At 65.0% G+C, this 338,251-nt stretch carries 303 protein-coding genes, 2 tRNA genes, 1 other RNA gene and 1 pseudogene; 148 read left to right on the top strand and 159 right to left on the bottom strand.

Annotated features, from left to right (window positions below):
* The 5 genes from E1N52_RS44575 to E1N52_RS09375 form a co-directional block, all read left to right on the top strand.
* On the top strand, positions 1-297 hold a 297-nt coding region (locus tag E1N52_RS44575), incomplete at its 5' end, for a hypothetical protein (protein ID WP_205965593.1).
* Positions 298-503: 206 nt separating this feature from the next.
* The gene (locus tag E1N52_RS09390; RefSeq protein WP_133182136.1) at positions 504-1,718 is read left to right on the top strand and encodes a DUF2863 family protein; all 1,215 of its coding nucleotides are present in this window, start codon (positions 504-506) and stop codon (positions 1,716-1,718) included.
* Positions 1,687-2,850, top strand: a complete 1,164-nt coding sequence (locus E1N52_RS09385; RefSeq protein ID WP_342777834.1) for a helix-turn-helix transcriptional regulator — start codon at positions 1,687-1,689, stop codon at positions 2,848-2,850. Before E1N52_RS09390 ends, E1N52_RS09385 begins: the two co-directional genes overlap by 32 nt.
* A 10-nt stretch (positions 2,851-2,860) precedes the next feature.
* Positions 2,861-3,535, top strand: coding sequence for an energy-coupling factor ABC transporter permease (locus tag E1N52_RS09380; protein ID WP_110386827.1), 675 nt, complete (start codon positions 2,861-2,863; stop codon positions 3,533-3,535).
* Between the two features lie 207 nt (positions 3,536-3,742).
* Entirely contained in the window at positions 3,743-4,414 is a 672-nt protein-coding gene (locus E1N52_RS09375; RefSeq protein ID WP_133182134.1) for a BspC domain-containing protein, read from the top strand.
* An 88-nt stretch (positions 4,415-4,502) separates the two neighbouring features.
* Here E1N52_RS09375 and E1N52_RS09370 read toward each other — a convergent pair whose 3' ends face one another.
* Both E1N52_RS09370 and yaaA read right to left on the bottom strand, forming a co-directional pair.
* Entirely contained in the window at positions 4,503-5,666 is a 1,164-nt protein-coding gene (locus E1N52_RS09370) for a M14 family metallopeptidase (RefSeq protein WP_133182132.1), read from the bottom strand.
* Between the two features lie 29 nt (positions 5,667-5,695).
* Complete coding sequence (gene yaaA / locus E1N52_RS09365) at positions 5,696-6,490, bottom strand: peroxide stress protein YaaA (RefSeq protein WP_133182130.1); 795 nt, start codon at positions 6,488-6,490, stop codon at positions 5,696-5,698.
* Positions 6,491-6,554: 64 nt separating this feature from the next.
* Between yaaA and E1N52_RS09360 the strand changes: the two genes are divergently transcribed.
* Together E1N52_RS09360 and E1N52_RS09355 are read left to right on the top strand one after the other, a co-directional pair.
* The gene (locus E1N52_RS09360) at positions 6,555-7,070 is read left to right on the top strand and encodes a putative toxin-antitoxin system toxin component, PIN family (RefSeq protein WP_133182128.1); all 516 of its coding nucleotides are present in this window, start codon (positions 6,555-6,557) and stop codon (positions 7,068-7,070) included.
* 113 nt (positions 7,071-7,183) lie between these two features.
* Positions 7,184-8,374 (top strand): pyridoxal phosphate-dependent aminotransferase, encoded by a 1,191-nt coding sequence (locus E1N52_RS09355; RefSeq protein ID WP_133182126.1) that lies wholly within the window; start codon positions 7,184-7,186, stop codon positions 8,372-8,374.
* 81 nt (positions 8,375-8,455) lie between these two features.
* Here E1N52_RS09355 and E1N52_RS09350 read toward each other — a convergent pair whose 3' ends face one another.
* The gene (locus tag E1N52_RS09350; RefSeq protein WP_133182124.1) at positions 8,456-9,097 is read right to left on the bottom strand and encodes a glutathione S-transferase family protein; all 642 of its coding nucleotides are present in this window, start codon (positions 9,095-9,097) and stop codon (positions 8,456-8,458) included.
* 108 nt (positions 9,098-9,205) lie between these two features.
* Here E1N52_RS09350 and E1N52_RS09345 point away from each other — a divergent pair, with 108 nt between their 5' ends.
* The 6 genes from E1N52_RS09345 to E1N52_RS09320 all read left to right on the top strand — a co-directional run bounded on the left by E1N52_RS09345 (position 9,206) and on the right by E1N52_RS09320 (position 15,631).
* Complete coding sequence (locus E1N52_RS09345) at positions 9,206-10,768, top strand: 3-hydroxyacyl-CoA dehydrogenase (RefSeq protein ID WP_133182122.1); 1,563 nt, start codon at positions 9,206-9,208, stop codon at positions 10,766-10,768.
* Positions 10,765-11,553, top strand: a complete 789-nt coding sequence (locus tag E1N52_RS09340) for an oxepin-CoA hydrolase, alternative type (protein WP_133182121.1) — start codon at positions 10,765-10,767, stop codon at positions 11,551-11,553. The genes E1N52_RS09345 and E1N52_RS09340 overlap by 4 nt, the downstream gene beginning before the upstream one ends.
* 31 nt (positions 11,554-11,584) lie before the next feature.
* Positions 11,585-12,304: a histidine phosphatase family protein gene (locus tag E1N52_RS09335; protein ID WP_133182192.1), complete on the top strand. Its 720-nt coding sequence runs from the start codon at positions 11,585-11,587 to the stop codon at positions 12,302-12,304.
* Positions 12,305-12,346: 42 nt separating this feature from the next.
* Positions 12,347-13,465, top strand: coding sequence for a phosphotransferase (locus E1N52_RS09330; protein ID WP_133182119.1), 1,119 nt, complete (start codon positions 12,347-12,349; stop codon positions 13,463-13,465).
* A 58-nt stretch (positions 13,466-13,523) separates the two neighbouring features.
* Positions 13,524-14,783: an acyl-CoA dehydrogenase family protein gene (locus E1N52_RS09325; protein ID WP_133182117.1), complete on the top strand. Its 1,260-nt coding sequence runs from the start codon at positions 13,524-13,526 to the stop codon at positions 14,781-14,783.
* 146 nt (positions 14,784-14,929) lie between these two features.
* Positions 14,930-15,631, top strand: coding sequence for a glutathione binding-like protein (locus E1N52_RS09320; protein WP_133182115.1), 702 nt, complete (start codon positions 14,930-14,932; stop codon positions 15,629-15,631).
* A gap of 83 nt (positions 15,632-15,714) precedes the next feature.
* Here E1N52_RS09320 and E1N52_RS09315 read toward each other — a convergent pair whose 3' ends face one another.
* The 28 genes from E1N52_RS09315 to E1N52_RS09180 all read right to left on the bottom strand — a co-directional run bounded on the left by E1N52_RS09315 (position 15,715) and on the right by E1N52_RS09180 (position 43,036).
* Entirely contained in the window at positions 15,715-16,167 is a 453-nt protein-coding gene (locus tag E1N52_RS09315) for a MaoC family dehydratase (protein WP_133182190.1), read from the bottom strand.
* Between the two features lie 14 nt (positions 16,168-16,181).
* On the bottom strand, positions 16,182-16,640 hold the full coding sequence (locus E1N52_RS09310) for a MaoC family dehydratase (RefSeq protein WP_133182113.1): 459 nt from the start codon (positions 16,638-16,640) through the stop codon (positions 16,182-16,184).
* A gap of 49 nt (positions 16,641-16,689) precedes the next feature.
* Positions 16,690-17,820, bottom strand: coding sequence for an acyl-CoA dehydrogenase family protein (locus tag E1N52_RS09305; RefSeq protein ID WP_133182111.1), 1,131 nt, complete (start codon positions 17,818-17,820; stop codon positions 16,690-16,692).
* Positions 17,821-17,831: 11 nt separating this feature from the next.
* Entirely contained in the window at positions 17,832-19,040 is a 1,209-nt protein-coding gene (locus E1N52_RS09300; protein WP_133182109.1) for an acyl-CoA dehydrogenase family protein, read from the bottom strand.
* A gap of 66 nt (positions 19,041-19,106) precedes the next feature.
* Positions 19,107-19,541, bottom strand: coding sequence for a DUF1178 family protein (locus E1N52_RS09295; RefSeq protein WP_133182107.1), 435 nt, complete (start codon positions 19,539-19,541; stop codon positions 19,107-19,109).
* 235 nt (positions 19,542-19,776) lie between these two features.
* On the bottom strand, positions 19,777-20,367 hold the full coding sequence (locus E1N52_RS09290) for an NUDIX domain-containing protein (RefSeq protein ID WP_028205665.1): 591 nt from the start codon (positions 20,365-20,367) through the stop codon (positions 19,777-19,779).
* 126 nt (positions 20,368-20,493) lie between these two features.
* Entirely contained in the window at positions 20,494-20,796 is a 303-nt protein-coding gene (locus tag E1N52_RS09285) for a DUF2818 family protein (protein ID WP_028205666.1), read from the bottom strand.
* Complete coding sequence (gene nuoN, locus E1N52_RS09280; RefSeq protein WP_133182105.1) at positions 20,796-22,268, bottom strand: NADH-quinone oxidoreductase subunit NuoN; 1,473 nt, start codon at positions 22,266-22,268, stop codon at positions 20,796-20,798. Before nuoN ends, E1N52_RS09285 begins: the two co-directional genes overlap by 1 nt.
* A gap of 25 nt (positions 22,269-22,293) precedes the next feature.
* The gene (locus E1N52_RS09275) at positions 22,294-23,793 is read right to left on the bottom strand and encodes an NADH-quinone oxidoreductase subunit M (RefSeq protein WP_133182103.1); all 1,500 of its coding nucleotides are present in this window, start codon (positions 23,791-23,793) and stop codon (positions 22,294-22,296) included.
* Between the two features lie 23 nt (positions 23,794-23,816).
* On the bottom strand, positions 23,817-25,862 hold the full coding sequence (gene nuoL / locus E1N52_RS09270) for an NADH-quinone oxidoreductase subunit L (RefSeq protein ID WP_133182101.1): 2,046 nt from the start codon (positions 25,860-25,862) through the stop codon (positions 23,817-23,819).
* A 14-nt stretch (positions 25,863-25,876) separates the two neighbouring features.
* Positions 25,877-26,182: an NADH-quinone oxidoreductase subunit NuoK gene (nuoK, locus tag E1N52_RS09265; protein ID WP_006052894.1), complete on the bottom strand. Its 306-nt coding sequence runs from the start codon at positions 26,180-26,182 to the stop codon at positions 25,877-25,879.
* A gap of 17 nt (positions 26,183-26,199) precedes the next feature.
* A complete protein-coding gene (locus tag E1N52_RS09260; protein ID WP_133182099.1) occupies positions 26,200-26,895 on the bottom strand; it encodes an NADH-quinone oxidoreductase subunit J in 696 nt (231 codons plus the stop codon).
* A gap of 175 nt (positions 26,896-27,070) precedes the next feature.
* Positions 27,071-27,559 carry an NADH-quinone oxidoreductase subunit NuoI gene (nuoI, locus tag E1N52_RS09255; RefSeq protein ID WP_028210402.1) on the bottom strand — a complete coding sequence of 163 codons (489 nt, stop codon included), beginning with the start codon at positions 27,557-27,559 and terminating at the stop codon, positions 27,071-27,073.
* Between the two features lie 15 nt (positions 27,560-27,574).
* Positions 27,575-28,639: an NADH-quinone oxidoreductase subunit NuoH gene (gene nuoH / locus E1N52_RS09250; RefSeq protein WP_042271744.1), complete on the bottom strand. Its 1,065-nt coding sequence runs from the start codon at positions 28,637-28,639 to the stop codon at positions 27,575-27,577.
* Positions 28,640-30,973 (bottom strand): NADH-quinone oxidoreductase subunit NuoG, encoded by a 2,334-nt coding sequence (gene nuoG, locus E1N52_RS09245; protein ID WP_133182097.1) that lies wholly within the window; start codon positions 30,971-30,973, stop codon positions 28,640-28,642.
* A gap of 114 nt (positions 30,974-31,087) precedes the next feature.
* Positions 31,088-32,416, bottom strand: coding sequence for an NADH-quinone oxidoreductase subunit NuoF (gene nuoF / locus E1N52_RS09240; RefSeq protein WP_133182095.1), 1,329 nt, complete (start codon positions 32,414-32,416; stop codon positions 31,088-31,090).
* Complete coding sequence (gene nuoE, locus E1N52_RS09235; RefSeq protein ID WP_133182093.1) at positions 32,413-32,898, bottom strand: NADH-quinone oxidoreductase subunit NuoE; 486 nt, start codon at positions 32,896-32,898, stop codon at positions 32,413-32,415. Before nuoE ends, nuoF begins: the two co-directional genes overlap by 4 nt.
* A 129-nt stretch (positions 32,899-33,027) precedes the next feature.
* A complete protein-coding gene (locus tag E1N52_RS09230; protein ID WP_133182092.1) occupies positions 33,028-34,281 on the bottom strand; it encodes an NADH-quinone oxidoreductase subunit D in 1,254 nt (417 codons plus the stop codon).
* A 9-nt stretch (positions 34,282-34,290) separates the two neighbouring features.
* On the bottom strand, positions 34,291-34,896 hold the full coding sequence (locus E1N52_RS09225) for an NADH-quinone oxidoreductase subunit C (RefSeq protein ID WP_133182090.1): 606 nt from the start codon (positions 34,894-34,896) through the stop codon (positions 34,291-34,293).
* Positions 34,897-34,918: 22 nt separating this feature from the next.
* Positions 34,919-35,398, bottom strand: a complete 480-nt coding sequence (locus tag E1N52_RS09220; protein WP_027819582.1) for a NuoB/complex I 20 kDa subunit family protein — start codon at positions 35,396-35,398, stop codon at positions 34,919-34,921.
* A 72-nt stretch (positions 35,399-35,470) separates the two neighbouring features.
* Positions 35,471-35,830: an NADH-quinone oxidoreductase subunit A gene (ndhC, locus tag E1N52_RS09215; RefSeq protein ID WP_133182088.1), complete on the bottom strand. Its 360-nt coding sequence runs from the start codon at positions 35,828-35,830 to the stop codon at positions 35,471-35,473.
* A gap of 164 nt (positions 35,831-35,994) precedes the next feature.
* Positions 35,995-36,079 (bottom strand) — tRNA-Leu (locus tag E1N52_RS09210).
* A 110-nt stretch (positions 36,080-36,189) separates the two neighbouring features.
* The gene (gene secG / locus E1N52_RS09205) at positions 36,190-36,594 is read right to left on the bottom strand and encodes a preprotein translocase subunit SecG (protein ID WP_133182086.1); all 405 of its coding nucleotides are present in this window, start codon (positions 36,592-36,594) and stop codon (positions 36,190-36,192) included.
* A gap of 101 nt (positions 36,595-36,695) precedes the next feature.
* Entirely contained in the window at positions 36,696-37,478 is a 783-nt protein-coding gene (gene tpiA / locus E1N52_RS09200) for a triose-phosphate isomerase (RefSeq protein WP_133182085.1), read from the bottom strand.
* 153 nt (positions 37,479-37,631) lie between these two features.
* Positions 37,632-38,648 (bottom strand): NAD(P)H-quinone oxidoreductase, encoded by a 1,017-nt coding sequence (locus E1N52_RS09195; protein ID WP_133182083.1) that lies wholly within the window; start codon positions 38,646-38,648, stop codon positions 37,632-37,634.
* A gap of 144 nt (positions 38,649-38,792) precedes the next feature.
* Positions 38,793-40,940 carry a polyribonucleotide nucleotidyltransferase gene (pnp, locus tag E1N52_RS09190; RefSeq protein ID WP_133182081.1) on the bottom strand — a complete coding sequence of 716 codons (2,148 nt, stop codon included), beginning with the start codon at positions 40,938-40,940 and terminating at the stop codon, positions 38,793-38,795.
* A gap of 364 nt (positions 40,941-41,304) precedes the next feature.
* Positions 41,305-41,574 carry a 30S ribosomal protein S15 gene (gene rpsO, locus E1N52_RS09185; RefSeq protein WP_133182080.1) on the bottom strand — a complete coding sequence of 90 codons (270 nt, stop codon included), beginning with the start codon at positions 41,572-41,574 and terminating at the stop codon, positions 41,305-41,307.
* 154 nt (positions 41,575-41,728) lie between these two features.
* A complete protein-coding gene (locus tag E1N52_RS09180) occupies positions 41,729-43,036 on the bottom strand; it encodes a branched-chain amino acid ABC transporter substrate-binding protein (RefSeq protein ID WP_246089004.1) in 1,308 nt (435 codons plus the stop codon).
* A 179-nt stretch (positions 43,037-43,215) separates the two neighbouring features.
* Between E1N52_RS09180 and E1N52_RS09175 the strand changes: the two genes are divergently transcribed.
* Positions 43,216-43,767, top strand: a complete 552-nt coding sequence (locus E1N52_RS09175; protein WP_133182078.1) for a hypothetical protein — start codon at positions 43,216-43,218, stop codon at positions 43,765-43,767.
* A gap of 108 nt (positions 43,768-43,875) precedes the next feature.
* Here the strand turns inward: E1N52_RS09175 and E1N52_RS09170 are convergent, their stop codons facing one another.
* From E1N52_RS09170 to E1N52_RS09145, 6 genes are all read right to left on the bottom strand, one after another.
* Positions 43,876-45,429, bottom strand: coding sequence for a 2-isopropylmalate synthase (locus tag E1N52_RS09170; RefSeq protein ID WP_133182076.1), 1,554 nt, complete (start codon positions 45,427-45,429; stop codon positions 43,876-43,878).
* 313 nt (positions 45,430-45,742) lie between these two features.
* Complete coding sequence (pssA, locus tag E1N52_RS09165) at positions 45,743-46,618, bottom strand: CDP-diacylglycerol--serine O-phosphatidyltransferase (RefSeq protein WP_042271776.1); 876 nt, start codon at positions 46,616-46,618, stop codon at positions 45,743-45,745.
* A gap of 12 nt (positions 46,619-46,630) precedes the next feature.
* A complete protein-coding gene (locus tag E1N52_RS09160) occupies positions 46,631-47,284 on the bottom strand; it encodes a phosphatidylserine decarboxylase (protein WP_028205688.1) in 654 nt (217 codons plus the stop codon).
* Between the two features lie 147 nt (positions 47,285-47,431).
* Entirely contained in the window at positions 47,432-48,448 is a 1,017-nt protein-coding gene (gene ilvC / locus E1N52_RS09155) for a ketol-acid reductoisomerase (RefSeq protein ID WP_028205689.1), read from the bottom strand.
* A 115-nt stretch (positions 48,449-48,563) separates the two neighbouring features.
* Positions 48,564-49,055, bottom strand: coding sequence for an acetolactate synthase small subunit (ilvN, locus tag E1N52_RS09150; RefSeq protein ID WP_027795483.1), 492 nt, complete (start codon positions 49,053-49,055; stop codon positions 48,564-48,566).
* Between the two features lie 115 nt (positions 49,056-49,170).
* The gene (locus E1N52_RS09145) at positions 49,171-50,946 is read right to left on the bottom strand and encodes an acetolactate synthase 3 catalytic subunit (protein ID WP_133182187.1); all 1,776 of its coding nucleotides are present in this window, start codon (positions 50,944-50,946) and stop codon (positions 49,171-49,173) included.
* Positions 50,947-51,344: 398 nt separating this feature from the next.
* Between E1N52_RS09145 and E1N52_RS09140 the strand changes: the two genes are divergently transcribed.
* The 10 genes from E1N52_RS09140 to E1N52_RS09095 all read left to right on the top strand — a co-directional run bounded on the left by E1N52_RS09140 (position 51,345) and on the right by E1N52_RS09095 (position 59,241).
* Positions 51,345-51,908 (top strand): RNA polymerase sigma factor, encoded by a 564-nt coding sequence (locus tag E1N52_RS09140; RefSeq protein ID WP_133182074.1) that lies wholly within the window; start codon positions 51,345-51,347, stop codon positions 51,906-51,908.
* Positions 51,905-52,333 (top strand): DUF3619 family protein, encoded by a 429-nt coding sequence (locus tag E1N52_RS09135; protein ID WP_133182072.1) that lies wholly within the window; start codon positions 51,905-51,907, stop codon positions 52,331-52,333. The genes E1N52_RS09140 and E1N52_RS09135 overlap by 4 nt, the downstream gene beginning before the upstream one ends.
* A gap of 27 nt (positions 52,334-52,360) precedes the next feature.
* Positions 52,361-53,188, top strand: a complete 828-nt coding sequence (locus E1N52_RS09130) for a DUF3106 domain-containing protein (RefSeq protein ID WP_133182070.1) — start codon at positions 52,361-52,363, stop codon at positions 53,186-53,188.
* Positions 53,189-53,304: 116 nt separating this feature from the next.
* Entirely contained in the window at positions 53,305-53,853 is a 549-nt protein-coding gene (locus E1N52_RS09125) for an RDD family protein (RefSeq protein WP_133182069.1), read from the top strand.
* 142 nt (positions 53,854-53,995) lie between these two features.
* Positions 53,996-54,955: a UDP-2,3-diacylglucosamine diphosphatase gene (locus E1N52_RS09120; RefSeq protein ID WP_133182067.1), complete on the top strand. Its 960-nt coding sequence runs from the start codon at positions 53,996-53,998 to the stop codon at positions 54,953-54,955.
* A gap of 70 nt (positions 54,956-55,025) precedes the next feature.
* Entirely contained in the window at positions 55,026-56,057 is a 1,032-nt protein-coding gene (locus E1N52_RS09115) for a glycosyltransferase family 4 protein (RefSeq protein ID WP_133182065.1), read from the top strand.
* A gap of 116 nt (positions 56,058-56,173) precedes the next feature.
* Entirely contained in the window at positions 56,174-56,905 is a 732-nt protein-coding gene (locus tag E1N52_RS09110) for a diacylglycerol kinase (RefSeq protein WP_133182063.1), read from the top strand.
* A gap of 193 nt (positions 56,906-57,098) precedes the next feature.
* A complete protein-coding gene (locus E1N52_RS09105) occupies positions 57,099-57,821 on the top strand; it encodes a TetR/AcrR family transcriptional regulator (RefSeq protein ID WP_028205698.1) in 723 nt (240 codons plus the stop codon).
* A 13-nt stretch (positions 57,822-57,834) separates the two neighbouring features.
* Positions 57,835-58,419 carry an LOG family protein gene (locus tag E1N52_RS09100; protein WP_133182061.1) on the top strand — a complete coding sequence of 195 codons (585 nt, stop codon included), beginning with the start codon at positions 57,835-57,837 and terminating at the stop codon, positions 58,417-58,419.
* A 75-nt stretch (positions 58,420-58,494) separates the two neighbouring features.
* Complete coding sequence (locus E1N52_RS09095; protein ID WP_069265296.1) at positions 58,495-59,241, top strand: SDR family oxidoreductase; 747 nt, start codon at positions 58,495-58,497, stop codon at positions 59,239-59,241.
* A gap of 19 nt (positions 59,242-59,260) precedes the next feature.
* Here E1N52_RS09095 and E1N52_RS09090 read toward each other — a convergent pair whose 3' ends face one another.
* The 16 genes from E1N52_RS09090 to E1N52_RS09015 form a co-directional block, all read right to left on the bottom strand.
* Positions 59,261-59,848, bottom strand: coding sequence for a DUF924 family protein (locus E1N52_RS09090; protein ID WP_133182059.1), 588 nt, complete (start codon positions 59,846-59,848; stop codon positions 59,261-59,263).
* Positions 59,845-60,582: an alanyl-tRNA editing protein gene (locus E1N52_RS09085; protein WP_133182057.1), complete on the bottom strand. Its 738-nt coding sequence runs from the start codon at positions 60,580-60,582 to the stop codon at positions 59,845-59,847. The genes E1N52_RS09090 and E1N52_RS09085 overlap by 4 nt, the downstream gene beginning before the upstream one ends.
* 173 nt (positions 60,583-60,755) lie before the next feature.
* Complete coding sequence (locus E1N52_RS09080) at positions 60,756-61,166, bottom strand: group II truncated hemoglobin (protein ID WP_133182055.1); 411 nt, start codon at positions 61,164-61,166, stop codon at positions 60,756-60,758.
* A 95-nt stretch (positions 61,167-61,261) separates the two neighbouring features.
* Complete coding sequence (locus E1N52_RS09075) at positions 61,262-63,811, bottom strand: ABC transporter permease (protein WP_133182185.1); 2,550 nt, start codon at positions 63,809-63,811, stop codon at positions 61,262-61,264.
* A 188-nt stretch (positions 63,812-63,999) separates the two neighbouring features.
* Positions 64,000-64,614, bottom strand: coding sequence for a DUF4126 domain-containing protein (locus tag E1N52_RS09070; RefSeq protein WP_028205704.1), 615 nt, complete (start codon positions 64,612-64,614; stop codon positions 64,000-64,002).
* A 210-nt stretch (positions 64,615-64,824) separates the two neighbouring features.
* A complete protein-coding gene (gene sugE, locus E1N52_RS09065; RefSeq protein WP_028205705.1) occupies positions 64,825-65,145 on the bottom strand; it encodes a quaternary ammonium compound efflux SMR transporter SugE in 321 nt (106 codons plus the stop codon).
* A gap of 130 nt (positions 65,146-65,275) precedes the next feature.
* The gene (kdpE, locus tag E1N52_RS09060) at positions 65,276-65,974 is read right to left on the bottom strand and encodes a two-component system response regulator KdpE (protein ID WP_028205706.1); all 699 of its coding nucleotides are present in this window, start codon (positions 65,972-65,974) and stop codon (positions 65,276-65,278) included.
* A complete protein-coding gene (locus E1N52_RS09055; RefSeq protein ID WP_133182054.1) occupies positions 65,967-68,900 on the bottom strand; it encodes a sensor histidine kinase in 2,934 nt (977 codons plus the stop codon). The genes kdpE and E1N52_RS09055 overlap by 8 nt, the downstream gene beginning before the upstream one ends.
* 133 nt (positions 68,901-69,033) lie before the next feature.
* Positions 69,034-69,612 carry a potassium-transporting ATPase subunit KdpC gene (gene kdpC / locus E1N52_RS09050; RefSeq protein WP_133182052.1) on the bottom strand — a complete coding sequence of 193 codons (579 nt, stop codon included), beginning with the start codon at positions 69,610-69,612 and terminating at the stop codon, positions 69,034-69,036.
* 40 nt (positions 69,613-69,652) lie between these two features.
* Positions 69,653-71,737 carry a potassium-transporting ATPase subunit KdpB gene (gene kdpB / locus E1N52_RS09045; protein WP_133182050.1) on the bottom strand — a complete coding sequence of 695 codons (2,085 nt, stop codon included), beginning with the start codon at positions 71,735-71,737 and terminating at the stop codon, positions 69,653-69,655.
* A 32-nt stretch (positions 71,738-71,769) separates the two neighbouring features.
* A complete protein-coding gene (gene kdpA / locus E1N52_RS09040; RefSeq protein ID WP_133182048.1) occupies positions 71,770-73,575 on the bottom strand; it encodes a potassium-transporting ATPase subunit KdpA in 1,806 nt (601 codons plus the stop codon).
* Positions 73,572-73,664, bottom strand: coding sequence for a K(+)-transporting ATPase subunit F (kdpF, locus tag E1N52_RS09035; RefSeq protein ID WP_027819619.1), 93 nt, complete (start codon positions 73,662-73,664; stop codon positions 73,572-73,574). Before kdpF ends, kdpA begins: the two co-directional genes overlap by 4 nt.
* A complete protein-coding gene (locus E1N52_RS09030) occupies positions 73,661-73,783 on the bottom strand; it encodes a potassium ABC transporter ATPase (RefSeq protein ID WP_069265305.1) in 123 nt (40 codons plus the stop codon). The genes kdpF and E1N52_RS09030 overlap by 4 nt, the downstream gene beginning before the upstream one ends.
* A 264-nt stretch (positions 73,784-74,047) precedes the next feature.
* A complete protein-coding gene (locus E1N52_RS09025) occupies positions 74,048-75,022 on the bottom strand; it encodes a quinone oxidoreductase family protein (protein WP_133182047.1) in 975 nt (324 codons plus the stop codon).
* 92 nt (positions 75,023-75,114) lie between these two features.
* Positions 75,115-75,504: a methylglyoxal synthase gene (locus E1N52_RS09020; RefSeq protein WP_133182045.1), complete on the bottom strand. Its 390-nt coding sequence runs from the start codon at positions 75,502-75,504 to the stop codon at positions 75,115-75,117.
* A gap of 113 nt (positions 75,505-75,617) precedes the next feature.
* Positions 75,618-76,397: an SDR family oxidoreductase gene (locus E1N52_RS09015; RefSeq protein ID WP_133182043.1), complete on the bottom strand. Its 780-nt coding sequence runs from the start codon at positions 76,395-76,397 to the stop codon at positions 75,618-75,620.
* 372 nt (positions 76,398-76,769) lie between these two features.
* Between E1N52_RS09015 and upp the strand changes: the two genes are divergently transcribed.
* From upp to mnmH, 10 genes are all read left to right on the top strand, one after another.
* A complete protein-coding gene (upp, locus tag E1N52_RS09010) occupies positions 76,770-77,420 on the top strand; it encodes a uracil phosphoribosyltransferase (RefSeq protein WP_133182041.1) in 651 nt (216 codons plus the stop codon).
* Between the two features lie 364 nt (positions 77,421-77,784).
* Positions 77,785-78,513 carry a YebC/PmpR family DNA-binding transcriptional regulator gene (locus E1N52_RS09005; RefSeq protein ID WP_112174299.1) on the top strand — a complete coding sequence of 243 codons (729 nt, stop codon included), beginning with the start codon at positions 77,785-77,787 and terminating at the stop codon, positions 78,511-78,513.
* A 123-nt stretch (positions 78,514-78,636) separates the two neighbouring features.
* Positions 78,637-79,911: a phosphoribosylamine--glycine ligase gene (purD, locus tag E1N52_RS09000; RefSeq protein WP_133182039.1), complete on the top strand. Its 1,275-nt coding sequence runs from the start codon at positions 78,637-78,639 to the stop codon at positions 79,909-79,911.
* A 349-nt stretch (positions 79,912-80,260) separates the two neighbouring features.
* Positions 80,261-81,196, top strand: coding sequence for an oxygen-dependent coproporphyrinogen oxidase (gene hemF, locus E1N52_RS08995; protein ID WP_133182037.1), 936 nt, complete (start codon positions 80,261-80,263; stop codon positions 81,194-81,196).
* Between the two features lie 4 nt (positions 81,197-81,200).
* Entirely contained in the window at positions 81,201-81,944 is a 744-nt protein-coding gene (locus E1N52_RS08990; protein ID WP_133182035.1) for a nicotinate-nucleotide adenylyltransferase, read from the top strand.
* Between the two features lie 2 nt (positions 81,945-81,946).
* The gene (gene rsfS, locus E1N52_RS08985; RefSeq protein ID WP_133182033.1) at positions 81,947-82,414 is read left to right on the top strand and encodes a ribosome silencing factor; all 468 of its coding nucleotides are present in this window, start codon (positions 81,947-81,949) and stop codon (positions 82,412-82,414) included.
* 36 nt (positions 82,415-82,450) lie between these two features.
* Positions 82,451-82,921: a 23S rRNA (pseudouridine(1915)-N(3))-methyltransferase RlmH gene (gene rlmH, locus E1N52_RS08980; protein ID WP_110856386.1), complete on the top strand. Its 471-nt coding sequence runs from the start codon at positions 82,451-82,453 to the stop codon at positions 82,919-82,921.
* 135 nt (positions 82,922-83,056) lie between these two features.
* The gene (locus E1N52_RS08975) at positions 83,057-83,680 is read left to right on the top strand and encodes a Maf family protein (RefSeq protein ID WP_133182031.1); all 624 of its coding nucleotides are present in this window, start codon (positions 83,057-83,059) and stop codon (positions 83,678-83,680) included.
* Between the two features lie 8 nt (positions 83,681-83,688).
* Positions 83,689-85,158, top strand: a complete 1,470-nt coding sequence (gene rng, locus E1N52_RS08970; protein ID WP_133182029.1) for a ribonuclease G — start codon at positions 83,689-83,691, stop codon at positions 85,156-85,158.
* 36 nt (positions 85,159-85,194) lie between these two features.
* The gene (mnmH, locus tag E1N52_RS08965) at positions 85,195-86,295 is read left to right on the top strand and encodes a tRNA 2-selenouridine(34) synthase MnmH (RefSeq protein WP_133182027.1); all 1,101 of its coding nucleotides are present in this window, start codon (positions 85,195-85,197) and stop codon (positions 86,293-86,295) included.
* Positions 86,296-86,346: 51 nt separating this feature from the next.
* Here the strand turns inward: mnmH and E1N52_RS08960 are convergent, their stop codons facing one another.
* A complete protein-coding gene (locus E1N52_RS08960) occupies positions 86,347-86,664 on the bottom strand; it encodes a DUF4148 domain-containing protein (protein WP_028205724.1) in 318 nt (105 codons plus the stop codon).
* A 178-nt stretch (positions 86,665-86,842) separates the two neighbouring features.
* Positions 86,843-87,769, bottom strand: coding sequence for a glycosyltransferase family 2 protein (locus E1N52_RS08955; protein ID WP_133182025.1), 927 nt, complete (start codon positions 87,767-87,769; stop codon positions 86,843-86,845).
* Positions 87,770-88,147: 378 nt separating this feature from the next.
* On the opposite strand from E1N52_RS08955, the gene E1N52_RS08950 reads away from it, so the two are divergent.
* Entirely contained in the window at positions 88,148-89,230 is a 1,083-nt protein-coding gene (locus tag E1N52_RS08950; protein ID WP_133182023.1) for a glycosyltransferase family 9 protein, read from the top strand.
* Between the two features lie 99 nt (positions 89,231-89,329).
* Here the strand turns inward: E1N52_RS08950 and msbA are convergent, their stop codons facing one another.
* Positions 89,330-91,114 (bottom strand): lipid A export permease/ATP-binding protein MsbA, encoded by a 1,785-nt coding sequence (msbA, locus tag E1N52_RS08945; protein WP_133182021.1) that lies wholly within the window; start codon positions 91,112-91,114, stop codon positions 89,330-89,332.
* On the opposite strand from msbA, the gene E1N52_RS08940 reads away from it, so the two are divergent.
* Positions 91,071-92,210: a glycosyltransferase family 2 protein gene (locus tag E1N52_RS08940; RefSeq protein WP_342777833.1), complete on the top strand. Its 1,140-nt coding sequence runs from the start codon at positions 91,071-91,073 to the stop codon at positions 92,208-92,210. The two genes, msbA and E1N52_RS08940, sit on opposite strands and share 44 nt — an antisense overlap.
* Positions 92,207-93,040 (top strand): glycosyltransferase family 2 protein, encoded by an 834-nt coding sequence (locus E1N52_RS08935; RefSeq protein ID WP_133182019.1) that lies wholly within the window; start codon positions 92,207-92,209, stop codon positions 93,038-93,040. Before E1N52_RS08940 ends, E1N52_RS08935 begins: the two co-directional genes overlap by 4 nt.
* Before the next feature lie 69 nt (positions 93,041-93,109).
* Here E1N52_RS08935 and dnaE read toward each other — a convergent pair whose 3' ends face one another.
* Positions 93,110-96,667 carry a DNA polymerase III subunit alpha gene (gene dnaE, locus E1N52_RS08930; RefSeq protein ID WP_133182017.1) on the bottom strand — a complete coding sequence of 1,186 codons (3,558 nt, stop codon included), beginning with the start codon at positions 96,665-96,667 and terminating at the stop codon, positions 93,110-93,112.
* 283 nt (positions 96,668-96,950) lie between these two features.
* On the opposite strand from dnaE, the gene E1N52_RS08925 reads away from it, so the two are divergent.
* Together E1N52_RS08925 and gluQRS are read left to right on the top strand one after the other, a co-directional pair.
* Positions 96,951-97,832 carry a sulfurtransferase gene (locus tag E1N52_RS08925; protein WP_133182015.1) on the top strand — a complete coding sequence of 294 codons (882 nt, stop codon included), beginning with the start codon at positions 96,951-96,953 and terminating at the stop codon, positions 97,830-97,832.
* Positions 97,807-98,781 (top strand): tRNA glutamyl-Q(34) synthetase GluQRS, encoded by a 975-nt coding sequence (gluQRS, locus tag E1N52_RS08920; RefSeq protein WP_133182013.1) that lies wholly within the window; start codon positions 97,807-97,809, stop codon positions 98,779-98,781. The genes E1N52_RS08925 and gluQRS overlap by 26 nt, the downstream gene beginning before the upstream one ends.
* 69 nt (positions 98,782-98,850) lie before the next feature.
* Here the strand turns inward: gluQRS and E1N52_RS08915 are convergent, their stop codons facing one another.
* The 5 genes from E1N52_RS08915 to purT all read right to left on the bottom strand — a co-directional run bounded on the left by E1N52_RS08915 (position 98,851) and on the right by purT (position 105,773).
* A complete protein-coding gene (locus E1N52_RS08915) occupies positions 98,851-100,335 on the bottom strand; it encodes a DEAD/DEAH box helicase (RefSeq protein WP_133182011.1) in 1,485 nt (494 codons plus the stop codon).
* 565 nt (positions 100,336-100,900) lie between these two features.
* Positions 100,901-102,337, bottom strand: coding sequence for an aldehyde dehydrogenase family protein (locus E1N52_RS08910; RefSeq protein WP_133182010.1), 1,437 nt, complete (start codon positions 102,335-102,337; stop codon positions 100,901-100,903).
* A gap of 24 nt (positions 102,338-102,361) precedes the next feature.
* The gene (locus E1N52_RS08905) at positions 102,362-104,008 is read right to left on the bottom strand and encodes an acetolactate synthase large subunit (protein WP_133182008.1); all 1,647 of its coding nucleotides are present in this window, start codon (positions 104,006-104,008) and stop codon (positions 102,362-102,364) included.
* Positions 104,009-104,123: 115 nt separating this feature from the next.
* Complete coding sequence (locus tag E1N52_RS08900; RefSeq protein ID WP_246089003.1) at positions 104,124-104,513, bottom strand: MliC family protein; 390 nt, start codon at positions 104,511-104,513, stop codon at positions 104,124-104,126.
* A 36-nt stretch (positions 104,514-104,549) separates the two neighbouring features.
* Positions 104,550-105,773 (bottom strand): formate-dependent phosphoribosylglycinamide formyltransferase, encoded by a 1,224-nt coding sequence (purT, locus tag E1N52_RS08895; RefSeq protein WP_028205735.1) that lies wholly within the window; start codon positions 105,771-105,773, stop codon positions 104,550-104,552.
* A gap of 190 nt (positions 105,774-105,963) precedes the next feature.
* Here purT and E1N52_RS08890 point away from each other — a divergent pair, with 190 nt between their 5' ends.
* Positions 105,964-106,647, top strand: coding sequence for an META domain-containing protein (locus E1N52_RS08890; protein WP_133182004.1), 684 nt, complete (start codon positions 105,964-105,966; stop codon positions 106,645-106,647).
* Between the two features lie 211 nt (positions 106,648-106,858).
* Positions 106,859-111,265, top strand: coding sequence for a DNA translocase FtsK (locus tag E1N52_RS08885; RefSeq protein WP_133182002.1), 4,407 nt, complete (start codon positions 106,859-106,861; stop codon positions 111,263-111,265).
* A gap of 43 nt (positions 111,266-111,308) precedes the next feature.
* Here the strand turns inward: E1N52_RS08885 and E1N52_RS08880 are convergent, their stop codons facing one another.
* A complete protein-coding gene (locus E1N52_RS08880; protein ID WP_205965592.1) occupies positions 111,309-112,619 on the bottom strand; it encodes a lactonase family protein in 1,311 nt (436 codons plus the stop codon).
* Between the two features lie 233 nt (positions 112,620-112,852).
* On the opposite strand from E1N52_RS08880, the gene E1N52_RS08875 reads away from it, so the two are divergent.
* The 3 genes from E1N52_RS08875 to E1N52_RS08865 all read left to right on the top strand — a co-directional run bounded on the left by E1N52_RS08875 (position 112,853) and on the right by E1N52_RS08865 (position 116,654).
* A complete protein-coding gene (locus E1N52_RS08875; RefSeq protein ID WP_091998393.1) occupies positions 112,853-113,002 on the top strand; it encodes a DUF3096 domain-containing protein in 150 nt (49 codons plus the stop codon).
* A gap of 176 nt (positions 113,003-113,178) precedes the next feature.
* Positions 113,179-115,041, top strand: a complete 1,863-nt coding sequence (locus E1N52_RS08870; protein WP_133181998.1) for a glycoside hydrolase family 15 protein — start codon at positions 113,179-113,181, stop codon at positions 115,039-115,041.
* A gap of 305 nt (positions 115,042-115,346) precedes the next feature.
* Positions 115,347-116,654: a polyhydroxyalkanoate depolymerase gene (locus E1N52_RS08865; protein WP_133181996.1), complete on the top strand. Its 1,308-nt coding sequence runs from the start codon at positions 115,347-115,349 to the stop codon at positions 116,652-116,654.
* A gap of 131 nt (positions 116,655-116,785) precedes the next feature.
* Here the strand turns inward: E1N52_RS08865 and E1N52_RS08860 are convergent, their stop codons facing one another.
* Entirely contained in the window at positions 116,786-117,418 is a 633-nt protein-coding gene (locus E1N52_RS08860; RefSeq protein ID WP_069265354.1) for a TetR/AcrR family transcriptional regulator, read from the bottom strand.
* Positions 117,419-117,862: 444 nt separating this feature from the next.
* Between E1N52_RS08860 and rsxB the strand changes: the two genes are divergently transcribed.
* The 3 genes from rsxB to E1N52_RS08845 all read left to right on the top strand — a co-directional run bounded on the left by rsxB (position 117,863) and on the right by E1N52_RS08845 (position 119,922).
* A complete protein-coding gene (rsxB, locus tag E1N52_RS08855; protein WP_133181994.1) occupies positions 117,863-118,714 on the top strand; it encodes an electron transport complex subunit RsxB in 852 nt (283 codons plus the stop codon).
* Positions 118,715-118,749: 35 nt separating this feature from the next.
* A complete protein-coding gene (gene nth / locus E1N52_RS08850) occupies positions 118,750-119,394 on the top strand; it encodes an endonuclease III (protein WP_133181992.1) in 645 nt (214 codons plus the stop codon).
* Between the two features lie 93 nt (positions 119,395-119,487).
* A complete protein-coding gene (locus E1N52_RS08845) occupies positions 119,488-119,922 on the top strand; it encodes a DUF1841 family protein (RefSeq protein WP_133181990.1) in 435 nt (144 codons plus the stop codon).
* A 139-nt stretch (positions 119,923-120,061) separates the two neighbouring features.
* On the opposite strand, the gene E1N52_RS08840 is transcribed toward E1N52_RS08845, so the two are convergent.
* Positions 120,062-120,457 carry a c-type cytochrome gene (locus E1N52_RS08840; protein ID WP_408602490.1) on the bottom strand — a complete coding sequence of 132 codons (396 nt, stop codon included), beginning with the start codon at positions 120,455-120,457 and terminating at the stop codon, positions 120,062-120,064.
* Between the two features lie 18 nt (positions 120,458-120,475).
* Positions 120,476-120,841: a c-type cytochrome gene (locus tag E1N52_RS08835; protein ID WP_069265359.1), complete on the bottom strand. Its 366-nt coding sequence runs from the start codon at positions 120,839-120,841 to the stop codon at positions 120,476-120,478.
* 418 nt (positions 120,842-121,259) lie between these two features.
* On the opposite strand from E1N52_RS08835, the gene E1N52_RS08830 reads away from it, so the two are divergent.
* The 5 genes from E1N52_RS08830 to E1N52_RS08810 all read left to right on the top strand — a co-directional run bounded on the left by E1N52_RS08830 (position 121,260) and on the right by E1N52_RS08810 (position 126,615).
* A complete protein-coding gene (locus tag E1N52_RS08830; protein WP_133181988.1) occupies positions 121,260-122,111 on the top strand; it encodes an AAA family ATPase in 852 nt (283 codons plus the stop codon).
* A gap of 34 nt (positions 122,112-122,145) precedes the next feature.
* A complete protein-coding gene (locus E1N52_RS08825) occupies positions 122,146-123,318 on the top strand; it encodes a vWA domain-containing protein (protein ID WP_133181986.1) in 1,173 nt (390 codons plus the stop codon).
* Positions 123,319-123,431: 113 nt separating this feature from the next.
* Positions 123,432-124,658 (top strand): benzoate/H(+) symporter BenE family transporter, encoded by a 1,227-nt coding sequence (locus tag E1N52_RS08820; RefSeq protein WP_133181984.1) that lies wholly within the window; start codon positions 123,432-123,434, stop codon positions 124,656-124,658.
* A gap of 307 nt (positions 124,659-124,965) precedes the next feature.
* Positions 124,966-125,925, top strand: a complete 960-nt coding sequence (gene tal / locus E1N52_RS08815; RefSeq protein ID WP_133181983.1) for a transaldolase — start codon at positions 124,966-124,968, stop codon at positions 125,923-125,925.
* A gap of 264 nt (positions 125,926-126,189) precedes the next feature.
* On the top strand, positions 126,190-126,615 hold the full coding sequence (locus tag E1N52_RS08810) for a VOC family protein (RefSeq protein ID WP_133181981.1): 426 nt from the start codon (positions 126,190-126,192) through the stop codon (positions 126,613-126,615).
* A 33-nt stretch (positions 126,616-126,648) separates the two neighbouring features.
* Here the strand turns inward: E1N52_RS08810 and E1N52_RS08805 are convergent, their stop codons facing one another.
* From E1N52_RS08805 to E1N52_RS08785, 5 genes are all read right to left on the bottom strand, one after another.
* A complete protein-coding gene (locus E1N52_RS08805) occupies positions 126,649-127,764 on the bottom strand; it encodes an FUSC family protein (protein ID WP_133182179.1) in 1,116 nt (371 codons plus the stop codon).
* A gap of 216 nt (positions 127,765-127,980) precedes the next feature.
* On the bottom strand, positions 127,981-129,531 hold the full coding sequence (mctP, locus tag E1N52_RS08800) for a monocarboxylate uptake permease MctP (RefSeq protein ID WP_133181979.1): 1,551 nt from the start codon (positions 129,529-129,531) through the stop codon (positions 127,981-127,983).
* A complete protein-coding gene (locus E1N52_RS08795; RefSeq protein ID WP_133181977.1) occupies positions 129,528-129,764 on the bottom strand; it encodes a DUF3311 domain-containing protein in 237 nt (78 codons plus the stop codon). Before E1N52_RS08795 ends, mctP begins: the two co-directional genes overlap by 4 nt.
* A 303-nt stretch (positions 129,765-130,067) precedes the next feature.
* A complete protein-coding gene (locus E1N52_RS08790; RefSeq protein ID WP_133181975.1) occupies positions 130,068-131,006 on the bottom strand; it encodes a class I SAM-dependent methyltransferase in 939 nt (312 codons plus the stop codon).
* Between the two features lie 130 nt (positions 131,007-131,136).
* The gene (locus E1N52_RS08785; RefSeq protein WP_165979352.1) at positions 131,137-131,670 is read right to left on the bottom strand and encodes an energy transducer TonB; all 534 of its coding nucleotides are present in this window, start codon (positions 131,668-131,670) and stop codon (positions 131,137-131,139) included.
* A 349-nt stretch (positions 131,671-132,019) separates the two neighbouring features.
* Here E1N52_RS08785 and E1N52_RS08780 point away from each other — a divergent pair, with 349 nt between their 5' ends.
* Positions 132,020-132,580, top strand: coding sequence for a hypothetical protein (locus E1N52_RS08780; protein ID WP_133181971.1), 561 nt, complete (start codon positions 132,020-132,022; stop codon positions 132,578-132,580).
* Positions 132,581-132,612: 32 nt separating this feature from the next.
* Positions 132,613-133,200 (top strand): hypothetical protein, encoded by a 588-nt coding sequence (locus E1N52_RS08775; protein WP_133181969.1) that lies wholly within the window; start codon positions 132,613-132,615, stop codon positions 133,198-133,200.
* A 69-nt stretch (positions 133,201-133,269) separates the two neighbouring features.
* On the opposite strand, the gene E1N52_RS08770 is transcribed toward E1N52_RS08775, so the two are convergent.
* The 4 genes from E1N52_RS08770 to E1N52_RS08755 form a co-directional block, all read right to left on the bottom strand.
* Positions 133,270-133,770 carry a DNA-deoxyinosine glycosylase gene (locus E1N52_RS08770; protein ID WP_133181967.1) on the bottom strand — a complete coding sequence of 167 codons (501 nt, stop codon included), beginning with the start codon at positions 133,768-133,770 and terminating at the stop codon, positions 133,270-133,272.
* Positions 133,771-133,786: 16 nt separating this feature from the next.
* Complete coding sequence (locus E1N52_RS08765) at positions 133,787-134,443, bottom strand: chorismate--pyruvate lyase family protein (protein ID WP_133181965.1); 657 nt, start codon at positions 134,441-134,443, stop codon at positions 133,787-133,789.
* A gap of 113 nt (positions 134,444-134,556) precedes the next feature.
* Positions 134,557-136,467: a molecular chaperone HtpG gene (gene htpG, locus E1N52_RS08760; protein WP_133181963.1), complete on the bottom strand. Its 1,911-nt coding sequence runs from the start codon at positions 136,465-136,467 to the stop codon at positions 134,557-134,559.
* A 114-nt stretch (positions 136,468-136,581) separates the two neighbouring features.
* A complete protein-coding gene (locus E1N52_RS08755; RefSeq protein ID WP_133181961.1) occupies positions 136,582-138,069 on the bottom strand; it encodes an aminotransferase-like domain-containing protein in 1,488 nt (495 codons plus the stop codon).
* Between the two features lie 194 nt (positions 138,070-138,263).
* Between E1N52_RS08755 and E1N52_RS08750 the strand changes: the two genes are divergently transcribed.
* The 7 genes from E1N52_RS08750 (at position 138,264) to E1N52_RS08720 (ending at position 146,754) form a co-directional block, all read left to right on the top strand.
* Positions 138,264-138,953 (top strand): VOC family protein, encoded by a 690-nt coding sequence (locus E1N52_RS08750; protein ID WP_133181959.1) that lies wholly within the window; start codon positions 138,264-138,266, stop codon positions 138,951-138,953.
* 22 nt (positions 138,954-138,975) lie between these two features.
* Positions 138,976-139,881, top strand: coding sequence for a DMT family transporter (locus E1N52_RS08745; RefSeq protein WP_133181957.1), 906 nt, complete (start codon positions 138,976-138,978; stop codon positions 139,879-139,881).
* Between the two features lie 109 nt (positions 139,882-139,990).
* Positions 139,991-141,190 (top strand): aminotransferase-like domain-containing protein, encoded by a 1,200-nt coding sequence (locus E1N52_RS08740; protein ID WP_133181955.1) that lies wholly within the window; start codon positions 139,991-139,993, stop codon positions 141,188-141,190.
* A 62-nt stretch (positions 141,191-141,252) separates the two neighbouring features.
* Complete coding sequence (locus E1N52_RS08735; protein ID WP_133181953.1) at positions 141,253-141,717, top strand: RidA family protein; 465 nt, start codon at positions 141,253-141,255, stop codon at positions 141,715-141,717.
* Positions 141,718-141,866: 149 nt separating this feature from the next.
* Positions 141,867-142,745 carry a PhzF family phenazine biosynthesis protein gene (locus E1N52_RS08730; RefSeq protein WP_133181951.1) on the top strand — a complete coding sequence of 293 codons (879 nt, stop codon included), beginning with the start codon at positions 141,867-141,869 and terminating at the stop codon, positions 142,743-142,745.
* Between the two features lie 316 nt (positions 142,746-143,061).
* Positions 143,062-145,437 carry a bifunctional diguanylate cyclase/phosphodiesterase gene (locus tag E1N52_RS08725; RefSeq protein ID WP_133181950.1) on the top strand — a complete coding sequence of 792 codons (2,376 nt, stop codon included), beginning with the start codon at positions 143,062-143,064 and terminating at the stop codon, positions 145,435-145,437.
* 111 nt (positions 145,438-145,548) lie between these two features.
* On the top strand, positions 145,549-146,754 hold the full coding sequence (locus E1N52_RS08720) for a chromate transporter (protein ID WP_133181949.1): 1,206 nt from the start codon (positions 145,549-145,551) through the stop codon (positions 146,752-146,754).
* 20 nt (positions 146,755-146,774) lie between these two features.
* Here the strand turns inward: E1N52_RS08720 and E1N52_RS08715 are convergent, their stop codons facing one another.
* From E1N52_RS08715 to E1N52_RS08705, 3 genes are read right to left on the bottom strand one after another with little or no spacing between them, the layout of a single operon-like run.
* The gene (locus tag E1N52_RS08715) at positions 146,775-147,797 is read right to left on the bottom strand and encodes a histone deacetylase family protein (protein WP_133181947.1); all 1,023 of its coding nucleotides are present in this window, start codon (positions 147,795-147,797) and stop codon (positions 146,775-146,777) included.
* Positions 147,798-147,820: 23 nt separating this feature from the next.
* Positions 147,821-149,092 (bottom strand): Zn-dependent hydrolase, encoded by a 1,272-nt coding sequence (locus tag E1N52_RS08710; RefSeq protein WP_133181946.1) that lies wholly within the window; start codon positions 149,090-149,092, stop codon positions 147,821-147,823.
* 44 nt (positions 149,093-149,136) lie between these two features.
* Positions 149,137-150,456, bottom strand: a complete 1,320-nt coding sequence (locus E1N52_RS08705; RefSeq protein ID WP_133181945.1) for an MFS transporter — start codon at positions 150,454-150,456, stop codon at positions 149,137-149,139.
* 150 nt (positions 150,457-150,606) lie between these two features.
* On the opposite strand from E1N52_RS08705, the gene E1N52_RS08700 reads away from it, so the two are divergent.
* On the top strand, positions 150,607-151,557 hold the full coding sequence (locus E1N52_RS08700; protein ID WP_133181943.1) for a LysR family transcriptional regulator: 951 nt from the start codon (positions 150,607-150,609) through the stop codon (positions 151,555-151,557).
* Between the two features lie 39 nt (positions 151,558-151,596).
* On the opposite strand, the gene E1N52_RS08695 is transcribed toward E1N52_RS08700, so the two are convergent.
* The 4 genes from E1N52_RS08695 to E1N52_RS08680 all read right to left on the bottom strand — a co-directional run bounded on the left by E1N52_RS08695 (position 151,597) and on the right by E1N52_RS08680 (position 158,765).
* Entirely contained in the window at positions 151,597-152,055 is a 459-nt protein-coding gene (locus E1N52_RS08695; protein ID WP_028205772.1) for a CopD family protein, read from the bottom strand.
* A 133-nt stretch (positions 152,056-152,188) separates the two neighbouring features.
* Entirely contained in the window at positions 152,189-154,504 is a 2,316-nt protein-coding gene (parC, locus tag E1N52_RS08690) for a DNA topoisomerase IV subunit A (protein WP_133181941.1), read from the bottom strand.
* A gap of 39 nt (positions 154,505-154,543) precedes the next feature.
* Complete coding sequence (locus E1N52_RS08685; protein WP_133181939.1) at positions 154,544-156,535, bottom strand: DNA topoisomerase IV subunit B; 1,992 nt, start codon at positions 156,533-156,535, stop codon at positions 154,544-154,546.
* Positions 156,536-156,836: 301 nt separating this feature from the next.
* Positions 156,837-158,765, bottom strand: a complete 1,929-nt coding sequence (locus tag E1N52_RS08680) for an ATP-binding cassette domain-containing protein (RefSeq protein ID WP_133181938.1) — start codon at positions 158,763-158,765, stop codon at positions 156,837-156,839.
* 163 nt (positions 158,766-158,928) lie between these two features.
* On the opposite strand from E1N52_RS08680, the gene E1N52_RS08675 reads away from it, so the two are divergent.
* From E1N52_RS08675 to E1N52_RS08635, 9 genes are all read left to right on the top strand, one after another.
* Positions 158,929-159,153: a rubredoxin gene (locus E1N52_RS08675; RefSeq protein ID WP_133181936.1), complete on the top strand. Its 225-nt coding sequence runs from the start codon at positions 158,929-158,931 to the stop codon at positions 159,151-159,153.
* 207 nt (positions 159,154-159,360) lie between these two features.
* Positions 159,361-159,435, top strand: a tRNA-Arg gene (locus tag E1N52_RS08670).
* A gap of 114 nt (positions 159,436-159,549) precedes the next feature.
* Positions 159,550-159,822, top strand: coding sequence for a hypothetical protein (locus E1N52_RS08665; RefSeq protein WP_133181934.1), 273 nt, complete (start codon positions 159,550-159,552; stop codon positions 159,820-159,822).
* A gap of 73 nt (positions 159,823-159,895) precedes the next feature.
* The gene (locus E1N52_RS44570) at positions 159,896-160,204 is read left to right on the top strand and encodes a hypothetical protein (RefSeq protein ID WP_205965591.1); all 309 of its coding nucleotides are present in this window, start codon (positions 159,896-159,898) and stop codon (positions 160,202-160,204) included.
* A 140-nt stretch (positions 160,205-160,344) separates the two neighbouring features.
* Positions 160,345-161,673 carry a DNA (cytosine-5-)-methyltransferase gene (gene dcm, locus E1N52_RS08655; protein ID WP_133181932.1) on the top strand — a complete coding sequence of 443 codons (1,329 nt, stop codon included), beginning with the start codon at positions 160,345-160,347 and terminating at the stop codon, positions 161,671-161,673.
* Between the two features lie 40 nt (positions 161,674-161,713).
* The gene (locus tag E1N52_RS08650) at positions 161,714-162,163 is read left to right on the top strand and encodes a very short patch repair endonuclease (RefSeq protein ID WP_133181930.1); all 450 of its coding nucleotides are present in this window, start codon (positions 161,714-161,716) and stop codon (positions 162,161-162,163) included.
* A 187-nt stretch (positions 162,164-162,350) separates the two neighbouring features.
* Entirely contained in the window at positions 162,351-162,854 is a 504-nt protein-coding gene (locus E1N52_RS08645) for a YbhB/YbcL family Raf kinase inhibitor-like protein (RefSeq protein WP_133181928.1), read from the top strand.
* A 71-nt stretch (positions 162,855-162,925) separates the two neighbouring features.
* Positions 162,926-164,332 (top strand): MFS transporter, encoded by a 1,407-nt coding sequence (locus E1N52_RS08640; protein ID WP_133181926.1) that lies wholly within the window; start codon positions 162,926-162,928, stop codon positions 164,330-164,332.
* A 110-nt stretch (positions 164,333-164,442) separates the two neighbouring features.
* Positions 164,443-165,033 carry a hypothetical protein gene (locus E1N52_RS08635; protein ID WP_133181925.1) on the top strand — a complete coding sequence of 197 codons (591 nt, stop codon included), beginning with the start codon at positions 164,443-164,445 and terminating at the stop codon, positions 165,031-165,033.
* A gap of 137 nt (positions 165,034-165,170) precedes the next feature.
* Here E1N52_RS08635 and otsA read toward each other — a convergent pair whose 3' ends face one another.
* From otsA to E1N52_RS08610, 4 genes are all read right to left on the bottom strand, one after another.
* Positions 165,171-166,643: an alpha,alpha-trehalose-phosphate synthase (UDP-forming) gene (gene otsA, locus E1N52_RS08630; protein ID WP_133181923.1), complete on the bottom strand. Its 1,473-nt coding sequence runs from the start codon at positions 166,641-166,643 to the stop codon at positions 165,171-165,173.
* Positions 166,644-166,866: 223 nt separating this feature from the next.
* Positions 166,867-167,088 carry a hypothetical protein gene (locus tag E1N52_RS08625; RefSeq protein WP_133181921.1) on the bottom strand — a complete coding sequence of 74 codons (222 nt, stop codon included), beginning with the start codon at positions 167,086-167,088 and terminating at the stop codon, positions 166,867-166,869.
* A gap of 476 nt (positions 167,089-167,564) precedes the next feature.
* Positions 167,565-168,950, bottom strand: coding sequence for a sigma-54-dependent transcriptional regulator (locus E1N52_RS08615; protein ID WP_133181918.1), 1,386 nt, complete (start codon positions 168,948-168,950; stop codon positions 167,565-167,567).
* 306 nt (positions 168,951-169,256) lie between these two features.
* On the bottom strand, positions 169,257-169,574 hold the full coding sequence (locus E1N52_RS08610) for a hypothetical protein (RefSeq protein ID WP_133181916.1): 318 nt from the start codon (positions 169,572-169,574) through the stop codon (positions 169,257-169,259).
* A gap of 398 nt (positions 169,575-169,972) precedes the next feature.
* Between E1N52_RS08610 and E1N52_RS08605 the strand changes: the two genes are divergently transcribed.
* From E1N52_RS08605 to E1N52_RS08595, 3 genes are all read left to right on the top strand, one after another.
* Positions 169,973-171,055, top strand: coding sequence for a sigma-54 interaction domain-containing protein (locus tag E1N52_RS08605; protein ID WP_133181914.1), 1,083 nt, complete (start codon positions 169,973-169,975; stop codon positions 171,053-171,055).
* Between the two features lie 343 nt (positions 171,056-171,398).
* The gene (locus E1N52_RS08600; RefSeq protein WP_246089002.1) at positions 171,399-171,911 is read left to right on the top strand and encodes a hypothetical protein; all 513 of its coding nucleotides are present in this window, start codon (positions 171,399-171,401) and stop codon (positions 171,909-171,911) included.
* 5 nt (positions 171,912-171,916) lie between these two features.
* Positions 171,917-172,474, top strand: a complete 558-nt coding sequence (locus tag E1N52_RS08595) for a hypothetical protein (protein ID WP_133182177.1) — start codon at positions 171,917-171,919, stop codon at positions 172,472-172,474.
* A gap of 79 nt (positions 172,475-172,553) precedes the next feature.
* Here E1N52_RS08595 and E1N52_RS08590 read toward each other — a convergent pair whose 3' ends face one another.
* Both E1N52_RS08590 and E1N52_RS08585 read right to left on the bottom strand, forming a co-directional pair.
* Positions 172,554-173,903 (bottom strand): ABC transporter ATP-binding protein, encoded by a 1,350-nt coding sequence (locus E1N52_RS08590; RefSeq protein WP_133181910.1) that lies wholly within the window; start codon positions 173,901-173,903, stop codon positions 172,554-172,556.
* A gap of 40 nt (positions 173,904-173,943) precedes the next feature.
* Entirely contained in the window at positions 173,944-175,707 is a 1,764-nt protein-coding gene (locus E1N52_RS08585; protein WP_133181908.1) for an ABC transporter permease, read from the bottom strand.
* Between the two features lie 761 nt (positions 175,708-176,468).
* Here E1N52_RS08585 and E1N52_RS08580 point away from each other — a divergent pair.
* Complete coding sequence (locus tag E1N52_RS08580) at positions 176,469-178,148, top strand: GGDEF domain-containing protein (protein WP_133181906.1); 1,680 nt, start codon at positions 176,469-176,471, stop codon at positions 178,146-178,148.
* 177 nt (positions 178,149-178,325) lie between these two features.
* Positions 178,326-178,592: a double-stranded DNA-specific endonuclease gene (locus E1N52_RS08575; RefSeq protein ID WP_028207711.1), complete on the top strand. Its 267-nt coding sequence runs from the start codon at positions 178,326-178,328 to the stop codon at positions 178,590-178,592.
* Between the two features lie 178 nt (positions 178,593-178,770).
* On the opposite strand, the gene E1N52_RS08570 is transcribed toward E1N52_RS08575, so the two are convergent.
* Both E1N52_RS08570 and E1N52_RS08565 read right to left on the bottom strand, forming a co-directional pair.
* On the bottom strand, positions 178,771-180,087 hold the full coding sequence (locus E1N52_RS08570) for an ATP-binding protein (protein ID WP_133181905.1): 1,317 nt from the start codon (positions 180,085-180,087) through the stop codon (positions 178,771-178,773).
* Positions 180,071-180,802, bottom strand: a complete 732-nt coding sequence (locus tag E1N52_RS08565) for a response regulator (RefSeq protein WP_028207713.1) — start codon at positions 180,800-180,802, stop codon at positions 180,071-180,073. Before E1N52_RS08565 ends, E1N52_RS08570 begins: the two co-directional genes overlap by 17 nt.
* Positions 180,803-181,036: 234 nt before the next feature.
* On the opposite strand from E1N52_RS08565, the gene E1N52_RS08560 reads away from it, so the two are divergent.
* Positions 181,037-181,609 (top strand): Spy/CpxP family protein refolding chaperone, encoded by a 573-nt coding sequence (locus tag E1N52_RS08560; protein ID WP_133181903.1) that lies wholly within the window; start codon positions 181,037-181,039, stop codon positions 181,607-181,609.
* Between the two features lie 106 nt (positions 181,610-181,715).
* Here E1N52_RS08560 and E1N52_RS08555 read toward each other — a convergent pair whose 3' ends face one another.
* Positions 181,716-182,414 carry a pirin family protein gene (locus tag E1N52_RS08555; protein ID WP_133181901.1) on the bottom strand — a complete coding sequence of 233 codons (699 nt, stop codon included), beginning with the start codon at positions 182,412-182,414 and terminating at the stop codon, positions 181,716-181,718.
* Positions 182,415-182,849: 435 nt separating this feature from the next.
* On the opposite strand from E1N52_RS08555, the gene E1N52_RS08550 reads away from it, so the two are divergent.
* The 5 genes from E1N52_RS08550 (at position 182,850) to E1N52_RS08530 (ending at position 187,864) form a co-directional block, all read left to right on the top strand.
* Complete coding sequence (locus tag E1N52_RS08550) at positions 182,850-183,626, top strand: ABC transporter substrate-binding protein (RefSeq protein ID WP_133181899.1); 777 nt, start codon at positions 182,850-182,852, stop codon at positions 183,624-183,626.
* 252 nt (positions 183,627-183,878) lie between these two features.
* On the top strand, positions 183,879-184,568 hold the full coding sequence (locus E1N52_RS08545) for an ABC transporter permease (RefSeq protein WP_028207717.1): 690 nt from the start codon (positions 183,879-183,881) through the stop codon (positions 184,566-184,568).
* A gap of 19 nt (positions 184,569-184,587) precedes the next feature.
* Positions 184,588-185,310 carry an ABC transporter permease gene (locus tag E1N52_RS08540; protein ID WP_133181897.1) on the top strand — a complete coding sequence of 241 codons (723 nt, stop codon included), beginning with the start codon at positions 184,588-184,590 and terminating at the stop codon, positions 185,308-185,310.
* 19 nt (positions 185,311-185,329) lie between these two features.
* Positions 185,330-186,112 (top strand): ABC transporter ATP-binding protein, encoded by a 783-nt coding sequence (locus E1N52_RS08535; RefSeq protein WP_133181895.1) that lies wholly within the window; start codon positions 185,330-185,332, stop codon positions 186,110-186,112.
* Between the two features lie 579 nt (positions 186,113-186,691).
* Positions 186,692-187,864, top strand: coding sequence for a porin (locus tag E1N52_RS08530; RefSeq protein ID WP_133181893.1), 1,173 nt, complete (start codon positions 186,692-186,694; stop codon positions 187,862-187,864).
* 199 nt (positions 187,865-188,063) lie between these two features.
* Here the strand turns inward: E1N52_RS08530 and E1N52_RS08525 are convergent, their stop codons facing one another.
* Together E1N52_RS08525 and E1N52_RS08520 are read right to left on the bottom strand one after the other, a co-directional pair.
* A complete protein-coding gene (locus tag E1N52_RS08525) occupies positions 188,064-188,402 on the bottom strand; it encodes a P-II family nitrogen regulator (protein WP_027795598.1) in 339 nt (112 codons plus the stop codon).
* A 75-nt stretch (positions 188,403-188,477) separates the two neighbouring features.
* Complete coding sequence (locus tag E1N52_RS08520; protein WP_133181891.1) at positions 188,478-190,589, bottom strand: NAD(+) synthase; 2,112 nt, start codon at positions 190,587-190,589, stop codon at positions 188,478-188,480.
* A gap of 247 nt (positions 190,590-190,836) precedes the next feature.
* Between E1N52_RS08520 and E1N52_RS08515 the strand changes: the two genes are divergently transcribed.
* The 3 genes from E1N52_RS08515 (at position 190,837) to E1N52_RS08505 (ending at position 195,433) form a co-directional block, all read left to right on the top strand.
* Positions 190,837-192,009, top strand: a complete 1,173-nt coding sequence (locus tag E1N52_RS08515; protein ID WP_133181889.1) for a GNAT family N-acetyltransferase — start codon at positions 190,837-190,839, stop codon at positions 192,007-192,009.
* A 91-nt stretch (positions 192,010-192,100) separates the two neighbouring features.
* Positions 192,101-192,421 carry a GIY-YIG nuclease family protein gene (locus tag E1N52_RS08510; protein ID WP_133181887.1) on the top strand — a complete coding sequence of 107 codons (321 nt, stop codon included), beginning with the start codon at positions 192,101-192,103 and terminating at the stop codon, positions 192,419-192,421.
* A gap of 159 nt (positions 192,422-192,580) precedes the next feature.
* Positions 192,581-195,433 carry an EAL domain-containing protein gene (locus E1N52_RS08505; protein ID WP_133181885.1) on the top strand — a complete coding sequence of 951 codons (2,853 nt, stop codon included), beginning with the start codon at positions 192,581-192,583 and terminating at the stop codon, positions 195,431-195,433.
* 71 nt (positions 195,434-195,504) lie between these two features.
* Here E1N52_RS08505 and ppa read toward each other — a convergent pair whose 3' ends face one another.
* Positions 195,505-196,032: an inorganic diphosphatase gene (ppa, locus tag E1N52_RS08500; RefSeq protein WP_028207725.1), complete on the bottom strand. Its 528-nt coding sequence runs from the start codon at positions 196,030-196,032 to the stop codon at positions 195,505-195,507.
* Positions 196,033-196,329: 297 nt separating this feature from the next.
* On the opposite strand from ppa, the gene E1N52_RS08495 reads away from it, so the two are divergent.
* The 3 genes from E1N52_RS08495 (at position 196,330) to E1N52_RS08485 (ending at position 200,027) form a co-directional block, all read left to right on the top strand.
* Positions 196,330-197,769, top strand: coding sequence for an aldehyde dehydrogenase family protein (locus E1N52_RS08495; RefSeq protein ID WP_133181884.1), 1,440 nt, complete (start codon positions 196,330-196,332; stop codon positions 197,767-197,769).
* Positions 197,770-197,799: 30 nt separating this feature from the next.
* Positions 197,800-198,558, top strand: coding sequence for an SDR family oxidoreductase (locus tag E1N52_RS08490; protein WP_133181882.1), 759 nt, complete (start codon positions 197,800-197,802; stop codon positions 198,556-198,558).
* A gap of 149 nt (positions 198,559-198,707) precedes the next feature.
* A complete protein-coding gene (locus E1N52_RS08485; protein ID WP_133181880.1) occupies positions 198,708-200,027 on the top strand; it encodes an MFS transporter in 1,320 nt (439 codons plus the stop codon).
* 87 nt (positions 200,028-200,114) lie between these two features.
* Here the strand turns inward: E1N52_RS08485 and E1N52_RS08480 are convergent, their stop codons facing one another.
* Genes E1N52_RS08480 through hemC form a run of 3 tightly spaced genes read right to left on the bottom strand, consistent with a single transcriptional unit; the run spans position 200,115 to position 204,562 of the window.
* The gene (locus tag E1N52_RS08480) at positions 200,115-201,314 is read right to left on the bottom strand and encodes a heme biosynthesis protein HemY (protein WP_133181878.1); all 1,200 of its coding nucleotides are present in this window, start codon (positions 201,312-201,314) and stop codon (positions 200,115-200,117) included.
* Between the two features lie 3 nt (positions 201,315-201,317).
* Positions 201,318-203,504 carry a fused uroporphyrinogen-III synthase HemD/membrane protein HemX gene (gene hemDX / locus E1N52_RS08475; protein WP_246089001.1) on the bottom strand — a complete coding sequence of 729 codons (2,187 nt, stop codon included), beginning with the start codon at positions 203,502-203,504 and terminating at the stop codon, positions 201,318-201,320.
* Positions 203,501-204,562 carry a hydroxymethylbilane synthase gene (gene hemC, locus E1N52_RS08470; protein ID WP_133181876.1) on the bottom strand — a complete coding sequence of 354 codons (1,062 nt, stop codon included), beginning with the start codon at positions 204,560-204,562 and terminating at the stop codon, positions 203,501-203,503. Before hemC ends, hemDX begins: the two co-directional genes overlap by 4 nt.
* A 464-nt stretch (positions 204,563-205,026) precedes the next feature.
* Here hemC and ppc point away from each other — a divergent pair, with 464 nt between their 5' ends.
* Positions 205,027-208,119, top strand: coding sequence for a phosphoenolpyruvate carboxylase (gene ppc, locus E1N52_RS08465; RefSeq protein WP_133181874.1), 3,093 nt, complete (start codon positions 205,027-205,029; stop codon positions 208,117-208,119).
* Between the two features lie 77 nt (positions 208,120-208,196).
* On the opposite strand, the gene E1N52_RS08460 is transcribed toward ppc, so the two are convergent.
* Positions 208,197-208,961 carry a class I SAM-dependent methyltransferase gene (locus E1N52_RS08460; RefSeq protein ID WP_133181873.1) on the bottom strand — a complete coding sequence of 255 codons (765 nt, stop codon included), beginning with the start codon at positions 208,959-208,961 and terminating at the stop codon, positions 208,197-208,199.
* 199 nt (positions 208,962-209,160) lie between these two features.
* Here E1N52_RS08460 and E1N52_RS08455 point away from each other — a divergent pair, with 199 nt between their 5' ends.
* From E1N52_RS08455 to E1N52_RS08445, 3 genes are all read left to right on the top strand, one after another.
* Complete coding sequence (locus E1N52_RS08455) at positions 209,161-209,991, top strand: helix-turn-helix transcriptional regulator (RefSeq protein ID WP_133181871.1); 831 nt, start codon at positions 209,161-209,163, stop codon at positions 209,989-209,991.
* 139 nt (positions 209,992-210,130) lie between these two features.
* On the top strand, positions 210,131-211,537 hold the full coding sequence (gene argH / locus E1N52_RS08450; protein ID WP_133181869.1) for an argininosuccinate lyase: 1,407 nt from the start codon (positions 210,131-210,133) through the stop codon (positions 211,535-211,537).
* 254 nt (positions 211,538-211,791) lie between these two features.
* Positions 211,792-212,721 (top strand): bestrophin family protein, encoded by a 930-nt coding sequence (locus E1N52_RS08445; RefSeq protein WP_133181867.1) that lies wholly within the window; start codon positions 211,792-211,794, stop codon positions 212,719-212,721.
* Positions 212,722-212,731: 10 nt separating this feature from the next.
* Here E1N52_RS08445 and E1N52_RS08440 read toward each other — a convergent pair whose 3' ends face one another.
* From E1N52_RS08440 to apbC, 5 genes are all read right to left on the bottom strand, one after another.
* Positions 212,732-213,448 (bottom strand): lysozyme inhibitor LprI family protein, encoded by a 717-nt coding sequence (locus tag E1N52_RS08440; RefSeq protein WP_246088998.1) that lies wholly within the window; start codon positions 213,446-213,448, stop codon positions 212,732-212,734.
* An 18-nt stretch (positions 213,449-213,466) separates the two neighbouring features.
* On the bottom strand, positions 213,467-215,746 hold the full coding sequence (locus E1N52_RS08435) for an arginine/lysine/ornithine decarboxylase (protein WP_133181865.1): 2,280 nt from the start codon (positions 215,744-215,746) through the stop codon (positions 213,467-213,469).
* A gap of 81 nt (positions 215,747-215,827) precedes the next feature.
* Positions 215,828-216,397, bottom strand: coding sequence for a dCTP deaminase (gene dcd / locus E1N52_RS08430; protein ID WP_028207739.1), 570 nt, complete (start codon positions 216,395-216,397; stop codon positions 215,828-215,830).
* 143 nt (positions 216,398-216,540) lie between these two features.
* Positions 216,541-217,095 carry a superoxide dismutase family protein gene (locus E1N52_RS08425; protein ID WP_133181863.1) on the bottom strand — a complete coding sequence of 185 codons (555 nt, stop codon included), beginning with the start codon at positions 217,093-217,095 and terminating at the stop codon, positions 216,541-216,543.
* 149 nt (positions 217,096-217,244) lie between these two features.
* A complete protein-coding gene (gene apbC, locus E1N52_RS08420) occupies positions 217,245-218,333 on the bottom strand; it encodes an iron-sulfur cluster carrier protein ApbC (RefSeq protein WP_133181861.1) in 1,089 nt (362 codons plus the stop codon).
* Between the two features lie 318 nt (positions 218,334-218,651).
* Here apbC and E1N52_RS08415 point away from each other — a divergent pair, with 318 nt between their 5' ends.
* Positions 218,652-219,305 carry a YiaD family glycine zipper/OmpA-like lipoprotein gene (locus tag E1N52_RS08415; RefSeq protein WP_133181859.1) on the top strand — a complete coding sequence of 218 codons (654 nt, stop codon included), beginning with the start codon at positions 218,652-218,654 and terminating at the stop codon, positions 219,303-219,305.
* A gap of 463 nt (positions 219,306-219,768) precedes the next feature.
* The gene (gene metG, locus E1N52_RS08410; protein ID WP_133181857.1) at positions 219,769-221,922 is read left to right on the top strand and encodes a methionine--tRNA ligase; all 2,154 of its coding nucleotides are present in this window, start codon (positions 219,769-219,771) and stop codon (positions 221,920-221,922) included.
* Positions 221,923-221,993: 71 nt separating this feature from the next.
* Here the strand turns inward: metG and E1N52_RS08405 are convergent, their stop codons facing one another.
* Positions 221,994-226,472 carry a translocation/assembly module TamB domain-containing protein gene (locus E1N52_RS08405; RefSeq protein ID WP_133181855.1) on the bottom strand — a complete coding sequence of 1,493 codons (4,479 nt, stop codon included), beginning with the start codon at positions 226,470-226,472 and terminating at the stop codon, positions 221,994-221,996.
* 61 nt (positions 226,473-226,533) lie between these two features.
* The gene (locus E1N52_RS08400; RefSeq protein ID WP_133182171.1) at positions 226,534-228,219 is read right to left on the bottom strand and encodes an autotransporter assembly complex protein TamA; all 1,686 of its coding nucleotides are present in this window, start codon (positions 228,217-228,219) and stop codon (positions 226,534-226,536) included.
* A gap of 469 nt (positions 228,220-228,688) precedes the next feature.
* On the opposite strand from E1N52_RS08400, the gene E1N52_RS08395 reads away from it, so the two are divergent.
* The 4 genes from E1N52_RS08395 to panD all read left to right on the top strand — a co-directional run bounded on the left by E1N52_RS08395 (position 228,689) and on the right by panD (position 231,411).
* Positions 228,689-228,874, top strand: a complete 186-nt coding sequence (locus tag E1N52_RS08395) for a DUF3460 family protein (RefSeq protein ID WP_069265440.1) — start codon at positions 228,689-228,691, stop codon at positions 228,872-228,874.
* Complete coding sequence (locus E1N52_RS08390; protein WP_165979351.1) at positions 228,874-229,788, top strand: segregation and condensation protein A; 915 nt, start codon at positions 228,874-228,876, stop codon at positions 229,786-229,788. The genes E1N52_RS08395 and E1N52_RS08390 overlap by 1 nt, the downstream gene beginning before the upstream one ends.
* A gap of 296 nt (positions 229,789-230,084) precedes the next feature.
* Positions 230,085-230,927 (top strand): pantoate--beta-alanine ligase, encoded by an 843-nt coding sequence (gene panC / locus E1N52_RS08385; RefSeq protein ID WP_069265441.1) that lies wholly within the window; start codon positions 230,085-230,087, stop codon positions 230,925-230,927.
* Positions 230,928-231,024: 97 nt separating this feature from the next.
* Complete coding sequence (gene panD, locus E1N52_RS08380; RefSeq protein WP_065057337.1) at positions 231,025-231,411, top strand: aspartate 1-decarboxylase; 387 nt, start codon at positions 231,025-231,027, stop codon at positions 231,409-231,411.
* A gap of 54 nt (positions 231,412-231,465) precedes the next feature.
* Here panD and E1N52_RS08375 read toward each other — a convergent pair whose 3' ends face one another.
* Entirely contained in the window at positions 231,466-232,092 is a 627-nt protein-coding gene (locus E1N52_RS08375) for a ParA family protein (RefSeq protein ID WP_133181853.1), read from the bottom strand.
* A gap of 209 nt (positions 232,093-232,301) precedes the next feature.
* Here E1N52_RS08375 and E1N52_RS08370 point away from each other — a divergent pair, with 209 nt between their 5' ends.
* Positions 232,302-232,721, top strand: a complete 420-nt coding sequence (locus tag E1N52_RS08370; protein WP_133181851.1) for a PaaI family thioesterase — start codon at positions 232,302-232,304, stop codon at positions 232,719-232,721.
* 29 nt (positions 232,722-232,750) lie between these two features.
* On the opposite strand, the gene E1N52_RS08365 is transcribed toward E1N52_RS08370, so the two are convergent.
* The gene (locus tag E1N52_RS08365) at positions 232,751-234,280 is read right to left on the bottom strand and encodes a cobyric acid synthase (protein ID WP_246088997.1); all 1,530 of its coding nucleotides are present in this window, start codon (positions 234,278-234,280) and stop codon (positions 232,751-232,753) included.
* A gap of 127 nt (positions 234,281-234,407) precedes the next feature.
* On the opposite strand from E1N52_RS08365, the gene cobU reads away from it, so the two are divergent.
* Genes cobU through E1N52_RS08345 form a run of 4 tightly spaced genes read left to right on the top strand, consistent with a single transcriptional unit; the run spans position 234,408 to position 237,823 of the window.
* Positions 234,408-234,962: a bifunctional adenosylcobinamide kinase/adenosylcobinamide-phosphate guanylyltransferase gene (gene cobU, locus E1N52_RS08360; RefSeq protein WP_133181850.1), complete on the top strand. Its 555-nt coding sequence runs from the start codon at positions 234,408-234,410 to the stop codon at positions 234,960-234,962.
* Positions 234,962-235,897 carry an adenosylcobinamide-phosphate synthase CbiB gene (gene cbiB, locus E1N52_RS08355; RefSeq protein WP_133182165.1) on the top strand — a complete coding sequence of 312 codons (936 nt, stop codon included), beginning with the start codon at positions 234,962-234,964 and terminating at the stop codon, positions 235,895-235,897. The genes cobU and cbiB overlap by 1 nt, the downstream gene beginning before the upstream one ends.
* Positions 235,890-236,915, top strand: a complete 1,026-nt coding sequence (cobD, locus tag E1N52_RS08350; RefSeq protein WP_133181848.1) for a threonine-phosphate decarboxylase CobD — start codon at positions 235,890-235,892, stop codon at positions 236,913-236,915. Before cbiB ends, cobD begins: the two co-directional genes overlap by 8 nt.
* A complete protein-coding gene (locus tag E1N52_RS08345; RefSeq protein ID WP_133181846.1) occupies positions 236,915-237,823 on the top strand; it encodes a cobalamin-binding protein in 909 nt (302 codons plus the stop codon). Before cobD ends, E1N52_RS08345 begins: the two co-directional genes overlap by 1 nt.
* A gap of 21 nt (positions 237,824-237,844) precedes the next feature.
* Here E1N52_RS08345 and cobC read toward each other — a convergent pair whose 3' ends face one another.
* The 5 genes from cobC to E1N52_RS08320 are packed head-to-tail and all read right to left on the bottom strand — an operon-like array spanning position 237,845 to position 242,207.
* Positions 237,845-238,432 (bottom strand): alpha-ribazole phosphatase, encoded by a 588-nt coding sequence (gene cobC / locus E1N52_RS08340; RefSeq protein WP_133181844.1) that lies wholly within the window; start codon positions 238,430-238,432, stop codon positions 237,845-237,847.
* Positions 238,417-239,193, bottom strand: coding sequence for an adenosylcobinamide-GDP ribazoletransferase (locus E1N52_RS08335; protein WP_133182163.1), 777 nt, complete (start codon positions 239,191-239,193; stop codon positions 238,417-238,419). The genes cobC and E1N52_RS08335 overlap by 16 nt, the downstream gene beginning before the upstream one ends.
* 10 nt (positions 239,194-239,203) lie before the next feature.
* Positions 239,204-240,268 carry a nicotinate-nucleotide--dimethylbenzimidazole phosphoribosyltransferase gene (cobT, locus tag E1N52_RS08330; protein ID WP_133181842.1) on the bottom strand — a complete coding sequence of 355 codons (1,065 nt, stop codon included), beginning with the start codon at positions 240,266-240,268 and terminating at the stop codon, positions 239,204-239,206.
* Between the two features lie 41 nt (positions 240,269-240,309).
* Positions 240,310-241,143 (bottom strand): ABC transporter ATP-binding protein, encoded by an 834-nt coding sequence (locus E1N52_RS08325; RefSeq protein ID WP_133181840.1) that lies wholly within the window; start codon positions 241,141-241,143, stop codon positions 240,310-240,312.
* The gene (locus E1N52_RS08320) at positions 241,140-242,207 is read right to left on the bottom strand and encodes a FecCD family ABC transporter permease (protein WP_246088996.1); all 1,068 of its coding nucleotides are present in this window, start codon (positions 242,205-242,207) and stop codon (positions 241,140-241,142) included. Before E1N52_RS08320 ends, E1N52_RS08325 begins: the two co-directional genes overlap by 4 nt.
* 389 nt (positions 242,208-242,596) lie before the next feature.
* Between E1N52_RS08320 and E1N52_RS08315 the strand changes: the two genes are divergently transcribed.
* From E1N52_RS08315 to E1N52_RS08295, 5 genes are all read left to right on the top strand, one after another.
* Positions 242,597-242,950: an ATPase gene (locus E1N52_RS08315; protein ID WP_133181838.1), complete on the top strand. Its 354-nt coding sequence runs from the start codon at positions 242,597-242,599 to the stop codon at positions 242,948-242,950.
* Positions 242,947-243,261, top strand: coding sequence for a cell division protein ZapA (locus E1N52_RS08310; RefSeq protein WP_042268772.1), 315 nt, complete (start codon positions 242,947-242,949; stop codon positions 243,259-243,261). Before E1N52_RS08315 ends, E1N52_RS08310 begins: the two co-directional genes overlap by 4 nt.
* Before the next feature lie 128 nt (positions 243,262-243,389).
* A non-coding RNA gene (gene ssrS, locus E1N52_RS08305) (6S RNA) lies at positions 243,390-243,571 on the top strand.
* Positions 243,572-243,688: 117 nt separating this feature from the next.
* Entirely contained in the window at positions 243,689-244,147 is a 459-nt protein-coding gene (locus E1N52_RS08300; RefSeq protein ID WP_133181836.1) for an EVE domain-containing protein, read from the top strand.
* A gap of 124 nt (positions 244,148-244,271) precedes the next feature.
* Positions 244,272-245,006 (top strand): SIMPL domain-containing protein, encoded by a 735-nt coding sequence (locus E1N52_RS08295; RefSeq protein WP_133181834.1) that lies wholly within the window; start codon positions 244,272-244,274, stop codon positions 245,004-245,006.
* A 98-nt stretch (positions 245,007-245,104) separates the two neighbouring features.
* Here E1N52_RS08295 and lgt read toward each other — a convergent pair whose 3' ends face one another.
* Both lgt and E1N52_RS08285 read right to left on the bottom strand, forming a co-directional pair.
* Positions 245,105-246,028 (bottom strand): prolipoprotein diacylglyceryl transferase, encoded by a 924-nt coding sequence (gene lgt, locus E1N52_RS08290; protein ID WP_133182159.1) that lies wholly within the window; start codon positions 246,026-246,028, stop codon positions 245,105-245,107.
* Between the two features lie 232 nt (positions 246,029-246,260).
* Positions 246,261-247,220, bottom strand: a complete 960-nt coding sequence (locus E1N52_RS08285) for a LysR family transcriptional regulator (protein ID WP_133181832.1) — start codon at positions 247,218-247,220, stop codon at positions 246,261-246,263.
* 170 nt (positions 247,221-247,390) lie between these two features.
* On the opposite strand from E1N52_RS08285, the gene ilvD reads away from it, so the two are divergent.
* Both ilvD and E1N52_RS08275 read left to right on the top strand, forming a co-directional pair.
* Positions 247,391-249,064: a dihydroxy-acid dehydratase gene (gene ilvD / locus E1N52_RS08280; protein WP_133181830.1), complete on the top strand. Its 1,674-nt coding sequence runs from the start codon at positions 247,391-247,393 to the stop codon at positions 249,062-249,064.
* 122 nt (positions 249,065-249,186) lie between these two features.
* Complete coding sequence (locus E1N52_RS08275) at positions 249,187-249,546, top strand: c-type cytochrome (RefSeq protein ID WP_133181828.1); 360 nt, start codon at positions 249,187-249,189, stop codon at positions 249,544-249,546.
* Between the two features lie 45 nt (positions 249,547-249,591).
* Here the strand turns inward: E1N52_RS08275 and E1N52_RS08270 are convergent, their stop codons facing one another.
* Genes E1N52_RS08270 through E1N52_RS08260 form a run of 3 tightly spaced genes read right to left on the bottom strand, consistent with a single transcriptional unit; the run spans position 249,592 to position 252,033 of the window.
* Positions 249,592-249,993: a DUF2486 family protein gene (locus tag E1N52_RS08270; protein ID WP_246088995.1), complete on the bottom strand. Its 402-nt coding sequence runs from the start codon at positions 249,991-249,993 to the stop codon at positions 249,592-249,594.
* A gap of 59 nt (positions 249,994-250,052) precedes the next feature.
* The gene (locus E1N52_RS08265; RefSeq protein WP_028207768.1) at positions 250,053-250,469 is read right to left on the bottom strand and encodes a DNA polymerase III subunit chi; all 417 of its coding nucleotides are present in this window, start codon (positions 250,467-250,469) and stop codon (positions 250,053-250,055) included.
* A gap of 52 nt (positions 250,470-250,521) precedes the next feature.
* Positions 250,522-252,033 carry a leucyl aminopeptidase gene (locus tag E1N52_RS08260; RefSeq protein WP_133181824.1) on the bottom strand — a complete coding sequence of 504 codons (1,512 nt, stop codon included), beginning with the start codon at positions 252,031-252,033 and terminating at the stop codon, positions 250,522-250,524.
* A 134-nt stretch (positions 252,034-252,167) separates the two neighbouring features.
* Between E1N52_RS08260 and lptF the strand changes: the two genes are divergently transcribed.
* Genes lptF through E1N52_RS08245 form a run of 3 tightly spaced genes read left to right on the top strand, consistent with a single transcriptional unit; the run spans position 252,168 to position 254,852 of the window.
* Entirely contained in the window at positions 252,168-253,268 is a 1,101-nt protein-coding gene (lptF, locus tag E1N52_RS08255; protein WP_133181822.1) for an LPS export ABC transporter permease LptF, read from the top strand.
* A 15-nt stretch (positions 253,269-253,283) separates the two neighbouring features.
* On the top strand, positions 253,284-254,432 hold the full coding sequence (gene lptG / locus E1N52_RS08250) for an LPS export ABC transporter permease LptG (protein WP_133181820.1): 1,149 nt from the start codon (positions 253,284-253,286) through the stop codon (positions 254,430-254,432).
* A 42-nt stretch (positions 254,433-254,474) separates the two neighbouring features.
* The gene (locus tag E1N52_RS08245) at positions 254,475-254,852 is read left to right on the top strand and encodes a sirohydrochlorin chelatase (RefSeq protein WP_133181818.1); all 378 of its coding nucleotides are present in this window, start codon (positions 254,475-254,477) and stop codon (positions 254,850-254,852) included.
* Between the two features lie 78 nt (positions 254,853-254,930).
* Here the strand turns inward: E1N52_RS08245 and cobA are convergent, their stop codons facing one another.
* The 6 genes from cobA to E1N52_RS08215 form a co-directional block, all read right to left on the bottom strand.
* Complete coding sequence (gene cobA, locus E1N52_RS08240) at positions 254,931-255,704, bottom strand: uroporphyrinogen-III C-methyltransferase (RefSeq protein ID WP_133181816.1); 774 nt, start codon at positions 255,702-255,704, stop codon at positions 254,931-254,933.
* A gap of 53 nt (positions 255,705-255,757) precedes the next feature.
* Positions 255,758-257,074: a sulfate adenylyltransferase subunit 1 gene (locus E1N52_RS08235; protein ID WP_133181814.1), complete on the bottom strand. Its 1,317-nt coding sequence runs from the start codon at positions 257,072-257,074 to the stop codon at positions 255,758-255,760.
* 25 nt (positions 257,075-257,099) lie between these two features.
* Positions 257,100-258,062 carry a sulfate adenylyltransferase subunit CysD gene (cysD, locus tag E1N52_RS08230; RefSeq protein WP_133181812.1) on the bottom strand — a complete coding sequence of 321 codons (963 nt, stop codon included), beginning with the start codon at positions 258,060-258,062 and terminating at the stop codon, positions 257,100-257,102.
* 99 nt (positions 258,063-258,161) lie between these two features.
* Complete coding sequence (locus tag E1N52_RS08225; RefSeq protein ID WP_133181810.1) at positions 258,162-258,929, bottom strand: phosphoadenylyl-sulfate reductase; 768 nt, start codon at positions 258,927-258,929, stop codon at positions 258,162-258,164.
* Positions 258,926-259,471, bottom strand: a complete 546-nt coding sequence (locus tag E1N52_RS08220; RefSeq protein WP_133181808.1) for a DUF934 domain-containing protein — start codon at positions 259,469-259,471, stop codon at positions 258,926-258,928. Before E1N52_RS08220 ends, E1N52_RS08225 begins: the two co-directional genes overlap by 4 nt.
* A 43-nt stretch (positions 259,472-259,514) precedes the next feature.
* Positions 259,515-261,194: a nitrite/sulfite reductase gene (locus tag E1N52_RS08215; protein ID WP_133181806.1), complete on the bottom strand. Its 1,680-nt coding sequence runs from the start codon at positions 261,192-261,194 to the stop codon at positions 259,515-259,517.
* Positions 261,195-261,442: 248 nt separating this feature from the next.
* Between E1N52_RS08215 and E1N52_RS08210 the strand changes: the two genes are divergently transcribed.
* Together E1N52_RS08210 and E1N52_RS08205 are read left to right on the top strand one after the other, a co-directional pair.
* Positions 261,443-262,384, top strand: a complete 942-nt coding sequence (locus E1N52_RS08210; protein ID WP_028210583.1) for a CysB family HTH-type transcriptional regulator — start codon at positions 261,443-261,445, stop codon at positions 262,382-262,384.
* Positions 262,385-262,476: 92 nt separating this feature from the next.
* The gene (locus E1N52_RS08205) at positions 262,477-263,643 is read left to right on the top strand and encodes an ABC transporter substrate-binding protein (RefSeq protein ID WP_133181804.1); all 1,167 of its coding nucleotides are present in this window, start codon (positions 262,477-262,479) and stop codon (positions 263,641-263,643) included.
* Positions 263,644-263,673: 30 nt separating this feature from the next.
* Here the strand turns inward: E1N52_RS08205 and E1N52_RS08200 are convergent, their stop codons facing one another.
* From E1N52_RS08200 to E1N52_RS08165, 8 genes are all read right to left on the bottom strand, one after another.
* Positions 263,674-263,961: a type II toxin-antitoxin system RelE/ParE family toxin gene (locus E1N52_RS08200; protein ID WP_133181802.1), complete on the bottom strand. Its 288-nt coding sequence runs from the start codon at positions 263,959-263,961 to the stop codon at positions 263,674-263,676.
* A complete protein-coding gene (locus E1N52_RS08195) occupies positions 263,958-264,281 on the bottom strand; it encodes a type II toxin-antitoxin system RelB/DinJ family antitoxin (RefSeq protein WP_133181800.1) in 324 nt (107 codons plus the stop codon). The genes E1N52_RS08200 and E1N52_RS08195 overlap by 4 nt, the downstream gene beginning before the upstream one ends.
* Positions 264,282-264,456: 175 nt before the next feature.
* Complete coding sequence (locus E1N52_RS08190; protein ID WP_246088994.1) at positions 264,457-265,605, bottom strand: Gfo/Idh/MocA family protein; 1,149 nt, start codon at positions 265,603-265,605, stop codon at positions 264,457-264,459.
* A gap of 25 nt (positions 265,606-265,630) precedes the next feature.
* Entirely contained in the window at positions 265,631-266,680 is a 1,050-nt protein-coding gene (locus E1N52_RS08185; protein ID WP_133181798.1) for a sugar phosphate isomerase/epimerase family protein, read from the bottom strand.
* 14 nt (positions 266,681-266,694) lie between these two features.
* Positions 266,695-267,663, bottom strand: a complete 969-nt coding sequence (locus E1N52_RS08180; RefSeq protein WP_133181797.1) for a substrate-binding domain-containing protein — start codon at positions 267,661-267,663, stop codon at positions 266,695-266,697.
* Positions 267,664-267,764: 101 nt separating this feature from the next.
* A complete protein-coding gene (locus E1N52_RS08175) occupies positions 267,765-268,787 on the bottom strand; it encodes an ABC transporter permease (protein ID WP_133181795.1) in 1,023 nt (340 codons plus the stop codon).
* Complete coding sequence (locus E1N52_RS08170) at positions 268,768-270,255, bottom strand: sugar ABC transporter ATP-binding protein (protein ID WP_133181793.1); 1,488 nt, start codon at positions 270,253-270,255, stop codon at positions 268,768-268,770. Before E1N52_RS08170 ends, E1N52_RS08175 begins: the two co-directional genes overlap by 20 nt.
* Before the next feature lie 162 nt (positions 270,256-270,417).
* Complete coding sequence (locus E1N52_RS08165; protein ID WP_133181791.1) at positions 270,418-271,494, bottom strand: LacI family DNA-binding transcriptional regulator; 1,077 nt, start codon at positions 271,492-271,494, stop codon at positions 270,418-270,420.
* A gap of 285 nt (positions 271,495-271,779) precedes the next feature.
* On the opposite strand from E1N52_RS08165, the gene E1N52_RS08160 reads away from it, so the two are divergent.
* From E1N52_RS08160 to ureG, 14 genes are all read left to right on the top strand, one after another.
* Positions 271,780-272,433 (top strand): protein-L-isoaspartate O-methyltransferase family protein, encoded by a 654-nt coding sequence (locus tag E1N52_RS08160; protein WP_133181789.1) that lies wholly within the window; start codon positions 271,780-271,782, stop codon positions 272,431-272,433.
* A gap of 69 nt (positions 272,434-272,502) precedes the next feature.
* Positions 272,503-272,826, top strand: a complete 324-nt coding sequence (locus E1N52_RS08155; RefSeq protein ID WP_133181787.1) for a rhodanese-like domain-containing protein — start codon at positions 272,503-272,505, stop codon at positions 272,824-272,826.
* A gap of 428 nt (positions 272,827-273,254) precedes the next feature.
* Complete coding sequence (gene urtA / locus E1N52_RS08150) at positions 273,255-274,559, top strand: urea ABC transporter substrate-binding protein (protein WP_069265483.1); 1,305 nt, start codon at positions 273,255-273,257, stop codon at positions 274,557-274,559.
* A 115-nt stretch (positions 274,560-274,674) separates the two neighbouring features.
* Complete coding sequence (urtB, locus tag E1N52_RS08145) at positions 274,675-276,315, top strand: urea ABC transporter permease subunit UrtB (protein WP_133181785.1); 1,641 nt, start codon at positions 274,675-274,677, stop codon at positions 276,313-276,315.
* Position 276,316: 1 nt separating this feature from the next.
* Positions 276,317-277,510: an urea ABC transporter permease subunit UrtC gene (urtC, locus tag E1N52_RS08140; protein ID WP_133181783.1), complete on the top strand. Its 1,194-nt coding sequence runs from the start codon at positions 276,317-276,319 to the stop codon at positions 277,508-277,510.
* Positions 277,507-278,388: an urea ABC transporter ATP-binding protein UrtD gene (urtD, locus tag E1N52_RS08135; protein ID WP_133181782.1), complete on the top strand. Its 882-nt coding sequence runs from the start codon at positions 277,507-277,509 to the stop codon at positions 278,386-278,388. Before urtC ends, urtD begins: the two co-directional genes overlap by 4 nt.
* 22 nt (positions 278,389-278,410) lie before the next feature.
* A complete protein-coding gene (urtE, locus tag E1N52_RS08130) occupies positions 278,411-279,106 on the top strand; it encodes an urea ABC transporter ATP-binding subunit UrtE (protein ID WP_133181780.1) in 696 nt (231 codons plus the stop codon).
* Between the two features lie 68 nt (positions 279,107-279,174).
* Positions 279,175-280,080, top strand: coding sequence for an urease accessory protein UreD (locus tag E1N52_RS08125; protein WP_133182155.1), 906 nt, complete (start codon positions 279,175-279,177; stop codon positions 280,078-280,080).
* 251 nt (positions 280,081-280,331) lie between these two features.
* Positions 280,332-280,634: an urease subunit gamma gene (gene ureA, locus E1N52_RS08120; protein ID WP_028208480.1), complete on the top strand. Its 303-nt coding sequence runs from the start codon at positions 280,332-280,334 to the stop codon at positions 280,632-280,634.
* 17 nt (positions 280,635-280,651) lie between these two features.
* Entirely contained in the window at positions 280,652-280,957 is a 306-nt protein-coding gene (locus tag E1N52_RS08115) for an urease subunit beta (protein ID WP_069269270.1), read from the top strand.
* A gap of 41 nt (positions 280,958-280,998) precedes the next feature.
* Positions 280,999-282,705, top strand: a complete 1,707-nt coding sequence (gene ureC, locus E1N52_RS08110) for an urease subunit alpha (RefSeq protein WP_133181778.1) — start codon at positions 280,999-281,001, stop codon at positions 282,703-282,705.
* A gap of 9 nt (positions 282,706-282,714) precedes the next feature.
* Positions 282,715-283,365 (top strand): urease accessory protein UreE, encoded by a 651-nt coding sequence (ureE, locus tag E1N52_RS08105; protein ID WP_133181776.1) that lies wholly within the window; start codon positions 282,715-282,717, stop codon positions 283,363-283,365.
* A complete protein-coding gene (locus tag E1N52_RS08100; protein ID WP_133182153.1) occupies positions 283,352-284,032 on the top strand; it encodes an urease accessory protein UreF in 681 nt (226 codons plus the stop codon). Before ureE ends, E1N52_RS08100 begins: the two co-directional genes overlap by 14 nt.
* A 14-nt stretch (positions 284,033-284,046) precedes the next feature.
* On the top strand, positions 284,047-284,697 hold the full coding sequence (gene ureG, locus E1N52_RS08095; RefSeq protein ID WP_133181774.1) for an urease accessory protein UreG: 651 nt from the start codon (positions 284,047-284,049) through the stop codon (positions 284,695-284,697).
* Positions 284,698-284,724: 27 nt separating this feature from the next.
* Here the strand turns inward: ureG and E1N52_RS08090 are convergent, their stop codons facing one another.
* Positions 284,725-286,728: an acyltransferase family protein gene (locus E1N52_RS08090; protein ID WP_133181772.1), complete on the bottom strand. Its 2,004-nt coding sequence runs from the start codon at positions 286,726-286,728 to the stop codon at positions 284,725-284,727.
* 1,082 nt (positions 286,729-287,810) lie between these two features.
* On the opposite strand from E1N52_RS08090, the gene E1N52_RS08085 reads away from it, so the two are divergent.
* Entirely contained in the window at positions 287,811-288,923 is a 1,113-nt protein-coding gene (locus tag E1N52_RS08085; protein WP_133181771.1) for a glycosyltransferase family 9 protein, read from the top strand.
* A gap of 389 nt (positions 288,924-289,312) precedes the next feature.
* On the opposite strand, the gene waaA is transcribed toward E1N52_RS08085, so the two are convergent.
* The 16 genes from waaA to E1N52_RS08005 form a co-directional block, all read right to left on the bottom strand.
* Entirely contained in the window at positions 289,313-290,626 is a 1,314-nt protein-coding gene (gene waaA / locus E1N52_RS08080; RefSeq protein ID WP_133181769.1) for a lipid IV(A) 3-deoxy-D-manno-octulosonic acid transferase, read from the bottom strand.
* 85 nt (positions 290,627-290,711) lie between these two features.
* Complete coding sequence (gene kdoO, locus E1N52_RS08075; protein WP_133181767.1) at positions 290,712-291,596, bottom strand: Kdo hydroxylase KdoO; 885 nt, start codon at positions 291,594-291,596, stop codon at positions 290,712-290,714.
* A gap of 234 nt (positions 291,597-291,830) precedes the next feature.
* A complete protein-coding gene (waaC, locus tag E1N52_RS08070) occupies positions 291,831-292,826 on the bottom strand; it encodes a lipopolysaccharide heptosyltransferase I (protein WP_133181765.1) in 996 nt (331 codons plus the stop codon).
* Between the two features lie 185 nt (positions 292,827-293,011).
* Entirely contained in the window at positions 293,012-294,094 is a 1,083-nt protein-coding gene (locus E1N52_RS08065; RefSeq protein ID WP_246088993.1) for a pilus assembly protein TadG-related protein, read from the bottom strand.
* A 47-nt stretch (positions 294,095-294,141) separates the two neighbouring features.
* Positions 294,142-294,636, bottom strand: a complete 495-nt coding sequence (locus E1N52_RS08060; protein ID WP_133181761.1) for a TadE family protein — start codon at positions 294,634-294,636, stop codon at positions 294,142-294,144.
* Positions 294,637-294,701: 65 nt separating this feature from the next.
* Positions 294,702-295,670, bottom strand: coding sequence for a type II secretion system F family protein (locus E1N52_RS08055; RefSeq protein ID WP_133181760.1), 969 nt, complete (start codon positions 295,668-295,670; stop codon positions 294,702-294,704).
* Positions 295,671-295,714: 44 nt separating this feature from the next.
* Positions 295,715-296,692 carry a type II secretion system F family protein gene (locus E1N52_RS08050; protein WP_133181758.1) on the bottom strand — a complete coding sequence of 326 codons (978 nt, stop codon included), beginning with the start codon at positions 296,690-296,692 and terminating at the stop codon, positions 295,715-295,717.
* 31 nt (positions 296,693-296,723) lie between these two features.
* Positions 296,724-298,118 carry a TadA family conjugal transfer-associated ATPase gene (locus tag E1N52_RS08045; RefSeq protein WP_133181756.1) on the bottom strand — a complete coding sequence of 465 codons (1,395 nt, stop codon included), beginning with the start codon at positions 298,116-298,118 and terminating at the stop codon, positions 296,724-296,726.
* 12 nt (positions 298,119-298,130) lie between these two features.
* Positions 298,131-299,339, bottom strand: coding sequence for a CpaE/TadZ family protein (locus tag E1N52_RS08040; RefSeq protein ID WP_133181754.1), 1,209 nt, complete (start codon positions 299,337-299,339; stop codon positions 298,131-298,133).
* Positions 299,340-299,403: 64 nt separating this feature from the next.
* Positions 299,404-299,703: a hypothetical protein gene (locus E1N52_RS08035; RefSeq protein WP_133181753.1), complete on the bottom strand. Its 300-nt coding sequence runs from the start codon at positions 299,701-299,703 to the stop codon at positions 299,404-299,406.
* 21 nt (positions 299,704-299,724) lie between these two features.
* Positions 299,725-301,596 (bottom strand): type II and III secretion system protein family protein, encoded by a 1,872-nt coding sequence (locus E1N52_RS08030; RefSeq protein WP_133181751.1) that lies wholly within the window; start codon positions 301,594-301,596, stop codon positions 299,725-299,727.
* Positions 301,597-301,701: 105 nt separating this feature from the next.
* Positions 301,702-302,538 carry a Flp pilus assembly protein CpaB gene (gene cpaB, locus E1N52_RS08025; protein WP_133181749.1) on the bottom strand — a complete coding sequence of 279 codons (837 nt, stop codon included), beginning with the start codon at positions 302,536-302,538 and terminating at the stop codon, positions 301,702-301,704.
* An 83-nt stretch (positions 302,539-302,621) separates the two neighbouring features.
* Positions 302,622-303,164, bottom strand: coding sequence for an A24 family peptidase (locus E1N52_RS08020; RefSeq protein WP_133182151.1), 543 nt, complete (start codon positions 303,162-303,164; stop codon positions 302,622-302,624).
* Positions 303,165-303,224: 60 nt separating this feature from the next.
* A complete protein-coding gene (locus E1N52_RS08015; RefSeq protein ID WP_133181747.1) occupies positions 303,225-303,395 on the bottom strand; it encodes a Flp family type IVb pilin in 171 nt (56 codons plus the stop codon).
* Positions 303,396-303,470: 75 nt separating this feature from the next.
* Positions 303,471-303,641 carry a Flp family type IVb pilin gene (locus E1N52_RS08010; protein ID WP_133181746.1) on the bottom strand — a complete coding sequence of 57 codons (171 nt, stop codon included), beginning with the start codon at positions 303,639-303,641 and terminating at the stop codon, positions 303,471-303,473.
* Between the two features lie 98 nt (positions 303,642-303,739).
* Positions 303,740-303,910, bottom strand: coding sequence for a Flp family type IVb pilin (locus E1N52_RS08005; RefSeq protein WP_133181744.1), 171 nt, complete (start codon positions 303,908-303,910; stop codon positions 303,740-303,742).
* Between the two features lie 763 nt (positions 303,911-304,673).
* Between E1N52_RS08005 and E1N52_RS08000 the strand changes: the two genes are divergently transcribed.
* Genes E1N52_RS08000 through E1N52_RS07985 form a run of 4 tightly spaced genes read left to right on the top strand, consistent with a single transcriptional unit; the run spans position 304,674 to position 309,593 of the window.
* Positions 304,674-305,909, top strand: a complete 1,236-nt coding sequence (locus E1N52_RS08000) for a glycosyltransferase family 87 protein (RefSeq protein WP_133181742.1) — start codon at positions 304,674-304,676, stop codon at positions 305,907-305,909.
* A 16-nt stretch (positions 305,910-305,925) separates the two neighbouring features.
* Positions 305,926-307,197 (top strand): glycosyltransferase family 87 protein, encoded by a 1,272-nt coding sequence (locus E1N52_RS07995; RefSeq protein WP_133181740.1) that lies wholly within the window; start codon positions 305,926-305,928, stop codon positions 307,195-307,197.
* Positions 307,198-307,218: 21 nt separating this feature from the next.
* On the top strand, positions 307,219-308,304 hold the full coding sequence (locus E1N52_RS07990; protein ID WP_133182149.1) for a glycosyltransferase family 2 protein: 1,086 nt from the start codon (positions 307,219-307,221) through the stop codon (positions 308,302-308,304).
* A gap of 23 nt (positions 308,305-308,327) precedes the next feature.
* Positions 308,328-309,593, top strand: coding sequence for a glycosyltransferase family 87 protein (locus E1N52_RS07985; protein WP_246088992.1), 1,266 nt, complete (start codon positions 308,328-308,330; stop codon positions 309,591-309,593).
* Between the two features lie 88 nt (positions 309,594-309,681).
* Here the strand turns inward: E1N52_RS07985 and E1N52_RS07980 are convergent, their stop codons facing one another.
* The 3 genes from E1N52_RS07980 to E1N52_RS07970 form a co-directional block, all read right to left on the bottom strand.
* On the bottom strand, positions 309,682-309,975 hold the full coding sequence (locus E1N52_RS07980; protein ID WP_165979350.1) for a superinfection immunity protein: 294 nt from the start codon (positions 309,973-309,975) through the stop codon (positions 309,682-309,684).
* A gap of 84 nt (positions 309,976-310,059) precedes the next feature.
* On the bottom strand, positions 310,060-311,349 hold the full coding sequence (locus E1N52_RS07975) for a glycosyltransferase family 87 protein (protein WP_133181738.1): 1,290 nt from the start codon (positions 311,347-311,349) through the stop codon (positions 310,060-310,062).
* A gap of 312 nt (positions 311,350-311,661) precedes the next feature.
* Positions 311,662-313,056, bottom strand: a complete 1,395-nt coding sequence (locus tag E1N52_RS07970) for a phosphomannomutase/phosphoglucomutase (RefSeq protein WP_133181736.1) — start codon at positions 313,054-313,056, stop codon at positions 311,662-311,664.
* A 248-nt stretch (positions 313,057-313,304) separates the two neighbouring features.
* Here E1N52_RS07970 and E1N52_RS07965 point away from each other — a divergent pair, with 248 nt between their 5' ends.
* Complete coding sequence (locus E1N52_RS07965) at positions 313,305-314,567, top strand: oligosaccharide flippase family protein (RefSeq protein WP_133181734.1); 1,263 nt, start codon at positions 313,305-313,307, stop codon at positions 314,565-314,567.
* Positions 314,567-315,403 (top strand): glycosyltransferase, encoded by an 837-nt coding sequence (locus E1N52_RS07960; protein WP_425468033.1) that lies wholly within the window; start codon positions 314,567-314,569, stop codon positions 315,401-315,403. The genes E1N52_RS07965 and E1N52_RS07960 overlap by 1 nt, the downstream gene beginning before the upstream one ends.
* Before the next feature lie 1,060 nt (positions 315,404-316,463).
* Here E1N52_RS07960 and E1N52_RS07955 read toward each other — a convergent pair.
* The 3 genes from E1N52_RS07955 to E1N52_RS07945 all read right to left on the bottom strand — a co-directional run bounded on the left by E1N52_RS07955 (position 316,464) and on the right by E1N52_RS07945 (position 319,306).
* Positions 316,464-317,243 carry a class I SAM-dependent methyltransferase gene (locus tag E1N52_RS07955; RefSeq protein WP_133181732.1) on the bottom strand — a complete coding sequence of 260 codons (780 nt, stop codon included), beginning with the start codon at positions 317,241-317,243 and terminating at the stop codon, positions 316,464-316,466.
* 951 nt (positions 317,244-318,194) lie between these two features.
* Entirely contained in the window at positions 318,195-318,938 is a 744-nt protein-coding gene (locus E1N52_RS07950; protein WP_246088991.1) for an LrgB family protein, read from the bottom strand.
* The gene (locus E1N52_RS07945; protein WP_069267653.1) at positions 318,935-319,306 is read right to left on the bottom strand and encodes a CidA/LrgA family protein; all 372 of its coding nucleotides are present in this window, start codon (positions 319,304-319,306) and stop codon (positions 318,935-318,937) included. Before E1N52_RS07945 ends, E1N52_RS07950 begins: the two co-directional genes overlap by 4 nt.
* 340 nt (positions 319,307-319,646) lie before the next feature.
* On the opposite strand from E1N52_RS07945, the gene E1N52_RS07940 reads away from it, so the two are divergent.
* From E1N52_RS07940 to cysC, 5 genes are all read left to right on the top strand, one after another.
* The gene (locus E1N52_RS07940) at positions 319,647-320,933 is read left to right on the top strand and encodes an O-antigen ligase family protein (RefSeq protein ID WP_133181730.1); all 1,287 of its coding nucleotides are present in this window, start codon (positions 319,647-319,649) and stop codon (positions 320,931-320,933) included.
* A gap of 210 nt (positions 320,934-321,143) precedes the next feature.
* Positions 321,144-321,344, top strand: coding sequence for a hypothetical protein (locus E1N52_RS07935; protein ID WP_133181728.1), 201 nt, complete (start codon positions 321,144-321,146; stop codon positions 321,342-321,344).
* A gap of 380 nt (positions 321,345-321,724) precedes the next feature.
* On the top strand, positions 321,725-322,909 hold the full coding sequence (locus tag E1N52_RS07930; RefSeq protein ID WP_246088990.1) for a glycosyltransferase family 4 protein: 1,185 nt from the start codon (positions 321,725-321,727) through the stop codon (positions 322,907-322,909).
* A gap of 32 nt (positions 322,910-322,941) precedes the next feature.
* The gene (galE, locus tag E1N52_RS07925) at positions 322,942-323,973 is read left to right on the top strand and encodes a UDP-glucose 4-epimerase GalE (RefSeq protein ID WP_133181724.1); all 1,032 of its coding nucleotides are present in this window, start codon (positions 322,942-322,944) and stop codon (positions 323,971-323,973) included.
* 125 nt (positions 323,974-324,098) lie between these two features.
* Positions 324,099-324,701, top strand: coding sequence for an adenylyl-sulfate kinase (gene cysC / locus E1N52_RS07920; RefSeq protein WP_246088989.1), 603 nt, complete (start codon positions 324,099-324,101; stop codon positions 324,699-324,701).
* 45 nt (positions 324,702-324,746) lie between these two features.
* Here cysC and E1N52_RS07915 read toward each other — a convergent pair whose 3' ends face one another.
* From E1N52_RS07915 to E1N52_RS07900, 4 genes are read right to left on the bottom strand one after another with little or no spacing between them, the layout of a single operon-like run.
* Complete coding sequence (locus E1N52_RS07915; protein WP_133181722.1) at positions 324,747-326,630, bottom strand: polysaccharide biosynthesis protein; 1,884 nt, start codon at positions 326,628-326,630, stop codon at positions 324,747-324,749.
* Positions 326,617-327,654 (bottom strand): MraY family glycosyltransferase, encoded by a 1,038-nt coding sequence (locus E1N52_RS07910; RefSeq protein ID WP_133182138.1) that lies wholly within the window; start codon positions 327,652-327,654, stop codon positions 326,617-326,619. The genes E1N52_RS07915 and E1N52_RS07910 overlap by 14 nt, the downstream gene beginning before the upstream one ends.
* A 26-nt stretch (positions 327,655-327,680) precedes the next feature.
* On the bottom strand, positions 327,681-328,637 hold the full coding sequence (locus E1N52_RS07905; RefSeq protein WP_133181720.1) for a UDP-glucose 4-epimerase family protein: 957 nt from the start codon (positions 328,635-328,637) through the stop codon (positions 327,681-327,683).
* A complete protein-coding gene (locus E1N52_RS07900; protein WP_133181718.1) occupies positions 328,634-329,482 on the bottom strand; it encodes a glycosyltransferase family 2 protein in 849 nt (282 codons plus the stop codon). Before E1N52_RS07900 ends, E1N52_RS07905 begins: the two co-directional genes overlap by 4 nt.
* Before the next feature lie 218 nt (positions 329,483-329,700).
* Here E1N52_RS07900 and E1N52_RS07895 point away from each other — a divergent pair, with 218 nt between their 5' ends.
* The 7 genes from E1N52_RS07895 to E1N52_RS07865 all read left to right on the top strand — a co-directional run bounded on the left by E1N52_RS07895 (position 329,701) and on the right by E1N52_RS07865 (position 337,919).
* Positions 329,701-331,512, top strand: coding sequence for a hypothetical protein (locus tag E1N52_RS07895; RefSeq protein WP_133181716.1), 1,812 nt, complete (start codon positions 329,701-329,703; stop codon positions 331,510-331,512).
* Between the two features lie 222 nt (positions 331,513-331,734).
* The gene (locus E1N52_RS07890) at positions 331,735-333,159 is read left to right on the top strand and encodes a UbiA family prenyltransferase (RefSeq protein ID WP_133181714.1); all 1,425 of its coding nucleotides are present in this window, start codon (positions 331,735-331,737) and stop codon (positions 333,157-333,159) included.
* 3 nt (positions 333,160-333,162) lie between these two features.
* A complete protein-coding gene (locus tag E1N52_RS07885; protein ID WP_133181712.1) occupies positions 333,163-334,479 on the top strand; it encodes an FAD-binding oxidoreductase in 1,317 nt (438 codons plus the stop codon).
* Positions 334,476-335,216: an SDR family oxidoreductase gene (locus tag E1N52_RS07880; RefSeq protein WP_133181710.1), complete on the top strand. Its 741-nt coding sequence runs from the start codon at positions 334,476-334,478 to the stop codon at positions 335,214-335,216. Before E1N52_RS07885 ends, E1N52_RS07880 begins: the two co-directional genes overlap by 4 nt.
* 52 nt (positions 335,217-335,268) lie before the next feature.
* Positions 335,269-336,207, top strand: a complete 939-nt coding sequence (locus tag E1N52_RS07875) for an NAD-dependent epimerase/dehydratase family protein (RefSeq protein WP_133181709.1) — start codon at positions 335,269-335,271, stop codon at positions 336,205-336,207.
* 6 nt (positions 336,208-336,213) lie between these two features.
* On the top strand, positions 336,214-337,497 hold the full coding sequence (locus E1N52_RS07870) for an NAD(P)/FAD-dependent oxidoreductase (RefSeq protein WP_133181707.1): 1,284 nt from the start codon (positions 336,214-336,216) through the stop codon (positions 337,495-337,497).
* Complete coding sequence (locus tag E1N52_RS07865; RefSeq protein ID WP_133181705.1) at positions 337,494-337,919, top strand: GtrA family protein; 426 nt, start codon at positions 337,494-337,496, stop codon at positions 337,917-337,919. The genes E1N52_RS07870 and E1N52_RS07865 overlap by 4 nt, the downstream gene beginning before the upstream one ends.
* A 77-nt stretch (positions 337,920-337,996) precedes the next feature.
* Here the strand turns inward: E1N52_RS07865 and E1N52_RS07855 are convergent.
* Positions 337,997-338,251 (bottom strand): annotated as a pseudogene (locus tag E1N52_RS07855) (IS256 family transposase); the annotation flags it as partial.

Here is a 338,251-nt window from a genome sequence, read left to right as displayed (position 1 = left end):
CTTATCGGCTGTAAATTTTTAAAGATCGTTCGCGAAAGCGCCGTTAAAACTGCTCAACTACCGGCTTCTTTCTGCGTTGCTGCGTCAGCAGCAGAGAAACGAGATTATGAAGACTGTCTGGCGATCTGTCAACAGGTTTTTTTACTTCGTTCAACCTGCCGCCTAACTTCCAATCACCCGCAGACCCAGTCGCCACAAGGCTTTCGCCTGGGCTTCCCGTCTCCCCGCGCCTTCATCGAAAGCGCGAAAGACCGGAATTCTAGTCACGCAGGTGACATCTTGCAAGCGGTTTTTTGACGGGCTAGCAAAGTCGGGCTGAACACGACTCGCCTGCTCCATATAGCACTCGCCATAGTGCTTACAGCCGAGGTCTTTGCGGCCGCGCAGCAACGACGATCCCGCCTCGCGCCCGCGCCCGTCTGACGCGCTCCTGCTGCCCAATCCGATGCCGCGCACGGAACCGACTAGAATATGGGGTTCTCTGCACCCCAACTCACAGATTTATGCGCTCGCGAATCGCCAAACGCCTTCCTCCTGACGCCGACAAGCTCGTCGGCCTCTCGCTCGCCCTGTTCGCCTCGGGTAGCCGCACTGAAGACCGCTTCTGGGAGGCAAAGCTCGACACGCTGCTAGCGAAGGTCGTGCGCAACGGCAATCAGACTACGCTCGACGCCGCGCTCGATCATCTGCAGCAGAATCATCCGGACGCCTACGGCGCGCTCGCCGATATGGCCGAGACGCACAGCGAATCGTTCATCGTCGAACACGACGGCGCGCAATACGAGGCGTTGCTCGTCGCCGCGCCGGTGCTGGCCTGGACGCGCTATGTCATCCCTTCGGGCCCGCTGAAGGCCGACGGGGCAGACGCCCTGCGCACCCATCTTCAAGCCCATGTGCTCGCGAACGGCACGCGCGTGGCGATGGCCCCCTATCTCTACAGCATCGACCAGTTGCCGCGCCACCATGTCGAAACCTGGCGCCTCGCACAACAGCTTACGCAGGCGGCGCTGAGCGGCGCGCCGGCGAAAATCAGCTCGGGCGAACTGCCGGAAACGTCGCCGATCCTCGCCGATCCGCGTTTCCTGCTCGCCGTCGTCGCAGCACCTGTTGGCGCCCCGCTCTTCCGCTGGCAGGAAGAGGAGCACGGCTCGCGCATCGAGCGCGGTCAATGCCTCGAACAATGGGCCACCCAGGGCGGCGCCAACCTTGCCGTCGTCATGCCCGGCTGCGAGTTCGAGTGTCTGCTGCCGGACGCCTACTACTCCGCCTGCCGCGATGCGGACGAGCGCGTGCGTCCGCACACGATCCGCACCGCAGTGCGCTATCTGCTCGACACGATCGGCGCGGGCGCGCAGGACTTGCGCGCCGTCGTCGCCGGCTTCGGCGAGCGCCGTATCGACGAATACCGCATCGGCTTCACGAAGCGCGGCAGCAATGATGTGCTGTATGGCGTGGTCTGGCCGCTCTATGGCCGCGAGAACGGCGACGCCGATATCGACGAAGAACCGACCGAAGAGAGTGTCAGCAGCGGCCCGCTCGAAGAGATCGTTGCGCTGCTGAAGGAATCGGGTATCACCGACATCCGTCGTCACGCTGGCCGTTTCGAGCCGGAATATTGCGATGACTGCGGCGTACCGCTCTATGCGGATCCACTCGGCGAGATCGTCCACGCCGAGATGCCAGAAGATGCTGAGCCCGTACAGCCACACTTCCACTAGGAAAACGCCTAAATTCCTACCCGGTCCCGCCTGTGTGCGGGACTTTTTTTTGCCCTATGTCTTATGCCTTTTGGACAGGCCGCCAGCGCGCAAGCTTTTTGTCATCATGGTGCTGTTGGTCTGGTTCACCGCCGCTCAAAAGCGGTGCGCGTTGCACAACATTCTGAGAGACCGTCAACGAGAGGAGGGCATATCCATGCGGTTCGTTGTACTCAATCCGGACGCCGAAAGGCGCGAAGGGCTGAAGGCGCTATTAAGACAAATCGACCGTCGCGCACGCTTCAATGACGCGCCGGATTGGCGCAGCGCCGAGCGCGCCATGCAACGCTTCAGCCCCAACCTGTTCGTGATCGACTGGCATGACGGCATCCGCGCCGGCGAACTGCGCCACTTTGTCATGCGGCACCGCAGCCTGCCCGTGGCCGTACTGGTCGATAGCGCCGAGACGCCCGCGACCGTGCGCGCGCTCATCGACGAAGGCGCTCGCGGCATCATCAGGCGCACAACAGATTCCATTCTGATCGTGAAGTTTCTGGAGCTCATCATGCTCGGCGGCGACCATCTGCCGGCCGACGTGCTCGGCCCGTGCACGCCGTGGCCCCTGCCGCCCCGGCGCAACGCCAAGGCCGCCGCGCAGGCCCGCAAGGTGCGTCCGAAGGTCGACCTGTCACCACGACAGGAGCAGATACTGCGCTGCGTCCATATGGGCAATACGAACAAGATGATCGCGAGAGCGCTCGGCATCAGCGAGGGCACGGTGAAAGTCCATCTGACAAGCATCTTTCAGCAGCTCGGCGCGCCCAATCGCGCGGCGGCGGTCGCGATCTATAACGGATTGCTCGCAAACCAGCTGCAGGTGCTGCGCGCGCAATGCGATCGGCCGGCGAAGCCCAGGCACGGCGAGCACGGCCCGGTGCCATTGCGCGCACGCGAAGGTCTCGCGTTTCGCTATCCGTTGCTGTCAGGCGACAGTGTGGAGCCGCTGCCTATCGCCGCGGAGCCGGTGACGCCTTATGGCGCCTCCGCCGCGGCGCAGCAGGTGCGCCCCGTCGAGGCCGACGAGGCCAGCGAGAGCGCAGACGAGGAAGCCCTGGTGCTCGCCCGCGCACACGGCTCGCCTTCCAACGAGTAATATGAAGCACATGGGGTTCCTATTTACGCCGCTTCCGCTCTGGGTTGCTATCGGTGCCTGGGTTGTCACCGTGGGGCTGCTCGCGCTCGCGCTATGGAAGAACCCCTTCAAGCGTCTGCAGGATGCGACGCTCCAGCACGTATGGCTCGCGATCGTCGTCGCGATCTCCGTGCTGTGGGCAAGCAACGCGTGGCTTGAAGACGGCACCGTGCTGCACCTGCTTGGCGCCACCCTCGTGGTCACGCTATTCGACTGGGGACTCGCGCTCGTCGCCATGGGCGTCGTCGTCGGGCTCGCCGCGCTCGTCTTCGACGCCCCCTGGGAAGGCGTCGCCCTCACCTTCCTGATATTCGGTGCCTTCCCTGTCGCGATTTCGGCGCTGCTGCAGCGCGCCTGCACCGCGTGGCTGCCGCGCAACCTCTTCATGTTCATCGTCGGCCAGGGTTTCGTGTCGCCGGCCATCGCCGTCTCGGCGGCGGCCTATCTCGCGCTCGGGACCCATGTCGCACTCAACGGCGGATCGGCGATCACCGTGCCCGCAGGTTATGCATTCAGCGTATTTCTGCTCGCTTCGGGCGAAGCCTGGTTCACTGGCATGGCAACGGCGCTGATCGCCGTCTACCGGCCGGCCTGGGTCACCACCTACGACGTGCGTCGCTATCGCCTGGGCGGCCCGAGAACCTGAGCGCTGCCTCAGCTTGACGCCCCACCGCCGGCAGCATGACGAAGGGCGCGACGGCACGTCGCGCTCGGCCGCAAGCGCATGTGCAGCAGCGCTTGCGCCGATCCCACTGCTCTGACAGAAGAAAATAATTGTTTCCGGATTGAACTCAACCCAGTTGTGCAGCATCTTACGGTGCCTGACGTCTCACCCCTATTCCTTAGCAAGCAGATGGACTGCAACCATGCATCCCGCCGGCTGTTGTTCGTAGCCGGTCAACTGGCGGCGTGCGCCGCGAGCCTCATGCTCATCGCCGCGCCAGCCGCGCAAGCCGATCAACTCGATCAACACAACGATCTCGTCAATCAATTCGTCACCCAGATGCATGCGGACCCGCTCGTCGCGGACTGCGCGGCGCATGGCGATTTCGTAGCAAGCACATCGACGGCGCTCGATCACGTCGAGTTTCCGCCCAGCTCGTTCGACAAAGCGCATGCGAGCGTGACGCCGTGGAACGACTCGTTCGACGAAGGCAAGCAGCGCGTGAAGGTCGATACGATCGTGACAGTCGACGGCATCGGCATTCCAAAAGAAAGCGGCAACTCGCCCTACGATCTGAAGTTCCGCTGCGGCTATGTCGGGCAGCAGATGCTCGCGTTCAGCTGGAACGATCCAGTCCCGCCGGCGCACGCACGCAGCGAGCGCGGCACGGCGTCGAGCGGCGCACATGGCAAGGGCAAGCACTCAACCAAGAAGGCCACTGGCAAGGGCTCGAAGAAAGCGCCTGCGAGCAAGTCGAGCCACAAGTCGTCGACGAGCAGCACGAAGTCGTCCAGCAAATCGACAACGACGAAATCCACTGCGAAGAAAACGACTTCAAAGAAGAAGACGACGGCTAACTAAGCGCGTTGGTGTTCTCGATGCGAAAAAAAGGGGGAAACGGCCTGGCCGTTTCCCCCTTTTCTTGATATCTGCGCGGAGAAGGCGCGTGTTACGCAAACGTCTCCACGTGATGCAGGATGGCCTGTAGCATCGCTGCGCCAAGCGCGGCGCTACGCTCGCCGTTCCAGCCTACGCGTTCGTCGGGCAGATTGGCGTTGTCCTTGAACGGCATCTCGAGCGTGAGTGACAGGCAGCCATAGCGATGGCCGATGTACTTCGACGCGAGCTTGAGCGCATCTTCGCGGTAGCGGCTCGCTTCGTAGCCGTGCTGATCCTGGAAGTCGGGGCTCGCCACCTTGAAGGCCTCGATGAACGCCTTCTGCTCCGTGCGTTGCTGATCGGTAAAGCCCGGCAGCATTTCAGAGCCCGCCACGAACACGTAGGGCAGCGTCTCGTCGCCGTGAATATCGAAGAAGAGATCGACGCCCGTGGCTTCGATCGCATCGCGCACGACCAGCACTTCGGGACTGCGCTGCGCGTCCGGCCCCATCCACTCGCGGTTCAGGTTCGCGCCCACGGCATTGGTGCGCAAGTTCCCATGCACGCTGCCGTCCGGATTCATGTTCGGCACGATATGGAACACGGCGCGGTCGTACAGCTTGCGCGCGACCGGATCGCCCGCCCAGTCGCCCCAACCCGCGAGCCGCTTGACCAGCCCTTCCACGAACCACTCGGCCATGCTCTCGCCCGGGTGCTGGCGCGCGATGATCCAGACCGTCTTCTTGGGCTTGCCGTCAGGCGCGGTGTCGCCCGGCATGCCGAGCGAGAGCAGCGACATCGGCCGGCCTTCCACACTGCGGCCGAGTTCCGTGAGCGTGGCGTGCGGCAACTGCTGAAGCGCGCCAAGGAATTCCGAGTGACGCTCTTCGCTATACGGCTCGAAGTACGCGTAGTAGATGCTGTCGAAATCGGGCGTGTGGTCGATGACGAGTTCCTTCCCGTCATAGGAGGTCGGCACGCGGAACCAGTTCACACGGTCATAGCTCGCCGCGGCCTGGTAGTCGCGCCAGCCCTCGGGAAATGCACAGGCCGACGCGTTCTCGAACGTCATCACGCAACGCTCGCCGCGCGCGCCCGAGAGGCGGAAGTAGAACCACTGCGCGAACTCGGACTGGTTATCCGCTCGCACGCGCAGACGGATGTCGTCGGCGCGCTCGCACGATAGAACTTCGATCGCGCCCGCATCGAACTGGCTGGAGATGGCAATCGTCATGGTGTTTTCCTTCTCGCTTGCTTGTTCACTTACTCGGCGATGCGCCGACGAAATACATAGGTCGAATCGTTCGATGCGTCCGCATCGAACGCGTAGCCTTCCACATCGAACGCCTTTAGCGCTTCAGGCTCGGCAACGCGGTTCTCGACGGCATAACGCGCCATCAACCCGCGCGCGCGCTTCGCGTGGAAGCTGATGATCTTGTAGCGCCCGCCCTTCCAGTCTTCGAACACCGGCGTGATAACAGGCGCGGCGAGCTTCTTCGGCTTAACGGCCTTGAAGTACTCGTTCGACGCGCAGTTCACCAGCACGCGCGCACTCTGCGCCGCTTTCGCATGGTTGTGCTCGATTTGCGCATTGATCGCGTGCGTGATGCGCTCGCCCCAAAACGCGTAGAGATCCTTGCCGCGCGCATTTTCGAAACGCGTGCCCATTTCCAGGCGATAAGGCTGCAGCAGGTCGAGCGGGCGCAGCAGGCCATAGAGCCCGGAGAGCACACGCACATGCTGCTGCGCATAGTCGAGATCCGCCGACGAGAGCGACTTCGCATCGAAGCCTTCGTAGACGTCGCCGTTGAACGCGAGCACGGCCTGCTTCGCGTTGGCCTGGCTGAACTGCTTCGACCAGTCGGCATAGCGCTGGAAATTCAGGCGCGCGAGCGGATCGGAAATGCTCATGAGCGAACCGATCTGCTGCGGCGAGAGGCGGCGCAGGCCCGCGATCAGCTCGGCTGCGTCGTCGACGAAATCGGGGATGGTGTGGGCTTCGATGTGCGCCGGCGTGTCATAGTCGAGTGATTTGGCCGGCGACAGAACGATTATCATAGAGGCTTGCAGGCACGATGTGCCGATGTTCAAAGGCGAAAGCCCGATTGTAGCGAATTCACGAATGACCGGCCTCACGCCCCCAACCGCAGCATCCCTCTCGCCCGCCGCCGCTCGCGCGCTCCCCATAGTTCTCGACTCGAATGTCTGGCTCGATATCCTCGTGTTCGACGACCCGCACACGCGCCCCATTCGCGTGGCGCTCGAGCGAGGCGCGATCCGGGCGCTGATCGACGCACGCTGCCAGGCCGAGCTCGCCCACGTGCTCGACTATCCGCAGTTCGCTGGCCGCGGCGTCGCGAAAGCGGACGCGCTCGCGGCGCTGGCCGGCCTCGTCGAACTGATCGAACTGCCCGAGCTTCCCGCGGACGCGCGGCCCCTGCCCCAATGCCGCGACCGCGACGACCAGAAGTTTCTGGAGTTGGCGCGCGCAAGCGGCGCACAGTGGCTCGTCTCGAAGGACCGCGCGGTGCTCAAGCTCGCGAAACGCGTGGCGCGAGACTTTGGCTTTCGCATCGCCACGCCCGACGCCTTCGTCGCCGAATGCCTGCAAAACGCTGCTCAAGCAACGCAGGCCTGATATCCCCGCATCACGGCGCGCGCCCGGCCTGAACACCGCAGCCGCGCCGATTTGCCTACAATCGGACTTTTGAGCCAGTCTTCCCGTCCCAACGTCTGACTTCCGCCCGCGACATGAACGCACCGCATCCCACGCAGAATTCGCAGGACACCCTGCTCACGCCCTCTTTTCCGTCGCGTCTGCCGAACGTCGGCACGACGATCTTCACTGTGATGAGCGCGCTCGCCGCCGAAAAGGGCGCGGTCAACCTGGGCCAGGGCTTTCCCGACTTCGATTGCGACGCGCGCATCGTCGACGCCGTCTCGCAAGCCATGCGCGAGGGCCACAACCAGTACCCGCCGATGGCAGGCATCGCCGCGCTGCGCGAGGCGATCGCGGACAAGATCGAGCACGTGTACGGCCGCCGCTACGACGCAAATAGCGAGATCACGGTGACGGCCGGCGCCACGCAGGCGCTCCTCACGGCGATTCTCGCAACCGTGCACGCGGGCGACGAAGTGATCGTGGTCGAGCCGACCTACGACAGCTATTTGCCGTCGATCGAACTGGCGGGCGGCAAGCCCGTGTTCGTGACGCTCGAAGCACCCGACTACGCGATTCCGTTCGATCGCCTCGCCGCGGCCATCACGCCGAAAACGCGCCTCATCCTCATCAACACGCCGCACAACCCCACGGGCACGGTGTGGCGCGCCGAGGACATGCAAAAGCTCGAGGAGATCGTGCGCGGCACCAACGTGCTGATCCTCTCCGACGAGGTCTACGAGCACATGGTCTACGACGGCCAGCCGCACGAAAGCGTGGCGCGCTACCCGGAGCTGGCCGCGCGAAGCTTCATCGTGTCGAGCTTCGGCAAGACCTATCACGTGACGGGCTGGAAGGTCGGCTATGTCGCCGCGCCCGCGCCGCTCACGGCCGAGTTCCGCAAGGTGCATCAGTTCAACGTGTTCACCGTGAACACGCCGATGCAGTTCGGCCTCGCGCAGTATCTGCGCGATCCGAAGCCGTATCTGGAACTGCCCGCGTTCTACCAGAAGAAGCGCGACTTCTTCCGCGCCGGGCTCGCCAACACGCGCTTCAAGCTGCTGCCGTGCGAAGGCACCTACTTCCAGTGCGTGGACTATTCGGCGATCAGCGATCTGCCCGAAGCGGAATTCTCGAAGTGGCTCACAGCGGAGATCGGCGTGGCCGCCATTCCGGTGTCGGCGTTCTATCACGAGGCACATGAATCGGGCGTCGTGCGCTTTTGCTTCGCCAAGCAGGAAAGCACGCTAGCGACCGCGCTCGAGCGGCTCGCGCGGCTCTGAAGTCTTGCGCGCGCGATGAATCTGCGAACGGCAGTGCGTTCCCGATCATCGCGCGCAACAACGTGCAAAACGCCGCAACGCTTACGAGTTCGCCTCGATATACGCCTTGCGGTCGGCGTTGACGCGCTGCGCCATCGGGCGTTCACCGATCAGCTTGATATACGACTTCCAGTCGATGCCCACGTCGGTGAGGAAATCGCTGCCGTAGACCGCCTGCGTCGCGCGGCCCACGAGCGGCAGGCTCACGAACGCCGCCGCATCGGCCACGCCGAACTGCTCGCCCGCCACGTAAGGCGCGAACTTCGCGATCCGCCTGAAGGCCGCCACGTAGCGGCGCAGCCGCTTTTCCATGGTCGCCTTGACCTCGTCCGTCGCCTTGCTGCCGAAGAACGCCTCGCCATACAGCTCACGCGCGTTCAACTCCAGATGCGTTTCGATGAAGACGATGAGTTCGCGCTCCTTCGCTGCCTGCCACGGATCCGCCGCGAAAATGTGCTTCTCTGGAAAGCGGGCCGCCAGATATTCGACGATCACTTCCGACTCGCACAAAAAGCCCTGCTCCGTTTCGATATAAGGCACCTTGCCGGCCGGCGACTGCGCGAGCTGCGCCTCTTCGAGCGGCAGCTTGTTCGGCGCCTCCTCGAACGCGATGCCGTGCTCGAGCAGCAGAAGCTTGACCTTGTTGTAGTAATTCGAAAGCGCGAAACCGTGCAGCTTGATCATCCTCGTTGCCTCCTTGAGAGAGGCAGCTCCCTTTTCGGAACTGCCGAACCGTTTTCATAAAATTGTACGACCGTGCTATTCTAGGCTAATCATGGAGCCAGGCTTCCAATGACTTCACATCATTTCAACATTGAGACAATCGGCATCGTCGGCACCGGCGCGATGGGCCGCGGTATCGCCCAGATCGCCGCGCAGGCAGGCCTCGCGGTGCGCCTCTACGACACGAACCCGCAGGCGGTCGCCGCCGCGCGCGATTATCTCGCCGACACCTTCGCGAAACTCGCGGCAAAAGGCAAGCTCGATGATGCTGCCGCCAACGCCGCGCTCGAACGCGTGAGCGGCGCGCACACGCTCGATGAACTCGCGGTCTGCGATCTCGTGATCGAAGCGATCGTCGAGAATCTCGAAGCGAAGCGTACCCTCTTTCGCGAGCTCGAAAGCGTGGTGAGCGAGCGTTGCGTGCTCGTATCGAACACCTCGTCGCTTTCCATTACCGCCATCGCCGCCGCGTGCAGCGATCCATCGCGCGTCGCGGGCTATCACTTCTTCAACCCCGTGCCGCTCATGAAGGTGGTCGAAGTGATCGACGGCTTGCGCAGCGATCCCGCCGCGGGCGACGCGCTCATGGCGCTCGCGCGCCGCATGGGCCACACGCCGGTGCGCGCGAAGGACATGCCCGGCTTCATCGTCAATCACGCGGGCCGCGGCATGAATACCGAAGGCCTGCGCGTGGCGGGCGAAGGCGTAGCGAGCTTCGTCGACATCGATCGCGTCATGCGCGAACAGGCGGGCTTTCGCCTCGGACCGTTCGAGCTGCTCGACCTCACCGCCCTCGATGTCTCGCATCCGGTAATGGAGTCGATCTATCACCAGTTCTATGAAGAGCCGCGCTTCACGCCGTCGCCCATCACGGGCGTGCGGCTCGCGGGCGGGCTCGTTGGCCGCAAAGCCGGTGAAGGCTTCTATCGCTATGTCGATGGCAAGCAGCAGGTGCCCGACGAACCGGCCGCGCCCACTGCCCTGCCCGCGCGCGTCTGGGTGAGCCGCCGCAACGCCGCCGCGCGTGACGCCGTGCTCGCGCTCGCAGCAAAGGCCGGTGTGTCCGTCGACGAAGGCGATACGCCGGCAGCCGACTCGCTGATCGTCGTCGCGCCGCTCGGCCTCGATGCCACGACCGCCGCACTCGACGAGCAGCTCGACGCGAGCCGCGTCGTCGCCATCGACACGCTGTTCCCGCTCGACACCGCGAAGCGCCGCACGTTGATGACGACGCCCGCCACCACGCGCGCAGCACGCGACGCAGGCCATGCGCTCTTCGCCGCCGACGGCGTGCCCGTCACCGTGATCCGCGATTCGACGGGCTTCATCGCGCAGCGTATCGTCGCGACGATCGTCAACATCGGTTGCGACATCGCGCAAAAGCAGATCGCCACACCCGGCGACATCGACCTCGCGGTTACGCTGGGTCTGGGCTACCCGCGCGGCCCGCTCGCGCTCGGCGACGCACTGGGCGCTAGCACGATCCTCACGATCCTGCGCAACATCCACACCGTGCTCGGCGATCCGCGCTATCGCCCGTCGCCGTGGCTCGCGCGCCGCGCGCCGCTCGGCCTTTCGCTGACGCAAGCAGAAGCAGCAGACATCAACGCATCGAACGAGGCTCCGCAATGAGCGCCGAACTCCTCAGCACCCGCCCACAAGGCCACGAATCGACACTCGTCCTCACGCTGTCGAACCCCGGCGCACGCAACGCGCTGCATCCCGACATGTACGCCGCTGCCGTCGAAGCCTTCGACGCCGCCGAGCGCGACCCGTCGCTGCGCGCGATCGTCCTCACGGGCGCCGACAACTTCTTCTGCGCCGGCGGCAACCTCAACCGCCTGCTCGAAAACCGCGCGAAGGACCCTTCGGTGCAGGCCGCCAGCATCGACATGCTCGCTGCGTGGGTCACCGCGATGCGCCAGTCGAGCAAGCCGATCATCGCGGCCGTGGAAGGCGCGGCCGCCGGCGCGGGCTTCTCGCTCGCGCTTGCCGCCGACCTGCTCGTCGCCGCCGACGATGCCAAGTTCGTCATGGCCTATTCGCGCGTGGGTCTGACACCCGACGGCGGCGGCTCGTGGTTCCTCGCGCGCTCGCTCCCGCGCTCGCTCGCGTTCGAGCTGATGGTGGAAGGCAAGCCGATCGGCGCGGCGCGTCTCGCGGAACTGGGCGTCGTGAACCGGCTCGCGAAGCCGCAAACGGCGCTCGATACGGCGCTTGCCTGGGCCGACGAACTCGCGAAGATCTCGCCGAATTCGGTGGCGCGCATCAAGGGTTTGACGAACGTCGCGGACACGCAACCGCTCGAAACACAGCTTGCTGCGGAGCGCGAAAGTTTCGTCGCGTCGCTGCATCACCGCGACGGTCTCGAAGGCATTACCGCGTTCCTCGAAAAACGCGCCCCTGTCTACAAGTAAATCCGCGTCAATCCGCATGAGCGGCACACCCATGACCGAGTACCAGTTGCCCGCGCGCCGGCGCCTCTACGTGATGCGTCACGGCGACGTCACCTACTTCGACGAGACGGGTCGCGCAATCGACCCGGACACCGTGCCGCTCAACGAGAACGGTCGCGCCCAGGCGACCGCTGCCGGTGAAGCGTTCGCCTTGCAGGGGGTGCGTTTCGATCGCGTGATCGTGAGCGGACTGCGCCGCACGGTCGAGACCGCACAGCGCGTAATCGCGGCAACCGGTCAGTCGATCGAACTCGAAGTGCAGAGCGCGTGGGAGGAGATTCGCGGCGGGCGTCTCGCCGCCATTCCACCTGCCGAAGTCGAAGACGCGTTTCTGCGCGTGTTCGACGGCATCGTGCCGGAAGACACGCGCTTTCTCGGCGGCGAGACGATCGGCGAGCTGCTCGACCGCGTGCTGCCGCCGCTCGATGCGATGCGCGCCGACCCGTCGTGGGACTCGGCGCTGCTCGTGCTGCACGGCGGCGTGAACCGCGCGATTCTCTCGCATGCGATCACGGCGGGCGGACGCGCATTCTTCGGCCATCTCGCGCAGGCCACGGGCTGCATCAACGCGCTCGATGTCGGCGCCGCGCCGCGGGACTGGGTCGTGCGCATGCTCAACTACGCGCCGCCCACGCCGCTGCACCGCGACACACGCAACACGACGATGGAGATGCTGTACGCGCAATACCTGCGCTATAGACCGCACGGCTGAGGTGCGGCGACCCACAGGAGAATCAGGAGAAGGGAGACGAAAATGGCGCAAGCCACCCCGGATGGAGACACGCAAAACAACGCGCAAACGCGCCCCGACTACTCGGCGTTCGAAGGCACGCGCCCGGTTGCCGAGCGTCAGCGCTTCGACGTGGAGGCGCTGAGCGCCTGGCTCACCGCTCACGTGGAAGGCTTCAAAGGCCCTCTCACGATCGAGCAGTTCGCCGGCGGCCAGTCGAACCCGACGTTCAAGCTCGTCACGCCCGGCCGCACCTACGTGATGCGCGCGAAGCCGGGACCCAAGGCGAAGCTGCTGCCGTCTGCGCATGCGATCGAACGCGAATATCGCGTGATGGACGCGCTCGCCGCAACCGATGTACCGGTCGCAAAAATGCTCGCGCTCTGCGACGACGAAGCGGTGATTGGCCGCGCGTTCTACGTGATGGAGTTCGTCGAGGGGCGCGTGCTCTGGGACCAGTCGCTGCCCGGCATGACGCGCGAGCAACGCGGTGCGATCTACGACGAGATGAACCGTGTGATCGCAGCGCTCCACAACGTGAAGCCCGACGCCGTGGGTCTCGCCGACTACGGCAAGCCAGGCAATTATTTCGCACGCCAGATCGATCGCTGGAGCCGCCAGTATCAGGCCTCGGAAACGGAGCGCATCGACGCCATGCATCACCTGATCGAATGGCTGCCGCAGCACATGCCCGACGATGCGGGCTCGCGCGTATCGGTCGTGCATGGCGACTACCGCCTCGACAACCTGATCTTTCATCCGAACGAGCCGCGCGTGCTGGCCGTGCTCGACTGGGAACTCTCCACACTCGGCGACCCGCTCGCCGACTTCTCCTATCACTGCATGGCCTGGCACGTCGATCCCGCGCAGTTCCGCGGCATTGCCGGGCTCGACTGGCAAGCGCTCGGCATTCCCGACGAGGCGCAGTACGTCGCACGCTATTGCGAGCGCACCGGCCTCGAGATTCGCGGCGACTGGAACTTCTATCTTGCGTACAACATGTTCCGGATCGCGGCGATCCTGCAGGGCATCATGAAACGCGTGGTCGATGGCACAGCCGCGAGCGCGCAGGCCATCGACGCAGGCCGCCGCGCGAGGCCGATGGCGGAACTCGCCTGGCGCTACGCGCAGAAAGTTCGCTGAAACCCGATCGAGAACGACTCACTTTTCACTGTCACTGCATCGCATTGCGAGGTCACCGATGAATTTCGATTACTCCCCGAAAGTGCAGGCGCTGCGCGAGAAACTGCTCGCATTTTTCGACGAACACATCTATCCGAACGAAGCCGTCTTCCACGAGGAAGTCGAGCGCAATCGCGCGAACGGCAACGCGTGGGTGCCCACGGAGATCGTCGAGCAGTTGAAGGAACAAGCGCGCGCGGCCGGACTGTGGAACCTCTTCCTGCCCGCCTCCGAACGCGGCGCGGGCCTCACGAACCTCGAATACGCGCCGCTGTGCGAAATCATGGGCCGCGTGCACTGGGCGCCTGAAGTGTTCAACTGCAGCGCCCCCGACACCGGCAACATGGAAACGATAGAGCGCTACGGCAGCGAGGCGCACAAGCAGCAATGGCTCGCGCCGCTGCTGGCAGGCCAGATCCGCTCCGCCTTCCTGATGACCGAGCCCGACGTGGCCTCATCGGACGCGACGAACATCCAGACGCGCATCGAGCGCGACGGCGACGACTACGTGATCAACGGCACGAAGTGGTGGTCGTCGGGCGCGGGCGACCCGCGCTGCGCGATCTACATCCTGATGGGCAAGACCGACCCCGATGCGCCGCGCCATGCTCAACAGTCGATGATCCTCGTGCCGTCCGATACCGCCGGCATCACCGTGCGCCGCCCGCTCACCGTGTTCGGGTACGACGACGCGCCGCACGGCCATATGGAGATCACGCTCGAAAACGTGCGCGTACCGGCTTCGAACATCCTGCTCGGTGAAGGCCGCGGATTCGAGATCGCGCAAGGGCGGCTCGGGCCGGGCCGTATCCACCACTGCATGCGCCTGATCGGCCTCGCGGAACGCGCGCTCGAATTTATGGCGAAGCGCGCCCTCTCGCGCGTGGCGTTCGGCAAGGCGGTTGCCCAGCAGACGGTCACGCAGGAGCGCATTGCCGAAGCGCGCTGCATGATCGAACAGGCCCGACTGCTCACGCTCAAGACCGCTTACATGATGGACACCGTCGGTAACAAGGGCGCGCGCGGCGAGATCGCCATGATCAAGGTAGTGGCGCCGAACATGGCCTGCCAGGTGATCGACTGGGCCATGCAGGTGCACGGCGCGGCGGGCGTGAGCGGCGACTTCCCGCTGGCGTACTCGTACGCTTCGGCGCGCACGCTGCGCTTCGCGGACGGCCCCGACGAAGTACACCGCAACGCCATCGCCAAGCTCGAACTCGCGCGCCATATGGACGCTGGCGCGGCATCGCGCGTGGAGATGCCGGTTACGCGGTCGTAATCCCGCGTAAGTCCACAAGCGCAGCAGGGGCGCTCATGCGCCTTCTGCGAGCGACGCCGATCTATGCTAATTTGCGCCAGATCGGGCGTCGCGGAAGACTATCCGGACTTTCGCGGCGCCTTCTTTCATGGTGCCAAGGAGCCACGATGATCGACGTCTACAGCTGGGCCACGCCGAACGGTCACAAAGTCCATATCATGCTCGAGGAAACCGGCCTCGAATACCGGGTGCATCCGGTCGATATCGGTGCGGGCGACCAGTTCAAGCCCGAATTCCTCGCCATCAGCCCGAACAACAAGATTCCCGCCATTACCGACTCAGAAGGCCCGCGCCGCGCCGACGGCCAGCCGTTCTCGCTGTTCGAGTCGGGCGCGATCCTGATCTATCTCGCTGCGAAAACCGGCCGCTTCATGCCCGAGGATCTCGCAGCGCGCTACGACGTGCTGCAATGGGTGATGTTCCAGATGGGCGGACTCGGCCCCATGCTCGGCCAGGCGCACCACTTCCGCATCTACGCGCCCGAGAAGATCGAGTATGCGGTCAATCGCTACACGAACGAAGCGAAGCGGCTCTACAACGTGATGGAAACGCAACTGGAAAAGACCGAATATCTGGCCGGCGACGAGTACACCATCGCGGATATCGCCGCTTTCCCGTGGACGCGCTCCTGGCAAAACCAGGGCATCGATCTCGATTCGCTGCCCAACGTGAAGCGCTGGCACGAGACGATCGCGGCGCGGCCGGCCGTCAAGCGCGGCGTGGAAGTGCTCGCCAATGTGCGCAAGCCGCTCATGGATGAGAAGGCGAAGGAGATGCTGTTCGGCGCGACGCAGTACGCCAGGCACTAACGCATTGCGCTGAAGCCCACGCAAAACCAAAGGGGCGCCCGCCTTGCAGCGGAGCGCCCCTTTTCGTTGACTTCGCAACAACCTTAGAAGTAGTGCCGCGTAATGAATTCGGCCACGCATGCGGGCCGTTCGCTGCCTTCGCGCTCGATGCTCACGTCCCACACGACCTGCACCCCGCCGCCTTCCACGTCGCTCACTTCTTTCACCGCGATACGTGCTCGCACCTTCGCGCCCACGGGCACCGGCTGCGTGAAGCGCACGCGGTTGAGCCCGTAGTTCACACCCATGCTCTGACGCATGTGCAGCGTTGCTCCGAGCAGCACGGGAATCAGGGAAAGCGTGAGAAAGCCGTGCGCAATCGGGCCGCCAAAAGGCGACTCGCGGCGCGCGCGCTCGGCGTCGATGTGGATCCACTGGTGGTCGCCCGTGGCGTCGGCAAAACCGTGCACGTCCGCCTCACTCACCTCGCGCCAGCCGCTCACGAGCGGCCCTGCGCCGATCAGCGCGCGCAACGCCGCCGCGTCGGCAATCTGCATGACATCGCTTTCGCTCACGATGCGCTCCCTGGATGGCGAAGGCCGAACAGCGCCTTCGAACGCACGGTCACGATCAGCTCGCCGTGCTGGTTGTGTCCTTCCCACTGCGTTTCGACGATACCGCGGTCCGGCTTGCTCGCCGAGACGCGCTTGCTCAGGATTGCGTTCGTCATCGTGAGTGTGTCGCCCACGCGCGTGGGCTTGAGCCAGCGGATCTCGTCGACGCCGGGCGAGCCCATCGAGGTCGAGTCCTTGAGAAAGTTGCGCACGAGCATGCCCATCATGACCGAACAGGTATGCCAGCCGCTCGCAACGAGCCCGCCGAACATCGACGCCTCGCCGCCCGCCTCGCTCATGTGGAACGGTTGCGGATCGAACTGCTCCGCGAATTGCACCACCTCGTCACGCCCAAAGGTGTGGGAACCGACCACATAGCGCTTGCCCACTTCGAGATCTTCGTAACTCACGCCCATCCGTATTCTCCGCCGATGTTGCCCTGTTGTTGCCTGCTGCCACCACGCGCTACGCTGCTGCCTGCGCGAAACCGGGCAGCGAAGCGAAGCGTTCGAGATGATGATCGACGTCACCGAGCGTCGTTTCGATGATCGCGAGACGCTTGAACAGATGCGCGGCCGCCACTTCGTTGGTGACGCCCATGCCGCCGTGCAGTTGCACGGCCTGCTGGCCGATAAAACGCGCCGCCTGCCCCACGCGCACCTTCGCTGCCGAGATCGCGCGGCGCCGCTCGTCGGCCGATTCGCTACTGTATCGCGCGGCGGCGAGGTAAGTCAGCGAGCGGGCCTGCTCGGCGTGGATCAGCATCTCTGCCATGCGGTGCTGCAGCGCCTGGAAGCGCGCGATCGGCACGCCGAACTGTTGACGCGTCTTCGTGTATTCGACCGTTGCGTGGTTGAGCGCGTCCATGGCACCCACGGCTTCCGCACATAGCAGGAACGTGGCGTAGTCGGCAATCTTCTCCCACGTCGCCGCGCCGGTGTGCACGTCGCCAAGGCGTCGCGCGTGCGCTTCCTTGAAGGTCAGCGTCGCGGCGCGCTGGCCGTCGATCGTGCGGTAATCGCTCACGTCGACACCCTTCGCATCGCGCGCGACGACAAAAAGCGCAACCTCGCCCGCGAAGCGCGCCGGCACGATCCAGTAGTCGGCCTGGGCACCGTGCTGCACGACCGATTTCGTGCCGGTAAGCGCAAAGCCGTCGCCCGTTTCCTTCGCCTGCGTTTCCAGAGAGAACAGGTCGTAGCGCGACTGCGGCTCATGGAACGCCGCAGCAAGCTTGACCTCGCCCGAGGCGACGCGTTCGAGCAGCGCCGCGTTTTCCGCATCTGCCGCACCGCCCGCGAGCTTGAGCGCCTCGACGGCCACCGCGGTTGCCCAGTACGGCTCGACCACGAGCGCGCGGCCCAGCTGCTGCATGACGACGAGCATGTCGAATGGCGCGCCGTCGAAACCGCCCTGCTCCGCCGGCACCGGCAGCGCGGTCAGTCCCAACTCGACGAACGCGTTCCAGTGCTGGTCCGAAACGCCAGCGGGTGTCTTCACGATCGCCTGGCGCGCTTCGAAGGCGTAGTTCTTGTCGAGATAGCGACGCAGCGCGTCGGCGAGTTGCTGTTGTTCTTCGGTGAAATTGAAGTTCATTGCGCCGCTCCTCAAATCCCCAGAATCATCTGCGAGATGATGTTCTTCTGAATTTCGTTCGACCCGCCGTAGATCGACGTCTTCCGATAGTTGAAGTAGTACGCCGCGAGCGGGGCCGCGTCGTCGTCGCCGCCGGCCGCTTGTTCGTGCTCGCCCTCGAGGAACGCCGGATCGAACGGCGCCGCAAGCGGGCCGATCGCATCGACCATCAGCTCGGTCAGCGCCTGCTGGATCTCCGTGCCCTTGATCTTGAGCATCGACGCTTCGGGACCGGGGCCGCGTCCGTTCGACGCGCTCGCGATCACGCGCTCGGCGGTCACTTCGAGCGCCATCAGCTCGATTTCGACGGCAGCCACGCGCGCCGCGAATACGGGGTCTTCGAGCAGCGGCTTCCCACGCTTCTTCTGCTTGAGCGCGACGCTCTTGAGGAATGCGAGTTCGCGGTTCGACGCGCCCACGCGCGCGATACCCGTACGCTCGTGGCCGAGCAGATACTTCGCGTAGGTCCAGCCGCGGTTCTCGTCGCCAACGAGATTTTCGACGGGCACCTTCACGTCTTCGAAAAATACTTCGTTGACCTCATGGTCTTCATCGAGCGTGATGATCGGACGCACGGTGATGCCGGGCGTTTTCATGTCGATGAGGAGAAAGGAGATGCCTTCCTGTTTCTTCGCCGCAGGGTCGGTGCGCACGAGGCAGAACATCATGTCGGCGTGCTGGCCGAGCGTGGTCCAGGTCTTCTGGCCGTTCACGACGTAGTGATCGCCTTCACCGCTTTTCACAAGTACGGCACGCGTGCGCAACGATGCGAGGTCGGAACCCGAGCCCGGCTCGGAGTAGCCCTGGCACCACCAGTCTTCACCGGAAAGGATGCGCGGGAGATAGCGGCGCTTTTGGGCTTCGTTACCGTACTTCATGAGCACGGGCGCGACCATCGACACGCCGAACGGCAGTACCGGCGGCGCGCCGATGCGGCCGCACTCGGCGTCCCAGATGTGGCGTTGCGCTTCTGTCCAGCCAGGGCCGCCCCATTCCGCGGGCCATGCGGGCGCGGACCAGCCCTTCTTGCCTAGCAGCTTGTGCCAGTTGGCAATGTCGTCGCGCGAGAGGCGTTTGTGGTTGAGAACCTTGTCGCGCATCGCTTGAGGCAGATTGGCCTCGAGCCAGGCGCGGATTTCGGCGCGAAATGCGTCGTCAGCGGGGGTGTAGTCCAGATCCATACGCAATGTCTCCTGGCCGCGGCCGGTGCGAGCGAACCTCGCGCCGCGGCGAAGACCCGCATGGCGTTATTGCAGCGGACCCTTCAACGCGGCCGGAACCGGTAGCGGCATCACATCGATGCCTTCTTCGACGAGAGCTTGCGCATCGTCCGCGGAAGCGACTCCACGGATGTTGCGCGACGGCGCTTCGTTGTAGTGAATGCGCCGCGCCTCCTCGGCGAAACGGTCGCCTACGTTCTCCGTCTTCTCGAGGACCTCTCGGATCACACCCATCGCATGCGCCTGCCATTGCGCCGCCTGCTCTTGCGGCGACGCTTTCGGCGTTTCGCTCGCGCCGGACAGGTTCAGCCGGGGCGCGGACGGCAAGCGGGTCACATGGGTGGCGCCGCACATCGGACATTCGACCAGCTTGCGGGACAGTTGCGACTCGAAGTCGTCAACCGATGCGAACCAGCCTTCAAACCGATGGCCGTCTGGACACTGTAAATCGAGGACCTTCATGGGGAATCGAGGCTTGCGATGAGTTTAGCGCAAATCGTAAATTTGTGAACGACCGTTCGAAAAAATTCCTGCGGCCAGCCACCGGGGATTTCCCGGGGGTTCGATTGTAGCGCTGCTCGGGCGGGCGCGCTGAAGGTGCTTCGAGGCCTGTTTTGCTTCGGACGCGCGTAGAAGCGACAACGGCGGCCACAAGGGCCGCCGTCGATCGGGAATTCGCTGCGCCGTGTAGCGCGTGTCAGCCCTGCTCTGCCTTCGCGAGCGGCCACGCACCCGAGAGCGCCTTTTCGAGCCAGAACGTGCCGACAATCGTCTTCACGTCGGTGATCTTGCCCGTACGCACCCATTCGAGCAGTTCGGGAACCGTCGCCGTGAACGTTTCGAGGAACTCGCCGTCGTCGAGCTGCGCCGCGCCGGCGGTCAGCCCGCGTGCGAGGTAAATGTCGATGAACTCGGTCGAGTACGAGATCACGGGATGGATCTGCGCGAGATAGACATACTCGCGCGCCGTATAGCCCGTCTCCTCCTTCAGTTCGCGGATCGCGCAGGCGAGCGCGCCTTCCTGCGGATCGAGCTTGCCTGCCGGGAATTCGGTCATCACGCGCGAGAGCGGATAGCGGTACTGGCGCTCCATCAGCACGCGGCCGTCGTCGAACAGCGGGATGACCATCACCGCGCCAGGATGCTGAACGAACTCGCGCGTGGCGTGCTTGCCGTCCGGCAGCGCAACGGTGTCGCGCTTCAGGGTAAGAAAATTGCCTGCGTAGAGCGTCGTGCTTTCCACGCACGTCTCGGCGAGTGCCGGGTCGTGTTGATGATGTTCAGCCATAGTCAGCCTCGTGGGTGCTCAAAAAATCGGGAAACCGCGGGCGCGCCGCTTGAAGTGGAATCGGTCGAACTGCGGGCCAGACTGCGGGTCGCACAGCGCGTGCCGGCCACAGGCCGGCGACGCGCGTCACGCCGGGCGGCGTTTGACGAGATATTGCCAGGTGAAGCCGGGGAACGCGAACACGACAAAAAGACTGAAGGTGATCGCGTAAAACTGCCAGCCCTGGTCAAAACGATTGCCGGCGCGCGCCTCCAGCAGGAAGCCGAACGTACCGACCACAAAATACAGCACGATCATTTCAGCGATGCGAATCCACGCACTCTTCTTCGGTGCGCGAAGCGGCACGACGCCGAACAATCGCTGGTTGAGGAACGGCAGGTTGGCGCCCGCGAGCGCCAACAGCACGATGAACCAGCCCGCTGCCGACATCAGAGCGGCAGCGTATGCGTGACAGCCTGCAGGCAGATCGACATCAGCGGGCCAGGAATGATGCCCAGCACGAGCACCGCCACGCCGTTGAGCGTGAGCAGCGCGCGGTTGCATGCGTGGCTCTCGATCGGTGCTTCGTCCTGCGGTGCGTCGAAGTACATCAGCTTGACGATACGCAGGTAGTAGAACGCGCCGAACAGCGACGTGATAACGGCGAGCACCGCAAGCCACGTGAGGCCCGCATTCATGGTCGCTTCGAGCACAGCGAGCTTCGCGTAGAAGCCGACGGTCGGCGGAATGCCGGCGAGCGAGAACATCATGAGCATCATCACGAACGCGAACACCGGGTTGCGCTGGTTCAGGCCCTTGAAGTCGTCGATCGTTTCCGCTTCGAAATCGCGGCGCGAAAGCAGCATGACGATGCCGAAGGCGCCGAGCGTCGTGATCAGATAGACGATGCTGTAGAACATGGCCGAGCTGTATGCGCTGGCCGCGCCCGTCGCCTTGTTGTCGACGATGCCGGCGAGCAGGCCGAGCAGCACGAAGCCCATGTTCGAAATGGCCGAGTACGCGAGCATGCGCTTGATGTTGCGCTGGACGATACCCGTGATGTTGCCGACGATCATCGAAAGTGCCGCGAGGATGATCAGCATCTCCTGCCAGTCCACTGCCAGCGGCAGCAGGCCCATCACGAGGAAGCGCACGGCCCAGGCGAATGCCGCGACCTTCGGGCCGCCGCCGGTGAGCAGCGTCATGGCCGTAGGCGCGCCTTGATAGACGTCCGGCACCCACATGTGGAACGGCACCGCACCCATCTTGAACGCCACGCCGGCGACGATGAACACCACGCCGAACAGCAGGACGATATCGTTGATGTGGCCCGAAGCCACCGCCTTGAACACTTCGTTCAGCTCGAGCGAGCCGGTCGCGCCGTACAGCATCGAGATGCCGTAGAGCAGGAAGCCCGAAGCGAGCGCACCCAGCACGTAGTACTTCATGGCCGCTTCGTTCGACTGCGCCGCGTTACGACGCAGTGCGATGACCGCGTAGAGCGAGAGCGACATCAACTCGAGGCCGAGGTACAGCGTGAGGAAGTTGTTGCCCGAGATCATCGTGAGCTGGCCGAGAAGCGAGAACAGGCCAAGCAGGAAGAACTCGCCCCGGAACATGTCGCGGTCTTCGAGGTACTTGCGCGAGTACACGATCGACACGGCGTAGCCGAGCGTGACCACTGCCTTCATGGCGCTCGCGAACGGATCGACCACGTACATGCGCGTGAAGTAGTAGTACACGTGCGGATCGAACGCGTCCACCGCGAACCAGATACCGGCTATGACCGTGGTCAGCAGCGCGATGAAGTAGGTCGTGCGCCGGCCTTCAGGACCGGTGAACGTGTCGTTGAGCCACGCGACGACGAGGCCGGTCATCACCAGGCCGTCGGGCAGCAGAGCGTACATAGGGGCGTTTGGCATGATCTTTTGTTCCTCCGCTCGGGTATTACTGTGACAGCGGCAGTTTCGACACTGCGACGTGGGAGAGGAGGTTTTCCACGGAAACGTGCATCACATCGGTAAAGGGCTTCGGGTAGACGCCCATGAAAAGCGTAAACAGTGCAAGCACTCCAAGAATGAAGTATTCGCGACAGTTGATGTCCTTCAGCTCGCGAACGTGATCGTTCGCGATGGCGCCGAAGTACACCCGCTTGTACATCCACAACGTATAGGCCGCGCCCAGGATCAGCGTGAACGCCGCCCCGAATGCGATCCAGAAGTTGTACTTCACGGCCGCCAGAATCACCATGAATTCGCCGACGAATCCCGAGGTGCCCGGCAGACCGCAGTTGGCCATCGCGAACAGCATGACCAGCGCCGCGAACTTCGGCATGGTGTTGACCACACCACCGTAGTCCGCGATATCGCGTGTGTGCATGCGGTCGTACAGCACACCGATGCACAGGAACATGGCGCCCGAGACGAAACCGTGCGAGATCATCTGGATGATCCCGCCTTCCATCGCGAGCTGGCTCGATTCGCCGAACATAAAGAAGCCGAGCGTGACGAAGCCCATGTGGGCAATCGACGAGTACGCGACCAGCTTCTTCATGTCCGCCTGCACCATCGCCACGAGGCCGATGTAGATCACGGCGATCAGGGACAACGTGATGATGACCGGCGCCAGGTAGTGGCTCGCGTCCGGCGTGACCGGCAGCGAGAAACGCAGGAAACCGTACGCGCCGAGCTTGAGCATGATCGCAGCCAGCACGACCGAGCCGCCCGTGGGCGCTTCGACGTGCGCGTCCGGCAACCACGTGTGGACCGGCCACATCGGCACCTTGACGGCGAACGCGAAGAAGAACGCGATGAACAGCAAGATTTGCGGCGTCATGGCGATCTTCGCGGCCTGCCACGTGGCGAGGTCGAAGGTCCCGGTAATGCGGTACAGGTACAGCAACGCGACCAGCATGAGCAGCGAGCCGGCCAGCGTGTAGAGAAAGAACTTGAACGCTGCGTACACGCGGTTCGGGCCGCCCCACACACCGATGATGATGTACATCGGAATGAGCGTGGCTTCGAAGAACACGTAGAACAGCAGACCGTCGGCGGCGCAGAAAACGCCGATCATGATGCCCGACAGGATGAGGAACGACGCGTAATACTGCGCGACGTTCTTCGTGATGACCTGCCAGCCCGCGATCACGACGATCACGGTGATGAGCGCCGTCAGCACGACGAACCACATCGCGATGCCGTCGACGCCCAGGTGATACGCAATATTGAACCGCTCGATCCAGACCGCCTTCTCCTCGAACTGCAGGGAAGCCGTGCTCGTATCGAAGCCCGCAACGAGCGGAAGGGTGACGAGGAAACTAAGCACCGAACCGATGAGTGCGAGCCAGCGGTCCGCACTCGGGTTCCGACGGGAACCCACTACAAGAACGATGACGCCGAATACGATCGGCATCCATATCGCAATACTGAGAATCGGAGTTGCGTGCATGCGTTTCCTCGCCTTATTTTGCCTTATTTGCCGCCGAGCGTTACAAACAGGGTAAGGAGGCCAAGCATGCCAATGATCATGGCAAATGCGTAGTGATAGATATAGCCGGATTGCAGGAAACGAATGACAGTTGCAAACCAGCCGATAAACTTGGCGCTCCCGTTTACGACGCCGTCGATCACGACGACATCGCCCTCCTTCCACAGACCGCGACCGATCGCAACTGCTCCGCGAGCGAAGACAATTTCGTTGATCTTGTCGAGGTAATACGCGTTTGCCAGCAGCTTGTAGACCGGCGAGAAAGTGCGCGACACGACGGCCGGCAGTTCCGGGCGCTTCATGTAGAAGAACCACGCCACCACCACACCCGCGAGTGCGAGCCACACCGGCAGACCCGAGAACGCATGCGCGCCCATCGCGGCCCAGCCCTGGAATTCCTTGCCCATCTCCGCGAGCGCTTCGTGGTTCTCGCCAACGAAGATGACGTTCTGGAACGCCACGCCATGCGAGAAGAAGTCACCGAAGAGCAGCGGCTGGATTGCGAACGCACCGGCGATCACCGAAGGAATCGCGAGCAGAACGAGCGGCACCCAGATGACCCACGGCGACTCGTGCGGCACGTGCACGTGGTGTTCGTCGTGGCCATGATCGCCATGACCGTGGGCTGCTTCGATCGCCATCGGCGATTCCGGATGCTTCGGACCGCGGAAGCGCTCTTCACCGTGGAACACGAGGAAGTACATACGGAACGAGTACAGCGCCGTGACGAACACGCTTGCCACGACGGCGAAGTACGCGAAGCCCGAACCCGGCAGGTGCGAGAGCTTCACGGCGTCGATGATCGAATCCTTCGAGTAGAAGCCCGAGAAGAACGGCGTGCCGATCAGCGCGAGCGAACCGATGAGCGAGGTGATCCACGTGATCGGCATGTACTTGCGCAGGCCGCCCATGTTGCGCATGTCCTGGTCGTGGTGCATGCCGATGATGACCGAGCCCGCGCCGAGGAACAGCAGCGCCTTGAAGAACGCGTGCGTCATCAGGTGGAAGATCGCGACCGGGTAAGCCGAAACGCCGAGCGCAACCGTCATGTAGCCGAGCTGCGAGAGCGTGGAGTAAGCCACGACACGCTTGATGTCGTTCTGGACCACGCCGAGGAAGCCCATGAAGAGCGCGGTAATGGCGCCGATCACGACGATGAACGACAGCGCGGCTTCCGAGAGTTCGAACAGCGGCGACATGCGCGCGACCATGAAGATACCGGCCGTCACCATGGTTGCCGCGTGAATCAGTGCGGAGATCGGCGTCGGGCCTTCCATCGAGTCCGGGAGCCAGACGTGCAGCGGGAACTGAGCCGACTTGCCCATCGCGCCGATGAAGAGGCAGATACACGCAACGGTGAGCAGGTTCCACGAGGTGCCCGGGAACGTCAGCGCGGCGATTTCATGACCCTTCGCGAAGATGTCGTTGTAGTTCAGCGAGCCGCCGAACGCGAGCAACAGGCCGATACCGAGCAGGAAGCCGAAGTCGCCCACGCGGTTCACGAGGAACGCCTTCATGTTCGCGTAGATCGCGCTTTCACGCTTGAAGTAGAAGCCGATCAGCAGGTACGAGACGAGGCCCACCGCTTCCCAGCCGAAGAACAGCTGCAGGAAGTTGTTGCTCATCACGAGCATCAGCATCGAGAACGTAAAGAGCGCGATGTACGAGAAGAAGCGCTGGTAGCCCTCTTCTTCCGCCATGTAGCCGATCGTGTAGATGTGCACCATCAGCGACACGAAGGTCACGACGACCATCATGAGCGCCGTCAACGAGTCGATGAGGAAGCCTACTTCGAACTTGAGGCTGCCAACCGACATCCATTCGTAGACGGTCGCGTTGAAGCTCGCGCCGCCCATCACGTCGAAGAGCGTAATGCACGAAAGCACGAACGCAATCGCGACGCCGAGAATGGTCACCGTATGCGCGCCCGCGCGCCCGATCGTGTTGCCAAAGAGACCGGCAATCAGAGAACCGGCGAGAGGAGCCAGCGGGATCGCCAGCAGAAGAGTTTCGTTAAGAGTCGTTGCCATAAAGTCAGCCTGCCTTAGCCTTTGAGCTGATCGAGATCCTCGACATTGATCGTGTCGAGGCTGCGGAACAGGGTCACAAGAATAGCCAGACCAATTGCAGCTTCCGCCGCCGCAACTGTAAGCACGAAGAACACGAAAATCTGTCCGTGAACGTCACCGAGGTAATGCGAGAACGCGACGAAGTTCGTGTTCACCGCTAACAGCATCAGCTCAATCGCCATCAGGATGATGATGACGTTGCGCCGATTCAAAAAGATTCCGACGATCGAGATCGCAAAAAGGATCGCGCCGAGGACGAGGTAATGGGCCAGTGTCAGCATGGTTCGCTCCTTCGCGCTTAGCTCTTCGTTGCCGGTGCGGCCGGCGCGGCACCCGCCGCGGGCGCAGCCCCGGCTTCGGCTTGCGCCGGTTCCGCCGGCTCCGGCACTTCCACGACGGCCTGCATCTTCACGAGGCGCACGCGGTCCTGGCGACGCACGTTGACCTGCTTCGACACGTTCTGGCGCTTCGAGTCCTTCGGCTCGCGCACCGTGAGCGCGATGGCCGCGACGATCGCCACCAGCAGCACGAGGCCGGCGACTTCGAAGGCGAAGATGTAGTCGGTGTAGATGATCTTGCCGATCAGGTGTGCGTTCGAAATCGCGGCAGCAGCGGCCGGCGTGGTGTCGGGCACCGGCGTGCTCGTCGCACCATAGCCGTGCCACAGGATCAGCGCGGTTTCGACCACGATGATCGCGCCCACGATGGTCGCCACCGGGATGAAGCGCTTGAAGTCGCGGCTCAGCACGTCGATGTTGATGTCCAGCATCATCACCACGAACAGGAACAGCACCATCACCGCGCCCACGTAGACGAGCACCAGCAGGATCGCGAGGAATTCAGCCTCGAGCAGCATCCAGATCGCGGCCGCGTTGAAGAACGCGAGCACGAGGAAGAGCGCAGACGCGACAGGATTGCGCGAAGTGATCACCTTCAGCCCTGACAGCGTGAGCAGCAGCGCGAAGATGTAGAACAGGACGGTCGTGAATTCCATGATTACTGGTTCATCGTTGAGGCCTTCGTGAGGCGGATTGCGCAGCGCAGACTGGCGGCCAGACCAGAGAGCGTCGCGCCGCGGCGGTCAGGCTGCGGTAAAGCGCGGGCGTTCGGCACACGCGTTCCCCACAGCCGGCCCGGACCGCGGGCCGATGCAGCGTCAAACTGAAAGATCAACGGTACGGTGCATCCGCTGCCTTGTTCGCCGCGATCTGCGCTTCATAGCGATCGCCAACGGCCAGCAGCATATCCTTCGTGAAATACAGATCGCCGCGCTTCTCGCCGTGATACTCGAGAATGTGCGTTTCGACGATCGAGTCGACCGGGCAGCTCTCTTCGCAGAAACCGCAGAAGATGCACTTGGTCAGGTCGATGTCGTAACGCGTCGTGCGGCGCGTGTTGTCCTCGCGCACTTCCGATTCGATCGTGATCGCGAGCGCGGGGCACACGGCCTCGCACAGCTTGCACGCGATGCAGCGCTCTTCGCCATTTTCATAGCGGCGCAGCGCGTGCAAACCCCGAAAACGCGGGGACATAGGCGTCTTTTCTTCCGGGAACTGCACGGTGAACTTGCGCTTGAAGGTGTAACGACCCGTCAGCGCGAGCCCCTTGAGCAGCTCGGTCAGGAAAAACGTCTTGAAGAAGTTTTGGATAGCGTTCATGGTTGTGTTCGCCCCTTATTTCCAGATGCTCAACGGCGACATGTACCAGAACCCGACCACGATCAGCCACACGATGCACACCGGAATGAACACCTTCCAGCCGAGACGCATGATCTGGTCATAGCGATAGCGCGGGAACGTCGCGCGGGCCCAGATGAAGACCGACAACAGGCAGAAAACCTTCAGCACCAGCCAGAACACGCCCGGGATGAAGTCGAGGAACGCGAACGGGGCGCTCCAGCCGCCAAGGAACAGCACCGACGCGAGCGCCGAGATCACGATCATGTTGATGTACTCGGCGAGGAAGAACAGCGCGAACGCCATCCCCGAGTAATCGATCATGTGACCCGCGACGATTTCCGACTCCCCTTCCACCACGTCGAACGGGTGGCGGTTCGTTTCGGCGATGCCCGAGATGAAGTAGACGACGAACATCGGCAGCAGCGGCAGCCAGTTCCACGAGAGGAACGTAATGCCCCAGTTCGCAAACATGCCGCGCATCTGGCCTTCGACGATCACCGAGAGGTTCAGGCTGCCCGACACCATCAGCACGACGACGAGCGCGAAGCCCATCGAAATTTCGTACGAAACCATCTGCGCCGCGGCGCGCATGGCGCCGAGGAACGCGTACTTCGAGTTCGACGCCCAGCCCGCCAGAATCACGCCGTACACGCCGATCGACGAGATCGCCATCGCGTAGAGCAGACCCGCGTTGATGTCGCCGAGCACCGCGCCCGCCTGGAACGGAATCACCGCCCAGACCGCGAAGGCCGGGACCACCACCATGATCGGCGCGACCATGTAGATCCAGCGGCTTGCCTGCGCGGGCTGAATCACTTCCTTGAGCAGCAGCTTCAGCACGTCGGCGATCGGCTGCAACAGACCTGCGGGACCCACGCGGTTCGGGCCGAGACGCACGTGCATCCAGCCGATCAGCTTGCGCTCCCAGAGGATCAGGTACGCCACGCACAGCAGGATCACCACCGCGACGACGAGAATGCGCACCAGCGCCCAGACGGTGGGCCATGCCACGCCGAGCAGCTGGCTGCCGCCTGCATTGATCGTATCGAACAAGCTCATTTACGCCTTCTCCACCAGCAGTTCACCGAACAGGCTGCCGAGTTGCGCACCGGCCGGCGTCGCCGCCGACACGCGCACGACTGTCGGCGCAAGATTCGCATCGCGCGTCGCGGGCGCCGTTACCGACAGATCGCCCTGACGCACGCGCACGGCGTCGCCTTCCTTCAGGCCGAGCTGGTCGAAGTATGCCGCCGGCAGGCCGATCGCGTTCGCCACGCGGGCAGCCATGGTGAGCTGCAGCGCTTCGCCGCGGCGCACGATTTGATCGGCGTGGTAAATCGGCACGTCGGCGATGCGCTCGAAGCGGCCTTCAGCGGCCTTCGCGAGGCTGCCGCGCGCAACCGTGGCGCCGGCCTTGTTCGACAGACGGCCTTCGAAGCTGCCGTCGCCCATCGCCTTGCGGCGCACTTCCTCGGCGGTGTCGTATTCGAAACCCTTGGCGCCCAGCAGCGTGCCGAGCACGCGCAGGACCTTCCATGCCGGACGCGTGTCGCCGAGCGGGCGCACGACACCGTTGAAGGTCTGAGCCGTACCTTCGGCGTTGATGAAGGTGCCCGACGTTTCCGTGTACGGCGCGATGGGCAGTAGCACGTCGGCGTAGTCGAGGCCCGTCTTGTAGGGCGAGAACACGGCGACCATTTCGGCCTGCGCGAGCGCGGCGCGCGCGGCGGCCGGGTTGGCCGTATCGAATTCCGGCTCGACGTTGAAGAGCAGATAGCCCTTGCGCGGCTGCTCGAACGCTTCGCGTGCGTTCAGGCCGTCGCGGCCCGGCAGTGCGCCGGCGATATGCGCGCCGACCGTGTTGGCCGCTTCCGTGAGGAAGCCAAGCGTTGCGCCCGTCGTTTCGGCGATGAACTGAGCGGCTGCGTGCAGGCGCGAGAATTCCGGATGCTGGACCGCGGCGTTGCCGAGCAGCACATAGCGGCGCTCACCGTTTGCAAGCGATGCGGCAACCTGTTTCGCGGCTTCCGTAGCCTGTGCGCCCGCGAAGCCTTCCGGCACCGCAACGCCCTTCGCTTCGGCAACGGCCGCTGCGATCGACGCGAGTTCGTCGAACCATGCCGAGGGTGCGGCGACGATGCGCTGCGCGTTCGGGATCAGCGAGCCGTCAGCGGTGGCTTGCAGGAAGCTGACCTGCGCACCGCCCTTCGCAGCCTGGCGCAGACGCGCGGCGAACAGCGCGTGGTCGCGGCGCAGGAACGAGCCGATCACGAATGCCGAGTCGGCATACGAGAGTTCGGCGATCTTCGTGCCGAGCCACGGCGCGCCTTCGAGCGGCGCCGAGAAGTCGCTCTGGCGCAGGCGGAAGTCGACGTTCGGCGTGCCGATCGCGTCCGCGAACTGCTTGGCGAGATAGAGTTCTTCGAGCGTGCTGTGCGGGCTCGCGAGCAGCGCGAGCTGGTTCTCGCCGTGCTCGTCGCAAATGCCCTTGATGCCCTTTACGACGTATTCGAGCGCGGTCTGCCAGTCGGTTTCGATCCACTCGCCGCCCTGCTTGATCATCGGGCGCGTGAGACGGTCTTCGCTGTTCAGGCCTTCGTACGAGAAGCGGTCCTTGTCCGAGATCCAGCATTCGTTGATGGATTCGTTCTCGAACGGCAGCACGCGCATCACGCGGTTGTTCTTCACCTGCACGACGAGGTTCGCACCCGTTGCGTCGTGCGGGCTCACCGACTTGCGGCGCGACAGTTCCCACGTACGCGCCGAGAAGCGGAACGGCTTGCTCGTGAGCGCGCCGACCGGGCACAGGTCGATCATGTTGCCCGAGAGTTCCGAGTCGACCGTCTTGCCGACGAACGAGGTAATTTCCGAGTGCTCGCCGCGGCCGAGCATCCCGAGCTCCATCACGCCGGCGATTTCGTCGCCGAAGCGCACGCAGCGCGTGCAGTGGATGCAGCGCGACATCTCTTCCATCGAGATGAGCGGACCGACGTTCTTGTGGAACACCACGCGCTTTTCTTCGCTGTAGCGCGAGGCGGACTTGCCGTAACCAACGGCCAGATCCTGAAGCTGGCATTCGCCGCCCTGATCGCAGATCGGGCAGTCGAGCGGGTGGTTGATCAGCAGGAATTCCATCACGGCTTGCTGACCCTGCACGGCCTTGTCCGACATGGTGCGCACGACCATGCCTTGCGACACCGGCGTCGCGCACGCGGGCACGGCCTTCGGCATCTTCTCGACATCGACGAGACACATCCGGCAGTTGGCCGCGATGGAGAGCTTCTTGTGATAGCAGAAGTGCGGGATGTACGTGTCCACGCGCTGAGCAGCCTGGATCACCATGCTGCCCTCGGGCACCTGCACCTTCTTGCCGTCTATTTCAAGTTCAACCATGATGGTTAATCGTCCCTAACCTGTTACCGCTCAATTTCACAGCGGCATTCCCCGTTGCGTCGTGCTACGTGGCGATGTGCGCAACCCGGCACAACGCGCTGTCTTGACTCGCCGTCAGGCGGCCACCGTTTCTGAGGCCGCGTGCGAGCCGGCATGACCGCCGACGAGACAACGCTTGTTGTGCACGTGATATTCGAATTCGTCCCAGTAATGCTTGAGCATGCCGCGCACCGGCATGGCCGCCGCGTCGCCGAGCGCGCAGATCGTGCGGCCCATGATGTTGCCCGCCACCGAGTTCAGCAGGTCCAGGTCTTCCTGGCGGCCTTCGCCGTGCTCGATACGGTTCACCACGCGGTACAGCCAGCCCGTGCCTTCGCGGCACGGCGTGCACTGGCCGCACGACTCTTCGTAATAGAAGTACGAAAGGCGCAGCAGCGAGCGCACCATGCAGCGCGTTTCGTCCATGACGATGACGGCGCCCGAGCCGAGCATCGAGCCCTGCTTGGCGATGGAGTCATAGTCCATGTCCGTCTGCATCATCAGGTCGCCCGGAATGACCGGCGCCGACGAGCCGCCCGGAATCACGGCCTTCAACTTCTTGCCGCCGCGCACGCCGCCGGCCAACTCCATGAGCTTCGCGAACGGGGTGCCGAGCGGAATCTCGTAGTTGCCCGGACGCTCCACGTCGCCCGAGATCGAGAAGATCTTCGTGCCGCCGTTGTTCGGCTTGCCGAGTTCCATATACGTCTGCGGACCGACGGTCAGCAGGAACGGGACGGCTGCGAACGTCTCGGTGTTGTTGATCGTCGTCGGCTTGCCGTACACGCCGAAGCTCGCCGGGAACGGCGGCTTGAAGCGCGGCTGGCCCTTCTTGCCTTCGAGCGACTCGAGCAGCGCGGTTTCCTCGCCGCAGATGTACGCGCCATAGCCATGGTGCGCGTGCAGCTGGAACGAGAAGTCCGTGCCGAGAATGTTGTCGCCGAGATAGCCCGCCTGGCGCGCTTCTTCCAGCGCAGCCTCGAAGCGGCGGTACACCTCGAAAATCTCACCGTGGATGTAGTTGTAGCCCACGGTGATGCCCATCGCGTACGCGCCGATGGCCATGCCTTCGATCACGCTATGCGGATTCCAGCGCAGGATGTCGCGGTCCTTGAACGTGCCAGGCTCGCCCTCGTCCGAGTTGCAGACGAGATACTTCTGCCCCGGGAACTGACGCGGCATGAAGCTCCACTTCAGGCCGGTCGGGAAGCCCGCGCCGCCGCGGCCGCGCAGACCGCTCGCCTTCACGTCGGCGATCACCTGCTCGGGCGGAATCTTTTCTTCGAGAATACGGCGCAGCTGCTTGTAGCCGCCGCGCGCGACGTAGTCTTCGAGATGCCAGTTCTCGCCATTGAGGCCCGCGAGAATCAGCGGTTTGATGTGACGGTCGTGCAACGAAGTCATTTCGAAAGCTCCTCGAGCAGCTGGTCGATCTTCTCGCGGCTCATGAAGCTGCACATGCGGTGATTGTTCACGAGCATCACCGGTGCATCGCCGCACGCGCCCATGCACTCACCTTCTTTCAAGGTGAACTTGCCGTCGGGCGTGGTTTCGCCGAAGTCGATTCCGAGCTTCTGCTTCAGGTATTCGGCGGCGCTCTCCGAGCCGCCTTCCGGGCCGAGCTGGCACGGCAGATTCGTGCAAAGCGTGATCTTGTGCTTGCCGACCGGCTTCGTCTCGAACATCGTGTAGAACGTGGCGACTTCCTGCACCGCGACAGGCGGCATGCCGATGTAGTCGGCCACGTACTGCATGATTTCGGGAGACAGCCAGCCATGCTCTTCCTGAGCAACGGCCAAAGCCGCCATCACGGCGGACTGTCGCTGATCGGCGGGGTACTTCGTCAACGCGCGATCGATTTCTTTCAGGCCTTCAGCTGAGATCATTTTCAGACACGACTCTTTCAATTCCTACCGAACGAAAACCTGCCGCGCGTTTTCAACCATTCGCTGCGACAGACGTGGCGTTCCATGCTGCGTGCGCCCGGGACCGGGCGCACCTTACTGCGCGCCGCCTTAGCGGTCGATTTCACCGAACACGATGTCCTGCGTGCCGATGATCGTGACCGCGTCGGCAATCATGTGGCCGCGCGCCATTTCATCGAGCGCGGACAGGTGGGCATAACCCGGCGCACGGATCTTCAGACGATACGGCTTGTTCGCGCCATCTGACACCAGGTAGATGCCGAATTCACCCTTCGGATGTTCGACGGCAGCGTAAGCCTCGCCTTCGGGCACATGGAAGCCTTCCGTGAAGAGCTTGAAGTGGTGAATCAGCTCTTCCATGTTCGACTTCATGTTCACGCGCGACGGCGGCGCAACCTTGTGATTGTCGATCATCACGGGGCCGGGATTCTTGCGCAGCCACTCAATGCACTGTTTCGCAATGCGAGTGGACTGGCGCATTTCTTCGACGCGCACGAGATAGCGGTCGTAGCAGTCGCCGTTCACGCCCACCGGAATGTCGAAGTCCATCTGGTCGTAGACTTCGTACGGCTGCTTCTTGCGCAGGTCCCACTCGATGCCCGAACCGCGCAGCATCGCGCCCGTGAGGCCGAGCTGCATGGCGCGCTCGGGGCTCACCACACCGATACCGACCAGACGCTGCTTCCAGATACGGTTGTCGGTGAGGAGCGTTTCGTACTCGTCGACGCAACCGGGGAAGCGCGTGAAGAAGTCGTCGATGAAGTCCAGCACCGAGCCTTGGCGCGCCTCGTTCATGCGGGCGAGCGCCTTCTCGTTGTGGATCTTCGACGCCTTGTATTGCGGCATTGCGTCAGGCAGATCGCGGTACACGCCGCCCGGACGGTAGTAAGCCGCGTGCATGCGCGCACCCGAGACCGCCTCGTAGACGTCCATCAGGTCTTCGCGCTCGCGGAACGCGTAGAGGAACACCGCCATCGCGCCAACGTCGAGCGCGTGCGAGCCGATCCACATGAGGTGGTTCAGCACGCGCGTGACTTCGTCGAACAGCACGCGGATGTACTTCGCGCGGATCGGCACTTCAATGCCGAGCAGCTTTTCGATGGCGAGCACATAGCCGTGCTCGTTGACCATCATCGACACGTAGTCGAGACGGTCCATGTACGGCACCGACTGAATGAACGTCTTGCTCTCGGCGAGCTTTTCGGTCGCGCGATGCAGCAGGCCGATGTGCGGATCGGCGCGCTGGATCACTTCGCCGTCGAGCTCGAGCACGAGGCGCAGCACACCGTGCGCTGCCGGGTGCTGCGGGCCGAAGTTGAGCGTGTAGTTCTTGATCTCTGACATGCGACCCTCTTAGTGTTTCTTCAGACCGCCGTAGCGATCTTCGCGGATCACACGCGGCGTGATCTCGCGCGGCTCGATCGTGACGGGCTGGTAGACCACGCGCTTCTGCTCCGGGTCGTAACGCATTTCGACATAGCCCGAAACCGGGAAGTCCTTGCGGAACGGATGGCCGATGAAACCGTAGTCGGTCAGGATGCGGCGCAGGTCGGGGTGGCCTTCGAAGACGATGCCGAACAGGTCGAACGCCTCGCGCTCGTACCAGTTGGCCGAATTCCAGATCTCGACGAGCGAGGGCACGATAGGCACTTCGTCGTCCGGCGCGAACACGCGCAGACGCACGCGCCAGTTGTTCGCGAGCGAGAGAAGATGCGACACCGCGGCGAAGCGCGGGCCTTCCCAGGCGCCGTCACCGAAGGTCTGGTAGTCGACGCCGCACAGGTCGAGCAGTTGCTCGAAGCGCAGCGAGGGGTTGTCGCGCAGCTCCTTGGCCACCGCGAGGGACTCGCCCGCCTTGACGACCAGCGTCAGCTCGCCGAGCGCCTCGGTGAGGCTGACGATGCGCGCGCCGAGGGCCGCTTCGAGGTTCGCTTTCAGGGTCTCGAGTTTGCTTGCCATATTGTGGGGAGGCTCGCGGCCTTTATTGACGGGCGATGGTGCTGGTGCGGCGAATCTTCGCCTGCAACTGGATCACCCCGTAGACCAGGGCTTCCGCTGTCGGCGGGCATCCCGGCACATAGACGTCGACCGGCACGATGCGATCACAACCGCGCACGACCGAATACGAATAGTGGTAGTAGCCGCCACCGTTGGCGCACGACCCCATCGAAATGACCCAGCGCGGCTCGGCCATCTGGTCGTAGACCTTGCGCAGCGCAGGCGCCATCTTGTTGCAGAGCGTGCCGGCGACGATCATGACGTCCGACTGACGCGGGCTCGGACGGAACACCACGCCGAAACGGTCCAGGTCATAACGGGCCGCGCCCGCGTGCATCATCTCGACCGCGCAACACGCCAGACCGAACGTCATCGGCCACAGCGAGCCAGTGCGCGTCCAGTTGATCAGCTTGTCAGCCGTGGTGGTGACAAACCCTTCCTTCAAGACCCCTTCGATACTCATGTGCTTTCCACTCCAGACGGACAGCCCACAGTTTCCCCGCAGTGCCGCCCATACAATCCGGCGATTAACCCATTATTCCCAGTCGAGACCACCCTTCTTCCAGATGTAGGCAAAGCCCAGCAGGAATTCGAGCAGAAACAGCATCATCGACAGAAAGCCCGACCAGCCGATGTCGCGCAGGGCCACGCCCCACGGAAACAGGAACGCCGTTTCGAGGTCGAAGATGATGAAAAGGATGGCGACCAGGTAGTAGCGTACGTCGAACTTCATTCGAGCGTCTTCGAAGGCTTCGAAGCCGCACTCGTACGGCGAATTTTTTTCGCTGTCTGGCCGGTTGGGACCGAGGACCTTGCCGATTGTCACTAGCGCTATGCCCAGACCAACACCCACGAGGAGGAACAGAAGGACGGGGAAATAGGCAGCGAGGTTCAAGGCTATCCTCTATATCGGTTGGTTCTGAGGTTCCGCTGGAACTTGCATCGCTCCGCGGGAATCACTTCACGTACTTCGCGCTGCGAACAGAAGACGAACACGACGTAAGAAGCAAAAATGCCAGCCGAAGCTGAAGCAAGCGGCTGGCATTTTTTAGATAACATTGGTGCCGACGGCGAGACTCGAACTCGCACAGCTTTCGCCACTACCCCCTCAAGATAGCGTGTCTACCAATTTCACCACGTCGGCACTACATGCAATCCGGGACAACAAAATCTTGCAACCCGCGAATCGCTTCAAGACCTAGATTCTAACTTGTTTCCGTTCGTTGTTCAACGCACAAAACAAGTTTTTCAATCTTATTTCGGAACGTCGTTGCCAGGTTGCGAGGCTGCTGCAGCCGGCGAAGCCGCCGCCGGAGCGGATGCGCCAGGAGCAGATGCAACCGGCGCCGAAGCTGCCGGCGCCGAGGCTACGACCGGGGCTGGAACCGAAGCGCCAAGCACGCCCGCCGAAGGCTTCGCATGATACGACCCCAGGTAAGTTAACGCAAGGGTGGAGCAGAAAAACACCGTTGCAAGAACTGCGGTAGTACGCGAAAGGAAGTTCGCGGAACCGCTCGCGCCGAACAGGCTGCCCGACGCGCCGCTGCCGAAAGCAGCGCCCATGTCTGCGCCTTTGCCGTGCTGCAGCAAGACGAGGCCAATCACCCCGAGTGCCGACAGAAGCTGGACGACGATAATCAACGTTTTCAAATACAGCATCACACTCACCTGAGTCCTGGTTGAACGTCCGCCCCTCCCGGAGCAGACGCATAAGCAGCCCGCACGACGCGTTTTATTTCGAATGCTTCGTGCGCAAGCCTTTAGCTCGCGACGCTGGCGCCCGCCGTAGCGGCCACGCAGATCGCGAGGAAATCACCCTCTTTCAGCGACGCACCGCCGATCAGGCCGCCGTCGATGTCGGCCTGACGGAAGAGCTCCGCCGCATTTTCCGGCTTCACGCTGCCGCCGTAGAGCAGCGGCACGTCCGCCACCTGCGCGGCCTTGGCGGCGAGGCGTGCGCGCAGGAATGCATGCACCTGCTGAGCCTGCTCCGAGCTCGCGCTCTTGCCCGTGCCGATCGCCCAGACAGGCTCGTAAGCGACGACGATACGCGCCGCCTCTTCGGCCGACAGGACGGCCAGCACGGCGTCGATCTGTGCGCCGACCACGCGCTCGGTCGCGCCCGACTCGCGCTCTTCGAGCGTCTCACCCACGCAGACGATAGGCGTGAGACCCGCTGCAAGCGCGCGCTGCGTCTTCACAGCGACGAATTCGGAGCTTTCGCCGTGGTATGCGCGGCGCTCCGAGTGACCAACGATCGCAAACGTGGCTTCGAAGTCGGCGACCATGCCTGCCGCGACTTCGCCCGTGTAGGCACCCTGCTCGTGCGCCGAAATGTCTTGCGCGCCCCACTGAACCCGGCTGCCGCCGAGCAGCGCCTGCGCCTGCGCGAGATACGGGAACGGCACGCACACGCCGACGTGCACGTCCGAAGGGAGCGCCTGCGCGCCGCGCGCGACGCCTTCTAGCAGTGCCGCATTGGCCGCGAGGCGGCCATGCATCTTCCAGTTACCGACTACGAGCTTCGATCGTTGTTTCGTCATTGTTCCGGTTGCTGTTAAAAGCGGACGCAAAACACATAATTTTACTGCGTGAAATCCAGGCGGGTCAAACCGCTCCGCCCGCGATGCACAAAAAATACGCGAAAAAAATCCCGAAAAATCAAGCACGAGCGGGTCGCTCGTGCCGATGCGCCGTCAGGCCGCGCTGTTCCAGTCGAGCATGATCTTGCCGACATGCTCGCTGCTTTCCATCAACGCATGGGCCTCGGCGGCCTGCGCGGCGGGAAATACGCGGAACACGACGGGCTTGATGCGACCCTCTTCGATCAGGGGCCAGACCTTCGCCTTGAGTTCCTGAGCGATCTGGGCCTTGAATTCCACGGACCGCGCACGCAGCGTCGAACCGGTCACCGTAAGCCGGCGGCGCAGGATTTCGCCCATGTTGAGTTCGGCCTTGGAGCCGCCGAGCGTGGCGATGATGACGATGCGGCCACCGGTCGCCAGCGCGGAAAGCTCGCGCGCCACATAGCCGCCGGCCACCATGTCGAGAATCACGTCGACGCCGCGGTCGTTCGTGAGCGCCTTCACGACCTCCACGAAATCGCTGGTGCGGTAGTTGATGGCGCGGTCGGCGCCGAGCGCCTCACAGGCGTGGCACTTGTCGTCCGAGCCGGCCGTGGCGAACACGCGAAAGCCAAGGGCATGCGCGATCTGGATCGCCGTCACGCCGATGCCGCTCGAGCCGCCCTGCACGAGCAGCGTCTCGTTCTCGCCGCCCTCGCCCTGGCCGAGGTAGGCGCGCTGGAATACGTTGCTCCAGACCGTGAAGAACGTTTCGGGCAGCGAGGCCGCCTCGACATCGGTGAGGCCCTTCGGCACCGGCAGACATTGCCCGAGCGGCGCGACCGCGTATTCGGCGTAACCGCCGCCCGCGATCAGCGCGCACACGCGATCGCCAATCTTGAGGCCAAACGGATTGTTCTTCTCGTCGATCGAGCCGCCGACGATCTCGCCCGCCACCTCGAGCCCCGGCAGATCGGAAATGCCCGGCGGCGGCGCATACGAGCCCTTGCGCTGGAACACATCGGGACGGTTCACGCCCGAGGCGCTCACCTTGATCAGCACTTCGCCAGCCTTCGGCTCGGGGGTTGGCCGTTCGGCCAGCTTGAGCACGTCCGGCGCACCGAATTCCGTAATCTCGACTGCCTTCATCTCGCGTCTCCTCAGCGCTTCGCGCCCCGTCTGGATGGCGCTGCGCACGCGACCTGATTGACGCATGCGCACTGCCATTCACCCTCATTGTCATAAAAAACGGCCGGCGCGTTTTGCACGTGCCGGCCGTTGGAGCTTACCGCTTTACTGCTGCGGCTCGCCTTGCGGTGCGCCGCCATTCGCCTGCTCGTTGAGCAGCGCCTTGGCGGACAGGCGCACGCGGCCCTTCTCGTCCGTCTGGATGACCTTGACCTTCACGACCTGGCCTTCCTTCAGATAGTCGTTGATGTCCTTGATGCGCTCATTGGCGATCTCGGAGATGTGCAGCAGACCATCCTTGCCCGGCAGCAGGTTCACGATCGCGCCGAAGTCCAGCAGCTTGAGGACCGCGCCTTCGTACACCTGGCCCACTTCGATTTCGGCCGTGATGTTTTCGATGCGCTTCTTCGCTTCGGCCATGCCTTCGCTCGACGTCGAAGCGATGGTCACGACGCCGTCGTCGGAGATGTCGATGGTCGTGCCGGTTTCTTCCGTCAGCGCGCGGATCACCGAACCGCCCTTGCCGATCACGTCGCGGATCTTTTCCGGGTTGATCTTGATGGTGATCATGCGCGGAGCGTACGCCGACAGTTCGGTGTTCACGCCCGACACAGCCGAGGTCATCTTGCCGAGGATATGCATGCGGCCTTCCTTCGCCTGTGCGAGCGCGACCTGCATGATTTCCTTCGTGATGCCCTGGATCTTGATGTCCATCTGCAGCGCGGTCACGCCAGCTTCCGTACCCGCAACCTTGAAGTCCATGTCGCCGAGGTGATCTTCGTCGCCGAGGATGTCGGTCAGCACGGCGAACTTGTTGCCTTCGAGGATCAGGCCCATCGCGATACCGGCGACGTGCGCCTTCATCGGCACGCCGGCGTCCATCAGCGCGAGGCAGCCGCCGCACACCGAAGCCATCGACGACGAACCGTTCGACTCGGTGATTTCCGAAACGACGCGGATCGAGTAGCCGAACTCTTCGGCGCTCGGCAGGCACGCGACGAGCGCGCGCTTGGCGAGACGGCCGTGGCCGATTTCACGGCGCTTGGGCGAGCCAACACGGCCCGTTTCGCCGGTCGCGAACGGGGGCATGTTGTAGTGGAGCATGAAGCGGTCGCGGTACTCGCCTTCGAGCGCGTCGATGATCTGCTCGTCGCCCTTGGTGCCGAGCGTCGCGACAACCAGCGCCTGCGTTTCGCCGCGCGTGAAGAGCGCCGAACCGTGGGTGCGCGGCAGCACGCCCGTGCGGATCTCGATCGGGCGAACCGTGCGCGTGTCGCGGCCGTCGATACGCGGCTCGCCGTTCAGGATCTGCGAACGGACGATCTTCGCTTCGAGGTCGAACACGATGTTGCCGACCGTGGCCTTGTCGGCCGCCGTCGTGCCGGCCGCAGCCGCTTCTTCTTCGAGCTTGGCCGACGTCGCTGCGTAGACTTCCTTCAGCTTGGTCGAACGCTGTTGCTTGTCACGCAGTTGGTACGCGGCGAGCAGGTTTTCGTTGGCGATGGCCGTGACGCGCGCGATGAGCGCTTCGTCCTTCGGCGCCGGCGTCCAGTCCCACTCGGGCTTGCCGCCGTCACGAACCAGTTCGTGGATCGCGTCGATGGCCGTTTGCATCTGCTCGTGGCCGAACACGACCGCGCCGAGCATCACGTCTTCCGGCAGCTGGTCGGCTTCCGATTCCACCATCAGCACGGCGCGCTCGGTACCGGCCACGACGAGGTCGAGGCGCGATTCCTTGATCTGCGCGCGCGTCGGATTGAGCACGTACTCGTTGTTGATGTAGGCCACGCGTGCGGCGCCCACCGGGCCGTTGAACGGCAGACCCGAGATCGCCAGCGCAGCCGACGCGCCGATCAGCGCGGGGATGTCAGCCGGGACTTCCGGGTTGATCGACAGGACGTGGATCACGACCTGGACTTCGTTGTAATAGCCTTCCGGGAAGAGCGGACGCAGCGGGCGGTCGATCAGGCGCGAGATGAGCGTCTCGCCTTCCGACGGACGGCCTTCGCGGCGGAAGAAGCCGCCCGGGATCTTGCCGGCCGAATAGGTCTTTTCGATGTAGTCGACGGTGAGCGGGAAGAAGTCCTGACCCGGCTTGGCGGTCTTCGCGCCAACGACGGTCGCGAGCACGACGGTGTCTTCGACGTCGACGATGACAGCACCGCTGGCCTGACGGGCGATCTCACCCGTTTCGAGGCGCACGTTGTGCTGGCCCCATTTGAATTCCTTCACGACTTTATTGAACATGGTCATGGTCACTCACTCCTTACTCATTTGTTATGCGCCGCCCGCACACGCGGACGATGCGGCAAGACAGGTTCCGGCACCGCGCAGGAAGAGGAGTGTTATGCCATTCCAGCGAATCGCGAGATTGCGAAACTGTTGCCGTGCGGCTGTGACGCATCGCCGCGCACGATCTGCTGGAATGACACAAAGCTCTGCCCCGAGGCCCGGCCCTGCTGCTTGTACTGCTGGTGCTACGTGGTGTTGCCTTGTGTTCCGAACCGGTGTTTATCGCATCAAAACAGCTTGAAAAGCAGCATGAAGCGCACCGTTCAAAAACAAAATGCCTGCATCAGTGGAACTGACACAGGCATCTTTGCGGAAGACCTTCCGATTACTTACGCAGACCCAGCTTCTCGATCAGCGCGCGGTAACGATCAGCGTCCTTGCCCTTCAGGTAGTCGAGCAGCTTACGGCGGCGGCTCACCATGCGCAGCAGACCGCGGCGGCTGTGGTGGTCCTTCGCGTGCGACTTGAAGTGGCCAGTCAGTTCGTTGATACGCGACGTCAGGAGTGCAACCTGAACTTCGGGCGAACCCGTGTCGTTGGTGCCGCGCGCGAATTGCGCGACGACGTCGGACTTCTTGATATCTGCTACGGACATTTTGCTTTTCCTTTAAAACAAACGAGCGGTCACGGAAGAAAGGCCGTGCCGTGGCTTGGTTCTTACTGCTTGATTGTCTTGCCGCAGGTTCGCGACAAGGGGCGTATTGTAGCACAGCCCCGATTTGCCGCGAAACCGCTTGTAAGGAGCACCCTCACGGCCGCTTCATCTGGCAGACCGTGGCGGGAGCGGTGCGCTCCGCGGGGAGCGTCAGCACCGTGCGAAAGCCATAGCCGGAACCCTCGTTGTCGTAGCGCACGCCGGGCGTGCCCTGCTTGTCCATCTCCATGACGTAAAGGGGCTGGATCACCTGGTGGTCGTCGGCACGCATCCACATGGGGTGGAACCCATTGTCGAAGCGCATGCCCTCCAATGCCTTCGCGACGGCCTCGGGGTCGGCCGTGCCCGCCTTCGTCATGGCCTGGGCGAGCATTTCCACCATCATCGACATGCGCAGCACCGGGTAGTCGTCCTTGGCCGCCGGATAGCGCGCCCTGAACGCCTTGTACCACGCGTCGGAAGCTGCGCCGCCCGCGTTCGGATGCCAGTCGGCTACCGCGATCACGCGCTTCACGCCCGCGTCGCCCAGCGCCGCCGGCGCGCCCAGGCTGTTGCCGTAGAAGGTGTAGAACTTCGTGTCGAGGCCCTGCTCGCGCGCGGCCTTCACGAGCAGCGTCAGGTCGTTGCCCCAGTTTCCGGTGATGACGGCGTCGGCGCCCGCGGCGCGAATCTTGGCGATGTAAGGCGCGAAGTCCTTCACGCGGCCGATGGGGTGGAATTCGTCGCCGACGATGGCGATGTCCGGGCGGTCCTTCGCCAGCGCAGCGCGCGCGAGCGTGCTCACGTCATGGCCGAAGCTGTAGTCCTGGTTGAGGAGATACACCTTCTTCACCGATTTGTCCGCGGCGATCACGTCCGCAAGCGCGTCCATGCGCATGCCCGCGTGCGCGTCGAAGCGGAAATGCCAGAAGCTGCAATTCGCGTTGGTGAGCGCGGGGTCGTCGGCGGAATAGTTGAGGAAGAGCTCGCGGTTCTGCGGATCGCGCGCGGCCTGGCGATCGACCGCCGACTCGAGCGCCGCCGCCACCGCCGAGCTGTTGCCCTGCATGACATAGCCGATGTGGCGGTCCTGCGCCATACGCAGCTGCAAGAGCGCCGCCTCGGGGCTGCCCTTGCTGTCGAGCGTCACCAGTTCGAGCGGATGCGCCCCGTCACGCAGCACGACGCCGCCGCGCGCATTGACCCGCTCGACGCCGAAGCGCAGGTTGCGCTCGACGGCCGCGCCCGCGTCCGCGAACGGGCCGGACATGCCTTCGATCAGCGCGAGCTGGATCGGCTTGCCGGTCGGCGCCTCATCCGCCCGTGCTCCGGTTGCGGCCGCGAGGCCTGCCGCCAGCGCCGTCATGGCGACCATGATCGCCGCCGCACACGCCATGCGTGCCGTTATGCGCTTTTCTCTCATTGTTCGATGCCAGCCGGATTTCCATTCGAAGCGCGGATCATAGGCCGCGACGCGGTGCGACGGCAAGGCCGAGATCCGTCGCTGCGCAGACAGGCCCGGCCCGCGCGCGCCTCGCGCCGTGTCAAAATAAGGGTTCCACATTTACGGCGGTCATTGGAACCTTGCCATCGGGGGACATCATGTTCACGCGCCTATCTACCTCGCTCGCAACGCCTGTACGCTTCGCCTCGCGCCGCCTGCGTCTCGCCCTCCTCGCGGGCGTTGGCGCACTCGCGCTCGCCGGCTGCGCACAGCCGTGGCAGCAATTCCATGCGGGCGACGACGCGCAGTCCGTGATCGCCCGATTCGGGCCGCCGGCTGAAACCTACGACCTGCCCGACGGCGGCAAGCGCCTGATGTGGCCAACCCAGCCGATGGGCGAAACCACCACCGCCGCCGACATCGACGCGAGCGGCAAAGTCGTGAACCTGCGCCAGGTGCTGCAGCCCAACGAGTTCTATCGCGCGGAAATCGGCAAATGGACGCGCACCGACGTGCTCGTCAACTTCGGCCGCCCGGTCGAAACCTCCTACTTCCCGCTGATGAAGAAGGAAGCGTGGACCTACCGCTACCTCGAAGACAACGTCTGGTACATGCTCTACAGCTTCTACTTCGACGACCAGGGCATTCTGCGGCTCACGCAGAAGACGCCCGATCCGCTGCACGATCCGGATCGCCGCAGCCTGTTCTGATTGTTTTGATCGTGGCCCCGGCGCAGCAAAAAACAAAACCCCCGCGCTCTTGCGAGCCGGGGGTTTTTCATTGGCTGGGCGATGCGAGGCCAGAAGCCTCGCCACCGCTTACACCGCTTCGGAGCGCTGCGGATTGACCTTGTCGCCCGAGTAGAGCTTGTTGAGCGCCGAGATATACGCCTTCGCCGATGCGGCAACGATATCCGGATCCGTGCCCACGCCATTGACGATGCGGCCGGCTTTCGAGAGACGCACCGTCACTTCGCCCTGCGCCTGGGTGCCCGTCGTGATCGCGTTCACCGAGTACAGCAAAAGCTCCGAGCCGCTGCCCACTTCGGTTTCGATCGCATTGAGCGTGGCGTCCACCGGGCCGTTGCCCGCGGCTTCGCCGGTCACTTCCTTGCCGTCAGCCGAGAACACGACGCGTGCGTGCGGACGCTCACCCGTTTCCGAGTGCTGCGCGAGCGAGATGAACTTGAAGTGCTCCTGATCCTGCGCCTGCGCCGACTCTTCCGTGACGATCGCGATGATGTCTTCGTCGAAGATTTCGGACTTGCGGTCGGCCAGTTCCTTGAAGCGCGCGAACGCGTTGTTCAGTTCGCCTTCGCTGTCGAGCTGGATGCCCAGTTCCTGCAGACGCTGCTTGAACGCGTTGCGGCCCGAGAGCTTGCCGAGCACGATCTTGTTCGCGCTCCAGCCCACGTCTTCGGCGCGCATGATCTCGTAGGTGTCGCGCGCCTTGAGCACGCCGTCCTGGTGGATGCCTGAAGCGTGCGCGAAGGCGTTCGCGCCGACCACGGCCTTGTTCGGCTGCACGACAAAACCGGTGATCTGCGAAACGAGCTTCGATGCCGGCACGATCTGCGTGGTGTCGATGCCGAGATCGAGGCCGAAGTAGTCCTTGCGGGTCTTCACGGCCATCACGATTTCTTCGAGCGACGTGTTGCCCGCGCGCTCGCCGAGACCGTTGATCGTGCACTCCACCTGACGCGCACCGCCGATCTGCACACCGGCCAGCGAGTTCGCCACGGCCATGCCGAGGTCGTTGTGGCAGTGCACCGAGAACACGGCCTTGTCCGAATTCGGAATGCGCTCGCGCAGCGTCTTCACGAGGTTGCCGTACAGCTCGGGAATACCGTAGCCGACCGTATCGGCGATATTGATCGTGGTCGCGCCTTCATTGATCACGGCTTCGAGCACGCGGCACAGGAAGTCCATGTCCGAACGGCTGCCGTCTTCGGGCGAGAATTCCACGTCGTTCGTGAACTTGCGTGCGAAGCGCACCGCGAGCTTCGCCTGCTCGAGCACCTGCTCGGGCGACATGCGAAGCTTCTTCTCCATGTGCAGCGCCGAAGTGGCGATGAACGTGTGGATGCGGAAGTGATCGGCGGGCTTGAGCGCGTCGGCGGCGCGCTGGATGTCCTTGTCGTTCGCGCGGGCGAGCGAGCAGATCGTGCTGTCCTTCACCATGCCGGCGATCGTGTGGATCGCGTCGAAGTCGCCGTTCGAGCTGGCTGCGAAGCCGGCTTCGATAATGTCGACCTTCATGCGCTCGAGCTGCTTCGCGATGCGGATTTTCTCTTCCTTCGTCATCGACGCACCGGGCGACTGCTCGCCGTCACGCAACGTCGTATCGAAGATGATGAGCTTGTCTGCTGCCATTTCGGGTCTCCAGGGGGACTTGTTCAGTGTCTAAAACGGATTTTGGGTGTTCGCGCCACCGATGGCGACGCTGACAATGAACGAGGCTTACGGAGGGCGAGCGAGATCAGCGCGGCAGGCGCGCTAGCGCTAGCGTGCCTAGTAGCGCGCCGGCTTGAAGGGAGAAGAGGGGGAACTGGATGGTGTCCATGCCGCCGACTATAGCCGGAATCCGCCGATAGCGCAATTGGAAGAGACCAGCCCAGGCGGGCGCAAAAAGAAAAAGGGCCGCGCTCGCGCGCAGCCCTCTTTTCAGTATTCCCCCACCCGCGCCTTACCGCTCGCGCGGCGACGAACGCGCCGGGTTCGAGCGTCCGCGCACGGCCTGGTACGCCCAGAACACATAGCCCGAGAGACCGTAGAGCACGAAGAGGCCGAACAGCATCAACGGCGGATCGGACGACACCAGCACGAACGCCACCACCACGAGCAGCGTGGCGGCGAACGGCACGCGATGGCGCACGTCGAGCGCCTTGCCGCTGTAGAACGGCGCATTGGACACCATCGTCACGCCCGCGTAGATCGTCAGCACGAAGGCCACCCACGGCAGCCACGAAAGCTTCACGGGCACGCGGTTGTCGGTGGCGAGCCAGACGAAGCCGGCGATGAGCGCGGCCGCAGCCGGGCTCGGGAGGCCCTGGAAGAAGCGCTTGTCCACGACGCCGATGTTCGTGTTGAAGCGCGCAAGACGCAGCGCCGCGCCCGAACAGTAGACGAATGCCGCAAGCCAGCCCCAGCGCCCGAGATCCTTGAGCACCCACTCGTACATCACGAGCGCGGGTGCCACACCGAACGACACCATGTCCGAGAGGCTGTCGAACTGCTCGCCGAACGCGCTTTGCGAGTGCGTCATGCGCGCCACGCGCCCGTCCATGCCGTCGAGCACCATCGCCACGAAAATGGCGATGGCCGCCACCTCGAAGCGCACGTTCATGGCCTGCACGACCGCGAAGAAGCCGCAGAAGAGCGCCGCCGTGGTGAACGCGTTGGGCAGCAGGTAGATGCCGCGCTTCTTCAGGAACTCCTGGCGCGCCGCGCGCCGGTTCGCGGCGACGCCCATGGGCTCCTGCACGGCCTTGTTGCGCCGAAACGGCCGCGGCAGCGGCGCGCCGGCGGGGTTACGGGGTCGACGCTGTTTGAATCCGGCCATCGCAGCCCTCCTTTATGCCGATTGGGTCGGCAGTTCGGCGAGGATCGTCGACGAGGCAGATACCTTCTCGCCAATCGACACACGCGGGCGGCTGCCCACGGGCAGGTAGACGTCGACGCGCGAGCCGAAGCGGATGAAGCCATAGCGCTGGCCGCGCGACAGCGGCTCACCGGCACGCACGTAGCAGAGAATGCGGCGCGCAATAAGGCCCGCGATCTGCACCGAGGTGACGGTCGTGCCGTCGGCCATCGTCAGGACCACGGCGTTGCGCTCGTTCTCGGTCGAAGCCTTGTCGATGGCGGCGTTCAGGTACGCGCCCGGGAAGTACTCGACCTTGGCGACGGCACCGTCCACGGGCGAACGCTGCGAGTGCACGTTGAAAACGTTCATGAACACGCTGATCTTGAGCGCTTCACGGTTTGCATACGGGTCGTGCGCGGTTTCCACGGCGACGATGCGGCCGTCCGCCGGGCACAGCACGGCGTTGGCCTGGCTCGGAATCGGGCGCGGCGGATCGCGGAAGAACTGAACGACGAAGATCAGGATCAGCCAGAAGGGCCACGCGAGTCCGAAGCCTGCGACCGCATGGATCAAGAGCGCCACGACGGCCGCAATGGCGATGAACGGCCAGCCTTCGCGCGCGATGATCGGATGAGGGTAATTCATGGTGGCTTCGCTGTTATTTTAAAAACCGTAGGATAGCAAAAGCCGCCCAGGGTTCATCCCACCTGGGCGGCTTTTTCGGGTCTGACTCAAGTCAAACTGATGAGTGCCGGCATAAAACCGCACACGCGATCAGATTGAGCCGTCAGATTAGTTCTTCGACTGGTCGACGAGCTTGTTCGCGGCGATCCACGGCATCATCGCGCGCAGCTTCGCACCGACCACTTCGATCTGGTGCTCGGCGCCGAGACGGCGGCGCGATTGCAGCGTCGGTGCGCCGGCCTTGTTTTCCAGGATGAAGCTCTTGGCGTATTCGCCGGTCTGGATGTCCTTCAGGACTTCCTTCATGACCTTCTTCGTCTCGGCCGTGATGACGCGCGGGCCCGTCACGTACTCGCCGTACTCGGCGTTGTTCGAGATCGAGTAGTTCATGTTGGCGATGCCGCCTTCATAGATCAGGTCGACGATCAGCTTCAGTTCGTGCAGGCACTCGAAGTAAGCCATTTCCGGTGCGTAGCCTGCTTCGACCAGCGTTTCGAAGCCAGCCTTGATCAGGTCGACCGTACCGCCGCACAGCACGGCTTGTTCGCCGAACAGGTCGGTTTCGGTTTCTTCGCGGAAGTTCGTTTCGATGATGCCGGCACGGCCGCCGCCGTTCGCTGCTGCGTACGACAGAGCGATGTCACGTGCTGCGCCCGACTTGTCCTGGTGGACAGCGATCAGGTGGGGAACGCCGCCGCCTTGCGAGTACGTGCCGCGAACCGTGTGGCCCGGCGCCTTCGGGGCGATCATGATGACGTCCAGATCCGCGCGCGGGATCACCTGGCCGTAGTGCACGTTGAAGCCGTGGGCGAACGCGAGCGCTGCGCCGTTCTTGATGTTCGCGTGGACTTCCTTCGCGTAGACATCGGCGATCTGCTCGTCGGGCAGGAGCATCATGACGACGTCGGCGTTCTTCACCGCTTCGGCCACTTCCTTGACCTGCAGGCCGGCGTTCTCAGCCTTGCTCCACGATGCGCCGTTCTTGCGCAGACCGACCGTGACGTTCACGCCGCTGTCCTTCAGGTTCAGCGCGTGTGCGTGGCCTTGCGAGCCGTAACCGATGATCGTGACCTGCTTGCCCTTGATGAGGGAGAGATCGGCGTCCTTGTCGTAGAAAACTTTCATGTTGGTTCCTTGGCGAGAGTCTGGTGAATTTCGGTACTGCTATTAGCTTTTGCTGCACCGGATGCGATTAAGGACGCATCCGGTCAAGTCCGGTGCAAGATCGACTGTGGTCGGGTCACACCTTCAGAATGCGCTCTCCGCGCCCAATGCCCGAGCCGCCCGTACGGACGGTTTCGAGAATCGCGGTCGCATCGATCGCTTCGATGAACGCGTCGAGCTTGTCGCTCGCGCCCGTCAGTTCGATCGTGTAGGTCTTTTCGGTGACATCGATGATACGGCCGCGGAAAATATCCGCCATCCGCTTCATCTCCTCACGTTCCTTGCCGACCGCCCTTACCTTGATCAGCATCAGCTCGCGCTCGATGTGGGCGCCCTCGGTAAGGTCGACCACTTTCACCACCTCGATCAGGCGGTTCAGATGCTTCGTGATCTGTTCGATCACGTCGTCCGAGCCAATGGAAACGATGGTCATGCGCGACAGCGAACGGTCTTCGGTCGGCGCCACCGTCAAGGTTTCAATGTTGTAGCCGCGTGCGGAGAAGAGGCCGACCACGCGCGAGAGCGCGCCCGGCTCGTTTTCCAGCAGAACGGAAATAATGTGTCTCATGATGTGATCCGCGATTTATCCAGTTTTGGGTGGCTGCCGCCCTTCCCCGCGAACCCGCGCGCCCCTTGTGTGGACGCGCGCCGCGCGAGGTCGAAACGGCGCCGTGCAAATACCGTTACAGGTCTTCCGAGCCGAGCAGCATCTCGGTGATGCCCTTGCCGGCCTGTACCATCGGCCAGACGTTTTCGGAAGGGTCGGTCTGGAAATCGAGGAACACCGTGCGGTCCTTCAAACGCAGCGCTTCCTTGAGCGCCGGCTCGACGTCCGCCGTCTTTTCGATCCGCATGCCGACGTGGCCGTACGCTTCGGCGAGCTTCACGAAGTCAGGCAGCGCATCCATATACGAATGCGAATAGCGCTTGCTGTATTCGATCTGCTGCCACTGGCGGACCATGCCGAGGTAGCGGTTATTGAGCGAAATGATCTTCACGGGCGTGTCGTACTGCTTGCAGGTCGACAGCTCCTGAATGCACATCTGGATCGAGCCTTCGCCCGTGATGCACAGCACGTCGTCGTCCGGGTGCGCCATCTTCACGCCCATCGCCGCCGGCAGGCCAAAGCCCATCGTGCCGAGGCCACCGGAGTTGATCCAGCGGCGCGGCTGGTTGAAGCGGTAGAACTGCGCGGCCCACATCTGGTGCTGGCCCACGTCCGAGCACACGAACGCGTTGCCGCCCGTGAGTTCCCACGCCTTCTCCACCACGTACTGCGGCTTGATGATCTCGCTCGAACGGTCGAACTTCAGGCAGTTCTTCTCGCGCCAGCTTTCGATGTCCTTCCACCAGTCGGCGAGCGCGGCCGTATCCGGGCCGTGATCGGCGTGCTGAAGCTGCTCGATGAGTTCCTTGAGCACTTCCTTCACGTCGCCGACGATGGGGATATCGACCTTCACGCGCTTCGAGATGGACGACGGGTCGATGTCGATGTGAATGATCTTGCGCGGACGCGAGGCGAAGTGCGCCGGATCGCCGATCACACGGTCGTCGAAGCGCGCACCGATCGCGATCAGCACGTCGCAGTGCTGCATCGCCATGTTGGCTTCGTAGGTGCCGTGCATGCCGAGCATGCCGAGGAACTTGCGGTCGCTCGCGCGGTAGCCGCCCAGACCCATCAGCGTGTTCGTGACCGGGTAGCCGAGCAGGTCCGCGAACTGGTTCAGTTCGCGCGACGCATCCGCGAGGATGATGCCGCCGCCGGTGTAGATATACGGACGCTTGGCCGAGAGGAGCAGCGACACCGCCTTGCGGATCTGCCCCGAGTGGCCCTTGGTGACCGGATTGTACGAACGCAGCGTGACGTTTTTGATCGGTTCATACGTGCACGGCGTCTTCGACACATCCTTCGGAATGTCGATCAGCACAGGGCCGGGACGGCCGGTGCGCGCAATGTAGAAAGCTTTCTTGACGGTGGCGGCGAGGTCGCGCACGTCCTTCACGAGGAAGTTGTGCTTCACGCAGGGACGCGTGATGCCGACCGTGTCGCACTCCTGGAAGGCGTCTTGACCAATCGCGGCGGTAGGCACCTGGCCGCTGATGATCACCATCGGGATCGAGTCCATGTAGGCCGTCGCGATGCCCGTCACCGCATTGGTGACGCCAGGCCCCGAGGTCACGAGACACACGCCGACATTACCGGTCGAACGCGCATAGGCGTCGGCCGCGTGTACGGCTGCCTGTTCGTGGCGCACGAGAACGTGCTGAATCTTGTCCTGCTTGTACAGCTCGTCGTAAATGTAGAGCACCGAGCCGCCGGGATAGCCCCAGATGAATTCGACCTGCTCGTCCGCGAGCGCCTTCATCAGCACGGTTCCGCCGATGGAGGTATTAGCTTGAGGGTCAGATTCTTGCGAAGGGGGGACCGACGTGGAGAATTCCGCGCTGGGCATGTTCATCATTGACCTTTCGAATTTTCGGCAAAAAATTGATCGGGTGCTCTCTGCCGGGCTTGTGGCTCGGGTTCAAGCGGCGCGTCCAGTTGACAGATGAGCTTCTTGGGCCACATCCGAATTGAGACAAGTCACTTATGTTGCGAACCGTCGAAGATAGCGGCTCGATGCCTTTCGGTCAAGCAATTAATGAGAAAGCGGGCACGAACGTTGCGACAGCGCGCACGCCTCGCGGCGTCGGCCAGGAGCCGGCAGGCAAGCCACCAGGGTAGGCGCATCCATGATGCGAAGCATTCTCATAGCCTTCCCGCTACCCTGTCGGCGCGAAAATTTGCTAGGATCCGCGAGTTTTACGACATTTTTCGAACGATTACGCGTACGCTGGCGGCGGCGCCCTGCAACGGATGGCATCAGACAAGGAACTCGCCGACTTTCTGGCGGGCGTCGAAAGACGCGCGTTCAAGCAGACGGTCTACGCCGTAAGGGACGACGACGCCTCGCTCGACATCGTGCAGGACGCGATGATCAAGCTCGCGGAAAAATACGGAGACCGCCCGGCCGCAGAACTCCCCCTGCTCTTTCAGCGTATTTTGCAAAATACGATGCACGACTATTTTCGTCGGCAGAAAGTACGCAATACGTGGGTGAGCCTGTTTTCGTCGCTCGGCAATTCCGAAGACGAGGAGTTCGACCCCCTCGAGACCTTCGAGGCGGAACAGGGCACGGCTGGCGCCGAGAGCAGCGAACAGCAGATCGAGCGCGCCCAGGTGCTTCAGATGATCGACGACGAAATCCAGAAATTACCGGCACGTCAACGGGAGGCGTTTCTGATGCGTTACTGGGAGGATATGGATGTCGCCGAGACCGCCGCCGCAATGGGCTGCTCCGAAGGCAGCGTGAAAACGCACTGCTCGCGGGCCACCCACACGCTGGCTCAAGCGCTCAAGGCCAAAGGAATCACCCTATGAGCTCCGCCCTCGAAAATAAAGAACTAGAGTTCGTGCGGGAAATGCGTCGTGCGCTCGACGAGAGCGCCGCCAACCTGCCCGCTGGTACCACCGCCCGACTCGCCGCCGCGCGCAAGACCGCACTCGCCCACAAAAAGGCCGAGGTCGTGCTCGTGCGCGCACCGGCCCTTGCCGCGGCCGGCGTCGGCAGCATGTCCGGCGCGCCGAGGCACCTGCCCGCGCGGCGCCGTTCGGCGCTCGCCCGCTTCGCGCTCGCCTGGCCGCTCGCGGCGCTCGTGGCGGGCCTCTTTGCCATCGCGTACTTCGAAGATCAGCAACGCACCGCTGAACTCGCCGATATCGACGCGGCCATGCTGAGCGACGACCTGCCGCTCACGGCCTACCTCGATCACGGGTTCAACGCGTATCTGACGCGCGCGCACTAAGGAATTTCTGAGCAGGAGACTGACGGGGTGAGTTACAAGCGCGGCCTGGCCGTTGTCATTGGATGTGTGGTCGCGGCAGTCGTGTCGTATGTGGCGACCTACCCGCGCTTTCACCCCGAGCCCACCGGCGAAAACACCGCTGGCGCGCCCGTGCAGGCGAAAGCGCCCTCGGTCGACAATCCCATCACGAACGCGTTCGCGCCGTTGCCCGGCCAGACCGATCCGCTCGCGTGGACGCATCTGACCGACGCCCAGCACGTCGCGCTCGCGCCGTTTGCCGTCGAATGGGACCGCTTCAGCGACGAGCGCAAGCGAAAATGGCTGAAAATCGCCGCGCGTTACCCGAAGATGTCGCCCGAAGCACAGAAGCGCCTGCATGAGCGCATGTCGGAATGGGTCGGCATGACGCCGGAGCAGCGGCGCGTCGCGCGCGAAAACTACCAGGTTTCCAAGGAATTGCCGGCGCAGGCGCGCCAGCGCGCCTGGAAGGCCTACCAGCAACTCCCCGAAGAGCAGAAAGAGCGCCTTGCCGCGAGCGAGCACAAGCGCCGGCCCACCGTCGTGAGCGCCCCGCCCAGCGGCAACAAGAGCGAGATTCGCGATATCCAGCGCCTCGTCAACGAGCGCGATCACCGCGGCCTGCCGCATGCGCCCCCAGGCGTGACCGGGGCATCGGGCGCGGCCGGCGCGAGCAGCACGGGCTCGGGTCTCGCGCCCGCAGAGCCCGGCGCGCCGAGCGAGCCGGCGGTGGCTTCGTCGTTTGCGTCGGGCATTCCCGCCGCCGGCAGCTTCGTACCCGCCACGCCCATCCCTGTCTCGCCCGCCGAAGCACCCGCGGCGTTCAAGGGCTCCTGAAACCTCACCCAGGCGCTCGCGCGCACGCCGTTCACCCCGCCGCGGCGTTCCGGCATTTCGCCGCGCGCGTTTTCGAGGTTATGCTTCGGACGTCCCGTCCCTGAACCGACGCCATCGTGTCCGAAAGCGCCCAAGCCGCCGCCCTGCCGTCCGCCGCCGTCTCCCCGGTTGAACCCGCGCCCGTTTCGATTCGCCGCCGCCTCGCCGCGTTCGTCTACGAAAGCGTGCTGCTCTTCGGCGTCGTCTTCGCCGCGGGGCTCGCGTTCAGCCTCGTCCTGCAGCAGCGCAATGGCTACACGCATCACAACGCGATGGCGGTCTGGATCATCTTCGTGGTTGGCGCGTACTTCGTCGGCTTCTGGCACAAGGGCGGGCAGACGCTGCCGATGAAGACCTGGCGCCTGCGTGTAGTCGGCCCGGACGGCGAGCCGCCCACGATCGCGCGCGCGACGCTGCGCTACCTCGCGGCGTGGCTCTGGTTCCTGCCGCCGCTCGTACTGCATCCGCTGCTCAATCTTTCGATTCCACACACGCTTGTGCTCGTTGCCCTCTGGTTCGTGATCTGGGCCGCGAGTGCCCGCTTCTCGCACGACCGCCAGTTCCTTCACGACCGCATTGCGGGCACGCGCATTGTCGCAATCGCGCCACAGCGCGCGAAGGCGTAGCAGCCGCACAACAGACCCCATCGCGCCGGAAAAGCGGCCGCACGGTACCCCTGGGACTGCGTAACGAGACCTTCTCGTGACTGTCATGTTGCCGTCACGGCGGCATGGCGCAATGCGCGTATTACAACCTGCCGCGCGCGCCATGGCCCAAAAGACGTCTGCGACCACCCTGTTCCGGCAGACCACCGGACGAGGCACCGACTCCGCCACGTTCCACCCGTCCCCCGGCGGAGCCACCTTTCCCGTCCCGCCCCTGCCACCCTCGTCGATCGACGACGCCCCCTCCACCGGCCCCCACGACGACGATCATCCCGACCCCACCCGCTACCGCACGATCTGGCTCTCCGATATCCATCTCGGCACGGGCGGCTGTCAGGCGTCGTATCTGCTCGATTTTCTGCGCCACAACGAGTCGGAGTATCTGTACCTCGTGGGCGACATCATCGACGGCTGGCAGTTGAAAAAGGGCTGGTACTGGCCGCAGGCGCACAACGACGTCGTGCAAAAGGTATTGCGCAAGGCACGTAAGGGCACCCAGGTCATCTACATCCCGGGCAACCACGACGAGAGCGCGCGCCAGTTCTGCAATCTCGCCTTCGGCGACATCCACGTGCGCGAGGAAGCGTTTCACACGACGCTCACCGGCAAGCGCCTGTGGGTCGTGCACGGCGATCTCTTCGACGGCGTGATCCAGCATGCCAAGTGGCTCGCCTATCTCGGCGACTCGGCCTACACGCTGATCCTGCTGCTCAACCGCTGGTTCAACCGCGTACGCGCGAAGCTCGGCTTCCAGTACTGGTCGCTCTCGCAGTACCTCAAGCATCAGGTCAAGAACGCGGTGAACTTCATCTCCTCGTTCGAGCGCGTGATGACCGACGAAGCGCGCCGCCGCGGCTGCGACGGCGTGGTCTGCGGCCACATCCACAAGGCCGAGATCCGCGACATCGACGGCATCCTGTACTGCAACGACGGCGACTGGGTGGAGAGCCTTTCCGCGCTCGTCGAAACGTTCGAGGGCGAGTTGCGCATCGTCTACTGGACCGTGAAACGCGCGCCGGAAGCGCAGGTCTCGACGCGCAAGGCGCGCGTGAGCGCCGCGTGAGTGTTACCTCATATCGCTACACAGCAGCAGCCATAACCGCACCACCGAACGACGAGAGGGCCGACGACCGATGAAAGTAATGATCGTGACCGATGCATGGGAGCCGCAGGTCAACGGCGTGGTTCGAACCCTGAAGAACACGACGCGCGAGCTCATCGCGCTCGGGCATCAGGTCGAACTGCTCACGCCGCTGGAGTTCCGCACGATACCGTGCCCGACGTACCCGGAAATCAAGCTCTCGCTGTTTCCGAAGCGGCATCTGCATGAACGCATCAGCGCATTCGGGCCCGATGCGATCCATATCGCGACCGAAGGTCCGCTCGGACTCGCCGCGCGCCGCTACGCAATCGACCACGACCTGCCGTTCACGACGGCTTATCACACGCGCTTTCCCGAGTACGTGCAGGCGCGCTTCGGCATTCCGCTCTCGGCGACGTACCGCTTCCTGCGCTGGTTCCACAAGCCTTCGCTTGCGGTGATGGCGCCCACGCCCGTCGTGAAGACCGACCTCGAGAAGTTCGGCTTCACGAACGTCGTGCTGTGGACGCGCGGTGTGGACCTGGACATCTTCCGGCCGATGGAATCGAAGGTGCTCAACACGGCGCGCCCGATCTTCCTGTATGTGGGTCGCGTGGCCGTGGAAAAGAACGTCGAGGCGTTTCTCAAGCTCGATCTGCCCGGCTCGAAATGGGTGTGCGGCGAAGGCCCTGCGCTCGCTGAGTTGAAGTCGCGCTATCCCCAGGCGAATTACCTGGGTGTCCTGAGCCAGCCCGAACTCGCGAAGGTCTACGCTGCCGCCGACGTATTCGTGTTCCCGAGCCGCACCGACACCTTCGGTCTCGTGCTGCTCGAAGCGCTCGCATGCGGCACGCCGGTGGCCGCCTACCCGGTGACGGGCCCGATCGACGTGCTGGGCACGGGCGGCGCAGGCTCGATGAACGACGACCTGCGCGAAGCGTGCCTCGAAGCGTTGAAGATCGACCGCGCCGAGGCGCGTGCCTGGGCCGAGCGCTTCTCGTGGCGCGCCGCCTCCGAGCAATTCGCGGCGCATCTCAAGCCGCGCTCGCGCGCGACGATGGAGCCTTCCAGCGCCGCTGCCTGAGCACGAGGCCGGCTATGGAGCGCGCTTCGATTGTTCGCGAGCGCGCCGGGGACACGGACGGCCCCGGCGCAACCGCCTCCCACGCGTGCGATACTGGGGTTCCACCTGGCACCACCATGACGCCACGTCCTCCGTCACCGCCGCATAGCGCCCAGGGCGCACGCAGTCCCAATCCGCCAGCCAGCCAGCGTGCCGGCGGCTCTACGCGCGCCGCACGCGCCACCGAAGCGCTCGATCCGCGCGCGCCCGCCGCCGTTGCTGCACCCGGCGTTGCTCCGCAAGCCGCACCCGCGTCTGCGGGCGAGCACGGCAATGCGACTGCGTCCAATGTGCCCACGGCGCCCGTTGTGCCCGTTGCGCCGCGCGCTACCGCACAGGAACCGCCCGAGCCGCCGCATCTGCACGAACCGCTCGGCCCCGACGATCCGCTCGCCCCGCTGCCCTTCAACCCCTACAAGGGCAACCGCGGCATCACGCGTGCCTGGAAGGCGCTCAAGTACTCGATCAAGGGTTTTCGCGCCGCCATCCGCGAGGAAAGCGCGTTTCGCCAGGAGCTGACGCTCTCGGCCATCCTCGTGCCGATCGGCGTGATTATTCCGGTCGAGCCCGTCGAGCGCGTGCTGCTGCTCGGCTCGGTGATCCTCGTGCTGATCGTCGAGCTGCTCAATTCGAGCATTGAGAACGCGGTGGACCGCATCGGTCTCGAGCGCAACGAACTCTCGGGCCGCGCCAAGGACCTCGGCAGCGCGGCGGTGACGCTCGCCTTGCTGCTCTGCGTCTTGACCTGGGGGCTGATCCTCGTACCCCGTTTCGGCCCGCTGCTGCTGCACGGCATCGGCGTACTCTAGCGCCCTGCCCCCCCGAACCGCGGGGGCCTCGCCTCTGATCCCGCCTCCTGACAGCGCAAGCTGTCGGTGCGCGCGGGCCGTCGGTTTATAATCAAACGACAGTCTTATAACGACCAACCGCGTCCGGGCCACGCGCACCGCAACATACTCGCGGGCGCCTGAGCCCGGCACTGCATTTTCAGGGCCGGACGACATGGATGCCAAACCTCCCCGCCGTACACGCGAACGGATTCTTGAGTTGTCGCTGAAACTGTTCAACGAGATCGGCGAGCCGAACGTCACCACGACGACTATCGCCGAGGAAATGGAGATCAGTCCAGGCAACCTGTACTACCACTTCCGCAACAAAGACGACATCATCAACAGCATCTTCAGCCAGTTCGAGCAGGAGATCGAAAAGCGTCTGCGCTTTCCCGAGGACCATCGCGCCACCATCGACGAGATGTGGGCGTACCTGCAGTACATGGTCGATTTCACGTGGCGCTACCGCTTTCTCTATCGCGACCTGAACGACCTGCTCGCGCGCAACCGCACGCTGGAGATGCACTTCAAGCAGATCATCAGCCACAAGGTGCACTTCGCGAAGCAGTTCTGCGAGCAGCTCATGGAAGACGGCGACATGGTCGCCACGCCCGCCGAGATCGACGTGATCTCGACCAACATCGGCGTGATCGCCACCTACTGGCTCTCGTACCAGTTCGTGATGAATCCGCGCAAGTACAACGACCAGGAAGCGATTCGCGACGAGCTGCACCAGGTGAGCGTGCAGATCGTCTCGCTGATGGCGCCGTATCTGCGCGGCCGCGCGCGCGAGCTGTTCGACGATCTCGTCTCGGGCAAGCTCGCCAAGCGCGAGTTCTACGACTACCTGCCGCCGCGCGAAGGTGCCGGCGCCGCCAAGGACAACCGGGAATAAAGGCCAAAGCAGAATGAAAGCAGTCTGCGTGTATTGCGGCTCCTCGCCCGGAGCCAACCCGATTTACACCGAAGCCGCACAGGCATTCGGCCGCGCGCTCGTCGCCTCGAACCTCGCGCTCGTCTATGGCGGCGGCAAGGTCGGCCTGATGGGCGTGATCGCCGACACCGTGATGGCAGGCGGCGGCCGCGCCATCGGCGTGATCCCCGAATTGCTGGTGGACAAGGAAGTGGGCCATGTGGGCCTGACCGAGCTACACGTCGTGCCCGACATGCACCACCGCAAGAAGATGATGGCCGACCTCTCCGACGCCTTCGTCGCGATGCCGGGCGGTGCAGGCACGCTCGAAGAGCTGTTCGAGGTTTATACGTGGGCGCAGCTCGGCTATCACCACAAGCCGGTGGGCGTGCTGAACATCGGCGGCTTCTACGATCCGCTCATGGCGCTGCTCGACCACACGGTGCGCGAAGGCTTCATGCGCCAGACCTACCTCGACATGCTGCAAACCGACGGCGATCCCGTGGCGCTGATCGCCAAGCTCAAGCGTTATCACGCGCCCGCGAAGGACAAGTGGGCGGACTTGCGCGAGAACGTTTGATCCAGCCGCATCGCGCCGTTCGCCCGACAATCCGCAATCACCACGCGCAGTTACATCCATGACGAGTACATCGCGATGAGCAAGGTTGTCCTGATCACCGGCGCAAGCCGCGGCATCGGCCGCGCGACGGCGCGTCTGCTTGGCGCACACGGCTGGACCGTGGGCGTCAACTATCTGCACAACGAACCGGCCGCCGACGAAACCGCCGCCGAAGTGGGTCGCGCAGGCGGCCACGCGCGCGTGCTGCGCGGGGACGTTGCGAGCGAGGCGGACGTCGTCGCGATGTTCGACGCGCTCGAATCGGCCTACGGCCGCATCGACGCGCTCGTGAACAACGCGGGCATCGTGGCGCCCGGCAGCCAGGTCGCCGACATGAGCGCCGAGCGTCTGAAGCGCATGTTCGACGTGAACGTGTATGGCGCGTTTCTGTGCGCACGCGAAGCGGCGCGGCGCATGTCGAAGGATCGCGGCGGCGACGGCGGCTCGATCGTCAATGTCTCTTCGGCTGCCGCGCGGCTCGGCTCGCCCAACGAATATGTGGACTATGCGTCGTCGAAAGGCGCGGTCGACACGATGACGATCGGGCTCGCCAAGGAACTCGGCCCGCAGGGCGTGCGCGTGAACGCGGTGCGCCCCGGCCTCATCGACACTGAAATCCACGCGAGCGGCGGCCGCCCCGACCGCGCGGCCGTGCTCGGCGCGCAAACGCCGCTCGGCCGGCCCGGCAGCGCCGACGAAGTCGCGCAAACGATCGTGTGGTTGCTGAGCGACGCCGCCTCGTATGTCACAGGCGCCCTGCTCGACGTGAGCGGCGGACGCTGAACTCGCGCGCTGGCTTCTGCTAGAACGACGAACCGCGCTCGCGCAAGAACGCGGCTTCTTCGTCGGTGGAATCGCGGCCCAGTTGCGCGTTGCGATGCGGGTAGCGCCCAAAGCGCTCGATGATCTGCGCGTGGCGCACCGCGTAATCGTAGTAGCCCTTCCCCTCGGGATCTTTCGCCAGTTCGCCGAACAGACGCAGCGATTCGCGCTGCGCTTCGGCGCTTTCGGCGTGTTCGAACGGCAGATACGCGAATGAGCGGTGCTGAAGCGTGGGCAAGCGCTGATCCGCGCCGCTCGCCACCATCATGCGCGCGATGCCGAGCGCCTTGTCGTCCGCGGAGAATGCACGCGGCGTGCCGCGATGGCAGTTGCGCGAGAACTGGTCGAGCACGATCACGAGCGCGAGCGCGCCTTCGGGCGTCTCGCACCATGTGTCGAGTTCGCCCGCACACGCGGCGTCGAGCAGCGCGCCGAAGCGTTCGCGCAGTTTGGCGTCGAACGCGGCGTTCTTGCGGAACCACATCTTGCGCTCGCGGCCGAACTCCTCCGAACCCGGCGCGCCGAACCAGAAGTCGAGCACCTCGCGCGCACGCGGGTCGAGAGTCATGACGCCAGTTCCAGCACGAGACGCCGCGTGCGAGCGCTCTTCTTCTCGAGCTTCGCCACCCGCAACGCGCCGATCTCCTGCGTGTTGCGCACGTGCGTGCCGCCGCAGGGCTGCAAATCGACGTTATCGATACGCAGGAGCCGCACACGGCCCAGGCCCATCGGCGGCTTCACGCTCATCGTGCGCACGAGTTCGGGGCGTTGCGCCATTTCCTCGTCGGTGATCCATTCGGTCGCCACCGCGTGCGCGCCCGAAACGAGTTCGGCAAGGCGCGCCTCCACCATCTCCCGCTCGATTGGCTCGACGGTCGCGAAATCGAGGCGCGCATAGTCGGTCGTGATGCTGCAGCCGTCCACGGGATACGGCAGCACCGCGCACATCAGATGGCTCGCCGTATGCAGACGCATGTGCCGGTGACGACGCGCCCAGTCGATCTCGGCGCGCACGCGCTCGCCCGCGGCGAGACGCGCGAGCAGCGCCTCCTGGCCGGGCGCGGGAACGTGGAGCGCGTCGTCGGGCGTCGCGCCTTCGAACTTCGCCTTGCGCGTGTCGGCAATCTCGATGCGCGTGCCGTCGGCGAGCACCAGTGCACCGGCGTCGCCAGCCTGGCCGCCGCCGAGCGGATAGAACACGGTCTGGTCGAGCCGCACGCCGTCCTCGCCAACGGCAAGCACGGTCGCTTCGCACTGCGTGAGATAGGCGTCTTCGCGAAAGAGCGCGCGGGTGGTCGTCATCGTGGGTGTCTCCTTGTTTTGCGTACGGCGCGGGCCGCGCAAAGCCGGCCTCCCGCCAAAGGGCCATTATGGCCGCGAGGCGAAGCCGCCCGCTGGACGGGCGCGATGCGTGAGCGCCTGACTGTACTGGCCCACGAACCGGAACAATCGAACGAAGTGAATCAGCCAGTCAATCAGCCCGGATGATTGCGCATCCAGTCGGCGGTATCGAAGAACGAGTGCAGCAGGCGTTCGCGCAGCGGCTCCGCCAGGCCCACGTCTTCCATCGCCCAGGCCATGCAGCGCAGCCACTGGTCGCGCTCCGACGAGGCGATCGCGAACGGCAAATGGCGCGCGCGCAGACGCGGATGGCCGAAGCGCTCGATGTAGTGGTCCGGGCCGCCAAGCCAACCGCAGAGGAACCAGAACAGTTTGTCGCGCGAACCGTCGAGCGTTTGCGGGTGCATCGCGCGGATGCCCGCGAAATCGGCCTCGAGGTCCATCAGGTCATAGAAACGGTCGACGAGGTCGCGCACACGCGCCTCGCCGCCGACGAGTTCGAAGGCCGTGGGTTTCTGCGGCGCTTCGTCGGCTGGATCGGTCATACGGTCAAATCAGGAAAAAGGGGGACGGCAGCGCACTGCCGCAAACGAACGATTTTCGCATAGTGGCGCGTGGCGGGCTGCCGCGGGTTGCTGCACTACGCGTCGCGCAGCGACTGCAGCGCCGGCCGCGCGAGCACGTGCCGCAAGCTGATCCACCCGCCCACGCCCGCGCACACGACACCTGCGGCGATGCCGGCCGGCAGGAGCCACGGATCGAACGGAAGATAGAAGAGAAATACGTGCGTGGCGAGCACCGAGCCCACCGCCTGCGCGCCGATTGCCGCCATGAGCCCCGCGAGCGCACCGACGGAAATGAATTCGGCGACCTGCACCGCGCGCACCTGCTGGTGCGATGCCCCCAGCGCGCGCAGCAGGGCCGACTCGCGCATGCGCTCGTCGCGCGTGCCCGCGAGCGCCGCATAAAGCACCAGCACGCCAGCTGCGAGCGTGAAGAGAAAGAGGAACTGCACCGCGCCAATCACCTGATCCAGCACCCGCTCGATCTGCGCGAGGATCGGCGCGATGTCGATCGCGGTGACGTTCGGATAGCGGGCCACGAGACCGTCCACGACTTCACGCTGCCCGGGCGGCAGATGAAAGCTCGTGATGTACGTCGCCGGGAAATCGCGCAGCAATTCGGGCGGCATCAGCACGAAGAAGTTGACCTTGAACGAGCCCCAATCGAGCTTGCGCACGCTCGTCACGGGCGCCGTGACTTCCAGGCCCGTCACATCGAACTTGAGCACGTCGCCGGGCTTCACGTTGATGAGCTTCGCGAGCCCCTGCTCGATCGAAAGCTGCGGCGTGGCCGAATCGCCATACCAGGTGCCCGCCTCGATGCGATTGTCGTCGGGCAGCTTCGTCGTGTACGAGAGATTGAACTCGCGATCGACGAGCCGGCGCGCGTCCTCGCTCTTGTACGAGTCGGGATTCACGGGCTTGCCGTTGATCGAGATGAGGCGCCCGCGCACCATCGGCTGCAGATCGCTGTCGGCAGCCCCGGCAATGCCATGCGAGCGCAGCCAGGCGGCCACGGCGTCGCGCTGATCAGGCTGGATATCGATGAGGAACTCGTTGGGCGCGTCGGGCGGCGTGGACTTGCGCCAGCCCTCGACGAGGTCGTTGCGCGTCATCGCGATCAGCAACAGGCACATGAGGCCGATGGCGAGCGCCGTGATCTGCAGCGCGCTTGCGCCCGGCCGCCGTTCGAGCGACGCCAGGGCATAGCGCCAACCCACGCCCGCGCGCGCCTGGCCGGAGAGGCGAGCGCTGCGCGCCACGCGCGCCGCACCCCAGAGCGCCGCGCGCGCCACGCAGGCGAACACCAGTAGCCCGATCGCGAAACCGCCTGCAACGATGCCGCCCAGCTTCAACTCCCCCGCCGCGATCACGAGCAGCCCCGCGAAGAGCGCAATGCCGACGCCATATGCCGCCCACGCGACGCGCCCTTCGTCGCCCCACTCGCGTCGCAGCACGCGCACCGGCGGCACGCGCGTGAGCGGCAGGAGCGGCGGCAGCGCGAAGCCCAGCAGCAGTATGAGGCCCGCGGCGATGCCTTCGAGCACGGGCAACGGCCCGGGCTGCGGCAGCACGACGTCGATGAGATTGCCGAGCCACGCCAGCAGCGCGAGATGCCCGGCGTAGCCGAGCGCCACGCCCACAGCGCCGCCCACGAGCCCGAGCCCCGCGAACTCGAGCACGAAAAGCGTGCGCAACGTGCGTTGGCTCGCGCCGAGGCAGCGCATCGCGGCGCAGGCATCGAGATGGCGGCGCGTGTAGCGATGCGCGGCCATGGCGATCGCCACCGCCGCGAGCAGTGCCGTCAGGAGCGAAACGAGCGTGAGGAAGTGGCGCGCGCGGTCGAGCGTCTGGCGCACCTGAGGCTGGCCGTCCTGGAGCGATTCGAGCGCGACGCCGCGCATCTTGCCGCCGTCCACGCGCGCACGCGCCCAGGACGCGAACTGCGCGACGGCCGGATCGGCGCCTGCCACGAGCAGGCGGTAAGTCACGCGGCTGCCATAGCCGAGCAGGCCCGTCGACGCGACCTCGTCGGCGCGCATCATGAGGCGCGGCGAGAAGTTCACGAACGAAAAGCCGCGATCGAGTTCTTTCGTGATGAGCGCGCTCACGGTGAAGGTGCGCGTGCCGACCTTCACCGTGTCGCCGATATGGAGCTTGAGCGCATCGAGCAACTCGTCGTCCACCCAGACGGTGCCGGGCGGCGGAATGCCTTGCGCCGCGTGATCGGGCGCGCCGGGTCCAGCGGCGATGCGCAGCGCGCCGCGCAGCGGATAGTCCGCCGAGACGGCCTTGACTGCGGCAAGGCGGGTAGCTGTTGCGCTCGGGGCGGCGGAAGCGCCAGCCGCTGCCGCCGCTTGTGGCGCCCCCGAACTCACCATGCTCGGGAAGATTGCCGTCGTCGCCGTGCGCAGCGCGAGCGACTGCGCCTCGCGCGCGAACATGGGATCGACGGGGTGATCGGCGCGCACGATGAAATCGGCGGCGATCATGCGCCGGGCGTCGCGCTCGAGGCCGCGCTCCAGCCGGTCGGCGAGAAAGCCGACGCTTGCGAGCGCCGCCACGGCCAGCACGAGCGCGAGCAGCAGCATCGTGAGTTCGCCCGCGCGCCAGTCGCGCGCGGTCATGCGCGCGGCAAGATGCACCAGATCGGACCAGCCTGGCGTGGTACGCACGGCCACCGGTCCACGCTGGCCGCCCGGACCGGCGGAACCGGAGGAACCACCGGCCGCACCCGGCGGCTCAGCCTGCACGAGCCCCGGCCCGCCTTCGCTGCGCGGAGGCTTTGCGTTGGAGGAAGAAGGCGCGCCGCCGCTCAATCGTGACGACCTCGCAACGAAAGTCGCGAAACCATGTGCGTCGCCATGCCGCGAAAACCGCCCTGCACGCCGCGCCACAGGCGCGGCAGCGCCCAGGCCGCGAGCACGAGGAACGCCACGAGCATGACGAGGAAGAGCAAAGGCACGAAGAGCGCGAGCAGTACGCCGACGAAGGTCATGCCGTCCTCGGCGCTCGACGTGACGACGTTCGACACCGGTTCAGGCGACAGATTGATGAGCGCGCGCGTGCCCGCCTTGGCGAGATGCGCCGTACCCGCGAGCGTGCCGCCCGCCAGCGCGGCGACGGTCAACAGCGCCGGATCGGCATGGCCTAGCGCGCCGGCCGCGAGCACGGCCCCGGCCGGAATACGGATGAAGGTATGTACCGCGTCCCAGAGCGAATCGAACGCGGGGATCTTGTCGGCAAGGAATTCGAGCACCGTGAGCGCGGCGGCGATGCCGATCACCCACGGCGAAGCGAGCACGGCAAGCGTGTCGGGCAGGTGGATCAGGCCAAGGCGTTGCAGTACGCCGGCCATCAACACCGTGAGATAGAGGCGCAGGCCACTGCCCCAGGACAGGCCCGCTGCTAGCGAAAGTGGTTCCAGCATGGCTGCCTCCTCGCGTGGCGCGGCCGGGGCGCCCGCGCTCCACGCGTGAAGCGGGAGAGCAGGCGCTGTGCGCACACGCTCGCCGCTCATGCGGCGCGGAGTGTTATCGGGTTATGACCGTTCCATTATAGCCACGCTCGCTGCGGTGCCGCAGCGGTGTTGCGCGGCCGCGGCATAGGGTCCGGACCGATGTATGCGCAGCGAATTTAATCAGGCGGCCGAAGAAAGCTTGAGTCCGATGAGGCCGAGCACGATCAGCGCGGCGCTCGCCACACGCGCGGCGCTTACCGCCTCGCCCATCATGACGATGCCGAACACGAACGCGCCGACCGCGCCAATGCCCGTCCACACCGCATAGGCGGTGCCGAGCGGCAATTGACGCATGGCCATGGCGAGCAGGACGAAGCTGCCCAGCGCCGTGACCACGGTGAACACCGAGGGCCAGAGCCGGGTGAATCCTTCGGAAGATTTGAGACCGGCGGCCCACGCCACTTCGAGCAGGCCAGCGACAAGAAGAAGAAACCAGGACATGGGGAACGCTCCATTTGAAAAAATGGGGCCGTCCCCGATGACGTAAATCCGTAAGGCCGTCCTTACAGAAATGTAATTATAGCACCGACGCGGTGTAGGTGCGCACCGACTGGCTCGAAGCGCAGACTTCTTACTGCACGCCAACCAGCCGATACCCCACGCCCGTCTCGGTGATGATGTGCTCCGGCTGCGCGGGATCGCGCTCCAATTTCTGCCGCAGATGCGCCATGTAGATGCGCAGGTAATGGCTGCTTTCCACATGCGACGGCCCCCAGACCTCGCGCAGCAGTTGCCGATGCGTGAGCACGCGCCCCGCGTCGCGCACGAGGGTGGCGAGCAGGCGGTACTCGATCGGCGTGAGATGCACGGGCGCGCCTTCGCGCGTAACCTGGCGCAGGCCCAGATCGACGTTCACGGCGCCGAAGCTCACCTGCGGCGCCTCGTTCGCCCCACCGCGGTTGCGCCGCCGCAGCTGCGCGCGAATGCGTGCGAGCAGCTCGGAAACGCCGAACGGTTTCGTGAGGTAGTCGTCGGCGCCGGCGTCGAGCGCGGCCACCTTCTCGCTTTCCTGGGTGCGCGCCGACAGCACGATCACCGGCAGATCGCTCCAGCCGCGCAGTTCGCGGATCACGTCGAGGCCGTCGGTATCGGGCAGGCCCAGATCGACGATCACGAGGTCGGGCTTGCGCGTGGCGGCCTCGACGAGGCCCTGCTTGCCGGTTTCGGCGTCGTGCACGACGATGCCCTCGCCCTCCAGCGTTGCGCGCACGAATCGGCGAATCTGTTTTTCGTCTTCGATGAGAACGACGGCGATGCTCGGGTCACTCATTTGCAGGTTTGGAATCGACGTTTTCTTGAGGGGCGGACATCCGTGGGACGGATTCGCCTCTGACAGGTTCGGCGGCGCTCACATGTTCCGCGTCGCCGGCGGGCTCGAGCGGCTCGAGCGCTTCGTGAGCGCCTGGCGTATCGGTCACATCGGCGGGCAGCGGCGGCGGCGACTCCACGGGCAGCGCGAACCAGAAGGTCGCGCCGTCCACATGGCCGTCGGCGGCAACGCGATTGGCTGCGCCGATTGTACCCCCGTGCGCCTCCACGATCGCGCGGCAGATCGCGAGTCCGAGCCCGATGCCGGGCTTGGCCGACTCCTTCTCGCCACGCGTGAACTTCTCGAACACGCGCTCGCCCATGCCGGGCGGCAGACCCGGTCCGTTGTCCTCGATCGAGACGCGCACGAACGGCTGGCCGCCCTCCTCCACGCGCCGCGCCGCGATGGTGAGCGGCGTGTCGGCGGGCGTGTACTTGGCCGCATTCTCCAGCAGGTTCGAGAAGAGCCGCTCCATCAGCACGGCATCGAGCTGGAGCAGCGGCAAGCCTTCCTCCAGCTTCACCTGCACGGGGTGGCGCGCGAGCACGCGGCGGCAAGCGGCGAGCGCGGCGCCCACGGTTTCCTCGAGCAGCGTCCACTGACGATTGAGATTGAGGCTGCCCGCCTGCAGCCGCGCCATGTCGAGCAGGTTCGTGACGATGCCCGTCATGCGCAGCGCCTCGTCGTGAATCGCCTCGATCAGCTCGCCCGAGCGCGCATCCTGCGCATCCCCGGGCTCGTGCGTTTGCGCGAGCATCGACGAAAAGCCGACGATCGTCGTGAGCGGCGTGCGCAGGTCGTGCGAGATGGCCGAGAGCAGCGAGTTGCGCAGCCGCTCCGACTCCATGTTGACGAGCGCGTCGCGCGCGATGTCCACGTAGTGCACGCGCTCGAGCGCGAGTGCGATTTGCGCGGCGAACGCATCGAGCATGCGCTGCTGCTCGGGCACCTGGAGCTCGCGCGCGTCGCGCGTCACGACGGCGAGCACGCCGCGCGTGCGCATCGGCGCCTTGAGCGGCAAGTAGCGCGCCACGGCCGCCGGCAGCGTGTCGGTGCCGTTGCCCGCGGGCTTTTGCTGGTCGTACACCCACTGCCCCACGTCGACGTCGAGATTTTCGGCGTCGAGCATGATCTTCGGATCGGGCTCCTCGATTTTCTGCTGCAGCTTGTCTGCGCTATCCGGCAGGAGCAGCGCCACGCGCGCACCGAACACTTCGCTCACGTGGCGGCTGCCGATCGCCACGATCTGCTCCGTGGTGAGCGCCGCGGCCAGTTCGCGCGCCATCGCGTACATCGCGCCGGTGCGCTGTTCGCGCCGCTGCGCGACGCTCGCTTCGCGGCGCAGGCTCGACGTGAGATGGCTGATGACGAGCGACGTGAGCAGCATGCCGACGAAGGTCAGCAGATATTGCGTGTCCGTCACGGAAAACGACATGCGCGGCGGCACAAAGAAAAAGTCGTACGCCGCGACGCTTGCAAACGAGAGCATCACGCCCGGTCCGCGTCCGAGCTTCGTCGCCGCGAAGATCACACCGAGCAGATACAGCATCACGAGGTTCGCGAGATCGATGCGGTCGATCAACGTGCTCGCGATAAGCGTCACGCACGCGCAGATCACGAGCGCGGCCGCGTAGGCGCGCGGCGGCGAGCGCTCTGCGCCCCCCGCAGCAAGCGCATCGCGCCAGGCGTTGGCGGCGCGCGTCGCGGCACTGGCCGCTCCCCCAGGCTCGCTGCCACCACGCACGGCTTCGCCCGCACTCGCGCGCACGAGCGTGAGATCGACGTCGCCGGCTTTCTCGGCAAGGCGCTCGCCGAACGGGCGCTTCACCCAGCGCGAAAAGCCCGTGCGCAGCGAGCCGCCCGCCACGAGCTTCGATACATTGCGCAGCCGCGCGTAGCCAACCAGCGTGGTCGCGGCGTCCTCGCCCGCGAGCGTCGCCGTTTCGGCGCCCAACTCCGAGGCGAGCTTGAGCGCGCCGAGCGTGCGCTCGCGCGTCGCATCGGGCAGACGCTGGAGCTTCGGCGTCTCCACATACACGGCGATCCAGTCGGCCTTCAGGCTCGCGGCGAGACGCGCGGCGGCGCGCACCAGCGCGTTCGCCTCGGGCCCCGGCCCCACGCAGACGACGAGGCGCTCGCGCGCCTGCCACACATGCTGGATCGACCGGTCGGCACGATACTCGCGCATCTGTGCGTCCACGCGGTCGGCAGTGCGGCGCAGCGCAAGCTCGCGCAGCGCGATCAGGTTGCCCTTGCGAAAGAAGTTGCGCACCGCGCGCTCGGCCTGCGCCGGCATATAGACCTTGCCGTCGCGCATGCGGTCGAGCAGTTCTTCGGCGGGCAGGTCGACGAGCGTGACTTCGTCGGCGCGGTCGAACACGCGGTCGGGCACGGTCTCCCATACACGAATGCCCGTGATCTGCCCCACCACGTCGTTGAGACTTTCGAGGTGCTGGACATTGACGGTCGTGTAGACGTCGATGCCCGCGTCGAGCAGTTCGTACACGTCCTGCCAACGCTTCATGTGACGCGCGCCGGCCACGTTCGAATGCGCCAGCTCATCGACGAGCACGAGTTGCGGCTTGCGTTCGAGCGCGGCGTCGAGATCGAACTCTTCGAGCTGCCGCCCGCGGTAGGCAATGCGCTGGCGCGGCATCACTTCGAGGCCGGCGGTGAGCGCGGCGGTCTCGCTGCGCCCATGCGTCTCGACGATGCCGACCGCCACGTCCACGCCTTCCTCGGCGCGGCGGCGCGCGGCCTGCAGCATTGCATAGGTCTTGCCGACGCCGGCTGACGCGCCGAAAAAAACCTTCAGCTTGCCGCGGCGGCGTTTTTCTTCGTCGCGCTGCAGCCGGTCGAGCAGCTCGTCGGGATCGGGGCGGTTCATGCGGAAGTCGGGATGAATGTCACGTGGGTTGCACCTGGCGCACGAAAGATCGTCTCACCGTGGCGCGGAAATGGCAAACCGCACGCTCGACGCGCAAGGCGTCGAGCGTGCGGCGCGGCTCAACGATCTCGCTTTAGCTAACCTCTTTGCCGTCGAGCGCGAGGTTCAGCTCGAGCACGTTCACACGCGGCTCGCCAAAGAGGCCGAACTGGCGGCCTTTCGTATGACGCTCCACGAGCGTCTGCACGTCGCTCGGGCTCATATGGCGCGCTTGCGCCACGCGCGCCACCTGGTAGGCGGCCGCGGCCGGCGAGATCTCGGGATCGAGCCCGCTGCCCGAAGACGTCACGAGGTCGGCCGGAATCGGCTGCGAGACATCGGTGCCCGCGGCCTTGAGGGCGGCGATGCGGCCTTTGATCTCGTCGGCGAGCGCCGGGTTGGTCGGCCCGAGGTTCGAGGCACCCGAGCTCGTCGCGTTGTACGGCATCGGCGAGGTGGCCGACAGACGGCCCCAGAAGTACTGGGGCGCGTCGAACTGCTGGCCGATGAGCGAGCTGCCCACCACCTTGCCGTCGACTTCGACGAGACTGCCGTTGGCCTGGTGATGGAACGCGGCCTGGCCGAACGCGGTCATCACGGCCGGATACACGAGGCCGGTGATGACCGTCAGTACGGCGAAGATCACGATCAGAGGACGAAACTGCGATTTCATTTTGGCTTCCTATGTATCTATCCGTGTGGGTCGGCGAGGATCAAACCCAGCCGAACGCGGCGAGCACCATGTCGATCAGCTTGATGCACGGGAACGGCAGAAGAATGCCGCCGAGGCCGTAGATCAGCAGATTGCGGCGCAGCAGCGTCGCGGCGCCGAGCGGACGGTACTTCACGCCCTTGAGCGCGAGCGGAATCAGCATCACGATGATGAGCGCGTTGAAGATCACCGCCGAGAGGATTGCCGACGACGGCGACGTCAGATGCATCACGTCGAGCACGCGCAGTTGCGGATACGTCGAAGCGAACGCCGCCGGAATGATCGCGAAGTACTTCGCGACGTCGTTGGCGATCGAGAACGTCGTGAGCGAGCCGCGCGTCATGAGCATCTGCTTGCCGATCTCGACGATCTCGATGAGCTTGGTCGGGTTCGAGTCGAGGTCGACCATGTTGCCCGCTTCCTTCGCGGCCTGGGTACCCGTGTTCATCGCCACGGCCACGTCGGCCTGCGCGAGCGCCGGGGCGTCATTGGTGCCGTCGCCCGTCATCGCCACGAGCTTGCCTTGCGCCTGGTGTTCGCGAATGGTCGCGAGCTTGGTTTCAGGCGTGGCTTGCGCGAGGAAGTCGTCCACGCCCGCTTCGGCGGCGATCGCGGCGGCGGTCAGGCGGTTGTCGCCCGTCACCATCACGGTCTTGATGCCCATCTTGCGCAGCTCGGCAAAACGCTCCTTGATACCGCCCTTCACGACGTCCTTCAGCTCGATCACGCCGAGCACGCGCGCGATACCGTCATGCAATTCGGCGACCACGAGCGGCGTGCTGCCGCGGCGGGCCACATCGTCCACGGCGTTTTCGACTTCGCCGGGGAAACGGCCGCCGTGCGCTTGAACGTAGTTCTTCACGGCATCGGCGGCGCCCTTGCGGATCTCGCGGCCGGGCATGTCCACACCGCTCATGCGCGTCTGGGCGCTGAAAGCGAGGAACTCAGCGTGCAGCGAGTGCATGTCGCGCTGGCGAATGTTGAAGCGCTGCTTCGCGAGCACGACGATGCTGCGGCCTTCCGGCGTTTCGTCGGCGAGCGACGAGAGCTGAGCGGCGTCGGCGAGCACTTCTTCGGTCACGCCGGGCGCCGGCAGGAACATCGACGCCTGACGATTGCCGAGCGTGATCGTGCCGGTCTTGTCGAGCAGCAGCACGTCCACGTCGCCGGCGGCTTCCACCGCGCGACCCGAAGTCGCGATCACGTTGGCCTGCATCATGCGGCTCATGCCGGCCACGCCGATCGCCGAAAGCAGACCGCCGATGGTCGTCGGAATCAGACAGACGAGCAGCGCCACGAGCGCCGTGATCGTGACCACGTGGCCCATCTTCGCGGCATCGACCGAGAACATCGAGAACGGCAGCAGCGTCGCGGTGGCGAGCAGCAGCACGATGCTCAGCGCAACGAGCAGGATCGTGAGCGCGATTTCGTTCGGCGTTTTCTGGCGCTTCGCGCCTTCGACCATCGCGATCATGCGGTCGAGGAACGCTTCGCCCGGGTTCGCCGTGACGCGCACGACGATCCAGTCGGACAGCACGCGCGTGCCGCCCGTCACCGAAGAAAAGTCACCGCCCGACTCGCGGATCACCGGCGCCGATTCGCCCGTGATGGCCGATTCGTCCACCGATGCCACGCCTTCGATCACTTCGCCGTCAGCCGGAATGGTGTCGCCGGTCTCGACGAGCACCACGTCGCCGCGACGCAGGTCGGACGCCGTCATGATGCGGATCGGCGCCTTCGGGTGCGGCTCGTTGAGCTTCTTGGCCATGACGTCTTTCTTGGCCTGGCGAAGCGACGCCGCCTGCGCCTTCGAGCGACCTTCGGCGAGCGCTTCCGCGAAGTTCGCGAACAGCACCGTGAACCACAGCCAGAGCGCGACCGCGAGGATGAAACCCGCGGGCGCTTCGGCCTGGCCCACCAGCGCCGCGACCCAGAGGATCGTCGTGAGCACGCTGCCCACGTAGACGCAGAACATCACCGGGTTGCGCAACTGCGTGCGCGGATTGAGTTTTCTGAACGAGTCCACGATGGCCGGACGCACCAGCGCCGGATCGAACATGGACCGAGTTGCACTATGCTGATTCATTTTCGTTTCGCTCATGTTGCGAAGGCCCCCGTTCAATGCACGCCCATCATGATCAGATGCTCAACGCCGGGACCGAGCGCGAGCGCGGGCACATAGGTGAGCGCACCGACCAGCAGCACCGTGCCGAGCAGCAGCACGACGAAGAGCGGACCATGCGTGGGCAGCGTGCCGCCCGTTACCGCAATACGCTTCTTGCTTGCGAGCGAACCCGCGATGGCGAGCACCGGAATGATGGTGCCGAAGCGGCCGAACCACATGGCAATGGCGAGCAGCCAGTTATAGAACGGCGTGTTCACGGTCAGGCCTGCGAACGCGCTGCCGTTGTTGTTGGCGGCCGAGCTGAACGCATACAGGATCTCGGAGAAGCCATGCGCACCCGGATTGGCGATACCGGCCTTGCCCGCGTCGGCGAGCACCGCGATCGAGGTGCCGACCAGCACGAGCAGCGGCGTGAGCAGCACGACGATCGAAACCATCTTCATCTCGAACGACTCGATCTTCTTGCCGACATATTCCGGCGTGCGGCCGATCATGAGCCCCGCCACGAACACCGCGAGCAGTGCGAACACGAGCATGCCGTAGAGACCCGAACCGACACCGCCGAAGATCACCTCGCCGAGCTGGATGAAGAGCATCGGAACGAGACCGCCAAGCGGCGTGAGCGAGTCGTGCGCCGCGTTCACGGCGCCGCACGAAGCCGCCGTGGTCGCGACCACGAAGATGCCCGTCTGCGCGATGCCAAAGCGCGTTTCCTTGCCTTCCATGTTGCCGCCGGCCTGCAGCGCGCTGGCGTGCTGGTCGACGTTGAGCGTCGTGAACATCGGATTGCCCGTCTGCTCGGCGGACAGCACGCCGCCCACGGCCACGGCGAACGCCACCGTCATCACCGCGAGCACCGCGACGCCCTGCCTGCGGTCGCCCACCACATTGCCGAAGACGAGGCACAGTGCGGCCGGGATGATCAGGATCGCCAACATTTCGATGACGTTCGAGGCCGGCGTGGGGTTCTCGTACGGATGCGCCGAGTTCGCGTTAAAGAAGCCGCCGCCGTTGGTGCCGAGCATCTTGATCGCGACCTGCGAGGCGACCGGGCCCATGGCGAGCGTCTGCGACGTGACCTTCGTGTCCACCGTTTCAGGATTGCCCTTCGCGTCCTTCACCGGGTTGCCCTGGGCGTCGAGCTTCGGCGCGGCGTAGGTCGTGGTTTGCAGCACCGGCACGTCCTGATACGCCTTGAAGTTCTGGATCATGCCCTGGCTCATCAGGAGCGCAGCGATGATCGCCGACATCGGCACGAGGATGTAGAGCGTCGTGCGCGTGAGGTCGACCCAGAAGTTGCCGATGGTCTGCACCGAGTGGCGTGCAAAGCCGCGGATCAGCGCGATCACGACCACGATGCCCGTCGCCGCCGACAGGAAGTTCTGCACGGTGAGGCCGAGCATCTGCGTGAGATAGCTCACGGTTTGCTCGGGCGTGTAGTCCTGCCAGTTGGTGTTGGTGACGAAGCTCACGGCCGTGTTGAACGCGCCGTCCACCGTCATCGCGCCAAACTGCTGCGGGTTGCCAGGCAGCCAGCCCTGAATACGCAGCAGCACATAAAGAAAGCCCACGCCGAGCACGTTGAACGAGATGGTGGCGAGCGCATAGCGCTTCCAGTTCATCTCGGCCTGCGGATCGACGCCGGCGATGCGATAGAGGAAGTTTTCGAGCGGCGCAAAGAGACGCACGACGCGCGAGCGTCCGTCGAGCACGCGCGTCATGTAGCCCGAGACGGGCACCGCGAGCGCGAGCAGGACGACGAGGAAAATCCCCGCCTGGAGCAGATTGTTGGCGTTCATTCGATATCCTCCGCGCGCAGGAGCGCATGGACGAGATAAACGAACAGCAACAGCGTTGCCGCCCCCGATAGCCAGAAGATCCAGGTCATGGGCGCACCCCCTTCGCACCTTGATCGCGGCGGTACTGCATGAGCTTCTCGCAGCCCGCGATCAACGCGTATGTGAGCGCGGCGAAAACCACCAGCCCCCCGATATACAGCACATCCATTGTCGTGTTCTCCATTCGCGGATGACGGATGGCAGAAAGTTACCCGCTAAGGCATTAAATCCGGATCAAAGGTTTTGGCGCTTGCGTAAAAAACGCGTAAACGCGGGCGTGAGCACGGGACGGGGCGGAAAGAAAAAAGGCGCGCAACATTGGCGTTGCGCGCCTTTTGGGGCTCCATGACGGAGTCAGGAAACGTAAAGGTCGAATCAATGCGCCGGCGCCGTGGCATGCCCCATGCGGCGCGGCAGTGCATCAATTTTTATGTCACGGGATCAGCACCGTCGAACCCGTGGTCTTGCGCGCTTCGAGATCGGCATGAGCCTGCCCGACGTCCTCGAGCGCGTAGCGCTGGTTGATCGACGTCTTGACCTTGCCCGAGGACACCACGTCGAAGAGTTCGGCGGCCATCGCTTCGTAGTCGGCGCGTTTCGCGATATACGTGAAGAGCGTCGGGCGCGTGAAGAAGAGCGAGCCGCGCCCGGCGAACTCCGACGAATCGATCGGCGGCAGCGGCCCCGAAGCATTGCCAAAGCTCACGAACATGCCGAGCGGCGCAAGACAGTCGAGCGATTTCGTGTAGGTATCCTTGCCAATCGAGTCGTACACCACGGGCACACCCGCACCGCTCGTGATCTCACGCACGCGTGCCGTGAAGTCCTCGCGCGTGTAGACGATCGGATGATCGCAGCCGTGCGCCTCCGCGATCGCGGCCTTCTCGTCCGAACCCACGGTGCCGATCACGGTCGCGCCCAGCGCCTTCGCCCACTGGCACACGAGCAGGCCCACGCCGCCCGCCGCCGCCTGGATGAGGATGGTGTCGCCGGCCTTCACGCGATACGTGCGGCGCAGCAGGTATTGCGCCGTGAGGCCCTGCAGCATGATCGATGCGGCCGCTTCGTCGCTGATCGAATCGGGCAGCTTGATCACCTGGTCGGCGCGCAGCACGCGCTCCTGCGCGTAGGCACCCGGCGGGCGCGCGACATACGCCACGCGGTCGCCCACCTTCAGCGCGCTCACGCCGCGGCCCACCGCCGTCACCTCGCCGGCCGCCTCCATGCCGAGCCCGGCGGGCAGCGGCTGCGGATAGAGCCCGGTGCGGAAATACACGTCGATGTAATTGAGGCCGCACGCGCCCTGGCGCAAACGCACCTCGCCGTCGCCCGGCTCGCCCACGTCGACATCCACCCACTTCATCACTTCGGGGCCGCCGGTCTTGTCGTATCGAATTGCCTTGGTCATCACGTCTCCTTGGTGTTGTCCTGGCTGGTTTCCTGAAATCGGGCTACGAGGCGCGCACTACCCGCGCACTTCACGCACGCATCACGCACGCTTCAGGCCGCGTTTTTCTGGCGCAGCGTGAGCACGTCGAGCAGCATGCGCGCCGTCGAGATGTTCGTCGCGCACGGCACGTCGTGCACGTCGCAGGCGCGCACGAGTGCGTTGATATCGGGTTCGTGCGGCTGCGGAGTCATCGGGTCGCGCAGGAAGATCACGATGTCGACGTTGCCTTCCGCGAGCCGCGCGCCGATCTGCAGGTCGCCGCCGTGCGGGCCCGAGAGCATGCGCTCGACGTTCACGCCCGTCGCGGCCTCGATGCGCGAGCCGGTCGTGCCGGTCGCGATGATCTCGCAGTGGCGCAGCGTATCGACGTATTCGGTCGCCAGCTTGACGATGTCATCCTTCTTGTGGTCGTGCGCGATCAGTGCGACGCGGGTTGGCATGGCGTAAGTCTCCTTGACGTGTGGTTTGCGTGCTTAATTGGCGTGATGCGTGTCGTGATGCGTATTGTGATGCGGCGCCAAAGGCGCCGCGGCTGCCCAACGCTGACTCGATATCAGTAGGTGCCGGGATAAGCCCCGCCGTCGATCAGCCAGTTCTGCCCGGTGATATAGCCCGCGTGCACGCTGCACAGGAACGCGCAGGCGCGGCCGAATTCGTCGGGCGTGCCGAAACGTCCGGCCGGAATCGCCTTCATGCGGCGCGTGCGCGCTTCTTCTTCCGAAATCTGGCTCGACTTCGCCTGCGCGACGATGGTGGCCTGGATGCGGTCGGTGTCGAACGCGCCCGGCAGCAGGTTGTTGATCGTGACGCCGGTGGCCGCGACCTGGCGGGCCACGCCCGCGACGAAGCCCGTGAGGCCCGAGCGCGCGCCGTTCGAGAGGCCGAGCACGTCGATCGGCGCCTTCACCGAGGAGCTCGTGATGTTGACGATGCGCCCGAAGCCGCGCGCGATCATGGCGTCGATGGTCGACTGGATCAGCGCGATCGGCGTGAGCATGTTCGCTTCGAGCGCCGCGATCCACGCCTCATGGGTGTACTTGCGGAAGTCGCCCGGCGGCGGCCCGCCCGCGTTGTTCACCAGGATATCCGGCGACGGACACGCCGCGAGCGCGGCGGCGCGGCCCGCTTCGGTCGTGATGTCGCAGGCCACCGCCTTGACGTCCACGCCCGTGCTCTTGCGGATATGCGCGGCGGTTTCCTCCAGCGTCTGCGCGGTGCGCGCGACGATCGTCACGTTGACGCCTTCGGCGGCGAGCGCCTCGGCGCAGCCGCGCCCAAGTCCCTTGCTGGCCGCGCACACCAGCGCGTTGCGTCCTGCGATGCCCATGTCCATCGTTTCGTGTCCTTTTTGCGTGGATGACCGTCCTGTGACAGGGCGGACACGGCCAGGCCTTGCGCCGCCCCGCCCTGCGACCTTTTTGGGATTCTAGAAGAATCGGGCGCGGCGCGTGGAAGGCCGACGGCGCGAGGCCCCGCAAGTGGTTCGCGAAGCAGCGTCGCATCGCGCCATACGCGCGCCGATGCGTGCGTGCTTACCGTATACTTGCGGCTGTAGCGCGGCCCGGCGCCCCCGCAAGCCTCGAGCGCTTGCCGCGCGCGGCGGGCCGTGCTCGCCGCAACCGCACAACCCGGGCGTGAGCTCCGGGCTCGCGCGGCAGCGGCACGACCGATTCTCCGATTCCCTTGCAGCCTCGTGCGCCCCGCCATGAAACAGGACAGCCGTTTTCCGAATCTCTTCATCCTCGATCACCCGCTGATCCAGCACAAGCTCACGCATATGCGCGACAAGGACACGTCCACGCGCACGTTCCGCGAGCTGCTGCGCGAGATCACGCTGCTGATGGGCTATGAAATCACGCGCGAGCTGCCGGTCGCGTCGCGCCGCGTGCAGACACCGCTCGTCGAAATCGATGCGCCGGTGATCGCGGGCAAGAAGCTCGCCATCGTGCCGGTGCTGCGCGCAGGCGTAGGCATGTCCGACGGACTGCTCGAGCTGGTGCCCTCCGCGCGCGTCGGCCATATCGGCGTGTATCGCGCCGACGACCATCGCCCGGTCGAATATCTCGTGCGCCTGCCCGACCTCGAGGACCGCACCTTCATCCTCTGCGACCCGATGGTCGCGACGGGCTACTCGGCGGCGCACGCCATCGACGTACTCAAGCGCCGCGGCGTGCCCGGCGAGCGCATCCTGTTCCTCGCGCTGGTGGCCGCGCCCGAAGGCGTGGACGTGTTCCAGAAGGCGCACCCGGACGTGAAGCTCTACGTCGCGTCGCTCGATTCGCATCTGAACGAGCACGCCTACATCATTCCGGGCCTCGGTGACGCCGGCGACCGGCTCTTCGGCACGAAGAACTAAACGCTGCGCCACAGTTGCCGTGGGGGCGGCTGGGGGAAACCGGCCGCCTCGTCCCCTTCCCACCTTGCGCGAGCGCACCCGATCCCGCCCCCTTAGCCCCCTCTGCGGCTGGCGTAACTCGCAATCGTCTGGCGTTTCGTCACGTAGGCAGGCGAAGCCGGGCGGTCCCGGCGTGATAAAATTCAGGTCCACCTGAAAGGGCGCTGCGTCCTGCCCTGCCGGCACATCATGCTGCGCGGGCGTTACGGGCGAGCCGCGCGCAGAATCATGCGCGCCGTGCGAGCGAAGCACGAAGGCCGCGCCCGGGAACATCGCAACGAGAACAGCACACTGCACGCGCATGGCGCGTGAGACGGAGAAAGGTATGGCGGGTCATTCGAAATGGGCCAACATCAAGCACAAGAAGGCTGCTGCTGACGCGAAGCGCGGCAAGGTCTGGACGCGGCTCATCAAGGAAATCCAGGTCGCGGCGCGCATGGGCGGCGGCGATGCCGATACGAACCCGCGCCTGCGTCTGGCCGTCGACAAGGCGTACGACGCCAACATGCCCAAGGACAACATCAACCGCGCCATCCAGCGCGGTGTGGGCGGCGTCGATGGCGCGAACTACGAGGAAATCCGCTACGAAGGCTACGGCATCGGCGGCGCGGCCGTCATCGTGGACACGATGACCGACAACCGCACCCGCACGGTCGCGGAAGTGCGCCACGCATTCTCGAAGTTCGGCGGCAACATGGGCACGGACGGCTCGGTTGCATTCATGTTCGATCACGTCGGCCAGTTCGTGTTCGCGCCGGGCACGCCCGAAGACGAGCTCATGAACGCCGCGCTCGAAGCGGGCGCCGACGACGTCGTGACGAACGAGGACGGCTCGATCGAAGTGGTCTGCCCGCCGTTCGACTTCACGAAGGTGAAGACCGCGCTCGAAGCCGCAGGCTTCAAGGCGGAAATGGCCGAAGTCACCATGAAGCCGCAGAACGAGGTCGAGTTCACGGGCGACGACGCCGTGAAGATGCAAAAGCTGCTCGACGCTCTCGAAAACCTGGACGACGTCCAGGATGTGTACACCAACGCGTCGATCGCCGAGGAATAAGGCGTCGGCCCGGGAGGCCGCGTCGAGGTCTGCCTTGGCCCCGCCTCCTGCTCGCGATTTTCACGGCCGGCGCACTGTGCGCCGGCCGCAACTGTTTCTGGTCTAGGTCTTTCGGGGATTCTCATGAAGTTACTCGTCGTCGGTTCTGGCGGCCGCGAACATGCGCTGGCGTGGAAGCTCGCGCAGTCGCCGCGCGTGCAGCTCGTCTACGTCGCACCCGGTAACGGCGGCACCGCGCAGGACGAGCGGCTCGCTAACGTCGACATCACGGATATCCACGAGCTCGCCGATTTCGCCGAGCGCGAAGGCGTCGCCCTCACGGTGGTCGGCCCGGAAGCGCCGCTCGCGGCCGGCATCGTCAACGTGTTCCGCCAGCGTGGCCTGAAGGTGTTCGGCCCGTCGAAGGAAGCCGCGCAGCTCGAAAGCTCGAAGGACTTCGCCAAGGCGTTCATGAAGCGCCACAACATCCCGACCGCGGCCTACGAGACCTTCTCGGACGCCGCGGCGGCGCACGCCTACGTCGATAAGAACGGCGCGCCCATCGTCATCAAGGCCGACGGCCTGGCTGCCGGCAAGGGCGTGGTCGTGGCGATGTCGCTGGAAGAAGCGCACCAGGCCATCGACATGATGCTCGCCGACAACAAGCTCGGCGACGCCGGCGCGCGCGTGGTGATCGAGGAATTCCTCGCGGGCGAGGAAGCGAGCTTCATCGTCATGGTGGACGGCAAGCACGTGCTCGCGCTCGCCTCGAGCCAGGACCACAAGCGGCTGCAGGACGGCGACCAGGGCCCGAACACGGGCGGCATGGGCGCCTACTCGCCCGCGCCCATCGTCACGCCGCAGCTGCACGCACGCGTGATGCGCGAAATCATCCTGCCGACCGTGGCGGGCATGGAAAAGGAAGGCATCCGCTACACGGGCTTCCTCTACGCCGGCCTGATGATCGACGCGCAGGGCAACCCGAAGACGCTCGAATTCAACTGCCGCATGGGCGACCCGGAAACGCAGCCGATCATGGCGCGCCTGAAGGGCGACTTCTCGAAGGTCGTGGAACACGCCATTGCCGGCACGCTCAACCAGGTCGAACTCGACTGGGACCGCCGCACGGCGCTTGGCGTCGTGCTCGCCGCGCACAACTATCCGGAAACGCCGCGCAAGGGCGACCGCATCAGCGACATCCCCGCCGAAGCCGACGATTCGGTGACGTTCCATGCGGGCACGCAGATGGTGGACGGCAAGCTCGTGACCTCGGGCGGCCGCGTGCTGTGCGTGGTGGGTCTCGCCGATTCGGTGCGCAGCGCGCAGAACGTGGCGTACGAGACCGTCAACCGCATCTCGTTCGACGGCATGCAGTATCGCAACGACATCGGCTATCGCGCCGCTGGGCGCAAGCAGTAAGCGCAGCGCTTTCCTGGGGCCGCCCGCTTCGATGCGGCCCCAAAGGAAGCGAGCGGCCATGCGAGAGCCGCGCGGCCGCTCGCCGTGGCCCCCACGCAACGGCGCTCTCACGGCTTTTTCGCCTGACCGCTCACGCGCGCAGCAAAGACGTCCGCCGCGAGCCGAACCACGCAGCGCCCTGAGCGCGCGACACGCAGCCCGCGCGGCCACCGTTGGCGCCGGACGTCGCGCCAATCGGCGCTACACTGCCGCTGTCAGGCCGCCCCGGGCGGTCTATCCGAGTAACCCAACGCATAACCCGACGAATAACCGGTTCCAGCGCCCGAGCGCTGCCGTCCCCATTTCATCGATGACCGACACCCCTAACAGCGCCTACCCCGACAGCGCCGCCGTCCGCGCCTGGCTGGCCGGCCTGCAGACGCAGATCGCCGACACGCTCGGCGCCTTCGACGGCAAGCCGTTCGCCACCGACAACTGGCAACGCGGGCCCGGCGAGAAGCTGCGCGGCGGCGGTTGCACGCGCATCATCGAAGGCGGCGAGTTCTTCGAGCGCGGGGGCATCGGCTTTTCCGACGTTTCGGGCGACGCCTTGCCGCCCTCGGCAACGGCGGCGCGCCCCGAACTGAACGGCCGCGGCTTCGAGGCGATGGGGGTTTCGCTCGTGCTGCATCCGCGCAATCCGTATTGCCCGACCGTGCACATGAACGTGCGCATGCTGCTCGCCACCAAGGCGGGCGAGGCGCCGGTGTTCTGGTTCGGCGGCGGCATGGACCTCACGCCCTTTTACGGCTTCGAGGAAGACGCGCAGCACTTCCACGGCGTGTGCCGCGATGCGCTCGCCCCCTATGGCGAGGACCTGTACCCGCGCTTCAAGCGCTGGTGCGACGACTACTTTTTCCTGAAGCACCGCAACGAAGCGCGCGGCGTGGGCGGCATTTTCTTCGACGATTACGCCACTGGCGGCTTCGACGAAGCGTTCGCCATGCTCAGGAGCGTGGGCGACGGTTTCCTGAAGGCGTATCTGCCGATCATCGAAAAGCGTCGTGCGACGCCCTACGGCGAAGCCGAGCGCGAGTTCCAGGCGTACCGGCGCGGTCGCTACGTCGAATTCAATCTGGTCTGGGACCGCGGCACGCATTTCGGCCTGCAAAGCGGCGGCCGCACGGAATCGATCCTCATGTCGATGCCGCCGGGCGCGACCTGGCGCTACAACTGGCACCCGCAGCCGGGCACGCCGGAAGCGCGCCTCTACAGCGACTTCCTGCCCGTGCGCGACTGGGTCTGACGCCGTGACGCACGCTTTCACCGTCCCGCCCAACGCGCTCGAACGGCGCGTCGGGCTGCTAGGCGGCACGTTCGATCCGATCCACGAGGGCCACCTTGCGCTCGCGCGCCATTTTGCGCGCGTGCTGGGCCTGAACGAGCTGATCCTGCTGCCCGCCGGACAACCGTGGCAAAAGCCGGGCGTGACCGCGGCGCAGCATCGGCTCGCCATGACGCGTGCCGCCGCTGCCTCGCTCGCGCTGCCGGGTGTGACGGTGACGGTGGATGCCGACGAAATCGAGCACAACGGCCCGACCTACACGGTCGAAACGCTGCGCCGCTGGCGCGCGCGGCGCGACGTCGACGGCCGCGAGACTAACGCGCAAGCGGCGCTCACGCTGTTAATGGGCGCCGATCAACTGCTGCACCTCGATTCGTGGCACGAATGGCGCGAGCTTTTTTCGCTCGCGCATCTGGCCGTGGCGAGCCGCCCCGGCTTCGGCTTTGACGACGACTTCGCGGCGCTGCCGCCCGAAGTCGCGCGCGAAGCCGCTGCCCGCCGCGCAAGCGCCGCCGCGCTTGCGACCACGCCGTACGGCCACTTGCTGGTCGACGAAACGCTCGCGCTCGACGTTTCGGCGACCGAAATCCGGCGCGACCTGCCGGCCTGCGTGGCAAGCGGGCAACGTCGCGGCACCGCCGCCGACAAGCTTCCCGCGGCCGTGTGGGACTATATCCTTCAACATCATCTCTATCTGCATCACGGGTAACTATGGACATCCGCAAACTTCAACGCGCCATCGTCGACGGTCTCGAAGACGTCAAGGCACAAGACATCCGCGTCTTCAACACGAGCCATCTGACCGAGCTGTTCGACCGCGTGGTCGTTGCGAGCGGCACCTCGAACCGCCAGACCAAGGCACTCGCCAACAGCGTGCGCGAAAAGGTCAAGGAAGCCGGCGGCGACATCGTGAGCACGGAAGGCGAGGACATCGGCGAATGGGTGCTCGTGGATTGCGGCGACGCAGTCGTCCACATCCTCCAGCCCGCGCTGCGCCAGTACTACAACCTCGAGGAAATCTGGGGCGACAAGCCGGTGCGCGTGAAACTCGCGGCCAATACGGGCTTCGTGGGCGCGCGCCCGAGCGAACCGATCGACGACGAGGACGAAGACGAAGAAGCCGCGCCGGCCGTGAAGAAGCCCGCGCGCAAAAGCGCCGCGCGTAAAACCGCGAAGTAAGCGCAGCGCGCTCGCGAACGACAATCGTCCCGCACGATGAAACTGCATATCGTCGCCGTCGGCCACAAGATGCCGGACTGGATCGCAGAGGGCTTCGAGGAATATACGAAGCGCATGCCGCCGGAGCTGCGCATCGAACTGCGCGAGGTGAAGCCCGAGCAGCGCTCGTCAGGCCGCTCCGCCGAGAGCGTCATGGCGGCCGAGCGCACGCGTATCGAGGCCGCGCTGCCGAAGAATGCGCGCATCGTCGCGCTCGACGAACGCGGCAAGGACTGGACCACGATGCAGCTCGCCCGTGCGCTGCCGCTCTGGCAGCAGGACGGCCGCGACGTGGCGTTCCTGATCGGCGGCGCGGACGGCCTCGACCCCGAACTCAAGTCGCGCGCCGACACGCTCTTGCGCCTGTCCTCCCTCACGCTGCCGCACGCGATGGTGCGCGTGCTGCTTGCCGAGCAGCTTTACCGCGCGTGGACCATCACGCAGAATCACCCCTATCATCGCGTGTGATGCAGGGATAGAGCGCGCTCGCGCCGCTTTTCGTCGTGCGCCTGCGCGCAGCTTGCGCCCCACTCGAGCCCCGCTTGCGCCCGAAATGGCAGGCGCGCACGTCAACCCGAAGTCCGTAACGACAAAGACGCTCCGATGCCCACCAACGCGCCCTATCCGTTCGTCTATCTCGCCTCGCAAAGCCCGCGGCGCCAGGAGCTGCTGCAACAGCTCGGCGTGCGCTTCGAGCTGCTGCTGCCGCGCCCTGACGAAGACGCCGAAGCGCTCGAAACCGTGCTGCCCGGCGAGCAAGCCGCTGTCTATGTCGAGCGCGTGTGCGCCGCGAAGGCCGACGCCGCCCGCGCGCGTCTTGTCGCAGGCTCGCACAAGCACGCGCCGATTCTCACCGCCGACACCACGGTCTCCATCGACGGCCATATTCTCGGCAAGCCGCACGATGCAGCCGAAGCCTATGCGATGCTCGAGCGCCTCGCCGGACGCGAGCACGAAGTGCTCACGGCGGTGGCCGTAGTCAACGCCGAAGGGGTGTGCCTGCCCGTCGCGGTCTCGCGTTCGCACGTGCGTTTTGCCCCAGCGATGCCCGCTGCGATCGCGCGCTACGTGGCGAGCGGCGAGCCGTTCGGCAAGGCCGGCGCATACGGCATACAGGGCCGCGCGGCGGAATTCGTCGAGCGAATCGACGGGTCCTATTCGGGTATCATGGGTTTGCCACTATTCGAAACGGCCGCCCTCCTGCGCGCCGCGGGCATCGACTTCTAGAACAAATCATGAACGAAGAAATCCTGATCAACGTCACGCCCCAGGAGACGCGCGTCGCATTGGTCCAGCAAGGCGCAGTACAGGAGCTTCACGTCGAGCGCACGCTGTCGCGCGGGCGCGTCGGCAACGTCTATCTCGGCAAGGTCGTGCGCGTGCTGCCGGGCATGCAGTCCGCGTTCATCGACATCGGACTCGAGCGCGCCGCGTTCCTTCATGTGGCCGATATCTGGCATCCGCGCATCGCCGGCGAAGCGCATGCGCCCGTGCATCATCAGCCCATCGAAAAGACCGTGTTCGAAGGGCAAACGCTCATGGTGCAGGTCGTGAAGGATCCGATCGGCACGAAGGGCGCGCGCCTTTCCACGCAGGTGAGCATTGCGGGGCGCACGCTGGTCTATTTGCCGCAGGAACCGCACATCGGCATCTCGCAGAAGATCGAGAGCGAGGCCGAGCGCGAAGCGGTGCGCGCGCGCCTCACGGCCGTGCTGCCCGCCGACGAAAAAGGCGGCTATATCGTGCGCACGATCGCCGAAGACGCCACGAGCGAAGAGCTTGCGGCGGACGTCGCGTATCTGCGCAAAACGTGGGCGACGATACTCGCTCAGGCGCAGCGCGTGCCCGCCACGAGCCTGCTTTATCAAGACCTGAATCTCTCGCAGCGCGTGCTGCGCGACTTCGTGAACGACGAGACCTCGCGTATTCAGGTCGATTCGCGCGAAACGTTCCAGAAGCTTACCGAGTTCGCGACCGAATTCACGCCCGCCGTGCTGCCGAAGCTGCATCACTATTCGGGCGAGCGGCCGCTCTTCGATCTCTACAACATCGAGGCCGAGATCCAGCGCGCGCTCTCGCGCCGGGTGGACCTCAAGTCGGGCGGCTACCTCGTGATCGACCAGACCGAGGCGATGACGACCATCGACGTGAACACGGGCGGCTACGTCGGCGCGCGCAACTTCGACGACACGATCTTCAAGACGAATCTCGAAGCGGCGCATACGATCGCGCGGCAATTGCGTCTGCGCAATCTGGGCGGCGTGATCATCATCGACTTCATCGACATGGAGAACGTCGAGCATCGCGACCAGGTGCTCGGCGAGCTGAAGAAGGCGCTTTCGCGCGACCGCACGCGTGTGACCGTGAACGGCTTCTCGCAGTTGGGCCTTGTGGAGATGACGCGCAAGCGCACGCGCGAATCGCTTGCGCACGTGCTGTGCGAGCCTTGCCCGACTTGTCTCGGCAAAGGCCAGGTGAAGACCGCACGCACCGTTTGCTACGACGTGCTGCGTGAAATTCTGCGCGAGTCGCGGCAGTTCAATCCGCGCGAGTTTCGCGTGGTCGCTTCACAGCAGGTCATCGACCTCTTTCTCGAGGAAGAGTCGCAGCATCTCGCCATGTTGATCGACTTCATCGGCAAGCCGGTTTCGTTGCAGGTGGAATCGAATTTGAGTCAGGAACAGTACGACATCGTGCTCATGTAGCGCGACGCGTGTGCAGGCATCACCGGAGCATCGCAGTTGAATCACCAGCGCGTCACCATTGAACAGATCGGCGAATTCGACGAGATCGTCGACGTACGAACGCCGCTCGAATATGCCGAGGACCACGTACCCGGCGCGATCAACGCGCCCGTGCTCAGCAACGAAGAGCGCGTGATCGTCGGGACCATGTACAAGGAGTCGCCCTTCGAGGCGACGCGCGTGGGCGCGGCCATGGTGGCGCGCAATATCGCCATGCATCTCGACACGCTGTTCGCCGACCGTCCACGCAACTGGCGCCCGCTTATCTACTGCTGGCGCGGCGGCAAGCGTTCCGGCTCGATGACGGCGTGGTTCAACATGATCGGCTGGCGCGCGCGTCAACTTGACGGCGGATACAAGGCGTACCGGCATACGGTCGTGGAAGCGCTTGGCACGCTGCCTGAAGGATTTCGCTATATCGTGGTGGCCGGGCCGACCGGCAGCGGCAAGACACGCCTGTTGAAGGCGCTGGGACAAGCGAACGCGCAGATGCTCGATCTCGAAGGGCTCGCTGCGCATCGCGGTTCGTTGCTGGGCGCGCTGCCCGAGCGGGCGCAACCGTCGCAGAAGTCGTTCGATACGGCGCTCGTGCAGACGCTGCGCGGTTTCGACGCCGCGCGCCCCGTGTTTGTCGAGGCCGAGAGCCGGCGCATCGGCGTCATCACGCTGCCACCCGCGCTCGTCGAACGTCTGCATGCCGCGCCTTGTGTCGTACTCGATGTCGCGCGTAAAGAACGCATCGACTTGCTGCTCGAGGAGTACGGGCATTTGTTTGATGAACGTACCTATTTCCGCGAGCAGCTGAACAAGCTCACGCCGCTGCACGGGCGCGAGCGTATCGAATCGTGGTGCAAGCTGCTCGACGAAGATCGGAGAGCGGCGCTTTACGAGGCGCTCGTCGCGCAGCACTACGATCCCGCCTACACGCGCAGCACGCGGCGCAACTTCGCGAAGCTCGAAAAATCGCTGCACTTCGCGTTTCAGCCGATGAAGGGCGACACGCTCGTGCAAGCCCGCGCGCTGCTCGCGCAGTTGGAGGAAACGTCGTACGCCGCAGAACCTGCGGGCAGCGAAGCCGAAGCGCCTCGCGCCGTCTGACGTCTCCCCTTCCACTTCGCGCACTTCACAAACAGTGCGCGCCGCGACGGCTTAGCGCGAGTACATCGCGTTCCAGTCTTCAGGCGAAACCGTAGCGCGGCCGCCCGATTGCGACGCGTTCGCCACGCCGCCGTAGCTGCTGTTTGCGCCATTCAACGCGGCGACCTTCGCCTGGGCGGCCTGAATGGCTTCGGGATAGTGGGCGTTGTCGCCATCGCCGACGCGGTAGCCCACCTGCTGAAGTTGCACGAGTTCGGCGCGCACCTGGGCGCGGGTGATGGTCGAGTGCGACTGCGCAAACGAAGCGGTGGGAAGTGCGGCAGCGGCAAGAACGGCGGCGACGGCAACGGCTTGAATCAGGGACTTCATGGAAACGACCTCCAGTTGGATTGGCGGTCGACGTGCGACTGTGTGTGCATGCGACCGATGTACGCATCGTATGCTCACGAATCCCTAGGGTTAACCCCTAGAATCCTAAGGCACTGTTCCAATTCGAGGCAAAGTGCGCGCGATCCGGCGCCGCAGGGCGCCGTCGGCGTTGGCGCGATTACTGGCGCGGCGTGGCGTTTTCAGTCAACGAAGCGGTGTGCTGGAGTTGCGCGGGCAGATCGGGCTCCCACGCTTCGAGATCCTGAGTCGGGTAAAGGCCGAACGCGTAGATCACCCGCTTGAGGCGGCTCACGAAGTTGGGCCGCGGCACGTTGGGAAGCGTGCCCGGCGCGGCATCGGCCGTGCGGGCCATGTAGTTGTACTTGAAGTCGCGCTGCGTCACGCCCCACTTCAGGAGGAATTCGCGGCCGCCGCGATTGCGGCGAATGCGTCCCGTCGTACGGCAGCCGAAATGGTAGATACGGCTCGCGCCTACCGAGCGGAACGTGCGGCAGCCGATCAGCCAGAGCTTCATCAGGAAGTCGTCGTCGCTGCTCATGCCTGGCCCGAACTCGATGCTATAGCCACCCACGCGCAGCCAAAGTTCGCGGCTCACGAGCGTCGGCTGCAGCGCGATGCCGTTCCGGTCCGCAGTGTTCATCTTCGCGGCGAATTCGAGCAGCCCGGCCTCATTGAAGTCGGCAGGACCCGTGCCGAAGTGGGCGACCGTCACGAGGTTGTTGCCAGTGTCGGTCGGCTCGATGATCTGCGAGGCGAGATAGGCAGGCGCCGGGCCGATTTCGCGCAATGCATCGACGAAGGCCGAATCCCAACCGGGCGTGCAGAACATGTCGTCGTTCATGAACAGGATCCACTCGGTCGTGGCAAGGCGCGCCACGTCGTTCACGGCGAGGCAGACGCCCACGTTCCCCTTGCTCCACGTATGGCGGATGCCCTGTTCGCGGACCCAGTCGAGCGTGCCGTCGCTGCCGTCGTTCACATGGACGAGAATCTCGTGCTCGAACGAAGAATGGCGCCGGATGCTGTCGACGCACAGCTTGAGGTACGGCAGGTTATTCCAGGTCGGGATCAGAATGCTGAACATGAAGGTTTGCCCTAGAAAGGGTCAGATTTGGCATCCCCGCGTTCCGTGATCGCTTCGAAGGCGGTCAGCACGGACGCGTAGAAAAACGGGTTCTTTCATAACGTCCTGACTACGCGGCTTTTTGGGTGCGAAGCATGACGAGAAACGCGATATTGTACGCATACATTCTTCTTACCCGAACTCGCCGCGGAAGTTCGTACCCTGCAGTGCCCGCCAATGCAGCCGTCCCTGATTCTTCGTGAAGCGCGCGAGCCATTATCGTGTGATAATAAGAGGTTATCTTGAAGAGCAAGTAGACTCGTGTTTCAGCAGACCAACTCGAACACTTCGTGGGTTTCGCCAGCAAGCTGGCTCGATCGCGCCGTTTCGCGGTCCTGCATGATCCCCTACCAGGGCGTGCCTTACGAGCCGGAGCCGTTTCTTCGCAGCACCAGCCGCATCAAGATCGCGAAGAAATACCTGCACAAGCAGTTTCTTCTGAGGGCGCACCGCCAGATGCGCCTCGAACAGGCGCATCTGGACACATCGCAGCGCATCCTCTGGGTCTACGCCAAACGCAACTTCGGCGACGCGACGATGGACATGGCCGGCCGCGCGCTGCTCAAGGGCCTCGGCATGCGCGTCGATCTGCTCGCGCTGCCGTCGCTGGTGCCGCTTTTCAACGAAGACGACGTGTTCGGCAAGGTCTACGGCGCCCCGGAAGAGGTCGATGCGAGCCGCTACGACGCAATCCTGCTCTCCGAGTACAACCTGCCCTCGATTCGCATCAAGACCCGCTACTTCGCGAACCTGCCGTACGCGGGCCTCTTCCGCTACTTCAACGGTCCCGACCGCAACCAGACCTGCTTCAGCTTCGCGAGCGTCAACGACGTGTTCTCGCTCGGCCACGACGCCGACACGCTCGCCGCGATCAGCAAGCCCTATCTTGCCAGCAAGCCGGCGACACGCGAGTCGGTGCGCGGCCTCTTGCCTGCGCGCCCGTTCATCGCGATCGCGGCGGGCGGCGTGGACCCCGATCGTACCTACAACCGCTGGTCCGAAGTCATCGAATTGTTGAGCAAGTACGACAACGCGGGCGCCGCGAAGGAAATCGTCGTACTCGGCTCGGACAACGGCACGCAAATCGCGGAGCAGTTGTGCGCGAGCGCACCCGCCAACGTGCGCATTCGCTCCCTGACCGGCAAGCTCGCGTTCCTTCAGGCGCGCGAGATCGTTGCGCACGCCGAACTGTTCGTGGGCGCGGACGGCGGACTGATGCACGTCGCCCACACCACGCAAACGCCCAGCGTCTCGCTGTTCCGGCATCAGGAGCCGCCGTTTCTGCGCTTGACCGAAGCCTGCCGATCCATCGGCCTGCAGGGCACCGGCAACGTGGACACCATCCCGCCTGCGCAACTCGTGGGCGCGGTGCTGCGCCAACTCGCGGCTCGCGCACCCGAGGCAGCGCCCGCCGCCGCCTGATATCGCCAAATGTAGCGGCTTAGGCCCACGCGGCGCGTCGGCGCGCCTGCATGCGCGCGGCGCGCTCGAACTCACGCGCCGCGTCATCGCGCAGAAGGGTCAGGCCGCGCTCTGCTGATACTGGATCTTGTGCAGGTGCGCGTACATGCCGCCCCGCTCGAGCAGTTCCTGGTGCGTGCCCGATTCGACGATATGGCCGCCATCCATGACGAGGATGCGGTTCGCGCGCTCGATCGTCGACAAGCGGTGCGCGATCACGAGCGTCGTGCGTCCGCGCATCAGCGTTTCCAGCGCCGCCTGCACGTGGCGCTCCGACTCCGAATCGAGTGCCGACGTCGCTTCGTCGAGAATCAGGATCGGCGCATCCTTGTAGATCGCACGGGCGATCGCCAGGCGCTGGCGCTGGCCACCCGAGAACTTCATGCCGTTGTCGCCGATCAGCGTCTCCATGCCTTCAGGCAGCGCCGAGATCGTCTCCCACAGGTTCGCGGCGCGCAGCGCGCGCTCCACGCGCTCGCGGTCGGCGGTCTGGCCATAGGCGACGTTGTTCGCGACCGTGTCGTTGAACAGCACCACGTCCTGGCTCACCATCGCGATCTGGTTGCGCAGCGCATGCACGTCGTAATCGGCGATCGATACGCCGTCGACCATCACCTGGCCGCCGCTCGGATCGAAAAAGCGCGGCAACAGATTCACGAGCGTGGTCTTGCCGCTGCCGGACGGACCGGCGAGCGCCACCATTTCGCCCGGGTTGATGCGGAACGACACATGGTCGAGCGTCACACGGTGGCTCGCGCCATAGGCGAACGACACATCGCGGAACTCCACTTCGCCGCGCGCGCGTTCGAGCGGCAAGCCGCCGCCCGCCGGCTCGGGCGGTTCATCGATCAGCCCGAAGATCAGCTCGGCTGCGGTCATGCCGCGCTGCAGCGGCTGATTCACGTCGATCAGGTGCTTGAGCGGCGAAATCACGAGCAGCATCGAGGTGACGAACGCCACGAAGCCGCCGACCGTCGTCTGGTCGTTCGAGGCCTGCACAACGGCGATGGTGATGACGATCGCCAGCGCGATCGAAGCGAGGAACTGCGTGAGCGGCTGCGCGAGCCCGCCCGACACCGTCATGCGCATCTGGTAGCCGCGCAGGCGGCGGCTCATTTCGCCGAAGCGGTCCTTTTCGTAGCTCTCGCCGTTGTGAACCTTGACGACCTTGTAGCCGCCCACCGTCTCCTCGACGATATAGGACAGGTCGTTCGTGAGCATCTGATGCTCGCGGTTCAGCCGGCGCAGACGCCGGTTGATCTTGCTGACGAGCCAGCCGATAGCCGGCAGCAGCACCGCGACGATCAACGTGAGCCGCCAGTTCAGATAGAACAGGTAGCCGAGCAGGAAGATCACCGTGAGCGAGTCGCGCACGAGCGTGACCAGCACGCCGAGCAGCACGCCGAGAATCTGGTTGACCTCGAACACGATCGCGTTGATGACCGTACTTGCGGTTTCGCGCTGAAAGAAACCGACGCTCGCGTGAATCATGCGCTCGAACATCTTCAGGCGCAGCGCGAGCAGCACGCGGTTCGACACGTACTGCAGCAAGTAGCCGGACGCGTATTGCGCGAGGCCGCGTACGAGTGACAGCCCGATGACCGCGGCGGGCACCAGCCACTTCGCTTTCGGATCGCCGCGCGTGCCGAAGCCGTGATCGAGCAGCGGCTTGAGCAGCGCAGGAATGCCGGCTTCCGTGGCGGCCACCACCGCCATCGCGATCACGCCTGCGAGCAGCACCCACATAAGCGGCTTTACATACGGCCACAGCCGCCGGCCAATCACGACCGGCGACGACTTGGTGTCGGAGCCGATCGGCTTGCTCAAGGTTGATCTCTCGCCCAAAATTTCCTCGAAAAAAATGCGGGTAATCTGCCCGCCCCCCGGCAAACAGGTACGCCATTGTAAACGTTCGGCCCAGGAGGCGATGTATCTGCCCGGCCGGGGCCGGCGCCGGGGCGGTTTCGTAGCCGCCGGCGTTTTTGTATATACTCAGCGATTCGGCTTCGGGGCACGAACGCACGCGCAGCAAGCGTCTGCGCGAAGCGCTCTCCGAACGCGAGGCCGGCTCCAGCCGGCGTTCCTGCCCTCTCCACCTTCTTCCAGCCATCGCGAGCCAGCGCCGATGAACGACAGCGCCAAACCCGATGCGATCAGCGTCATCGTCATCGTCAAAAACGAAGCACACGATATTCGGGACTGCCTTGCTTCCGTGCACGGCTGGGTCGACGAAATCGTCGTGCTCGATTCCGGCAGCACGGACGGCACCCAGGCCATCTGCCGCGAGTTCGGCGCGACGGTCGTCGATACCGACTGGCCCGGTTTCGGCCCGCAGAAGCAGCGCGCGCTCGACGCGGCCCGCGGCCCGTGGATCCTCTCGCTCGACGCCGACGAACGCGTCTCCCCTGCGCTGCGCGACGAGATTCTCGCAAGCGTGAAGACGAACGGCGCCGACCTGTTCCGCGTGCCTCGCCAATCGAATTACTGCGGCAAGTGGATCCGCCATTCCGGCTGGTCACCCGACTATGTGACGCGGCTCTTTCGCCGCGACGCGGCACGCTTTTCGAACGATCTCGTACACGAACGCGTGATCGCCGCGCCCGAGGCGCGGGTCGGCACCCTCACTCAGGCGCTGATTCACTACAGCTTCCGCGACTTCTCCGAAGTGCTCGGGAAAATCGACAGCTATTCGACCTACGGCGCGACCCAGGGTGCGGCTCGCGGCAAGCGCGGCGGCCTGCGCAAGGCGTTGCTGCACGGCTTCTGGTCGTTTGTGCGCAGCTGGATCATTCAGCGCGGCTTTCTCGACGGCAAGATGGGCTTCGTGCTGGCGATCTCCAACGCCGAAGGCACCTATTACCGCTACCTGAAGCTCATGCTCCTCGAAACACAGCAGTCCGCCGCGTCAAAAGCCCGCGACGCCGCGCCGGAGAGCCGATGAACGCGCGTCGCGACATGCTGATTTCGGTGATCGTCAGCACCTATAACCGGCCCGATGCGCTCGAACGGGTACTGGCCAGCTTGAGCGCGCAGTCCGACACGCGCTACGAAATCATCGTCGCCGACGACGGCTCGGCCGATGCGACCCGCGAAACCGTGGAGCGCTGCGCGGCGTCGAGTCCGGTGCGCATGGAGCACGTGTGGCACCCGGACGACGGCTTTCGCCTCGCCGAGATCCGCAACAAGGGCATCGTGCAGGCCCGCGGCGATTACCTGATCTTTCTCGACGGCGACTGCGTCACGCAGCACGATTTCGTTGCGCGCCATCGGCAGCTCGCGAGCGAGCGCACCGTCATCACCGGCAGCCGCATCCTGCTCGACGAAACGCTCACGCAACAGGTGATCGCACAGACGATCCCGCTTGCAGACAAAGGCTTCGGCTTCTGGGTGCAGCAACGCCTCGCTGGCCACGTCAACAAGATCGCGCCCCTCTTCGTCAAGCTGCCGGATCGCAAGTGGCGCGTGATCGAGCAGTTCAAGTGGCGCGGTATCAAGGGCTGCAACATGAGCGCCTGGCGCAGCGACATCGAGCGCGTGAACGGGTTCGATACCAGCTTCACCGGCTGGGGGCACGAGGACGCCGATTTCGTGGCCCGGCTCGCCAATTGCGGCGTGCACCGCAAGCTCGGCGCCTATGCCACGGAAATCTTCCACCTGTGGCACCGCGAGCAAGCGCGCGCGCAGGCAAGCTCCAACGAGGCAAGGGTCAAGGTGCGAATCGCGGACGGCACCGTGCGCGCCGAACGCGGTCTGGCCGAACTCGCGAGTTAAACGACGAGTGTTTCGCAGAACCACGGTGCGGCATGGCAGCAGTGAAGACTGCCATACCGCCCAATCCCGTCAGTACACGATCTCGATTTCGCTGCCCGCGAACTCGCCACGCAGCGCGGCGAGCAGATCGTCGGTAGGCTTGACGCGCCAGGCGTCGCCCAGACGCACTTCGCCTTCCGCTCGATCGTTACGATAAGCGATCTGCACCGCGAGCCCGTTCGGAATGACCGCTTGCGCGCGCTCGCCGCGATCGCGCCCGAAGCCGCCGCGGCCCCGCGTTTCCGTGGCAGGCGCCGGAAGCGAGTCGTCGGGCTTCGCGCGATACGCTTCGAGCACCGTGCGCAGCGCGCCGGCATTGGCATTGCCGTTCATCTGCAGCTTCACGGCTTGCGCATAGCGGCTGCGCGCTCGCTCCAGATCCATCACGGTATCCACCGTGAAGCGAATGCCGCCCGTGAACGCGTCATTGCGCGCCCCGCCCTGCACGACGAGCAGCTCGTCTTCCTTGAAGAGCGCCTTGTGCGCTTCGAACTGCTCGTTGAACACCGTCACTTCGCACTGGCCGGTGCCGTCGTCGAGCAGCGCGATCAGCATCTTGCCGCGCTGGGTCATTTGCGTGCGCAACGAAGCGATCACACCCGCGATCAGCTTGTCGCGCCCTTCCTTCAGCTCGCCGATCTTCTGGCGCACGAAGCGGCGCACTTCGTCCTTGTAGGCGTCGAACAGGTGGCCCGAGAGGTAGAAGCCCAGCGCCGCTTTCTCTTCCTGGAGCTTGCGCTTCTCGCCCCATGCCGGCTCGTCCACCAGTTCGTGCGCGGCGAGCGGCGCGTCGCCCATATCGAAGAGGCCGGCCTGCATGGCGTTGGCGCTCGCCTGGTCGGCGGCTTCCATCGCCATCGGCACGGATGCGAGCAACTGCGCGCGGTTCGCGTGAATCGTGTCGAACGCGCCGGCGCGGATCATCGCTTCGATCGTGCGGCGATTGACGAGACGACGGTCGATGCGCTCGCAGAAGTCGAACAGGTCCTTGAACGGACCGCCCTCTTCACGCGCGCGCAAGATTTCTTCGATGGCGTTCTGGCCGCTGCCCTTGATCGCGCCGAGACCGTAGCGGATCGTGCGCGAGCGCTTGCCTTCGGCCACGCTGGCGTCGGCCACCGGCTCGAAGCGGTACGCCGAGGCATTGACGTCCGGCGGCAGCACGACCATCTTGTTGGTCAGACAATCCTCGAAGAGGATCTTCACCTTGTCGGTGTCGTCCATGGCGAGCGACATATTCGCCGCCATGAATTCGGCCGGATGGTGCGCCTTGAGCCATGCCGTGTGATAAGCGAGGAGCGCGTACGCGGCGGCGTGCGACTTGTTGAAGCCGTAGCCCGCGAACTTCTCCATCAAGTCGAAGGTCTCGTCCGCCTTCTCGCGCGTGAGGCCGTTCTTCGCCGCGCCTTCCGCGAAAATCTCGCGGTGCTTGGCCATCTCCTCGGGCTTCTTCTTGCCCATCGCGCGACGCAGCAAGTCCGCGCCGCCGAGCGAGTAGCCGCCGATGATCTGCGCCATCTGCATCACCTGCTCCTGGTAGACCATGATGCCGTAGGTCTCTTTCAGAACAGGTTCGACACGCGGATCGGGATACTCCACCACTTCGCGGCCGTGCTTACGCGCGCAGAAGCTCGGGATCAGGTCCATCGGGCCCGGACGATACAACGCCACGAGCGCAATGATGTCCTCGAAGCGATCGGGCTGCGCGTCTTTCAGCATGCCCTGCATGCCGCGGCTTTCCAGCTGGAACACGGCGACCGTATTCGCTTTCTTGAGGATCTGGAACGACGGCGCGTCGTCGAGCGGCACTTCGGCGAGCGACCAATCCTTCTTCGACGGATCGAGCATGCGGATATAGCGCTCGGCCCAGTCGAGAATCGTGAGCGTGGTCAGGCCCAGAAAGTCGAACTTCACGAGGCCGACGGCTTCCACGTCGTCCTTGTCGTACTGGCTCACGACGCCGCTTTCGTCGCCCTGCGTGTAGAGCGGGCAGAAGTCGGTGAGTTTGCCCGGCGCGATCAGCACGCCACCCGCGTGCATGCCCACGTTACGCGTGAGACCTTCGACGAGCTGCGCGAGGTCGAGCAGCTGGTGCACTTCGTCTTCGTTGTCGTAGCGCTCCTGCAGGAGCGGCTCTTCCTTCATCGCGTCGGCGATGGTGACGTGCTTGCCCGGCTTGAACGGAATCAGCTTGGCGACACCGTCGGTGAAGTTGTAGCCGAGATCGAGCACGCGGCCGATGTCGCGCACCGCGGCCTTCGCGGCCATGGTGCCGAAAGTCGCGATCTGCGAGACGGCATCCGCACCGTATTTCTCCTTCACGTACTGAATGACGCGGTCGCGCCCGTGCTGGCAGAAGTCGATGTCGAAGTCGGGCATCGATACCCGTTCCGGATTCAGGAAGCGCTCGAACAGCAGGTTGTAGCGCAGCGGATCGAGATCGGTAATGCCGAGCGCGTACGCGACGAGCGAGCCCGCACCCGACCCCCGGCCCGGCCCCACCGGCACGCCGTTGTTCTTCGCCCAGTTGATGAAGTCCGCAACGATCAGGAAGTAGCCCGGGAAGCCCATCTTGATGATGGTCCCGCACTCGAATTCGAGCCGCTCGTTGTAGCGCGCGCGCTCCTGTTCGCGTTCGGCTTCGTCCGGATACAGCTGCACGAGGCGCTTTTCGAGACCTTCCCTCGAAAGCTGCACGAGATAGTCGTCGAGCGAGAGGCCGTCGGGCGTCGGGAACAGCGGCAGCTTCGGCTTGCCGAGTTCGAGCGTCAGATTGCAGCGCCGCGCGATCTCGATGGTGTTCGCGATTGCCGAAGGAATGTCCGCGAAAAGCGCGGCCATTTCTTCCTGCGTGCGAAAACGCTGATCAGTCGTGAAGCGCTTCTGGCGGCGCGGATTCGCGAGGATGTCACCCTCCGAGATGCACACGCGCGCTTCGTGCGCGGTGTATTCCTCGTCGGTCATGAACTGCATGGGGTGCGTGGCGACCACCGGCAGCTTCAGTTGCGACGCGAGCGCCACCGCCTGCTCGACATACTGCTCGCCGCCAGGCTGGCCGCAGCGCTGCAGCTCGATGTAATACGCGTTCGGGAACAGCTTCGCCCAGCGCTGCGCATGGCGCTTGGCGCTTTCCACATTGCCCGCCGCGAGCGCGAGACCCACGTCGCCCTGTTGCGCACCCGAGATCGCGAGCAGGCCCTCGGCCAGCCCTTCTTCGAGCCACGCAACGTCGACTTCCGCACGGCCGCGATACTGGTTCGTGAGCCACGCCTTGGAAAGCAGCTCGCACAGATTCAGGTAGCCGCGCTTGTTCTTCACCAGCAGCAGGAGGCGCGACGGCTTGTCGCGGTCGTCGGGATTGGTGATCCAGACGTCGCAGCCGGCGATGGGTTTGACCCCTTTGCCGCGGGCTTCGGTGTAGAAACGGACGAGGCCGAATGCGTTGCCGAGGTCGGTGAGCGCGAGCGCGCCCTGGCCGTCTTTGGCCGCCGCCTTGACGAGGTCGTCGAGGCGCACGATGCCGTCGGCAATCGAGAATTCGGAGTGGACGCGGAGATGGACGAAGCGGGGATCTGACATGGCCGTCATTGTACCTTCAGGGGCACGCGATTTTCGGCGCACGCTCGCATGGGCAAGTGATGTTGGCCGCCTGGCCAGCGCCTTGCGCGGGCACAGCGCCGCCGCGCGACGTGTCGACTACGCCGCAGGCGGCGCGAGGCGCGATTGAGGGATAATAGCGGATTGCGCCCGCCGCGCGCCCTGCCCCAATTCCCGTTTTCGGGGGAATCCCAGTGGGGACCCATAGTGACAGGTAGCACGCGCGCCCGGCTCCGGTTTCACGCGCCTTCTTAGGCGCTTTTCCAGTTGCACCATGCGTATCCTCAATCTCTCCGCTTACCAGTTCGCCACGCTCGAGAAGACCGCAGAATGGCGTCCGCTCGTGCTCGAGCGCTGCCAATCGCTCGATTTGCGGGGCACGATCCTGCTCGCGCCGGAAGGCATCAACCTGTTCGTCGCCGGCGATGAAGGCAACGTGCGCGCCTTCATGGACTTCATCAATCACGATCCGCTCTTCGAGGGCAAGTTCGCGACGCTGAAGTTCAAGGAAAGCATCTCCGAAACGCGGCCCTTCAACCGCATGCTCGTGCGCCTGAAGCGCGAGATCATCACGATGAAGAAGCCCGCGATCCGCCCCGAGGAAGGCCGCGCGCCTTCCGTGGCGCCCGTCGTGCTCAAGCAATGGCTCGACCGCGGCTTCGACGACGAAGGCCGCCCCGTCGTCATGCTCGACACGCGCAACGCGTTCGAAATCGATGTCGGCACGTTCGACAAGGCGCTCGACTACCGCATCGACAAGTTCAGCGAATTCCCCGCCGTGATCGAGGCGAACCGCGCCGACCTCGAAGGCAAGACGGTCGTGTCGTTCTGTACGGGCGGCATCCGCTGCGAAAAGGCGGCCATCCACATGAAGGAAGTGGGCATCGAGCACGTGTACCAGCTCGAAGGCGGCATTCTCAAGTACTTCGAGGAAGTGGGCGGCGCGCATTACAGCGGCGACTGCTTCGTGTTCGACCAGCGCACCGCGCTCAATCCGCAGCTCGAACCGACGGACACCGTGCAGTGCTTCGCGTGCCGTGCCGTTGTGACGCCGCAGGAGCAGGCTTCGCCGCTCTACGTAGTGGGCAAGAGCTGCCCGGCGTGCCATCCGGAGCGCGCGAGCGCGACGGATGCAGCGGCTCAGGCTGCCGCTTAAAGCCGCGCGCGTGAGCGCAACGCCGCAAGGGTATCGCGGGCGCTTCGCGCCCTCGCCCACTGGCCCGCTGCACTTTGGCTCGCTCGTCTCGGCGCTGGCGAGCTGGCTCGACGCGCGAGCGCATGGCGGCGCCTGGCTCGTGCGCGTGGAGGACATCGATGGCCCGCGCACCGTACCGGGCGCAGCTGAGGACATCCTCGCGACGCTCGCGGCCTTCGGCTTTCACGCCGACGAGCCGCCCGAATGGCAGAGCCGCCGCACCGATCTTTACCGCGCGGCGCTCGACCGGCTGATCGCTTCAGGTCACGCCTACCCGTGCGGCTGCACGCGCAAGGAAATCGCCGATTCGCAACTGCGCATGCACCAGCGCAATACCACGCTGATCTATCCGGGCACCTGCCGCGACGGCCTGCACGGCAAGCCCGCCCGTGCGTGGCGGCTGCGCGTGCCTGACGAAGACACTACTGACGAACCCGCAGGCGCGCACGCCAATTCCTCACTGATTCGCTTTGACGACCGCTGGCAAGGCCAACAGCACCAGAACCTCGCGACCGAAGTCGGCGATTTCGTGCTGCTGCGCGCGGACGGCCAGTGGGCCTACCAGCTCGCCGTGGTCGTGGACGACGCCGAACAGCGCATCACGCACGTGGTGCGTGGTGCGGACCTGCTCGACTCGACGGCGCGGCAAATCTGGCTCCAGCAGTGCCTCGGCGTGCCAACGCCCGCGTATCTGCATGTGCCGGTCGTCACGAACGCGGATGGAGAAAAGCTCTCGAAGCAGACCGGGGCGCAGGCCCTCGATGCGTCACGCCCTCTGGAAGCGCTGATGGCCGCCGCGCGGCACCTGGGCCTCGAATTGCACGATCCCGCGCCCGCGACGCTCGCAGCGTTCCAGCTCGACGCGATCGATGCGTGGAAGCGGCGGCTCGCGCAATTGCCGGCCGCATAAACAAAAACGGCATGCCGCCAGGAGCGACATGCCGTTTTTCTGCGCTGCGCGAATCTATCGCGCTCGAACTCAGCTCGACGAAGACGACGTCGGCTTGTTGCGCCACGACGAGCCGAGGCCGCCCAGAAGCGCCGCGAGCGGCTGCTTCGACTGCTGTTTTTGCGGCGCGGCGTTCGCGGGCTTGTCTTCGGCCTTGCTGCGCGCGCTCGCCGAGGGCTCGTAGGGCTTCAGGAAAAAGTCGTCGATCGGCTGCGAACGATGGTGATGCGGGCGCTCGAACGACGCCGCCCGGCGGTGCGTGCCGCGCTCGCCACGTTCACCGCGGCCTTCGCGGCTTTCATAGCCGTCGCGCTCGCGCCGGCGGCCGCCACCCTCGTGCGGCACCGGCACGTCGACCACGAGGCGCTCCACGGTCAGCGGGCGCTTGATGAGCTTCTCGATATCGGCGAGCTGCTTCTTCTCGTTCGGGCTGCACAGCGACAGCGCGTCACCCGAGGCGCCTGCACGGCCGGTGCGGCCGATACGGTGCACGTAGTCTTCGGCGTTGAACGGCAGGTCGAAGTTGATGACGGCGGGCAGCTCGGCAATGTCGAGGCCGCGCGCGGCCACGTCGGTCGCCACGAGCGCCTCGATTTCGCCGCGCTTGAAGGCGTCGAGCGCCTGCATGCGCTCGCTCTGCGTGCGGTCGCCGTGGATCGCGGCCGCGACGATGCCCTGCTTTTCGATCTGGCGCGCCAGACGGCTCGCGCCGATCTTGCTGTTGCAGAACACGATCACCTGCTTCAGGCCCCGGTCGCGGATCAACTGAACGACCGCGCCGGTCTTGTCGCCCTCGGCGACTTCGTACACCACCTGGGTGACGTTGGTCGCGGTCGAGTTGCTGCGCGCCACCTCGATGGTCTGCGGCGTGCGCAGATAGGTCGCCGCAAGCTTCTTGATCTCGCCCGAGAACGTGGCCGAGAAGAGCAGCGTCTGGCGCTCCTTCGGCAGCAGGTTCAGGATGCGCTGCAGGTCGGGCAGGAAGCCCATGTCGAGCATGCGATCGGCTTCGTCGAGCACGAGCATCTGCACCTGACCGAGGCTCGTGGTCTTCTGCTGCACGTGGTCGAGCAGGCGGCCAGGCGTCGCGATCAGGATTTCCACGCCGCGGCGCAGCTCATCGGACTGCGGATTCATGTCGACGCCGCCGAATACCACCGCGCTGCGCAGCGGCGTGTGCTGCGCGTAGGTGCGCACGTTGTTGGCGACCTGGTCGGCCAGTTCGCGCGTCGGCGTGAGAATCAGCGCGCGCACCGGATGGCGGGCGGGCGAAGCGCTCGTGCTCGCCAACGGCAAGAGGCGTTGCAGGATCGGCAGCGAGAAGCCCGCCGTCTTGCCCGTGCCAGTCTGCGCTGCAGCCAGCACGTCGCGGCCCGTGAGCACCACGGGAATCGCCTCCGCCTGGATCGGCGTGGGCGTCGTGTAGCCCTGCTCCTTGATGGCCCTGAGAATTTCGGGGGCCAGACCAAACTGGTCAAAGTTCGCAGTGCTGGGCGTGACGGCTGTGTCGGACATGGTGGCTTCGCTATAAAGGCGCTATTCGCGCAAGGCGCGGGAGCGCCTCAAAAGGTCACTGCTGGGCATTGCAGGTCGATGCAAAGGTGCCGGACAACACATCGGGCACCTTGCGGCGACGGACGGAACACAAGCCCGCGAGGGCCTCCCGGCAAACGGTTGGCCCGGGATGGCCTGTGGACGACGATAGAATCTGCCGGGGACGGGGCGCAGGCTTCATCGCCGCGCTCGCTCGGGTTCAACCCAGCCAGACTCGCTCGATTCCAGATGGTTCCGGCGCCGTCCTCGTCTATTGACGGGCGTGCGCACCGGATATGTCAAAACGGCTCGATCGGCGATTCAGGCCGATCCAGCAAGCCTCGGGGCGGCTTGCTGCCTGCTTGTTGCCGGCGTTCTGCCCGCCCTCTGCGGCAGGCGCAAAGGGCCGAAAGGCCGGTATTGTAGCACCTTGGCATAAATCCCTATGGCAGCGGGCCATGCGTTCTGCAACATGGCGCACGGGAAATCCCCACGCGCCATGCGGCGAAGCATCGCACCCTTTTTCCGCCAGCCCGCTGCTCCCTGCTCACCACGTCTCGCGCATCACCATCAGCCGCAGTTCGGTCATATCCTCGATCGCGTAGCGCACGCCCTCGCGCCCGAGGCCCGAGTCCTTCACGCCGCCGTACGGCATGTTATCGACGCGAAATGACGGAATATCGTTGATCACCACGCCGCCCACATCGAGCCCGTCCCACGCGCGATGCGCGTTGGCGAGCGAATCCGTGAAGACGCCCGCCTGCAGGCCGAAATCGCTGTCGTTGACGATGTCGATCGCCTGGCCGAAATCGTCGAAACGCTCGAGGATCGCAACCGGCCCGAACGCCTCCTTGCGGTAGAGGTCAGTGTCGCGGCGTACGTCTTCGAGCAGTGTGGCCTCGAACATCGCGCCGTCCACCTTGCCGCCCGCGACGATCTTCGCACCCGCGAGCACCGCGCTCTCCATCCAGCCCGCCAGACGCTTCGACTCGGACTCGGAGATCATCGGCCCGACGAAGGTTTTCTCGTCCTTCGGGTCGCCCATCTTGAGCGTCTTGACCTTGGCGATGAGCTTCTCACGCAGCGCGTCGTAAATCGACGCGTGCACGAGGATGCGCTGCACGCCGATGCAGCTCTGCCCCGACTGGTAGTACGCGCCGAACGCGAGCCGGTCCACGACGTAATCGAGCTTGCCGCCCTGATCGCCGTCGACGATAGCCGCCGCATTGCCGCCCAGCTCCAGCACCACCTTCTTCTTGCCCGCCTTCTTCTTGAGGTCCCAGCCCACCGCGGGCGAGCCCGTGAACGAAAGCAGCTTGAAGCGCTCGTCGGTAGTGAAGAGGTCGGCGCCGTCGCGGTGCGCGGGCAGGATCGAGAACGCGCCCTTGGGCAGGTCGGTTTCCGCCAGCACCTCGCCGATGATGAGCGCCCCGACCGGCGTGCGGCTCGCGGGCTTCAGCACGAACGGGACGCCCGCGGCGAGCGCCGGTGCGACCTTGTGAGCCGCCAGATTGAGCGGGAAATTGAATGGCGAGATGAACGAGCACGGCCCGATCGGCACGCGCTTCACGTAGCCGTGATAGCCCTTCGCGCGCGCCGAAATCTCGAGATTCACGATCTCGCCGTCGATGCGCACGCTCTCTTCGGCGGCCACGCGGAACGTATCGATCAGGCGCGTGGCCTCGCCGCGCGAATCGTTGATCGGCTTGCCCGCCTCGATGCACAGCGCCATCGCCAGCTCGTCGAAGCGCTCGCGAAAGCGCGCCACGCAATGATCGATCACGGCCTGGCGCTTGTACGGCGGGAACGCGCGCATGGCGGGCATGGCGGCTTCGGCCGCCGCGATGGCCTGGTCGATCGCTTTCGCGTCGGCGAGCGCGACGCGCGTGGCGACTTCGCCGCTGTATTTGTCGGTGACTTCGAGGTCGGTATTGGCGGCGACGGCCTCGTTGGCCAGATAGTACGGATAAGTCGGTTTGAGCATGACGGGTTCTCCGTAAGTGCGGCGTCAAAGCTGCGCGCTCAGTCGCTTGATGTCGCGATTGAGCACGCGCTCGTTGTCCGAATAGTCGATGGGCACGTCGATCACATGCACGCCCGGCTGCGCGAGGCACTGCTCGACGAGCGGCTTGAGTTCGTCCGCCGAGCCCACGCGGTGGCCATGCGCGCCATAGCTCTGCGCATAGTCGACGAAATCGGGGTTCTGCAGCGTCATCCCGTAATCGGGAAAATTCATGTTTTCCTGCTTCCAGCGGATCATGCCGAACGCGTCGTCGCGCAACAGCAGCACGACGAGATCGAGCTTCAGGCGCACCGCCGTCTCCAGTTCCTGCGAATTCATCATGAAGCCGCCGTCGCCGCAGACCGCCACGACCTTGCGCTGCGGATGCACGATCTTCGTGGCGATGGCCGAGGGCAGCCCCGCGCCCATCGAGGCGAGCGCGTTGTCGAGCAGGATCGAATTGGGCTCACGTGCGCGGTAGTAGCGCGCGAACCAGATCTTGTACATGCCGTTGTCGAGGCACAGGATGCCGTCGTCGGGCATCGCGCCGTACACGTCGTGCACGAGCCGCACCGGGTACATGGGAAAGCGCTCGTCGTGCTGGCCTTTGGCGAGATGCGCCTCGAAATGGCGCTTGATCTCCTCGAAGCGCGCGAAGTCCCACGCGTGCTCGCGCGGTTTCAGGCTCTCCTTGAGCTGCCACACGGCGTTGGCGATATCGCCCACCACTTCGATCTGCGGGAAATACACGGGGTCGACTTCCGCGCCGAGAAAATTCACGTGGATGACGGTTCTCTCTTCCGCGCTGCGCATGAAAAACGGTGGCTTTTCGATCACGTCGTGGCCGACGTTGATGATGCAGTCGGCGTGCTCGATCGCGCGGTGCACGAAGTCGCCGTCCGAAAGCGTGGCGTTGCCGAGCCAGAGCGGATGCGACTCGTCGATGACGCCCTTGCCCATCTGCGTGGTGAAGAACGGGATGCCGGTTTCGTCGACGAACTCGCGCAGCACGTTGCGCGTGGTCTTGCGGTTGCCCCCCGCGCCGATCATGAGAAGCGGATGGCGCGCCTTGCAGATCGCCCCGACCGCGTGCGCGACGGCCTTTTCCTCGGCCACGGGCCGGCGGCTGAAGCTCTTGGGAATGGGCTTGCCGTCGCCCTCTTCGTCGGCCACGTCTTCGGGCAGTTCGAGATGCACGGCGCCGGGCCGCTCCTGCTCGGCCTGGCGAAACGCCTCGCGCACGAGCGCCGGAATGTTGCCGATGGAGACGATCTGACGCGCGTACTTGGTGAGCGGCTCCATCATGCGCACCACGTCGACGATCTGGAAATGGCCCTGCTTGCTCGACTTGATGGGCTTCTGGCCCGTGACCATCAGCATGGGCATGCCGCCCAACTGCGCGTAGGCCGCGGCGGTCACGAAGTTGGTGGCGCCCGGCCCGAGCGTGGCCAGACACACGCCGGTGCGGCCCGTCAGCCGCCCGTAAGTGGCGGCCATGAAGCCCGCAGCCTGCTCGTGGCGCGTGACGATCAGACGAATCTTCGAGCGCCGCAGCGATTCGAGCAGATCGAGGTTCTCTTCCCCGGGAATACCGAACACATACTCGACGCCTTCGGCTTCGAGCGCCTTGACGAACAGATCCGATGCTTTCATCGACCACCTCGTTGGCAAGAGCGTGGCCGGCGGCGCGGGCGGCAGCCGGCCTTCGCGAACAGGCCGACAGGTTACTCCCGCAGGGCGGAATGTGTCGTGAAGCGTGCGTCCGGCGTCAGCGCATGATCGTCGCGCAGCCCGAGAGCACCGGCTTCGGACTCGCGTCGGACGTGACGTCGTAGAGATCCGCGCCGGGGCCCTTGGTCCACCATGTGTAGCGGTCGGCGACGTACTTCACGCCCGAAGCGGCGATCACCCCGACGAACAGGAGCTTGCGGCCTTGCACGGGCACGAGCGCGAAGCTCTGGCCGTTGGCCGCATTGAGGTAGGTGACCTTGAAGGTCTTGCTGTTGGCGCAGGTATAGCTGAACGTATGGCGCGACTGCACCTGGATGTCACGCACTTCGAGCGGAGCCGCCGCATTCGCCGCGCCCACGTGCAGCGCGGCGGCGAGACCGCACGCTGCCGCCAACCGGAATGCACCGCTTCGAGCATCGATCATCATGTTCTCCGTGGGTTGCGTTGGCGCCGCGCTATACATTTACTGGGCCGCGTCGCCCGGTACCGGACGCACCGCCGCGGCGGCTTCGCGGGCGCGCGAGCGGGCCTCGTCGGTGTCGGCGCCCGTGGCGAGCGCGACGCCCATGCGGCGCTTCACGAAGCTCTCGGGCTTGCCGAACAGGCGCAGATCCGCGCCCGGCACGGCCAGCGCCTGTGCAACGCCCTCGAACGCGATGCCGCGCGCGTCCATGCCGCCGTAGATCACGGCCGAGGCGCCCGGACCGCGCGCCGTCGTATCGACGGGCAAGCCAAGAATCGCGCGGGCGTGCAGTTCGAATTCGGAGAAGCGCTGCGAAGCCAGCGTGACGAGCCCCGTGTCGTGCGGGCGCGGGCTCACTTCCGAGAACCACACCTCGTCGCCGCGCACGAACAGCTCGACGCCGAACAGACCGCGTCCGCCCAGCGCCTCGGTCACCTTGTGCGAGATCTCGCGCGAGCGCTCGAGCGCCTTCGCGCTCATCGGCTGCGGCTGCCACGATTCGACGTAGTCGCCGTCGACCTGGAGGTGGCCGATCGGATCGCAGAAATACGTTTGCACCTGGCCGCTGGCCGGGTCGATGGCGCGCACGGTGAGCTGCGTGATTTCATAGTCGAAGTTGATGAAGCCCTCGACGATCACGCGCCCACGGTTCACGCGGCCGCCCGCCAGCGCATATTCCCAGGCGCGCTCGACGTCCGCATCGCTGCGCACGACCGACTGCCCTTTGCCGGACGACGACATCACCGGCTTCACCACGCACGGATAGCCGACCTTGGCGACGCCCGCCTTCAGCTCGTCGAGCGAATCGGCGAACGCGTAGGGCGAGGTGGCGAGGCCGAGTTCCTCGGCGGCGAGGCGGCGGATGCCCTCGCGGTTCATCGTGAGCTGCGCGGCGCGCGCGGTGGGGATCACCTCGGCGACACCCTCGGCCTCGACGGCGGCGAGCGCGTCGGTGGCGATCGCTTCGATTTCGGGCACGACGAGATGCGGGCGTTCCGCGTCGATGAGCGCGCGCAGCGCCTTGGGATCGGCCATGTCGATCACGTGGGCGCGATGCGCGACCTGATGGCCGGGCGCGTTTTCGTAACGATCGACGGCAATCACCTCGACGCCGAGACGTTGCAGCGCGATGATCACTTCCTTGCCAAGCTCGCCCGCGCCGAGCAGCATGACACGGGTGGCGGAAGCGGAAAGCGGCGTGCCGATGCGGGGGCGGGTTTGCATGATGTCTCCAGAATGGCGGTATGGCGCAAATGCGTAAGAGCGCCGATGTTAACACGCGGCCTTGACGCGGCGAGGCGCTTTGGCGCGTCGGCGGCCGACCGGTTCAGGCGCGGCGCGCGCACGTTTGCGCTCGCATGCTGCAGCGCGGTGCGTTACGCTTACGCCTTCGTCGATTACGAGGAACGATGCGATGCCTATTAGCCAGACGGCGAGCCAGATGCCGACCCAGGCACCGAGCCAGGGTCCGCGCGTGAATATGCGCCAGCGCCTGCGCCCTGCCCAAGGCACATTCGCGCGAAAGCTGGCCTCGCGCACGGCGATGCTCGCTGCGGCCCTGCTGGTTTGCGCGTGCAAGCTGCCCGTGCACACGGACGCCTCCGCGCCGCTGCCCGATCCGTTCAACCCCGCGACGACCCAGTTGCTCGACAACACGCACTGGCAGCTCGTGGAATGGAAGCGCGCCGACGGCACGCTGCGCGCCCTGCCGGGCCCGAACGCCCACGTCGACAGCACCGAAAACCCCGACGCTCGCCCCATCACGCTCGACCTCTCGACCGAGAGCGGTCAGCGCCGCGCAAGCGGCTTCTCGGGCTGCAACCGCTATTTCGGCGCCTATACGCTCAAGAACGGCCTGCTCTCGTTCAGCCAGCTCGGCGGCACGCGCATGGCTTGCATCGGCGCAGGCGGCGATATCGAGGGCGCCTATCTGGAGGCGCTCTCGCATATCGCGCGCTCCGGCGTGCAGATGCGCCATCCGCAATCGCTCTTTCTCGTGCTGGAAGACGGCGACCGCCTGACGTTCGCCGAGCAGGGCGCCGAACCAGGCACAGGCCCGGCCCCGACGCCCGCCTCCGACGCCAAACCGGCGCAGTGAACGCTGCGCACATGAGCTGCCGCGCCCTTGCCCGGCGCGGCTCTTTTTTTGTTGCGCGCGAACCAAAACGGCGTGCGCCGGGTCTTTGGCGTGTCGGCCGCGCAACGCCCGCCGGGCCGCGCGCAACACCGCCCTCATGTGGATGGCGGCGCGCAGGGGCCGAGCGGTTACACTCCACACGTCGCACACCTTCTCTACGTACATCTTTGGCATGCACACGGTAGTTCCTGGCTGGTTCGGCGTTTCGGCCGTCTGGTTCATCCCTCTGATCTGGCGGCTCGTCAAGTCCGTGCTGCCGGGCGGCGCGGGCCTGCGCGGCCCGGGCACGATCCGGCTTTGGCTCGGTTTCGTCGGCGTGATCGTGGCGAGCTGCGCGCTCGAAGCGACGCTCATCGACATCGCCGGGTTCAACGCGCTCGGCCATGCACTTTCGGGCGGACTCGGCAAGCTCATCGGCCATGTGGCCGCGCCGCTCGCGATGACGGCGCTCCTCCTCGTGAGCTTGCCGTGGCTGCTCGACTTCCATTGGCGCGAATTCCTCGCGTGGGCGGACATTTCGCTCGGGCTCGGTCTGAACATCCGCGCCGCGCGTGACACTGAAGACAGCCCGCGCCGCGAACGCCGCAGCCGCCGCGCCGCGGCCGAAGAGGGACTGCCCACGCATAGCGCCGCCACCTTCAATCCGCCGATGCCGGGCGACGGCTCGCGACGCAAACGGCCGACAAGCTGGCGCCCGCCCGCGCGTGACATGCGCGAGGGTCGCGATACCCCGCGTACAGCCGGTGCGATGGCCGCGGGACTCGGCGCAGCGTCGGCCGCTGCCACCGCACAGGACGCTTTTGCCGATGCTGGGTCATGGCGTGCGGAACCAGGCTTCCGTGCTCCCGCCGATCCTTCCGCGGCTTGGGCGCGCACCGAACCGACCGCGGCCGCCGACTGGCTGCGCGGCACGCGTGCGCCGGGGCAAACGCCGCCTACGGGTATGTCGCGAGCACCGATGGAGCCGCCGCGCGCGCCGTTGCAGCCAGGCGCGCCGCTCGGCGAAGCGCGCCGCCAGCCGGTGCGCGGTGCGAGCGCAATGCAGGAAATGGCGGGTGCGCACGGGGCACAGGGCGTCCCCGCGCAACCCAATGCACCGTGGCGGGCAGAAACGGCTCAAACGCGACCGGCCATGGCCGCCGCAATGACAGGCGCGACAGCGCGCACGGCTTCAGCTTCCGCGGCGGTGCACGGTGCGCCGCTCGCGGCCGGTGCCGCCGCAGCTGCAGCCGCCGCGCGCAGTGCCGCGTTCGGCACGACGACGGCGCCGATCGATCCGCTGACTTCGCCGTTCGCACAACCCATCATGCCGCGCCGCACGGCGCCGCCGCCTGCGGCGGGCAGCACAGCCGCCCGTGCCGCGGCCGCCGCGCCGCCGCGCGTCGCGAAGCCGCCGAAACCGTACGTCTGGCAGGGGCAGCCCGCGCGCGTGAACCCTCGCCCGCCCATGAGTGCGCCCCGCACGGCACCGTTCGGCTCGCATCTGGCCGAAGCGCCGCCCGCAACGCCCGCCTACTCGCGCCCGGCGCCCACCGGCACGCCGCAGGCGGAAGCACCGCTTTCGACGAGCGTGCTCGAAACGTTGCGCTCGATCGAAGAAAACGCCGCACGCTGGACCACGCTCGCCGGCGCGAGCCTCGCACGCCGCACCCTGGACGAAGCGGGTACGCTCGCGGGCGAAGAGGAAACGCGCGCGCAATTCCCGAGCGCATCGCCGGAGATCGCGACGGCGGCGGCACCGGTGACGACTTCGGCCGGGCCGCAGGAATCGACGTCCGCTCCGGTCCCGCAGCAGGACGTGGGCTACGTTTCGTCAAGCCCGAGTGTGCAACCGTTCGAGGAAACGCACGCTTCGCCGCAACCGAGCGACACGACGACAGCCGTGACGCCAGTTGCGCACGCTGCGCCCTACTCTGCCGCGGCACAGCACCCGCCATCGTCCGAGCCGAATTCGGTCAGCGCTGGCTACACGGCTGCGCCGAGTCCCTGGCAGCCGATGCCTACGCACGCGGACGAAGCCACGTACGGCGCTTCGAGCGAGGCGACGCACGCCGAGCCGGTACAGGCTGAGGCAGAGGAAGCCGCGACGCCCGCGCCCTGGCCAATGCTCGATCACGGCATGCCGTGGATCCTGCTCGACGACGAACCGTCGGCTGCCGACCCCACCGAGACGCACGCGGTCGAACCGCTCTTCACGTTCAGTCCATCGACGGTGCAGGAACAGGCTCCCGCGCCGGCCATGGCGATTCCTGCCGTGACGGCGCCCGTGCCCGTGCCCGCAGCGACGCAAACACCGGTTGCCGCAATCGCACCGGTGGAGCAACCCGCTCCGGCCGAATCGCACGACGTGCACGTAGCACACGACCCGCTCGACACATCGGCCGCGTCGAACATCGTGCACTTCCCCCGCTTCGCTCGCGAGGCGCAACCCGAAGCCCCCGCGGCGCCTGCACAGCATGCAGCGCCCATTAGCGAGCAACCGCTCGACGTCAGCCCGTACGCCGACGTCGTCGAACCGGCATCGACGACGACCCGCGACGAATCCGCGTACGGCACGTACGGCAGCACGTTCGAAACAGCCGCACACGCGACGCCTGCACATGTCGCGCCGACGGTTGCGCATGCGGCTCCCGCGACGCCGTTCGACGCAGCGCCTGAGGCCTTGCCGGCAATGGGCGCGCCTGCGACTCAAGCAACGGCTTTTGACGCGACGCCCCTGCCCGCAGCGCCGGCGCCGGCACCGGCACCCGTAGCAACGCCGCCGTGGGTTGCCGAAACGCAGACAGAAAGCCGTCCTGCACCTGCCGAGGCCACGCTCACGCCGATTCCCTCGCAGCCAGCGACACCGATCGCCACCCCGATTGCAGCCCCCACGGCGCCCTACCCCGCCATCGCGACCGAAACCAGCGCCGCGAGCCCCGACTTCGAGTCCGCATCCGAAGCCGTCGAAACAATCGAAACAATCGAAACAATCGAAGCCGTCGAAACAATCGAAGCACCCGAAGCAGTCGAAGCCCCCGAGCCCGCAGTCCAGCGCGCGCCCGTGCGCGGCCACGCGCCCACGTCCTTCGCATTCGAGCCGCTCAGCGCATCGGCGGTCGAACTGCCGGGGCTCGAACTGCTCGAGCGCGCATCGTCCGAGATCGAGCCCGTCTCCGAACAGAAGCTCGCCGAAACGAGCCAGCTCATCGAGCAGCGTCTCCAGGAGTTCAAAGTTCCCGTGACGGTGGTCGGCGCCTCGGCGGGTCCGGTCATCACGCGCTTCGAAGTGGAACCCGCGCTCGGCGTGCGCGGCAGCCAGATCGTCGGCCTCATGAAGGATCTCTCGCGCGGCCTCGGCCTCACGTCGATCCGCGTGGTCGAAACGATTCCCGGCAAGACCTGCATGGGCCTCGAATTGCCGAACGCCCGCCGCCAGATGATCCGCCTGTCCGAGATCCTAGAATCGGCGCCGTACCATCGTTCGCAGTCGAAGCTCACGATCGCGATGGGCAAGGACATCGTCGGACATCCGATCGTCACCGATCTCGCCAAGGCGCCGCACATGCTCGTGGCGGGCACGACCGGTTCGGGCAAGTCGGTCGCGATCAACGCGATGATCCTCTCGCTCCTCTACAAGGCGACGCCCGAGGACGTGCGGCTCATCATGATCGATCCGAAGATGCTCGAGCTTTCCGTGTACGAAGGCATTCCGCATCTGCTCGCGCCGGTCGTGACCGACATGAAGCTCGCCGCCAACGCGCTCAACTGGTGCGTGGGCGAGATGGAGAAGCGCTACCGGCTGATGTCGGCGGTGGGCGTGCGCAATCTCGCGGGCTTCAACCAGAAGATCCGCGACGCCGAAGCGCAGGAAAAGAAGATCGGCAACCCGTTCTCGCTCACGCCGGAATCGCCCGAGCCGCTCTCGCCGCTGCCGATGATCGTCGTCGTGATCGACGAACTCGCCGACCTCATGATGGTTGCGGGCAAGAAGATCGAAGAATTGATCGCGCGTCTCGCCCAGAAGGCGCGCGCCGCCGGCATCCACCTGATTCTCGCGACGCAGCGTCCTTCGGTGGACGTCATCACCGGTCTCATCAAGGCGAATATTCCGACGCGCGTGGCGTTCCAGGTCTCGTCGAAGATCGACTCGCGCACGATTCTCGACCAGATGGGCGCCGAGTCGCTGCTCGGCCAGGGCGACATGCTGTTCCTGCCGCCGGGCACGGGCTACCCGCAGCGCGTGCACGGCGCGTTCGTCGCCGACGAGGAAGTGCACGCCGTGGTGGAGTATCTGAAGCAGTTCGGCGAGCCCGAGTACGTCGAAGGCATTCTCGACGGCCCGGCTGCCGAAGGCGCGCCGCAGGACCTGTTCGGCGACTCGCCCGAGGCCGAAGCCGATCCGCTCTACGACGAGGCCGTCGCATTCGTCGTGCGCACGCGGCGCGCGTCGATCTCGTCGGTGCAGCGGCAACTGCGCATTGGCTACAACCGCGCCGCGCGTCTGGTCGAACAGATGGAAACGGCGGGACTCGTTTCGCCGATGGGCATCAACGGCAGCCGCGAAGTGCTCGTGCCCGGCGGCGGGCAGGGCGAGTAAGGAAGAAGGCGCGCCTCGCGCCTTCTTTCATCATCTCAAGCCGTTACTGCGCGACGAACTTGAAATCGACCGGCGAGCCGATATCGATGCGCTTCGGGTTCGGCTCCAGCAAACCCGTCTGCTGATCGCGGCGGAACACGTAGGCGGTATCGCTGTTCTGGTTGCCGACGATGAGCCATTGTCCGGTCGGATCGATCGCGAACTCGCGCGGCGACTTGCCGAGGCTCGACTGGCGCCCCACGCGCTTGAGCTTGCCGCTCTCGCCATCGACAGCGAAGATCGAAATGTCGTTGGCGTCGCCGCGATTGGAAACGTAGAGGAACTTGCCGTCCGGCGACAGATGGAGCGCCGCCGCGCCCTGCGTCCCCTTGAAGCCCGGCTCCGCCAGCTTCTCCACTTGTTCCAGCTTCATGTGGCCATCGTGATACGCAAACACCGTCACGGTGGCGGCCAGCTCGCTCGTGAGATACGCGTGGCGGCCGTCATTGCCGAAGATCAGGTGACGCGGACCACTGCCTGACTTCACATCGGTATAACGCCACTCGGTCGGGCTCACGAGGCCGCGGCTGCCGTCCGGCGTATAGAGATAAGTCCAGAGCTTGTCAGTGCCGAGATCCTGGGTGAAGAGATAGTGCCCATCCGGCGAAAACACCGTCGAGTGCACGTGCGCGTTGTCCTGACGTCCCTTCACGGGGCCGCCGCCCTCGTGGTGCACGGTGAGCACGGATTCGCCCAGTTTGCCGTCCTGCTGCACGGGCAGGACTGCGAAGCTGCCGCCCGGGTCGGCGGCAACCGAGTAGTTCGCCACGAACAGATAGCGCCCATCCGGCGAGAGGCTCAGGTAGCACGGATCGTTGCCCTGCGCCGACACCTTGTTGAGAAACGTGAGCTGACCGCTTGCGGCATCGAAGCCGAACGCGCTCACGTCGCCGCGCAAGCTGGCGGGACCGTTGTCGCCCGGCAGCTCGTTGACCGCATAGACGAAGCGGTTGTCCTTGCTCACCACGAGAAACGACGGGTTCACCGTCTTCGCCACGCTGACCGGCTGCATATCGCCAGTCTGCGTATCGAAGTGGTAGACGTAGAGGCCCTCGCTCTTGCCGCCCGTATAGGTGCCGACGATCAGGTTGTAGACACCGCCCGCGGGCGCAGTCGTGGATGCGGATTGCGCGAACGCATGCGTCGCGGCGACGGAAGCCATGATGACAACACCTTTGATGAGCTGGGTGAGGAGATGCGCAGTTCGGCGCTCAGTCCGGCGCGATCGGGAAAGGCTACCTGAATGGGCGGATAAGTGGGCCGATGAGCGGGAGGGCGTGGGCACGGCGTTTGCGGCGGCACGGCGAAGGAACATGTCGACCTCCTTTTTCTTGTCGATGCAGGGGAGCGGGTCGGCCCTCGTCGCAATGCCGAGCGTATTCGTCCCGCTTTCGTCTGATACATGGGACACCGGCCCAGTATAGGAGAGGTCGCGAGCGCCCGCCCCGCAAGCGCGCAGCGGGCGAGTCCGGGCCAAAGTCGACGCAACAACAAGCAACAAAGGCATCAACACCAAGGTTCGAAACCCGCCGCAACCAGGGAGCCGTCATGAACATTCACGTCGCCATCGGGCCGCTCGTCGCGCTCATCGCAGGCATTCTGATTCTCGCCGTGCCGCGTCTGCTCAATTACATCGTCGCGTTGTATCTGATCATCATCGGGATCATCGGACTCTTCGGCGTGGGGGGGCACCTGTGACCCGTTCAGGTCACGCCCGACGGCGTTTGTTGACGCAGGCGAGATGAGTATTTGCACGTGCTGCCGCGCAAAACGCATTGCGCAGGCGGCCCCGCTGCCACTACTCTTGTGCGTGCATGCCGCCCCGCTGCGGCAAGCGGCTTTCGTTTTCGAGCAACGCTGTCAATCTGCTTACTATGCCCGCACCCATTGAAGACTACGCATTGATCGGCGACGGCCACACGGCCGCGCTCGTTTCCCGCGCCGGATCCATCGACTGGCTCTGCTGGCCGCGCTTCGACTCCGGCGCCTGCTTCGCCGCCCTCCTCGGCACCGAGGAGAACGGCCGCTGGCTCATCGCGCCCGCGCAGCCCGAAGACGGCGCGAAAGTCGAGATCAAGACCACTCGCCGCTATCGAGGCGACACGCTGATCCTCGAAACCGACTTCGAAACACCCGAAGGCGCGGTGACGCTCATCGACTTCATGCCGCCCGGCAACGGCTGGTCCGAACTCGTGCGCATCGTGGTGGGCCGGCGCGGCACCGTGCGCATGGAGAGCCAGCTCGTGCTGCGCTTCGACTACGGCTTTTCGGTGCCGTGGGTGAGCCGCCTCACCTACGAGAGCGGCATCAAGGCCACCGTGGGCCCGGACACGGTCGTGCTGCGCACGCCTGTGGACCTCCAGGGCGAGAACATGCACACGGTGGCGCAGTTCGACGTGAAGGAAGGCGAACGCGTGCCGTTCTCGCTTTCGTATGCGGCCTCGCACCTGCGTCTGCCGCCGCCGCGCGACCCGTTCACGGCGCTTGCGCGCACGGAAAACTTCTGGACCGAATGGGCCTCGCGCAGCACCGTGGAAGGCCGCTGGGCCGAACCCATCCGCCGCTCGCTCATCACGCTCAAGGCGCTGGCCTACGAGCCCACCGGCGGTATCGTTGCGGCGCCCACCACGTCGCTGCCCGAACAGCTGGGCGGCACACGCAACTGGGACTACCGCTACTGCTGGCTGCGCGACGCGACCATCACCCTGCTCGCAATGATGCGCGGCGGCTACTACGACGAGGCGCGCGCCTGGCGCGCATGGCTCGGCCGCGTGATGGCGGGCTCGCCTTCGCAGTTGCAGATCATGTATGGGCTCGCCGGCGAGCGCCGCCTGCCCGAATTCGAACTCGACTGGCTGCCCGGCTACGAAGGCGCGAAACCGGTACGCGTGGGCAACAACGCGGTCGGCCAGCTTCAGCTCGACGTGTACGGCGAAGTGATGAACGCGCTGCACCTCGCGCGCGTGGGCGGCTTGCAGGCCGACGACACCGCATGGTCGATCCAGTGCGCGATGCTCGAACACCTGGAGACGATCTGGATGAAGCCCGACGAGGGCATCTGGGAAACGCGCGGCGGCCGCCAGCATTTCACGTTCTCGAAGGTGATGGCGTGGGTCGCCTTCGACCGCGCGATCAAGTCGGCGGAAAAATTCGATCTGCCGGGGCCGCTCGATCACTGGCGCGAACTGCGCTCGACGATCCACGCGACCATTTGCGAGCGCAGCTTCAACAAGGATCTGAATTCCTTCACGCAGATCTACGGCGGCACCGATCTCGACGCGAGCCTGCTGCTCATGCCGCTGGTCGGCTTCCTGCCCGCGGCAGATCCGCGCATCGCCGGCACGGTCGCGGCGATCGAGCGCGATCTGATGTGTGAAGGTTTTGTGATGCGCTACCGCACCACCGAATTCAACGATGGACTGCCGCCGGGCGAAGGCACCTTCCTTGCGTGCAGCTTCTGGATGGTCGACAACCTGGCCCTGCAAGGCCGCATGGACGACGCACGCCGCATGTACGAGCGCCTGCTTTCGCTCGCCAACGACGTGGGATTGCTCGCCGAGGAATATGACCCCATTGCGGGGCGTCTGGTCGGCAACTTCCCGCAGGCGTTCTCGCATGTGGCGCTCGTGCATACGGGCCTGAACCTCATGCGGCACGAGCAGGAGATGGCGAAGGAGACGGGGCACCCCGCGGTCGACGGCGCGTCGGCCGAGCCAGCTGTTGCATCCGCATCGTAAATGTTCGAAAGCGCCTGGACGTTTTCGCGGGCTGAGGTACACTAGGAATGCTGCGTTGCACAACAGCCGGACGGAATAGTGCCGTCCGCGCCGCCTGGCAACGGGGCGAAACGCGTGTGCCGCCTTGCAGCGCGCTTGCAGCCACGAGCTGCGAACGCATGCAGGTCTGCCCGCGCTAAAGCCCTCCGGGCAGCGGCCGATAAACAACCTGACTGACCGACCAACCTTGCCGGCCCGCATCTGCTCCGCGCCTCACCCGCGCGCGACCCGGGTGCGAACCGCTCCTTGAAGATGCCGGAGCGCCCATGCTCTATCAAATCCGTGAATTCCAGCGTGCATTACTCAGCCCGCTGACCGCCTGGGCCCAGGCCGCCTCGAAATCGTTCTCGAATCCGACGAGCCCGTTTTCACTCGTGCCGGGCGCCACGCGCTTTGCCGCAGGCTACGAACTGCTCTATCGCCTTGGCAAGGACTACGAGAAGCCGGAGTTCAACCTTCGCCAGATCGTGAAGGACGGCTTCAATATTCCTATCGTCGAGCAGACCATCATCGAGAAGCCGTTTTGCCGTCTGCTGCGCTTCAAGCGCTACGCCGACGACACCGGCGCCGTGGCCGCGCTGAAGGACGAGCCTGCCGTGCTCGTATGCGCGCCGCTCTCGGGCCACCACGCCACGCTCCTGCGCGACACCGTGCGCACGCTGCTGCAGGACCACAAGGTGTACATCACCGACTGGGTCGACGCGCGCATGGTGCCGCTCGAAGCCGGTCCGTTCCATCTCGACGACTACGTTGCGTATATTCAGGAATTCATCCGCCACATCGGCGCGAAGAATCTGCACGTGCTGTCGGTTTGTCAGCCTACGGTGCCCGTGCTCGCGGCCATCTCGCTGATGGCGAGCCGCGGCGAAGACACCCCGCTCACGATGACGATGATGGGCGGCCCGATCGACGCGCGCCGCAGCCCCACCGCCGTCAACTCGCTCGCCACCGAACATTCGCTCGACTGGTTTGCGAACAACGTGATCCACACCGTGCCGGCGAACTATCCGGGCGAAGGCCGCGAGGTGTATCCGGGCTTCCTGCAGCACGCAGGTTTCGTCGCGATGAATCCGGGCCGTCACACCACGGCGCACTGGGACTTCTACAAGAGCCTGCTGCGCGGCGACGAAGAGGACGCCGAAGCACATCGCCAGTTCTACGACGAATACAACGCGGTGCTCGACATGGCCGCCGAGTATTATCTCGAGACCATCCGCACCGTGTTCCAGGATTTCAGCCTCGCTGAAGGCACGTGGGACGTGGCCGGCGAGCGCGTGCGCCCGCAGGATATTCGCGACACCGCGCTCTTCACGATCGAAGGCGAGCTCGACGACATTTCGGGTGCGGGCCAGACGCGCGCCGCGCACGACCTGTGCACGGGCATTCCCGAGGCGGACAAGCATCATCTGACTGCCGAGAAATGCGGCCACTACGGCATCTTCTCGGGCCGTCGCTGGCGCACGATCATCTATCCGCAACTGCGCGACTTCATCCGCCAGCACCAGCAGGCCGCTGCCCACACGGGCAAGGAAACGTCTGCCCGCGGCCGCTCGGCCCAGGGCGCTGTCGCCTGACGAAGGCTCGCGCTCTATTCGAGCGCAAGCAGTACACGCCAGCAGCAAAATCCGCGCGCCGTCCCAGGACGGCGCGCGGCGTTTGTGGAGCGTGAAACGACCTGGCGAACTCGCCGCGTGCGAGTCGTGCGCTACTTGCGCATGAGATACGCGAGCAGCATCTCCGTGTTGAGCTGAATGACTTCCGCGCGCTCGGCAGTCGTGCTGAAGTCGCGACCGAGCGTGGCGTTGAGCGTATAGCGGTTCGAGACGATGTAGTAGCCCATGCCCGAAAGCGTCACATAAAGACGCAACGGATCGATGCTCGGGCGGAACAGTCCCGCAGATTCACCGCGCGTGAGAATCGAACCGAGCGTCGCCACGATCGGCGAGATCATCTCGCGAATTCGTGTGGACTTCTGCATATATCGCGCCTCATGCAGATTCTCGTTGTTCACGAGCCGCAGCAGTTCGGGATTGTCGCGATAGTAGTCCCACACGAAATGCGCGAGCCGCGTGATCGCCTCGACGGGCGCAAGCCCCGAGAGATCGAGCGCGCGTTCGGCTTCATTGAGCGCGCCGAATGCGTGTTCGAGGACGGCTGTGAACAGTTGCTCCTTGCTGCCGAAGTAGTAATAGAGCATGCGCTCATTGGTTTCCGCGCGTCGCGCGATCTGGTCGACGCGTGCGCCGAACAGGCCGCCATTGGCGAATTCTTCCGCCGCGGCGAGCAGAATACGGCGGCGTGTGCCTTCAGGATCTCTTTTGATTTTTGGCTGATTCATGGTGGCAGGATCTCGTTAAGCCGCGTTGTCCGGTTTACGTTGTCGGGCAATACCGCGCCGGGCCTCTCCTCGCCCTGGTATCGACAACGTTGTGCGGGGCGCGCCAGGTTAATGGACAGACACCCTCCGACCTACGGTCTTGCGTTCCTTCTTGTTTGTTTGATGTCGTTGCGAGCCGACATCGTTCTTCCCCCTGTCTGCTTCGTGCGAAGCACGTCGCCTGCCGTGCCCAACATGTACCGCTTACGTCTATTGATTTCCCCTGGACTGCACGGTGCTTCGCATTAAGCGCTTTGATTATGGCACATGGCCCGCCGATGGCAATGCGGGAAATCGGCGATAATGCAGGCTTTGGCGCTGTGCGTGTGCGCCCTACCAGCCCAGGTGCAAAACCCCGCGCACCCAAGGTCGCGCCACCGCCCGCCCCGCCCCGATGTAGCGAACGTGAACGATCCCAAAACACTCGCAGATCGCATCGAAGATCTGCTGCCCCAGACCCAATGCACGAAGTGCGGCTATGACGGCTGCCGGCCCTATGCCGAAGCCGTCGCCGCCGGCACCGCCAACTACAACCAGTGCCCGCCCGGCGGCCTGGAAGGCGTTGAGCGCCTCGCGAAACTGCTCGGCAAACCCGTCATCCCGATCAACCCTGACAATGGCGCGGAGCGTCCGCGTCCGGTCGCGTTCATCGACGAACAACTGTGCATCGGCTGCACGCTGTGTATGCAGGCGTGTCCCGTCGACGCGATCGTGGGTGCGCCCAAGCAGATGCACACCATCGTCAAGGATCAGTGCACGGGTTGCGACCTGTGCGTCGCGCCCTGCCCGGTCGACTGCATCGCAATGATTCCCGTTACGGGCGAAGCAACCGGCTGGGACGCATGGACGCAGCAGCAGGCCGACGAAGCCCGCGTGCGCCATGACCGGCGCGCAGCGCGCCAGGCCGCCGAACGCAATGCGGCCGAGGCGCGCGCCGCTGCACGCCGCGCCGCCACGAGTGCGCCGCAGGCCCAGGCAGCGCAGGACGCCGCGGTGCAAGCGAGCGCCGCGCAACCGGCAGGCTCCCCCGCCGATGACGCCGAAGCGAAGAAGAAAGCGATCATCCAGGCCGCGCTCGAACGGGCGCGCCGCAAGAAGGCGGAATTGGCCGAACAGGGTGTGGGACCGCGCAACGTCGAGCACGTGAGCGCCGATGTGCAGGCGCAGATCGATGCCGCAGAGGCGCGCCGCAAGCGTATCGGTATCGAATCAGACGCGTCGGACTCATCGCCCGACGACGACAAGTCCGCGCAATAGCGCTCCGCACCGCAAAGGCCCCACGCACAACGAGCATGAATGCCACCAAGCGCCGCGCCATCTACGAAACGCTGCAAAGCCTCAACCCGCATCCCACTACCGAGCTGGAATTCAACACGCCGTTCGAACTCCTGATCGCCGTGATGCTTTCCGCGCAGGCCACCGACGTTTCGGTGAACAAGGCCATGCGCCGGATGTTTCCGGTCGCGAATACGCCGGAAACTGTGCTCGCGCTGGGCGAGGAAGGGGTGGCCGATTACATCAAGACGATTGGCCTTTATCGCACCAAGGCCAAGAACGTCATTGCGACGTGCCGCATTCTCATCGAGCAATACGGCAGCGAGGTGCCGCCCACGCGCGAGGCGCTCGAAGCCCTGCCCGGCGTCGGACGCAAGACCGCGAACGTCGTGCTCAACACGGCCTTCGGTCAACCGACCATTGCCGTCGACACGCATATCTTTCGGGTTGCGAACCGAACGGGGCTCGCGCCCGGCAAGGACGTACGCGCCGTCGAAACCGCGCTCGAAAAATTCACGCCGCCCGAGTTCCTCCAGGACGCGCATCACTGGCTCATCCTGCATGGCCGCTATGTGTGCAAGGCACGCCGGCCAGAATGCTGGCATTGCGTGATCGAGCCGCTGTGCGAGTTCAAGCCGAAGACGCCGCCGCCGGAGCTCTGAGCGAGCGCGAGCGCCCGGAAGTAAAATGATCGAGACCGATGTCGCAGCACGACGCTGCACGAATTAGCGCCTCACCAATACGACCGACCCAAGATGTTCAATCCCAGCCGCGACGAAGTCCGCCGCTTTTTCACCGAGACCTGGCGCAAGCAGCGCGCGGGTGAAATCCTCACGCCGCTAGAGGCGATCGCCGCCGACTGGATCGTCGAGCACCCCGAATATCACGCCGAACTCGCCGACGCCGATGCGGCCGCGGCGCAGGACTACTCGCCCGAACGCGGCCAGAGCAACCCGTTCCTGCATCTGTCGATGCACCTCGCGATCAGCGAGCAGCTTTCGATCGACCAGCCGCCCGGCATCCGCGCCGCGCACGACCGGCTCGCCGCGCGCCTTGGCTCCACGCACGACGCGCAGCACGCGATCATGGAGTGCCTGGGCGAAACGATCTGGGAAGCGCAACGCACGAACATGCCGCCCGACACCGACGCCTATCTCATGCGCATCGAGCGCCGCGCTTCACGCGACTGAATCGCGCCTGAATCACGACTGAAAGCGCAACCGACGCACAGGAAGCCGCAAAAAAACACCCCGCGAACGCCTCGCCGAAAACGAGGCCCACGCGGGGTGTTTCACATGATGCGGCACGCATGGCGCGCCGCGGTCACGCTTACTTCTTGTTGACGAGGTCGCCGCTGAGCGACTCGATGTACGCGGCGAGGTCCTTCATATCGCTCTGCGACAGGCTCTGCACCTGCGCCTGCATGATCGGATTGTTGCGGCCGAGGTGCGGATTGCTCGTGCCCATCTGGTACTGGCGCAGCGCCCAGTAGATGTAGTCGGCGTGCTGGCCGGCGAGCTTCGGATATTCGGGGCTCACGGGCTTGTTCAGGCCCGGACCGTGACAGGCCGCGCAGTTGTGGCTGTCGGCGAGGACCTTGCCGTTGGAGGCGTCGGCCGCGTGCGCGGGATTGAGCGCGAGCGCGGCGGCCAGCGCGAGCCCGGCGCCCGCGAGCTTGATGGTTGCACCGGCAAACGAAGGCATAGCCGTGTAGGGCTTGTTCATGGGTTCTCCACCTGCCGGTTATTTATTCGGATTGTCTTTCGACGCGGCCGTTTGCGACGCATAGTAGGCCGCGATGTCGGCGATGTCCTGTTCGGTGAGCGAGGACGCGATCGCGTGCATCGTCTCGAAGTGCCGGTCGCCCTTCTTGTAGGCGAGCAACGCGTTCATGATGTACTGCGCGTTCTGGCCGCCCAGAATGGGCACGTGGTAGACCTCGGGGTAAGCGGTGCGGTAATCGGGAATACCATGACAGCCGATACACATCGCCACCTTGTCCTGACCCGCCTTCGCGTTGCCCACGATGTCAGCGTGAGCCGTGACCGCGAAGCACGCCAGCATGGTGATTGCACCCGTGATGACGTGCTTGCCGACAATTTTTTTCATAGCATCCAACCTGGCTTGAGGGGATTCGAACGCCCGAACCGCAGGCCACGGCCTGCGCCGCATTACTGCTGTTTTACTTTTGGGGTCGCCGTGCAGGCCGAAAAAAATCGGTCCGAGTATACCGCGACGCCGCGCCGGCCGTCCACCGGCCGCGCCACGCCTGGCGGGCCTCGGAGCGCCTCGCGAGGCCCCGCGACGGGCCCGCGGCGGCCACGCAGCGCCCTGCCGCGCCGCCTCGCCCGCAGACAACCCGGAGGAACCCTGGCACGCGCAACGGACTCGCCGCGCGCCGTCGCGAGACGGCTGGCAGCCCTCGCGACCGTGCCCCAAAGAGCGGACCCAACGATACGCGGTGGCGCGCCGACGCAACACCCCATCTGACTTATACTGGGCTTTTTTCCCAGCGAGCGGATTCACCATGCGCGCCACGCGTTTCGAAGGCTCATCGCAGTACGTCGCCACCGACGACCTCAAACTCGCGGTCAACGCCGCGATCACGCTGAAACGCCCCCTGCTCATCAAGGGCGAGCCCGGCACGGGCAAGACCATGCTGGCCGAAGAAGTGGCCGCGGCGCTGGGTATGCCGCTCATGCAGTGGCACATCAAGTCCACCACGAAGGCGCAGCAAGGGCTCTACGAGTACGACGCGGTCTCGCGCCTGCGCGACTCGCAGCTCGGCGACGAACGCGTGAAGGACATCGCCAACTACATCGTGAAAGGCGTGCTGTGGCAGGCGTTCGAGTCGGAGGAGCAAAGCGTGCTGCTCATCGACGAAATCGACAAGGCCGATATCGAGTTCCCGAACGACCTGTTGCGCGAACTCGACCGCATGGAGTTCTACGTCTACGAGACGCGCCAGCTCATCAAGGCAAAACAGCGTCCGCTCGTCATCATCACGTCGAACAACGAGAAGGAGCTGCCCGACGCTTTCCTGCGCCGCTGCTTCTTCCACTACATCAGCTTTCCCGATCCGGCGACGATGCAACGCATTGTCGAGGTGCACTATCCGGGCATCCGCAAGGAGCTGCTCAACGCGGCCATGGAAAGCTTCTTCGAACTGCGCAACGTCGCGGGACTGAAGAAGAAGCCTTCTACTTCGGAGCTGCTCGACTGGCTCAAGCTCCTGCTGGCCGAAGAGATTCCGCCCTCGGCGCTGCGCGCGGTCGACGGCTCGAAGTCCATGCCGCCGCTCGCCGGCGCGCTGCTCAAGAACGAGCAGGACATGACGCTGTTCGAGCGCCTCATCTACATGAACCGTCACAACCGTTGATAAGGACGCTGCGCGCGAAAGCCGGAGACACCGCATGCTGATCGACTTCTTCTACACGCTGCGCGACGCGAAGCTGCCGGTTTCCGTGAAGGAGTACCTCACGCTCGTCGAAGCGCTCAAGGCGCGCGTGATCGCGCCCTCGCTCGACGACTTCTACTACCTCGCGCGCATGACGCTCGTGAAGGACGAGCAGTACTTCGACCGCTTCGATCAGGCGTTCGGCGCGTATTTTCGCGGCATCGAGAAGAAGTCCGAACTCGCCTTCGAGATTCCCGAAGACTGGCTCAAGAAGCGGCTGGAACGCGACTTCACGCCCGAGCAGCGCGCGCAGATCGAAGCGATGGGCGGCCTCGACAAGCTCATGGAGCGCCTGAAAGAGCTTTTCGAAGAACAGAAAGAGCGCCACGAGGGCGGCAGCAAGTGGATCGGCACGGGCGGCACGTCGCCCTTCGGCCACGGCGGCTATAACCCCGAAGGCATCCGCATCGGCGGCGAAGGCGGCCAGCGCAGCGCCGTGAAAGTGTGGGACGCGCGCGCGTACCGCGATTACGACGACCAGGTCGAAATCGGCACGCGCAATATCAAGGTCGCGTTGCGGCGCCTGCGCCGCTTTGCGCGCGAAGGCGCAGCAGAAGAACTGGACCTCGGCGACACGATCCGCAGCACCGCCGCGAACGCAGGCTGGCTCGACCTCAAGATGGTGCCGGAGCGACACAACAACGTGAAAGTGCTGATGCTGCTCGACGTGGGCGGCTCGATGGACGATCACATCAAACGCACCGAGGAGCTGTTCTCGGCTGCCAAGGCCGAGTTCAAGCATCTTGAGTTCTACTATTTCCACAACTGCGTGTACGACCACCTGTGGAAGAACAACCGCCGCCGCCACGCCGAGCGCACGCCCACGTGGGACCTGCTGCACAAGTTCACGCCGGATTACAAGCTCATTTTCGTGGGCGACGCCACGATGAGCCCGTATGAAGTGCTGCAGCCGGGCGGCTCGGTCGAGTACAACAACCCCGAAGCGGGCGCCGTGTGGCTGCGGCGCCTCGCCGACCAGTTCCCGCATTTCGCCTGGCTCAACCCCGAGCCCGAGCGACTATGGGAGTACCGCCAGTCGGTGTCGATCATCCGCGAGATTCTCGGCCACCGCATGTACCCGCTCACCGTCGCCGGGCTCGAAACGGCCATGCGCGTGCTGAGCAAATAGGCGCCAGCACTCCCGCCCTTTTCCGCTTGTTCGAGGCGGCGCGTGCCTGAAGGTGTCTTCAGGCCGCGCCGCCCGATGCCGTCATACCTAAGCAAAATCTGGAGACCAACCGCATGACCGCCCCCTCTTCCCCCGACCTGCCTGCGGCGTTCAGGCCGGGCCCGCTGCGGCCCTTCGCCGACACCTCGGTCGCCACGATCGTGGCCGGCTTCGTCGCGATGATGACCGGCTACACCAGCTCGCTCGTGCTGATGTTTCAGGCCGGCCAGGCCGCGCATCTGTCCGACGCGCAGATCTCCTCGTGGATCTGGGCGCTCTCCATCGGCATGGCCCTGACCACCATCGGCCTGTCGCTGTGGTTCCGCGCCCCCATCGTGGTCGCGTGGTCCACGCCGGGCGCGGCGCTCCTCATCAGCTCGCTGCCGCACGTGCCGTATGCCGAGGCGATCGGCGCCTATATCGTCTGCGCCGTGCTGCTCACGGCCGTGGGCCTCACCGGCTGGTTCGACACGCTCATGAAGCGCATTCCCGCGGGCATCGCGGCGGCGCTGCTCGCGGGCATCCTGTTCGAGATCGGCATCGAGATCTTCCACGCCGCGCAGGTGCAGACGCCGCTCGTGCTCACGATGTTCTTCGGGTATCTGGTCGTGAAGCGCTTCGTCCCGCGCTACGCGATCGTCGCGACGCTCGTGATCGGCATCGCCGCCGCCGCCGTGCTCGGGCTGCTCGACTTCAGCCACTTCCGCGTGGCGGTGGCCAAGCCCGTGTTCACGATGCCGGCGTTCTCGCTCACGGCGGTGGTGAGCATCGGCATTCCGCTCTTCGTCGTGGCGATGGCCTCGCAGAACGTGCCCGGCATCGCCGTGCTGCGCGCCGACGGCTACGACCACACGGCCGCGCCGTCCTCGCCGCTCATCGCCACCACGGGCTTAGCCTCGCTCGTGCTCGCGCCGTTCGGCTCGCACGGCGTGAACCTCGCGGCCATCACGGCGGCGATCTGCACCGGCCCGCACGCCCACGAGGACCGCACGAAGCGCTATATGGCGGCCGTGTGGTGCGGAATCTTCTACCTGATCGCCGGCACCTTCGGCGCGACTATCGCGGCGCTCTTCGCGGCGTTCCCGCAGGCGCTCGTGGTGTCGATCGCGGCACTCGCGCTGTTCGGCTCGATCATGAGCGGCCTCACCAACGCCATGCAGAACCCCAAGGAGCGCGAAGCTGCGCTCATCACCTTCATGGTGACCGCTTCCGACCTCACGCTGCTCTCCATCGGCGCGGCGTTCTGGGGGCTCGTGGCGGGCGTCATCACGCAATTCGTGCTGAACGCGCGGCGCGCCTGACGCGCGTGAGCCGCCGCCGCGTGCGCCCGCCAGCACCGCTGGCACGGTGTGTGCGGCGCGTTTGCCATGCGCCCTGCCCGCGCGAAACGCAACGCCAAGCGTTTCCGCCATAAAATGATGTTGTGAGCCGCGCCTAAACGCACGGCAAGATGCGCCCCACCCGGCTTCCCGCCCAGTCCGCGCGGGCCGTGCCGGAGAGGTGCAGCGCCTTTCTCGTTCCGCCCGGCGCGCCCCAGGCTTACGCCTGAAGCGCACCGGCCGTTCAACTCTCACCGATGCAGGCGCGCACGCGCCCATAAGGCCTGACATGACTACCGCACTCGACCAGCTCAAGCAGTACACCACCGTCGTCGCCGATACGGGCGACTTCCAGCAATTCGTGCAGTACAAGCCGCAGGACGCGACGACCAACCCGTCGCTGATCCTCAAGGCGGTCCAGAAAGCCGAGTACCGTCCGCTGCTCGAAAAAACCGTGCGCGATCACGCGAGCGAATCGCTCGAGTCGATCATCGACCATCTGCTGATCGCGTTCGGCACCGAAATCCTCAAGATCATTCCGGGCCGCGTCTCGACCGAAGTCGATGCCCGCCTCTCGTTCGATACGAAAAAGTCGATCGACAAGGCGCACCACATCATCGACCTGTACAAGCAGGCCGGCATCGGCCGTGAACGCGTGCTGATCAAGCTCGCCTCCACCTGGGAAGGCATCCGCGCCGCCGAAGCGCTGCAAAAGGATGGCATCCACTGCAACATGACGCTGCTCTTCTCGCTCGCGCAGGCGGCCGCGTGCGCCGAAGCGGGCGCACAGCTCATCTCGCCGTTCGTGGGCCGCATCTACGACTGGTACAAGAAGGCCAAGGGCGCTGACTGGGACGACGCGAAGGACGGCGGCGCAAACGACCCGGGTGTGCAGTCCGTGCGCAAGATCTACGCGTACTACAAGAAGTTCGGCCACAAGACCGAGGTGATGGGCGCGAGCTTCCGCAACACGAGCCAGATCGTCGAGCTGGCCGGCTGCGACCTGCTCACCATCAGCCCGGACCTGCTGCAGAAGCTCCACGACAGCAACGAGAAGGTCGAGCGCAAGCTCTCGCCGGAAGCGTTCAAGGACGCGAAGATCGAGCGCGTGGCCGTGGACGAGCCGTCGTTCCGCTTCCAGCTCAACGACGACGCCATGGCGACCGAGAAGCTCGCCGAAGGCATCCGCGCGTTCGCCGCGGACGCGATCAAGCTCGAAAAGATGATCGAAGAACTGCGCGCGAAGTAATACGCCGGCGCGCCATGCAGCGCGCATTGCTGTATCGATGACCGAGGGCCGCACATGGCGCATGTGCGGCCCTTTGTTTTACGGGGCGGACTGCAACGACCGTTCCCGTCTGCACTCTCGCAAACCCTGACGACACACCGCTCGGTCACGTCATCGCGCGCGCCTAGAATCAGGGCAGCGGCGCAACCCGCCGCGCGATCCGGCCCCGTGCATACCCTCGCATGAAACCGGCCGGCCAACGTCCCGTCCGCAAGGAAACCGACGATGCAAATCCAGCCCTATCTCTTTTACCCCGGCAACTGCGATGAAGCGATCGCGTTCTATGGCGAAGCGCTCGGCGCGAAGGAAGTGATGAAGATGCGCTTCAAGGAAGCGCCGCCGGATCCCGCGCGCCCCATGCCGCCCGAATTCGCCGAAAAGATCATGCACGCGACGCTCCAGATCGGCGACGCGCAGATCATGTTGTCCGACGGCGGCTGCATGACGCAGAACGACAAGTTCCTCGGCTTCGGCGTCTCGCTGACCGGGTCCGACATCGCCACGGCTGAACGCTATTTCAACGCGCTGGCCAAAGGCGGCACGGTCACGATGCCGTTCCAGAAGACCTTCTGGTCGCCCGGCTTCGGCATGCTGACCGACAAGTTCGGCGTGCCGTGGATGGTCTCGGCGCCGCACGACCAACCCGCCTGATCCACCGCCACGACTGGAGGAGCGCGCCCGGCGTCACACCATGCGGTGCGTCGCAGCGCGCTCGATGTTCCAGCGCGGTTCGGTTTCGAGGAGCAGCGCGCGCAGGCGCTCCACCTGCTCCTCCACACGCAGGCTCAGCCAGTAAGGTCCCTGCATCCGCGGCTCGGGGCAGCCCTGCGGCTGCGCCTGTGTGCTTTCCTGGTCGGACTCGGCCGCCCCGTCGCCCCCGCCACTGCCCTCTCCCCGTGCCCCAACCGTGCGCAGCGCCTGCTGCGCTGCCTCCGGGTGACGCCCGCCGCCAAAACGGAGTGCCCGCGCCGTGGCGAGCAGCGCACGGCGCACGGTTTCGCTGCGCTCCGCGAACGCCACGCGCACGAGCGCCTGCTCGTAGCTGCCCGTGCCCGTACAGAGCATTTCCAGCGCGCTCAGGAGCGAGCGATGCAGGCGCTGCACCTGCTCGAGCCGCGCGAGCGGCACGCCGATCTCCTTGGCGACCGAGGGCATCAGCGCGCGCAGTTGCACGAGCCGTGCGTTCAGGCGCATGAAGGTCTGCACCTGCTCGTCGGTGTCGACGTGCACGCCGCCCGCCACCCGCGCGTACACACGCGCGCATTCGCGCAGATTGTCGGCCAGGCTGTAGCGCCACGAATACGTCGCGTGCAGCGGCAAGGCAAACGAAAACACGAGCGCGATGACAATGCCGAGAATCACGTTGAGCGTGCGCCAGAGGCCCGTGTCGATGAGGTTGTCGCCATGTCCCGCAACGATGCACATGGTGATGGCGGCCAGCAACGCGACGTAGCCCGGTTTGCCAATGGCGTAGTAGCCGCAGACGGCGGCGACGAGCGACATCAGCACGTAGGTGAGCCACACGGAACCGGTAATGGCCTGCACGACGATGAGCACGAGCCCGATCACGGCGCCGAGCAGCGTGCCGAGCGCGCGCTCGGCGGCCTTCTTGCGGATGTTGCCCTGGTGCTGCAGCCCGCCGATCACGACGAGCAACGTGACCGACGCCCAGATGCCGTGCGGAATATGGATGCCCGACGTCGCGAGAATCGAGGCGAGCATCGCAAGGCCCACGCGCACGCTGTGTATCACCTTGGCGTTTCGGTAGCGATAGTACGGGGAAGTCAACGCGCGCCACATGCGCGCGAGGCGCGAGCGGCGGCGCGGCGGGCGCAGGCGTTGCGCGCCGCTGCGCCCGCGTCGGGAACGGGAATCGGTTTGAGATGAGGCCATGGCACCGGTTGGACGTGAGCCAGATCAGCAGTCATCGTGCACCAGAAAAACAAATGCCCGCAACTGTGCGTTGCGGGCATCGGATAAAAACTAGCCCGGCGGCATGCGCCGGGCATGAGCGGATCAGCCCTCGACGACGTCGAGATAGTCTTCCGGACGCGTGCGATCCGCGCCCTTTTGCATGCCGACCACATGCACGAGCGCCGAGACGACGATCGCGACCACGAGGTTCACGATCAGCGACCACACCGCGGCGTAGCCCGGAATCGCCATGCCGAACAGGTGGATCGTGAAGATCGAGCCCTTCAACTGCAGCGAGATCGCCATCCACGTGCCCGTGGCAATGCCGGCCGCCCACCCGATCAGCAAACCGCGATAGTCCAGCATGCGCGTGTAGAGACCGAGCACGATGGCGGGCAGCGTCTGGATGATCCAGATACCGCCGAGCAGCTGCAGCTGGATCGCGTACGTGAGCGGCAGGCCCAGGATGAACGCCACCGCGCCGACCTTCACGATCAGCGAGACCAGCTTGGCGATGTTGGTCTCCTGCTCGTGATTCATGTTGCGGTTGATGAACTCCTTGTGGATGTTGCGCGTGTAGAGGTTGGCCGCAGCAATCGACATGATCGCGGCCGGCACCAGCGCGCCGATACCGATGGCCGCGAACGCCACGCCCACGAACCACGACGGGAAGAAGTGCAGGAACAGCGCAGGCACCGCGAAGTTCGGACCAAAGGCCTTGAAGTACGGCGCGAATTCCGGCATGTCCTTCACGCCCGAGGCAAGCGCCATGTAGCCGAGCAGCGCGAGCAGACCGAGCACCAGCGAGTACGCCGGCAGCATCGCCATGTTGCGGCGGATGGTGTTGCCCGACGACGACGACAGGATCGCCGTGACCGAGTGCGGGTACAGGAACAGCGCAAGCGCCGACCCTACCGCCAGTGTCGCGTAGGCGCTATAGCCGTTCAGACTCGTGGCATCCGGCGACTTGAGCAGCAGCTTGGCCGGCGGCACCGCGCCGAAGATGTGGCCGAAGCCGCCCATCTGCGCGGGAATCACGATGATTGCGACGATGATCGTGATGTAGATGAGGATGTCCTTCACCACGGCGATCATGGCCGGCGCGCGCAGGCCCGACGTGTACGTGTACGCGGCGAGAATCGCGAACGCGATGATGAGCGGCAGGTCGCCGACGAAGCCCGTCGTGTCGAAGCCGAGTGCACCGATCACCACTTCGATACCCACCAGTTGCAGCGCGATATACGGCATCGTCGCGACGATGCCCGTCACGGCGATGGCGAGCCCGAGCATGCGGCTGCCGTAGCGCGCGCTCACGAAGTCGGCCGAGGTGACGTATTGATGGCGCTTCGCGACGGCCCAAAGCTTCGGGAACACGACGAACGCGAACGGATAGATCAGGATCGTGTACGGCAGCGCGAAGAAACCCGTTGCGCCCGCACCGAACACGAGCGCCGGCACGGCGACGAAGGTGTACGCGGTGTAGAGGTCACCGCCGAGCAGGAACCAGGTGACGATCGTGCCGAAGCGGCGGCCGCCCAGGCCCCACTCTTCGAGATGCGCGAGATCGCCCTTGCGCCAGCGTGCGGCAAAGAAGCCGAGCACCGTGACGCCGAGGAAGAACAGAATAAAGACTGCGGTTGCTGTGACGTTCATTGCGCGCCCCCTTCATCGCCCTTGTTGCGGGTCTTCGTCTTGAAGTAGACGAGCGCGGTAATGGCAGCGCTGATCAGCACCCAAAGAAGCTGATACCAGTAGAAAAACGGGAAGTCCCACAAAGTGGGCTCGATCTTGTTGTACGACGGCACCCAGATCATCGCGATCCAGGGCAGCAGCAAAAGCCACAGCCAATGCTTGCTTGGTTTTCCGGCGTCGGCGTCGTGAGCCATGACGTCTCCTCGTTGCTTATGTAGTTATGCGGCCTTGCTTTGTCTGCGGTCCGCCGCCCGGCGTGAGGCGGCCGATGGCCTCACAGACGGATAATCCGCAAGGTCCCCGAAAGCGCTGAAAAGAGTATCGAGGCCACGCCGCACGGTCAAGCAGGGCGGACCCCAATTCCGAGGGCGTTGTCAAGAGCCAACGGCTTGCGCCACGTCGTGATAATTGCCCGGAAATGCGCTATGCAGGCGAAAAAAAACCGGCCCTGAAGCCGGTTTTCTGTGCCGCAACGGCGTTGCCGCCGTTCGCGCAGATCAGATCGAGAACGTCGCGCCGTGCTGGCCGCTCGATTCGCGCAGCGCCTTCACCCACTGGTGCGCTGGCAGGCCGAGCTTGCTTTCGAGCAGGCGCGCGCGCTTTTCGAGCGCATCGAAGGTGACTTCGAGCGCCGGGCCCGAGAACGCAAGCGCCACGCGATTGCCTTCGTGCACTTCGGGCAGCGCGATCACGCGGCCTTCGAAGGCTTCGTTCAGGCGCTTCATGTTGCGCACGAAGCTCGGGTGGTCGCCGAACAGATTGATCGTCGCGACGCCGGCATCGGTCAGGCACGCGCGCACGGCGCGGTAGAACGCCACGCTGTCGAGCACCGGACCGCGCGCGGTCGCGTCGTACACGTCGATCTGCAGCGCGCCGATAGTGCCATGATTGGCGCGGTCCTGGACGAAGTCCCACGCGTCGAGCTCGCGCACGGTCAGGCGCGCGTCGTCGTACGGCAGATCGAACATCGTGCGCGCGGCCACCACGACCGCCGGATTCAGTTCGATCGCCTCGACCTTCGCGGGACGCAGATAGCGGTGCGCGAACTTGGTGAGCGCGGCGGCGCCCAGGCCCAGTTGCACGATGCGCTCGGGCGTGGCGAGGAACAGCAGCCAGGCCATCATCTGCTGCGCGTATTCCAGTTCGATGTGCAGCGGCTTCGCCAGACGCATCGCGCCCTGCACCCACTCCGTACCGAAGTGCAGATAGCGCACACCGTTCTCTTCCGAGAACGTGACCGGCGCGAAACGCGGCTTGCGCGGCGCTTCGATGACCGGCGCGTTGTCGAGGTCGTCGGCGGCAGCGGCAGCGGCTGCGCGGCGCGGGCGCTTCGTGACCTTCGCGGTCTGGCTCGCAGTCTCGTCCGATTGCGTCGCGTTGGCGGTTTGCTTGAATGCGCGGGCCTCGGCGGAGGCGCGCTTGATGAGAGTCGTCATGTAGAAAATCGCTTGCTGTGGGGGCGCAAATGCAGGTGCATTTACTCAGGCGACCGAGAGCATAGCATTCGCGGCGCTTCAGGCCTGATTTGGCAGGCACTTCGAGCGCCTCGCCCGTACGCCGTGCGAGTCAATGGCTGCCGTCAGCGCGCCCCTCGCCGTTGCCCACGCCATCGATTCCGGGCTGCCCCGGCTGCAACGCCAGTGGATTGACCCGTGCAGGATGGAAATGCATGTCGATGCGCGCGATGTGCAGCGCCTGCGGTACGGCAGGCAGCGGCGCGGCGGCGTCGATCGCGCGCTCGACGGCGTAGTCGTAGTCATCGTTGCCACTCGAACGCAGCAGCTTCACCGAGACGATGGAGCCATCCGACGCGGCGCGAATCGACACGATGGCTTCCGTATCCGCCGGTATCTTCTTCGGATTGACGAACATGTTGCCGCCCAGCTTGCAGCCCACGTAGCGCTTCCACTGCCAGGAACTCAAGGTGGTTTCCGTAGGCGGCGCGAAACCCAGCGTCGCGACGGCCGCGAGGCAGCGGTTCATGACCATCTGCGGCGAAGGGCGCACGTGCGGCCCCACTTGCGATACGTCGTCCGAAGCGCAGGCGCCCAGCATGAGCGTCATGGGTAAAACGATCAGGGGCAGGCGTTTCTTGTTCATTATGGTCTCGTGTCCCGGCGGGATGAGCGCGCGCCGCGGCGTGCGCGGGACCATGCTAGCGCGGCGAGTTTGCAGCGCGCTTACGTTTGTGTGCGCCAGCACTCATAGGCGCATCGGGGTCGCCCACGAACGTCTTCAATACGCGCCATTGCACGACTAACAACCCAGGACTACTGGCGTGTAGCGGCATCGTCATGCACGACGCATACACACGGCAAGCGCGCAGTCTCGCAGACTCAAGATTGGCAGTTCAGCGCCGATATTCCTCCAGGAGACCAAAACTGATCCGGCGCACAAGACCGAAAGTCTCCGTGGCAGCAGAGTTCCGCAATCACAAGGTAAAACAAATATGTTCAACACCGTGCGAACCATCGGCGTGATCACGCCGCTCCTGTTTCTGACCGCATGTGCTGTGGTCGCTCCGCCGTACTCCCCCGACGTCGACAATATCCAGTCGCTCAAGAACGTGACCGCAGCGCACGCGAAAGTCGGCGCATTCGATTCCCAGGCGGACGTGAAAAATCCGTATCCGGTTCCCTTGCGGGCAAATAGCTTGAAGTCGCCCGTCGGCAATTCATTCGGCGCCTATCTTGCCGATGCAATGACGAAAGAATTGCAGATGGCCGGCAAGCTTTCTCCGGAAAGCGATGTCGAGATCAAGGCGACGCTACTGGAAAACGACATCGACGTCGGCGTTGCAACCGGCGGTGCGCGACTGTCGGCACGCTTCATCGTGATGCGATCGGGCAACGTGCGTTATGACCAGGTGAAATCCGCGCACACGCAATGGGATTCGGCGTTCGCGGCCATGATCGCAGTACCGAAGGCGCGCGAAGAATATCCGCTCGCCGTGCAGAAGTTGCTCGGCGAACTCTACGCCGACCCTGCCTTCATTCAGGCAATCCAATAACTCAACCAGACATACAACGGGGAACGAACACCATGACAATGATTCGAATGATCGCGGCGGCCAGCGTGGTCGCCGCACTTTCAGGCTGTGCGCACGAAATTTCGCTGACCGGCGACGCAAGCAAGATTCCGACGCTCTCGACGCAGCCGCTCGACAAGTCCGTGGGTCTCGTCATTACGGATGACGAATTGTCGAAGGAAGTGATCACACCCGGCGGCGGCGGCGACAAGGTGAGCTATCACCCGTATCACGACCTTGAACTGCCGATGTACGTTGGACTCGGTCACGTGTTCAAGAACGTGACCAAGCTCAAGAGCGCACCGGACGCGGCAACGATTCAGGCCAAGCATCTCGACTACGTGATCACGCCGACGATCAAGACGACGTCGTCGTCCCCTAGCATTCTCACCTGGCCGCCCACGGATTTCTCGGTCACGCTTGCCTGCACCGTGACGGACCCGAGCGGCCAGACCGTGACCACAACGGACGTGACGGGAACCGGCCACGCGGAATTTAGTGAGTTCAAGCGTAACTTCAGCCTGGCTGGCCAGCTTGCAACGGCCGACGCGGTGACCAAGTTGCAGTCGGCGCTCGCAACGGCGCCCGAATTGCAGAAGTAACGCTTCGATGGCGCGGCTGGAGCAACCATCCGGCCGCGCACTTTTGCCGTGTATCGACAGGCGCAGCGGTCACGGCGAAAGCCACTTGCGCAGCTTCTCCCACTCGCGCAACTTTCCCGCATAGGGCACGGCCGCATACGCCGGGCTGCTCGACGGTAGCTTCACGAGATCGAGCGATACGCGGCTCACCGCCAGCGCCTGCGTGCCGATCTTCGCAGCCGTCCCGCCGTTGAACGCAATACAGGCCAGATTGGGCAGCGTGGCCACCAGCGCCACGAGATCGTTCGCCGCGTGATCGCGAATGCGGCTATCGAGACTGCCTTCGCGTTTCGCTTGCGCAATGACGTCCCACAACCCCACGCGATGCGCGAGCAGCGCTTGCAGCCGCGCTTCGTAGTTCATGCCCGGCAGCGCTTCGCCAATCACCTCGCCGATCAAATGCCAGAACCGGTTCTGCTTATGCGCGTAATACTGCTGATGCGCAAGCGACGCCTCGCCAGGCAAGCTGCCGAGAATGAGCACGCGCGTGTGCGCATCGATAACGGGATCGAAGCAGCGCTTGAAGGTCATGGCAAAAGATGCACGTTCAACGCGGCGCGTGATGCGCGCGCGAGGCGGTGTGATCGAGCGGGCCGCGTTCGCGTCCGAGATGCACGCCGGGTTCTTGCGTCAAAGGTCCCCTTGCAAGGCGCGACCACAGCGAGGGCAGCATGCACTCGGTCACGAGCAGCGGCGCGCCTGCACGCTCGAATACCGAGCGGCGCGCGACGAACGCATGCGGCGCGTACTTAGGCTCGGGCAAGATCTCGCGCACTGAGAGCGCAAAGAGCGGATGCCGGGCGCTCACGCGCCGGCTCACGAGCGCGGAGCGCGCCACACCGCTATCGCTGTAGAGGAGTTCCGCGAGCGGCCGCGTGCGCAAACGGCGCATGGCTTGCCACACGCCTTGACTCGCGGCGAGTGGCGTCACGCTGTGCGCGGCGACGAACGGCACGCCATCGACTTCGAGCACGATCTCGCGCACCCACGCGCGCTCGCGCGGCGCCAGACCTAGCGCGGCGAATTCGTCGGACCAGGGCATATCGACGGCTTCGCGCGTGACCCGCACGATGACGTGGCCGAGTGTGCGCAAATGCGCCGTGAGCGAACCGCCGCGCGTGAGCCAGTCCTTCTGGTCGGCGCTCAAGGCGGGCAAGGGCGTGACGCGCCAGTGCGCGTTAGCGGCATCGAATCGAAGAGGCATGGCGCGCATTATAGGCTGCGAGGATTTCAGTTCGCTGCGAGCGGGGCGCACAAAAGAAAAACCCCTTGCGGCGGGTAGCCGCAAGGGGTGACTGTCATGCGAAGCCGTGCGCTTTAGCCGGCGCGGGCAATCAGCAATGCGTTCGTACGCTTGACGAAGCTGGCCGGATCTTCCAGCGCACCGCCTTCCGCCAGCAACGCCTGATCGAACAGGAGATTGCACCAGTCGCCGAAGTCCGCGCTATCGGTGCGCAGCGCCTTCACGAGCGGATGCTCCGGATTCACTTCGAGAATCGGCTGCATCTGCGGTGCATTTTGTCCCGCCGCCTTCAGCATGCGCTGCAGGTAGCCGCTCATGTCGCCTTCATCGGCCACGAGGCACGAGGGCGAATCGGTCAGGCGGAACGTGAGACGCACGTCCTTGGCCTTGTCCTTGAGCGCTTCCTTCATGTGCTCGACGAGCGGCTTCAACTCTTCGCTCACCTTTTCCTGCTGCTGCTTTTCCTCGTCGTTGAGCGCGCCGAGGTCGAGGTCGCCGCGCGCCACGCTCGCGAGCGGCTTGCCGTCGAACTCGTTCAGGAACGACAGCATCCACTCGTCCACGCGGTCCGTGAGGAGCAGCACTTCAACGCCCTTCTTGCGGAACACTTCGAGGTGCGGGCTGTTCTTCGCGGCTTGCCACGTGTCGGCGGTGACGTAGTAGATCTTCGTCTGCTCGGGCTTGCGCGCCACGTAGTCGGCGAGCGTGACGGTCTGCTCGTTCGTGTCGTTGTGCGTGGACGCGAATCGTGCGAGCTTCGCCACGCGCTCGCGATTGGCATGATCCTCGCCGATGCCTTCCTTGAGCACCTGGCCGAACTCGGTCCAGAACGTCGTGTACTTCGCCTTGTCCTCTTCGCTTGCTTCGGCGTCCGTAACAGCGTTCGCCATCTCTTCGAGCATCGAGAGCACGCGCTTGGTCACGCCGTCGCGAATCGCCTTCACGTCGCGGCTTTCCTGGAGGATTTCGCGCGACACGTTGAGCGGCAGATCGCTCGAATCGACCACGCCCTTCACGAAACGCAGATAGTTCGGCAGCAGCTGCTCGGCGTCGTCCATGATGAACACGCGCTTCACGTAGAGCTTCAGACCGCTCTTGTGATCGCGATTCCACAGGTCGAACGGCGCATGCGACGGCACGTAAAGGAGCTGCGTATATTCGCTGCGGCCTTCCACGCGGTTATGCGTCCACGCGAGCGGGTTCTGGTGGTCGTGCGCGAGGTGCTGATAGAACTGCTGATACTGCTCGTCGCTGATTTCGCTCTTCGAACGCGTCCACAGCGCGCTCGCCTGATTGATGGTCTCGTATTCGTCCTTCGTGACCATCTCGCTCTTTTCGGCGTCCCATTCTTCCTTCTTCATCTCGATGGGCAGGCCGACGTGATCCGAGTACTTCTGGATGATCGACTTGATCTTCCATGCGGAAAGCAGCTCGTCCTCGCCTTCGCGCAGGTGCAGCGTGATCGTCGTGCCGCGCTGCGTGCGCTCGATCGCCTCGACGGCAAACTCGCCCTCGCCCGCGCTCGTCCAGCGCACGCCTTCGGCGGCCGCCAGGCCCGCACGGCGGCTTTCCACGGTGATCTTGTCCGCGACGATGAAGCCCGAATAGAAGCCCACGCCGAACTGGCCGATCAGCGCCGCGTCCTTCTGCTGGTCGCCCGAGAGCTTGCCGAAGAATTCCTTCGTGCCCGAGCGCGCGATCGTACCGAGGTTCGACACGGCTTCATCGTGGCTCATGCCGATGCCGTTGTCGTCGATCGTGATGGTGCGCGCTGCCTTGTCGAAGCCCACGCGGATGCGCAGATTCGGATCGTTCTCATAGAGCGCGCTGTTCGCGATCGCCTCGAAGCGCAGCTTGTCCGCCGCGTCCGATGCGTTCGAGATCAGTTCGCGCAGGAAGATTTCCTTGTTGCTGTACAGCGAATGGATCATCAGGTGCAGAAGCTGTTTCACTTCCGCCTGGAAGCTCATGGTTTCTTGTGCCATGGTCGAGAGTCCTCTTTCGTTGCAGTTCTAGTCTGACAAATTTGTGGCCGCGAGTTCTAGGCATTTCGCCTCGCGGCGCGCCGCCCGCCCACTTGGGGACAGACGGCACCGTTTTCAAGAGCCGACCCGCCGGGCCACGCCTTCGAGATAGTCGGCGAGGAATGCGGGCAGCGCCGGATCGCCGCAGTTGGCGATGTTGAAGCGCATCCACGTGGTCGGCGACTGGTGCGGCGAGAACAGGCTCCCCGGCGCGAGGAGAAACCCCGCTTCGTGGCCCGCCGCGGTGAGCGCATCCGCGTCGACGCCCGTATCCGCCCACAGGAACATGCCGGCGCCCGGCGCAGCAAAAAGGCGCAGGCCGGCGCGCTCCAGCATGCGCTCCGCCTTGTCGCGCACGCCGTCCAGCCGCGCGCGCAGGCGCTCCACGTGACGCCGGTAGTGACCCTCCGTGAGCACGCGGTACAGCACGCGCTCATTGAGTTCCGGGCTCGTCATGCCGACGAGCATTTTCTGGTCCGCCACCGCCTGGGTCACGTCGAGCGCACTCGCGATGAAGCCCACGCGCAGGTTCGGCGCGAGCGTCTTCGAAAAGCTGCCGAGATAGATCACGCGGCGAAGCTGGTCGAGGCTCGTGAGGCGCGTGGCCGGATAGCCCGCGGGGCAGAGGTCACCATAGACATCGTCTTCTACGACGATGAAGTCGTACTGTTCGGCAAGCCGCAGAATGCGGAACGCCTGCGCGGCGGTAAGCGACGTGCCCGTGGGGTTTTGCAGCACCGAATTGATGACGAGCATCCTCGGCCGCCAGGTCTCGACCAGCGCTTCGAGCGCGTCGAGGTCCGGCCCTTCGGGCGTGTACGGCATGCCGACGAGCCGCGCGCCCTGCGAGGCGAAGCGCCCGAACATCTGGAACCACGCGGGGTCGCCCACGATCACCGTGTCGCCGGGCTGCACATAGATGCGTGCAAGCAGGTCGATCGCCTGGGTGATGCCCGAAACGAGCACGATCTGGTCGGGCGTCGCGCCGATCTCGAGTTCCGCCATGCGCGTCTGGAGCTGCTGGCGCAGCGGCAGGAAGCCTTGCGGCGAGCCGAAGCCGAGCAGTTGCGTGCCGCTCTGGCGGCCAAGCGAGCGCATCGCGCCGGTCAGCAGTTCTCCATCCAGCCAGCGCGCGGGCAAGTAGCCTAGACCCGGCCCTTTTTCCGGCCGCGTGGACGTGTGAAGCATATTGCGCAGCAGCCAGACCACGTCGATGGTGGGCGGCGCGGGGGCAGCAACCGCGTCGGCGCGCACCGGGACGCCCGCAGTCACCGGCTGGCGTTCGCCGCCGGCCACGAGCGCCAGCCGCTCGCGCACATAGAAACCGGAACCGCGCCGCGAGTCGAGGTAGCCCTGCGCGACCAGACGCTCGTACGCCTCCACCACGGTGAAGCGCGACACGCCCTTGTCGAGCGCGAGCTTGCGGATGGACGGCATCCGCATGCCGGGGCGGAACACGCGCTCCTCGATGCGGCGGCGGCCCCACTGCACGAGCTGGTCGACGAGCGTGAGCGTGGCCGCGTCGTGCGGGGCGGGAATCTGGTCTAGCGGTACGGAGGACATGAGGACTCCCTGAACTCGAACTGTACAGAGCACTATCGGGCCGATTGTACCGTTACTGTCTGCAGCCATACCGGTACATTTGATCGCATGCGTACCGGTAAGGATTCGGTAGAGGCGTCTGCACACTGTTCAGGCGCGCGCTCCTGCCCCCTACCTTCCGGCCCCTCCAAATCTTTGGCTCCGCTCGCCCGCCCATGAACGCCACGCCGCTTCGCCTCGATCATCTCGTCGTTGCCGCGCGCACGCTGGAAGAAGGCGTGCAGTACGTGAGCGACGCGCTCGGCGTCGCGCCCACGGGTGGCGGCGCTCACCCGCTCATGCGCACGCACAACCGTCTGCTCGGGCTGTGGGGCGGCGCGTATCTGGAAGTCATCGCCGTCGATCCGGCCGCGAAAAGTGGCGCGAACGCCCGCGCGCGCCTCTTTGCGCTCGACGACCCCGCCGTACTGGCGCGCCTCGAACAGGGGCCGTACCTCTCGCATTGGGTTGCACGCGTCGATCCGCCAAAGAGCCTCGCGCGCTGGCGCGAGCAGTATCCCCAGCGCATTCCCGCGCTCGTGCCGATGACGCGCGGCGACTTCTCGTGGCAGCTCACCGTGCCGGAAAACGGCGCCTTCCCCGCCTGGCAAGGCGCGGGCGACGGCATTCTGCCCTCGCTGATCCAGTGGGACACGGCGCATCATCCGTCACAGGTGCTCGCCGACACCGAGATCGCGCTCACGTCGCTCACCGGCTTTCACCCCGAGGCGCAAGCGGCGCGCGAGCAATTGCAGTGGCTCGGCGCGGCGCATCTGATTGCCGTGGAGGAAGCCCTCTCGCCTGCGCTCGTCGCGCAGTTCGAAACCCCGTCCGGTCCGCGCACGCTCGGCGCGCCGGCACGCTGATCCGTCGAGCGCAAAGTCCCGCATGAAAGCACGCGAAACCCAAGGCATGCTGCTCGGCCTCGTCGGCGTCATGATCTTCAGCCTCACGCTGCCGATGACGCGCATCGTCGTCGCCGAATTCCACCCGCTCCTGAACGGCCTCGGCCGCGCGCTCGCCGCCGCCGTGCCGGCCGCGCTGCTGCTCGCCATCCGCCGCGAGAAGTGGCCCACCTGGCCGCAGGTCAAGAGCCTCGCCGTGGTGTCGCTTGGCGTGATCGTCGCGTTTCCGGTGTTTTCCGCCTTTGCGATGAAGACCATGCCGGCCTCGCACGGCGCCATCGTCAACGGGCTGCAACCGCTCGCCGTGGCGATTTACGCTGCGTGGCTCTCGCACGAGCGGCCTTCGAAGGGGTTCTGGGCCAGCGCGCTGATCGGCAGCGCGCTCGTGGTCGCGTTCGCGCTCCAGGCGGGCGGCGGCTCGCTGCACGCGGGCGACGCGTGGATGCTCATCGCGGTGGGCATCGGCGCGCTCGGCTACGCCGAAGGCGCGCGCCTCGCCCGCCAGCTCGGCGGCTGGCAGGTGATCTGCTGGGCGCTCGTGCTCTCGGCGCCGTTCCTCGTGCTGCCGGTGGGCTGGCTCGCGTGGGCGCATCACGTGGCGCATCCGGGCCCCGTCGCGCTCAAGACCTGGCTCGCCTTCGGCTACGTCACGCTGTTTTCTCAGTTCATCGGCTTTTTCGCGTGGTACGCGGGGCTCGCCATGGGCGGGACGGCGCGCGTCGGCCAGGTGCAGCTGCTGCAGATCTTCTTCACGATGGCGTTCTCGGCGCTCTTTTTCGGCGAGCAAGTCGCGCCCTCGGCGTGGCTCTATGCGGCCGCGGTGATCGCCACGGTCGTACTGGGTCGCCGCGCGGCGATCCGCACGGCCCCGGCGCCCGCGCGCGCATGAGCCGGTTTCGCGTCATAATTCAAGGTTTTCGGCGGCATCCGGCGGCGCGCGATCGCGCCCCATGCCGCCACTGAATCCGTCACTCGCCTCACCCCAACAAGGAGACCCCATGGACCAGAGCGATCTCAAGGCAGCGCCCGCGTGGCAACTGTCCGAGCGTGCAATCAAGCTGACCAGCTCGGCGATTCGCGAAATCCTGAAGGTCACCGAGCGTCCCGAAGTCATTTCGTTCGCGGGCGGCCTGCCCGCGCCGGCCAGCTTCCCGGCAGAGGAAATGCGTGCCGCCGCCGACCGCATCCTGCGCGACGACCCCTCGGGCGCCCTCCAGTACAGCGCGACTGAAGGCTATATGCCGCTGCGCGAATGGATCGCCGCGCGCCACTCGGTAGGCGGCGTGACAGTGCGTCCCTCGCAGGTGCTCATCACCACGGGTTCGCAGCAGGCGCTCGACCTGATCGGCAAGGTGCTGGTCTGCCCCAATAGCCCCGTGCTCGTGGAAACGCCCACCTACCTCGGCGCGCTGCAATCGTTCTCGCTTTACGAGCCGAAGTATGTTCAGGTCCCGACCGACGAGAAGGGTCTCGTGCCCGAAGGCCTCACGCCCGAGCTGACGGCCGGCGCGCGCCTGCTCTACGCGATCCCGAACTTCCAGAACCCCACAGGCCGCCGCCTGCCGCTCGAACGCCGCCAGGCGCTCGCGGAATTCGCAAAGCACTCGCCCTTCCCCGTGATCGAAGACGACCCTTATGGCGCGCTGCTCTACGCGGGCGAGCCGCTGCCGACGGTGCACTCGCTCGCGCCCGAGCATGTCGTGCATCTGGGCTCGTTCTCGAAGATCCTGGCGCCGGGCCTGCGCGTGGGCTACATCATTGCGCCCGAAGACCTGCACTTCAAGCTCGTGCAGGCCAAGCAGGCCACCGACCTGCACACGCCGAGCTTCACGCAGCGCATCGTCTACGAGGTGGTGAAGGACGGCTTCCTCGACACGCACATCCCGAAGGTGCGCGCACTCTATCGCGACCAGTGCGAAGCGATGCTCGACTCGCTCAAGCGCAACATGCCCGAAGGCGTGAGCTGGAACCGCCCCGAAGGCGGCATGTTCATCTGGGTGACGCTGCCCTCGAATATCGACAGCATGAAGCTGCTGGCCGAAGCCGTCGCGCAGAACGTGGCATTCGTGCCGGGCGCGCCGTTCTTCGCCGACGAGCCGCAACTCAACAAGCTGCGCCTGTCGTTCGTCACGGTGCCGCCCGCGAAGATCGAAGAAGGCGTCGCGAAGCTCGCGGCCCTGATCCGCGCGCACGCCTGATACATGCCTGGCATAGCGCCAGGCTCTTTTCCGACTCAACACCCGAACGAGGAATCCTGATCATGGCTGACATCAACATCTACGACCGTCTCGAACAGCTCGGCATCACCCTGCCCCAGGCAGGCGCGCCCGCCGCGGCCTACGTGATGAGCGCCCAGAGCGGCAACACGGTTTACCTGTCGGGTCACATCGCGAAGAAGGACGGCAAGGTGTGGGCCGGCAAGCTCGGCGAGTCGCTCACGACCGAGGAAGGCAAGGCCGCCGCGCGCTCGATCGCGATCGACCTGCTCGCCACGCTGCACGCCCACACCGGCGACCTCAACAAGGTCAAGCGCGTGGTCAAGCTCATGAGCCTCGTGAACTCGACGCTCACCTTCACCGAGCAGCACATCGTCACGAACGGCGCTTCGGAGCTGATCGCCGACGTGTTCGGCGAAAAGGGCAAGCACGCGCGCTCGGCCTTCGGCGTTGCGCAAATTCCGCTTGGCGCATGCGTCGAGATCGAGCTGATCGCCGAAGTCGAGTAAGCCACTCGAGTACGCAACATTAGCGAACTTTGGTAACTGCGCGGACCTGCATCAAGGTCCGCGCACTGTCTCGCATTACTCTGTTGTGCGTTCGCGCAACCTGGCGCAGTCTCTTGCGTCGCCCCTCCCCCTTCCACGATCGTCCCGCCATGACCCAGCACAGCGTCCGCTTCAAACAGGTCGACGTCTTCACGTCGGTACCCTTCAAGGGCAACCCGCTCGCCGTGGTGTTCGATGCCGAAGGCTTGAGCGGCGATGAGATGCAGGCCATCGCGCGCTGGACGAATCTCTCGGAAACCAGCTTCCTGCTCGCTCCCACCGACGCACGCGCCGACTACCGCGTGCGCATCTTCACGACCAAGGGCGAGCTGCCTTTCGCGGGCCATCCGACGCTCGGCACAGCGCATGCGTTTCTTGAAAGCGGTTGCATGCCGAAGACGCCCGGCCGCCTCGTGCAGGAATGCGGCGCCGGTCTCATCGATCTGGCTGCCGCAGAGAACGGCGCATGGGCCTTCGCCGCGCCTCCCGCACGCGTGACGACGCTCGACGCAGCGCAGTTCGACGCATTGCGCGCGGCACTGCGCTCGGATGCCATCGACTTCTCGGCCGCTCCCTGCGGCGTCGACAACGGCGCGCCCTGGCTCGTCGTGCGCCTCGCATCGGCGCAAGCGGTGCTCGCGCTCGACGTCGACTACGAGGCAATCGAAGCGGTTGCCGCGAGTGTGGGCGCACACGGCGTGGCCGCCTACGGCCCGCATGAGGCCGATGGTCCCGCAACCTTCGAAGTGCGTTGCCTCATGACCGGTCTCGGCAAGGGCGAAGACCCCGTCACCGGCAGCGCGAATGCCGCCATCGCCATGCTGCTCGAACAGCAGAACCGGCGTCCGGGCGCGCGCTATACGGTGCGTCAGGGCACGGCGCTCGCGCGCGACGGACGCGTGCGCGTCGAATATGACGACGCGGCAAAAAAGATCTGGATTGGCGGCCATTCGGTAACGGTCATCGACGGGACCTGCCGGATCGGCTAAGCGCCTGCAGCACCCCCTCCTCATGCAGAGTGCATCGCCCCCGATGCACCGCCTCGCACCTATGCACCGCACATGGGCATCGCGCACGCGTTGAGGCAACCCTCGCGTATACCCGAGGGACCACAGCTTCCTTAATCATTCCCCAACCAGTAATATCGAAACATCGGACGCACGACGCGTCCGGCGTGCATTGCTCGCGCGCAATGCGCGTATTCCCCAGCCACCCGTTATTCATGCCGCCGACTCAACCGAGCGCATCATTGCCGTTCCGGCCGCCGCATCCGCGGTGTGAGATCACGCGCCTACGGCGGCCGCGATGAGCACCACCCGGGGACCGTTCTCGCGCGATTCGAGCCTGCGCAACGCGCCTGGCCCGGCATACACGCGTCCGCGCGCATTGCTCGCCATTCCGCTGCTCGGCGTGCTGGTGCTCGTGCTGCTGTGGGCGGTCATCTTCACGCGTCTGTCGGTCGAGAAAGAAGCGACCATGCGCGAGGCCACGGCCTCCGCGGCGATCCTCTCGGCGGCGCTCGAACAGCACACCGTCAAGGCGATCCACCAGGTCGACCAGATCACGCGCTTCGTGAAGTACGAGTTCGAAAAGTCGCCGGGCCGCTTCGATCTCGCGAGCACGGTCGAAAAGGGCGTGGTGCAGAGCGACTCGCTCGTGCAGGTGTCGATCATCGACGAGCACGGCACGCTGGTCGCCAACACGGCCGAACCGAATCCGAAGCCCATCGACCTCTCGGACCGCGAGCACTTCAAGGTGCACGAGCACGAGAACGACGACCAGCTCTATATCAGCAAGCCGGTGCTCGGCCGCGTGTCCGGCCACTGGACCCTGCAGATGACGCGCCGCCTCAATCACCCGGACGGCTCGTTCGCGGGCGTCGTCGTGGTTTCTGAGGACCCGAGCTACTTCACGAGCGACTTCTACAACAACGCCGCGATCGGCCGCGACGGCGTGATCGCGGTGATCTCGGACAACGGCGCCGTGCTCGCGCGCCGCACGGGCAGCGCCGAGCGCGCGAACGGCACGTTCTCCGCGAGCGGCGTGTATCCGATTTCCGAGCATGTGTCGGGCACCTACGTCGACCCGATCGATCACGTCACGCGCATCGTCTCGTACCGCCATATCGACGGCTATCCGCTCGCCGTGCTGGTCGGTCTCTCGCAGTCCGAGGAATTCGCCGACTACAACCACACGCGCGACGTCTACCTGATGATGGCGACGTTCATCTCGCTCGCCATGCTCTCGTTCTTCGCCGTGGCCACGGGACTGATCGGCAAGCTGCTCGGGCGCGAGCGCGAGATGTCGCAACTCGTGCAGTATGACCTGCTCACGGGCCTGCCCAACCGCTACGCCACGCTGCAGCGTTTGCGCCATGAAGTCTCGCAGCCGGGCAACCTCGGGCGGCTCGCCATCCTCTTCATCGACCTCGACAACTTCAAGACGGTCAACGACACGCTCGGCCACAACGCCGGCGACATCGTGCTGCAGATGAGCGCCGCGCGCCTCGCCGACGCCGTGGGCGGCGCGGGCACGCTCGCGCGCATCGGCGGCGACGAGTTCGTGGTGATCGTGAAGGGCGACGACATCGAAAAACGCGCCATCGCGCTCGCCGAAGCCACCAACGCCGCGTTCACGCATCCGTTCGACGTGCGCGGCAGCGCCTTCGTGCTGCACGCGAGCACGGGCATCGCGCTCTTCGCGGTCGCGCACGAAAGCGAAATCGATCTGCTCAAGAAGGCTGACCTCGCGATGTACGCCGCGAAGGAGGCGGGACGCAACTGCTTTCGCTTCTACTCGCCGCAGCTCGCCCACCGCGCCGACCACCTGATGAAGTGGGAGCAGCAGTTGCGCGTCGCGCTCGCCGAGGACCAGCTCTTTCTCGCCTACCAGCCGAAGATCGATCTGCGCCGGCGCTGCATCACGGGCTTCGAGGCGCTCGTGCGCTGGAACCATCCGCAATACGGGCTCATTCCTGCGGGCGAATTCATTCCCGTGGCCGAATCCACGGGCCTCATCGTGCCCGTAGGCGACTTCGTGATCCGCACCGCGTGCGCACAGCTCGCGCAGTGGCAGCAGCAGGGCTACGAGTCGCTCACGCTCGCCATCAACATCTCGGCGGTGCAGTTCTGGCGCGGCGACCTTTACGAGACTGTGGCGCGCGCAATCGAGGAAACCGGCATTGCCGCGCACCGGCTCGAACTCGAGATCACCGAAACCGCGATGATGGAGTATCCGGAACTCGTTTCGGAGAAGATCTTCGCGTTGAAGCGCCTTGGTGTGCGCGTCGCGCTCGACGACTTCGGCACCGGCTATTCGTCGCTCTCCTACCTGAACCGCTTCGCCGTCGACACGCTCAAGGTCGACCGCTCGTTCGTGCAAGCCATCCCCGCCGACCGCAGTGTGTGCGTCATGGTCTCGGCGATCGTCAATCTCGCGCGCTCGCTCGGGCTCACGGTGGTCGTCGAGGGCACCGAGACCGAAGAGCAGATCGCGTGGCTCTCCGCGCTCGGCCCGATCGAGGCGCAGGGATTCCTGTTCTCGCGCCCCGTACCCGTGGAAGGCGTGGCCGCGCTGATCGAGCGCTTCGGCGTATGCAGCGCGACGCAGCCCGCGGGCACGCAAGCCGCGCGTGAAGATCGCCGCAACGAGCGCCTGAGCGACGCGCCGCAATCGCGCTGACGCGAGGCGTGCGCGCGGGTTGCGCATTGTCCACGCGTATTCCAATGAGTTGCGCGAACCGCGTGCCTTCGCGCACAGACCCGCACGGACCTTCGCACGCATGATGCAGCCATGCAAACCCGCACCGACGAAGCGATCGCGGCGCCAATCCGCGACCATCATGAACCGCTCCTGACGCTCTTTCGCGTCGTGCTGACCGTGTCCGCGGTCTCATGGGGCGGCCTCGCGCTCATGGCGCAACTGGAGCAGCACTATGTGGAGCGCGAAGCGCGTCTCACGCAAACCGCATTCTCTGATCTGGTAGCACTCGCCTGGATGGTGCCGGGGCCGGTGGGCTGCAACGTCGCGGTGCAACTCGGCCACGCGTTGCGCGGACGCGCGGGCGCCTGGGTCGCGGGCGTCGCGAGCGTGCTGCCCTTCTTCGCGCTGATGACGCTGTTCGCCATTTTCTACCGCACGCCGTTCGTGCATGCGGTCGCCTCGCGCACGCTGCTCGACCATTTCAGCGTGGTACTCGCCATGCTGATTGGCGTGACCTGGTATCGGCAAACGCGGGCGCTCGTGCGCGGCCCGCTCGAATGGGGCGTGGCGATTGCGGCCTGCGCGGCCCTCGCGCTCGCGGCGAGCGGCGCGGCCTACGTGGCGATTCTGCTCGCCGCGTTTGCCGCGGGCTGGCTTGCGAGCCCCGTGCCTTCGCAGCGCCTCGACTTGCGCGTGACGCGGCGCGACGTGAAGTTGCTCGCCGCGCTGGCCGCGCTGATCGTCGTGTTCGCGCTGCCATTGCCGCATCGGCTCGACTCGGCGCTGCTCTGGCCGCGTCTCGCGGGCGCAGGCATGACGCTGTTCGGTGGCGGCTTTTCGGCGCTGCCCGTGTTGAAAACGCTGTTCGTCACGCCCGCAGTCGGCATCACCAACGACGACTTCACGCTGGCGTTCACGCTCTCGCCGCTATCGCCTGGGCCACTCCTGAACGTGGTGCCCTTTTTCGGCTATCTCGTGGATGGCTGGGTCGGCGCGCTCGTCGCCACGCTCGCGCTATTCGTGCCGTCGGGCTGCCTTGTCGTGCTCGCGCGGCGGCACCTGCACCGCATGAAGGCGAACCCGCGCTTCGAGCACGCCATGCGCGTGTTGCGCGCCGCGACCACCGCGTTCCTTGCGATCGCCGTCTGGCATATCGCGCGGCACGTGCCACTGCACTTCTCGTATCTGCTCACGGCCGTCTTCTCGGCGATGTGCTTCGGCAAGCTCAAGCTCCCCGCCTACGCGGTCTACGCGACGGTAGGACTCGCGTGCGGGGCGTGGCTGCTCTTGGCCTGAAGCGGCCGTTCACGCGCTGATCAGCGCGCTCCCGTAAAACCACTGAAGAACGCGCGCGCGTTGTCTTCGAGGCTCTCGAGGTGGTAGCCGCCTTCCTGCACGATCACCGAAGGCAGGCCGAGCGCGCCGATCGCCGTGCCGAGCCGCCCGAAGCCTTCGGTGGTCACGGCGACCTTCGACTGCGGATCGTCCTTGTAGATGTCGAAGCCCAGCGCAAGCACGAACGCGTCGGGCTCGAAGCGCTCGAGCACGCGCAGCGCCGATTCCACGCGCTCGAAGAAGTCGGCTTCCGATGCGCCATGCGGCATCGGCAGATTGACGTTGTAGCCCTCGCCTGCACCGTTGCCGCGCTCGTCCTCGTAGCCCGCGACCACGGGATAGAAGTTGGTCGGATCGCCGTGGATCGAGACATAGAGCACGTCGCTGCGGCCGTAGAAGATCTCCTGGACGCCCTGGCCGTGGTGCATGTCGGTGTCGAGGATCGCCACGCGCTCGAAGCGGTTGCGCAGCGACTGCGCCGCGATGGCCGCGTTGTTCAGATAGCAGAAGCCGCCCGCCGCGTCCGCGCGGGCATGGTGGCCGGGCGGACGCGAGAGCGCGTACGACTCGCGCGCGCCTTCGTTCACGCATGCGGCGGCCGCCAGCGCGCTTTGCGCCGACCAGTAGGCCGCACGCCACGTGTTCGCGCCAATGGGGCAACTGCCGTCCGCGAGATAGCGCGCCGCCTGCGCGAGCACGCCGCGCAGCGGATTCGGCTCGCGCACGTAGATGTTCGACATCACCTCTTCGCCCCAATCTTCGGGCACGCGCTTCCATTCGGCGTGCGCTTCCTCGAGAAAGCGCAGATAGTTCATGTCGTGCACGGCGGCAATCGGCGCAGTGCCGAAGTCGGCGGGCGCCTGCACGTCGAAGCCAAGCGAGCGCGCCGCGTCAACGAGATGCTCGGCGCGCTGCGGCACTTCCTGCGGCTCGCGCAACTGGCCGCGTGAGAAATAGGCGCGCGGATGGTGCAGCAGCTGATCGGGGTGAAACCAGGTTTTCATGCTCAGTTCTCCTTCTATTTCTTTTACGCGTCGGCCGCGTTTTCCACTTCAGCGGCCAGGCGTACACCCGCGCGCACTGCGACGGCGTTCAGCAGTACGTTCGCGCCAGCGGTGACGTCTTCCGGCAACGCGTCCTCGGCTTCGTTGTGCGACAGGCCGTCCACACAGGGAATGAACACCATCGCGGTCGGACAGTAGCGCGCGAGGTGGATCGCGTCGTGGCCCGCACCGCTCACGATACGCTCGTGTGGATAACCGAAGCGCGCCGTTGCCTGCGCGACGAGTTCGACACACTGCTCGTCGAACGGCGTGGCGGGGCTAGTCCAGCAGTGCGCGATCTGCACGCCGAGACCGCGCTGTGCGGCCACGTCCGCGCATAGCGCGCGCAAGTCCCGCTCCATCGCGTCGAGCTGCGCATCGTCGGGATGGCGCAGATCGACCGTGAACGTCAGGTTCGCCGCGATCGTGTTGCGCGACGAGTTCGCGATCTGCGCCTGGCCGATCGTCACGAGACCGAGCGGTGCATAGCGCGCCATCGTGCGTTCGATGTCGAGCGACATCTGCGCCGCGCCGAACCACGCATCCTTGCGATAACGCATCGGCGTCGTGCCCGCGTGGGCGGCGACGCCCGTTACGTTCACGTCGAACCAGCGGATCGCCTGGCCGCCCGTCACGACGCCGATGGTCGTCTCGTTCGCCTCCAGAATCGGCCCCTGCTCGATATGGGCTTCGAAATAGGCGTCAACGGCTACGCCTTGCACGGCACGCGTGCCGCGCGCGCCGCATGTGTCGAGCGCCGCGGCGAGCGTCACGCCGTCGGCATCCGTGCGCGAGAGTGCGTCCGCCAGCGTCATCGCGCCCGCGAACACCGCCGAGCCCAGCATCGCCGGCGTGAAGCGCGCGCCCTCTTCGTTGGTCCACGAGCAGATCTCGATGGGCTTCCCGGTGCATGCACCGGCGTCATTGAGCGCGCGCACGACTTCGAGCGCGGCGAGCACGCCGTAGACGCCGTCGAAGCGGCCGCCTTCGGGCTGCGTGTCGAGATGGCTGCCCATCAGCACCGGCGCAGCTTGTGCATCGTCGCCTTCGCGGCGCGCGAACAGGTTCCCCACTTCGTCGGTCCACACCGTCATGCCCGCCTCGCGGCACCAGCGCGCGAACAACTCGCGCCCGCGCCGGTCTTCTTCGGTGAGCGCGAGGCGGCGCACGCCGCCGCCCGCCGTCGCGCCAATGCGCGCCATCTCCATGAGGCTCGCCCACAGGCGCGGGCCGTCGATCTGCAAAAGGTCTTTCATCGGTCCATCCATTTCAGTCGAACTATTCGAACACCTGCACAACGTCATCGTGTGATCAACGCCTCGGCTGCGGCCTCGTCATGCGCATGCTGGTGGCGGCGCGCGTCGAGCGCGACGATGCACAGCAGCGAAACGCCCGCGAGACACGTATAGAACACGGCGAGCGGCCACCACTGCCCCACATAGCGATGCGCGAGCCACGTGCCGACGAGCGGGGTGAGGCCGCCCGCGATCGCGCCGCACACCTGGTAAGAGAGCGAAATCGCGGAGTAGCGCACGCGCGTGGGGAACACGCCGGAAACGAAGCCTGCGATCACCGAGTAGAAGCTCGCCATGCAGACCACGGCGATCGCGATGCCGATCACCATCGGCACGACCTTGCCGCTTTGCACGAGCACGAACATCGGATACGGCGAGAGCATCGCAGCGAGCGCCGCGCACTTGAGGAAGCGCGCGCCGCCCATGCGTTCGGCGAGCCACGCAGCGAGCGGCTGCACGAGAAACTGGATGATCGCGACCGCGAACAGACAGTCGAGAATCAGCGAGCGCGTGATGCCGACGTACTGCGTGGTGTAGGCGATCATGAACGTGTTGGTGAAATACACGCCCGCAATGCCGATGGTGTTCGCGCCGATGCACAGCAGCACGAGGCCCCACGCCGAGCGGAACACTTCGGCGACGGGCAGCTTGAGCGTGCGGCGCTGGTCCTTGAGCTTCTCGAACTCGGGCGACTCGTTCACGCCAAGGCGGATCATGATGCCGACCACGAGCAGCACCGCCGATACGAGGAACGGCAGACGCCAGCCCCACGAGAGAAAGTCGGCCTTGTCGAGCGACGTGACCGAGCGGAACGCGAGCAGTGAAAGAATCAGGCCGGCGGGCGAACCCAGTTGCGCAAACGAGGCGAAGAACGTGCGGCGGCCTTCGGGCGCGTGCTCGCCCGCCATCAGCACCGCACCGCCCCACTCGCCGCCGACAGCGATGCCCTGCACCACACGCAGCAGCACGAGCAGCACCGGCGCGAGCATCCCCACGCTCGCATACGACGGCAGCAGGCCGACGCAGACGGTCGCGACGCCCATCATCATCAGCGTGGTCATGAGCGCTTTTTTGCGGCCGATGCGGTCGCCGAGGTGGCCGAAGATCAGGCCGCCGAGCGGACGCGCGAAGAACCCGACGGCAAAGGTAGCGAACGACGCCATCGTGCTCACGAAGCGGTCTTCAGATGGGAAATACAGCTCGCCGAACACGAGCGCGGCGGCCGTGGCGTAAATGTAGAAGTCGTACCACTCGATCATCGTGCCGATGAACGCCGCGGCGGCGGCGCGCACCGGTTGCCGGGTGCTGGGTTGTGGGTTGGCCATGCGTCGGTCTCCTTCAGGCGCGTGTGAGATGTGTTTGTGATGCATGCACGCTTTATCGCCAGCCACAATTCATTAGTCAAATTTCGCGTTATTATTCTGTGCATAAATTTAACTAATACCTTGGCGCACCACCGCGCCGGGAGACCGCCCATGCGCGCCGACACCACCCGCTTTCTCAACGACCGTCTCGACTGGAACCTGCTGCGCACCTATCTCGCGATCATGCAGGAGCGCAGCCTGAGCCGCGCCGCCGCCCGGCTCTATGTCACGCAGCCGGCCGTGAGCCAGGCGCTCAAGCGCCTCGAAGACGCGCTCGGCCGCAAGCTCATCGAGCGCCGCGGCGCGCAGTTCGTGCCGACCGAGGCGGGCGAAGAGGTCTATCGCATTGCGAGCGACATCTACGGCACGATTTCCCAGCTCGAAACCGGGCTAGACGAGCGCACTGCCGACATCACCGGCTCGATCCGCCTGCTCACGGTGAGCCGCATCGAGTCGCGCGTGTACGACGAATTTCTCGCGGAATTCCACACGGCCTATCCGCGCATCGACCTGCAGATCGAAGTGATGCGCTCCTCGGACATCATCTCGTCGCTGCTGCAAAAAACCGCGACGGCGGGCTTGAGCCTGTGCCGCACACCCATCGACAAGCTGGACATGCGCTGCTTTCTGCGTCAGCGCTATGCGATGTTCTGCGGCCGGCATCACCGGCTCTTCGGGCTTTCCCAGTTGACGATGGACGACCTGCTCGCGGAGAACTTCGTCTCCTTCACGAGCGACCAGCTCGGCGATAGCCTGTCGCCGCTCACGGTGTTTCGCGACCAGCGCGGCTTCACGGGGCGGATCGTGGCGTCGTCACCGAGTCTGGACGAGGTGCGGCGGCTGATCTTTGCGGGCTACGGCATTGGCTGCCTGCCCGAGCATACGGTGCGGGACGATCTGGCGCGCCAGCGCCTGTGGCGGCTGCCGCCGGAGGAAGGGCTCGTGGACGTCGATATCCACTTGCTGTGGCATCGCGAACGCAAGCGCAATGCGGCCGAAGAAGCGTTCTTCGACGCGATGGAGCGCTGCATGCAGCGCCATGCGCTCGCGGAGCGCCTGTAGTGCGTCAGGCGCGGACCGCGAACGTTGCAGGAGAACCGATCAGAACCCGCGCGCGAGCACCGCGACGCCGATCGTCACGATACCCAGCACGAGATTGATGACGACGAGCCGGCGCACGGTGCCCACGGCGCGCGCGCCGTCGGGCCACTTCTGCGCCTGCACGGCGCGGCGAATGCGCGGGAACACCGCGAAGCGGATGTGGCCGAAGATCAGCATCATCAGCACGCCGAGGCCCGCCATGGCATGCAGCTGCCACGTGGCATGCTCGCCGCCGAACTGCATGAGCAGAAAGCCGCCGGTCAGCAAGATCACGATGACCGAGACGCCCACCCAGTTGAAGAAGCGGCCGAACACCGATTCGATGAGCGGCAGGCGCAGTTGCGGCGAGAGGTCTTCGAGCGCCGGGCGCAGACAGAAGTGCGCGAAGATCATGCCGCCCACCCAGACGGCGACCCCCAGCAAATGCAGAAAGAGCGCGACTGCGATCGCGTGGCCCATGCTTGATTTCCCTCGTAACGTGTCATTATCGGCGGTGTGTCGACGGGAGTGAGTGCAACGCACTCCCGTCCCATGCCTTTGCGCGGCATTATTCCATGCCGCGAGGCGTCTCGCGCCGGATATGCCCGCACTTTTACTGCGGCAACACCGGACGCATGCCCGTCACGACCTTGAGCTTCGAGTCCGGCGCGCGGCCCTTGCGTGCGCGCTTGCCGATCTGCGGAGCCAGCACCGCGCCCGCCATCAGGTCCTCGGTCGCCTTGCCGCCGCGGCCCGTGCCCACGAGCACGACGCCCGCCGCGCTGATCGCGAGCGCCTGCACGAGCTTCTCGTTGTCGTCGAGCTGCATGAGCGTGACGCCACGCCCGCCGCCCGAGAGCGTCTTCATCTCGTCGAGGCCGAACACCAGCAAGCGACCGCCCGACGACAGACACGCCACCTGCAGCGCATCGGGCAGCATCGGCATCGGCGCGAGCGGCACGCAGCCCTCGTCGATCGTCATGAACGCCTTGCCTGCCTTCACGCGGCTCACCATGTCGCCGATCTTCGCGATGAAGCCGAAGCCGTTGCTCGACGCCAGCAGCAATTGCTGTTCCGCATTCGCCGCGAAGTAGTGCAGCAGATGCGTGCCCGCTTCGAGTTCGATGAGTGAAGTGACCGGCACGCCGTCACCGCGGCCGCCAGGCAGATTCGCAATCGATACCGAATAGACGCGGCCATTGCTGCCCCACGCGATGAGCGTGTCGGGCGTGCGGCACTGGAACGCCGCATAGAGACCGTCGCCGGCCTTGAACGTGAAGCCTTGCGTATCGAGCCCGTGGCCCTTGAGCGCACGCACCCAGCCCTTCTGCGAGACGACGACCGTGACCGGCTCGTCGACCACGCGCGCTTCGAAGCTCGCACGCTTTTCCTGCTGGATCAGCGTGCGGCGATCGTCGCCGTACTGTTTCGCGTCGGATTCGATTTCCTTCACGATGAGCCGCTTCATCGACGCATCGTTCGCGAGCAGTTCTTCGAGCTTCGCCTTCTCTTCGCGCAGTTCCGCGAGTTCCTTCTCGATCTTGATCTTCTCGAGCCGCGCCAACTGACGCAGACGGATTTCAAGAATGTCTTCGGCCTGGCGCTCGGAAAGCCCGAATGCGCCCATCAGCGCGCTCTTGGGCTCGTCCGACTCGCGGATGATGCGGATCACCTCGTCGATATTGAGGAAGACGATCATCCGCCCTTCGAGGATATGGATGCGGTCGTCGACCTTGGTCAGGCGGTGCTGCGTGCGCCGCGTGACCGTGGCGAAGCGGAAGCCGATCCACTCGCCCAGAATCTCGCTGATGCCCTTCTGGCGCGGGCGCCCATCGGCGCCGATCATCACGAGATTGAGCGAGGCGTTCGATTCGAGGCTCGTGTTCGCGAGCAGCGAATTGACGAACTCGGCCTGGTCGATGCGGCTCGTCTTCGGCTCGAACACGAGGCGCACGGGCGCGTCCTTGCCCGACTCGTCGCGCACGGCGTCGAGCAGCGCGAGCATGGTCTGCTTGCTCTGCAACTGCTCGGGCGTGAGCGTCTTCTTGCCGAGCTTGAGCTTCGGGTTCGTGAGTTCTTCGATCTCTTCGAGCACCTTCTGGCCCGACGTGTTCGGCGGCAGCTCGGTCACCACGAGCTGCCACTGGCCTCGCGCGAGGTCCTCGATCTTCCAGCGCGCGCGCACCTTGAGGCTGCCGCGGCCCGACTCGTAGGCCGCCGCAATTTCCGCATCGCTCGAAATGATCTGGCCGCCGCCCGGGAAATCGGGCCCCGGCAGCTTCTCCATGATCTCCGCATGCGAAAGCTTCGGGTTGCGAATCATCGCCACCGCCGCCGACGCGACTTCGCGCAGGTTATGCGAGGGAATTTCCGTGGCGAGACCGACCGCGATACCGGATGCGCCATTCAAAAGCAACATGGGCAGACGCGCGGGCAGCGTCTTCGGCTCCTGGAACGAGCCGTCGTAGTTCGGCATGAAATCGACGGTGCCCATGTCGATTTCGTCGAGCAGCAGCTTGGCGATGGGCGTCAGGCGCGCTTCGGTATATCGCATGGCCGCCGCGCCGTCGCCGTCGCGCGAGCCGAAATTGCCCTGACCGTCGATGAGCGGGTAGCGCATCGAGAAGTCCTGGGCGAGACGCACGAGCGCGTCGTAGGCCGACTGGTCGCCGTGCGGGTGGTACTTACCGAGCACGTCGCCCACCACGCGCGCCGACTTCACGGGCTTGGCGTTGTCGCCCAGGCCCATTTCGTTCATCGCGAAGAGAATGCGCCGCTGCACCGGCTTCTGGCCATCGCAGACATCGGGCAGCGCGCGGCCCTTCACCACGCTCACCGCGTAGTCGAGATAGGCGCGTTCCGCGTAGTGGCCGAGCGTGAGCGTGTCGCCGTTCGGGGCGTCCGTCACTTCAGCAAAGAGATCGTCCATGTTTCAATCAGTCCGTAATCGTATGTGCGCCTGCGCGTATCAGATATCCGCTTCGACTTCGTTGCCCTTTTCTTCGAGCCACGAACGGCGCGAAGCCGCTTCGCCCTTGCCCATGAGCATCGTCATGCGCGCGACCGTGGCCTCGTAGTCGAGGTCGCCGAGTGCGATGGGCGAGAGGCGCCGCGTGTCGGGGTTCATCGTCGTGTCCCAAAGCTGCTCGGCGCTCATTTCGCCAAGACCCTTGAAGCGGCTGATGGTCCATTGCGTTTCGCGCACGCCGTCCTTGCGCAGCTTGTCGAGGATCGCTTCGAGTTCGCCTTCGTCGAGCGCATAGAGCTTCTGCGCGGGCTTCTTGCCGCGCGCGGGCGCATCCACACGGAACAGCGGCGGGCGCGCCACGCACACGTGACCGCGCTCGATGAGCTGCGGGAAATGCTTGAAGAAGAGCGTGAGCAGCAGCACCTGGATGTGCGAGCCGTCGACGTCGGCATCGGAAAGAATGCAGATCTTGCCGTAGCGCAGATTCGAAAGATCGACCGTCTCGTCGGGGCTGTGCGGATCGACGCCGATCGCCACCGAAATGTCGTGCACTTCGTTGTTCGCGAAGAGACGGTCGCGCTCGGTCTCCCACGTGTTGAGCACCTTGCCGCGCAGCGGCAGGATGGCCTGGTACTCCTTGTCGCGCCCCATCTTCGCGGAGCCGCCGGCGGAGTCGCCCTCGACCAGGAAGAGTTCATTGCGTGCGATGTCGGTCGATTCGCAGTCGGTGAGCTTGCCGGGCAGCACGGCCACACCCGAGCTCTTGCGCTTCTCGACCTTCTGGCCCGCGCGCGTGCGCGCCTGCGCCTGCTTGATGACGAGATCGGCGAGCTTCTTGCCGTGCTCAACGTGCTGGTTGAGCCACAGCTCCAAAGCGGGACGCGAGAACGACGAAACGAGCTTCACGGCGTCGCGGCTGTTCAGGCGCTCCTTGATCTGCCCCTGGAACTGCGGATCGAGCACCTTGGCCGAGAGCACGAACGAGACGCGCGAGAACACGTCTTCGGGCAGCAGCTTCACGCCTTTCGGCTGAAGATTGTGCAATTCGACGAAGCTCTTCACGGCCTGGAACAGACCGTCGCGCAGGCCGCTTTCGTGCGTGCCGCCAGCCGGCGTCGGGATCAGGTTCACGTACGACTCGCGCGTGAGCGAGCCTTCCTCGCTCCACGCCACGACCCACGCGGCGCCCTCGCCTTCGGCGAAGGTGTCGTCGGTGGTGCGCGCGTCGGCGTAGCGTTCGCCTTCGAAGAGCGGAATCAGCAGGTCGGCGCCGCCCATGCCTTCGAGCAGATAGCCGCGCAGGCCGTCTTCATACTTCCAGCTCTGGCGCTCGCCGGTCTTCTCGATGACGAGTTCGACCTCGACGCCCGGCAGCAGCACGGCCTTCGAGCGCAGCAGACGCTGAAGTTCGCCGAGCGGCAGATTGGGCGAGTCGAAATACTTGGGATCGGCCCACGCGGTCACGCGCGTGCCGCTCTTCTTCTCGTCGCGCGCAGCGTTGCGCGTCGCGAGCTGCTTCGTGACGTTGCCGTCCGAGAAGCCGATTTCGGCGACCTTGCCGTCGCGCCACACGGTCACGTCGAGGCGCGTGGACAGCGCGTTGGTGACCGAGACGCCCACGCCGTGCAGGCCGCCCGAGAACGTATAGGCGCCGCCGGCGGCCTTGTCGAACTTGCCGCCCGCGTGCAGGCGCGTGAAGACGATCTCGACGACGGGTACCTTCTCATCGGGGTGCAGGCCGAACGGAATGCCGCGGCCGTCGTCCTCGACGGAGACGGAATGGTCGGCGTGCAGCGTCACGGTGATGCGCTTGCCGTAGCCGCCGAGCGCTTCGTCCGAGGCGTTGTCGATGACTTCCTGGATGATGTGCAGCGGATTCTCGGTGCGCGTATACATGCCCGGCCGCTGCCGGACGGGCTCGAGGCCCTTGAGCACCTTGATCGACGCTTCGCTATAGCCAGTGTTTCCAGCGTTGGACTTCTTCGTTGACATGGTGATCCACAGGGGGTTGTCCGCGCGCTTGTCCACAGGTCCTGTGGACATCTGCGGGGAAAACGCGTTGAGCGTTCAAAAAAACCGATACGAAACAAGGAGGTGAACCGGCTGCGCGCCGCGGTGGCAGGTGCGCTCGCGGCGGCGCAGTCGTTCGCCCAGTTGTTCGAATTCGCGAGGTATTGTACTGATTTGGGCCCGCACGGCAATTTGCTTGGGGGTTGGCTGGCCAAACGGATGAGTACGGCCCGCCCGTCCGCCTTAAAAAAAAGCGGCCTTCATCAGGCCGCTTTCTCTCGCATCACTTGCGCTTGCTCTCCAGCTCCTCCCACCGCTCCAGCGCGACGAGCAATTCCTCGTCGATCGCCGCGTAGCGCTCGGTGAGCCGCGTGCCTTCGGCCGCGTCCTTCGCGAAGATCGACCCGTCTTCGATCTTCGCGCCGATCGTCTTCTGCTCCGTCTCCAGCGCCTCGATACGCTTGGGCAGTTCCTCGAGTTCGCGCTGCTCCTTGAACGAGAGCTTCACGGAGCGCTGGGCATTGCGTCCGGCCGCGCTGTCCTTGGGCGCCGCCACAGCAACAGCGGCTTCCTTCGGCGCGCGCGCCTCGGCAATCTCCTGCGCGCGGGTGCTCTGCGTCTGCCAGTCCGTGAAGCCGCCCACGTACTCGCGCCAGCGCCCTTCGCCCTCGGACGCGATCACCGAAGTCACCACGTTGTCGAGGAACGCGCGATCGTGCGAAACGAGCAGCACGGTGCCGTCATAGTCGGTCAGCAACTCTTCGAGCAGTTCGAGCGTCGGGATGTCGAGGTCGTTGGTCGGTTCGTCGAGCACGAGCACGTTCGCGGGCCGCGCGAACAAACGCGCGAGCAGCAGGCGATTGCGCTCGCCGCCCGAAAGCGACTTCACGGGCGAGCGCGCACGTTCCGGCGCGAACAGGAAGTCGCCGAGATAGCTCATCACGTGCTTCTTCGCGCCGTTGATCTCGACCCAGTCGCTGCCGGGGCTGATGGTATCGGCGAGGCTCTTTTCCATGTCGAGCTGCGCGCGCATCTGGTCGAAGTACGCGACCTGCAGGTTCGTGCCAACCCGCACCGTGCCTTCGTCGGGCTTCAACTCGCCGAGAATCAGCTTCAGCAGCGTGGTCTTGCCCGCGCCGTTCGGACCGACAAAGCCGATCTTGTCGCCGCGCATGACCGTCGACGAGAAGTTATCGACGATCGTGCGGCCACCATAGCGCTTGGTCACGTCCGTGAGTTCGGCGACGATCTTGCCGGACTTCTCGCCCTGCGCCACGTCGAGCTTCACGTTGCCCTGGACGTTGCGGCGCTCGGCGCGGTCGTTGCGCATCTGCACGAGGCGCGCGATACGCCCCACGCTGCGCGTGCGGCGCGCTTCCACGCCCTTGCGGATCCACACTTCTTCCTGCGCGAGCAGTTTGTCGAACTTCTCGTTCTCCACGCGCTCGACTTCGAGCTGCTGGGCCTTGCGCTCCTGGTACTGCGAGAAGTTGCCCGGATACGAGAGCAGCTTGCCGCGATCGAGTTCGACGATACGTGTCGCCACGCGATCGAGAAACGCGCGGTCGTGGGTGATGAAGAGCAGGCTCGAGCGCTGCGCCACGAGCAGTTCCTCGAGCCAGCGGATGCCGTCGAAGTCGAGGTGGTTGGTCGGTTCGTCGAGCAGCAGGATATCGGGCTGCACGACGAGCGCGCGGGCAAGCGCCACGCGCTTTTGCATACCGCCCGAAAGCGCGCCCACGCGGGCGTCGCCTTCGAGGCCGATCTGCGCGAGCGTCGTGGAAACGCGCGTGCGCCAGCTCCAGGCATCGGCGTGATCGAGCGACGATTGCAGCGTGTTCATGCGCGCGAGCAGCGCGTCGTGCTCGGCGCCTTCGGGCGTGTCCGCGAGCTTGTGCGCGACCGTGTCGTATTCGTCGAGCAGCGCTTGCACGTCGCCAAGGCCCGAGGCGACGGTGTCGAACACCGTGGCGTCGGCGTCGAAATCGGGCTCCTGCGGCACGTAGACGGTCGAAAGCTCCTGCTGGCGCGTGACGAGGCCGTCGTCGGGCTTGGCGAGATCGGCGACGATCGTGAGCAGCGACGACTTGCCCGCGCCGTTGCGGCCGATCAGCCCGACGCGCTCGCCGGCTTCGAGCGAAAAGTCCGCGTGGTCGAGCAGCGCGACGTGGCCGAACGCCAGTTGCGCGTCTGTGATGGTGTAAAGCGACATGGATGGAAAGCGATGCGTGCGGTGGACCTGAAGGAGGCATTGTACCGGGCCGCGCAGGTCGGGCCTTCGCGTTTAGCGTCCCTATAGCACGGCGGCACGCGCGCCGTTTTCCGGTAACATCGCGGGTCGCCCGCGCCGCCCTGCCTTGTAGATAAAGGGCCGCATGACGGGCCGCGCATCGAATCGACTAAATGAAGGACACGCTGTGAGCGAAGTAATCGAGTACAAGAGCTGGGTCTGCCTGATCTGCGGCTGGATCTACAACGAGGAAGAAGGACTGCCCGACGAGGGCATCGCCGCCGGCACGCGCTTTGCGGATATTCCCGACGACTGGCGCTGCCCGCTGTGCGACGTGGGCAAGGCGGAGTTCGCCGTCGTCGAGTTCTGATCGCGGCGACTCGCGGGCAAGCGATAAAACGCGACGCCGAAGCTGCTGAAGCGTCATTTTCGCGCCCGAACGCGTTTGCTATACTCTTGGCCCTGCGCCGCGATATCGCTCGGTCCCGCAAGGCCGAACTGCTTCGCGCGCCGCTCCGCGCCATGACGGGTCACTTGGGAAACATGGCGATCGAACGGAGCCATGCTCGACCTCGCGCTCCCTGTAGTTCAATGGATAGAACAAGTGCCTCCTAAGCGCTAGATGCAGGTTCGATTCCTGCCAGGGGGACCAGCCGCTCGAGCACCCGAGCCGCGTATGCCGGCCGCGAAGGCCGCAACCGGTCCGCAGATCCCCGTCCCGTCTCTTTCGCGCACTCGCGCACCCTCTTTCCCGAGCAGGTTTTCCATGGACATCAACAAGCAAGTCGCCGCCCTCACCGCCTCCGAACTGCAGACGGCAGGAGCCAGTCAGGCCACCGCCATCGCCGTGAGCGTGTTGCTGCGCCACCTCAATTCGCCCGAACTCGCCCGCCAACTGGGCGCGGCGTTCGAGAACCACCAGGCCGTGATGCTGCAAACGCCCTGGCCCGAGCCGATGCTGAACTCGTTCGAAGCGACGCGGCGTTTCTTCGAAAGCGCGGCCCAGGTGCAAGGCGCGACGCCGCCAGCTGCCGAATAAACGGAATTTGATCGGCCAATTAGGGGTAAATACCGAGTCAAAAATCCCTAAAGAAGCGGGAATTTGTGCCGTAATGGCCTTCATGGAGTCCACGCGTCCCCTTCCCGCCGGTCATATGATGTCAATCCTCATCGACCAGGATATCGCGCACATTCGTCGCGTGATGCCCCTGTCGCTCGCCGGCGACTTCGGCGGCCCGATTCTCCCCGCGCTCTACTGGCGCCAGCGCCTGCATCGCCTGCTCGACACCGGTCACGTGAACAAGGGCCAACTGTGTGAGATCGACAGCCTGCTGCTCATCCTCGATCTGCACGAGCTGAACGTCGCCTCGGCCACCGCCGCCCAGGCGAAGCAGGCAAACGCCGGCCCGCAACACTCCTGACTTCTCCCTGAATTTTCGACGTTCGCACGTCCAGGCATTCGCCTGCGCGAGGCGCGTCTGCGCACGCACATCGGGAATTCCTGGTGCCGCGGGTCGACCATCGGTCATAATGTCCGCAAAAATACCCTAACGAGGACTCCGTGCTCACGGCCGAACCGAGAGACCTGCTCCAGCAGGCACGCAAGCGTTTCACGCAACAGCAGATCGCCACACACGTCGGCCGCGACGTGAAGACCGTGCGACGTTGGGAAAAAGGCGAAACGCCCTGTCCCGCGATGCTCGAAGCCGCACTGCGCGAGCTGCTGCAAGGCGGCGCTCACGCCAATGGCGGCGCGGCGCGCTTTCGCTTCATCGACCTGTTCGCCGGCATCGGCGGCATCCGCAAGGGGTTCGAGGCACACGGCGGCGAGTGCGTCTTCACGAGCGAATGGAATCCGTTCTCGCGCAAGACCTATCTGGAAAACTACGGCGAGGATCATCCGTTCATCGGCGACATTACGGCCGTGGACGCCGCCGACGTACCCGATCACGACGTCCTGCTCGCGGGCTTTCCGTGCCAGCCGTTCTCGATCGCGGGCGTGAGCAAGAAGAACGCGCTTGGCCGTCCGCACGGCTTTGCCTGCACCACGCAGGGCACGCTGTTCTTCGACGTCGCGCGCATCATCGCCGAGAAGCGGCCCGCCGCATTCTTGCTCGAGAACGTGAAGAACCTCGTCTCGCACGACCGCGGCCGCACGTTCGACGTGATCCTCCACGTGCTGCGCGACGAGCTTGGCTATGACGTGCACTACCGCGTGATCGACGGAAGCCATTTCACGCCGCAGCATCGCGAACGCATCATCATCGTCGGCTTTCGCGAGCCGGCGGCGTTCTCGTGGGACGCGCTCGCGCTGCCTGAAGCAGGCCCGCGCCTCGCCTCGATCCTGCACCGCACCGACGGCTGCGAGCCGCTGCTCCCCTGGGACGGCGAGCGCTTTTTCGATCACGGCGCGCGCCGCGTGCAGCCGAAGTACACGCTCACGCCGGGGCTCTGGGCCTATCTGCAGCAATACGCCGAGAAGCACCGCGCGGCCGGCAACGGCTTCGGCTTCGGCCTCGCGTTTCCCGACAGCGTCACGCGCACGCTTTCTGCGCGCTATCACAAGGACGGCTCGGAGATCCTCGTCTATCAAGGCGAAGGATTGCGCCCGCGCCGCCTCACGCCGCGCGAGTGCGCGCGGCTGATGGGCCTGCCCGACACGTTCCGCATTCCGGTGAGCGACACCCAGGCGTACCGCCAGTTCGGCAACAGCGTGGTGATGCCGGTGATGCGCGAAGTCGCGCGCACGATGATGCCGCATCTCGATGCGATGCTGGCCGCACGGCCCGAAGCACCGCGCGCGCAAGCGACGACGGTTCCCGCCATTGCGCGCACCACGCGCAACAAGCGCAACGCGGCCCCGGCGACGGCCACGGCGGGAGGCCGCTGACCGGCGCGCGCCGCGGCCAACCGAAGCGAGGCGACAGACGATGGTGGACGTCGTCGATACCGCGACGCGCAGCCGGATGATGTCCGGCATACGCGGACGCAACACGAAGCCGGAGAAGCTGATCCGAAGTCTGCTGCACCGGCGCGGCTTCCGCTTTCGCCTGGACGTGCGCGAGCTGCCCGGCCGGCCCGACATCGTGCTGCCGCGCCGGCGCGCCGTGGTGTTCGTGCACGGCTGCTTCTGGCACGGCCACAACTGCGCGCTCTTCAAGTGGCCGCAAACGCGCCCCGAGTTCTGGCGCGCGAAGATCGCGCGCAACCGTCTGAACGACGCCAAGGCGCTCGCCGCGCTCGCAGCCCAGGGCTGGCGTGTGGCGGTGGTCTGGGAATGCGCGTTGCGTGGCGCGCAGCACGATCCGCGGGCGGTCGTCGAGCGGCTTGCCGCGTGGCTCGAAGACGAGTCGTCGACCTGGTTCGAGGCGCGCTCGTAACGCGCCCTCGCCATGCGCTGCAAGAAGCGCGGCGTCCAGCCGATGCGCCGCGCATCTTCCGCTGCGAAGCTGGCCCTGCCTGTCGACCCCGCAGTGATAAACTCGATCGACCGGCTGCGCACCCACCTTCACGCGTCATACGTGCTGGCGCAACCGTCCCACGATTCCCAAACGAAGGAGGCAACCGATGGCTGATTTCCGACTTTGGTCCGATGACTTTCCCAGCAACGGTTTCATGCCGAAGGCGCAGGAGTTCGACGACCGGGCCTTCGGTGTCGACGGCGACAACGTCTCGCCCGCGCTTCAGTGGGACGAACCGCCCGCCGACACGCAAAGTTTCGCGCTCACCGTCTACGATCCGGACGCGCCCACGGGCAGCGGCTTCTGGCACTGGGTCGTGGTGAATATTCCGCCCGACGTGCGCTCGCTCGCCCGCAACGCCGGCAAGGCCGACGGCAGCCTGCTCCCGCAGGGTGCAGTGCAGGTGCATAACGACTACGGCACGGTCGGCTTCGGCGGCGCGGCACCCCCGCGCGGCGACAAACCCCATCGCTACATCTTCCGCGTGCATGCGCTCAAGGCGGCGCAACTGCCCGTCACGCCGGAAACGACGAACGCGGTGGCGCGCTTCATGACGCATCTGAACGAGGTGGATTCGACCACCTACGTCGGGCTCTATGAACTGAAATAAGCCGCCAGAGAACACCAGAAAACAACGTCCAGCCGGCGGCGCACGTCCATCGTGCGCCGCCTCTCCCGTCGATGCCCACGCTTTCCGAACTCTCCGCCGATTCCACCGCCGACATCGAAAGCGGCCTGCCCTTCCCACAGCGTTACTACGCGATCCTCGTGGTCGCGCTCGGCATCACGCTCGCCGTGCTCGACGGCGCGATCGCCAATGTCGCGTTGCCGACCATCGCGCGGCATCTACACGCGAGCGCAGCAAGCTCGATCTGGATCGTCAACGCGTATCAGCTCTCGGTGACCATCTCGCTCCTGCCGCTCGCCTCGCTCGGCGACCGCATCGGCTACAAGCGCGTGTATCTGGCCGGCATGGTGCTCTTCACCGTCGCATCGCTCGGCTGTGCGCTGGCGACCACGCTGCCCGAACTCGCCCTCGCACGCATGGTGCAAGGCTTCGGCGGCGCGGGGATCATGAGCGTGAACACCGCGCTCGTGCGCATGATCTATCCGCGCGCGCAACTCGGCCGCGGCGTCGCCATCAACGCGATGGTCGTCGCGATCGCCTCGGCCGTCGGACCGACGCTCGCCTCGGGCGTGCTCGCCATCGCGACGTGGCCCTGGCTCTTTGCGATCAACGTGCCGATCGGCATCGCCGCGCTCGCGCTAGGTCTGCGCGCGCTGCCCGTGAACGAGCGGCATCCCGCGCCCTACGACTATTTGAGCGCCGTGCTCAACGCGATCGTGTTCGGCCTCCTGATCTTTGCCGTCGACGGCCTCGGCCACGGCGAGAGCAATCGTCTCGTCGCGCTCGAATTCGTGCTCGCGATCGTGGTCGGCTGGTTCTTCGTGCGCCGCCAGCTCACGCAGGCCGCGCCGCTCCTGCCCGTCGACCTGCTCGCCAACCCCGTGTTCGCACTGTCGATCAGCACCTCGGTCTGCTCGTTCTGCGCGCAGATGCTCGCGTTCGTCGCGCTACCCTTCATGCTGCAGGAGACCTTCGGTTTCTCGCAGGTCGACACGGGCCTCCTCATGACGCCGTGGCCGCTCGTCATCGTCGGCGCCGCGCCGCTCTCGGGCGCGCTCTCCGACCGCTATCCGGCCGGCATGCTCGGCGGCATCGGACTCGCGCTCTTCGCGCTCGGCTTGCTCTCGCTCGCGACACTCGGCGCGCATCCCACGGTGTTCGATATCTGCTGGCGCATGGCGTTGTGCGGCGTGGGCTTCGGCGTGTTCCAGTCGCCCAACAACCGGCAGATCCTCTCCTCCGCACCGCGCGAGCGCAGCGGCGGCGCGAGCGGCATGCTTGGCACCGCGCGCCTCACCGGGCAGACACTCGGCGCGGCGCTCGTCGCGCTCATCTTCGGCGTTGCACCGCAACACGGGCCGACCATGGCGCTCTTCGTGGCGACGGCCTTCGCCGCCGTCGCGGCAGTCGTGAGCCTGTTGCGCCTCATGCCGGGCACCGCGGCGCGCACGCCGCGCTAAGCGCGGCCTAACCCTGCGCGCGCGCAGGCACTAACATGGATTCAGGGCGAGCCGCATTCGCGGCTGCGCCCGGCGAGTCAACCTGCCGAATCCGGCAAAGGGGGCTTCCCATGTCACTGATCGTCGCTGGTCGGTTCACGACCTTTCCCGCCGCCGAAGCCGCCGCCGAAAAGCTCTACGCGGGCGGCTTCCTCGAAGAAGACGTCAACCTCTTCTTCGTCAATCCGCGCGGCCAGCATGCGCGCCACGGCGCCCACGAGACGCCCATGGGCGCACCACCCACCGTCATCGCAGCGCACCCGCATCACACCCGCAATATCACGGCAGGCGCCGTGGCGGGCGCCGTGGTGGGCGTGGTGATTTTCAGCGCGTTCTCGGCTGCGCTGCCTTCGGTCGTGATCGCGGCCGGCGTGGGCGCCTGGATCGGGGCGCGCATCGGCGCGAGCGTGGGGGTGAAAGCCGCTGCGCAGCAGATGGCGGCGCATCACGAGCGGGTCCATCGCGAGACGCGCAGCGACGGCGTGCTGCTCTCGGTGCACGTCTGCTACGAGAACCAGGATCTCGCCGCGCAGCTGCTGCGCGACGGTGGTGCCGCCGATATCGAGTGCGCCTCGGGCCAGTGGCACGACGGACACTGGGCCGATTTCGATCCGACCCGCCCGCCGATGCCGTTCGCCGCGCCGACCGGCCAGCGGATCTGAGCGCGCGCTGCACCGCGGATACATCACGCGGGCGCAAAAAAACGCGGCGGCCCGAAGGCCGCCGCGCGGATCCAATTGCGTCGGGAAAACGTTAGCGGGCTAAAGGCGGCACGCCGCCTTGCCGCTCACCGAGGCCGCTACGCGCGCGCTGCGCGCTGCGGCTGTTCGGGCGCACTCGTTTGCACGGAAGCTTTCCCCGCCGGCGCGGCGTTGCGCGCCCGGGCCGTGACCGAAGCCGCCGTCGCGACGCTGCGCAGGTCGGCGAGGAACGTATCGCGCCACACCGAAAGATTGTTCTCGCGCAGCGACGCCATCATGTCGTTGTAGCGCGAGACGCGCTCGGCGTGCGGCATGGAGAGCGCGCGCTCCAGTGCCTCGGCCGTCTGGTTCAGGTCATACGGATTCACGACCAGCGCGCCCGGCAACTGTTCGGCCGCGCCCGCGAACTGCGAAAGCACCAGCACGCCCGGATCGTCGGGATTCTGCGACGCCACGTATTCCTTCGCCACGAGATTCATGCCGTCGCGCAGCGGCGCGACGTAGCCCACTTGCGCCTCGCGGAACAGCGCCATCAGCAGATTGCGCTCGTACTTGCGGTTCAGGTACTGGATCGGCGTCCAGTCGAGCTGTGCGAAACGCCCGTTGATGCGGCCCGCCTCGCCTTCGAGATTGCGGCGGATCGTCTGGTAGGTCTGCACGTCGGAGCGCGTCGGCGGCGCGATCTGCAGGAGCGAGACGCGGCCATGCCAGCCCGGCCCGTTCTGCAGCAGGCGCTCGAACGCCTGAAAGCGCTCGGCGAGCCCCTTCGAATAATCGAGCCGGTCCACGCTCATGATCAGCTTGCGTCCGCGCATGGCTTCGCGCAGGCTGCGCACGGCCTTGCGGTCGGAGAACTGCGACGAGGCCTTTGCAATGGCGTCCGGATAGATGCCGATGGGGTACGCCCCGACCTTCAGGAAGCGGTCCCACGCGTGAACCATGCCGTCGTCGCTCGCCGTGCCATGGCCGCCGCGCTCGACGTAGTCGAGAAAGGCCTGGCGATCGGCGCCGGTCTGGAAGCCGACCACGTCGTAGTGGCACATGAACTTCATGAGTTCTTCGTGCGGCGGCACCGAGCGCATGACTTCGGGCACCGGCAGCGGGATGTGCAGGAAGAAGCCGATCGGGTTCTTGACCCCGAGATCGCGCAGGCAGCGCGCGAACGGAATCAGGTGATAGTCGTGCACCCAGATGATGTCGTCGGGCTCGATGAGCGGCTGCAACTGGCGCGCGAGCGACACGTTCACGCGCAGGTAGCCGCCGTACTCCTGGCGCTCATAGCGCGCGAGGTCGTTGCGGTAGTGGAACGTCGGCCAGAGCGTCGTATTCGAGAAGCCCTTGTAGTACTGGTCATAGTCACGCCGGGTAAGACCCACCGTCGCGTAGGTGACGCTGCCCTGCTGCTCGATGACCGGTGCGCACGGCTCCGCGACGGTCTCGCCGCTCCACCCGAACCACACACCGCCGGTTTCCTTGAGCGCGTCCAATACGCCGACTGCGAGCCCGCCCGCTGCGGGACGGCCCTCCTGGGTCGGCGCAACGCGATTCGATACCACGATCAGTCTGCCCATTGCGGCTCTACCTCCTGTTTCGTTGGGTCCGAAGACGATGCTTCAGGTACGTACGCAAGACGCGTGCCGGTTACGCAGGGTCTGGAGCAAAAATCTTTTCTCACATACGATAGCGCGAGCAAATTCCGCGCGGCCAGCACGCAAGAACGGAATACCCCGGTGATCTGTCAGGCCAGGAAACCGGCCTGCACGCAGCGCGCGGCGAACTGCGGTTCGAAGCGGATCAGGCGTCCTGTTCCGAGCCGAGATCGCGCTGGTACTCGATGCCCTCAGCCCGCGCCCCGCCTTGGTTGTACTCGCCGTCGGGCGGCACGCCAGGCGCCGCGCGATTCTGGCCCGCGGGGTCCGGCGCGTCCGACTGCTGCGGACTGCTTTTCTCTTGCGAATCGCGCGGGCCACGCTTGCCCGTGTAACGTGCAGAGCGGCGCAAGGCAGGATGTCTCATGTCGATGCCTCCAGCGGAAGGCGGCCACGCGGCGGTGGCGTTTTTTTATAGTCTAGGGTTTGCCGCGTGAATTCGCCGGTAAAAATGGTGGAGCCTTTGTAACTAGTACATAAAAACCGTCAGGCTCGCTTGATGATTTCGGCAGGCCGTGCGAGCAACGGCTCACGGGGCGGGCAATGCGTCACGCGAACGATGAAATCGAGAGGAGACCGAAGGGTCGAATCGGGGTCGCGCGTGCGGCACTTCACCCGGTGGCTCGGGCGGATCGCCAATAGGAGGCACGTCGGGCTCACCGGGCTGGTCCGGCGGCGGTTCATCGGGCTGCGGGGTATGCGCGAGCCAGGGCTTCACGCGGACGGCATCACTGGATTTGCAGCTCGGCATCTTTCGCTCCTCGTCATGGACGCGAAACTCACACTGCAAGCGTCGTACCGCCCGTACAAGCGCGCCTGGGCGGGCGCGCTTGCTAATGCTGCTCAGACGCCGGCTACGCGCGCGGGCGCATCGCCCTTGCCGGCGCTTTCGTTGCCGTACTCCACAAGACGGTTATAGAGCGTCTTCAGGCTGATGCCGAGGATTTCCGCCGCCCGCGTCTTCACGCCACCGCACTGCTCGAGCGTCGCGAGAATGAGCTGGCGATCGGCGTCGGCGAGCGAGGTGCCGAACGGGATCGTCACTGCCGTACCCGCAATCGGCTTCGAGAGCGAGATCTGCAGCGGCACGGTAGCCGTGAAATCGCCGTCGTTGCCCGACATGATATGCGCACGCTGCACGTAGTTTTTCAGCTCGCGCACATTGCCGGGCCACGGGTAAGCCGCCAGCATGTCGCGCACCGCCGCGGGAAACTGCTTTTTCGTGCCGTGACGCTCGTTCAGCTCGTCGAGGAACGCCTGGGCGAGCAGCTCGACGTCCTTGCCGCGCTCGCGCAGCGGCGGCAGGCTGATCGGAAACACGTTCAGGCGGTGATAGAGGTCCAGACGCAGCTTGCCTTCGGCAACGGCCTGCTCCGGGTCGCGGTTGGTCGCCGCGATCAGGCGCACGTCGGTCTCGATCTCCTTGGTCGTGCCCACGCGCATGAACATGCCGGTTTCGAGCACGCGCAGCAGCTTCACCTGCAGCTCGATCGGCATTTCGGTGATTTCGTCGAGGAACAGCGTGCCGCCGTTCGCGCGCTCGAAATAGCCCTTGTGCTGCCGGTCGGCGCCCGTAAACGAGCCGCGCTCGTGACCGAACATTTCGGACTCGATCAGATTCGGCGAGATCGCCCCACAGTTCACCGCGAGGAATTCGTGCTTGCGGCGCAGGCTCAACTGGTGGATGGTCTGCGCAGCCACTTCCTTGCCGGTGCCCGATTCGCCCACCAGCATGACCGAGGCGGGTGTGGGCGCAACGCGGCTGATCTGGTCATAGACCTCCTGCATGGTCGGCGAATTGCCGAGCATCAGGCCGAAGCGCCCCATGCGGCGCAGCTCGCCGCGCAGCGTGCCGATTTCGGCCTTGAGGTCGCCCGCGCGCGGCAGGCGGTTCAGGATCGCCTTCACGCGCTGGAGGTTGATCGGCTTGACCAGGTAATCGATCGCGCCGGACTTGAGCGCATCGACGGCCGTCTCGACCGTTGCGTGCCCGGTGATGACCACGAGTTCCACGCCCGAGCGCGGGTCGAGGTCCTCGAAAAGGTCGGTGCCACTGCCGTCGGGCAGCTTCAGGTCGGTGAAGACCACGTCCGGCGTCTGCCGCACGAGCTGAATGCGCGCCTCGCGCAGGTCGCCTGCCTGCGCAGTGGTGAGACCGTCTTCGCTCACCACGGCCGCTAGCGCCTCGCGGGTTTCCGCATCGTCATCGACAATCAATACATGTGGCATCGCGTCTCGTCAGCCTTGATAGGTGAATGGCTCCAAAGCGCGAGCGCCGCGCCCTTCGCAAGCGCGCCGGACAGCGTTGCCCGGCACCGCGGAAGTCGCGACGCAGATTATTGCGCTGCAGTGGAGTACGAAACGGTCGGACGCACGCCCAAGACGGCAAAAGCCTGAAAATGCGCGGTTTTGCTACATGTGAGCAACAATACCGTCAGCCGCGGGCCGCCCGAACCTCGATTGTTGTTGATATGACTATTATAGACTTATTCGAGATAAGCGGGCACGGCTCTCGCGTGCCCCTGTCTTGCCCGCCTAGCTATGCGGAAACGGCCACGGCATGCCAGCCGAGCCATTCGCGCCGTTCATGCCAGTCGTCGTCCGGTTCTTCATGCCATGTGCCGGCGAGTCCGACGCGCCGCCCGCCATGGCCATTTCCGGGCCCTGTCCGTTGTTGCCCGTGGTATCGGCGAGCGAACCGCCTTCGCCTTCCCAGCGGCTCAGATCGCGATAAAAGGTTTGCCGTTGCATGCGGTGACGCTGCGAGAAACGCCAGGCCAGCATGCCCGCCATGGCGCCAAGGGCGCCGACGGTCACCAGGGTTCCTACCAAACCACTTCGGTTCTTGGACATCGCTCTCTCCCAGATACGCCTCGTCAAAGACGGAAGACGCGCGAGTTGACTCGGATGGCATCGCCGGGGGCGTGGCCGATGCGCCGCCCCTATCAACGCAGACGGCGCCGTGCTCTCCAAGTTCCGCAGCACGATGCGTGCCACGCTTGAACGCGGGTGCCTGGACAGGTCCATTGCCCTGTCATGCGCGGCAGTGGTTAAATGTTTACGCGTTAACGAGCAAAACCTCGAGCCAACCTCGGAGACGAAATACCTCGCGGCCGTCGGAGCGGCAAGTTCCGCACCTGTCCTGGACGGCCAGCCCCGGATCGCAGGGCCAGTTCGCCGATACGCGCAGAAGCATGCCGATGCGCGCAGAAGAGAACGCCCCGCACTACATTTGCAGGACGAACATCCCTATGGCGTCAATCGAGCCGGGCTCGCCCGCCGCCACAAAACGAACCAGCACGAACACCGGAAATGCCGCACCGGACGCGCAGGCGCGCGTCGCGGGATTGCAGTCGTACGGTCTGCTGTACGGCTCGTCGGCGGTCATGCTGGACCTTTATGCACAGATCGAGCGCGTGGCCGTGACCGAGGCGACGGCGCTCATCGTCGGCGAATCGGGCACGGGCAAGGAACTGATCGCCCGCACGATCCACGCGCACAGCGAACGCCGCGACGGTCCGTTCATTCCGGTCAACTGCGGCGCGATTCCCGACGAGCTGATCGAGGCCGAGTTGTTCGGTCACGAGAAAGGCAGCTTCACGGGCGCCGTGCAGGCGCGCGACGGTCACTTCGAGCACGCGCGCGGCGGCACGCTGTTCCTCGACGAAATCACCGAGATGTCGCTGCTGCATCAGGTGAAGCTGCTGCGCGCACTCGAAACCGGCGAGTACTTTCCGGTGGGCGGCAACGAAGCGATTCGCGGCGACGTGCGCATCATCGCCGCCACCAACCGCGACCCCGTGACGGCCGTGAAGGAAAACTGCCTGCGCGAAGACTTGATGTACCGGCTCGCGGTGTTTCCACTGCGCGCGCCGCCACTGCGCGAACGCGAGCGCGACCGTGAACTGCTCGCGCAGCATTTCCTGACCGAACTGAACGACCAGGAAGGCACGCAAAAGGCGTTCAGCAAGCGCGCGCTCGAAACCGTGCGCAACTGGTCGTGGCCCGGCAACGTGCGCGAACTGAAAAACGCCGTGTACCGCGCGTTCATCCTCGCGGAAAAGGTCGTGGAGATCGCGCATCCGCAACTGGTGCCGCGCGTGAAGAAACCCGTCACCCAGGGCGACGCCATGAGCGTCTGGATCGGCACGCCGCTCGCCGATGCGCAAAAGCAGATCATTCTCGGCACGCTCAAGTATTGCGGCGGCGACAAACGTCTCGCGGCGCGCACGCTCGGCGTGAGCCTCAAGACGCTCTACAACCGGCTCGGCAGCTACGGCGCCGATGATGGCGAAGCCGAAGCGCCCACCGACCCGGACACGAACGAAGCCTGATCCCCCACCCCACGCCTGAGCCGCGGCACGCTCGTTGCGCGGCGAGGCGTGAGTCGCGCGGCGGGCCGATCAAAGATCGGCCTGCCGTGCACGCCCTTTTGCAATTTCTTGCACTTTACCTATCCCCGTGAGCAATGCCGTGTTGCACAATCCGCAGCACGTTAAGTAAGCAAAACATGCTGGATATCCGCGCAATGCGGCGCTATCCGGCTAGCGGCAGGGAATCATCATGCAAGAACGAAGTGCTCGGGCGCACGTTGCGCCATCGGTGTCAGAGGCGGTCATGGAAACGATTGCCGGTGTGACCCCGCTCCCCTGCGCTAACGCTCGCTGGCGACGCGTCATGTCGCTCACGCTGCTCGCCACCGTGGCGAGCCTCGCGTGTTCGGCCTGCAGCTCGCTCTACTCCGAAGGCGCGCAGACGGGCGCCGGTATCGCCGGCGCGGCGGTCGCTTCGAAAGTGACGAGCAACGCCGCCGTGGCGACCGGCATCGGCCTTGGCGCCGTGGCCGCGGCGAAGGCCGGCGTGCAGTACTCCGAGCGCGTCGTCCACACCAACACCCAGAACAGCATCGCCCACGCGGCGGGCCCGCTCGAAGTCGGCGGGGTCGCGCCATGGTCGATCACGCACTCGTTCCCGATCGAGGACGACGAGCACGGCCGCGTCACGGTGAGCCGCACGATCAGCAGCGGCGCGCTCGACTGCAAGGAGATCGTGTTCTCCGTCGATCACGATGCCACGAAGGACAAGCCCGCCTCGAGCGCCTTCTTCGTCGCTTCGGTGTGCCGCGACGGCGACAACTGGAAGTGGGCCTCGGCCGAACCCGCCACCGCCCGTTGGGGTGCGCTGCAATGAACGGCATGAACGCGCGCGCGAGGCGCGCACGGCACGTTGCAACCGATTCGTCGACGTCTCGCCCCGCGAGGCTCATCGCGCTGGCCGCCCTCTGCACGGGCATCGCGCTCGCGGCGAGCGGCTGCTCGTCGATCGGCGCGGCAAGCGGCGCCGCCGCCGCTGCGGCCACGGGCATCGTCACGGCGAATCCTGCCGTGGGCATCGGCGTGGGCATTGCCGTGCAGGCGGCCACCGACGAAGCCGTCGGCCGCTTCATGAAGAGCATGCATGCCGACCAGCAGGCGCTGATCGCCGAAACAGCCGGCCGCCTGCCCGTGGGCGGCATGGACATCTGGCGCGTGAAGCACGAACTGCCCGTGGAGAACGGCCACGGCCAGGTACGCGTGACGCGCGCGTTCGCGAACGCGCTCACGCTCTGCAAGGATTTCGTGTTCTCGGTGCAGGACGGCGAGAAGGCCGACGCGCCCGAGCAGTGGTTCACCGCGAGCGCCTGTCAGGACCAGTCGGGCTGGAAGTGGGCCACGGCCGAGCCTGCGGTGGAGCGCTGGGGCACCCTCCAGTAACGGCGTCCCTGAATGAAAAAACGGTCGCGGGGTGAACTCACCCCGCGACCGTTTTTTATGCTCGTGAACCGCGCGTCGCTCAGGACTCCACGTCTTCGAGACTGAAGATTTCCGACTGGTCGTTATACGAGAAGATCTCGCCATAACGGCCCCAGTCGATCACGGTGTCGAGCGTTTCTTCCGCCGCACCGTCGGAGAGAAAGTCCTCCAGCTCCTGCTCGAAACGCACGCGCGGCGCGCGATGGCCCGGGCGCTCGTTGAGCACCTTCTTGATCCGCGCCGCGAGCGGCACGTGGCGCAGCAGATGCTCGGCGAACATCATCTTGCGCTCCTGCGTGCCGAATTCCGCGAACACGCGCGCGGGCGGCGTGAGGAGCACGTCGCCTTCGCGCACGTCGGCGAAACCGAGGTTCTGCAGCACTTCCGCGATCGGGAACAGATCGTCCACTTCCAGATGCAGCGAGCGTGCGATTTCCGGCATGTCGGCGCGGCCGTGATACGGCGCCATCGCGAGCGTTTCGATCAGACCGGCCATCAGGTTGGTCGACACGCGCGGCAGCCAGCTGCCGAGTTCGAGGCCCTTCTTCGTGGTTTCGTCGGTCTGACGCGCGGTCATCTTCGCGTAGATCTCGTCGACGAGCTTGCGGAACACCGGATCGAGACGGTTGCGCGGGTGCTTGAACGGCACCTTGATCTCGGCCACCACGCGGCCCGGATTCGACGAGAGCACGAGAATGCGGTCGCACATGAACACCGCTTCCTCGATGTTGTGCGTGACGATCAGAATCGACTTGATCGGCAGACGCCCTTGCGTCCACAGGTCGAGCAGATCGGTACGCAGCGTTTCGGCGGTCAGCACGTCGAGCGCCGAGAACGGCTCGTCCATCAGCATGAGATTGGGATCGACCACGAGCGCGCGCGCGAAGCCCACGCGCTGACGCATGCCGCCGGAAAGCTCGCGCGGATAGGCGTTTTCGAAGCCGTCCAGACCGATCAGGTCGATGGCCGCAAGCGCGCGCTCGCGCCGCTCGCGTGCGCCGACGCCCTGCGCCTCGAGGCCCGCTTCCACGTTCTGCAGCACGGTGAGCCACGGGAACAGCGCGAAGGTCTGGAACACCATCGCCACGCCTTCGGCCGGCCCTTCGAGCGGCTTGCCGCGCCAGGTGACGTCGCCGGAGGTCGGCGAGATCAGGCCCGCGATGATGCGCAGCAGCGTGGACTTGCCGGAGCCCGAGCGGCCCAGCAGCCCGACGATCTCGCCCTCGCGCAGCTGGAGGTTGGCGTCGTCGAGCACGAGCAGCTCGCCCTGGGTCTTGTTGAAGCCCCGGCACACGTCCTTGACGTTCAGAATTTCTTCGCCGAGGCGCGGCGGGTTCGGGGCCGTCTGCACATCGCCGTGCGCGGCGCTCAGCGTCTTGGGGTTTTGCATCGCGTTACCTTCGATCATTCGTTGTTCGATCAGTCGTCGATCAGTCGAGCCGCAGACGGGACTCGGCGTACGTGTACAGCGGGCGCCACAAGAGGCGGTTGAACAGCGTAACGAAGAGCGACATCACGGCAATGCCGAGAATGATCTTCGGGTAATCGCCGGCCGCCGTCGTCTGCGCGATGTAGGCGCCGAGGCCGTGCGCGACGACCTTCGTGTCGCCCCACTGCACGAACTCCGCGACGATACTCGCGTTCCACGCGCCGCCCGAAGCCGTGATGGCGCCCGTCACGTAGTACGGGAAAATGCCCGGCAACATGGCCTGACGCCACCACTGCCAGCCGCGAATATGGAAGTTCTTCGCCGCTTCCTTGTAGTCGTTCGGATAGGCGCTGGCCCCTGCGATCACGTTGAACAGGATATACCACTGCGTGCCGAGCACGATGAGCGGTGACAGCCAGATGTCAGGGTTCAGGTGAAAGCGCACGATGACGATCACGAACACCGGGAACAGCAGGTTTGCCGGGAACGCCGCAAGGAACTGTGCGAGCGGCTGAACCTTTTCGGCGAGCGCCGGGCGCAGACCGATCAGTACGCCAAGCGGCACCCAGATCACCGATGCGATGGCGATCAGCAGCAGCACGCGAACGAGCGTGATGAAGCCGAGACCGAGCACGTGCCAGACCTCGTCGAGCGTCACGCCCGTACGCACGAAGGCCACGACGCGCCACACCACGAACACGGTCAGGGCGATCACGAGCACGGCCCACACGGCGTCGCCGATGCGGGCACGCAAGCCGCCGCGGCCGCGCGCTACGGGCGCGGCGCGCGACACGTTCGGAAACGACGGCAGCTGGATCGGCATGCGCGCCGCCTTGGCGAAGAGCCAGCCGAGCGGCACGAGCAGTTGATGAATGAGATGGGTGCGGCGAATGAGGTCGAGCAGCCACGATTCCGGGGCGTCGCCCGAGCTCGTGTTCTCCATGCGGAACTTGTCGGCCCACGCCACGAGCGGGCGGAACAGGAACTGGTCGTAGGCGAGAATCACCACGATCATCGCGAGGATCACCCAGCCCACGGCATGCAGGTTCTTATCCGAAATCGCCTGCGCCAGGTACGCGCCGATGCCCGGCAGCGTGATCGTGTTGTTGCCCACCGTGATCGCTTCGGAGGCCACGACGAAGAACCAGCCGCCCGACATCGACATCATCATGTTCCAGATGAGCCCCGGCATCGAGAACGGCACTTCGAGCTTCCAGAAGCGCTGCCACGCGGTCAGGTGGAACCCGCGCGAGACTTCATCCAGATCGCGCGGCACCGTGCGCAGCGACTGGTAGAAGCTGAACGTCATGTTCCAGGCCTGGCTCGTGAAGATCGCGAAGATCGCCGCGAGTTCGGCACCGAGCACGCGCGACGGAAAGAGCGCGAGAAAGAACGTGACGGTGAACGAGATGTAGCCGAGCACCGGCACCGACTGCAGGATGTCGAGAATCGGCACGAGCACCTGGCCCGCGCGGCGGCTTTTCGCCGCGAGCGTGCCGTACACGAGCGTGAAGATGAGCGATGCGACCATCGCCGCGAGCATGCGCAGCGTGGTGCGCATGGCGTACTCGGGCAGGTTGGCCGGATCGAGCGAGATGACCTGGGTCTTGAGCGTCGCGATGGGCGCCATGGTCTGGTGAAAGCCCACGGCCGCCATCGCGATCAGGCCGATCATCAGCGGGAACGCGACGAAGTCCCAGCGGTTCGGCAGCACGCGCCACGCCGAGGCGTTGGCCGTGCGGTTCAGGTTGAAGCTGAACTCCATTCAGACGCCCTCCGCGCCGGGTTTCAGAAAGGCGGACGACGTATCGTCCGTGCCGCCGGACAGGCACTGCACAAGCTGCGGGGATGGCGGATCGACAAAGGCAAGGCGCATGGACTCAGAATTTCGTTGGCGTTGATGACACGGCGACGATGCCGCGGTGGTACGCACCGCCCGCGCCGCAGTTGCTGCTGGCAACTGGCGGCGGGCGACTGGGCTTGCCTCGACTGAAACGGCACGACACTACTACAACCTTGATGACACTAACAACCGCGCCCCGCGCGCCGCGAAAGCCAGACCACACGGGCTTTCGAGGCGCTTTCGCCGGCCTTCTGGAGAGCTTCCAGAACGCGCAGCGCGCGGCTTCTGCACGTCATCGTGATGACGCATCGATGACGCCTTGATGACACAACAACGCCGCGTCTGCCTGCGCTTCTGCCTCATTCGGGCCGCCAACGCCAGTGGGCGTCGCTTGCGCGCCACACGCCGGCCACCGCGCGCGAAGCCGTGCTGACCACGCTTGCGTGCCCTCCACCCGGCTCACCGCCGCGTACTGCCGTGCTGACGGCATGCTGCTTGCATGTTAGCGATCCACGCTCACACCGCCGCCCGCTCGCGCCGGCTCGCAACGCCGCGCTGACGCTTCGAGAGCGGGCTCGCCAGCGCGGTTCGAGGGGTAAAATCGACACGCTCTATCAGTGGCGCTCCGACGCCCATGGGCGCCGATCCCCACGCCTCACTACCACTCGCGAACCAGAAGGCCGATGAACAGGAGACTCTTGCGCCAGGCAGCCGGACCCCTCGGGGTCGTGGTGGTCGCGCTCGTCTGCTGGGCGGCGGCCGACTGGCTCGCGGACCGTATGGTCCGCCAGGAGTTCGAGGCCGCGCTCGCCGCACAGCGCCAGATGATGCGCTCGGTCGTGGACAACATGGCCGAAGTGATCGCCAGCGACCTCGCCATGTCGCGCGCCATTCCGGCGACGATGGCCGAAACCCGCGTCGTCCAGCAGGCGATTACCGAGGCCGCGCATTATGCCGCGTCGAGCGATTCGACGGAACTGGCGCGGCGCAAGGAACTACAAGGCGTGCCCGCGCTCGCCGGCGTCGACCGCTTCCTCCACGACGCCCAGGGCTTTTCCGGGCTCGATGCGATCTGGCTCGTCAACGCGAACGGCATCTGCATCGCGTCGAGCAATGCGCTCGAAAAAATCTCCTACGTCGGCGTGGACATGCGTCCGCGCGCGTATCTGAACGACACGCTGCTCGGGGCGTTCTCCGAAGCCTATGGCGTGGGCACGGCAAGCGGCGAGCCCGGCATTTTCGTCGCCGCGCCCGTCTATGACGACGGCCTGCTGGTCGGCGCCGTCGTCGCGAAGGTCAGCATCGCGCGGCTGCGCCACTGGGTCACCCACCCGGGCACCTTCGTCGCGGACAACAACGGCGTCATCATCATGGCCCACGACAGCGCGCTCGAAGGACGTGCGATGCCAGGCTCGCACGTCGCCGAAATGAACGCGGTGGACCGCGTGAACACCTATCTGCGCGAGCACTTCGCGCCGCTCGAGCTGCGCCCGGCATCGAAAGCCGCGTTGAGCGAAGCGTCCTGGATCCCGCGCGCCGACGCTGCGCAAATGATCGCGTTGCCGGGCCAGCGCTCGCCCGCCCTCTACGAACAGCGCGGCGGACTGAACTCCGGGCTCTCGGCGCATCTCGTGGATCCGGTCAATGCGTGGTCCGAGCTGATCGCGAACCATCGGCGCGACCGGCTCCTCATTTTCCTCACGCTCGCGGGCACGGCGGCGCTCGCGGCGGTGATCTCGGTCTCGTGGGTGCGCGAGCGGCGTCTGCATCACGCGAGCCGCGATCTCGCCGGCCAGTTGCAGGCCGCGAACGCCCTGCTCGCCGCCGAGGCGCGCCACGACGCGCTGACCGGCGCGCTCTCGCGGCGCTATTTCCTCGACCTGCTGCGCCGCGAGATCGACGTGGCCTACGCGGCAGGCAAACCGCTGTGCATGGCGATTGCCGACCTCGACTACTTCAAGCAGATCAACGACCGCTTCGGCCACCCGGCGGGCGACCGCGCGCTTCAGCATTTCGTGGAAACCTGCCGCGCCGAACTGCGCGCCGACGACGCCGTCGGCCGTCTGGGCGGCGAGGAGTTCGGCATCCTGCTGCCCGCGACCTCGCTCGTCACCGGCCTCGCCGTGCTCGATCGCCTGCGCGAGCAGGTGGGCAAGCGCATTTGCGTGGAACTGCCCGAGGAAGCGAGCGTGAGTGTGAGCATCGGCGTGACCGAACTTGCCGCCTCGCAGGATCAGCCCGAGCGTCTGATGAGCCGCGCCGACCTCGCGCTCTACATGGCGAAGGCGGCCGGACGCGACCGTTGCGAGGCCATGACGGCCGAGGGCGTCGTGCCGCCGCGCGCCGCGGCGCCGACCTGGTGAGTGCACGAGGAGTTGGCTCAACCCATCACACGAGGGATGCCCGTACCAGGCTGCGGGGCTCGCCCGGCTCAACCGGCGAGGCGCGGTATCATGGGATGAACGGTGCGCGCCAGTCCATCCGGTGCGCATGAGTCAAACCGCGCCACTTCGGTGTTCCGCACAAATCTGGAGGCATGCATGAAGGGAAATCTGGTCATTGTCTGCCGCGATCAGGATGCGCTCGCGTTCGACCAGTTGATGGTCGAGTACGGCGCGTTCCAGACGCGCCTGTCATCGACCGCGTGGTACCTGAAACTCGACGCCACGCCCGAGCTGATTCAGGAAGAGATTCTTGCCCGCCTCGGCAAGTACACCACGCACTACATCTTCGAGGCCGACACCGTGACCTACAACACGGTGGACAACGAGGCCGCCGCCGCGCTCGACACGCTCTTCACGGCCTGAACGTCCGCGCCCAACCTGACCTCGCGCAATCCGGCGTCGCCAAGGCGGCGCCTTCGGGCGGAACGTCAGGTCAAACCTGGTCGATACCAGCGCAATACCAGCTCGGTACCAGGTCCAGCCCATCCGGCCACGCCCCACCTGTTCGGTGCGGGCTCCCGCCAAACCATTCCAGTGCGATTTACCAGATCTGCGCCGCTTCGGTGACGGTGCGCTCCACCACGTCGAACGCAAACGTCATGCGCACCGCGAGACCGCCGCTCTCGCCGTTGCCGATCGAAAGCTCGCCGCCCGCGCGGCGCACGAGCCGCTCGACGATCGCGAGGCCGAGGCCGCTGTGGCCGTTGCCGCCGCGCGCGGGGTCGAGGCGCACGAACGGCCGGCTCGCCTGCGTCAGTTCCTGGTCGGGGATGCCCTTGCCGTGGTCGCGCACGGTGAGCGAAAAACCCGTCGCGCCGCGCTCGCTCTCGATGACGACGGGCGGTGCGCCATACGCATGCGCGTTGTCGAGCAGGTTCGAGACCACGCGTTCGAGCGTGGCCGCGGGCAGACGAAACTCCGGTCCCGCACGCAGACGCGTTTCGATCGCAATCGTCTCGCCGCTCGCCGTGCGGTGGTTGCGTGCGATGCGCTCGCACTGGTCGTCGACCTCGACGGGCTCGCTGCGATCGGCGCCGTCGTGCGCGAACACGAGGAACTGGTCGACGATGTGCGCCATCGACTCGACGTCGCGCACCACACCGTCACGCACTTTTTGCTCGTCCATCATTTCGGCGCGCAGACGCAGCCGGGCGAGCGGCGTCTTGAGATCGTGCGCAACGCCCGCCAGCATGACGGCGCGGTCTTTCTCCGTGCGCTCGACTTCCTTGACCATCTGGTTAAAGCCCAGCGTGAGCTGGCGCAGCTCGCGCGGCCCGCGCTCGGGCACGGGCGGTACGGGCTCGCCGCGGCCAAAGCGCCCGACGGCCTGCGCGAGCGCGCTCAGCGGCTGCTGCAGCATCCACGCGGCAACGAGCGCGGCGATTACGGCAGTGGCGAAAATGGTGATGACCCAGGGGAAAAACTTGTCGAGCGGCCGCATGATGCGCAGCGGCTGGCCCGGCAAGACGATCCAGCGGGCGTCCTGCGGCCCGCGCACCCAGAGCGTGGGCGGCCCGCCGGGCGGCCCGACGCGCACGTCGGTGCCGGGTGGCATGCGCTCGCGCACGTCGTCGATGAAACGGCGCAGCGGCTCGGGCATGCGCTCGGTGACCGGCGGCACGGCGGGACTCGCCGGATCGACGAGTTGCACGCGCGAAGGCAGCGGCTGGTCGGGCTCGCGCTCGACGTGCTGGCGCACCGCGTCGACGAGGAAGGTCGCTTCCTCGACGGCGTAGCGCGTTTGCATCTGATTGTGTTCGACGCGCATGAGCGTGAACCAGGCGACATGCGACACCAGCAGAACGCCGATGAAGATGACCGCAAGGCGCCCAAACAGCGAATCAACCGGCCGGCGCATGGTTGCCCTGCTCTCCGTCGGGAACGAACACGTAGCCGCGTCCGCGCACGGTCTGAATGAAGCGCGGCGTGGACGGGTCGCTTTCAAGAATGCGCCGCAGACGCCACACCTGCACGTCGATACCGCGGTCGGTGCCGTCGTACTCGGGACCGTGCAGCAATTCCAGCAGGCGCTCGCGCGTGAGCGTACGCATGGGGTGATTCACGAAAATCTTCAGGAGCGCGAACTCGCTGCCCGACAGCATGATCGGCTTGCCTTCCTGCTGCAGCGTGCGCGACTGGAAGTCGAGCGTGAAGCGGCCGAACGCGTACGGTTCGCGCTGCTCGGGCGCCGCGGCCGAAGGCACCGTGCGGCGCCGGCGCAGCACCGCCTGCACGCGCGCCAGCAGTTCGCGCGGGTTGAACGGCTTGCCGAGATAGTCATCCGCGCCCAGTTCGAGGCCGACGATGCGGTCCACGTCGTCCGCGCGCGCCGTGAGCATGATCACGGGGATGTCGTCGCCGGCCGCGCGCAGCTTGCGCAGCGCGGTCAGGCCGTCGACGCCCGGCATCATCAGGTCGAGCACGATCAGATCCGGGCGCTCGCGCTCGAGCCGCCGCTCCAGCGAGCCGGCGTCGTGCAGCACCGAGACTTCCATGCCCTGGCGCGCGAGATAGTCGCGCAGGAGGTCGCGTAGTTCGAGGTCGTCGTCGACGACAAGGATTTGAGTAGCCATGGGATGAAGTGTAACGCGCGCGCAGGGGCCGTTTGCTTACAGGTCTTCCACCTGGGTTACGAGGTGTTACCGCGAAAGGCGCGTGTAATGTCGCGTAATCTCGGCGGCCCGCCGCGTAACACGCGCTCCCGGACGGGTCGATACGCTAGGGACACCGGTTGCGAGCGCCACCACTTTCCGAAAGCGCCGCGCCAGACCGGATAAAACCCTCATGGATTTGTCAGGAGCATCACCATGTACAAGACGACTTCGCGCCTTCTCGCTATCGCCGCTGCCTCGCTCGCGCTCACCGTGGGCGCCACCGCCGCCAACGCCCAGACCCAGACGACGCCCCCGGGCGGCCCCGGCATGATGCACGGCGGCCCGGGCATGCACGGCGGTCCCGGCATGCACGGCGACTTCATGCTCGGCTTCAAGAAGCTGCACGACAAGCTGAACCTGAACGCCGCGCAGGAAAAGCAATGGCAGGCTGCGCTCGACACGATGAAGCAGAACGGCCAGGCCATGCGCAAGAATCATGAACAGATGAAGCAGCAGTTCGATGCGATGAAGAACCAGCCGATCCTCGACCTGAATGCCATGCACACGGCGCACGAGCAGGTCGAGCAGCAGAACCAGCAACTGCGCGAGCAAACGACGCAAGCGTGGCTCGCCTTCTACAACGGCCTGAACGACCAGCAGAAGACGACCGTGAGCACGGCGATCAAGGAGCGCTTCGCGAAGATGGAGCAGCGCCACGAGCAGATGCGTGAGCGCTGGGAGCAGCACCACAAGGGCGGCGCTTCGGCACCGGCCGCGCAGCAGTAATCGGCACACTCGCGCGCGCAAAAGCGCGACAAAGCGCCGCGGGGTTCACACCCCGCGGCGCTTTTTTCATGGCGCGGGCGACCGCAGGCCGCCGCCGTTCAAAGGCTCACGCGAGATCGAACAGCAGCACCTCGGCTGCTGCGCCGTTTGCGAGCGCGACGCCCGCCTCGGCCTCGATCATCGCTGCATCGCCGGCTTCGAGACGCTGGCCGTTCACGTCGAGCGCGCCGCGCGCAACATGCAGATAGACGCGCCGTCCGGCGGGCACCGCATACTCGACGCGCTCCTCGCCGTCCACGAGAGCCGCGTAGATCGAGGCATCCGACTGCACGGTCACCGAGCCATCACGTCCGTCGGGCGAGGCGACGAGGCGCAGGCGCCCGCGCTTGTCGGCGTCGTCGAAGCGCTTTTCCTCGTAGCCGGGCGCCCCGCCACGCTCGCGCGGGAGCAGCCAGATCTGCAGCAGATGCGCCTCCTCTTCTTTCGAGCCGTTGAACTCGCTGTGCATCACGCCGGTGCCGGCGCTCATGCGCTGCACGTCGCCGGGGCGGATGGTCGAGCCGTTGCCCATGCTGTCGCGGTGTGCGAGCGCGCCGGAAAGCACATAGGTCACGATCTCCATGTCGCGGTGGCCGTGCGCGCCGAAGCCCTGGCCGCCCGCGATACGGTCGTCGTTGAGCACCCGCAGCGCACCGTAGTGCATATGCCCTTCGTCGAAATAGTCGGCAAACGAAAAGCTGTGGTACGAGTCGAGCCAACCGTGGTTGGCGTGGCCGCGTTCGTCGGCGCGTCGGATGGTCAGCATGGCAATCTCCCGTCAATCATGTCGATGTCCGAAGGTAAGGGCGGCGGCCCGCTTGCACAATCCGCAGCGGCGCACCGCATCGTTTCGCCAGCAACATCAATGAGCTGCACTGCCAGCGTCGCCCCGCGTCAGACCCGCACGCCCTCCGGCTTCGGGTAAAATACCGCGCTTTTCGGCCAGCGCGAGCCTGATGGCCCGGGGTGGACACCCCGTGGCGGCAACCCCGCCCCGCCAGCGCGCGCTGCCGCCGTGGCCGGAGTGCGTCGCGCTTTCCGACCCGCATTTTTGATCACCTAGAATGGCGGCCAACGGCCACGAGCCGGTCCGCCTCGCGTCGGCCGCGCGCCCCTTACCGCGCCGCGCCGCCCGTATCAGCCGTGCATGGGAGCGGAGTGAGTGCCAAAAAGGCACTCGCTCCGGCTCGACAGGAGAATGATGAAGAAGTTTGCAGTGTGCGTGGCGCTCGCCCTGATCGCGGGTAGCGCCGCCGCCAAAGAGTGGAAAACCGTGCGTATCGGCGTGGACGCCAGCTATGCGCCGTTCGAGTCCAAAGCGCCGAACGGGCAGATCGTCGGCTTCGACGTCGACCTCACGAAAGCCCTGTGTGCGCGCATGAACGTGAAGTGCGTCTGGGTCGAAAACGACCTCGACGGCATCATCCCGGCGCTCAAGGCCCGCAAGTTCGACGCGATCGTGTCGTCGCTGACCATCACGCCGCAGCGCGCCCAGCAGATCGACTACTCCGCGAAGATGTTCGATGCGCCCGCACGCATGCTCGCGCGCGCGGGCTCGCCGCTGCTGCCCACGCCGGCTTCGCTCAAGGGCAAGAACGTGGGCGTCGAGCAGGGCTCGACCCAGGAAGCGTATGCGAAAGTGCACTGGGCGCCGCAGGGCGTGAACGTGATCTCGTACCAGAATCAGGATCAGGTGTACCAGGATCTGATTGCGGGGCGCCTCGACGCCACGCTGCAAGACGAGGTCCAGGCGGATTTCGGCTTCCTGAAGACGCCGCGCGGCAAGGGCTTCGCGTGGGCGGGCCCGGAAGTGGAAGACCCGGCGACGATCGGCGACGGCACCGCCATCGGCCTGCGCCGGGACGACGCCGAACTCAAGGCGAAGTTCAACACGGCGCTGGCCGCGATTCATGCCGACGGCACGTTCGACAAGATCGCGAAGCAGTACTTCGACTTCGATATCTACAAAGGCAAGTGAACGGGAAAGCACACGCAGGTAAATAAACAACGAGACACCACCGCTCGCGCCTCGCGCCACGGCACCAGAAAAGCCCCGGGGGCTCCCCGATAGACCGCCACCGGGCTTCGTATACAGTCACAGGCGCGCTCACGAGCGCAATCGCATCGGCCGCACACGCGTACAACCGCGCGGCCATGAACGGATTTGAACCGCGGCAGACAAGCGCCGCGCCTTTCGCGGTGTGAGAAACGCACCGTCAAGGACTCGCCCATGTTTCTTCAAGGCTACGGCCCGCTGATCCTCGCCGGCACCTGGCAGACCGTCAAGCTCGCCGTGCTGTCGCTCGCGCTCTCGTTCGTGCTCGGGCTGATCGGCGCGGCGGCCAAGCTCTCCAAAAACCGCGTCGCGCACGGCGCGGGCACGCTCTACACCACGCTCATTCGCGGCGTGCCCGATCTCGTGCTCATGCTGCTGCTCTTCTACAGCATCCAGATCTGGCTGAACAACCTCACCGACATGCTCGGCTGGGATCAGATCGACATCGATCCGTTCCTCGCGGGCGTGGTCGTGCTCGGCTTCATCTACGGCGCGTATTTTACCGAGACGTTCCGCGGTGCATTCCTCGCGGTGCCGCGCGGCCAGCTCGAAGCGGGCCACGCCTACGGCATGACGGGCTGGCAGGTGTTCACGCGCATCATGTTCCCGCAGATGATGCGCTTCGCGCTGCCCGGCATCGGCAACAACTGGCAGGTGCTCGTGAAGTCCACGGCGCTCGTCTCGATCATCGGCCTCGCCGACGTCGTGAAGGCAAGCCAGGACGCCGGCAAGGGCACGCTGCGTTTCTTCTTCTTCACGCTGCTCGCCGGCGCGATCTATCTCGTCATCACCACGGTCTCCAACTTCGTGCTGATGTATCTCGACAAGCGCTACTCCACCGGTGTGCGCAAGGCGGATCTCTGAATCGCGCGAGGCCAAGACCATGCAAGACTTCGTCCAACTGATCCAGCAATACTGGCGCAACTACCTCTACTCAGACGGCTACCATTTCAGCGGCGTGGCCATCACGCTGTGGCTGCTAGTCATCTCGATCGGGCTCGGCTTCTGCCTCTCGGTGCCGCTCGCCGTGGCCCGCGTATCGAAGAAGAAGTGGCTCGCCGGGCTCGTGTGGCTCTACACGTACATCTTCCGCGGCACGCCGCTCTACGTGCAGCTGCTGCTGTGCTACACGGGCCTCTACAGCCTCGAGATCGTGCGCAACCATGAACTCACGAGCGCGTTCTTCAGAAGCGGCATGAACTGCACACTGCTTGCGTTCACGCTCAACACCTGCGCATACACCACCGAAATCTTCGCGGGCGCGATCAAGGCGACGCCCTACGGCGAAATCGAGGCCGCGCGCGCCTATGGCATGTCGCAATTCACGCTGTACCGCCGCGTGATCCTGCCTTCGGCGCTGCGCCGCGCACTGCCCTACTACAGCAACGAAGTCATTCTGATGCTGCACGCAACGACCGTGGCCTTCACGGCTACCGTGCCGGACATCCTGAAGATCGCGCGCGACGTGAACTCGGCGACGTATCAGTCGTTCGGCGCGTTCGGCATCGCCGCGCTCCTGTACCTGATCATTTCTTTCACGCTCGTGTGGCTGTTCCGCCGCGCCGAGCGCCGCTGGCTCGCATACCTGCGACCGCAAGGCAAGTGAGCCCGCTAAAGGTCAATTGATGAATTCCCAGAAGCAGAAGCTGTTCGTCGACTCCATCCACAAGAAGTACGGCGACAACGAAGTCCTCAAGGGCGTGTCCCTGAAAGCCAACGCAGGCGACGTGATCAGCGTGATCGGCTCGTCCGGCTCGGGCAAGAGCACGATGCTGCGTTGCATCAACTTCCTCGAACAGCCCAACTCCGGGCGCATCGTGGTGGATGGCGAGGAAGTCGCCACGCGCGCGGACAAGCGCACGGGCGCACTTCACCCCGCCGACGCGAAGCAGCTCCAGCGCGTGCGCACCAAGCTCGCGATGGTGTTCCAGCACTTCAACCTGTGGTCGCACATGTCGGTGCTCGAGAACGTGATCGAGGCGCCCGTGCACGTGCTGGGCTTGCCGCGCAAGGAAGCCGAAGATCGCGCACGCACCTACCTGGAGAAGGTCGGTCTCGCGCCGCGCGTGGAGAAGCAATATCCCTCGCACCTCTCGGGTGGTCAGCAGCAGCGCGTGGCGATTGCCCGTGCGCTCACCATGCACCCCGACGTCATGCTGTTCGACGAGCCTACTTCGGCGCTCGACCCCGAACTCGTGGGCGAAGTGCTCAAGGTCATGCAGAAGCTCGCCGAGGAAGGCCGCACGATGATTGTGGTCACACACGAAATGGGTTTCGCGCGCAACGTTTCGAACCACGTCATGTTCCTGCACCAGGGACTCGTGGAAGAGGAAGGCAAGCCCGCCGAAGTCTTCGCCAATCCGAAGAGCGAGCGCCTGCGCCAATTCCTTTCAGGGAGTCTCAAGTAAGACGACTCGCAGAGTCGCCGCCTTGCGGCGGTGTAGTAAAAGTAGTATTACAAGGCGCTTACAGCGCCTTTTCTTTTTTGGCCTTTTACCCTCTAAAAGGCGTCCGTTTATGCCCAAAAACGGCGTTTTTCGCATTACTCCTTGTGAAAACGCCCGTCAATAGTGGCAATCCTGAACTCAGTCATTCGATTGACGTGAGTCCCTTGTCCCGCAAGGTTTTCGACCTGGTTGTAGTACCTCTCTGACCACCATCCAGGAAGACCATATTGCAATTTGACGACATCCCGGGGTGCGAGCACGAATTAGTTCGCCAGCGCGGACCTTTTTTGCTAAATTAGTAACCAAAGTAGCAAAACAAAGTTCATTAAAAGTAGTTTCACTTCAAAAAGAACGGGAGATGCCAGTCAACCAGGGGACCTGCAAGACGACCCAGCCCGGGTCATGCAGCGGCACCAGCCCGTACGCCGGTCCTCGGGGTAATTCTCCCTCACGCGACGATTTCTGTTCGCAGCGCCGCCAAGCGCACGGACGTCTTTCGCAGTACTAAGGTTGACTCTTTGACAGGGTATGGAGGAGAAGATGAAGAAAGCTTTGCTCGCCGCAGCATTGATGTCGGCTGGCGTGATCGCCCATGCACAAAGCAGCGTCACGCTCTACGGCCGCCTCGATATGGGTGTGGCGTATATGAACGGCATTGGCGCCGGCACCGGCGCAAATGGTCAAGCCACCCACGGTTCCAGCCAGGTTCAGCTCGAAAGCGGCTACTGGGGCACCAGCCTCTGGGGCATGAAGGGCGTTGAAGACATCGGTGGCGGCAACAAGGTTCTGTTCCACCTGGAAGGCAGCTTCAGCACTGCGAATGGCTCGCTCGGCTCGGCCGGCTCACTCTGGAATCGCTGGGCAACTATCGGTGTAGCGAACGACCAGTTCGGTACGCTGCTCGCTGGCCGCATGCTGTTCATCTCCAACGGCATTTGGGACTTCGACCCGTTCGGTCAGTCGAACTGGTCGTCGGCTTCGATGGTCCGTGGCCGCAACTGGCCGCAATCGAGCAACAACATTTCGTACCAGTCGCCGAACTGGATGGGCTTCGACGTGTACGGTCAGTACGCGTTCTCGAACGCGACGAGCTGGAACGGCAACGGCTCGACGACGCAAGGTCGCGAAGCTGGCCTGCAGCTCACCTACACGAGCTCGCTGTTCCAGATCCGCGGTCTGTATGACGAAATCCGCAATCCGGACAACGGCCAGCTGGGCGGCGTGTACAACGCGCTCAACGGCGCCAACGCTCCTACCGGCGCAACCAATGCGAACGGCAATGGCGTGTTCGCGTACTCGCGTGACTACATGGCCATGTTCAACCTGTTCCTCGGCTCGTTCAAGGTTCAGGGCGGCTACGAAGCCATCCGTTCGTCGGGCATGAACCCGGGCATCATCGGTCAGCCGACCACGCTCGACCACGAGTGGGGCGGTGTGACGTGGCAAATGACGCCGGCTGCAGCGCTGATCGCAGCGGTCTACCACGTCAATGCTAACAACGGCGGCGGCAACGCTACGCTGTACACGGTCGGCGGCTCGTACAACCTGTCCAAGCGCACGCTGCTCGACATCCAGGCTGGCACGGTGCAGAACAGCAAGACGGCCAACTTCGGCCTGAACGCCAACAACTTCGGTACGGCGGCTGCCACCGGCAACCCGGTCCCGGGTCACAGCCAGGTTGGCGTGTACGCAGGTATCCAGCACTCGTTCTAATTTGAAGCGAGTGTAGACAGAACAGCTACATCGACGTTTTCACGCTGCTGCGAGAGGCGCGTATCGGTGCGATGTCCGAAAGGGTATCGCACCGTTTTTTATTCTGGGGACGGCCCGTGCAAGCGGCGCCGTCCCCTTTTCTATTGGTGCATCAGGTGCTTCGTGTACTGCGGAAACCGGCAGTGCAACGCGCGCGGCCTCAGACCGCCGCTTCGTTTTCCTCGCCCGTGCGGATGCGGATCACGCGCTCCACGTCGGTCACGAAGATCTTGCCGTCGCCGATCTTGCCGGTGCGCGCCGCGCCGATGATCGCGTCGATCACCTGGTCGGCCTGGTCGTTCGCGACCACCACCTCGATCTTCACCTTCGGCAGGAAGTCGACCACGTATTCGGCGCCGCGGTAAAGCTCCGTGTGGCCCTTCTGGCGGCCGAAGCCCTTGACCTCGGTGACGGTCAGGCCCGTGAGGCCCACCTCGGCGAGCGCCTCGCGCACTTCGTCGAGCTTGAACGGTTTGATCACGGCAGTAATGCGTTTCATGGCGAACCTCGTCTCGTTATCGGATTTGTCGAAAATTTCAGAACATATCGGGATTCTACGCTGTGCGGCTGAGGCTCACGCCGAGGGCTTGCCCGCAGGCGCCGCGCTCAACCCGCCCGCTTCGTCAGGCACGCGCTCCAGATCCGCGAGCCAGACCACCGACTCCGAATCGCTTGGCGCACGCCAGTCGCCGCGTGGCGAGAGCGAGCCGCCCGAGCCGACCTTCGGCGCATTCGGAATGCAGGTGCGCTTGAACTGGCTCTGGCGGAAAAAGCGGTCGAGGAAAATGCGCAGATTGCGCTTGATCGCCGCGAGATCGTACTGATTGCGCACGACCTTCGCGTTCTCGGGCCACGCGCCCGCTTCGCGGTCACCCCACGCGTGGCGCGCGAGGAACGCGACCTTCGAAGGTGCGAAACCAAAGCGCAGCGTGTAGTAGAGGTTGAAGTCCTGCAGCTCGTATGGGCCGATCGTGCTCTCGGTTTTCTGCTCGGGCGCGCCATCGGACTTGCCGGGGATCAGCTCCGGACTGATGTCGGTGGCGAGAATCGCTTCGAGCACGTCGCGGCCGCTCTCCCCGTTCTGGCCAATCTGGCCCGTTTCGGCCACCCAGCGCACGAGGTGCGTGATGAGCGTTTTCGGCACGCTCGCGTTCACGTTGTAGTGCGACATGTGATCGCCCACGCCGTATGTGCACCAGCCGAGCGCAAGCTCGGAGAGATCGCCCGTGCCGATCACGATCGCGTGATTGAAGTTGGCGAGGCGGAACAGGTGATTCGTGCGCTCGCCGGCCTGCACGTTTTCGAAAGTGATGTCGTAGGTTTCCTTGCCTTCCGAGTACGGATGGCCGAGGTCTTCGAGCATCTGCATGCAGCTCTGGCGAATGTCGATCTCGCGCGCCGTGCAGCCCACGAGCGCCATCAGCTCGCGCGCCTGGCGCAGCGTGCGTTCGCTCGTGGCGAAACCAGGCATGGTGTACGCGAGGATGTTCGCACGCGGCAGCCCGAGGCGATCCATCGCCTTCGCGCACACGAGCAGCGCATGCGTGGAGTCGAGCCCGCCCGAGACGCCGATCACCACCTTCTTGATGCCCGCCTGCGAAAGCCGCTGCACGAGCGCCTGCACCTGGATGTTGTAGACCTCGTTGCAGCGCTCGTCGCGCCGCTTCGGATCGGCCGGTACATAGGGGAAGCGCTCCACGCGGCGCGAGAGGGCAAGCGTGTCGCGCTGCCATGCGCCCTCGCCCGCCAGCTCGCATGAAATCACGCGAAACTTCGCGACTTCATCGGCGTGGCGGCGGATCGAATCGCCGAACGTGGTCTGGCGGATGCGCTCCTGCTGCAGCCGCGCGAGATCGACATCGGCGAAGATGAGGTGCGAGTCGTCGGAGAAACGCTCTGATTGCGCGAGCAGCTCGCCGTTTTCGCACACGAGTGCGTGGCCGTCCCAGGCCATGTCGGTGGTCGATTCGCCCTTGCCCGCCGAGGTGTACAGATACGCGGCGAGACAGCGCGCCGACTGTTGCGACACCAGTTGCTGCCGGTAGCCCGCCTTGCCCACCACGACGTTAGATGCCGACAGATTGACGAGCACCGAAGCGCCCGCGAGCGCCGCGAACGACGACGGCGGAATCGGCACCCAGACGTCCTCGCAGATCTCCACGTGAAAGCGCAGACCCGCGACCTGCGGCACCTCGAACAGCAGCGACGCGCCGAACGGCACATCCGCGCCGGCGAGGCGCACGGTGTCGGTGCTCGCGCTATCGGCAGCGCTGAACTGGCGCGGCTCGTAGAATTCGCCGTAGTTCGGCAGGAAGCTCTTTGGCACGACGCCCGCCACACGCCCGCCCGCCACGACCGCTGCGCAGTTGAAGAGCGAATGCCCCGCGCGCACCGGCAGCCCCACGACCATCACGAGCGGCAGCGCCGCCGACGCTTCCACGATTTGCGCTAGTGCGCGCTCGCAGGCGTCGAGCAACGCTTGCTGATGGAACAGGTCGTCGCAGGTGTAGGCCGAAAGCCCAAGCTCGGGGAACGCGACGAGCGCCGCGCCCTGCGCGGCGGCCTCGCGTGCGAGTGCGAGCGTCTCGCTGGCGTTGAATGCGGGATCGGCCACACGGCAGCGGGGCACGCCCACGGCCACGCGCGCAAAGCCGTGCGTATAGAGATTGAAGAAGCGCTCTTTCATTTCGATAACCTTGAGGCGGGCGCGCTGCGCACGAGAGCGCGCGCTCTGACGTTCGGGCTGCTTGATACCGCTTGGCACCGCTTGATGCCGCTTGAGACCGCTTGCGACCGCTCGATGCTGCCTGGCTGACGCCGCTGCACGAGACGCGGCGGCCCTCACCCGCTCGGGACGTTTGCTTTACCATGACCGTTTGCCGCGGCAGGCGTTGCTGAACCACCCAAGCCGCATCCCACGCCAACGGGCACGCATGAAACAGGAACATTTCGATTATCGCACGGGCATCCTTGGCTCACCGTCCGAGGTCGACGCCGCCGAATGGAACGCGCTGCTCGCGCGCCAGGCGCAGCCTACGCCCTTTTTGCGCCACGAATTTCTCTCGGCGCTCGACGCCACGCGCTGCACCACGCCGAACGAGGGCTGGGCCGCGCAATTCGTCACGCTCACCGACACGCGCACGGGCCGCCTCGCCGCCGCCGCGCCGGTGTATCTGAAGGGCCACTCGTACGGGGAGTACGTGTTCGACTGGGCCTGGGCCGACGCGTACAAGCGCAACGGCCTCGAGTACTACCCGAAGCTCCTGTGCGCCGTGCCGTTCACGCCCGTACAGGGCACGCGCCTGATCGCCGCCGACGCAACCGCGCGCCGCCATCTGGCCGCGACGCTGCTCGCCTTCGCCGAGCAGGCCGACGTCTCGTCGCTGCATGTGCTCTTTCCGACCACCGAAGACGCCGAGGCGCTGACCGACCTCGGCATGATGCAGCGCGAAGGCGTGCAGTTTCACTGGCTCAACGACGGCTATCGCGACTTCGAAGACTTTCTCTCCACGCTGGAACAAAAGAAGCGCAAGAACATCCGCGCGGAACGCCGCAAGGTGCACGACGCGGGCGTGACGATGCGGCGCGTGCGCGGCGAGGACATCAGCGACACCGAGTGGCGCTTTTTCAGTCGCTGCTACCGGCAAACCTACCGCGAGCATTTCTCTTCGCCGTACCTGAATCTCGACTTCTTCCGCATGATCGGCGAGACGATGCCGGAGAATCTGCTGCTCGTGATCGCCGAGCGAGAAGGCAAGCCGATCGCGAGTTCGCTCGTGGTCTGGCAGCGCGGCGAGAATGGCCAGGGCGGCACGCTCTATGGCCGCTACTGGGGCGCGCTCGAACACGTGCCCTGCCTGCACTTCGAGACCGCGTATTATCAGCCGCTCGAATTCTGCATCGAGGAAAAGCTCGACGTGTTCGAAGGTGGCGCGCAAGGCGAACACAAGATGGCGCGCGGATTCCTGCCCACCGCCACGCGCTCTGCGCATTGGCTCGCCCATCCGGCGTTCTCCGATGCCGTTGCGCGCTTTCTCGAAAACGAGACGAACCACATTCACGCCTACATGCACGAGCTCAATGAGCGCAATCCTTTTCGTGCGTGAAACACGTGATGCGCGCGTTGCCCGTACATAAAATTCACGCGCGGTGCGTGCTAAAACGCCCTCGCCCATAACGCTCATCGCTTCCAGAAATATGCCGTGGTTCCTCTACATGCTCGAATGCACCGACGGCAGCGTCTACACGGGTATTGCCATCGACGTCGCCGCCCGCTTCGCTCAACACGCGAGCGGCACGGGCGCGCGCTACACGCGCTCGCGCAAGCCGGTGCAGGTGCTCGCGCAATTCGAGTTCGCCGATCGTGCGCGCGCCTCGAGCGCCGAATACTGGGTCAAGCGCCTCACCCCGCGTGAGAAGCGCGCGCTCGCGGCCGGCGCGCGCACGCTCGAATCGGTCCTGCCCCCGCCGCCCCCACTGCCCGCGGAAACGGCCCCGGAAACCGAAGCGCCAGAATGAGCAAACGCCTCGCCAAACGGGCGTTTGCTCTTTTCATCGAATACGCTGTCTAAAGCCTAAAGCCGCCGCAACCCTCGCCGTTATTGCTCACAAGACGCCGGTCTTAGCCCCCGGCGTGCGCTCTCATTTCACCTCGCAAGCCGACGGGACCGGTGAAGCATGAAGAGACCCATTAAAACGGAGACGAGCCGGCTTGCCCCCGGTTGGCATGGATTGCGGCGCACGACCGCGGTCCTGCTGCCGCTATGGCTGCTCGCTGCCGTCATGGCGGTGATCGCCGCGGTCAGCCTCTCGATCATGTCGATCCTGCTTGCCTATGTGGCGGGGGAAAGCAGCTGGTCGAAGGGCCAGAAGGACGCCGTTCACGCGCTGGAACGCTTCGCGCGCACCGGCGACGAGGCGGACTACCACACGTTCCTCTCGGGCATTGCCGTGCCGCTCGGCGACCGCGCGGCGCGGCTGGAGATGAACCGCGCGCAGCCTGACACCGCAGCGATCCGGCACGGTTTCGAACTGGGCCGCATCGCGCCCGCCGACATGGGCGGCATGACCTGGGGCTACCGCACGCTCAAGAACACGCCGTGGATGCGCCCGGCCGTGGCGTTCTGGGAGATCGGCGACCGCTATATCCTGCGTCTTGCCGATACGGGCGAACGCCTGCACGCGCTCGTGCAGGCGGGCAAACTGCATGCGCCGGAATCCGCGAATCTCGTGCGCGAGCTGCGCGAGATCGACAATCAGCTCGCGCCGATCGAAAGCGGCTTTTCCCGCTCGCTCGACGACGCCGCGCGCGCCACGCGCTCGCTCCTCACGCTCGCGCTCGCCGCCTCCGCGATCGTGCTGCTCGGCGTGTTCTCGCAATTCATCCGCCGCGCGCTCGCGCGCAGCGACCGCCTGGAAGCCGAGGTGCGCAAGAACGAGGAGCGCCTCACGCTAGGCTTCGAAGGCATCAACGCCGGACTCTGGGACTGGGAAGTCGGCAGCCGGCAATGCTACTTCTCGAACTGGCTCTACGAGCAGCTCGGCTATGACGTGGGCACGCGCTTCGAAAGCGACACGGGCCTCACCCAGCTCGTCCACCCGGACGACCTCACGCTCGTGCGCCACGCGCTGCGCCAACACCTTGCGCGCGCAACGACTTTTGACGTGGAGTTTCGTCTGCGCACGCTCGCGGGCACCTACTGCTGGTGCCGCGCGCGCGGCCAGGCGGTGCGCGACGCGCGCGGGCGCGCCGTGCGCATGGTCGGTTGCCTGTTCGACATTTCCGAGCTGAGGACGGCCGAAGCGAAGGCCTATACCGAACGCGAACTGGCCGAGGTCACACTGGCCTCGATCGGCGAAGCCGTGATCCGTACCGACGAACACGCACGCGTGACTTACTGCAACGCCGTGGCCGAACGCATGCTCGGCCGCGCGGCCGCCGAGATGCTCGCGCAACCGTTCGATGCGATCTGCGATCTGCGCAACGACGCGCACGAACCGCAGCGCTTCGACATCCTGATGAATTCGCAAGCGACGGGCAACGCAGGCGGCGCGAGTCTGCACGTGATGCGCCCGAACGGCTCGCGCCTCGCGGTCGACTACTCGGTGTCGAAGCTGCGCGATGCGCAACGCCGCGTGATCGGCACCGTCATCGTGCTCTACGACGTGAGCGCACTGCGCGAGCATGCCGCCCGCCTCGCCTACCAGGCGACGCACGACGAACTCACCGACATCTACAACCGCCGCGAATTCGAGCGGCGCCTCGCAGCGTTGCTCGATGAGAGCGCGAGTGCACCTGCCGGACAGCCCGGCCATGCGGTCATGTTCCTCGACCTCGACCAGTTCAAGGTCGTCAACGACACCTGCGGCCACTCGACCGGCGACGAACTGATCCGCCAGGTCTGCCGCGTGCTCAAAAACGAGTTGCGCGGCGAAGACGTCATTGCGCGTCTGGGCGGCGACGAATTCGGCGTCGTGCTGCCGCACTGCACGGCGGCGCACGCGTCGCTGCTCGCGGAGAACCTGCGCGCGGGCATTGCGGCGATCCGCTTCACGGGCGCCGGGCGCATCGTGCAGACGAGCGTGAGCATCGGACTCGTCGGAGACGCGGCGGGTCTCGTTTCCGTGAAGGAAGTGATGAAAGCCGCGGACGTCGCGTGCTACATGGCGAAGAAGAAAGGCCGCAACCGCGTGCACCGCTTTCGCTATGACGACGAGGAACTCTCGCAGACGCACGCGCAGATGGCGTGGGTCTCCGACATCAAGGCGGCACTCGAGAACGGCCAGTTCTGCCTGTTCGGACAGAAGATTCTTTCGCTCGCGCAGTTGTCCACATCGGCATCGGCGGCCGACGACACGCACATCGAACTGCTGCTACGCATGCAGTCCGCCTCCGGCGCGCTCGTCGAGCCTTCCGCGTTCATCGGCGCGGCCGAGCGCTTCGACCTCATGCCGGCCATCGACCGCTGGGTGATCGCGAGCGCGTTCGCGATGATTGCCGAAGGCACGCACGATTACGGCACCTGGTCGATCAACCTCTCGGGCGCCTCGCTCGGCGACGAGCAGCTCGCCGACTATATCGAGGAGCAACAGCGCATCTGGTCGATCCCGTTCGAGCGCGTGTGTTTCGAGATCACCGAAACCGCCGCGATCACGAACCTGGACGAGGCGATCACGCTCATCGAACGCCTGCGCGCGCAGGGCTGCCGCTTCGCGCTCGACGACTTCGGCGCGGGCATGTCGTCGTTCAACTACCTCAAGCATCTGCACGTCGACTATCTGAAGATCGACGGCAGCTTCATACGCGGCATCGTCGACAGTCCGCTGGACCAGGCCATCGTGCGATCGATCAATCAGGTCGCGCACGCGGCGGGCAAGCTGACGATCGCCGAGTGCGTGGAGGACGCCGCCATCGTGGACTGGATGGTCGCGATGGGCGTGGACTACGCGCAGGGCTACGGCGTGGGCAGGCCCGCTCGGCTCGACATCCTGCGCGGGCCCGAACTGCGCGACGTCGCCGCAGTGGATTAATCGAGCGCCCATAAAAAAACCGCACGGCTTTGACAAGCACGTGCGGTTTTCGATCGAACCTGAAGCGCGATTTACTTCTTGAAGTTCGCCACGCCTTCGGTGATTTCCTTGTGGGCGGCTTCGATGCCGACCCAGCCTTCGACCTTGACCCACTTGCCCTTTTCGAGCGCCTTGTAGTTCTCGAAGAAGTGCTTGATCTGGTCCTTCAGGTACTCGGGCACGTCGTCGAGCGACTTGAGGTTGGCCGTCATCGGGCAGACCTTGTCGTGCGGGACCGCGATCAGCTTCGCGTCGACGCCCGACTCGTCGGTCATCTGCAGCATGCCGAGCGCGCGCGAACGCACGACCGAGCCTGCCAGCAGCGGGAACGGCGTGATCACGAGCACGTCGACCGGGTCGCCGTCGCCGGAGAGCGTCTGCGGAATGAAGCCGTAGTTCACGGGATAGCGCATGCCCGTGCCGACGAAACGGTCGACGACGAGCAGGCCCAGGTCCTTGTCGGCTTCGTATTTCACCGGATCGCTTTGCGCGGGAATCTCGATGATCACGTTGAAGTCTTGCGGCAGATCCTTGCCGGCGGGGACATTTGCAAAGCTCATGAGCGCTCTCTGTTGAGAAGGGGAAAAAATCGACGGCTCGCGCGGAAAAACGGCGCGCAACCGAACGTCGCGGACGTTGGAAGATGGACGCCATTATAGCCAATCGGCCAGGACGGCCGGCGGTTCGGCCCAGGGCTTTCCCGCACGCAGTTGAAGTGCCTGCTGAATTCCTGCGCGTAGCGCCCGCAATTGGCGCGATAATCGATCTGCCGGCGCGGCCCTCCATCGGGCGATCCGAGCCACGCCTCGGCGACGTTTTCCGTTTTGCGTTTCCCTCCCCATTTACGAGGCGCATGCATGGAAGAAGCGAAGCACTTCATCGGCGGCGAATGGCATTCGCCCGCCAGCGGCGAGACGCTCGCCGCGATCGACCCCTCCACCGGCCAGCCCTTCGCGCAGCTTGCGCGCGGCAACGCAGCCGACATCGACTCGGCCGTCACGGCCGCACGCAAAGCCTTCGAGGGCGCCTGGGGCGCACTGAGCGCCGCTGAGCGCGGGCGAATGCTGTTCGCGCTCTCGGGCCTCGTCGGCCAGCACAAGGAAGAACTCGCGCAACTCGAAGCGCGCGACACCGGCAAGCCACTCAAGCAGGCACGCGCCGACGCCGCCGCGCTCGCACGCTATTTCGAGTTCTACGCCGGGGCCGCCGACAAGCTGCACGGCGAAACGCTGCCCTACCAGGCCGGCTACACGGTGCTCACGGTGCGCGAGCCGCACGGCGTGACGGGCCACATCGTGCCCTGGAATTACCCGATGCAGATCTTCGGCCGCAGCGTGGGCGCGGCGCTCGCCACCGGCAACGCGTGCGTCGTGAAGCCCGCCGAGGACGCCTGCGTGTCGCTGCTGCGCGTGGCCGAACTGGCGCGCGAAGCCGGTCTGCCCGCGGGCGCGCTCAACATCGTCACCGGGCTCGGGCATGAGGCGGGCGCGGCGCTCAGCGCGCATCCCGGCATCGACCACATTTCGTTCACGGGCTCGCCGCAAACGGGCAAGCTCGTCGCGCAGATGGCCGCCGGGCACCACGTGCCCGTCACACTCGAACTGGGCGGCAAGTCGCCGCAAATCGTCTTCGCCGATGCCGATCTCGACGCCGCGCTGCCCGTGCTCGTCGCCGCGATCGTGCAGAACGCGGGGCAGACCTGTTCTGCGGGCAGCCGCGTGCTGATCGAGCGCAGCGCCTACGAGCCGCTCATCGACCGGCTCGCAGCATCGTTCGGCAAGTTGCGCGTGGGCCCGGCCAGTGCCGATCTCGACTGCGGTCCCCTCATCAACGAGAAGCAGCGCCAGCGCGTGCGCGGCTTTCTCGACGAAGCGGCCGCGAGCCGCATCGCCACGGCGGCGAGCGGCAGGCTCGAAGCCGATGCGCCCAGCGGCGGCTTCTACGAAGTCCCGACGCTCCTGCGCGACGTGCCGCCGCAAAGCCGCCTCGCCCAGGAGGAAGTGTTCGGTCCGGTGCTTGCGGCCATGCCCTTCGAGAGCGAGGAAGAAGCGCTCGCGCTCGCCAACGGCACGCCTTACGGCCTCGTCGCCGGCATCTGGACGCGCGACGGCGCGCGCCAGATGCGTCTCGCCCGGCGCGTGCGCGCGGGCCAGGTGTTCATCAACAACTACGGCGCGGGCGGCGGCGTCGAATTGCCGTTCGGCGGCACGCGGCACTCGGGACACGGGCGCGAAAAAGGCTTCGAAGCGCTCTATGGCTTCACGGTGCTCAAGACGATTGCGATCCGGCACGGCTGAATCATGTCGATAAACATAAACGGAGACACCATGCGACTCAAAGGCAAGACGGCTGTCGTCACCGGCGCCGGTTCGGGCTTCGGTGAAGGGATAGCCAAGACCTATGCGCGCGAAGGCGCGAACGTCGTCATCAACGATCTGAACGGTGAAGCCGCCGAGCGCGTGGCGAGCGAGATTGCGCTCGCAGGCGGCAAGGCCATCGCCGTGCAAGGGGACATCACGCGCGAAGCCGACTGGCACGCGCTGCGCGAAGCGGCGATCGAAGACTTCGGCAGCGTGCAGATCGTCGTCAACAACGCGGGCACCACGCACCGCAACAAGCCCGTGCTCGAAGTGAGCGAAGCGGAGTTCGACCGCGTCTACGCCGTCAACGTGAAGGGCCTCTACTGGAGCGTGCGCGCGTTCGTGCCGCACTTTCGCGAGCGCGGCGGCGGCGCGTTCGTCAATATCGCGTCGACGGCCGGCATCCGGCCCCGGCCCGGGCTCGTCTGGTACAACGGCAGCAAGGGCGCCATGATCGTGGCGAGCAAGGCGCTGGCCGCCGAGTTGGGCCCCGACCAGATTCGCGTGAACTGCGTGAATCCCGTGATCGGCGATACGGGGCTCACGGCGGAGTTCATGGGCGTGCCCGACACGCCCGAAAACCGCCAGCGCTTCGTCGCGACTATCCCGCTCGGGCGCTTTTCCACGCCGCAGGACGTGGCCAATGCGTGTCTCTATCTCGCCTCGGATGAGGCCGCGTTCATCACCGGCACCTGCATCGAAGTGGATGGCGGGCGCTGCGTATAGGCGGCTGGCCGCCCCTCTCGCAGCCCGGTAAGTGCTTGACGAATTGGTGTTTTCCCGCGCCGTCGCTGCCAGGCGGCGCGTATAGAATGGTCGTGCTTCAGCCTGAAATACCCGACATAACAAACAGGCAAGACGACATAGGAGACACCATGGCCAGTCCAGCGAATCATTTGCCGCAAGCGGGAGCGGGCGCCCCGCCCTCCGCCTTCGAAGAAGCCACGTATCGCAAAGTCGCGTGGCGGCTCATTCCGCTCCTCATGCTGTGTTACGTGGTCGCGTATCTGGACCGCGTCAACGTGGGCTTCGCCAAGCTGCAGATGAGTTCGGCGCTCAATCTCTCCGATGCGGTTTATGGCTTCGGCGCAGGCATTTTCTTCGTCGGCTACTTTCTGTTCGAAGTGCCAAGCAATATCATCCTGCATCGCGTGGGCGCACGCGTGTGGATCGCGCGCATCATGGTCACGTGGGGCCTCGTCTCCATCCTGACGATGTTCGTCACCACGCCCACCATGTTCTACGTGATGCGCTTTCTGCTCGGCCTGTGCGAGGCGGGCTTCTTCCCCGGCATCATCCTCTATCTCACCTACTGGTATCCGGCGCACCGCCGCGGGCGCATGACCACGTGGTTCATGACGGCCATCGCACTGTCGGGCGTGATCGGCGGACCGGTGTCGGGCTGGATTCTCAAGTCCTTTGACGGCGCGAACGGCTGGCAAGGCTGGCAGTGGCTGTTCCTGCTCGAAGGGCTGCCTTCGGTGATCGTCGGCGTGCTGGTGTTCTTCGTGCTCGACGACCGCATCGGCAAAGCGAAGTGGCTCACGGATGAAGAGCGCGCGCTGCTCGAACGCAACATCGCCGCTGAAGACGCCACCAAGGAGGACCCGCCGATCATGACCGTGCTCACGAGCGCGCGCGTGCTGGTGATGAGCCTCACCTACTTTTCGTTCGTGATGGGCCTCTACGGCGTGAGCTTCTGGCTGCCCACCATCATCAAGGCGACGGGCGTGAAAGACTCACTCACCATCGGTCTGCTTTCGGCGATTCCGTTCGCCGCGGCCGTGGTTGGCATGGTGCTGGTGGCGAAGAGCGCCGACCGCACGCGCGAGCGCCGCTGGCACATCGCCGTGCCGGCCGCCATCGGCGCGCTCGGCCTCGTGCTTTCGGTCACGTGGGCGCACGACACCACGCTCGCCATGACGGCGCTCACCATCGCGACCATGGGCATTCTCACCACGCTGCCACTGTTCTGGAGCCTGCCCACGGCCTGGCTCGCAGGCACGGGCGCGGCGGCCGGCATCGCGCTCATCAACTCGATCGGCAATCTCGCGGGCTTCCTGAGCCCGTATGCGGTGGGCTGGCTCAAAGAGGCCACCAAGGCCAACGATTCGGGCATGTACATGCTCGCGGCGTTCATGATCCTCGGCGGTTTGCTCGCGCTTTCGGCGCCGGCGAAGCTCGTGAACCGCTAAGCGCATTACGGCTTCAGCAAAAACAAACGGCCGCCTGTTTTGCAGGCGGCCGTTTTTATTGCGGCTTGAGAATCGTGGTGAGCTTCTTTACACCACGTTCATCGACAGTGCACTTTCGCGATAGTGCGAAGCGGCCTTCTCGCCGTCGCCGAGCTGCTCGTGCAGGCGCGCGAGTGCGCGATGCGAGCGGATCTTGAGCGGCTCGTTCTGCGTGGCGTCGGCAGACTTCAGCGCGGCTTCGAGGAACGACTGTGCCTTGCCCCACAGTTGCTGCTTCAGGCACAGGCGGCCCAGCGCGAACAGCAGGTCACCGTCCTCAGGGCGCTCCTTGCGCCAGGCTTCCGCCTTCTGGATGAGCGGCAGCGCGTCGCTGCCCGCGGTGTCCGGGTAGCGGCGCAGCAAGCGCGCGTCCCAGTTCTGCGCGAGTGCTTCCTCGACGATCTTGCGCGCGTCGGCCTGGCGGTCGAGCGCGATCAGCAGTTCGGCGGCGCAGTCGGCGAGACGCGGCGAGTGACGCTCGACGTTCGAGAGCGACTGCCACAGCTCGAGCAGCGCGTCGGCGTTGTGACGACGGTCGCGCAGCAGATTTTCCGCCGCGAGCTGGCGCAGGCGCACGGCTACAGCCGGGTGCAGCGCCTCGCGCTTTTCCAGCGTCTTCACGAGCTTGAGCACTTCGCTCCAGTTCTTGAGCTGCTGCTGCGCGCGCAGTGCGATCTGTTGCGCGTGGATGCGGCGGCCGCCCTGGGTGCGCATTTCGGTGAGCGCGGCTAGCGCGCCATCGGCGTCGCGGCCGTCGGCGCGCATGTCGGCGGTCGCCATGAGGCGCGCTTCCTGGAGGTCGGGGTCGTCAACCTGGGTGAGCCATTCGTCGCGGCGCGCGTATTCATGCAGACGATGCGCAGCCGTCGCGGCGATCAGGCCCGCGGCGCTCGTATTCTTCGCGTCGGCGAGCGAATCGCGCGCGGCTTTCTCGGCACGCGAGAAGCGGCCCGCGTAGAGATTGCCCACGGCATCGCGAAGCGCCGAGTTCGCCTTCTCGGCGCGCATGCGCGCGCGATAGGCTGCCACGCGGCGCGGCATCGTCACGATATTGCGTGCGAAACGCAGGATCGCGTAAAGCAGCAGGAACGCCACCACGATGCCGACCACGAACAGGTTGAGCGAGACGTCCACGCGATACGGCGGGTAGACGAGCAGCACCTGCCCGGTGTCGAAGCGCCCGACGGTCGCGAGCGCGACGGCAATCGCGAACAGAAGCGCGAGCCAGAGGAGTCCACGGATCGCCATGTCTTACCCCCGGCTCCGGTATTGCTGGATCGCCTTCAGGCTCGTGTCGAGCGTGGGCAGCGTGACGGCGGCCGAGCCGTCGTTCACTTCCTTGAGCAGCCCGCGCACGGTTTGCGTATCTTTCGACGCGCTGTCGAAGTAACGTGCGAGCGTGGCGTCGGCGGCCGCGAGGTCGGACTTGAGCGTGTCCTGGTTGCGCGAGAGCAGCGAGAGGCGCGCCGAAAGCAGACGCAGCTTCAGGTTCTCACGCACGAAATAGCCTTGATCGGGCGACACGAGCATGGCGTCCGCGTTGTCGATGCGGCGCACCTGCACGAGGCTCGCGATCTGCTTGCCCACGCCGTCGACGAACGTGTCGATCCACACCTTCCATTTCGGCTGGTTGGTCGCGGCGGCAACCTGGGCGATATCGGCGGGCTGCGCAGCTTCCGGCTTCGTATGCGCGACGATCGCCTCACCCGAAAGCGGCAGCGAGTCGATCTGGCCGAGCGCGGTGTCGAGCTTGATGGCGAGACCGGTGAGGTCCGTGGACGGCGCGGCCTTGAGCTTGTCGATATCTTGCGCGATCGCCTTGCGCACAGCGATGGCCTGCGCGTTGTCCGAGGCGGCGAGGCGCGTGTCGGCGCTCTGCAGCGCGAACAGTGCCAGCTGCGTGTTGCCCGTGAGCTGGAGCTGTTCGCTCGCGCTCGACAGCATCTGGCCGACTTCCGCGAGCGTCCAGTCGTCGCGGCTCTTCGACAGATCGGCATATTGCTGCGCGAGCGCCTGCTGCGAATTCTGCGCGTCGGCGATCTTGCCTTCGAGCTGGGCGATCTGCTTGTCGATCTGCTGTGCGCCCGCAACAGCCTGGTCGGCGCGTGCGCGCAGCGCGGCGGTCTGCTGCTCGCTTGCCTGCTGGCGTTGAATCGCCTGCATGCCGAGGTTGTCGACCTTGCGATTGAGGAAATAGCCGCCTGCGCCCGAACCCGCCGCGACCAGCACCACGACGAGCCACAACAGCGCCGAGCCGGCGCCGCGACGCCCGTTGCCTGCGCCCGGCGGCGGAGTCAGCGGTGCGGACGATCCCGAGCCCGACGACGCATACGACGGCCGCGCCGATGCGCTGCCCGAAGCCGATGCGCTGCTGGAAGCCGCCGCGCCCGTGGCGAGCGCGCCCTGTTTTGTTGTGCTGCTTGAGTTGTTCGAATCTGTCATGCGTGGGTTAGCCGGCGCCTGGGCCGGAGTGTTCTGAACCGGTTGAACAACGGAAGAAGCGAGGCCTAGCAGCGTCTCGACGATGCGTTCGTCGCCCGCGCCGGACACCGTAATCCTATCAAAACCCATTGAGCGCGCCGTCTCGGCGATCCGCGGGTGAGGCGCGACGAGCGGCGCGTGACGCAGCTCGACGATCTCGCCCGCCGTGAGGTGCTCGCGCGCAAGTTCGTCGAGGTTGCGCACGCCTTCGGAACTCGTGACGAGCCACGCGTGCGGCGCGCCTTCAAGGAGTGCGTGCACCTGTGTCCAGGCCGCGATGGGCGGCTCGGGCACGACGCGGCGGTAGGCCGCCACGGTCTCGACCTCGGCTCCCGCTTCGCGCAGACGCTCGGCGAGCCACTCGCGCCCGCCGTCGCCGCGCACGATCAGGACGCACTTGCCCGCGAAGGCGTCCACGCCGAAGGTCTTTTCGAGCGCCGCGTAAAGCGACTCCGAATCGAAGCGCGCGGGCTCTTCGTCCCCCGCGCCCGCAGGACTCACCACACGGTGCTCGGGTGCCGCGACGCCGTGCCGCTCGAGCGCGGCCACGCTCGCCGGGCCGACCACGGCCACGGGCAATGCGGGCGGCCAGATCGACGAAACCGATGCGTACGCTGCGAACGCACGATCGACGGCGTTCGGCGATACGAACACGACGAGCGCATAGCGTTCGAGCGCGCCGAGCGCGGCGCGCAGCGGCGCTTCGTCGGTTACGGGCGCAATGGAGATGAGCGGGAAGTCGAGCGTGCGCATGCCGTGCTGCGCGAGCTGTCCGGCGAGACCATCCGACTGACCGGACGGCCGGGTAATGACGACGGTGAACGGCTTACCGTCACCATTGCTGTTATCGCCGCTTGCCGGTGAGGCGCGCTTCGCGCCGGTGGAGGCGTCGCCCGGGCCGCCCCAGTCGTCGGGCTGGCTGGGGTTGCCGTACGGTTGCCTGGGGCCGGCCATCATCGGGAGGCCGGGCCTTCGCCCGCGCCGGTTGGGTTGTGGGTAGCGGGGCCCTGGGTGGGCGCCACATTCGGACCACTCGGACCATCGGCGGCCTGAGCCGCGTCCGCAAGTGCGCGCACGATCTCGAGCGCGCCCTGCGCGATGAGATCGTCGGCAACGCGGCGGCCGAGCGCCATGGCATCGTCGAGCGTGGATGCTGCAGTGGACTCCTGTGCGGCGAGCACGCGGCTCGCGTCGGGCGTGGCGATCGTGCCGCGCAGCGCAAGCTTGCCGTCGTGCCACTGCGCGTAGGCCGCAAGCGGCACCGTGCAGCTGCCGCCCAGCGCGCGCGAAACCATGCGTTCGGCTTCGACGGCCTTCGCGGTGGCGTCGTCGTGCAGCGGCGCGAGCCATGCGGCGATATCGGCGCGATCGGCGCGGATCTCGATGCCGAGCGCGCCCTGCCCCGCCGCCGGCAGGCTGTCCTCGGGCTCGATGAGTGCGCGGATGCGCGCGCCAAGGCCGAGGCGCTTCAAGCCCGCAGCCGCGAGAATGATGGCCGCGTAATCGCCGCGGTCGAGCTTGGCGAGGCGCGTGTCGAGATTGCCTCGCAGCGGCTTCACGTCGAGATGCGGATAGCGCGCGCGGATCATCGACTCGCGGCGCAGGCTCGATGTGCCCACCACGCTGCCCGCCGGCAACGCGGCGAGCGAGTCGTAGTCGTTGGAGACGAACGCGTCACGCGGGTCCTCGCGCTCCATGATGGCCGCGAGCGTGAAGCCTTCGGGCAGCTCCATCGGCACGTCCTTGAGCGAGTGCACGGCGAGATCGGCGCGGCCCTCGGCCAGCGCCTGCTCCAGTTCCTTCACGAAAAGACCCTTGCCGCCCACCTTCGAAAGTGTGCGGTCGAGAATTTGATCGCCTCGTGTCGTCATTCCAACAATTTTCACGTCGCAGGCTGGATATAATTTGTGCAGCGCAGCTTGCACATGCTCTGCCTGCCACATCGCGAGGCGGCTCTCCCGCGAAGCGATCACCAGGGTGCGGGGCATGGGCGCGGATAACGTCTCGGAGTTCATGGCAGGTACATCGAATGACGGGATGAAAAAGCAGGATCGGATAACAGGCAATGTTAGCACGCGCCCTTTTTACCGCCTTCCCGCAGGGACAGGCTGACAAGGCGCGAGCGGCGGCAAGGAAGAGACTCAGACGTTGCAGCGGCGCTTACTGCACACATCGTAGGCAAACTGGCGCGCGTCTGGCATGCGGCTGGCACATACGCGGCCCGCGTTGCCCCGGCCATCGCCGCTTCGGCTTGCGCTCGCCTTCGCAGCGGCGCACTCTCCAGCAAGGCCTGCACCCGGCGCACCGCCATTGGCGGCCCGCGCCGCCTCTGCACTATCCGCACGGCTCGCACAGGGTGGCACCTTCCGCCCTCCCCAGGTTGCACCCGCAGTACACGGCCCGGCACGCGCCGCGGCCATGCAGTTGGCAGTTCTCCGACTAACCTGCCCATATCCTGGCAAGCCTCAAGGAAAACATCGTGAAGTCTTCAGGCTCGGCGCGCGCAGAGCGCCGCAACACCGCATCGCAGAACGCAACTTCGAAGGCCGCATCGGCCACGCCGTCCACGAAACCGGCGAAAACGACGAAGACCACGAAGACCACGAAATCCATGACGACCAAACCGGACGCCGAGGCTGTCAAGGCGGCGAAGACGGCGAAGGCTCCGAAGGCCGAAAAGACGACGAAGGCGACGAAGGCCACGCATGCGGCGAAGGCTCCGAAAGCTGCCGCCGGCGCGTCGCGTAATGGCCGCGCGCGCGACGACAAGGACCAGCCGCTCTTCGAAGACATCCGCTACCTGGGCCGCCTGCTCGGCGAAGTGCTGCGCGAGCAGGAAGGCGACGCCGTGTTCGACGTCGTGGAAACGATCCGCCAGACCGCCGTGCGCTTTCGCCGCGAGGACGACAACGCCGACGCGCTCGCGCTGGAAAAGCAGCTGCGCGCGCTCTCGCCCGAGCAGACCGTGAGCGTCGTGCGCGCGTTCAGCTACTTCTCGCATCTCGCGAACATCGCTGAAGATCGCCACCGCAACCGCCGCCGCCGCATTCACGACCTCGCGGGCTCGGCGCCGCAGGCGGGCACCATCGCGCATTCGCTCGAACGTCTGGCGCAAGCGGGCGCAGCCGCGACACCGGTGCTCCAGCAGTTCTTCAACGACGCGCTGATCGTCCCCGTGCTCACCGCGCACCCCACGGAAGTGCAGCGCAAGAGCACGCTCGACTCGCAGCACGACATCGCACGCCTGCTCGCCGAGCGCGACCAGCCGCTCACGCATCGCGAACTCGAGCACAACGAATCGCTCTTGCGCGCACGCGTGACCTCGCTCTGGCAAACGCGGATGCTGCGCGACTCGCGCCTGACCGTGGGCGACGAAATCGAAAACGCGCTTTCGTATTACCACACGACCTTCCTCACCGAGATCCCGGCGCTCTACAGCGAGATCGAAACACAGCTGAAGGAGCACGGCCTTTCGGCGCGCCTGCCCGCTTTCTTCCAGATGGGCAGCTGGATCGGCGGCGACCGAGACGGCAACCCGAACGTCACCGCCGCCACGCTCGAAGAAGCGAGCGAGCGCCAGGCGCAGGTGATCCTGCAGCATTACCTCGACGAAGTGCACCGCCTGGGCGCCGAGCTTTCGGTGTCGAACCTGTTGGCGGGTGCGAGCGAAGAACTGAAGGCACTGGCCGAAGCCTCGCCCGACCAGTCGCCGCACCGCGTGGACGAGCCGTATCGTCGCGCGCTGATCGGCGTGTACACGCGCCTCGCCGCGAGCGCGCGCGTGCGTCTGGGCGAAGGCGTGGTGGCCGTGCGCAGCGCGGGCCGCAACGCCGCGCCCGTGCGCGCCAAACCCTATGCCGACGCAGACGAGTTCTCGCGCGACCTGCATATTCTGATGGATTCGCTCGCCGAGCATCACGGCGCGTCGCTCGCCACCACGCGTCTCGCGCCGCTCATGCGCGCCGTCGACGTGTTCGGCTTCCATCTCGCCTCGATCGATTTGCGCCAAAGCTCGGACATCCACGAAGCCGTGATTACGGAGCTGCTCGCGCGCGCCGGTGTCGAAGCCGACTACGCGGCGCTTTCCGAAGAAGACAAGCAGATCGTGCTGCTCGCGCAGCTCGCCGATCCGCGCACGCTGCGCTCGCCGTACCTCGACTATTCGGACCTCGTGAAGAGCGAGCTGGGCGTGCTGGAAATGGCGCGTGTGACGCGTGAAAAGTTCGGAGCGCGCGCGGTGCGCAACTACATCATCTCGCACACCGAAACAGTTTCCGACCTGCTCGAAGTAATGCTGCTGCAGAAGGAAACCGGCCTCATGAGCGGGCGCCTCGGCCACGCGGAAGACTCCGCGAAGGCCGCGCTGATGGTGATCCCGCTCTTCGAGACGATTCCCGACTTGCGCCACGCGCCGGGCATCATGCGCGACCTGCTCGCGCTGCCGGGTATCGACGCCATTGTCGAGCACCAGGGCAACGAGCAGGAAATCATGCTCGGCTACTCGGACAGCAACAAGGACGGCGGCTTCCTCACCTCGAACTGGGAGCTGTACCGCGCGGAGCTGGCGCTCGTCGCGCTGTACAAGCAGCGCGGCATCACGCTGCGTCTGTTCCACGGCCGCGGCGGCACGGTGGGCCGCGGAGGCGGCCCGACCTACAACGCGATCCTCTCGCAGCCGCCGGGCACGGTGGAAGGCCAGATCCGTCTGACCGAGCAGGGCGAAGTCATCGCGAGCAAGTTCGGCAATCCGGAGATCGGCCGCCGCAACCTCGAAACGGTGATCGCTGCGACGCTCGAAGCGACGCTGCTGCCGATGGGCGGGGCGGGCAACGCACCCGATCAACTGCCCGCATTCGAAGAGACGATGCAATCGCTCTCCGACGCCGCGATGGCCGCATACCGCGCGCTTGTCTACGAGACGCCTGGCTTCACCGACTACTTCTTCGCCTCCACGCCGATCACGGAAATCGCGGAGCTGAACATCGGCAGCCGTCCGGCCTCGCGCAAGCTGCAGGACCCGAAGAACCGCAAGATCGACGACCTGCGCGCGATTCCGTGGGGCTTCTCGTGGGGCCAGTGCCGCCTGCTGCTCACGGGCTGGTACGGCTTTGGCAGCGCGGTGGCCTCGTATCTCGACGATGCGGGCAGCGACGCCGAGCGCGTGCGCCGTCTTGCGATGTTCAAGAAGATGTACAAGACCTGGCCGTTCTTCTCGAACCTGCTCTCGAACATGGACATGACGCTCGCGAAGACCGACCTCGCGGTGGCCTCGCGCTACGCGCAACTCGTCGCGGACAAGAAGCTGCGCAAGCTCGTGTTCGAGCGCATCGTGGCCGAATGGGAGCGCACGACGAAGGTGCTCGGCGAGATCACGGGCGCCCCCGAACGGCTCGCCGATAACCCGCTGCTCGCGCGTTCGATCAAGAACCGCTTCCCGTATCTCGATCCGTTGAACCACTTGCAGGTGGAACTGATCAAGCGCTATCGCGCCGGTGACCCAAGCCCGCGCGTGCGGCGCGGTATTCATCTGACGATCAACGGGATTGCGGCGGGGCTGCGCAATACGGGTTGAGCGTTCGCGCTGTGCCCATGTGAAAACGGCGTCGTGCCTTCGCGGTCACGACGCCGTTTTTTATTGCCTCATGCACTTCAATCGCGCCGCGTCGCCTCGATCATCAGCGCGTCGAGCTTGAACGACGAATCGCTCTGCACATCGAAATATTGGCGCACTTCATCGGGCGCGCGCTCCCACATCGAGCGGATCGCCGTCACGCGCTCCGGCGGCGTACGCATGCGCGCAACCCACGAGTCGAAGTCGAGCGCGATGCGCCAGCGCTCGCTCACCTTCGCGTCGAAACCCGCGGCGTCGAGCATCGCGATCCATTCATCGGCGCGGTAATCGCGGATGTGCGACGCATCGCGCAACAGTTCGATCGCCTGAACATGCGTGTCGTAAAGCGGATCGTCGATGCCGGCGATGTCGATGAACTTGAGCCGTCCGCCCGGCTTGAGCACGCGGTGCACTTCGGCCAGCGCGCGCGGCACGTCGCGCCAGTGGTGCGCGCTCATGCGGCTCACGGCCCAGTTGAAGCTCGCGTCGGCGAACGGCAGCGTTTCCGCCGCGCCCTGTTGCGTGCGCACGGTCGTCAAGCCACGCTCCTTCGCGGCGGCTTCGACCGTGGCGAGCATCTGCGGGGCGATGTCGTAGGCCACGACTTCGCGCACGTGCGGCGCGACGGCGAAGCTCGCGTGGCCCGCGCCGCAGCCCATGTCCAGCACCGTCGCATTGCCGCAGGTGGCCGCGAAGGTCGCGGCGAGGTTCTCCAGATCCGCGCCGCTCGCGTGGACCTGGCTCGTGAGGTAGGCGGCGGCGGTCGAGCCGAATGCGTCGGCGACCTGATCGTGATGCTTCATCGCATGCTCCTTTTGCGGGTTTTTTTGCGGTGCTTTATATGGGGCGCGAAGCGGCAAGCGCTGCGCGCCGCGGGTTCTGCAATCTCCGGGCTGGTTGACGTGGCGGCCCGTCGCCGCGTCAGACGCTACAATAGAGGCCGTTTTGTACCAGTACAAGTTAAGCGATTATTCTGGTATCGCCGCCACTAGCCCCACACCCATGAGCCTCGACACGCCTTCCTCGGGATCACCCGCCTCCGCCGGCAAAACCCTCGACGCGACGCCCGCCCGCGCGCTTGGCGAATTCATCCGCGCCCATCGCGAGCGTCTATCGCCCGCGGAGGTCGGCCTGCCGCCGGGCCCGCGCCGCCGCACGCCGGGCCTGCGCCGCGAGGAAGTCGCGCAGTTGTGCGGCGTGAGCCCGACCTGGTACACGTGGATCGAGCAGGGTCGCCCCGTTTCGGCTTCGGCGGACGCGCTCGCGCGCATCGCTGTCGCGCTGCGGCTCTCGCGCGCCGAGCGCGCCTATCTGTTCGAACTGGCCGCACAGCGCGACCCCGCCGAGCCCGATCCGGCCACCGCCGCGGACGCGCCCGCCACGCTGCTGCAAACGGTCAAACTCGTGGACGCCCCCGCCTACGTGCTCGACCGCCAGTGGACCGCGCTCGCCTGGAACGCGCATGCGGCGGATCTCTTCACGGGCTGGCTCGACGGCGAGCACGACCGCAACCTGCTGCGCTTCACGTTCACCGAGCCGCTCGGGCGCGAGCTGATCGTCGATTGGGACACGCGCGCGCGGCGCCTTGCCGCCGAGTTCCGCGCCGACTCCATCCGCCACCTGAACGACGCGCCCACGCGCGCGCTGATCGACTCGCTGATCGCCGCGAGCGACGAGTTCGCGCGCTTCTGGGCCTCGCAGGACGTGTTCGAGCGCGAGGGCGGCCGGCGCGAGTTCAACCATCCGCGCCACGGCCGCATCGCCTACGACCAGATCACCTTCAAGCCCGCGCACCGCGAAGATCTCAAGCTCGTGGTGCTGGTGCGGCTCTGAGCGGCGCAGGCCGCCTGGCGGCATTCCGCCAGAGCGCCGATGTTAAAATCGTGTTCTTTCCCGCCGTGCTTGACGCAATGCAGCGCAATGCGCCGCGCGGCACGCCTTCTCACCGCTTGCTCGTTCACGCCCCATCACCATGACGTCCCAACTGCACAAAAAAGGCGAAGCCTGGTCGGCTCGCTTCTCCGAACCCATGTCGGAGCTGGTCAAGCGCTACACGTCGTCGGTCTTCTTCGACAAGCGCCTCGCGCTCGTCGATATCGAGGGCTCGCTCGCGCATGCGTCGATGCTGGCCGCGCAGAAGATCATCTCGGCCGACGACCTCGCCGCCATCCAGGGCGGCATGGCGAAGATCAAGGGCGAGATCGAGCGCGGCGAATTCGAATGGCTGCTCGACCTCGAAGACGTGCACCTGAACATCGAAGCGCGCCTGACCGCCCTGATCGGCGACGCGGGCAAGCGACTGCACACGGGCCGCTCGCGCAACGACCAGGTCGCGACCGACATCCGCCTGTGGCTGCGCGGCGAGATCGACCGCATCGGCGGCCTGCTCGGCGACCTGCGCGGCGCGCTGCTCGACCTGGCTGAACAGCACTCGGGCACGATCATGCCCGGCTTCACGCACCTCCAAGTGGCGCAGCCGGTCACCTTCGGCCATCACCTGCTCGCCTACGTGGAAATGTTCACGCGCGACGCCGAGCGCATGGTGGACTGCCGCAAGCGCGTGAACCGTCTGCCGCTCGGCGCGGCGGCGCTCGCGGGCACGAGCTATCCGATCGACCGCTTCGCCGTGGCGAAGACGCTGGGCTTCGACGGCATCTGCGCAAACTCGCTCGACGCCGTGTCCGATCGCGACTTCGCCATCGAATTCACAGCGGCTGCCGCGCTCGTGATGACGCACGTCTCGCGCTTCTCGGAAGAGCTGGTGCTGTGGATGAGCCCGCGCGTGGGCTTCATCGATCTGGCCGACCGCTTCTGCACGGGCTCGTCGATCATGCCGCAAAAGAAGAACCCGGACGTACCGGAACTCGCGCGCGGCAAGACCGGCCGCGTGAACGGCCATCTCATGGCGCTTCTCACGCTGATGAAGGGCCAGCCGCTCGCCTACAACAAGGACAACCAGGAAGACAAGGAGCCGCTGTTCGACACGGTCGATACCGTGGCGGACACGCTGCGCATCTTCGCGGAGATGGTCGCGGGCATCACGGTCAAGGAGCAAGCCATGCGCGCGGCTGCGCTGCAAGGCTTCTCCACGGCCACGGATCTGGCCGATTACCTCGTCAAGAAGGGCTTGCCGTTCCGCGACGCGCACGAAGCCGTGGCGCACGCGGTGCGTATCTGCGTGGACCGCAACTGCGATCTCGCCGACCTCACGCTCGACGAGATGCGCCGCGAACTGCCGGCTGTGTCGAACCTGCTGGCCGAAGACGTGTTCGAAGTGCTGACGCTCGAAGGCTCGGTCTCGGCACGCAACCATCCGGGCGGCACCGCGCCCGAGCAGGTGCGTGCGGCCATCGCGGCGGCGCGCGCCGCGCTCAAATAAGCGCAGCTTAGCGGGCGGAAAACGCCCGCAGTCAAAGCCCAACCGGGCGCGCGACGGACAACGTCGCGCGCCCGGTTTGCTTTTGGGCGGCGCACAAACCGGGCATGCCGATGACGACACACATGACAGCGCGCTGTACCCGCAGCAAAATGCCGGAAGTGTGCGCCCGGCAGCCGCGCGTCATAGCCTACGATCCCGCGCCATACTGACGAATTGCTCGATCAGGTATTGTCTTCGCCCCCAACACCCGCCCCATGATCGTCCGCCCTCACCTCCACTGGTTCCGCATGCTGCTCGCGTGGCGCGGCTCCGTGCTGCCGCAGCTTCTGCCGCGCCTGTTCATCGTGCTGGTTCTCTCGATCATCGCGGTGGCCGCGCACGATCACATCCTCAAGCTCACGGTCAACCTGAGCACGGTGCCGTTCTCGCTGATCGGCATTGCGCTCGCGGTGTTTCTCGGCTTTCGCAACAGCGCGAGCTACGACCGCTACTGGGAAGGCCGCAAGCTCTGGGGGCAAATGCTCAACGAAACGCGCTCGCTGGTGCGCCAGGCGCTCACGCTCCCGCGCAGCGGCGACGAAGCCGCAACGCGCGAGCGTGCCCGCGAGCTGATGAGTCTGCTCGCTGCGCTGCCGCATGCGTTGCGCCATCAACTGCGCAGCACCGACCCGCGCACCGATCTCGAATCGCGCCTGCCGCCCGCGCTCTTCGCGCGCGTGATGACGTCGCGCTACCGGCCGGCCACGCTCATGCTGTGCGCCTCGGAATGGGTCCAGCGCGAGACGCGCGAAGGCCGCCTCGACGGCTACGGGGTGCTCGCGTTCGAACATAATCTCAATGGCATTTCGGATGTGATCGGCGGGTGCGAGCGCATCGTCTCCACGCCGCTGCCGTTCGCCTATACGGTGATGATTCATCGCACCGTGTACTTCTTCTGCGCGATGCTGCCGTTCGGCCTCGTCGATAGCATCGGCGGTTTGACGCCGATCTTCGCCGTGTTCGTGGCCTACGCGTTCATGGCCCACGAGGCGATCGCCTCGCAGCTCGAAGACCCGTTCGGCACCGAAGACAACGACCTCGCGCTCAACCTGATGTCGACCGGCATCGAGGTCGCGTTGCACGACCTCATGGGCGAGCCTACTGCGCTGCCGGCGCGTGCGCCGGAGCAGTTCATCCTCGACTGAAGGCGCAGCCTCAGTGGTTGTTCACCGTTTCGGCGAGGCGCTTCAAGGTCGCGAGACGCCCGCCTAGCAGATCGAGCCGCGCATGCTCGTCGATGAGCGGCGTGGTCGCGTCGCGATACGCGCGCCAGTCGCTCTGCGCGCGTGCAACTGTAGGCCGCTCGTGCTTCGGCATGCGCGCATAGAGCTGACGGTAGTAGCGGTTGAGGTCGTAGCTCACGTGCTCGCAGCGCGCGTCGGCGCTGCAGGCGCGCACCTTCGGCGCGTCGCCGTCGTACATCGTCGCCTGGTTGCGCAGCGCGAGCGCGCGATCGCGCACCGGCTGCAGGCGCATGTCCGCCTCATAAAGCTGGTAGGTGCTGCCGCTCGTGGTCGCGAATGCGGCGCCGAGCATGGTGTCTTCGGCGTCGCGCCAGGCCGCCCACTTCTGCTGGCTCAGTTGCCAGCGCTTTTGCTGCGCGGCCGGAAGCTTCGCGAGCAGTTGCGTGAGCGCGTTGTCGGCGGCCTTGCGCCATGCGGTGCGCGCATCGTCCATGCACTGGATCTGCCCGGCCGTCGACGACCGGTCTGCGCGCGCGAGACACGTGCGCATGGCCGTATCGATCGGATCGGCCGCCGCGACCTCGGCGCGCGCCGCCGGCGCCACGGCGAACAGCACCGTGGCAGCCGATAGCGTCGACACCATCGCAGCAAAGTAACGCGCTAGCCGCGCCGATGAACCACCCAACATTTCCCTCCCCTCGCGCAATCAGGCGCGCACGCAATCCACGAAATACTCGATGCGGCCGTTGATGGTCTCGCCCACGAGCCCGTGGATGTCGGTGTGGAAGCCCGGGAAGCGCTCGTTGAACTCGCGCGCGAACTTCAGATAATTCACGATCGTCCTGTTGAAGCGCTCGCCCGGAATCAGCAGCGGAATGCCCGGCGGGTACGGCGTGAGCAGGATCGACGTGACGCGGCCCTCGAGTTCGTCGACAGGCACGCGGTCGATCTCGCGGTGCGCGAGCTTCGCGAACGCATCCGAAGGCTTCATCGCAGGCTCCATGCTCGAGAGGTACATCTCGGTCGTGAGGCGTGCGATGTCGTTGGCTCGGTAGACGCTGTGGATCTGCTGGCACAGGTCGCGCAGGCCCACGCGCTCGTACATCGGATGCTGCGCGACGAATTCGGGCAGCACGCGCCACAGCGGCTGGTTGTTGTCGTAGTCGTCCTTGAACTGCTGAAGCTCGGTCACCATCGAGTTCCAGCGGCCCTTCGTGATGCCGATCGTGAACATGATGAAGAACGAGTACAGACCCGTCTTCTCGACGATGATGCCGTGCTCGGCCAGGTACTTCGTCACGATTGCGGCAGGGATGCCGGTCTCGCCGAATTCGCCGTCCACGTCCAGACCCGGCGTGACGATCGTCGCCTTGATCGGGTCCAGCATGTTGAAGCCTTCCGCCAGCGCGCCGAAGCCGTGCCAGTGATCGTTCGGGCGCAGCATCCAGTCTTCGCGCGAGCCGATGCCTTCTTCAGCCAGCTCGTCCGGGCCCCAGACCTGGAAGAACCAGTCGTCGCCATATTCGGCGTCCACCTTGCGCATGGCGCGGCGGAAGTCGAGCGCTTCGGCGATCGACTCTTCCACCAGTGCCGGGCCGCCCGGCGCTTCCATCATCGCGGCGGCCACGTCGCACGACGCGATGATCGCGTACTGCGGCGACGTCGACGTGTGCATCAGATACGCCTCGTTGAAGCGGTGGCGGTCGAACGCGCTGTCTTCCGAGTCCTGCACGACGATCTGCGAAGCCTGCGAAATGCCGGCGAGCAGCTTGTGCGTGGAGTGTGTCGCGAACACCAGTGCCTTGGTGCGCGGACGACCCGCACCGATCGCGTGCATATCCTGGTAGAACTCGTGGAATTCGGCGTGCGGCAGCCACGCTTCGTCGAAGTGCAGCGTGTCGAGCATGTCGCCGAGCAGATCCTTGATCATCTCGACGTTGTAGACCACGCCGTCGTACGTGCTTTGCGTGATCGTGAGAATGCGCGGCTTCACGTTCGGATTCTTCGCGAGCGCCTCGCGGGCGAACGGATTCGCCTCGATCTTCTTGCGGATGTTTTCCGGCTTGAACTCGTCACGCGGGATCGGGCCGATGATGCCGAAGTTGTTGCGCGTCGGCGTGAGGAACACGGGAATCGCGCCCGTCATCGTGATCGCGTGCAGGATCGACTTGTGGCAGTTGCGGTCCACCAGCACGATGTCGCCCGGCGCGACCGTGGCGTGCCAGACGATCTTGTTCGACGTGGACGTGCCGTTGGTCACGAAGAACACGTGGTCCGCGCTGAAGATGCGCGCCGCGTTGCGCTCCGAGGCCGCGACCGGGCCGGTGTGATCGAGCAGCTGGCCGAGTTCCTCGACCGCATTGCAGACGTCGGCGCGCAGCATGTTCTCGCCGAAGAACTGGTGGAACATCTGGCCGAGCGGATTCTTCAGGAACGCGACGCCGCCCGAGTGACCCGGGCAGTGCCACGAGTACGAGCCTTCGTCGGCGTACTTGACCAGTTCCTTGAAGAACGGCGGCGCCAGCGCGTCGAGATACACGCGCGCTTCGCGAATCACGTGGCGCGCGACGAACTCCGGCGTGTCCTCGAACATGTGGATGAAGCCGTGCAGCTCACGCAGGATGTCGTTGGGCAGATGGCGCGAGGTGCGCGTCTCGCCGTACAGGAAGATGGGGATGTCGGCGTTGCGCGTGCGCACCGCTTCCACGAACGCGCGCAGCGCGACGATCGCAGGCGCGTGCTCGGGCGCTTCGCCATCCGTGCCTTCCACGTACGGCAGCAGTTCATCGTCGTCGATCGAGAGGATGAAGCACGCGGCGCGGCTCGACTGCTGCGCGAACGACGTGAGGTCGCCGTAGCTCGTCAGCCCGAGGACTTCCGCGCCCTCTTTCTCGATGGCTTCGGCGAGCGCGCGGATGCCGGAACCCGAGATGTTCTCGGAGCGAAAGTCTTCGTCGATGATGACGACGGGAAAACGAAACTTCATGGGCGATTCTCCAAAAGAAACGACCGCTGCATATAACGCGCAGCGGTCCCCGTATGTCGTTGTGTCCGGTGGTTGTCTGCGTCAGGTCTTCGGCAGGGTGACGCCGTGCTGGCCTTGATACTTGCCGCCGCGATCCGCGTAAGAGACCTCGCAGATCTCGTCGCTTTCGAAGAACAGCACTTGCGCCACCCCTTCGTTCGCGTAGATTTTCGCAGGCAAAGGTGTCGTATTTGAGAATTCGAGCGTGACGTACCCTTCCCACTCGGGCTCGAACGGCGTGACGTTCACGATGATCCCGCAGCGCGCATAGGTGGACTTGCCCAGACAGACGGTCAGGACGTTGCGCGGAATGCGGAAATACTCGACCGTGCGCGCGAGCGCGAACGAATTGGGCGGGATGATGCAGACGTCGCCCTTGAAGTCCACGAACGACTTTTCGTCGAAGTTCTTCGGATCGACGATGGTCGAGTTGATGTTCGTGAAAATCTTGAATTCGTCGGCGCAGCGGATGTCGTAGCCGTAGCTCGAGGTCCCGTAGCTCACGATCTTGCGGCCGTCTTCCGACATACGGACCTGATCGCGCACGAACGGCTCGATCATCTTCTGCTCTTCGGCCATGCGCCGGATCCACTTGTCGGACTTGATTGCCATGTTCGCTACGTAACGAGAAATTCGGGTCGGGAAAGCATGCGGACGGCCCCACCTGGCGCGCGCCGCGTGCGAAAGGCGCCTATTTTACGCGATGTGGATCGCCATGCCTGGAACTGCGTTTCGGGCCGGCGCAAACGCCATGCTCACTGGGCGCGGATCACCCCGCAGGCAAGCGCCGGGCCGGTGCCGCGCTGCGGGTACGCATAGGGGTCGATGGCGTCCCGATGTACGATTACCGCGCGTTGCAGGACGGAGCGCACGCCGTCGAGCGAGACGTCGGGTGCGACGATAAAGCCCGTCGCCACGCCATTCGAATCCGCGTGGATATTGCCGAGGTCACCTTCCACGCGCGCGCCGGCCTTCAGGCGCTCCGCGGCGGGCGCGAACACGGCGCCGGCGCTCGAGGCGTCGGTGGCGTTGCAGTCGCCGCGCTCGTGCACCTGCAATGCGTGATCGCTGTCGGGCTGCAGGCCCGCGAGGTTGTAGCTCACCTGGACGCCGTCCGAGTGTTCGACGAACGAAACCGTGCCGCGCACCTGGCTGCCGACGGTGGGCAGCAACTGTGCGACCGCGCGCTTGTCCTGCTGGCCCATGAAGCTCGTGCAGCCCGCGAGCAGCGCGCAGCCGCAAAGCGTGACGAGGGCAATCATCCAGACGACGTGCGCATTCCCCGCTTGCCTGTCGTGTCCTTTATCCATGCGATCCTCTTGCCGGGCGGCGGCAGCCCCGTTGCTGCCGCCATACCGGACCCGATGAAGCCCACATGATACCGCGCACGCGCCCCGCCGCGCGCCTATCTGTCCCCATGCGCGGGGCGCCGCACAAGCGCCGCGGCCCGCGCCGGGGCTCAGGTGTTCTGCACGACGATGGTCGGGAACTTCGAGGTCATGTCGCGGGCGCGCTCGGCGATCTGGATCGCCACACGGCGTGCGATCGCGCGATAGATTTCCGCCACCGGCCCCTCGGGCGCGGCCACCACGGTGGGGTTGCCCGAATCGGCCTGCTCGCGGATGGCGATGTCGAGCGGCAGACTGCCGAGCACTTCCACGCCATATTCCTTCGCCATGCGCTCGCCGCCGCCCGCGCCGAAAATATGCTCGGCGTGGCCGCAGTTCGAGCAGATGTGCACGGCCATGTTCTCGACGATGCCGAGAATCGGAATGCCCACCTTCTCGAACATCTTGAGGCCCTTCTTCGCGTCGAGCAGCGCGATGTCCTGCGGCGTCGTGACGATCACGGCGCCCGTGACGGGCACGCGCTGCGAGAGCGTGAGCTGGATGTCGCCGGTGCCCGGCGGCATGTCGACCACGAGGTAGTCGAGCTCGCGCCAGTTCGTCTGACGCAGCAGCTGCTCGAGCGCGGAAGTCGCCATCGGGCCGCGCCAGACCATCGGGTTGTCCTGCTCGACCAGAAAGCCGATCGAGTTGGCCTGCACGCCGTGACCTTCGAGCGGATTCATCGACTGGCCGTCGGGCGACTCGGGGCGACCCTCGATGCCGAGCATCATCGGCAGCGATGGGCCGTAGATGTCCGCGTCGAGCACGCCGACCGAAGCGCCTTCGGCCGCAAGCGCGAGCGCGAGGTTCACGGCGGTCGTGCTCTTGCCCACGCCGCCCTTGCCCGAGGCCACGGCGACGATGTTCTTCACGTTGGGCAGCAGCTTCACGCCACGTTGCACCGTATGCGCGGTAATCTCGCTTCTAACCGCGACGCGGCTCGCCTTCACGCCCGGCACGGCGGCGAGCGCCGCCTCGACCTGCGCGCGCACCGCGGCGAACTGGCTCTTCGCCGGATAGCCGAGCACGATCTCGACGCCAACCGTATCGCCTTCGACGGTGACGTTGCGCACGCCCTTGGCCACCGTGTAGGGATGACCCGTGTTCGGATCCGTCAAGGCCGCGAGCGCGGCGTCGACCAAAGCCCGATCTATGCTCATTGAAACTCCGTGGGGAGAATGCCGGTCTGCGTTAGCGCCGATCCGAGTGAGGACTGATCGCCTACGCGCCGGAAATCGAAAGAAATTGTTAAGCTGCATTGCGCAAAACAGCCCGACAGGGCACGCTTCGCGGCAGCATCGATTTTGTATGCCGACCAGGTGGTCTCAAAGCCGCGACCCAGCGGCTTTTCGCCTGGCGGCGCAAACCTCAAGGCGTCATTGTAGTAGCTGCCGCCGCGCACCGTTCGAAGACCCTGTTCGCATGCGGGGCCGCGAACACCGCCGGCAGCGTCCGTTCCACTCAAGAAAGGAAAGCATATGAACACAAGAATCCTGACTCGCCTGTCCGTCTTCGCCATTGCCGGCGCGCTCGTCGCCGGCTGCGCGACGCAGCAGGGCACCAACACGGCTGTCGGCACCGGTGTCGGCGCAGGCACGGGCGCGGCGATCGGCGCCATCTTCGGCGGCGGCAAGGGCGCGGCAATCGGCGCAGGCGCGGGCGCACTGGTCGGCGGCATCACCGGCTACAACTGGCAGAACATCCACAACAAGCTCTCGGGCGCCACCCAGGGCACCGGCACGAAGATCACCGAGCAGCCGGACGGCTCGCTCAAGCTCGACATCCCGAGCAATGTGACGTTCGACACCAGCAGCTACGCGATCAAGCCGTCGTTCGCGCCGGTGCTCGACCAGGTCGCGCAGACGCTCCAGCAGAACCCGGAAGTGGTTGCGCAGGTGGTCGGCCATACGGATAACACGGGCTCCCCCGCGTACAACCAGACGTTGTCGGTCAACCGCGCCCAGAGCGTCGTGAACTACCTCGCTTCGCGCGGCATTCAGATGCAGCGCATGTCGGCCTCAGGCCTCGGCGATACGCAACCGATCGCCGACAACAACACCGAAGCGGGCCGCGCGGCTAATCGCCGCGTGGAAATGTACCTGCGCGCGACGTCGCAGCACCAGGGCGGCTAAGCTGGCCCGACGCAGTCGCCGGGAACGCAGTGCCGGCGACTGCGCAGAAAAAACAGCGACACATCGACGGGGCGGCAGTCATGCCGCCCCGTTTGCATTTGGAGTCGCCCGAAGGCGCGCTCCGAAACCCTTGCTGGACGGCCATCGCAAGCCCACTTCAAAACGCTTGCAGAGAATCGAAAAATTTTTCGAACTCTCGGAAAACCGTGCTGTCTGTGTTTACGGTACGTGTGCGGCAGTGCCGCCGCGTCACCATTCTCCTCTTGTCGTTGTTGCTCCGGGGCCATTCTTGCCCCGGTTTTTTTTGGCCGCGATTTGTGCGGCGCAGCATCAGCGCGGCTTTCGCAGCCCGCGCCCCATCCAGGCATTTCGCATACGAGCGTCCACCGGGTCGCCGAACGACGGTGCGCCCGCCCTGCTAAAATCGCCCTTTCCCCCCGCAACATCGGACTTCCCCTCACTTATGTCAGCACCCGCCACCGACCTCGCAGCAGCCGGCGCGCATGCCAATCAAAGCGGCCGCCGCCAGATTCTCGTTACGTCTGCTCTGCCGTACGCCAACGGTCAGATCCACATCGGCCACCTGGTCGAGTACATCCAGACGGACATCTGGGTTCGCGCGCTGCGAATGCATGGCCACGAGGTCTACTACGTCGGTGCCGACGACACGCACGGCACGCCCGTCATGCTGCGCGCGGAGAAGGAAGGCCTCACGCCGCAGCAGCTGATCGCGCGCGTGTGGCAGGAGCACAAGCGCGATTTCGACAGCTTCGGCGTGTCGTTCGACAATTACTACTCGACGGACTCCGAAGAGAACCGCGTGCTCTCCGAGTCGGTGTATCTGGCGCTCAAGGAAGCGGGTTTCATCGAGACGCGCGATATCGAGCAGGCCTACGACCCGGTCAAGAACATGTTCCTGCCGGACCGCTTCATCAAGGGCGAGTGCCCGAAGTGCGGCGCGAAGGACCAGTACGGCGACAGCTGCGAAGTGTGCGGCTCGACCTACGCGCCCACTGACCTGAAGAATCCGTACTCGGTGGTCTCGGGCGCGACGCCCATCCGCAAGACCTCGACGCACTACTTCTTCCGCCTCTCGGACCCGCGCTGCGAAGACTTCCTGCGCGGCTGGGTGAGCGGCCTGGCTCAGCCGGAAGCGACCAACAAGATGCGCGAGTGGCTGGGCGAGTCGGGCGAATCGAAGCTCGCCGACTGGGACATCTCGCGCGACGCGCCCTACTTCGGCTTCGAGATTCCGGGCGCGCCCGGCAAGTACTTCTATGTGTGGCTCGACGCGCCGGTCGGCTATTACGCGAGCTTCAAGAACCTGTGCGAAAAGCGCGGCATCGATTTCGAGGCATGGGTGAAGGCCGGCTCGAAGACGGAGCAGTACCACTTCATCGGCAAGGACATCCTGTATTTCCATACGCTGTTCTGGCCGGCCATGCTGCAGTTCTCGGGCCACCGCACGCCGACCAACGTCTTCGCGCACGGCTTTTTGACCGTGGACGGCGCGAAGATGTCGAAGTCGCGCGGCACGTTCATCACGGCGGAAAGCTATGTCACCACGGGCCTGAACCCCGAGTGGCTGCGCTACTACTTCGCCGCGAAGCTCAACAGCACGATGGAAGACCTCGATCTGAACCTCGAAGACTTCCAGGCGCGCGTGAACAGCGACCTCGTCGGCAAGTACATCAACATCGCAAGCCGCGCGGCGGGCTTCCTGATCAAGCGCTTCGACGGCCGCGTGCAGGATAGCGCGATGCATCATCCGCTGCTCGAGCAACTGCGCGGCGCCATTGCGCAAATCGCTGCGCACTACGAAGCACGCGAATACAGCCGCGCGCTGCGCCAGACGATGGAACTCGCCGACGCCGTGAACGGTTACGTCGACACGGCCAAGCCGTGGGAGCAGGCCAAGGATCCGGCCAACTCGGTGGCGCTGCACGAGACCTGCAGCGTGAGCCTCGAAGCGTTCCGCCTGCTTTCGCTCGCGTTGAAGCCGGTGCTGCCGACGCTCGCAGAAGGTGTCGAACAGTTTTTGGCCATCGAGCCGCTGACCTGGGCCGATGCAGGCAAGGCGCTCTCGTCGCAACAGCCGATCAACGCGTACAAGCACCTGATGACACGCGTCGATCCGAAGCAGATCGAAGCGCTGCTCGCCGCCAACCGCGATTCGCTGCAGGCAACCGATGCGCCCGCCGCCGCGGCTGCGGATGCAAACAAGAAGTCGAAGGCTGCCAAGGAAGCGAAGAAGCCTGCCGCCGATGAAACGCCGGAAGTCATCTCCATCGACGACTTCGCGAAGATCGACTTGCGCGTGGCGCTGATCGTCGACTGCAACATCGTCGAAGGATCGGACAAGCTGCTGCAACTCACGCTCGACGTGGGCGAGGAAAAGACGCGCAACGTGTTCTCGGGCATCCGTTCGGCGTACAAGCCCGAAGACCTCAAGGGCAAGCTCACGGTGATGGTTGCGAACCTCGCGCCGCGAAAGATGAAGTTCGGCATGTCCGAAGGTATGGTCCTCGCGGCTTCCGCCGCCGACGAGAAGGCCGAACCGGGTCTGTACATTCTCGAGCCGCATAGCGGCGCGAAGCCGGGCATGCGGGTCAAGTAAAACCCGCCGCCGATATCGTCAGAAACGCCCCTTGCGAGGGGCGTTTTTTTTGCGCCTGGCTTTTCGAGGCCCTAGCGGCGAAGCCGATCGAAACGCCGCGTGTAGAGAATATCGGCGCCGTTGAAGGTGCCGCCGTACACCACGAGCGACCAGTAACGCGAGAGGTTGATCGTGGCCTTCACCGCGTTCGACGCCGACTGCAGGCCCTGCTCATAGCCGATCACGAGACGCTGGTTGATGGCCTTCGCGATCATGACGACCTCGGTGTCGGTCAGGCCCACCTCGCTGCGCCCGATCGAAAATTCGTCGAGGCCGATGCTCTGCGCAATGCGCTTGCCTTGCGCGCTGCCGAGCAGGGCGAGCGCCGTCGTCATCGCGCTCTGCTGACCGAGGTTGTTGCCCTGATCGGTGCCGTGCCCGAACAGCAACCAGGAGAGCTTTTCGTTATCGGGCACGTTGGGCTCGGAAACGAGCCGCACCGACGGCGCCTGCACGGTGCCGGTGACCTGCACGCCCGCCTCGACCTGCTGGTTGCGCCGCATGGCGAGAATGTTGATGCCCGGATTGCCCACCGGCCCGTTGAACGTGAAGAAGCCGTTTTCGATATTGAGCTTGGTGCCGAACGCCGTGTACGTGGAGCCTTCGGTCACGCGCACGTTGCCGATCGCGCGCAGCGGGACGTCCGGTGCGCTGTTGACCGTAATCATGCCCGCCAGGCCCAGATCCGCGCCCTGCCCGCGGAAGCGGAAGTCGTGGCCGAGATCGATGTCGACGTTTGCGCGCGGGGCAAAACGCGGCGCGGGCTTGGTCGACGCCGTTTCTTCGATGGGCGGCCGGCCGCCCACCGTCGTGCCGTCGGGGCGCACGATCACGACGTCGTCGCCGAGCGACGGCGCAGGTAACTCGGGCATGTCGAAGAGCGCGTGATCGACGGTGAACTTGCCATCGATCTGCATGCCGCCCAGATGCCCGCCGTTGGCGATGCTCGCGCTGCCGGAAAGCGACAGCTTGCGGTCGGGCGAAGCGAAAATCTCGAGCTTGTCAGCGACGATGCTCGCGGTGAGATCGGGCTCGGCGTTGTCGAGGCGCACCTGGCCCTTTGCGCGCAGCGTGCCGCTCGTCGCGCCGTGGAACTCCACCTGCTGGAAGTCGACGAGGTTCTGCGAAAGCGCGATGCGGATCACGCCGTCCTTCAACTCCACGCCCTGATCGACCATGGTGGCCGAGATGCCGTCGCCGACGAGCGAGCCAGTCAGATTCGGCTTCGCAACGGTGCCGCCCAACGCGAGTTGCAGCGCGAGATGGCCGTCGAGCAGGTAAGTCGGGCCGAGCATGCCACCCGTGTTCCGCAGCGAGGGCACGTTCGCGTTGATGGTGCCGCCGATAGGCGCCTCGTCTGCGACGGTGAGGATGCCGTCGCGCGGCACGAGCGTCGTGTAGGCGTCGATATCGAGCACGCCCACGCGGTTCGCCTGCGCATGCGCCGTGAGCGTGAGGCGGTTGCCGCCGCTGAAGGCCGCGCGCACGTTGAGGTCGCCCACGCCGAGCGAGGCAAAGCCGCGGCCGACTTCGGTCGTGATATCGCCCGAGCGGCGCTTGATCTGCACATAGCCGGTGGCCGTCGGGCCGACGGAGAAGTCCCAGTCGCCGTCGAAGATCAGGTCGGTTCTGAGCGTGGACGGCACGCCCGTGAACTGCTGCCGGATTTGCATGATGCGCGCGAGCGACACGTTGGTGAGCGTGCCTGCCGAGCGGATGCGGCCATGGTCGAGATCGAACGATTTCAGGTCGAGCGACGCGCCTTCCCCCGTAATACGCGTCGCGCCGAGCGTGACCTTGCCGGGGCCCGCGCTCACCGTCAGCGGCGACTGCAGTTTCACGCCGGGCACGCCGCGGTTCTCGAGCTGCGTCACCGCGCCGTTCCAGCGCGTGCCTTCGCGCGTGTCCTGGAGGCCGCCGTTCGCCGCCACCACGAAGTCGATCGGCTGGCCCTGCACCTTGCCCTTCGCGCTCGCCGTGAGCGTGTGCTTCGCGCGCGTGCCGTCGAGGCGCGCGGTGAGCGTCGTGATATCGACGCCCGCCACGGCGATGTCGCTCGCGTCCGTGCTGAAGGCGAGCGCGCCGTTCGCGCCGTCGCGCGCGAGCGCCCGGCCCTCGGCGTGGCCGACGCGGTTATCGCCGAACACCACGTGGTCGGCCTTGTAGTCGAGCGAGACGTCGGGGTGCGCGAAAGTGCCGGTCACGTCGCCATTCGCCGCGAGCTGGCCCGCTATGCCAAAGCCAAGCCGGTCGAGCTGCGGCGCATCCACGCGAAAGCGCAGACGGTCGCCGCGTGCGCCGAAGCTGCCTTGCAGATCCACGGTATTGCCCGCGACCGAGAGGTTCGCGCGGCTTGGCAGGATACGCGAGCCCGCCAGCTGGATGAGGCCTTGCCCCGTAAGCGGCAGGTCGTCGTAGACGCTCGCGCCGAGCTTGAACTCGGCCCGCGTCGTGAAGGTGGGCGCGAGCGTGCCGCTCGCGTTCAGCGTGCCGTTCACGCGCGCTTCGATGCGCCGCGCCGCGGGATGCGTGGCGGGCCGCGGCCTCGCCTCGTGCTGGGCCGCCCCGCCCTGCTCGGTCTGTTTCGCGTTCTCCACGCGCCTTTGCTCGGCGGCCTGCTCGCCCGATTGCGCGGGATTGAGCGACGGGTTCAGCGCCGGATTGAGCGCGAGATTGCGCTGCGGGTTGAGCGCGTCGGCGGCGGGCTGGGCCGCCGCGGGCCTTGGTCGAGCGGCCGGCGCTGGAGTTTTCGCGGCCGTGCGCGCCGGTATCTGCGACGTGAGCGACAGCGGATCGAAATTGGTCAGCACCGCCTTGAGTTGATACGTGGAGCTGGCGTCGTGCTTGAGCGCGCCCGACAGGTCGATGCGCCCCGCGCCCGATGTCAGCCGCACGTCGTTGAGCGACAGTCTCGCAGGGTCCTGCGTGATCTTGCCCTGCACGCGCAGCGCCGCCTTTGGGTCGGCGAGATCGAGCGTGACGCTCTGCACGTCGCCGTTCAGCCGCACGCCGACCGGCCCCGCGAATTGCGTGGCGCGCACGCTCGACTGGATCGCGTTGAGGTCGAGCCCCGCCACCTTCAGATCGAACCGGCCGTCGCGCCCGCTGATCGTGCCGCCGCCGGTGATCGTCGCGTTCTTCACGAGACGCACGGCGAGCTTCGGGATGCGCTGCGTCTTCGCATCGAGTACGACGTCGGCGTGGGCGTCGATGAGCGGCAGCAGCTTTTCGTCGATGGCGCCCGGCTTCGCGTTCACGATCGAGACCGCGCCCGCCACCGTGAAGCCCGCCGCATTGCTGCGCGCGCGGGCCGCGTCGGCCGCGGCTGATGCAGCGGAGGCCGACGCGGCGCCGGGCATCGCGCTGCCCGCCGGCGCCGATGCTGGCGCGGGCACGGCAGCCGGCGTCACGTCAGACGCCGCAACCGCCCCCGAAGCCGCCGCCGCGAGCGCCGCCGGCACGCCCGCCGCGCCGCCCGGCACCGGCTGCAACTGCGCGCGCACCGCGAGGTCGGCGAACGGCGCGCCCGGCGCGAACGCCTGCGGATTGACATGATCGAACGCGAGCGTGACGCGCTGTAGCGGCACGGAAGCGAACGGCGTGGCCTCCACATGCGCACGGCCGGTGAGCTTCATGCCGCTTGCCTCGACATCGGCCGTGAGCGCCTCGAGCGAGCCGGCGAGGTTTGCGCTGACCTGCACCTCTTCGCCGTTCACCTTGCCGGAGTAGCCCAGGTCGCCCGTGAGCGGGAACGGGCGCACGCCATCGAGCTTCGCCTCGGCACTCACGGCGCCAAAGGGCGTGTCGAGTCGCTCGATGGCGGCCTCGTGATGGCGGCCGTCGCTGCGTCCGTGGAACTGGAAGTGCGAGAACTCGTTGGTCGAGGTGCCTTCGTGCACCGTGAGCTTGTTCACCTGCAGGTCGCGGATCTCGAGCCCGAGCGGCAGCTGCAGGTTTTCCGGCAGCTTCATGGGCGAGGAAGGCTCGTGCGACGGCACGATGCGCATCTCGATGTCGCCGGCATGCAGATAGTCCACCACGAAGCGCCACGGTTGCTGGCCGAAGCCCTGCATCTCCCATTGGCCACCAATGCGGTCGACCTTGAGCGTGGTGCCGTCCGTGCCGCGCCAGCTCACGTTGGAAAAGCGCACCCCGGTCGCGAGCGTGCCGCCTTCGAGCCTGCCCGCGAGCTTGCCGTCGAGCAGCTTGACTGCCGCGCGCCACGCGTAGGCCGTGCCGCGCTCGGTGGTCAGCACGCCATAGAGCAAGCCGGCGACGAGCCCGACGAGCAGCACCGGCACGACGATCGCCCAGACCAGGGCCTTCCAGAGCCGCGGACCGCGGCGGCGCGGCGGCGTACGCTCGTCACCCGAGCCGCCGTCACCACCATCGCCTCCATGGCCGCCGGGTTCACCGCGCACTTCGTCGTCCGGGCTGCGGCCAGCCTCCCCCGGCGGCACGGCGAACGCGGCGGGCAGCCAAGCCGCAGCAGCGAAACGGCGTGCGCTCATGCGCCCCCCTTGCCATGCGGCGCAGGAGGCGTTGCGAAGCGGAGCAGCGAGCGCGTCATCATCAGAAAGCGATCCCGAGTGTCAGATAGGGCCGCACGCTGTGAGTGCGAAAGCCATAGGCGAGATCGAGGTTGACCGGCCCGACGGGGCTGCGCCAGCGCGCGCCGATACCCGCGCCCGGATCGAACTCCTTTTCGCCCCAGGTGTCGGTGGCGGTGCCGACGTCGAAGAACGCCGCGCCGCCCCAGTCGTGGCTGAACCAGTGCTGGTACTCGGCTGAGCCGGTGACGAGATACTTGGTCGGCAGGATCGAGCCCGACTGGTCGTTACCGATGCTCTGGAACGAGTAGCCGCGCACCGAGTTCGAACCGCCCGCACGGAACAGCAGCGACGCGGGAATGCCGCTCGACGGGCCGCTCGTGAACACGCCGCCCAGTTCTGCGCGGAACACCATGATGTCGCTGTGGCCGATCGGCAGGTATTGCTGACCGCGCATGTAGGCGCGCAGGAAGCTTTGCTCGGCGCCCGCGTTCTTGAGCGCGAAGCCCGCTTCCATGCGAATGATGTTGCCCGAGCGCGGAAAGAGCGGGTCGTCGACGTTGCGGCGCGTCCAGCCCCACGTCGGCACGAGCGCGTAGGCCCGCGAGGACGGCCCCACGTTCTGCGTGAGGCGGTCGTCGTAGAACATCAGCGCGTACGCGTAGTCGATGTTCTGCGAGGTGCGCGTGCGCTGGACCCCGACCCGCGCGCTATAGATGTTCGTATCCGAGACGTCGGTGGTCGTGTAGGAAGCGACGAGGCTGTTGGTCCAGGCGCGCGGACCCGGCGGCATCGAAAGCTGGACCTGACCGAACTTCTGGATCTGGTCGAGCCGCCCCTGCACCTGGAACGGCCACGCCGCCCCGAACGTGTTCAGGTAGGTGTAGGAGCCCTGGACGTGCGCGCCGGTATCGGTCGAATAACCCACGCCGCCGCGGAAGTTGTTGTACGGAAACTCGCTCACCTTCACGTGCACGGGCGTCTCGAGCGGCTTTTGCGTGTTCGCGTCGACGTCGATCGCGACGCTCGCGTAGTACGGCGTGTTCTGCACCTGGCGCTGCAGTTCGGCCACGCGCTTGAGGTCGTAGATTTCGCCCGGCGAAAGCGGATTCACGTTGTCGATGATGTAGCCCGGATAGCGCCGCGGGCCTGAAACGTCGAGCTTGCCCAGCGTGAAGGTCGGCCCGCTGTCGAACGTCACGGAAAGTTGCGCGTCATGCCTGAGCGGATCGACCCGCGCCTCCGAAAACGTAATCTTCGCGCCGAGGTAGCGGCGCGCCTGCAGCGCCTTGAGCGAGCCGTTCTTGGCGTCGTCCCAGCCCGACTGCGTAAAGGCGTCGCCTTCGTGCAGCGAGAACGCGAAGCGCGCGGTGTTCTCCTGCGCCGGGTCTTCCGTGAGGACCGGACCGCGAAACACGAGTTTCACCGACGAAATCGTCGTGCGCGGCCCTGGGTCCACGCTCACCCGCACGTGCCGCCTGCCGTCGATCGTACGCACATCGGTGCGCACGACCGGCGTGAAATAGCCCGCCGTCGAGGCGAGGTCGCGCACCTGCTGCGGCGTCGCGGTCACGAGGAACTCGAACTGGTCCTCGTTCACGTCGGCGCGCGTGGCAAAGCGCGCAATGTCGAGGTGCGCCTCGAGCAGCTTGCGCAGATCGCGCGGGGTGGCCTGGATATCGACGTCGTAGTAGGTGCGCGGGCGCATCCACGGCAGGAGGGTGGTCAGGATGTCGGCCCGGGCGGGCGGTGCGACGGCGGAGCATACGGCGAGGCACGCGATCAGGCACGCGGCGAGCCGTGGCCGCGCCGCCCGCGAGGGGCGCCGCCGTGCGCACAATGCTTCGATCACCCATCCCGCCAAACGCCACCTCCGGCCGTCGTAGAACTGGTTGCCACCGGTTGCGCCGCTCGCGCGCAGGGCGGCACGGGCAGCGGCAACGGGCGCAAACGCGTTATTTCACCACATCGGCGCGTCAAAACCCCAGGAGGAGGTGCAAAGCGTGCCACAACGGCGGGCGCGACCGGACCTATGGCGCGCGAGGCGGCCGCGGGGATGGCCAACGCGTTCCGCCCGGGCGGATGTTCCGCGGCCTTGGCTTGCGGTAAAATTGCCGCCGACAGAATTAGCGGCGCGGCGCAATCAGGCGCCCCGCCTTACTGGACGGACGTCAGCCATGTATCAGTCGGACATCACGCAGTTCATCAACCAGCTCAAGCAGCAAAAGCCGCAGCTCGAAGAACAGCAACGCAAGGGCCGCGCGCTCCTGTGGGACAAGCAGCCGATCGACCTCGACGAGCGCGAGCGCCAGCAGGCTTCGCGCGTGAAGCAAACGTCCTACGTCTACTACCAGAACTTCTGATGGCCGAGGCCGACGGGGCCGGCGCGCCGCCAGCGGGCGAGCACGCGGCCAGTCACGCGGGCCACGCTGCCGGGCAAACGCCCGGTGAGGCGCTGACCACGCCCGCAACCGACTCGACGCCCGACACGGTCGACGGCGTCGCGTTCGCACGCCTTTACGGCGAGCCGCTCTTCAAGCTCCCGCAGGACCTCTACATCCCGCCGGACGCGCTCGAAGTCTTCCTCGAGACCTTCGAAGGCCCGCTCGACCTGCTGCTGTACCTCATCCGCAAGCAGAACTTCAACGTCCTCGACATCCCGATGGCGGAGGTCACCACCCAGTACCTCGGCTATGTCGAGCAACTGCGCAAGACCAACCTCGAACTCGCGGCCGAATATCTGCTGATGGCGGCCATGCTCATCGAGATCAAGTCGCGCATGCTGCTGCCGGTCAAGAAGGCCGACACCGGCGAGGAAGCCGAGGATCCGCGCGCCGAACTCGTGCGCCGCCTGCTCGAATACGAGCAGATGAAGCTCGCCGCCCAGCGCCTCGACCAGCTGCCGCAGCTCGGCCGCGATTTCCTGCGCGCCGAGGTCTATATCGAGCAAAGCATCATGCCGCGCTTCCCCGACGTGGACAGCAACGACCTGCGCGCCGCGTGGGCCGACGTCATCAAGCGCGCGAAGCTCGTCCAGCACCACAAGATCTCGCGCGAGGAACTCTCGGTGCGCGAGCACATGAGCATCATCCTGCGCCGGCTCCAGGGCGAGCGCTTCATGGAATTCTCCGAGCTGTTCGACACCACGCGCGGCGTGCCCGTCGTGGTCGTGAACTTCATCGCGATGCTTGAGCTGTCGCGCGAATCGCTCATCGAGATCACCCAGCCCGAGCCGTTCGCGCCAATTTACGTGCGGCTCGCATATTTGCCGGCCTGATCCCTGCCCCGGGCCTGCGCGCAGCGAAGTCAATAAATAGGACCGCATCGCGCAGGAACCTGCGCCGGGCCGCACAGCGGAACGCCAGGACAAGCCCCTACCCGAGGCGGGTGCGCCGCGTTCACAAATCCACTACAATCGCCCGCGCCTGCCCGGTCTCGTCCCATATACGGGGCACACCGCGCCACTTGCGCGGACCGGGCGCGCGACGTCCGCTCGCGGCCCTTCGTCCGGGTCTCTCGCTTGCGGCCGTGCAACCCAAGTCTTGCCCCGCGCGAGGCATAAAGCACCCGATCATGAAAGTCATTAGCTCGATTCAGGAATTGCGCGACCAGTTGCGCGGCCAAAACCGCACCGCGTTCGTGCCGACCATGGGCAACCTGCACGAAGGCCATCTCTCGCTGATGCGCCTCGCGCGCCAGCACGGCGACCCGGTCGTGGCGAGTATCTTCGTCAACCGGCTGCAGTTCGGCCCGAACGAGGACTTCGACAAGTATCCGCGCACGCTTCAGGACGACATCGAGAAGCTGCAGAAGGAAAACGTCTACGTGCTGTTCGCGCCCACCGAGCGCGACATGTATCCGCAGCCGCAGGAGTACCGCGTGCGCCCGCCGCACGATCTCGGCGACATTCTGGAAGGTGAATTCCGCCCCGGTTTCTTCGAGGGCGTGTGCACGGTCGTCATGAAGCTGATGTCGTGCGTGCAGCCGCGCGTGGCCGTGTTCGGCAAGAAGGACTACCAGCAGCTCATGATCGTGCGCGCGATGTGCAACCAGTTTGCGCTGCCGACTGAGGTGATCGCCGCCGAAACAGTGCGCGACACCGACGGCCTCGCGCTCAGCTCGCGCAACCGCTACCTCACGGAAGCCGAGCGCGCCGAGGCGCCGCAACTGGCGGGCGTGCTGCGTGCGATCCGCGAGTCGGTGCTGTCGGGCCGCCGCGACTTCCAGCAGCTCGAACTCGACGCCATGGCGACGCTCGCCGCGCGCGGCTGGAAGCCCGACTACATCGCGATCCGCAAGCGCGCGAACCTGCTGCCGCCCGCACCGGGCGTGGCCGGCGACGCCGAGTCGCCGCTCGTCGTGCTGGCCGCCGCGAAGCTCGGCGCGACGCGCCTGATCGACAACCTCGAGATCTGAGGCCCGCGGGCGGCCGCGCCGCCCCGCTTTCACCCGAATCCCCAGATTCCGTTTACCCGCGGCGGGCCGCGCGCCCGCTCGCCTGAGGAGCCCCTCCATGCAACGCCATATGCTCAAGTCGAAGATCCACCGCGTCGCGGTCACGCACTGCGAGCTGCACTACGAAGGCTCGTGCGCCATCGACGAAGACCTGCTCGAAGCGGCGAACATCGTCGAAAACGAGCGCATCGACATCTGGAACATCAACAATGGCGAGCGCTTCACGACCTACGCGATCAAGGGCGAGCGCGGCAGCGGCATGATCTCGCTGAACGGCTCGGCCGCACGCCGCGCGCAACTGGGCGACCTCGTGATCATCGCGGCCTTCGCAAACGTGGAAGAGGAAGAGCTCAAGGCCGGCTGGAAGCCGGACCTCGTGTTCGTGGACGAGAACAACCGCATCAAGGGCAGCCGCGACCACGTGCCCACGCAAGCCTGGAGCTAAAACCCGGGTCTGGCCGGCGCGGCTCATCGGGCCCGCGCGGCCATACCTGCGCGCCTATTTGCCGTCGACCCAGCGGAGAATCGACTGCCACTGGTCGAGGTCCTTCTCGACCCGGCTCTTCGCGACGTCCCACAGTGTGAGGCCGTGCGCGGCGAGCTGAACGTAGTTCTGCGTGTCGCGCAGATAGCCGAGCACCGGCAGCTCCAGACCTTCGACGAAGCGCTGCAGCTGCTCGGCCGAGCGCGTGCGCGCATCCACCCGCATGCCCACCACGCCCACCTGGATCGATCCCTTGCGCACGGCCTTTTCCTTCGCGAGGCGGTTCAGGAAGTCCTGGGTGGCGAGAATGTCGAACATCGAGGGCTGCAGCGGCACGATCACCTTGTCCGCCAGCTCCATGATCGTCTCGAGCCGGTTGCCGTGCAGGCCGGCGGGCGTGTCGATGACTGCGTGCTCGAGTCCCTTGGGCGGCTTCGCCGGCTTGTCCAGATCGACCTGCCAGCTTTCGATGGCCGGCAGCGTCGCGGGCCGCAGATCGAGCCAGGCATGCGAGGACTGCTGCCGGTCGAGGTCCGCGAGCGCCACCCACTCGCCTTGTGCGGCGAAATAGCCGGCCAGATTGGTGGACAGCGTGCTCTTTCCCACGCCGCCCTTGGGATTCGCCACCACGATTACCGTCATGAATGCTCCCGTCAGGATGGCTGGCGCATGGCCAGCCGGATTGCCGTGATTTTTGCGTGATGCGTCGTTCGATACCTGGCGAGGCGACTTGCAGACGAGCCGGCGCCCCGAATCAACCGTCCGATATTATCGGCAAATTGCGCGCCGCCGAAGCCCCCCACGAGCGCGCACCCGCAATGTTCATATCAAATCAAGGAGACTGACCGACCATGAGCACGCTACGCGACGACATCACGATCGAATCCCTGCTCGAGAGGCAGCGCGGCCGCCTGCCCGATTTGCTGGGCTTTCGCCCGCTGGCCCTCGAGCAAGGCCTGCTTCGCGCCGAACTCGACGTGCGCAGCGACCTGCTCGCTCCCAATGGCTTCCTGCACGCCGCCACGGTCATCGGCCTCGCCGACACGGCCTGCGGCTACGCCTGCCTCGCGCACCTGCCGCCCAGCGCGAAGAACTTCACGACCATCGAGATCAAGAGCAACCATCTCGGCACTGCGCGCGAAGGCACGATCTCGGCCGTGGCGAAGGGTGTGCACCTCGGGCGCAGCACCCAGGTCTGGGACGCCACCGTGAGCGGCCCGGACGGCAAGACCATCGCGCTGTTCCGCTGTACGCAGATGGTCCTTTACTGAGCCGGTCAGCCGCGCTTTTAGCTGCGCTGTTAGCCGATTACGCCGAACAGCTTCTCCAGATCGAGGCTCGCCGCGAGCGTGTCCGCGAGCCGCTCCAGCGACGCCTCCCGCAGCGCCGGATAGTCCACCGCGCGCGCCTGCGCGAGCCCGGCCCAGCGCAACAGCGCCGCGCAGGCCTGCGGCGTGTCGAAGAGGCCGTGCACGTAGGTCGCGAGAATCTGGCCGTCCGCCGAGCGCGCGCCATCCGGGCGCGTCGCCCCCTCGTCTCCCTCAGCGAGCCACAGCGCGGGCGATTCGAGCGCCCGACCGCGCGTCTCGCCCATATGGATTTCGTAGCCCGCCACGCGCGCCGGGCCCGTGGCCGCATGCCCGTCAGCGCCTTCCAGCGCGAGCGCGCCCGTCACGTTCTTCAAGGTCTTTTCGCGCGTGAGCACCGTTTCGTAGTCGAGCCAGCCGAAGCCCTCGACCGCGCCCGGCTCGCCCTCCACGCCATGCGGATCGGCAATCGCGCGGCCGAGCATCTGCATGCCGCCGCAAATGCCGATCACGCGCCCGCCATAGCGCAGATGCCGCGCAAGCGCCGTCTCCCAGCCATGGGCGCGCAGCCACACGAGGTCGTCGCGCACGTTCTTCGAGCCCGGCAGGATCACCAGATCGGCGGCGGGCGGCACTTCGCCCGTGCGCACGTAAGTGAAATCGACCTGCGGATGGGCGCGCAGCGCATCGAAATCGGTGTGGTTGCTGATGTGCGGCAGCGCCGGCACCACCACGCGCAGCGTCTCACCGCCGGCCTGTGCGCCGCTGTGGGCTACGCCTGGCAGCATGTCCTCGGCGTCGAGCGTGAGGCCGTGGAGATATGGCACGACGCCCAGCACTGGCTTGCCCGTCTGCTGCTCGAGCCAGGCGAGGCCGGGTTCCAGCAGCGTGCGGTCGCCGCGAAAACGGTTGATGACGAAACCTTTGACGCGCGCGCGCTCGCTCTCCGAAAGACAGGCCAGCGTGCCGATCAGATGCGCGAACACGCCGCCCCGGTCGATGTCGGCCACGAGCACGACCGGGCAATCGACCGCCTCGGCGAAACCCATGTTGGCGATGTCGTTGGCGCGCAGGTTGACTTCGGCGGGGCTGCCCGCGCCTTCCACCAACACCGTGTCGTAGCGCGCGCGCAGACGCGCATAGGACTCCAGCACGGCCTCGCGCGCGAGCGGCTTGTAGTCCTGATACGCGCGCGCGTTGAGATTCATGCGCGCCTTGCCGTGGATGATGACCTGCGAGCCGAGATCGCTATTGGGTTTGAGCAGGACCGGATTGAGGTCGGTGTGCGCCTCGATGCCGGCGGCGACCGCCTGCAGCGCCTGGGCGCGGCCGATCTCGCCGCCGTCCACGGTCACGGCGCTGTTGAGCGCCATGTTCTGCGGCTTGAACGGCGCGACACGCGCACCCGCGCGACGCGCGAGGCGGCACAGACCGGCAACGAGCGTGCTCTTGCCTGCGTCGGAGGTCGTGCCCTGGATCATCAGCGTGCCGATGGGTACGCGGGCGGGTAGCGTGGCGGTCATGAAGCGCTTGGATGGCTGCGAAGGCGAACGCGCATTATCCCATCGCCCCGCCGCCAAATGCAGGACCACGGCCCGACATTGGCCGAACGGATGACGGCGGCCTGAGTGCAGCCGTTACAATCACGCGATGAATTCGCGCGATCTCACCTTCATCGTCGGCGGCGCGCGCTCGGGCAAGAGCGCGCACGCCGAACGCCTCGCGGCTGCGAGCGGCTTGCCGGTCACCTATATCGCCACCGCGCGCGTGACGGCCGACACCGAGTTCGCCGAGCGCATCGGCCACCATCGCGCGCGCCGGCCTGCGCACTGGGCGCTCGCCGAGGCGCCGCTCGATCTCGCGGGCGCACTCGACGCCGCGGCGGCGCCCGGCCAGTGCGTGCTGATCGACTGCCTCACGCTGTGGCTCGCGAACCTGCTTTGCCCCGCCGACTCCGAAGCGCCGCTGCCCGACTGGCGCGAACGCCTCGACGCCTTCGCCGCCGCCTGCGAGCGCGCACAAGGCGTGGTGCTCGTGGTGAGCAACGAGATCGGCATGGGCGTCGTGCCGATGGGCGCGGCCACGCGCCTCTACGTGGATGAACTCGGTCGCCTCAATCAGCGCATCGCGGCGCTCGCCGACCGCGCCACGCTCGTCGCCGCGGGCCTGCCGCTGGTGCTCAAGGCGCCACGTGTGACCTCATGATGCTCTCGCTACCCGTTACCGCCGCGCTCGCCGTGGCCGGCGTCGCCGTGGACCGCTGGCTCGGCGAGCCGCGCCGCGCGCATCCGCTCGTCGCCTTCGGCCAGTACGCGAACCGCATCGAAGCGCGCCTGAACACGGGCCGCCGCGGCCGTCCGCTCGGCCTCGTCGCATGGCTCGCCGCCGTCGCACCGCCCGTTATCGTCGCGGCGCTGCTGTGCGCCCTGCTGCCCTGGCCGCTCGCCTGGGCACTGCACGTCGCGCTGCTCTGGTTCGCGCTCGGTGCGCGCAGCCTCACGGAACATATCGCGCCGATCGGCGCCGCGCTCGCCCGGCGCGACCTCGCCGCCGCGCGCGAGTTGACGGGCCGCATCGTCTCGCGCGACACAGCCGGGGCGGACGCCACCGCGCTCTCGCGCGCGGCCGTCGAATCGGCGCTCGAAAACGGCAACGATGCAATCTTCGGCGCGCTGTTCTGGTTCGCGATCGCGGGCGGCCCGGGCGCCCTCGCGTTCCGTCTCGCCAACACGCTCGATGCCATGTGGGGCTACCGCACGCCGCGCTTCCTGCGCTTTGGCTGGGCGGCCGCGCGCATCGACGACGTGCTCAACTGGATTCCCGCGCGCCTCACGGCTGCGAGCTACGCGCTACTCGGCGACACGCGCGTGGCGCTGCGCTGCTGGCGCGAACAGGCGCATCGCTGGGAGAGCCCGAACGCGGGCCCGGTGATGGCCTCCGGCGCGGGCAGCCTGAACGTGCTGCTGGGCGGCGCGGCCGTGTATCACGGCATGCTTGAGGAGCGCCCGGCGCTCGGCGCGGGCTCGCCGCCGCGCGCGCAGCACGTGGATGCGGCCTTGCGGCTCGTCGAACGCACCACCATTCTGTGGCTCGCCGCGCTGCTCGCACTGGCCTTCGTGAGCGTGGCGACCCATGTCTGAGCATCCAACCGCACTCGTCGTGCACGGCGGCAATCTGCACGAAGCCGCGCAGCGTTATGGCATCGCCTGGGACGCGTGGATCGACCTCTCCACCGGCATCAACCCCCATGGCTACCCTGTGCCGCCGGTGCCGTCCACGGCATGGCGGCGCCTGCCCGACGAAGGCGACGGCTTCGCGGCAAGCGCGGCGCGCTACTACGGCGCACCCGACACGCACCACGTCTTGCCGGTGGCAGGCAGTCAGGCCGCGATCCGCGCGCTGCCAGCGTTGTTGCCGCGCGCGCGTGTAGCGATTGCACCGCTCACGTATGGCGAGTACGCACCGGCATTTGCGCGCGCGGGCCATGAGATCGTGCCGCTCGATGTCATGCAGGACACGCTGCCCGATACCGTCACGCACGCCGTCGTGGTGAATCCGAACAATCCGACGGCCACGCATCTTGCTGCCGGCCGCCTGCTGCATTGGCATGCGCAACTCGCGGCGCGCGGCGGCACGCTGATCGTCGACGAAGCGTTTGCCGATGCGTTCGACCACGAGCACTCCGAAACGCTTGCGCACGCAACCAGCCGCGCAGGACTCGTCATACTGCGTTCGCCCGGCAAATTCTTCGGGCTCGCGGGTGCGCGTTGCGGATTCGCGCTCGGCGCGCCTGCCCTGCTGGCCGCGTTGCGCGCGAGTCTGGGCGCGTGGACCGTGAGCGGGCCGGCGCGCCACGCCGTCACGCACGCGTTCGAAGACAGCGCGTGGCAGAACGAAATGCGCATTCGCCTCGCCGCCGAAAGCGAGCGCCTCGTCACGCTGTTGCGCGCTCACGGCTTCACGCCGCACGCCACGCCGCTCTTCGCATGGATCACGGACCCGCGCGCGCCGGCGCTGCAGGATGCACTCGCGCGCCAAGCCGTGTGGACGCGCCGCTTCGACACGCCGGCCAGCCTGCGCTTTGGCCTGCCCGCGTCCGAAGGCGAATGGCAGCGCTTCGAAAGCGCGCTCGGGCAAGCCATGCGGACGATCGGCTGATGCGCACAGCCGCGATTGCATTCGCGCTGCTGGTTGCGACGATTCTGCCGTGCGCCGCGAATGCGACCGTCACCGCCATCGACGACGCGGGCAACACCGTCACTCTCCCCGCGCCTGCGCAGCGCGTAGTGAGCCTCGCGCCCCATGTGACCGAGCTGCTCTACGCCGCGGGGGGCGGCGCGAAAGTGGTCGGCGCCGTGGCCTATAGCGACTACCCGCCAGAAGCGCAGAAAGTGCCGCGCGTGGGCGACAACCGCGCGCTCGACCTCGAGCGGATCGCCGCGCTCAAGCCCGACCTCATCGTGGTCTGGCGTCACGGCAACGCGCAGCAACAGCTCGATCGTCTGCGCGCGCTGCACATCCCCCTCTTTTTCAGCGAGCCCCACAAGCTCGACGATGTCGCGACCTCGCTCACACGCCTTGGTGTGCTGCTCGGCACCGAAGACACCGCGCAGGCCGCCGCGACCGCCTACCGCCGCGACATCGCGCAATTGCGCGCACGCTATGCGCGGCGCGCACCCGTGAGCGTGTTCTACCAGGTCTGGGATCAGCCGCTGATGACCATCAACGGTTCGCAGATGATTAGCGACGTGATCGCGCTCTGCGGCGGCCGCAACGTGTTCGCGGCGCTCGAACCGCTCGTGCCGACGGTTTCGACGGAAGCTGTCCTCGCCGCCAATCCCGATGCGATCGTCACCGCGTCACAAGGCGCCACGTCGCCGGATCGGCCGCTGCCGGGCCTCGAGCGCTGGCGTGCCTGGCCGGCGCTCGCCGCCGTCGCCCACGGCAATCTCTTCGCCATCGACGGCGATCTGCTCACGCGCCCCGCGCCGCGCATCGCTGAGGGCGCAACGCAGTTGTGCAAGGATCTCGATCTCGCCCGCACGCGCAACGCCGCGGCGCATTGATTCGAGATCCGAAGCGGCTTGTCAGGCGTTCCAGCGCGCAAGCAGCCACAGTGCGCTTGACGAGTCGTAACGCAAATGCACGATGGCGCCCATCTCCAGCGGCCAGCGCACGCATCGCGCGAGCGGCATGCCGAGCGAGCGCGCCGTGACGGTGCGGATCACGCCCGCATGCGTGACGGCCCAAACGGTGGACTTCTCGCGCGCGTCGAGCGTGTCGAACCATCCGCTCACGCGCGCATCGAACTGCGCAACACTCTCGCCGCCATGCTCACGCGCGTGCTCGAAATTCGCGGCCCATGCGTCGATCTGCTCGCGCTCGATCGCGTCCCAGCGCTGCATCTCCCACGCGCCGAAGTCCATCTCTGCGAGGCGTGCTTCCGCTTGCGGCGTGTGGCCGCGCAGAAGGCCAAGCGCTGCCGCCACGCTCGCGCAGCGCGTAAGCGGGCTCGTTTCAATGCGCTGCGGTTCGCGTATGCCGAGCGCCGCAATCCGCCCGACGAGCGACTCGGCCTGCTGCGTCGCGTCGCCCGCGAGCGGCACGTCGCTCGCGCCGTAGCACACGCCCGCATCCACGGCCACGGCGGGATGGCGGATCAGAACGAGATCCATGCGAGCCCCACGAGGTAGATGGCAATCTCGAACACCTGCTGGGCGAAGCCGAGACAATCGCCCGTATAGCCGCCGATGCGGCGCACGAAATAACGCCCCAGCGCATAGCGCAGCACGGCGAGCACGACGAGCGTCGCGACGCCCGCGCGCCAGTCGGGCGCGCCGGACCACACCGGCCAGAACAGCCACGGCAAGCCGAACACGCACGCGCACAGCCACGCGGGCACGCTCATGCGCTGCGCGACGGGCTTGGCCTTGCCTTCGGGACGCACATACTCAAGCGAAACGAGATAGCTGATCGCGCACGCGCGACTCGCGGCGTGGCCGGCGATCATCAGCATCGCGGCGCGCGCCGGCGGCAGCGCCGCGAGGGTCTGCCATTTGAGTGCGAGCGCCACCACGAGACCGATCGCGCCGAATGCGCCGATGCGCGAATCGTGCATGATGCGCAGCACGTCCTCGCGGGCGTACGCGCCGCCGAATGCGTCGAGGCAGTCGGCGAGACCGTCTTCGTGAAAGGCGCCCGTCGCGAGGAGCGTGACAGCCATCGAAAGCAGCACGGCCACGCTCGCCGGAAACACGCGCAACGCAGCGAGATAAACGAGCGCCCCAAGCGCGCCGATCAACGCGCCGACAAGCGGAAAGTAGCGCGCCGCCGCGTTGAGCCAGGCGGGATCGAAGCCCACCCAGCGCGGCACCGGCACGCGCGTGAAATAGCCCAGCGCCGTGAAGAAATAACGCAGCTCCGCAAGCGGATTCATCGCGCGGCGCTCAGGCGTGGCGGTCACTGCGATTGTCGACGCCCGCCGACTCGAAGCTCGCCATGTCGTTCAGGAACGCCACCGCCGCGCGCAGCAGCGGCACCGCCAGCGCCGCGCCCGTGCCCTCGCCCAGACGCAGGTCGAGCGTGAGCAGTTCGCGCGCGCCGAAGTGATCGAGCATGCGGCGGTGCCCCGCTTCGTTCGATGCGTGCGCAAACACGCAGTAGTCGCGCACGTTCGGCGCGAGCGAGTCGGCCACGAGCAGCGCCGAGGTGGCGATGAAGCCGTCCACGAGAATCGCCATGCGCGAGCGCGCCGCTTCGAGGTACGCGCCCGCCATCATCGCGATTTCGAAACCGCCGAATGCGGCGAGCACGTCGAGCGGCTCGCGCGCGTCGGCATGATGCGCGAGCGCCGCCGCGAGTACATTGCGCTTTTTCGCGAGGCCCGCATTGTCGAGGCCCGTGCCGCGCCCGACGCATTCGTCGATCGGCACGCCGCACAGCCGGCTCATCAGGCACGCTGCCGACGACGTGTTCGCAATGCCCATCTCGCCAAAGCCGATCACGTTCGTGCCGAGCGCCGCATGATGGCGCACGCGCTCAGCGCCCGCCGCGAGCGCGGCGAGGGCTTCGTCGCGCGTCATGGCGCGCTCGCGCGCGAAGTTGCGCGTGCCGGGCGCAATGGGCACATCGACGAGTGTGGGCGACGACGGCAGCGGCGTCGCCACGCCCGCGTTGACGACTTCGAGCGTGAGCCCCGCCACGTTGCTGAACACGTTGATCGCTGCGCCCCCTGCCACGAAGTTCGCGACCATCTGCGCGGTCACGGCCTGCGGGTAAGGGCTCACGCCTTCGGCGGCAATGCCGTGGTCGCCTGCGAACACGATCATTACGGGACGCTCGACGCTTGGGTGCGTCGTGCCCTGGATCATGCCGAGCTGGCGCGCCAGGGTTTCGAGGCGGCCGAGACTACCGGGCGGTTTGGTCTTCGTGTCGATGAGGCGTTGCAGTTCGTCGCGCAACGAGAGGTCGAGCGGTTCGACGGCGAGCAGTTCGGTAAGCGATGACGTCATGGTGTGTTTCGTTTCGAAGTGATGCGGGCGACAGCGGCGCACTAGCGCACGCCGTTCGATCCCGGCGAATGCGGTGATGAAGATGTCGAGCCGAGTTCAGGAACAAGCGCCTCGTGCGCGCCCTCTCGTATCAGCACGAGCGGATGTCCGAATGCGGCGCTCGCGCGTTCCGGCGTGAGCACATCGCGCACGGGGCCCGCGTGAAAACCGCCGCGGCCGTCGAGCAGGAGCGCGTGCGTCGCGAAGCGCCGCGCAAGATTGAGATCGTGGCACGAAAACAGTACCGCTCGCGCTTCACTGCGCACCCAGCGCGAGAGCGCTTCGAGACACGCAATCTGATGATGCAGGTCCAGATGCGCGAGCGGCTCGTCGAGCAGCAGCAGCGGCGCGCCCTGGCACAGCGCAGCGGCGAGCGCGACACGCTGTCGCTCGCCGCCCGAGAGTGACAGCACATCGCGCGCGGCGAATGCTTCGAGGCCCAACGTGGCGAGCGCGGCATGCGCGGCGGCGCGGTCGGCGTCGGCTTCCCAACCCCATCCCGAAAGATGCGGATAGCGATTGAGCAACACGGTGTCGATCACGCTCGCGCTGAATGCGTCACGCTGATCCTGGGGCATCAGCGCGCGGCGCTGCGCGAGGCGCACCGGCGGCCACTGCGCGAGCACGATGCCCTCCACTTCCACGCGTCCCGCCGAAGGCTCGGCCAGGCCCGCGAGCGCGCCGATCAGCGTAGTCTTGCCCGCGCCATTCGCGCCCGCCACGCACCAGATTTCGCCGGCGGCAAACCTTTGCGTGAGCGATTCCACGAGCGTGCGCGCGCCCGCGCGCAACGTGAGCGCGTGAACTGCGAGCAGCGGTGGATGGGTATCGCTCATCGTCCACGCCTCGCGAGCAGCATCCACAGGAAAACAGGCACGCCCGCGAGCGCAGTCACGACGCCCACCGGCAACTGCGCGGGCGCCGCCACCGTCCGCGCGACGAGGTCAGCGCCCATCACGGCCACCCCGCCCGCGAGCGCGGCGGCGGGCACGAGCATGCGCTGGTCGTTGCCGAACGCAAGGCGCAGCATGTGGGGCACGACGAGCCCGACGAAGCCGATGGTGCCGCCCGTCGTCACGGCAGCGGCCGCCGCGAGCGACGCGGCAAGATAAATGCCCACGCGCAAACGCAGCACCGGCACACCGAGCGCCTGCGCAGCAGCGTCGCCGCGCAGCAGCACGTTGAGCATTGGCGCGGCGGGCACGATGCACGCAAGGACCACGCCAAGCGTCGCGAGCGCGGGCCACGGCGTGCCCGCGCCATTGAGGTCGCCCGTGAGCCAGAACAGCATGCCGCGCAGGCGCGTATCGGGCGCAAGTGTGAGCAGCAGTGTGATCAATGCGCCCCAGCCTGCCGCCGTCACCGCGCCCGTCAGGAGAAGCCGTGGCGAGCTGTCTTGCGGCTCGCCGCGCCACAACTCGCGGCGTGCGAGGCCGAGCACGAGCAGGATCGATACGAACGCACCTGCACATGCGCTCGCCTGCACGCCCCACCACGCCACGCCCGCGATCATCGCCACGAGTGCGAATGCGGCAGCGCCGCCCGACACGCCGAGCACGTAGGGCTCCGCAAGCGGATTGCGCAGCAACACCTGCAGCAGCGCGCCCGCCAGCGCGAGCAAACCGCCACATGCAAAACCCGCGAGCGCGCGCGGTAGGCGCAGCGTGCGCACGATTTCTGTCGCCATGTCCGGCGCGCCGTGCACGTCATGCGTGGGAGTCAGCGCCGCCAGCGCCTGCGCAAACGTCACGCTCACGCTGCCTGTTGCGAGCGATGCAGCGAACACCACGAGCGCCGCTGCTGCGAGCGCGGCCCAGATCATGCATGCGCGGCGCGCGCTCATCGAGCGGCGCGGCAGCGCGTGCATCGGCGGCACAGCATGGGACTCATCGCGGCTCATGGAACGCATCGGGAAACTCGGCAGCGGATTTCAATCAAGCTCACACAGAAAGACAGCACGGTATGCGCGGGCCACGACAGAGCGCAGTATTTTTGTGGCGAAAGATTCTGCATGACTCGTGGCAAAAGCGACATGGCATAAGCCGTTCGCGAAGGCACTGGCAAAAGACCATGAATCCGTGATGTTATAACGCGCAGACCACGATCGAGACGATGCGCTGCGCGCGCGGCCTTGGCAAATTACGTTCCCGCCCAGCGTATGCAGCACACGTAGCGAGGGTTTCGGGCCTGATTCGGGTAAGAAGCCGGGTTGTTACGTCTGGAAACGACACAATTATCAAAATACGCGTTAATCCGCGCTAGAATGCCTGTCTTTAGAGGACGCAGCACATGCTCAACGAACTCGAAACACTCTCACAAAACATCGGGCGGCTGATCGAGATTAATCAGCGCCAACACGAAGCACGCGTCGCACTCGAAGAGCAACTCGCGCAGCTGCGTGCGCAATGCGACGAAACACGCGCCGAACTCGAACAGGTCCGCGAGGAGCGTGCCGCGCTGCAAGCAGAGCGCGATGCACTCTCGGCCAAGATCGACGATGCGCAGGTGCGTCTGAACGCAATCCTCGAAAAGCTGCCACGTGCACGCGCCGGTAACGAGCGCGACAACCAGCTCGATCTGCTTGAGCCATCGCAGAGCAACGACGACGACAGCAACGCGGCCCGCCACGGAGAAAATGCATGACCACCAAGCAGATCGAAGCGACGATACTCGGCCAAACCTATCGCCTCGTCTGTTCGCCGGAAACGGAACAGGCGCTGCTTGAAGCCGTGGCGCGCGTGGACGCCGAAATGTCGAAGATCCGCAATCACAGCAACGTGCGCGGCACCGATCGCATCGCCGTCATGGCGGCGCTCTCGCTCGCCTCGGAACTGCTGCGCCTGCAAACCAGCGTGCGACACGGCGAAGCATTCCCAGCCGAAGAAATCCGTCGTACAATGCGCCAAATGAACGAACAACTCGGCGCTGTAATTCACCAGTACGGTGTGCAATAAGCGCTGTTGTACGCTGCGGTTGTAAGCCACAGTTTCAGGCGCCAATGTGCGGTATGATGTTGTTCATAGGTAGCGTTGATTTGTTTAGAAACGCGCGTTTCTGAACACGCTGCCAACCAGTTTAGTCAGCTTCCCTGCCTGGTTCGCCAAGGTCATATATTCCTTGAACCAATGCCATGTGCACGGTTGCGGAAATTTGTAGCACGGGCGTGCGCGTCACACAGTCTGATGTACCCGAAGTGCTGCTAACTGCGACCAATTCTGAACCCTCGGTTCAGGATGCCGGCCTAGCGGCTATGGCGGGGACCTATTCAAACGGCATCGGACCACAGTCCGATGCCGTTTTCCATTGTGCGGCCCGCTTTTTTGTGCGTTTTTCACGGCATGCACGCTCGTCCCTCTCCCCTTTCGACGTGAACTTCGACTCATGCGCTACTGGCTGATGAAGTCCGAACCCGACGAAGCAAGCATCGACGACCTCGCAAACGCGCCGCAGCGCACGCTGCCCTGGACCGGCGTACGAAACTACCAGGCGCGCAATTTCATGCGCGACACCATGCAGCAAGGCGACGGCGTGCTGTTCTATCACTCGAGCTGCCCCGAGCCCGGTATTGCGGGCATCGCGCAGGTGTCGTCCACGGCCTACCCCGACCCCACTCAGTTCGATCCGAAGAGCCCTTACTACGACGCGAAATCGACGCACGAGAATCCTCGCTGGATGCTCGTCGACGTCGTGTTCAAGAAGAAGTGCCCGCTGATTGCTCTCGCCGCCTTGCGCGAGCACGAAGAACTCGCGGACATGCGCGTGCTCGCCAAGGGCAACCGCCTTTCGATCACGCCGGTCACGACGGCCGAGTGGAACTTCATCACGAAACATCTGATGTGATGCGGTCCCGCCTCGATGGCCGGGCACGCACACAGCATTCGTACGCGACTTCAAGCACAATCGCGCACAGTCGCGCGTCACAACGGATGCCTCGCGCGCGACGCAAGTTCTGCAAGGAGCCTCAATGAACCGAAAAACCGCTGTCACGCTCGCCGCCGCATTGGCTGCCGCCCTTCCCCTCGCCATGACGCTCGCGCCGGGCGCCGCGTTCGCACAGAGCGACGCGCGATTCCAGCAGCCCTCGGGCGTGCTTTCGCTGTCCGCGCAGGCGAGCGCCGAAGTGCCTCAGGACGTCGTCAACATTACGCTGTTCTACGAACAGGAAGCGAACGATCCCGCCTCGCTCACCGCAACGCTCAATCAGCGCGCCGATGCCGCGCTGCAACGCGCACGAGGCGTCGCGGGCGTAACCGCACACTCCGGCCAGTTCTCGATCTTCCCTTCCACGGATCGCGACGGACGCATCTCTGCCTGGCGCGGCCGCACGGAAGTCGTGCTCGAGTCGCATGATTTCGCCGCGGCGTCGAAGCTCGCCGGCGATCTCTCGTCGATCATGCAGTTCGGCAACGTGCAGTTCTCGCTGTCGCCCGAGGCGCAGCGCGCCGCCGAGCAAAAGCTTTCGGGACAGGCCATCGCCTCGTTCCGCGACCAGGCGCTCTCGGCCACGCGCGCGTTCGGCTACAGCAGCTACACGATTCGCGACGTGAACGTGGGGCACTCGGGCGTGATGCCGCGCCCCATGATGATGATGAGCGCCCGCGCCGCTTCGGCTGACGCGAAGATGTCGGCGCCTGTGCCGCTCGAAGGCGGCACGTCCACGGTGACGGTCAACGTCTCCGGCTCGGTGCAGATGAAGTAAGGCTGCGATACAAGCCACACAGGCACGCAAATAAAAAGGCCACGGTGAAAACCGTGGCCTTTTTCATGGGCTAAAAGCGCGTAGTGCGTTAGCGCGTGTCAGCTCTTCGCGCCCGCTACCTGCGCGCGGTCGTTGCCGTCCTTGCCACGTTTGGCGCGGCGATACGCCCACGCCATCAAGCCAATACCCACGATGATCATCGGCAGCGAGAGCCACTGGCCCATCGAGAGGCCGAGCGCGAGCAGGCCGAGGAAGTCATCGGGTTCGCGTGCGAACTCGACCGTGAAGCGCGCGAGACCATAGCCGATCAGGAACATGGCAGAAATCGCGCCAACGGGGCGCGGCTTTCGCGCGAACAGAATCAGCACGATGAAAAGCGCAATGCCTTCCAGCGCGATTTCATACAGTTCCGAAGGATGGCGCGGCAGCAGATGGTACTGCGCGAACACTTCGTTCAGATGCCACTGCGCGGCCAGTTGCGGATGCGCGGCGAGCCACGCGGCGTCGTCGTTCGCGGCGCCCGGAAACAGCATGGCCCACGGCGAATCGGGCGAGGTCACGCGGCCCCACAGCTCGCCGTTGATGAAGTTGCCGAGACGGCCAAAGGCGAGCCCCGTGGGCACCATCGGCGCGACGAAGTCCGTGACTTGCAGCCAGGTGCGACCGCGTTGCCACGCGAACAGGATCATCGCGAACGTCACGCCGAGGAAGCCGCCGTGAAACGACATGCCGCCTTCCCAGACCTTGAAGATGTCGAGCGGATGCGCGAAATACCAGCTCGCCTTGTAGAACAGCACGTAGCCTAAGCGGCCGCCCAGGATCGTGCCGAGGACGCCGTAGAACAGCATGTCGTCGATGTCTTTCGCGGTCCAGCCCTGCGCGGCCACGTACGGCAGACGCAGGCGCAGACGGCCGATCACGATCGCCAGAATGAAGCCGACGAGATACATGAGGCCGTACCAGCGCACGGCGAGCGGCCCCAGATGAATGGCGACGGGGTCGAAGTTCGGGTGGATGAGCATCGTGGATGAAGTCTTGTCGGCGATATCGATTGAAATCGGGTTGTAAGCAGTAGCGCGCCGCTCCGAAAGCGGGCAAAGCGCGTTGGACGTTTGCAAAGCGGCGAGGTTCGCCGCCGCACGTCACGGCGTGACATTATCGCCGACGCGAGGGGGCGCGAACCAAAATGCACGTTTGGCGATGCGCCGCGAGTGTAACGGTGACAGATGACGTGTCCGGCTAGCCAGCTTCCGGCTAGCCCTCGCGCGCTGGCGAGTCCACTGTCGCCGCGTGCGCGCGCACGATCTCGATGAACGCCGCGAGCACCGGGCTCACCTCGGCCGAGCGCCAGACGAGGCCCGTTTCGATGGCCGGCACCGCCCCGGCGAGCGGCCGGTACACGACGCCCGTGCGCCGCAGATGGCGCAGCGACTGCGGCACCAGCGCCACGCCCATGCCGGCCGAGACGAGGCTCACGATCGTCTGCATCTGGATCGCTTCCTGGCCGATGAGGGGCGCGAGGCCGGCCGCGCCGTAGCAATCCATGATGGTGTCGTAGAAACCGGGGGCCAGATGGCGCGGGAAGACGACGAGCGGCGCATCGGCGAGATCGCGCAGGCTCACGGGCTCGTCGTGCCAGTCGTCGGCTGAAGGGCCGCCTAGCCGCGCCGACAGCGCCGAGGGCATGGCGACCACGAGCGGCTCGCGCGCGATCGGCTGGTAGGCAAGCTGGGCCGCGTGGCGCGGCGGCACGGGCGCGATCACGAGGCCTGCGTCGATGCGGCCCGCCACCAGCTCTTCCACCTGCACGTCGCTCGTGGCTTCGGCTAGCTGCAAGCGCACACGCGGATAGCGCGCGCCGAAGTCGCGCAGCAGAAGCGGCAGCAAGCCGTAGTCGGCGGTCGAAACGAACGCCAGCGCGAGCACGCCGGCCTCGCCGCGCGCGAGGCTCTGTGCGAGCGGCCGCAGCGCTTCGGCGCTTGCCAACAGGCGCCTCACCTCCGGCAACAGATCGGCGCCCACCGCCGTCAATTCCACCGAACGGCGCGTGCGCGCGAACAGCTCCACGCCCAGCGTCTCCTCGAGCGCGCGGATGGCCTGCGAGAGCGGCGGCTGTGTCATCGACAGGCGCGCCGCCGCGCGGCCAAAGTGCTGCTCCTCCGCCACGGCGACGAAATAGCGAAGCTGGCGCAGATCGGGGATAGTCGGATTCATCGGCGGCGGTCTCGCGCTGTTGTCATGTTGATATGTTTTTCGACTCAATAGACCACGAATAATATATTGGACAGCGTTCTCGCGAAATCGCATGCTTTGACAGACGTGCCGGCGCTCCCCAAACCAGAACACACACCCGGCATCCGAGACGAAATCCACCGGAGGTCCCCATGCCCTATAACCGTCGTTCGAAGCACATCACGCAAGGCGTCGCCCGTTCGCCCAACCGTTCGATGTATTACGCCCTCGGCTACGAGAAGGCCGACTTCGACAAGCCGATGATCGGTGTCGCCAATGGCCACTCGACCATTACGCCGTGCAACGCCGGCCTGCAGCGCCTGACCGACGCGGCCGTCGACGCCATCAAGCACGCCGACGCGAACCCGCAGACCTTTGGCACGCCCACGATCTCGGACGGCATGTCGATGGGCACCGAAGGCATGAAGTACTCGCTCGTCTCGCGCGAAGTCATCGCCGACTGCATCGAGACCTGCGTGCAAGGCCAGTGGATGGACGGCGTGGTCGTGATCGGCGGCTGCGACAAGAACATGCCCGGCGGCATGATCGCGCTCGCTCGCATCAACGTGCCCGGCATTTACGTGTATGGCGGCACGATCCGCCCAGGCAACTGGAAGGGAAAGGCGCTCACCATCGTCTCGGCGTTCGAGGCCGTGGGCGAATTCACCGCGGGGCGCATGACCGAAGAAGATTTCGAAGGCGTCGAGAAAAACGCCTGCCCTTCCACCGGTTCGTGCGGCGGCATGTACACCGCGAACACGATGAGCTCGTCGTTCGAGGCGCTCGGCATGTCGCTCATGTATTCGTCGACGATGGCCAACCCCGACCAGGAGAAAGTCGACTCGGCGGCGGAATCGGCGCGCGTGCTGGTCGAGGCCGTCAAGCAGGACCTCAAGCCGCGAGACATCATCACGAAGCAGTCGATCGAGAACGCCGTGGCGCTCATCATGGCGACGGGCGGCTCGACCAACGCCGTGCTGCACTATCTCGCCATCGCGCACGCCGCGGAAATCGAATGGACCATCGACGACTTCGAGCGCATGCGCAAGAAGGTGCCGGTGATCTGCGACCTGAAGCCTTCGGGCCAGTACGTTGCGACCGACCTGCACGAGGCCGGAGGCATTCCGCAAGTGCTCAAGATCCTGCTCGATGCGGGGCTCCTGCATGGCGACTGCATCACCATCACGGGCAAGACCATCGCGGAAGAACTCAAGGACGTGCCGTCCACGCCGCGCGCGGACCAGAAGGTGATCTTCCCCATCAGCCAGGCGCTGTACAAGGAAGGCCATCTGGCGATCCTCAAGGGCAACCTCGCGACGCACGGCGCGGTCGCCAAGATCACGGGCCTGAAGAATCCGGTGATCACGGGCCCGGCGCGCGTATTCGACGACGAGCAGAGCGCGATGGAAGCCATCCTCGCAGACAGGATCAAGGCAGGCGACGTCGTCGTGCTGCGCTATCTCGGCCCGAAGGGCGGCCCCGGCATGCCGGAAATGCTCGCGCCGACTTCGGCGATCATCGGCAAGGGGCTTGGGGAATCGGTTGGGCTCATCACCGATGGGCGCTTCTCCGGCGGCACCTGGGGCATGGTGGTGGGCCACGTCGCGCCGGAAGCGTTCGAAGGCGGCACGATCGCGCTCGTGCAGGAAGGCGACTCGATCACCATCGACGCTCACAAGCTCCTGCTGCAACTGAACGTGGACGACGCCGAACTCGCGCGCCGGCGGGCGGCCTGGAAGCAGCCCGCGCCGCGTTACACCCGCGGCGTGATGGCGAAGTACGCGGCGCTCGCACGCCCGGCGAACCAGGGCGCGGTGACGGGCTAGGCGGGGCCAGGCGTCATTCGCATCTCGACCTGCGGTAAAGCAAAGGGCGCACGTCCAGGACGTGCGCCCTTTGCTTTTATAATGCGACGACACAGCCGGCGCACACGCGGGCGGAGACCAGTATGAAACGGAAGTCGCAAGCGAAAAACAAGACAGCGACGCTCGCCGCCGCGCTCGCCATCGGCCTTGCCGGCGCGCTCGGGGCAGCTCCGGCCCGCGCGCAGCATGGACCCACCGGCCTCGCGCTCGCCCAGCAGGAGAACTGCATGAGCTGCCATTCGGTGACCCGCAATTTCATGGGTCCCGCCCTGCGCGACGTTGCCGCAAAGTACGCGGGCAAGCCCGACGCACAGGCCTACCTCACACACAAGATTCTGGAAGGCAGCACCGGCGTGTGGGGCACGGTGCCGATGCCGGCCAACACGCAGCTGAACCCCAGCCAGGCGGCCCAGCTCGCGAGCTGGGTCCTCACGCTCAAGTGAGGCGAACGGTGCGATGGCGCGCTTGCCGCCGCGCGCCCGGCTGAATCAGGCCGAAGGCGGACGCCCCGCGCGCGCCGCCAACTCTTCGCGCACGGCGGCCTTCACCCAGTTCGTAAGTTCCGTTTCGAGCGCGAGACCGATTTCGCGTGACACCTGACCCACGAGCCAGTTCGTATGTTCCTGCATCGCGGCGCTGCAGCGCGCCTCGATCACGGCGCGGCCTTCGCCGGTGAGCCAGGTCAGGCAACGGCCGCGCAGACGCTCGACGAGGGCGTCGGCGTCATGCGCAAACAGGCCCTCCTCGCGCTCGGCCACGGCGGCCTGGACGGCAGCGGCCGTCGCGCTCTTCGCCTCTTCGACGTTGTGCGCGCGCAGCGGATTGCCGGTCACCATCACCTCGTTCAAGAGAGGAATCGCAGCTTCTTCCGAGTCGTGCATGCCGGACATGTATACCTCCATCGATCGGGGCAGTCGGCCTTGCGCCGGTACGCCTCTCGCGACCGGCCTTAGCCGCCCTGCTTGTAGTTGTTGAGCGCGTAACCGCGGTCGCGGTAGAAACGATAGCGCTCGCGGCCCGACGCGAGTTCGTCGGGCGCATCGCCAATCACTTCGAGCAGGCGTTCGAAGCGTGCGAACTGTGGCGGGACCTCGGCGCCGAGATTGAGCAGCACACGATGATGCGGCGCACGCTCGAGATCCGTTGCCAGCACGATGGGCGATTCGCCCGCGTGCGGGCTGTCGGCCATGCAGTGCGGCACGAAGTCGAGCGGCGAAAAGGTCCACAACATTTCGTCGAACGCGCGCAGGCGCGCGGGCTCGGCCAGCACCACCGCCTGCTGGCCCGCCTGATACGCCTTGCGCACGAGGCGGCACGCATACAGCAGCGAGTCGCCGACGTTCGTGTGGAAATCGATGCGCGTCATGCCCACACCACTTTACACACCGTCAGGTGGGCAGCAATCGCCATTCCTGCCCTCATTGCCCGGCACGATCGATCAGGAACTGGGCGAGCAGCGGCACTGGACGGCCCGTTGCACCCTTGGCCGCGCCGCTCTTCCACGCCGTGCCTGCGATGTCGAGGTGCGCCCACGGGTAGTTTTCAGTGAAACGCGAGAGGAAGCACGCCGCCGTCACGCTACCCGCCGGACGCCCGCCGATGTTGGCGAGGTCGGCAAAGTTCGACTTGAGCTGGTCCTGATACTCGTCGTCGAGCGGCAGGCGCCAGGCTGGATCGTTCGCTTCGCGCGACGCGTCGAGCAACTCGCCCGCGAGCGCGTCGTCCTTCGAGAAGAGGCCACTGTTGTGATGGCCGAGCGCAATGATGCAGGCGCCCGTGAGCGTGGCGATGTCGACCACGGCGGCCGGCTTGAAGCGCTCGGCGTAGGTGAGCGCGTCGCACAGGATCAGGCGGCCTTCGGCGTCGGTGTTGAGCACTTCGACCGTGAGGCCCGCCATCGTCGTGACGATGTCGCCCGGCTTCGTGGCGTTGCCCGCGGGCATGTTCTCGCAGGTCGGAATGATGCCGATCACATTGAGCTTGAGCCCCATTTCGGCGACCGCGCGGATCGTGCCGAGCACCGAGCCCGCGCCGCACATGTCGTACTTCATCTCGTCCATGCCTTCGCCCGGCTTGAGCGAAATGCCGCCCGTGTCGAACGTGATGCCCTTGCCGACCAGCACGATGGGCGCGGCCTTGGCGCTTGCGCCCTGGTAGTGCAGCACGATGAACTGCGGCGGCTCGACGGAGCCCTTTGTTACAGAAAGAAACGAACCCATCTTGAGCGTCTCGATCTGGCGCTGACCGAGCACCTCGACCTTGAGCTTCCAGTCGCGCGCGAGCTTCTTGGCCGTGGCCGCGAGATAGGTCGGCGTGCAGACGTTGCCCGGCAGATTGCCGAGGTCGCGCGTGAGGTCCATGCCGTTGGCGAGCGCAACAGACTGCTTCGCCGCAACCTTCGCGGCCTTCTCGTCAGCAGCGTCGACGCTGAAGACCACGCGCTTGAGGGCGCGCTGCGAGACGTCGGGCTTGCTCTTCATCTGCGTGAAGCGATAGGTCTCGTTGCGCAGCGCGAGAATGGCGGTGCGCACGCCCCAGTCGCCCGAGCGCTCCTTCACCGGCAATTGCGCGAGCGTGAAGGTGACCTGCGCGATTTTCGTGCCGAGGATCGCGCGCCAGGCGGCCTTGACCGCGTCTCCGTAAGCCTTCTGGCCGAACGTGTCCTGCTTGCCGAGACCCACGAGCAGCACGCGCGAGGCGCCGATGCCGCTCACTTCCGGCAGGAACAGCGTGGAGCCGGCCTTGCCGTCGATGTCACCGGCCTTGACGACGCGCGCGATTGCGCCGCCAATGGCGCTGTCGATCGCGAACGCCGCGCCAGAGAGGGTTTGCGCCTCGAACACGCCGACTACGACACAATCCGACTTGCCGGTCAGGAAGGGGCCGTCCCCGCCTTTGCTCCAGTCACAGGCTTTTATGCTAAAGTCCATCGCGCTTGTCCTCGGATAAAATCAGGGCTTAGGATGAAAGCCGCAATTATCCGCTATTTTTCCCGCGGCGGCTCCTGGACGGTTGCGCGAGCTGCGCGCCTCCCGGCATGGTCCGCCCGCCCTGCCCATCAAGAATGATCTTCGAACGTTCCCTGCAGCGCGAACTCGCGTACACGGCCGGCGCCGTGTTCATGGTTCTGCTCACGATCATGCTGACGACGATGATGATCCGCATCGTCGGCTTCGCCGCGTCCGGTCAGATCGACCCGCGCGACGTGCTGGTGCTGATCGGACTGACCGTGATCGGCTACATGGCCGTCATGCTCATCGTCACGCTCTTCGTGTCGATCCTGTTCGTCCTCACGCGCTGGTACAAGGATTCCGAAATGGTCGTGTGGCTCTCCTCCGGGGTGAGCCTCACGCGCCTGATCAAACCCGTCGCCACCTTTGCCACGCCGATCATCCTGCTCATCGTGTTCTTCGCGTTCATCGGCTGGCCGTGGTCGAACGCGCAGAGCAAGCTGATTCGCGCGCGCTTCCAGCAGCGCGATGAAGTGTCGCTGCTCGCGCCCGGCCAGTTCCGCGAATCGCCCACCACCAATCGCGTGTTCTTCATCGAGAGCATGAGCCCCGACCAGGCCCGCGTGGAGAACGTGTTCGTCACCAGCACGGAAAACGGCAAGGTGAGCGTGATCGTCTCGAAGACGGGCCACACCGAAACCATGAAGAGCGGCGACCGCTTCGTCGTGCTCGAAAACGGCCGCCGCTACGACGGCGAGCCTGGCCACCCGGACTTTCGCATCAGCGAGTTCCAGCGCTATGGCGTGAAGATCACGAGCCAGCCGCTCGTGAACACGCCTTCGGCGAGCACGACGTCCACACCCGGCCTCCTGCGCCATCCGACCAACGACAACCTGGGCGAACTCGCCTGGCGCGCCGGCCTGCCGCTCATCGCGATCAATCTGATGCTGCTCGGCATTCCGCTTGCCTACCAGAACCCGCGCCGCAGCCGCACGATCAATCTCGTGATGGCGGTGCTGATCTACCTCACCTATTCGAACCTGCTCAACGTCGTGCAGTCGCAGATCGAGCAAGGCAAGATGCCATTCGGCGTCGGCCTCGTCCTGCTGCACGCCGTGGTGCTCGCGCTCGTCGTGTTCATCTTCTGGATACGCGTGCGCAACCGGCCGCTCTTTACACGTGCGATGTTCCGGCGCGCCTCTCCTGGAAACTGAGAGGGAAACTGACCGATGCGCATCTACGAAAAATACTTCGCTCGCCAGGTCTACCTGACGTTCATCTTCATCCTGTTCGCCTTCTCCGGCCTGTTCTTCTTCTTCGACCTCATCAACGAGCTGAACTCGGTCGGCCACGGCAACTACAAATTCCAGTACGCGGTGCTGCGCGTGGCGCTCCAGGCGCCCTCGCGGCTCTACGAGATCATCCCGGTCGCGGCGCTCATTGCCGCTATCTACGTGTTCGCCCAAATGGCCGCGAATTCCGAGTACACGATCTTTCGTGTGTCGGGTCTCGCCACCAACCAGGCGCTGCGCTCGCTGCTCAAGATCGGCGTGCCGCTCGTGCTGCTGACCTACCTGATCGGCGAAGTGGTCGGCCCTTACACCGACCAGCTCTCCGAGCGCGTGCGTCTCGAAGCGTTGGGCTCGGCCGTGTCGAGCAACTTCCAGTCGGGTGTGTGGGTGAAGGACACGCTCACCGCGCGCGCCGACGGCGAGCAGGTCACGCGCTTCGTGAACGTCGGCGAGCTGCTGCCCGACGCGACCATCACGAACGTGCGCATCTACGAATTCGATTCGCAGTTCCGGCTCTCCAACGTGCGCCTCGCGAAGAGCGGTACGTTCCAGCCGCCGGGCCACTGGCTGCTCAAGGACGTGACCGATACGCAGCTGATCAGCGTGCCGCCGCCGCAGAACCAGCCGCTCGACGCGCTCAATCCGGTCTATCGCGCAGAGCAGACCTCGGCGCCCGAATACTCGCTGCGCTCGGAACTGACGCCGAACATTCTTTCGGTGCTGCTCGTTTCGCCCGACCGGATGTCGATGTTCAACCTGTTCCGCTACATCCAGCATCTGACCGAGAACCATCAGGACGCGCAGCGCTACCAGATCGCGTTCTGGCGCAAGCTGCTCTACCCGTTCGCCGTGTTCGTGATGCTCGTGCTCTCGCTGCCGTTCGCGTATCTGCATACGCGTGCCGGCGTGGTGGGCATGAAGGTGTTCGGCGGGATCATGCTCGGCATGAGCTTCCAGCTCGTCAACACGCTGTTCTCGCACGTGGGTACACTGAACACCTGGCCCGCGCCGCTCACAGCGGCGACACCGGGGCTCATCTATCTCGCGGTCGGGCTGATCGGGCTCAAATGGGTCGACCGGCATTGATTCCGGAAGCGTTCGGCTGCTAATTCGCACAGGCTCGCAAGCATGGGCACGCACGGCATGATTCTCTTCGGCCACGGCGCGCGCGACGCGCGCTGGCAGGAGCCGTTTCAGCGGCTCGCCGCGAAGCTTTCCGCCACGCGCGGCGATGCGGGCCCGGTCGGCCTCGCCTTTCTCGAACTCATGACGCCGAGCCTGCCCGATGCCATCGCCGGCCAGGCCGCGGCAGGCTGCGACACGATCACGGTCGTGCCCGTGTTCTTTGGCCAGGGCGGCCACGTGCGCCGCGATCTGCCCGCGCTGATCGCGCAATGCCAAGGCGAGCATCCGGGTGTGCGCCTGCGCTGTGCGGGCGCTGTCGGCGAGGACGATGCGGTACTTGATGCAATCGTGCGGTACTGCATCGAAAACGAACTCGACTAAAACCGCTCGCGCATAAAGAAAAACGGGCTCGCCTTTCAGCGAGCCCGTTTTGTTTTGATGGCTTTTTTTGCGTGGCGCTTATGCCGCAGCGCGACGGCCGCGATGGTCGTCCTGCGCTTCGTCTTCGCGTTGCGCCTGCCCTGAGCGTTCGGCGAACGCATCGCCGATCATGAGCAGGCTCGGCTGCGCCGGGTCGAGCCAGTCCTGCGCCTCGCCCGCTGCGAGACCCGCCAGCGTAAGCGTCAGCGTGCGCTCGCGCGCGGCACTGCAGGCTTCGACGATCGCCACCGACGTGGCGCCAGCGCGGCCCGCCTCGATCAGCTGGCGCGCGATCTCGGGCGCGCTGTCGCGGCCCATGTAGAACACGAGCGAATCGGCGTTGACCTGCTCGCGAATCTCCTCGCTGCCCGCCGCGCGCGAATACGTGGCGAGCGCGACACTGCGCGCGACACCGCGCAGCGTGAGCGAGCGTTGCAGCGTCGCCGCGCTCGCCAGCGCCGCCGTAATGCCCGGCACGACTTCGAACTCGATACCGGCGGCTTCGAGCGCGCGCATTTCCTCATCGGCGCGGCCGAACAGCATCGGATCGCCGCCCTTCAGGCGCACGACCACGGCGTGCTCGCGCGCGGCATCGACGAGTTGCTTGTTGATGAAGTGCTGCGCTGTGGAGCGTTGCCCGCAGCGCTTGCCGACCGCGATGAACTTCGCGGTTTGCGGCGCGTACTCGAGCATGGCCGGCTCGACGAGCGCGTCGTGCAGCACGACGTCGGCGCTCGCGAGCAGGCGTGCGCCGCGCACCGTGATGAGGTCCGCTGCGCCCGGTCCTGCGCCGATCAGATATACCTTGCCCATATGCTTCGAATCCATTGTTGCGGCCGCGCGCGGCCGCAACCTCGCGCAGCGCCTTACGCCGAGAACGCGCGGATCATGCCCGCGGCCACCGTGTGATGCGTCGCCTCGTCGATCAGCACGAATGCGCCGGTGCCAGGATTCGCATCATACAGGTCGCAGACGAGCGGCTTCTGCAGCGAGAGCGCCACGCGGCCGATATCGTTCATCGCGAGTTCGTGGCGGTCGGTGGCGTGCGACAGCGTATGCACGTCGAGCACCTGCTTGACCGCGCCGATCTTCGCGAACACCGTGCTCGTGGTCTGCTTGAGCAGGTACTTGCGCTGCGGCGAAAGCGGCTCGTCGTCGAACCAGCAGAGGTCCGCTTCGAGCTTCTTCGCGGGTTGCGTGCTGTCCGTCGCCGGCACGAAGGTGTCGCCGCGCGAAACGTCGACGTCTTCCGCGAGACGGATCGTGACGGTCTGGCCCGCGAACGCGCGGTCGACCTGCGCCGTGCCGCCCGGCACCGGCGCGATGATTTCGGCCACCGTTGCGCTGCGGCCCGCCGGCAGCACCGAGATGGCGTCGCCGACCTTCACTTCGCCCGCTTCGACACGGCCCATGTAGCCGCGGAAGTCGTCGGCGCTGGAACCGTCCTGGCGCGCGACCCACTGCACCGGAAAGCGCAGCGCTTCGCCCGTCGCCTGCGCGACCGGCAGTTGTTCGAGCACGTCGAGGAGCGGCTCGCCCGCGTACCACGGCATGCGCTCGCTTGCGGCCACGATGTTGTCGCCCTTGAGCGCCGACACCGGCACGAAGCGCACGTCATTGAGACCAAGCTGGCGCGCGAGCGCGACATAGGCTTCGCGGATCAGATCGAACGTCGCTTCGCTGTAATCGACGAGATCCATCTTGTTGATCGCGACGATCACGTGCTGCAGGCCCAGCAGCTTGACGATGGCGCTGTGGCGCTTGGTTTGCGGCAGCAGTTGCGTCACGCCGTTCTCGACCGTCACGCGCGTCGGGTCGATCAGGATGATCGCAGCGTGCGCCGTCGAAGCGCCCGTGACCATGTTGCGCGTGTACTGCTCGTGGCCCGGCGTGTCGGCGATGATGAACTTGCGCTTGGCCGTGGCGAAGTAGCGGTACGCCACGTCGATCGTGATGCCCTGCTCGCGCTCGGCTTCGAGGCCGTCGGTGAGCAGCGACAGGTCGATCTCGTCGCCCACCGTGCGCTTGTTCTTCGCACGCGACAGCGCCGAGAGCTGATCGCTCAAAACAGCCTTGCTGTCGTAAAGCAGGCGGCCGATCAGCGTGCTCTTGCCGTCGTCCACGCTACCCGCCGTGATGAAGCGCAGCACGCCGAGGTCTTCAGGTTGATGCGTCGTAACCATGTCTAATCTTTCCTCTGCGTGCTCTTTAGAAATAACCTTGCTTCTTGCGCTGTTCCATCGCGGCTTCCGATGCCTGGTCGTCCATGCGCGTCGCACCGCGTTCCGTGATCTCGGTCACGGCCGTTTCGGCGATGATCTTCTCGACGTTGTCGGCATCGCTCGCCACCGGGCACGTGCAGCTGATGTCGCCCACGGTGCGAAAACGCACCTGCGCCATTTCGCTGACTTCGCCTTCCTTCATCGGCGTGAGCGGCGTGACCGGCACGAGCAGGCCGTTGCGGCGCACGATCTCGCGCTGGTGCGCGTAGTAGATCGACGGCAGTTCGAGCTTCTCGCGCTCGATGTATTGCCACACATCGAGTTCCGTCCAGTTCGAGATGGGAAACACGCGCAGGTGCTCGCCCTTGTGCAGACGCGCGTTGTAGAGGCTCCACAATTCAGGGCGCTGCGCCTTCGGATCCCACTGACCGAATTCGTCGCGGAACGAGAAGATGCGCTCCTTCGCGCGCGCCTTCTCTTCGTCGCGGCGCGCACCGCCGATCATCGCCGTGTAGCCATATTCTTCGATGGTTTCCAGCAGCGTGACCGCTTGCGCGGCGTTGCGCGAATCGGTTTCGCGGCGCAGGCGCACAGTGCCCTTCTTGATCGAATCTTCGACGTGACCGACCACGAGTTCCGCGCCGATTTCGGCTGCGCGGCGATCGCGGAAGTCGATCACTTCTTCATAGTTGTGGCCCGTGTCGATGTGCACGAGCGGGAACGGCAGCGCGGTCTTGCGGTTCGCGCCGAGGCCGAACGCCTTCAATGCGAGCGCCAGCACGACGACCGAGTCCTTGCCGCCCGAGAACAGCAGCGCAGGCTTGCTGCATTCGGCGACGAGTTCACGCAGGATGTGGATCGACTCGGCTTCGAGCCAGTCGAGATGGTCCATGCGGTTCGCCGTGACCTGGAGCGGTGCGTTCACTGCTGAGTCGAGCGTGGTGCTCATGTTCGGATCCTTCCTTTGTTCGCGCCCCTTTTGCTGGGCGCGCGGTACTCGGTATTCGACGTTCGCGCCGTCGTTTCGACAGCGCGACAAAATTCAATCTTAGTTCGCCTGGCGGATGGACGACACTTCGGACGACACTTCGACGACCGGAATGGCCGACACGGACGTGATGTGCAAGCCACATTCCTTCGTGTCGCGCGACTCCCACCACCAGCGGCCCGCGCGGCTGTCTTCGCCGGGACGGATCGCACGGGTGCAGGGCTCGCAGCCGATGCTCGGGTAGCCGCGGGCGTGCAGCGGGTTCACGGGCACGTCATGGGCGCGCAGGTAGGCCCAGACATCGGCTTCGGTCCAGTCCGCGAGCGGATTGAACTTGTCGATGTTGCGCGCTTCGTCGCGCTCTTCCTCGTGCAGCTCCGCGCGCGTGACCGACTGCTCGCGGCGCTGGCCCGTAACCCACGCGGAAACGCCCGACAGCGCACGGTTCAGCGGCTCGACCTTGCGGATTTCGCAGCAGCGCTTGCGCAGATCGACGCTCTCGTAGAACGCGTTCAGGCCGTGCTGGGTGACGTATTCGTCGACGGCGTCCTGTTGCGGATGAAACTGCTCGATCTCGTAGCCGTAGCGCTCGCGCACCGCGTCGATCATGCCGAGCGTTTCCGCGTGCAGGCGGCCCGTGTTCAGCGAGAAGACGCCGATTTTCACACCGCGCGAAAGAATCGCGTGCGTGAGCAGCATGTCTTCGGCTGCGAGGCTGCTGGCCAGCTTCACGTTGGCGTGGCGCGCCGCGATCGAATCGAGCAGCGCGTCGAGGCGCCCGATCTTCGCCTGCAGTTCAGCCGTGATTTCGTTCGCGACGCTGCTCATGCTGCCGAACCTTGTTGCGCTTGTTGAGCCAGACGGCGGCGGAACAGCGGCGACGGTTCGTCGAAGGCGCCCTGGTATTGCACCGTGAACTCGGTGAACGCCTTGAGCGCGTCGTGGATGTCCTTGTCGGCGCGCACGGCGAACGCATCGAAGCCGCAGCGCTCGTGAAAGCGCAACTGATCGCGCAGCACGTCGCCGATCGCGCGCAGTTCGCCCTTGTAGCCATAGCGCTCGCGCAGCAGACGGCCGATCGAGAAGCCGCGGCCATCGCGGAACACGGGGAAGTCCACGCCGATCACCGCGAGCTTGTCGAAGTCGGCGGCGATATCGGCCGGTTCGCTGTCCGGCGCGAGCCACACGCCGAGTTCGTCCCTGCCGCGCGAAGCGACCAGTGCGTCACGCTGCGCTTGCCAGTAAGCGAGCGGCACCAGCACCTTGCCCGCGGGCAGCGCGGCAACCTCGGGCAATGCGCCGTCTTCGGCCGCACGCACGACTTGCCAGTTGTCTTCGACGATCTCGCGTTTTTTGATGATCAATGCCATTGCTCGAATCTCGTAGTCTCGTTGCGTGCTTCAGTTGCGTACATTAAGCGTGGGCCGGCTGGCGCGATGCGTACACGCGCTCCTTGAAGGGCGCGATGCCGATGCGGTCGTACGTGTCGATGAAACGCTCGTCGTCGATGCGATGCTCGACGAACGTATCGATCACCTTCTGCACCACGTCGGGCATCTCTTCCGCCGAGAACGACGGGCCGATCACGCGGCCAAGGCGCGCGCCGTTGGCGCCGTTGCCCTGCTCGCCGCCGAGCGTGACCTGATACCACTCCGAACCATCCTTGTCGACGCCCAGCACGCCGATGTTGCCGACGTGGTGGTGACCGCATGCGTTGATGCAGCCCGAGATGTTCAGCGACAGGTCGCCCAGGTCATAGACGAAGTCGAGGTTGTCGAAGCGCTCCTGGATCGCCAGCGCGATGGGAATCGACTTCGCATTGGCAAGCGAGCAGAAGTCGCCGCCCGGGCACGCGATGATGTCGGTCAAGAGGCCAATGTTCGCGGTCGCGAAACCTTGCGCCTTGGCCTTTTCCCACAGCGCGAACAGGTCGCGCTTCTTGACGTCGGCGAGGATCAGGTTCTGCTCGTGCGAAACGCGGATCTGGCCGAACGAGTATTCATCGGCCCAACCGGCCACGGCTTCCATCTGCACGTCGGTGGCGTCGCCCGGCGCGATGTTGCGCGGCTTGAGCGAGAGCGTGACCGACGCGTAGCCCGGCACACGGTGCGGGCGCACGTTGCGCTCGACCCAGCGCGCGAACGCGCGGTTTTCCAGCAGATGCTTTTCGTACGACGTATCCGTGTCGGCGATCTTTTCATACGCCGGCGGCACGAAGTACTGCGAGACGCGATCGAGTTCTTCCTGCGTGAGCGTCGAGGGGCCGTCCTTCAGGTGCTGCCACTCTTCTTCGACCTGCTCGGCGAACTTCGCCGGCGAGAGCGCCTTCACGAGGATCTTGATGCGCGCCTTGTACATGTTGTCGCGGCGGCCATAGCGGTTGTACACGCGCAGCACGGCTTCGCAGTAGGTCAGCAGGTGCTGCCACGGCAGGTCGCGCTTGATGATGCTGCCGACGATCGGCGTGCGGCCAAGACCGCCGCCCGCGAGGATGCTCGCGACGACTTCGCCCTGCTCGTTGCGCTCGAGATACACGCCCAGATCGTGGATCTGCACGGCGGCGCGGTCTTCCTTCGAGCCCGACACGGCGATCTTGAACTTGCGCGGCAGCCAAGCGAATTCGGGGTGGAACGTCGACCACTGGCGCAGGATTTCGGCCCACGGGCGCGGATCGACGATCTCGTCGGGCGCGACGCCCGCGAACTGGTCGGCGGTGATGTTGCGGATGCAGTTGCCCGAAGTCTGGATGCCGTGCATCTGCACGGAAGCCAGCTTGCGCAGGATTTCCGGCGTTTCTTCCAGCTTGATCCAGTTGTACTGGATGTTCGAACGCGTCGAGAAGTGGCCGTAGCCGCGGTCGTGCTCACGCGCGATCGTGCCGAGCATGCGGAGCTGGTCGCTGCGCAGATTGCCGTACGGAATCGCGATGCGGTGCATGTAGGCGTGGCGCTGGTAGTACAGGCCGTTTTGCAGGCGCAGCGGACGGAACTCTTCTTCGCTCAATTCGCCCGACAGGCGGCGGCGGACCTGGTCGCTGTATTGCGCGACGCGTTCGTCGACGATGGTCTGGTCGTACTGATCGTATTGGTACATTCGGGGACCCCAGGGTTTGGTTCAATCGCGGCGTTCCGGTTACGCCGCGCTCCGACTTCTCGACTTCGTTCTTTCCGCTCTGTCCTGCCCCTGGCGAGGCGGCCGCGCCTTCAATCGCGCCGGTCATTTGCTAATGACCAAAACAGATATCCATATTGGAAAAGTTGGAGGAATGGTAATAAACTCGCCTTATATTTCAAACGACTCAAAAATCAGGTCGATATGCAAACAGGTTATAAGGGTTATCTATGAACCTGCACCAGTTCCGCTTCGTCCGTGAGGCGGTACGCCAGAACTTCAACCTCACAGAAGCGGCCAAGGCACTGTATACAAGCCAGCCGGGCGTCTCGAAGGCGATCATCGAGCTGGAAGACGAGCTTGGGGTCGAAATCTTTACGCGCCACGGCAAGCGCGTGCGCTCGCTCACGGAGCCGGGTCGGATCATCCTCGCCTCGGTGGAGCGCATTCTTCAGGAAGTGGAGAGCCTCAAGCGCGTGGGCAAGGATTACGCGGCGCAGGACCAGGGCAACCTCACGATCGCCGCCACGCACACGCAGGCACGGTACTCGCTGCCCGCCGCCATCGCCGAGTTCAAGCGGCGCTTCCCGAAGGTGCACCTCTCGATCCTGCAAGGCAGCCCGACGCAGGTCGCGGAAATGGTGCTTCATGACCAGGCCGATCTCTGCATCGCGACCGAGGCCATCTCCGGCTACAAGGAACTGGTGTCGCTGCCCTGTTTCACGTGGCATCACGTGGCGGTAATGCTGCCCGACCATCCGCTGCTCGAGCGCAAGCCGCTTTCGCTCGACGATCTGGCCCAATATCCGCTGATCACCTACGACAATGCGTTCGCCGGGCGAACCAAGATCAACGACGCGTTCCGCCTGCGCGCGCTCTCGCCCGACATCGTGCTGGAAGCCATCGACGCCGACGTGATCAAGACCTACGTGGAGCTGGGCCTCGGCGTCGGGATCATGGCCGACATCGCCTTCAACGCCGAACGCGACCGTCACCTGCGCGCGGTGCCCGTGGGACATCTGTTCGGCAGCAATGTCACACGCGTTGCGCTCAAGCAGGGCGCTTACCTGCGCAGCTATGTGTATACGCTCGTCGAACTGCTTTCGCCGAGCCTGAATCGCAAGCTCATCGAGCAGGCGCTCAAGGGCGAGCACGAGACCTACGAGCTGTAGCGTCGGGCGGCCGCGACCTCGGCCGCGCCGGAAGAAAAATCAGACAAAATCCGCATTACAACAACATCACTTCTCGCCTGGAGACTCAACGGATGAAGCTGTACACGCTTTTGCGCCCGCTCGCCGCGGCTGCCGCCCTTGCCGCTGCCACTTTCGCTCCGGCTGCCCACGCCGACATCAAGGTCGGCATCGACCTCTCGAGCACGGGGCCTGCCGCCGCTATCGGCATCACGAGCAAGAACGCCATGCTGATGTGGCCCGAGACGATCGCGGGCCAGAAGGCCGACTACATCGTGCTCGACGACGGCTCGGACCCGGGCGCCGCCGTGCGCAACATCCACAAGCTCATCAACGAAGATCACGTGGACGTGATCGTCGGCCCGAATATCACGCCGGCGGCGCTCGCGGCGCTCGACCCGGTGGCGGAAAGCAAGACGCCGATGATCACGCTGGTCGGCTCGGGCTCGGTGGTCGAGCCGCAGCAGGGCGCGCGCGTGTGGGCCTTCAAGATGGCGCAGACCGATGCCGCCATGGCCGACGTCATGACGCGCTACATGGCCGCGCACGGCGTGAAGAGCGTGGGCTTCATCGGCTTCGCGGACAGCTACGGCGACAGCTGGCTCAACGAATTCACGAAGTACGCGAAGGAGCGCAACATCCAGATCGTCGCGACCGAGCGCTACAACCGCACCGACGCCAGCGTGACGGGCCAGATTCTCAAGCTGATGGCGGCCAAGCCGGACGCCATGCTGATTGCCGGCGCAGGCACGCCGACCGTGCTGCCGCAACGCACGCTGATCGAGCGCGGCTACAAGGGGCCGATTTACCAGACGCACGGCATCGCCACGCCTGAATTCATCAAGCTGGGCGGCAAGGACGTAGAAGGCACCCTGTTCCCAACCCAGCCCGTGGTGGTGGCGCGCACGCTGCCCGCCGACCAGCCGGCGCAAAAGGCGGCACTCGCGTTCGTCGACGCCTATGAGGCAAAGTACGGTCCCGGCACCGTCACGCAGTTCGCAGGCGATGCGGCTGGCGTGTACCCGCGCTTGCAGGACGCGGTTGCGCGCGCGCTCAAGACCGCGCAGCCAGGCACCGAGGCGTTCCGCGTGGCGTTGCGCAACGAGCTGGAGCACGCGCACGAAGTGGTCGTGCCCAACGGCATGGTGAACACGAGCCCGACGGACCACGTGGGCCTCGACCAGCGCGCGAGCGTGATGGGCACGGTGCGCGGGGGCAAGTTCGTGTATCTGGGGCAATAAGCGCTATGAGCGGCGGCGCCCTGCCGCCGCTCAGTCGATAGCGTCAGGCCAGCGGCGCGCGCCGTGCAGGACGCGCAATATCGTGAGCGCCTCGTTCTCGCACCGGTAAGCGAGCACGAACGGCGTTGATTCGACCACCAGTTCGCGTGTGCTGCTCACGCGACCAACCCGGCCAAGGTTGGGAAAAAGCCGCAGACGTCGAACGGATGCCGAAATCCGCTCGTCCCACGCAATCGCTCTACGCGGGTTGCTCGTCACAGTGAAGTTGAACAGCGCTTCGCGGTCAGCCAGCGCGAGCGGTGACCAGCAAACCCTCAACTCTTCGCCTTGCGGTTGCGTGCGGGCTCCGGCTGGCCGGCCACGGCCGCGCGCCGCTTCGCGAAGTGCGCCTCCACCTCTTCATCTGCCACAGTCGGCCGCGGGTCCTTCAGCGCTTCGCGTACCTTCGCCCGGAACCACGCGTCATGCGCCACCGGATCGACAGCGAAATCGAATGGCAACGCCCCCTCGTTCGCGATACGCGTGAGCAGAATGCGCACGGCGTCGGATACCGTGAGCCCCATGTTGTCGAGCACTTCAGCCGCGCGCTGCTTGAGCGCGTGATCGATGCGAACCTGTACCAATGCATTTGCGTTCATCGACTCGCTCCCTGGTTTGGTTATTGCGCTTGTCGCCGACCCTGTCGCCGATTTCGTCGAATACGCAGTGTAATGCAGTTGAATGACGTTGGACATGCTTCGCCTTTGAAGTGGGTTAAACATGCCGCAAGTTTCACTGCCAGGCCCTACGCGCTCAATTCGTCCGAATGGCCAGTCACGGCCGCACGATGCTGCGCCAGGCGCCGCCCGCCGCGCTGCTTGCCAGCACGGCCTCGATAAAGCGTAGCCCCTCCACGCCGTCGTCGACCGTCGTCAGCAGGCGGCTTGCGGGCGGCGCGGGCTCGCCGGCCTCGCGCGCGAGGATCTGCGCGGCGGCGTCGCGATAGAGCTGCGCGAACGCCTCCAGATAGCCTTCCGGGTGCCCCGGCGGCACGCGCGTGGCATGCCGTGCGGCGGCCCCCGTCACGCGGCCGCGCGTGAGCCGCTGCGTCTCGCCGCCCTGCGGCGTGAACCACAGCAGGTTGGGCTCCTCCTGATCGAACGCGAGGCTCGCCTTCGTGCCATACACGCGCAGCCGCAACGCGTTCTCCGCGCCGCTCGCCACCTGGCTCGCCCACAACATGCCGCGCGCGCCGTTGGCGTAGCGCAGCATCGCCTGCACATGGTCGTCCACGCGGCGGCCCGGCACGAAGGTATGCACTTCGGCCGCGAGCGATTCCGGCAAGAGCGCGCTCACGAACGCCGCCAGCTGATACGCATGCGTGCCGATGTCGCCCAGACATCCCGCCGGCCCCGCGAGCGCCGGATCGGTGCGCCACACGGCCTGACGGTTCGCGCCGCTCGTCTCGACAGGATTGGCCAGCCAGTCCTGCGCGTACTCGACCTGCACGATGCGCACCTCGCCAATCTCACCCGCCTCGACCATCTCGCGCCCATGCCGCGCGAGCGGATAGCCCGAATACGTATGCGTGAGCGCGAACACGAGATTGGCGTCGCGCGCATGTTGCGCGAGCGCTTCGCCCTCGGCGAGCGAGACCGCGAGCGGCTTGTCGCAGATCACGTGAACACCCGCATCCATGAACGCGTGCGCCACCGGCGCGTGCAGATGGTTCGGCGTGACGATGGCCACCGCGTCGATGCCGTCCTCGCGCGCGCCTTCCATGCTCGCCATCTCGCCCCAGTGCGCATAGCTGCGCGCGAGGCCGAGCGCCTCGGCGCTCGACTGCGCGCGCGCCGCATCGGACGACAGTGCGCCCGCGACGAGTTCGAAACTGTCGTCGAGACGCGCCGCGATGCGATGCACGGCGCCGATGAACGCCCCCTCGCCGCCGCCGACCATCCCGAGCCTGAGTCTTCGAGTCATTGCGTGTCTCCTGCGAGAATCGCGTTCAGAGGCCCAGCACGTCTTTCAACTGCGCCGCATCGACGCCGCTGCCCGCGAAGTCGTCGAACGCGTGCTCGGCCACGCGGATGAGATGCCGCCGGATGAAATCGGCGCCTTCGCGCGCGCCATCGTGCGGATGCTTGAGCGCGCACTCCCATTCGAGCACCGCCCAGCCTGGGTAGTCGTACTGCGTGAGCTTCGAGAAGATCGCGCCGAAGTCGATCTGCCCATCGCCGAGCGAGCGAAAGCGCCCCGCGCGCTCCACCCAGTCGCTGTAGCCGCCGTACACGCCTTGCTTGCCCGTGGGGCGGAATTCGGCATCCTTCACATGAAAGGCCTTGATGCGCGCGTGATAGAGGTCGATGAACGCAAGGTAATCGAGCTGCTGCAGCACGAAGTGGCTCGGGTCGTAGAGGATGTTCGCGCGGGGATGATCGCCCACTGCCGCGAGAAAACGCTCGAAGGTCACCCCATCGTGCAGATCCTCGCCCGGATGCAGTTCGTAGCAGACGTCGACGCCCGCCGCATCGAACGCATCGAGAATCGGCCGCCAGCGGCGCGCGAGTTCATCAAAGGCGGCTTCGACGAGACCCGCCGGCCGCTGCGGCCACGGATAGAAGTACGGCCACGCCAGCGCGCCCGAGAACGTCACGTGCGCGCTGAGTCCCAGGTTCTTCGAGGCGCGCGCGGCCAGCATCAACTGCTCGATGGCCCATGCCGTGCGCGCTTCGCGATTGCCGCGCACCTGCGGCGGCGCGAAGCCGTCGAACAGCGTGTCGTAGGCAGGATGCACGGCCACGAGCTGTCCTTGCAGATGCGTGGAAAGCTCGGTGATCGTCACACCTGCGTCGTCGGCCTGCTGGCGCAGGTCGTCGCAGTACGCCACGCTCGACGCGGCCTGCGCGAGATCGACGAGGCGCGCATCGGTGGGCACCTGGATGCCTTTGTAGCCGAGCTGGGCCGCCCAGCCGGCCATGTGCGCGAAGCTGTCGAACGGCGCGTCGTCGCCGAGAAACTGCGCGAGGAATATCGCTGGGCCTTTGATCGTCTTCATCGCAAGCCCCGTCCTCAGAACGGCGAATCAGGGAAGTAGAACTGCTTCGCGTTCTCCTTGGTGATCAGCACCGAAGGGATGATCGTCGTGGGCGGCAGCGCCTTGCCCTGCAAACGCGCTTCGGCCGTGAGCTTGATCGCGTCGTAGATGAACTTCGGCGAATACGACACATCGGCCTTGATGAGCGGATCGCCGTCCATCACGCGCTTGACCATCTCCTTCGATCCCGCGCCGCCGAACACGATCTTGATGTCGTTGCGCTTGGCCTGGTCGATCGCCTTGAGCACGCCCACGGCCATATCGTCGTCGGCGGCCCAGACGGCGTCGATGTGCTTGAAGCGCGTGAGGTAGTCCTGCATCGTCTTGAACGCGTCGTCGCGGTTCCAGTTCGCGTACTTCGCGTCGAGGATCTTGATGCCGGGATAGCCCTTCATCACCGACGTAAACGCGGTCCAGCGCTCGTTGTCGAGCGTAGTCGGAATACCGCGCAGCGCGACGATATCGCCCTTGCCGCCCAGCTGCTTCGCGAGATATTCGGCGGGGATCTTGCCAAACGCCGTGTTGTCGCCCGCCACATAGGCATCCTGCGCGCTCGTGTCGGTCAAGCCGCGATCGACCACCGTCACGTACACGCCCTGCTTCTTCACCTGCGCAACCGGCTGCGTGAGCGAAGCCGATTCATACGGGAAGATCACGAGCGCGTTGATCTTGTTGACGGTCACGAGGTCCTGCAACTGGTTCGCCTGATCGGGCGCATTCGCCGCCGTCTTGACGATGACCTTGAGGTCCGGGTGCGCCTTTTCGAGGTCCTTCTTCGCCTCGTTCGCCCACCAGACGATGCCGCCCGTGAATCCATGGTCGGCCGTGGGAATCGCCACGCCCAGCGTGACCTTGTCGTCGGCGCGCGCCACGCCCGCACCGAACGTCGCCGCTACGCCAAGCGCCAGCGCGCCCGCACACATCGTTCGAATCATCTTCTTCATGATGCCGTCTCCTATGGTGCGCTCCCGCGCCCGTTCTTGCGTTGAGTTTTCGCTGCCTCCTTCGACTTCCCCACTGCCTTGCCAAATCTGCTTCGAGATCCTTACCGTCTGCCGCGCTGCAGGAAGGCCACCGCAATGATCGCCACGCCCTGCACCGCCGCGTTCAGATACACGCTGATGATGCTCGTGAGATTGAGAATATTGGCGATGACCGAGAGCAGCACCGCGCCGACCACGGTGCCCGCCACGCGCCCTTCGCCGCCCTTGAGCGCCGTGCCGCCCACCACCACGGCGGCGATCGCCTCCAGTTCCCACAGCAAACCCGTCGTCGGCGTGGCGGAACCCAGACGCGGCACATAGAGCACCGTCGCCACGCCCACGCACACGCCCAGCAGCACGTAGGTTGCGCACTTCACGCGATCGACGCGGATTGCCGCATAGCGCGCGACCTGCTCGTTCGAGCCGATCGCCTGCACGTGGCGCCCGAACGCCGTGCGGTTGAGAATGAGCGCGCCGCCCGCCGCCGTGAGCGCGAACACCCACACGGGCACCGGAATGCCAAAGAGGCTCGCGTAATAGACCGGCCCGTAGAGATCGACGAGATTGTTCTGCAGCGTGAGCGCGCCGCCATCGGCAAGCCACGTGAGCACCGAGCGGAAGATGCCGAGCGTGCCGAGCGTGACGATGAAAGGCTCGATGCGCCCGCGCGTGATCAGCAAACCATGCGCGAGCCCGAACACCGCGCCGAGCACGAGCGCGATCGCGATACCGATCGCGACGATGGCCAACGGTGCAAACGCATGTTCGCTCGCCGCCAGCGTATTCATCACCCAGATCATCACGCCCGCGATCAGCGCGGCCATCGAGCCGACCGACAGATCGATGCCGCCCGAAATGATCACGAACGTCATGCCCACGGAAATGATGCCGATGAAAGAGGTGCGCGTGAGCACGTTGAGCAGGTTGCCGGCGGTGGCGAAATCGCGGTTGAGCAGCGTGCCGAGCACGCACAGCAGGATCAGGCCGATGAGCGGCCCGACGCCCGCGAGCCGGTGCACGAATCGCGCTGCGGCCGAGCGCGCGCCGCGGCCTTCGGACGCCGCGTCAGTGGGTGCCGGTTGCATGAGCGATCAGCTCCTCTTCGTTCAGATGTTCGTGCCCGAGTGTGGCGACGAGCCGGCCCGCGCGCATCACGGCCACGCGATGCGCGAGCCCGATCAGCTCGACGAGTTCGGACGAGATCACGACGACCGCGCGCCCCGAGGCCGCGAGCCGCTGGATCAGAAAATAGATGTCGCGCTTCGCGCCAACGTCCACGCCGCGCGTGGGCTCGTCGAGCACGATCACGCGCGGGTCGGGCTGCAGGAACTTGGCGAGCGCGAGCTTCTGCTGGTTGCCGCCCGAGAGCATGCGCGCGCGGCTGTCGAGGTCGCCCGTGCGGATGCCGAAGTCGCGCACCGCCTTCTCCAGCGCGCGGCGGCCCGCCTTGAGATCGAGCAGCGGATGGCCGTAGCGCTCGAGTGTCATGAGCGTGAGATTGTCCTGCAGCGTGAGGTTCATGTGCAGGCCGCGTCCTTTTCTGTCTTCGCTCAGGTACGTGAGGCCGTAGCGCATCGCGTCGCGCGGGTGACGCAGCGTCACCGGGCGGCCGTCAATCTCGATTTCGCCCGCTTGCTTGTGGCGCAAGCCCACGATCGCCTCGAACGCCTCGCTGCGCCCCGCACCCACGAGTCCCGCGAAGCCGAGAATCTCGCCCGCGCGCACCTCGAAGCTCAGATCTTCGACCCAGCCCGGCACGGAGAGATTGGTTACGCGTAGCGCCACGCTCGCATCCGCGCTGGCTGCGCCTTTCTCCGGAAACATGTCGGAGACGTCGCGGCCCACCATGAGGTTCGCCATCTGCTGGCGCGCGAGCCCCGCCGTCGCGCTCGCGGCCACGAAGCGGCCGTCGCGCATCACGACCACGTCGTCGGTGATGCTCTCCACCTCGTCGAGCTTGTGCGAGATGTAGACGAGCGTCGTGCCCGCGGCGCGCAGCTTCGTCATGAGCGCGAAAAGGCGCGCGGTTTCGGCCGGCGTGAGCGTGGCCGTGGGCTCGTCCATGATGAGCAGGCGCGCGTGCCGCGAGAGCGCCTTGGCGATCTCCACGAGCTGCTTCTCGGCGACGATCAGGTCGCGCACCTTCACGTCCGGGTCGCGCGCGAGGCCCACCTGCGCGAGCAGTTCGCGCGCTTCGCGGCGCATGGCGGTGTCGTCGATCAGCCAGCCTTTGCGTTTCTCGTGGCCGAGGAAGATGTTCTGCGCGATCGTGAGGTGCTCGGCCAGGTTGAACTCCTGGTGGATCAGCACGATGCCGGCGGCTTCGGCCTCGCGCGAGCCGTCGAAGCGGCGCGGCACGCCATCCACCAGCATCTCGCCCGCGCTCGCAGCTTCGTAGCCCGCGAGGATCTTCATGAGCGTCGATTTGCCCGCGCCGTTCTCGCCCAGGAGCCCGTGAATGCGCCCCGGCGCAAGCTCGAAGCTCACGCCGTGCAGCACGCGCACGGGACCGAAGTCCTTGCGGATGTCGTTGAACTTCACGGCGACGCTCATGCGCGTGCGCTCCTCCAGTGGCTTTGTCGGCTGTGTTGAGGTTGGCGGCTCGCGCCGCTCGCCTGTCGACCAGAGTTAGCGCTTCAGCGCTTACTCTGGTCCCATGCAAGGCTCGCTCCGCTGGTCTCCCCTGCTATGTGTTCGTTTGCGTTTTTTTCGACTTCACCCGCTCTCACGCACCACCAGCCGATGCGGCAGCAGCACGCCCGGTACGCTCGCGCGCGGGTCGGCGAAACGCCGCAGCAACAGGCGCGCGGCCGTCTCGCCCAGCTCCCGCATGGGCTGCGCGATCGTCGTGAGCGGCGGGTCGATCTGCGCGGCGAGCGCGATATCGTCGAAGCCGACCACGGCGACGTCGTGCGGCACGCGCCTCCCCGCGCCGCGCAGGCCGTTGACCACGCCCACCGCGAGCGTGTCCGACACCGCGAAGATCGCGTCGGGCGCCTCGTCCGCCGGCAACTGCATGAGCGCAGCGGCGGCCTGCGCGCCCGCGTCGTAGTCGAGGCAGTTCACGTTCACGCGCCAGGCGTCGCGCATCGCGATGCCCGCTTCGCCTAGCGCATCGCGCCAGCCGTCGCGGCGCTGCTGCGCGTAGAGATAGTGCTCGTCGGAGTTGATGAGCGCGACACGGCGCCGCCCCCGCGCGATCAGATGCCGCACGGCGTCGTGCGCGGCCCGGTAGTTGTCGATGCCGACATACGGCACGCCCACATCCGGATCGAACTCGCAGCAGGCCACCCACGGCAGCGCCGTCGATTCGGCGGCCAGCGCATGTTGCACGGTCGCCGGGTCGAGGCAGATCGCCCCGTCCGCGCGATGGCGGCGCAACAGGTCGAAATAGCTGCGCTCGCGGCCGGCGTCGGCGCCCGTGTCGCACAGCAGCAGGAAAAACCCGTGCTGGCGCGCGACGCTGTCGATGCCGCGCACGATCTCCGCGTAAAACGGGTTGCCGAAGTCGGGCACCATCGTCAGGAGCAGGCGGCTTTCGGCGGTGCGCAGGTTGCGCGCGAGTTCGTTCACGCGGTAGCCGCTCGTCTCGATCTCGGCAAGCACCCGCTCGCGCGTCGCGGCGCGCACGTTCACATGGCCATTGAGCACGCGCGAGACCGTCGCGACCGAGACGCCCGCGCGCTGCGCCACCGCCGCGATTGAGCCGCCGCGCGCGGCGGTGTCGGCGCTGGCGTCTTCGTCTTGCGACTGCGGCCGCAATTGCGACGTTCGGGACGAGCGAGCGGACATGGGCAAAAGCGATCGTGACCGGTTCGGAAACCTGCGGAGGCCGCGGCGTGAGCCGTCTGGGCGCGTTAAAAATGTAATCGATTACATTTTTGGTACGAGAACCGCAAAACCGCAAGGCGCACGAAGCCAGGACAAACACCGATCCGCTAATGCCCCCGGAACCCCCTCCGCCTGCCGGCGGCGCGGCCAGCCCAGAAGCCGGTTTGCTACAATTCTCCGATTGCCCGACGCCCTTTTTTGCCGGGCTTCGAACCGAACCGATCCCGACCACAACGCCGAGTCACCATGAACATCGAACAAGCGCGTTTCAACATGATCGAACAGCAGATTCGCCCCTGGGAAGTGCTCGACCAGGACGTGCTGAACCTGCTCTCGATCGTCAAGCGTGAGCATTTCGTCCCCGAGGCCTATACCGCCCTCGCGTTCGCCGACCTCGAAGTGCCGCTGCCGAACGGCCAGCACATGATGGCGCCGCGCGTCGAAGCGCGCGTGCTGCAGGAACTCTCGGTGAAGAAGCATGAGAGCGTGCTGGAAATCGGCGCGGGCTCCGGCTACATGGCGGCGCTGCTCGCGCACCGGGCGCAGAAGGTGCTGTCCGTGGAGATCGACACGGAACTCGCCGAATTCGCGCGTGCGAACTTCGTCAAGAACGGCGTGCTGAACGCCGAAGTCGCGCTCGGCGACGGCGCACGCGGCTGGGCCGCAAATGCGCCGTACGATGTGATCTGCGTCTCGGGCGGCTTGCCGGTCGTGCCGCAGGAACTGCTCGAGCAGCTCAAGGTGGGCGGGCGTCTGGCCGCTTTCGTGGGCGGCGCGCCCGTTATGGAAGCGCAGATCATCACGCGCATCGACGAGAAGCAGTTCCGCATTGCGGGCGTGTTCGAAACGTATGTCGAGCCGCTGCAGAACGCCGTGCATCCGCCGCGCTTCAAGTTCTGAGCGCTGCCAACCTGTCGCATCGCCGGGTGCCATTGACGGTGACCGGCCTTTTACCCGATTGAGTGTTCTATGCAGAATCTGACCGCCCCCGCCCTCGCCGAATGGCTTGCCGACACCTCGCGCGTGGCTCCCGTACTGCTCGACGTGCGCGAGCCGTGGGAAATCGAAACGGCAAAGATCGCCGGCAGCACGTCGATCCCCATGCGCGAGATCCCCGCGCGCAGTGAGGAACTCGACGACGAGGCGCAGATCGTCTGCATTTGCCACCACGGCGCGCGCAGCGCCCAGGTGGCGATGTTCCTCGAATCGCGCGGCTACGCGAAGGTGTTCAACCTGCAAGGCGGCATCGACGCCTGGTCGCGTCAGGTCGACCCCAAGGTGCCGACGTACTAAGCAGGCGCATGCCAGCTTAAGGAAGGGGCGCGGCTCTCAGGCCGCGCCCTTTGTCATTTCTGGGCCACTCACTTCGGTCCATGGCGTGCAGGACCCGCATCGCTGCCCCGGCACGCCGATCATGCACAACGATGCAGCGCGCCCCGCCGCACCGTTCGTCCCGCTTCATGCATGCGCGCACTGAGACGATGCAGCGCGCCCGAACATGCATCTCACTGCACCACAATCGCCCGCCCGTTGCGTGATCACCGATGCGCCCCGCATCGCCGCGCGCCTTATGGGGCAAGCCTGGCGCTTGACCTTCGCGCTGGCACAACGCTTGCAGAAGGGTATGCGCAAGACACGCCACACACACACCGGGCGGCGCGCAAGACGACAACGACCACGCGCCATGGCCCACGACTCACTCACGGACAAGAGGCACAAAAATGAAACGTCGCAGTCTGTTGAAACTCGGGACGATGTCGGGCGCACTCGCGGCTGCGGGGCGCATGCCATTCGCGCATGCGGACACTGGCAGCGGGCCGATCAAGGTCGGCATCCTGCACTCGCTCTCGGGCACGATGGCCATTTCGGAGACCTCACTGAAAGACACCGCGTTGATGACGATTGCCGACATCAACAAGAACGGCGGCGTGATGGGGCGCCAGATCCAGCCCGTGGTCGTCGATCCGGCCTCGAACTGGCCGCTCTTCGCCGAAAAGGCGCGCCAGCTCCTCACGCAGGACAAGGTCGCCTGCGTGTTCGGCTGCTGGACCTCGGTGTCGCGCAAGTCGGTGCTACCGGTGTTCGAGGAGCTCAACGGCCTGCTCTACTACCCCGTGCAATACGAAGGGGAAGAAATGTCGCGCAATGTGTTCTACACGGGCGCGGCGCCCAACCAGCAGGCCATTCCCGCCGTTGAATACCTGATGAGCGCCGAAGGCGGCGGCGCGAAGCGCTTCTTCCTGCTCGGCACCGACTATGTGTATCCGCGCACGACCAACAAGATCCTGCGCGCCTTCCTGCACTCGAAGGGCGTGAAGGACAGCGATATTCAGGAGGTCTACACGCCGTTCGGTCATAGCGACTATCAGACCATCGTCGCGAACATCAAGACGTTCTCGCAAGGCGGCAAGACCACCGTCGTCTCGACCATCAACGGCGACTCGAACGTGCCGTTCTACAAGGAGCTCGGCAATCAGGGCATCAAGGCCACCGACGTGCCCGTGGTCGCGTTCTCCGTGGGCGAGGAAGAGCTGCGCGGCATCGACACGAAGCCGCTCGTGGGACACCTCGCGGCGTGGAATTACTTCATGTCGGTAAAAGGCCCGAACAACACGAAGTTCAAGGAGCAGTTCGAAGCCTGGGTGCAGGCGAACAACCTGCCCGGCGGCAGCAAACGCGTGACCAACGACCCGATGGAAGCGACCTTCGTGGGCATCCACATGTGGAAGCAAGCCGTGGAAAAGGCGAAGAGCACCGATGTCGACAAGGTGCGCGTGGCGATGATCGGCCAGACCGTGGCGGCGCCCTCGGGCTTCACGCTCACGATGGACGGCAACCATCACCTGCACAAGCCGGTGATGATCGGCGAGATTCGCGGCGACGGCCAGTTCAACGTCGTCTGGAAGACGAAGACCGCCGTGCGCGCGCAGCCGTGGAGCCCGTTCATCGCCGGCAACGAAGGCAAGCCGGATGTGGTCACCTCGAACGCGCTGCCCGCCTTCCTGCGCCGCTCGCGCGTGGCCTGACGTTGTCTTCGCGAGCGCCGCGCCGCAACGTGGCGTGCGCTCGCGTGCCCTGTCTACGGGCCGCGGCGTAACTTCAGGCTGTTGCGCTGTGGTCCGCACCAAAAAAGAAAGCACCATGGCTCACTCACTCCCGAGGTACGCGCGCGCGGGCTTGCGCCACGCGCTCGCCGCGGCTGCGCTCTTCACGGCGCTATCTACTTGCGCGCACGCACTTGAAGCGGCCGATGTCGCCCCGCTCGGCGGCGACGACTTCGACGCGAAATCCGCGGCCATCGACAAGCTCATCGCCACGCACGACGCCGCGTCGCTCGCGCTACTCAAAGCGCTTGCCAACGACAACGTCACGGCAACCGATTCGGGCGAAGTGCTCGTGCAGGATGGCGACAATGCACGCGACGCCGCCACGGGCCAGTCTGTCGCCGCAAACATCGCTTCAAGCGCGCAGCCCATCACGCTGAACAACCTCCTGCGCTCGAAGGTCGCGGGCGCGGTCTCGGGCCTGCAACTCGCCTCGCCCGACCTGGAAACGCGCCGGGCTGCCATTAACGGGTTGCTGAAGAATCCCGATCCGGCCATGAAGCCGATGATCGACGCCGCGCGTGCGAAGGAAACCGACCCGGCGCTCAAGCGCCGTCTCGACACGCTCTGGGCGATGACCGCGCTGCACGACCCGAATGCGGCCACGCGCCTCGAAGCGGCGAAGCTCGTCGCGGCGCGCCACGACCTCGACATGTACGAACTGCTGCGCCCGCTCGTCGCGAAGAACACAAGCGGCGCGTACAACGAGCCCGATGCCGACGTGCGAGCAGCAGCGCAACAAGGCATCGATGCGCTCGACGCCATTCAGCGCCGCAGCGAGATCGCCGGTACGCTGTTCGCGGGCCTCTCGCTCGGCAGCGTGCTGCTGCTCGCGGCGCTCGGCCTCGCCATCACCTATGGGCTCATCGGCGTCATCAACATGGCGCACGGCGAGTTCCTGATGATCGGCGCGTACGCAACCTATGTCGTCCAAACGCTCGTGCAGCGCTACGCCCCCGGCGCATTCGACTGGTATCCGCTCTTCGCGATTCCCGCTTCGTTCGTCGCCGCTGCGTTGGCGGGCGCGGTGATCGAGCGGCTCGTGATCCGCCACCTCTACGGCCGACCGCTCGAAACGCTGCTCACCACGTTCGGCATCAGCCTCATCCTCATTCAGGCCACGCGCATGATCTTCGGCGCTCAGAACGTGCAGGTCGAAAACCCCTCGTGGATGAGCGGCGGCGTGACCGTCATGCCCAACCTCATCCTGCCGTACAACCGCCTCGCGATCCTCGCGTTCTCGCTGATCGTGGTGGGCATTGCGTGGACCGTGCTCACGAAGACGCGTCTTGGCCTGTTCGTGCGCGCCGTCACGCAGAACCGCCGCATGGCCGCCTGCGTGGGCGTACGCACTGCGCGCGTGGATGCATGGGCCTTCGCGTTCGGCGCAGGCGTAGCGGGTCTTGGCGGCTGCGCGCTCTCGCAGATCGGCAACGTAGGCCCCGATCTCGGTCAGAGCTACATCATCGATTCGTTCATGGCCGTGGTGCTCGGCGGCGTCGGGCAGATTGCGGGCACCGTGATCGGCGGCTTCGGTCTCGGGCTCGTCTCGAAGGCCATCGAGCCGTTCTGGGGCGCCGTGCTCGCGAAGATCGCCGTGCTCGTGCTGATCGTGCTCTTCATCCAGAAGCGTCCGCAGGGGCTGTTCGCCCTCAAGGGCCGCAGTGCGGAGGCATGACATGACGAGCGTCACTTCCTCTTCCACGCGTCACACGCTGGGCACCTCGCGACCTTCCGGCGACGGCGCCGAAACGTTCGCTCTCGGCCTGCCCGCGCGGCCTGCCCTCCTCTCGCCGCGCGCCTGGCTCGCGCTCATCGTGCTGATCCTCGCAATCGGCGTAGGCGTGCCGCTTTGCGCGCTGGTGCTGCCGCAATCGAGCGCGCTGCATCTTTCCGCATATGCGATGACGCTCGTCGGCAAGCTCATGTGCTATGCGATCGCCGCACTCGCGCTCGATCTAGTGTGGGGCTACTGCGGCATTCTGAGCCTCGGTCACGGTCTCTTCTTCGCGCTGGGCGGCTACGCCATCGGCATGTACCTCATGCGCGAGATCGGTCACGACGGCAAGTACGGCAGCGACCTGCCCGACTTCATGGTGTTTCTCGACTGGCATGCGCTGCCGTGGTACTGGCAAGGCACAGAGCACCTCTGGTACGCACTCCTGCTCGTCGTGCTCGTGCCCGCCGTAGTCGCCTGGGTGTTCGGCTTCTTCACGTTCCGCTCGCGCGTGAAAGGCGTGTACCTCTCGATCATCACGCAGGCCATGACGTTCGCCGCCATGCTGCTCTTCTACCGCAACGAAACGGGCTTCGGCGGCAACAACGGCTTCACGGACTTCAAGCGCATTGCGGGCATGCCGATCACGCATCCGGGCACGCGCACCGTGCTGTTCCTCCTGACGTTCGCCGTGCTCGTGCTCGCGTTTCTCGGCGCGCGCGCCATCGTCACGTCGAAGCTCGGGCGTGTCGTGACCGCCGTGCGCGACGGCGAAACGCGCCTCATGTTTCTCGGCTACAGCCCGCTCGGCTACAAGCTGTTCGTGTGGACGGTCTCGGCCGTCCTGTGCGGCATTGCGGGTGCGCTCTACGTGCCGCAGGTCGGCATCATCAACCCGAGCGAGATGTCGCCCGGCAACTCGATCGAAATGGCGATCTGGGTGGCCGTGGGCGGGCGCGGCACGCTCATCGGGCCGATCATCGGCGCGTTCGCCGTGAACGGCGCAAAGAGCTTTTTCACCGCGCATTTCGCCGAGTACTGGCTGTTCTTCCTCGGCCTGATGTTCGTGCTCGTGCCGCTGTTGCTGCCCAACGGCATCATGGGACTCATCGAACTCATCCGGAACCGGATCACCACGCGGAGCGAACGCCCATGAACGGACATAGCGTGATCAGCGACCCGCTCAACCACAACCCCTTCGACGACGCCCTCAAGTACGACGAACTTGCCCTCTCCGGCGTGGCCGAACTCGGGCACGTGGTCGAACCCGGCGCAATCGACATCTCGCACGGCACGATCCTGTACCTCGAAGACGTGACCGTAAGCTTCGACGGCTTTCGCGCGCTCAACAAGCTCTCGCTCGTAATCGACGCGGGCGAGCTGCGCTGCGTGATCGGCCCGAACGGTGCGGGCAAGACCACGATGATGGACGTCATCACCGGCAAGACCGCGCCCGATTCGGGCAAGGTGTTCCTCGGACAGACGCTCGACCTCACGCGCATGAACGAGCCGGCGATCGCGCGCGCGGGCATTGGCCGCAAGTTCCAGAAGCCCACTGTGTTCGAGCAGCATCCTGTCTGGGAGAATCTCGAACTCGCGATGAAGGCAGACAAGGGCTGGTTCGCCACGCTGCGCGCGCGCCTTGGCCGCGAAGCGCAGGCGAAGATCGAGGAAACGCTCGAAGTGATCCGGCTGGAGAGCGACGCGCGACGCCTCGCCGGCGAGCTATCGCACGGCCAGAAGCAGCGGCTCGAAATCGGCATGCTGCTCATGCAAAAGCCGCAACTGCTGCTGCTCGACGAGCCGGCCGCGGGCATGACCGACGACGAAACCATGGAACTCGCGACGCTGCTCAACCGCCTGCGCGGCAGTTGCTCGATGATGGTGGTCGAGCACGACATGGAGTTCGTCGCCGCGCTCGCGGGGGAAACGGGGCGCGTCACGGTGATGGCCGAAGGCAGCGTGCTTGCGCACGGCACGCTCGACGACGTGAAGCGCGACGAAGCGGTCATCGAATCGTATCTGGGCCGCTAGGGCCGTCTCGAACATATCAGCCATGCTAACTATCGAATCGCTGAATCAGTACTATGGCGGCAGCCACATCTTGCGCAACGTCTCGATGACGGTGCCCGAGGGCGAACTCACCGTGCTGCTCGGCCGCAACGGCGTGGGCAAGACCACGCTGCTGCGCTGCCTCATGGGCGTCGTGCCGACGAAGAACGGCTCGATCGCCTGGCGCGGCGAAGCGCTCACGAAGCTGCCCACGCATGCGCGGGTGGCACAGGGACTCGCTTACGTGCCGCAAGGGCGCGACATCTTTCCGCGCTTGAGCGTCGAAGAGAATCTGCTCGTGGGCGCGGCGAGCAAGAAGCGCATGCCGTCAAGGGTGCCCGCGCATATCTACGAACTCTTTCCTGTGCTCAAAGACATGAAGGCGCGGCGCGGCGGCGACCTCTCGGGTGGCCAGCAGCAGCAGCTCGCCATCGGCCGCGCGCTGATGAGCGATCCGCAGTTGCTGATTCTCGATGAGCCTACTGAAGGCATTCAGCCTTCGATCATTCAGGACATCGGTCGCACGCTGCGGCGGCTCGTCGAAGAGATGCAGATGACGGTGCTGCTGGTCGAGCAGTACTACGACTTCGCCAAGGCCATTGCGGACCGCTACTGGGTGATGAGCCGCGGCGAAATCGTGGCGGGTGGTGCCGGCGCGAGCATGGATGCGGATGGGGTGCGGGAGTTGATCGCGGTTTAAATGTAGATTCGGCGTGGATGGCGCGTGCTATTCTCCACGCCATTCCCCGCTTTTTCCCCTCGTCACGCATGTCGCTCCACGTCGATCACGCCGCACTCGCCAACACCACGTTTCGCAGCACCGCGCATCAGGAATGGGCCGCGAAACTCGAGCTCGGCTTTGAGCGCCAGGGCGCGCGCACCGCGCTCACGCATCGCCTGCACGTGGGGCCGTTGCGCGTGCAACGGCCGCTCTACCCCGAAGGCGACGCGATCTGTCACGCGGTGATCGTGCATCCGCCAGCAGGCATCGCGGGCGGCGATCGGCTCGACATCGACGTGAACGTGGGCAAAGGCGCTCACGCCGTGCTCACGACGCCGGGCGCCACCAAGTGGTACAAGTCGAACTGCCGCGTGGCGCGCCAGCGCATCAACGTGCGCGTGGGCGCCGGCGCGAAGCTCGACTGGCTACCGCAGAACAACCTCGTATTCGACCACGCGCACGCCGAACTCGAATTTGCGCTCACACTCGGCGAGGGGGCCACGGCCATCGGCTGGGACGCGACGCAACTGGGCCGCCAGGCCGCGGGCGAGCGCTGGTCGGCGGGCATGGTGCGCGCGCTCACGCGCGTGACGCGCGCTGCACCTGAAGGCGAATGCGACGATCAGCTGCTCTGGCTCGAACGCGCCCTCATCGACGCCAACGACCCGCTGCGCGACGCGCCGCAAGGGCTCGCTGGCTACCCCGCTTTCGGCGTGCTGTGGGCGATCGGCCCCGCATGCAACGAGGCGCTCGCGCAAGACCTTGCCGCCATCCTGCCGTTCGATGATGCGCTGCGCTCGGGCGCGACCTGCATTGCGCCTGGCGTCGTGCTCGTGCGCGTGGTCTCGCGTTCGATGGAACCGCTGCAGAACACGCTCACGCAATGCTGGACGGCGCTGCGTCCGTTCGTGCATGGCGTGAAGGCCGCGCCGCTGCGCTTGTGGACGACCTGAGCGCACGTTATGCGCACCGCTATAGTGCACATCGGCGCCTTCACGCACGACAACGCAGCGCAGCAACGCCAACGCGGTGCAAAAACGCATCGAAATCGGTGCATCTACGCTGTCCCCTTCATTGGCACACACCTTGCTGTGAGCTTGCATCGATTCGTGCGCGCCGCGCGCGAGGCCGCAAGCTGCGCGTAACCTCGCTCCCGTAAGCTGGGTCGACAGACTTGCCCCAACCGACCCAATACGATGACGCGATGAAGCTCACGCCACGCGAGAAAGACAAGCTCCTGATCTTCACCGCCGCGCTGCTCGCCGAAAGGCGGCGCGAGCGCGGCCTCAAGCTCAACTACCCGGAGGCCGTCGCCTTCATCAGTGCCGCGCTGATGGAAGCGGCCCGCGACGGCAAGACCGTCGCCGAAGTCATGCACTACGGCACGACGCTCCTCACGCGCGACGACGTGATGGAAGGCGTGCCCGAGATGATCCCCGACATCCAGGTCGAAGCGACCTTCCCCGACGGCACCAAGCTCGTCACCGTCCACCATCCGATCCCCTGAGCCGGGAGGAGCCAGCCATGATCCCCGGCGAAATGCTGATCGACGACGGCGAAATCGAACTCAACGCAGGCCGCGAAACCATCACTGTGAAGGTGGCCAACACGGGTGACCGCCCCGTGCAGATCGGCTCGCACTTCCACTTCTACGAGGTCAACGCCGCGCTCTCGTTCGACCGCGAGGCCGCGCGCGGCTTTCGCCTGAACATTGCGGCGGGCACGGCTGTGCGCTTCGAGCCAGGACAGGAGCGCACCGTGGAACTCGTGGCGCTTGCGGGCGAGCGCGCCGTGTACGGCTTCAACGGCCAGGTGATGGGCCCGCTCTGAGCGCGGCCAGCGAATTCAGGCGAATTCATCAGGAATCCGACATGACATTGAAGATCGGCCGCCGCGCCTACGCGGAGATGTTCGGCCCCACCACCGGCGACCGCGTGCGTCTTGCCGATACCGACCTCATCATCGAGATCGAGCGCGACTACACCGTCTACGGCGACGAAGTGAAGTTCGGCGGCGGCAAGGTGATCCGCGACGGCATGGGCCAGTCGCAGCGGGTGCACGCGGAAGTCGCGGATACCGTCGTCACGAACGCCGTGATTGTCGATCACTGGGGCATCGTGAAGGCCGACATCGGCATCAAGGACGGCCGCATCTGGAAGATCGGCAAGGCGGGCAACCCCGACGTGCAGCCGGGCGTGACGATTCCCATCGGCGCCGCGACCGAAGTGATCGCGGGCGAAGGCCAGATCGTCACGGCAGGCGGCATCGACACGCACATCCATTTCATCAGCCCGCAGCAGATCGACGAAGCGCTCGCCTCGGGAGTGACGACGATGCTGGGCGGCGGCACAGGCCCCGCCACGGGCACCAACGCCACCACCTGCACGCCGGGCCCGTGGCATATGGAGCGCATGCTGCAGGCCGCGGACGGCTGGCCGATCAATCTCGGCTTTCTCGGCAAAGGCAACGTGAGCTTGCCGAAACCCGCCGAAGAACAGATCGCAGCAGGTGCGATCGGCCTGAAGCTGCACGAGGACTGGGGCTCGACGCCCGCCGCCATCGACAACTGCCTGAGCGTGGCGGACGCAACGGATACGCAGGTGGCCATTCACACCGACACGCTCAACGAGTCGGGCTTCGTGGAAGCGACGGTGGCCGCCTTCAAGGGCCGCACGATCCACACGTACCACACCGAAGGCGCGGGCGGCGGCCACGCGCCCGACATCATCAAGGTGTGCGGTGAAGCGAACGTGCTGCCCTCCTCGACGAACCCCACGCGCCCGTACACGATCAATACGCTCGACGAGCATCTCGACATGCTGATGGTGTGCCATCACCTCGACCCGTCGATTGCCGAAGATATTGCGTTTGCCGAGTCGCGCATCCGCCGCGAGACCATCGCCGCCGAGGACATCCTCCACGATCTCGGCGCGCTATCGATGCTTTCTTCGGATTCCCAGGCGATGGGCCGCGTGGGCGAAGTCATCATCCGCACGTGGCAAACCGCGCACAAGATGAAGGTGCAGCGCGGCGCTCTGCCCGGAGACAGCGCGCGCCACGACAACTTCCGTGTGAAGCGCTATGTGGCGAAGTACACGATCAACCCTGCGCTCACGCACGGCATCGCGCACGAAGTGGGATCGCTCGAACCGGGCAAATGGGCCGATCTCGTGTTCTGGGAACCGGCGTTCTTCGGCATCAAGCCTTCGTTGATTCTCAAGGGCGGCATGATCGCGCTTGCGCAGATGGGCGACCCGAACGCCTCGATTCCGACGCCACAGCCCGTGCACTACCGCGAGATGTTCGCCACACGCGGGCGGGCGCTTGCAAAAACATCGCTCACCTTTGTTTCGCAACTCTCGCTCGACAAACGCATGCCCGAGCGCTACGGCCTGCAAAAGCGCGTGGTGGCGGTACGCAACTGCCGCAGCGTGACGAAGGCCGACATGATTCACAATGCGTGGCAGCCGACGATCAGCGTCGATCCCGAAACGTACCAGGTCGTCGCCGACGGCCAGTTGCTCACCTGCGAGGCCGCCACGGTGCTGCCGATGGCACAGCGTTACTTCCTGTTCTAAAGTTTAGCCATGCGCACGATCGACAAACGACTCAATGCGAAGCTCGCGCCCGTTCTTGTGAAGCGGGCGCCCACGCTCACGCTGCCCTACGACGCGCGCTGCAAGAGCCGCTTCGCGGCCACGCTCGACACCGGCGAGGAGGTGGGTGTCGTGCTGCCGCGCGGCACGGTGCTGCGCGACGGCGACATGCTCGTGGCCGACGACGGCGGCCTTGTGCGCGTGATCGCGGCGGCCGAGAGCGTGCTTCGTGTCCGCGCGCCGGACCGCCTCACCCTCACGCGCGCCGCGTATCACCTCGGCAATCGCCATACGCCGGTGGAAGTGGGCACGGACGAACTCAAGCTCGAAGCGGACCCCGTGCTCGAAGACATGCTCAAGCGCCTGGGCGCGCAGGTAGAGCGCGTGGAACTGCCGTTCCAACCGGAATCGGGCGCATATGGCGGCGGCCATCGCCACGGCCACGACGAAACCTTCGCCGACGACTACGCGCTCGCGCAACGCGTGTACGACGAGCACCACGGACATCACGATCACGCGCATTCGCACGGTCATTCGCACAATCACGCTCATGGCGACGATCAAGCGCATGACCACGAATGCGGACACGATCACGGTCATTGCGACGGCCACGCGCACGACCACAGCCATGAACATCGCTGAGCTGACCGCCCTGCTGCATCTCGCGTCGCCGGCGCTGCCCATCGGCGCGTTCAGCTACTCGCAGGGACTCGAGGCCGCAATCGATGCGCAACTCGTGACGAACGCAGACGACGCCGCACGCTGGATAGCCGGTGGCCTCGCGAACGTGCTCGCTTGCGGCGAACTACCTTTTGTGGCGCACCAGATGAAACGCTGGCGCACGCACGATGCGCGCGCGCTGATCGTTGCGAACGAGGAATTCGTCGCGAGCCGAGAATCGGCGGAATTGCGGCGCGAAACCGCGCAGATGGGCTGGTCGCTGCGCCAGCTCTGCGCGCAGCTCGAATGGGGCGATGCCGAGCGGCGCGCGACGCTCGAGCGCATGACGCCCATTGCGCAACCCACTACATTCGCATTCGCTGCGTGGGCCCACGAGGCCGCGCCTGACGCCGCGCTCGCCGCCTACGCGTTTAGCTGGATCGAAAACCAGACGGCCGCCGCACTCAAGGCAGTGCCGCTCGGCCAGCTCGCGGGGCAGCGCATCATCGTCGCGCTGCGGCCCGCCATCGAACAAGCCGTGGCGCGCGCGCTCACGACGCCGCCCGAGGCGCTCAATACCTTTGCGCCACAGCTTGGCGTACTTTCTGCGCGCCACGAATCGCAGTACTCGCGGCTCTTTCGCTCCTGACACACACACGAACCATGAATTCGCACGCACCCAGCAAACGAACGAAGAAACTGCCGCCGCTGCGCGTCGGCGTGGGCGGACCAGTCGGCTCCGGCAAGACGACCTTGCTCGAAATGCTCTGCAAGGCCATGCGCGAGCGCTACGACCTCGTCGCGATTACCAACGACATCTACACGAAGGAAGACCAGCGCCTGCTGACCGTCGCAGGCGCCCTGCCCGCCGAGCGCATCATGGGCGTGGAAACGGGCGGCTGTCCGCACACGGCGATCCGCGAAGACGCATCGATCAACCTCGAAGCCGTCGACCAGATGCTCACGCGCTTTCCCGATGCGGACATCGTCTTCATCGAATCGGGCGGCGACAATCTCGCCGCCACCTTCAGCCCCGAGCTTTCGGACCTCACGATCTACGTGATCGACGTGGCCGGCGGCGAAAAGATTCCGCGCAAGGGCGGTCCCGGCATCACGAAGTCGGACCTGCTCGTCATCAACAAGACCGACCTCGCGCCGCTCGTGGGCGCGAACCTCGACGTCATGGCCTCCGACGCGAAAAAGATGCGTGGCGAGCGGCCGTTTGTGATGTGCAATTTGAAGGCGCTCGATGGGCTGGACCACGTGATCGCGTTCATTGAAAAGCGAGGCCTCCTGGTCACAGAAAACGCTTGAACACATCGACGTCCCACCACCGGTCTCTCAGATCGACGGATCGATGTAGTCGGCGTTTTTCACGATCCAGTCCGGGTTCAGGTGTGATCTGTCCTCATAGAGGGCCGACCACTTTCCCGTCACGCGGATGCACGCTTCATCCACACACAGGCGCGCGTCGGGGTCGATGATCGAGGCATGATCGCGCTGGGCAAGCGCGATCAGTTCCTTGCGAACACTCTCTTGCAGGCCGTCGATTTTCACGCGTTGCTCAGCCTCGCGTGGGTCGAAGCGCCCGATTCGCGATAAAAATACGTGTGGGTCAAACGGGTCGCCTATCGGATTGTCGAGCAGCACATAGACCTTTTTGTTCTGCGCCTGCAGTTCCCTGACTTCCTGATCAAGCTCCGCGAATGCCGCCGCTCTTCCTTCTGGCTTGGCCAGACTCAGCTCCTTTTGGCCGCTGACCAGGTAGTAGCCCGGGGCGTTGAAGTAGTAACTCCAGTAGCCACCGATCACAACCGTCGTTATTCGGCGATTCGCGGCCTTCGCCAACGCCTCGCGCCGGACCGACCCGCACTCCGAATCGACCGGCAAATCATGATCTAAAACGTGTGGAATGGGAGGACAAGCCGCGGCGACAGCAAAGATGGCGCCGTTTTTTGAAGGGTTGGCCTCCTCATCCGCGTAGACGCGTTCGGCATACTGGGCGACATGCGAATCCCCGAGGAAAAGCGTCGTAGTCTTCCGGTCTTCGTGCAAGGGATAGATGCCGTCCCGAGCCTGCCCATCCGGACTTCTTAGCGCGAGGAAGTGCCACCCGGTCCGCGTTGCCAGGTTGACGGCGTCGAAGCGGGGACTGATGAGCGCATCCCTGATCGCCACGCCGCTAACCATCATCAGCACGAGGCCGAGAACCAGCAGAAGCGCCGTTCGATTCGCGGAGCGATGCCAGCGAATCTTCCTCTCGACATAACGGTGCGTAAGCCAGGCGAGCAAGACTGATAGCAATACCACGGCAATCTTCGTGGGGTGACCATTGTCCGGCCAGACGAGGTGTGCGAAAGACAACAACGGCCAATGCCAGAGATAAAGCGGGTAGCTAATCAGCCCGCAAGTCACGAAGGGGCGACTCGAGAGAATAGTGCGATTGATCCACGCGCCTGAACCCGCTGCGATGACGAGGAATGTGCCCATCGTCGGCAACAATGCCCAAAATCCTGGAAAAGGCCGCTCATGATTGATCAGCAAGAATCCAGACAGCAAGACACCCACTCCCATTGCACAGAGCAGATTGGCGTATCGGCCGACCAGATCCGGACGACGCAGAGCGATATAGGCAAGCGAGCCGCCAACCATGAGTTCCCAGAAGCGGGAAAGGGGCGAGTAGAAGGCAGCAACGGGATCCCGCCAGGCAAGCCATACGCTAATGCCAAAGGACGCCGCGAGGATCACCCCATTGACGACCGTGAATCGCCAGCGATGCGTCCATGCATAGCTCAATAGCAGGGGCCAGAATATGTAGTATTGCTCTTCAACCGCAAGGCTCCAGAGATGCAACAGCGGTTTGGCCTCGTGACCGCTATCGAAGTAGCCGCTCTCGCCCCACAAGACGAAATTCTGGACGAAGGAGGTCCCGCCGACGATGTGCTTCCCGAGTTGCGGGTACTCGTCTCGCAGCAGCACGAGCCAACCGGCAACGGCGCAAAAGAACAATACAAGAAGAAGCGCGGGGAAGATTCGTCGGATGCGCTTGGCGTAAAAATCGGCAATACTGAATTTGTCGTGCTCGAGATTGGTCAGAATGATGGTGGTAATGAGGTATCCGGAGATGACGAAAAAAACGTCGACCCCGATAAATCCGCCTGCCATCCGGCTTGGGAACGCATGAAACAGAATCACTGCCATAACCGCGATCGCGCGCAGGCCGTCGACGTGCGGACGATATTCATGCGTCGCTACGCTGCGGGTCGCGGCTCGATTGGGCGAACTGTCGATGATCTCCGTCGCTGACGGAACCGGCAGAACTTGCGGGGTAATCGTCGGTGGCATGAACTGGCCTTCGTGACTGCATATCGGTGAGGCGAACGTCAGCGTCACCGATATTCAGCAATGCGTTCCTTACGCAGACGTGGCTCGAACGCGAATCAACCACGTGAACCCAGTACACCTGCGCTCTGGCTTGAGCGTATGTGCGCATACGTACGCATCGCTGCGCGTGAAGGGGTGCGATGACCCAACCCTTTCATGCGTCTATATGTCACCCTTCATGCGTCTATAAATTACCCTTCACGTAGCCGTACCTGGTCCTTTCAGAAAGCGGACTTTCAAATAACAAACAAGGTGTTTCAGCGTGAAGACGAAGGATTTTTTACGGTGTGATCCACGCGCCGAATCGCGGCTCTCCTGAAGGGAATTCAGTCGCATCTAGCTTGCGAGCGATGGATCTGCGTGGCGAAGGCCGCCTGTCTATCGGTGTTGCCGACTGTTATCTCACCACATTTCCAGTGTAGGTTTCTTTCCCGGTTCGCACGCTTTGCTCTGATGCTCACGCTCGCCTTGCCATCTATCAATCTCATGCAAATATAATTAGAAATCCTTCTTATTTTTCTGCTGGCTTGTTTCAAGTCACGAGCCTTTTGCGTCAAGAAATGCGCAGAGAGCATATCGTATCGACTTCGTGCGGCGCGCACGGTGGACATTGTGAGGCCGCCGCAACCGCGCCCATGGCGACCCGGTGCGGTTTTTCGCCGAAGAGTTCGTGCAAGGCGCATGCGAGATCGACGGGTTCTTGCACCTGCAGGGCCGCGCCAGCGGCCGCGGCGCCAGCCGTAGCCTGCGTAAAGTTGAACACGTGCGGCCCGATCAGCACCGGCAGTCGCCGAGCTGGACGCTTACATCCCGAGGGAACAACCACACACCCGCATGCGCCAAGGCCACCGCAGCCAAACGGCTCGTCCGCACATGCGCAATGATATGGTCCTTATTTATTGAGAGAGGCCACCAGCTCGAACAGGCGTTCGTGCGGCACCTGATGATGGCCTGACGATAGCGTTGCCGGGCGGCGAGTACATCAGACACACGGTGGCATAATAGGCTTTCGGTCAAAGGATAAGGACGTTGCGGGCAGGCTCATGCAGAGTGAAAAAAGGAAAGTCGAACCGGTCCATGGTTTTATAGATAGAAGCCTTCGCGTTCCTCATCCAGGAATCATTCAGGATGAGGTCGAGAATCTCTCTTTTTATAAGAAGATTTCGCTTCTGAAAAAGCAGTTGCATAAATGGTCGATACTTTCATTTAATCGGCAACTCGGTCTTTATGCAGAAGCCGCGGACTTGCATGATGGCGCCCGGATTTTATTGGCGTACAGCGGCGTCAACAACATCGGCGACGCGTTGATGGATCTTTCCGGGCGGACGTTAATTGGCAGCACCCCGTACAAGCTGGATGTTGTGCTCGATCCGTCCCTGGCCGAGCTCTTTCGGCATGACCGGTACATATCGAAAATCTACACGGATTATCGTGAAGTCGATTTCGGCGAATACGATTTCGTCATACTGAACAAGCTTGGAATTCGTGTAATAAAAGAAAAAATCAGGCACGCGAGCCAATCCAGATTTACCAGCCTGATCGGATGGTATGCAGGGCGTAATTTCAATCACATACAGTTCAGCTACTACGCTTTCAACAAGATCCTGAAATGCGGGATCGCCGATATTGACCTGTATAAAAATGCGCGACTCGTTCTCGATGTTCCCAAGTGCGATGATTTTCCATTGGAGGGCTGTGCCGGGAGAGTCGCCATTTCGGTCGGCGGCAGGGAATCCCACCGTATCTACGGTAAGTGGGCAGATGTTCTAGCTCAGCTCGACGATGATGCGGGGTTGTCGCGTTATGAGTTTGTCCTGGTCGGATCGGATAATGGGCTCGCGGAAGCAAACGATCTGATCGGCATGCAATTCAGGAATCTGAAGCTCACCTCATTGGTTGGCAAGTTGAAGATTCATGAATGCTTTTCCCTGATAGGGCAGAGCAGTCTGTTTGTAGGGGCCGACGGCGGGCTTCTGCATATTGCGCACGCGGCCGGTGTGCCGACCATCGCTTTGTTTAGCAATGACATAGACCCAAGAACCCGCTACGTCGAGAATGATTTTTTCAAATGTTCCCCATTGATGGGGGCGAGTGATGTGACGAGCATCGAGCCGAAAGATGTTGTGAATGTCATGAAAGATGTGCTGCTTGGGTGAATTGAGCGACTCGCAGACACTGTTTCGCCTTCGTGACGGCCGGTTCTTTGGCGCGTCGATGATGGTCGCCGAGGTCTTTGTCGAACCACCAATCGCCGTGCCGAATTTGCCCTTTGCGCTCGTACATGCTCCGCACCCCCTCCAGGAGTGGCGGGATCTCGCCCAGCTCCGAAATGCAATCAACAGATGTCTTGCCAGCGGCTAGGCCGTGTGGCCAAGGTCAGTTGTGGTCAAACGTCACGCTTCGATTCGCAGGCCGCGTGCCTACTCTGTCCGAGCGCGGTGGACTCAAAAGTCGTTCGGGTCGGTAGGCGGTGAACATTCAATCTTGCCATTGAGGTACGGCGAGCGTGGTCGAATTCAGCGGACTAGTGCTACCGCGCGCGAATTCATACATCCGAGACGAGCGCCTCTACAACATCCACCGTGCGCGCCGTCGCGCCACGGTGGCGCGAGGCGAATGCGGCTGCAGCCGCGCCCATCGCAACCCGGCGTGACTTGTCGTTGAAGAGTTCGCGCAAGGCACGTGCGAGATCGGCGGGGTCCTGAACCTGGAGGGCCGCGCCCGCGGCCGTGGCGTCGGCGGTAGCCTGCGTGAAGTTGAACACGTGCGGCCCGATCAGCACCGGCACGCCCACGGCGCACGCTTCGATCAGATTTTGCCCGCCGAGCGGCAAGAGACTGCCGCCAATGAACGCGAGATCGGCGGCGGCATAGTAAGCCCCCATCTCCCCCATCGAATCGCCAAGCAGAACGCTCACGTCCTGTGGCAGCAAACGCACGCCCTCATGCGCGGAAGCCGCGGCAGCCGCAGCCGGCGCCCAGCGCGAGCGCCGTTCGAGCTTGAAGTTCTTGCGCTCCACGAGTGCCGCCACCTCATCGAAGCGCTGTGGATGGCGCGGCACGAGGATCAGAAGCGCGTCGGGCACGGCATCCTTGAGTGCCGCGAAGGCCTGCAACACAAGTTCCTCTTCCCCTTCGCGCGTACTCGCCGCCACCCACACCGGCCGCTCGCCAATCGCGCGCCGCCACTCGCGGCCCCGCGCGATCAGCGCCGGCGGGCTCGCCATGTCGAACTTGAGGTTGCCAAGCACCGCCACGTTGCGCGCGCCGAGCGCGGTGAGGCGCTCCGCATCGGAGGGACTTTGCGCGAGCACACGTGTGAAGCCGCCGAACACCTCGTGCGTGCCCGCGCCGAACTTCGCCGCGCGCTTGAACGAGCGCGCCGACATGCGCGCGTTGGTGAGCACGAGCGGCACATCGGCACGCTTGCACTCGTCGATGAGCGTGGGCCAGACCTCGGTTTCCATCACGAGGCCGAGCGACGGCCGCCATGCGTGCAGGAAGCGCCGCACGGCGTGCGGCATGTCGTACGGCAGGTAGCAGCGCAACACGCGCTTGCCGAAGAGTTGCTCGCCGGTGGCGCGGCCGCCCGGCGTCATGTGCGTGAGCAGAATACGCGCGTCAGGCCGCGCCGCCAGCAACGCGTCGACGAGTGGCTGTGCCGCGCGGGTTTCGCCCACGGAGACAGCGTGCACCCAGATGAGCGGCGCGTCGTCCTCGGGCAAACGCCCTGCCGCATAGCCGAAACGCTCGCCGATATGCTCGCGATAGCCGCGCTCGCGGCGCGAGCGAATGAATAGCCGCAGCACCGCGAGCGGGGCGATGAGCCACCAGGCCGCGCGATAGATCGCTCTCAGCATCGGGCCTCCGCGTCGGCCAGGGTCATGCGAAACGCCGCGGCCGCGCGGCAGGAGGCGTGGATCGGCAGGCTCATCGCACGTGGATTCAAACCAGTTCCTTGCCCTTGAGGCGTTCGAGAATGCCGAGCGGCGCCCATTCGGGATGCACCATCTCCTTCACTGGCAGGAAGAAGGTCTGCTCCATCATGAACTGACCGGACATCACAGCGTGCGAGGTGTGATCGGAGAAGCACACCCAGACGCTGCCCGGCGGAAAACCGATGGTCTCCTGCGGGCACGCCTTCTGGTAATTGAGATCAGCCTTCATGCCGTCGTGGAGATTGAGCATCAGATGGTCGTACTCGCTGCGCTGCGACTTCGTGATGTGCAGCAGGTTCTGCAGCCACGCCGAGCCCGGAAACTGCGGCTTGATGTTGGGCAGGAAGCGTTTTGCCATATCCTCGAACGGCTCGCCCACGCGCCACACGCGCGGCACGCCGTTCGGGTTGACGTTGGTGAACACGCGCAGGATGCGCTCGCCATAGTTCGGGCGCGAGGGAAACGCATCCACGTGCAGGCGCGAATCGTCCTTGCGCCACGAGGTCTCACGCGTTTCCACCTGGTGCAGGCGCAGGCTCGTAGGCGCCACGCGCAGCTTGCCGGTGTATTCGGGGAAGAGGCCGTCCACCAGCGTGCGAGCGCACGTCTGGTAGCGCGCGATCAGCGCGCGCACAGCCGACTGCGTAACGGTATCGCCGAGCACGCCGTGCAGCGCACCGCCGTTCGGGTCGAGGCTGATGTTCTTGCGCTTGGGGTCGGCGATCGCGGGGTCGAGCAGCGCGCGCTCTCCGCCTTCGATCGCGAAGGCCAGGTTCGGAAAATACAGCACCTTGCCCTGCTCGACGGCATCGAGCAGCGTCTCGCGCGGTTGCGAGAGCTGCTGACCTTGCCAATCGGCAGAAGTGATTTCGATGATCTGGGATTCGTTCATGGTCGCCCCTGGAAGCGATGGATCTGATTGCCTGCCGGTGTGGCGCGGTGCGAGCGTGGTGTGCGCTGTTGCCCGCTTCTTTGCCATCTCGCGCGATTCATGCCGGCCAAGCCCTGGCGCTCGCTCGTGCACATTTGTGCTCCCTCGCGAGCGCCGATTCTTATACCCGCAGCCTCAGTGGTCCGCCTTGACGCGCCGCAGCCCGCCCAGCGCCTGCGCTGCGGCGGTCCGCCGCTATAGCAGCCCGAAGCCCGCCAGCGCGCCCTTCACCTGCGCAAGCGTTGGCGGCTGGCCTGCCGTGCCCAGATTGACGACGTTCGGCGACCAGTAGCCGCCTGTGCGCCAGGCGGTCGCGAAATTGTACAACTCGACGGTCGGGCGCTTCAGCGCCGCCGCGATGTGCACGAGCCCCGTGTCCACGCCCACCGTCGCCGCCGCGCCGTCGATCAGGCCCACCACCGCAGGCAGCGAGAGCTTCGGAGGCACGATCGCCGCTTCGCCGAATTCGCGCGCCAAGCGCTCGCTCGTGGCGCGCTCCGCCTCGCTGCCCCAGGGCAGCACGAGCGACGCGCCGCGCCGCACGAGCGCCTGGCCCAGTTCGATCCAGTGCTGGTCGGGCCACTGCTTGTCGGCGCGCGACGTGGCGTGCACGAACACCACATAGGGCACCGGCAGGTTCAGCCCGACGCCCGCGAGCGCCTGGGCGGCGCGGTAGGTGTCGAGGCCGAACTCGATGTCATCGGTGACCGAAGGCGGTGCGAGATCGAGGGCGGCAGCAACCAGTTGGCGCGTGCGCTCGACCACGTGGGTGCGCGGCTCAATGCGGATCGAGCGGTCGTAGAAGAAGCGCACGGGCCATTCGTAGCCCGCGCCATCGGTGCGGTTGCCGAGGCCGATGAGCGGCCCGCGCGCCCAGCTCGCCACCCAGGCCGTCTTGATGAGCCCCTGGCAGTCGATCACGAGGTCGTACTTCTCGGCCGCGAGCGCGCGGCGGAACGCCCCGATCTCGCGCCAGTTCGCGCCAGAGAAGAGGCCCTTGCGCCAGCGGCGCAGCGAAAACGGAATCGCGCGGCGCACGCCCTCCACGAGCTCGACAAGCGACTGGAAGCTCTCTTCGACGAGCCAGTCGATCTGCGCGTCGGGGTACCGCCGCCGGATATCGGCGATGGCGGGCATGTTGTGTACGACGTCGCCAAGCGACGACACGCGCACGATGAGGATCTTTTGCACGCTCAGGGTTCTTTGTGCGGACGAATTAAAAAGGTCCGCAATTTTAGCGCGCCGGGCGAAGTCAAGCGAAAAAGTGGGGGGAAAGTGCGGACATCGGTGCGAAATCGGCACCCGAGAGGCATCGAAGAGGGTCAAAAGCGCCGACACGCGCGATGACGCGGCGCCGGCGCTGCGGCAATGCTTGCTTACTGGACCAGTCTCGGCGGCGTGTACGCCCCGTAACTCGGCCCAACCCCGCCAGAATTGGCCGTCTCACAGTGGCTCATGTCGTTGGACATCTGGACGAGCACATAGGGTGTCGAGCCGTTGCTGGCATCAAGAATGTGCAGGCAGGCAAATGCCTGGACCGGCTGAAACCCGCTCTGCGACGGATCGTTCACGACCACCACCGTCGCCCATGCGCATTGCCCATTGCCCGCCGCGCTACAGGCGGCCGTGTCCTTGAAGATCGAGTTTTTCTCGCCCGTCTGGATCCACGTCCCCGGCGAAGCCCCGATAGAGAACGTGGTGCTGTTGCCGCTCGTCAGCAGTCCGCTGGCATAGCTGGCACTGTTGCTACTGGAGTCGAACGTCGTCCACTGGCCGGATTGACAGGTGCCATATTGATAGGTCGATCCGATCTGGAAGATGTACGGCTGCCCCGCAACCTGAGGCGTCGAAAAGCCGGACACGGTGCCAGTGGTGGGCGAGAGCTTGGGCGAATTGGTCGACGAATTCCAGTAGTTGTTGTACAGACACTGCGACATCGCCAATGGAAAGAGCCCGCCCGGACCCACATTGCCGGGCGAAGACAGGACGGCCGTCGCCACCGCGCTGGCTTTGAGGATATTGACGCCGAACACGCTGCTGAGAAACCCCGCGACCGATCCGTTCGCGTCTGACCCATCTTTGCGAATGGTCACCTGCACCGCAGCCAGGTCGTTCGCTCCCGGCGTGAACGGCAGCGCCTCGAGCCCGTATGGCGTTCCCGTCGCGTTCCAGTATCCGGTCGATACTGTGCTCGCCTGCACATAGGCGCCCTGGACCCGGTTGGTCGTGCTCGACGTCGAGAATGTCGACGCTGTCGTTGAGGCCGTCGTGAAATCCGGCTGGGTCGCGGTGCTGTTGCTGCACTCGGAGCGCGGCTTCAGACAACCCGCACCCGCCAGTGCCGCCGCATCAGCCGCATTCTGGAGTTCGTTTCGAGCGACCATCAGATTGCCGATGTCGATGGCCAGCGCCGCGGTCCCCAGCAGAAAGATCATGAACACTGCGACCGTGATGGCCACCGCCCCTCTCTGCTTGCGTCTTCTCCCCGTGCGCATGATTGCCCCCTTTATTCGTTGTTCATGACAGTGGTGGCGGACATCGTAATGGCGCCTGTGATGGGCGCCACCATCCGCCCCAAGGCCAAGCCGTTGTACTGATAGGAGACGGTCACCGAAAGCGGTTGGCCGAAATTGCCGCCAGCGCCGGTCGTCGTGACCACCGGCGTATTCTGCGTACCGAAGGTCAGCAGGTAGCTCGACGTGTAGTTCGTCACGACCGTCTGGACGTCGCTTGCGGTGGGCTTCGGACTCTTCAGCACGACACCGGCGCGGGCGCCTTCCCGGGCGGCGTTGGTAATCACGGCCTTGTCGTACAGGAACAAGCCCATTTCGATGATGCCGAACAGCAGGATCAGCAGCACCGGCAGCACGAGTGCAAACTCCACCGCAGCCACGCCGCGTTGCGAGCGCCGCGAGCGCCCACGCCGCAAGCTCGCTGCGCCCCTTCTTCCCCTTCCCGCACGTAACGAAAACGCCCCCGCACCGGTCTTTGCAGTTTCCATGACTTCCCCCGATCGAATCGCCCATAGAGGGCTTGTCTATTCGCGTCGCCCGTTCCAGCCGCCCGCTAGCCGCCGTTCATGGTCGGCAGCATCGTCCGGTAGATATGCAGCATCGCCGGCCCCATCAGCACCACCATCAGCGCCGGAAAGATGCAGAACATCAGCGGAAACAGCAGTTTGAGCGCAATTTTTGCGGCCTTTTCCTCCGCAAGCATGCGTCGGCGCGTACGCAGCGTGTCCGAAAGCACGCGCAGCGAGTCGCCAATGCTGGTGCCGAACCGCTCTGCCTGGATGAGCATCGTGCTGAAGGAGTCGACGTCTTCAACACCCGTACGCATGGCCAGGTTGCGCAATGCCTTTTCCTTCGTGTAACCCGAGCGCATTTCGAGGAGTGTGAGATCCAGTTCGTCGGCGACCACCGCGCTGCGCAACCTGATCTCCTCCGCCACGCGCATCAACGCGGCATCGAGACCGAGGCCCGCCTCGACGCAGACCGTCAGCAGATCGATGGCGTCGGGGAAGTCCTCGAAGATCGCCCGCTTGCGCTGCGCGACGAAGCGCGCGAGCACGAGGCCCGGCAGGTAGTAGCCGAACACCACAAGCGACACGAGAATGACTGCGAAGCGCGTAACCGAGCTCGCCGCCCCGCCGCCGCTAATCATCCACATGGCCGCAAGCGTGGGCAGCAGGAGTGCCAGCACGGTGCGAGTGCCGAAGAAGATCGCGACGGCACCCGGCGAGCGCCAGCCCGCATTCATCAGGCGCACGCGCAGCGCCGAGACCTCCCAGCCTTCCTTCGGCGTCGAAAGCCGGGAAAGCGGTTCGGAAATCTGCACGAGCTTTTCGTACCAGGCCTCGTTGGTCGCATCCGGCTGCACACCCGGAACACCCGTGGTGCGAACGCCACCCACTTGTTCGATACGCCGGCGCATGGCCTTGGGTGCAAGGACATACATGGCGGCCAAAGACAGGCCGAACACGCAGGCAAAGAGACAAACCAGCAACAGCAACCGCGTCGAATCGAGCGCTAACATGGCTCCCCCCTTGAGTTTTGATAGTGGTCCGGGACGTGGCACCGTCATACGCGAATCCGCACGATGCGCCGCCCCCAAACCATGCCGGCCAGCAACAGCAGCGTGCCGGCTTGAAGCATCATCACGCCCGCCGGGTCCTGCCACAGCACTTCGAGAAAGTCGGGATTCACGAAGGAGATGGCCCCGCCCGTGAGCACCGGCAGCAGACCCAGCACCCGCGCCGAGAGAACCCCTTCCGCGGAGAGCACGCGCACCTTGTCGAAGAGTTTGAAGCGCTCGCGCACGAGGCTCGCGATGCCGTCCAGCAACTCGGCCAGGTTGCCGCCAGTCTCGCGCTGGATCAGCACGGCGATCACGAGGTAACGCAGGTCCCCGACCGGCACACGCTGCGCAAGCGCCGTCAGCGCCTCGTTGAGCGATACGCCATAGTTGATCTCGTCGAACGTGGTGCGGAACTCGGCGCCCATCGGGTCGGCGAACTCGGTGCCGACCAGGTCGATCGCGCCCGAGAACGCATGCCCCGAGCGCAGCGCACGCGCCAGCATGTCGCAGGCATCGGGCAACTGCTTCTGAAAGCGCCGCATCCGCTTCGTGCGCCGATAGCGCACGTACATCAATGGCAGCACCGTAGACGTCGCCGCACCAGACGCCAGCATGACGAGCGGCACGCGGACGAACATCCCCGCTGCGATCACGAGAACCGGCATGAGCGCGCACATTGCGATAACGCGTGACGCCGTCCAGCTGATGCCCGACTGCTGCACCCAGGCCTCGAAAGAGCGAATGCCCGGCATGAGCAGCAGCATGCGCTGGCCAAACGTCGACCCATCGAGCTTGCGCGACTTGAGGATGGACATCGCCTCCTTGCGACCCACGCCCCCCGTCGCCACGGCCTCGATGCGCGATTCGAGGCGGCGCGCGACCGCGCCATGCCGGCTGTTCCACCATTCCCACGCGCCCTGGCTGGCAAGCACGACCGCTACGAAGAGCAGCAGGATTGCCAGAATGAAGGTTGTACTCATGACACGCTCCCCCGGATGAACGTCGTGAATATCAGACCGTGTCGTAGCGGCGGCCCGGATCGAAAATCTGCTCGGGCAGGTTCACCCCAAACGCCGCGAAGCGCTCGCAGAATTTCGGCCGCACACCCGTCGCACAAAAGTGGCCACGCACGTTGCCATTCGAATCCATACCGGTGCGCTTGAACGTAAAGATCTCCTGCATGTTGATGATGTCGCCCTCCATGCCGGTGAGTTCCGAAATGCTCACGATCTTGCGGCGACCGTCGGTCAGGCGCGCCGCCTGCACGACCACCGAAATCGCGGACGAGATCTGGTGGCGCATCGTGCGCGGCGGCAACGCGAGGCCGCCCAGGCTGATCATGTTCTCAAGGCGTGTGAGCGCGTCGCGCGGCGTGTTGGCGTGGATCGTTGCGAGCGAGCCTTCGTGGCCGGTATTCATCGCGTTGAGCATGTCGAGCGCTTCCGCGCCACGGACTTCGCCGAGGATGATGCGATCGGGACGCATACGCAGCGCGTTGCGCACGAGCGCGCGCTGGGTAATCTCGCCCTTGCCTTCGATGTTTGGCGGACGCGTTTCGAGCCGCAGCACGTGATCCTGGCGCAGTTGAAGTTCGGCTGCGTCCTCGATCGTCACGATGCGCTCGTCGTTCGGAATGAAGCCCGACAGCACGTTGAGCATGGTTGTCTTGCCGCTGCCGGTGCCGCCCGAAACGAGAATGTTCACCTTCGCGCGCGCGAGGCCCTCGAGCACCTGGGCCATGGGCGGCGTAAGCGTTTGCAGCTCGATCAGATCCGAGACCAGCAGCGGCTTGACCGCAAAACGCCGGATCGACACGAGCGGCCCGTCCACGGCCGAAGGCGGAATGATGGCGTTCACGCGCGAGCCATCGGGCAGGCGCGCGTCCACCATCGGACTCGATTCATCGATGCGCCGCCCCACCCGCGAGACGATCTTCTCGATCACCTTCATGAGATGGGCGTCGTCGTAGAAGTTGACATCGGTGAGTTCGAGCTTGCCGCGGCGCTCCACGTAAGTCTGGCACCACGTGTTCACGAGAATGTCCGAGACGGTGGGGTCGCGCAGCAACGGTTCGAGCGGCCCAAAACCGAACATCTCGTCGTACACATCGATGGCCAGCTGCTTGCGCTCGAGGTCGTTCGCCAGCGCCTTCTGCTCTTCGAGGATGCGGCCCACGAGCGCGTTGATCTCGCTGCGGATCTGCTCGTGGGGCATGCGTGAGAGACGCTCGAGTTCCACCCGTTCGAGCACCGCATGATGCGTGTCGTACTTCAGCTTCTGGTAGGCCTCGGTCTTCACCCGGGATGGCGTCGACGAGGCTGCTACGGCAGCGGCACCGCCCGTATCGGTGCGCTCGACGATCGTCGGCTCGAGGCGCTGCGCAAAGATCTGCTCGCGAAGAGACATGACTTTTCTCCTTTACATCAATCCGAGTTTGGCCGGCGCCTGGCGGCCGAGCATGCGCGCGAACAGGGATTCGCCCTTGCCCCGTGCTGACGCGCCGGTCGCATTCGGGAGCGCGACGCTCGACGCCAGCGTGCGCAAGCTGCGCGTCACCGCGCTGCCGGGCGCGGCCGTGGCAATCGGCACGCCCTGATTGACGGCCTCGGCCACGGCGCGCGCATCGTCGGGAATGACGAGGAACGGCTTCATGCCGAGCACGGTGTCGGCGGCCTCGCGCACGCGCTCGCCGTGACGCGTCTGCCGGTTCAGCAGCAGGCGCATGCGCTCCGGCCCGTAGCCGAGCGATTGCAGGATCTCCTGCAAGCGGCGTCCCGCCTGAAGATGCGGCATGCTCGCCTGCAGGACGATGTGGATCTCGTCACTGCGATCGAGCGCGAGCATGGAAAGCGGATTGATCGTCTGGCCGAGATCGAGGATTACGCAGTCGTAACGGGGCGCGGCAACGCCGAGCACCCATTCGAGCCTGTCCTGACGCATCTCGCCCGCCTTGATCGGGTCGCCCGCGCCCGCGAGGATGTCGAAGTTCCCGGCGGCATGCATCACACTTGCTTCGAAGAGCGCCACGTCCATGCGGTCGACTTCGGCGCACAGTTGCGGAAGCGTCGAGGGCGGCGTTTCCGCCGTCACGAGGAAGGCCGCGTCCGCGTAAAGCTGGTTCAGGTCGATCAGCAGCACCCGACGGTCCTGCGTCTGCGAGACGATATGCGCCACGTTCGCCGCGATGAAGCTCGTCCCGACGCCGCCCTTGCACGACATGAACGAGACGATGCGCGACGTGCGCGTGCTCCCATGCGCACGCTGGCCGATTGCACGCTGCAGCGCTTCACCGATCGTGCGGCCGTCCAGCGCCCCGGTGATCACGTCGCGAAAGCCCGCGCGCATTGCCGCAATGAGTTCGTCAGGCGACGCCTCCGGAATCAGCAGAATGCACGTGAGCCGTTCGCAACGACGGCACAGCTCGCTCACGGAAGGCAGCTGTGCCTCCTGCAACCCTCGCGCGTCGACAATCAGGACATCGAACGCGTCGAGCGTGTCGCCGCGCTCGACGAGATCGAACGGTGTGCCCACGCTACGCGTCGTGCGGTACGGGCCGCATCCCGCGATCGTGCGCATGATCTGCGCAAGCCGCTCTGCGTCCGTCGAGGTAATGAGTATGTCGATCATGATCGTATGTCCCCGCTGTTGTTCCCTTCTCCGGCCAGTTACACGTGTGTGTGCGTAACACCGCTCACTGGCTACCGCCGCCACCGCTTACGCCAATCGTGTACGGGTTCGCGGATGTCACCGGATGCTGGAACGACTTGTCATAGTTATCCATCGCCGATGCCGCTGACTTGCCGTCCACACCCGGCTGCGACGCGTGTTGGCCCGCTTCCGGGTCGATGATTTGCGCCTGCATCGAGTGGCGCACGGCTTCCCCGAAGTGCGCCTCCCAGATCGGCGAGCTGGTCATGCAACCACCGAGCGCGGCTACGAGCGGCGCGATCAGCAGGAACCGGCGAACGAATGCAAAGTTTTCGAGCTTCATTTTGGCCTCCTGATCGCCTGGTCAATGAGCGGTGGTTTCGTTCGACGCGATCCGCGCTGCCTCGCGCTCGATTCGCTGCGCGCGTGCCGCGCTGTCCTCACCCGGTGGAGGCACGAGGGCCTGCGCACTCACCTGTTGTGTCGGTACCGACTGCGCGAGCGCTTCAGCGGGCGCGGGCACGGTCGGCACAGGCGACTCTTCGCGTCTGGAAGAGACCTGCGGTGCGGGCAGCGCAGCCGGCGTCTGTGGTGCGGCGGGCACGGCCGGCGCGGCCGGCGTAGCGCCAGGTGCGGGTTCAGCCGGTACGGCCTGCGTGCCAGCGGGCGCGGGCGGCGCAAAACGTCCCTGGTTGCGATTGGCGCGGCCTTCCATGTTGCCCGTTGCGTACACGTCGGCTTCGTGGACCTGCGAGAAGCTGTCCGTAGGCATCTGGAGTTGCGCGACGTCTGCCACCGGCTTCACGAGATGCGGCGTGACGATGAAGATCAGCTCCGAGCGATCCTGCTGGAACGAGGTGCTCCTGAGCAGCGCGCCCAGCACCGGAATCTCACCGAGGCCTGGCACTGCCTTGAGCGAGCCGGTAATGTTGTTGCTGATGAGCCCGCCGATTGCGAACGACTCGCCATCGTGCATCTGCACCGTGGTGGAAGCGCGCCGCGTCGTGATGAGCGGCAGGATGGTGACGCCGCTGACGTTCGCAGCGCTCAACGTGACGCCCGTGGGCGACAGCTCCGAGACTTCCGGCGCCACCTTCAGGTTGATGCGCCCGCCGTTGAGCACCGTCGGCGTGAACTTGAGCCCCACACCGAACTCCTCCTCCTGCAGCGTGATCGCCGTGGCGGACGTGCCGCCGCCGCTTTGCGGTACAGGGATGAAGATCTTGCCGCCGGCGAGGAAGGTCGCTTCCTGACCGCTGATGGTGACGAGATTAGGCTCGGCCAGGATCTTCACGAGGTTGTCGGTCTTCTGCGCGTCGATGGCAAACTTGAGCGGATTGTTGTTCGCCTTCGAGAAACCGAACGCGCTCGAAACGCCCGCAAGGAGGTTGCTCACCAGGGCCCCCGTCCAGGACCCGAAACCGCCCTGAATATTGACCGCCGAGCCGAGCTGATCGATCAGGGTCTTGTCGACTTCAGCGACCTTCACTTCGAGCATGACCTGCTGCGGCGAATCCACGCTCAGCATATTGATCACGCCGCCGGTATGTGCGCCGTTGTTGCTCTGACCGCTCACGCCGAACACTTGCGCAATTTCCACGGCCTGCTGGGCCGCCTGCGCACTCGACACGTGACCTGCAAGCACGATGTTGTCGGCCGCCGTCGAGACGCGGATGTCACGCTCTTGCGGCATGAGTTGCGCAAGCGCCGCCTGAAGGCCGCCGGCGTCGGCGCTGACGATCACATCGATCACCTGGCATGCGCCGCTCCTGCCCTGGACGATCATGTTGGTGGTCCCGACCGCCTGGCCGACGATGTAGAGGGTTTGCGGCGAAACCATGGTCGCCTGGGCGACCTCCGGATTGCCGAGCGTCCGGTTGCGCACCGGTTCGTCGATCGGCACGAGCGTCGACTTGCCAAGCGGCACGACCACGTTGCTCTCGTTGCGAATGGCGCCCACGCAGTTCGGTCCGCGCAGTGGTCCCGCCACGGCTTTGGGCGGCGCGCTGCTGCCTTGCGCCGGCCCCATGCTGATGGTCATCTGCATGGGACCTTTGCCCATCGGAACCGCGGCGCTTGCAGCGGTTTTATCCTGCCCTGCGTTCCCGTTCGCCTGTTGTGCCCAGCCCGGTGTCGAAGTCATCAGCCCGGCACATACCCAGGCAAGTGTTGCGACACGCCACGGACGAACGCCGTTGCGGGCCCCCGTGGACCCCACGTTTACTTTGGTATCCATATCGTTATACCCCGTACTTACCTGCGTTTTAATGGCGGCGTTACCGCTCACTCGCCCTCTGCCCGGATGGTCATCGCCGGGTTCAGGCTGCCGTTCTACCTGCTTTTAGAAACACTCCTGACTGCCGGTCACGCCCGAGAGCACGCCGATGCAGTTGCGCTTCACCGGCGCACGCTCTGCGTACTTCACACGCACCGGGTGTGCCGGTTCCGGCAGCGGCACGGGTGGCGGAAGCGGACCACCGAGCAAGGTTTGCTTGGTCGCGCCGTCGGTCGCGAGCTTGTTGTCGTCCACCTGGTTGCGCAGCACGAGTGAGAGCGTGCCCACGCTGCGCGCCAGATCGAGCTTCTCCGCCTGCTCGGGCGTCACCTCCAGGGTCACCGCGTTCACGACTTTGGGCGCTGTGTCGTCGCGATTGACTTGCTGCGCGACGGCCAGCACCAGAATTTTTTCGAGCACGATCTTCGAGATGCTCTGCTGCTGGGTATCGGCTTTCTTCTCAGGCTCCTGCGTGTTGACGATCACGTCGACGTAGTTGCCCGGCAACGCGAAGCCCGCGACGCCCACGACGTCATTCACGCGGACCGTAATCGCGCGATGTCCGTCGCCGATCACAGCCGATAGCCCGCCTTTGGTGCCCACAGGCGCCAGCTTCGACTCGAGCACCGGCTCGCCACGCGTGAGGCTTGCGCGGACCACTCGCCCGTCCAGATCCTTTGGCACTGCAAACGTTCCTGGCGGCAGGCTGTCCTTTGGCCAGCTGACCGTTCTGATCATCGTTTCATTGATCGGCTGACCGAGATTGATGTCGTCGGAGGCGACGGCAACAGGTACCGTGGCCCCCGACGACGTTTGAAGCAACCATTTGGAAGCGAACACCACTGCGGCCAGACCGGCCAGCAGAGCGATCGCGAGCATGACAAACGCGCGGCTGTTTTTCATGACATCCCCCGTAAGCATTCCATAACATTAATAATCGGCGAACCGAAAATCCGGTCCTTGTCCCGCGGGCACCGGCCCGTGCTTTAGCTCACCATCGTGAACAGCACGGCAACCGCCCCCCCGGCGATCGCGACACCATACGGAATCGATCCAACCGATTCCCGTACCGTACCTGGCGATACCCCTGCCATGCGCGCGACGCGGCTCGCTCCCGCAAGCAACGCTGCGACGTTTCCCATCAGACGGACGAGTTGTCCCCGCACCAGGGCAACCCCTAACGACCACACCCCGCCGATGATGAAAGTGTTGACTGCGATATCGACGGTCGCCGACGCTCCGAGCCACGCACCCAGCATCATCAGCAACTTGACGTCGCCGGCCGCCATGCCGCGTAGCAAATAGAACGGCAGCAGAAGCGCGAACCCGGTCGCCGCGCCACCCAGCCAGACCACGCAGCCTGGAAGGGCTCCCCGCAGCGCGATCTGCACCGCGAGTGCCGAGACAAGCCCAACCACGATCAGCAGATTCGGAATCCGGCGGCTGACGATGTCCGTGCTCGCCGCGAGAATTGCCAACGCGATCACGCACAGTGGAACAGGCTGCGGCGGCAAGGAAACAGAAAGCATCGAGAATTCCATTTGTGCGCTCCCTGGCTATATCTGCTGTGCCGTGATCACTCGCGTGGGTCAGAGCGTATTGACAATGTCGGAGAAGACGTTTTGAAGCGTCGTGCCGATCGACGCGATGCTGGCCATGATCAGCACCGTGATCAGGGCCGCGAGCATCCCGTACTCGAGAGCCGTGATGCCGTTTTCGTCACGAGCGAAGGTCTTTACCTGAGCGATGATCTTTTGCATTTTTGATCTCCAGTTAGGTATGAGATGCGGGGCGAGTGCAGCATGCGTTGTGCACCCACTCGCCCCGCGCATCGATCAGATCGTGGCGGCGACGTCGGAGAACACGTTCTTCAGCGTCGTGCCGATCGTTGCGACACTGGCGATGATCAGCACCGTGATCAGACCCGCGAGCATCCCGTATTCGAGTGCCGTGATGCCGTTTTCGTCACGAGCGAACTGCTTTACTTGAGCGATGAGCTTTTGCATTTTGGATCTCCACCGAGTTATGAAACTGTTTACTCCGGTCCTTCCGGCGGTATGAGGCGAGTCGGTCTGCGTTGCCTACCCGCTCGCCTACGCAGCGGTCAGATCGTGGCAGCAACGTCCGAGAACACGTTCTTCAGCGTCGAACCGATCGACGCGACGCTAGCGATGATCAGCACCGTGATCAGACCCGCGAGCATCCCGTATTCGAGTGCCGTGATGCCGTTTTCGTCACGAGCGAAGGTCTTTGCCTGAGCGATGAGCTTTTGCATTTTTTGATCTCCAATGGATCTGTACATGGTTAACCCCCGATTCCGTTTCCATGTGGTTTTGAGGGTGGATCGGGCTGCGTTACCGGCTTCGGCGCTGCAGCCACAGGCGCAGTTCTACGCGTGTCAAACCGATGACTTTGTGCGCTTCGCCACACGAGCAACAATTTCCTGTTCCCCAACACACCAAATCGGAAAAATTGACACGCTACATGTGGCCCACCCCGCTTAATTCGACGACACGTCGCCAGCCATAAGCATGCTTTATCCACCACTTACGGATTACTGAAACTCTGGCACTCACATTCGAGTTAGCCTCGAATCTCGTGTTTACCCCTGCATTTACGGAACAATTCTCTTTTAGCTTCAATACGATCGTTCGTCTACAAGTTATCTAGATATGACATTACGTTGATAAGTCCACTAATTTTTAGTTAGGAACACGAGCATTAAGCACGCGCTTATACAAAACTCCTGTGGCACCTCTCACCCCAGAATCAGTAGTTACCCGGCAACATCCGCCCGGTCGACGCACTACGCAACGCACCTTTTTCTTCAGCGCTTTATTCATTCAAGGCGACCTTGCGTGCAAGTGTTCGCCCGCGAACATTGACAATGCAGTCTGCATTGCTCCCGTTGCACTCGTCTTCCAATAATCCAGGCAACACGCAGGTATTGCCTGCCATGCAGCGCACTGCTTGCGTGTTCGGGGAAAAACGAGGCGGCTGGACCGCCCACTGAAAATAGTCAACGGGGACTACAAAAAATGCGACCACTTGAGCGGGATGGCTCACGCTTGCAGTTCGCGGCGTGCTCCTGGCTTTCGCGCGAGAGACTCATTGCCTACAGCACCGTCATGCTCGTCATCGGTGTCGGCTTCGTGGCACTCTGGGCTTGGGTGACTCATGGCTTCGCCGCTTCAGGCGGCTGGCGTCCGGGCTCCGACCTGCTCGTGTTCTGGTCGGCCAGCCACGCAGTCCTGCACGGCCAGGCCTCCACAGTCTTCGACTACTCAGCGTTTTCACGTATCGTGGCCGCGGTGACGGGTGGCTTGCCCAAGAGCGCATTTATCCCCTGGCTGTATCCGCCCACGTTCCTCCTGTTCGTCACGCCTCTCGCGCTGTTGCCACTTCCCCTTGCTTACGTCGCTTTCCTGGGCATGAGCGCCTTCGCGTTCGTGTGTGCAACCGTGCGCGTTTCCGGACTCGCACAAGGCCCGCTTGGCATCGCAGCCGCTCGCTACGTCGTGCTTGCCATGCCATGTGTGATGGTGTGCGCCATCTTCGGGCAGAACGCGCTGATTACCGCGGCACTCGCCGCGTTTGCGATCGCGTCGATCGACCGGCGCCCCGCGATCGCCGGGATTTGCATCGGACTGCTGGTGATCAAGCCGCAACTCGGCATCCTGTTCCCACTCGTTCTTATCGCGGCACGGGCATGGAGAGTGTTCGGATGGGCCGCTGTGACGGCCGTGCTTTTTTTCATCGCGAGCGTGGCGCTCTGCGGATCCCCATCGCTTCGGTTGTTCGCGGGGAATGTCGCAATGGCGCGCGAACTCATCCTCGAGCACGACGTCCGCTTCTGGCTCGCCTCGCCGTCCGTGTTTGCTTCGCTGCGACTCATTGGCACATCGCTCGTCGCAGCGGGATTGATGCACGCAGCGATTGCCGTCATTGCCGCCTGCGGCGCATGGAAGATCTGGCGCACGACGCGTGATACCGCCCTGCGTGCAGCCGCGCTCGGGACGGCCACGCTCATCGTTACGCCCTATGTCTGGCACTACGAACTAACGTGGGTCGGCTTGTCATGCGCTGGCCTTCTCGCGACTGGACTGCGTCGCGGGTGGCTGCCCGGCGAGCAGCCCGTGCTGCTCCTCGTCTGGCTCCTGCCAGTGTTCGAGTTCGTCAACCAGATTCTCAGGCTGCCGCAAACCGGACCCGTGATCCTGTTGCTCATGCTGCTCGCCGTGCTCCGTCGCGCACGCATCGATTCCACCCTATAGGCGAAGAGACCACGCCATGAACCAGACGACCTTCCGCGATTCCATGAGCACTTCCAGAGCCGCGCCCGCTCTGCCCGTCGGAGCCAATCAGCGCAGCTCGCACTGGTTGAGCGGCTCACGCCTGTGGATCTACCCGCTCGCCGCACTTGTCTACTATCTTGGCGTGGCGGCGGCTTACGTGTATCACCTGGTGTGGCTCAAGGATCCGCAACTGAGCGTGCTGGCCGTGGACTGCTTGCCGTTCTGGAGTGCCTCGCATCTCGCCCTGCAAGGACACGCGGTGGATGCGTATAGCTTCAGTATCCTGAAGCCCGTCGAGGAATACGCCGCTGGGCGGCCCGTCGGCGTCCTTCCGTGGCTCTACCCGCCAACGTTCCTGCTCTTCGTCTATCCGCTGGCATTGCTGCCGTTCACGCTCTCTGCCCCCCTCTTCCTGTTCGGCACGCTCGCGCTGTTCGTGAAAGTGGTCAGGACGATCGCGCCTCACCCACGCACTGCACTCATTGCAATCGCCTTCCCAGGATCCGCGCTCGTGTTGACGTCGGGCCAGAATGGGCTGCTCACGGCATCGCTGGTTGGACTCGGACTGATCTTGTTGCGCCGCCGCCCGATTCTTGCCGGGCTCTGCTTTGCACTCGTCGCTATGAAGCCGCAGCTCTGCGTGCTCATTCCACTTGCGCTGCTGGCTTCGCGCTCGTGGCGCGCACTGGGCGCAATGAGCGTGGGCGTGGCGCTTTCACTGGGGCTCTCGGTACTGGCTTTCGGTAGCGAGACGCTTGTTGCGTTCGTTCATAACATGGGGCTCGCCAACAGTTTCGTCGAAACAGGAGGGGCCCACCTGTTTCGCGTACCTACGGTGTTCGGGGCGCTCAAGCTGCTCCATGCTCCAACCGCTCTCGCCAGTGGCGCACAGGCCGTATCCGCCCTTTGTGCCGCTGCGGCCGTCTGCTACGCGTGGGGCCGGCCCAGCGCTTTCGGCCTGCGCGCCGCCGTGCTCGTGTGCGCCAGCATGCTCGTGAGCCCATACCTCTATGACTACGACCTGACCTGGTATGGAATCCTGATCGCATGGGTGGTCTATCACGCGAAAGAGCACGGCTTTCAGCGCGGACAGCGCGAATGGCTGGCCGTACTCTGGCTCGCCCCCATTGCCGGTCTCACGCTCGTTTCTCATCTGCACGTCCCGTTCACTCCGCTCATCTCGATTGCCACGCTCTGGATGCTGATCGCGCAGATCGCGCGCGAGCGAAACGCGCAGGCAATGTCCAACACCGCGGTCTCGTCGTAGGAGGGAGAAAACATCATGAACATGCTTATCGACGAGCAAGTACGCCGCACCGGACTCGCGCTCGAGACCCCGCTGATCTCTATCGTCGCTCCGTTCTACAACGAGCAAGATGGCGTCGCAGCGTTCTTCGAACAGATCATCGCGACGATGGAGTCCATCGCGACCGTGCGCTTCGAGATCGTCTGCATCAACGACGGCAGCCGCGATGCCACGCTTGAAAAGCTGGTCCTCGTGAGCCAGCGCGACCGGCGCGTCAAGGTCATCGATCTCACGCGCAACTTCGGCAAGGAGGCCGCGCTCACGGCGGGTCTCCACGAAGCATCCGGCGACGCTGTCGTCGTCATCGACGCAGACCTCCAGGATCCGCCCTCGTTGATCCCGGAGATGATCCAGCGTTGGCGCCAGGGTGCAGAAGTCGTCCTCGCCCGGCGTGCGAGCCGCGCCTGCGATTCCTTTCTCAAGCGCACAAGCGCGGCGTTGTTCTATCGCATACACAACGCCCTATCGGAATTGAAGATCCCCGAGAACGTGGGCGACTTCAGACTCATGGATCGTCAGGTGGTCAACGCGCTGCGCACTCTTCCGGAGCGGCATCGGTTCATGAAGGGGTTGTTCGCGTGGGTCGGGTTCAACACGGTCACGATCGACTATGAACGCACACCGCGCTGCGCAGGCAAGACCAAGTTCTCCGGCTGGCGCCTGTGGAATTTTGCTCTGGAAGGCATTACGAGTTTCAGCACCGTGCCGTTGCGCGGCTGGACGTATATCGGCGGGGCGCTGGCCGCACTCGCGCTTTGCTACGGCACGTTTATGGTTGGCCGCACGTTGCTGTTCGGCAATCCCGTTCCGGGCTACGCTTCCCTGTTTTCCGTGGTGTTGTTCTTGAGCGGCATCCAGCTGGTTGGCATCGGCGTCATTGGCGAATACGTCGGGCGGATTTACGACGAGTCAAAAGAGCGGCCTGTCTACCTCGTGCGCCGGCGCTACGAGGCGCGTGCCAGCATCAGCGTCCTGCCGGTCGAACGCGCAGAGGCACGTAGCAGCAGCGCACCGCTGGAGCTGGTTCGCTGGCGTGACGCGTCGCAGGTGCGAGCAGCCGGCCGATAAGCGTGCGTCGATCAAAGGTCGCCGTGGATGCGCAGGGCCTCGCGATGCGCGTCGCGGCCCAGACCAGCCATGAGGCATCGATGGTGGAACGACGGCCGTGGCTGTGCCGTGAACGAATCAGGTTGTACAGCGCGGCATTGTTCATCCTGCAGGCTGCGCTAATCGGAATCTGGGCGGTGTCCTATTGGGGACTCCACAAAGTGGGGGTCCCGCTCCCCGGTTCGGATTTTCGGGTCTTCTGGTGCGCCTCTGAGGTTTCACTGCGCCACGGCGCCGCGGCGGCCTTCGACAACCAACGGCTACTGGCCTGCGAGGCGTCGCTGCAGGCGGGCACGCCTTTGGCAAATATGTTCGGACCGTGGATCTACCCGCCGACGTTTCAGTTGCTCGTGTACCCGCTGGCATCGCTGCCCTACGCGGCTTCGTACGCACTCTTTTTGGGTATCGGCGTTGCGGGGTGCCTGCTTGCCTGCATGCCCGTAATGAGGAGGAGTACGTTGCCCTGGGCGACAGTCGTCGCGTTTCCGGGCATTTGGGTAACGATGGTCTATGGGCAGAACTCGCTGCTAACGCTTGCATTGGTGGCCGGTGCGCTTGGCGTCCTTGAGACTGCGCCGATCCTGGCCGGTATCTGTGCGGGCATGCTCGTGATCAAGCCTCAATTGGGCATCCTGTTTCCGCTGTTCTTTCTGTGCGGCCGCCATTTTCGAGCCTGCGCCGCAGCGATCTTGACGGCGGCCGTCCTGTGCACCGCAAGCGCCGCCCTGTTTGGCTGGTCGCTATGGATGAAGTTCTTTCAAGCCGCAGCGTGGTTTCAGGATGTCGCGCTAGTACAGGGCGAAGGTCATCTCTGGCGTGCCATGCCCACTGTCTTCGCGTTCATGCGCTCAGCCGGTATAGGCGCGGGCGTGGCGTACGCGGTACACGTTGCAATCGCCCTTGGGGCGGTGCTAGCCACTTCGATAGCATGGGCGCGCGGGATAAACCGGGAACTGCTCGCGGCAGCCGCCATCGTCACCACGCTCATGATTCAGCCCTATCTCGTGTACTACGACCTCGCCTGGCTGCTTCTACCTATCGTGTGTATTTGCGCGCATGCCAACTCACGCCACCCATCGACGTCTCTTACTGCTACGGACTATGTTTTCGTGACGTTGGCATGGTTCACGCCCCTGCTGTCGTTTCTCTTGATCTGCAATACGGCAACCACGCACTCATGGGCTGCATTTCTCCTTCCCGTGTGGCTCATTCTGATACTCGTACGCGCCTCACGCGACCACGCGAAATAGACGCGCTGGGCCGCGGAGGTCGCCGGCCGGATGCTGCGGCGTGCGACCTCCGATGTGTGGATGCGGGACGAGCGTGCGAGAGATTGACTCAGCGAAAAACCGTTCGCGCTTCCTTGCCGATTCTCACGTTGGCACGTGCGCGATTGCCTGTGGCGAAGCCGCCCTTCTGAACCGCAGTCAGTGCCCAGAGGAAAGCGACAAACCAGCCAAGCACGGTCCATCCGAGCAGCATGTTAAGCCGCGTGATAGCGCGTCGCTTACGGTGCATACCATGGAAGGCGATGATCGAAGGAAGGAAATACAGCAACACCAACATGGCGAGAAGTCCGCCCGAATCACTGGGCGTGTCCGCGGCACCCGTGCTCGATTGATCGTTACTCATGTTGTCCCCCGTAAGTCAGCGCAAGCGTGAAATCACGCGTTACGCCTCTGACGCCACCTGGCTGTGTACCAGCTCTGAACGGCCTTATTTTGCAGCTAACCCGGTCCCTGCATTGATATCTGCCAACTGCCGCTTGCCAGCGTGCGCAGCCTGTTGCGCGAGGTAGCGCCGCACGACGACCATCAACAACGCAAATACGATGACTGGTACATAAACGCCGGCCGCCCAATCGCCAGGCGTATAGAAGACGAGCGGCGAGAGCCATGCGCCCACTACCGCGACCCCATCGCCGCGAAGCCAGCCATTGCGGGCACCATCGCGCACGAGCCATAGAATCGGCAAGGCGAGGAGAAGCAAGTCGTAGGGCATCACATAGGTCGGCACCAGCAGCGTGGCGAGCACGAGCATCGACGCCCGCAACTCGAACCGCGCGCGCACGGCCCAAAGCCAGGCGACGGCGCTCGCGGCCAGCGCCGCCACGACCGCGTGGAAGGCATATGCGGTCGGCACGGCCACGCCGAAATGGCGCGCGGCGCCGAACGCCGTCAAGATGCCGCGCGGCCAGCGGTCTGAATACTCGACGACGAACTGGCTAAATGCGGGCAACGCCTGCGCAAAGCGGGAGAACGTCTCGAATCCGAGCACCAGCCCAGCGAGCGCAGAAAACGCGCCGACAGTCAGCGCCGCCGACACGAAGGCGCGCCAATGCCTGCCAAACAGCAACGCAATGGGAATCACGAGACCCAGTTGCGGTTTAATGGCCAGCAATCCAAAGAAAATGCCTGCGAGCCATGGTCGCCTGCCAAGCGACATGAGTCCGAGCCCCAAGAGCCCAAAAGTCAAAAATGAGTTTTGCCCGGCGCCCGCCGCGACCCAGACTGCAGGGAAAGCGACAACCGGCAGCCACCATGACGGGTTCCGCACGGCCGGCAGGATCCGCGCGCACGCGTGGTACGCGAAGGCCATCCCCGCCGATACGTACAGGAGACAAGAGACCGGGAAAGGCAACAACGCAGCCGGGAGCATGACCAGCAAAAACGTCGGCGGATAGGTCCACGGCGTGACGAATGGCGTCGGCAGAATATTCTGCAGCGGTAATGCAATCCGCTCGATGAGGGCAGTGTCGAACACGCTGGCTGCCGGCCCGTGCAGCGCGAGCCAGGAGGCGCTCCAGAATACGGCGAAATCCCAACCTGGCGGGCTGACGTTGGGTATCCGGTCGATGCATCCAAACCAGATCCGTAGCGAAAAGTAGCCAATATTCACCAGCAGCACGAAGGCCGCGTAAATACGGATACGGTGCCCGTCGAGCCAGCCTGGCGCCGCGTGCACTGGGTAGGAACTGCGATGGATGCAATCGTCGCGCACGATCATGCCGCCTGATGGGTCCAGTTGGCAGGCAAGCCGCAAGCGACTCCGAACCTGACGACACGCAACATCCCCCGGCCCTCCTTGACATGCGCGACGCTTGGGCCGGAAGACCGCGACGCCCCGCCCTTTAAGTCTGGCGGCGCATCTCGCTCCGGTCGTGCCTCGCGACAGCTTGTATCCCGAAGTATGGGCGAACAGCTTGCCGCGCGACAGTCACAATGAGTCGGTAAACGTTCGCGAGCCCGCATACGCCCTTCAGATCGGTCGTATGCGGGCTCGCTGTCTACTTACCGGCGGGCCGCCGGGACGTCTTCGTCAGAACGGCAGCTTCGCGTCCGGCTTCTCGGCAAGAATCACGCGTTTGAAGTCGGCCTGGATGCGCGCAAGCGCCGCATCGTTATCGGCCTCGAAACGCATCACGACCACGGGCGTGGTGTTCGACGAGCGGGCAAGGCCAAAGCCGTCCGGATACTCCACGCGCAGGCCGTCGATGGTGATGACCTCGTCGGCGCCCGTGAACTTCGCGTTCTTCTGCAGCTTGCCGATCAGCTCGAAGTTCTCACCTTCCTCGAGCTTCAGCTGCAGCTCGGGCGTGGCGTGCGAGTTCGGCAGGTCGTTGAGCAGCTTGCTCGGATCGGCCACGCGCGAGAGGATTTCGAGCAGACGCGCGCCCGTGTACAGGCCGTCGTCGAAGCCGTACCAGCGGTCCTTGAAGAACACGTGGCCGCTCATTTCACCCGCGAGCGGCGCGCCGGTTTCGCGCAGCTTCGCCTTCACGAGCGAGTGGCCCGTCTTCCACATGAGCGGCTCGCCGCCCTTTTCCTTCACCCACTTCGCGAGATTGCGCGTGCACTTCACGTCGTAGATGATCTGCTTGCCCGGATTGCGCGAAAGCACTTCCTCGGCAAACAGCATGAGCTGGCGATCGGGGTAGATGATCTCGCCGTCCTTGGTCACGACGCCCAGACGGTCGCCGTCGCCGTCGAACGCGAAGCCGATTTCCGCATCCGTTTCCTTGAGCGCGCGGATCACGTCCTGCAGATTCTCGGGGTGCGCCGGGTCCGGATGATGGTTCGGGAAATTGCCGTCCACTTCCGTGAAGAGCTCAACAAGTTCGCAGCCCATCGCCTTGAAGAGGCGCGGAGCCAGGTCGCCCGCCACACCGTTGCCGGTGTCGACGACGATCTTCAGCGGACGTGCAAGCTTCACGTCGCTCAAGATGCGATCGACATAAGCGTCGGCGATGTCGTACTTCGTGTAGCTGCCTTCGCCCGCGTCGAAACGGTCCGCGACGATGCGGTCGTAAAGCGCGAGGATCTGGTCGCCGTAAATCGCCTTGCCGCGCAGGACCATCTTGAAGCCGTTGTAGTCGGGCGGATTGTGGCTGCCCGTCACGACGATGCAGGAGTCCACGTTGCGCTCGCCGCCAACCAGCTTGAGCGGCACGCTCGCGGCGAAGTAGCCCACAGGCGTGGGCACCATGCCGACATCGACCACGTCCACGCCGGCCTCGCACAGGCCGTCGGCCAGCGCACGCGAGAGATCGGGACCCGAGAGCCGGCCGTCGCGCGCGATCACCACGGCGTCGCCGCCCTGAGCGCGCACTTCGCTGCCGAAGGCGCGGCCAATGGCGCGCGCGGTGTCGGTGTCGAGCGTCTTGCCGATCACGCCGCGAATGTCATATGCCTTGAAAATCGATTTCGAAATCATGTTGGGGCTCACGTCCTGATGGGGATTCGGGTCTATTCGTAACACGGACAGGCGACTGTAAGCCTTCGGAGTTACGAAAAGTGGGATCCGTTACAAACTATAATTGCCGTTTTTCGGCAGTGGTATGCACCCATTTTAATGCTTCACTGTTTCCTTTTATTGCCAAAATATTCGTCAAAAATGGCGGAGAGATTGCGCACGCCGCGTGCCTGCCCCTTTTTTAGCGCCTCCCGCCATGGCGAGGCGCGATGCTGAGCCTCAAGCGCTTTGGCAATCCCGACGTCGCCCGCGCGTTTGCGAACATCGTGTGGCTCGGCCTCGAGCGCGTCACGCAGATCGCGGTGGCCATCGCCATCAGCGGCGTGCTCGCGCGCTATTTCGGCCCTGACGTATTCGGCAAGTGGCAGTACGCCAACACGCTCCTGCTCGTGCTCGCGCCGATTACGTGGGTGTGCGGCGCCGAGATTCTCGTGCCGACCATCGTCAACCGGCCGCCGGAGCAGCTCGGCACCGTGCTCGGGAGCGCGTTCGCGCTGCGCATCGGCGTGTCGGCGGCGGCGCTGCTCCTAACGTGGGCCGGCATTGCGCTCGGCGTGACCGACCCGATGGTCGGCGCCATGCTCGCCGGGCTCGCGGTGACGATGCTGTTTCGCGAGCCATTTGTGGGCGTGATCAACGCCTGGCTGCAGAGCATGACATACAGCAAACCGCAATTGCTCGCGAGCATGACGACGGCCGTGATCAAGGCGCTGCTCGTATTTCTGCTTGCGCGCGCGGCGTTCGCGCCCGCCACCTTCGGCTGGCTCTGGGCGCTGGAATCGGCGGCGATCGGCGCGGCGCTCGTGCTCTACTTCCGGCGCCGCCACGGCGGCAAGCTCGGCTGGCACGTGGACCGCTCGCTTTTTAAGCATTTCGCGAGCGCGGGCACGGTGTTCTGGCTCGGGCTCATCTGCATGTACCTGTTCCTGAAGCTCGACCGCTTGATGCTCGAGCGCACGATCTCGTTCGCCGATCTCGGCCGCTACTCGGCTGCGCAACAGCTCAACGAGAACTGGATCACGCTTGCGCTCATGCTCTCGCAGACGATCGCGCCCGCCTTCGTCTACCGCGTGCAGCAGACCGCGCAGCTGCGCCGCAACCTCGTGCGCCTCTTCGCGATGACGGCTGTGCTGATGGTGGCGGGCGCGCTCGTGCTCGATGCGCTCGCGGGCGTCATCATCGGCCGCGTGTTCGGGCCGGACTACGAAGGCGCGATCGGCATCTTCCGCTGGGCCGTGTGGCTTTCGGTGCCGGCGGGACTCGAAGCCATCGGCAACCTCGTCGTGCTCAAATATCAGGCGAAATTCGTGCTGCTCGCGAAATGGCTGCTCGCGCTCGCCGTGGCGTTCGCCGTGAATCTCGTGGCGATACCGCGACTCGGCTCGTATGGCGCGCTGTGCGGCCTCGCGGCAGGCTATCTCGCGGCCGCCTGCGTGAACCTCTACTACATTCGCTTCAAACTCGTTTCATGATGAATTCCGCCGCGCTTCCCATGCGCGATGCACGCGAGGGCGTGCTTGCCGACGTCGCCGTGCTCATGCCTGCATACAACGGTCAGGACGATGTGGCCCGAACGCTCGCTTCGTTCGATGAGGACGCAACGATCTATGCGCTCGTCGTTGACGATGGCAGCACGCCGCCGATCGTCGCGCCTGAGGTGCCGGGCATGTGCGTGGAAGTTTTGCGGATGGAGAAGAACGGCGGTATCGAGCGCGCGTTGCAGGCTGGCATCGAGGCGCTCGCGGCGCGCGGTTTTCGTTACGCTGCGCGTATCGATGCGGGCGATCTCACTGCGCCTCAGCGCCTCGCGAAACAGCGCGCGCGCATGGAAGCGGAACCTGCGCTTGCGGCGCTCGGCACGTGGACCCAGGTGGTCAATCGCGCGGGCGAGCCGCTTTTCATGCTGCGTCCGAGCAGCGATGCGCGTGCGCTGCGCCGCTCGCGCCTCTTGCGCTCGCCGCTCGTGCATCCTTCGGTGATGTTACGTGTCGATGCCGTGCTCGCTGTAGGCAACTATCGCGTGCAGTATCCGGCCGCTGAGGACCTCGACCTGTTCCTGCGACTGATGGAGCGCTACGAGTGCGCGAATCTGCCGGAGCTTGGTTTGTACTACGAACTGAATGAAGGCGGCATTAGCGCGACGAAGCGGCGGCGGCAGATCGTATCGACGTTGCGCCTGCAGCTGCGTTATCTGAATGTGATGAATTGGCGCGACTGGGCGGGCGTGGCGAAGAGCTTGCTGCACTTTGTGACGCCGTATCGCACCTTGCACAAGATGAAGCGTGCGCTGTTTGCGCGCGGTGGTTAGCAAGGCAAATCGTTGTTGTCTCTGCTGCCCCGTCACTTACGTTTTTGCTTTTCCGTCTTGGCGCGCTCCTGCCGTCGGACCAAGAAGTTAGGGCTAAAACTGTTCCCACCACCAGCAGGCACGTGAACTCATTCGCGAGCAGGCCCTGTTTCGTCAAGCGATGCACCGTGAAACGCCCGTGTGGCGGGATTCTGAGCAAACGACCAACCTCCTCGCCTGCCACTCTCTTAGTTGATATGTATATCATCCTTCTTACGATAAGGATCGAAACAATATGACCTCACTTTGACATCAACGATTGATTTTTCATTCGCGGACGTTATCTCAAGCGGGGGAATCACCAATAAACAAGGATGTGTGCGGCGGTATATCACGTGACAAGTCAGATTCAGAATCGTTGTTAATGATGTAAATACGTTGTTTATCAACCATATGTTTCTAGGTGCCTGTTTTCTTGCGGCCTAGGGTGAATGAAATGCCATTCCTAGTTCCGATCAAGACACTGATGCGGGAAAGGGGATTAGGTTTGACGGTCATGGCCAAACGACTCGGCGTGGCGCGTCAAAATCCGGGCGCATCGCTGTCGGGTCGACACGATGCGCGAAGCTCGACGCTGGACGGCGCGGCCGACGCCCTCGACGCCGTATGGATATTGGGGCCACGCGAGAGTCTCGCCGAGATTCGCGGGGTCCTGAAGCGGCCCACACTTGCACCTTCGGCTACCCCGAGGGCGATGACAACGCCGTTTATCACAAAGAACACGCCCACCGTGGATGTGGCTGCCGTAATATTGCATTAAGTGGTGCACCACCACGCCCGCTGCCGCAAAGAAGCGTAGAAAGTGCACCGATTCCAGTCTGTGGCCTTCCCTCATCAGCGTATCAACCCCGTTTGATGGCTCAAACCACGCCATCATCCCGCGCTTCCCTTGCAATACCGACACGTCATGTAGGCATGGCTTATATTGCCCCGGGCGACGGGTACCGCTAAGTCACACTTCATGCGGTCATCATTTAGCACTGGATCATCGCCAGTGCGCTACGCGAATACGATCAATGTGCTAGTCGTCGGCTGACCTTCTCGCGAGGAATACGAGTTGGTTCGTCCTGAGGACGGACTCCTGGTATATGCGGAGAAGCTGCTCTGGGATGGGGAAAGCATCGTAGGTCCGATGTTCGCGAACAATCTCAAATCCGACACTTCGGGCGGTGTCAAGAATATGCGAATCCGTGGCGCGGTTCAGCGTTTCGTACATGGAAAGCAAGATTCGGCACTCGTCACTGTCAGTTACCTGTCGACGGATTTCGTCGCAGAGCAAATTGTGTTGCATTGACAGGTGCGCCCAAGGCATTGGTATCCATTGTGCGAAATGCGAACCGAATGCCGAGTAGTAGAGCGGCGTAGTTTGCAAGAACATATATCCGCCTGGGCGCAGCACGTCGAAAATCTTGGTCAGGCAATCGGCGATCAAATCCTGGCGCACGTGCTCGAAAACGGACCAACTGTAGGCAATATCGAAGCGGCCCGTGTGGTCTAGCCGCTCAGCCGGATCGACCTTCGTCAGTTCGAGATTCAGTGGCAGTTCGTTAAGACCAAGCTGCTCGCGCGCCAGCGGAATAGCGCGATCGAGCTCACTCGACTGGATCTCGGTCGCAACAAGGCGGCGCGGATGATAGCGAAGCGCGATGCCTAGTGCCGCTGTTGCTTCACCGCATCCGAATTCCAGCACGTCTTTCCCTTCGAAGCCCCCGACCTCGTTTAGCCATGCCGACATCGCATCGGGCACATCGAGAAATTTAGCGCGAAACGTCCGATCGGTTATCCCATCAATCGACCACATGCCGCCCCCCGGGAAAGGTTTGGAAAGACCGATATTACCTCAGCGCCTATACGTCGCCATTGACACATGCATGGGCTTCGAGAGCAGGTCTAAGAATTCGAGCCTATCGTCTTCCTCTAATTGCGAAAGTGTGCGTATTCGAGAGCATCCACACGCTCTCACACTCTATTTACGAGAGGCCGAAGTGGGGCAGAAAAACAGGCCATGGACCGGGGACGTTGTGGACTTTTCACCGGGAAATGGAACGAACGTCGTGCCGTATTTATTGTTGTTCGACTGACTTTGTAGGCTGCCTCCGGATGTCTCGCAGAGGCTCCCCCGTGGTTCGCCCTCACCAGACACGATCAAGACCTGCGGACGTTGCAAGTCAGACACGGAAGCAAGAGCGATCGTGATTAAACGCTCCTGGTCGACGACAGGATGTCGGTCCCGGCCGAGTCGGCGCTCTGGGTCCGAGGCCTTGCGAAATAACTCCGGATTGCACGGGGGCGCCGCGGCGGCGCTGCACGCCCCTGCGCGCAACTAGATTCTACGAAGGCTTCCCGTCGGCTCGCCGATCGTCGTAGAGTTGAGGCGAATTTGATCGGCTTTTCCACTGGCAGCGTTTGCTTCGGAGTCAAGGTCTGACCGTTTGGGTGCCTTATCGACGCCCTCTCCGCCCGTCAGATTCTCGGCAAGCCAGCGGTAGCAGTCTTCGGTGATTTCACAGCGTCTACCTCAATCGATCTCTTCAAGAATATCTGCCGGGGGCCGGGAGTAGATCGGCATCCGCAGAGCCGCCCTGAGCTTCGCGACGCTGCTTTCGCGTTCCGACCTTAGGGCTGGACGCGGCCATTCTGAGCCGGCCTCACGTACCCTCAGCGACCGCAATTGGACGACTCGAAAGGTTCGCTTTGAAGAAGATGAAGTTACTCGTTAGCGGACCATTTCGCCGACAGCGCGAGAAATTTTCTACAGCCACCGCAGCAGCACGGGCAACAGCACCGGCACGACGAACGCAGTAAAGACACCGTTCAGACCCATGCCGAGCCCGGAAAACGCGCCCATCTCCTCGCTGACCTGAAACGCACGTGCTGTGCCGATGCCATGCGAAGCCACGCCGATCGCGAAGCCGCGCACTTCGGTCTCGCGCACGCGAATGACGTTGAGAATCCAGCGCGCGGATACTGCTCCGAACACGCCCGTCGATATCACGAGCACGGCAGTGAGCGATGGGATGCCGCCGACCTTGTCGGCGACGGCCATGGCGATCGGTGTGGTGACGGACTTCGGCGCGAGCGAGGCAATGGTCTGATGCGAGGCGCCAAAGAGCTTCGCGACGCCGACCGCAGACACGATTGCCGTGAGCGAGCCTGCAACGAGCCCGCCGAGCAATGGCAGCGCGCCGCGCTTTAGCTTGTCCCACTGACGGTAGAGCGGCAGGGCGAGCGCGACCGTGGCGGGACCGAGCAGGAAGTGCACGAACTGGGCGCCCTCGAAATACGTGCGATACGGCGTATCCGTGATCTTCAGCGCCGCGACGACGAGCGCCACGGCGATCAACACCGGGTTCGCGAGCGGATTGTGCTTTGCGCGCGCGTAGATATTGATAGCGATGAGATAGGCGACGAGCGTCACCGTCAAGCCGAGCAGCGGCGTGGCGGCAAGATAGACCCAGATCGCGTCGAGCTTCGTAATGGGCAGGTGACCGTTCACGATGCGCCTTCCCCGGCCGTTGGGTTGCGCCGCTGACGACGCAACAGCGCGCGTGTGACGAGCGCCGTCACTGCGATGCCGAGTGTCGTGCTCACGACGAGGCTCGCGATCACGGCGAGCGCCTCGCCGCGCACGGCCTGCGCGGACACCATGATGCCCACGCCCGCCGGAATGAAGAGCAGCGAGAGATGGCGCAGCAATTCGAGCGCGGTCGGCTCGATCGCCTCGGCGGCGGCGGGCCGCATCAACGCGAAGGCGAACAGGAGCAGCATGCCGATCACGGGACCGGGCACGGGCAGCGAGAACACGTAGGACACGCTCTCGCCGAGACACTGGAAGATCAGGAGGGCGGCAAGGGAACGAAGCATGGCTAAAGGCAAGGCGGGGCTGGAAACATGCGCGGCGCGCGCAGTGTAGCCCAATGATGCGCGATGCGCAGCGAATCGTCATACCAGAGTGCGATGTGCGCCCTCCTCGTTCGCGGCTGTAAACTATACGCATTCCGTTTGCTCCCGATTTTTATCGGGCCGGTCGCGTTCACCAAAGTAGTGCGCAGTTTTTTGGGTGCAGTCTCGAACGAGGAAAATGTCCGCGTACAATAGTGCGATTCTCGTCATGCTTCGCACCCAAAAAGCTGCGTAGTGAGGACGTAACACGGGGACGTAGTCCACACAACCGCCCTCCCTTACAGATAACAGCAGTGTAGTGATGCCGACAGCAGTTACGATTGATTCCCGACGCACCGCGCCCGGCGACTGGCTGACCGCGGCTTTCCTGCTCGCCTTTCCCTCTATCGCCATGCTCGTGCAAGGCGCTTCGAGCGCCGTATCGATCGGTGCGGGCGTCATTTCGCTGGTGGCACTCTGCTCGCGGCCCGCAGGCGCACCCTATGGCTATGCGCCGCTTGAGCGTTACGAACTCGCGTTATGCATCGCGCTGTGCGGCCCCGTTGCTGCCGTCGCGCTCAGCACGCTCTCGCATGGGCATCCTATGTTCAAAACCTGGGACTCGCCATCGCGTTTCCTGCTCGCAATCCCGATCTTTCTGGCCCTGCGGCGCGCGCCGCCGCGAATCTTCGTCTGGGCGGACCTTTCCTTTACCCTGGGAGCCCTGTCCGCGCTCGCGCTTGCCCTTTTTATGCCGCGCGATTGGGGCGACGGGCGCATCGGCAGTGCGTTCCTGAACCCGATCCACTTTGGCGATCTCGCGCTTGCGCTCGGCGTGCTGTCAGCGATCGCGCTGAACTGGTGGCGCAAGGATTCGGCGCTCTGGCGCGCGCTCAAGATCGCGGGCCTGGTTGCAGGCCTCGCTGCTTCGCTGTTGTCTGGCGCGCGCGGAGGCTGGGCGGCGATCCCGCTTGTTGCATTGCTGATCGTCTGGGAGCTCGGCCGCAACAAGCCCTTTCACTGGAAGGTGCTGATGCCGGTGGCGGTTGCGGTGCTGCTCGGACTCGTGTACGGACTCTCGGGGACGGTGCGCGATCGCGTGAACGGCGTGTCGTCCGACCTGACCCAGTACACGCAAGGTCACCGCGACACGTCGGTCGGCATCCGCCTGCAACTCTATGAAGCAGCGGCGACGCTGATTGCCGAAAATCCGGTGCTTGGCCTCGGTGGCGACGGGTTTCGCGACAAGATGACATTGATGGCGAAGCAAGGTGCGCTGACCCCCACCGCGGCACAGTTCGGCGAAGGTGAAGTGCACAACCAGTTGCTCGCCTACATGGCCAACTACGGCATTGTGGGCGGCCTCGCGCTGCTCGCGATCTACGTCGTACCCGCGGTCTTCTTCGCGGCGAAGCTCAAGTCCACATCGAAGACGACGCGGCGTACGGCGCTCATCGGCCTGTCCTTCATCCTGATGTTCTTCGTTTTCGGGCTGACGGTCGAGACTTTCGACCTGAAGAGCACTGTGTCCTTCTACGCGACCATGCTGGCCGTTCTCGCGGCAATCGCACAACGCACGGATGTCAAGTCCGACTCTTTCCAAGGCTGACCGTCAAGCACGGCGGTGAGGGATGGAATGCGGCCCACTCTATCGGCGACGCCAACCGCCGGACGCGCGAGCGCACCGCGCTTGAGTCTGGTCTCGCCGACGAATTCCCTGCGGCTCGATACCGTATGCAATGCCGCACGCGCCGCTTTGTCGGACCGGGCGCATAATTGGCGTTCCCGCCGGCAAGGTCAACCCAAGGAGACCGTCGAAATGGAAAACGCCATCTACTGGAAGGGAAAACAAGTTGGAATTGAAGTGGCAGGGCGCATCACGTGGTTTCCGTCCACGCGGCCGGAAACAATCGAGGCGCTGAAGCGAAGCGCTTTCGAAGACGAGAGCGGGAAGGCTCCGCAGGCGTCGTGTGGCAACGCGGCGAATCTGGGCGTATGCGCCGACATCCCTCGGCGCTGATAGATGAAGAACTCTGCCGCGTGTACCTGAACGCTCTACAACTAACGCGAAAGCACGGGCAGCTAAACACGCGCGGCGAACACAGCGAACCGTCGATTAGGGCCCATGCCGATGCCTGAAAAAGCGCGCAGGTCCTCGCGCACCTAAAAGTGCGACAGTCGCCCGGCCGACCAGGAAGTACACGAACCGCTCGCCCTCCAACTACGTGCGATACGGTGTGTCAATAGGTTTGGGTTTGAGCGCGGCTCGCGCAGTGTAGGCCAACGGCGCGCAAGGTCCCCAGCGATGCGCCGCTTCGGTCGACTTGATCCCTACGCCCGTCGGCTAAAATGTGCGCCCCGGCCGCTGCCGCCATCGCCTGCCAACGACGCCCCGCTTTCGTGAACTCCTCGCCTGCCCGAACCGCCGCCGCCAGCGCGCCCCAGTCCGCCGCGCACCGGCATCCACTGCACGTCGCCCTCGTCTGCAACACGGCCTGGGCAATCTATACCTATCGGCGCGGCCTGTCGCGTGCACTCACAGAAGCGGGCGCGCAAGTCACCGTGATTGCGCCGCGCGACCGCACCTTCGAACCGCTCGCGGCCATGGGCTGCCGCTGCGTCGAACTGCCGGTCGCCTCGAAGGGCACGAATCCGCTCGACGACCTGCGCACCATGCTCGCGCTCTACCGCCAGTATCGCTCGCTCAAGCCGGACGTCGTGTTCCACTACACGATCAAGCCGAATATCTACGGATCGATTGCCGCCTGGCTCGCGCGCACGCCTTCGGTGGCGGTCACGACGGGCCTCGGTTACGTATTCATCCAGAAGAGCCGCGCCGCGCAGGTCGCCAAGCGTCTGTATCGTTTCGCGTTCCGCTTCCCTCGCGAAGTGTGGTTCCTCAATCGCGACGACGAAGCCGCTTTCAAGGACGGCAATCTCCTCGCGCATCCCGAGCGCGCGAGGCTGCTGCACGGCGAAGGCGTCGATCTCGACGATTTCCCCTTCACGCCGCTGCCCGAGCGCGCAGAGTTTGCGTTCGTTCTGATTGGCCGGCTGCTCTGGGACAAGGGCGTGGGCGAGTACGTCGAGGCCGCGCGCACGCTACGCGCGCGCTATCCGCACGCACGCTTCCAGTTGCTCGGCCCGGTGGGCGTAGACAATCCGAGCGCGATCTCGCGCGAAGAAGTCGCGTCCTGGGAGCGCGAAGGCGTAATCGAATATCTTGGCGAAACGGCCGATGTGCGTCCCTTTATCGCCGATGCGGACTGCGTCGTGCTGCCCTCGTACCGCGAAGGCGTGCCGCGCACGCTAATGGAAGCAAGCGCGATGGGCCGGCCGATCGTGGCCACCAACGTGCCCGGCTGCCGCGAAGTGGTTGCCGACGGCGTGAACGGCCTGCTGTGCGAAGCGCGCGATGCCGCCTCGCTATCCGCCAGCCTCGCGCAGATGCTGGACCTCGACGGGCCGGCGCGCGCCGCCATGGCCGGGCGCGGCCGAAAAAAAATCGAGAAAGAATTCGATGAGCGCGTTGTGGTACAACGCTACCGGGAACTGATCCGGGAAATCACCGGGTCGACTTTTTGATCGAGTCTGGAATTCACGGGAACGAACACGGCATGACTGCGACGAACTCAAAGGGCACCATCCTCGTCACCGGCGGCGCGGGTTACATCGGCTCGCATACCTGCGTCGAGCTGCTCAATGGCGGCTATGAGGTGGTCGCCATCGACAATCTCGTGAACAGCAGTAGCGAGTCGCTCAAGCGCGTTGAGCAAATTACCTGCAAGCCCGTGGCGTTCTACGAAGCCGACGTGCGCGACGACGCCGCCCTCTCGCGCATTTTCGAAGCGCACAGCATCACCGGCGTTATCCATTTCGCGGCACTCAAGGCCGTGGGCGAGTCGGTGGCGAAGCCCATCGAGTATTACCGCAACAATGTCGACGGCCTGCTCGTGGTGCTCGACGTGATGCGCCAGCATGGCGTGAAGCAGTTCGTGTTCAGCTCCTCGGCCACGGTCTACGGCATGCCCGAACGCTCGCCGATCGACGAAACGTTTCCGCTCTCGGCAACGAACCCCTACGGCCAGTCAAAGCTCATCGCCGAGCAGATCCTGCGCGACGTCGAGATCTCTGACCCGGAGTGGCGCATTGCCGTGCTGCGCTATTTCAACCCGGTGGGCGCGCATGAAAGCGGGCTGATCGGCGAAGACCCGGCGGGCATCCCGAACAACCTCATGCCTTATGTCGCGCAAGTGGCGGTGGGCAAGCTCGAAAAACTGCGCGTGTTCGGCGGCAACTACCCGACCCCGGACGGCACGGGCGTGCGCGACTATATTCACGTGGTCGATCTCGCGAAGGGCCACCTCAAGGCGCTCGACGCGCTTGCCTCGCGTGGCGAAGGCCTGGTCGTGAATCTCGGTACCGGGCGCGGCTACAGCGTGCTGGAAGTCGTGAAGGCGTTCGAGCAAGCCTCAGGGCGCCCCGTGCCCTATGAGATCGTCGCGCGCCGGCCCGGCGACATCGCCGAATGCTATGCGAATCCGGTCGCGGCGGAAAACGTCATTGGCTGGAAAGCGGAGTTCGGGATCGAGCGCATGTGTGTAGATCACTGGCGCTGGCAGGAGAAGAATCCGCGGGGGTTTAAGTAAATGAGAACTCTGTCACATTAAATTACTTCCCTGCAAATTTGTTGCGTTTTATTACGTAGACGTTACAACAGCCCCTCCGACGTTACAATTGCTCGTGATTCGCATTGAACTCGGAGTAACGCGAAGTGGATACAGCAACGTCGGCGGGAGTCGTCATCTGGCTGACCGGCATGTCCGGCGCGGGTAAGTCAACCATTGCATGTGCTTTGGTCAAGCGACTGCAAACGTTTGCACTTCGAGCAACGATGCTCGACGGTGATGTGCTGCGTACGGGACTCAATGCGGACCTTGGTTTCAGCGAAGCTGAGCGCACAGAAAACCTCAGGCGCGTCGCCCACGTGGCGGCGCTTTTTTGCAAAGAGGGATTTGTTGCCGTCACGGCAACGATTTCCCCCGAGCCTGAGCACCGTGAAAATGCACGGCGCATCGTAGGGGAAGCTTATTTTGTCGAGGTGTTTGTCGACACGCCACTCGACGTCTGTGAGCGGCGCGATCCCAAAGGCCTATACAGGCGAGCGCGCAGCGGCGAAATCCCGCAATTCACCGGCATCGGTTCGCCCTATCGTCCGCCTCTCCACCCTGATCTCAGCTTGCACACGCATGGCAACAGTGTCGAACACTGCGTCGACCGGATAATTGGCTATCTGATTGACGAGCGCCATTTCGGCCTCAAGAACATGCGCGAACGCACCACGTCGCGTATCCCGATGCATGCGACTCAACGCTGAGCGCTAGTCAATACATGACTGACACCAAGGTCGCCCGTTGCGCCCCTAGCCAGCAGCGCGCACCGACGTGCCCCCTACGCTCTGCAGTTTAGGTGTACCCGACGGCTGATACTCGGGCACCCAGCGCCGCAGATCGCGGCGTACTTCGTCGTCGCCCGGTACGCGGTGCTGCATAAGCCATGGCAGCAATTCGTCCAGCAGATTGTCAGGCACTTCGCGTGCCTTTGCCGTGCGCAGCTTCGCATGTGGCGTGCGCGTGGTCGTTTCGTCGTCCGCGAGCAATTCTTCATATAGCTTCTCACCGGGTCGCAGCCCCGTGAAAACCACGCGAATCTGCTCTTCCGAGTAGCCATAGAGGCGGATCAAATCTCTCGCGAGATTGACGATCTTGACCGGCTCACCCATGTCGAGAATGAAAATCTCGCCGCCGCGCCCCATGCTCGATGCCTGCAGCACCAGTTGCGATGCCTCGGGAATCGTCATGAAGAAACGCGTGACTTCCGGATGCGTGACGGTCACCGGACCGCCCTTCGCGATCTGCTGCTGGAACTTCGGAATCACGCTACCCGCGCTGCCCAAGACGTTGCCGAAGCGCACGGTCTCGAACTGCGTGCGTTCGCTGGTCTGCTGCAACGCCTGGCAGGCCATCTCCGCAAGGCGCTTGCTTGCACCCATCACGTTGGTCGGGTTGACCGCCTTATCGGTCGAGATCAGAACGAAATGCCTCACTTGATGCTTGATCGCCGCGCGCGCTACGCGATACGTGCCCAACACGTTGTTGCGAATCGCCTGCCATGCGTTCAGTTCCTCCATCAACGGAACGTGCTTGTACGCAGCGGCATGGAAAACGATGTGAGGCGTATAGCGCCCCATAACCTGATCGAGCAGGAGCGCATCTTTTGCATCGCCGACGATCGGCATCACGGAAAGCTCGGGAAAGCGCTCATGGATTTCCTCTGTGAGTCGGTACATCGCGTACTCGGACACATCGAGCGCAACGAGTTGCGCGGGCGCGAAACGCAGAATTTGTCGGCACAGTTCGGAGCCAATCGAGCCGCCTGCACCCGTGACCATGACGACCCTGCCACTCAGCAGGGCCTCGACGTGCGGCGTGTCGATGTTGACCGCATCGCGTCCCAGCAGATCCTCGAGGTCGATGTTGCGCACCTGAGAAAGGAAGCCCTGGCCAGGCAGCAAATCGTTCAATGAAGGCAGCATAAGCGCCTTCACGCCCGCTCGAACACATTGTGTGGCGACACGTCGTTGCACATCGGCGGACGCCGACGGTATGGCGATGATGGCAAATTCGCAGCGCAGCGTCTGCGCCCATTTTGCGATGTCATCGATCGGGCCCAGCACCTTGTAGCCGTAGATCTCTCGCCGTTGCTTTGCGGGATCGTCGTCGAGCAGGCCAACGAGGCGCCATTCGGCGGAGCGCGAGAGTTCGCGCGCGAGACTCGCGCCGGCACCTCCCGCGCCAATCACGATCACGGGCTTGCCCTGCGCGACGAGACCACCATAGAGATAGAACTCCTTGCTCGCGCGATAGAGTGCCCTCGAACCGCCCATGACGAAGAACACGAGGAGCGGCGAAACGATCAGCACCGAACGAGGAATGATCGGCACGGGCTGCACCATCACTGAGCCGATCATGACGACCAGCGCGGCCGCTATGATCGCCTTCGAGATACGCATCAGATCCGGCAGGCTCGCGAACACCCACATACCGCGATACAAGCCAAAGATGCGGAACATCACCGCATAGACAGGCAGCACCCAGATCAGCGTGCTCACCGCACCGTGCCAAAACTCGGGCGGAACGGACGCGTTGAAGCGTAGAAAATAAGCCGTCAACCATGCGGCGGCCACTGCGCCAATGTCAAAGAGAAAGGCGCTGAACGAGAGCCAGGAGGCTTTATTGCGGAGCATCAGCGTCAACCTCTGTTTTTCTACCAAGGGACTGGAAAGCACGCCAGCGAGCGTCAATCGTCGCACCCATCAAAGCAAGCACAAAAGCCCAACCAGCAACGATCTCCCACTGCAGCGTCGTGGAACGATCGAGCGCCAAGACAGCAAGTACCGTGCCGGCTAACATTACCAGATACCATGCCAAAGCCGTAACTGCGTGCCCCGTCCCGAAACGGACCATGCGTTGATAATAATGGTCGCGATGGGCCTGCCAGAATTTTTCGCCACGCAAGAGCCGACGGATCAGCGTGACAGAAGCATCGCCGATGAACGGCGAAAACACCAACACCGGAAACCAGACTGGCCAGCCACCGCTACGCCAGCCCCAATAGCCTAGCGCGCCGGCGAGAAAGCCGATCGGAATCGAACCAGCATCGCCCAAAAATAGCTTTGCCGGATGGAAATTGAAGAGCAGAAACCCGGCCGCTGCTCCAGCAATCGCCGCGCATACCCAGCCGAGTTCCGGCATCCGCCCGGGCCCAAAGAGCGCCGCGACCGCATAGGCGCCGAAGCCGAACAGCGCCATGCCGCCGGCAAGACCGTCTGCCCCGTCCATGAAATTGTATAAGTTGACCAGCCACAGCATCAAAAACGCCAGTCCTCCGAGGCACCACCACGCAACAGGAGCCGGATAGACAACGATCAGCGTCAGCACCGCAAGGAAATGCGCGGCAAAACGCACGCGCGCAGGAAGTCCGCGGCGGTCGTCAATCTGGGAAACGGCAGCGAGAAATGCCGCGCCAAGCGCAATCAACCATAGCGAAGGCGCCAGAAGCAGAATAGCCAATACCGCGACCGGCACCAGGCCCCAGCCTCCGACGCGCGGCGTCGGCCGCACATGCAGTGAGCGCTCGTTTGGGATATCCGTGGCGAGGCGCCACGCGAGCCCGCTCTTTAGCAGAAACGCGAGTATGGCCGCGCACAGCGCACCGCTAGCCAAGGCGATCCACACGGCGCTCAACGGTGACGAAATCGGTAAATGCATGATCAACGTGTACGGTCTCCGCGAATTCAGTGCGTCGCACGATACCAACGAGCAGTCGCTTCCAGCCCCTCCTCCACCGCGAACGGCGGCTGCCATCCGAGCCGCTCGTGAATCAGCGATGTGTCGACTCGCAGGCTGGACGTCAGACGCTCCAACTGGGCGGCTCGGCCGGTCAGCGCGCCTGCGGCGCGCAACAGCCCCGTCGGAACAGGAATCAGGCGTGCGGGCTTCGAGAGGTGGCGGCCGAGGCCGCGCAGCAACTGGGCAACAGACAGGTCGTCGGCATCGGCCACATGAAAACAGGCGTTGGCGGCTCGCGGGTCGGTGATGCAATGCATGAGCGCATCGGCCAGATTTTCGGTGTACACGAGACTGCGTCGCGCACTCACCGAACCGAGCGGCAGTGGCACGCCACGCCAAAGCGCGTCCATCATCTGCAAAAAATTGGCTCCGACTCCGGGGCCATAGACGAGCGGCGGGCGAACGACCACGACTTCCAACCCCGTTTCTTCACTCAGACGCCAGAGCGCTTCCTCCGCCGCCCGCTTCGAAAGTCCGTACGGGTCGAGTGGCATGGGCGGCACAGATTCCGCCAGCGGAACGCCGCCATCCACCTCTGCCACAGCCTTGATGCTGCTCACAAAGACCATGCGCCGGGCTCCGGAGGCCTGTGCCGCACGGGCAACGCGCAGGGTACCCTCGACGTTCGTCGCATGGAATGCCGCCAATGGATCGGGTGCGTCATCACGCATCACGTGAACGCGCGCAGCCAGATGCACAACGCAATCCGGGGACAAGTCGTTCGGCCACGCCTCTTGAAGTCCGACGAAATCCGCCGTCTCGTGATGCCATTCGCGCACAGCATCCATGCGGACGTTACCGCGTCGCAGTAGCGCAGTCACGTCGTGGCCACGCCGTGAGAGCGCCGCGCACAGCGCTCTCCCTACGAGACCATTCGCACCGGTTACCAATACGTGGCTCAAAGCCATTTCCACCCAAACCGGTTATAGAACTTGAATGCCGACGTGAGGAACATCCGTATGTGCGCAAGCCCTTTGCGCGACGCGCCGCCCCCGTGATGCAGCACCCGCACCGACGGCGCATAGACGACACGCGCCACATCATGCGCACGCAGGCTGAGATCGTAGTCCTCGAAGTAGAGGAAATAGCGCGCATCGAAGCCCGCAAGCGTTTTGAGCACGCTCGTGCGAAACAGCATGAAACAACCGCTCACGATCGGTGGATCCCAGATCGTGTCACGCGCGTTGATCTGCGCGCGCATCTCGTAGCGGGCGAGGCGCGCCTCGAATGGCCGGCGCGCGGCACGCGGCAGGAAGCCGCGCACGAACAAATCGACGAGGGTCGGATATTGCCGGCATAGATATTGAAGCTGGCCGGCATCGTCGACAATAGCCGGCGTAAGCAGGCCTGCTTCGGGATGTGCCTCCAGAAACGTCACCGCCTCGACTAACGCGCTGGAGTCGATGTCCACGTCGGGATTGAGTACTAGGTGATAACGGCTCGATGCCCGCTCAATCGCCAGATTGTGACCGCGCCCGTAGCCGACGTTACCGTGCCCGGCGATCACCGTACAGGAGATGCCTGCTTGCGACAATGCTGCGAGGCTGCCGCGCATCTCAGGCATGCCGCCGTTGTCGACCAGATACATGTGGATCGACATCCCCGGCTCGGCACGAGTCAGTGCGGCGCCGGCGCGCGCAAGACTGGCAAAGGTTCGCGCGAGGAGATCCCGGTCTGGATGAAAGACAACCACCGATACGGACACCACCACGGCATGATCCACACTAGATACCGAACTCACTGTCATCTGGATATGCGACGATTCGGCACCGTATGCGCCATTCGTTTAATCGGGGTCGATTTAAACCGTGTAGTGTGCTGAAAATACCCGATTCAGGCAACTGACTTTTCCAATTGTTACGCAGGATAAGACAATACAGGGTGCGAACCCGGATGAACCAAACCGTTGTCGCATCGTGGAGACGAATATACAGTAGCGCCCGTGTGCTGCCTGGCCGCATATAGATGCAATTCACCGACCTCGACTGGCGAAATCGCCTAGTCCAGTTGTCGGCTCGCCCACTTATCAGCTTTTGCAAATCGAAGCAAATTATTCGCCAAGCCAATTTGAAATCTCTGATAAATATTCGCCAATTCTGGCCGGCGATCGTCCTTTCACTCGGCGCCGTGATTTTCGCGACGACCTGCTTCGGGGTGGTTTCCCATTTTTCCCCGGTTCCTTATGGAGATCAGTGGGACGGCACGCTGGGCTTCTATATGGATGCGCTCGAGCACCCCTGGGCGGCGTTTTTTGACCTGCACAACGAGCATCGCCTGTTCTTTTCACGACTCATTTTCTTCGTGGACATGCGCTACCTCGGCGGACGCAACGTGCTCGACCTCGCCGCCAACGTGGTCCTGGCGGCATTGCTCGCCTTCGCGCTCTATCGGATCACCAGCCGAAATCTGCCACATTCGCGCGCATCACGAATGATCGTAGGTGGCGGCGTACTCGCCTTTACGTTCGCGTGGATGCAATCGGAGAATTTTACGTGGGGCTTTCAGAGTCAGTGGTTTGCCGTCTACCTGTTCGGACTCTGCTCATTCGAGGCACTCGATCTCAGCGAAGGCGCCCGCAAACGCGGCGCGTCTGCGCCCTCGGCCGGATGGTTCACACTGGCCATCGGAGGCGCGGTCATGGCGGCACTGTCGATGGTGAGCGGTGTCCTCGTCGCCCCAGTGCTTGCCATTCAGGCTGCGTACCTCCGCACAACGCGTATGCGCCTTCTTGTGATCGCAGTATTGACGGCGGCGATCTGGCTGGCCTACTTCACGGGTTGGCATTCGAATTCGCCGAACGGAGGACTGCGCGACGCATTGGTGCACCACCCTCTCGGCGTCCTGTTTTACGTACTGCTCTATCTCGGCTCGCCGGCGACCTGGGGCTGCCTGGGCATGCCGGTGAGCGCCCTTTGGGGTGCGATCGTACTCCTAAGCCTGATTTATGCGCTATGGATTGCGCAGCAACGTCGCTCAGTCATCGGCTCCGCGCTGCTAGCCTTGGCAGCGTTCATTAGTGCGAGTGCATTCGTCACCGCTGTCGGGAGAATTGGCTTTGGCGTCGATACGGCTACGTTGTCGCGCTATACCACCGGGCCGCTACTGCTGACCGCATCGCTCCTCGCTTTTCTTTGGCTCAATGAAATTCGCCCTGAAAGGCGACGTTGGTTCGTCGGCGGTTTCGTTTTTGTACTCGTCATGATTGCGGTTGCGCAGCGCATGGTCTTTCATTCGACGCAACGCGAGTTGTACGCGAAGCGCGTGGCGGGACTCGCGGTGCGAGCAAAGGTCTATGACGCCCCTTATACATCCATGATCTACCCCAACCCTGCGGCGCTACAGGGAGTTGCCACGCGCGCCCGGGCAGCGGGACTCTCCATTTTTGCCCCGGACCAGCGTGACTTTGCGGTGCCGCCACAGGTGGTCTCCGCGAGCGCCGGCTGCATCGGTAAGATTGACAGCGTTAGCGCGACTGCGACCCCCGATCGGTTCGCGGCCACGGGATGGCTTTACGACCCAGCCGGCAAGCGATACGTCTCGTCGATCGTGATCGCCGATCGCGCCGGGAACGTATTGGGTACAGGTATCACCGGGGCACAACGCCCGGATCTCGCGCCGATCACTGGATCCAAAGATCGTTACGGCGGCTGGACAGGCTTTTTCAAGCGGCCGAGCGCCCCCGAAATCCGGGTTTTTGGCAGGCTCGATACCGGTCGATACTGCGAGATTCCCGATACGCAAGCCTTGGACGCCAGCAAGACTCAACCGCCCGCATGAATGCGCCTGCGCGCCCTGACTGACCCTGGATCATAGAAGCGGTGATCCACCGCCCAAGCTGTCAACAGTGCGCAGGGACGCAACAGATCGCCGGGACACCTGTAACGGTGGCGCAAGTTCCGGGTAAAATTCCTGGCTTGAAAATGGCGCAGGATTCGGATGTATCGAGACTCGTGCCCAATAAACCACATTCTATAAACCCATTGCCAACTGGCCGACTGTATGCGCAGCAGACCACTCGTTGTTGACCTGGATGGCACGTTGATTCGATCGGATGTGCTAATCGAATCGGGATTCGCTTATCTCAAATCCGCGCCGCTGCGGTTTTACCGCCCGCTCATGTGGCTCGTGCGCGGCGGCAAACCGGCCCTCAAGGCCGGCCTCGCCGAAAACACTAATGTCGACGTCACCGTCCTGCCTTACGACGCACAGGTGCTCGATTGGTTGAAGGCGGAACGCGAAGCTGGACGCCCGCTCGTGCTCGCGACTGCCAGCCACGAACGCTATGCCCATGCCATCGCCGACCACCTGGGGCTCTTTGACCAGACTTTCGCGACCGCGGACGGTGTCAACCTCTCGTCTCAACGCAAACGCGACAGGCTAGTGGCCGAATTTGGTGAAAAGAACTTTGACTACGCAGGCAATTCGCACGACGACATCGCGGTCTGGCAATCCGCTGCACGCGCGTATGTCGTGAATCCGGCGAGCGGCGTCGAGCGCGCCGCCCGCAAGATCGGCAATGTCGAGCGTGTGATCGAATCGCGGCCACCGGCGCTGAAGACCTGGTCGAAGTCATTGCGCCTGCATCAGTGGCTGAAGAATCTGCTGATCTTCGTACCGCTTCTTGCCGCGCACAAACTCGCCTATCCGGACCTCATCCTCGCAGCACTAATCGCTTTCTTCGCCTTCGGTCTCTGTGCATCGAGCGTGTATCTGCTCAACGACATGCTCGATCTCGAGGACGACCGGCACCATCCGACCAAGCGCAAGCGCCCGCTAGCATCCGGCGCGCTTCCGCTCACCTGGGGGATAGCGCTCTTTCCTGTCCTGCTCGCGGGCGCTTTCGCACTGACCGCACTATTTCTTCCATGGCGCTTCGCCGCGGTGTTGTTGGGCTACTACGTTCTCACGCTCGCCTACTCGATGTTCCTCAAGCGCCAGGTGATGGTGGATGTCGTCGTGCTGGCAATGCTCTATACCACTCGCATCATCGCGGGAACAGCCGCCATCGGCGGTCACCTCACGTTCTGGTTGCTCGCGTTCTCGATGTTCATCTTCCTGAGCCTCGCGCTTGTGAAGCGCTACGCCGAGCTCTATTCGATGCAGGCGCGCGGGCTCGCCAAAACGCGCGGGCGCGGCTACCTTGCGAGCGATCTTTCGCTGATCTCGTCGCTCGGCACGGCGTCCGGTTATCTCTCTGTGCTCGTGCTCGCCATGTATATCCAGGATGGCAACACAGCGCATCTCTACCGGCATCCGCAGATCATCTGGCTCGCGTGCCCGCTGCTTCTCTACTGGGTGAGCCGCACGTGGATCATCGCGCATCGTGGCCTGATGCACGACGACCCGATCGTCTTCGCCGCGCGCGACCGTGTGAGCCTCGCAGTGGTGGCACTCTGCTGCCTCGTCTTCTGGGCGGCGACCTGATCGATGGATACGGTGCAGTCCTGGGGCCGCTATCCCGCCCTCCCGCAACAGGCGCATGCAATCGTGTGGCGTGACCGCGCGGCCGCGACCTGGCGCGAGGTGATCGAAGCAAACGGCAACGCGCTCGCATTCGGCAACGGACGCAGCTACGGCGACAGCTGCCTCGCTGCCTCGGACCACGTGCTGCAGACCCTGCCACTCGACCGCCTCGTCGCTGCCGACTGGGCGACCGGCGTATTGCGTGCAGAGCCGGGCGTCACGCTCGAACAGATCCTCGAGGTCGCCATACCGCGTGGCTGGATGCTGCCTGTCACGCCCGGCACCAAATACGCGACGCTGGGCGGCGCAATCGCCAATGACGTCCACGGCAAGAATCACCACGTGCGAGGGACGTTTGGCCGCCATGTGCGGCGCTTTGGACTGGCGCGCAGCGACGGCGCGCTGCTCGAATGCGCACCGGACGCGCATGCGGATTTTTACGCGGCCACGATCGGGGGACTCGGTCTCACCGGGTTGATCCTTTGGGCGGAAATCCAGCTCATGCCGATCCGATCCAGCCTGATCGACGTGACGAACATCCGCTTTTCGAACCTCGACGAATTCTTCGCGCTTTCCGAACGCCTCGACCCGCTGCATGAATACAGCGTGGCATGGGTGGACTGCCAGAGCCGCGGTTCGACGCTTGGGCGCGGCATTTTCATGGTCGGCGACCACGCGAGAGGTGGACCGCTCGAAGTCGACCGCCGCAAGAAGCGAACGGTGCCGATGACACTGCCCGTTCCGATTTTCAACTCGCTGACCTTGCGCGCCTTCAACGGCGCGTACTACCACCGCCAGCGCAGCGGCGAGAGGCGCTCGAAAGTGAGCTACGACGCTTACTTTTACCCTCTGGACAGCCTGCTCGAGTGGAACCGGATTTACGGTCGAAAAGGCTTTCAGCAGTACCAGTGCGTCGTGCCGCCCGAGGCAGCGCGTGACGCCATCCGCGAAATTCTCGAGGCCATCGCGATAAGCGGTACGGGCTCTTTTCTCGCCGTGCTCAAGCGCTGTGGCGATATCGCCTCGCCGGGACTCCTGTCGTTTCCGCGGGAGGGCACGTCGCTCGCACTCGACTTTCCACAGCGCGATGCACAGAATGCGCGGCTTTTCGCGCGTCTCGACGCGATCGTGCGCGAGGCGCGTGGCCGGCTCTATCCGGCGAAAGACGCTCACATGACCGGCGCGGATTTCCGGGCCGCCTATCCGCAATGGCAACAACTGGAAGCCCTTCGAGATCCAGCGATGCTTTCACGGTTTTGGGAACGAACGACACAAACATGAAAAATATCCTGATCGTAGGTGCGACCTCGGCCATCGCGACGGCATGCGCCCGTCGCTGGGCTGCGCAAGGCGCGAGCTTTTTTCTCGTCGCACGCAGCGCAGAGCGGCTGCAGCAGGTCGCCGACGACCTCCGCGCGCGCGGCGCCAAAGGGGCGGTGTGCCATGAGCTCGACATCAACGACGTCGATCAGCACGCGGCCATGCTGGCGCGCTGCGAGGCCGAATTCGGCACTATTGATATCGTCCTCGTCGCGCCCGGGACTCTGCCCGATCAGGCACAGTGCCAGGCTGACCCAGCCGTGGCGATGCGCGAATTCAACACCAACGTCACGTCGCTCATCGGATTGCTTACGCCGATCGCGAATCTGGTCGAGGCCCAGCGCCATGGTACGATCGCCGTCATTTCGTCCGTTGCGGGCGATCGCGGCCGGCCGTCGAACTATCTCTACGGTAGCGCGAAGGCCGCACTCTCGGCATTCTGCGAGGGTCTGAACGCCCGTCTTTTCAAGGCGGGTGCACATGTCGTCACGATCAAGCCTGGCTTCGTCGCTACGCCCATGACTGCGGGCCTGCCGCTACCCGGGCCGCTCGTTGCGACCCCGGACAAGGTGGCCGCCGACATCACGCGCGCAATCGAAAAGAACAGGGATGTTATCTACACGCCCTGGTTCTGGTCGCTGATCATGTTGATCATCCGGTCCGTACCGAAATTCGCGTTCAAACGAGCGTCGCTTTAAGGACGCGCAGGTGGCAATTCACGTAGAGCACCATTAAATAATTCGCTAACGCATGAATCAGACTCGCATCATTCTTCCTGGCGGCGCCGGTTTGGTCGGACAGAATCTGGTCGCCCGGCTCAAAGCGCGTGGATACACCAATCTCGTCGTGCTCGACAAGCACAAGGCCAACCTCGAAGTCCTGCGCCAGGTTCATCCGGACATCACGGCAATCTATGCGGATCTTGCCGAGCCCGGCGAATGGGCCAGGCACTTCGAGGGTGCCGACGTTGTAGTCATGCTGCAGGCGCAGATTGGCGCGCCGACCGAAGAGCCGTTCGTGCGCAATAACATCGTGGCAACGCGCCATGTGCTCGACGTCATCAAGCAGTACGGCATTCCCCACACCGTGCACATCAGTTCGTCGGTGGTGAACTCCGTCGCCGACGACTGGTACACGCAAACCAAGCGCGAGCAGGAAGAGATCGTATTGGCGTCCGGCATCAACTGCGTCGTGCTGCGCCCGACGCTCATGTTCGGCTGGTTCGACCGCAAGCATCTCGGCTGGCTCTCGCGTTTTATGCACCGCGTGCCCGTGTTTCCGATTCCGGGCAGCGGCAAGTACATGCGTCAGCCGCTCTACGTTGGCGACTTCTGCAACGTCATCATCAGCAGCATCGATTCGCGTATCAAAGGGCAGGCGTTCAACATTAGCGGACTGGAACGCGTCGATTACATCGACATCATCCGTCAGATCAAGCGCGCGACTCGCGCACGCTGCGCGATCATTCGCATTCCCTACGGCCTCTTTTATGTGCTGCTGAAAATCTACGCCGTGTTCGACAAGAACCCGCCGTTTACGGCCGATCAACTCAAGGCCCTAACCGCTGGCGACGAATTCGAGGTGATCGATTGGGAAGGCATCTTTGGCATTCGCGCCACGCCGTTCGCCAAAGCCATGGACGAGACGTTCAACGATCCTACCTATAGCCACATCGCCCTGGAATTCTGAAGACACATGAGTACAGAACGCATCGCCGTGCTCGGCGCGGGACCGATGGGTCTTGGCGCCGCCTACCAACTGGTCAAGGACGGACGCAAACCGATTATCTTCGAGGCCGATGACCGCGTGGGCGGTATGGCGGCCTGCTTCGACTTCGGCGGGCTGTCGATCGAGCGTTACTACCATTTTCATGCGATCTCGGACCATGCGTTCTTCGAGGTGCTGCGCGAACTTGGCATCGAAGACAAGATGAAGTGGTGCGAAACCAAAATGGGTTACTTTTACCAGGGCCGCGTGCAGCCTTGGGGAAATCCCATGGCGCTGCTCAAGTTCAAAGGCCTGAGCCTAAGCGCGAAGTTTCGTTATGGCCTCCATGCCTTCCTCTCGACGAAGCGCAACGACTGGAAGCCCCTCGATCATGTCGAGGCCACGGGCTGGATTCGCCGCTGGATCGGCGAAGAAGCGTGGGAAGTGCTGTGGCGGCGCCTATTCGACTACAAGTTCTATGATTACGCGAGCAACCTTTCGGCTGCGTGGATCTGGAGCCGCATTCGTCGTATCGGCCGTTCGCGGTACGACCTCTTCCGAGAAAAGCTCGGCTATCTCGAAGGTGGTTCGGACACGCTCCTGAACGGCATGCGCAGCTACATCGAGGCGCATGGCGGCGAGTTCCGGCTCGGCGTGCCCGCGCAGAAAGTGGTGATCGAAGGTGGCAAGGTCAAGGGCATCGAAGCAGGGGATGAGTTCCATGCGTTCGACAAGGTGATCAGCACGATCCCGCTGCCTTACGTGCCGCGCGTGATGCCCGACCTGCCGACGGACATACTCGAGGCGTTCCGCAGCAAGAAGAACGTTGCCGTGGTCTGTGTGATCGCCAAGCTCAAGAAGCGCGTGACCGAGAACTTCTGGCTCAACACGAACGATCCGGAAATGGATATTCCCGGCATCGTCGAATACACGAACCTGCGGCCGCTCAACGACCATGTCGTGTATGTACCGTTCTACGTGCCCGGCGAGCATCCGAAGTATCAGGAACCAGACTCCGCGTTCATCGACAAGGTCAAGCGTTACCTCATGAAGATCAATCCCGCGCTGACGCCGGACGACTTCATCGACGTGCGCGCGAGCCGCTACCGTTTCGCGCAGCCGATCTGCGAACCAGGCTATCTCGATCGGCTGCCGCCGATCCAGTTGCCGGTGGAAGGTCTGCTGGTTGCCGACACGTCGTACTATTACCCAGAAGATCGCGGCATTTCCGAGAGTATCGGGCTATCGCGCAAGATGGCGAGGATGGTATGACGAGAGCGCACGCGGTGGTTCGGAGCGGCTTCGTGTCGAAGAACTTCCTGATGTTCCTGCTCACCGGCGGCTTTGCGGCTGCCGTGAACTGGAGTAGCCGCATCCTCTACAACTTGTGGATGCCCTATTCAGCGGCCATCGTCGTGGCGTACATCACGGGGATGATCACGGCGTTCATCCTCGCGAAGATGTTTGTCTTCACGGAAAGCAAGCAGTCGACGCATCGCTCCGTGTTCTTTTTCACGCTTGTTAATCTTGTGGCGGTGGTGCAGACGTGGGCGGTGAGCGTGGGGCTGGCGTATTACGTGTTTCCCAAGCTAGGTATGACGTGGCACGACCGAGATATTGCACACCTGGTTGGAGTCGTTGTGCCGGTGTTCAGCAGCTATATCGGGCATAAGAAGTTCAGCTTCAAGCATTGAGACCGTAAGGGGCCCTTAGGACAAGATTGACGGGGGAGCAATCGTCAATAGTGGTGTACGCGGGCGGGACGGCATGATCAGGCGGCCAGCGCTTGAGGAGCCGGTGTGCTATCAATCACCGGGGTTCCGTCTTTGAAGGGAACACCCTTCAGAAGCTGATCAATTTTCTCGGCACCGCGAATCTTCCTCCAGCCCTGCTCGGCCGCTTCAATCAGCTTGAACGCCATGGCGAGGAAGGTCGCGCGCGACAGACAGTTACGCGTGCGGCTCGTGCGATGGCGTACCGTCGCAAACGTCGATTCGATTGGATTCGTGGTCCGCACATGCTGCCA

Source organism: Paraburkholderia guartelaensis, from assembly GCF_004353905.1.
Taxonomy (GTDB): Bacteria; Pseudomonadota; Gammaproteobacteria; order Burkholderiales; family Burkholderiaceae; genus Paraburkholderia; species Paraburkholderia guartelaensis.
The sequence above is the reverse complement of the archived record's forward strand: the minus strand, read 5'-3'. Positions and strand labels throughout refer to the sequence as shown.

What these genes read in the sequence shown, in the direction of transcription:
- E1N52_RS09390 (WP_133182136.1), top strand. Translation starts at nt 504, where the DNA reads ATGCGCTCGCGAATCGCCAAACGCCTTCCTCCTGACGCCGACAAGCTC.
- E1N52_RS09385 (WP_342777834.1), top strand. Translation starts at nt 1,687, where the DNA reads ATGCTGAGCCCGTACAGCCACACTTCCACTAGGAAAACGCCTAAATTC.
- E1N52_RS09380 (WP_110386827.1), top strand. Translation starts at nt 2,861, where the DNA reads ATGGGGTTCCTATTTACGCCGCTTCCGCTCTGGGTTGCTATCGGTGCC.
- E1N52_RS09375 (WP_133182134.1), top strand. Translation starts at nt 3,743, where the DNA reads ATGGACTGCAACCATGCATCCCGCCGGCTGTTGTTCGTAGCCGGTCAA.
- E1N52_RS09370 (WP_133182132.1), bottom strand. Translation starts at nt 5,666, where the DNA reads ATGACGATTGCCATCTCCAGCCAGTTCGATGCGGGCGCGATCGAAGTT.
- yaaA (WP_133182130.1), bottom strand. Translation starts at nt 6,490, where the DNA reads ATGATAATCGTTCTGTCGCCGGCCAAATCACTCGACTATGACACGCCG.
- E1N52_RS09360 (WP_133182128.1), top strand. Translation starts at nt 6,555, where the DNA reads ATGACCGGCCTCACGCCCCCAACCGCAGCATCCCTCTCGCCCGCCGCC.
- E1N52_RS09355 (WP_133182126.1), top strand. Translation starts at nt 7,184, where the DNA reads ATGAACGCACCGCATCCCACGCAGAATTCGCAGGACACCCTGCTCACG.
- E1N52_RS09350 (WP_133182124.1), bottom strand. Translation starts at nt 9,097, where the DNA reads ATGATCAAGCTGCACGGTTTCGCGCTTTCGAATTACTACAACAAGGTC.
- E1N52_RS09345 (WP_133182122.1), top strand. Translation starts at nt 9,206, where the DNA reads ATGACTTCACATCATTTCAACATTGAGACAATCGGCATCGTCGGCACC.
- E1N52_RS09340 (WP_133182121.1), top strand. Translation starts at nt 10,765, where the DNA reads ATGAGCGCCGAACTCCTCAGCACCCGCCCACAAGGCCACGAATCGACA.
- E1N52_RS09335 (WP_133182192.1), top strand. Translation starts at nt 11,585, where the DNA reads ATGACCGAGTACCAGTTGCCCGCGCGCCGGCGCCTCTACGTGATGCGT.
- E1N52_RS09330 (WP_133182119.1), top strand. Translation starts at nt 12,347, where the DNA reads ATGGCGCAAGCCACCCCGGATGGAGACACGCAAAACAACGCGCAAACG.
- E1N52_RS09325 (WP_133182117.1), top strand. Translation starts at nt 13,524, where the DNA reads ATGAATTTCGATTACTCCCCGAAAGTGCAGGCGCTGCGCGAGAAACTG.
- E1N52_RS09320 (WP_133182115.1), top strand. Translation starts at nt 14,930, where the DNA reads ATGATCGACGTCTACAGCTGGGCCACGCCGAACGGTCACAAAGTCCAT.
- E1N52_RS09315 (WP_133182190.1), bottom strand. Translation starts at nt 16,167, where the DNA reads ATGCAGATTGCCGACGCGGCGGCGTTGCGCGCGCTGATCGGCGCAGGG.
- E1N52_RS09310 (WP_133182113.1), bottom strand. Translation starts at nt 16,640, where the DNA reads ATGGGCGTGAGTTACGAAGATCTCGAAGTGGGCAAGCGCTATGTGGTC.
- E1N52_RS09305 (WP_133182111.1), bottom strand. Translation starts at nt 17,820, where the DNA reads ATGAACTTCAATTTCACCGAAGAACAACAGCAACTCGCCGACGCGCTG.
- E1N52_RS09300 (WP_133182109.1), bottom strand. Translation starts at nt 19,040, where the DNA reads ATGGATCTGGACTACACCCCCGCTGACGACGCATTTCGCGCCGAAATC.
- E1N52_RS09295 (WP_133182107.1), bottom strand. Translation starts at nt 19,541, where the DNA reads ATGAAGGTCCTCGATTTACAGTGTCCAGACGGCCATCGGTTTGAAGGC.
- E1N52_RS09290 (WP_028205665.1), bottom strand. Translation starts at nt 20,367, where the DNA reads ATGGCTGAACATCATCAACACGACCCGGCACTCGCCGAGACGTGCGTG.
- E1N52_RS09285 (WP_028205666.1), bottom strand. Translation starts at nt 20,796, where the DNA reads ATGTCGGCAGCGGGCTGGTTCATCGTGCTGTTGGCGCTCGCGGGCGCC.
- nuoN (WP_133182105.1), bottom strand. Translation starts at nt 22,268, where the DNA reads ATGCCAAACGCCCCTATGTACGCTCTGCTGCCCGACGGCCTGGTGATG.
- E1N52_RS09275 (WP_133182103.1), bottom strand. Translation starts at nt 23,793, where the DNA reads ATGCACGCAACTCCGATTCTCAGTATTGCGATATGGATGCCGATCGTA.
- nuoL (WP_133182101.1), bottom strand. Translation starts at nt 25,862, where the DNA reads ATGGCAACGACTCTTAACGAAACTCTTCTGCTGGCGATCCCGCTGGCT.
- nuoK (WP_006052894.1), bottom strand. Translation starts at nt 26,182, where the DNA reads ATGCTGACACTGGCCCATTACCTCGTCCTCGGCGCGATCCTTTTTGCG.
- E1N52_RS09260 (WP_133182099.1), bottom strand. Translation starts at nt 26,895, where the DNA reads ATGGAATTCACGACCGTCCTGTTCTACATCTTCGCGCTGCTGCTCACG.
- nuoI (WP_028210402.1), bottom strand. Translation starts at nt 27,559, where the DNA reads ATGAACGCTATCCAAAACTTCTTCAAGACGTTTTTCCTGACCGAGCTG.
- nuoH (WP_042271744.1), bottom strand. Translation starts at nt 28,639, where the DNA reads ATGAGCTTGTTCGATACGATCAATGCAGGCGGCAGCCAGCTGCTCGGC.
- nuoG (WP_133182097.1), bottom strand. Translation starts at nt 30,973, where the DNA reads ATGGTTGAACTTGAAATAGACGGCAAGAAGGTGCAGGTGCCCGAGGGC.
- nuoF (WP_133182095.1), bottom strand. Translation starts at nt 32,416, where the DNA reads ATGACTTCGTTGCACGACCGTCACATCAAACCGCTGATTCTCGCGGGC.
- nuoE (WP_133182093.1), bottom strand. Translation starts at nt 32,898, where the DNA reads ATGATCTCAGCTGAAGGCCTGAAAGAAATCGATCGCGCGTTGACGAAG.
- E1N52_RS09230 (WP_133182092.1), bottom strand. Translation starts at nt 34,281, where the DNA reads ATGTCAGAGATCAAGAACTACACGCTCAACTTCGGCCCGCAGCACCCG.
- E1N52_RS09225 (WP_133182090.1), bottom strand. Translation starts at nt 34,896, where the DNA reads ATGGCAAGCAAACTCGAGACCCTGAAAGCGAACCTCGAAGCGGCCCTC.
- E1N52_RS09220 (WP_027819582.1), bottom strand. Translation starts at nt 35,398, where the DNA reads ATGAGTATCGAAGGGGTCTTGAAGGAAGGGTTTGTCACCACCACGGCT.
- secG (WP_133182086.1), bottom strand. Translation starts at nt 36,594, where the DNA reads ATGCTGTATTTGAAAACGTTGATTATCGTCGTCCAGCTTCTGTCGGCA.
- tpiA (WP_133182085.1), bottom strand. Translation starts at nt 37,478, where the DNA reads ATGACGAAACAACGATCGAAGCTCGTAGTCGGTAACTGGAAGATGCAT.
- E1N52_RS09195 (WP_133182083.1), bottom strand. Translation starts at nt 38,648, where the DNA reads ATGAAGGCAGTCGAGATTACGGAATTCGGTGCGCCGGACGTGCTCAAG.
- pnp (WP_133182081.1), bottom strand. Translation starts at nt 40,940, where the DNA reads ATGACCATGTTCAATAAAGTCGTGAAGGAATTCAAATGGGGCCAGCAC.
- rpsO (WP_133182080.1), bottom strand. Translation starts at nt 41,574, where the DNA reads ATGTCCGTAGCAGATATCAAGAAGTCCGACGTCGTCGCGCAATTCGCG.
- E1N52_RS09180 (WP_246089004.1), bottom strand. Translation starts at nt 43,036, where the DNA reads ATGAGAGAAAAGCGCATAACGGCACGCATGGCGTGTGCGGCGGCGATC.
- E1N52_RS09175 (WP_133182078.1), top strand. Translation starts at nt 43,216, where the DNA reads ATGTTCACGCGCCTATCTACCTCGCTCGCAACGCCTGTACGCTTCGCC.
- E1N52_RS09170 (WP_133182076.1), bottom strand. Translation starts at nt 45,429, where the DNA reads ATGGCAGCAGACAAGCTCATCATCTTCGATACGACGTTGCGTGACGGC.
- pssA (WP_042271776.1), bottom strand. Translation starts at nt 46,618, where the DNA reads ATGGCCGGATTCAAACAGCGTCGACCCCGTAACCCCGCCGGCGCGCCG.
- E1N52_RS09160 (WP_028205688.1), bottom strand. Translation starts at nt 47,284, where the DNA reads ATGAATTACCCTCATCCGATCATCGCGCGCGAAGGCTGGCCGTTCATC.
- ilvC (WP_028205689.1), bottom strand. Translation starts at nt 48,448, where the DNA reads ATGAAAGTTTTCTACGACAAGGACGCCGATCTCTCCCTCATCAAGGGC.
- ilvN (WP_027795483.1), bottom strand. Translation starts at nt 49,055, where the DNA reads ATGAGACACATTATTTCCGTTCTGCTGGAAAACGAGCCGGGCGCGCTC.
- E1N52_RS09145 (WP_133182187.1), bottom strand. Translation starts at nt 50,946, where the DNA reads ATGAACATGCCCAGCGCGGAATTCTCCACGTCGGTCCCCCCTTCGCAA.
- E1N52_RS09140 (WP_133182074.1), top strand. Translation starts at nt 51,345, where the DNA reads ATGGCATCAGACAAGGAACTCGCCGACTTTCTGGCGGGCGTCGAAAGA.
- E1N52_RS09135 (WP_133182072.1), top strand. Translation starts at nt 51,905, where the DNA reads ATGAGCTCCGCCCTCGAAAATAAAGAACTAGAGTTCGTGCGGGAAATG.
- E1N52_RS09120 (WP_133182067.1), top strand. Translation starts at nt 53,996, where the DNA reads ATGGCCCAAAAGACGTCTGCGACCACCCTGTTCCGGCAGACCACCGGA.
- E1N52_RS09115 (WP_133182065.1), top strand. Translation starts at nt 55,026, where the DNA reads ATGAAAGTAATGATCGTGACCGATGCATGGGAGCCGCAGGTCAACGGC.
- E1N52_RS09110 (WP_133182063.1), top strand. Translation starts at nt 56,174, where the DNA reads ATGACGCCACGTCCTCCGTCACCGCCGCATAGCGCCCAGGGCGCACGC.
- E1N52_RS09105 (WP_028205698.1), top strand. Translation starts at nt 57,099, where the DNA reads ATGGATGCCAAACCTCCCCGCCGTACACGCGAACGGATTCTTGAGTTG.
- E1N52_RS09100 (WP_133182061.1), top strand. Translation starts at nt 57,835, where the DNA reads ATGAAAGCAGTCTGCGTGTATTGCGGCTCCTCGCCCGGAGCCAACCCG.
- E1N52_RS09095 (WP_069265296.1), top strand. Translation starts at nt 58,495, where the DNA reads ATGAGCAAGGTTGTCCTGATCACCGGCGCAAGCCGCGGCATCGGCCGC.
- E1N52_RS09090 (WP_133182059.1), bottom strand. Translation starts at nt 59,848, where the DNA reads ATGACTCTCGACCCGCGTGCGCGCGAGGTGCTCGACTTCTGGTTCGGC.
- E1N52_RS09085 (WP_133182057.1), bottom strand. Translation starts at nt 60,582, where the DNA reads ATGACGACCACCCGCGCGCTCTTTCGCGAAGACGCCTATCTCACGCAG.
- E1N52_RS09080 (WP_133182055.1), bottom strand. Translation starts at nt 61,166, where the DNA reads ATGACCGATCCAGCCGACGAAGCGCCGCAGAAACCCACGGCCTTCGAA.
- E1N52_RS09075 (WP_133182185.1), bottom strand. Translation starts at nt 63,811, where the DNA reads ATGACCGCGCGCGACTGGCGCGCGGGCGAACTCACGATGCTGCTGCTC.
- E1N52_RS09070 (WP_028205704.1), bottom strand. Translation starts at nt 64,614, where the DNA reads ATGCTGGAACCACTTTCGCTAGCAGCGGGCCTGTCCTGGGGCAGTGGC.
- sugE (WP_028205705.1), bottom strand. Translation starts at nt 65,145, where the DNA reads ATGTCCTGGTTTCTTCTTCTTGTCGCTGGCCTGCTCGAAGTGGCGTGG.
- kdpE (WP_028205706.1), bottom strand. Translation starts at nt 65,974, where the DNA reads ATGAGTGACCCGAGCATCGCCGTCGTTCTCATCGAAGACGAAAAACAG.
- E1N52_RS09055 (WP_133182054.1), bottom strand. Translation starts at nt 68,900, where the DNA reads ATGAACCGCCCCGATCCCGACGAGCTGCTCGACCGGCTGCAGCGCGAC.
- kdpC (WP_133182052.1), bottom strand. Translation starts at nt 69,612, where the DNA reads ATGAAATCGCAGTTTCGTCCTCTGATCGTGATCTTCGCCGTACTGACG.
- kdpB (WP_133182050.1), bottom strand. Translation starts at nt 71,737, where the DNA reads ATGAATCAGCATAGTGCAACTCGGTCCATGTTCGATCCGGCGCTGGTG.
- kdpA (WP_133182048.1), bottom strand. Translation starts at nt 73,575, where the DNA reads ATGAACGCCAACAATCTGCTCCAGGCGGGGATTTTCCTCGTCGTCCTG.
- kdpF (WP_027819619.1), bottom strand. Translation starts at nt 73,664, where the DNA reads ATGACCTGGATCTTCTGGCTATCGGGGGCGGCAACGCTGTTGCTGTTC.
- E1N52_RS09030 (WP_069265305.1), bottom strand. Translation starts at nt 73,783, where the DNA reads ATGGATGTGCTGTATATCGGGGGGCTGGTGGTTTTCGCCGCGCTCACA.
- E1N52_RS09025 (WP_133182047.1), bottom strand. Translation starts at nt 75,022, where the DNA reads ATGACCAAGGCAATTCGATACGACAAGACCGGCGGCCCCGAAGTGATG.
- E1N52_RS09020 (WP_133182045.1), bottom strand. Translation starts at nt 75,504, where the DNA reads ATGCCAACCCGCGTCGCACTGATCGCGCACGACCACAAGAAGGATGAC.
- E1N52_RS09015 (WP_133182043.1), bottom strand. Translation starts at nt 76,397, where the DNA reads ATGGACATGGGCATCGCAGGACGCAACGCGCTGGTGTGCGCGGCCAGC.
- upp (WP_133182041.1), top strand. Translation starts at nt 76,770, where the DNA reads ATGAAACAGGACAGCCGTTTTCCGAATCTCTTCATCCTCGATCACCCG.
- E1N52_RS09005 (WP_112174299.1), top strand. Translation starts at nt 77,785, where the DNA reads ATGGCGGGTCATTCGAAATGGGCCAACATCAAGCACAAGAAGGCTGCT.
- purD (WP_133182039.1), top strand. Translation starts at nt 78,637, where the DNA reads ATGAAGTTACTCGTCGTCGGTTCTGGCGGCCGCGAACATGCGCTGGCG.
- hemF (WP_133182037.1), top strand. Translation starts at nt 80,261, where the DNA reads ATGACCGACACCCCTAACAGCGCCTACCCCGACAGCGCCGCCGTCCGC.
- rsfS (WP_133182033.1), top strand. Translation starts at nt 81,947, where the DNA reads ATGGACATCCGCAAACTTCAACGCGCCATCGTCGACGGTCTCGAAGAC.
- rlmH (WP_110856386.1), top strand. Translation starts at nt 82,451, where the DNA reads ATGAAACTGCATATCGTCGCCGTCGGCCACAAGATGCCGGACTGGATC.
- E1N52_RS08975 (WP_133182031.1), top strand. Translation starts at nt 83,057, where the DNA reads ATGCCCACCAACGCGCCCTATCCGTTCGTCTATCTCGCCTCGCAAAGC.
- rng (WP_133182029.1), top strand. Translation starts at nt 83,689, where the DNA reads ATGAACGAAGAAATCCTGATCAACGTCACGCCCCAGGAGACGCGCGTC.
- E1N52_RS08960 (WP_028205724.1), bottom strand. Translation starts at nt 86,664, where the DNA reads ATGAAGTCCCTGATTCAAGCCGTTGCCGTCGCCGCCGTTCTTGCCGCT.
- E1N52_RS08955 (WP_133182025.1), bottom strand. Translation starts at nt 87,769, where the DNA reads ATGTTCAGCATTCTGATCCCGACCTGGAATAACCTGCCGTACCTCAAG.
- E1N52_RS08950 (WP_133182023.1), top strand. Translation starts at nt 88,148, where the DNA reads ATGATCCCCTACCAGGGCGTGCCTTACGAGCCGGAGCCGTTTCTTCGC.
- E1N52_RS08935 (WP_133182019.1), top strand. Translation starts at nt 92,207, where the DNA reads ATGAACGCGCGTCGCGACATGCTGATTTCGGTGATCGTCAGCACCTAT.
- dnaE (WP_133182017.1), bottom strand. Translation starts at nt 96,667, where the DNA reads ATGACGGCCATGTCAGATCCCCGCTTCGTCCATCTCCGCGTCCACTCC.
- E1N52_RS08925 (WP_133182015.1), top strand. Translation starts at nt 96,951, where the DNA reads ATGCGTATCCTCAATCTCTCCGCTTACCAGTTCGCCACGCTCGAGAAG.
- gluQRS (WP_133182013.1), top strand. Translation starts at nt 97,807, where the DNA reads ATGCAGCGGCTCAGGCTGCCGCTTAAAGCCGCGCGCGTGAGCGCAACG.
- E1N52_RS08915 (WP_133182011.1), bottom strand. Translation starts at nt 100,335, where the DNA reads ATGTCCGACACAGCCGTCACGCCCAGCACTGCGAACTTTGACCAGTTT.
- E1N52_RS08910 (WP_133182010.1), bottom strand. Translation starts at nt 102,337, where the DNA reads ATGCTCAAACCGACTTATCCGTACTATCTGGCCAACGAGGCCGTCGCC.
- E1N52_RS08905 (WP_133182008.1), bottom strand. Translation starts at nt 104,008, where the DNA reads ATGAAAGCATCGGATCTGTTCGTCAAGGCGCTCGAAGCCGAAGGCGTC.
- E1N52_RS08900 (WP_246089003.1), bottom strand. Translation starts at nt 104,513, where the DNA reads ATGATGATCGATGCTCGAAGCGGTGCATTCCGGTTGGCGGCAGCGTGC.
- purT (WP_028205735.1), bottom strand. Translation starts at nt 105,773, where the DNA reads ATGCAAACCCGCCCCCGCATCGGCACGCCGCTTTCCGCTTCCGCCACC.
- E1N52_RS08890 (WP_133182004.1), top strand. Translation starts at nt 105,964, where the DNA reads ATGCCTATTAGCCAGACGGCGAGCCAGATGCCGACCCAGGCACCGAGC.
- E1N52_RS08885 (WP_133182002.1), top strand. Translation starts at nt 106,859, where the DNA reads ATGCACACGGTAGTTCCTGGCTGGTTCGGCGTTTCGGCCGTCTGGTTC.
- E1N52_RS08880 (WP_205965592.1), bottom strand. Translation starts at nt 112,619, where the DNA reads ATGTTCCTTCGCCGTGCCGCCGCAAACGCCGTGCCCACGCCCTCCCGC.
- E1N52_RS08875 (WP_091998393.1), top strand. Translation starts at nt 112,853, where the DNA reads ATGAACATTCACGTCGCCATCGGGCCGCTCGTCGCGCTCATCGCAGGC.
- E1N52_RS08870 (WP_133181998.1), top strand. Translation starts at nt 113,179, where the DNA reads ATGCCCGCACCCATTGAAGACTACGCATTGATCGGCGACGGCCACACG.
- E1N52_RS08865 (WP_133181996.1), top strand. Translation starts at nt 115,347, where the DNA reads ATGCTCTATCAAATCCGTGAATTCCAGCGTGCATTACTCAGCCCGCTG.
- E1N52_RS08860 (WP_069265354.1), bottom strand. Translation starts at nt 117,418, where the DNA reads ATGAATCAGCCAAAAATCAAAAGAGATCCTGAAGGCACACGCCGCCGT.
- nth (WP_133181992.1), top strand. Translation starts at nt 118,750, where the DNA reads ATGAATGCCACCAAGCGCCGCGCCATCTACGAAACGCTGCAAAGCCTC.
- E1N52_RS08845 (WP_133181990.1), top strand. Translation starts at nt 119,488, where the DNA reads ATGTTCAATCCCAGCCGCGACGAAGTCCGCCGCTTTTTCACCGAGACC.
- E1N52_RS08840 (WP_408602490.1), bottom strand. Translation starts at nt 120,457, where the DNA reads ATGAACAAGCCCTACACGGCTATGCCTTCGTTTGCCGGTGCAACCATC.
- E1N52_RS08835 (WP_069265359.1), bottom strand. Translation starts at nt 120,841, where the DNA reads ATGAAAAAAATTGTCGGCAAGCACGTCATCACGGGTGCAATCACCATG.
- E1N52_RS08830 (WP_133181988.1), top strand. Translation starts at nt 121,260, where the DNA reads ATGCGCGCCACGCGTTTCGAAGGCTCATCGCAGTACGTCGCCACCGAC.
- E1N52_RS08825 (WP_133181986.1), top strand. Translation starts at nt 122,146, where the DNA reads ATGCTGATCGACTTCTTCTACACGCTGCGCGACGCGAAGCTGCCGGTT.
- E1N52_RS08820 (WP_133181984.1), top strand. Translation starts at nt 123,432, where the DNA reads ATGACCGCCCCCTCTTCCCCCGACCTGCCTGCGGCGTTCAGGCCGGGC.
- tal (WP_133181983.1), top strand. Translation starts at nt 124,966, where the DNA reads ATGACTACCGCACTCGACCAGCTCAAGCAGTACACCACCGTCGTCGCC.
- E1N52_RS08810 (WP_133181981.1), top strand. Translation starts at nt 126,190, where the DNA reads ATGCAAATCCAGCCCTATCTCTTTTACCCCGGCAACTGCGATGAAGCG.
- E1N52_RS08805 (WP_133182179.1), bottom strand. Translation starts at nt 127,764, where the DNA reads ATGTGGCGCGCGTTGACTTCCCCGTACTATCGCTACCGAAACGCCAAG.
- mctP (WP_133181979.1), bottom strand. Translation starts at nt 129,531, where the DNA reads ATGAACGTCACAGCAACCGCAGTCTTTATTCTGTTCTTCCTCGGCGTC.
- E1N52_RS08795 (WP_133181977.1), bottom strand. Translation starts at nt 129,764, where the DNA reads ATGGCTCACGACGCCGACGCCGGAAAACCAAGCAAGCATTGGCTGTGG.
- E1N52_RS08790 (WP_133181975.1), bottom strand. Translation starts at nt 131,006, where the DNA reads ATGACGACTCTCATCAAGCGCGCCTCCGCCGAGGCCCGCGCATTCAAG.
- E1N52_RS08785 (WP_165979352.1), bottom strand. Translation starts at nt 131,670, where the DNA reads ATGAACAAGAAACGCCTGCCCCTGATCGTTTTACCCATGACGCTCATG.
- E1N52_RS08780 (WP_133181971.1), top strand. Translation starts at nt 132,020, where the DNA reads ATGTTCAACACCGTGCGAACCATCGGCGTGATCACGCCGCTCCTGTTT.
- E1N52_RS08775 (WP_133181969.1), top strand. Translation starts at nt 132,613, where the DNA reads ATGACAATGATTCGAATGATCGCGGCGGCCAGCGTGGTCGCCGCACTT.
- E1N52_RS08770 (WP_133181967.1), bottom strand. Translation starts at nt 133,770, where the DNA reads ATGACCTTCAAGCGCTGCTTCGATCCCGTTATCGATGCGCACACGCGC.
- E1N52_RS08765 (WP_133181965.1), bottom strand. Translation starts at nt 134,443, where the DNA reads ATGCCTCTTCGATTCGATGCCGCTAACGCGCACTGGCGCGTCACGCCC.
- htpG (WP_133181963.1), bottom strand. Translation starts at nt 136,467, where the DNA reads ATGGCACAAGAAACCATGAGCTTCCAGGCGGAAGTGAAACAGCTTCTG.
- E1N52_RS08755 (WP_133181961.1), bottom strand. Translation starts at nt 138,069, where the DNA reads ATGTCCTCCGTACCGCTAGACCAGATTCCCGCCCCGCACGACGCGGCC.
- E1N52_RS08750 (WP_133181959.1), top strand. Translation starts at nt 138,264, where the DNA reads ATGAACGCCACGCCGCTTCGCCTCGATCATCTCGTCGTTGCCGCGCGC.
- E1N52_RS08745 (WP_133181957.1), top strand. Translation starts at nt 138,976, where the DNA reads ATGAAAGCACGCGAAACCCAAGGCATGCTGCTCGGCCTCGTCGGCGTC.
- E1N52_RS08740 (WP_133181955.1), top strand. Translation starts at nt 139,991, where the DNA reads ATGGACCAGAGCGATCTCAAGGCAGCGCCCGCGTGGCAACTGTCCGAG.
- E1N52_RS08735 (WP_133181953.1), top strand. Translation starts at nt 141,253, where the DNA reads ATGGCTGACATCAACATCTACGACCGTCTCGAACAGCTCGGCATCACC.
- E1N52_RS08730 (WP_133181951.1), top strand. Translation starts at nt 141,867, where the DNA reads ATGACCCAGCACAGCGTCCGCTTCAAACAGGTCGACGTCTTCACGTCG.
- E1N52_RS08725 (WP_133181950.1), top strand. Translation starts at nt 143,062, where the DNA reads ATGAGCACCACCCGGGGACCGTTCTCGCGCGATTCGAGCCTGCGCAAC.
- E1N52_RS08720 (WP_133181949.1), top strand. Translation starts at nt 145,549, where the DNA reads ATGCAAACCCGCACCGACGAAGCGATCGCGGCGCCAATCCGCGACCAT.
- E1N52_RS08715 (WP_133181947.1), bottom strand. Translation starts at nt 147,797, where the DNA reads ATGAAAACCTGGTTTCACCCCGATCAGCTGCTGCACCATCCGCGCGCC.
- E1N52_RS08710 (WP_133181946.1), bottom strand. Translation starts at nt 149,092, where the DNA reads ATGAAAGACCTTTTGCAGATCGACGGCCCGCGCCTGTGGGCGAGCCTC.
- E1N52_RS08705 (WP_133181945.1), bottom strand. Translation starts at nt 150,456, where the DNA reads ATGGCCAACCCACAACCCAGCACCCGGCAACCGGTGCGCGCCGCCGCC.
- E1N52_RS08700 (WP_133181943.1), top strand. Translation starts at nt 150,607, where the DNA reads ATGCGCGCCGACACCACCCGCTTTCTCAACGACCGTCTCGACTGGAAC.
- E1N52_RS08695 (WP_028205772.1), bottom strand. Translation starts at nt 152,055, where the DNA reads ATGGGCCACGCGATCGCAGTCGCGCTCTTTCTGCATTTGCTGGGGGTC.
- parC (WP_133181941.1), bottom strand. Translation starts at nt 154,504, where the DNA reads ATGGACGATCTCTTTGCTGAAGTGACGGACGCCCCGAACGGCGACACG.
- E1N52_RS08685 (WP_133181939.1), bottom strand. Translation starts at nt 156,535, where the DNA reads ATGTCAACGAAGAAGTCCAACGCTGGAAACACTGGCTATAGCGAAGCG.
- E1N52_RS08680 (WP_133181938.1), bottom strand. Translation starts at nt 158,765, where the DNA reads ATGTCGCTTTACACCATCACAGACGCGCAACTGGCGTTCGGCCACGTC.
- E1N52_RS08675 (WP_133181936.1), top strand. Translation starts at nt 158,929, where the DNA reads ATGACGGGCCGCGCATCGAATCGACTAAATGAAGGACACGCTGTGAGC.
- E1N52_RS08665 (WP_133181934.1), top strand. Translation starts at nt 159,550, where the DNA reads ATGGACATCAACAAGCAAGTCGCCGCCCTCACCGCCTCCGAACTGCAG.
- E1N52_RS44570 (WP_205965591.1), top strand. Translation starts at nt 159,896, where the DNA reads ATGGCCTTCATGGAGTCCACGCGTCCCCTTCCCGCCGGTCATATGATG.
- E1N52_RS08650 (WP_133181930.1), top strand. Translation starts at nt 161,714, where the DNA reads ATGGTGGACGTCGTCGATACCGCGACGCGCAGCCGGATGATGTCCGGC.
- E1N52_RS08645 (WP_133181928.1), top strand. Translation starts at nt 162,351, where the DNA reads ATGGCTGATTTCCGACTTTGGTCCGATGACTTTCCCAGCAACGGTTTC.
- E1N52_RS08640 (WP_133181926.1), top strand. Translation starts at nt 162,926, where the DNA reads ATGCCCACGCTTTCCGAACTCTCCGCCGATTCCACCGCCGACATCGAA.
- E1N52_RS08635 (WP_133181925.1), top strand. Translation starts at nt 164,443, where the DNA reads ATGTCACTGATCGTCGCTGGTCGGTTCACGACCTTTCCCGCCGCCGAA.
- otsA (WP_133181923.1), bottom strand. Translation starts at nt 166,643, where the DNA reads ATGGGCAGACTGATCGTGGTATCGAATCGCGTTGCGCCGACCCAGGAG.
- E1N52_RS08625 (WP_133181921.1), bottom strand. Translation starts at nt 167,088, where the DNA reads ATGAGACATCCTGCCTTGCGCCGCTCTGCACGTTACACGGGCAAGCGT.
- E1N52_RS08615 (WP_133181918.1), bottom strand. Translation starts at nt 168,950, where the DNA reads ATGCCACATGTATTGATTGTCGATGACGATGCGGAAACCCGCGAGGCG.
- E1N52_RS08610 (WP_133181916.1), bottom strand. Translation starts at nt 169,574, where the DNA reads ATGTCCAAGAACCGAAGTGGTTTGGTAGGAACCCTGGTGACCGTCGGC.
- E1N52_RS08605 (WP_133181914.1), top strand. Translation starts at nt 169,973, where the DNA reads ATGGCGTCAATCGAGCCGGGCTCGCCCGCCGCCACAAAACGAACCAGC.
- E1N52_RS08600 (WP_246089002.1), top strand. Translation starts at nt 171,399, where the DNA reads ATGTCGCTCACGCTGCTCGCCACCGTGGCGAGCCTCGCGTGTTCGGCC.
- E1N52_RS08595 (WP_133182177.1), top strand. Translation starts at nt 171,917, where the DNA reads ATGAACGCGCGCGCGAGGCGCGCACGGCACGTTGCAACCGATTCGTCG.
- E1N52_RS08590 (WP_133181910.1), bottom strand. Translation starts at nt 173,903, where the DNA reads ATGCAAAACCCCAAGACGCTGAGCGCCGCGCACGGCGATGTGCAGACG.
- E1N52_RS08585 (WP_133181908.1), bottom strand. Translation starts at nt 175,707, where the DNA reads ATGGAGTTCAGCTTCAACCTGAACCGCACGGCCAACGCCTCGGCGTGG.
- E1N52_RS08580 (WP_133181906.1), top strand. Translation starts at nt 176,469, where the DNA reads ATGAACAGGAGACTCTTGCGCCAGGCAGCCGGACCCCTCGGGGTCGTG.
- E1N52_RS08575 (WP_028207711.1), top strand. Translation starts at nt 178,326, where the DNA reads ATGAAGGGAAATCTGGTCATTGTCTGCCGCGATCAGGATGCGCTCGCG.
- E1N52_RS08570 (WP_133181905.1), bottom strand. Translation starts at nt 180,087, where the DNA reads ATGCGCCGGCCGGTTGATTCGCTGTTTGGGCGCCTTGCGGTCATCTTC.
- E1N52_RS08565 (WP_028207713.1), bottom strand. Translation starts at nt 180,802, where the DNA reads ATGGCTACTCAAATCCTTGTCGTCGACGACGACCTCGAACTACGCGAC.
- E1N52_RS08560 (WP_133181903.1), top strand. Translation starts at nt 181,037, where the DNA reads ATGTACAAGACGACTTCGCGCCTTCTCGCTATCGCCGCTGCCTCGCTC.
- E1N52_RS08555 (WP_133181901.1), bottom strand. Translation starts at nt 182,414, where the DNA reads ATGCTGACCATCCGACGCGCCGACGAACGCGGCCACGCCAACCACGGT.
- E1N52_RS08550 (WP_133181899.1), top strand. Translation starts at nt 182,850, where the DNA reads ATGAAGAAGTTTGCAGTGTGCGTGGCGCTCGCCCTGATCGCGGGTAGC.
- E1N52_RS08545 (WP_028207717.1), top strand. Translation starts at nt 183,879, where the DNA reads ATGTTTCTTCAAGGCTACGGCCCGCTGATCCTCGCCGGCACCTGGCAG.
- E1N52_RS08540 (WP_133181897.1), top strand. Translation starts at nt 184,588, where the DNA reads ATGCAAGACTTCGTCCAACTGATCCAGCAATACTGGCGCAACTACCTC.
- E1N52_RS08535 (WP_133181895.1), top strand. Translation starts at nt 185,330, where the DNA reads ATGAATTCCCAGAAGCAGAAGCTGTTCGTCGACTCCATCCACAAGAAG.
- E1N52_RS08530 (WP_133181893.1), top strand. Translation starts at nt 186,692, where the DNA reads ATGAAGAAAGCTTTGCTCGCCGCAGCATTGATGTCGGCTGGCGTGATC.
- E1N52_RS08525 (WP_027795598.1), bottom strand. Translation starts at nt 188,402, where the DNA reads ATGAAACGCATTACTGCCGTGATCAAACCGTTCAAGCTCGACGAAGTG.
- E1N52_RS08520 (WP_133181891.1), bottom strand. Translation starts at nt 190,589, where the DNA reads ATGAAAGAGCGCTTCTTCAATCTCTATACGCACGGCTTTGCGCGCGTG.
- E1N52_RS08515 (WP_133181889.1), top strand. Translation starts at nt 190,837, where the DNA reads ATGAAACAGGAACATTTCGATTATCGCACGGGCATCCTTGGCTCACCG.
- E1N52_RS08510 (WP_133181887.1), top strand. Translation starts at nt 192,101, where the DNA reads ATGCCGTGGTTCCTCTACATGCTCGAATGCACCGACGGCAGCGTCTAC.
- E1N52_RS08505 (WP_133181885.1), top strand. Translation starts at nt 192,581, where the DNA reads ATGAAGAGACCCATTAAAACGGAGACGAGCCGGCTTGCCCCCGGTTGG.
- ppa (WP_028207725.1), bottom strand. Translation starts at nt 196,032, where the DNA reads ATGAGCTTTGCAAATGTCCCCGCCGGCAAGGATCTGCCGCAAGACTTC.
- E1N52_RS08495 (WP_133181884.1), top strand. Translation starts at nt 196,330, where the DNA reads ATGGAAGAAGCGAAGCACTTCATCGGCGGCGAATGGCATTCGCCCGCC.
- E1N52_RS08490 (WP_133181882.1), top strand. Translation starts at nt 197,800, where the DNA reads ATGCGACTCAAAGGCAAGACGGCTGTCGTCACCGGCGCCGGTTCGGGC.
- E1N52_RS08485 (WP_133181880.1), top strand. Translation starts at nt 198,708, where the DNA reads ATGGCCAGTCCAGCGAATCATTTGCCGCAAGCGGGAGCGGGCGCCCCG.
- E1N52_RS08480 (WP_133181878.1), bottom strand. Translation starts at nt 201,314, where the DNA reads ATGGCGATCCGTGGACTCCTCTGGCTCGCGCTTCTGTTCGCGATTGCC.
- hemDX (WP_246089001.1), bottom strand. Translation starts at nt 203,504, where the DNA reads ATGATGGCCGGCCCCAGGCAACCGTACGGCAACCCCAGCCAGCCCGAC.
- hemC (WP_133181876.1), bottom strand. Translation starts at nt 204,562, where the DNA reads ATGAACTCCGAGACGTTATCCGCGCCCATGCCCCGCACCCTGGTGATC.
- E1N52_RS08460 (WP_133181873.1), bottom strand. Translation starts at nt 208,961, where the DNA reads ATGAAGCATCACGATCAGGTCGCCGACGCATTCGGCTCGACCGCCGCC.
- E1N52_RS08455 (WP_133181871.1), top strand. Translation starts at nt 209,161, where the DNA reads ATGAGCCTCGACACGCCTTCCTCGGGATCACCCGCCTCCGCCGGCAAA.
- argH (WP_133181869.1), top strand. Translation starts at nt 210,131, where the DNA reads ATGACGTCCCAACTGCACAAAAAAGGCGAAGCCTGGTCGGCTCGCTTC.
- E1N52_RS08445 (WP_133181867.1), top strand. Translation starts at nt 211,792, where the DNA reads ATGATCGTCCGCCCTCACCTCCACTGGTTCCGCATGCTGCTCGCGTGG.
- E1N52_RS08440 (WP_246088998.1), bottom strand. Translation starts at nt 213,448, where the DNA reads ATGTTGGGTGGTTCATCGGCGCGGCTAGCGCGTTACTTTGCTGCGATG.
- E1N52_RS08435 (WP_133181865.1), bottom strand. Translation starts at nt 215,746, where the DNA reads ATGAAGTTTCGTTTTCCCGTCGTCATCATCGACGAAGACTTTCGCTCC.
- dcd (WP_028207739.1), bottom strand. Translation starts at nt 216,397, where the DNA reads ATGGCAATCAAGTCCGACAAGTGGATCCGGCGCATGGCCGAAGAGCAG.
- E1N52_RS08425 (WP_133181863.1), bottom strand. Translation starts at nt 217,095, where the DNA reads ATGGATAAAGGACACGACAGGCAAGCGGGGAATGCGCACGTCGTCTGG.
- apbC (WP_133181861.1), bottom strand. Translation starts at nt 218,333, where the DNA reads ATGAGCATAGATCGGGCTTTGGTCGACGCCGCGCTCGCGGCCTTGACG.
- E1N52_RS08415 (WP_133181859.1), top strand. Translation starts at nt 218,652, where the DNA reads ATGAACACAAGAATCCTGACTCGCCTGTCCGTCTTCGCCATTGCCGGC.
- metG (WP_133181857.1), top strand. Translation starts at nt 219,769, where the DNA reads ATGTCAGCACCCGCCACCGACCTCGCAGCAGCCGGCGCGCATGCCAAT.
- E1N52_RS08405 (WP_133181855.1), bottom strand. Translation starts at nt 226,472, where the DNA reads ATGAGCGCACGCCGTTTCGCTGCTGCGGCTTGGCTGCCCGCCGCGTTC.
- E1N52_RS08400 (WP_133182171.1), bottom strand. Translation starts at nt 228,219, where the DNA reads ATGCGCCCGCGCACCTACTACGACGTCGATATCCAGGCCACCCCGCGC.
- E1N52_RS08395 (WP_069265440.1), top strand. Translation starts at nt 228,689, where the DNA reads ATGTATCAGTCGGACATCACGCAGTTCATCAACCAGCTCAAGCAGCAA.
- E1N52_RS08390 (WP_165979351.1), top strand. Translation starts at nt 228,874, where the DNA reads ATGGCCGAGGCCGACGGGGCCGGCGCGCCGCCAGCGGGCGAGCACGCG.
- panC (WP_069265441.1), top strand. Translation starts at nt 230,085, where the DNA reads ATGAAAGTCATTAGCTCGATTCAGGAATTGCGCGACCAGTTGCGCGGC.
- panD (WP_065057337.1), top strand. Translation starts at nt 231,025, where the DNA reads ATGCAACGCCATATGCTCAAGTCGAAGATCCACCGCGTCGCGGTCACG.
- E1N52_RS08375 (WP_133181853.1), bottom strand. Translation starts at nt 232,092, where the DNA reads ATGACGGTAATCGTGGTGGCGAATCCCAAGGGCGGCGTGGGAAAGAGC.
- E1N52_RS08370 (WP_133181851.1), top strand. Translation starts at nt 232,302, where the DNA reads ATGAGCACGCTACGCGACGACATCACGATCGAATCCCTGCTCGAGAGG.
- E1N52_RS08365 (WP_246088997.1), bottom strand. Translation starts at nt 234,280, where the DNA reads ATGACCGCCACGCTACCCGCCCGCGTACCCATCGGCACGCTGATGATC.
- cobU (WP_133181850.1), top strand. Translation starts at nt 234,408, where the DNA reads ATGAATTCGCGCGATCTCACCTTCATCGTCGGCGGCGCGCGCTCGGGC.
- cbiB (WP_133182165.1), top strand. Translation starts at nt 234,962, where the DNA reads ATGCTCTCGCTACCCGTTACCGCCGCGCTCGCCGTGGCCGGCGTCGCC.
- cobD (WP_133181848.1), top strand. Translation starts at nt 235,890, where the DNA reads ATGTCTGAGCATCCAACCGCACTCGTCGTGCACGGCGGCAATCTGCAC.
- E1N52_RS08345 (WP_133181846.1), top strand. Translation starts at nt 236,915, where the DNA reads ATGCGCACAGCCGCGATTGCATTCGCGCTGCTGGTTGCGACGATTCTG.
- cobC (WP_133181844.1), bottom strand. Translation starts at nt 238,432, where the DNA reads ATGGATCTCGTTCTGATCCGCCATCCCGCCGTGGCCGTGGATGCGGGC.
- E1N52_RS08335 (WP_133182163.1), bottom strand. Translation starts at nt 239,193, where the DNA reads ATGAATCCGCTTGCGGAGCTGCGTTATTTCTTCACGGCGCTGGGCTAT.
- cobT (WP_133181842.1), bottom strand. Translation starts at nt 240,268, where the DNA reads ATGACGTCATCGCTTACCGAACTGCTCGCCGTCGAACCGCTCGACCTC.
- E1N52_RS08325 (WP_133181840.1), bottom strand. Translation starts at nt 241,143, where the DNA reads ATGAGCGATACCCATCCACCGCTGCTCGCAGTTCACGCGCTCACGTTG.
- E1N52_RS08320 (WP_246088996.1), bottom strand. Translation starts at nt 242,207, where the DNA reads ATGAGCCGCGATGAGTCCCATGCTGTGCCGCCGATGCACGCGCTGCCG.
- E1N52_RS08315 (WP_133181838.1), top strand. Translation starts at nt 242,597, where the DNA reads ATGCTCAACGAACTCGAAACACTCTCACAAAACATCGGGCGGCTGATC.
- E1N52_RS08310 (WP_042268772.1), top strand. Translation starts at nt 242,947, where the DNA reads ATGACCACCAAGCAGATCGAAGCGACGATACTCGGCCAAACCTATCGC.
- E1N52_RS08300 (WP_133181836.1), top strand. Translation starts at nt 243,689, where the DNA reads ATGCGCTACTGGCTGATGAAGTCCGAACCCGACGAAGCAAGCATCGAC.
- E1N52_RS08295 (WP_133181834.1), top strand. Translation starts at nt 244,272, where the DNA reads ATGAACCGAAAAACCGCTGTCACGCTCGCCGCCGCATTGGCTGCCGCC.
- lgt (WP_133182159.1), bottom strand. Translation starts at nt 246,028, where the DNA reads ATGCTCATCCACCCGAACTTCGACCCCGTCGCCATTCATCTGGGGCCG.
- E1N52_RS08285 (WP_133181832.1), bottom strand. Translation starts at nt 247,220, where the DNA reads ATGAATCCGACTATCCCCGATCTGCGCCAGCTTCGCTATTTCGTCGCC.
- ilvD (WP_133181830.1), top strand. Translation starts at nt 247,391, where the DNA reads ATGCCCTATAACCGTCGTTCGAAGCACATCACGCAAGGCGTCGCCCGT.
- E1N52_RS08275 (WP_133181828.1), top strand. Translation starts at nt 249,187, where the DNA reads ATGAAACGGAAGTCGCAAGCGAAAAACAAGACAGCGACGCTCGCCGCC.
- E1N52_RS08270 (WP_246088995.1), bottom strand. Translation starts at nt 249,993, where the DNA reads ATGTCCGGCATGCACGACTCGGAAGAAGCTGCGATTCCTCTCTTGAAC.
- E1N52_RS08265 (WP_028207768.1), bottom strand. Translation starts at nt 250,469, where the DNA reads ATGACGCGCATCGATTTCCACACGAACGTCGGCGACTCGCTGCTGTAT.
- E1N52_RS08260 (WP_133181824.1), bottom strand. Translation starts at nt 252,033, where the DNA reads ATGGACTTTAGCATAAAAGCCTGTGACTGGAGCAAAGGCGGGGACGGC.
- lptF (WP_133181822.1), top strand. Translation starts at nt 252,168, where the DNA reads ATGATCTTCGAACGTTCCCTGCAGCGCGAACTCGCGTACACGGCCGGC.
- lptG (WP_133181820.1), top strand. Translation starts at nt 253,284, where the DNA reads ATGCGCATCTACGAAAAATACTTCGCTCGCCAGGTCTACCTGACGTTC.
- E1N52_RS08245 (WP_133181818.1), top strand. Translation starts at nt 254,475, where the DNA reads ATGGGCACGCACGGCATGATTCTCTTCGGCCACGGCGCGCGCGACGCG.
- cobA (WP_133181816.1), bottom strand. Translation starts at nt 255,704, where the DNA reads ATGGGCAAGGTATATCTGATCGGCGCAGGACCGGGCGCAGCGGACCTC.
- E1N52_RS08235 (WP_133181814.1), bottom strand. Translation starts at nt 257,074, where the DNA reads ATGGTTACGACGCATCAACCTGAAGACCTCGGCGTGCTGCGCTTCATC.
- cysD (WP_133181812.1), bottom strand. Translation starts at nt 258,062, where the DNA reads ATGAGCACCACGCTCGACTCAGCAGTGAACGCACCGCTCCAGGTCACG.
- E1N52_RS08225 (WP_133181810.1), bottom strand. Translation starts at nt 258,929, where the DNA reads ATGAGCAGCGTCGCGAACGAAATCACGGCTGAACTGCAGGCGAAGATC.
- E1N52_RS08220 (WP_133181808.1), bottom strand. Translation starts at nt 259,471, where the DNA reads ATGGCATTGATCATCAAAAAACGCGAGATCGTCGAAGACAACTGGCAA.
- E1N52_RS08215 (WP_133181806.1), bottom strand. Translation starts at nt 261,194, where the DNA reads ATGTACCAATACGATCAGTACGACCAGACCATCGTCGACGAACGCGTC.
- E1N52_RS08210 (WP_028210583.1), top strand. Translation starts at nt 261,443, where the DNA reads ATGAACCTGCACCAGTTCCGCTTCGTCCGTGAGGCGGTACGCCAGAAC.
- E1N52_RS08205 (WP_133181804.1), top strand. Translation starts at nt 262,477, where the DNA reads ATGAAGCTGTACACGCTTTTGCGCCCGCTCGCCGCGGCTGCCGCCCTT.
- E1N52_RS08195 (WP_133181800.1), bottom strand. Translation starts at nt 264,281, where the DNA reads ATGAACGCAAATGCATTGGTACAGGTTCGCATCGATCACGCGCTCAAG.
- E1N52_RS08190 (WP_246088994.1), bottom strand. Translation starts at nt 265,605, where the DNA reads ATGACTCGAAGACTCAGGCTCGGGATGGTCGGCGGCGGCGAGGGGGCG.
- E1N52_RS08185 (WP_133181798.1), bottom strand. Translation starts at nt 266,680, where the DNA reads ATGAAGACGATCAAAGGCCCAGCGATATTCCTCGCGCAGTTTCTCGGC.
- E1N52_RS08180 (WP_133181797.1), bottom strand. Translation starts at nt 267,663, where the DNA reads ATGAAGAAGATGATTCGAACGATGTGTGCGGGCGCGCTGGCGCTTGGC.
- E1N52_RS08175 (WP_133181795.1), bottom strand. Translation starts at nt 268,787, where the DNA reads ATGCAACCGGCACCCACTGACGCGGCGTCCGAAGGCCGCGGCGCGCGC.
- E1N52_RS08170 (WP_133181793.1), bottom strand. Translation starts at nt 270,255, where the DNA reads ATGAGCGTCGCCGTGAAGTTCAACGACATCCGCAAGGACTTCGGTCCC.
- E1N52_RS08165 (WP_133181791.1), bottom strand. Translation starts at nt 271,494, where the DNA reads ATGTCCGCTCGCTCGTCCCGAACGTCGCAATTGCGGCCGCAGTCGCAA.
- E1N52_RS08160 (WP_133181789.1), top strand. Translation starts at nt 271,780, where the DNA reads ATGAACATCGAACAAGCGCGTTTCAACATGATCGAACAGCAGATTCGC.
- E1N52_RS08155 (WP_133181787.1), top strand. Translation starts at nt 272,503, where the DNA reads ATGCAGAATCTGACCGCCCCCGCCCTCGCCGAATGGCTTGCCGACACC.
- urtA (WP_069265483.1), top strand. Translation starts at nt 273,255, where the DNA reads ATGAAACGTCGCAGTCTGTTGAAACTCGGGACGATGTCGGGCGCACTC.
- urtB (WP_133181785.1), top strand. Translation starts at nt 274,675, where the DNA reads ATGGCTCACTCACTCCCGAGGTACGCGCGCGCGGGCTTGCGCCACGCG.
- urtC (WP_133181783.1), top strand. Translation starts at nt 276,317, where the DNA reads ATGACGAGCGTCACTTCCTCTTCCACGCGTCACACGCTGGGCACCTCG.
- urtD (WP_133181782.1), top strand. Translation starts at nt 277,507, where the DNA reads ATGAACGGACATAGCGTGATCAGCGACCCGCTCAACCACAACCCCTTC.
- urtE (WP_133181780.1), top strand. Translation starts at nt 278,411, where the DNA reads ATGCTAACTATCGAATCGCTGAATCAGTACTATGGCGGCAGCCACATC.
- E1N52_RS08125 (WP_133182155.1), top strand. Translation starts at nt 279,175, where the DNA reads ATGTCGCTCCACGTCGATCACGCCGCACTCGCCAACACCACGTTTCGC.
- ureA (WP_028208480.1), top strand. Translation starts at nt 280,332, where the DNA reads ATGAAGCTCACGCCACGCGAGAAAGACAAGCTCCTGATCTTCACCGCC.
- E1N52_RS08115 (WP_069269270.1), top strand. Translation starts at nt 280,652, where the DNA reads ATGATCCCCGGCGAAATGCTGATCGACGACGGCGAAATCGAACTCAAC.
- ureC (WP_133181778.1), top strand. Translation starts at nt 280,999, where the DNA reads ATGACATTGAAGATCGGCCGCCGCGCCTACGCGGAGATGTTCGGCCCC.
- ureE (WP_133181776.1), top strand. Translation starts at nt 282,715, where the DNA reads ATGCGCACGATCGACAAACGACTCAATGCGAAGCTCGCGCCCGTTCTT.
- E1N52_RS08100 (WP_133182153.1), top strand. Translation starts at nt 283,352, where the DNA reads ATGAACATCGCTGAGCTGACCGCCCTGCTGCATCTCGCGTCGCCGGCG.
- ureG (WP_133181774.1), top strand. Translation starts at nt 284,047, where the DNA reads ATGAATTCGCACGCACCCAGCAAACGAACGAAGAAACTGCCGCCGCTG.
- E1N52_RS08090 (WP_133181772.1), bottom strand. Translation starts at nt 286,728, where the DNA reads ATGCCACCGACGATTACCCCGCAAGTTCTGCCGGTTCCGTCAGCGACG.
- E1N52_RS08085 (WP_133181771.1), top strand. Translation starts at nt 287,811, where the DNA reads ATGCAGAGTGAAAAAAGGAAAGTCGAACCGGTCCATGGTTTTATAGAT.
- waaA (WP_133181769.1), bottom strand. Translation starts at nt 290,626, where the DNA reads ATGCTGAGAGCGATCTATCGCGCGGCCTGGTGGCTCATCGCCCCGCTC.
- kdoO (WP_133181767.1), bottom strand. Translation starts at nt 291,596, where the DNA reads ATGAACGAATCCCAGATCATCGAAATCACTTCTGCCGATTGGCAAGGT.
- E1N52_RS08060 (WP_133181761.1), bottom strand. Translation starts at nt 294,636, where the DNA reads ATGGAAACTGCAAAGACCGGTGCGGGGGCGTTTTCGTTACGTGCGGGA.
- E1N52_RS08055 (WP_133181760.1), bottom strand. Translation starts at nt 295,670, where the DNA reads ATGTTAGCGCTCGATTCGACGCGGTTGCTGTTGCTGGTTTGTCTCTTT.
- E1N52_RS08050 (WP_133181758.1), bottom strand. Translation starts at nt 296,692, where the DNA reads ATGAGTACAACCTTCATTCTGGCAATCCTGCTGCTCTTCGTAGCGGTC.
- E1N52_RS08045 (WP_133181756.1), bottom strand. Translation starts at nt 298,118, where the DNA reads ATGTCTCTTCGCGAGCAGATCTTTGCGCAGCGCCTCGAGCCGACGATC.
- E1N52_RS08040 (WP_133181754.1), bottom strand. Translation starts at nt 299,339, where the DNA reads ATGATCGACATACTCATTACCTCGACGGACGCAGAGCGGCTTGCGCAG.
- E1N52_RS08035 (WP_133181753.1), bottom strand. Translation starts at nt 299,703, where the DNA reads ATGAAGCTCGAAAACTTTGCATTCGTTCGCCGGTTCCTGCTGATCGCG.
- E1N52_RS08030 (WP_133181751.1), bottom strand. Translation starts at nt 301,596, where the DNA reads ATGGATACCAAAGTAAACGTGGGGTCCACGGGGGCCCGCAACGGCGTT.
- cpaB (WP_133181749.1), bottom strand. Translation starts at nt 302,538, where the DNA reads ATGAAAAACAGCCGCGCGTTTGTCATGCTCGCGATCGCTCTGCTGGCC.
- E1N52_RS08020 (WP_133182151.1), bottom strand. Translation starts at nt 303,164, where the DNA reads ATGCTTTCTGTTTCCTTGCCGCCGCAGCCTGTTCCACTGTGCGTGATC.
- E1N52_RS08015 (WP_133181747.1), bottom strand. Translation starts at nt 303,395, where the DNA reads ATGCAAAAGATCATCGCTCAGGTAAAGACCTTCGCTCGTGACGAAAAC.
- E1N52_RS08010 (WP_133181746.1), bottom strand. Translation starts at nt 303,641, where the DNA reads ATGCAAAAGCTCATCGCTCAAGTAAAGCAGTTCGCTCGTGACGAAAAC.
- E1N52_RS08005 (WP_133181744.1), bottom strand. Translation starts at nt 303,910, where the DNA reads ATGCAAAAGCTCATCGCTCAGGCAAAGACCTTCGCTCGTGACGAAAAC.
- E1N52_RS08000 (WP_133181742.1), top strand. Translation starts at nt 304,674, where the DNA reads ATGCGACCACTTGAGCGGGATGGCTCACGCTTGCAGTTCGCGGCGTGC.
- E1N52_RS07995 (WP_133181740.1), top strand. Translation starts at nt 305,926, where the DNA reads ATGAACCAGACGACCTTCCGCGATTCCATGAGCACTTCCAGAGCCGCG.
- E1N52_RS07990 (WP_133182149.1), top strand. Translation starts at nt 307,219, where the DNA reads ATGCTTATCGACGAGCAAGTACGCCGCACCGGACTCGCGCTCGAGACC.
- E1N52_RS07980 (WP_165979350.1), bottom strand. Translation starts at nt 309,975, where the DNA reads ATGAGTAACGATCAATCGAGCACGGGTGCCGCGGACACGCCCAGTGAT.
- E1N52_RS07975 (WP_133181738.1), bottom strand. Translation starts at nt 311,349, where the DNA reads ATGATCGTGCGCGACGATTGCATCCATCGCAGTTCCTACCCAGTGCAC.
- E1N52_RS07970 (WP_133181736.1), bottom strand. Translation starts at nt 313,056, where the DNA reads ATGATTTCGAAATCGATTTTCAAGGCATATGACATTCGCGGCGTGATC.
- E1N52_RS07965 (WP_133181734.1), top strand. Translation starts at nt 313,305, where the DNA reads ATGCTGAGCCTCAAGCGCTTTGGCAATCCCGACGTCGCCCGCGCGTTT.
- E1N52_RS07960 (WP_425468033.1), top strand. Translation starts at nt 314,567, where the DNA reads ATGAATTCCGCCGCGCTTCCCATGCGCGATGCACGCGAGGGCGTGCTT.
- E1N52_RS07955 (WP_133181732.1), bottom strand. Translation starts at nt 317,243, where the DNA reads ATGTGGTCGATTGATGGGATAACCGATCGGACGTTTCGCGCTAAATTT.
- E1N52_RS07945 (WP_069267653.1), bottom strand. Translation starts at nt 319,306, where the DNA reads ATGCTTCGTTCCCTTGCCGCCCTCCTGATCTTCCAGTGTCTCGGCGAG.
- E1N52_RS07940 (WP_133181730.1), top strand. Translation starts at nt 319,647, where the DNA reads ATGCCGACAGCAGTTACGATTGATTCCCGACGCACCGCGCCCGGCGAC.
- E1N52_RS07935 (WP_133181728.1), top strand. Translation starts at nt 321,144, where the DNA reads ATGGAAAACGCCATCTACTGGAAGGGAAAACAAGTTGGAATTGAAGTG.
- galE (WP_133181724.1), top strand. Translation starts at nt 322,942, where the DNA reads ATGACTGCGACGAACTCAAAGGGCACCATCCTCGTCACCGGCGGCGCG.
- E1N52_RS07915 (WP_133181722.1), bottom strand. Translation starts at nt 326,630, where the DNA reads ATGCTCCGCAATAAAGCCTCCTGGCTCTCGTTCAGCGCCTTTCTCTTT.
- E1N52_RS07910 (WP_133182138.1), bottom strand. Translation starts at nt 327,654, where the DNA reads ATGCATTTACCGATTTCGTCACCGTTGAGCGCCGTGTGGATCGCCTTG.
- E1N52_RS07900 (WP_133181718.1), bottom strand. Translation starts at nt 329,482, where the DNA reads ATGACAGTGAGTTCGGTATCTAGTGTGGATCATGCCGTGGTGGTGTCC.
- E1N52_RS07895 (WP_133181716.1), top strand. Translation starts at nt 329,701, where the DNA reads ATGCAATTCACCGACCTCGACTGGCGAAATCGCCTAGTCCAGTTGTCG.
- E1N52_RS07890 (WP_133181714.1), top strand. Translation starts at nt 331,735, where the DNA reads ATGCGCAGCAGACCACTCGTTGTTGACCTGGATGGCACGTTGATTCGA.
- E1N52_RS07885 (WP_133181712.1), top strand. Translation starts at nt 333,163, where the DNA reads ATGGATACGGTGCAGTCCTGGGGCCGCTATCCCGCCCTCCCGCAACAG.
- E1N52_RS07880 (WP_133181710.1), top strand. Translation starts at nt 334,476, where the DNA reads ATGAAAAATATCCTGATCGTAGGTGCGACCTCGGCCATCGCGACGGCA.
- E1N52_RS07875 (WP_133181709.1), top strand. Translation starts at nt 335,269, where the DNA reads ATGAATCAGACTCGCATCATTCTTCCTGGCGGCGCCGGTTTGGTCGGA.
- E1N52_RS07870 (WP_133181707.1), top strand. Translation starts at nt 336,214, where the DNA reads ATGAGTACAGAACGCATCGCCGTGCTCGGCGCGGGACCGATGGGTCTT.
- E1N52_RS07865 (WP_133181705.1), top strand. Translation starts at nt 337,494, where the DNA reads ATGACGAGAGCGCACGCGGTGGTTCGGAGCGGCTTCGTGTCGAAGAAC.